Below are 452823 nucleotides of genomic sequence, written 5' to 3' on the forward strand. Positions count from 1 at the left end.
GCCGTTCCGCGGCAAGCGCAACGAGCCGGCTTACGTTGCCCATACGGCAGCCGTGCTTGCCGAGACGATCGGCGTGACCACTGAGGAGATTGCAAGGATCACCACGGAGAATGCCTTCCGCGTCTTCTCCAAGATGCCGAGGCTCTGACGTGGCGTTCCGGCGCACGTTCACCATTCTCGGCTGCGGCTCGTCACCAGGCGTGCCGCGCATTACCGGGGACTGGGGCGCCTGCAATCCTGACAATCCGAAAAACCGGCGCATGCGCGCGGCCTTGCTCGTCGAGCAAATCGCGCCCGACGGCGGCAAGACGACCGTCGTCATCGACACCGGGCCGGATTTTCGTGCGCAGATGGTCGCAACGAACGTGCGCCACATCGATGCGGTGATCTATACCCATTCCCATGCCGACCATCTGCACGGGATCGACGACTTGCGCGGTTACGTCATCGAAAACCGCAGGCGGGTACCGATCTGGGCCGATGCCTATACGATGGGCCGTATTCGCGAGGGGTTTGGCTATTGCCTGGAATCACCGCCAGGCAGCGGCTATCCACCGATCGTCGAGCCGCACATCATTGCCGATGATCTGTCGCCGGTGGTGATATCAGGCGCCGGCGGGCCGATCGCCTTCCGGCCGCTGATGCAGTTTCACGGCAATATTCATTCTCTGGGCTTCCGCATCGGCGACTTTGCCTATTGCAGCGATGTCAGCGATTTTCCGGCCGAGACCATTGCCAAGCTCGGCGACCTCGATCTGCTGGTGATCGATACGCTGCAGTACAAGTTCCACCCGAGCCATCTGTCGCTGGCGCAATCGCTCGGCTGGATCGAGCGCCTCAAGCCGAAGCGGGCGGTGCTGACACACATGCACGTGCCGCTGGATTACGACACGGTGCAAGGCGAGACGCCTGATCATATCGAACCGGCATACGACCTGATGCGGCTCGAATTCGATGTCGATGATCCTACGCTCAGCGCCTAAATCAGATTAGAATAAATCTCTAATATACTGATTTATTTCGAGAAATATGGCGTCAAGTTGGCGCGAATGCGATCCAGAATCGTCGCACCCGACAGATCCGGAACGAAGCGCTGGCCGGTGATCTTTTCGAAGGCTTCGATATAGACTGCCGAGGTCTGCTCGATGAGATCAAGTGGAATTTCCGGGATCGGATCCTTGTAGGGATCGCAGCGCGCAGTGACCCAGGCACGGACGAAATCCTTGTCGAAACTCCTGGGACGTTCGCCGCGCTCGAAGCTTTCCTGGTAGCTGTCGGCGATCCAGTAGCGGCTGCTGTCGGGTGTGTGGATCTCGTCGGCGAGAATGATCGTGCCGTTTTCGTCGGTTCCGAACTCGTATTTGGTGTCGACGAGGATCAGGCCGCGCTCGGCGGCGCGCTCTTGACCGCGGGCAAACAGCGCAAGCGCATATTGCCAGACGGTATCGAGCTGTTCCTTCGTCAGCAGTCCTTGCTCGAGGATCGCTTCGACCGAAAGCGGCTCGTCATGGCCGCCGTCGAAAGCCTTGCTGGTGGGCGTGATAATTGCCTGGGGAAGCTTCTCATTGTCGCGCATTCCGTCCGGCAGGGTGATGCCGTACATCTCGCGCTCGCCGTTGCGGTATTTCGTCAGGATCGAGGTGCTGGTCGTTCCGGCGAGATAACCGCGCACGACGACCTCGACCGGCAGGATGTCGAGCCGCTTGCCGATGACGACATTGGGGTCCGGATAGCTGACCACATGGTTCGGGCAGATGTCGGCGGTTTCCTCGAACCAGTAGCGCGCCGTCTGCGTCAGCACGTGACCCTTGTTCGGGATCGACGTCAGGATGACGTCGAAGGCGCTGAGGCGGTCCGTCGCGATGATGATGCGGTTGCCATCGGGCAGGTCGTAGTTTTCGCGAACTTTGCCTTTGTAGCGGTTTGGCAGTTCCGGAATGAAAGCATCTGAAAGAACGCGCAATTCGCTCATCACATCTGGCCTTGAAAATGAGGTGTTTGGTTCGGGAACGCTAAGCAGGCTGGAAAGGCCGGGTCAAGCTCGCCAAGGCAACGTTCAGCCGCAATCCATGCTTTCCGGCATATACATTAGTTCCATAATTCAGATTATGCGATCTGAACTTGTAGCCGCAAAGTTAAAGTGTCCTGATCCTGCAAAGTTGGAATGTCACTCTCCCCGGGTTTTGATGACCTGGGAGATTGCGGATGGGATTGATTGCGATGAGCGAGCGCGATCTGCAGCGGATTGAGGTTTTGTCGAAGGTGATCGCCGGACGCATGACGTTGGTGTCGGCGGCACATGTGCTTGAGCTGAGCACCCGCCAGGTTCGCCGGTTGCTGGAGCGGATCAGCACTGGCGGTGCGGCGTCGATCCGGCACCAGGCGATCGGCCGGCCATCGAACAACCGGATCTGCGACGGCGTACGCGATTACGCCATGACGATCGTGCACGAGCGTTATGCCGACTTTGGTCCGACGCTGGCGGCCGAGAAGCTTGCGGAGCGTGATGGTCTGACGGTGTCGCGCGAGACCTTGCGCCAATGGATGTCGGAGGCCGGCTTGTGGCTGTCGCGCAAGCAGCGACGGACGTTCCATCAGCCGCGGCTGCGGCGCGAGGCCTACGGCGAGTTGGTTCAGATCGACGGTTCCGAGCATCGCTGGTTCGAAGATCGCGGCGATTCATGTTCATTGCTGGTGTTCATCGATGATGCGACCGGCAAGCTGATGCAGTTGCGGTTTGTGCGCTCGGAAAGTGCGTTCAGCTATTTCGAGGCGCTGGAACTCTATCTGAAGGCGCATGGTGCTCCCGTCGCCTTCTATTCCGACAAGCATTCGGTGTTCCGGGTTGCGAAGAAGGATGCCAAGGGCGGCCAAGGCATGACCCAGTTCGGGCGTGCACTTTGCGAGTTAAACATCGAGATTCTTTGCGCAAACTCGAGTCAAGCCAAGGGCCGGGTCGAGCGGATGAACCGGACGCTACAGGACCGGTTGATTAAGGATCTGCGTCTGGAGGGCGTCTGCGGCATGGACGACGGCAACGCTTTCCTGCCTCGGTTCATGGAGCGCTATAACCGCCAGTTTGCCATTACCCCTGCCCGATCTGATGATCTGCATCGGCCGCTGAACCTTGCCCCGGATCGGCTGCGCGACGTGCTATGCAAACGTGAGCAGCGTTATGTCGGTGCCCAGTTGACGTTTTCGTACGAGCGCCAGCGGATCATGCTGGAAGAGACCGAGGTGACGCGCGGGCTGGTCGGTCGCTATGTCGAGACCTACGCGCTTGCCGACGGCAGGCTGGATGTGCGTTGGAAGGGGCATTCCCTACCCTACCGGGTGTTCGACAAGGACCAGCGGGTGACGCATGCGGCGATCACCGAGAACAAGCGGCTCGGTGAACTCCTGACCTACATCAAGGAACGTCAGGAGCAGCAGACGAAGCCCGCCGTGAAGACGAACAGCGAGAAGAACGGCTACGTTCGACGCGCGCGCGGCCCGGGACGTCGGAAGGATTTCATGAACGATCCTGCGGTCATTGCCCGGCGGCGACAGGCGCTCTCTGACCTCGATGCGGCGGAATGACCGGCTGCTTCAACTGTCCAAGCTAAAGCCGATGGGTGCGTCTCATCCGCCCCCTCCCTTCCCTTGCAACCCGGTCCAGCCGGTTCGGTCGGGGGCTTGCCTCAGCGCCAACGGAGATGTCGAGTGTCGCATGTCTAAATGGCTGACGATGCGCCGCCCAAAGTGACATTTCTACTTTGCGCCAAAGCGGACAGTTCAACTTGGCTGCCACAGAACTTGTAGTGGCTATTTAGTAATGCGACAGTTGGGCCAGTTAGAGATGCGACAGTCTCGCCTCTCGACGCACTGGTCAAAGCCAACGTTGGGAGCAAGGATGACGACCTTCAGCCTGGTCGAGACCATGAGCGGTCGGAGTCGTCATGTCCTGTTTGATCACCATGTCGCAGAAAGAGTTGCATCGCCTCGAAGTCATCCAGAAGATCCGTGACGAGCGCCTGAGCGTTGTCCAGGCTGCCGAACTGCTCAACCTCAGTCGAAGTCAGATCCACAGACTGCTGCAGGCTTATGATCAAGATGGTCCGGCCGGTCTTGTTTCGAAGAAGCGATCCCGGCCGAGAAATCGGCGCCACAGCGAGGATTTCCGCAATGCGGCGCTGGATCTGATCCGCGAACGCTATCTGGATTTCGGTCCGACGCTGGCGCGCGAGAAGCTCATCGAGCTGCACCGGATTTCTGTTGCCAAGGAAACGCTGCGGCAATGGATGACCGAGGCTGGCATCTGGATCTCGCGTCGGGAACGCAAGAAACGGGTTTTCCAGCCACGTGGCCGGCGCGACTGCTTTGGCGAACTGGTGCAGATCGATGGGTCGCATCACTGGTGGTTCGAGAACCGCGGCCCCAAATGCGCCCTGCTCGTCTATATTGATGACGCCACCGGCAAGCTTTTACATCTTCGCTTTGCTGGATCGGAGAATACATTCGATTATCTGCACGCGACGAAGGCCTATCTGCAGCAATGGGGCAAGCCGCTGGCCTTCTACAGCGACAAGCACGGCGTTTTCCGCTCGCTCCATGCGTCGAAGAAAGACCGGACAAGCGGCCTGACGCAGTTCGGACGGGCGCTCTATGAACTCAATATCGACATCATCTGTGCCAACACCCCGCAGGCCAAGGGTCGAGTGGAGCGTGCCAACCAGACATTGCAGGATCGGCTGGTCAAGGAGATGCGACTTCGCGGCATCGATACGATCGAAGCTGCCAATGTCTATGCGCCTGAGTTCATTGCAGATTTCAACACTCGTTTTGGCAAGCAACCACGCAATCCGAAGGACATGCACCGGTACCGCTGTCCGACCATGAGAACCTCGATGGTGCCATGTGCCGCAAGGAAGTGCGCACGCTGTCGCAATCCCTGACGCTGCGTTACGACAAGGTGCTGTTCATTCTCGATCCGACCGAGATTTCCAGGCCATTGGCGGGCCAGAAGGTGATTGTCTGCGATTATCCGGACGGTCGGCTTGAGATCATGCACGAGAGCTTTGCCCTGCCCTACAGGACCTTCGATACGTTGCGCTCGGTGCATCGTGCCGAGGTCGTCGACAACAAGCGGCTGGACGACATGCTGTCAATTGTCGCCGAGATGCAGGCCGGACGCCAACAGCAGCGCAGCAAGAGTGGTCCGAGCCGAACGGGCCAAACGGATCATATGTTCGGCATTCGAGACGGTAGCACAGCCAACGGCTACCAGAAGCGTGGTCCCAAGCCTGGCCGGCGGACGGATTTCATGAACGATCCGGCGGTGATTGCGCGACGAGAGAAAGCGTTGATGAGGCGGCCAGCGGCGGAATAAAGAGCGTCAATGCACGCCGATGTCGCTCTGCGCATCCGATTCCAACTGCAGGCAAGCTGGCCAAAGTGGCGTCTTGTGGAAGGCTCCATGCTGGAGGAGCGTAAGCCCCTCTCGTGCCTCATAGAGCACACCGAGCCAGCACAAGCGCCGAAAGACGCCATATTGGAGATCGGATTTCAACTTCCAGGCTTCTATGGTCATTTCGGTGTCCGACAGAGGCGCCAAGTCTGGATAGAGGATCTTCACAACGTCTATTGGCGTGCACCCTTCCCTGGCTTTGATATTGAGAAGATTGAGGAACATGCGCCACCAGCGTAACCGCGCTCGGACCTCCTCTTCCCGCTCGGTGGTATGGACATACGAATAGAGATAATCCGTGGCGATCAGATCGAAGAAGGCTTGCGGGTTCACCAGGAACTCCCGGCCGCGTCTGGTTGGCAGCAGCACATCTTTTTTCCGACGAAGAAGCTTCAGATGACGGGTCATGTCGCGCACCACCCAAAGCGGCGGCATGTCGCTTTCATTGAGCACCTTGTTCATGCTGTAGAGGTCTTCGGCTGTGAAGCCTGGCCAAAGGAAGTGCACAGCGGCCCAATGCACGAACTTGCGGTTCATGGCGCCGGTCGCCGTCAATCCTATGCCGCCCTCACCGTCAGCATAGGCAACCGAAAGAAGCATACCGCGAAGAAGTGGGGACAGTGCGGCGACATCGACGTCACCATGCAGCTTGATTTCCGGAAGCATCGTGCGGCTGTGATCCCTACCTCGCCCTATGCAGGTGCAAGCGAGTATCAACCGGCGACAAAACAATTGCTACTGAGAAAGCTAAAGCCGAAGGGGAGTGTCATCACCCGCCCCCGCTCCGCCCTTTCAACCCGGACCAGCCGGTCGGATCGGGGGCTGACTGGCAGAGCAAGCCGGCGGGCAGTGTCGCATTTCTAAATGGCTGGCGACGTCGCAGCCCTATTCAGCTTTGACATTGCATGTAGCCGGGTACATTCTAATTTGAAGTGCGACATGCCAATGATTTCAATGGTTTCCCCTTGGAGATTTTGGCATGTCCCGACGCTATTCGCAGCTGAATCTGGCCGATCGACGCCGCCTCTTCCACTTTGTCGAACGAAAACTGCCGATCAAAGAAATGGCACGCGAACTTGGTCGTCATCGATCGACGATTTATCGTGAGATCCGGCGCAACACCTTCCGCGATCGCGAGCTGCCCGACTATAGCGGTTACTTCCCGACCGTTGCTGACGATATCCGCAAAGAGCGGCGGCAGCGTTTGAGGAAGCTTGTGCGGCACCCACAATTGCGCGAACTGGTGATCGAGCAGCTGAAGGCGCTTTGGTCCCCGCAACAGATCGCCGGTCGTCTGCTCGCCGATGGCGTGAGCGCCGTGCGGGTCTGTACCGAGACGATCTATCGCTTCATCTACGGCAAGGACGATCAGGCGCTGGAGCTCTATCAGCATCTGTCGGAAGGCCGCCGCAAACGCCGCCCCCGCGGCTCGAGGAAGCCGCGCGACGGCACTTTTCCCGCTGACTGCAGGATATCGCAACGTCCTGATTTCATTGGTGATCGTTCGCAGTTTGGGCATTGGGAAGGCGACTTGTTGATCTTCCAACGTGATTTGGGCAACGCCAACGTAACCTCACTGATCGAGCGCAAGAGCCGCTACACCGTCATGATCAAGAACCAGAGCCGCCACTCGCGGCCGATCATGGACAACATCATCGAAACGTTCTCTCCCTTGCCGGCCTTTGCCCGGCAGAGTTTCACCTTTGATCGCGGCACGGAGTTTGCCGGCTTCAGGGCTTTGGAAGATGGCATCGGCGCGCGGAGCTGGTTTTGTGACCCCAGTGCACCGTGGCAGAAAGGTGCCGTGGAAAACATCAACAAGCGCATCCGTCGATACATGCCAGGCGATACCGACCTTGCAGGCGTGTCGCAACGCAAGCTCATCCAGCTTGCTCGCCATCTCAACGACCAGCCGAGAAAGTGCCTCGACTACAGAACACCCGCCGAAGTGTTCCGGGCACATTTGCAAGAGGGAGGCTGAACCCCTACCCTGAAAACCGGCGTGTTGCACTTCAGTTAGGATCTCCCCCGCAAAGTTAAAGTGTCCTGATCCTGCAAAGTTGGAATGTCACTCTCCCCGGGTTTTGATGACCTGGGAGGTTGCGGATGGGATTGATTGCGATGAGCGAGCGCGATCTGCAACGGATTGAGGTTTTGTCGAAAGTGATCGCCGGACGCATGACGTTGGCGTCGGCGGCGCGCGTGCTTGAACTGAGCACCCGTCAGGTCCGTCGTCTGCTGGAGCGGATCAACACTGGCGGCGCGGCTTCAATCCGGCATAAGGCGATCGGCCGACCCTCGAACAACCGGATCAGCGACGGTGTTCGGGATTATGCGGTGACGCTCGTTCGCGAACGCTATGCGGACTTCGGACCGACGTTGGCGGCGAGAAGCTAGCCGAACGCGATGGACTGACGGTATCGCGCGAGACGCTGCGCCAATGGATGTCGGACGACGGCCTCTGGCTGTCGCGCAAGCAGCGGCGGACGTTTCATCAGCCACGCTTGCGACGCGAGGCCTATGGCGAGCTGGTGCAGATCGACGGGTCGGAGCATCGCTGGTTTGAGGATCGTGGGCCGTCATGCTCGCTGCTGGTGTTCGTCGATGATGCGACGGGCAAGTTGATGCAGGTGCGGTTTGTGCGTTCGGAAAGCGCCTTCACCTACTTTGAAGCGCTGGCGCTGTATCTCAAGCATCACGGGGCACCGGTCGCCTTTTACTCCGACAAGCATTCGGTGTTCCGGGTGGCGAAGAAGGATGCCAAGGGTGGCCAGGGCATGACGCAGTTCGGGCGAGCGCTTTGCGAGTTAAACATCGAGATTCTTTGCGCAAACTCCAGTCAAGCCAAAGGTCGCGTCGAACGGATGAACCGGACGCTGCAAGATCGCTTGGTCAAGGAATTAAGGCTGGCGGGTATCGACGACATGGAGGCTGGCAATGCATTTTTGCCTGGCTTCATAGAGCACTACAACGCGCGGTTTGCCATTGTCCCTGCCCGACCCGATGACCTGCACCGGCCGATGAACCTTGCACCGGATCGGCTGGCCGAGATCCTGTGCAAACGCGAGCAGCGCTATGTCGGAGCGCAACTGACGTTTTCGTTTGAGCGCCGGCGGATCATGCTCGAGGAGACCGAGGTGACGCGCGGTTTGGCTGGTCGCTATGTCGAAACCTATGCCTATGCGGATGGTGGAGTTGCCCCCAAAAGACCGGACATGCTCAGGTTTGAGATTGCGAGCTGATGAACTCGCGCGGCGATTGATATCCTAAAGCACTGTGCGGGTGAAGATTGTTGTAGTGCTCGAACCAGAACGGCAGTTGCGCCATGACGGTTTCGGCGTCGGGGGTTGGATTCACCGAGACGTAATCGCGCTTGAAGGTTTTGACGAACGCCTCGGCCATGCCGTTCGACTGTGGGCTTCGCACCGGTGTCGTGCACGGTTCCATGCCGATCTCGCGCAGCAAGGATGCGGTGTCCCTGGCGATGAAGCAAGAGCCGTTGTCGGTGAGCCATTCGATGGGTTCGGACAGCATGTTGATGCGGCGAAGCGGTTCTCGACAGCGGTGATCACGAGGTCCTGCACGTCTTCGCTCTTGATACCTTCGGTGGTGGCGACATGGGCGATTGCTTCACGGTCGCAGCAGTCGAGGGCGAAGGCGACACGGACCTTCTCCTTGTTGTCGCAGCCGATCTCGAAGCCGTCGGAGCACCATCTGATGTTCGAACGCTCGACGGCGACCCAGCCGTCGTGAAGGCGATCATCGACCGCTCCGGTATGACGCACCAGCAGCAGATTGTGCAGCTTCATCACCCGGTAGACCCGCTTGGCATTGGGCCACGAACGCCCCAGTTTCCGGGCATTCCGACGCAGGATGGCATGGACACGCCGATAGCCGTAGGTGGGCGTATCGGCGATGACGGCCTTGATGTCCTCCACCAGCTCGCGATCAGGTAGAGGCGGGCGTCCTCTGGCTCTGGAAGGGGAACCTGCGGCACGCGCAGCGATATTCGAGCGGGCGACACCTAGAGTTTCGCAGACGGTCTTCATTCCAAAATCCCCCTCGGAAGAGAGAGCGAGCGCAACAGATGTTTTTTTGGGCCACCGGCGATTTCGAGGGCTTCCTTCAGGATTTCGCTCTCCATAGTCTTCTTGCCCAACAGGCGTTGCAACTCCTTCACCTGGGCCTGAAGCGCCCGGTATTCGGAAGCCGGAACGACCTCCTCTTCGGCGCTCGTCGCCGTCAGTGCCCCTTGGGACGCCAGCTTGCGCCAGGCGAACAACTGGTTCGGCTGGATGCCGTGCCGACGTGCGACGATGCTCACCGTCGCGTCCGCCTCATAGGTCTCATGGATGATCGCCAGCTTCTCTGCCGTGCTCCAGCGCCGCCGACGCTCCGGCCCGGAGAGAACTTCCATCTTAAAATTGCTGCTAGTCATATTACCAACATTACTCCTACCCACTTAGCTAAGTGGGGGAGCATGTCCGGGCCTTTCGGGGGCTAATTCAGATGGCCGATTGGATGTGCGGTGGAAAGGCCATTCCCTGTCCTACAGGGTGTTCGACAAGGACCAGCGGGTGACGCATGCGGCGATCACCGAGAACAAGCGGCTTTCCGATGTCCTGGCTTACATTAAGGAACGTCAGGACCAGCAGACGCAGCCGGCCGTGAAGACGAACAGCGACAAGAATGGCTACAAACCGCGTGGCCGCAAGCCGGGCAAGTGGACGGACTTCACGAACGATCCGGTGGTGATCGCGCGACGTGAGAAGGCCCTTTCCCGACTTGATGCTGCGGAATGATCCGTCATCGCAACATCTCAAAGCTAAAGCCGAAGAGGTGGCCACCACCCACCCCGATCTGATCTTGCAACCGGATCAGCCGGTCAGATCGGGGCTGGTCGTCGTGCCGTAGGGCAGCTCAAATTGACATTTTAACTTTGCGCCAAAGCGGACAGTTCAACTTGGCTGCCACATTGCATGTGGTCGGGCGGGTTCAAGGATGACATGCGACCCTCTCTCCAACGTTTGCGCAAAGCGCGCCCTCGTCACTTGCGGCACGCCCCTGGCGCTCAAGCCGTCCCAAACGCGGCACGCTCTTCCATGTAGGCCAATGGATCAGGTTTGTCTTTCATCATCGTCTTTCGCCAGGCTTCCTGCTCGGCGTTGATCAGCGCCAATTCCCAAACACAGGCAATGGCCGGTCTCCTTGCAGCATCCATCGGCTCTGAAGCCGTATAGAGCTTCCGATAGTTGCGCTGACACAGAACCGAACCTTGTATCCACCAGTGAGCCGAGATGGAGATGCCGAGGCTGCCGGGATGGACGATGACAAAGCCGAGGCCATTGCTATCGCCCCCAGCCGCCACGCACGGAATGACGTCCTGTCGGACGAATGACTGAGCCAGCGTAACCATCGCGTCATCGATGCGTCTGCCATCGGCGGCAAGGCCATAGGCTTTGAGCTTGAGACCGCCGATGTTCCAGTCGCCCAGGGTGGAAACATCACGTGGGCGGTAAATCTCGATCGTTCCGGCATTCATCGGCGCGCTTCCATCGATACATTGCCTCCCGCCACCTTGGGTGGTGACATTCGGAGAAAAACGACGAACTGCCAAGCGGTCGGCAAACCTTAGCGTCGCGTCGCGTGGAGAAGCTCAACCGGGAACCTAACCCGGCTCAGCGCCTTTCCGCATAGCTGGCTCCATTGGGCGAGCCTGAATGGTTGGAAGGCTCCGCATAGCTGAGGTCGTGCATGTCAGCGGGCACTCGGCATTCCCCTACCCGCATTAGGTGCAATCATCGCCTTGACAAAAAAATCTGTCAAGGCAATGATTGCACCATGCTCGATCTCGATGTCATAGACGCGCCGGCCGCCGCCGCACTTGCCCTGGAGCCGATCAAGGCCCGTTTGCTGGCGGAACTTGCCGCGCCCGCATCGGCTGCCGCGCTGGCTGTGCGGGTGGGGCTGACGCGCCAGAAGGTCAACTACCATCTGCGTGCGCTCGAAGAGCACAAACTGATAGAACCGGCAGAGCAACGCCGCTGGGGCGGGTTGACCGAGCGCCTGATGGTCGCAACCGCCACGTCCTATGTAGTTTCGCCGGCGGCGCTGGGGCCGATTGCTGCCGACCCCGGGCGGAGCAGCGATCGCCTGTCTGCGAGCTATCTGGTCGCACTGGCGGCCCGCATGGTCCGTGAGGTCGGCGGACTGCTGCGCAGCGCCCGCACGCAGGACAAGCGCCTGGCAACGCTGTCGATCGACACCGTGATCAACTTTCGTTCGCCTGCGGAGCGCGCCGCCTTTACCGCCGATCTCGCCCAGGCGGTGAGCGCGCTCGCTGCGCGCTACCACGATGAAGGCGCGCCGGACGCCCGGCCGCACCGGCTCATCATCGCCTCCTACCCTGGGCCGAGCGACGAGAGCGCAGCCAAGGGCGAACCCGACGACACCAACTCCTGAAAGGATAACCCATGCCGATCAAGAAGGATGGCAGCGGAAAGCGCTGGGTTGAAATGGAACTGATCGTGCCCGGCTCGCCCGAAGAGGTCTGGCAGGCGATCGCAACCGGCAGCGGCAACAATGCCTGGTTCACCAAGACAGAAATCGATGAGCGGGTCGGGGGCAAGATCGCCTTCGACTTCGGTCCGAACGGCAGCTCGACCGGCGAAGTGACGCATTGGGAGCCGCCTGCCCGCTTTGCCTATGTGGAACGCGAGTGGAGCGAGGGCGCGCCGCCGGTCGCAACCGAGATCACCGTCACGGCGCGTTCCGGCGATCGCTGCGTGCTGCGCATGGTGCATTCGCTGTTCACAGCGAATGACGACTGGGACGACCAGTTGGAAGGCTTCGAGGGCGGATGGCCGGCGTTCTTCGAGATCCTGAAGATCTATCTCGCACATTTCGCCGGCGAGAAGGCGGTCAGCAGCTTCGCCATGGTTTCAACCGGGGAACCGCAGGCAAGTGTCTGGGAACGCCTGACCGAAGCGCTGGGACTTGTCGGCGCCAATGTCGGCGAGGAGCGCAGCACGCCACCACGGCCCGAACGCCTTGCCGGCATCGTCGAACGGGTGCAGCAGGACACCAAGCAACGCTATCTGCTGCTGCGCCTGAAGGAACCCGGCGCCGGCATCGCGCTCATCGGAAGCTACTCGACCGGCGAAGGCACCAATGCCAGCATCGCGCTCTATCACTATGGAGACGGTGCCAAGTCGCGCGCGAAAGGCAGCGAGCCGAAATGGCAGGAATGGATGGCGACAACGTTCAGCTAGATCGCCCATTGGCAGGGGGCGCTTCGCCGCCGCCAGCCTGCGCACGCCATTACGCGGACATCACCAACTTATGATATCTGATATCTGACTTTCATATCACCAGACAACAAATTGAATTAACACGATTTACATAGGCAGATCTGAGCAACTATCTGAAGCTGCCACCAAAGCTCCTGTTTCCAAAAGCCGCGACTGTCCTATGGTCTTTCATTGCGGCTATGGAGATCGACGATGTTCAGGAGCTTTGCGATTGCCCTCGGTTTGGTGGCACAACTGGCAGCCGCGACTGCCGCTTGTGCGGAGGAACCCGTCGATACGGCGCGAACGATCATACGGGAACAGATCACTGCCTTTCTGCAGGATGATGCGGAGACCGCCTACTCCTTCGCTTCACCCGCAATCCGCAGCAAGTTTCCCGACAAGGCAAGCTTCTTCGAGATGGTGAAGCGCGGCTACCAGCCCGTCTACCGGCCTGGTAACTTTGCTTTTGGTCGATCGAAGGTGGTTGGCGACCAGGTGCTGCAGGAAGTTCTGATCTCGGCGCCAGACGGCAAGGACTGGACCGCAGTTTACGAACTCGTGAAACAGCCGGATGGCAGCTACAAGATCAACGGCGTGATGATTTTGCAGTCGGCGTCGGGACCGGCCATCTGAGACACCGGTCCGTTGGCGGCCATCAAACCGGGGGAAGGTCCCCTCGCCGCCAGGTTTCCTGCGTTTCGGCCATGAAGTCAGCGAAGCGACCTTCTTCGATCGCCAGGCGAATTCCGGCCATCAGTTCCTGATAGTAGGCCAGATTGTTCCAGCTGAGCAGCATTCCGCCGAGCGATTCGTTCGAGCGGATCAGATGGTGCAGATAGGCACGCGAATAGTCGCGCGTCGCAGGGCAAGAGGATTGCTCGTCGAGCGGGCGCATGTCTTCGGCGTGGCGGGCATTGCGCAGGTTGATGCGGCCGTGGCGCGTGAACGCGAGGCCGTGGCGTCCCGAGCGGGTCGGCATCACGCAGTCGAACATGTCGATGCCCTCGGCGACCGACCGCAGGATGTCGTCTGGCGTGCCGACGCCCATCAGGTAACGGGGCTTGTCCACCGGCATGATCGGGCAGGTAATGTCGAGCATGCGCAGCATCACCTCCTGCGGCTCGCCGACGGCGAGACCGCCCACCGCATAGCCCTTGAGATCGAGGCCCTTCAGCGCTTCAGCCGAGCGTTCGCGCAGCTTCGGGATATCGCCGCCCTGCACGATGCCGAACATCGCCTTGCCCGGCTGGTCGCCGAAGGCGACCTTGCAGCGCTCGGCCCAACGCAGCGACATTTCCATCGCGCGCTCGATTTCCTTTGGCTCGGCCGGCAGCGCCACGCATTCGTCGAGCTGCATCTGGATGTCGCTGTCGAGCAAGCCTTGAATCTCGATCGAGCGCTCCGGCGACATATGGAAGAGCGCGCCATCGACGTGGCTCTTGAAGGTGACGCCCTGCTCGTCGAGCTTGCGAAGGCCCGCCAGCGACATGACCTGGAAGCCACCCGAATCCGTCAGGATCGGGCCCTGCCAGCGGATCAGGCCATGCAGACCGCCGAGCCTCGCGACGCGTTCGGCGCCTGGGCGCAGCATCAGGTGGTAGGTATTGCCGAGAATGATGTCGGCGCCAAGATCCTTGACCTGGTCGAGATACATCGCCTTGACCGTGCCGACGGTACCGACGGGCATGAAGGCCGGTGTGCGGATCGTGCCGCGCGGCATAGACACTTCGCCGCGACGGGCCTTGCCGTCGGTCTTGTGTAGCTTGAACTGGAAGGTCTCGGTCATTTAGTCTTTCCGGAAAAGCAGGCTGGCGTCGCCATAGGAATAGAAGCGGTAGCCGGTTTCGATCGCGTGCGCGTAGGCCGCGCGCATCGTGTCCAGGCCGCTGAAGGCCGAAACCAGCATGAACAGCGTTGATTTCGGCAGATGGAAATTGGTCATCAGCATGTCCACCGCGCGGAAGCGGTAGCCGGGCGTGATGAAGATGCCCGTCGGACCGGACCAGGACTTGACCGTGCCGTCTTCCGAGGTGGCGCTTTCGATCAACCGCAGCGAGGTCGTGCCGACGCAGACGATGCGCCCGCCCCTCGCCTTGACGGCGTTCAGCCTCTCGGCGGTCCGGGCATCGACGTGGCCGATCTCCTGGTGCATCACGTGGTCGTCGGTATCATCAGCCTTGACCGGCAGGAACGTGCCCGCACCCACATGCAGCGTCACGAAGTGGCGCTCGATGCCGGCCTCGTCGAGCTTGGCGAAAAGACGGTCGGTGAAATGCAGACCGGCGGTCGGCGCCGCAACGGCGCCCTCCTCTCGGGCATACATGGTCTGGTAGTCGGCGCGGTCCTGCGCATCCTCGGCGCGCTTGGAGGCGATGTAAGGCGGCAAGGGAATGTGGCCGACCGCCATGATCGCCTCGTCAAGCGAGGGACCCGAGAGATCGAAGCGCAGCGTCACTTCGCCGGCATCGCCCTTTTCCTCGACGGTCGCGTCGAGCGTTCCGAGAAAGCAGCTTGAGCCACCGTGGCCGAAGGCAATGCGGTCGCCGACCTTGAGGCGTCGTGCCGGGCGGGCGAAAGCCTTCCAGCGGTCGGGTGCGACCCGCATATGCAGCGTCAGCGAAACTTGCGTCGCGATCTCCTCGCCGCGGCGGCGGATGCCTTCGAGCTGCGCCGGGATCACCTTGGTGTCGTTGAAGACAAGCGCGTCGCCTTCCCTCAGGAACGACGGCAGGTCGAGCACGCCCCTGTCCGCAAGAACGTCGGCGCCATCGGGGCGCACCACGAGCATACGGGCGCTGTCGCGCGGGCTTGCGGGCCGAAGCGCAATCGAAGTTTCCGGGAGGTCGAAGTCGAACAGGTCTACGCGCATTGTTATCTTCAGACAAAAGCAAACCCGCCCCGGCGCAGTTGGCGACCGGGGCGGGTTCGTGCATTAGCGCAAATCAGGCGTCTGCGGCAACCCGCATCGTGACGATCGTATCGGGATCGCGCACCGGCTCGCCGCGCTTGATCTTGTCGATGTTGTCCATGCCTTCGATGACCTGGCCCCAGACAGAGTACTGCTTGTTGAGCCACGGCGCGTCGGTGAAGCAGATGAAGAACTGCGAGTTGGCCGAGTTCGGCATCTGGCTACGGGCCATCGAGCACGTGCCGCGAACGTGGCTGACGTTCGAGAATTCGGCCTTCAGGTCCGGCTTTGAGGAGCCGCCCATGCCGGCGCGGGCCGGGTTGAAGTGCTCGCCGCCGGTCTTGCCGTACTGCACGTCGCCGGTCTGGGCCATGAAGTCCTCGATCACGCGGTGGAATACCACGCCGTCATAGGCGCCTTCGCGGGCCAGTTCCTTGATGCGGGCGACATGCCCCGGAGCGACGTCGGGCAGAAGCTCGATGACGACTTTGCCCTTGGTGGTCTCCAGGATGATCGTGTTTTCCGGATCCTTGATCTCGGCCATGGGTTTTCTCCTTCTGTTGATTTTACTTGCCGACCTTGACGCTGATCATGCGGTCGGGATCGGTGACGGAGCCGTTGTTGGCGTCGTCGCCGAGCTTGATCTTATCGACATTCTCCATGCCGGAGACGACCTTGCCGACGACCGTGTACTGGCCGTTGAGGAAGTCGCCCGGGGCGAACATGATGAAGAACTGCGAATTCGCGCTGTTCGGGTCCTGCGAGCGGGCCATGCCGACCGTGCCGCGTTCAAACGGGACTTCGGAGAACTCTGCCGGGACGTCCGGACGCGACGAACCGCCGGTGCCGGCAGCCTGCGGCTGGTAGCCGTTTTCCATGTCGCCATACTGCACGTCGCCGGTCTGGGCCATGAAGCCCTTGATCACGCGGTGGAAAGCGACGTTGTCGTATTCACCGGCCGCGGCCAGCGCCTTGATCTGCTCGACATGCTTCGGCGCGATGTCAGGCCTGAGTTCGACGACGACCGGACCATCCTTGAGCGTGATGGTGATGAAGTTGTCGGCCGCTTGCGCAAGCGCCGTGCCCGTGAAGGAGGCAAGCGCGATTGCGCCGGCAAATGCGAGGTGGAGGATTTTCATGGTTTCTCCCTGCGTGGTGAATTTGGGGCCGCCCGTCAGGTACGGCGTTTGGCCTGCAGTGCTTCGTAGACGGACTTGGGCACGAAGGCACTGACGTCGCCGCCCATGGCCGCGATCTGGCGGACCAATGTGGCCGTAATGGGCCGTGATGCCGTGCCCGCCGGCAAGAACAAGGTCTGGATATCCGGCGCCATCTGCCGGTTCATCCCGGCCATCTGCATCTCGTAGTCGAGGTCGGTGCCATCGCGAAGGCCGCGCACAAGCAGCTTTGCGCCGCGCTCCCGCGCCGCATCGACGACCAGATTGTCGAAGGAAACGACATCGATGTCGCCTGCCCTGTCCGGCAGAAATTCCTGGAGCGAGCGGCGGATGAGCTCGGCGCGTTCGTCGAAGGAGAAGAGTGGTGCTTTGCCGGGGTGGATGCCGATCGCGACGATGACTTTCGCCGCCACGTTCAGCGCCTGCACGAGCACATCGAGATGCCCGTTCGTCATCGGATCGAAGGAGCCGGGATAAAATGCCGTGGTCATCGCACCTGTTTCCGTTTGGTGAAGCCTTTTGTCACGGACGGCGACAGATCGCAAGAGTTGTACGGCGCTTGACCCTGTTCCCTGGGAAACAGCGGGACAGAAAGAATGAATGCTAGATGAATGCCATGTTCAACGGTGCTTCACAGCAAAGACGTTAAGTGTAGTGCCAGTAACAACGGAACTTTTTTGAACGTACTGCCGTTTAGGATGCGAAAGGATTACGGCTATGGGACTTGCTCTGTTTTCGATGGCGATGTTTTTCGCGATGATCTTTGCGACGATACATGGACTGCGCAACGAGTCCCGTGACCGGCGCGAGCGCTACGCGACCCAGAAAATCTTCCGTTGATGGAGGGCACTATGGCCACCCTATTCATGATCGCGGCAGCGGTCATCAGTCTCGTATTCTTGATCGACTTTGCCCGGACGATACGCGACCTCCAGCGCGATCGCCAGGGTTCGGAACGGCTCGACGGCTTTAACGTCTAGCAGTTCCAAAGCTTCGTAAAACGAAGCGTGGTAGTAAGCGGCCGTCGTTCCCTTCCCCTGAGGCGACCGCCATTGTAAGCCGGACGGCATCCCCTGCCCGTCCGGCTTTTTCTTTGCTCTTCTTCGCCCCAAGTCAGGCGCCCTTGGCGGCAGCCTTCGCCGTGATCTCGCCGAGCATCCGGAAGAAGCGCCAGTTCAACAGCACCGCGGCGGCTGCAAGCCCGAGGACGAAGCCGAACCACACGCCGATCCCGCCGAAATTGAAGGGAAAGGCAAAGAGCCAGGCGCAGACGAAGCCGATCGGCCAATAAGAAACCATCGCCAGCAGCATCGGCACCTTGGTGTCCTTCAGGCCGCGCAGCATGCCGGCGGCGATCGCCTGCATGCCATCGACGAGCTGAAACGCACCGGCAATCACAATGAGCGGAGCCGCGAAGGCAAGCACCGCCGCAGCGTCCGGACGGGCTGTGTCGAGATAAAGGGCAGCCAGTTGGCTGGGGAAGAATGCGAAGATGGCGCTGCCGACAATGGCAAAGCCGGCGCCGAGCACCAGCGAAGCGATCGCCGCGCGCCGAACGCCCAGGAGATCACCGCGGCCATAGGCAAGCCCGACCCGCACCGTGGCGGCCTGCGCAAGCCCGAGCGGGATCATGAAGGCCATCGAGGCGAATTGCAGCGCGATGCCGTGCGCCGCAAGCTCGACCGTGCCGATCGTGCCCATCAGCAGCGAGGCGACGGTGAACAGGCTGACCTCGGCAAGGATCGTCAGCGAAATCGGAATTCCGAGAAAAACGACTTCGCGGAAGGCGACCCAGTCGGGCCGCCAGAAGCGGACGAAGAGTTCGTACTGGTTGAGCTCCGGCTTGCTCTTGATATAGCCGATCGTCAACGCCGCGCCGAGTACGGCAACGCCAAGCGCTGCGACCGCCGCACCGAAGATGCCGAGTTTCGGGAAGCCGAAGTGGCCGAAGATCAGCACGTAGCAGAGCGCGGCATTGAGCACGAGCGTCGCCAGCGTGACATAGAGAATGATCCCTGCCCTCTCCAGGCCACTTAGGAAGGCCCTCAGCACCATGAAGATGAGACCGGGGAAGATCGCCCATTGCGCGATGCGGACATATTCTCCTGCAAGGGCTGCGACCTTGGGCTGCTGGCCGGCAAATAGCAGGATCGGCTCGGCCATCCAGAGGATCGGCGCGGTCAACAGGCCGTAGAGCATCACCACCCACATGCCCATGCGCACCGAGCGGCGCACCGAAACCTTGTCGCCACGGCCGACGGCCTGTGCTGCCATCGGCACCACCGCATTGGCAAATCCGTTGCCGAAAACATAGACGGTGAAATACATCTGGGTCGCGAGGATGATCGCCGCGAGCTCGGTGGCGCCGAGCTTACCGACCATCAGGACGTCCGTCGTGTTGATCGCGAGCTGCGCAAGCTGCGCACCGATGAACGGCACGCCCAGATAGAAGCTCGCGCGATAGTGCGTCCGCCAGGAATTGTCGGTCGTCAACGGTATCGGGCTCGCATTCGCGGTCAGCATGGCAGATTCCTGGCAGTCAATGCGGCTCCGGGCCGCAACCGAAGATCGGGGGGAGGAATCCGGAAATAGAATACCGTCGGGCAAAGAGCCAGCCGCAAGGGCGAGGTTGCTCAAAGTTTCATCGATAGATCACGAAAATTGATCAATTTCCGTGCAATCGTGGCCGCCCCATCGCCTCTGGCTCGTCCGGCGCTACGGCGTCGGCCGGCCCGACATTCTCCGCGCCTTCCGGTCCGACCGCCCTGCTTCTCGGTATCTTCAGGAAGAACACGATAAGCGCGCCGACGAGGAAGCAACTGGCGAGTGCATAGGGCGCGCCGGCAAAGGCGACGGGCGCGGCAGGGCTGGTGAAATAACCGAAGGCCTGGGTGAAGATCAACGGACCGATGATCGTGGTGATGCTGCCGATGCTGGTCAGCGCGCCCTGAAGCTCGCCTTGTGCCGACGACGGCACGTGGGCCGCGGCGATACTGCGCAGCGGCGGATCGGCGAGGCTTTCGAGCGCGGTCGCGATGATCACCGCATAGATCATCCACCCCTGCCAGGCGCCGGCATAGCCGATGGCTCCGAGCGTGGTGAAGGTCAGGCCGAGCACGGCCGTGCGCCACTCCCCAAGCCGCGGCACCACGCGCGGCAGGATGACGGCCATGACGAAGGCACCGCCGATACCGAAGATCCCGAGCGAAAGTCCGATCTGCCCCTCGCTCCAGCCGTAGCGGTAGCTGGAAACGAAGGACCAGACGGCCGGATAGACCGAATGGGCAAGCCAAAAGAGAAAGAACACCAGCCCCACCCAGCCGATGCCGGGGTAATTGCGCATCTGCTTGAGGGCGTCCAGCGGGTTGGCGCGTTTCCACTCGAACCGGCGGCGGTTGGCGCTGTCGAGCGTTTCGGGTAGCAGGAATACGCCAAGGATAAAGTTGACGAAGGACAGCGCTGCCGCGCCGTAGAACGGGACCCGCGGGCCGAGTTCGCCAAGCAGACCGCCAAGCACCGGCCCGAGCGCGAAGCCGGTACCAAAGGCAATGCCGATCAGCCCGAAATTCTTGGCTCGGTTCCCGTCATGACTGATGTCGGCGATGTAGGCCGATGCCGTGCCGAAGCTGGCGCCGCTGACGCCGGCGAGTACACGACCGATGAACAGCATCCAGTAGCTGGTGGCGAGCGCGCAGATCAGGTTGTCGAGCGCGAAGGTGAAGACGGATGCGAGCAGCACCGGGCGGCGGCCGAATCGATCGCTGAGATTGCCGATCAGCGGCGCAAAGAGAAACTGCATCGCGGCATATACGAGCAGCAGCCATCCACCGTCGATCGCCGCCTCGCTGACATTGGCGCCGGTCAATTCCTCGAGATAGGCCGGCAGCACCGGCACGATGATTGCGATGCCAATGATATCGAGAAACAGGATGAGGAAGACGAGGAACAGGCCGCGTCGCACAAATTTCTCGTCGCGCATGCGATCCCTCCCCGGCGGCCTGCCCCGGGAAAAGAGACAGAACGTGAACAACGCTACCAATTTAGGTGTAACGGATCATTTCGCACGAAACAATCCGTGAACGTCCCAAATTTTCTGATGGGACTATCGCAATGGTTGATAGGTCGGGCCGCTTACAGCCCATGCCTCAGCGGTGGTCCCGCCGCTGTTCGCGCTTCAGGAAGTCCACGAAGGCACGCAACGCCGCCGGCATATGCTTGCGGCTTGCATAATAGAGAAGCGGACCGGAGAAGCTCGTCGTCCACGCCTCAAGGATGAGCACCAGGCGCCCTGCGGCGACCGCGGGCGCGATGAATTCCTCGAAGGTCCGGATCACGCCAAGGCCGTCGATGGCCGCCCCGAGTTCGAGATCGATCGTGTTGGCGGTGACGACGGCTGGCGGCGCGATCGTCAGCGCCGCCTCGCCCTCGCCGAACTCCCAGGGAAGCGAGAAGCCGCTGGCGAAGCGGTGGCGAATGCAGGCGTGTTCAAGCAGGTCGCGCGGATGGCCGGGCACGCCGCGCCTTGCGAGATAATCCGGCGCCGCGGCGGTGACATAACGCTGGCGGCTCGGCCCGATCGGGATCGCGATCATGTCGCGCTCGACGCGTTCCTCGTAGCGGACGCCCGCATCGAAACCGGCAGCGAGGACATCGACGAAACCGTCCTCCGCCGTCACCTCCAGGGAAATTGCCGGGTGCTCGCGCAAGAACCGGCCGATGATCGGTGGTAGAATTTCGCGCGCGACGATGGTCGGAACGTTCAGTTTTAGCGTTCCCGCCGGACTGTCGCGCATCTCGTTGACCTGATCGAGCGCACCGGCGATCTCGCCGAGGGCCGGCGTCAGCCGATCGAGCAGCCGCGTGCCCGCCTCCGTCAGGGTGACGCTGCGGGTCGTGCGGTTGAGCAGGCGCACCTGCAGCTTCGCTTCAAGGCGGCGGAGCGCCTCGCTTAGCGCCGACGCGGAAACGCCGCGCTTCTTCGCAGCCGCGCGGAAGCTCCGCGCCGCGGCCACTGCGGTGAAGGCATCGAGATCGGCAAGCGGCAAGTCGTCCATTGTGCGGAATTTCGTACAAGTCGTTCGATTGAGATCGGATTATCGCACGGCATCGGACGAAGTAAACAGGAGACCGAGCAAACGGCCGGCTGGTTTTCGGCCTTGTCGAAGGAGAACGAAGATGGATTACGTTTCACTCGGAAAGTCCGGTCCCTCGGTTTCGGCGCTCGGCCTCGGTTGCATGGGCATGTCCGGCATGTACGGCCCTGCGGACCGGGCCGAAAGCATCGCCACGATCCATGCAGCGCTGGAAGCCGGCATCACGCTGCTCGACACCGGCGATTTCTACGGCATGGGTCACAACGAGATGCTGATCGGCGAAGCGTTGAAGGGCGGAAGGCGCGACAGGGCGCTGCTGAGCGTGAAGTTCGGCGCCCTGCGCGATGCCGCCGGCAACTGGTTGGGCTACGATTGCCGGCCCAAGGCCGTTCGCAATTTTCTCGCCTACACGCTGCAGAGGCTCGGCGTCGACCATATCGACATCTATCGTCCCGCCCGGCTCGACCCGGATGTGCCGATCGAGGACACCATTGGCGCAATCGCCGATCTGGTGAAGGCGGGTTACGTCAGGCATGTCGGCCTCTCGGAAGTCGGATCAGAAACCATCCGGCGTGCGGCGGCCGTGCATCCGATCGTCGACCTGCAGATCGAGTATTCGCTGATTTCGCGCGGCATCGAGGATGAAATCCTGCCGACCTGCCGCGAACTCGGTATCGGCATCACCGCCTACGGCGTCCTTTCACGCGGGCTGATAAGCGGCCATTGGCAGAAAGGCGCGGCCGGCAAGGGCGATTTCCGCGCCATGAGCCCGCGGTTTCAGGAAGGCAACATCGATCGAAACCTCGCCCTCGTCGAGGCTTTGAGACGAATCGCCGAAGGCAAGGGCGTGTCGGTGGCACAGATCGCGATCGCTTGGGTTGCGGCCAAGGGCAAGGACATCGTGCCGCTCGTCGGCGCGCGGCGGCGCGATCGACTGGCAGAGGCCCTGTCGTCGCGCGACGTCCATCTCAGCGCAGACGATCTGGCGGTGATCGAACAGTCAGTGCCGAAGAATGCGGCAGCCGGCGCGCGGTATCCAGAAGCCCAGCTCGCCCACATGGACAGCGAGCGCTAAGCCACAAACGAAAGGGCCGGCAGACAAGCCGGCCCTTTCGAATGATTCTGGTTCAAAGAAATCAGGCCGCGCCCGAGAAAGTATCACAGGCCGTCATCTTACCGCTGTCGAAGCCGCGCTTGAACCAGCGCATGCGCTGCTCGGAGGTCCCGTGATTGAAGCTCTCGGGAACGACATAGCCCTGCATGCGCTTCTGCAGCGTATCATCGCCGATCTGGGTGGCCGCGTTCAGCGCCTCTTCAAGGTCGCCCTGTTCGAGCAGGCCCTTCTGCTGGGTATACTTGCCCCAGACACCGGCGAAGCAATCGGCCTGCAGTTCGACGCGCACCGACATCTGGTTGGCTTCGGTCTCGCTCATCGATTGGCGCATCTGGTTGAACTTCGGCAGAACGCCGATCAGGTTCTGGACATGATGGCCGACCTCATGCGCGACGACATAGGCCTGGGCGAAATCGCCGGCCGCATCGAACTTCTGCGCGAGTTCGTCGAAGAAGCTCATGTCGAGATAGACCTTGCGGTCGCCCGGGCAATAGAACGGCCCGGAGGCAGCCGAAGCAAAGCCGCAGGCAGAACGCACCTGGCCACGGAAGAGCACCATCTTCGGCTCTTCATACTGCTGGCCGTTTGCCTGGAAGATGCCGTTCCAGGTGTCTTCAGTCTCGGCGAGCACCGTCGCCATGAACTGCTTCATTTCCTCTTCCTGAGCGGATCCGCGCGGTGCCGGCGAACCATCGCTCTGCTCGAAGCCCGGCATCTGCACCTGGCCGCCGCCGCCTTCCAGCACCTGCAGCATGTCGATGCCCATGGCCTTGAGGATGAAATAGAGCACGACGAGGAAGATAATCGTACCGAAGCTCATACCGCCTCCGGCGCGCCGCATGCCGCCGCCACCGCCTGGCATGCGGAAACCGCCCCCCCGCCCAAACGGGTTGCCGCCACCGGGGCTCGCGCCGCGCTGGTCTTCGATATTGTCGGATTGGCGGCGGCCCTTCCATTCCATGATCTGTCCTCCCCGGCCTCTGAAAGGCGTTGTCGGTCTGCTCTTTTATAAGACGGCCCTAACGTCGTTGTAAAACGCAATCGCGCCCCGTAAGTTCGCGATCTCACCAATCTTTTTGACAAGGCGGACACTTCGCCAAGGCGCTGCCGGCAGCCGGGCCGCCGGCCCGACCGGCCGCCCTCTCTTGAACAGCCGCGCTCGCCTTGACGCAAACCTGCTTTGCGGCTCCTATGCCCATGCGGACAGGACGAGGAGGCAGGGCGATGAAGGCATTGCGGCTCGAAGGTATCGGTCAGCTGCGGGTCGCAGAAGTGCCAAAGCCCCTACCCGGCCCGGACGATCTGCTGGTGCGGGTCGAAGCCTGCGGCATCTGCGGCACGGACCGGCATCTGCTGCACGGCGAATTCCCCTCCACCCCGCCGGTGACGCTCGGCCACGAATTCTGCGGCATCGTCGAGGCGGTGGGAAGCAGGGTCTCCGATATCGCAATCGGCGCGAGAATCACCGGCGACCCCAACGTCGCTTGCGGTACCTGTCCGCAATGTACCGCCGGGCGCATCAATCTCTGCCGCAATCTCCGGGCGATCGGCATCCATCGTGACGGTGGTTTTGCCGAGTACGTGGTTATGCCCCGCAAGCAGGCCCATGACATACCACTGAGCCTCGACCCCGTTCATGGCGCCTTCTGCGAGCCGCTCGCCTGCTGCCTGCATGGCGTGGATATGGCGGGCATTCGCGCCGGCTCCTCCGTCGTCGTCCTTGGCGGCGGTGTGATCGGCCTACTGGTCGTGCAGCTCGTCCGCCTCGCCGGCGCAACGACGGTCATTCTTTCCACACGACAGGCGGCAAAGCGCCGTCTTGCCGAAGAGGTCGGCGCAACGGCGACGATCGATCCTTCCTCTGCCGATATCATCGAACAGATCGCCGGTGACACCGGGCTCGTTCCCGGCGGGGTCGATGTCGTCATCGAATGCGCCGGCGTTGCCGAAACCGTCACGCAGTCGACTCGCCTTGCCAGGTCCGGTGGCACCGTCGTGATCCTCGGCGTCATGCCGAAGGGCGAGACCGTGGAAATCGAACCGTTCGACATTCTCTTTCGCGAACTGCGGGTGCTCGGATCCTTCATCAACCCCTTCGTCCACCGCCGTGCAGCAGACCTCGTCGCCTCGGGCGCCATCGAGATCGACAAGCTGATTTCGCGGCGGGTGACGCTCGGCGAAGCAGCCAACGTCATTGCGCATCCGCCGGCGGCCGGAGAGGTCAAGGTTCTCGTCATCCCCGGCCGCCCCTGACATTTCCGGCGCTGTTTCGCCGTGCGCGAAGCGCTCTGCATGGCCGGAGGTGCGCAAATATGGCTGGTTCCTGTCGATTCCGGAATTTTCGGGGTTTCGCTTGCAGAAACATTTGCCTATAAGCCGCTTCTAGCCTGAAAAGACCCATCAATGCGTGCCCGGCCGGTGACCTCCCACCTCGGCCGGTTTTTCGCGCAGCTAGAAACGGATGATCGACCATGCCGAAGCGCCAAGATATCAAGTCCATTCTTATCATCGGCGCGGGGCCGATCGTCATCGGTCAGGCTTGCGAATTCGACTATTCCGGCACCCAGGCCTGTAAGGCGCTGAAGGAGGAAGGCTACCGCGTCATCCTCGTCAACTCCAACCCGGCGACGATCATGACCGACCCGGGTCTGGCCGACGCAACCTATGTCGAGCCGATCACCCCTGAAGTCGTCGCCAAGATCATCGCCAAGGAGCGCCCGGACGCGCTGCTGCCGACCATGGGCGGCCAGACCGCGCTCAACACGGCGCTCTCGCTGCGCCGCATGGGCGTTCTCGACCGCTACAATGTCGAGATGATCGGCGCCAAGCCGGACGCCATCGACAAGGCCGAAGACCGCGCCCTCTTCCGCGAAGCCATGGCGAAGATCGGCCTCGAAACGCCGAAGTCGCGGCTGGCGAATGCCACCGACATCAAGGACCATGACCGCAAGACGCACGAGGCCGAGCGCGCCGAACTGAAGAGCCGGCTTTCCGGCGCCGAGCTCGACAAGGCGCTCGATGACCTCGAGAACCAGTGGAACCTTGGCGAAGGCGACCGCAAGCAGCGCTACATGAACCACGCGATGGCGATTGCCGCGCAGGCGCTTGACGATGTTGGCCTGCCCGCCATCATCCGTCCGTCCTTCACGCTCGGCGGTACCGGCGGCGGCATTGCTTATAACCGCACGGAATTCTTCGACATCGTCGGCAGCGGTCTCGATGCGTCGCCGACCACCGAAGTGCTGATCGAAGAATCGGTGCTCGGCTGGAAGGAGTACGAGATGGAAGTGGTCCGCGACACGGCGGACAACTGCATCATCATCTGCTCGATCGAAAACATCGACCCCATGGGCGTGCACACCGGTGATTCGATCACCGTTGCGCCGGCGCTGACGCTGACCGATAAAGAATATCAGATCATGCGCAACGCCTCGATCGCGGTTCTGCGCGAGATCGGCGTCGAGACCGGCGGCTCGAACGTGCAGTTCGCCGTCAATCCGAAGGACGGCCGTCTCGTCGTCATCGAAATGAACCCGCGCGTATCGCGCTCGTCGGCCCTCGCCTCCAAGGCGACCGGCTTCCCGATCGCCAAGATCGCGGCGAAGCTTGCGATCGGCTACACCCTCGACGAACTCGACAACGACATCACCGGCGGCGCGACCCCGGCCTCGTTCGAACCGTCGATCGACTACGTCGTCACCAAGATCCCGCGCTTCGCCTTTGAAAAGTTCCCGGGCGCCTCGCCGGTTCTGACCACCGCCATGAAGTCGGTCGGCGAAGTCATGGCGATCGGCCGTACCTTTGCCGAATCGCTGCAGAAGGCGCTGCGCGGCCTCGAGACCGGCCTTACCGGCCTCGACGAAATCGAAATCCCCGACATGGACGAGAACGGCGATGGCCGTAACGCCATTCGTGCGGCGATCGGCACGCCGACGCCGGACCGACTGCGCATGGTTGCGCAGGCGCTGCGCTTTGGCATGAGCGAAGCCGAGGTTCACGAGGCGAGCAAGATCGACCCGTGGTTCATCGCCCAGTTCAAGGCGATCGTCGACATGGAAGCGCGCATCCGCGAGCACGGCCTGCCTGCCGATGCCGAGAACCTGCGCATGCTGAAGGCGATGGGCTTCTCCGACGCCCGCCTCGCAACGCTCGGCGGCAAGCGCCCGAAGGAAGTGGCGGAACTGCGCAATGCGCTTAATGTCCGCCCGGTCTACAAGCGCATCGACACCTGCGCTGCCGAATTCGCCTCGCCGACCGCCTACATGTACTCGACCTACGAAACGCCTTTCGTCGGTGCCGCCCGCTCGGAAGCTGAAGTGTCTGACCGCAAGAAGGTCGTCATTCTCGGCGGCGGTCCGAACCGCATCGGTCAGGGCATCGAGTTCGACTATTGCTGCTGCCACGCCGCCTTCGCGCTGAAGGATGCCGGCTACGAAGCGATCATGATCAACTGCAACCCGGAAACGGTCTCGACCGACTACGACACCTCCGACCGCCTCTACTTCGAACCGCTGACGGCCGAGGACGTGATCGAGATCATGCGCGCCGAGCAGGAAAAGGGCGAACTCGTCGGCGTCATCGTCCAGTTCGGTGGCCAGACGCCGCTGAAGCTCGCCGAAGCGCTGGAAAAGAACGGCATCCCGATCCTCGGCACGGCACCCGACGCGATCGACCTTGCCGAAGACCGCGACCGCTTCCAGAAGCTTCTGATGAAGCTCGACCTCAACCAGCCTAACAATGGCATTGCCTACTCGGTCGAGCAGGCCCGCCTCGTCGCTGCCGAAATCGGCTTCCCGCTGGTCGTGCGCCCGTCCTACGTTCTCGGCGGCCGCGCCATGCAGATCATCCATTCGGAAAGCATGCTGCAGAGCTACCTGCTCGACACGGTTCCGGGCCTCGTTCCTGAGGACATCAAGCAGCGCTATCCGAACGACAAGACCGGCCAGATCAACACGCTGCTCGGCAAGAATCCGCTGCTGTTCGACAGCTACCTGACCAACGCGACGGAAGTCGACGTCGACTGCCTGTGCGACGGCAAGGATGTCTTCGTCTCGGGCATCATGGAGCACATCGAGGAAGCCGGCATCCACTCGGGCGACAGCGCCTGCTCGCTGCCGGTGCACACGCTCGACAAGGACATGGTCGACGAACTCGAACGCCAGACGGCAGCCCTTGCCAAGGCGCTCAATGTCGGCGGCCTGATGAACGTGCAGTTCGCGATCAAGGACGGCACGATCTACGTGCTCGAAGTCAACCCGCGCGCTTCGCGCACCGTACCCTTCGTCGCCAAGACGATCGGTGCGCCGATCGCGAAGATCGCGGCCCGCGTCATGACCGGCGAAGCGCTCGATGTCGCGATCGCCGCCTATGGCGAAAAGCCGGATCCGCGCAACCTCAAGCACATCGCGGTCAAGGAAGCAGTCTTCCCGTTCGCACGTTTCCCCGGCGTCGATACGCTGCTTGGCCCGGAAATGCGCTCGACCGGCGAAGTCATCGGTCTCGACACCGACTATGCACTGGCCTTTGCCAAGTCGCAGCTCGGCGCCGGCGTCGACCTGCCGCGCGATGGAACAGTGTTCGTTTCGGTGCGCGACGAGGACAAGACCCGGGTGTTGCCGGCAATCCGCATCCTCGTCGACATCGGCTTCAAGGTCATGGCGACCAGCGGCACGGCTCGATTCCTCGGTGAACACGGCATTGCCGCCACCAAGATCAACAAGGTTCAGGAAGGTCGTCCGCACGTCGAGGATGCGATCCGCAACCGTCACGTTCAGCTCGTCATCAACACGACGGACGGCAACAAGGCGATCTCGGACTCCAAGTCGCTGCGCCGCGCCACGCTGATGCAAAAGGTGCCCTACTACACCACCATGTCCGGTGCTGAAGCGGCTGCGCACGCAATCAAGGCTCTGAAGGCAGGCAGCCTCGAAGTGCGCCCGCTGCAGAGCTACTTCAAGGCCTAAGAAAGACCGCGGCGCGCGAAACCCTCGGGCGCCGCCGCCATCCCCGAGGGTGTGATGCGCTTCAACAGCCCGCCCCTCCGCTGAACGCCGCATGAACGACCGGTTCAGCCTGCATTCCCCCGGCACATGTTTCTATGACCCTGCGCACTGAGAGATCGGCGGCTTCGCCGGTGGGCGCGACATGGGGCAAGATCGTGCAACTCTATTTCTTTGATTTGCTGTGGGGCGACGAGCACTTCGTCGATGAAGACGGTATCAGCCATTTCGACGAGGGATCGGCCCTCTATTACGGCCAGCGGATCGCAGACAAGATCGGCCGCGATGCCGATTATGGTTCGCTGAAGGTCCAGGTCCGTTCCAGCAACCGCAGGCTGCTGGCAACAATCGTGCCCTCCATCGGCCGCGGCGCCGAACAGCGGGCTCTGCTTGCCCGCCGCCAGGTCGGCGCCTCTCTCTACGCTGCAGCCTGAAGCAGCGCCACGAGCAAAGCGCAGGAACATCCATCCTGCGCTTGATCACACTGTTAGTCTGCCGCCAGGGCCTCGGCAGCAGTTCTGCCCCGATCACGACGCGCGTGGCTCGCTGCGAGCCGCACGGTTCTGACGCCCAGATACAGAGAAGCCGTGGAGATCAGGAACGCGACGACGAAAACCGTGAACAAGGCGGCGTGCATCGTGGCAACGTTCGCCTTCTCGTCGAAACCGCGAAGATTGGCCGTCAGCCCGCAGATCGCCGCGCCGATCGCATAACCGGCCGACTGCAACGTCGGCAGAAACGCTGAGGTCTTGTCCCGCTCTCCTCGCAAGGAGACGTCCATCATCAGCTGGCTGAGCGTGCCCCACGACATGCCGAACCCGGCCCCGACCGCGATCTGGCTCGGGAAGACCAGCCGGTAATCGTCGATCGCGAAGGCGATCATCAGACCGGCAAGCCCGAGGCTGAGAAGCGCAGGTCCCGCAGGGATGAGCTTCACGCGCAGAGCGTGCGAGTGCAGGCTTGCGACGGCGATAGCGGTCACACTCCAGGAGATCGCCATCAATGCCGCCGAAAAACCGGCGGCCGTGGGGCTGAAATTCCAGACATGTTGCAGGCCATAAATGAGGTACACCGAGCCGGACGCTTGAGCGAGGGGCATCAGCAGCACGACCCAAAGTCCGGTGCCGAGCGGTTTTGTGAGCTGAAAGGCGCCCGCGGGCAGGATCGGATGCTCCGCCCGACGGTCGGTTGCGACGGCCGCCCAGAGGATGGTCAGCGCCGTCGCCAGCGCCGCCGCCATCAAGGGGACGCTGCTCGCCGTATTTGAGACCGATATCAGCAATATGCCGGAACCGACCACGGTCAGCCGCAGCAGCGGGATTGGACGAGGCGTGTCGGTCGATGGCACCTTGCGTGCCGGTACGATCAGCAGAACGAGCGCAACGAAGATGACGGTTGCGGGAACGTTGACGGCGAAAGCCACCCGCCATGACCAGTGTTCCGTCAGGAATCCGGACACGAGTGGCCCGCCAAAGGCCGCCGTTGCCCAGACGATGGCCTCGGCTCCGAATACCTTTGGGACCAGGCGCGGCGGGAAGAGTTCGGGAATCAGCGCGTAGCAGACCGCAGCAATGATCCCCTCGCCGAATCCCTGAAACACGCGACCGGCGAGGACCTGCGGCATGCTGCCGGCGGCGGTCGCGATGAGGGTGCCGACGACAAAGATGAGCGCGGCCGTAATCAGCGTCCCGCGTGCGCCGAACCTTGACTTGAGCGTGGCGGCAACAGCGCCGCCGAGAATGGCAAAGACGAGATAGAGCGTGACGGCCCAGGACAACAGCGTAGCGCCGCCGATCTCTTCGACGGCTGTGGGCAGCGCGGTCGCTACGAAAAACTCGTTGAATGCGAACAACGCGACCCCGAGGCAAAGGGCAGCCGTCGTCGCCAGATAGTCCGGCCGCAACAGTTCGCTCCAGCGGCCGTCCTCCTGAAGTGCGGTATTGCCCCCGCCTGCCTTGGTTTCGTCCCTCGCCAGAACCATGCCCAACGTTCCTCGCTGCTATCTCTTCGGAACACCTTTGTTACGACCTCAACCACGGTTGAGGTAAAGCGCTTTCTGCGTAGCTTGCCACCCCATCGCTTCCCCCACAAGTTGCAGTGGCCTTTCAGGGTTCGGTGGATGATGGCGAAATATCTGGCTTTCGCGCTTCCGTTTCTGCTATAACCAAGGTTCGAAGTTTCGGACGGTTCCGGCGTTTACGCGCCGGAGACCGTTTTCTTTTGCGTTGGCGCCGCCCTAAGGGCGGCGCCTCGTGCTTGATGAAGGACATTGAAATGGTCGAAAAAGTGCCGATGACACAGGGCGGATTCGTCAACCTGCAGGAGGAGCTGCGCTGGCGCCAGCAGGAAGAACGACCGCGAATCATCGAGGCGATTGCCGAAGCCCGTGCACATGGCGACCTGTCGGAAAATGCCGAGTACCACGCTGCCAAGGAAGCGCAGAGCCACAACGAGGGCCGGATCACCGAGCTCGAAGACTTGATCGCCCGCGCGGAAGTCATTGATCTCTCGAAGATGTCCGGCTCCAAGATCAAGTTCGGCGCCAAGGTCAAACTCGTCGACGAAGACACTGAAGAAGAAAAGACCTACCAGATCGTTGGCGACCAGGAAGCCGACGTGAAGGCTGGCCGCATTTCGATCTCGTCGCCGATCGCGCGCGCGCTCATCGGCAAGGAAGTCGGCGATTCCATCGAAGTGAACGCGCCTGGCGGTTCCAAGGCCTACGAAATTCTCGCCGTCAACTGGGGCTGATCAGCCCTAGCCAAGGGGCGAAGCCGGCCTTCGCCCCGTTTCTCCTTTTCAAAAGACGATCGTTGCTCGCGCAAGGAGTGCGCTTTCGTGGCCGATATCCGGAACGTCGAGGTCATCGCTCCCAATTTCAAGCGCCGCCTCTCGGGCGTGACGTCCACCATCATCCAGTTAATTCCGATCCAGCGCGCGCTCGGCGAAAAGATCGCCGTGCTTGGCCCGGGTTTGCCTGACACCCTGCCCTCGATCCGCTTCCGCGATCTATTGCGCCTGTGGAGCGCACCGGACGGACGGCCCTGCCGGGTCTGGCATGCGCGCCGCAATGTCGAAATGCTGCCGGCGATCGTGCTGCGCGACCTGCTCGGCATGAAGCTGAGGATCGTCTTCACCTCCGCATCGCAGCGCCGCCACACCGGCTGGAGCAAGTTTCTGATTTCGCGCATGGACGCGGTAATCGCGACCAGCGGCAAGACCGCCGCCTATCTGCAGGTGCCGAACACGGTGATCCTGCACGGCATAGATACCAAGCGCTTCCAGCCGCCGGCCGACACAGCGGCAGCCAAAGCTGCGCTCGGGCTCGACCCCAACCAAAAATATGTCGGCTGCTTCGGGCGGGTGCGTAAGCAGAAGGGCACGGATCTCTTCGTCGACAGCATGATTGCGCTTCTGCCGTGCCGGCCCGGCTGGAGTGCCATCGTCGCCGGTCGCGCCACCGGCCCGCACGTCGCCTTCGAGAACGAATTGAAAGAGCGGGTCGCAAAGGCCGGGCTCACCGACCGCATCCGTTTCGTTGGCGAACACACCAACATTCCGGACTGGTATCGTGGGCTCGATCTCTTCATCGCGCCGCAGCGCTGGGAAGGTTTCGGGCTGACGCCGCTCGAAGCGATGGCGACAGGCGTGCCCGTTATCGCAACCGACGTCGGCGCGTTTTCGGAACTGGTCGTCGTCGGAGAGCAGGAAACCGGCGCCGTGATCGCCGCCAACGATCTGCAGGCCATGGTCGAGGCAACGGCTGGCTTCATGGACGATGATCATCGCCGGACCTTGGCTGGCGCCAACGGTCTGGGGCTGACCCGCGCATCCTTTGCGATCGAGGGCGAGGCCCGCGCGATCAACGCGGTCTATGAACGCCTGATGCGCTCCTGACTGGCGTTGCCGCTTACGCGGCAGCCGCCACATTGAATACGTCTCACCGCTTGGAAGCGAAGAGCTTCAGATAGGCGTCGGTAATCGCCTGCTTCGAGAACTGGTTCATCAGGGTCTCGTGCCCACGTTCGGCAAGCCGTTCACCGAGCGACGTATCGCCCGCGATGCGGTCGATTGCCTGGGCAAAGCCGTCGGCGTCACCGATATCGACCATCAAGCCGTTTTCGCCGTCGCGCATGAACCATTGCGGCCCTTCCGAACGGCTGGAAACAACCGGTGTCCCTTGCGCCCAGGATTCGAGGATTACGTTGCCGAGCGGCTCGTGGCTCGACGCCATCACGAAGATGTCGGAAGCGGCAAGGAAAGGCCGTGTGTCCTTCTGCCAGCCGGCGAAACGCACGCGCTTTGCCACGCCGAGGTCGGCGGCCAGTTTCTCCAAATTTGCACGTTCTTCGCCATCGCCGACGAGCCACAGATAGGCGTCCGGCACCTTGGCGATCGCCTGGATCAGCGTGTGGAAGCCCTTGCGCGGAACGAAGCGCCCCATCGACATGACCACAGGCACGTTCTCAGGCGTGTCGAGCGTGGCGCGGCTGATGGGCGCGACCCGCTCGGTTCCGGTGAAGTTGGAGATGACTTCGACGTCGCGCTTCCAGCCGATCTTGCGCACATGCTCGGCAATGCCCGGCGTGTTGCAGACGAGGCAATCGGTGTTGCGGAAATAGTCGAGCCGCAGCGGATAGTCGCCGAGACGCGAGATCTTGATGCAGCCCTTGTAGTTGGGCATCAGGCGGCTGGCGCGCGGCATCCAGGCAAACAGCGCATCCGGCTTTTCGCGGCGTGCCATGCTGCTGACCTTCATCGGCAGGAGGATCCGGTCGAGCGACAGGTTGCGGAAGTTGCTTTCGATGATGCGCGTCGCACCCTCGATGTCCTTCTTCCAGATACGACCATGGCGGATGACCGAGGTCTGCTCGACGCCACGCTCGGCGAGCGCGTTGACCAGGTGGACGAAGAAACGCTCAGCGCCGCCATCCTTGCCGAAGTGAAAATGCATGACTTTCATGAAAACCTCACCGCTTGCTGGCGCGCCGATCCATGTCGTCATGGTTCGGGTGCCGCTTGAGCGCGTGCCTCTGATAGATCTTGGCGGCGGTCAGGAAAGCGTACACCGCTCCCGTCATCGCCTCAATGAAGCCTGGAAAACCGCAGCGCCACAGACCGTTGCGGAAATAGAGCCTAAGGAAATAGAGTGGCGGGCTGAACAGCATTTTGTAAGGGCGCGCCGACTTACCGGCGGCGAACTGCTGATCGGCCTTGAGCGTCGAATACTTGTTTTCCTTGAGGATCTGCTCGTCGATGATCAGCGGCCGATAGTGCAGCAGGCTGCCCTTGGCAGCGGCGCCGACCGCGCCATCCGGCACGATCCCCTCGTGGACTTTCTGATTGAGATCGTATCGTCCCCTGCCCTGGCGGATCAGCCGCAGGTTTCGCCGCTCGTGCGCCCGCTCCGGCGTGTAGCCGTAGCCGATGAGGTAGGGCCTGCGCGCGACGCGCCAGCCGACCGTCTCCGGCGGCGCATCGAGCAGCGAGGGCAGCAGTGCCTTCAGCGGTTCGTCCAGGCGTTCATCGGAATCGATGTTGAAGCACCAGGGCTGCGTGCATTGGTCGAGCGCGAACTGCTTCTGGCCGGCATAGCCCCGCCACGGCTCATGCAGGAAACGGATCGGCCAACCCTTGTCGATGTAGGACTGTACGAGTGCTGCCGTTCCGTCGGTCGAGCCGGAATCGACGATGACGATTTCTGAGCACTGCTCGAGGCTCTCGATGCAGTTGCCGAGATAGGCTTCTTCGTTCTGGCAGATGATGAAGGCGGACAGCGGAAGCTTGTTCATGGGCGGGCCTTAGATCTGGACGAGGCCGATATCCTTGACCTGGCGAATGGTCAGCATCGTGCGCACCGTGTCGACCCGTTCATTGGCCGTCAGCACTTCGATGACGAAATCCTGGAAAGTCGTGAGGTTTTCGGCGACACAATGCAGCAGGAAGTCGCTTTCGCCGGAAACCGTCCAGGCCTGCCGGACGATCTGCCATTCCGCGGTAGCGGCCGAGAACGCCTTGAGGTCGGCCTCCGACTGACGCTTCAGGCCGACCATGCAGAAAGCGACGAGATCGAAGCCGAGCGCCGGTGCGTTCAGCAGCGCGTGATAGCCCTTGATGACGCCGGTCTCTTCGAGCTTGCGCACGCGCCGGAGGCAGGGCGGCGCGGAGATGCCGACCCTTTGCGCAAGATCGACATTGGTCATCCGGCCATCACGCTGGAGCTCGCGAAGGATCTTGAGATCGATAGCGTCGAGCTCGACTTGTTTCGTCATGAACGTTCGTCCTTTTCGTGGTGACTTTGAGCGCGAGGCAAAGTCGAAAACTTGTGTCTGCCGATGGTGAGGTTGCCCCGATGGCGGGCGACGTCGACTGATGTCTGCCTATCCCGGCGCTGCCGCGATCATCTCGGTCGAGATTTTCAGCAAGGCGCGCTCGTCAAGGGCAAGGTCGTCTCGAGTCGGTGCGTGGCCGAGCGCAGCGCTTTCGCAGTGCAACCATGCACGGCCGGCATTCAACCCCATATGCTTCTCCAGCAAAGTGAATCCGCGTGAAATATCGTCAAACCCGCTGGACAACAAGCAGCCCGGCCGACTATTCGCGGGAAAATGGCGTTGGCGATGCCGGTAGGTGCGCAAATAGAGGTGGACATCTTCAGGAGCGACGCGAAGAGCGCTCCATTGTCGACGCGAGGCGCGGATCGATGCCGGGCCGACGCCTGTGCCCTAAGCGCGTCATCTGGTGGCAAAAGCGGGCTTGAGGCTCAAGCACTTGTGTGTATCAGGCTGCGCGCTCTTGAAAGTCATGGTGGGGAATACCTAAAGTATGGGACGATTTCCCATTGACGCAATGGAATCGGATGTGGAGGCAATCCTCTCCGATGAGCGAAGGACAAGATTATGACTGCCCGTCACGTGAAAGTGCTGATCATCGGCTCCGGCCCGGCTGGCTATACCGCCGCCATCTATACGGCGCGCGCCATGCTCGAGCCCGTACTGATCGCCGGTATGGAACAGGGCGGCCAATTGATGATCACGACTGACGTCGAAAACTACCCGGGCTATGCCGATCCGGTCCAAGGCCCGTGGATGATGGAACAGATGCTGAAGCAGGCGACCCATGTCGGCGCTGAGATCGTCAACGATCTCGTGACCGATGTCGACCTGTCGGTGCGCCCGTTCCGCATCAAGACCGACAGCGGTAACGACTGGACGGCGGACGCGCTGATCATCGCAACCGGCGCCAAGGCCAAGTGGCTCGGCATCGAGACCGAACCGACCTTCATGGGCTTCGGCGTCTCGGCCTGCGCCACCTGTGACGGCTTCTTCTATCGCAACAAAGACGTGATCGTCGTCGGCGGCGGCAACTCGGCCGTTGAGGAAGCGCTCTATCTCTCGAACCTCGCCAAGACGGTCACTGTCGTTCACCGCCGTGATAGCTTCCGCGCCGAGAAGATCCTGCAAGAGCGCCTGTTCGCCAAGCCGAACGTCAAGGTGATCTGGGATCACGAGGTCACGGAATACCTGGGTGCGCCGGCCAAGCCGCCGATGCCCGCTTCCGTCAACGGCGTGAAGCTGCGCAACACCAAGACCGGCGAAACCTCCGACATGGTCACCGACGGCGTGTTCGTCGCGATCGGCCACGCGCCGGCAGTCGAACTTTTCAAAGGCAAGCTTCGGCAGAAGTCCAACGGCTATCTTTGGACCGCGGCCGATTCGACGGCGACCGACGTGCCCGGCGTTTTTGCCGCAGGCGACGTGACGGACGACATTTACCGTCAAGCGGTTACGGCGGCCGGCATGGGCTGCATGGCAGCGCTTGAGGCCGAGAAATACCTGGCGGGTCATATGCCCGTCGCAATTGCAGCCGAATAGAAGCTGCGAATCGGGGTGGTGCCGCTGAGGCACCTCGCCCGTGTGGGAACAGATGCATCAGCCACGCCCGGAAGACAGGACCCCGTCTTCCGGAGTGGTTTCTTATGGGGGACTACATGTCGCTGGACTGGGACAAACTGCGCATTTTTCACGCGGCGGCCGAGGCTGGGTCGTTCACCCATGCGGCAGACAAGCTTCATCTTTCGCAGTCCGCGATCAGCCGGCAGGTGAGTTCGCTGGAGCAGGATGTCGGCATCAAGCTGTTCCACCGCCATGCGCGCGGCCTGATCCTCACCGAACAGGGCGAGATCCTCTATCGCACCGCGCATGAAGTGCTGATGAAGCTCGAGAGTGTCAAGGTCCAACTGAGCGAAACCACGGACAAGCCGAGCGGCAAGCTGCGCATCACCACAACGGTCGGACTCGGCCAGGGCTGGCTCACCGACAAGATCCAGGAGTTCATGTCGCTGCACCCGGACGTGCAGGTTCAGCTCATCCTCGACAATGAGGAGCTGGACGTGAACATGCGCCACGCGGATTGTGCCATCCGCCTGCGTCAGCCGCAGCAGTCGGACCTCATCCAGCGCAAGCTCTTCACCGTGCACATGCACGTCTATGCAGCTCCGTCCTACATCAACAAGTATGGCGAGCCGCAGTCAGTCGAGGATCTCGACAACCACCGCATCATCACCTTCGGCGAGCCGGCGCCGAACTATCTGCTCGACGTGAACTGGCTCGAGATCGCCGGCCGCGATTCCGACAATCCACGCGTGTCGCACCTGCAGATCAACAGCCAGACCTCGATCAAGCGCGCCTGCCTGCTCGGCATCGGCGTCGCCATGCTGCCCGACTATATCGTCGGCCGCGATCCTGGCCTCATCCAGCTGCCGATCAGTGCCGACATCCCGTCCTTCGATACCTATTTCTGCTATCCGGACGAGATGAAGAACGCCGCGAAGCTCAAGGTCTTCCGCGACTACATCGTCGCCAAGGCCCGCAACTGGAACTTTTAAGACGCTTCGACGAATGCTCATTCTCCGAGCATTTCCCCAAGGGGCCGCCAACCATCTGTTTTTACATCGATATTACGGATGCGCCGTCTCTATTGTGCGGCGCATTTTTATTGTTCGCCGCAGAAATAGGCAGGGATGCGCGCATGACATGGCTGTCATGCACAGAAAATGATTGTTGCGCGCCCAAAAAAGCAGCATACCAAACTCAGCTGATGCATCTTTGGTGGCTTCTCCTCCCAGTGCCACCGCAGCAGCTGTTCCCCTCTGGAGGTTTAATTACCTTCACAACTTATAAGGGCCCAAGTCATCTTGTGGCCCTCTTTTTTTGTCTACTGTTAGATACAGGCGAAACGTGACGAAAATCACAGCCGGCTATTGAAAGCCGATACTTCGCTTCCCATATTAAAATGCAGCTAATGCATTCTTGGTGGCTTCTCCTCCCCGCCACCGCATTAGCTGTTCCCCTCTGGAGGTTCTTATTACCTTCACAACTACAAGGGCCCAAGTTTTCTTGAGGCCCTCTTTTTTTGCCTGCAGCACCCTCACGGTCTTGTGATTTTAATATCGTGTTTTAGCGATACATTTATCGTTAAAACACGATATGGCGATATACCATGGACCGAGACGAAATCCTCAAGGCGCTTGCCCATCCCGTCCGGGTGAACATCCTCGCCTGGCTGAAGGAGCCGCAGCGCCATTTTCCGACCCAGGAGCATCCGCTCGATCTCGGCGTATGTGCCGGCCAGTTCGAACGCTGCGGCCTGTCGCAGTCGACCGTTTCCTCGCATCTCGCTGTGCTTCAGCGCGCCGGCCTCGTGACAACCCGCAAGGTTGGCCAATGGATCTTCTACCGCCGCGATGAAGAGACGATCGCCGCCTTCCTCGAGAGCATCGGCGATCTCTGAATCAACCACCTTCTCCCAAGCAGCCCCCCTGAAAGGACCTCCCATGGCCTCGCTTTTCGACCCCATCACCATTGGTGACATCGCGCTGAAAAACCGAATCGTGATGGCGCCGCTCACCCGCAACCGATCCCCGGGCGCCGTTCCGAACACCCTGAATGTGACCTACTACGAGCAGCGCGCGACGGCAGGCCTGCTGATCTCGGAGGGAACGGCGATCACCCAGCAGGGCCAGGGCTATGCCGACGTTCCGGGCCTCTATACGCCGGAAGCGCTTGAAGGCTGGCGCAAGGTGACGGACGCGGTGCACGCCAAGGGCGGCCGGATCGTCGTCCAGATGTGGCATGTCGGTCGCATTTCGCATGATTCTCTGCAGCCGGGTGGCGGCAAGCCTGTTGCGCCGTCGGCCGTTCGCGCCAAGTCGAAGACCTATCTGGTCAATTCGGACGGTACTGGCTCCTTTGCCGAAACCTCCGAGCCGCATGCACTGGAGACCACCGAGATCGAAGCGATCGTCGAGGACTATCGCAAGGCTGCGCGCGCCGCGATCGACGCCGGCTTCGATGGCATCGAGATCCATGCGGCCAACGGCTATCTCATTGACCAGTTCCTGCGTTCGGGTTCGAACCACCGCACGGATACCTACGGCGGTTCGATCGAAAACCGCGCCCGCTTTTTGTTCGAGGTCATGGATGTCGTGACGAATGAAATCGGCGCCGGCCGGGTCGGTATCCGCCTTTCGCCCGTCACTCCCGCCAACGATGCCTTTGATCCGCAACCGCAGGAGGTGTTCGGCCATGTGGTCAAGAACCTCGCTCGCTACCCCCTCGCCTATGTCCACATCATCGAAGGCGCGACCGGCGGCCCGCGCGACCACCAGCAGGGCGACCAGCCATTCGACTACGACGCCCTGCGTTCGACCTATGTCGCTGCCGGCGGCAAGGCTGCCTGGATGACCAATAATGGCTATGACAGGGCACTCGCGGTAAAGACGGTCAAGGACGGCGAAGCCGACCTTGTCGCTTTCGGCAAGCCGTTCATCGCCAACCCGGATCTCGTCGAACGGTTGAAGCGCGATGCGCCGCTCAACGCGCCGGATCAGGCAACCTTCTACGGCGGTGGCGCCAAGGGCTATACCGACTATCCAGCCCTTGAACAGGTCGCCTGACACTCCCACATGGCAATGCTCCGCCTCTTCGGCGGGGCATTTGTCTTTGGGAATGAAGAGCTTATGTTTTCGCTATATTCAGAAAAATGGTCATTGCATCCTGACGGCGACGTCATCGTAACCCCCTCCAGCCGTCTTTACCCCGTCCGCTATCGCGGCCAGCAGGCGATGCTCAAGGTCGCCGAGGACCCGGAAGAGAAGTATGGCCGCCTGCCCCTGCTCTACTGGAACGGGCATGGCGCTGCAAAGGTCTATGAAGCCGATGGCGACGCGGTGCTGATGGAGCGCACGGACAGCCAGCGCAACCTCTTCCACATGGCGATGACCGGAAGCGACGAGGAAGTGACGCGCATCATCTGCCGCACCGTCGCCGAGCTCCATGCGCCGCGCTCGACACAGGTTCCCGGCGATCTCGTGCCACTCGACAAATGGTTCGCTTCCCTGGAGACGGCTGCTCCCGCTCAAGGCGGTCTCTTTGCCCGCGCGCTCGAGGCGGCGAAAAGCCTGTTTGCAGATCCCGAACCGCCGGTCGTGCTGCATGCCGACGTCCACCACGCCAACATCCTCGATTTTGGCGACCGCGGCTGGCTGGCGATCGATCCGAAACGCGTCCTCGGCGATCGCGGCTACGACTACGCCAACCTGTTCTGCAATCCAGAACTGCCCCTGGTCACCGCTCCGGGCCGGTTGCAGCGGCATCTGCCGATCGTCGCGAAGGAGACCGGGCTTCACCCGCAGCGCATTCTCAACTGGGTGCTTGCCTATGCCGGGCTTTCCGCAGCCTGGTTCCTGGAAGACAATGACGATTTCGGCGTCGAGAATGACCTTACGATGGCGCGGATCGCAATCGCCGAGCTCGGCAGCTAGGCTCAACCCGTCCGCAACAGGACGACGGCGTAGATACAGGTCTCTCCGCCGACATTGCGGAAGACGCAATCCTGCGGCGGGCCGAGCTCCAGGCAATCCCCGATGCCGAGCGTATGGGTCTCCAACCCTTCCACGAAGGTCAGGCGCCCCGCAGTCACCCATATCCACCGGCGATGGAGCGCATAGGCGGATGCCGGGATCGGCACCTCGGCGCCGGCCGGAAGTTCAACCTCGACAAGCTCGAGCGGTAGGTCCGACATCGGCGAGACATGGCGCCGAAGATATCCGGTCTGCGGATCGCGCCACACCGCCTGATCCTGGCGCCGCGACAGCCTGCCCTGGCTCATCTCCGCACGCGCGATCAGAGTGGACATGGTGAGCCCGAACGCGCCGGCGAGCTTTGCCAGCAGCGTGGCCGTCGGGCTACTATCGCCCCGCTCTACCTTGTGGATCATCGCGCGCGAGACGCCCGATCGCTCCGAAAGCTCGCTCAGCGACCAGCCGCGCGCCTCTCTTTCCAGACGAATTCGTTCACTGAGCCGTTGATCCAGACTGTCTACTTTAGTATTCATATCGTAGTCATATAGTGAACGAATGCGAGGAGCAAGCATGCTGATCCGGGCGGCCATCCAAGACGATATGCCAGTCATCTGCGAGATCTACAACGACGCCGTGGCAAACACGACGGCGATCTGGAACGAGACCCTGGTCGATGTCGCCAATCGCGTGGCCTGGCTGAAGGCGCGCACGGACGTGGGTTATCCTGTGCTGGTGGCGGTCTGCGAGCAAGGCAATGTCATCGGCTATGCGTCCTTCGGCGATTGGCGCGCCTTCGATGGCTATCGCCATACGGTCGAGCACTCCGTCTATGTTCACAAGGATCGGCGCGGTGGCGGCATCGGCCGGAAACTCATGGTCGCGTTGATCGCCGAGGCCGAACGGCTTGGCAAACATGTGATGATCGCCGGCATCGAATCGGAGAACGCAGCCTCGATCCGCCTTCATGCCCAACTGGGTTTCGAGGATACCGGCCGGCTGCGTGAGGTCGGCACGAAGTTCGGCCGCTGGCTCGATCTCACATTTATGCAACTGGTGCTTCCGACGGGCTCGCCGCGCTAACCCGCGGCGGCGCCTCGACAATGGCCGTTTGTCGAGGCGGCGGGAGATGCTATGAACCTTCAAGGACTGTTTCTGGAAATGTTTTGACGTGGGTCTTCGGCGGAAGGTCAGATGGAGCGCCTGGGCACGTGTCGCGAGAGCGGCACTGGCGCTGGCTGTCAGCATTCCGGCGTTAAACGTGACCGAGGCAGAGGCTCGTATCGACGACCTCGCCGCACAGCCCAAATGCGTCTATTCCGGCCCGTCGGCCACCGACCCCGCCAAGTCGCTCTGCATCAGCAAGGAAAACTTCGCCCGCGATATCTGCGGCGTGATCGACCACTATGCGACGGTCAACGACCTGCCCGCGGCCTTCTTCGCCCGGCTCATCTGGCGCGAAAGCCTGTTCCGGCCCAATGCCGTCAGCCCCAAGGGTGCCGAAGGCATCGCGCAATTCATGCCGGGAACGGCGAAGATGCGAGGGCTCAACAATAGCTTCGATGTCGTCGAGGCGCTCGGCAAGTCGGCAGAGTATCTGAACGAACTGAAGTCGCGCTACGGCAATCTCGGCTATGCGGCTGCCGCCTATAATGCCGGCGAGAACGGGCTGGAGCGTTTTCTCGAGGTCGATTGGCTGCCGGCGGAAACGCGCAACTACGTGCTCGCGATCACCGCCTACAGCGTCGAGGACTGGCGCGACAATCCGCCGAAGATCCTCGACCTGACGCTCGACAAGAACAAGAGCTTCATCGACGGCTGCGTGGCGCTCGCCAGCACCCGCAACCTCCGCGACATCGAGGTGATCGACGAAGCCGAATGGGCGCCCTGGGGCGTACAGCTTGCCGCGCATTTCCAGAAATCAGTGGCGCAGCGACTGTTCGTCAGCGCCGTCAAGCGCCTGCCGGAGCCGATCCGCAGCGAGAAGGCGCTTCTCCTGCGCGAGCGCAATGCCAGCTTCGGCCTGCGAATCCGCTACGCTGCACGCATCGGCCGCGAGACCCAGGCGGACGCGAACAAGCTTTGCGCCACCATCCGCAAGAGCGGAGGCGCTTGCCTCGTCTTCCGGAACTGACAGCTATCGAGGCCTGTCCGAAAGCGATCCTGGACATGCGCGCGCGCTAGCCTGCGGCAATCCCTTGCGGAAGCGCCCGCGGGGCATTCAGGCAGCCAAGTCCGACGAGCGTCGTTGCAACCGCCTCGTCGATCGGCGTGTGCGGCTCTTCGCCGAGCACGGCAAGCAGCCGCTCGTTCGGCATTCTCAACGGTTCGCGCCAGAGATAGCGCATCTTGCGCAACTCCCTGAAGAGCGGAACAAAGGGCGAAGCCAAGTCGATCAGCCACCACGGGAAGGCCCGGACGGGAAGCGCCGGCTTGCCGACAACCCGGCGGATCGCCGCGATCATCTCGGTTCCATTGCGGTCGAGGAAGCCGCGCATGTGGTAAACGGCGAAAGGCGGCAGGTCCTCGGCGCGCTCGACGAGGCGGATCATGGTTTCGGCGACATCGGGCAGATAGGCCCATTGGTGGCCGATCCCCTCGCGGCCCGGGTAGGAAATCGCGCCCAACGCTCTGCCCGGCTTTACCAGCCCTTGCGAAAACCAGTTGTTGGCCGCACCGGGACCGAAGAAGTCGCCTGCCCTCACGATGATGACGCCGACACCTGCCTCCGAGGAGTCCTTCAGACGGCGCTCCATCTCCCTGCGGATCAGACCCTTGTCGGTATCCGGGTTCTGCGGCGCGTCCTCCGTCAGGACGGGAAAGGCGTCGCGACCGAAATTGTAGATCGTTCCCGGTAAGAGGATGCGTGCACCGGTGGCCTTGGCGGCGGCGATCGTATTGTCCAGCATCGGCAGCACCAAGGTGCCCCAATTGCGGTAACCCGGCGGATTGACCGCGTGCACGATCAGATCCACCCCTTCGGCAGCAGTGCGAACGTCGCCCGCGTTCATGGCATCGCCGTGCCGCCATTCGAACGCCGGCTCGGCCTGCGCCGCCGTCGCGGCGTTTCGGTTCAAGGCACACACCAGCCAGCCGCGTCTGCGGAGCCCACGGGCGACGGCGCTGCCGATACCGCCCGTCGCGCCGAGCACCAGCGCACGTCTTGTTCTCTGCTGCATCTCGGTCATGTCACACTCCATCCGTTTCGATGAAGGCAGGATCACGCATTCACGAGCTAAACGGAATTGCCGAAAAATCTTGCGCGGCTATACTGAAATCCATGAGCAAGATGGATTTGAGCTGGGATTTCTACCGAACGTTCCTCGCCGTGCTTAAGGAGGGATCGTTGTCAGCCGCCGCCCGCGAGCTTGGCCTGACGCAACCGACTGTTGGCCGGCACGTGGACGCCATGGAGGCGACACTCGGCTATCCGCTGTTCGTGCGCTCCCCGCACGGTCTGTTGCCGACCGACGCCGCGCTGGCACTCAAGCCCTATGCCGAGACGCTCGCCGCGACATCGGCTGCGCTCTTGCGCGCCGCGTCGGGCCAGCGCGATACGGTCAGCGGCACTGTGCGCATCAGCGCCAGCGAAGTCATCGGCATCGAGGTCCTGCCGCCGATCCTCTCAGAACTGCACGCTGCCAATCCTGCATTGACGATCGAGCTTTCCGCCTCGGACACGGTCGAGGACCTCTTGCGCCAGGAGGCCGATATCGCGGTGCGCATGGTGGCGCCCGCACAGGATGCGCTGATCGCCCGACATCTCGGCGCGGTTCCCTTAGGCTTTCACGCCCATCGCCGCTACATCGAGCGACGCGGCATGCCGCAGACACTGGCAGACCTTAGCAATCACAGCCTGATCGGTTACGACCGAGAGACTGCGGCGATCCGGGCGATCATCGCCCGCTCGCCCGAACTGCCGGCCACACGCTTTGCGCTGAGGGCCGACAGCAATCTTGCCCAATTGGCCGCAATCCGCGCCGGCTTCGGCATAGGCATCTGCCAGAGCGGACTTGCGGCACGCGATCCCGACCTCCTCCCAGTGCTGCCCGGCTTGTTCGAGATGAAGCTCGATACCTGGCTGGTGATGCATGAGAACCTGAAGACGGCTCCCCGCTGTCGCGTCACGTTCGACGCACTTGCCGCGGGACTGCGGGCCTATATTCGTGGCACTGCGCTTGCAGACGAGAATACCGAGATCTGACTTTCAGACACTTCCCGCTGCTGCTCAATACTAGTCCTACGCACGAAAAAGCCCGCCAAATGGCGGGCTTTCAGTTTCCTTGGCACTTCAAGTCGAGCGCTTAATCCTCGGATTCGGCTGGCGTTTCCGCTGCGCCGTTCTCGACGGCCGCCTCTTCGCCTTCCTCTTCGTCGCTTTCCGGTTCGCTGATGCGCTCGACCGAAACGACCTTCTCGTCCTTGGCGGTCGAGAAGATGGTAACGCCCTTGGTCGCGCGGCTCGCAAGCCGGACGCCATTGATCGGCACGCGGATCAATTGGCCGCCGTCGGATACAAGCATGATCTGGTCGTTGTCTTCGATCGGGAAGGCCGCGACGAGCACGCCAATTTCCGTCGTCTTCGAGGTGTCGGTGGCGCGGATGCCCTTGCCGCCACGGCCCGAAGTCCGGAAATCGTAGGACGACGAGCGCTTGCCGAAGCCCTTCTCCGAGACCGTCAGCACGAACTGTTCGCGTGCCTTCAGTTCCTCGAAGCGTTCGTTCGACAGTTCTCCGCCGTCAGCGACTTCCTCGCCGACCAGAGCGATTTCTTCCTCGTCGCCGTTCGTCGCCCGACGTTCCGCCGCAGCGCGCTTGAGATAGGCGGCACGCTCCCACGGTTCGGCCTCGACATGGCCAAGGATCGCCATCGAGATGATGCGGTCGCCGTCGCCGAGATTGATGCCACGAACGCCGATCGAATTGCGGCCGGCAAAGACGCGCACGTCGTCGACCGGGAAGCGGATGCACTGGCCGAGCGCTGTCGTCAGCATGACGTCGTCATGCTCAGTACAGGTGTCGACGGAGAGAATCTCGTCGCCCTCTTCCTCGAGCTTCATCGCGATCTTGCCGTTGCGGTTGACCTGGACGAAGTCCGACAGCTTGTTGCGGCGAACCGTGCCGCGGGTCGTCGAGAACATGACGTCGAGGTTTTCCCAGGTTGCCTCATCCTCGGGCAGCGGCATGATCGTGGTGATGCGTTCGCCGGGTTCCAGCGGCAGCATGTTGATCAGAGCCTTGCCGCGCGATTGCGGCGTGCCGATCGGCAGGCGCCAGACCTTCTCCTTGTAGACGATGCCACGCGAGGAGAAGAACAGAACCGGCGTATGGGTATTGGCAACGAATAGCCGGGTAACGAAATCCTCGTCCCGGGTCGCCATGCCCGAACGGCCCTTGCCGCCACGGCGCTGCGCGCGGTAGGTCGTCAGCGGCACGCGCTTGATGTAGCCGAGATGCGAGACGGTCACGACCATGTCTTCACGGGCGATGAGATCCTCATCGTCCATGTCGGGGCCGCCTTCCATGATCTCGGACCGGCGCGGGGTGCCGAACTCGTCGCGGATGGCGACGAGTTCGTCCTTGACGATGCTCATGATACGCAGGCGCGACGACAGGATGTCGAGGTAATCCTTGATTTCCTCGCCGATCTTGTTGAGTTCGTCGCCGATTTCGTCGCGGCCGAGCGCTGTCAGGCGCTGCAGGCGCAGGTCGAGGATGGCGCGGGCCTGCTCTTCCGAGAGGTTGTAGGTGCCGTCCTCGTTGATGCGGTGGCGCGGGTCGTCGATGAGGCGGATGAGGCTCTCGACGTCATGGGCCGGCCAGCGGCGCTCCATCAACTGCTCGCGCGCCGTCTGCGGGTCGGGCGCATGGCGGATGAGCTTGATGATTTCGTCGATGTTGGCAACCGCGATGGCAAGACCGACGAGCACATGGGCACGGTCGCGCGCCTTGCGCAGCAGGTACTTCGTACGCCGGCTAACAACCTCCTCGCGGAACGAGACAAAGGCGCGCAGCATGTCGAGCAGCGTCATGTGCTCGGGCTTGCCGCCGTTCAACGCCACCATGTTGCAGCCAAACGAGGTCTGCAGCGGCGTGTAGCGGTAAAGCTGGTTCAGGATGACATCGGCATTGGCATCGCGCTTCAGTTCGATGACGACGCGGTAGCCCTGGCGGTCCGATTCGTCACGCAGGTCCGAGATGCCTTCGATACGCTTCTCGCGTACCAGCTCGGCCATCTTCTCGATCATCGTCGCCTTGTTCACCTGGAACGGGATCTCGGTGATGATGATCTGCTCGCGGTCGCCGCGCATCGGCTCGATATGGGCGCGGCCGCGCATGATGACGGAGCCGCGGCCGGTCTCATAGGCCGAGCGGATGCCCGAGCGGCCAAGGATCAGCGCGCCAGTCGGGAAATCCGGGCCGGGGATGATTTCCATCAGTTCCGGCAGTTCGATCGCCGGATTGTCGATCAGCGCCATGCAGCCGTTGATGACTTCGACCAGGTTGTGCGGCGGAATGTTCGTCGCCATGCCGACGGCAATACCGCCGGCGCCGTTGACGAGCAGGTTCGGGAACTTCGCGGGAACGACCGCCGGCTCCTGCAGGGTGCCGTCATAGTTGTCGCGGAAGTCGACCGTTTCCTTGTCGAGATCGTCGAGCAGCGAATGCGCGGCCTTCTGCAGGCGGCATTCGGTGTAGCGCTCGGCCGCCGGCGGGTCGCCGTCAACCGAACCGAAGTTGCCCTGGCCGTCGATCAGCGGCAGGCGGAGCGACCAGTCCTGCGCCATGCGTGCCAGCGCGTCGTAGATCGCGGCGTTGCCGTGCGGGTGGTACTTACCCATCACGTCCCCGGTCACACGGGCGCATTTGACGTATTTCTTGTTCCAGTCGATGCCGAGCTCGCTCATCCCGTAGAGGATGCGGCGGTGCACGGGTTTCAGACCGTCACGCACGTCGGGAAGCGCGCGGCTGACGATAACGCTCATCGCGTAATCGAGATAGGACCGCTGCATTTCCTCGATGATGGAAATCGGCTCGATGCCTGGCGGAGTTTTTCCGCCGCCGGGGGTGCTTTGCTCAGTCAATGGTGATCACGATCTTTGTTCAGAATCAGTCGGATATTTATAGCGGATTGCCATCGGAAGCGCCAATTTGCGGCCTTTGGCGCCACTTGCCCCCCGGACTGTGAAGATGTCCTTGTAATGCCTTGATTCGCTGTACGATTCACCCAGTTATCCCGATCGGGATCGATGAGCCACACAGCAGTTGTGAACAGTCTTTTGCCGCCGGAGCAGGCTTTTCTAGGGCATCGCGCCGGAAATCGGAAGACCCTGTCCGTCAAAGCCCGCTGCGCCGCGGATTTCCAGCCTCTACGCTCGCAGCGATTGCTGATTAAGTCATTGCTGAGACTTTGTTTGTCTGCCCCTTCCCAATGCCCGGACCGCTTGCCTAACAATGTAGACATGCCACCGGGAAAACCCGGGGCAAAATCCGGAAGGGGAAACGGATGTTCAATGTCGACCTCCTGGTCAATGCGCTGACGACGCTTCTCGTCACGCTCGATCCGCCTGGCCTCGCGCCGATCTTCCTGAGCCTCACGGTCGGCCTCAGCCGGCAGGAGCGCTTTCAGGTGGCCACCCGTGGCTCGCTGATCGCCTTCTTCATCCTGGCGGCCTTTGCGCTCTTCGGAAACAGCATCCTCGGCCTGCTCGGCATCTCGATCGGCGCCTTCCGTATCGCCGGCGGCCTGCTGCTCTTCTGGATCGCCTTCGAGATGATTTTCGAGAAGCGCCAGGAGCGCAAGGAAAAGACCGGCGAGAATGCGACGGTCAAGGACCACATTCACAACATCGCGGTCTTCCCGCTGGCCCTGCCGCTCATTGCCGGGCCGGGCGCGATTTCGGCAACGATCCTGCTTGCCGGCTCGTTCCCGACCGCTGTCGAGCGCACTCAGCTCCTGATCGTCATCGCGCTGTCGATGCTCAGCCTGTTCCTGGCGCTGGTCATCGCTGAACGCGTCGATCGCTTTCTCGGCGTCACCGGCCGCGCCATCCTCACCCGACTGCTCGGCGTAATCCTGGCAGCACTCGCGGTGCAGTTCGTCGTCGACGGCGTCAAATCCGCGATGACGACCTGAGGTCGGATGGCTGGGCGCATCCTTCGCCCGATGCAGTCGAAGTAGACCGGAAACGAAAAACGCCACGTCCTCGGGACGTGGCGTTTTCTTCTGTAAATAGGATCCGCTAGCGATCAGAACGGGATATCGTCGTCCATGTCGCGCGAGAAGCCGCCGCCCTGGCCGCCTTGACCGCCCTGGCCACCGCCCGAGCGACCGCCGCCAGAGGACTGGCGCGGCTGGTCGTAATCGTCGTAACCGCCGCCCCCATAGTTGCCGCCGCCGCCGAAGTCACCCGCTCCACCGCCGCCGCGGCTGACACCGGAGCCGCCGCCTTCGCCGCGGCCGTCAAGCATGGTCAGCGTCGAGTTGAAGCCCTGCAGCACGACTTCGGTCGAGTAACGGTCGTTGCCGTTCTGGTCCTGCCACTTGCGGGTCTGCAGCGCGCCCTCGATGTAGAGCTTGGCGCCCTTCTTCACATATTGCTCGACAACCTTGCAGAGGCCTTCGTTGAAGACCACGACCGTGTGCCATTCGGTCTTTTCCTTGCGCTCACCGCTGTTGCGGTCGCGCCAGGTCTCCGACGTTGCAATGCGCAGGTTGGCGATCGGCCGGCCGTCCTGCGTGCGCCGGATTTCCGGGTCTGCCCCGACATTTCCGATCAAGATCACCTTGTTGACGCTTCCAGCCATGTTGCTTTCCCGTGGTTTCACCGGGCCATGGACCCGGCTTGGAATTTCAAGAGCGCGCATCTTAGCGGCCTGATGCCGCCGATACGCCCCGCCTCGCACATAATCCACAACAGTTTTGGTCGTTTTATGGGCGATTTGTTCTTTATTTGTTCTAGTATTTGGCTATGATCCTGTCAACCGACTCGAATTGGCCGCCTGTTTTGCCGATTGCGCCTCGACATGGGCGTTAGCGTCATTACATAGGGGGCTTTCAACCGACATGCAAAAGCTGGCTTCCGATGAGTGAACTCAAGACCATCTCCATTCGTGGTGCGCGCGAGCACAATCTGAAAGGCATCGACCTCGATCTGCCGCGCAACAAGCTGATCGTGATGACCGGCCTTTCCGGCTCGGGCAAGTCGTCGCTTGCTTTCGATACGATCTATGCCGAAGGCCAGCGTCGCTATGTCGAAAGCCTTTCGGCCTATGCGCGCCAGTTCCTCGAAATGATGCAGAAGCCGGACGTCGACCAGATCGACGGCCTGTCTCCGGCGATCTCGATCGAGCAGAAGACGACGTCGCGCAATCCGCGCTCGACGGTCGGTACCGTCACCGAAATCTACGACTATATGCGCCTGCTCTTTGCGCGCGTCGGCGTGCCCTATTCGCCGGCGACGGGTCTGCCGATCGAAAGCCAGACGGTGAGCCAGATGGTCGACCGGGTGCTCGAATTCGGCGAAGGCACGCGCCTCTATATTCTTGCGCCGCTCGTGCGCGGCCGCAAGGGCGAGTACAAGAAAGAACTCGCCGAGCTGATGAAGAAGGGCTTTCAGCGCGTCAAGGTCGACGGCACCTTCTACGAGATCGCCGAGGTGCCCGCACTCGACAAGAAGTACAAGCATGACATCGACGTCGTGGTCGACCGCGTGGTCGTGCGGCCCGACCTCGCCTCGCGCCTTGCCGACAGCCTTGAGACCTGCCTGACGCTCGCCGATGGCCTCGCAGTCGCCGAATTCGCCGACAAGCCGCTGCCACCCGAAGAGACCGCTGCCGGCGGCTCGGCCAACAAGTCGCTGAACGAAACCCACGAGCGCGTGCTGTTTTCGGAAAAGTTCGCCTGCCCGGTTTCCGGCTTCACCATTTCCGAGATCGAGCCGCGGCTGTTCTCGTTCAACAACCCCTTCGGCGCGTGCCCGACCTGCGACGGTCTCGGCAGCCAGCAGAAGATCGACACGGCGCTGATCGTGCCGGAAGAGCACCGGACGCTGCGCGACGGCGCAATTGCGCCCTGGGCGAAATCCTCCTCTCCATACTACAACCAGACGCTGGAAGCGCTCGGCAAGGTCTTTGGCTTCAAACTCGGCAGCCGCTGGAACGAGCTGTCGACTGCGGCACAGACCGCGATCCTGCACGGAACGGAAGAGAAGATCGTCTTCCATTACGAGGACGGTGCCCGCTCCTACAACACCACCAAGAACTTCGAGGGCATCGTGCCCAACCTCGAGCGCCGCTGGAAGGAAACCGACAGCGCCTGGGCGCGCGAGGAGATCGAGCGCTACATGTCGGCTGCGCCCTGCCCGGCTTGCGCCGGTTTCCGCCTGAAGCCGGAGGCGCTGGCGGTCAAGATCGACAAGCTGCATATCGGTCAGGTGACCGAAATGTCGATCCGCGTTGCACGCGACTGGTTCGAGGTCCTGCCGGAGCATCTGAATGCCAAGCAGAACGAAATCGCCGTCCGCATCCTGAAGGAGATCCGTGACCGACTGCGCTTCCTCAACGACGTCGGTCTCGAATATCTGAGCCTGTCGCGCAATTCCGGAACGCTCTCAGGCGGTGAAAGCCAGCGCATTCGGCTGGCCTCGCAGATCGGCTCCGGCCTCACCGGCGTTCTCTACGTGCTCGACGAGCCGTCGATCGGCTTGCACCAGCGCGACAACGCCCGCCTGCTGGACACGCTTCGGCATCTGCGCGACATCGGCAACACGGTGATCGTCGTCGAACATGACGAAGACGCGATCCTGACGTCCGACTATGTCGTCGATATCGGCCCGGCTGCCGGCATCCATGGCGGCGAAGTCATCGCGCAAGGGTCGCCGTCGGACATCATGGCCAATCCGAAATCGCTGACCGGAAAGTATCTGTCCGGCGAGCTTTCGGTTGCCGTTCCCTCCGAACGCCGCAAGCCGAAGAAGAAAAAGGAAATCACCGTCGTCGGCGCCCGCGCCAACAACCTGAAGAACGTCACCGCCTCGATCCCGCTCGGCGTCTTCACCGCCGTTACCGGTGTCTCCGGCGGCGGCAAGTCGACCTTCCTGATCGAGACGCTCTACAAGGCCGCCGCCCGCCGCATCATGGGCGCGCGCGAAAACCCGGCTGAGCACGACCGCATCGATGGCTTCGAGCATATCGACAAGGTGATCGACATCGACCAGTCGCCGATCGGTCGTACCCCGCGCTCGAACCCGGCAACCTATACCGGCGCCTTCACGCCGATCCGTGACTGGTTCGCCGGCCTGCCGGAAGCCAAGGCACGCGGATATCAGCCGGGCCGCTTCTCCTTCAATGTCAAGGGCGGCCGCTGCGAGGCCTGCCAAGGCGACGGCGTCATCAAGATCGAGATGCACTTCCTGCCGGATGTCTACGTCACCTGCGACGTCTGCCACGGCAAGCGCTACAACCGCGAAACGCTCGACGTGCATTTCAAGGGCAAGTCGATCGCCGACGTGCTCGACATGACCGTCGAGGAAGGCGTCGACTTTTTCGCCGCCGTTCCCTCGGTGCGCGACAAGCTCGTCACGCTCAACCAGGTCGGCCTCGGCTATATCAAGGTCGGCCAGCAGGCCAACACCCTCTCGGGCGGTGAGGCTCAGCGCGTCAAGCTCGCCAAGGAACTGTCGAAGCGCTCGACCGGTCGCACGCTCTACATTCTCGACGAGCCGACCACCGGCTTGCATTTCCACGATGTCGCCAAGCTTCTTGAAGTTCTGCATGAGCTCGTCAACCAGGGCAATTCGGTCGTCGTCATCGAGCACAATCTCGAAGTCATCAAGACGGCCGACTGGGTGATCGACTTCGGCCCTGAAGGCGGCGACGGCGGCGGCGAAGTCATCGCCAAGGGCACGCCGGAAGACGTGGTCAAGGAAAAGCGGTCCTATACCGGCCAGTTCCTGAAGGAGCTGCTGGAGCGCCGGCCGATGAAGAAGGTCGAAGCAGCAGAGTAACTCTGCCGATCTGGTCGGCGCGCTTTAGGAGTGATCACGGCATGATGCGGCCTGCTCGTCTGGAAGATCTGGCCGCCGTGCAAAGCGTGACGGAGGCGGCCTATGAGCCCTATCGGGCGCTCTTTGGTGGGCCGCCGCTCCCGGTCACCGAGGACTACGCGCCTCGCATCCTTCGCGACGAGGTCTGGCTTCGGGAGCGAAATGAGGTTGTCTCGGCGCTTGCCGTTTTCGAACGGCACGCCGATCACCTTATGATCTTCAGCCTTGCGGTTGCCCCGGCCTATCAGCGCCAGGGGTTCGGCATCGAATTGCTGCGCTTCGTGGATGCCAAAGCAGCCGAGTGGGGCTTGCCGGAGGTGCGGCTCTACACCAATTCACGCATGGAGCGAAACATCGCGCTCTATCGCGCCTATGGATTTCAAGAAACGGGTCGCCGACCCAATCCCTATCGTCCAGGGTGGACACTCGTGGACATGACGAAATCGATCAAAGACTGAAAAGCACGCGGTCAAGCGATGGCCGTTGTTGAGGAGGATGGCATGGCAAAATCCGGAAAGATCCGCGTTGGTATCGGCGGCTGGACCTTCGAGCCCTGGGAAGGCACCTTCTATCCCGACACGCTGGCAAAGAAGCGGCAGCTCGAATATGCCGGCAAGCAGTTGCGGGCAATCGAGGTGAACGGCACCTACTATTCGTCGCAGAAGCCGGAGACCTTCGCCAAGTGGGCGTCGGAAGTGCCCGATGATTTCATCTTTTCCCTGAAGGCGAGCCGCTTCGTCACCAACCGCAAGGTTCTCTCGGAAGCCGGTGAATCCATGGAGCGATTCCTGACGCAGGGACTGACCGAGCTTGGGCCCCATCTCGGCCCCATCCTCTGGCAGTTCGCGCCGACGAAGAAGTTCGAGCCCGACGATTTCGAGGGCTTTTTGAAGCTTCTGCCGGATAAGCAGGACGGCTTGCCGCTGCGCCATGTGGTCGAGGTCCGCAACCCGACCTTTCAGTCTCCGGATTTTGTCTCCCTGTTGGAGAAATACGGCGTCGCCGTGGTGCTCGCCGAGCATGCGGACTATCCGATGATCGCCGATGTCACTGCCGATTTTGTCTATCTGCGCCTGCAAAAGGGCAGCGACGACATCAAGACTTGCTATGCTGCCGACAAGCTCGACCTCTGGGCCGAGCGTGCCAAGGCGTTTGCGGCGGGCGACGAGCCGAGTGGGCTTGAAAAAAGTGCGCCTGATCGCACGGCCAAGAAGGAGCCGCGTGACGTGTTTGCCTACTTCATCACCGAGGGCAAGGTGAATGCGCCGAACGGCGCACGCGAGCTGCAAAAGCGCGTCGATTGAGATCAGCAGGGCCAGACCGCGCGCAGACGCGTCTGGCCCGCCTAGGGCGCATCCGCGCCCGAGAGCCCCACCACGCTTGGAGTTTCGGGCCTGTCGCAAGGCGTTGATGTTCAGGCGTGCTGAGGCCGCGCCGACGTCGGCTGCGAACCAAATGCCGGTGCTTACGGGCCCGCCAAAAAACGAATCACTGCCCCACCCCATATCGCTTTCACCGATGCAACCGAGCCTGCTGTAAGGGACACTTTTTATGCGGGTTTTTACCCGTCAAAATTTCGATTGCGTGCCGACCGTTGCGTCAGTCTCACAGGCAACCTCCGGAAGTGCCTGATTTTCATGGCGTTGACCGATGTCCCCGTTTTCCACAGCCGGTCCACACAACATCTAGGGCTCAAACTTCCGTCACAAACCACCCCTTGACGCCTCCGGACGATTCACGGTTAATGGATTTCACGTTGCAACGGCGGCGGACCGGATTGTTCAAGTCCCGGTTCCTCTCCCCAAATCGGCGGTTCTGAAAGGCGGCAGTCATGGATTTCACCATGGGGTCGCCCTGAGGATTTCTGTGCGATTTTTCGGGTCCACCGGGGCAATATTTGGCTGGCATCAAGAAGTTGTTGATACTATATTTAGTATTTGCAGACAGCCTATCTCACAAGATACAGGGTCACCCAATTATGGGTTTCTCTCCAAGGACGGAAGCTGAGACTGGCTGCGGGATGCCCTCGCGGCCGGGCGGGGACAATTGCGCCTGTGGCGGGCGCTAGGCAACACGAAGGACCAGGGACAATGAAGATCGAACGTCGTTTCACAAAAGCCGGGCAATCCGCCTATGCGGAGATCGAATTCCGCAAGGCTACGAGTGAAATCAAGAACCCCGATGGTTCGATCGTTTTCCGCCTTGCCGATATCGACGTGCCGGCTCAGTTCAGCCAGGTTGCCGCCGACATTCTCGCCCAGAAGTATTTCCGCAAGGCCGGCGTTCCCGCCAAGATGAAGCGCGTCGAGGAGAACGATGTCCCCTCCTTCCTCTGGCGCGCGGTTCCCGACACGGATGCGCTGAAGGCGCTGCCGAAGGATGAGCAGTACGGTTCCGAAACCGATGCCCGTCAGGTCTTCGATCGCCTGGCCGGCACCTGGGCCTATTGGGGCTGGAAGGGCGGCTACTTCGACACCGAGGAAGACGCTTCGGCCTTCCAGGACGAACTTGCCTACATGCTCGCCACCCAGCGCGTCGCGCCGAACTCGCCGCAATGGTTCAACACCGGCCTGCACTGGGCCTACGGCATCGACGGCCCCGGCCAAGGCCACTTCTATGTCGACCCGTTTACCGGCAAGCTGACCAAGTCCAAGTCGGCCTATGAGCATCCGCAGCCGCATGCCTGCTTCATCCAGTCGGTCGGTGACGATCTCGTCAACGAAGGCGGCATCATGGATCTGTGGGTGCGTGAAGCGCGCCTGTTCAAGTACGGTTCTGGTACCGGCTCCAACTTCTCTTATCTGCGCAGCGAAGGCGAAAAGCTCTCGGGCGGCGGCAAGTCCTCCGGCCTGATGTCGTTCCTGAAGATCGGCGACCGTGCTGCCGGTGCCATCAAGTCGGGCGGCACCACCCGCCGCGCCGCCAAGATGGTCGTTGTCGACATCGACCATCCGGATATCGAGGAATACATCAACTGGAAGGTCAAGGAGGAGCAGAAGGTTGCCGCCCTCGTCACCGGTTCCAAGGTCGTCGCCAAGCATCTGAAGGCGATCATGAAGGCCTGCGTCAACTGCGAAGGCACCGACGACGCCTGCTATGACCCGAAGCAGAACCCGGCGCTGAAGCGCGAGATCCGCGCGGCCAAGCAGGCGCTGGTTCCGGAAAACTACGTCCAGCGCGTTATCCAGTTCGCGAAGCAAGGCTACAAGGACCTTGAGTTCAAGACCTACGACACCGACTGGGATTCGGAAGCCTACCTCACGGTTTCGGGCCAGAACTCCAACAACTCGGTCTCGATCAAGGACGACTTCCTGCGCGCCGTCGAAACCGATGGCGACTGGCACCTGACCGCCCGCAAGGACGGCCGCGTCATGAAGACGCTGAAGGCACGCGACCTCTGGGAATCGATTTCCTACGCCGCCTGGGCGTCGGCCGATCCGGGCCTGCACTTCAACACGACGATGAACGACTGGCACACGAGCCCCGCTGCCGGCCCGATCCGCGCATCGAACCCGTGCTCGGAGTACATGTTCCTCGACGACACCGCCTGCAACCTCGCCTCCCTGAACCTGATGATGTTCAAGGATGCGGCGACCAAGCGCATCAACATCGCAGACTACGAGCACGCCGTCCGCCTGTGGACGATCGTTCTCGAAGTCTCGGTCATGATGGCGCAGTTCCCGTCCCGCGAGATTGCCGAGCTTTCCTATGAATACCGCACGCTCGGCCTTGGCTACGCCAACATCGGCGGCCTCTTGATGTCCTCGGGCATTCCCTATGACTCGACCGAAGGCCGCGCCATCGCCGGTGCGCTGACGGCGATCATGACCGGTGTCTCCTATGCCACCTCGGCCGAGATGGCCGAAAAGCTCGGTCCGTTCCCGGGCTTTGCGCCAAACCGCGACAACATGCTGCGCGTCATCCGCAACCATCGCCGCGCCGCCTATGGCGAGACGACCGGTTACGAAGCGCTTTCGGTCAACCCGGTCGCGCTCATCCATGCCGACAATCCGGACCAGGACCTCGTCATCCACGCCATGAGCGCCTGGGACAAGGCACTGGAACTCGGCGAAAAGCACGGCTATCGCAACGCCCAGGCAACGGTTATCGCACCGACCGGCACGATCGGCCTCGTCATGGACTGCGACACGACCGGCATCGAACCTGACTTCGCGCTGGTCAAGTTCAAGAAGCTCGCCGGCGGCGGCTACTTCAAGATCATCAACCGCGCCGTTCCGGAAGCGCTGCGCTCTCTCGGCTACAGCGAAAGCCAGATCGCCGAAATCGAAGCTTACGCAGTCGGTCACGGCAACCTGAACCAGGCTCCGGCGATCAACCCGTCGACACTGAAGGCCAAGGGCTTCACCGACGAGAAGGTGGAAGCCGTCAACGCCGCCTTGAAGTCCGCTTTCGACATCAAGTTCGTCTTCAACCAGTGGACGCTCGGCGCCGACTTCCTCAAGGGCACGCTGAAGGTCTCCGACGAACAGCTCGCCGCGATGGACTTCAACCTGCTCGACCACATGGGCTTCTCCAAGAAGGACATCGAAGCGGCGAACATTCACGTCTGCGGCGCGATGACACTCGAAGGTGCACCGTTCCTGAAGAACGAGCACCTGCCCGTCTTCGATTGCGCCAACCCCTGCGGCAAGATCGGCAAGCGTTATCTCTCGGTCGAAAGCCACATCCGCATGATGGCGGCCGCCCAGCCGTTCATCTCGGGCGCGATCTCCAAGACGATCAACATGCCGAACGAGGCGACCGTCGAGGACTGCAAGAACGCCTACATGCTTTCGTGGAAGCTGGCGCTGAAGGCAAACGCGCTCTACCGTGACGGCTCCAAGCTGTCGCAGCCGCTGAACGCCTCGCTGATCGAGGACGACAAGGACGAGGATGCGCTGGAGGATCTGATCCAGGCGCCCGCCGCCGCCCAGGCCGTCACCATCACCGAGAAGATCGTCGAGCGCGTCATCGAGAAGGTGATCCGCGCCCGCGAAAAGCTGCCGAACCGCCGCCAGGGCTACACCCAGAAGGCCGTCGTCGGTGGTCACAAGGTGTATCTGCGCACCGGCGAATTCGGTGACGGCCGCCTCGGCGAGATCTTCATCGACATGCACAAGGAAGGGGCCGCCTTCCGTGCGATGATGAACAACTTTGCCATCGCCATCTCGCTCGGCCTGCAGTACGGCGTGCCGCTCGAAGAATATGTGGAGGCCTTCACCTTCACCAAGTTCGAGCCGGCCGGCATGGTCCAGGGCAACGACGCGATCAAGAACGCGACGTCGATCCTCGACTACGTCTTCCGCGAACTGGCGGTTTCCTATCTCGGCCGTCACGACCTCGCCCATGTCGACACGTCAGACTTCGGCAATACCGCGCTCGGCAAGGGCATTCAGGAAGGCAAGACCAACCTGATCTCGACCGGCTGGACCCGCGGCTACAAGCCGACGATCGTCGGTGGCACCGGTGACCGGGCCTCCAGCGAGCCGAAGGGCTCGTCGACGGCAGCCCCTGCCCGCGCCTCCTCTGGCGCAACCGTGACGGCGATCGCCGGAAACACGGTGCGCAAGATCGAGACGACGACGGCGATCGCAACGTCCGAAATCGTCGCCTTCAAGCGCGACTATGAAGAGCGCGCTGCGGAACTGGCAGAAGAGATCGCCGACGAAGTCGAGCAGGAAGTAACCGCCCTCTTCTCCGACAAGGCGGCCGCCGAAGCGGCATCGGCCAAGTCGGACGCCAAGAAGGTGGAAGCTGAGCGCCGCGCCCGCTCGATCATGCAGGGCTACACCGGCAACATGTGCACCGAATGCCAGAACTTCACGATGGTGCGCAACGGTACCTGCGAGAAGTGCGACACCTGCGGCGCGACGAGCGGCTGCAGCTGAGGGTTCGTCCATGGTTGACCCCTATTCTGAGAAACCGAAGCCAGTATTGGCCAAAGCGGCTCCGTACTGGCTAACTCGGAAGCCAAAAATGGCCAACAGCTAGGTTGGCGCAACCAAAGACAAACTTTCAGGCGGTTTTGCCGCCTGAAAGTTTTTATAGGAACAAACCAAGAAACAATCGTCAGAGTTGGAATCAGTCCAGGTTCACCCATAGAAGCGAGGCCCGCAGTCATGAACATGCATGTCAATACGATTGAGGCGTTCCTGGAGGCTCTGATCGCGGAGCTGGAGATCCCGGACCATCGCTACGAGCAGGCGGAAAGGAGCTACAAGTCCTTCGGAGAATGGCTCCACCGTCCACAGAGCACGCTTCGTGACCTCGACCCTCAGGTTTACTGCCAAGGGTCTTTCAGGCTCGGGACAGCGATCCGGCCGCTTACTGATGAGGAAGAGTACGACGTCGACTCAGTCTGCGAGTTCCGGCTCCTGACCAAGCAGGACATGTCACCTTTTGAGCTCAAGCAGATGCTCGGCCACGAGGTCAATACCTATCACGACGCCCAGAATATGACGAAGCCGGTCCGCGAAGGGAACCGCTGCTGGGTTCTCGACTACGCGGACGGCGCACAGTTCCACATGGACATCGTTCCGGCCATTCCAAACGGTGCACAGCAGCGGCGTCTCCTCCAAGCGAAGTCGTACGACACGCGCTGGGCAGAAACGGCAATTTCGATCACCGATCGGCGTCTCCCCAACTACCGGCTGATCACGGACGCCTGGCCGCGTTCAAATCCGAAGGGGTTTTCGAACTGGTTCGCCTCCAGGCAGTCCGTGGTATTCGAACGGCGCAAGCGGGTCATGGTCGAGAAGCTGCAAAGGAAGGGCGTCTACGCGAGCGTCGAGGATATGCCCGACTTCAAGGTGAAGACGCCACTGCAGTCAGCGATCATGATCCTTAAGCGGCACCGGGACAACATGTTCGCCCGCAATCCGGATCTGGGACCGATTTCGATCATCATCACTACCTTGTCCGCTCATGCTTACGAGAACCAGGAAACAATTTCCGACGCGCTCTTCGCGATCCTCGATCGGATGGATCAGTTCATCGTGCACGACGGGCAGAGGTTCGTGATCGCCAATCCTACCGACCCCTTTGAGAATTTCGCGGACAAATGGGAGCGGGAGCCGGAAAAGGCTGAGGCATTCTACGCATGGCTCCGCCAAGCTCGGGCCGATTTCCGAGCTGCAGCACAAGGGATTTCGTTCCAGGAAATGGCCGACGCACTTACCCCGCGTATGGGCTATCGGCTATCGACCCGCGCTGCCGACCGCCTTACCGGAGGCAACCGGCTTCTCCGGGCGGCAACCGGGGCCTCCGCAGCCGGCACCGGCGCCGTCGGTGCTCCGAGTTTTGGGAACGCGGCACGGCAGCCGACGAAACCTCAGGGCTACGCATGATTTGGTGGTGGGCCGACCAGCAAAGGACGAGAACTGAGAAGGCCGCGTTTGGCGTCCTTCAGGAAGAGCACGATTGGCTGACGAGTGTGCGGTTCAAGCATCTCGACAACCTGCAACTCTGCGCGGATGTGGAGATCACGCACGGCGGAGAGAAGTTTCCGCTCGCCGTCATATACCCCACGACATTTCCCGACACGCCCCCCATCGTCGTACCTTATGGAGAGCGACGCCTTTCCGATCATCAGTATGGGCCCGGAGGCGAACTCTGCCTGCAGTGGCGTCCAGACAACTGGGATCCTGCGGTGACCGGCGCGATGATGATCGAGAGCGCGCAGGGGCTAATCGCGAGTGAGCGACCGGCTGACGGCAGCTCGGCGGTGGCGCTGTCAGCGCACCAGACCTCTCTCGCCGCAGAGCTGCGCTTCGAAAGCTGGCGCCTGATGGTGCCAGATGGTGCATGGGCGTCGCTGGATGGACCACTCTTGGAGCTAATGGTCGAAATCTCGCTTGTGCAGACTGCTCGCCAGCTTAACCGGGTGGCGTATCTCAGGGCGATCGGAACGGAGGGAAGCGAACTTTGGGTATCGCATGCGCCGGCCCCGACGAGCGCCGCCAAGCGGATTGGCTATCTTCTGCGCACCGAACAGGACATGAGCGTGCTCGCACTCCACGGCGGAGGAGCGTTCGATGATCTTGCAGATCGAGTGCCAGAGTTGGCTGCAATACTCGCAAAAGGGGAGCCGACTTTCCTCATCGTGGTGGAGGGAAGCGGGCGTCTTACGGCCTTCGATATCCTGCCCAAAAAGGACGGCAAACCGCTGCTGCTTCCGTATCGGGTGATAGAGGAAGGTGCACTCGCCCGTCGGTCGGCCTCCAACCGGGAGGCAATAGCGCTCAGTCGCGTCGCGATCGTCGGCTGCGGCTCCGTTGGCTCGAAGGTTGCGGCTTCTCTGGCTCGTGCGGGAGTCAGGAAGTTTCTGTTCGTAGACGAGGACATTTTCCTGACGGGAAATCTGGTGCGCAACGAACTCGACGCACGTGCGATTGGTTGGCACAAGGTCGATGCCTTGGCGGACAGGATCGCGCAGATCGTTCCGGACGCCGACATCGTTACGCGGAAGCTGGCTTTGGGAAGCCAGACATCTGGTACTGCGATGGAATCCGCTTTGGAGATGATCGGCGACTGCGACCTGATCGTAGAGGCTACTGGCGATGCAACCTCATTCAACCTGTGCGCGGGCGCCGCAAAGCGGAACCGGAAACCCATGGTCTGGGCAGAGGTCTTCGCAGGGGGCGTCGGCGGCATTGTCGCGAGGGCAAGGCCAGATCTGGATCCCCCACCATTGACGGCCAGGAATCAGATCACGACTTGGTGCGAGGACCGCAATACTCCGTGGGCGGCTGAAGCCAGGAATCCTTACGAAGCCGACCGGGGCGAAGGGCCACCGTTCATAGCAGACGATGCCGACGTCTCCGTTGTTGCGGCCCACGCGTCACGCTTCGCCATCGACATACTTCAGGGCGGAGACACGTCCTTCCCGCACTCTGCCTACGCAATAGGCCTGAAGAAGGCGTGGATTTTCGAGGCACCGTTCGACACGTGGCCGATCGAGCTTCGGGGTTCGGGTCGCTGGGAGCAAGCCGTCGGGGCCTCGCACGGTGAAGAGATCACAGCGTTTCTGTCCGAGATAATCGACGAGGAGCACTCGTGACGGTGCAGTTGATCCTTCCTCGCCCGATCAGAGAGAGGATGAAGGCTGGACTTGCCCGCGCTGGCAATCGAGAGATCGGTGGTGTTCTAATGGCTCGGCAGCTTGTGCCAGGAGCCTTCGAGATCGTTGAGTTTTCTGTCGACGAGCTGACCGGTGCTCGCGCGCACTTCGTCAGAGACCACGCCTACCACAACGAATTCCTCAACGCGTTCTTCGATAGAACCGGCCGCGACTACGCGAACTACAACTACCTCGGCGAATGGCATTCACATCCCCGCCTTCCGGTCCTACCGAGCGTCATCGACCTGTTGTCGATGGAGAACCTCGTAAACGGAGAGCGCGACATCCCCTTTGCCGCGCTTCTTGTAGTCAGGTCCGACGTACCTACCGAGTTCCTCGCGATGGCGACCTTCCACCAGCGCGGGATTACCCCACAACCCGTTCAAATCATAGCCGACAGATAGAGGCCGCGATGTATCGTGAAACCATCGACTGGGGCGTCCGAGAGTTCCTCAAGTACCTCTTCCGGCCAAAAGGATTCGAAGGTCGGGTCGCGGCTGCGTGCGTGCCGGTGCTTGTCGCCCTCCTCGGAGGGAATTGGCTGGTGAAGGCGACGGCCAAGGGCGAGTACACGTTCGAAATTGGCTCGACAAACGTCATTCCCGCATGGGCACAATGGCCCTTGGTCGTTCTGTTTACCGGCATCTTCGCGTTCTGTGTGTGGGTCGGCTGGAAGCGATTCAATCGTGAGAACGAGTTGCGAAACCGGAAAAAGGTTGTCGTGGTGGAGGGCCGTGGCCTGCGTGAGGACGACGGCTCTTCCCTCGCCGCCGCGGTGCCGGCCGAAATCGTTGGTCACCGCATTCCGGTCATCCTGGATCTTAGACAGCGTCGGGATGGGGTCATCGTTGATCCCGTTGCGCTCTTGCCCGAGGTGGACACCACGCGTCGCATTGTTCAGCAATGTTCGAAGCAGAACGATCGGCAGGATGTCACACTCGTGTATGGCGGCCTGACGTCGGTGCCGATGACATTTCTCACAGGCGTCGTCTTTGACGATGAGGGAAACATCGTTGTCATGGACTGGGACCGGACCCGCGAGGAATGGAGAACCCTGGACAGGGCCGACGACGGGCAGCGCTTCATCGTCGAAGGGCTTGAAGACGTAGGAACTTCCAAGGAAGTCATCCTTGCGGTCTCCGTATCGTATCTGGTGAGAACCGAGAACATTGCGACAACTTTTGATCATCCCGTCGTTCGCCTCACCCTGCCTGATGTCACGTCCTCACACTGGTCGGCATCGAAGCAAAGTGCGCTAGCTCAGCAATTTTACGACACTGCGAAGCTCTTAGACGGCAAGGGCGTGGCGACCATCCACGTCATTCTCGCTGCGCAGAATAGCGTCGCATTCAACCTGGGCCGTAGATATGACAAACGCAATCTCCCTAACGTGGTGGTTTATCAATTCGAGGCAGACATGCAGAAGAAATACCCGTGGGGCGTACGTATGCCCGTGAATGGAGAGTACCAGCCTACGATCATGCGAACCTAGCTGAATCGCAGTCCCGACGGTTCTTGGGACTGGATCAGAGAGAGGAAGCCGCACCCAATTGAGATTGCTATCTCGGCACAATCACAACTAAAAGCTAAGAAACGAGTCTTATTAAGGCGCTTTTCAATGAGACGCATCATCCGGCCCTCAAAGCTACCGTCGTTTTTTCACGCGTCGGAAGTCACGGACGAAAAAAGCCGCATCCTTCGCTATCTACGACAGTCTCCAGAGTATCGGCGTTCGAGACGTGACAATCTCAACGAGTCCCTCTTCTACGACTACACTCTGCTCGAGTCGCTGCGGGACGTCTTTGGTGGAAAGTGTGCCTTTTGTGAAAGTCGATCGCATGACGAAGGGTATAGCGACGGGTCGGGGTTTCAAGCACTCCACCTCCGGCCTCTCCGCTTTGTCGAGGAAACCTCATTCGTCAAACGAGATTACTACCTTTGGCTCGCCTTTGAGTGGCGGAACATTTATCTGGCGTGTAGCTATTGCGCCAAGGCCAAAGGAAATCGGTTTCCAGTCCAGGCGAATCGTGCGCCCTTATTGGCGAGCTACATTGATACGAAACGGAAGGAAAAGAGCCTCGTAGTCGATCCTTGCAACGATGATCCACGAAAACACCTGAAGTTCCGGCTGGACGGTCGCGTGGAAGGGATCACGAACGAGGGGCACGCCACGATTACCGTCTTCGATCTCAACAGGTCCGAGCTCCGTGAGTCCCGGCGACACGCCATTTCAGAAATGCTCCGCAGTCTCCAGCATGTAACCGCAGACGGGGCGTTACTGGACCAGGCATTGGCTCCCAACGCCCAGCATTCCGGTGCTACGGCGATGACACTGCGTCGCTTGTGCGACTTTTGGGGCATCGTTCCGCAGAGCGTGATGAAGGAGTCGCCGAAGTACTTCGGATATGCTTTTGCCCGGTTTCTGGCGGATGTTGCCCCCCAAGACCGAGCCCGACTGAACCACTTGATCAACGAGTTGGAAGAGCAGGATATTGTCGAGCCGCTCGAAGAAGCGCCGCTGCCCCGAAACCAATCATTTCCGCTATCTGAAGAACGGAACCTCGACGCTCTCTTTTTCGCGCGCGACACGGAGATAAAGTCGATCAACATCCACAATTATAAGGTGTTCGACGCCTTGCAGTTGAAGCTTCAATCAAGCCGCAAGGAGCGCTCCGGAGTTCCTTGCCTCATGATTCTTGGAGAAAACTCTACTGGGAAGTCGAGCATTCTCGCTGCGACGGCGCTTGCACTTGTCGGCGGCAGAGAAGCACGCAAACTTAGCAAGTACCTGCCTGCCCTTCCAAGAAGTGAAAACCGCACGCGTCTGGATCAGATGGACGAGCCGTTGGTCGAGGCGACTGTCAACTTCCATTTTTCCAAGGAGAATGCACACTTCCGATACGATCCGCTCACAGACACCGTAGATGGCGGAGACCCTGCGACGGTCGTACTCGGCTATGGACCTAGGCGGTTCTTCCATCCTCGGAAGCTCGAATATAAGGGCGGCGCGGCGGCCAGGATCAAGACGCTCTTCGACCCACTGGCGACGATACCCTATCCCGACGACTGGTTGTGGCGGCTGAACGATGAGCAGTTCGACAACATTGCCGCCGCGCTCCGGATAGTTCTCGCAATGGACGACGAGGACGAGTTGATTCGCAGCTCCGATGGCGGAATCCTCGTTCGAGCGAACGGTCGAAGCACTCCCATCGACGCCCTAAGCGAAGGTTATCGATCGACCTTTACAATGACTGTCGACATGCTCCGCGAGTTCTCGAGATATTGGCGGAATGTGGAACAAGCTCAAGGTGTTGTCCTGATCGACGAAATTGAAACGCATCTGCATCCGCGGTGGAAGATGCAGGTCATGTCCTCTTTGAGACGCGTCCTTCCTCGCGTCCAGTTTATTGTGACGACCCACGATCCCCTCTGCCTTCGCGGCATGGACGATGGCGAAGTCGTAGTCCTCCAGAGGGATGAGGATCATCGTGTCCGCGAACTCCAGAACCTGCCGAGCGTTCGTGGGATGACCGCCGAGCAGCTACTGACGTCGGATTACTTTGGGCTCGCGAGCACTGCGGATCCCGGCCTAGAGCTAGGACTTCTCAAGGCGGCGGGCGATTATGTGAGGCGCACCGAGGGAGGAGGCATAGCCGTGGATCTTTCCGAGGGAACAAAGAGGATGATTGATCGTATGTCCCTCGGCGACACGCCAACCGAGCAGATAATGCAGCAGGCACTAAAAGGATTCCTGGAAGCGAGGGAGGCTTCTGACGCAAGGCCGCGCAGTGCCCTTAGGGCAGAGGCAGTACAAGCGGTGATAGCCGCATTGAAGGAATCCCGGTAATTGAGATCCGTCGACAGAACATCTGAGCCAGCGCCAGCTTCATTGACGACGCCTTCCGCTTCCGTCCAGAGTGAAATTGATGCGGCTGTGGCTTACTATTCCGGAGCGCGGCCGGCCAAGGCCTTCACCTTTACCAAATACAAGCAGCACGACGTCACCTCGACCCTTCGCAAACTCTTTTGGAACAAATGCGCCTATTGCGAAAGCGATCTTGTGGATTCCCTAGACGTCGAGCACTTCCGACCAAAGGGGGAGGTCACCGACGACCCCGACCATCCAGGATACTGGTGGCTGGCGTTGAAATGGGAGAATCTTCTCCCGGCATGCGTGGGTTGCAATCAGCAGCGGCATCAGCACCTCGTCACTGAGGCGACCACCGAGGAAGAGTATGCGTCATTTCAGACAAAGTGCGCCACCGAACTGCACGGAAAAGGAAACCATTTCCCAATAGACGGCATTCGCGCCTACCAAGCGTCGGACATTCTATCCGACGAACAGCACCGGATTCTTGATCCGACTGTTGACGATCCAGAGCAGTTTCTCAAATGGTCCTCCGGGTCCGCCTACTCGCTCTTGTTTCCCGCGGGTTCGAACGGATCTGACTGCGACCGGGCGCTCTCTACGATCGCGGTATACGCGCTAAACCGATTCCGGCTAGTGCAATCCCGGACGGGTATTCTCGCCGAACTGAGAACGCATGCGGCACTCATAACGGAAGAGCTCGAAGAAGATTTCGCCCTCGCCGGTCAATCAAGCTTGCCCGTCAGGCGAGCGCTCCGGCGAGTCACTGCCCTTCGGATGTACTGCGCACCTGACCGGCCCTACTCTGCGATGGCGAAAGCCTTCATCGATGAGTTCGCCAAGCAGATCGCCGCGAGAGTCGCTGAAAATGAAGCCGCGGCTACTCAAGAACCTGCCGACGACCCAGTTGCATGAATCCGAGCTGCGAATTGTCACTTTCCGAACTCCTCGAAAGGGGCCGGGCCATAGCGAAGCTCGCTTAATGCAGGCTCCGCGGCGTCTACACCTCGTCCCCGAAAGGCAGTGCTGTCACTACGTGTCGGAGTAATACGAGTCTGAGAGCCCACACTCCATCTTGAGGAAGTGACGTGCGAGGCCATGGATGACCTCAGCAGCGGAATAGAGCCGACGAATCTCGAGAGACGCGTCTGCGTCGGACGGAAATTCTGCGGAAGCATGGGCCGTGGCTACACGGCAGTTCTCAAAGATGTACTTTTCAACGTCTTTTCCATTCCGTGCCACATCGAACCGTTGCAGCGCCTCGGCCGAGAGCGTCGAAGCTACCGCAGAAAAGACATCTCGGATCCAGATCTTTGTCGGGTTGGGCGTGCGCGGGTCTGATTTCTTCCGTTGCTCGAAAACCTTGAAGAAGCTGAGAACTTCAAATGATACTAGGCCGGCTTCGCGTGCGTTTAGGCCTTCGCGGTAGTAGGCCAGCCGCTGCAGGAGCTCCGGGTCGCCGGGGAGAGATCGGGAAAAGAACCACGGGCTAGCGATCGTACCACTCTTCTCACGACGGGGAATCGGCAATGGTACCGGATTGCCCGACCATCCGTCGCCTAGAACGGCGTGCTGATCTTGGCACCAGCCCACGATACTCAGAAATCGGTTCAACAATGTGCGGGCGTCGTCAGCAGAGAGGCGTTCGGCCGTTAGGTCGATGCTGATTGACTGTGTGTTGTCCGCTGTCCTGGGAAACAGCACTAGGTGGTGGCCCGCGAATTCGACGCGCGTCGGAAGGTTTGGCCACGCTGCGGCTGTATCGACCGACAAATGCAAGAAGTTTGAGTTCGCACGCGCCCCCAAGCTTTTGTGAAACGCTGCCTTTTCTTCCTCGTTTGCGTATTCGGTCCAGTCGGTCTTGAGCGGAAGATCCAGCTTACGGGAAAGCACTACCACCTTTCGGAGGCTAATAAAGAAATCGCGTCCTAACGTAAGCTGACGCGCGGAGGGAGCGCGGACCCGGTCGTGATCATACCGCTCGTCCGCGCCCTCTGTCAGTAGTGATGTCGCCAAGGTAGAAACATACGAGACGGCCTTCCTTTTCCCGTCTTCATCGAAGGTTGCTCGGGCGTAGTAATCATCGCCATTTTTCCCCCGCTCGATCGCACATGTGAGACCCACGACTGAATTGCAGGCATCATCGCTTGAAAGGACGGCGGCGATTGTGTCCAGCAGGGTCGCTGCTCCCTTGATGGAGGCATTCGCGCCACCCACGGCACACAGTCCACCGAGGCACAGAGATACATGTCCCGCCATCCCTGGAGATGTCGGGACGTACCCGAGCACCGCGCTCGCTATGTGCTTGTCATCCAAGCGCACTGCCGCGTTTTGACGACCGCGCGGTAGGCGGCCATAACCCCGTAGATGCTCGAACCGTTTGACTGTGCCTTCAAACGCATCCAATGGGGTGAGTGCTGCGTGGAGAATGTGTGAAAGATTCTTGGCGTACATGGCGACCTTGATATCGGTCGATACGCAATCATGCCAGTTTTGGTTTAGCCGGTCCGCGTCAATGCATCGCCGCCAAGGCTCCTAGTTACTTTTTGTCAGCCAGTTTCCGCCATGCTAGCCGCAGCAACGGAAACTGCATGATGAGTCCGGATTCGTGGGCGATTGCCAGCGCATGCCCAGGACACGAAGGGGCGCTATGGCTTTTCGGTTCTGCTCATCGCGTCTTGGTTCAGCGGCAGTTCATCGTCCGAGGTAGCCAGTTGATTGGCTGCAATGCCTGAAACGTCGATGACGCCGGCGTGGTCCGTCTACCGTCCCTGCGTCGCCGCTACGCCATGCTCTGGCGGCGCCAAGCCCTGACTGCGTTGGCCGTGTCGGACTTCGGCTCGGCCTCGCACCAGCGATCCCAAAACGCCACCGTATGGCTGTCGGGCTTCTTGGACGGTTCCGAGATGCGGATGCGGGTCGGCAACAGGCTGGCGTCGCCGACCACGAGTGCCTCGCCCACGTCGAGGACCGGCAACAGCTCCCCAAAGCTACCAAGGGAGTCGGGAAGCAATCGCTTAATCACGCTTTGATCGTCGCCGTTCGTGAGGCGCATGGCGATCACATTGTTGCATTGGCTGAGCACCGTCCGGTTGACCTCAGAGGGCCTCTGACTGATGACCATCAGCCCGATCCCGTACTTTCGGCCTTCCTTGGCGATACGTTCGAAGATTTCGACAGCCACCGCGTCTCCGCTGTCGGCCTGCGTCCGTTCGGGGATGTAGAGATGCGCCTCGTCGCACAGGATGGCGATCGGGTGACGCATCTTGGTTTCCGTCCACAAGCTCGTCGTGAAGATGATCTGCGCAAGCAGGCTGACCATCAGCGGCAGCACATCGGACGGTACTTCGGAGAAGTCGATGATCTTGACGCCGCCTTTGTCCTTCTGTGCGCCACGGCCGGCGACGAGACGGTGCACCATCTCCGTCAGCCAGCCCATCTGCATACACTCTGTCGGCGGCTGAAACAGGAACGCCAGCCGACGGTCGCCGCGCTTCGCCTCGAGGCGGGCGATGAGTCGGCTGAGCTTGCCGTGGAAGTCGCCCTGCTTCTCCCGGCCGGAGCTTCCGGTGACCATCTCGCCGTTGAGCTCCTCGAGCGTCTTGAGAACGGAGTCAAGGTTGAAGGGGACCGGACTGTCGATCGTGAAGTTTTCGAGAAGTTCCTTGTGCTCGGGCTTGTCGAGCGTCGCCTTCTTCGCCTCGGTGATCGTGCGTGTGATCACCATGGACTGGTTCGGCGCGTTCTGGTCGCTGCGATCGACGAACATCGAGACCAGCGCCTCGTATCCGAGGAGCCAGTAAGGGAGGTGCAGCACCCCGTCGTCGAGCGCCCGCCCCTTTTCGATATCGCCCGGCCCGGCGATCCGAAAGTGTTGGAAGGCATCGCCCTCGAGCGGCGCATATTCGCCATGGATATCGAACAACACCGCATTGGCCTGCGGCAGGGCAGCAATCTGATCCAGCAGCCGGGCCGTGGTCCAGGACTTGCCGGAGCCGGTGCTACCAACCACGACAGCATGCCTTTGGAACAGCTTGTTTCCGTTCAGGTACGCGACTGCCTCGTCGTCCAGCGTGAATGTCCCCAATGACAGCTTCGGTCCGTCCATTTCGACGTTCGACACGACCTGCATGAAACGGGTCAGCCGATCGCCCTCGAGTGAAAAGCAGTTGGCCTCGATCTCTGGAACGGTCTCCAGGGTGCGTCGAAAGACATTCGTCGCAAGGCCAACCTTGTCGATCAAAGTTCCGATAAGGGTGATGCGCACCAGGTTGTTTTCGGCCGGCTCGCCTTCCACGCTCGGATCGACTTCGGTGGTGACCAGTCGCTCGTCCGGCTTTCTGGTGATCTTGACCACGATACCGATGAGGTGCTGCCCCGCGCGGCTGCTCTGCAGCACGACGAGCCGGTTCACCTGCAGTCGCTTGAGGCGGTCGAGATCCTCGACACGGACGATGACGGCGGTCGTGTCGACCGAAACGACGGAGCCGAGCGCCTCGGCGTCATCGAACTTGAAGATGCCCAAAGTAGTCTCCCTAGAATATCAGCTTGTTGAACCCGCTCATCGACCAGAGACCAGGCGCTGCCACGTCCACTCCGTCCGAGAATTCCGCTGTGTAGATGCGACTGCCCTCGCCCGCCTGCTCGATGCCGAGGTAGTTGTTGCCGGCCTTCGACCGCAAGAAGCCTTTCGCCTCGTCGGTCAGCTCCTGGGCGAGAACCACGATCGGAACGTTCTTTTCCCGGCATCGCTCGATGATCTTCGGGTGGATGTGCTTGTCGCGGAACCCGAACCCGATGCAGAGAAACGCCGCCGCGCGCTTGAGGGCGGTGTCGGCGCCGTTGATCGTCGTCCGGAACGGGTCCTCGGACGTCTTCTCGTACTTGTTCAGTCCCGGCGTCACGATCAGAGGAGTGACGCCGCTCTCCGGAAGGGTGAATACGGGAAGTCCTACCACGCGCTCGTCGGCGGTGTGGAACCAGTCGAGCGAGCCGTGCACCTTCCAGATCTTCACGACACGGGCGTCCTTATGACCGCTTCGATAGGTGGTTTTGTCCCCGGCGTCCCACTTCTGAAGATAGCCGGGCGCGAATCCCGTCTGGAACAGCAGGCCTGCGGAGTTGCAGGCGTATTCGACCACTCTGTCGTAGTTCGTCGTAATGACGTCGACCGAGTTTGCGCTGCTGTTGAACAGAGCCTCCAGGAGTTCGCCCAGTGGGTATGCGAAAGGATCCGCGTAGAGTCTGCGATAGAGCGCTGAATCCTTGTCGTTTACGCAGTTCCAGGTCGAGGCCACGATCTTGTGAAGCAGGCTGGCCGGGAGGTTCAAACCTTCCAATGCCGCTTCCAGGTGCTCTCCTCGGTCAAGCGCCTGCGAGACCGCCGACCACTTCTCCGCCTCGTCCGAGCCTTCGGGATGCACCGACGCGTTCAGGTATTGGCTCAGGGCCCGCATGCCGGGCAGACCGTGCGGCATCGACGCACCGCTGCCCAGGACGACGGTCGGAATGCTGCCAAAACAGCGTTGAGCCGCCTTTGCGATTTTCTCTAGGTCCATGGTGTTCCGCGTGCGTGAGAGAGGCCGCACTGGTACGTTGTTTAACTAGAAGTTGTCTATCTGAATCTTCGATTTTCCCGCATCACAGGGCAAAAGAACCCCCCGGAGCCGATTTGCTCCGGGGCCTCTCGCCGCCTTCACGCGAACCTCAAATGCGCGCGCCTGCGAAGCGGCACCGGTCCAGCGCCATGGCGCTGATGATGACGAATCCATTGATGATGAACTGCCAGATGTCGCTGACGACCGTCAGGATGAGGCTGCTGGGATGATCATCGCGCCGGCGAGCGTGCCCCCTCCGACTAATCGATCGAAATCAGCGGGAGTACAAGCATCGAGCACCCCTCTTTTGAGGACATGAGGCGCTTCAGCTAGAGGTGATGTTGCAGCCGCGTGGTATCCTCAGAACTGACCCGAGAATTGGAACCTATTTCCGCCGGCGTTGGCGAATACCAGGTTTTCGCGACGCGTTCGTGGGTTGGCTCACAGGTCCAGTCTCGCCAGAAGCGGGCACCGATCTGAAATGGCCAAGACGCGACCTTGCCTACCTATCGGAGGAATTTCACCTAGACAGGTGACGCATTCTGAGTTGACCACCGCGAGAAGCACGATGTCACTCACGACCTATTTCATCGCCGAGCTCGTCCGGGCGGCCAATCAGGTTGGTAATCTGACGGCCGCCGAAAAGCGGAGACTGCTCGAGCGCGCCGTTATCACAATCCGCGAGATGCGCGATGAAGTCGGCATCTTACCAAGCCGGACGGCTGGGGACGCTGTGATCGACCTGCAAACCACCGCGGCGGCAATCGAAAGGCGCACCGACGACCACGTAAGAGCTGCACTGCTGGATGCCGCGGACATGATCAGGACCTTGCATATCATCCTGGATGGAAAGGAATGAGATGACTGTTTTGCCTGACATCCCGCCCCCGGCTCGCGCTGCCATTTATGAGGGGAGGATTGAAGACTGCCAGGCCGCCGTCCGGCAGGCTTTCCAAACACTGGTGCGCCACTGTAGGGAGGCTGGCTGGCAGGACGACGACGTAGCCATCGCACTGACGGAAGTGGCTGAGGATCACTTCCAATCGGTTGGATACACGCCTGCGCGATAGTACTGCACGCTGCTGCCTAGCCTGCCTGATCTACTGGAGGCCGGACGACGCTCGAGGCAATGCCACCAAGGTCCTCCTCCCGCGCGCGAACTGGATCCACACCACCGATCAAGGTCATCTCAAGGATTGATCCATCGGGAGACCATTAGTGCGCCTAGATGGCTATACTCGAAACATGCGCGACGGTTATCGGCGCGCCGCAGCTCGAACCAGTCCAGGGACTCGGCGCGGAAACTTACGACTCCGAAAAAGGCCCTCCCACCGGCCTCGTCCATCACCGGAACGGGTTCATTGTCACCGGGCTCATCTCCCGGTGGGCCGCCCGCGTAGGTGCTTCGCGTCCACACGGAAAGCCCACTCCATGCCTTTTCGGCGAGATCGCTGCCAGGGAAATGAAGCTGGACGCTCCCGGCGAGGCGGAGTTGAATTCGGGTCGATGCGCAGAAGCCGAGAATGGAGACGAAGGGATTGCGAGATAATTCGAGCCATTTGGGGCTACGTGCATCGGTATGAATTTCGAGAAGACGAGCCGCCGTATCCACCCGCCGGAGCACGACCATGCGCGCCTGCGGGCGGCCTGCCGCATCAACAGAACACAGGTTGACGAACCTGAACCCCGACCGCGGGTCGTTCGTTGCGGCTTCGAGACTCGACCACGCTGAAGCATCGACTTCTTCAAGACTCATCGCGCGTCCTTTCTCATATTTCCACCGTTCAACCATCCGGGACACCGCGCCAGAACCGCGAGGCCCAGCGAGGCGCGGTAGGCAGGGTCTCATAGCAGACCTCGGCTGCCCGCAAACACAAACTTGAGTAAGAAGGGGTGGCCTTTCCCAAAGTGACAATTCATGGGGAGCAAGGAGGCCAAGCCTCGCTGTGATCTTGACTTGCATAGGAACATGTTCCTATTTTGTTCTGATCGCAGAAGAGCAGAACAATGAGACTGAAGGCCCCCTTCCCGCCGTCCACATACATCGAGCATGACCCTGGGATGTACAACACGATCAAGGGCCTAAAGGAGTGGCAGGTGCTGGGCGCACGTTGCTCCGCGTGCGGTCGCATTGGTTGGATCAACAAGGACGCGGTGCTGCAGCGTTGGGGGGACCAATACCTGATGAACCTGCGCAGCCGATTCCGCTGCGATTGCGGCAACCGCACCGACAACGTTGTGCTGATAGGGCGATTGCCGCGCTAGTAAAAAAGTGCGGATAGGTAGCAAAATCTGGCAGTTGCTACCCTTACACTCGAAGTTTCCGGGCCTCCGTTGAGCGCATAGGACCAAGACCCACTCAACGTAAACCGCGCACACTTAGTGTAAGCGCGACACAACCAAGTTCGCTTCAACGAGGAGGAATTTTCAGGAAGGCGTTCGCCTAATTTCCTGCCTTCAAAGTGGGGCCACGGTTGGCACCCATATCGCTGACGTTTCGTCGCCATAGGCCATAGCTCGCTTGTCGAGAGCGCATGCCCCCACCCAAGCGCACACGACGGCGTCCAGCATGTCCTCGTATGCCTTCATTTCATGACCGACGGCACTAAACGAAGGCGCAGGAAGCAGTGCGGCCACGCCGTGAATCCGACCATCCAGCAGGGTGACGATTCCTTTCCAGACCTCGAGAAGGTTCTGTCGCCGCATGTCGGGTTTATCATCCGGCCAATATTTTCTGATCTTGGAAACCTTGTACGGAAGTCGCCGTTCGGCCATCGCCAGTTCGATCAATGCTGGATGCGGATACACCTCGATCAGGCTTCGGTTCCCAAGGGTCGTCGTTGCCAGTTGGAGCCCCACGCGTCCGAAGCCCTCCCTTAGCTCATCGCTGATCTTGCCGGGACGCGCGCTACTTGGTGTATGTGTGCTCGCGTGCCTCGCCCCGTATGCTGACGAGATCAGATTGTCCGACAGCCTGCGTCCCGCAATCGGAAAAGTTGCAAGCGGCATGTCGACGGCTACTAAATCAATGCTCGCGCCAGCCTTGGCGGCAGCCGCGGATATCAGGGCGCCCGCATCAGGCGTGGATCCTCGATGACGAAGGATACGGGATAGTTCAGCGCGATCGCGAAGGAATTCCGCATAGGACGCGGCGACTTCGAGCAATCTCCATCCAGAACCGTCATCGGCGATCAAGGCAACGCCGCTTGGCTCGCGCTCAGTCCAGGCCGTGTCGATTCCTAGTACTACCCTCACCCGCCATCCATCCTGTCGTTAGCTGTTGGTTTCCGCGCGGAACTGAGCCGGTTAGGCGCATAATTTCCATTGAGAATTGAGCCATGTGAACCTTCCCCTCAACGCGGTGAGCGACGGGGGCAACGGAGTGATCCACATGGGACTTTTAAACATCATCCGTCGGATGGCACTGCGCGAGAAGCTGTCGGTTCGCGAGATCAGCCGACGAACCGGATTGTCGCGCAACACGATCGCGAAGTACTTGAGCGCTGGCACGATCGAACCGAAGTTCGCGATACCAGAGCGACCAAGCAAGCTCGATCCTTTTGCCGATAAACTGGCCGGCTGGCTGAAGACCGAGGCCGGGAAGTCGCGCAAGCAGCGTCGAACGTTGAAGCAGGTTCACGCCGATCTGGTGGCTCTTGGCTTTGCCGGCTCTTATGGCCGGGTGGCCGCTTTCGCCCGTGATTGGCGGGCTGATCGGCAGCGTGAGCAGCAGACGACGGGCCGCGGCATATTCGTTCCGCTGTCTTTCCGCCCAGGTGAGGCATTCCAGTTCGATTGGAGCGAGGACTATGCCGTCATAGGCGGAGAGCGCGTGAAGCTTCAGGTCGCGCACATCAAGCTGTCGCACAGCCGTGCTTTTCTGCTCAGAGCCTACTTACTGCAGACGCATGAGATGCTGTTCGATGCCCACTGGCACGGCTTCCGGGTGTTCGGCGGCGTGCCTGGTCGCGGCATCTATGACAACATGAAGACGGCGGTCGATCGCGTGGGACGGGGCAAGGAGCGGCAGGTCAACATCCGCTTCCTGGCGATGACGAACCACTACGTCTTCGAACCCGAGTTCTGCAATCCGGCGGCAGGCTGGGAGAAGGGTCAGGTCGAGAAGAACGTCCAGGATGCCCGTCCACGGCTGTGGCAACAGATGCCGGACTTCCCAGATTTGGCGGCATTGAATGCCTGGCTGGAACAGCATTGCCAGAACCTGTGGCGGGAGACATCGCACGGCACCTTGCCTGGCACGATCGCCGACATTTGGGTCGCAGAGCAGGCCGCGTTGATGGCGTTGCCTAGCGCTTTTGACGGCTTCGTCGAGCAAAGCAAACGCGTCTCACCGACATGCCTCATTACCTTCGAACGGAACCGCTACAGTGTGCCTGCATCCTTTGCGAACCGGCCCGTCAGCCTGCGGATTTACCCTGAGCGGCTGGTCGTTGCGGCCGAGGGCAATATCCTATGCGAACATGCGCGGGTCATTGAGCGCAGCCACGACAAACCGCCGCGAACGATTTACGACTGGCGGCATTACCTTGCGGTCATCCAGCGCAAGCCCGGTGCCTTGCGCAATGGTGCGCCCTTCCTGGAATTGCCGTTGGCCTTTCGGCAATTCCAGGACCAGATGCTTCGCCGCCCTGGCGGTGACCGTGAGATGGTCGATATCCTCGCGCTTGTGCTTCATCACGACGAACAGGTCGTCGTCAGGGCTGTGGAACTGGCTCTGGATGCGGGCGTGGCGACCAAGACGCACGTGCTGAATCTTCTGCACCGGCTGATCGACGGCAAGACGACCGACGGCCCGGACATCGATACGCCACAGGCGCTGACCTTGCTGCGTGAACCCAAGGCCAATGTCGAACGCTACGACGGCTTGCGCGTCCGGATCGTAGGAGGTCGCCATGCGTCATGATCCTGCCAGCGCGTACCGTCGTCATCATGCTGCGCAGCCTGAAGATGTATGGCATGGCCCAGGCCGTCACGGACCTGATCGAGCAAGGGGCTCCGGCCTTCGACGCGGCCGTGCCGGTCCTGTCCCAGTTGCTGAAAGCCGAAATGGCCGAGCGCGAGGTTCGATCCATCGCCTATCACATGAAGGCTGCCCGCTTCCCGGCCTACAAGGACCTCTCCGGCTTCGACTTCGCCGCCAGCGAGATCAACGAAGCGACCGTGCGCCAGTTGCACCGATGCGAGTTCATGGACGGAGCGCAGAATATCGTGCTCGTCGGCGGGCCGGGCACAGGCAAAACACATGTCGCGACAGCACTCGGCATTCAGGCGATCGAGCATCATCGCCGAAAGGTCCGCTTCTTCTCGACCATCGAATTGGTCAACGCGCTCGAGCAGGAAAAGGCCAAGGGCAAGGCGGGCCAGATCGCAGAGACGTTGGTCAGGCTCGACGTGCTGATCCTGGACGAGTTGGGATACCTGCCGTTCAGCGCCTCCGGCGGCGCATTACTCTTCCACCTGCTGAGCAAGCTCTACGAGCGGACCAGCGTGGTGATCACCACCAACCTCAGCTTCAGCGAATGGGCCACGGTCTTCGGCGACGCCAAGATGACGACCGCTCTCCTCGATCGTCTGACCCATCGTTGTCACATCCTGGAAACCGGCAACGACAGCTTCCGCTTCAAAGCCAGCTCGGCCGCTGCGGCCCAGAAGAGAGGAGAAAAAGCCAATCCCTTGACCAAACCCTGATCAGAAAACCATACTCAGAGGTGGCTCACTTCTCGGTGGAAAAACCGGCTCAGTTCCGCGCGGAAACCAACACAGATCGGACATCGAGCGGATATAATCTTCTCCAGGTGAGATGTTCAACGAAGCCGGATTCTGCCCGGCTTTTTTGATGCCTTGTTCAGTTGGCCAGTTGTAGCTTCCGAATTGGCCAATTCCGGATCGGTTTTCGGGAAACGTCGTCTAAAACTCAATGACTTACGAGCGATTTGGCCAATATTTAGGTCGTTTTCGCATATTCTCACACGCTTTCTGCCTTTGGTGACTATGTCGCCGCGGACGCGCCCGCATGAACATGACCCGGCGGGAGTTGGCAAAGCAGATGAAAATCGCGGTCATGGACATCGAGAAAATAGAGCGGGGATTTATTTCCCCCTCTGAAACTTATGTCGCTAAAGTCACTGGCGTTCTTGGGCTCTCGATGACCGAAGTAAAAAACGCCCTCAAGGACCAAGCGGAACCGAGACAGTCTTCTGACAATGTAGTTTTGCTACGAGGTCGCTGATGGCTAAGGATCTCTATGCGTCAAAGGCCCTGTCTGGGGGGGTGCTGAATGGCTTGGCACGTGCGACCAGGTCACTCTGTGATATCAGCGATGATCACGAATTCGATATTATTCGATTTCTCGAAGTTGATCTCGTCAAAATAATTCCGGAATTTCATCTCTTCATCGAAGAAGATCGGAATATGGACGGAAGTCAGGCTTTCGTCACGAATGAATCTACTTGCATAGTGGTATCTGAAAGCGTTTACAATGACGCTTGTTCTGGGTATTTCTATGCAAGAAAGATACTTGCTCATGAATTTGGGCATATCCTGCTGCACCACAACATGAATAGGGAAACAAAACACTACTCAACTGGAGCTTACAAAAAAGAGATAAGCAAGGCAGAGACGTTTAACAGTGCCGAATGGCAGGCTGACACTTTCGCTGTTCTTTTGGTTGTCCCTCATAGTTATCTAAAAAGTGGTGTCACCGGGGATAAACTTCAGAGGCAATTTAAGATTTCTACTAGGCAGTCGGTATTCGTAGCCAAGAGAATCAATAGCCTTCGTCTCAGGCAGGACACGAATGATCGGGGTTGCGTCGAATTTGTCATTCGTAATTTTCTAGAACGGTTTCGCCAACGCACGGTCGCCCGAAGCGAAGGAGAGCGACAGCTTTCGTTCTTCGCCTAAGTGCTTGCGTGGAACCGCCATACTGCAACCCGAGTTCTCGTCATGTCCGCCCCGATCATCGACATCATTCTCGAAGACCCGAGCAAAGATGACCTGCGCGGCATCGTCGCGCCGCTGGATGCCTATAACGACGCCCACAGCGGCATGGCCGATCTGCCTGGATTTGCCATCGTGCTGCGCCACCCCGAGACGAGAAACGCAACAGGCGGCTTGTACGCGACGGACGGTTATGGCTGGGCCTTCATCCGCTATCTCGCCGTTCCCGAACAATATCGCGGCCAGGGTCTCGGCCGCCGCCTGATCGAGCAAGCGGAGACAATCGCCCGTCAGCGCGGCTATGTCGGCCTCTGGCTCGACACCTTCGAATTCCAGGCGCGGCCTTTCTACGAGAAACTCGGCTTCGAAGTCTTCGGTGAACTCGAAGGCGGTGATGGGGCGATTGCGCGCTATTTCCTGAAGAAGCGGTTCTGATCCCATCGTCGCACCGCCGCATATGACACGCCCTTAAGCGGCGATGATGTCGCTGAGGGCGCAACGCCGTTAGGAACCCTGCAATGCGCGATCACCCGAAGCGCCGGCTGCCGTTGACGTCCTTGCCGATGATCTCCCGGATAATGGTCAGGGTTTCCTTCGCCGCCTCCTTGGGTGCAAGTGCGGTATCGGCGACGTTGCTGACCAGCTTCGTCATGTCGTGATCGATGTCCTTCTCCGACCAGCGCTTTCCTTTGGCGACGGTGATGTAGACCGAGTAGGCGTGGTGCATGGTTCCGGGCCGCTCGCCGATGATGTGGAGAACTCCTCGAAACGTGTTGGGATCGGCGTCGGCAAACAACGTCTCGCCGATCCTGTAGCCAGCCCGCACCCTGCCGCTGGTGACCAGGATATTCTTGTCGCTCACCGAGACGCCGGCATCGCCGAGCAGCCTGCGCATTTCCTCCAGATAGGGCGAAAGATGGCCGTCATCCATGATGGCCTTGGCGTTCAGGCCATCTGAAATGACGATCTGGCCCTTGGGCATATCGCCTTTCCACGACGCCCTGATCGCTTCGATCGCCTTGATTGAGTCCGGGCTCAGCGTTTCACCGGTGGTCGGGTGCGCGATGTAGTCGTTCCGATCCTTGGACAGCGTGCGAACCGGGACGACGCTGGGCACGGCCGCAATGAAATCCGGCGTAAGTTCGGCCCAAAGCGAGAGTTTGGCGTCGTCGTAAAGACCCCTCACCTTCGTCGCGAGCGCCGGGTTGAGATCCCATATCTTCTCACCGTGGCCCGTGGCCAGGTCGACGCCTCTTGCCTCGACCTCCGTCATCATCCGCCTGCCCTCGGCGTAAACGGCGTCCTTGGAGCGCTTGTCCCCCTTGGCGAGGCGGTACTGATAATAGACCCAAAGAGGATCGCCGTATTTTGACGTGTAGCTGTTGTCTTTGCCGACAATTCCAAGGCGTTTGTAGAAATCCCACATCGCATCGTTGACCTTGAAGCCGAACTTATCCCTCACGCGTACGTGGTCCTGAAATGCGGTCGTGAGATAGCTCAACATCGGGTCGTTCTTGGTCGGCAGAGCAATCAGATAGGCCGGATTGGCCGGCATGATCTGGTCCTGGCACCAATCCAGATCGTCCAGGCTGACGGTCATGTGCAGGGTCGTGCATATATCGAGACCGATGGTCAGCCCATGGAGCTTGCCCATGACCATGTCCTCGAGGCAGCACCGCACGAGTTGTTCTCGGCTCTTGAAGACCTCCGGCCCAATGAAGCCGGCAACATCGTTGACATGCAGCCATGCGCCTTTCGGCTGCACTTTCGCAAGCTCCATGCCGACAGCCCGGCTGAACCCGTACTTCCGGGACTCAAGCACCATCATGTCGACGCCGTTTGCCGCGCCGTTGGTGAATTCCGAGCCCTGTCCGGTTTCGAAGTAAAGGCCGTACCGCTCCCCTGCCTTGGCGCGCGCGTACTTCAGGATCTTCTCATTGGTTATATCGAAGATCTTGTTGCAATCATCCGTACCGGCAAGGCTCTGGAACACGGTGGAAACTGTGCCGGGGAAGTCCTCGCTCACTTCGCCTTGGACGTCGATGTGAGCGAGCACGCACCACGGAATGACGTCGACCAGCTTGAACGTATCCACGATGTCCTTGAGCGCCCGCTCCACCGTGACGACGCTGTCGACGGTGCTGTCCACCGGGTTGGTGCCGATGACGATGTCGCCGGTCGCATAGGAAAACGCATCGAAGACCTGCCACATGATGTCGTCGGGGTGGTCGGTCGGCGAATTCGGCTGGATACGTGCGCCCATGTATCCCTTGGCGCCCAACTTGGTGCCGGGCATGACATTGAAAATCTTCTGGCTGACGGTGATCAACTCTTCATTGCTCATCAGCTTCGGCACGCAGCCGATGGTATCGCTGGTCAGGCCATACATGACGCCTTTGATCTCATCTTCCGATTTGGTCAGAAGAAACTCCTTCAGCTGGCCCATCGTCCAGTCTTTCAGCTTTTCTTGTTGAGCCCTGTCGGTGGTCTGCCAAATCAGTCGTTGCAGATCGTCCTCAAACAGCGGGTGCTGATCGAGGTCTGTGATTTTCGTTCTTGCCAGGAGGGCTCGGGCGTTCGTTCGGGACGTATCATTTTCCGCAGCCACGGCGATCGTCTGGTCTCCTTCCTTGAACGCATTCGCGCATCCCAGAACCTGCCGATAGGTCGTCTCGTCAAAGCCGCCCTTGATCCTGCTGATATAGGCAAAGACGTCCTCATCCCGCTTCACGTCGTTGATCACGAGGTTGCTTGGGCCTGGCGCGGCACGGGCAGCATGACTGTAGGCTGTTAGCGTGGCCGCCGCAGTTCCCGCCACCAGCAGGAGATCGCGCCTGGACAGTGCATGCTGGTCTGAGAACATGCCTTTGCTCATTGCCATTTCCTTTCTGCAAAAGGTCTATCGGCATCTCGCCGGAAGGCCCTCTGGTGACCGGCGATCTAAGGAAGGCGCATAAGAGTAAATGCTCGACACGTGTCGCTTGGGCATCGACACGGACCCGGCGAGCCTCGACCAGCCGGGCCTGTCAAAGTCGATTACTGCAGGCTCATCACGATGCGACCGTCGATCTTCCCGGCTTCCATGCGGCGGAAGATCTCGTTGATATTCTCGAGGCTATCCCACGAGAAATGCGGCGCGACTTTGCCTTCAGCGGCGAACTGGAGCGACTCTTCCAGGTCCTGGCGGGTGCCGACGATCGATCCACGCACGGTGATGCGCTTAAGAACAGTCTCAAAGACCGGTACCGAGATCATACCTGGGGGCAAGCCGACGAGCGCCATGGTGCCGCGCGAACGCAGGAAACCGAACGCCTGTTCCATCGCAGCGGGCGAGACTGCAGTCACAAGCGCTCCATGCACGCCGCCGGTGGCCTTGATTACCTGCTCGACCGCATCCTTGGCCTTGCCGTTGACTGTCAGGTCGGCGCCCAATTGCTTTGCAAGTGCCAGCTTGTCGTCGAAGATGTCCGCCGCGACGACATGCATGCCCATCGCCTTTGCGTACTGCACGGCCATGTGGCCAAGCCCCCCGATGCCGGAGATGGCAACCCATTCACCGGGACGGACTTCCGTTTCCTTCAACCCCTTGTAAACGGTGACCCCGGCACACAGAACCGGCGCGGCAGGACCGAACTCCAGCCCATTGGGCAGGCTGCCAACGAAATCAGGATCCGCCAGGCCATATTCGGCGAATGTCCCGTTGACCGAGTATCCCGTGTTCGACTGGGCCGCACACAGCGTCTCCCAACCGGTGCGGCAATGCGGACAGTAGCCGCAGGCGCTGTGAAGCCAGGGAACGCCGACCCTGTCGCCCTCTTTCACTCTTTTGACACCGGCGCCGACCGCCGAGACATAGCCGACACCCTCGTGCCCGGGAATGAATGGTGGGCTGGGCTTCACCGGCCAGTCGCCATTTGCAGCATGGAGATCGGTATGGCAAACGCCCGTTGCTTCGTATTTCACCAGGATCTGTCCCGGCTGCGGCGTGGGCACTGCCACTTCCTCGATCGTCAGGGGCGCGCCGAATTGCCGAACGACGGCTGCCTTCATCGCCTGAGCCATTTGCCAATCCTCCTCCAATCGCCGGGCCACGGAGAGGTTTCTTATGGGAACAGTGGGCCGGCAGGGGCCTATCTCACATACGAAAATCGTGTAATTGGCTCGAGCATCATGGCGCTCACCGCCAGTGCCCGGACGTCATTTCCTGCTTGGCGTATACCGCCAACATTTCAACGCAGTTCACGTAGCGCCATCGTCAGGTTGCAGCGTAAACCCGCCGGCAGAGTTCGACAATGGGTGGAGTGCAGAAGCGGTTCAGAGACCGACTGCCTTCGGCGCCCGGCCGGATCGAACAACGCAGATCGTGCAACGGCGTTCGAGCGGGCGCGCTGGCGCGCGTATTGACAGGATCGGCGCCGGTCGTGTTGACTGAATGCTACGGGGCCGTAGCTCAGTTGGGAGAGCGCCGCAATCGCACTGCGGAGGTCGAGGGTTCGACTCCCTTCGGCTCCACCAAAACGATCAGTAGGTGCCCGGTTGCCGAGGTATCGGAACAGCGGCTGATTTGTCATCAGCAGATCGCCAGTTCGAGTCTCTCTGGGGACACCACCATGCTAAGCCACCGTCCGGCCTTCGCGAAACGCTGCCCGATCCCGTGGCCACCTGTTTTCAGAGGCTGAACGGATCCCGCGCCGATCGCTTCTCGCTCGGTGCACTGAACGGGTCGGCTTTCTTCTCCTTGGACTTGCGGCCCTCGTCGGCGATGATCTCGTCGACCGCCCGCTGGCATTTCATCAGCTCGTCGGCCGCCGGGCCGGTGCCGCGCAGGCTGAGATTTGCGATGACGCGATCTTCAAACGCGATGGCCAAGGCCCGCTTGCGCACGAAGCCCGTCAGGAACTGGGCGTCGGTGACGTTCACGAACAGAAACTTTCCGCTCGCATCACCGGCAGCGGTCGCCGAAGCGCTCCAGGGATCGGTCTTGTCGAAGCGGAAGGTCAGGTCGTACTCTTTGCCGACCTCGAGCGACCTCCAGTCGTCGCTGGCGAAGCTCATATAGAGCGGCGACTCGGAGCCCTTGGGATAGAACCCAAGGCGCAAGGTGACCCCGCCGTCGAATACCGACGAGATGAAGCAGGAGCCCTCCATCGAGGTGTCGGATGCAACGGTCCAGCCGTCGACATCCTTCCACTTGATGATTTCGGACTCCTCAGCCGCGGCCGATCCCGCGGCGATCAGACAGCTTACCAATCCGACCAGCAATCTACGCATGCAAAACCCCCGTTTGCCCGCATTTTGATAGGTCCCCCCGTCACTGTCGAGGGTGCCTAGCCGATCCCAGGCAATATTTTAGGAATATTCACCTCTCTGCGGCAAGCGGACGCGCCCATCACATGGCGAAAGGATCTTTCGACGACTTGGTCTGGCCGCCGCCGGCAAAGGGATCGTTGTTCGGCGCATTGCCACCGGCGCCCGCAAAGGGATCGTTCGCCGCTCCCTGACCGCCATTCGGGATCAAGGCGCTCACCGCCTCCTGGCACTTGAACATCTCGCTTACCGCCTTCATCGAATCACGCAGGCTGAGGCTCGCGACGACGCGCCCCTCGAAGGCCAGCGCCAAGGTGTTTTTGCGAACGAATTCGGTAAAGAAGTCGGTGTTGGAAAAGTTGACGACAAGGGCCTTGGCTCCGGTCAGATCAACACCGAACGCAACGGCCGGCCACTGACGACCACGGTCGAGCTGCAAGGCCACATCGTATTCCCGCTGCGGCTCGATTGATTTCCATTCGGCATTGCCGATCGAAAGAAACGCCAGGTTCGTCGATCCCCGCGGATAAAAGCCGATACGAAGGATAGCGCCGGCGTCATAGCTCGTCGCCGCGTAACACGAGCCTCCCAGGGAAGGATCGGATCCCACCGTCCAGGCGTTGATCCGTTTCCAGATATTCGAACGCCCTTCTTCGGCAGACGCCGCTCCAGCCGTGAGCAACAGGCCGAGCACCACCAACGACAATCTATGCATGCAACCACCCCACTATCCACGCAAAGTTATCTTTTTTTAGAGGCCTGTCGAGACGGTGAAGGCCCTTCCCCGCAGGGATTTTTGCGCGCCCCAGGCCCGATGCGAAAGCTGGCAGCTCCGATGCATTCTCCGCGCCGGTCCATGAAGAACGGCCGAGACGAGCTTGAGATGGAGCGGCTGGCGCAAATCAGCCACAGCCTGCGGGCAAAGAGCTGTTGAACATGGCAGAGTGATCGCCATGCTTGCTGGACTTCGGAACGAAAGCGCGGTTCACATCGTTTACCAACCCGTAGTCCCACCCCTTCATCAAGTGGACGATCACCGTGCTTGCCGCCCTGCTTCTCGCTTCGATAGTCGCATCGCCCAATATGCCTGACGTCAAGCTCAGTGCCGCGACGGTGGATGAACTCCAGACCGATTTCGAACGGGCCGTGCCGTGCCATCAGATCGATGGACGCAATGTTTGGAAGGGCGCGCTCGCGTTCTACATCCAGTCCTTCGTTTATGACGGCGATACGCCCGTTGCGACCGATGCGGCCGACGCAGTGCTTCCGGAAGACAACAGCGCCGAAACGGTGAAGGAGTTCGAAGACGCCTGCTCGGCCTCGCAAGCGACTTAAGTCTCTCCGCGAAGAGAGCCGCGATTCTTTCGAATCACGCGCGCGATTGACCTGCCCGGCGCTGTTTTGGGACGCAACCGTCGCCGAAAACCGCCCCGCTCCCGCAAAAGTGACCAATCGCCCCCCACAGAAGCAGCCAATTGCCTGAATTCACGGAGTTTTAGGCACTTGCGGAACACATATGGAACAGATAGTGTCTGTTCTTGATTTGTTTCACGCCTCTGGAGCGACGTGCCATGCTGACCCGCAAGCAACAGGAATTGCTTCTGTTCATCCACGAACGCATGAAGGAGTCGGGCGTACCGCCGTCTTTCGATGAAATGAAGGATGCGCTCGACCTGGCGTCGAAGTCCGGCATTCACCGCTTGATCACGGCGCTCGAAGAACGCGGGTTCATTCGCCGGTTGCCGAACCGGGCACGCGCGCTCGAAGTCATCAAGCTTCCGGAAGCCTACGCCGCCGGCCAGCAACAGCCGCGCAGGGGCTTCTCGCCGAGCGTGATCGAGGGCAGCCTCGGAAAGCCGCCGGCCGCCGCTCCTGCCACGCCGAAGCCGGCGCCGGTCGCCGAAAGCACGTCTGTTTCCGTCCCGGTGATGGGGCGCATCGCTGCCGGCGTGCCGATCTCGGCGATCCAGAACAACACCCATGACATTACCGTTCCGCTCGACATGATCGGCAGCGGCGAGCATTACGCCCTCGAAGTAAAGGGCGATTCGATGATCGAGGCCGGCATCTTCGATGGCGACACGGTGATCATCCGCAACGGCAACTCGGCCAATCCCGGCGACATCATCGTGGCGCTCGTGGACGACGAGGAAGCGACGCTGAAGCGCTTCCGTCGCAAGGGCGCGTCGATTGCGCTCGAAGCGGCCAACCCCGCCTACGAGACGCGCATTTTCGGACCGGATCGCGTGAAGATCCAGGGCAAGCTCGTCGGGCTGATCCGCCGCTACCATTGAATTCCAGGCAGAACGCCGAATCAGAAGAGCCTCGCCACTGAAAGTGGCGAGGCTCTTTCCATTTAAGGCGACCTGAAATCCAGATCGCTTATTCGTGGATCGTGTATTCGCCGAGTTCGCAGAGATCCTGCGTGTCCTCGGTCGTATCGAGGGCCGAGCCTTCCTCGAATTCGAATCGCATGTCGTATTTGCAGACGTCCCGCCCGTCGGCAATGGTGATCTCCATGCTCTCGCCGGGGTTAAGGACCTGCCGACCGAAAACATCGTCTTCCCATTCATTGACGCCGACCGGCGACGTATAGAAATTCGTCAGTACCGCGCCGGTGTTGTTCTTCAGCTGGAAAACCAGGTCGTCCGCGCGCGCCTCAATAGCGGTCGCCGCAAAACACGCCAACGCCGTCAGGATCAGTCTCTTTTTCATTGATGCCATTGCCTCCGTTCTTAATGTTGACGGACGCTACCGATGCGGTTGATCTCAGCGGAGTCATCGTTCCCCCTCTACCGAATTCACCGAAGCGATAAGATCCGACGGAGGCATAGGAGACGTGGCTTGCGCGGACGTGTCGCGAATTTTACCGCGCTGCCCTAAGGCAGAACGCCAAACCAAATTTAACGAGGTGAGATTATTGGAGGCCTCGCCCGGAATTGAACCGGGGTACAAGGATTTGCAGTCCTCTGCGTCACCACTCCGCCACGAGGCCTCACAGCTCGGATAACCAAGCGTTGGCGCGGATTTAGAATGATTGCCGAAAAACCGCAAGAGGCATTTTCTGAAAAACGCGCCGTCGAATTGCAGGACGGATACTTTCCACAGAACGATCGACGATGACCGCCGATCGTCTCCCAGCTGATCTCAGCACCAGGGCGTCGGGCGCCCTTCCCACGGCCGCACGAGCCCCTCGGAAACGAGTACACGTCCAAGAGATTGGTCACCGCGTGTGACCAGGCGCAGTTTCTCGCCGGCCTTGGCATCTGATCGCCCTCCCGCCGAGATCAGCCTGAAGTCGCCTGCATTCAGCAATTCGCGCAGGCGCTGCTTGGCGTAGAAGCCGCGCGAACGCTCCTTGTCGCAGCTTGCCTGGCGGATTCGCGGTGCATCGACATCGGCGACGCGGATCGTCTCGCCATGGAAGACGAAGGTCGCGCCATCGATCACGCAGTTGTCGTTGCGAATGCCGCAAAAATAGAACTGATCGGTACGGATGGATGCCGTCTTCACCTCTTCATTCGGCCGCACGAGAGGGGTTGGCGGCGTGACGCCGACATTCACCGACGGCACCGGGGCGGCCAGGACAACCTTCGTCGCTGGGTTGGGCTTCGGATTTGGTTTGTGCCTATCCGCCAGCTGCGCAACGCGCTCCTGCGCTTCAGGAACCGCGCGCTGAGGCTTCGGCTTCGTTTCCGATCGCGATGCAAAGGCCATGACATCCGAAACCACCGGCCAGTGCCGCAACTCGGCGCGATGGTCGTAGGCCATGACGCCGCCAAGGGTGAGCGCTGCGGCCAGATACCACGGCGCCATGCCGCCCTGTTTGCTGGTGCTTCGGCCCGAACTGCGGCGTCGACGTTTCGTAGTGGCTTTGGCCATCGGTCCCCATCCTGATTCGAGACCGCATTATGCGTTTGATGGGTTGCCGAAAAGTTTTCGAAAGCACCCCAACAGAGGGGAAGACCGCGAGGAACCGGTCATTCGCCTGCGCGGCCACGGCCCTTGTTGAGAGATTCGGAATTGGTACGTGACGGCCGCGAGGAACCGAAAACTGCCGACCGCCCTGCCTCGACAACAAGATCGTTAAATCGGCGTCCGGCTCAGGAGCCGTTCGAGGAGTTGGCCTTCCCGCGCCAGCGCGCCCACCAGACGGCCAGACGACGACGGCGGCGGCGAACCGAGGGAATGTCGTGGGAAAGCACGATCAGGCCCAACGGTATCATCCAGAAGCCCAGCACGGGCAAGAAACCGAGAAAACCACAAAACACCAGCAGCGAACCCAGTAGGATCCGCAGCAGGGGCGAGTCGGGCAACGCGATACGCCATTTTCCCAGCACGATCTGTCGTGTTTGCGGATCAATGCCGAAATGCGTCTGCTTCCTGTTTTTATTCATCATTCCCTATCCGGCGTGTTTTCCCACAATTGGGGACTTCTCCACAGCCTCGCAACGGAACTTGTCATTTTTTTTGAAAAAGCGCTTGGCAAATCAGAAAAGCATGCGTATTAGCAGCCTCACTTCTGAAGCGCACAGCACAACAGCGGCGCGGATGATCCCTGGTAGCTCAGCGGTAGAGCATTCGACTGTTAATCGACAGGTCGCCGGTTCGAATCCGGCCCGGGGAGCCACTTTCTAAAAGAGCCATTTGCAGCGATGCGAATGGCTCTTTTTCATTTTGCACCTATGTTCTCCAAGTGATCAATCCCCAACCTCCCGATGGTTCTTCATGACAAAGGCCGCGGCGCCGCCCATCATCGTCTGGTTCCGCAAGGATCTCCGCCTGGCCGACAATCGCGCCCTCTCGGCTGCCGCCGGCGAGGCAGCCGTCATTCCCCTCTATATTCGCGAACCCGCCGACAGCGGCAACGGTCCGCTCGGGGCGGCGCAGGCGTGGTGGCTGCACCATTCGCTCGAGGCCTTGGGCGCAAGTCTCGCGCGGCACGCTTCTCGCCTCGTTCTACGATCAGGCGCGCCGCTTGACGTGATTGTCGAGATTGCGCGCGCAAGCGGTGCGGAGCGCATCTACTGGAACCGGCGCTACGACCCGAACGGCATCGCCACGGATACCGCGCTCAAGAAGGCGCTGGCCGAGCGGGGAATCATCGCGGAGAGCTTTGCAGGACAATTGCTGCATGAGCCCATGCGGCTGCTGACGACGACGGGCGGCCCCTACCGCGTGTTCACGCCGTTCTGGCGCGCGCTCGAACTGAAAAACGAGCCAGCACCGCCGATCGACCGGCCGCACCATATCGCAGCCCCGGGAGCATGGCCGCGATCGGAACGCCTTGACGACTGGTCGTTGCTGCCGACGAAACCGGACTGGGCGGCGACATTCAGCGAGGTCTGGACGCCGGGCGAAGACGGTGCGGCCACCCGTCTCGAAGAATTCGTCGATGAGAAGCTCGACGCCTACAAACGCTGCCGCGACATTCCCGACGCGGATGGCACATCCCTGCTCTCGCCTCATCTCGCCTTTGGCGAAATTTCGCCGGCGCAGGCCTGGCATGCGGCAGCTGGGCCCCAGGCCGATAGCGGCGAAGGGGCGGCCACCTTCCGCAAGGAACTCGCCTGGCGCGAATTCTCCTATCATCTGCTGTTTCATTATCCTGAGCTTGGCCGCCGCAACCTCGACCGTCGATTCGACCGCTTCCACTGGCTGAACGACGAGGACGATTTTACTCGATGGACCAGAGGGCTCACCGGATACCCGATCGTCGATGCCGGCATGCGCCAGCTATGGCGCCACGGCTACATGCACAATCGCGTTCGCATGATTGTCGCCTCCTTTCTCATCAAGGACCTGCTCGTCGACTGGCGCAAGGGAGAAGCCTGGTTCCGTGACACGCTGGTCGACGCGGATCCGGCCAACAATGCCGCAAGCTGGCAATGGGTCGCCGGATCGGGCGCGGACGCCGCACCGTTCTTCCGCATCTTCAACCCGCTCCTGCAAGGGGAGAAATTCGATCCCGACGGTCTCTATGTGAAGCGCTTCGTGCCAGAGCTGGAGCGCCTCCACCCGCGCTATGTCCATCGCCCCTTTGCAGCGCCCGCCACGACCCTTGCCGAAGCCGGCATCGAACTCGGCACGACCTACCCGAAACCGATCGTCGACCATGCCCTTGCCCGCGATCGGGCACTGGCAGCCTTCCGGCAGATCACAAGCGCACCGGGAGTTTCCGAGGAGACGTAGAGCCTCCGGTAGAATTCCTCAGTTGGCGTCTCGCCCGATTGCGGCTAGGCTCACGTTACGGATGCAACAGCTGAGGGGGTGGTGTATGCGTAACCTGGAAGCCGATTTTGCTGCATTTGCCGGTGCGGTGGAGCTATCTTCCGAAAATCTGGCGACGGCCGTGCGGGAATTTCCGCTCAAGGCGCGCATGGTGCTTGGCGCCCTGGTGCACCTTCAGGTGGGAACGTTGATGCTCGCCACGCCAGACGGCCGCAGGCTGGTGATCAAAGGCGCCAGGGCCGGCCCCAGCGCCATCCTCAACCTCAACAACTGGAACCTGCCGCAGCGTGCTATCTCGGGCGGCACCATCGGGGCTGCGGAAAGCTACATCGACGGCGACTGGGACAGTCCCGATGTCGGCGCCTTTCTCGAACTGTTCCTCGTCAACGCCGAAATCGGCAGGAATTTTCCGAACCGTGCACGCGGGCTCCTTCGCCTTTTCGACAAGTTCTTGCACTGGCGCAATGCCAACACCCACTCCGGCGCGCGCCGCAACATCTCGGCCCATTACGACCTCGGCAACGCCTTCTACAGCGAATGGCTGGATCCGAGCATGACCTATTCGTCTGCGCTTTATGCAACGGGTGCCAATGATCTTCGCTCAGCGCAGAAAGCCAAATACCGCGCGCTCGCGGAAGCGACGAACCTGCGCACCGGCGATCATGTGCTTGAGATCGGCTGCGGCTGGGGCGGCTTTGCCGAGTTCGCGGCAACGGAAATCGGCTGCAAGGTCACGGGGCTGACGATCAGCCGCGAGCAACTGGCCTTCGCACGCGAACGCATGCAGCGTGCGGGCCTTGCCGACCGGGTCGAATTGAAGTTCCAGGACTATCGTGAAGAAAAGGGTACCTATGACCGCATCGTCTCGATCGAGATGTTCGAGGCCGTCGGCGAAAAATTCTGGGCAACCTATTTCTCGCAGCTGAAGCGGTGCCTGAAACCCGGGGGCAAGGCCGGACTGCAGATCATCACGATCAAGCCAGAATCCTACGAGGAGTATCGTTCCAATCCGGATTTCATCCAGAAATACGTCTTCCCGGGCGGCATGCTGCCAACGCGCGAGCATCTGGTCGAGCTTGGCCGCAATGTCGGCCTGCGGATGATCAACGACTTCGGCTTTGGCGTCGACTATGCCCGCACACTCGGCGAATGGCGGGAGCGGTTCTGGGCGGTCTGGAACAGGATCGAGCCGCTCGGCTTCGACCTGCGCTTCAAGCGGCTGTGGGAGTTCTACTTCTACTACTGCGAGGCCGGGTTCCGTGCCCGCAACATCGACGTCCGGCAGATCGTCTTCGAGTGAAGCGCACGGCGCGTCTTTACCGCGTCACCCGTAGCGCTTAAGAGGCGGTCGATCCAAGTTTCTGTTCAAAGGTACAGCATGCGTCTTGCATGGTTTTTCCTCGCGCTCGCCATCGCGACCGAAGTGGTGGGCCTGACGGTGATGAAGGCCGCTTCCGAAAGCGGCTCCTATCTCGGCCACATCGTCATGTATGTCTCGATCGCACTCTCCTACGTCTTCCTGGCAAAGGCGGTGAAGACGATATCGGTCGGCGTCGCCTATGCGATCTGGGAAGGTTCGGGCGTCGCCATCATCACCCTGGTTTCGGTTTTCGTCTTCGGCCATGTGCTGACCGGACGCGAAATGCTCGGGCTTTCGATGGCGATCGTCGGCATCCTGCTCGTCAATGCCGGCGAGTATCATGATGAGGACGAGGCAGCGCGTGAAGGAGCCGCCGATGAGCGCGCCTAGCATCTACTTCGTTCTCGCGGTCGTGGCCGGCATCCTCGATATTGCGGCCAACCTCGCCTCGACGAAATCGGAAGGGTTCGCCCGCCGCGGCTGGGGCATCCTTTCGATTCTGCTAGTGCTCGCCGCCTTTGCCTTCCTGGCGGAAGCCATCAAGGGCATGGAGCTCGCCATCGCCTATGCCGTACTTGGCGCAACCGGGATCTTCGGGACGGCCATTTGCGGCCGCTTCCTGTTCGGTCAGAAGCTGAAGCCGATCGGCTGGGTCGGACTGGCGCTCATCTTCGGCGCGGTACTGGTGCTTCACACCGCCTGACGGGGACGGCCGCCGGGTCCGGCGCGCTTCTGTCCTTCCATGGCCTCCGCCTTGCCGCGGGTCAGCCAGTTCAGCAGGCGGAAATAGAGGCTGTAGGGCAGCAGGTCCATGAGCTTCACCGCGTAGGCAAACCGGCGTGGGAAGGCAATTTCGAACCTTCGCGACTTCAGGCCGGCAACGATGCGCCTTGCCGCCTCTTCACTGTTCACCGGCGCCGGTCGCAGAAAGCGAATGCGCGCGGTCCCGGGCGTATCGACGAAGCCGGGGCTGATGATCTGCAGCCGGACGCCGAGCCGGTCGAGATCGAACTTCAGGCTTTCCGCCATATTGATCAGCGCGGCCTTGGTGGCGCCATAGGCGGCACTGGTCGGCAGTCCGCCGTAGCCGGCCACCGACGAGACGATGGCGATGTGTCCGTACCCCTGCGTCTTCATGTGGTCCACCGCCGGCAAGAGACAGTTGACGACGCCATTGAGGTTGACGGCAAAACTCTTCTCGAAGGCCTCGCGGTGAAGCTCGTCTCCGCGCACCGGCAGCGCGACCCCGGCGTTCAGCACCACGAGCGAAAGGTGCCCGTGATCATATTCGATCGCCGCCATCACCCGCTCCATGTCGGCAGGGTCAGTGACATCGCCGTCGAGCACGGTGATCCGCCCTTCGCTTGCTGCTTCATGCTGCAGGTCCACGAGCCTGTCGTGGTTTCTCGCCGTCACGACGACGGAATAGCCTTCCCGCACCAGCGCGAGCGCCAGTGCCCGCCCGGTTCCCGAGCTTGCGCCCGTCACCCAAGCCAGTTTCTGTTCCGATTTCGTAGATTGAATACTCATCACTCACTCCTCGGCACGCGCCGGGAAACACGTACGCATCTCCTTCTGTGGGCGAAAAATGACTTGCCCGGCCCTTCTTCGCGGCAGCGCTCCTTGCCGCCGGCTCTCGCAGTCCCTGGAGACGATTTTTGTTCGGGACAGAGCGACGGCGAAACGCTATTTCTTGCCTGAAGTGCAGGCTGAGCCGAAAACACGCCAACATTTCGGCGGTCCCGGAACGTTGTCGATATTCGCTGGCCGCCGTTCGCTTTTACCTGGTACGTGCCGCCTTACCGCGGTGCCTGTCCTCAAACACGAGGTTCTGAAAATGGCCATTCTCCCGTCCGTGCTCGAAGCAATCGGAAACACGCCTCTGATCCGGCTGAAATCCGTATCCGACGCGACAGGCTGCACGATCCTCGGCAAGGCCGAGTTTCTGAACCCCGGACAATCGGTGAAGGACCGCGCGGCGCTCTGGATCATTCGCCATGCGGAGCGCACCGGCCAGTTGCGGCCGGGCGGTGTCATCGTCGAAGGTACGGCCGGCAATACCGGCATCGGCCTGGCGCTGGTCGGCCAGGCGCTCGGCTACCGCACCGTCATCGTCATTCCGGAAACCCAGAGCCAGGAAAAGAAGGACGCCCTGCGGCTGCTCGGCGCCGAGCTGGTCGAAGTGCCGGCCGTTCCCTACAAGAACCCCAACAACTACGTGAAGATCTCCGGCCGCCTCGCCGAGCAACTGGCCAAGACCGAGCCAAACGGGGCGATCTGGGCCAACCAGTTCGACAACGTCGCCAACCGTGACGCCCATGTGGAGTCCACGGCGCCCGAGATCTGGCGCGACACGGACGGCAAGGTCGACGGCTTCATCTGCGCCGTCGGCTCCGGCGGCACGCTGGCCGGCGTCGCCCAGGGCCTCAGAGCCAAAAACCCCGCGGTCAAGATCGGCCTGGCGGACCCGCAAGGGGCGGCCCTCTACAATTTCTACGCCAATGGCGAACTGAAATCCGAAGGAAGCTCGATCACCGAGGGCATCGGCCAGGGCCGAATCACCGCCAATCTGGAAGGCTTCACTCCCGACTTCTCGTACCAGATTCCCGATTCGGAAGCCGTGCCTTACGTCTTCGACCTGATCGAGCGGGAAGGCATTTGCGTGGGTGGCTCGACGGGCATCAACATCGCCGGGGCCGTGCGGCTCGCCAAGGACCTCGGGCCGGGACATACGATCGTGACGATCCTGTGCGACTATGGTAACCGCTATCAGTCGAAGCTCTTCAACCCGGACTTCCTCGCCTCCAAGGGGCTGCCGGTGCCGACGTGGTTGAAGACGGCTTCCAACATTGCAGTGCCATACGAATCAGTTGGATAGGAATGCGATGACCAGGACCGTGACTGCCCTCTTCCGTGACGACTTCTACCTCTCGACATGTGAGGCCAGCGTCACCGGAATCCTCGAAGATGGCGGGATCGAGCTTGATCAGACCTGCTTCTATGCCACCTCCGGCGGCCAGCCTGGCGACACGGGTTTTCTGGAGCGCACCGATGGCAGCCGCATCGACATCGCGGTCGCCCGCCATGGGGAGACCAAGGATATCATCATCCATGTGCCGGCCGAGGGCCAGCCGACGCCCGAGATCGGCGAGAAGCTGGTTCTGCACATCGACTGGCCGCGCCGCTACCGGCTGATGCGCATGCACACGGCCTGCCATCTGCTTTCGGTCGTCTGCCCCTTCCCGATCACCGGAGCGTCGGTCGGCGAGGACGAGAGCCGTGTCGATTTCGACATGAACGAGACGATCGACCGGGACGAGGTCACAACAGCGCTGATGAAGCTCGTCGACGAAAACCACCCCGTTTACGTTCAGTGGATTACCGACGACGAGTTGGCCGCCAACCCCGGCATCGTCAAGTCGAAGAATGTTCGCCCGCCGATCGGCCTGGGGCGCGTCAGCCTTGTCTGCATCGGCGAGAACTCGGCGGTCGACAGCCAGCCCTGCGGCGGTACGCATGTGTCGGAGACGCAGGAAGTCGGCGCCATCCACATCGCCAAGATCGAGAAGAAGGGTAAGGAGAACCGCCGGTTCCGTATCCGCTTCGGCACCGCCGAAGACCGCGCATCAGTTTGAGTAAGGAGTTGCGACCGTGACCAACAACAAGAGCGCCTTTGTCGTTTCCGCCGATTGGCTGCAGGAGCGCCTCGGCGATCCGTCGATCCGGATCCTCGACGCGTCGTGGTACCTGCCGGCACAGAAGCGCAACCCGAAGGCGGAATACGACGCCGGCCACATTCCCGGTGCTGTCTTCTTCGACCAGGACGCCATTGCCGACCATACGAGCGGCCTGCCGCATACGCTGCCTTCGCCGGAGGCCTTTGCTGAAGCCGTCGGCACGCTTGGCGTCAGCGAGACGGATACGATCGTCGTCTATGACGGCCCGGGCATCATGACGGCGCCGCGCGTCTGGTGGGAACTGCGCATCATGGGTGCCAAGAATGTCTATGTGCTCGATGGCGGCATGGACGGCTGGAACCGGGAAGGCCGACCCGTCAGCACGGATGTCCCCTCGCCCAAGCCGGCCACGTTCAAGCCGAGCTTTACGCCCAGCGCCGTTACCTCCTTGGCCGGAATGAAGCAGATCGTCGCCGACGGCGCGATCCAGATCGCCGATGCCCGTGGCGCCCCGCGTTTTTATGGCGAGGAAGCCGAGCCGCGTGCCGGCCTTCGTTCCGGTCACATGCCCGGCGCCCACAGCCTTCCTTCCGGCGTCTTTTCGGAAAACGGGAAGCTCAAGGATCTTGAGAGCCTCCGCCAGACCTTCGCAGCGGCCGGCGTCGATCTTTCGAAGCCCGTGGTCACGACCTGCGGATCGGGCGTAACTGCCGCCATCATCACCCTGGCGCTACAGTCGCTCGGCCACACCGACAACACGCTCTATGACGGATCCTGGTCGGAATGGGGTGGCCGCACCGACACCGCCGTCGTCACAGGTCGCGAGTGACGCCATGCGCCCTCCGAAGCTCGCCTCACTGACGGCGCACGTCACCGAACTCGAAATGACCGCTCCGCCGAAGCAGAGCCTGCCGATGCCGGTCAATATCCAGACGGCGATCCTGCGCGTCTCCGACATTCCGCTCGGCTACTATCGGTTTCTCTATCTGCGCGTCGGACGTCGCTGGCACTGGACCGAACGGCTGCGGATGAGCGACGAGGATCTGGCAGCACTGCTTGGCGACAAGCGGAGGAGCGTGACGGTTCTTTACGTCAACGGCGCGCCGGCCGGATTCTTCGAACTGCATCAGGGCGACGACGATGTGGTCGAGCTTGTACATTTCGGGCTGATGGAACACGCACTTGGCCTCGGCCTCGGCAAATGGTTCCTGCTGCAGACGCTGTTTGCCGCCTGGGCGCTGAATCCGAGCAAGCTGAAGGTGACCACCAACAATCTCGACCATCCCCGCGCGCTGCAGCTCTATCAGCAATTCGGCTTCTCGCCAGTCGCGACCCGCGAGGCCACGGTCGAGCCTTTGACCGATGCCGAGCTTCTGAGCCTGGTGAAAAACCTCTGACGAACACCATCCGGCAAGTTCCGGGTGTCCCGATGGCTGCGGCCGGTGCACTCTCCCGATCGAACAATACAAGCTGATCAAGGAGATACACCATGTCGCTGCGCTATATTCCGATGTCTGACGCGGAAGCCCGCCGGATGAGAGAGGGCGGGCTGGACGCCTATGGCAATGCGCCGGAGCGACAGATCTCCGATGGCGACGGCGTACCGTGCCGTCATTGCCTGGATTATGTCGAAGCCGGCGCGCCCTATTTGGTTTTCGCGCTTCGACCGTTTTCCTCATTGCAGCCTTATGCGGAAACCGGCCCGGTGTTCATGCACGCCGAGGCGTGCCCGGCGCATGATGGCGAAACCCTGCCGCCGATCCTGAGCTCGCGTGACAGCTATCTCCTGCGCGGCTACGGCCCCGACGAACGGATCGTCTATGGGACCGGTGATGTAATCGCCAGGGAACAGCTTGAAACTCGAGCGAATGAACTGCTGGCACGATCCGACATTTCAGCCGTCCATGTGCGCTCGACCAAGTACAACTGCTACCAGTGCCGGATCGTCACCGCCTGACGCCTTCGTGGCAATCGGCCCGGCAAGCGATGCCGGGCCGCTGGATCAATTCCGTCAGGCGACGTTCAGCACCGCTTCCGGCGCATAGGCATCATAGCCGAGTGCTTCAGCGACGGGTGCGTTTGTGACGCGACCGCGGTGCACGTTGAGGCCGGCGCGCAGATGCCGGTCTTCGGCGATCGCTTTCAGGCCCTTGTCGGCGAGCTGCAGACCATAATGCAGTGTCGCGTTGTTGAGCGCATGCGCCGAGGTCACCGGCACGGCACCCGGCATGTTCGCAACGCAGTAATGCACGATGCCGTCGACTTCATAGGTCGGATCGGAATGGGTCGTGGCATGCGAGGTTTCGAAGCAGCCGCCCTGGTCGATGGCGACATCGACGATGACGGCCCCCTTCTTCATGCCGGTCAGCATTTCGCGGGTCACAAGCTTTGGTGCTGCTGCCCCCGGGATGAGCACGGCGCCGATGACAAGATCGGCTGAAAACACTTCCTCTTCCAGCGCGTCGATGGTCGAATAGCGCGTGTGCACGCGGCCGGCAAAGAGATCGTCGAGCTGGCGCAGACGCGGGATCGAGCGATCGATGATGCTGACGTCAGCGCCAAGACCCGCCGCCATGCGGGCGGCATGCAGGCCGACGACACCGCCGCCGATGACGGTCACCTTGGCCGGCAGCACGCCCGGCACGCCACCGAGCAGGATACCGCGGCCACCATTGGCCTTTTGCAGCGAGGTAGCACCGGCCTGGATCGCCAAGCGCCCGGCAACTTCCGACATCGGCGCAAGCAGCGGAAGGCCGCCGCGATCGTCGGTGACGGTTTCATAAGCAATCGCCGTGACGCCGGAATTCAACAGGCCCTTGGTCTGTTCCGGATCGGGCGCAAGATGCAGATAGGTATAGAGAATTTGGCCTTCGCGCAGCTGCGCCCATTCGGAGGGCTGCGGCTCCTTGACCTTGACGATCATGTCCGACTTTTCGAACACGTCCTTCGCCGTCGCGACGATTTTCGCGCCAGCGGCACGGTACGCATCGTCGTCCGCGCCGATCCCTGCCCCGGCCTTGGTCTCCACGATTACCTCGTGGCCATGGGCAACATATTCACGCACCGAGCCGGGCGTCAGGCCGACACGATATTCATGGTTTTTGATTTCCTTCGGGCAACCGACACGCATCCTTGCGTTCCTCTCCTGTTGGGCTTTGCGCCGCTTTTGACGAGGCAATCAGCAAAACACGCCGACAATCGAATGTCCTTGCAAAGACGAAAGCCAGCGCGCATTGATTTCGAAGAATGTTGCGACAATGGGCGCAGGATTGAGGGAAATCACGAATGAGCGAACTTGATGCCATCGATCATGCGATTCTGCGCATTCTTCAGCAGAACGGCCGGATCTCGAATGCCGACCTCGCAGCGAAGGTCGGACTCTCTCCGTCCGCCTGTTCTCGGCGCGTCGACATCCTGGAAAAATCGGGAACGATCGCCGGATACCATGCGCGGATCGCCCACAAGGCGCTCGACTACCAGATCATGGTCATCGTGCATATTTCGCTCTCGGGGCAGTTCGCAAAGACGCTCGCCGAATTCGAGGCAGCGGTAAAGCTCTGTCCGAACGTGCTTGTCTGCTACCTGATGTCGGGAGAATATGACTACATCCTGCGGGTCGCGGCCAAGGATCTGCAAGACTACGAACGCATTCACCGTGACTGGCTTTCGGCCTTGCCCCATGTGGTGAAGATCAATTCCAGCTTCTCGCTGCGCGAAATCATCGATCGGCCGAATGTCGGCATCTGAAAGCGGCCGAAAACCTATCGGCCGACGACGCAATTGCGGCCGCGTCCCTTGGCGGCGTAGAGCCTCAGATCGGCCTGCGCCAGTAAATCCTCGACAGAGACCCCATCGGCAGGCGTCGAAGAAAGCCCGATACTCGCCGTAACCGAGCGACCGTCCGGCGTCGCAATCTGATCTGAGATCGCAATCCGGATCTCCTCGGCGCGGCGCAGCGCATCGGCATGCATCATTGCCGGACACAGGATCACGAATTCCTCGCCGCCATAGCGAAACAGCCGGTCGACCGGGCGCAATTTCGACTTCACCGTTTCCACCAGACGCTGCAACACACGGTCCCCTTCCAGGTGGCCAAATCGATCGTTCACACCCTTGAAGTGGTCGACGTCGATGATCATCAGCGTCACGGCTGCGTTTTCGGCGCTCGCGGCGCGCAGCATTGCCGGTGCCTCGGCCTCGAACCGGCTGCGGTCGAGCGAGCCCGTCAGCGTGTCCTGCCCGGAGCGCGACAAGAGGTCCTCGTAGCGCTCACGGAAGGTCAGCGTGTTGAAGATGTCGCCAAGCGGCCGGTCCGACATGGCAAGCGACGGGTGGCGCGAGAGGTTGAGATAAAGGCCGACGGCAATGGCATAGAAGGGTGCTGCCAGCATTTTCGCCATCCAGCCGCCCCAGAAGACCTCGGCCGGGGCGCCGTTCCACCAGCGCAGCGCCGCATAGAAGGCGGCCTGATCGAAGGTGAGCACCACGAAACCGCAGATGAGGAAACGGACGGTCACGAAGTGACGCAACCACCGCCCGAGGCGCTCGTAGAGCAGGATGATCATCAGCGCATCGAAGTAGAGGATCGTCGTTCCCCAGACCATGAGCCACCCCATCTCGTCGATGAAGGCGAGGTCGGCGGAGCGCTCCGCCACGATCGACACCGTATCGTGCTGCCGCAGCAGAAGGCTGAGCGCCACCGTCAGGAAATTACCGGCGAGCAGACCATAGATCGGCTGGCGCACCGTTGCTGCGTCCTCCTTCACATAGAGGAGGAGGATCATCATCAGCTTGCCGGAGAACAGCACGGCCGATCCGGGCGAAATCACGCCGAACGGCAGTTGCACATAAAAGACCGCGGCAAGATAGGTCTCGATGAAGTGCATGACGCCGAGGGCCGCGACAAAGACCCCGAGACCCAACCGGGCACGAAGGTGCAAAAGCCCGATCATCGCCGTGACGTAGACCAGTGCCTCGCCGACGAAGAGAATAAGGTTGGCGTTTGGCATGTGCTTGAGAAGATTCCGTTTCCTCAAGCACCGTTAACCAGGAAACTTGAAGAAAACTTTACCGGGTGTCCGCTGTTGCTCGACCTTTCAGTGCGAAAATCTGCCGCTTTCGGAAACGCCAGCTTTCCGGCATATTCAGCGCCAACCCACCGTCGTTCGCCCGCCAGCGAACAAAACCCCCAATTGTATTCCTTTTCCATGAAGACCCGCATTCTTGATCAATGGAGGACCGCATGACATCGATGACTTCCCCGCTTAACCTCACGCGCCGCTCGCTTCTTGCGGGGGCCGCAGCCTCCTCGGCACTCGTCATCTTGCATCCATTCTCGGTTCGCGCTGCCGCCAACCAGACCCATCTCAGGATCATGGAAACGACGGACCTGCACGTCCACGTCTTCCCCTACGACTATTACGGCGACAAGCCGAACGACACGGTCGGCCTTGCGCGCACCGCCTCCATCATCGACGCCATCCGCGCCGAAGCGACCAACTCCATCCTCGTGGACAACGGCGACTTCCTGCAGGGCAACCCGATGGGCGACTACATCGCCTATCAGCGTGGCATGAAGGACGGCGATCTCCACCCGATCGTCGCGGCCATGAACGTGCTCGGCTATGACTGTGGCACGCTCGGCAACCACGAATTCAACTATGGCCTGGACTTCATGTTCAAGGTGCTGAACGGGGCGAACTTCCCGCTCGTCTGCGCCAACCTGACGAAGGGAGCGCTTGCCGCCAGTGCGCGGGAGGATGAGCTGTTCCTGAAGCCCTATGTCATCCTCGACCGCAAGGTGAAGGACGGTTCCGGCCAGGAGCATCAGATCCGCATCGGTCTCATCGGCTTCGTACCGCCGCAGATCATGACCTGGGACGCCAAGCACCTGGAGGGCAAGGCCAATGCCCGCGACATCGTCAAGGCGGCGGAAGCCTGGGTGCCGCAGATGCGCGAGGAAGGCGCCGACATCGTCGTGGCGCTCTCCCACTCCGGCATTGGCCAGGAAGCCTATGCGGAGAACCTCGAGAACGCATCCGTTCCGCTCGCCGCGATCGAAGGCATCGATGCGATCGTCACCGGTCACAGCCATCTCGATTTTCCTGGGCCGAAGTTCGACGGCGTTGGCGGCGTCGACAACAAGAAGGGCCTGATCTCCGGCAAGCCCGGCGTCATGGGCGGCTTCTGGGGTTCGCATCTCGGCCTGATCGACCTCTTGATCGAGCGTGAGGGTGGCGCCTGGCGCGTCGTCAACTCGACAAGCGAAGCGCGGCCGATCTATCGGCGCGTTGAAAAGAAAGTCGTGGCTGAAGTCGCCGATCGAAAAGACGTTCTGGCCGCCGCACAAAAGGACCACGAGGCGACGCTTGCCTATGTGCGCACACCCGTCGGCAAGACCAGCGCGCCGCTCTATTCCTACTTCGCCCTGGTTGCCGACGACCCGTCGGTCCAGATCGTCAGCCAGGCGCAGACCTGGTACATCAAGGACATGCTGAAGGACACCGAGCACCGCGACCTGCCGGTGCTTTCGGCCGCGGCCCCCTTCAAGGCCGGCGGCCGCGGCGGCGCCGATTACTACACCGACGTTCCGGCCGGCGACATCGCGATCAAGAACGTCGCCGATCTCTACCTTTATCCGAACACGGTGCAGGCCGTGGTCATAACAGGCGAACAGGTGCGCAACTGGCTGGAAATGTCGGCCGGCATCTTCAACGAGGTCAAGCCGGGGGCTTCCGACACGCCGCTGATCAATGGTGGCTTCCCGTCCTACAATTTCGACGTCATCGATGGGGTCACCTATCAAATCGACCTTTCCGTACCGCCGAAGTTCGACAAGGACGGCAACACGATCAACGCCGCCTCGAACCGCATCAAGAACCTGCAGTTCAATGGACAAGCGATTGATCCGGCGCAGAAATTCGTCGTCGCCACCAACAACTACCGGGCCGGCGGCGGCGGCAACTTCCCCGACATCACCGCCGACAAGGTGGTGTTCGTGGCTCCCGACACCAACCGCGATGTGGTGGTGCGCTACATCATCGACCAGGGCACGATCAATCCGTCGGCCGACGCCAACTGGACCTTCGTTCCGCTCGCCGGGACGAGCGTGACATTCGACAGTGGACCGAAGGCACGGCAGTTCCTGGCACAGGTGAAGGGCGTGACGATCGAGGACGCTGGCGATGCCGCCGAGGGTTTTGCGCGCTTCCGCATCAAGCTCTGAGCCCCCAACCGATCAGTGTGGGCTGCCGCTTGCGGCCGCCCACACACTTGGCGCGCAGTCGATCAGCCGGCTGAACCGCCGACACAAGTCCACGGCATTCCTACCGCAAGACATGAGCTTCGACAGTCAAGCTTATGTTTACATTAGATTATCTTGAAGAGACAAGCCGGTTCAGACCTGGCGCGACGGGGCATCGTCGGAAAACAGCGACGGGCCGGTCTGGTCGATGATCTGGCGCCCCTTGCGCAGCGCCGCGTCGATCGCGTCCTGCTCGGACGTGAAGAGATCGGCACGGATGAAGCTGCGAACCTTGGCGCTGCCTTCGGCCGAGACCTTCTCGATATTACCCGCCAGACGGAACTGCGAGCCCTCGCGCATCGGCGTCGCACGGATGGTGCAATCCGCATAGGCCTCGGATTTCCCCGGTGCTGCCTGCGCCTGGTCTTCGGAGTTGCCGGATCGGCCGAACAATTTCGAGAAAAACGATGCCATGCCCAAGACTTAGACGCCGCAGCCGACACTGTCAAAGCCTAAGTACCGATAATTGACCGCGACGCCCACTCCCGTCAGATGATGAGGTTGGAAAGGATCTCGTTCTCGGTAATGTCCTGGTAGCGCAGCCCCGCGGCGTCGAAGCGAGCCTTCAGTACCGGGAAATTCTCGGCATGTTTTGTCTCGATGCCGATCAGGATGGAACCGAAGTTGCGCGCTGACTTCTTCAGATATTCGAAGCGCGAGATGTCGTCCTCGTCGCCGAGCAGGTTGAGGAAGTCGCGGAGCGCGCCCGGCCGCTGCGCCATGCGCAGGATGAAGTACTTCTTGAGGCCGGCGTGGCGCATCGCCCGCTCCTTGACGTCAGGCAGGCGCTCGAAATCAAAGTTGCCGCCGGAAACGACCGCGACCACCGTCTTGCCCGCAAGCGTCTCCGGTCCCAGCGCTTCCAGCGCCGAGATCGAAAGAGCGCCAGCCGGCTCAAGCACGACGCCTTCGACATTCAGCATGTCGATGATTGTCTGGCAAATCGCGTTCTCCGATAGCAACATGACCTGGTCAGGCGAGAAACGCCGAAGTGCCGCAAAATTGAGGTCGCCGATGCGCCCAACCGCGGCACCGTCGACGAAGTTGTCGACCTGATCGAGGGTCACGACGCTGCCGGTTTCCAGGCTTTCGCGCAGGCTCGGCGCACCCGACGGCTCGCAGAAGATGAAGTGATCGGCTGCAACCTTATCCTTGAGGTAGCCGGTGACGCCGGCGGCAAGACCGCCACCGCCAACCGGCAGCACGACGAGATCCGGAACCACCTCTTCCGGCAGTTGCCAGGCAATTTCCGCCGCGACGCTTGCCTGTCCCTCGATGATGTCGGCGTGGTCGAAAGGCGGCACCATGACACCGCCGATTGCGTCCACGTGATCGCGGGCCGCCTTGTAGCACTGGTCGAAGATATCGCCGACCAGCTTGATGGTGATGAACTCGCCACCGAACATCCTGGTCTTGTCGATCTTCTGCTGCGGCGTCGTCACCGGCATGAACACGACACCCGGCACGCCGAAATGGCGGCAGACGAAGGCGAAGCCCTGGGCATGGTTGCCGGCCGAGGCGCAGACGAAGGTCTTACCCGAGGCGCCGGCACCGATCGCCTTGCGGAAGAAGTTGAAGGCGCCCCTGATCTTATAGGAGCGAACCGGCGAAAGATCCTCGCGCTTCAAATAAATATTCGCACCGTAGCGTGCGCTCAAATGCTCGTTGAGCTGCAGCGGCGTCGGCGGGAAGATCTCCCGCAAGGCTTCGGTTGCGGTTTCGACATCCTGCTTCATCACGTGCGGTCTTCCGTTGAGTTGGTCGCTGGCCGTCGCTATTGCACATCGCAACGCCCGAAGCCATGGCTTTGACTCGAATCGGGCCGGCGTTGAAAATGACGCACTGACCGTTCCAACGGCACGGCCACACTGTTCTTCCGGGAAATAAACGCTTGAACGCAACCCTGATCCGGCATGCCGTGCACATTTCGGCGATCCTCGGCATATATCTTGCCTGCGCCATGTTGGTGCCGGCGATGGTCGATCTCTATTACGGCCATTCGGATTGGCAGATCTTTGCCGCTTCGGCGTTCATGGTCGGCGGCCTTTCGCTTGCGACCTTCATGGCGACGCGTATGGGCCCGCCGCCCTTCTCCAAGAAGTTCGGCTTTGTTCTCGTCAATATGCTGTGGGCCGTGTTCTCGGTTGTCGGCGCGATCCCGCTCTGGCTGTCATCGATGAAGCTCGATTTTGCCCAGGCACTGTTCGAATCCGTCTCGGCCATCACGACGACCGGTGCGACAGTGATCGTCGGTCTGGACGATGCGCCGCCCGGGCTCCTCCTCTGGCGGTCACTTTTGTGCTGGCTCGGCGGCATCGGCATCGTCGTGCTCGGCCTGTTCATCATCCCCTATCTCAGGGTCGGCGGCATGTCGTTCTTCAAGATGGAATCCTCCGACACCGGCGACAAACCATTTGCCCGGCTCGCGAGCTTCAGCCGCGCTTTCCTCGCGATCTATGTCGTCATCACGCTTCTCTGCACGATCGGCTATTTCCTGACGGGCATGAACCGCTTCGACGCGATCAACCACGCGATGTCGACGGTGGCGACGGGTGGCTTTTCCACCCATGACGCATCCTTCGCCTATTTCGGCAGCATTCCGCTGCTCTGGACCGCCACCTTCTTCATGGCGCTCTGCAGCCTGCCCTTCTCGATCCTGATCGTGCTGGTCGCCCGTGGCAGGCTGGATGCGCTGCGCGACCCGCAGATCATCGTGTTCCTCGGCTATCTCTCGGCCTTCTCAATTGCCGTTGCCGTCTATCATCGGCTCGCCAATGGCGTGGAATTCCATCTGGCGCTGGCACACTCCTTCTTCAACATCACCTCTATCCTCTCGACCAGCGGCTATGCCAGCCAGGACTACAGCCTCTGGGGGCCCTTCGTCGTCATCGCAGCCTTCATCGCCACCTTCATGGGCGGTTGCTCCGGCTCGACCGCCGGTGGCATCAAGGCCTATCGCTTCATCGTGCTCTTCAATGCGATCCGGTCGGGTTTGAACAAGATCGTCTACCCCAATGCGATCTATGCGGTGCGCTATGGCGGCAACACCGTCGACGCGGACACGCAACGCTCCATCTTCCTGTTCTTCATCACCTATATGCTGCTCTGGGTGCTCGGTAGTCTCGCCATGGGCGCGCTCGGCTACGATCTGGTCACCGCCACCTCGGCCGTCATTACCTGCCTTTCCAATGTCGGCCCGGGCCTTGGTCCGATCATCGGCCCGGCCGGCAACTTCTCGACGCTCCGCGATCCCGAACTCTATCTGCTGTCGCTGATGATGCTGCTCGGTCGTCTCGAAGTGCTGACCGTGCTGGTAATCCTGACGCCGGTCTTCTGGAAGCATTGACCATTCGCCTGGCGGCCCTATCGTCTTGACTCGGTGCAGCAGATGCCGAAAGTCGGTCGAAACCGGCGATGGGGGAACGTCATGGTGAAACATATACGTCGTCTGGCGATGCTGACCGCCGCCGTGACGCTTTCGGCTGGTCTCGCGGCCCATGCCGGCCCGCTTGCCGACGCGGCGGTGCAGGCCGAAAAGCTCGCGGCTTCCGGCGACGCGGCGAAAGCCCATGACCTGCTCCGCCAGGCGATGAGCGACTTTTCGCAAACGTTGCCGCTGGCGATCGGCAAGGCGGTTTTCGTGACCAAGGCGCCGACTGGCTACGCCATGTACGATCCGCGCGAGGGCGCAGTCTTCAAGGAGGGAGAGTCGCTGATCTCCTATATCGAGCCGATCGGCCTCACCTGGAAGGATTCGGCAACGAAAGGCCAACTCGAAAGCCACTTCACCGTGGATTTCGATATTCTCAATCCGAAGGGCGACGTGCTCGCCGGCCAGAAGGCGTTCGGCGATTTCACCTTCACAGGCCACCTCAGAAACCAGGAAATCTATTCGACGCTGACCATCGACGTTTCCGGCGCGCCCGCCGGCGACTATGTGCTGCGCTTCCACTTCAATGACGTCAACAGCGGCAAAAGCGCCAGCGTCGACCAACCCTTCAAGATTGCCGGACCGTAATATTATGCCCCATACTGTAACGACCGTCGGCTTCGATGCCGACGATACACTCTGGCAGAACGAGCAGTTCTTCCGGCTGACGGAAGCGCGCTTCGCCGAGCTTCTGAGGCCGCACACCGACACCGAACATCTCTCCGACCGGCTGCTTGCCGCAGAGAAGCGCAACCTTGGGCTCTATGGCTTCGGCATCAAGGGCTTCGTGCTCTCCATGGTCGAAACCGCCGTCGACGTCACCGATGGCAAGGTGCCCTCCTCCGTCATTGCCGAGATCCTCGCCGCTGGGCGCGACATGCTCGTGCACCCGGTCGAACCGCTGCCGCATGTCAAGGAAACCCTCGAGGCGCTTCACGGCCATTTTCGCCTTGTCATGATCACCAAGGGCGATCTCTTCGACCAGGAGCGCAAGCTCGCCGCCTCCGGCCTTGGCGACTACTTCAACGCCGTCGAGATCGTCAGCGACAAGACCGTCGCCACCTACGAGCGCATCTTCAAACGCCACGGCGACGGAGCGCTGAAAAGCATGATGGTCGGCAATTCGCTGAAGTCGGATATCGTGCCTGCACTCGGTGCCGGAAGCTGGGGTGTCTATGTCCCGCACGCGCTCACCTGGTCGTTCGAACACCACGATAAGCCGGAGGACCATCCGCGTTTTCGCGAGATTGCGGATCTCGGCGGGTTGGCCACGGTCCTTGAGCGCTTGACACTGAAGGCTTGACTGTCGTCCGCAAGCGCCAAGTCGATTGAAACTATAAGATGATTCGTATCGATGATACACGCATCAGCTTATCGTCCCCATGGTGGCTTAGATGAGGGGAACCAATGTTGGCGCTTGTTTTCGGCGGTTCTGTTGTTTCCCGCACCCGCCATCGACTCGTTCAATTCGGGCTGGCCGTTTGTCGACGCGTTTATCGTCTACGGCCTTGGGGCACTGATTGCCGCGGCCGTCTTCTACTTCATGAAGACGAGAGAACAGCGCGCCTAAGCGCGTTGTCCACCCCGAAACCCCCGATCACCCTTGACTGTTTGACCTGAGTGTTTGATCTAGGCTGTATGCGGGCGTGGCGAAACTGGTAGACGCAAGAGACTTAAAATCTCTCGGCCTTGGCTGTGCGGGTTCGATCCCCGCCGCCCGCACCAGGCAATCGGTTTTCAAGGATCAACAGATAGGCGCATCCAACGCTCTCAGGAGAGCGAGACGTTGCGCCGGCGAGACTGGCCGCTCAGTTGTTGTAGTAATAACAATCGCATTCCGCCTGGTAGGCGTCGTCGTGCCAGACGCGGACGGCGAGTTTCGTTGCGCATCCCTGGTTTTCCAGCCTGAGGCCGAGAAGCGAGACCGCTGCCGCCTTGGAATTGGGGGCGTCCACCTCGATTGCCGATCCGACCTGGTGGACACCCTGCCGCGGGGTCCAGGTGAAGATCTGAACGCTGTAGTGCATCGAATATCCTCCGTGGAGAGATGGTGTGCACGCAATACTAAACGCTATGTGTTCGCAAAGAGCCGGTCGCCTTGACCGTTTCAGCCGTCTTCGACGGTCGCTTCAGGCCGATCGCCGCCATCCGTGTGTTCGAAGTGCCAGTGGCCCTCTTCGTCCTGGAAGCTGATCTCCTCGTCGTCGCCGCCGACTTGCTGTTCGGCGGCGGCGGCCTTGGCGGCGGCAAGCGCCGTTTCGCGGTTGGGAAAGGGTTCCGAAAAGGCGTCGGCGGCCTTATAGGCCCATCCGCCGTCATGAGGAACGATGGTGTACGTAATTCGCGCCATACTTCCCTCCCGATAATCCGAAAGACGTTTCCGTCTTCGGCGGGCCGTTGCCGCACGGCCCTGCATTCCTCCTCGTCAAAGGCATACTCAATGCCGAACGCCGCGGATATTAGCACAAGTGTGGTAAGAATTGCCACATTCGCGAATCACCCGGAAAGGCTAGCCGCAAAACAAAAAGGCGGCCCCTTGCGGCGCCGCCTAAGCTCTTGAAACGATTGCGTCGAAATGATCAGGCCGAAAGCTTCGCAGCGATCTTGGCGACGTGTGCGCCCTGGAAGCGGGCCGCCTGGAGTTCGACCTCGGACGGCTGGCGTGAGCCGTCGGCATCGGTGATCGTCGAGGCGCCATAGGGCGAGCCGCCCTTGATTTCGTCGAGGCCCATCTGGCCCTGGAAGGCATAGGGAAGACCAGCGACGACCATGCCGTGATGCATCAGCGTCGGAATAAAGCCGAGGATCGTGGATTCCTGACCTCCATGCTGGGTGGCCGAGGACGTGAAGACCGAGCCGACCTTGCCGACCAGCTTGCCAGACGCCCACAGGCTGCCCGTCTGATCGATGAAGTTGCGCATCTGCGAAGCAACGGTGCCGAAGCGCGTGCCGGCGCCGAAGATGATCGCGTCGTATTGGGCAAGCTCCTCGACATGGGCGATCGGCGCGGCCTGGTCGAGCTTGAAATGAGAGGCCTTGGCGATCTCGTCCGGCACCAGTTCCGGAACGCGCTTGACGTCGACTTCGGCGCCGGCAGACTTGGCGCCTTCGGCCACGGCGTAAGCCATGGTTTCGACGTGTCCGTATGCCGAATAGTAGAGAACGAGAACCTTGGCCATAATTGCTCCTTTGGATACAAGCGATCCCACTTGATCACTGCTGCGCGGAAGATTTATCAAAATGCAGCCGCATGCCAGGAGCCGTCCGGGAAACAGACTGTTCTCGCAATGTGAACAATAATAATTCACTGTTAAATGACTGACTAAACAAACAGGATCACCCGATGAGCAGCATAAAAGTCGTCACTGCCGCCATGGTCGCCATCGGCGACGAACTTCTGTCGGGGCGAACCAAGGACAAGAACATCGGTCACCTCGCCGACATGATGACCATGGTCGGCATCGACCTGAAGGAAGTGCGCATCGTCGCCGACGACGAGGCGGCGATCGTCGAGGCGATCAATGCGGTGCGCAGCCGCTACGATTACGTCTTCACATCCGGCGGCATCGGTCCGACGCATGACGACATCACGGCCGACGCCGTGTCTCGCGCCTTCGGGGTCGAATGCATCTACGAGTCTGAGGCGATGGCGCTGCTCGGCGCCATGTACGAACGCCGCAACATGGAGTTTACCGACGCGCGCAAGCGCATGGCGCGCATGCCACTCGGTGCACGCCATATCCCGAACCCGGTATCGACAGCGCCGGGCTTCGCCATCGGCAACGTGCATGTCATGGCCGGCGTTCCGCAGGTCTTCCAGGCCATGCTCGACGCGCTGCTGCCCGGTCTGAATGTCGGCTCACCCCTCCTCTCCCGCACCGTACGCTCGCCCTTCGGCGAGGGCGATATCGGCAGCCCGCTGACCGAAGTGCAGAAGAATCATCCGGAGACGAGCATCGGCTCCTACCCGAAATTTGACGGCAAGACCTTCTCGACGGATATCGTCGTGCGGGCCCGCGATCCGGAAGCGCTTGCTGCAGCGGAGGCTGATGTCCAGGCGATGATCCAGGCAATCGCCGACGCGCGGGCAAAGGGATAGCGCGAAGCCCTTGCACTCAAGGCCTCAATGCCGTTATTGCATGTCGGCAAATCAGGATGACGCGTTCCCGCCTGCCCGATCTGCCGGACGCTTCGCCTTACCCTCGTTCAGACAAGCCGGAGCCCACCCATGTCGCTGCCCGATAAAGCCTTTCCCGTTTCCTGGGACCAGTTCCACCGCGATGCCCGGGCGCTTGCCTGGCGGCTGGCCGACAACGGCCAGGAATGGCGTGCAATGGTTTGCATCACCCGTGGCGGCCTGGTTCCGGCTGCGATCATTTCGCGCGAACTCAATATCCGGATGATCGAAACCGTCTGCGTCGCCTCCTACCATGACTACGACACGCAGGGGCAGATGAAAGTGCTGAAGGGCATCACGCCTGAAATCACCAAGGACGGCGGTGAAGGCGTGCTGATCGTCGACGACCTGACGGACACCGGCAAGACCGCGGCCGAAGTACGGGCAATGCTGCCGAAGGCGCATTTCGCTGCCGTCTACGCCAAGCCGAAGGGCCGACCGCTCGTCGATACCTTCGTGACCGAAGTCAGCCAGGACACCTGGATCTATTTCCCCTGGGACTTGGGCTTCACCTACCAGGAGCCGATCGCCAAGGGCACGCGCGGCTAACTGCCCATACGTTCCGGATGCGGCGTACGTCGCCTTTCCAAGCGGTGACTTGTCGGGCCGCGCGTTTTCGATCAGCTGATCGGCGGTATCGCGCCGATTAGCGTTTCAGCGGTCAAGCCTGGCCCTGCCTTGGCGCCCGCTGCGCCATGGCGCCAGACCGCGGCGGCCGCCGCTTCGAAGGCCGGCATTCCTTTCGCCAGATGTGCGCCGACGATACCGGCAAGAACGTCCCCCGATCCGGCGGTTGCCAGCCACGGCGGCGCATTGTTGTTGACGACGGCCCGCCCGTCCGGCGCGGCAACGACGGTGTCGGCGCCCTTGTAGACGATCACGGCATGGCTCGCCCGCGCCGCGGCCTGCGCCTTCTCGATCTTCGAAAGCCCATGGTCTCCGGCGATCTCCGGAAAGAGGCGAGCGAACTCGCCATCATGCGGCGTCATCACCATTTGCCCGCCGCCTTTCGCCAGCGCCGCGAACAGTTCGCCGGGGTTCGTCTGGAACGAGGTGATGCCATCGGCGTCGAGCACCAGAGAGCGATCGCAGAGCGCAAGCGCAAAGTCCCTCGCCTTCTTGCCGATGCCAAAACCCGGCCCAAGCACGAAGCTTCCCAGGCGCTGGTCCTGTAGCCATTTGGTAAGCTCCCGCCTTCCGTCTATCTCCTTCACCATCACCGCCGTCAGATGAGACGCATTGATGCCGAGCGCGGCCTTGCCGGTGGCGACGGTAACCAGGCCAGCGCCAGCCGCAAGGCCCGCTGCCGCCGAAAGTCGCGCCGCGCCCGTTGCCTGGCGGTCGCCTGAGAAAACGACCAGATGCCCGCGCTTGAACTTGTGCGTCGAGGCCGCCAGGCCACCTCCCCAGCCCGCCCAGAGGAACGGCGCGTTGAGGCGCAGCGAACCCGCACCGGCACGCACAATGCGCGCGGGAATGCCGATATCGAACACCTCGAGTGTGCCGCAGAGGGATCGCCCGGGCAGAAGCCAATGACCGGGCTTGGGCGCCATGAACGTGACGGTGTGGCGAGCGGCAAAGGCGGCGCCCCGGATCTCGCCCGTCCGGCCGTCGATGCCGCTCGGCAGATCGATGGCAAGGACCGGAACGCCGCTGGCATTGACCCGTTCTATAAGGTGAACGACGTCGTCCGGGAGGTCGCGTGACAAGCCCGCCCCAAAGAGCGCATCGATGACGACATCGCCAGCCTGTGGTTCGAATGCAGAGATTGGCGCAGCAGGACCACTCCAGTCGGACCAGGCCCGCGCTGCATCGCCTTGAAGCCTGGCGGGATCGCCGAGGACGAACACGGCGACATCCGCCCCGCTTTCGGCAAGGCCGCGGGCTGCGATGTACCCGTCGCCGCCATTGTTGCCTGGACCGCAGAGCACGACGAAGCGGCGGGCATCCGGAAAATGTCGCAGGGCGGCCGCCGTCACCGCCAGGCCGGCGTTGTGCATGAGCGTAAAGCTATCGATGCCGGATTGGGCCGCCGCCCGGTCGATTGCCGTCATTTCGGCGGGCGTGATCAACAGGTGCTGAAGGTCGGAGCGCATGCGCCAGACTTATCCATGCCCACGCGCGTGAAGCAAGGCCTCAGCTCCGCCACCACGACTGCCTTAAAATAAGGCATTTGCACATAATTGTTGCTCAAATAACAAGCTTTGCGTCTGTAATGACGTGGAGTCGCCGCAAAAAGCGGGCATCTTTCGATCGGAAATCATAAAAAATAGGCAGATCGCGCCCGCCGAAGGTATGGAAATCCCGCAATCGGCGCGCCGACAGCAGATTTTTTGTCGTTCTGACAGATTTTCGCAGAAAAACTGGCATGCAACGTGCATATTCAGGGCGAGCGGGCATGATCCTGCTTTCAAGGGAGAAGCGGAGAGACATTTTCTCATGAAAAAGATCGAAGCGATCATTAAGCCCTTCAAGCTCGACGAAGTGAAGGAAGCCCTTCAGGAAGTCGGTCTGCAGGGTATCACCGTCACGGAAGCCAAGGGCTTCGGGCGGCAGAAGGGTCACACGGAGCTGTATCGCGGCGCCGAATACGTGGTGGACTTCCTGCCGAAGGTAAAGGTCGAAGTCGTGCTGGCGGATGAAAACGCGGAGGCCGTCATCGAGGCGATCCGCAACGCCGCGCAAACCGGCCGCATTGGTGACGGAAAGATTTTCGTTTCCAATGTGGAAGAAGTCATCCGAATTCGCACGGGCGAAACCGGCCTCGACGCCATCTGACATCACGGGCCGTTCGGCCCGGTTCTTTTCAAATCCTCGTCATCTCACACAGGGAATAACGGCAAATGACGACTGCAAGCGATATTCTGAAGCAAATCAAGGACAACGACGTCAAGTTCGTCGACCTGCGCTTTACCGATCCCAAGGGCAAGCTGCAGCACGTAACGATGGATGTGGTCTGCGTCGACGAAGACATGTTCGCCGATGGCGTCATGTTCGACGGTTCCTCGATTGGCGGCTGGAAGGCCATCAACGAGTCCGACATGGTGCTGATGCCCGATCCGGAAACAGCGCATATGGACCCGTTCTTCGCGCAGTCGACGATGGTCATCATCTGCGACATTCTCGATCCGGTTTCGGGCGAATCCTACAACCGCGACCCGCGCGGCACGGCCAAGAAGGCTGAAGCCTACCTCAAGGCATCCGGCATCGGCGACACCGTCTTCGTTGGCCCGGAAGCAGAATTCTTCGTCTTCGACGACGTCAAGTACAAGGCCGACCCGTACAACACCGGCTTCAAGCTCGACTCCTCGGAACTGCCGTCGAACGACGACACCGATTATGAGACCGGCAACCTCGGCCACCGCCCGCGCGTCAAGGGCGGCTACTTCCCGGTTCCGCCGATCGACAGCTGCCAGGACATGCGCTCTGAAATGCTGACGGTTCTGTCCGAAATGGGCGTCACCGTCGAAAAGCATCACCACGAAGTGGCGGCCGCCCAGCACGAGCTCGGCGTCAAGTTCGACGCGCTGGTGCGCAACGCCGACAAGATGCAGATCTACAAGTACGTCGTGCACCAGGTCGCCAATGCCTATGGCAAGACGGCAACCTTCATGCCGAAGCCGATCTTCGGCGACAACGGCTCGGGCATGCACGTACACCTGTCGATCTGGAAGGACGGCAAGCCGACCTTCGCCGGCGATGAATATGCCGGCCTGTCGGAATCCTGCCTCTACTTCATCGGCGGCATCATCAAGCATGCCAAGTCGCTGAACGCCTTCACCAACCCGTCGACGAACTCCTACAAGCGTCTCGTCCCGGGCTATGAAGCACCGGTTCTGCTCGCCTATTCGGCACGCAACCGTTCGGCTTCGTGCCGCATTCCGTTCGGCACCAACCCGAAGGCCAAGCGCGTCGAAGTCCGCTTCCCGGACCCGACCGCCAACCCCTACCTCGCCTTCGCAGCCATGCTGATGGCCGGCCTCGACGGCATCAAGAACAAGCTGCACCCCGGCAAGGCCATGGACAAGGACCTTTATGACCTGCCGCCGAAGGAACTGAAGAAGATCCCGACCGTTTGCGGCTCGCTGCGCGAAGCGCTCGAAAGCCTCGACAAGGACCGCAAGTACCTGACGGCCGGCGGCGTCTTCGACGACGACCAGATCGATTCCTTCATCGAACTTAAGATGCAGGAAGTCATGCGCTTCGAAATGACCCCGCATCCGGTCGAGTACGACATGTACTACTCGGTCTAAAACCATTGGAACCGGCGGCATCGGCAACCGGTTCAAGCCGTGCTCAAGGGCCGGCGGCTCCTCAAACGGAGCCGCCGGCCTTTTCTTTGGCGCGCACGATTGCGAGCGCCCTGAACAAGGAGCGGCACGAAACCGTCGAATTGTGTGATATTATGTTGCCAACAACTTTTGCGCGTCCGCGGGACACGCGCGGCGAGATCGATCAATGGAGGGCGTAGGGAATTCCCTATTGATGTTTTGGGTTCGCCAACCCAGATAATCTCCTGAAAGGATGTGTTGCGTCATGAAACAGAGAAACGCCAAATTCGAGATCGGACAGGTGGTTCGCCATCGGGTTTTCCCGTTCCGCGGCGTCATTTTCGACGTCGACCCGGAATACGCCAACACCGAGGAGTGGTGGAACGCCATTCCGCAGGAGATCCGCCCGAGCAAGGATCAGCCCTTCTATCACCTGTTCGCCGAGAACGACGACAGCGAGTATGTCGCCTACGTCTCCGAGCAGAACCTGGAATTCGACGACAGCGACCGGCCGATGCGCCACGCGCAAGTCGATGCCCTGTTCGACAAGGATGGCGTCGGCCACTACAGGCCCAAGGCGACGTTCCGGCACTAAGGCACTGCGCTCTCGAACAAATGAAAACGCCCGGACCGCGAGGTCCGGGCGTTTCTTCATGAGTTTGCGGAGGACCGCTTAGTTCTGCTTGGCAGCCTTCTGGGCTTCTTCAAGCTTCTTGCGCGCGTCCTCGGCCTTCTTCTGCATTTCTTCCTGCAGCAGGCGCTGACGCTCTTCGAGCTGCGACTGCTCGATCGGCTCGCCGTCGAACACACCGGTGAAGCCCGTCAGGGCCATCTTGATCGGGTTCGGAGCGCGCTGGAAGTTGACCGAGGTGAAGACGACCTCATTGCCCTTCTTCAGGCTGGCGATCAGCTGGTCGGAAAGCGGCGCTTCTGCAACGCACTTGTCGGGCATGCAGATGGCGTAGTCGAGCTTGACCGGCTTGCCGCCGTCGATCTGCATCTGAACGCCGGTCGGAATGAGGCGCGCGGACGGTACGGAAACCTGCATGATCTTGCGGTTGACCTTGCCGGAGACGGTGATGAGGCCGACAGCGGTCACGAGCTGGCCGTTGTTGGCGGTCAGCAGGTTCTGAACGATGCAGACATCGTTGTCTTCCTGCTTGGTGCAAACCTTGAACCAGCCCTGCGGCGGCTTGCCGCCAGCCTGCTGTGCAGACGCAACGCTCGGAACGCCCGCAGCAGCTACAGTGAGCGCCAGCGCTGCCATGCCCGAACGTTTTGCAATATTCGACTTGAAGATCATTGTGATTCCGTCTCCTGAAATCCGGTAACGGAACAGTTGTTCCGCAGGTGAGTATCGTCAGCCGCCGTTGTCCTGTTGGCCAAATAAGGCAAATGCATGACCCCGTTTCCGGAAACACCTGTTACATTGGCTCGCTTCGATTATCCAGTGTTTCCTGTCATTTTTTGACTTCATACTAGGCGGAATTTGGACCGCGGATCGGTTGGATTCATCCGTCGGCATTGGTAACGTTCGGGGAATCGGCCTGTTGATACCCCTCACGGGAGGTGACCTTGCGTGCAATTCTTTCCGGTCTGGCGCTGATCCTGACCGCCACTTCATTCGGCACTGCTGCGGCAGCCGCTCCCGTGCATGCCATTGCCATGCACGGAGAGCCGGCGCTGCCTGCCGATTTCAAGAACTTTCCCTACGTCAATCCGGACGTAAAAAAGGGTGGAAAGATCTCCTATGGCGTCGTCGGCAGCTTCGACAGCCTCAATCCCTTCATCCTGAAGAGCATGCGCACCACCGCGCGCGGCATGTGGGATCCGGAATACGGCAACCTCGTCTACGAATCGCTGATGCAGCGTTCGCGCGACGAGGCCTTCACCATGTATGGCCTGCTCGCCGAAACAGTGGAGTGGGATGACGACCGGACCTTCATCCAGTTCAATCTCAACCCGAAGGCCCGCTGGGCCGACGGGCAACCTGTTACCGCCGAGGACGTGATCTTCAGCTTCGAGCTGCTGCGTGACAAGGGGCGTGTCCCCTTCAGCAACCGCATGGCCAAGGTGGCGAAGCTCGAAAAGGTCGGGGAGCGCAGCGTGCGCTTTACCTTCACCGAGGATGCCGACCGCGAGCTGCCGCTCCTGCTCGGCCTGTCGCCGGTGCTGCCGAAACATGCCATCGACCTTGCGACCTTCGACCAGACCACGCTGAAGCCGCCGCTCGGCTCCGGCCCCTACCGCGTCGCAGAGGTGAAACCGGGCGAGCGCATCGTCTACAAGCGAAACCCGGACTATTGGGCCAAGGACCTGCCCTCGAAGGTCGGCCAGGACAATTACGACGAGATCTCCGTGGAGTATTTCCTCCAGGAGAACTCGCTGTTCGAAGCCTTCAAGAAGGGCGAGATCGACATCTATCCGGAAGGCAGCGCCACCAAGTGGGCGCGCGGCTACGATTTCCCGGCGGTTCGTTCCGGCGAGGTCGTCAAGGAAACCTTCACGCCGAAGACGCCGTCCGGCATGCTCGGCATCGTCTTCAATACCCGCAGGCCAATGTTCGACAACTTGAAGCTCCGCCAGGGCCTGGCGCTGGTCTTCGACTTCGAGTGGGTCAACAAGAACCTCTTCGACAGCGCCTATACGCGCACGCAGAGCTACTGGCAGAACTCGGCGCTGAGCTTTCTCGGCGCACCGGCCGACGACCGCGAACTCGGCCTGATCGGCGACGCCCGCGATCGAATCAACCCGGCGATCCTCGACGGCACCTATCGCCTGCCGGTGACCGACGCGTCCGGGCGCGATCGCAACGTGCTGCGTGTTGCCGTCTCTCTGATGCGCGAGGCCGGCTATCAGATCAAGGACGGCAAGATGGTCGACCCGCAGGGCAAACCGCTCGCGTTCGAGATCATGAGCCAGAATGCCGGCCAGGAAAAAATCGCCCTCGCCTACCAGCGATTTCTCGCACCTCTCGGCATCCAGGCGTCCGTGCGCACTGTCGACGATTCGCAGTACCAGCAGCGCAGCCAGTCCTTCGACTACGACGTGATCATCAAATCCTTCCCCTCGACGCTGTCACCCGGCATCGAGCAGGCCGGGCGCTGGACCTCACAGGCGCGCGACCGGCAGGGCAGCGACAACTTCGCCGGCGTCGCCGACAAGGACGTCGACCGGATGGTCAATAACATCCTGCAGGCCCGCACGAGCGAAGACTTCACGGCGGCGGTGCGTGCGCATGACCGGTTGCTCGTCAACAATTCCTATCTGGTGCCGCTCTATCACCTCGACGCACAGTGGGTGGCGCGACGCAAGCATATCGGCCGGCCCGATACCATGCCGCTCTACGGCTACCAGCTTCCGACCTGGTGGGATCAAAACGCACAATAGAGGGTTGGTTCCCTTTTGGTAACGCATTGAAAGCCGGATGAAACCGGCTTATCTCGCCTTCAACCGAACAAGGAAAGGCGCCCACACCATGCAAACCGTCAGCATCGATATTGTCTCGGACGTTGTTTGTCCCTGGTGTTATCTCGGCAAGGCGCGGCTCGACCAGGCGATTGCCAATCTTCCGGACGTGCTGGTCACGGTCAACTGGCGCCCCTACCAGCTCAATCCCGACCTGCCGCCCGAAGGGATCGATCACAAGCGGCATCTTGCCGAGAAGCTCGGCGGCCAGGCGGCCGTCGATCGCGCCCACGACACGCTGCGCGAACTCGGCAATGCCGACGGCATCGCCTTCGACTTCGATGCGGTGAAGATCAGCCCGAACACGCTTGACGCTCATCGGCTTGTCCGCTGGGCCGCGACCAACGGCGAGCAGGCGCAGTCGGCCGTCGTCGGCTTGCTGTTCAAGGCCAATTTCGAAGAAGGCCGCAATGTCGGTGATCACGCGGTCCTGCTCGATATCGCCGAGCAAGCAGGGCTCGATCGCCCCGTCGTTGCGGCTCTGCTTGGCTCCGATGCCGACAAGGATGCGGTCAAGGAAGAGGTTGGCATGGCCCGCGAGATGGGCGTGACCGGCGTTCCCTGCTTCATCCTCGAAGGACAATATGCCGTGATGGGCGCGCAATCGGTCGATGTATTGACGAATGCGCTGCGCGAAATCGCCGAGATGAAGGCGAGCGGCAAGCCGAACTGATCTCGGCACGACCTGAAACAGACTTGCTCGACAGACCTTGACCGTACTGCCGCACCACGCGGCAGTACGGTTTTTTCTTATTTCGCCAGCCCGGCGAGCTGCGTCATCACCATTGCTGCACCGGACAGGCGCTTTTCCGGCGTCGCCAGTTCGCGCTGGAAGAAGATGCTCTGGTCGGGCCGGATCTTCGAAAGCGTGCCCTGCTTGGCGATGTAACCCACCAGTGCCGCAGGGTTCGGGAATTCCTTGTTGCGGAACTGCACGACGACGCCCTTCGGCCCGGCATCGAGCTTCTCGACATTCGCCGTGCGGCAGAGCGACTTGATGTAGACGATCTTCAAGAGATGCTGGACCTCGATCGGCAGCGGACCGAAGCGGTCGATCATCTCGGCGCCGAAGCCGTCGATCTCCTTCAAGTCCGTCAGTTCGCCGAGACGACGATAAAGGCCGAGCCTCAGATGCAGATCCGGAACGTAGTGTTCCGGGATCATGACGGGCGTTCCGACCGAAATCTGCGGCGACCAGCCGGTGTCGTGGATTTCTTCCTCACCCTTGAGTTCGGCGACCGCTTCCTCGAGCATCTGCTGGTAAAGCTCGAAGCCAACCTCCTTGATATGGCCCGACTGTTCCTCGCCGAGCAGGTTGCCAGCACCGCGGATATCGAGGTCGTGACTTGCGAGCTGGAAACCGGCACCAAGCGTGTCGAGCGACTGCAGCACCTTCAGCCGGCGTTCGGCCATGCCCGTCAGCGTCTTGTTGACCGGCAGCGTGAACAGTGCAAAGGCGCGCACCTTCGAGCGGCCGACGCGGCCGCGAAGCTGGTAGAGCTGGGCGAGACCGAACATGTCGGCGCGGTGCACGATCAGCGTGTTGGCCGTCGGTACGTCGAGACCGGATTCGACGATCGTCGTCGACAGCAGCACATCGTAACGGCCGTCATAGAAGGCGTTCATGATGTCTTCGAGCTCGGTTGCCGGCATCTGGCCGTGGGCGACGGCTACCTTCAGCTCCGGAGTGTCCGATTTCAGGAAATCATCGATCTCCGACAAGTCGCTCAGACGCGGGCAGACATAGAAGCTCTGGCCGCCGCGATAGTGCTCGCGCATCAGCGTTTCCCGGATCACCAGCGCATCGAAGGGCGAGATGAAGGTGCGCACCGCCATGCGGTCGACCGGCGGCGTCGTGATCAGCGACAGTTCACGCACCCCGGTCAGGGCAAGCTGCAGCGTGCGCGGGATCGGCGTCGCCGAAAGCGTCAACACGTGCACGTCGGTCTTCAGCTCCTTCAGCCGCTCCTTGTGCTTGACGCCGAAGTGCTGCTCTTCGTCGATGATCAAGAGGCCGAGATTGGCAAAGTTGACCGACGTGCCGAGCAGCGCATGCGTACCGACGACGACATCGGTCTTGCCATCGGCCACTTCCTTCTTCGTCAGCGCCAGTTCCTTGGAACCGACGAGGCGCGACGCCTGCTGGATGCGGATCGGCAGCCCACGGAACCGTTCGGAAAAGGTCTTGAAGTGCTGGCGGGCAAGCAGCGTCGTCGGCACGACGACCGCGACCTGTACGCCGTTCATGGCAGCGATGAAGGCGGCACGAAGCGCCACTTCCGTCTTGCCGAAGCCGACGTCGCCGCAGACGAGGCGGTCCATCGGACGGCCGCTGCCGAGATCTTCCCGCACCGCCTCGATCGAGTTCAGCTGGTCTTCGGTCTCGTCATAGGGGAAGCGAGCGGCAAACTCATCATAGACGCCGTCCTGTGCGGCGAGCACCGGCGCCCGGCGCGTATGGCGTTCGGCGGCGATGCGAATGAGGCCGCCCGCCATATCGAGCAGCCGCTTCTTGAGCTTGGCCTTGCGCGCCTGCCAGGCGACGCCGCCGAGCTTGTCGAGGATCGCATCGGTGCCTTCTGAACCGTAGCGCGACAGAAGCTCGATGTTTTCGACCGGCAGGAACAGCTTGGCATCGTCGGCATAGACGAGCTCGAGGCAATCATGCGGGGCGCCGACCGCCTCGATGGTGCGCAGGCCGACGAAACGGCCGATGCCGTGTTCGGCGTGCACGACATAGCTGCCCTCGTCGAGACCAGCCACCTCGGCGATGAAGTCGGCGCCGCGCTTGCGCCGCTTCGAGCGGCGGACCATGCGGTCGCCCAGAATATCCTGTTCGCCGATGATGACGAGATCGCCCGTCTCGAAACCGGCTTCGATGCTGAGCACGGCCGAGGCCGCCTCGCCCGGCTTCAGCGACTTGATCTCGGCGAGTGCCTTGATGGGCTTGACGTTGCCGAGACCGTGTTCGGCGAGAACCTGGAGCAGGCGATCGAGCGATCCTTCGCTCCAGCCTGAAATCACCACCTTGGCGCCCTTCGAGCGCCGCTCGGCGATGTACTTGACCGCCTGATCGAAGACGTTGACGCGTTCGTCTTCGGCTTCGCCCTCACCCGCCGACTTCGCCCAACGCATGCCCTGGCGCGCATCGACCGAGATGACTTGGCGGGCCTCGCCCTCGTGCTCGTTGAAGGGCGAAAGGCGAATGGCGTCGCGTGAGCTCAGGCCGGCGTTGAAGCCCTGCGAGCTCAGATAGAGCAGCTCCGGCGGAACCGGCTTGTAGGGCGTACCCTGGGTGGCCTGCGCCTTGCCCGGAGACGCCGAGGCCAAACGGGCGTCGTAATAGTCGAGAATGAGCTTCGAGCGCTCAGCCGCAGCTTCGCGCGCCAGATGATCGGTGACGATACGGAAGCCGTCGAGATAGTCGAAGACTGTCTCCAGCCCGTCATAGAACAGCGGCAGCCAATGCTCCATGCCGGCATAGCGCCGGCCTTCGGAGACAGCCTGGTAAAGCGCGTCGTCGCGGGTCGTCGCGCCGAACAGCGACAGGTAGTGCTTGCGGAAATGGCTGATCGTTTCGGGCGTCAGCGACACCTCGCTCATCGGATTGAGATCGAGGGAGCGGACCTGACCGGTCGTGCGCTGACTTGCAGGATCGAACGAGCGGATTGTTTCGAGCGTATCGCCGAAGAAATCAAGGCGCAGCGGCTCGCCGCTCCCCGGCACGAAGACATCGAGGATGCCGCCGCGCACTGCGTATTCGCCAACCTCACGCACGGTCGCGACACGCTCGAAGCCGTTGCGCTCCAGCCGCATCGCGATGTCGTCCATACGCACCTGATTGCCCGGACGGGCCGAAAACGCCAGGCTTTGGATCACGTCCTGCGGCGAGATCTTCTGGAGGGCGGCGTTGACCGTCACCAGCACGATCGCCGCATGCGGCTTCTTCTTGTGCGCAATCAAGGCGCTCAGCGCCGCCAGCCGCCGTGCCGACGTGTCGGCGCTCGGCGAGACGCGGTCATAGGGAAGGCAGTCCCAGCCGGGAAGCGTCAGCACCGGAATGTCGGGCGCGACGAATGAGAGGACCTGCTCAAGATCGGCGATCCGCTGGCCGTCCGATAGAATGTAGGCGACCGGCTGGCCGGCGCGGGCGAGCTCAGCAAGGATCAGCGCCTCGGCCCCGGAGGGCACCGGCCCGATCGTGATCTCTCGCTGTGCTTCGACAATCTTCTTCGGATCAAGGCCAGCCAGCATCATCGGTCTATTTCATCCCTTCGGGAAGCTTGTCGAAATCCGGACGATAGGCAGCGATGCGCTGAAACATCTGCGTCTGATAGCAAGCCGGCACCGGCTGTTCGCCGATGATCCACTTGACGAGATCGTTGTCTTCCTCGCCCATGATCGTCTCGAGTTCATCGAGTTGTGCTTCAGAAAGCGTCGAGAGCTCAGCCTCTGCAAATTGCCCGAGGATCAAATCCATCTCGCGAATGCCGCGATGCCAGGCGCGAAACAGGATCCGCCGTCGACGCGGATCGAGATCGGCGCTGGTGCGAGAGATGCCGGTCATGGGAAATTCCTTCCTGCCGCCCGCGATGACGCCTGCACGCTCGGACGAACGCGCGAGGCCTTTGGGGTACGGTTTGTCGTCAACGGCTCTATAAACTCTGAATAGCCGATTGTCAGCCTTGCCAAAGCCCGAATTATCATCGCAATTTCATCGCCATGCGCCCCGCCCTGCTAGATCCGCTCTTCTCCCCGCTCGACACGCTTCCAGGCATCGGCCCGAAGATCGGCGAACTCTATGCCCGTTTGCTCGGTCGCGAGACGATCGAAGACTGCCGCGTGGTCGATCTCGTTTTTCACGCGCCGCATTCGTTGATCGACCGGCGCCAACAGCCTGGCATCGCCCACGCGCCTCAAGGGGTTATCGTCACCATCACCGGTCGGGTCGATCGCCACCAGCCGCCCCCGCGCGGAAAGCCCAACCTGCCCTATCGCGTCTTCCTGCATGACGAGACCGGGGAGCTGGCGCTCACCTACTTCCGCGTCAAGGGCAACTGGCTGGAAAAATCGCTGCCGGTCGATGAGACTGTCATCGTCAGCGGCAAGGTCGACTGGTTCAACGGCCGCCCGTCCATGGTTCACCCTGACTATGCGGTTCGGGCAAGCGAGGCGGAAAACCTGCCGCTGGTCGAGCCGGTCTACGGGCTGACAGCAGGACTTTCACCCCGGATATTGCGGAAATCGATCGAGGCCGCCGTCGTCCGCGTTCCGGACATGCCCGAATGGATGGACGACGCGCTGCAGACGCGACAAGGTTTCAGCACCGCAGCCGAAAGCTTCCGCGCGCTGCATGATCCCCGCGACGCGACCGACCTTGATCCGCAGGCACCTGCCCGCCGCCGCCTCGCCTATGACGAGTTTCTCGCCGGGCAATTGTCCCTGGCTCTCGTTCGCCAGCGCCTGCGCAAGGTCGCGGGAGTACCGGTTCACGCGACCGGTGTGCTTTCCCGTCCGGTCATCGACGCCCTTCCCTTTTCCTTGACAGCCAGTCAGTCGACGGCGATCGCCGACATCCTGAAGGACATGGCCGGCACCGAGCGCATGCTCCGGCTGCTGCAAGGCGATGTCGGCTCCGGCAAGACGATGGTGGCACTGATGGCGATGCTCGCCGCCGTCGAATCCGGCGGTCAGGCGGTGCTGATGGCGCCGACCGAAATTCTCGCCCGCCAGCACCATGCGACGCTTGCAAGGATGGCCGCACCCGCAGGCATCGCCATCGACGTTTTGACCGGCCGCACCAAGGGCAAGGAGCGCGACGCCATTCTCGAGCGCATCGCGTCCGGAGAAACGCGCATGGTGATCGGCACGCATGCGCTTTTCCAGGACACGGTGAGCTACAAGGAGCTGACACTGGCGGTGGTGGACGAACAGCATCGCTTCGGCGTTCACCAGCGCCTGCGCCTGACCGCCAAGGGCATCTCGCCGCATATGCTGGTCATGACGGCAACGCCGATCCCGCGCACGCTGGTGCTTGCCGCCTTCGGCGACATGGACGTTTCGAAGCTCACGGAAAAGCCCGCCGGACGCAAGCCGATCCAGACGGTGACGATCCCGACGGAGCGCGTTGGCGACATCGTCGATCGGCTCGACGCCGCGCTTCGCGAAGGCAAGAAGGCCTACTGGATCTGCCCGCTCGTGGAAGAGTCCGAAGCCGTCGACGTCATGTCGGCCGAAGAACGATACGAAAGCCTCACCAAGCGCTTCGGCAACAATGTCGGCCTGGTACACGGCCGTATGAACGGGGCGGAGAAGGACGCCGTCATGCTCGCCTTCAAGAACGGCGAGATCCGCCTGCTGGTTGCGACAACAGTCGTGGAAGTCGGCGTCGACGTGCCCGACGCAACGATCATGGTGATCGAGCATGCGGAACGCTTCGGCCTTGCCCAGCTTCACCAGTTGCGCGGCCGCGTCGGCCGTGGCGACGAGGCATCGACGTGCATCCTGCTCTACAAGGGGCCGCTCGGCGAAACCGGCCGCGCGCGGCTCTCGATCCTGCGCGACAGCGAGGACGGCTTCCTGATCGCCGAGGAGGACCTGAAGCTGCGCGGCGAAGGCGAGTTGCTCGGCACGCGCCAGTCAGGCACGCCCGGTTTTCGCATCGCCAGCCTGGAGGCCCACGGCGATCTGCTCGAAATCGCGCGGAAGGACGCCGCCTACGTGATCGAGCGCGATCCGGACCTCACTTCGGAGCGCGGCGAAGCGCTCCGCACGCTGCTCTATCTCTACCGCCGCGATGAGGCGATCCGCTTCCTGCGCGCCGGCTGATCGACCACCCTGCCAAACCGACGATCACGGCGGCCCGGCATCAAGATACGGGAATCTCAGTCTTCTGCTGACCGATTTTCAAAGGTGCATTGGCGAGCGGCTTCTGGTCGGGCGTCACGAGGCCCCCCGAGATCAGGAGCTTCGCCGCGTCCTCCGCGCTCATGTCAAGCGGGATGATCTTGTCGCGCGGGATGAACAGCAGGAACCCCGCCGTCGGGATCGGGGTCGGCGGCAGGAAGACCGCGACCATGTCCATGCCGCGTTCCTTGAATTTCGAGGCGATCTCGCCTTTCACATCCGTTGCGATGAACACCAGCGACCAGATGCCCGGGCTCGGATACTCGATCAGCCCGGCCTTCTTGAAGGAGGAGGACTGTTCCTGCAGCACCGTCTGGAATATCTGCTTGGTGGACTTGTAGATCGTGCGGACGAGAGGCGTCCGATTGAGGAGCGACTCGGCGAAATTCACGATCGACCGACCGACGAGGTTTGCGGTCATGAAACCGACGAAGGTGATCACGAAAATAGCGACGAGCAGACCGAAGCCGGGAATGGCCACGGGCGAATAGGTGTCCGGATTATAGAAGTTCGGCAGGTAGGGCTTCACCCAACCGTCGGCCCAGTCGATGAAGGTGCGCACGAGCCAGACGGTGATCGCGACCGGTGCGCAGATGATCAAACCCGTCAGGAAGTAGTTGCGCAGCCGGGTGCCGATATAGCCGCGTTTCGAATGTTCCGTCATGCTTCTTCCGTCTCAACCTCACTCGACGCCGAAGGCCGGATGATAGGCGACCGTGCCGGCCGCCATCGCGCCGGAGAGAGCCAGCGCCATGAAATATTGCGGCGCACAACCGGGGAATACAAGAGCCGATTCGTTACGGAAACCGAACTTTTGATACAAGGCCGGATCGCCGACCACGACGCAGCCGGCGGCCCCTTCCGCCCGCAGCCATTCGAGCCCCTCGAGGATCAGCTGTCGGCCGATGCCCTGGGCCTGAACGTCCGGCTTGACCGAGACCGGCCCGAGCCCGAACCAGCCGGGCTCTTCCGGCGTCAGAGTGACGGGCGAAAAGGCGATGTGCCCGACGATTTCCTCGTTCATCTCGGCGACCAGCGACACACTCAGCGCACCGGACTCACGCAGTCGCTCGATGATGAAGGGTTCGCTCTGGTCGCTGTGCGGATGCCCTTCGAAGGCGGCCGCGGTCACGGCATGTATCGCCGCTTCGTCGCCGGGGCGCTCGTGCCGGACATAGATCATTCGACGGTCACCGATTTGGCGAGGTTGCGGGGCTGGTCGACGTCGGTGCCCATGAACACCGCCGTGTGATAGGCAAGGAGCTGGATCGGCAGCGAGAAGATCATCGGCGCGATGACCTCATCGACATCAGGCAGCACGATCGTCGCCATGGTCTCGAGCTTCGAGGCGGCGGCGCCCTTCTCGTCGGTGATGAGAATGATCCGGCCGCCGCGGGCCGCGACTTCCTGCATGTTGGAAACGGTCTTCTCGTAGAAGCGGTCGTGCGGCGCGATGACGATAACCGGCATGTTCTCGTCAATCAGCGCGATCGGTCCATGCTTCAGTTCGCCGGCGGCATAACCTTCCGCATGGATATAGGAGATCTCCTTGAGCTTGAGCGCCCCCTCCATCGCCAGCGGGAAGCTGGTGCCGCGGCCGAGGTAGAGAACGTCGCGGCACTTCGACAGCTCGCGCGAAAGAAGCTCGATCTTCGGCTGAACGGCGTTCAGCACCTGCCCCATGATACGCGGCATTTCCGAGAGATAGCGAACCAAGACCTGCTCTTCCTCAGCACTCACCGTGCCGCGGGCGCGACCGGCGCCGATCGCGAGCGACGCCAGCACTGCGAGCTGGCAGGTGAAGGCCTTGGTCGAGGCGACACCGATTTCCGGACCGGCAAGGATCGGGAAGACCGCGTCGGATTCACGCGCGATGGTCGATTCGCGCGTGTTGACGACGGCGCCGATCTTCAGGCCGAGATCCTTGCAGTAGCGCAGCGAGGCCAGCGTATCAGCGGTTTCGCCGGATTGAGAGATGAACAACGCGGCCGCCTGGGGAGGCAGCGGGATCTCGCGGTAGCGGAACTCGGACGCGACATCGATTTCCACCGGCAGGCGGGCGTAACGCTCAAACCAGTACTTGCCGACGAGGCCAGCGAGATAGGCGGTGCCGCAGGCGGAAATCGCAAGGCTCGGAACCTTGGCGAAATCGATCGTGCCTGAGAGCGCCTTGATGCGGTTGCCGGCAAAATCGATGTAGTGGCTGAGCGCGTGCGCGATCACCTCCGGCTGCTCATAGATCTCCTTCTCCATGAAGTGCCGGTGGTTGCCCTTGTCGATCATGTAGGCGGCAGCCGTCGAGAGCTGCTTCGGCCGGTCGACGACGTTACCGTCGAGATCGAAGATATGCACGCCGTTCGCCCCGATCACCGCCCAGTCGCCGTCGATCAGATAGGTGATCTCGTTGGTGAAGGGCGCAAGCGCGATCGCGTCGGAGCCGAGGAACATTTCGCCGCGGCCGTGACCGATCGCAAGCGGCGGGCCGTTACGCGCCGCCATGATCGTCGAAGGATCGTCCTGGAAGAGCACCGCCAGTGCATAGGCACCGGTGACGCGCTTCAGCATCGCGTGCATGGCTTCGCGCCGGCCGAGGCCCTCGCGGCGGAACTTGGAGAGCAGATGGGCCACGACCTCGGTGTCGGTGTCCGTCTCGAACTTTGCGCCACTGGCGATCAGTTCGTCCTTCAGCTCGGCGAAGTTCTCAATGATGCCGTTGTGGACGACGGCGACCCCGTCGGTGAAATGCGGGTGGGCGTTGCGTTCGGTCGGCGCGCCATGGGTTGCCCAGCGCGTGTGGGCAATGCCGATCGTGCCGGCGAGCGGCTCTTCGCGCAGCCTGATCTCCAGATTAACGAGCTTGCCCTCGGCGCGCCGGCGCTCCAGCTTGCCGCCAATGACGGTGGCGACACCGGCGGAATCATAACCGCGGTATTCCAAGCGCTTCAGCGCATCGACCAGTCGTTCCGATACCGGCTGGTTGCCAACGATGCCTACAATACCGCACATAGTCGTCTCCGAATTCGTCCCCGCGCCGCGATGGGCGCCCCTGTTCAACGAGGGCGGAAATGCCGCCCGGCGCGCTGTCTTGGTAAAGCATTTGCCGGTCGAGGCAATCCGCCCCGATTTCACTTTCGATTTCAATGTTTAACGCCGCCGCATGTTCCCGCGAATCCTAGCGGAATCAAGCGACATGCAGCAAATCCGAGGCTAACCCGCGGACACGCGGGCACCACGGGCCTAACCGGCAGCCTTCGCCGCCTTCTTGGCCGCCTTCACCGCCTCGTACCGCTCGCGCAGCAGCCGCGCCCGGCCGGGCTTGATCTCCTGGCGCGCGCGGCCAAAGGCGACGGCGTCGGCCGGCACATCCTCGGTGATGACGCTGCCGGAGGCGACCAGGGCGCCGTCACCGACGTTGACCGGCGCAACCAGAGACGAGTTCGAGCCGATAAAGGCATTTTCGCCGATCCGCGTTTCGTGCTTGTTCACACCATCGTAATTGCAGGTGATCGTGCCGGCGCCGATGTTGGTGCCTGCGCCGACGAAGGCATCGCCGATATAGGTCAGGTGATTGACCTTGGCGCCGGCGCCAATCTCAGCCTTCTTGACCTCGCAGAAATTGCCGACCTTGGAGTTTTCGCCGAGATCGGCACCCGGGCGCAGGCGTGCGTACGGACCGACCGTCGCGCCGGCGCGCACCGTCGCACCCTCGACATGCGAGAAGGCATGAATGATCGCGCCGCTTTCGACGCGCACGCCCGGGCCGAAGACGACATTCGGCTCGACCAGGACATCCTGCTCCAGCGCGGTATCCCAGGCGAGAAACACGGTTTCCGGCGCGATCATCGATACGCCCGACAGCATCAGCTCGTGGCGGCGGCGCTGCTGCCAAAGCCGCTCGATGAAGGCGAGCTCGGCGCGCGTGTTGCAGCCCGTCAGTTCTTCTTCGGGGGCCTCGACGGCAATCGCCTGCCCACCGATGTCGCGGACGATCTCCACGAGGTCGGTCAGGTAATACTCGCCCTTGACGTTGGCGTTACCGATGCGGCCGAGAAGATCGAGTGCCTTGCGACCGTCGATCGCCATCAGGCCGCCGTTGCAATAGGTGATGCGGCGCTCTTCTTCCGTTGCGTCCTTGTGCTCGCGAATGGCGAGCAGCGCGCCGTCCTTGACGATCAGGCGGCCGTAGCCCGACGGGTCTGCCGCCTCGAAGCCGATCACCACCACATCGTTGCCGGCCGCAAGTCCCTCGCGAGCGGCCCGAAGTGGTTCAGGCTGGATCAGCGGCGTATCGCCAAAAACGACGAGAATGTCGTCGAAACCCTTTGCGATGGCGTCGCGGGCAGCAAGCACCGCATGGCCGGTGCCGAGCCGTTCCTTCTGCAGATAGGACGAAACCGACACGCCGCCGATGTCGGCGGCAGCCGAGACCGCGTCGGCGTCGCGGCCGACGACGAGAGCGATATCCGAGATGGAAGCGTTTGAGAGCGCCTCGACGACGTGGGCGATCATCGGCCGGCCCGCCACCGGATGCAGCACCTTCGACATGGACGATTTCATCCGCGTGCTTTCACCCGCAGCCAAAACGATGGCCAGGCACGTCCGTTCCATATATCTCTCCTTGGTCTCTTCCAGGCTCACGCCCACTGCACAATTCCTTAGATCGGAATCGGCTCAAGTACAAAATCGCCTTTCGATTCGGCGCGGTGCTAGCAGCAACATATTGCGAGAAGCATAATTCTCACAATCACGTCGCATTAACCGGCTTAAAACCGGATGATGGCATAAGAAGGCGCGGAGCCTGTGTCAGCAAAGCCGTGCGGGTGCATCGCTCCTTCGGGGGATCAAGCCGCAATGCACAGCCGCACTGACATCGACACACCGGCAAAGTCTACCGGCGCGGTCATTCCTCTCGCTCGATCTCCGCTTCTGTTGCTTGCCCTTGTGCTCGGTGTGCTCGCGGTTCTGCTCAGCTTCACGATCCCGCAGCCGATCGGTCCGATGTTCTGGGACCACTATCTCTATCTCGATGCCGCCAATCGTATCCGCGACGGCCAGATCCCGTCGGTCGATTTCTTCACCCCCGTCGGCGCCCTCGGCTACTATCTCTTCGCCGCCCTGCAGGGCATCTTTCCGAACGGCCAGCCGCTGCTCCTGGCGAGCTGGTGCCTGCTTCTCGTCAGTGGGCCGCTGATCGCGCTGGTGGTCACCGATGTCCAGAAGCGTTCGACGGCAGTCGCCTATGCGATCCTGCTGCCGTTCCTGGTGTTTTCGGCGCTGCCGTTCAACACCGGCGACTTCTACCCCTACCCCGGCTCCGACGGTTTCGGCATCTACAACCGCCAGGTCTGCCAGCTTCTCTATGTACTCGCAGCCGCACTTGTCCACGTACGCGATCGTCGGCTGCTCGTCGCGACGGTCGCCGGCGCCATGGCGGCACTGTTCTTCGTCAAGATCACCGGCGCGGTTGCCGGCACGCTCATGTGCCTCATGGCCTTTGCTGCGGGGCGCCTGCCGTTCCGGTCGGCTATCGTGGCGGGGCTCGTTGTCATCGCCATCCTCGCGAGCGTCGAGCTCGCCCTGGGCGGCGTCTCTGCCTATCTTTTCGATATCCTGGCGCTGCTTTCCGTCAATGACGGCAGCTTACTGCCGCGGCTGCTGCAGGCCGCCTCCCTCAATGCCGGTCTGCTGATCCCGGCGGGGTTGCTGTGCCTGGTGCTCCTCGGCACGCAGGTTGCGCCCTTCGCCCAGTCGCTGCGTCAGCTTGGAAAAGGCCCGTCAATGGCGGCGCTCGGCAGAATGTTCGACCAGCCGTTTATCTGGCTGGCGGCCTTCGTTGTTGCTGGCATCCTCTTTGAAAGTCAGAATACCGGCAGCCAGGCGTTCATCTTCCTGCTGCCGCTGCTCCTCAAGCTCGCGATCGATGAGGTTGCAGCCGCCAAAACACGGCCTGTCGCAGTTGCAGTCGCTGTTCTCGCCCTCGCGGCAGCCCTGCCGCCGGCCACAGCCGTCGTGCAAAAAAGCGCCCGCGCATGGATCGGGGCTGTCAACAACGTGCCGTTGGAAAGCCGCAACCTCAAAACCATGGGCGCCGTCAATGTACGGCCCATCCTGGCACTGCGCGCCGAGCGTCTGCGCATCCTCTACGCGACCGAGCGTCCCGCATTCGACGCCTTCGCCAAAACTGGCGAGTTGCCGTCGTTCCTGCTCTACAGCGACTTCGATTTTCAGACGGGATGGCTGATGAATGTCGACGAAGCGGTCGACGCGTTGACGGCCTACGAGGCTTCGAACGGCGTACGCTTCCGGACGATCTTCAACGTCGACTTCACCAATCCCTTTCCGTGGCTGATGGACCGCAGTGCCCCGCTGCATGTCGCGATCGGCGCAGATCCCTTCCGCGCCATTCCGCCGCCGGATGAAAATGTTCGCGCCGCCCTCGAAGCGGTCGACGTCGCGCTGGTGCCGACCTGCCCGGTGACCAACGTCAACCAGACGCTGCTGTCGCTTTATCTGCCGAGCCTTGAAACGGCTCACAGCCGGATCACGCTGACAAGCTGCTACGACGCCTTTATCCGAAACAGCCTGAAGCCCGCTGCCAACACCGGCGGCTGATCGACGCGACGGCTAGGCGCCCGGCCGCAAGCGGCTCTCGCTCAACAGGCCATTTTCCTCAAGGATGGGATAGGCGACGGAAGCGATATGCGCGTTGACGCGCTTCAGATCCCGGAGCATGTCGAGATGCAGCGAGCTCGTCTGCAGGCTCTGGACCAGCCCGTCGCGCAACCGCTCGATATGGCGCTCCGCCGAGCGTTTCTCCATGTGACGGACGTTGACCTTCACCTCGATGAGCTGCTTGGCGAGATCGGCATTGCGGGTGACGAAGATGGTCTGGGCGACTCGCAGATTGTCAATCGTCAGGTTGAAGAGGCTCTTGAGCTCCTGATAGCCCTCCTCCGAGAACTTCAGGCCGTTGCTGACCTTCTTGGTGATCTGCTCGCACAGCCCCTTCTCGATGATGTCGCCCATATGCTCGAGATTGATGGCGTAGTCGATGATGACGATCGAGCGGCGGCCGTCTTCGGCGCTCAGGCCATCGCGGCCCAAGCGCGACAGGAAGATCTTGACCTCCTGCTGCAGCTGATCGACCTGTTTTTCGAACTTGCCAATATCGCGAATATCCGAGAGGTCGTTGTTGTTGAAGGCGTTCGCGGCACGCATCAGCATCGCCTCGACCAGATCGCCGACGCGCAAGACCTCGCGGGTGGCTCCCGAAAGCGCCATGACCGGCGTATTCAGCGTTGTCTCATCGAGATAACGCGGGCCAGTCTCCTCGGCCTCTCCATCCGGAATGAACCGGGCCATCAGCTGCGACAGCAAACCGGCAAAGGGCCAGGCAAGAATGGCGACCGCGAGGTTGAAGGCCAGATGAATGTCGACCGGCAGGTTCTGGCGCGGCAGCGGCAGGCTCTGCAGAAACTCCACGCTCATGCCTGTCAGCGGAAGCGCGATCAGGCAGCCAATGGCGCGAACGACAAGGTTGCCGATGGTGACGCGGCGCGCCGACGGAGCGGAACCGAGCGTTGCCATGACAGGCGGAACGGCGCCACCGAGATTGGCGCCAAGCACGAGTGCCACCGTCAACCCGACGCTGAGGATGCCCGTCGTCGAGAGTGACAGCACCAGCATCACCACAGCCAGACTGGACGACGACGCAAAGGCAAGTCCCGCGGCAATGAGAAGCGCTACGGGCCAGGCGCTGTCGAGCATCGAGAGGAAGGCCCCAAGGGCCGGACTGTCACGCATCGGCTCCGTCGCCGCGCCCAAAAGATGCAGCGACAGGAGCATGAGGCCGATGCCAACGAAGGCAGCACCCAGACCCTGGCGCGCGTTCGACCGGCTGGCGCGGTGCAAGACCACGCCGATGAGAATGACGAGCGGCGACAGCCATTCTATTCCGGTCGCCACGATCCAGGCCGTCATCGCCGTGCCGAGATTGGCGCCAAGCAGCACGATCTGCGCCATGCGCGAGCGGATGAGCCCCTTTTCCACGAAGGATGCGGTCATCAATGCGGTGGCCGTGGAACTTTGCAGCGCAAGCGTCGCGACAAGTCCGGTCACGAAGGAGCGGAGAGAGCCGTCGGTTCCCTGGGCAAGGCCGGCGCGCAGCCGAGCCCCGAAGGCACGGGTCACCCCGTCCTTGACGAGGGACAGGCCGAAGAGAAGCAGTGCCACTGCTCCAAACAGGTTTACCATCACGATTGTCGACTGCATGGAATCTTTCCCGCGGAAGCTCCAAAGAATCGCTCCGCCCCTACAACAGAACCACAGAACCGCGGCATGTTCGAGCCAATGTGACAGATAATTTTCGGTTGCCGGCTAACGAATCCGACATCGAGTTGATCACCCGCGCCGGTCCGATCGACGGACGCCGCCCGCCTCATCCAGGCAGCTCGCGCAGCTTTCGCGGCAGCCATTGAAAACCAGACGGTTGCTCCGGGCGGTCGATCCCGTTGCATGGGCGCAATTTGCGGCAAACAACCCTTCATTTCCTGTTTCGTTTGTTTTAAGGAACGATTTCGTTTGGCCGATGGCCACCGCATTGCAACGAGGTTTCTGCCCCCATGCTCGAATTTCTGAGAAGCGCCGCCCAGACCTGGGTCGTCAAAGGCCTGCTAATCGTTCTCGTTCTGTCGTTCATGGTGTGGGGCGGCTCATCGTTGACGATGACGAACCAGTCGGATGCGGTGGTGGTCGTCGGTGACGTCAAGGTCAAGCCACCGGAATTCCGGCTCGCCTACGAGACCATGCTGGCACAGGCTTCCCGCCAGCTCGGCACGCGGCTGACGCCGCAGCAGGCGCGCGCCTTTGGCATCGAGCAGCGGGTCTACTCGCAGATCGTCGCCGGCGCGGCTCTCGACCAGCTCGCCAACGACATGAATCTCGGCCTGTCGCAGGATCGGCTCGCAAAACTGATCGCCGACGATCCGGCATTCCACAGCGTCAACGGCCAGTTCGACCGACTGACGTTCTCGAGCGTGCTGCGCAATGCGGGCCTGCGCGAACAGGATTACATCAACAGCCAGAGCCAGACGGCGATCCGCTCGCAGATCGTCGACGCGCTGTCTGATGGCTATGTCGCTCCGAAGGTTCTCACCGACGCGATTGGCGCCTACCGGCACGAGAAGCGCACGATCGATTACCTGCTGCTCTCGAACGCCAATATCGATCCGGTCAAGGTGCCGGGCGACGACGTGCTTTCTCCCTGGTACGACAGCCGCAAGGCAAACTACCGTGCGCCGGAATATCGCAAAATCACCTATGTGAAGCTCGAGCCGACTGACGTTGCAGACCCGACCGTTGTCACCGACGACGAGATCCGCGCCGAATACGAACGCCGCAAGGAAAGCTTCCGCAGCGCTGCTGCGCGGACAATCGAACAGCTCTCCTTCACGTCGCGTGAAGCGGCTGACGCTGCGTCGGCAAAGCTTGCTGCCGGCACCAGCTTCGACGATCTCGTAAAGGCCGAAGGCAAGTCTTCTGCCGACGTACTTCTCGGCGAGTTCACGAGGGATCGCGTTCCCGACGCCAAGATCGGCGAAGCAGCATTCGCACTTCAGGCCGACGGCGTGACGCCGGTTGTCGACGGTGCCTTCGGGCCGGTCATCCTGCGCGTGACGAACATCCGCCCGGAAACCGTCCGCAGCCTCGACGAAGTGAAGGAAGAACTGCGCAAGGACATCGCCCTATCCACAGCGGGCGAAGAAGTCATGCGCCTGCACGACAAGATCGAAGACGAGCGCGCTTCCGGCGCGCCGATCAAGGAAGTCGCCGACCAGCTCAAGCTGAAGCTCGTAACCGTCGATGCGGTGGACGCGACCGGCAAGGACAAGAACGGCGATGACGTCGCCGGCCTGCCGGAACAGGCAGCCCTTCTCCAGGAAGTCTTCAAGGCCGACGTCGGTGCTGAAACCCTGCCGGTGAATGTCGGCCGCGAAGGCTATGTCTGGTTCGACCTCGATGAAGTCATCCCGGCGCGCGATCGCACGCTGGACGAAGCCCGCGACGAAATCGGCGCCGACTGGATGGCTGAGCAGCAGCGCGCAGCACTTGCCACGAAGGCCGGCGAACTGAAGCAGCGCGTCGAGCAGGGCGCAAAGCTTGCCGACGTCGCGACCGAACTCGGCCTCGTCGTCGAAACCAAGGCCGGCCTGACACGCGCGACCGCAGATGCCGCCCTTAGCCCGGCAGCCGTCGCTGCCGCCTTCTCCGGCGCGAACGGCCACGTCACCAACGCTCCCGGAATCGGCGGCGAAGGGCAGATCCTCCTGCAGGTCACCTCGGTTGACACCGCCGGCCCGGCAGACGTGCTGCAGGACGACAGCCGCCAGATCGAGGCCCTCGCCCGTGTCAGCGGCGAGGACATCCTGGACCAGATGGTCGCCACGCTGCAGGCCGCCTACGGCGTTTCGATCAACCAGACGCTCGCTGAAACCGCCATTGCGCAACGATAGGCCCAAGGAAACCATCGATGAGTGATCTGAAGCCATTCGTCGCCAAGGTCGCCGCCCGCGAGGCGCTGAACCGCGAAGACGCACGTGCCGCCTTCGAAATCATCATGTCGGGTGCCGCAACGCCGTCGCAGATCGGCGGCTTCCTGATGGCATTGCGGGTGCGCGGCGAAACCGTCGATGAAATCGTCGGCGCGGTGGGCGCGATGCGTGCCCGCATGCTGCCGGTCGATGCGCCAGCGGATGCGGTCGATATCGTTGGAACCGGTGGCGACGGCGCCGGCACCTACAACATCTCGACTCTTGCCTCGCTGATCGTCGCCGGCGCGGGCGTGCCTGTTGCCAAGCACGGCAACCGCGCGCTGAGCTCGAAGTCAGGCACGGCCGACGCGCTCTCCTGCCTCGGCGTCAAGCTCGAAATCGGTCCGGACGCCATATCGAAATGCATCCGCGAGGCCGGTGTCGGCTTCATGTTCGCCCAGCAGCACCATTCCGCCATGCGCCATGTCGGCCCGACGCGGGTGGAGCTCGGAACGCGCACGATCTTCAACCTGCTCGGCCCGCTTTCCAACCCCGCAGGCGTCAAGCGCCAGCTCGTCGGCGTCTACGCGCCGCAATGGGTGCAGCCGCTGGCCGAAGTGCTGCGTGATCTCGGCTCGGACAATGTCTGGGTCGTTCACGGCGATGGCCTCGACGAGATCACGACGACCGGCACGACCGAGGTCGCAGCACTCAAGGACGGCAAGATTTCCACCTTCACCCTGACGCCCGCCAATTTCGGCCTTCAGACGGTGACGATCGATGCGCTCAAGGGCGGCGACGGCGCGTACAATGCGGTCGCGCTCCAGGCAGTGCTCGATGGTGCCGAGAACCCCTACCGGGACATTTCCCTTGCCAATGCGGCCGCATCGCTGATGATAGCCGGACGGGCAAAGGACCTCACCGAAGGCATGGCGCTGGCGCGCCAGTCGCTTTCAAGCGGCAGCGCCAAGACCGCGCTGCAGCGCCTGATCAGCGTATCGAACGCGGCCTGAGGAAGGATCAGCACATGACGGATATCCTGCGCAAGATCGAAGCCTACAAGCGCGACGAGATCGCGGCTGCCAAGTCGAACGTTTCGCTCGACGAACTCAAGGCGCGTATCGCTGATCAGGCCGCCCCGCGCGGCTTTCATGCGGCGCTCGCCGCACGCAAGGCCGCCGGCACGTTCGGACTGATCGCCGAAATCAAGAAGGCAAGCCCGTCGAAGGGACTGATCCGCCCGGATTTCGATCCGCCGGCGCTCGCCAAGGCCTATGAAGCCGGTGGAGCGGCCTGTCTGTCGGTGCTGACGGACGCCCCGAGCTTTCAGGGTGCGCCTGCCTTTCTCGAAGCGGCGCGTGCGGCCTGCGCCCTGCCGGCGCTGCGCAAGGACTTCATGTTCGACACCTACCAGGTGTTCGAGGCGCGCGCCTGGGGCGCCGACTGCATCCTTCTCATCATGGCTTCGCTCAGCGACGACGACGCCCGCCGCCTCGAAGACGCATCCCTCGAGCTTGGCATGGACGTGCTGATCGAGGTGCACGACGCCGAAGAGATGGAACGGGCACTGAAGCTCGCCTCGCCGCTCGTCGGCATCAACAACCGCAACCTCAGGACCTTCGAGGTGGATCTCGCGGTTTCCGAGCAGCTTGCGGGCATGGTGCCTGCCGACCGTCTGCTCGTCGGCGAAAGCGGCATCTTCACCTATGCGGATTGCCAGCGGCTGGAAAAGAGCGGCATCACCACCTTCCTCGTCGGCGAGAGCCTGATGCGCAAGAGCGACGTCGAATCGGCAACGCGCACGCTCCTGACCGGCGCTACGACCACGCTGGCGGCCGAGTGATGAGCAAGCCGACGCTCACGCATATCGGTGGCAGCGGCGAAGCGAACATGGTGGATGTCGGCGACAAGGCCGAGACGATACGCATCGCCGTCGCCGAAGGCCATGTGCGCATGAAGGCCGAAACGCTGACACTCATTCTCGAAGGCGACGCCAAGAAGGGCGATGTCATCGGTACGGCGCGGCTTGCCGGCATCATGGCCGCCAAGCAGACGGCCAACCTCATTCCACTCTGCCACCCGTTGATGCTGACCAAGGTAACCGTCGATATCACGCCGGACCCGGCGCTTCCCGGCCTCCGGGTCGAGGCGCTTGCCAAGCTGACGGGACGCACCGGCGTCGAGATGGAGGCGCTGACGGCCGTGAGCGTCGCCTGCCTTACAATCTACGACATGGCGAAGGCGGCCGATCGCGAGATGGAAATCGGCGGCATCCAGCTGGTCAGCAAGTCCGGCGGGCGATCCGGCGACTATCGACGCGAAGGGAACTGAGGCCATGGCGTTGCTGTCCGTCGAAGACGCGCTCGAGCGGATCCTACACGGCGCCACGCCACCGCAATTGACTGAGCTCGTCGGTCTCCATGACGGGCTCGCCCGTGTGCTGTCTCAGGATATCCCGGCGCGCGTCACCCATCCGGCCTTCGACAATTCGGCGATGGATGGCTACGCCGTGCGCCACCGGGACATTGAGACCGTTGGCGCCGAGCTGACCGTGATCGGCCAATCGGCTGCGGGCCACGGCTTCAAGGGGGAGATGAAAGCGGGCGAAGCCGTGCGCATCTTCACCGGTGCGCCGGTGCCATTGGGCGCCGATACGGTGATCATCCAGGAGGATACCGAGCGGTTGCCGGGCAACCGGATCCGCACCAAATTCGTGCCCGGCAAGGGGCGGCATATTCGAATGGCCGGCCAGGATTTTATCGCCGGCGAAGCGGCACTTTCGGCGGGCGACGTGCTCGACGCCGGACGTTTGACGCTCGCTGCGGGGATGAACCATGCGAGCCTGCCGGTCTTCAAGCGTCCGCGGATCGCAATCCTCGCCACGGGCGACGAGCTGGTGGCTCCGGGCAACAAGCCGGGCGACGATCAGATCATCGCCTCGAACAGCTTCGGCGTCGCGGCGATCGCGCGCGACAACGGCGCCGAGGTCATCGATCTCGGCATCGTCTACGACGATCGGGACGCCATCAGTGCCGAGGTCAGGCGGGCGCAGGACGCCGATGTCGACGTGATCGTCACGCTCGGCGGCGCTTCGGTCGGTGACCATGACCTGGTGCAGTCGACGCTCATTGCCTGCGGCATGACGCTCGACTTCTGGCGCATCGCCATGCGGCCGGGAAAGCCGCTCATGGTGGGCCAGCTCGGAACGGCGACGGTGCTGGGCCTGCCGGGCAATCCGGTCTCCAGCCTCGTCTGCGCCCTGCTCTTCCTCGAGCCGCTGACCCGTAAGCTCGCCCGCTTGCCATTGCGCGACCGCATAACGACCGCGCGGCTTGCAAGCCCGCTTCCGGGCAACGACGTCAGGCAGGACTATGTGCGTGCGCGCCTTACGAGGGACAGCGACGGCACGTTGGTCGCCCATCCCTTCTCGCGGCAGGACTCGTCGATGATGAAGGTTTTCGCGCAATCGGATTGCCTGATCGTGCGCCCGCCGCACGCCTCCGAAGCGCCTGCGGGCACAACCTGCGACATTCTCAGGCTTCGCTGAGCAAACCAAGCGCGAGCCACCTCTGGGAGCGCAAAAACAAAAGACCGGGCAGAACCCGACCTTTTTCCCGTTCGTGGCGGGTCCTCTCGATCATCCGTAGTCGGGCGACCTCAGCGATGATCACGTGGCCTCGTCATAGAGTGCCACCAATTCGGCGCAGTGACACGGACCCTCACGTTTTGTGACGAAGCACTTTGTGACGATGTAAGCGGCCGCATGGGGCAGTCACCGCTCTTGCCGCATCAGGCCGGGGGTGCCCCCGGCCGCGCATGGATCAGTTGCCCGTCTCGTCGGAACGGCTGACCAGGATCTTGTCGATGCGGCGCGCATCCATGTCGACCACTTCGAAGCGGTAGCCATGGGCAATCGCGACATCGCCCTCCTCCGGCGTCTTGCGCAACTGCTGCACCAGGAAGCCGGCGATGGTCTCGAAGTTGCCGTCGGCGTCGATTCCCTCGATGCCGATCGTCAGGTGGATTTCGTCGATCGGCGTGCGGCCGTCGACAAGGTAGCTTCCGTCTTCGCGCTGGCGGATCAACGCATGCTCGATGTCGTCGTAGTTCGACGGCAGCACGCCGACGATCGCCTCGAGAATGTCGGCGATGGTGATAATGCCCTCAGTGCTTCCATATTCGTCGACGATCATCGCCATGTTGATGCTTGACGACTTGAAGGCTTCCAGTGCCTTTAGGCACGACGCCGTCTCCGGCAAGGTGTGGATTTCCTTGATGTATCTACGCACATCGAACGGACCTGAGGTCGGCGCGTTCAGGATTTCCTTGGCGAGAACCGCGCCGAGAACATCGCCGCTCGGGCCATCAACCACCGGATAACGGGAATGGCCGAACTGATCGATCTTACGACCGACCGTTTCCAGGCTGTCGTTGACGTCGATGAAGCTCACCTCGGTCCGGTGGGTCATGATCGACTTCACGTTGCGGTCGCCGAGGCGGATGATTCGCCTGAGCATCTCGTGCTCGGACTTTTCGATGGCGCCGCTTTCGACGCCTTCGGCCATGATCGCGTGGACTTCCTCTTCCGTCACATGATCAGGATCGTCAGGACGGATGCCGAGGAGACGCATGGCAAGCGACGCTGCGGTCTCGAAGAGATAGACGACCGGCGCGGTGATCCGCGACAAGAAGTGCATCGGGCGCGCGACGAACATGGCCAGCGCCTCGGAATTTTTCAGCGCCAGCTGCTTCGGAATGAGCTCGCCGATAACCACGGACAGGAAGGTGATGAGGGTAACGACGAGTACGAGGGCAACCGTGTTGCCGTAAGGATTGATCCAAGCGACCTCATCGAGCAGCGGCGCAAATTTCGCCGCGATTGTCGCGCCACCATACGCGCCGGCTAAGGTGCCGACGAGCGTGATGCCGACCTGTACGGTGGAAAGAAACTTGCCGGGATCTTCAGCGAGCCTCAGCGCCACTTCGGCGCGGGCATTTCCCTGTTTTGCCATCTGGCGAAGCATTGGCTTGCTTGCCGAGACGATTGCCATTTCCGAGAGAGCAAAAAATGCATTGATCAAAAGCAGGACGAAAATGACAAAAAACTCGGACATGGTCTCCAGATCACCGTTGACGAAAGCCGCTCCACAAGGAGCGAGCCCTCACCAAATAAGGCCAGCGCGCGATCCGAGCAAGCACAAGCAATGAAATCGCTGCAATCTTCTGAACATTGGAAGGGCCGAGCGCTGTTTTGTTGAACAATCTCGACCGGTGGCAGCCTCAACTGCGACTTTGCAGCGCGCTGCGAACGCGCTCGCGCCCGATCTTGATCACGTTTTCCATGGCAAGCCGTGCGCCGACCTCGTCACGCCTGCCGATCTCCTCAACGATACGGATGTGGTTGCGGGCAACCTCGTCTATGCCGCCCTTTTCGGCGACCGGAGAGCTCAGCTTGAAGACACCGACCAACGCCGCTTCGATCAGCCCACCGACCGTGCGCATGAATGGGTTGCCGGAGGCCTCGGCGACAGCCAGGTGAAACTTCAGGTCGGCGCTTGCGAGGCTCTCGGCGCTATGGCCCTCCTCGCCCATCGCAACCGCGAGCCGCATCATGCGGCTGATTTCGGCCTCCGACGCGTTTCGCGCCGCAAGTGCTGCCGCATGCGGCTCGAAGGCCAGGCGCACTTCGCTGAGGTGATAGAGGAAGTCCTCGTCGACACCGCATTCGAAGTGCCAGGTCAGGATGTCGTTGTCGAACAGGTTCCAGTCGTTGCGCGGCGTCACGCGGGTGCCGATGCGGGCACGCGGCACGACCAGCCCCTTGGCGGCCAGCGTCTTCATGGCTTCGCGCAGAACAGTTCGGGATACCTTGAAGCGTGCCGCAAGTTCCGGATCACCCGGAAGAATGGAGCCGACCGGAAATTCGCCGGATATGATTGCCTTGCCGAGTTGATCGACAACATGTGCGTGGCTCGTGCGCTTGCGCGAGCCGGACACGACGGTTTCCAGCAAACTCCTGTTCAATCCATCTCCTCCAGGCACTCCCCTGCCTGATTTCATACGGCGCGACGCGCCACAAGGCCTTCGTGCGGAGCACGGGCGGGGCCCCTAAACCTGCGCAAATGAATGTAGTTTGAACAGTCGATTCCGGAAAGCCCCAGGGTGGCCGCAAAACCGTAAACCGCGCACCGCCGAACGATGAAACAACCCTTACGCGTTTTCCAAACGACAAACCCCGCCGAAATGGCGGGGTTTGCATTCTGTTTCGTAGGCTCTTGCTTACTTCGGCAGCTGATCGTCGACGCCTTCGACGTAGAAGTTCATGCCAAGCAGCGTGCCGTCGTCAGACGTCGCCCCTGCAGCAAGCCACTCGCTGCCGTCCTGCTTCTTCAGCGGGCCGGTGAAGGGCTTCAGTTCGCCCGACTTGATCTTGGCTTCGGCGTCCTCAGCGAGCTTCTTCACGTCGTCAGGCATGTTGGTGTAGGGCGCCATCGTCAAGATGCCGTCCTTCAGGCCGTCCCAGCTCGACGTCGTTTCCCACTTGCCATCGAGGAAGGCCTGCGTGCGCTTGATGTAGTAGGCGCCCCAGGTATCGACGATCGCCGTCAGCTGCGTTTCCGGGCCGGCCTTGATCATGTCGGAGGCCTGGCCGAAGGCCTTGATGCCGCGTTCGGCGGCAACCTGCATCGGTGCCGTCGTGTCGGTGTGCTGCGTCAGGATATCGACGCCCTGGTCGACCAATGCCTTGGCAGCATCGGCTTCCTTGCCGGGGTCGAACCAGGTGTTTGCCCATACGACCTTGATCTTGAAGTCCGGGTTGACCGAGCGCGCGCCGATGATGAAGGAGTTGATGCCCATCACAACTTCCGGGATCGGGAAGGAGGCGATGTAGCCGGCGACGCCCTTTTGCGACATCTTGGCGGCGATCACGCCCTGGATGTAGCGGCCTTCATAGAAGCGGCTGTTGTAGGTCGCGACGTTCGGCGCGGTCTTGTAGCCGGTCGCATGCTCGAACTTCACGTCCGGGAACTTCTGCGCGATCTTGATCGTCGCGTCCATGAAGCCGAAGGACGTCGTGAAGATCAGGCCGCAGCCCGAGCGTGCGAGACGCTCGATCGCGCGCTCGGCATCCGGGCCTTCCGGCACGCTTTCGAGATACTGCGTCTCGATCTTGTCGCCGAGCGCCTTTTCCAGCTCCTGGCGGCCGATGTCGTGGGCCTGGGTCCAGCCGCCGTCGGTCTTGGCACCGACGTAGACGAAGCAGACCTTGGCCTTCTCCTGGGCGCTTGCGCCTGTGGCAAAGCCGATCGCTGCCGCGGAGCTTGCGAGAACGAGCAGTAGTTTTTTCATTTTCTTGACCTCTGTCGGTTTGAGAAACGTCAGTATGAAATGCTTGCAATCATCGGTCCGGCACAAACGGTTTGCCGAGCGATGCCGGCGTATTGATCAGGGTCATGCGCCGGTTATGCGAAATGAGAATGAGGACGACGATCGTCGCGACATAGGGGAGCGACGAAAGGAGCTGCGAGGGAATGCCGAGGCCGAAGGCCTGCGCATGCAACTGGCTGATCGACACGGCACCGAAGAGATAGCCACCGGCCACCAGCCGCCAGGGGCGCCAGGACGAAAAGACCACCAGCGCCAGTGCGATCCAGCCGCGACCGGCCGACATGTTCTCCACCCATTGCGGCGTGTAGACGAGCGACAGCTGCGCGCCGGCAAGCCCGGCACAGGCGCCGCCGAACATGACGGCCAGATAGCGGGTGCGAATGACGTTGACGCCAAGCGCGTGCGCGGAGGCGTGGCTATCGCCGACGGCGCGAAGCTTGAGGCCGGCACGGCTCTTGAACAGGAACCAATGCACGCCCGCGACGATCGCGATCGAAAGATAGAAAATGATATCCTGCCGAAAGAGCAGCGGCCCGACATAGGGGATATCCGCGAGAAGCGGTATCGCGATCGGCTGCAGCTTGACGCCCTGCATGCCGAGGAAACTCTCGCCCATCATGCCGGAGACGCCGATGCCGAGCAGAGTCAAAGCCAGGCCCGTCGCCACCTGGTTTGCCACCAGGCTCAGCGTGAGGAAGGCAAAGAGCTGCGAGAACAGTGCGCCGCAGGCGATGCCGGCAAGCATGCCCAGATAGGGCGAACCGGTAATCTGGGTAATCGCGAAGGCGGAGACCGCCCCCATGATCATCATGCCCTCGACGCCGAGGTTCAGCACGCCGGACCGTTCGGTCACCAGTTCGCCGATCGCGGCCAACACCAGGGGCGTTGCGGCAGTGATGACGCTCAGAAGAATCGCTTCGACGATACCCATCAGCGGCTCCCCTCGCTATTGGTCGCGGTCAACCGGTCGAAGACCAGCTTGATGCGATAGTGGATGAGCGTGTCACAGGAGAGCACGAAGAAGAGCAGGAGACCCTGGAAGACGCGCGTCACCTTCTCGGAAACACCGATCGACAGCTGCGCCGCCTCACCGCCGAGATAGGTGAGCGCCAGCACAAGGCCGGCGGCGACGATGCCAAGCGGATTGAGGCGGCCAAGGAACGCAACGATGATGGCGGTGAAGCCGTAGCCGGGCGAGATGACCGGGCGCAGCTGCTGGATCGCGCCACTGACTTCGGAGATGCCGGCCAGACCAGCAAAGGCGCCCGAAAGCAGCATTGAGAACCAGATCATCTTGCGCGAGGAGAAACCGGCAAAGCGCCCTGCCCGCTCCGATTGGCCAAGCACGGAAATCTCGAAGCCCTTCAGCGTGTAACGCATCATGAACCAGACGAGGATCGCCGCAATGATGGCGAAGGCGAAGCCCCAGTGAGTGCGCCCCGAGGCAAGCATTTCCGGCAGGATCGCATCAACGGCGAAGGTGCGCGTCTCCGGAAAGTTCATGCCGCCCGGATTGCGCCAGGGTCCACGCACCAGCCAATCGAGGAAGAGCTGGGCGACATAGACCAGCATCAGGCTCGTCAGGATCTCGTTGGTGTTCATATGCGCCTTGAGGAAGGCGGGGATGGCGGCAAACAGCGCACCACCGAGCATGCCCATCAGCATCATCAGCGGCAGCACCAGCGGCGACTGCCAGTCATAAAACACCACCGGCAGGATCGAGCCGGCAATCGCGCCCATGATGAACTGGCCCTCGGCGCCGATGTTCCAGTTGTTGGAGCGGAAGCAGACCGAAAGCCCGACGGCAATCAGGATCAGGGGCGCTGCCTTGATTGCCAGCTCGTGCAGCGACCAGACCTCGCTCAAGGGCTCGACGAAAAAGCTGTAGAGCGCCATGACCGGATTCTTGCCGAGAAGCGCAAACATGATGCCGCCGAAGACGATCGTCAGCAGGAAGGCGATGAACGGCGACAGGATCGAAAACAGCGTCGAGACCTTGGCGCGCTTTTCCAGTTCAATGCGCATGTGCGGCCTCCGTGCCTTCCGTCTTGCCGTACATGCCGCCCATCAGCAGGCCGATCTTTTCGCGCGAAAGCTCTTTTGCCGGATAGGGATCGGATAGCTTTCCGTCGCTGATGACGGCGATCTCCGTCGCCACTTCGAAGATTTCGTCGAGGTCCTGGCTGATGACGAGCACGGCAGAGCCGGCCTTGGCGAGGTCGACGAGCGCCTGGCGGATGCGGCTCGCAGCACCCGCATCGACGCCCCAGGTGGGCTGATTGACGACGAGCACGCTCGGCTGACGGTCGAGCTCACGCCCGACGATGAACTTCTGCAGGTTGCCGCCGGAAAGCGAGCCGGCCGGCGGATCCTCACCACTCTTGCGCACGTCCATCGCCTCGGAGATGCGCTTCGTGGCGCTCGTCACCGCATCGCGACGGATGATCTTGAGGAAGCCGCCGCCGAGAAACGCCTTGGCGTCCGAGCGGCTGCGGGCAAGCACGAGATTGTCCGAAAGCGGCAACGCCGATACCGCGGCATGGCCGTGGCGCTCCTCGGGAACGAAGCCCGCGCCCATCAGGCGGCGCGCATTGATGTTGCGGTTGCCGACCGGCTTCTGGCGGATCTGCACCGCATTATCGTCGGCAACCGGGTACTCGCCCGAGAGCGCATCGAACAGTTCGCCCTGGCCGTTGCCGGCAACACCGGCAATCGCCAGCACCTCGCCGGCATGCACCTTGAGACAGATGTTCTTCAGCGAAACGGCAAAGGGCGTGCGCGCCGGCACGGTCAAGTGCCGCGCTTCCAGATGCACCTGGCCCTTGGCGCTGGTGCCTTCGGCCGTCACCGCCGCGACGTCACCGCCAACCATCATGCGCGCCAGCGACGACGGGGTTTCCGCCTTCGGGTCGCAGGCGCCCGTTACCTTGCCGTGACGCAACACCGTGGCGCGGTCGCAGATGCGCTGCACCTCTTCCAGTCGGTGGCTGATATAGAGAACCGAGCGCCCCTCCGCCTTCAACTTGTAGAGCGTTTCGAACAGGCGGTCGGCTTCCTGCGGCGTCAACACCGAGGTCGGCTCGTCGAGGATGATGAGGCGCGGGTTCTGCAAGAGCGCGCGCACGATCTCGATGCGCTGGCGCTCGCCGACCGAGAGATCCGCCACATGCGCCTTGGGGTCGAGCGGAAGGCCGTACGCATGCGACAGGCGCGACGCCTCTTCCGCTACCCTCGCCAGCGAGATGTTCGCATCCATGGAAAGCGCGATGTTCTCGGCGACCGTCAGCGCCTCGAACAGCGAAAAATGCTGGAAAACCATGCCGATGCCGAGCCTGCGTGCAGCCGCGGGATTGGCGATGCGCACGCTCTGGCCCTGCCAGAGGATCTCGCCGGCCGTCGGCGCCAATACGCCGAACAGCATCTTCACCAAGGTCGATTTTCCGGCGCCGTTTTCGCCGAGAAGGGCGTGAATTTCGCCCGGTTCAATCTGCAGATTGATCCCATTGCAGGCCGCGAAGCTGCCAAACAATTTCGTCAGGTTGCTCACAGCCAATAGATGACCGTTCGCCGCTACTCCCTCAACAGGCACGCTGCCCTCTTTCCCCTCTGTTGATCCGCGTCCGCCTTAAGGCTTCGATCACGGAATCAGCAGTGTTGTTCCACTTGTTTTTCTTGTCTCGAGATCCGTATGCGCTCGCCCCGCATCGGCAAGCGGATAAGTCTGATTTATATTGATACGCACTTTGTTGCTTTGCACAATATCAAACAGGGAATTTGCACACGCTTCCAGCGCAGGCCGCGTGGCAACGTAACCAAAGAGTGTCGGACGCGTCGCAAAAAGCGACCCCTTCTGCGCCAGGATGCCGATGCTAAAAGCCTCCACCGGTCCGGACGAATTGCCGAAGCTGACCCAGAGGCCGCGCGGCTTGATGCAATCCAGCGACGCCGGATAGGTGTCGCGCCCGACGGAATCGTAGACGACATCAACGCCGCGGCCGTCGGTCAATTCCTTGACCCGCGCGACGAAATTGTCGGTGCGGTAGTTGATCACGTGGTCGTAGCCATGCGCCAGCGCCAGATCGATCTTGTCCTGCGAGCCCGCTGTGCCAATAACGGTCGCGCCAAGCGCCTTCGCCCATTGGCCGGCAATCAGCCCGACGCCGCCGGCTGCGGCATGGAAGAGAATCGTCGTGCCCGGACCGACCTGATAGGTCTGGTTGAGCAAGTATTGTGCCGTCATGCCTTTCAGCATCATCGCAGCCGCAGTCTCGAGGCTGATGCCGTCGGGCACCTTCACCAACTGCGCAGCATCGACGTTGCGCTCGCTCGCATAGGCACCATCGGCCGAGGCATAGGCGACGCGATCACCGACGGAAAACAGGCTGACTCCGTCGCCAACCGCAGTGACGATGCCGGCACCTTCCTTGCCCGGCACGAAGGGCAAAGCCGACTTGTAGAGGCCGGTGCGGAAGTAGACGTCGATGAAATTGAGGCCGACGGCCACCTGCCGGATCTGTACCTCACCCGGCCCCGGCGGCGAGAGTGTCACGCCTTCGAGCTTCAGGACCTCTGGTCCTCCGAGTTCGCGTACCACAATCGCCTGTGCCATTGCCTGCTCCTATTTCCGGCCGAGACTTGGGAAAATCTGCAGCACGAAGCCAATCACGTAGAGATAGATGCCTGTGACGACGAAGCCGGTCACGACCCATGCCGGCGTCGCAAAATGCAGGAGCAGCGCATAGATGCCGAGCGCTGACCACAAGAGGAAGATGCCGAGGTTCAGCGGTCGCAAGCGCTGGACGCGAACCGGATGAAGGAAGTTGATCGGCAGGAAGGTCAAGACCACCGACACGAAAACGACGATCGACGCGGTCAGCTCGCTCGCCTGAATGACGAACAATGTGAAGACGACCATGTTCCAGACGACGGGGAAACCGGAGAAAAAGTATTCGTCCGTCTTCATGCCCATATCGGCATAGTAGATCGCGCTCGAAACCACGATCGCGCCGGCCGCCACGAAGGACCAGGGCTCGCCGATCATGCCGCTCTGGTAGAGCGCAAAGGCAGGCAACAGCACATAGGTCACATAGTCGATGACGTTGTCGAGCGTATCGCCCGACCAGTTGGGCAGCACTTCCTTGACGCGCACCTTGCGGGCGATCGGCCCGTCGATGCCGTCGACGAGCAGCGCCAGCCCCAGCCACCAGAACATGTCGACGAAGCGATGCTCGGCCGCAGCCACGACACCCAGGAAGGCGAGAAACGACCCCGAGGCGGTCAAGATATGCACGGAAAAGGCGCGAATCTCGGCGTAGGGAACTCGTCTATAGTTAAAGAACTTCATCTGCGGATGCCGCCCACCCCTGCTGTTTTCCCCGTGCGGGCCTTGACCCGCCTCGACCGCTGTGCGGCGCGTTGCCCGTAATATGCACCCTTTGCAACGCATCGCCACTAAAATTCAAGTATTACAGCCTCCCCTCGCCCCATTGTCCTGTGGACACCTGCAAATTGCTTCTGCGCTGATTCTACCCATTTATTTCGCATGCGCCGGCGACTAGAGGTATGATCGAGGCTGGGCCAAGACGCCTCATAGCTTGCGCGAAAGGGCTTTTGCATCATGGACCACTTCGACATCGCCATTATCGGTGCGGGCCTTGCCGGATCGCTTGCGGCCATCGCGCTTGCCGATGCGGGCTACCGCGTGGCCTTGATCGGGCCGGAGCCGGCGGTTGCCGACGGACGCACCACCGCGCTGATGGACCAATCGATCGAGTATCTGAAGACGCTCAACCTTTGGGAAAAGGTCGAGCCGCTGACGGCTCCGCTTTCGACCATGCGTATCCTCGACGGCACCAACCGGTTGCTGCGGGCGCCACCGGTCAACTTCCGTGCCTCGGAAGTCGGGCTCGACGCCTTCGGCTACAATATCCCCAATGCGCCCTTCATCGATATTCTCTGCCACCGCGCCGAAGAGAGCCCGACGCTGACACGCATCACCACGTCGGCGATCGGCTTTGAACTTTCGGACGCTGTCGCAACGATCGAGCTTGCAAACGGCAGCCAATGCAGCGCCTATCTCATCGTCGGCGCCGATGGTCGTCGGTCGCCGGTGCGCGAAGCCGCGAAGATCTCCGTCAGCACCTGGTCCTATCCGCAGACGGCGGTCGTCTTGAACTTTGCGCACGAGCTGCCGCACCAGAACATCTCGACCGAATTCCACACCGAAAGCGGTCCCTTCACGCAAGTGCCCCTGCCGGGCAACCGCTCCAGCCTGGTCTGGGTCCGCAAACCCGAGGATGCCGCACAAACGCTGACGCTGGATCTCGCGGCACTCTCGCGCGCCGTCGAAGACCGGATGCAATCAATCCTCGGCAAGGTAACCGTCGAGGGCACGCCGCAATCCTTCCCGCTCTCGGGCATGACCGCCCAGCGCTTCGGCAAGGGCCGCGCCGTGCTTCTTGGCGAAGCAGCGCATGCCTTCCCGCCGATCGGCGCTCAGGGGCTCAACCTTAGCCTTCGCGATGTGATGACGCTCGTCGATATCATCGGTGTATCCAGCGGCGAGCCGCTTGCCGGCGATATCGGTGACCGCTTCGACAGCCGCCGCCGGCCGGACATCATCAGCCGCACCGCAAGTGTGGATCTGCTCAACCGCTCGCTGCTCTCTGGCTTCCTGCCGGTGCAGGCGCTGCGCGCGCTGGGGCTGCACGTGCTTTCCGCGGTTGGGCCGCTCCGCAGCCTGCTGATGCGCGAAGGCGTGCACCCCGGCAGCGCGCTCAACGCCTTCAAGGAAGGCTTAAGGGAAAAGATCGGGCGGAAGAGCGCCTGAACGGATCAGGTAAAGCAGGCCGGTCACCGTTGCGACCGACAGTGTCGTCGTGATGAGGATCGTCGCCGAGGCTCGCTCCTGCCACACACCATATTGATGGCCGATAACGAAGACGTTCGTCGCCGTCGGAAGGGCTGCGAGCAGTACCGCCGTCTGCACCCAGACCGGATCATAATTCCCCGTCAGGCTCATAGCCGTGAACATCACGAGCGGGTGCAACAGCAGCTTCGCCGGGACGATGTAGCCGATCTCGACGGGAATGCGCTTGATTGGGCGCAGCGCCAGCGTCACCCCCATGGCAAAGAGCGCGCAGGGCGCCGCACACTGGGCGAGATAATCGATCAGCCGCTGAACCGGAACTGGCGGCTGCACGGCGAAAAAGGCGGCGACCACACCGGCAAGTGTGGCCAGGATGAACGGGTGCAGAATGATCTTGCGCGCGACGCTGGCTGCAAGCGCCAGCGGCTTTTCCTGCCGGCCGCCTGATATCGCCATCATCGCCGGTGCGACCGCGAAATGCGCGGCGTTTTCGAAGCTGAAGATCAGCGCCACCGGTACGGCAGCGGCATCGCCCAACGCCAGGAGCGCAAGGCCAGGCCCCATGTAGCCGATATTGCCATAAGCAGCGCCAAAACCCTGGATCGTCGCCTCGGCAATGGAGTTTCGCCTGACATAAACCCCGATGAGGAAGATCAGCGAAAAGACGATGTAGGTCGCCCCGACGGTGGTTAGGATGAAGTCGGCACGCGCCAGCTGTTCAATCGGCGTGCGCGAGACGAGCTTGAAGAACAGCGCCGGCAGCGCGAGGTAGATGATGAAGGTGTTCAGCCACCCCATCGCCTCGCCCGGATGGTGGACGAAGCGCGCCGTCAGATAGCCGAGGAAGATCAGGCCGAAGAACGGCAGCACCAGGCCCGCGATTTCCGTCATCTTGTCCCTCGCATCCTTCACCTTCCCGCGCCGACGCCCGCACGCCTAGCGCACGAACCGGCCTGACGATTAGGCCGGTTAAGCCGAAAAGTGATTCTAAAATACGAGGGTATGCCCTAGCCGATTTTCATCAGGATCGGGAAGGTCGTCTGGAACCAGATGGCGACGGAACTGATGAAGCCGAAGAGAAAAGCCAGGCCCGCCAGCACCAGAAGGCCGCCCATCAGCTTTTCGATCAGACCGAGATGGCGACGGAAGCGGAGGAGGAAGCGCATGAAAGAGCCGGAAAACGCAGCCGCGATCCAGAACGGCACGGCAAGGCCCAGTGAATAGATCGCCAGCAGCATTGCGCCGTCGGACACGGTGTCACGTGCGGCAGCAACGCCGAGGATCGTGCCGAGTACCGGGCCGATGCAGGGCGTCCAGCCGAAGGCAAAGGCAAGACCCATAATGTAGGCGCCCGAGAGCGTCGCCGGCTTGCCGCCGCCCTGGAATCGCGCTTCCCGCGCGAGCAGCCCGATCTTGAACACGCCAAGGAAATGCAGGCCCATGATGATGATGATCACGCCGCCGACGCGCGACAGCAGGTCCATATGCTGCCGAAGCAGCATGCCGATCGACGAGGCCCCCGCCCCGAGCGCCACGAAGACGGTGGCAAAACCGAGCGTGAACAACAGGGCTGCCGGCAAGACAGCGCGTCTCGTGCTGCCGATGGTCGCCGCATCACCACTACGGAACTGATCGACCGAGACGCCCGCCATATAGCAGAGATAGGGCGGTACGAGCGGCAGAACGCAGGGAGAAAGGAACGAAAGGGCGCCGGCAAGGACGGCGGTCCAGATGGAAATATCGGCGATCGACAACGGCAAGAACTCCGGCACGCGGCATTTGGGCCATTCCTTAGCCGCAGGATCATGATGATACCAATCACCTTTTGGCGATCATTGCGCCATGCACCGTTTCTTCACAAAACCCGCAATTTTTCGGTTGACCGGGGGGAAACACGCGTGCATATGTCCGGCCACTTCCGCCGGGCTTCACCGCCGCGGCCAGGGAGCGCGTAGCTCAGCCGGTAGAGCAACTGACTTTTAATCAGTAGGTCCAGGGTTCGAATCCCTGCGCGCTCACCACGCAACCCCCATTGAAATCAATTGCTTGCTGGTGTCCTTGGACATCAAAATGCATCGCCATGCGAGCCCATTCTCTACACTTTTTGGAGCGAACCCCGCCGTATCTTCGCCTGTTGCATTCCGTGCTATCGACAATTCGACGCGTTGAGTAGATGCTGAGGCTCACGCTGAGGATGCAAGGCGGTGAACTGCCCAGTTTGGTATCGAGCAAAGGGGTGAAGGCATGAGAAAGCTTGTCATTGCGGTTTTGATGATTGGTACGCTTGCTTCCTGCACGCAGACCGAGAAAGGCACGGCGATCGGCGCCGGCACCGGTGCGATCATTGGTGGCGCGGTCAGCGACAGCTGGGGCGGCGCGGCAATCGGCGCGGTCGCCGGTGGCGTTATCGGCAACCTGATCGGACGCTCCCAGGAGCGCCAGGGCTATTGCATCTATCGCGACCGCTATGGCCGCCGCTACGAAGCCCGCTGCCGGTAACAGCAAGACCATTCGCCAAGGTGACAGGCGCATCCCCGGTCCAAACCTTCGTGGAGGCCGGCGAATGCGCCTGTGTGCCCGGCTGAAGCTGCGAGCAATATCGTCGAGGCCGAACATGGCAGGACGTCCTCAAGCAAGCGTGTTACACTTCAGACATGACTGACGAAGAACAGAACTACGAGTTTTCGGAATTTTCCGGCCAATTCAGTGACGATGGCGTCGTCGTGGAATTGCGGATCTACCGGGAGGCGGGCACGAATCGCGACTGGACCCTCGAGGTCATCGACGAGGAAGGCTTCTCTACGACATGGGAGGAGCCCTTCCCGACCGACAGGGAAGCTTTCGAGGAGTTTATCGCCACGGTCCAGCGCGACGGCATCCAAGCCTTTACCGACGAGCCGCCACAAACGGTTCATTAGGGCATAATGACCCCGCGACTGCGCCCGGCCGGATGCGGCCCGGCGACGCCGGGCGTGCGGAACGACGTCGCACTCCATGCATGATGGGGACGCATCAGCGGGTGCCGTCTGCGCGGTTGCCTCAAAACACGCGAACAATCCGGATCGGCTATGCCGTGAGCAATTCGCGGGCCCCTCACCCCGGCCTTCCCAATAGTCGCGTGCCTGACGGCGCTGCCTATGCTTCCGCTCCTCTGCGGGCCAGTCGCATCTTCAGCGGGCTCATTCCATACTCGCGGCTATAGGCGCGCGAAAATGCAGACAGGCTGTCGAAACCGCATCGAAGGGCAATCTCGCGGATCGGGCTAGCGGAGTCGCGCACCAGCCGATGGGCGAACTGAAGACGCAGGCGTAGGTAATAGGCGCCGGGACTCGTCGATAGTCCGCGCGCAAACAGCAACTCCAGCTTGCGCTGCGAGATCGAAAGCCGCTTCGTCAACGCGGCGATCGTCAAGGGACGCTCCAGCGTGCGTTCCATCAGGCGGATGGCCTCGGCGAGCTTCGGGTCGCGCGTCTCGATCCTCCCGAGCGAAACATAGGGCTGCACGTCGGCTGCACTATGCGTCTGGTCGTAGACGAAGATGCTGGCGACATCGAGCGCCAGTGCAGACCCTAGCCGCTGGGTGATCCAGTGCAGCATCATGTCGAAGGTCGGCGAAGCGCCGCCTGAGGTCCAGAACTTGCCGTCGATGACGAACCGGTCGCCAAGCACCGTCAACTCCGGAAAGGCCTGGCTGAAATCCTCAAGCTCCTCCCAATGCGCTGTCGCCTTGCGGCCATTGAGCAGACCGCTGCGGCCGAGCAGCCAGCAGCCCGATTCGATGCCGGCGACGATATCGAAATGGCGCGAGCACTCCTGCAATGCACCGATGAATTTCTTGCCGGCGTGACGATCAAGGTTGAAGCCGCCGATCACCAGCAGCGCGTCGCCGGCAAGCGGCGGGCGAAGTGTGCCCTCGACCGCAATCGGCACGCCGCAGGTCAGGACCACTGGCTTGCCATCGGCCGAGAGCAGCCGCCAGCGAAACACCTCGCGCCCCGAGATACGGTTTGCGGCGCGCATCGGGTCCAGCACTGAGGCAAGCGACATGATCGACGACTCCGGCAGGATAACGACGGAAACTTCGATCACAGATTGTAGACGTCCATCGGAAGGCATGCGGGAAATGTCAAATTTCAAGCGGGAAATGTCAATTCCAATGCTGCCTTTCGGGCATTATCAGACCGTATCGATCTCCCTACGCGCGGCGCTGCAGCCCCGCGCAGAGACGTTCCCCTTTCCGCCTTTTGCCGGAACGGGCCGGTCGGAAACCATCCGCCGGCCCGTTTTTTTATGTGATCTTGCGGAATCGTAGCGCCACTGCCCCGGCGTCTAGCGCCTCGGCAAGTCGACGAAGGCACGCGTTGCTCGGGAGGAAACGGCGTTACACCTGCAGTTCAGGCTGTGCGCCTGCCGGACTTCGACGCTCGCCGGATCCGCGTTTCAACCGCTTGCGCTAACAAAACATATAAGCCATTAAGCATGTCCGCAACTGAGGGAGACTATGATGCTGGGCGCGATGAAGAACTTCGTAAAAGCGACAAAGCTCATCGGCCGCATTCCAAAGATCGAGCAGAAACTCGACCTGCTTCTTTGGGAGACTCCGGATATCCCGCGCGACTTCTTCCCGAAGTTCGTCGAAAGCGCGAGGCAGATGGGCTGGTTGGAGAGTGCAAAACAGCACAAGCCGATGACCGCCGACGGAGAACCATGCCCCTGGTACACCTACCCGATGCTGCATTTTCTCGGCACCCGGCAACTGGCTGACTTACGCGTTTTCGAGTATGGCAGCGGCAACTCCACACTTTGGTGGAGCCGCAAGGCGAAGTCGGTGGTCAGCGTCGAACATGACCGCGACTGGTTCGAGCTGATCTCCAAGCAATCGCCGGCCAATGTAACTTACAACTATCGCGAATTGGTAGAGGGGGGCGACTACTCCACCGAGGTGACACGCCACCAGGACACCGCGTTCGACGTTGTTGTCATAGACGGCCGCGATCGCGTGAATTGTGCCAAGGCGACGATGAACCTGAAGCAGAGGCCGTCCGCAATCATCTGGGACAACAGCGAACGCGAGAGGTACCAGGAGGGATACGACCTGCTGATCAACAACGGCTATCGCCGCCTCGACTTCGACGGCTTCGGACCGGTGAACGGCCGGCCATGGCGGACGTCCGTGTTCTACATGCCGGACAACTGCCTCAAAATCTAAGCCAGTACGACATCAACTTGGCCAGGCGTTTCGTCTGGAGAAAATTGCAATTGCCGAGGGGACTATGACCAAGGGAAAGCTGTTCAATCGGGTGCTTCGCTCAGCCGCCTCGATGCTAACGCGACAAGGTTTCCATGTTTCCGAGGAGCGTTACTCTGCTGCGTACCTGAAGCGCTACGGGTTCGATATCAATACATTCATCGACGTCGGCGTTTATCAAGGCAGCCCGGTGTTCTACGAACTGTTCAAGGACAAAAAGTTCGTCCTGATCGATCCGCAGCCAGATACGATGGAGAAGGCCGCAGACAGCGTAAAGGGCCTGAATTTTGACTACATTCAATCGGGCGCAGGCTCTGCCAAGGGCGTAGCAACCCTTTCCCTGGAGGGCCCCTCCTCAAGCCTGATGAAACGCAGGGACTGGAAGCGGCAGCCGGAAAAGACGGTCGAGATACAGATTTCACCCCTCGACGAACTTCTGGAAAACAAGGGCTACAAAGGCCCATTCGGATTGAAGGTGGACACCGAAGGCTTTGACCTTGATGTTCTGAAGGGAGCCGAGAAAACGCTTCGGGAGACGCAGTTCGTCTTCACAGAGGCAAGCCTTCGTCGCCGGTTTGAAGGTAGCTATCGGTTTTCGGAACTTGTCGCATACATGGCAGAGCAAGGCTTCGAAGTCGCCGATGTCATCCCCCATCGATCGCACAATCGCCTTGTCGACGTGCTCTTCGTGCGCTCAGACAGTTCATATCTGGAACCGAATGCCGTTCCTGTCCGCATGGTCGGTTCGTCGGGCAAAACAAACAACCAGAGTTAGCCTTCATCCGGAAACATGCCGGCGATGACGGGACTGCCGCTGAACCAGCACAGATCGCAATAGGAACAGGCATCGATGCGCGTAACACTTGCGATATGTTGCTACAACGCCGAAGAGACGATCGACCGGACGCTCTTATCCGCCAGGCAACTGGACTGGGATGACCTGGAGATCCTGGTCTGTGACGACGTCTCCACCGATCGCTCCGCTGCCATCGTGCAGACCGTCAGCCAGCAGGATTCGCGGGTAAGGCTGGTTAGCCATAGTAACAACAAGGGCAACGCTGGCGCGCGCAATACACTCGCACGCGAAGCAACCGGCGAAATCCTGGCGTTCCTCGATTCGGACGACGAAAATGCACCAGAGCGTTTGAAGGTCCAGATCGCAAAGCTGCTTGCGGCGGAAGAACGGCATGCGGCTCCTATCTCGGTCTATTGCAGGAGGCGCGTGATCTCCGACGGCAAGACGAGGAGCCTCAGCGCCATGGGCACCGCGCAGCCAGTGGGTGGCGACGCGGTCGCGCTCCATCTCCTCTGCGACGATCCCCTCCCCGGCGACGGAAGGGTCGGTACCTGCACCATGCTCACCCGCGTGTCGACCTTGCGCAAGTTCGCCTTCGACGAGGATTTCCGCAGGGCCGTCGATCGCGAATGGGCTATTCGCTTTGCCTTGGAAGGCGGACTGATCGTTGGTTGCGAAGAAAGCCTGGTCACGCAACATCTCAGTCTCACGGACGCAAAGCGGGCTCGACAGAACGATGCACGACGTCAAGTGGTGCAGAAATTCCGGTCCTACCTGCAAGGAAAGCGCTCGTATCTCTACGCACTGACGATCCATCGTCCGGGCCGCATGTTCACCAAGGGCCACAGGCTCTTGTTCAAGCCTGTTACCGCGCTTCTTTCCTGCTTCCGGAAACGAGCGTAGCTTTCCTCGAGTGGTGCGGCGCGAATCGCCGGACTTATCCGCCGAGTGGTGGCGTACTAGAGATCTGCCGCTCATGGCGGACGAACAGATCTACCGGGAGACAATGGGCCAGCGACGGCGCCGTTTCGCGGATGGAGAGATCACCTGGCCGACGAATTCTGCTATCGGCAAAGGGAAGCTGTAATCGAGCTTCTTTCAAGCCCCCAAAACAGCTGCTAAGTTCTTGAAATTATTGGCGACCCCTGCAGGATTCGAACCTGCGACAACCTGCTTAGAAGGCAGGTGCTCTATCCAACTGAGCTAAGGGGCCGTCCCGGGCTGTGCCCGTCGAATGCGGCTGAAGGACCTTAGTGGGTCCAGGGCTGCATCCGGTTGAAACGGAAGTTGTCCGGATAGGACACGCTCTTGCGGGTCGCTTCCTTCGGCGCGATGACGCGGTATTCGATGCCGTTTCGCTCGGCGTATGCGATCGCCTGCTCGGCGTTTTCGAAGGTCAGCCGCAGCTGCTGCTTCATGTCGCCGGAGCTTGTGTAGCCCATGATCGGGTCGATGGTGCGCGGCTTTTCCTGATCGAACTCCAGCACCCACAGATTCGTCTTGGCCTTGCCAGACTGCATGGCGGTCTTTGCTGGACGATAGATCTTTGCGGACATGGTTTCGAACGGCTCCATACTTTCGCTGGCAACATTCACGGGCGCCAGCATTCCGTCTTCCCATAACGCAGAATGATTTAAAACGGAATGACTTTTGGCCGGATAAATTTGGCTTTCAGTCGGAGATGAGCGAACTTGTGGGTTTGTCCCAGTCTAAGATGAGGCATTGGGAAATTTTGCTGTTGCAGCCCTGCTGCGAAGCGTGTATCTCCGGCGCCGTTGGCACGGAGTGTAGCGCAGTCTGGTAGCGCATCTGGTTTGGGACCAGAGGGTCGGGAGTTCGAATCTCTCCACTCCGACCATTCATTGAGGCGGAAGCGCCATTCTCTTTTTTTTTCAATCTGTTCGTGATCGCAGATCTGCAGGCTAACATCGCCGTAGATCACCCGATTGCGTTGGCAAACGATCGAATCGTCCCGAGTTGGGACAAGAATGCCTATTTGTCATACGAATTTAGGAATCGCTAAATCCATTGTGGATAGAGCGAACCGGCGCGCTTTCGTGCCCTGCGCGCCCCCAAGCCCGCCCGAGCGATCCAATAACTGCCCAACTCGACCTTGCCACCGTTCTGTTGCTTCACAAGTCGTCTTTCCTGATCGGCGCCTTCTGCTTCCTCTATGCGCGCTGGCAATCGCCGCGGGACGAAGGGCTTGGTATCCTGGCGAGCGGCTTCCTCTTCCTGGCGCTCGCCTCGACGCTCGCGGGCTATGGCGAGCAAAAGCTGTTGCCGCCCACTCTGTGGAGGCTTTCCAGCTTCACGCTCGGGATCGGCGGATATGCCCTGTTCTGGATCGGCGTGCGCCGCCTCAGCGGCGGCCGGCGCCGTCTGGCGGACTGGCTGGCGCTACTTGTGCCGCTTGCCGGCGCGCTCGTCGGTCTCGCCACGGATTTCCATGTCGTCAACGTCGTCAGGGCCAGCGTCTTCAACGCCGCCGCCTTTCTTTTCCTCGCGGCTTCGGCTGTCGCCGTCATCGCCGATCGCTCGAAGGAGCCGCTGCCGGCGCGCGCCATGCTGGCGGCCGCCATGGCCGTCGGGGCCGGCCTTTGCCTCGCGGTGGTCATTGGCCTCCTCAAGCCCGGCCTCGTGCCGATCACCACGACCTACGCCTTCTTTCTCTCGATCATCTGCCACTTCGCCATCGCACTCTTCGCCCTCGTGCTCGTCAAGGAGCGGGCGGAAGCGGAGCTGCGCCGGTCTGCCGATACCGATGCGCTGACCGGCGTCGGCAACCGGCGCTGGTTTCTGGCGCAACTGCCTCAGGCGAGCTGGCAGGGCGATTGCCTCCTCGTCATGGACCTGGACCATTTCAAGCGTATCAACGACCGCTACGGTCATCATACGGGTGATCAGGTGCTCGTCGCCTTCGCCGATCTGGTCAGGAAGAACCTGCGCAGGGGCGACAGCTTCGCGCGTCTCGGAGGCGAGGGATTCGGGCTCTATCTCCCGCGGACAAGCGAGACACAGGCGTTTGCAATCGCCGAAAGGCTACGCCGCGCCGTGGAAGAACTGCGGGTCGTGAGCAACGGGCAAAGCGTAGCAGTCAGCATCAGCATCGGGGTTGCCACCGCCAGCGGCACGGAGCGTTCCTGGGAGGAATTGTTCAATAGGGCAGATGCGGCGCTCTACGCGGCCAAACGAGGCGGGCGTAACCGTGTCGCGTCCGATGCGGAGCTTGCCGATTCGAAGCCGCTTGCGGCGAGCCTTCACCGCGCCGGCTAATCAGGCGATGCTTCGCCGCAAACCACCTTCAAAAAAGAGAAGCGGATCCAAGCATTTCCGATCCGCTTCAGATTGGAGGTGTAAGGCGTATTTTACCGCAATGCGCCGAATTCGCTTGTGGCCAAATTTCGCCTAGCGCGCCATCGCACGCCACCTTGACGCGAGCCTGTGGCATCGTTGCACTTTTCGCCATCCGCGCAAGCGTGTAGGACGTTCAGGCAGCCACTATTGCGCTGGCTCTCCTGGAGTTTCGCTTTGCCTTTGTAAAATCCGGTCTCGCTAGTTTCACCCCGTACGCCCGATAGCACTCCAGCTGTCGGATAGAATTTTCATGCGTTCGTTGAGGTGGCGGTTCGAGACCGGAATGGCATTGCCGATCTCAAGCCCGACGTAACTTCGTCAGGCGGAACCATCACGTCCAACAACTGCCAGGCCGCGTCCCCGGAACGGGTACTCAAACCGTCGTCTCGATGGACTTCCAATTGGAAGAACCAGACGACATGTCTCATACATTGACGGTCCAGTGGACCATCGAACCCCAATCCGCCCCCCGCCCCTGGCTTGTCTGCAGCCGCTGCGGCGGCCACCGCCCCTTCGTATGCAGCGGCAAGACACGGTTGAACGCCAACGGGCGGCGGCTCGACGCCTGGCTGATCTATCGCTGCGCCGTCTGCGAAGACACCTGGAACCGCCCGATCTTCGAGCGGCGGAATGTCGCCAGCGTCGCCCCGGATGCGCTCGCAGCGCTTCAAAGCAACGATCCTGTCTGGGTCCGCCAGGCGGCGTTCGACATCGAAGGTCTTCGCCAATGCACGGACCGGATCGAGGATTTGGCCGATTCTAACGTGGAACGGCACGTATTGGGTGGGAGTGCGGGTTGCGCACGGCTTGAGATTGTCCTTGTCGTGCGCCAGGCAAGCAGCCTGCGCGTCGACCGCCTGCTATCGGCGGAACTCGCGCTTTCACGCGCCAGACTGAGCAAGCTCGAAACCAAAGGGCGACTCACGCTTCTGCCCGAGTCGCGGAAGGCCCTGCAACGCCCGATCAGAGACGGCAGCCGCATCGTCCTCGATCTTACGGCGGAAGATGACCGGGCCGAGATTGCCCGGCGTGCCCGCGGCGGCCCGTAGTTGAAAGGATACCGCGGAGCGTCCGGCAGCATGCCGGCGCGCTCCGCGATGCCAATGGTTGCTGGTCAGAACTTTACGCCGACACCAACGGTGAACTGGTGCTGGTCGAGATCGACATTGACGCCGCCGAAGTCCTTGTCGCCGTAGTCGTTGTAGCGGTACTCGGCGCGGCCGAAGACGCTGTCGGTGAACGAATAGTCGACACCGGCACCGATCGTCCAACCGTTGAAGGTTTCCTTTTCCTTCGATGCGCCGGGCACATCGACGAAGCCGCGGGTCACCGCCCAGCCGCCGGCGCCATAGAGCAGCGCCTTGTCATTCAACAGGTAGCCGACCCGGCCGCGTATTGCGCCGGAAACGTCGGTACCAACTTCGGTCGAGGTTCCGCCGACGTCGAACGTCTTGTCGTTCCAATTGTAGTTGACGTCACCCTCGATGCCGTAAACCCAGTCGCCCTGCTGAAAGTTGAAACCGGCAAAGGCGCCGAGCAATCCGCCATTGAAGTCTTCTGAAGCGCTGCTGCCGGGCGCACTGAAATCGCCATTGAGCCACCCGCCGCCGCCCTGGAGGCCGACATAGCCGCCGGTCCAGACGAATCCTGGAGATGGCTGCGCGACCGGTGCCGGCGGCTGGCTCAGATCGGCTGCCAAGTCCGCTGCCATCGCTGTTTGCGCAACGGCGCAGGCCGCTATGATTGCAACAAGCACACTCCGGATCATCACGGATGCCTCCTGTTGTCGCCAGAAGAATATTAGCAAGTCGTTAACGCGCAGTCTGCCCGAAAGGCTCCATGAGCTCAACCATGAAACCCGTGGGGTTCAGACACATAATTTAGGAAATGATCGGGCAAGGACAAGGCCGACCGCGAACTGGCCCCGACGTCTACGGCTTCGAAGACGGCATGCGGGCACCTTCCAGCCGGTCTCCGGGCCGGATATTCAGCCGCTTGACCGCGCCGGCATTGAGCTCAAGCACGAAAGCCACCGGTTCTCTCGAATCAATGATCGCTTCCGAAAAAGGCACGGCGTCTTCATGGATCGTGCGCACAACGCCCTTGTTGTCGATAAACAGCATATCGAGCGACAAATGGGTGTTCTTCATCCACATCATCACGCGGCGTGTCTCGCCAAAATCGAACAGCATGCCGTGATCCGGCGCCATGGAGGTACGAAACATCAGGCCCTGCTCACGCTGGGCCGGATCGAGGGCCAGTTCGACCGTCAGTTCGTGCACAGCCTTGTCCGCGGTGACCAGGCGCATCTTGTCCGTTGTGAACTGAACGTCGGCGAAAGACGATACCGTCAGGGCAAGCAACAAAAAAAGCGCCAGGAAGGCGCTTTTTCCGACAAGGTTTCGAGCCGCGACCATCAGTGCGCCCGGCTCGTCGGCGACGGTCCATCCGGATGTATCTCAGCGGCCATCAGGCCCTTTTCGCCATCGCCGAACCGGACGAGCACCACCTGGCCTGGCCGCAGTTCCGTCAGGCCGAAACGCCTGAGCGTTTCCATATGGACGAAGATATCTTCGGTTCCCTCGCCGCGGGTCAGGAAGCCGAAGCCCTTGGTGCGGTTAAACCACTTGACGAGAACGCGCTCAAGGCCGCTGGTCGGCGTTACCTGCACGTGGGTTCGGACCGGCGGCAGCTGCGACGGATGCACCGCCGTGGACTGGTCCATCGATAGGATACGGAACGCCTGGTAACCGCGGTCCCGCTTCTGGATGAGAGCAACGACCCGCGCACCCTCAAGAACCGTCTGGTAGCCGTCGCGGCGCAGGCAGGTCACGTGCACCAGCACATCCTGCATGCCGTTGTCGGGAACGATGAAGCCGAAGCCCTTGGCGACGTCGAACCACTTGATCACGCCGGTGATTTCGATGAGGTCGAGAGCGTCGCTGCCAAAGTCGTCACCATGCATGACGTCTTTTGAAGATGTCCTATCCGCCATTCTCTCCCAGCCCCTCGTTTACGCGCGACTACCGATACGGTTAACTGATTCTTATTGACCAGAATAACATCGTCCCGCCGCGGATACGCAAGACCCTCGGCATATTTTGGCCGAGAACTAATATGGGGACGCAGCCTTGCCTCTGGCTTGCTGACGGACCAGTATACGCCATCTTCTGCAAAACAGGGACATTGCAATGCGCTATCTGCACACGATGGTTCGCGTCAAGAATCTGGACGAGGCCTTGAACTTCTACGGCAAGATTTTCGGCCTGACGGAGATCCGCCGCTACGAAAATGAAAAGGGCCGGTTCACGCTGGTGTTTCTGGCCGCTCCCGGCGACATCGATCGCGCCCGCGGCGAACTCTCTCCCTGCCTCGAGCTCACCTACAACTGGGATACGGAAGATTATACGGGCGGGCGCAACTTCGGGCACCTCGCCTACGAAGTCGACGACATCTACGGTTTCTGCCAGCACCTGATGGAGAACGGCGTGACCATCAACCGGCCGCCGCGCGACGGCCACATGGCGTTCGTGCGCTCTCCCGACGGCATTTCGATCGAGATCCTACAGAAAGGCGAAAACCGGCCGCCGCAGGAACCTTGGGCGTCGATGGCCAATACGGGCGCCTGGTAAGCTCCGCACAATTCTCGCGAACGAAGATGGCCCCGTGCTGTCGGTGAAATCCGGCGGGCATGGCCGAGCCGTCGATCAGCAGCAGCTATGAATGATCCAGGGCCCGGTCTATCCGGGCCTTTGCATGTTGGAAACATGCGGGCTCAAGGTTAGCGCCGGTTTACAAATCGCGTATCGTTGAGTACTTTTTCGCGCGAAACGTTGATGCCGGGTCCTATCCGCGATATCTCGTGGCGGCGACCCCCTTTTGTACTTGGCCTGATCTTTTCCCGTGGCGCTCATTCCGATCGCCGCGAGAAGCATGAGTTTGTTTGTTCTGAGCGATGTTTCGGAACTGAGACTTAATGCATGACAAGGCGAGGCTTCGTCGGTCATGCACGGAGAGCGGGGATAGGACGTTGCAACATCCGGACACGAAGGGCGCGGTGCTCGTCACCATTGCGCGGGCGGCAGCCTTATCCGTATCGCTGCTGGCTTTGAGCGGCTGCATGTCGGCGGTCGGGGAAAACGATGCAGCGACCGCGCTGAAGGCCGAGGGGCAGGCAGCCCCTGTGCAAACCGCCGAATCGGAGGCCACAGTCCAGGATGGACAGGTGGTTGCGCTCGGCAGCAATCCGCAGGCGCAACAGGCAGCCGGCAATGCCACAGTTCCCAACGATGGCGGACAGCCGCAATCGCTGACGATGCAGGGCACCGGCCTGCGCGCCGCCTCCTCAAGCATCTATGGCCAGGCACCTGCCGCACAGGCAACGACGACCGTCCAGCCGCAGACGACGGGAACTGTTCCGCTACCCGCCGGCCAGCCCGGCATGAACGCAACCAACAACAGTCTTTTCAGCGGCACCCAGCGACAGCCGCTGCCGGTAATAGCGCCGCAACAGGGGGCCGCCAACACGGCCAACGACGTCGTGACGGACGCCGCTGTCGCCGCCTATGCTCCCTCTCCCGCGCAGGACGCCACCCTTCCTGTTGCCGTTCCGGTGCCGCTGAGCGCCGAGGCTGCCGCCAGCGGCCAGACCTCTTCGACGCCACAGGCGGTGGCCAATGCCGACGCCACACCAGCAGCGACCGAGGTCGCCGCCGCGCAGCAGGCAGCACCAGAAGCCACGCCAGCAGACGATAACAAGGACACGTCCAAAACCTGGACGCTCGCGGCCCTTTTTGCCGGCAAGCGCAAGGAGAAGCCGCAGCAGGCGGCACTTCGCTCGGCTCCGCCGGCGGAAAAGAAGACGATTACCACCAGCAATGCGAGCCAGCCGCAAACGGCCTCCCTCGCCTACACGCTTCCGGGCGTCAAACTGAACTCGCTCTACAACTACGAGCACGAAGAGCACCTCGGCGATGACGACGACGGCGCACCGGTTCAGGTCGCCTCGCTCTCGGGGCTCGCTCGACTGGCGCCGAGCGGGCTCATTCTGCAGACCGAGAAAGTCGATGCCGGCTGTTTCAAGCCCGAGCTCATGCAGATGCTGAAGAAGGTGGAAACGCATTACGGCAAGCAGGTCATGGTGACCTCGGGCCTCAGGCCGATCAAGGTCAACCGCGCCAAGCAATCGCTGCATACACGCTGCGAGGCGGCTGACATTCAGGTTCAGGGCGTCAGCAAGTGGGATCTCGCCGAATTCCTGCGTAGCGTCCCCGGCCGCGGCGGCGTCGGCACCTATTGCCACACGGAGTCGGTCCATATCGATATCGGCGCACAGCGGGACTGGAACTGGCGCTGCCGGCGCGCCAAGGGCTGAAGGCAAGCATTTGTTTCCATGGAGGATTCGACGAGAACCCTCCATTGCTTCCGGCCTGTGGAATTTTTACAGAAATATGAAAATTGCCGCTTGCGGTTCTGAAATCCTCTGGCTATAAGGCGCCCACACAGCGAGTGCGCCCTTCGTCTATCGGTTAGGACACCAGATTTTCATTCTGGGAAGAGGGGTTCGACTCCCCTAGGGCGTGCCACTGTGTTGATCTCCTTCTCCCGAAAAATCGACGTTTTCAGCATCTGAAGCAGCAACTCCGCTGCGTCGTACGCATCTCCGATTCCAGCTCTTTGACCGCCGAATTTTTCTCACCGATTTTAACAGGGAAAGCACAAAAAAACTGAGATTGGCGCTTGCGGTATCCAGAGTCGCTGGCTATAAGGCGCCCACACAGCGAGTGCGCCCTTCGTCTATCGGTTAGGACACCAGATTTTCATTCTGGGAAGAGGGGTTCGACTCCCCTAGGGCGTGCCACTGTGTTGATCTTCTCCCCAAATGAAAATCGATTTTCTGTTGTTGGAACAGCGATTTACCGCGCGTTTCGACACCTAAATTTCCGCCTCGTGCCGCCATGAATCTTTCCTGGTATTTTGAACAGGAAAATCACAACATTCCTGAGATTGGCGCTTGCTCTATTCAGAGTCGCTGGCTATAAGGCGCCCACACAGCGAGTGCGCCCTTCGTCTATCGGTTAGGACACCAGATTTTCATTCTGGGAAGAGGGGTTCGACTCCCCTAGGGCGTGCCACTGTGTTGATCTTCTCCCCGACATTACAAGCTTTATCAACACGGCCAGTTCAGGCACGTGACCGAACGGTCCGGTTTCAAACGCCCTGCCCGGCGTCAGAGAAAGCCTATCGTCGATTTCGCGGAAAAGGCTTAGTATGCGGCATGCGCCGCAATTGTCAGCGCGAAGCGAGCTTAAAGGCGCCCATCGTCTAGCGGTCAGGACGCCGCCCTCTCACGGCGGTAACACGGGTTCGAGTCCCGTTGGGCGTGCCAATGCCGGCTCGGAAAATTCTCCCGATGGCGGCAAACGCGTGGACAGCTACGCTTGCACCTAGTCCCGAGTGTCATTTGACCGGCAACCGCGGATTTGTAGGGTCCTGCAGCGCCCTAACCACCCCGAGTCGGTCACAATTCGGCGACGGCACCAACAATCTTTCGAAACAGGGGAATCTATTTTTGTTTCGCGTCATTGCTGCGGGGCTCGCCGCAATCACAATTTCGTCCTATCCCGGATCGCCTGCGGCCGCTCGTTCCAACGTGATTTCTGGCGAGCAGACGCTGACGCCTGCAGACTTGGTACCGAGTCCGGTGTTCAAGCTGGGGATGCCAATTGAAGAGTTAGAAACGTTGCTCGCGCGGGATTTCAAAGACTGGGAACGCTCCGAAACGACGCGAAGCCTGAACAATCGCAAAGACCCGAAGCTCCCAGCTTATGCCAAAGCACCCTATCTGCAGCGCATACACATTACCCGACTGGACCAGCAGCAGGGTTTCCGTCGTACCTACTCGCTCACACTGAATTCACCACTCAGCGGCAGTCGCCTCTACTCCGTGGTTTACAATGTTGAAGCCTTGCGACCGTTCAATGATCTCGGATCTTTGAGCGCTGTGGCTCAGTACCTAAGTGCCATGTGGGGCAGCGCCCATCGCGGCTCGCACAAGGGAGAGTTCGCACGCCTCAGCTATCTCTTCGATCGACAAGGAGAACTTGTCCGCGACGGCGGTGCAAGTTGCGCCCCCCTTTATCCTGCCCTTGTCAGGCTGGACGAAAAGACGCCCGACGAGGTCGAAAGAGTTATCGCGATGATCGACTCAACGAACTGTGGCGGCAACAAGAGCGTGCATTTTCGCCTGCAAGCCGATGGCGACACCATCGTCGAAACGACGTTCTTCAACACCATCCTCGCTGTGAATCCTCGAGATGTTTTGAAGCGTGTGCGGTACGGTCAGCCATAACACGGCCCAGCGAAATATCTGTCAGCACACTTCGCGACGGGTGCTACAGCGCCTTTGCCGCGTCCGTGACGCGCAGCTGTACCCGTCGCTGGCCCTGCCACAGATCGGCGGACACCGATCCCGCGACGTGGATGGATGTTCCGCGGCTCGACAGCAGGAAGTCGCCGAGCGGTGTCTCGGTCGCCCGGAAAGCAATACCGTCAAGGCGGCTGCCGTCCTGCCCCTCCAGCGTCACCTTGATGTGGTTGGCGCCGACCTGCCTGCTGTCGCGCAGGCGATGCTGCGGGAAGGCGAAGACCGGTTGCGGGTGGGCCGAGCCGTAGGGGCCGGCCTGCTCCAGGAGATCGATGAGTTCCAGGGTCGCGCCAGAGGCTGCAAGCGCGCCGTCGACCTTGAGCGTCTGAATGGCGACGAGTTCGCGCACCGCCGCTTCCGCGCGTCCCTCGAAAAACTGCCTGAGCTTGCCGAGTTTCGCGCGCTCGACGGTGAGACCGGCAGCCATGGCATGGCCACCGCCCTTTACCAGCAGGCCACCATCGACGGCGGCCCGAACCATCTTGCCCATGTCGAAGCCGTTGATCGAGCGGCCGGAGCCGGTGCCGCGGCCGTTCGGGTCGAAGGCGATGGCAAAAGTCGGTCGGCGGAATTTTTCCTTGATGCGGGCGGCGAGCAGTCCGACGATGCCCGGGTGCCAGTTTTCGCGCGCGGTAACGATCACCGAAGCGCCCTCGCCCGTGCCGTATTCGGCCAGAACCTCAGCCTCCGCCTCGGCCAGCATGATGGCTTCCATCGCCTGCCGCTCGCGATTGAGCTCATCGAGCTGCGCGGCGATCTTCTCCGCCTCGGCCGCATCCTCCATCGCCAGCAAGCGGCTGCCGAGCGCAGCATCGCCAATGCGTCCGCCGGCATTGATTCTCGGGCCGACGAGAAAGCCCAGGTGATAGGGCGTGACCGGGCCGCCGATCGCAGCTTTCCGCAGCAGTGCCGAAAGCCCGACATTGCCCATGTGACGCGCCGCGATCAGTCCCTTGACGACATAGGCGCGGTTGAGCCCTTTGAGCGGCACCACGTCACAGACCGTCGCCAGAGCCACCAGATCGAGCTGGGACAGCAGGTCGAACGAAGAAACGCGGCTGTCGCCGGCGTTGCGCAAAACGCGCAAGGTATTGACGAGAACCAGATAAACGACACCGGAAGCACAAAGATGCCCCTGCCCCGAAAGATCGTCCTCCCGATTGGGATTGACGAGCGCATGGCAGGGCGGCAGCGCCGAGCCGACCTGATGGTGGTCGATGACGACGACATCGACGCCGCGTTTATCGGCAACGGCGAGCGCCTCATGGCTGGTCGAGCCGCAGTCGACGGTGACGATGAGATCGGCGCCCTTGTCGATCAGCTGCTCGATTGCCGTCGGGTTCGGGCCATAGCCCTCGAAGATCCGATCGGGAATGTAGATTTCCGCGTCGACGCCGAAATGGCGCAGGAAACGCGCCATCAACGCCGAAGACGCGGCACCGTCGACGTCATAGTCACCGAAGATCACCGTCTTTTCACGGCGCTTGATGGCGGCCGCCAGACGCTCCGCAGCCTTGCGGCAATCGGTAAGCGTGTCCGGGTCCGGCATCAGCGAGCGAAGCGTCGGATCAAGAAAACTTGCGGCATCGTCGAGCACGACGCCTCGGCCGGCAAGGACGCGACCGAGGAGGTCGGAGTAGCCATGGACCTGACTGATGGCGAGCGCCCGGTTCTGGCCCGCCTGGTCGAGACGCGACACCCATCGCTGGCCGCTGACCGACCGCTCGACATTCAGAAAGGCCCGTTGTACCGGATCCACCAATTCTTCCATGCTTGTCCATCCGCTTGGCGCTTCGTTCCTCTTAGCGCATAACCCTGGAAATCGTGACCGTTTTTGGAACGGCATACACAGAGATCCACGTTTCGTAGGGGGTTGGGCCGCCGCAGGCGCCCAATTCCCAAAAAAGAAGCCTCGCCGGCTTGCTTGCGCGGCGAGGCTTCTAATTTGTTGGCCACAAACGGCACTGCGCACCGTCATGCCGAACGGCCCGAGGTCCTTCGCCGTCAGTTTGCCTTCGGGCGTTCGATGCGAATGACCTGCGGCTCGCCGACGAGGTAGCCCTCGCCCTTGATCGCCTTGATCGCATCGCGAACGGAGTGCTCCGATGTCGCGTGCGTGACCAAGATGATCGTCTGCGGCTCGCCCGTGTCCATCAGATGCTTGGAATGCTGCATGATCGATTCCAGCGAAATGCCGTTGTCGGCCATGCGGGTCGCGATGCTGGCGAAGACGCCGGTGCGGTCAACGACCTTCAGGCGGATGAAGTAGCCGCCCTCGTGGCTCTGGATCCGCGCGCGCTTATAGGGCAGCAGCGCATTGGTCGGACGGCCGAAGGCCGGAACGTGCTGGGCGCCCGGGCGGCTCTTGGCAATGTCGGCGATATCGCCGAGCACGGCCGACGCCGTCGCGTTGCCGCCGGCGCCCGGGCCGACCATCAGTAGCTCGCCGAGAATGTCGGATTCGATCGCAACGGCATTGGTCACGCCATCGACCTGGGCGATGACGGAATCGTAAGGCACCATCGTTGGGTGAACGCGCTGCTCGATGCCGCTTTCGGTGCGCTGGGCGACACCGAGGAGCTTGATGCGGTAACCGAGATCGGCGGCTGCATGAATGTCGTCGATCGAGATATTGGTGATGCCTTCGAGGTAGATGTCGTCGGCAGCGATCGCCGTACCGAATGCAAGGCTCGTCAGGATCGACAACTTGTGCGCCGTGTCGTTGCCCTCGATGTCGAAGGCCGGGTCGGCTTCGGCATAGCCGAGGCGCTGCGCCTCCTTGAGGCAGGCTTCGAAGGAAAGCTGTTCCTTCTCCATCTTCGTCAGGATGTAGTTGCAGGTGCCGTTCATGATCCCATAGACGCGCGAGATCGTATTGCCGGTCATGGATTCGCGCAGCGCCTTGATGACGGGGATACCGCCGGCAACAGCCGCTTCGTAGTTGAGCAGCGCGCCCTTCTCCTCGGCGATCTTGGCAAGTTCGATGCCATGGGCAGCCAGCAGCGCCTTGTTGGCGGTCACCACATGAATGCCGCGCTGCAGCGCCGCCTTGACGGCCGAATAGGCCGGATCGCCGGCACCGCCCATCAGTTCGACGAAAACGTCGATATCGGCGTCACGCGCAAGCGAAATGGCATCGTCGAACCAGGCGGTCTTCGAAAGATCGACGCCGCGGTCCCTGTTGCGGTCGCGCGCTGTTACGGCCGTGGTCTCGATTGCCCGTCCGCACGTTGTCGCAAGCATCTCGTGACGATCCTGGAGGATTCGCACGAGCGAGGCACCGACGGTACCCAAGCCCGCAATGCCGATTTTGAGGGCATCTGCCATAGCCATTTCCTAACATGTAGAGGGCGATCCGCGAGAACTGCGGTGCCGGTGTGGAAGGAGGCGCGCGTCAAGCCCGCCTCCCGACTTCTTACCTGTGAGCGTTGAGCGAGATGACGTTGTGCATCGTCTCGTCGGCGGTCGACAGGAATTTCTTGATGTTGCGCGCAGCCTGGCGGATGCGGTGCTCGTTCTCGACGAGAGCGAGGCGCACATAGTCGTCACCCTGCTCGCCGAAGCCGATGCCCGGAGCGACCGCGACATCCGCCTTCTCGACGAGGAGCTTCGAGAATTCGAGAGAGCCCAGATGACGGAACTTCTCCGGGATCTTTGCCCAGGCAAACATCGTCGCTGCCGGCGGCGGCACTTCGAAGCCGGCCTTGCCGAAGCTGTCGACCATGACGTCGCGGCGGCGCTTGTAGATGTTGCGCACTTCGGCGATGTCGCTGCCGTCACCGTTCAGCGCTTGGGTGGCGGCCACCTGGATCGGCGTGAAGGCACCGTAATCGAGGTAGGATTTCACGCGTGTCAGTGCTGCGATCAGCCGCTCGTTGCCGACGGCAAAGCCCATGCGCCAGCCCGGCATCGAGAAGGTCTTCGACATCGAGGTGAACTCGACCGTGCAGTCGATCGCGCCCGGAACTTCCAGCACCGACGGCGGCGGCGCATCGTTGAAGTAGATCTCCGAATAGGCAAGGTCCGAAAGCACGATGATGTCGTGCTTTTTCGCAAACGCGATCACGTCCTTATAGAAGTCGAGCGTCGCAACCTGCGCCGTCGGGTTCGACGGATAGTTGAGGATCAGCGCCAGTGGCTTGGGGATTGAATGGCGAACGGCGCGTTCCAGCGGCCCGAAGAAGGTTTCGTCCGGCTCGACCGAGATCGAGCGGATGACGCCGCCGGCCATCAGGAAGCCGAAGGCGTGGATCGGATAGGTGGGGTTCGGGCACAGAATGACGTCGCCAGGTGCGGTGATCGCCTGCGCCATGTTGGCGAAGCCTTCCTTGGAGCCAAGGGTAGCGACGACCTGGGTATCCGGGTTGAGCTTGACGCCGAAGCGGCGGGCGTAATAGGCGGCCTGGGCACGACGCAGCCCGGGAATGCCCTTCGACGACGAATAACGATGCGTGCGCGGGTCCTGAACGGCCTCGCAGAGCTTGTCGACAATCGACTGTGGTGTGGGTAGATCCGGATTGCCCATGCCGAGGTCGATGATGTCAGCACCGGCCGCTCGCGCGCTTGCTTTCAAACGGTTGACCTGTTCGAAAACATAGGGCGGCAAACGCCGGACTTTGTGAAACTCTTCCATCTCCAAACCTCGTTTGGCGCACGCTCCCGCCAGCGGCTCAAGCCTTTGCGAAACCGTGCGCTGTGGTGAACGGCCGTCCATGCGGCCATTGAACGCTTTGCGTCCAAATCACCGGAAAGGCAAGCGCTAATTCTGGATCTCTTTCAGCGTGTCGGCGCCGTGCTGTTCGGCCAGCGCGCGCATTTCTTTCAGGCGACGCTGATACTCGGCTTCGGAGATCGCGCCGGACTTGCGTGCAGCGCCGAGAGAGCTCAGGCGCGCCTGCATGCTTGCCGCTTCATCGTTGGTCATCTGCGTCGTTGCGGCCGGCTTCTGGCCGTAAACCGACGGATAGTTCTCGAAGTTGGTCCCCTGGCTGTTGCAGCCTGCAAGCGTGCCTAGCAGAACGATCCCGGCAACCCGGGTGATGGAACGCTGTTTTCCGACGGCAAGCATACTGGAGACGACCTCTATTTTGATGGCGCGACGATGCGCTAGCCCTTGTAATCATTTTCGGGCAGAATGTAAAAATACAAAACAAACAAGATGCTGTGGAGGACGCCGGGTGACAGCAGAGAGGAATGCGGAAGGCAAGGACGGCTACGCAGGCTTCGATCCCAAATCCGTCGAACCTTATATCGTCAAGGATCCGGAAAGCCTCGCAGTCAACCTCGCCCGCGCCATGGAACAGCTTGGCAAAGCGGCTTCCGCCTGGCTGGCGCCGCGGGAATCGGGCCAGAAGTCCGATACCTTCGCTGAACCCGTCACCGACATGGTCAAGACGCTGTCCAAGGTCTCGGAGTACTGGCTTTCCGATCCACGCCGCACGCTCGAAGCGCAGACTCACCTGATGGGCAGCTTCTTCGAGATCTGGTCGCGCACGCTGCACCGGATGTCCGGCGAAGAGACGGCGGAGCCGGCCGCCCTCCAGCGCAACGACAAGAGATTTACTGACGAGGACTGGGTAAAGAACCCGTTCTTCGACTTCATTCGCCAGGCCTATTTCGTAACGTCGGACTGGGCCGAGCGCATGGTCGAAGACGCCGAGGGGCTCGACGACCACACGAAACACAAGGCTGCTTTCTACGTTCGCCAGGTTTCGAGCGCGCTGTCTCCGACCAACTTCGTCACCACCAATCCGCAGCTCTACCGCGAGACGGTTGCCTCAAGCGGCGCCAATCTGGTCAAGGGCATGCAGATGTTTGCCGAGGACATCGCCGCCGGCCGCGGCGACCTCAAGCTCCGGCAGACGGACACCAGCAAGTTTGCAATCGGCGAGAATATTGCGATGACGCCGGGCAAGGTCATTGCCCAGAGCGACGTCTGCCAGGTGCTGCAATATGAGGCGACGACGGAAACCGTGCTGAAGCGGCCGTTGCTGATCTGCCCGCCCTGGATCAACAAATTCTACGTGCTCGATCTCAACCCGCAGAAATCCTTCATCAAATGGGCGGTCGATCAGGGACACACGGTCTTCGTCATCTCCTGGGTGAACCCGGACGAACGGCACGCGACCAAGGACTGGGAAGCCTATGCCCGCGAAGGCATCGGCTTTGCGCTCGATATCGTCGAGCAGGCCACCGGTGAGCGGGAAGTCAACGCCATCGGCTATTGCGTCGGCGGCACCCTGCTTGCCGCGACGCTCGCATTGCATGCGGCCGAGGGCGACGATCGCATCCGCTCGGCGACACTGTTCACGACGCAGGTCGATTTCACTCACGCTGGCGACCTCAAGGTCTTCGTCGACGAGGACCAGATAAGCCAGATCGAACAGAACATGAGCGTGACCGGCTATCTCGACGGCTCGAAGATGGCGACCGCCTTCAACATGCTGCGCGCCTCGGAGCTGATCTGGCCCTACTTCGTCAACAACTACCTCAAGGGCCAGGAACCCCTGCCCTTCGACCTGCTCTACTGGAACTCCGATTCGACGCGGATGCCGGCCGCCAACCATTCCTTCTATCTGCGCAACTGCTACCTCGATAACAAGCTTTCGAAGGGCGAGATGGTTCTTGCCGGCAAGCAGGTATCGCTCGGCGACGTGAAGATCCCGATCTACAATCTCGCGACCAAGGAAGACCACATCGCCCCGCCGCGCTCTGTATTTCTCGGCAGCGCTTCGTTCGGCGGCAAGGTCACCTATGTTCTCTCGGGTTCGGGCCACATTGCCGGCGTCGTCAATCCGCCGGACAAGGGCAAGTATCAGTTCTGGACCGGAGGCGCGCCCACGGGTGACTTCGACGATTGGTTCAAGGCCGCCAAGGAAACACCGGGATCCTGGTGGCCGCATTGGCACCAATGGATCGAGAAACTCGACAAGCGACGCGTTGCGCCCCGCAAGCCGGGCGGTCCGCTGAACTCGCTCGAGGAAGCGCCGGGCTCCTACGTACGCGCCCGCGCCTGAATCATTCGCAGGACCTGCCTTGATCTTCGATCCTCCGCTGACGACCGCGACCCTTGTGCAGCGCTACAAGCGCTTTCTCTTCGATGCCCTGTTACCTGATGGCACGGCCATGACCGGATCCTGCCCCAACACGGGATCGATGCGCGGGCTGACGACACCCGGTTCACGCATCTGGATGTCGGAACACGACAGCCCGACGCGGAAGTACCGCCAGATGCTGGAAATCGTTGAAGCCGACGGAACGATGGTCGGCATCAATACCGGCCTGCCCAACCGGCTTGCGGAAGAAGCCATCCGGCTGGGGCTCGTTTCCGACCTGCATACCTATGAGCATAGTGCACGCGAGCAGAAATACGGACGCAACTCGCGCATCGACATTCTCCTCAGCGATCCCGAGCGCGGCCGTGCCTATGTCGAGGTCAAGAACGTGCATTTCAGCCGCTCGCCTGGTCTTTCCGAATTTCCTGACAGTCCGACAACGCGGGGGGCGAAACATCTCGACGAACTCGGTGATATGGTGGAGGCCGGTCACCGCGCGGTGATGATGTATCTCGTGCAGCGCGACGATTGTGACCGGTTGAGGATCTGCCGCGAGTTCGATCCCGCCTACGCGCGCGCATTCGACCGCGCGATGTCACGTGGGGTTGAGGCCTATGCGGTCAAATGTCAGGTTTCGCCAACGCAAATCCGCCCGACCGGATTGATGACAGTGGACGAAGCGGCCCTCGCTGCTCTATGAAATCCGACTGGAACAACTGAAAGCTTTGGAATGGTGACTTACATCGAGGCAGGGTCTGCGCCCTACAAGAACACCGGCGTAATCCGGCTCTATGGACCGGAAGGTTTCGAGGGCATGCGAAAGGCCTGCCAGGTGACTGCGCGTTGTCTGGACGAGCTCGTCTCGCGGGTACAGCCGGGCGTCACCACCGACGAGATCGACCGGTTCGTCTTCGAGTTCGGCATGGACAATGGCGCGCTGCCGGCGACGCTCAACTATCGCGGCTACACGAAATCGTCCTGCACCTCGATCAACCACGTCGTCTGCCACGGCATCCCGAACGACAAGCCGCTGCGCGAGGGCGATATCGTCAACATCGACGTCACCTACGTCGTCGATGGCTGGCATGGCGACTCGAGCCGGATGTATCCGGTCGGCGAGATCAAGCGTGCGGCCGAGCGACTGCTCGACGTCACCCACGAGAGCCTGATGCGCGGCATTGCCGCCGTGCGCCCCGGCGCCCGCACCGGCGCCATCGGTGAAGCGATCCAGGTCTATGCCGAAGCGGAGCGCTGCTCCGTCGTGCGCGATTTCTGCGGCCACGGCGTCGGCAAGCTCTTCCACGACGCGCCGAACATCCTGCACTACGGCCGCGCCAATGAAGGCCCGGAACTGCGCGAGGGCATGATCTTCACCATCGAGCCGATGATCAATCTCGGCCGCCCGCATGTGAAGGTGCTCTCGGACGGCTGGACCGCCGTGACCCGCGACCGGTCGCTGTCGGCGCAATACGAGCACACGGTCGGCGTCACCGCCGATGGCTGCGAGATCTTCACGCTTTCGCCCGCCGGCCTGTTCAAGCCCGGCGTCAGCACGCTCGGCGCCGCATGACGAAACGCTCGATCTCCCCTGACGGCGATTTTGTGCCATCGGCGGACGAGAGGACGTTTTTTCCGCAATTGCAGTTAGATAACTCGCCGGCCGCCAAGAAGGCGCCGGCACCCGAGGCGCACTATCACGGTCATCGCGATCGCCTCAGGGCGCGCTACCGCGAAAGCGGCGATGCCGCACTCGCCGACTACGAAATCCTGGAAATGTTGCTGTTTCGGCTGATCCCACGCAAGGATACCAAGCCGATCGCCAAGGCCCTGCTCGCGCGCTTCGGCACGCTCGCCGGTGTCTTCGGCGCCCCGATCGCGCTGTTGCAGGAGGTGAGCGGTATCGGCGAGGCCGTCGCCCTCGACCTCAAGTTGATCTCCACAATTGGTCACCGCACGCTGAAGAGCGAACTTCGCCAGAAGCAGCTTCTCTCGTCCTGGAGCGCCGTCATCGACTATTGCCACGCGGCGATGGCCTACGAGACGAAGGAACAGTTCCGCATCCTGTTCCTCGACAAGCGCAACACGCTGATTGCCGACGAGGTGCAGCAGAAAGGTACGATCGACCACACGCCGGTCTACCCGCGTGAAGTGGTCAAGCGCGCGCTGGAACTCTCGGCCACCGCGATCATCCTGGTGCACAACCATCCATCCGGCGATCCGACCCCGTCGCGCGCCGATATCGACATGACGAAGCTGATCGTCGAGACGGCCAAGCCTCTCGGCATTGCCGTGCACGATCACATCATCATCGGCAAGGACGGCCACGTGAGCCTGAAAGGGCTGCAGCTGTTCTGAGCGCACTGGCACCCAGCCGTTTCGCGCGGCGGAGGTAGCAGCCCGGTGGTGACGCCGCCCGGCCGCAAACAGTGGCGAAGGCGTTTACCCCAAAAAGCCGGCTTCGACAGACTCCGTCCCCGCCGAGCGTGAAGCCTCGATGACCATATGCACGAACTGCAGTTTCGCCACTGACGGTTTCGACATTACGAAGGGGTAGAAGTCCGGCTGGCCCATGCTGCGCGCCAGTTCGTTAAGCACCATCGTCATTTCGATCCAGGAGTTCAACAGCGACAGAAACCCGTCGGCGCCGGTGTCGTCGGGCGCATACAAGGCGTCGCGCTCGAATGGCTCGACAATCGCTTCAAGATCCTCTGCATCGAGCCCAAAGCCGAGTGCCGTGCCCAGGCTATCGATCATATGCAGGTAATGCGCCCAAGTTTCGGCCCAGTCTTCCCAGGGATGTGTGGAAGCATAGGAACTGATGTACCGATCGGCCCAGTCTGGGGGTGCGCCATTCTCATAGTTCGCCTTCAATGCCGCCGCGTAATCGGCGCGCTCATCGCCGAACAGCGTGCGAAACGGCTCCAGCCAGGGTCCGTTGAAAACGAGCCGGTTCCAGTAGTAGTGACCGACCTCATGTCGAAGATGGCCCAGCAGCGTCCGATAGGGCTCGTAGAATTCGAGCCGCATCTTCTCGCGCTGGACCGAATCCGCCTCCTCGATGTTGACCGTAATCAAACCGTCGGCATGCCCGGTCAGCACGCGCGGCCCGTTCGGTGGCGAACGCAGGAAATCGAACATCAGACCGTGTTTCTCGTCCTCGTCGACCTTGGACTTCACGGGCAAGCCGAGTGCCAGCAACTGCGACACGAGCCGCCGCTTCGCCACCTCAAGCAGACCCCAGTAACGGGCATTGTCCTCGCGATCGAGATTCGGAATTGTGCGGTTCAGCCGGCAGGCGATGCAAAGTTCCCCCGGTTCGCTGGCCATCAGCATCCAGTTGCACTGCGCCGGCGTGTCACGGTTGCCGCAATACTTTAGCAACGGCCGTTCCCCGCCTGCGGCCCAGATACCTGGCTGTGGGCCGGGGTCGAGCGGCAGCAGCGCATCTTCACCTGGCAGATATCCGAGCGGCGCCTGGCAGCTGTTACAAAACATGTTGCCGAAAAACACGTGACTGCCACAGCGACACACAAAGGTGCGCGAGTACCGCTTGGGTACGTCGCGGTGTTTCCAGTTCGTACCGATCAGGTCGCCGAGCGTTTGCAGAAGGGTTGCCACCACATCCTCCGAGTTCGGGAATTGGTAAGGTCTGCCGGTCAGTGCTCCGGCCTAAAGCCATTTCGCGCGGCGGAAGAACCGGTAGAGCGTGCCGCAAAGACCGATGATCACTGCCAGGACGACGAAGTAGCCGTAGCGGAACTTCAGTTCCGGCATGTCGTCGAAGTTCATGCCGTAAATGCCGGCGATCGCCGTTGGCACCGCGAGGATCGCGGCCCAGGACGCGAGCTTGCGCGAGATTTCCGTCTGCTCGGATTGACCGACCATCAGGCTCGCCTCGAAGGTAAAGGCAAGAACCTCACGCAAAGCGTCGATATCCTCCTGAACGCGGCGCACGTGGTCCGTAACGTCGCGGAAGAGCGGCTGCAGTGCTGCATCCATGCCCGGTAGATCGATGTGCTCATGCCGTCGGCAGACGTCGACCAGCGGCACGACCGCGTTTCGCAGGCGCAAGAGATTGCGCCGCAGCAGATAGAGGCGTTCGATGTCGCCCTTGACCAGCCGCTCGCGCAGCAGCCGGTCTTCCAGTTCCTCGACCTCTTCGTGGATCGCCTCGATCACCGGCATGTAGTTGTCGACGATGAAATCGAGGATCGAATAGAGGATGTAGTTTTCGCCGTGGGCCAAGGCTGCAGGAGATGCTTCGCAGCGTTGGCGCACGGCCATGTAGGAGGTCGACGCGCCGTGCCGGACCGAGATGACGTAACCGCGCCCAACGAACAGATGCGTCTCGCCGAAGGCGATCTCGTCGCCAACCATATGCGCGGTGCGGGCGACGACGAAGATCGAGTCGCCATAGATCTCCAGTTTCGGCCGCTGGTGCGCCTTGCAGGCATCCTCGATCGCCAGGTCATGCAGATCGAATTCCTGCTGGATCTGCCGCAACAGTTCCGCATCGGGCTCATGCAGGCCGATCCAGATCACTGTGCCCGGGCGGTCGCGCCACTTGCCTGCGTCTTCGATGCGGATATCGCGGACGCGCACGCCGTTCTCGTAGACCGCGGCCGCTACGACGCCCGGCTGCGGCTGCGAATGCGGCATGACGCCCTCAGCGCCAGACTGTGGCAAAGCCCTGTTCGTCAGCTCCAATCCCATCGTCAGCCTCCCAGGCAAATACGACACCGACGGGCTCCGCATGTCGTAACGAAGCCAAGCATACGCGCACTCCCTTATATATTCTCATCCGACTGTTTCGGCTATGAAAACCACTTCATCAAACCGTGCCATTGACGGTATAGAGGCTTGCGAGCGAGAGTTTTCGCAACGCACAACGATTCCACCTTCTAACGGAAACGCCTATGAACCAGTTCGATCTCATCGTTGTCGGAAGCGGACCTGCCGGCCGCCGCGGCGCCATCCAGGCAGCCAAGCTCGGCAAGAAGGTCCTCGTCATCGAACAGGGAAAACGCGTTGGCGGCGTTTCGGTTCACACCGGTACGATTCCCTCCAAGACGCTGCGCGAAACGGCGCTCAATCTTTCGGGCTGGCGCGAGCGCGGCTTTTACGGGCGCTCCTATCGCGTCAAGCAGGAGATCAGCGCCGATGACCTCCGGCAGCGGCTGATCATCACCCTCAATCATGAAGTCGAGGTTCTCGAACATCAGTTCGCGCGCAACCGCGTGCAGCAGATGCGCGGGAAAGCCAGCTTCGTCAATCCGACCACGCTCGAAGTCGTCAAGGACGACGGCGAGACCATGCTCGTGTCCGGCACCAGCATCATGCTTGCCGTCGGTACCAAGCCCTTCCGCCCGGATTACATGCCGTTCGACGGCAAGACTGTGCTCGACAGCGATGAACTGCTCGATATCGAGACCCTGCCGCGCTCCATGGTGGTGATCGGCGCCGGCGTCGTCGGCATCGAATACGCGACGATCTTCAGCGCGCTCGACACCCAGGTGACGGTTATCGATCCGAAGACGACGATGCTCGATTTCATCGACAAGGAAATCGTCGAAGACTTCATCTACCAGTTGCGTGACCGCAACATGAAGCTGCACCTCGGGCAGAAGGCCGACACGGTGGAGCGGCTCGACGATGGTAAGGTGCTGCTGACGCTCGACAACGGCCGCAAAATCACAACCGACATGGTGCTCTTTGCCGCGGGCCGCATGGGCGCCACCGATACGCTGAACCTGCCCGCAGCCGGGCTCGAAGCCGACAACCGAGGGCGCCTCAAGGTCAATCCCGAGACGTTCCAGACCTCCGTCCCGAACATCTACGCCGCCGGCGACGTCGTCGGCTTCCCGAGCCTCGCCTCAACCTCGATGGAACAGGGGCGCATCGCCGCCCGGGTCGCCATCGGCGCGATCGCGATGGAGCCGCAGAAATACTTCCCCTACGGCATCTACGCCGTGCCTGAGATCTCCACCTGCGGTCTCTCGGAAGAAGAGGTCAAGGAACGCGGCATCCCCTACGAATGCGGCATCGCCCGCTTCCGCGAGACCTCGCGCGGCCACATCATGGGGCTCGATTCCGGCCTGTTGAAAATGATCTTCTCGCTGAAGACCCGCCGCCTGCTCGGCGTGCATATCATCGGCGAAGGCGCGACAGAGCTGGTGCATATCGGCCAGGCCGTGCTGAACCTCAAGGGCACGGTCGAGTACTTCGTCGAAAACACCTTCAACTACCCGACGCTGGCCGAGGCCTACAAGATCGCCGGCCTCGACGCCTGGAACCGTATGGGCGAGATCAAGCAGGAAGCGCCGAAAGCGTAAGCATCCAGCGACAGAGCTGACCGCCGTCAACGCTGACGGCGGCGGCCACGTGCCTAGAGGGCAACGATTTTGGTTCCGCGTTGCCGAACCGATCTCTCCGGGTTTGCCATCCCACAGACCGCATCTGAAGTGCGCAGGAGGCCGGCGAATCGGCTAGCTTCACCTCTCCCGATCAAGAGAGCCGAACACCATGCGCATCCTTTCGCTCAATGCCTGGGGCGGCAAGCTCCATTCGCCCTTGATGAAATATCTCGCCGATGTCGACGCCGATGTCCTGTGCCTGCAGGAGATCGCGCGATCACCGACGACCGAGGCCGAATGGCTGAGCTATCGCGATGCGGATGTGGAACTGCCGCAACGCGCCAACCTCTTCGACGAGATCGCCGCCGTACTACCGGGACATGATGGATTCTTCTGCCCGACCGCGCGAGGGACGCTCTTTGCAGGAGACACGCCCGTGGCATCGGAATTCGGTCTGGCAACATTCGTTCGGCGGGGCTATTCCGTCATCGGCCAGGCCCTCGGTTTTGTGCATGGCAGTTTTTCGCCCGACAGCTGGGGGCCGCATCCGCGTGCGCGCAACGCCCATTGCATTCGCCTGTTCGATCACGACGCCGGCACTCCCATCACCATCGCGCAGATGCACGGCCTGCGGGAGGTCGGTGGTAAGCACGACAGTCCGGCACGCCGCGCGCAGGCGGAGGCGCTGGTAGGTCTCGTCCACCAGGTCTGGCCCGGAGACGAGCGGCTTGTCGTGTGCGGTGATTTCAATGTGCTCCCCGACAGCCAAACGTTTCAGACGCTCGGCCAGTTGGGGCTCGTCGACCTCGTTGTCACCCGCGGCCACATGGACACGCGCACGTCGCACTATCTAAAGAGCGGCCGCTTTGCCGATTACATGCTGGCGAACGGTGCAGTCAGCGTCGCTCGCTTCGATGTCGTCGCAGAGCCCGAAGTCTCCGACCATCGCGCCCTCCTCCTCGACATCGCTTAGCGCGCCGCGGGTTTCACTGAGCCACGAAGTCGGCTCTGGCTGAATCAGCTGACACTTCCGTGTGTCGCTGAAAGCAGGATGCTCTCGGCCAGCGCTGGACGAAGAGCTCGCCTCCCACAACGAAAAAGGCCCTGCCGCAAGCGGCAAGGCCTTTCGATTCCTAAGGCTTCGATCCGATTACTCGGCGCTGTCGTCAGCGGCCTTCTTCTTGGCCGGAGCCTTCTTCTTCGGAGCAGCGGCTTCTTCGCCTTCCGTGGCTTCAGCCTTGGCGGCGGCCTTCTTCTTGGCCGGAGCCTTCTTGGCAGCCTTGCCTTCAGTCTCTTCGTCGTCAGCCGTCAGCTCTTCCTTGGAAACCGTCTTGTCGGTTACCGAGATTTCGCCGAGCAGGTGGTCGACGACCTTTTCTTCGAACAGCGGAGCGCGCAGCGAAGCAGCAGCGCCGGGGGTGTTCTTGAAGTAGTCGAGGATCTGCTTCTCCTGGCCCGGGAACTGGCGGAGCTGTTCGAACAGCGAACGCTGCAGTTCGTCGTCGCTGACCTGAACGCCGGCCTTTTCACCGATTTCCGAGAGAACGAGGCCGAGGCGAACGCGACGCTCAGCGAGCTTGCGGTATTCAGCGCGGGCTTCTTCTTCGGTGGTTTCTTCGTCAGCGAAGGTCTTGCCGGCCTGCTGCAGGTCGGTGTTGATCTGGCGCCAGATGTTTTCGAATTCGGCCTCGACGAGGCGCTCCGGCGTTTCGAACTGGTAGAGTTCGTCGAGCTGGTCGAGGATCTGACGCTTGACCTTCTGACGGGTCAGGTTGCCGTACTGGCTTTCGATCTGGCCGCGGACGATTTCCTTCAGATTGTCAGCCGATTCGAGGCCGAGCTTGGTGGCCAGTTCGTCGTTGATTTCGATGTCCTGGGCGCCAGCCACGTCCTTGACGGTGATGTCGAAGGTGGCTTCCTTGCCAGCAAGGTTTGCAGCCGGGTATTCAGCCGGGAAAGTCACGGTGATGACCTTCTCGTCGCCAGCCTTCAGGCCAACGAGCTGCTCTTCGAAGCCCGGGATGAAACGGTTGGAACCGAGAACCAGCTCAGCGTCTTCGTCCTTGCCGCCGTCGAAGGCGACGCCGTCGACCTTGCCGAGGTAATCGATGGTGACGCGGTCGCCGTTGGCGGCCTTGCCCTTCTTCGATTCGTAGCTGCGGGCGCTTTCGGCGATCTTCAGGATCTGCTCGTTGACTTCGTCTTCAGCGATCTCGACGACTTCGCGGGTCACCTTGATGCCGCTGACGTCCTTGAGTTCGATCGCCGGGATGATTTCGTAGGCAACGGTGAACTCGAGGTCGGCCTGAGCGTTGAGGATCTTGTCGGCTTCGGCCTCGTCCTCGGTCATCGCGATTTCCGGCTGGGTGGCCGACTTTTCGCCACGGCCCGACAGGATCTCGGTCGGCTTGTCGCGAACGATCTCGTTGACCAGGTCAGCCATGATCGACTTGCCGTAGACCTTCTTCAGATGCGCAACCGGCACCTTGCCGGGACGGAAGCCGTTGATCTTCACACGGTCCTTCACTTCGGCCAGACGCTCGTTCATCCGAGCTTCCATGTCCTTGGCCGGGATAACGACCTTGAGTTCGCGCTTCAGCCCTTGAGCGAGCGTTTCGATAACCTGCATGTTCAAACCTTCATTTCACGTTGACTGTGCTCTTCCCCTTCGAAAGGTCTGGCGAGCACGTGAGCCGATCCATTTGCCGGGAGTGGCTTTACGCAGTTCTGCAACCGTTTTGCAAGCAAAATGGCACTCCAGCCCCCCTCATCCTCGCAGAATCCGGACTTTGGGCGCGATCGCTGATCTGGTGCGGGTAGAGAGACTTGAACTCCCACGCCTTACGGCACCAGAACCTAAATCTGGCGTGTCTACCAATTTCACCATACCCGCGTTCAGACAATCGCACCGCCTGACCGTATTCCCGCAAGACCAACCAGCGGAATACCGCGGATAGAATGGGCATGCTGAAAGTTCAGGGCTTTCCCGAGCGCGGCGTCTCTATATCACTCGTTTTCGCGGGATCAAAGGGAAAATGCGGGAATTCCACGACCAAGCCGGTTGGCACGGCGTGCCTCAATAGAGAGGCTCCTCGTAGACCGGGCTGCCATTGACTGCGATCTCGCGGATCTGGGCCTTTCCCTTGGCGTCCACGCGGATATTGACGGAGAGCGCCTCGGCGTTGCGCGCCTCCTCCAGCGTCCGCCCCTCGCCTTCCGGCACATAGAAACGCTCGATCCCGTATTCTACATTGACGGACGAGAGCGCAGACGAGGGATAGTAGGTAAATGGCAGAGAGCGAAGGACGACGCTGTCGCCGGCAGGGCTAAGCGGCGCGAAGGACGCTTCGGTCGCCGCCCAAAAGCCGTCGAGCTGCCTTTCCAGCCGAACGTAGACCTTAGCCTCTTCCGACTGCTTCGGTGTATCGCCCTTGAACAATTCCGGCTGGAGCCTTGAAATGTCGTAGCTCAAGATCACGTAGTCGCCCCGAAGCAGATCGCGGGGATCGACAGGCACGGTCTTCAACAGCACGTCACGGCCGCTTCTGAGGATCGAGGCCCTGCTCTCGATCATATAGCCAAGTGCCGCCGTCTGTACGCCCGCAACCAGCAGGGCCGCTAGCAATGGGTTCAACCAACGGGTCTTTGCGGTGGTCATCGTGGCGCCTCCGTCCCGCGCGCATTTGCCAAGTGCCCCTCGATGCGGATGACGAGCCAGGCGATGCCGGCAACCACCAATCCGGAGATCAGGAAGAAACCGGAGGTGCCGAGCATGGAGCCGAGGGTTTCGAAGGCGAGATAGAGAAGCTCACCGGCAAAGGCGACGTAGCCGAGATAGCGCACGGCGCCGTTCTGCGCCCCGGCAAGCGCGATCCCAAGGAGGGCCACCAGCAGCGTGCCCGCCCCGGTCGCGACCTCCGTTGTCACTCCGACGGCTTCGAATTGAAGAGCGGTAAAACCGAGCAAGGCGAGCGCGAAGGAATAGAAAGCGGGTGCCGAACCGGCATCGACCGCCAGGGCGCGAAGCGGAGAGCCTGGCAGCGTCGCCGCCAGAAAGGCCACGAGGCCGAACGCCGCAAGGCCACCTGCAAAGGCAAGCGACGCGTTGTCGAGGTAAAGCCAGGCCAGCCACGACAGGACCAGCAGATAGGCGAGATGACGGGCCCGGTCGGCGGCCGTGAAGCGCACCAGCAGAACGACGATCACCGCGAGCGCCGGAACGGACCACACGCGCCAGTCCGGCGTGGCGCCGAACCCATTGTCCTGCAGCACCGTTCCGAAATAGAACCAGGCAAGCCCACCCGCAACTGCGGTCATTGCTGCTGAGCGAAATGCCAGGGCAGAGAGGACGGCGCCGGCAAACCACAGCAGCGCGGCATCGGCCGCGTCACCCGACAGGTGATACATCTGCCCGATCAGCGCGATGCCGCCCCCAAAGGCGGCCACCCCCAGAACGAGGGCCGCTGCGGCAAGCGTCGTGCGGCCGGTCTGGGTCAGCCAGGCAGCGGCGAAATGAAAGCCCCAGACCAGAGCGACGATGCCGGCCACCCGCGCAAGGCGTGGCAGCGCCTCCCAGTTGGCGGCGACAAGCAGCAGGATTGAGGCGGACAACAGGAATGCGGCGAGAATGAGCAGGACGCGCCCTGCCCGGAACGTGGACTCGCGACCGTCATATTCGGCCAGCATTGCGCGTGCTGCATTCTCCTGCAGCAGCCCCTTGTCCATCCAGTGCTTGAAGTCTCGTTCGAGACGCGCGCGGTACATCCTGCCCCCAGCCTAGAATCCGATGCTTGAAATGGTCCGGTTCAGCTCCCAACTAATCACGTATCGGCGCGGAAACACAATCGCTCACTCGCGACTGCGCACCAAACCGATGAGGACGAACGAACGGCTTGCGCAATGCGCATATCTTCCATGCAGATATTGCACTGCACAAATCGATTTAAAGGTCCTATATTCGAATCATCAAAGGCGAACGAAGGCATGAAGCCAGACGGTCGCCAGCGGAAATGGCCAGCCGCCTCAGTTTGCTGAGAAAGGCCCGGGTAAAACCGACGGAATTCGGACGAGCGCACTCCTCCTCCCAGCGCTCTTCCGATCAGATTGGCAACACTCCTCCTCCCAGTTGCCAATCACCCCTAATGACGCTCGCTGGACCTCCTCCCCCAGCGGGCGTTATTCTTTTCAGCCCTCCTCTCCACAAAGAAGCCTGCGTCTGCGCACCTGCACAATATTCGTGCATAATTTCGCTGCGCTCGCCCCACGCCATGCACTGGATGCATAGGTGCCATTCTGGAACAGCGCTACCCTTCCACCCGCCTGCGTACTATCTTCAACTTATCGATCGGGGCGGCGCACTCCTCCTCCCAGCGCCCCTCGATTTGGATCGGCGACACTCCTCCTCCCGGTTGCCGATCAGAACAAAGCGACGCTCGCTGGATCTCCTCCCCCAGCGGGCGTTGTTTGTTTTTGGCCCCTCACATTTCGGGCAGCTTTCCAGCCACGACAACTCGATTGCGCCGCGCGTGTTAGGCGCCAGCCGCGAACACGCCATCGCGTAGAGGCTTGCACCGCCTGCATGGGTGCGATGCAGCATTGTCTCTGTAACTTCTGCTCAAAAAGATTATATTTCAGAGCATCAGATGACGGCCAGCAAGAGAGATGAGCGCTGGCACACGACCCTAGAAAGGATAGGATCATGAACCTCGCACGTTCTTTCAACAATTGGCGCAAGTATCGTCAGACCTGCAACGAACTCGGCCGTATGACCGACCGCGAACTGTCTGACCTCGGCATCGGCCGTGGCGACATCCCGTACGTTGCTCGCCAGGCGATCAAGTAATTCAGGCTGCGCGTCAAGCGCAACCGACCTCCAAGTAAGACGCCCTCCGGTTCATTCCGGGGGGCGTTTTCTTTTGTCGCAGCGAGTACGATCCAGGTGACGCCTTCGCACTTGCGAGAGGCACCGGATGCTTCGCCATCTGCGACTGCCCATGCGGCCGAACCGCGTCCATCGACAGACGCTGCGTCCTTGCTCAGCATCGGCTCGTAAGTCCCTTTGAAAACAATCGCTTATCAACGGGCAATTAAGATTTTAATCAATCATTAATCGATGCCGCCTTTTGAAGCGGTGCCCATCTATGCGGCGATGCACTGCACAAATGCATAGCAGCTGCATTTTCTTTGCACTCCACCTTCTAATTAGACAAGCGTATAAGAACCTCAACGACGCAGACAGATGGCTGTCGCGACAACCTGATTTTGAGGAAATGACCATGAACCCGATTCGTATCGCAAAAAGCTGGATCAACTACCGCCGCACCGTCAGCGAGCTCGGCAACCTGTCGAACCACGCTCTCAATGACATTGGCATCACCCGTTACGACATCCGCAACATTGCGGCCCGTTCCTTCCGTTAATCGGAACGAACGACCAGGACTTCCAAGACGGCGCCTTCAGGGCGCCGTTTTCGTTTATAGGCGTTGGAACGAAAGGCCGAGCCGTGATAGGAAGCCGGCCATGAGCAAAGACACTTCTTCCCACTCCCCCATCCACGTCATCGGCGGCGGCCTTGCCGGATCGGAAGCCGCCTGGCAGATCGCCGAAGCCGGCGTACCGGTCATCCTGCATGAGATGCGCGGCGTGCGCGGCACTGACGCGCACAAGACCGACGGCCTTGCCGAACTCGTCTGTTCCAATTCCTTCCGCTCGGATGACGCGACCAGCAACGCGGTTGGCGTGCTGCATGCGGAAATGCGCCTTGCCGGCTCGCTGATCATGAAATCCGCCGACGCCAACCAGGTGCCTGCGGGCGGTGCGCTTGCGGTCGACCGTGACGGCTTCTCCGACGCGGTCAGCGCGGCGATCGCCGCTCATCCGCTGATCACAGTGGTGCGCGAAGAAGTCACCGGTCTGCCGCCGAAAGATTGGGATCTCGCCGTCATCGCGACCGGCCCGCTGACCGCACCCGGTCTTGCCGAAGCGATCCGCGCGGAAACGGGCGCCGATGCGCTCGCCTTCTTCGACGCCATCGCGCCGATCGTCTATACCGAGACGATCGACATGGACATCTGCTGGTTTCAGTCGCGCTACGACAAGGTCGGCCCCGGCGGAACCGGCAAGGACTATATCAACTGCCCGATGACCGAGGAGCAGTACAATGCCTTCGTCGATGCGTTGATCGCCGGCGACAAGACCGGCTTCAAGGAATGGGAAGGCACGCCCTATTTCGACGGCTGCCTGCCGATCGAGGTGATGGCGGAACGCGGCCGCGAGACGCTGCGCCACGGGCCTATGAAGCCGATGGGCCTCACCAATGCCCATAACCCCACCGTCAAGCCCTATGCCGTCGTACAGCTGCGCCAGGACAATGCGCTCGGCACGCTCTACAACATGGTCGGATTCCAGACGAAGCTGAAGTATGGCGCTCAGGCCGAAGTCTTCCGCATGATTCCCGGCCTCGAGAATGCCGAATTCGCCCGTCTCGGCGGCCTGCACCGCAACACCTACATCAACTCGCCGACACTGCTCGACGGAACGCTGACGCTGAAGTCGCGGCCGGGCCTGCGCTTTGCCGGACAGATCACCGGCTGCGAAGGCTATGTCGAAAGCGCCAGCATCGGCCTGCTCGCCGGCCGCTTCGCCGCCGCCGAACGCAAAGGCGAGACTTTGGCGACCCCGCCGGCGACCACCGCCTTTGGCGCATTGCTCAACCACATCACCGGCGGCCACATCGTTTCCGAAGATGAACCGGGCAAGCGCTCGTTCCAGCCGATGAACGTCAATTTCGGCCTGTTCCCGCCACTCGATCCGGGCGCGATCACCAAGCCGGAAGGCGTCAAGCGCTTCCGTGGCAAGGAAAAGGCAGTCGCCAAGAAGCAGGCGACGGCGTCGCGCGCGCTCGCCGATTGCGCCGCCTGGCTCGGCAAGTCCGCCTGACAGGCGGACACGCATTCGTTCCACGACAAAAGGCCCGCCTGCAGCGATGCGAGCGGGCCTTTTCTTATATGGAAGAACGCGGTGAGAGCTACTCGGTCGCCTGTGCCGTATGCGGCGACTCGGCGGCGGGCTGCTCGAACTCCGATTTCGGACTGAAGCTGCCGAGCAGCCAGAGCGAAACCTCGGCCGCCTCGCCGGCGCTCTGAAACTCGAAGTCGTTGTCGAGATAAGCAAAATCGGGGAAATGCACGATGAGGCCTCGGCCGGTCTCGGAGCTATTGACCCGAACCTTTCCGGGCTGGATCACGTGGCAGACATAGTGGGTGCCGTGCGACTGGATGAAGCCCGCCTTGCCGTCATGCAGCCGCAGGAAGATCGCCGTGCGGTCCGCCGTCGAGTGCAGCGCCCGGATCGCCTCGTCCGGAAAGGCACGGCCGAACTCCACCATCGCAGAGCCGGCATCGGGATTGTCCCAGTCCCGCTCGGCGCGGGCGTTCATCCACATGTAGAATGCGCCGACCAAGACGATGACGGCGATGAGCAATAACCAAAGCATCCGCGGGCGCTCCCCTTCGCTCGGCATGACGCCGATAAAGCGCTTCTATACGCTGCGAGGCTTGCGCCAATTTGTCGTCACGGCGTGTGCGTCTGCGCCAAAGCCCCGAGCAGACCGATCAGGCCGAACCCCTGACGTATCAGAAGCGGCGGCGCCGTGCAGCACGCCACATCCACCATTGCCGTTGCCATTGGGCCGGGCGGATGGGTTTCTGCAGAAGCCCGGCGCCCGCAGCCTCCGCGCGGTTAAGGATAGGCTCGACAAGCGCAAGCGGTATGAAGGCGGGGAAATTCGACGGCGCGATCGCCGCCAGCTGCGCACGCGCACTGGCGAGATGATCTCGCCCGAAGCCCGCGAAGGCCCGGATCGCCTGGCTGATCGCGGCGCTGTCTTCGCCGGCGATCAGCGTTTCGCGATCGAGACCGGTGGCGCGCAGCAATTCGGCCGGCAGGTAGACCTGGCCACGGCGCAAATGCAGCGGCAACAGCATGAGGAGGCCTGCGACCGTCTGCGCGACTCCGCCGTGACCGGCGACTTCGGCCGATTTCGCGGCATTCTCTGGATCAAGGACCAGGGATGAGAGCTGGATCAGCGCCGAGGCGGTCTCGCCGGCATAGCCCTCAAGCGCCGAACGGTCTTCCATCGGATCGTCGTAGAGATCGAAGATCCGGGCATCGATCATGTTCTCGAACACGGAGACCGGCAGCCGATGCGTGCGAATGCAGCCAAGGAGCGCTTCAGCAAGCGGATGCCCTTCTCCGGTCGATGCGTCGTTGCCGATGAGGTCCCGCCACCATTGCATGCGGATCTCACCGGGGATCGGCTCGTGCACGAGATCGCGGATGCGGGCGATCTCCGCACTGAAGGCATAGAGTGCGGCAAGCGCGGGCTGCTTGTCGGCAGGCGCAAGCAGGCAGGCGAGATAGCGGTCGCGGTCCGTGTCCCGCAGGTCAGCCAGAATCTGGGCAGAATTGTCGTGCACGTCGTCTTCCCCAGGCCCGATCAGACCGCGATCAGTGCGACGGCGACTGCGCGCGATTCGGCCAGCATCACATTGTAGGTGCGGACAGCGGCCCCGGTGCTCATGGGATCCGACGATATGTTGGCGGCGCGTAAAGCTGTCTTCACATCGGCCGGCAGCGGGCGAATGTCCTTGCCGGTGCCGACCAGCAGCACCTCAATGTCCTTCGCCTCATCAACGACCTTGTAGAACTTCTCGACCGTCAGCGCATCGCCCTCCGCGACGTCCCATGCATAGACGCCCGAGGGCAGCATCAGGATCGAGCCACGATGCGACATGTCTGCGAAGCGAAAGCCACCATTGCCGTAGGCATCGATGGGCGCCCGTCCCGGAAAATGGGCTTCGCGAATTTCAATTCCCTTAGGCATTTCAAACAGCACCCTTTGCCGCGCCCGCCGCACCCGTATCCGCGCCGGAGGCGTTCTCGTCCCCCGGAATGTGGTCGGTGCGCTTTCTGAAGAGGATGAGGATCGGCCCGGCGATGTAAATGGACGAGATCGTTCCGACGATAACGCCAAACAGCATTGTAACACTGAAGGCGCGGATAAGGCCGCCACCGAAGAGATAAAGCGCTGTCAGTGCCAGAACGGTCGTCAGCGCTGTCAGGATGGTGCGCGACAGCGTCTGGTTGATCGACGTATCGATCAGCACCGACAACGGCATGCGCTTGTAGCGAGCAAGGTTTTCGCGGATGCGATCGTAGATGACGACCGTGTCGTTCAGCGAGTAGCCGACGATCGTCAGAACCGCGGCAATGCTGCCGAGATTGAACTCGATGCCGGTCAGCACGAGGAAACCGATCGTCAGCAGGACGTCGTGCGTCGTGGCAATGATCGCGCCGACGGCGAAGCGCCACTCGAAGCGCAGCCACACATAGAGCAGGATAGCAAGGAACGAAACAGCAAGCCCGATAGTGCCGGCGCGTGTCAGTTCGCCGGATACGACGGGGCCGACCACCTCGACGCGGCGGAAATCATACTCGTCCGAAAGTTCCGACCGGATGACGCCGGCGGCCGTCTGTTCGGCGTTGTCTCCCGCCTCCTGCGACGGTACCCGCACCAGAACGTCCTCGCCCGAGCCGAGCTGCTGCACCTGGACCTCGCCGAAATTCAGCTCGTCGAGGCGCGCGCGAAGATCGGCGACATCGACCGGTCCGCCTTTGGAATGCAGCTCGATGATCGAGCCGCCCTTGAAGTCGACGCCGAGATTGAGCCCGATGCCGGCAAGCAGCAGGACGGAGGCGAGCGACAGCGCCGCCATCAGGATGAAGACCGGGTTGCGGATCCGCATGAAGCGGATATCCAGGTCGCTGGAGCGGCCGGTCCGAATACCCTTCGGCAAGCGTTCCGACTTCCATTGGCGCAGCCAGCGCTTCACGATCAGGCGGGTGACCGTGTAAGCGGTGAAGAGCGTCGTCACGCTACCGATCGCAAGTGTAACGGCAAAGCCGCGCACCGATCCGGAGCCAAGATAAAAGAGGATGGCGCTCGCAATCAGCATCGTCAGGTTGGCATCGAAGATGCTGCTGAAGACACGCGAAAAGGCGTTGTTGATGGTGCGCCGCAGGGGCTCGGCGCCGCGAACCTCTTCACGCAGGCGCTCGTAGATCAGCACGTTCGAATCGACGGCCACGCCGATCGTCAGAATGATGCCGGCAATGCCCGGAAGGGTCAGCGTCGCGCCCGAAAGGGAAAGCGCCGCGATAATCAGGACAATGTTCAGGGCGAGCGCTATGACCGCAAAGACGCCGAAGACGCCGTAGAAAAAGATCATCGATGCGGCGACTGCGACAGCCGCAACCAGACCCGCCTTCAGGCCGTCTGCGATCGCGTCGCCACCGACGCCGGGGCCGACCGTTCGCTCTTCGACGAAGGTCAGGGGCGTCGCGAGCGGCCCTGTGCGCACGAGAGCGGCAAGGTCGGTCGCACCTTCGGTCGGCAGGTCTGCGGAGATGCGCAAGGTGTCGCCGTTGACAGCCTCCGACAGCTTGAGCGTCGCGATGACCTGTCCATCGAGAACGATCGCTGCATCCTTTGGCGGCTGCTGCGCCGCAAGGGCGGCAACACGCTGCTGCGAAGCGGTATCGATCTTGATGGCGACCGACGCGCTTTCGCCGGAAGCATCAGGTTCCGGCTGGGCTGCAACAAAATTCGCCGCTGCAAGCAGCGGTGCCTTTTCGACGAGATAGGGCACTGGCGGGTCGTCGAAGGAATAGAGGACTTCCGTGCCGGACGGAGGCTGGCCCTCCACGGCGCGTTGCACGGGCACGGAGGTATCCAGCATCCGCAGGGCCAGGTTGGCCCTTTGGCTGAGCAGATCCTTCAACCGCTGCGGATCGCCGAGGCCAGGCACCTGCACGATCAGCCGGTCATCGCCACGGCGCTGGATCAGCGGCTCGATGGCGCCAACTTCGGCGACGCGGCGGCGCACGACGTCGATGGACTGCGCCACGGCCAGCGAGAGCCGGTAGTCGATGCCTTCGTCCGTGAGGCGCAGGCGAACCAGTTCATCCGGTTCTGCACTGTCGAACACGACCTCGGAAATCGGCTCGGAGCCGAACCCCCCGATATCGACGGGCGCCGTCAGCGGCCTCAGCCGCTCGCGAGCGGCCGAGAGTTGCGACCGGTCGCGAACGCGGAAGGCGATCGACTGGCCTTCGCCGGAAAGGCCGATATAGGCGATGTCGGCATCGCGCAGCGATTTGCCGACCTCGTTGGCGATCGTCTCGAGCCGTTCAGCGACGATGTCGCTGCGCGCCGCCCGCAGCATGAAATGGGAGCCACCCTGGAGATCGAGCCCAAGCGCCACCTGGCGATGGGGCAGCCAAGACGGAAGTTCGGCTGCCTCTTCCCGGCTTAGAACATTCGGCAGCGCAAAGGCGATGCCGGCAAGCGCCACCAACCAGACGAGGATACGTTTCAACGGCGGTAATCTGCGCATGCCTCAAACGCTCCAGTTGCTCGGCTGGTGGTGGCTGTTCCTGCCTTATTCCTTGACAGGCTCGCCCTTGACGCGAACTTCCGACACGCCGCTGCGGACGACGCGGATCTTCACGCCATCGGCGATTTCGACTTCGAGTTCGCTGTCGTCAACGACCTTGGTGACCTTGCCGACGATGCCGCCACCGGTCACGACCTGGTCACCGCGACGGATGTTCTTCAGGAGCTCCTCGCGGCGCTTCATCTGAGCGCGCTGCGGACGGATGATCAGGAAATACATAACGACGAAAATCAGCAGGAACGGCAGGATGGACATGAGAATGTCCGCGCCGCCGGCGGAAGGGGCGCCGGCAGTCTGCGCAAAAGCTTCGGTAATGAACATCGATCACTCCTTGAGTTCAAATATCGGCGGTTCCTCCGCGCCAAATCGGCCGGAATATAGGGACGCCCCGCCGCTCTGCAAAGCCGCGGGCACCCGTACCCGTTCCTGTGCCTCTGACACAATTTACACAAGAGGAGAACCCCTCGCGCGGGCCTCGGTGACCTTTTCCAGCGTAAACCTGCGTGCTACCGGGTTTCTGGTGGGACCTGGCCGCGACGCGGTTACGGTAAACACCAGGGCCACGCCGCCTCGAATCATGACGGCACGGCCAAACACCTGATTCAGCGAGTGGAGAGAGACATATGCCGGAAGCCAAGATCGACGTTCTCATCAGGGAAATGCAGAAGCTTTCCGCGGCGATCGAGCGCATGGCCGGACCCGCCGCTGCAGCCAACGACTGGACCGCTGCCGAGTGCTTCGTCTGGGCCCCGGCGACACACCATCTGCAGCCGGTCGCCAAGCCGAACCGCATCGAACTGTCCCTGATCACCGGGGTCGACCATGTCCGTGACATTCTGCTCGACAACACGCTGCGTTTTGCCGAGGGCTACACGGCCAATAACGTGCTTCTCTGGGGCGCACGCGGCATGGGCAAATCATCGCTGGTAAAATCGGTTCATGCGCAGGTTGCGCGCGACACCGGCGTTGCGGTCAAGCTGGTCGAGGTACATCGCGAAGATATTGCCACGCTTCCGGCGCTGATGGACATTCTGAAGTCGGCACCGGTCCCGGTTATCGTCTTCTGCGATGACCTGTCCTTCGATCACGACGATACGTCCTACAAGTCGCTGAAGGCCGTACTCGACGGCGGCGTCGAGGGACGTCCTTCCAACGTGCTCCTTTACGCCACCTCGAACCGGCGCCACCTGCTGCCGCGGCATATGATGGAGAACGAGCAGTCGACCGCGATCAACCCGTCGGAAGCGGTCGAGGAGAAGGTTTCGCTGTCCGACCGTTTCGGCCTGTGGCTCGGCTTCCACAAGTGCAGCCAGGACGACTATCTGGCGATGATCGACGGCTATGCCGCGCACTATGGCTTCAAGCTCGATCGCGACACCTTGCACGCCGAAGCGCTGGAATGGGCAACGACCCGTGGCGCAAGGTCCGGCCGCGTCGCCTGGCAGTTCATCCAGGATCTCGCCGGCCGCCTGCGCCACAGGCTCGACGGGTAACCGGGCGCGTCGCGAACCGCACGCCTTACCGACATCCTGAAATAGAAAGCACCGCCTGCCCGAGAGGGCAAGCGGTGCAAACATCGGATCCGGATCGGCTTTGCGACCGATCGAGACTATTCGAGGAAGGTCGCCGGGTTTACCGCGGTGGCATTCTTGCGCACCTCGAAGTGAACCTGCGGCTGGCTTGCCCGCCCGGTCATGCCCGAAGCAGCGAGCGTCTGGCCGCGCTGAACCTTCTGGCCGCGCTGAACCTTGAGTTCGGAAGCGTTACCATAAACCGTGACCGTGCCGTCGTCGTGGCGCACCAGGACTGCGTTGCCGAGTTCCTTCAGGCTGCTGCCCGAATAAATAACGACACCGTTTTCAGCCGCCTTGATCGGCGTGCCCTCGGGCACCGAGATGTTGATACCGTCGTTGCGGTTGCCGTCGACATTGGCGCCGTAGCCGGCGACGACTGCGCCGCGCACAGGCCAGCGGTACTTGCTGATGCCGGTCGACTTCGGAGAATCGTCGTCGATATCCGTCGTCTTGCTGGCGACTTCGCTGACGCTCTGCTTAGCTACCGGCGCCTGGTATTCAGCCGGCTTGTTCTTGTCGAGCGAGGCAACCTGCGGCTGCTCGGCCTTCTTGGGAACCGAGGCCGTCTTGAGCTGATCCGGAGCGGCACCATTTGCGCCCGGCAACTGCAGCGTCTGGCCGACGCGGATCGATTCGGCCGTCAGGCCGTTTGCCTGCTTGAGGGCGGCAACGGATACGCCCGTCGTCTTGGCGATACGGTTGAGCGAGTCGCCCGGCTTGACGATGTAGGATCCACCACCGGCGCCCTCGCCGTTCGTTGCCGGCTTGCCTGCAACGACGTCAGACTTGCCTTCACCCTTTTCGCGGGACTGGGCCGAACCCGGCAGGATCGCAACGTCGCGCTGGTTGACCGGCAGCGGCGACGGCTGGCGGCTGTTGCCATCGAGATCGGCGATCGAGTTCGTGGCTGCAGCCTTGGCAGCGCTGCCTGCGACGCCGAAGGTCGGGATGACGAGACGCTGACCGGTCTCGACCTGCGCTGCGGACTGCAGACCGTTGGCCTTCAGGATTTCCTTTTCCGGGACACCAAAACGCTTGGAGAGAACGGCGACATTGTCACCCGGTCGAACCATGATCGTCGGAGCGTTCTGCGTCGTCCAGCCGCTCTTGCTTGCGGTTTCCTTGACCGTTGCGGGAAGCGTCTGCTGCGTGGCGAGTGCGGCCTGCTGGCGTGCTGCCGGGAACGGCTGGGCTTCGGCGCGCTGGTTTCCAGTAGCGCTCGGGTCAGCCAGAGTGGTGCGCTGAACGGAGATCGGGGTCGAGGCGACGCGGGCGTTGGATACGGGCGTGGAGGCCGTGTTTACCGGATCGTAGGCACCCTGCCCGGCTGCCGCGGGATAGGGCTGACCGAGGGCTGAACCACGGTTATCAACCGGCGCTGCCGCCATCTGACCGACGGACACATCGCCGCGCGGGACCGGCGTTGCGTCTCGGGGGATGGAATTTGTGGTGATGTTGTCGGACCGGGAGAACAGGCCGTCAAACCGGCTTGCATCCGAACTGCAGCCTGTTGCGACGCCTGCCAGCAGGACCGCCACGCAAAGGCGGATCGTGGACTTTCCAACCCCGGGAGATACAAACTTACGCATGACGCTTACCCACTCCGAACGCAACTCGATGTGGATTGATTAAAGCGTATTAGAGTTACCGCGTGGTTAAGGCAGACCCCACCAAAGGACTAATTTGACCAAATGCTAACCATAGGTCGACCGTCGCCCGTCAAGGGCATGCTAGAGGCAGCGTCACAGCTGCCGCCCGGGCACGTGGAGCCTAGCGCTAGATCAGTTCGGAATAGAGGCGCTCGATCTCGGACACGGATCGCCGCTCCGTCTGGTCTTCTTCGTAGCTGATGCTCGTCAGGTCCCAGGCAAAAATCTGGCGACCGGCCGGCTGCGCCAGGGTTTCGGACTGCGCCGTCTTGTCTTCGTCGAGCAGGACGCTCACCAAAGTCTGGAACGCCGCGTCTCCGTCCGCACCACTTGCTTCTTCATATTCGAGCGACCGCAGACCGGCCACCGCCGCCTCGCGTGTCCCGAAATAGCGCAAACTGTTCTGGTCCTCCGGACGAAGGCCGTCGTAGTAGTCGATGAAGTTCTTGTAATAGGCCTGGTGATCGCCGGAATCGAGAAACTTGCCGAAGGCCTGGTATTCGCGCGAGGCCAGTTGCGGCGACAGGCGGTTGTTCCATTCCTCGCGGGTGAGTGCCGGCTGGCCGTCGGATCCCTTCTTCGTCTGGCCTAGATAAAGCAGAGCATCGGCCGAAAGCGAGATGCGTGGCGTCGGATCAAAGAAGGTCGCGGCAAGCGCCTGTGCCGCCTGCTCATCCTTGCCTGCGGAATTCGTCTGGCCGGCATTGCGCCCGGCAAGATTGTTCAGCCCGTCGCCGGATGCTGCCGCCGTCAACCTGTTCGCGATCTGCATGTGCCGTCTCCGTACCTCGCGACCGGTGTCCGCCGACGTCGCAAGGCAAGCGACGACTCGCAGGCGGAACCCTGTCCGTGCACGGCAGGCGTATGGCGCGAAGCTTGCGCGAAGCTGGAGGAAGTTAAGGGGTCGTTAATAATCAACGCCGGCGCGACCGGCGCTGCTCACCCGCACGGACGGGAATTCAATATTTAGAGAAACGACGCCAGCTGCTGCACGATCGGAAGGTAAGGCGCGTCGAACAGATCCTCGCGATCGAAGCGGCTGCCCGTGCGGCTGACGCGCACGACCCGGCAATGGGTCTCGCTCATCATGATCGGAACCAGCAGGGTGCCGCCCGAAACGAGGTGATCTGAAAACATGCGCGGCAGACTGTTGAAGGCGGCGGTGATCAGGATCCGGTCGAAGGTGCCCTCACCCGGCACGCCGGCACTGCCGTCGGCATGCCGGACGATGACATTGCGAACACCTGTTTTTTCGAGGTTCTTCTGGGCCATGCCGACGAGCGTCTGATAGCGGTCGATCGTCAGCACCCGCTCGGCAACGCGTCCCATGACCGCGGCGGTGAAGCCGCTGCCGGTGCCGACTTCGAGAACACGCTGGCCGGATTTCAGATTGAGACTGTGCAGCAGACGGACCGCAAAGTCGTATCCCTCCATGAACGAACCGCAATCGAGGGGGATTGTCCGCTGCGAATGGGCTTCGGCCTGGTACTGCGGCGGCGCGAAATGGCTTCGCGGCGTCTGCTCAACCGCCTTCAACAGATCATGGTTGGTGATGCCTTCGGCGCGCAGACGCAGCACCATCTTGGCAAAGCCTTCCTGTTCGGTCACCCGCGCACTCAAGCAACGGCTCCCTCGTTGAGCGCCCGCGCCAGGCGATCGTGGACACTGTAGTCGGTAAGGTCGAGTTTGAGCGGCGTGACCGAGATCATGTTTTCACGCAGGGCGTGAATGTCGGTTCCGGCGCGGAAATCGCCGAAGCGTTCGCCGAAACGCAGCCAGAAATAGGGAAAGCCGCGGCCATCGGTTCGCTCGTCGATCGACAGGCCGAAGTCGAGCTTGCCTTGCGACGTCACCTCCGTACCGGCAATAGCGTCCGCCGAGCAATTGGGGAAGTTGACGTTGAGCAGCGTGCCGTCAGGCAGATCCACCTTCATCAGCTTGCGGACCAAGGCCGGCGCGTGCGTTTCGACGACATCCCACGGAACGGTCTTTCTGACGGCGTGATTGTAGGCCTGGCTCAGCGCGATCGAGCGGATGCCCTGCAACGTTCCTTCGATGGCGCCGGCGACGGTACCGGAATAGGTCACGTCGTCGGCCATGTTGGCGCCGATGTTGACGCCGGACAGCACGAGATCGGGCTTGCGATCGAGCACCTTGCGGACGGCCATGATAACGCAATCGGTCGGCGTGCCGCGAAGTGCGAAGCGCTTTTCCGCGATCTGTCGCAGCCGCAATGGCTCCGACAGGGTCAGCGAATGGGCAAGGCCGCTCTGGTCCGCTTCGGGCGCGACGACCCAGACATCGTCCGAAATCGTCCGGGCGACGCGTTCAAGTACCGACAGGCCCTCGGCGTGAATGCCGTCATCGTTTGTCAGCAGGATCCGCATGATGCCGCACTCCCCTCGACGTTCGCTCAGACTACCTTTTCGACGCGCGTCTGGCCGCCCATGTAGGGGACCAGCACGTCCGGCACCGATATCGAACCATCGTCATTCAGATAGTTCTCGATGACGGCGATGAGCGCGCGGCCGACGGCAACGCCCGAACCGTTCAGCGTGTGAACGAAGCGGGTTCCCTTGTCTTCCTTGGTGCGGTAGCGGGCGTTCATGCGGCGCGCCTGGAAATCGCCGCAGACCGAGCAAGACGAAATCTCGCGGAACGTATCCTGTCCCGGCAGCCAGACCTCGAGGTCGTAGGTCTTGCGGGCGCCAAAGCCCATGTCGCCGGTGCAAAGGGTCATGACGCGGTAATGCAGGCCGAGGCGCTTCAGCACCTCCTCGGCGCAGGCGGTCATGCGCTCGTGTTCGGCAACGGACGTTTCGGCATCGGTGATCGAGACCAGTTCCACCTTGTTGAACTGATGCTGGCGCAGCATGCCGCGGGTATCGCGACCGGCAGAACCAGCTTCCGAGCGGAAGGACGGCGTGAGCGCGGTGAAACGCAGCGGCAGCTTTTCGCCTTCCAGGATCTGATCCCGGACGATGTTGGTGAGCGGCACTTCCGCCGTCGGGATCAGCCAACGGCCATCCGTGGTACGGAAGAGGTCTTCGGCGAACTTCGGCAACTGGCCCGTGCCATACATCGCATCGTCGCGCACCAGAAGCGGCGGTTGCACTTCGGTGTAGCCATGTTCCTGGGTGTGCAGGTCGAGCATGAACTGGCCGAGCGCGCGCTCGAGCCGCGCCAATTGGCCCTTCAGGATTGTGAAGCGCGAACCGGAAATGCGGGCCGCACCCTCGAAATCCATCAGCCCGAGCGCTTCGCCGATTTCGAAGTGCTCGCGCGGCTGGTGGTTCCAGGTGGGCTTCTTGCCAACCACGCTCTTGACGACGTTGCCGGTCTCGTCGACACCGACGGGTACATCGTCCAGCGGGATGTTCGGAATGCGCGACAGAGCGTCGTTGAGCTCGGCCTCGATTTTGCGGCTGTCCTCTTCGAGCGCCGGCATGGCGTTCTTCAGGTCGGCAACCTCGGCCTTCAGCTTATCGGCGAGCTCGGCATTCTTCTGCGCCATGGCCGCGCCGATATCCTTCGAGGCCGCATTGCGGCGCGACTGCATGTCCTGCAACGCCTGAAGGTTCGTACGGCGGCGTTCGTCGAGCGCGATCAGAGATGCCGACAAAGGCTCCGCGCCCCGCTTCGCCAGGGCGGCGTCCAGCATCTCGGCATTCTCACGGATCCATTTGATATCAAGCATTTTCGTTCCACGCGTTGGTCAGATCACGGCGCGAAATCTCGAATGCTCAGCCCTTGGCGGGGCCGACCTCTCCGGAAGATCCTTCCTGCGACTCGGCAGCCTCGCTCTTGAGCGCGTCCGCTGCCCGCTGCCTTTCGACGAGTCGCGCCGTATAGATCGAAATTTCGTAGAGAAGGATGGCTGGCAGCGCAAGGCCGATCTGGGAAATCGGGTCCGGCGGCGTGAGCACGGCCGCGACAACGAAGGCGATCACGATCGCGTATTTGCGCTTCTCGGCAAGACCCTGCGAGCTCACGAAGCCGACGCGGGCAAGAAGCGTGGTGATGACCGGGAGCTGGAAGACAAGGCCGAAGGCGAAGACCAGCGACATGATCAGGCTGAGATACTCCGAGACCTTCGGCAGGAGCTGAATGGCCACCTGCCCTTCGCCACCGCCCTGCTCCATGGCCAGGAAGAACCACATCACCATCGGGGTGAAGAAGAAATAGACAAGCGCGCCGCCAAGCAGAAACAGGAGCGGTGACGCGACCAGGAACGGCAGAAACGCCGCGCGCTCGTTCTTATAGAGCCCCGGTGCAACGAACTTGTAGATCTGTGCAGCGATTACAGGAAAGGCGATGACCAGCGCACCAAACATCGCCACCTTAATCTGGGTGAAGAAGAACTCCTGCGGCGCCGTATAGATGAGCTCGACATTGCGATGGTTGAGGCCCGCCCAGCTCACGGCCCATTTGAACGGCAGCACCAGAAGGTTGAACAGGCCCTTGGCGAAGTAGAAGCAGACGAGGAACGCAGCGAAGAACGCGCCGATGGCCCACATCAGGCGCTTGCGCAATTCGATCAGATGCTCGATCAGCGGCTGCGGCCGGTCCTCGATATCGCCGCTCATGCTTCACCTTTCTTGCGCGCGCTGGTGCGCGGCTTTGACGTCTTGGCAGCAGGCTCTGCCACTGTCGGCGTCACTTTTTTCTTTTCAGCGACCGGCTTCGCGGGCGCCTTGGCAGCAGACTTTGCCGTGGCCGACTTGGATGCAGCTGTTGCCGTCTTGGGCGCTGCCGTTGTCGACTTGGGCGCGGCCTTCTTTACAGCCGGCGTCGCATCGGCCTTCGTCCTGGTCGCACGCTTCGACTTTTCTGCCGGTACGGATGCGACCTCTGCGCGCTCGATCTGGCGATTGGCCGAACCGATTGCCGCAGCGGCAACCGCATCTGCGGGCTTGGCTTCGACCGCGGCCGGCGCAACGGCCGGTTCGACGGCAGAAACCGTATCGACGGTGTTCGGTGTCGCAGGCTGGTCGGGTGTCGCCGCCTTCTGCAGGTCCGCCTTGATATCGTTGCCCATCTGGCGCAGCGGATTGATTGCATCGCGCAACGCATTGGCCGGATTGAGACTTTGCGCGTCGCTGATGGTCTTTCGAACCTCGTCAAGGTCCGCTTCGCGCAGCGCTTCATCGAACTGCTGACGGAATTCCGATGCCATGCCGCGCATCTTCGAGGTCATGCGGCCGAAAGCCCGCAACATTGGCGGAAGGTCTTTCGGCCCGACAACCACGATCAGAACGATTGCGATGACGACGAGCTCGGTCCAGCCGATATCAAGCATGCGATATGTCCTGCAAACCCTTGATGCCGCCAGCCCGGTATGGACACCGGACAGGCTTCACCGACACCAGACTGTTAGCGAACTTCGTCAGACTTGTGGTCAACGGTCTTGCTGTCGAGCGTCTTGTCGGTAGCAGCCGCCTCATCGTCGGACATGCCCTTCTTGAAACTCTTGATGCCCTTAGCAACGTCACCCATCAGTTCGGGGATCTTACCGCGACCGAACAAGAGCAGCACCACGACCAGAACGATCAGCCAGTGCCAAATGCTTAACGAACCCATGCTCTTACTCCTCTGAGCCTTCCCCGATTTAGGCTCTATCACATGTCAATTTTCAGGCGTGCCTCAAGCACGCGTCTCGTTGTGACAGAACCTAAGATGCCGAACTGCTTTTTTCAAACAGTAATATATCCCGCTCGTTAACTGAAAGCATTACATCACGCAATCCATGCGGCAATCGGTCCGCCCTGATGCGCGCCCGAACCACCTCCTCACAACGCGGCACGGCGAGCTCCAGAAGCTCGACCACGCCGATGAAGCGACGGGAGAGAATGCGGGCGGGAATGTCGCCATCCTCTTCGCCGACGCGCACTCCAGACAACCTGACGGCCACCGAGAGGCGCTTGCCTTCCGGATGGGGGCCGGCTGCAACGCTTCCGACCGGCGTTTCGACGCGGCCGCCACGAACCTGCGCATCGAAGACGTTGATCTCCGAGAAGAAGCCGGCGGCAAAAAGGTCCCTCGGCTCGCGGTAGAGTTCGTCGGCCGTTCCGACCTGAACGAGGCGCCCGTCCTTCAGGAGCGCGATGCGATCCGCCATGCGCATCGCCTCTTCGGCGTCATGCGTGACGACGATAGCCGTTGCCCGCGTTTCCCTGAGGATCGCCAGCGTATCGGCACGGATCGAATCCTTCAGGCGCGAGTCGAGGCCGGAAAATGGTTCGTCCATGAGCAGCACCGCCGGGCGCGGCGCGAGCGCGCGGGCAAGCGCTACGCGCTGCTGCTCGCCGCCGGAAAGCACGTGCGGATACAGATCGGCATAGTGCGACAGGCCGACACGCTCGAGCGCCGCATCCGCCTGGATCAGACCTTCCTTCTTGGGGATCGCCGTCAGACCGAAACGGACGTTGTCGCGGATCGTCATGTGCGGGAAAAGCGCAAAGTCCTGAAACATCAGCCCGACGCCACGCTTTTCCGGCGGCAGGAAGACAGAGGGGCCGGAGATTTCCTGGCCATTGAGCATCAGACGCCCAGCGCTCTGCCTCTCGATACCCGCGGCGATACGCAGCAGGGTCGTCTTACCGGATCCCGAAGGCCCGAGCAGGCAAAGGACCTCGCCGGCCTTTGCCGCCAGGCTGACGCCCTTGATCGTTTCCTTGGCGTGATAGCTGTGGTGAATATCTTCGAAGGTCAGGCTCGCCGCGAAGGAGACGCCCGCTGTCCGTCGCGTGGTCATGACGGGAGCGTCCTGCGGATCTGAAACCATGCTCTTGCATTCCTTGACACCAATGGCGCAGGGTCAGCGGGCCCCGACGCCATGGAAAGCCGATATCTATAATCAGGTTTTTCTAATCGGCTTCTTCGCCCTTCGGTGTCAAGAGCCCCAGTTCCTCCAGGTCGAGCTGGGTGATCGGATCCTCGTTCTCGGCCAGTTCGTCGTCGCCGGTCGGAACGGGGATGTTGAGGTTCGAAGGCACGCGGCCGGAGAGCAGCCCGGCGCCCTTCAATTCCTCGATGCCCGGCAGGTCGCGCAGTTCCTCAAGCCCGAAGTGATCGAGGAAGTCGCGCGTCGTACCGAAGGTCACCGGACGCCCCGGTGTGCGCCGGCGCCCGCGGAACCGGACCCAGCCCGCCTCCATCAACACGTCGAGCGTACCCTTCGAGGTCTGCACGCCGCGGATATCCTCGATCTCGGCGCGCGTAACCGGCTGATGGTAGGCGATAATCGACAGAACCTCGAGGGCTGCCCTTGAAAGCTTGCGGACCTCCTGTTCGTCGGTCTGAACGACGAAAGAGAGATCGGCGGCCGTGCGGAAGGCCCAATGGTCGGCCACCTGAACGAGGTTGACGCCGCGCGTCGCGTAAACGGCTTTAAGCCGCAGCATGATCGTGCGGACATCGGCGCCACGCGGCAACCGGCTCTCGATATAGGCCTCGGACACCGGCTGCGCCGAAGCGAACACCAGGGCTTCGGCGATCCGCTCGGCTTCCTGCTCCAGCCGGGGGTCGAGGGATGCCGTTTCGATCTCGTCCTCCTCGTCGGGAACGCCAGGCAGGTACTTCTGGGCTTCAGCCACGGGCTGCCTCCATCTCGGCGAGAGTCTCCGCATCGATCGGATTTGGTCCGCGCCGGAGATAGATCGGCGCGAAGGCCTCCTCTTGGCGGATCTCCAGGCGGCCCTCACGAACCATTTCGAGCGACGCGGCAAAGGAGCTGGCGATTGCCGTCGCTCTCTCCTTCGGCGTCGTCATGTAGCGCACGAGAAAATGATCGAGCGCAGTCCAGTCGTCGAGACCACCGATCATGCGGGCCAGGATCAGCCGCGCATCGGACAGCGACCAGACGTGGCGCTTCTCGATTGTCACCTGGGTGATCGCCTGTCGTTGGCGCAGGCCCGCATAAGCGCTCAGCAGATCGTAGAGCGAAGCGTCGAAACCGGATTTCCTCTCGGTGACGATATGCTCCGGTGCGCCTCGGACGAAAACGTCCCGGCCGAGCCGGTTTCGGTTGATGAGCCGCGTCGCCGCCTCGCGCATCGCTTCCAGCCGCTTGAGCCGGAAGGCCAGCGCCGAGGCCATCTCCTCGCCGGTAGGACCGTCATCCTTCGCCTGCTGCGGGATCAGCAGCCGCGACTTCAGATAGGCGAGCCACGCCGCCATGACGAGGTAATCGGCCGCAAGCTCGATGCGGATGCTGCGCGCGCGTTCGATAAAGGCGATGTACTGTTCGGCGAGCGCCAGGACGGAAATGCGCGAAAGGTCGACGCGTTGGCTTCGGGCGAGATGCAGCAGCAGGTCGAGCGGACCTTCGAAGCCGGCGATGTCGACCACCAGCGCTTCCTCATGCAGTCCGCGCTCGGCAGTCTCGTCCTGCCACAAGGGCTCCATCGGCGCCTTCGACGCAGGCTTGCCTTGTCTTTCGCCCGCATTGCTCACTGGCAGCCCGATCCTTTCCTTCAGTCTCTGTTTGCCGTCAGCCTCAGTTTGCCTCAGACGGTTGCAAACAGGGCATTGAACTCCGCCCGCAGATCGACTTCGCTCGCATCGTCAGGCGCCCGGAACGCGGCTTCGGCGGCCCGCGCCCGGCGCAAGCTTTCGCCGGCCAGAACCGGGACGACATCCGCGACGGCCTTCATTTCCTCCATTATGCCATGACAATGCAAGACCAGATCAAGTCCCGCGGCAATGATGTTGCGCGCGCGGGTCGTCATGTCGCCGGCAAGCGCGTTCATCGACACGTCATCCGACATCAGCAGGCCGTCGAAACCGATATGGCCGCGAATGATCTCGCGCACGACCTTCGCAGAGGTGGTCGCCGGATTGTCCGGATCGATCGTGGTGAACACCATGTGCGCCGACATCGCCATCACCTCGTCCTTCATCGCAACGAAGGGCAGGAAGTCGCTCGCAGCAAGCTCGTCGAATGTGGCGCTGACGACAGGCAGGTTGTGGTGCGAGTCGACGAAGGTGCGTCCGTGGCCCGGCATATGCTTCATTACAGGCAGCATGCCGCCGGCCTTCAGTCCCTCGCCCATCGCACGGCCGATTGCCGTGACGGTCTCGGGATCGTGCCCATAGGCGCGATTGCCGATGACGTCGTGGCTGCCGGGCACGGGCACGTCGAGCACAGGCAGGCAATCGACGGTGATGCCGAAGCGCATCAGGTCAAAGGCATGCAGGCGTCCCATCAGCCAGGCGGCGCGCAGACCGAGCTTCGCGTCGCGGCGGTAGATTTCGCCGATCGCCGCGCCATTCGGATACTGCTGAACGAGCGGTGGGCGGATGCGCTGAACGCGTCCGCCTTCCTGGTCGATGAGCACGGGCGCATTGGGATTGCCGATGCTGTCGCGAAGGGCTGCCACCAGATCCGAGATCTGCTGCTCCTCGCCAATGTTGCGACCGAACAGAATGAAGCCCCAGGGGCGTTCTCCTGCAAAGAAATCGCGCTCGTCGCTCGTGAGGGAAAGGCCCTTGCAGCCGGAGATAAATGCTTTTGATTCGCTCATCCCAAAAGCATAGAGCGCGGGCTGCCCGGCGCGAAGCCACAAACACAGCGCACCCCCACTCATGCACAAGGTCATGGGCATCGGAAGCCCGAAAACGCGAAGGGCGCGGCCTCCTCGGCCGCGCCCTTCGTCAACTCGATCATTATGCCCGTTTACTTGGTAACCAGGCAGCTTCCGCCGGCGCCCTTGTACTTGGAGCAAAGGGCATTGGCCTCGTCCTTCGAACCGGCCGGGATGCGGACGCGGTAGTAGGTGCCCTTGCCGGCGATCTCCGCCTTGCGGATGTCGACGCCGCGGCCGCCGATGACGCTTCCGAACTTGCTCGAAAGGCTGTTGTAGGACTTCTGCGCCTCGGCTTCCGACGGCAGAGATGCGACCTGGATGAAGTAGCCACCGGCCGGAACCGATGCCGTGGCAACCTGCTGCGCGGGCTGGGTCTCAGCCGGGAGAGCGGCCTGCTCTTCCGCCGGACGGGCGATTTCGGCAGGCTGTGCGGCCGGACGGGTCTGCGGCGTCGGCGCCTTGTCGCCACCGGCAGAAGCCGTCGTCGTGACGCTGCGCACCGGAACCTGTTCGATGTTGGCGTTACCCGTTGCGGCAAGCGCAACCTGGTCGGTGTTGGCGCCAGCCTGGCCTGCAGCAGCGACTTCGTTCGAAGGCGTTGCGGGTAGCGGCTGGGTCGTGCCAGCGACATCGGTCGCCGGTGCCGCAACCGGCTCCTCACGAGCGACCAGCGTTCCATCCGGCTTGACGATCATCGTGCGCACCTTCCTCGGTGCGACGGCCGGCGTCTTGTCTTCTTCCTGGGCAGCGGTCTCGCCGTTGGCGCCATCCGGCAGCAGGCGATCGCCGTCCTCTTCGTTTGGCAATGCCGTCTGCAGGGTTTCGGCCTCGTTGCTGCCTTCGAGCGGCAGGGTCTCCGGCGTCAGCGTCCTCTGGACGACATCCATCGGCTCCTCGGTCGAAGAGACCAGGGCTTCCTGCTGCGGGGCACCAGCCTGAGCACCGGCAACGCGGTCATAGACCGCCTTATCCTGGTTCGGCACGGTCTTGCCGCCCTTTTCCTCGGGCACGACCTTGACCGGGGCCTTGTCGGCCAGAATGATCTTCGGACCTTCGGCCGAGCTGACCGCGCCGCTACCGCCCATCCAGGCGTAGACGGCAGCGCCACCAAGGATGATGACGCCGGCAACGCTTGCCGCGAGCAACATCGTGCGCTGCGAGCGACGGCCGGTGCCATATTCGCGGTATTCGCCGGCATCCTGCTGGGTCTGCGCCGCTGAAACCCGTTCGGCATCGCGCGCAACCGCCGGACGCTCGACGATCGAGCGGCGGAAGTCTTCTTCCATCGCCTTTTCAAACTCGTCGAAGTCGTCAAGCGAGCCCTGACCAAAGGCCGGAGCAGTGGCAGCGGCCGGTGCCGGACGGGCCGGCTCCATCTTTTCAACTGCAGCCGGACGGCTCTCCTTGACCGGAGCCGGCGCTCCGAAGAGCTGGGCCATTTCCGCGTCGATGTCGAGATCGTAGTCGGCCGGATAAGCGACCGGCTTCTCGGTCTCGATAACCGGCAGCTGCGGCACGTCCATATCCGCGATCGGGGCGACGCCGTTCTCGGCTTCGGCAATCATCGACGGATCGAAGGGCAGCGTGCTCTCGGGCTGTGCTTCCTGGCGCTCGACCGGCGCGGGAGCGACGTAAGGCTCGACGAACCGCTCCGGCTCGCGCTGCGGAACGGCCGCCTGCGCGACCGGCTGCACCGGTGCTTGCGGCACGCCGGCAGCAACGACCGGCTCATCTACGGTGACGTCTGCGAAGTCGAGCTTCAGCGCCTCGTCGGAGAGCTCAATTTCGAAGTTCTCGATGTCGAAGCTCGGCTCGTGCTCCGGCTGCGCAATTGGCTTGGCCACCTCGACCAAGGGTTCCGCGACCTGAACGGGAGCAGTAGCCACTGCCGCAACCGGCGCTGCAACAGCGGCCACCGGTGCTGCGACCGACGATACCAACGGGCCGGCAAAGGCACGCTGCTGGCTGGCGCCCGAGGCGGACGCAACCGGCGTCGCACGGCTGAAGGTGGGCGTAAAGGGATAAGGGCTCTTCTTTATCGGAGCGGCAGTGGCAACCGCTGGCGTGACCACCGGCGCAACGACGGGCTGTGTTTCCACATGGAGAGCCGGATGCGACTGGACCGCAGCGGCAACCATCGCTGAGACCGGCGGAACCGGGAACCGTTCTATGTCCGCCAGAAGATCGTCACGGCCAGCATCCTGCTCGACGACTGCCTGAGCTGCGACCACGTCTTCCTGATAGGAAGGCTCAATTTCACGCTCTTCGGCCGCGACATCGAAGCGCGGCTGTTCATAGGCCGAAAATGCATCCGCAACCGGAGCCGGCTCGGCCCAGACCGGAGCGGCTTCGACGGCCGGCGCCTGCCATGCATCGACGAACTGATCACGCGGATCGATATCCTGCGGCTCGACGTGCGCCGCAACCTCGGCAACGTCGTCCGACAACAGATCGGCTTCGCCAAGCGACAACTCGAGTTCGCGCTCAAGGTCAAACGCCGGCTCGTCGACGACGGCCTCGGCGTTGCCGTCTTCGGCAACCTGCGGCGCCACGGAGAAGGCGTGAACCTCGGCATAGTCCTCGTCAGCGACGGGGGCTGGCGCCGCTTCGACGCGTTCGGGCTGGACGAACACCGGCTCGTCAAGCTCGGCGACGGGCTCCGCCACCGGCTCTTCGTGAACGACGACGTGTTCAGCTACCGGCTCGAACCGGGGCTCTTCGATCGGAGCCGGCTGCGGTGCGGACCGCGGCGCGTCGTAGCTGTCGAACGCTCGAAGCAGCTCGTCTTCGAGATCGAAGGCGGGATCTTGACGCACCGCCTCCTGGTGTCGTTGCAGTTCCTGCAACTGTTGGACGGCCGGCCGGGCATCGTAACCGACGATCCGGGCGAGTTCGGCCAACGGATCATCGTCTGCCAATACATCGAATTCAGCCGGCCCGCTTCGTGCGAATTGTTTGTCTGCCATGCTCTCCACTCACAATTGCCTGTATCGCTGTGCCAGTGCATTGTGGGAAAATGGTGACAATACTTATCGCATTTCCTCCGGTGCGGAGGTGCCTGTAATAGACAGGCCGGATTTCAATACCGAAGCGACAGCATGCACCAGCCCGAGTCTGGCAGTACTTAATTCTCTATTTTTATCGTTAACAAAACGTAATTCCGGATTCTCTTTACCTTTGTTCCAATGTGCGTGGAAGGCGGCGGCAAGATCATACAGGTAAAACGCGATGCGATGCGGCTCCTGAGCCAGTGCCGCAGCCTCGATGACTCGCGGATATTCTGCGAGCTTGGCGACGAGCTGGAGCTCCGTCGGATCCGTGATCTGGCCCAGAACGGCACTGGCGAGATCGACCGATTCGAGGTTCAGATCCGGGAATGCGTCCGCGGCCTGGCGGAAGACCGAGCGGCAGCGCGCATGCGCATACTGCACATAGAAGACCGGGTTATCCTTCGACTGTTCTGTTACTTTAGCAAAGTCGAAGTCGAGCGGTTCCGAGTTCTTCCGGTAGATCATCATGAAGCGCACCGGATCGCGGCCGACTTCATCGACGACATCGCGCAGCGTGACGAAGTCGCCGGAGCGCTTCGACATCTTCACCGGCTCGCCGTCGCGGAAGAGCTTGACCAGCTGGCACAACAGAACCGTAAGCTTCGACGAACCGCCGGAGACGGCGCGCGCCAGCGCTTCCAGGCGCTTGACGTAGCCGCCATGGTCGGCACCGAGCACATAGATCATCTCGTCGAAGCCGCGGTCGAACTTGTCCTTGAAGTAGGCAACGTCGGCGGCGAAGTAGGTATAGCTGCCGTCCGACTTGATCAGCGGCCGGTCGATATCGTCGCCGACCTCGGTCGAACGGAACAGCGTCTGCTCGCGGTCTTCCCAATCTTCCGGCAGCTGGCCCTTCGGCGGCGGCAGGGTGCCCTTGTAGACGTGGCCCTTGAAGGTCAGGTCGTTGATCGCCGTGCGGATGGCGGCAGCACCGTTCGCGTGCAACGTGCGCTCGGAGAAGAAGACGTCGTGATTGACGTTCAGCGCCGCGAGATCCTCGCGGATCATCGCCATCATCGCGTCGATCGTCCGGTCCTTGACGAGCGGCATCCACTTGTCTTCAGGCATCAGCCTGAGGCTCGTGCCGAATTCGTCGGCGAGCGCCTCGCCGACCGGCACGAGATAGTCGCCCGGATAAAGGCCCGGCGGGATCTCGCCGATCTCTTCGCCCAGCGCCTGGCGATAACGCAGGAATGCGGACCGCGCGAGAACGTCGATCTGCGACCCCGCATCGTTGATGTAGTATTCCTTCGTGACCTCATAGCCGGAGAAGGCCAAAAGGTTGGCCAGCGCGTCGCCGACAACGGCTCCGCGGCAATGGCCGACATGCATCGGGCCGGTCGGGTTGGCCGATACGTATTCGACGTTGACCTTGCGGCCGCCACCGACAGCGCTACGGCCGTAGTCGACGCCCGCACGCGCCATGCCCGACAGCAGCTTCTGCCAGTAGGAAACAGAAAGGCGGACGTTGATGAAGCCCGGACCGGCGACGGAGACGTCGGTGACTTCCGGATCCTGCTTGAGCTTCTCGACGATGAGTTCGGCAAGCGCGCGAGGATTCATGCCGAGCGGCTTTGCCAGCACCATCGCAGCATTGGTCGCAACATCACCATGGCTGGGATCACGTGGCGGCTCGACATTGACACGGCCGAAGTCAAGCTCGGATCGCTTTTCTCGAACGCTTTCAAGCGTTTCGAGAATGTCCTTAATTCTTGATTCGAAGTCCGTGAAGAGATTCATCTGATCCGTCCGCTTTTCCCGACCACAAGTGACCGGCGCAAAACTCAAAAAGGAGGCTCGGTTCGGCCGAACCGCAAGCCTCCGGGCGGGGCGTCCCTAGCGCAAATCGGGCGTATGGTCAAACAAGCGCTTGTGCACGCAGATCGCAAAAGTGTCGGTCATGCCGGCGAGGTAGTCGCCGACGTGCCGCGCCCGCGCCGGCTCCGCCATGCCGGCAATCTGGTCGATCCAATAGTGCTCACGCATCAGCTGCGGGTCGTCCATGAAGGCATGATAGAGATCGCAGACGATCGAGGCTGCATTTTCGCGCACGCGCATGACTTCCGGGTGCCGGTAGATCCGGGTCATCAGCAAGCGCTTGATCTGCTTGTCCGTCTCGCCCATCTCCTCAGAGAAGGTCGCCATCACGGTGCCGGCTTGGCGCACATCGGCAGCACGTTGCGGCCTTATCTCGCCGATCCGTTGCTGCGCGACGCCGATGACGTCCTCGACCATCGCGGTAATCTGACGCCGCATGATCTCATGCGTGAAGCGGCTGCTTTCAAGACCGGGATAACGGTCATGGACCTCGCGCATCAGGCGCGCGAGAAACGGCACGTCTTCGAGCATTTCGAAGGTGAGATAGCCAGCCCGCAGACCGTCATCGATATCATGGGTGTTGTAGGCGATATCGTCAGCAATGGCCGCGACCTGCGCTTCGAGGCTCGCAAAACTCGCCAGTTCCAGATCATGCAGCGCGCAATAGTCGAGGATCGGCTGCGGCACAGGCCCTCGCGTGCCCTCACCGTCCGCGGTCAGCAACGGCCCGTTGTGCTTGACCAGGCCTTCCAGGCTCTCCCAGGTCAGGTTCAACCCGTCGAACTCGGCGTAGCGCCGCTCGAGCTTGGTGACGATGCGCAGCGACTGGGCATTGTGATCGAAGCCGCCATAGGGCTTCAGCATCTCGTGAAGGGCATCCTCGCCCGTATGGCCAAAGGGCGTGTGGCCGAAATCATGCACGAGAGCGACGCCTTCGGCCAGATCTTCGTCGAGCTTGAGCGCGCGCGCCAGAGCCCGGGCGATCTGCGCCACCTCGATCGTGTGCGTCAGGCGGGTGCGGTAGTGATCGCCGTCAGCGGCAATGAAGACCTGCGTCTTGTGCTTCAGGCGGCGAAACGCAGTGGTGTGCACGATGCGGTCGCGGTCGCGCTGAAAATCGGAGCGCGTCGCGCTCGTCGCTTCGGGAAAGAGCCTGCCGCGCGTCATCCAGGGATTCGACGCGAACGGCGCATGTTCACCATAACCGAAGCCGAGCGCATTTTTGTCGAATGTCATCTTCCACCTAATTCGTCGTCCCATTGACGGGACATTCAAGCCTTCATACCTATAGTGAAAGCTACGGAAACGCGTGATGCAAGATCGACCGATTCCGCAAGCGGAAGCAACGGCTTGGCCGCGGGTCTTGAAAGAGGCCCCGAAACCGACCAGATCGCATGCTTTAACACAGGGCAATTCTCTCCGGTTCTTGACCCCGGCAGGAGGCAGATATGACGCATGAAACCGTGACCCTCTCGGACGCTGCAGCGAAGCGGATCGCCACGATCCTGCGTTCAGACAGCCACAACAACGCCATGCGAGTGTCCGTCGAGGGCGGCGGCTGCTCGGGCTTTTCCTACAAGTTCGACCTGGTCGACAGCAGCAATGACGACGACCTGGTGCTGGAAAAGAACGAAGCCAAGGTCCTGATCGACAGCCTGTCGCTCGTCTATATGGGCGGCTCGGAAATCGACTTCGTCGACAACCTGCTCGGCCAGTCGTTTCAGATCAAGAATCCGAACGCGGTTGCAAGCTGCGGATGCGGAACGAGTTTTTCCATCTGACGCCAGCGCCCCACGTCTCTCTTAGCCGGCTCCGTTTCAACAACGAACGGAGCCGTTTGCGTCAGAGATAGGGCGATCCGAGCCAGAGAATGCGGTTCGCCAATCGATCCGCGAAAGACTTTTTGCGCAGCCTTTCGAGCGTAACGGGCTCGGCTGAGGCGAGAATGTCGGAGATCGTGCCATTGATCGCCTCGGCGAAACCACGGTCGAGAACCTCCAAGTCGAATTCGAAGTTGAGGCGCAGGGAGCGTGGGTCGAGATTGGTAGACCCGACATAGGCCCAACGCTCGTCCACGGTCAAAAGCTTGGAGTGGTTGAAGGCGCCCTTCGCCCGCCAGACACGACAATGGCCCTTCAGCACCTGATCGAACTGCGCAGTCATCGCCCTGTCGACCAGCAGCAGATTGTTGACTGCGGGAACGATGATATCCACCTCGACGCCGCGGCGCGCGGCGGTGACGAGCGCGCTGATCAGTTCGCGGTCCGGCAGGAAATAGGGTGACATCACGCGGATATTCTTCTGCGCGACCGAAAACGCCCCCATGAGCATCTTGTGATTGGTCTCATTGGTGGCGTCAGGTCCGGATGGCACGGCGCGCATCAGTACCGACGGCCCATCCGCCGGCAGCGGTGCCTCTTCGATCGCCCATGCGGGGCCCGCCAGAACCTCGCCACTTGAGAATTGCCAATCTTCGGACGAGACCTGGAAGATATCGGCGACCACCGGTCCGGCCATGCGGAAATGCGTATCCTGTGCCGGCGCCTGACCGGCGATCTCGCTGGTGAAGCCCACCCGGATGTTCATGCCGCCGGCAAAGGCAACCTGACCGTCGACCACGAGGATCTTGCGGTGCGTGCGCAGGTTGGCATAGGGCAGCCGTAGCCCCATGATGATGTTGCCGTTGAAAACCGCCGTCGGAACGCCCGCCGCCTCAAGATGACCGACAATGCTCGGCACCGAGTAGCGCGCGCCTACGGCGTCAATCAGCACCCGCACCTCGACACCCCGCGCCACCGCCGCGATCAGGGCGTCTGCAAAGCGCAGGCCGATGACGTCGCGATCGAAGATATAGCTTTCGAGCAGGATCGAGCGCCGGGCGCCGGCGATCGCTTCCAGCATCGCGGCATAGACGGCATCGCCGCCGGCGAGCACCGAAATACGGTTGCCCGTGCACATACGATGGCGTGAAACGCGGTCGCCGAGGATCTTCATCGCCGCAAATCGTTCTCCGAACTGCACCGATATGTCGGCATCCGAAACGTCGAAGCGGCCGAACTGATCCGGCCCCTGCCCGCGCAACAGAGCGCGTTGCGAGCCGATCGAGGAGCGCCGGATACGGTTGATTCCGGCAACGGCATAGATCAGCGCGCCGACGATCGGCGAAAGCAGGACGACACCGACCCAGCCCGCCGCGGCGCGCACGTCGTCCTTCGTCATCGCGGCATGAATGGCGGCAGGAATGCCCAGCGCGAAGGACAAAAGCGCCAGGATATGCGGCCAATAATTCTGCACGAGATCGATCATGGGCGGGACTATAGCCCGCCAACGGGCGGAATCAATTCGACGCCTGCAGCGTATACCGTATCGACCGCTGCCCCCTGATGGGAAGCGTCGGTGCTGCTCGGGCGCGCTGTTGAAAACCCGCAGGTAACGGATTTGTCAAAAGAATCCGGAGCGGCTAGAAATGACCCCGCCAAGGACTTAACCGACATGGAAGGGCGTTTCGAGCCATGAAGATTGCCACCTGGAACATCAATGGCGTCAAGGCGCGAATCGACAGCCTGCTGGCCTGGCTGAAGGAAAGCGGACCGGATATCGTCTGCCTGCAGGAGATCAAATCGGTCGACGACGGCTTTCCGCGCCTCGAGATCGAGGCGCTTGGCTATCATGTCGAAACACACGGCCAGAAGGGCTTCAATGGCGTCGCGCTGCTTTCCAAGCTGCGGCCGGACGAGGTCAATCGCGGCCTGCCTGGTGACGATACGGACGAACAGTCACGTTTCATCGAAGGTGTCTTCTCGGTCGAAGGCGGCGTGATCCGCGTCTGCTCGCTCTACCTTCCGAACGGAAATCCCGTCGACAGCGAGAAATATCCCTACAAACTCGCCTGGATGCGCCGGCTTGAGGCCTATGCGAAGCAGCGCCTGTTGCTCGAGGAACCCTTCATCCTTGCCGGCGACTACAACGTCATCCCCGAGGAACACGACTGCTGGGATATCAAGGTCTGGCAGAACGATGCCCTCTTCCTGCCGGAAACGCGCGCGGCATTTCGCCGGCTGCGCAACCTCGGTTTCACCGACGCTGTGCGCGCGACGTCGGACGCTGTGCCGCTCTATACGTTCTGGGATTATCAGGCCGGCTGCTGGCCGAAAAATTTCGGCATCCGCATCGATCATCTGATGCTGTCGCCGGAGGCGACCGATCGGCTGGTGTCGACATCCATCGACAAGCATGTCCGCGCCTGGGAGAAGCCTTCGGACCACGTGCCCGTCATCGGGACGTTTGCGTTCGCGCCCGCTTAAGGCGCGTTTTTCCAGATCTTAGCGTGTGGAGAATGGTCCCTGGGCCGGCGGCGGTTCGGGGAACGCTCGACGATGACAATCAGTCGTCGTCGCCCTGCATGTGCAGGTTCTGCGACAGTGCGATTGCCGTGCGTCGATCGTCCTCGCTGGCAAGCGAGAAGGCCTGCTCCTGCATCGACTGCATCCAGGGCCGATCCTTCGGCGAACACTGGTCGAGTGCCGCAGTCATGAACGCGAGACCACGAACGGTCTGGCCCTCCTGGAAAATCACATTGCCAAAGACGCCCATGGCGCCGGCGTGACCGCTCTTGCGCGCACGATTGAGCCATTTCTTGGCCTGCTGAACGTTCACGCTACCGCCCTCGCCCGACAAGAGCATGCGCGCGAGCTGGAACTGCGCCTCGGCGACGCCGAAGGTCGATGCCGCCTGGAAATAAAGCTGGCGCGCCTGGGACATGTCGGACTTGATCGGGCTGTCGGGAATGCCGCGGCGATAGTAGCCGGCAAGGGAGATCAACGCGTTGACGAAGTAACCGGTGTCTTCCGACCCCGGCTCCACGCCCTCCTGGGCGATTTCGCTATAGATCTTGAAGGCTTCGAGGTCGTTCTCGGCGACGCCGTCGCCATAGGCGTACATGTTGGCGAGGGCCCAGCGGGATCCGGTGTGGCCCTTCTCGGCCGCGTATTTGTAGGCTTCTACGGCCTCGTCCTTGCGGCCATTCTTGTAGGCGGAAAACCCGAACTTGAAGAGCGCGAACGGACCTGATTCCTTGGTGACGCCCGCACCGGGATCAAAAGCGTAGGCCGGCATGGCGAAGGTCCCACAGACCGCCAGCGACACGCCGAGTATCGCAACCTTTAGTGACTTTAGTTCACCCGCAAGCATCACAGTCTAATTCTTCCGTTCCAGCCGGCCACGCCGAACCCATCACCGCTGCAAACACACAAGCCCGGACGACCCGCCGCCGGGAACTGCACCAACTCCGCCGACAAAGTCGACGCAACCTTTCCACAATGAAACTTCGACATAGTCCCCGAAGCAGTCATTTTGATGGACCACTTGCACTGGCGTGCCGGAGGCCACATTTCTCATGACGGTCATCGATCCAAGTTTCATTTCACCCCAAACGCTGCAGGTATCGCACTCACATTGCAGGCTTGTCCCTATATCGCTGCTCCCTGTTTGTGGCGGGAAATGGACATAGCCGGAACGAGTCTGATCCTAGCAAACTCTAGCATTAAAAGTGTTGCTGAATCGTCACATTGCGGGACAGTGCGGACGCGTGGTTAAGAGGCTCCACACATAAGAAAGGCCCGGTAAAACCGGGCCTTGCAGGATCAGATGACGAAGGATCAGAACTTCACTTTGATCGATGTCGAAATGGCACCGACAAAGTCGTCGTCGAAATCGTAGGAAACGTCGTCACCAATGACGTCGTCCCCATACTTCACCGCACCGGAACTGCCGCCGGTCATGATGCCGACAGCACCAGCAAGACGGAACTCAAGGTTCTCGGTCGGCGTGTAGGAAACACCGGTTCCCAGCGTCCAGGTGTCGGTCTGCGTTCCATAACCGTGGCTGGTGCCGCGGTCCCAGGTCAGGCTGACGGCGCCGCTCCACTGATCATTGAACTTGTGGCCGACACCGCCGGTGATCGTCCAGCCGTCACGGTAGAGAAGATCAAGGCTCGTGCATGGCGTAGTACGGGAGACCGTGGCGGGGCAGAACTTCAGAACCTGAAGCTGGCTCCAGTCCGTCCACTTCACCGAGCCAAATGCCGCCCAACCGGGTGCAAAGCCGCTCTGCAGCTTGAGTTCCAGCGAGTCCGGCATCGAAGCCGCACCGTTTACGTCGTATTTCGTACCGGTCACAAGGCCCACACCCGGTACAACGAAGCCCAACTGGCGAAGGTCGATGAAGCCCGAGAGGTTATCCAGATCGACAGCACTGTTGTAGACGAGGCTCGCTCGCAAGGCATACTCGGGGATTTCGTAGGCAGCACCTGCGCGCCAGCCCCAGCCATGCCCTCCAAGCTCGAGCCTGCCAATGCCGGTAAAGGCACCAGCGAGCGGCGTGCCTGTATAATCCTGAACCAGCCGTTCCTTGAAGCCGTTGACTTCCTGATAGAAGACGCCGCCGATCACACGGAACTGGCCTGGCCCCATGTCCCATTTGTAGGAGCAGGTCGCGGCGTAGTTGTCGCTCTCTACCTTCGTTTCGATATTGCTGTTGGCACCGGCCCAGTTCTGCCCCGGATTGGTGTGGGCACCCCAGGGCTGGGAGTAGTCAGCCATACAGTCGACGCTGTCACCAAAGGCCGCCTTAACGCCGACGCGCGGAACCCAGTAGCTCTCGGTGTCGTCAGCAGTATTCGGTCTGTTGTTGAGATTGCCGCCACCAAAAGTCCCGGTAAGGATGTTGGTGTTCCCGGTATCGGTATCACGGACGTTCTTCAATTCGCGCTGCGGATTGACGTAGGTCGCCGACGCTTCCCCCGCATAATCCGACGGGTCGAACAGCAGATCGATGTTGTAACCGCCGCGCTCAAGACCGCCCGCGTGCGCGGCGGAGGCAAACAGCAAACCCGCTGCTACCGACAGAACACCCCGCCTTAAATTCATGTGAGCCATCCAGCTCCTCCCCCTGCACTGCAAAACTGCGACATTCCACCTCATGTCGTGTGGGCCGAAGTATTCTCACGATCCCGTGAAATCGCAAATGCGAGATCTAGCAGTTAGCAGGCTCGATCGGTCACAGAATTTACGTAAGATTCTCATGATTTAGCCACAATGGCGCCAGATCGGAACCATTTTTCCAAAATCATGGATAAAATCCACTGAATTAGAATGGGTTTCCAAACCATCGAAAACCTGTGTCGCCTGAACAACATTATCGCTTTTTGCGGTAGAACAGCGAAAAACTCCGTTGAAGTTCCGCTCAAACGCCACGCGCGCTTGATGACCCGCGCAGCAGATTCAACTGATCGAATCAATGCAAAATCTCGATAGGCTGAAGTCTATCTTGTATTTCTAAAATAAAAAATCCGCGGCATTTCTGCCGCGGATTTCGATTTCTGACGGTCAGGCATTCTCTTGAACGCCCTCTCGTTGAATCCGTCGATTAACGGCCTCAACCGGCCTCGGCGACGCGCGTCAGCGCAACGCTCAGCGATTCCTTCTGGAGATCGAGCTCTACGAGACGTTCACGTTCCGCTTCGACCAGTTCCGGCTTTGCATTGGCGACAAACTTCTCATTGGCCAACTTGCCGAGGATGCGCTCGCGCTCGGCCTCCACCTTGGCGATCGCCTTCTCAAGCCGGGCCTTCTCGGCGGAAAGGTCGATCAGGTTGCCGAGCGGCAGGCAGGCCGTTGCCTCGCCAACGACGATCTGGGCGCTGCCGCGCGGCGCAACAGTGGCGTGGTCGATATGCTCGACGCGCGCCAGACGACCGATGGCCTGGGCATGCTGCTGCAGGCGCTCGCGCGTCAGGTTGTTGGCACCGACAACGATCAGCGGCGCAGTTGCCGCCGGCGGGACGTTCATCTCCGAACGGACCGAACGAATGCCCGAAACCAGATCGATCAGCCAGTTGATCTCGTCGGCCGCCGTGTCGTCAGCATAGGACGGCGCCGGCCATTCGGCGTGGCACAGCAACGTCGAACGCTCCTGGCCCTCGCCTGCCGTCTGCGCCCAGAGCTCTTCCGTCATGAACGGCATGAACGGGTGCAGCAGCTTGTAGATCTCGTCGAGAACGTAGGCGACGCAGGCCTGCGACTCGCGTTTTGCCGCTTCGTCCTCGCCACTGAAGATCGGCTTCAGCAGTTCGAGGTACCAATCGCAGAACTGGTTCCAGACGAACCGGTAGAGGCTGCCGGCCGCGTCGTTGAAGCGATAGGCATCGAGCGCCTCGGTGACGTCGCGGATGGTCCGCGACAGCTCCGTCAGGATCCAGCGGTTGACGGTGAGCGATGAGGTTTCGGGAATGAAACCATCGCTGCTGGTAACGCCATTCATCTGGGCAAAACGCGTCGCGTTCCACAGCTTGGTGCCGAAGTTGCGGTAGCCGGCGATGCGGGCCGGGTCGAGTTTCACGTCACGCCCCTGGGCCGCCATGATCGCCAGCGTGAAGCGCAAGGCGTCAGCACCGTATTCGTCGATCAGTTCGAGTGGATCGATGACGTTGCCCTTCGACTTCGACATCTTCTGGCCGTTCTTGTCGCGAACGAGCGCATGGACATAGACGGTATGGAAAGGCTCGACCGGAGTGCCGTCGGCATCCTTCATGAAGTGCAGGCCCATCATCATCATCCGGGCGACCCAGAAGAAGATGATGTCGAAACCGGTGACCAGCACGTCGGTCTGGTAGTACTTCTCAAGTTCCGGAGTCTCGTTCGGCCAGCCGAGCGTGGAGAACGGCCAGAGCGCCGAGGAGAACCAGGTGTCGAGAACGTCTTCGTCACGCGTCAGGATTTCGCCCGGCTTGAAGTTCTCGAGCAGATCCTCGACATAGGCCTTCATCGGGCCTTCATGCGCCAGATAATGCTGGATCGCCGCGTGCAGCGCCTCTTCCTCGGTCTTTTCGACGAAGACCTGACCGTCCGGACCGTACCAGGCCGGGATCTGGTGCCCCCACCAGAGCTGGCGCGAAACGCACCAGGGCTGAATGTTTTCCATCCACTCGTAGTAGGTCTTCTCCCAGTTCTTTGGAACGAAGTTGGTCCGACCTTCCTTGACGGCGGCGATCGCGGGCTTGGCCAGCGTCTTCGCGTCAACATACCATTGCTCTGTCAGACGCGGTTCGATCGGCACGCCGCCACGGTCGCCATGGGGAACCATGTGCTTGTGCGGCTCGATCTTGTCGAGCAGGCCCGCCTCTTCGAAGATGCGAACGATGATCTTGCGCGCTTCGAATCGGTCCTTGCCTTCGAGTTCGTCCCAGGCACCGTGGAGGGCAGCCGGATCGCTGAGCCCTTCGAGGAAATCCTCGTTGTCCTTGATCGTGATGCGGCCTTCGATCGTCATGATGTTGATCGCGCGCAGACCGGCGCGCTTGCCGACGTCGAAGTCGTTGAAATCATGCGCAGGCGTGATCTTCACCGCACCGGTACCGGCGGTCGGATCCGCATAGTCGTCGGCAACGACAGGAATGCGGCGACTGACGATCGGCAGAATGATGTGCTTGCCGATCAAAGGCTTGTAGCGCTCATCCTCCGGATTGACCGCGATGCCGCTGTCTCCGAGCATGGTTTCAGGACGCGTCGTGGCGACGACGAGGTAATCGCGCTTTTCCCACTCGGTCGCCTTGCCCTCTTCATCGAAGGCGACCGGGTAATCGAAGGTTACGCCAGGCTCCAACGGATAGCGCAGGTGCCAGAGGTTGCCGTTGATCTCGTGCTGCTCGACCTCCAGATCCGAAATCGCGGTCAGAAGCTTCGGGTCCCAGTTGACCAGGCGCTTATCCTTGTAGATCAGGCCTTCCTTGTAGAGCGAAACGAAGACCTCGAGAACGGCTTCGGACAGCCCTTCGTCCATGGTGAAGCGTTCGCGCGACCAGTCGCAGGACGCGCCAAGACGCTTCAATTGGTTGAAGATTAGCCCGCCCGATTCGGCTTTCCATTCCCAGACCTTTTCGATGAAGGCTTCGCGGCCCATCTGCCGGCGGTGCTGCTGGCTCTCCATCAGCTTACGCTCGACGACCATCTGGGTGGCGATGCCTGCATGGTCCATGCCCGGCTGCCACAACACATCCTTGCCGCGCATGCGTTCGAAACGAACGAGCACGTCCTGAAGCGTGTTGTTGAGCGCGTGGCCCATGTGCAGCGAACCCGTCACGTTCGGCGGCGGGATCACGATGCAGAAACTGTCGGCGCCGGGCTTGGCACCCGCCCCTGCACGAAACGCGTTTTCTTCGTCCCACTTCTTGGCGATACGCGGGTCGACGGATGCGGAATCGTAGGTCTTATCAAGCATTTTGGAGCCAATTTACGAGATTGATGTCAGCGTCTTGTAAACCGGAACGGCCGGTGCAAGTCAACACGAACGCAAAAAGCCGCGACGATCGCGCGGCTTCTTTCGTGTTCGGATTCGGCTTTTAGCGGCGGGGGCCGCGCGCGACGCGTTCGATTTCCTCGCGGACGAGCCGCTCGACAAGCGTCGGCAGATTGTCATCGAGCCATTCCTGCAGCATCGGCCGTAGCATCGCTTCGGCAATTTCATCAAAGGAACGCCGCGATTCCTGACCCACTGCGTGGGCAAGATCGCCGAACGACTGAGCGACCTTGCGGCCGACCTCCGGCGAGACGATCGCCGCAAGCGCCGTCTCCGGCGCGGGCGCTTCCGGCGGAACGACGGCGGCCACCGGCGGAACCGCGCTTAGAACTTCCGGGAGTTCGACTGGCGGCGGCGCTACGACTTCCGGCTCTGCCGGCGCCTCAACTGCAGCAACGGGCTCGATCACCGGCGCTTTCGGCGCGGAAACTGCTGCCATGCGCGAGGTGACGACCGGACTGTCCTGAATAGCGACGACCTGCGGCGCAGGCGGCACCTCACGTCCGGCAAAGCTCGTCGTATGACGCTCGGACGCGGCGCGAACCCGTGCTGCGACATCGGCAAGTGAAAGCGGCGGCTGCGCTGCCGGCGACGGCTCCGACAGCCCGGCCTGGCTGTCCACGACCGGTTCGACAAACGCGGCCTTGGGCGCCTCATCGCGTCGGCCAAAGGCGATCGTCTCGATCTCGCTGTCGATAGTCAGCTCGATCTCGTCGTTGCCCTCGTCCTCGAACTGCTCCTGCGGCGCAAATCCGGCTTGCCCGGGTTCGTTGCTCTCAATGATCTTGCGAATGGATGCCAGGATTTCATCCATCGACGGTTCACGCGCGACATTGAGCTGTGCCATTTCCATCCTCGTTTGACGCGGCAGACATGTGTCCCAAAACTGGACATGCGCCGATTTCCGACAAACCTTAAGTGAGTTCGCGAACGAAACATACGCCACGAATCAACGCTAAGGATTCTTGCACAGATTTGTTTTCAGGGGAAAAAATAGAAACGCCCCGGGGAAGACCCGAGGCGTTGGCAGGTACTCAATGATGCGAACGGACGCCTTAGCGACCGTCAACGGTTCGCAGACCGAACCACTTGTCCTTGACCACTTCGTAGTGCTCTTCGGCACGGTATTCGGCAACCTGCAGGCCCTGATCCTTCACGGTCAGCCGCGCGGCGGCAGCAAGCAGCGAATAGCTCGCAACGACCGCGTCGCGCTGGGCAACGGCCAGAAGTTCCTGTGCCTGAAGCACGTCCTGCTGCGAATCAAGCACGTCGAGTGTCGTACGCTGGCCGACCTTGCGCTCTTCGATCACGCCATCGAGAGCCAGCTTGGCGGCGGAGATCTGCGCCTTGTTGGCGGAGATGCGCGCAATCGCGGCTTCCAGCTGAGCATAGGCGGAGACAATAGTCTGCTGGACCGCCGCACGCGCCGAATCGACGAGGATGCGCTGCTGGCCGAGACGTTCCTTGGCCTGGCGGATCTGGCCGTACTCGGCGCCACCCTGATAGATCGGAACTTCGAGGCGAGCCGTAATGCTCGATGCATTGCTATCGAACTGGCTGGCATTGCCGGTGGTGCGGCCAACCTGGCCCTGCAGCGTCACACCGGGGAGCATCGTGCCTTCCGCCGACTTGACCTGATAACCGGCCGAATCAACGGAGTACTGCGCCGACAGAATGATCGGGCTTTCGCGCAGACCGGTCGCGACGGCCTGATCGAGCGTGCGCGGCAGGGCCTTCGAAGCCGGCGAAGCCTGCTTGATGCCACGCGGCACATCGCCGACGATCTGTACATAGGTCGCTTCGCTCTGCTTCAACTGAGCGACGGCGACGATAAGCTGCGACTGGGCGTTGGCGAGCGAGGCTTCGGCGAGGCTCACGTCCGTTCGGGTGCCTTCGCCCACATCGAGACGGGCTTTCGCCGCGTTCACCTGCTCCTGAAGGAAGGCGATGTTCTGCTTGCGGATCGATACGAGCTGCTGGTCGCGCGCGATGTTGGAATAGATGGTCGCGGCCGAAAGGAGAATCGATATCTCGTTGGCGCGCAGCGATTCGCGGGTCGCAAAGACGTTCGATTCAGCGGCGCGCACATTGTTCAGCGTCTGAAAGCCGTCAAACACCATCTGGTTTACGGTGATGCCGACCTGTCCCTGGTGGAGGTCTTCGCTCAGGGTCTTTTCTCTGTCGATGGTCGAAAGCGTTCCGGACGCGAATGCCGCCACCTGGGGGCGAAAGCCGGACTTGGCAATCGGCACGCTCTCATCGGTCGCCCTGAGGCCGGCCCGCGCGGCGTTCAGGTCAGGGTTGTTTGCGTAGGCTTTGGCCATTGCGCCGAAGATCGTTTCGGCCAGTACTGCGTGCGGTGCAAGCAGCAAGCTTGTCGAAACGGCGGCCAGGAGGGCCGCTTTGCGGACAATCGACACCATTACTTCTCTCTCCGATCGGGGCGGCAGAGCCTGCCCTCTATTTCCGCGGCGCCGCTCTCTTTGCAAAAAGCGACCCCAACTAGACACGGCGATGAAGCGCTCACACCGCCCACTGGTGAGCAAATCACTACCACTGCACTCTTTGAAACCCGGAATCAGCATTCCGACAACTGCGCAGCCATACTCTGCGCAGCCATTTCAAAAAGAAACAAGTACCGCGTTGCGAATTGGCAACATTGTTATTTTAGCAACGCAATTAATTGTTGATATCCCTCAATAAGCGGGACCTCAAAAAACAAATTCCTGTGCACGACGGAAGCCGGGAAGCGGCTTGACCGCGGTGTTGAAATCGGGGCGCTCGGACGTCTTTCCGTGCTCGTGCACATAGAGTTTAGCGCGAGAAGCATTGCCAAATCCTTCAACGACGACCAGCCGCCCGCCATCGCGCAACTGCTCGAACAAAGCGGTCGGCAGGACTTCGACCGAGCCGTGAACGAAGATCACGTCATAGGGTGCCTCGGCGGCATATCCCTTCTCGAGTTCGCCGGTCACGACGGCGATGTTGTCGTAGCCGAGGCGAGACAGCGTTTCCGTCGCGGTGGCGGCGAGGCCTTCATCGCTTTCGAGCGCAACGACCGAACCTGCAACTTGTGACAGCAGTGCGGACGCGTAGCCGGTGCCGCAGCCGATCTCCAGGACGACATCGGACTTGGCGATTTCGGCCAGCTGGAGAAGCTTGGCGAGCGGCGACGGCTCCATCAGGAAACGCGGTGCGTTGCCATTGGTAACCTCAAGCGAGATATCCGTGTCGATGTAGGCAAGCTCTTTCATCTTGGCAGGCACGAACTCCTCGCGCGGCACGCTCAGGAACGCGGACAGGACCGAGTGGGACGTGACATCCGTCGTGCGGATCTGGTTGTCCACCATCTTGGTGCGCGCTGCTTCGAAATTCATGGTAGTGCCCTCGTGTCCGGATAGGCGCGGCGCCCGCTTTCGGGCAAGCGCGCACGATCGTCTTCTGGCTCCCGTCGGAAAGCCTTTGAGGTAAGCTCATAAATCGGCGCCCGGCCGGTTTCAAGCGATAGCGGCAATCTGCGCCGGAAAAACGGGAGGGAATTGCACTGCGAATGGCGGAGGCAACACGATTGCCGGCCGGGATCAGCGTCCCGGCGCGCCTTCCAGCCCAACGAGGGCAATCTTGGTGTAGCCGGCGTTCTGAATGAGGTTCATCACCGTCATCAGCTCACCGTAGTCGACGGCTTTGTCCGCGCGCAGCAGAACGCGCGTCTCTGTATTGCCTTCGGTCAGGCGCTTCAACTCGTCGGCAAAGCTCTCGCGCGCCGTCTCATCGTTGCCGATCGCCAGAGCCAGATCCGCCTTCAAAGTCACGAAGACCGGCTTGTCGTCCCGCGGAGCCGGCTTTGCGGCCGATTGCGGCAGGTCCACCTTCATGTCCACGGTGGCAAGCGGCGCCGCCACCATGAAAATGATCAACAGCACCAGCATGACGTCGATGAAGGGGGTGACGTTGATCTCGGCGTTTTCATCGAGATCGCCGCCACCGTCGCTGATTTTTCCGGCCATAGGTCACCCGATCCTTGCGATGGTCGTCTCGGTGTGACCGAAGTCCTGGCGGCGCGGCTGCGCCTTTCGGGCCAGGCGATGGTCGAGGTCGCGGCTGACGAGCCGTTCCACGGCCGCCGCGGCATCGGCGAGAATGACCTTGTAGCCACCGACCGAGCGGGCAAAATAGTTGTAGATGACGACGGCCGGGATCGCCGCCACCAGGCCGATAGCGGTCGCCAAAAGCGCCTCCGCGATGCCCGGCGCCACGATCGCCAGATTGGTCGTCTGTGCCTTGCTGATGCCGATGAAGGAATTCATGATCCCCCAGACCGTGCCGAAAAGGCCGACGAACGGGCCGACGGAGCCGATCGAGGCCAGGATGCCGGTGCCACTTGTCATGCGCTTACCGGCGCGAACCTCGATGCGGGTCAGAAGCGAGGAAACACGCTCCTTCAGGCCGCCTGTCGGCGCATGGTCGATCACCGCCTCCGAGCGGGCCATTTCGTCGATCGCCGCGGCGACCATTTCGGGCGCCGGTCCCGACTTGCCGTCAAAGGCTCCCTTGACGTCTGCCAGGCCGTTGGCAGCCGACAGCAGGCGAACTGCGCGCGTCAGGCGCGCCTTGGCGCCAAAGAGTTCCAGCAGCTTGACCACAAAGATCGCCCAGGTGGCGACGGACGCCAGCGCGAGGCCAATCATCACGCTCTTCACCACCACGTCGGCGGCCATGAACATGCCAATCGGCGAAAGATCATGCGGCAACACCGGGCTTGCTGCACCCTCGCCGGTTCCAGGCGTGCTTTCCGCCGTCACCGGGGCGCCTTCAACGGTTACCGGAGCCCCCTCGCCCGACGTAGCGGCAGGAGCTTGCAGTGTCGGCTGCGCCTGCGTCGCCGGTTCCGCTGGCGGAACGGTTACGGCCGTGCCCTGACTTTCTACCGTCGGCGCGGATGCGGACGGCGCCGTTGCTCCGCTTTGCGTACCATTAACCGCGGGTGCCTGCGTCGTCGCTTGGGCCAAGGCGGCCGTTGGCGAAACTGCGGAGGACAGGACCAGCAGCGCGGCTGCCAACAAATTGATCGTCGATCGGGCTCGTCTCGGCATCTCGTTCCTCACGTACTGGTCCATTTCGTCGTGTCAGGGCGAAGGGTTTTCCGTCATCCGCCGCTACCCTTGCGCGCTTCCGGGGCTCTTTAAGCAAAGGAAAACCGAATGACAAGGATTTGTGGAGTTTATCAATCAAGAATAATTTCGCAACCACCCATTGCCGGAGCTGGACAGGCGTTTTCAGGGCGTCGGCTGATCTTCGATGAAGGTGTCGCTGCGCCAATCATAGGTGCGATGGCGCTCCCATGGACGGGCAAGCGTCGTGAAAGCCGGCCGGATTTGCATGACGGGTGAGCCCTGCCCTTCCTGCTGCTCCGCCCGAATTTCGATTGCGCCCATGCGGCGCAGCGTCCGTGCGTCGACGATGCGGGCTCGGCGCGGCGCGCACGCTTCCACATCGACCCGCGCGGCGACCACGATCAGGTCTGCCTGATCGCACAGGGCGGGAAAGAGGCGCGGATTTTCGAGGGTGACGATCGTCCAGCCGATGGCGCTGCGCGCCGCACACCATTGCTTGTCGCGGCAGACAAATCGGCTTGGCCGGCTTGCCTCGATGGCCGATGAAAAATCCGCACGGATCGCCGTAGCCTTTTCTCCATCGATCGGCGGCTCTCGTCGGACCGCTTGTTCGATAGCCGGGTAAAGATCATCGGCTGCAGGCGGGAGCGCGATCGGTCGCTCGTGCTCCCCCACGGCGAGCGCCCGTTGCCATTGCGAAAATATGAAGTCCGGCGGGCGCGGCCGGTTCGTTGCGATGGCATCATCCGTGACCAGGCCGAGAAGGCGTCCGTCCTCGGCGATCACGATGTCGGGCCGGCTCCCATCTTCCAATGCCAGGCTGAAGAAGCCTGCACAGATCAGCACGATGCCAGAGATCGCCAGCCAACTGCGCAGCACGCAGAGAAAAACACCGCCGATCGCGATCAGCACGAAGCCGATGGGTCCGATGCGGCCGGTCACGACCTCGCCATCGAGCGACGTCACGAACCGGGCGACGTCGAGCATCCGATCGAGACCCCACGCCATCGCCATCAAAGGCAGATGCTCAAGCCCGAACGGCATCAGCAGCATGGCGAACAGACCGAAGGGCATGATCACGATGCTGATCAGCGGCATGGTGAGAATGTTTGCGAGCAGTCCATAGGCCGGCAGCCTGTGGAAGTAGGCGATCGAATAGACCGACGTTGCCAGGCCGCCGATGAGCGAGGTGATGAGGATGCCTGCGGCGACGCCGGTGATGAGGCGCCCCTTGCTGCGGCCGCCAGCCGCTTCGGCCTTGCCGGTGCGCCGTTCGCGCCAGCGCCCGTAGCCGGCAACCAGCGCCAGGGTGGCGGCGAAGGACATCTGGAAGCCTGGCCCGGCCACAGCCGAAGGCATGAGAACCACGATGACGATTGCGGCGAGCGCGACGTTGCGCAGGCTGATCGACATGCGGTCGAAAAACACCGCGACCAGCATGATCGAGATCATGATCCAGGCGCGAAGTGCCGATACGGCGCCGCCGGAAATGAGGATGTAGAGGCAGACCATCAGCAGCGCACCGGCAGCGGCAACCTTCTTGATCGGCACACGGTGCGCCAGCCCCGGAACCATGCTGAGAGCAGTGCGTGCGCCGATCAGAAACGTGCCGGCTGCCAGCGCCATGTTGAGGCCGGAGATCGCCAGCACATGCGCTAGCCCCGCCTGTCGCAGCACCTCGACCGTCTCCCGGCTGATGGCCCTTTCCTCTGCGGTCACCAGAGCCGCCGCAAGCGCGCCGGTATCGCCGCCGATCGAGGCGCGGATCCTCTCGCCAACCGTTTCCCGCATTGCGGCCATGGTTTTCGTCGCTGCCGAACGCAGCGAGAAAGCCGTCCCAGGCTCTTCGGTCGCCACCTTCTCGGATAGTTTGGGCGCGCCGTAGAAAAACCCGACGGCGCCGATTCCCTTGAAATAGCTGTCGAAGGCGAAATCGTTCAGGCCGGGCAGCGCCGGACCCGAGGGCGGAGACAGCCGCGCCCTGCCCTCGATCAGGGCGCCGAGCGGAAACGGCTCTCCGGAGCCCCGCGTCACCAGCGTCGCCTTCAGCGGCTGGCGGCGCAGCTTTGGCCGGCTCGTTTCCTCGATCTCCAGCCCGTAGCGCCACCGGCCGCGATCATCTTGCTCGCGCGAAAAGACCACGCCCCGTAGGTTCGTGGTCACCGGAGCGTCGAGAACAACCGTGTCGGTGCGCCACGTCTCAATCGCGACCAACAGCATGCCGGAGACGAACAGCGTTACTGCAATCAACGGAGCCCTCAAAGGCGCCAGCCGCCACCGACAGGCCACCGCTGCTATTCCGAAAATGCACAGCAGCACTGCAAGATTGGCAATCCGGATATCGAAGGGCAGCGCCAGCCAGGCGAGCACGCCGAAGATCAAGAACACCGGGATCAACACGAAACCGTGACCGAATGCCCGTTCCTCTTCGATCGCGGCGAGGAATGCCGGTTTAAGCGCGGCAGGCCGGAAACGAGCTGCGCGGCCCGCAATTGCTTGCCACGATGGCCAGAGAAACAGGGGGAACCGGCCTCTCGCAGGCAAGGTCGCGGCGACAACGGCGGCATCGGATCCGGGAAGCCTGAAGCTTCCGCTTTCGACGTCGAGCGACACTTGCCGCATTTCCGTTTCGCTCATTGCGCCCGCACTTTGGACCCTGACTTCGCGGTCGATCATGCAACCAACGCAGCGCAACTGCAACCGAGGCGCTATCTGCCGAAAAAAGCGGCAAACCTATATAGAATGGTACCGCACCATCATCGGACGAGCTTATTGATCTCTTTGGACTTATTGCCGTAACATGCCATTATTGCGTCGCCATATGCACATTTTCGCATCGCACAATTTGCCTTTCGTACAGCTTGGCAGTCGAAAATAAATCATATAGCAAATTCGCAACGTTCATTGTCGTGGCACGTCTGTGTGCCACGTTGCCATAAGACGGAGGGTCCGATGACTGATAAAACCGCGGTTGTAACACTCGATGGAAAGTCGGCGGATCTTCCGGTGCGATCTGGGTCCATCGGCCCTGACGTCGTGGACATCGGCTCGCTCTACAAGCAGACGAAGATGTTCACCTACGACCCGGGCTTCACGTCGACGGCGTCGTGCGAATCCAAGATCACCTATATCGACGGCGACGAAGGCGTGCTGCTCCACCGCGGCTATCCGATCGAACAGCTTGCCGAGCACGGCGACTTCCTGGAAGTCTGCTACCTGCTGCTCTACGGCGAACTGCCGACGAAGGCGCAGAAGGCTGACTTCGACTATCGCGTCACGCACCACACCATGGTGCATGAGCAGATGTCGCGCTTCTTCACCGGTTTCCGCCGCGACGCACACCCGATGGCCGTCATGTGCGGCTGCGTCGGCGCGCTTTCTGCCTTCTACCACGACTCGACCGACATCACCGACCCGCACCAGCGCATGGTTGCGTCGCTGCGCATGATCGCCAAGATGCCGACGATTGCGGCCATGGCCTACAAGTACCACATCGGCCAGCCCTTCGTTTACCCGAAGAACGACCTCGACTACGCCTCGAACTTCCTGCGCATGTGCTTCGCCGTTCCCTGCGAAGAATATGTCGTCAACCCGGTTCTGTCGCGCGCCATGGACCGTATCTTCATCCTGCACGCCGACCACGAACAGAACGCTTCGACCTCGACGGTTCGCCTCGCCGGCTCGTCGGGTGCCAACCCGTTCGCCTGCATCGCGGCCGGCATCGCCTGCCTTTGGGGCCCGGCGCACGGCGGCGCCAACGAAGCGGCACTCAACATGCTTGCCGAAATCGGCACGGCCGACCGTATTCCGGAATTCATCGCCCGCGCCAAGGATAAGAACGATCCGTTCCGCCTGATGGGCTTCGGTCACCGCGTCTACAAGAACTACGATCCGCGCGCCAAGATCATGCAGAAGACCACGCATGAAGTGCTCGCCGAACTCGGCCACAAGGACGATCCGCTCCTCGAAGTGGCGATGGAACTCGAACGCATCGCGCTCACCGACGAGTATTTCATCGAGAAGAAGCTCTACCCGAACATCGACTTCTACTCGGGCATCACGCTGAAGGCTCTCGGCTTCCCCACCACCATGTTCACCGTTCTCTTCGCGCTTGCCCGTACCGTCGGCTGGATCGCGCAGTGGAACGAGATGATCGAGGATCCGGAACAGCGCATCGGCCGTCCGCGCCAGCTCTATGTCGGCGCTCCGCAGCGCGACTACGTGCCGGTTTCCAAGCGCTAAGACTGACAATCAGCAGAGACAACAAAGCCCGGTCAGCGATGACCGGGCTTTTGTTTTTGCAGGCTAGGATCGACGTTTCGCACCGGTTGTGGCCATTTATGTAATAGCAGCAACACAACCACCCGAGCGCACGCTGTGCGCCAGGCTCGTCTTCAGTGAAGCGTTGAGGCAATCGCGCGCTCGAGCGTAAGTCTTACGGCTTGCTCTTATTGAGATAGCCAAGAACGATTTCGGCCGCCATCTCGCCCGGCGGATGATCGGTCGTCATGCGCTGCTGCACCAGCGCGTAACCGTCGAGCATCGAGGCCCGCTGCGCCGTTGCGCCCGAAAGCCGCTCCATCCAGCGCGTCAAGGCCCCGGGGCGGATCGATTCGCCGAAATATTCCGGGACGATCGGGAAATCCGCGATCAGGTTCGGCAGTGCGCCACTCCAGATGCGGATGCGCTTGTGCAGGAACTTCACCAGGAAATCCGGCGCATAGGTTGAAACCACGGGCACGCCAGCCAAAGCGAGTTCCAGAATGACCGTACCCGAAGCAGCAATCGCCGCGTTGGCTCGATCGAAGGCCGCCCATTTATCGGCCGCACCGACGGAAATTTCCGGTTGGATCGTCCAGGATGCGGTAATCTCCCGCACCAACTTCTCCTGGCGCGGGACGGTCGGGAGTAGGAAGCGAATTCCCGGATGGCGGGCCGCGAGTTCGTCGACCGTCGCGCGGAAGATCGGAAGCAGGCGACCGACCTCGCTGGAGCGCGAGCCCGGCAACAGAAGGCATGTCGAAACACGCCCGTCTTTGGCGCCTGCAAGGCGCGGCTGGCGGCTTGCGCGAACGGCGAGCACATTGGCGTCGCTTGCAAGGCGATGGCCGACATAGGTGGTCGGGGGGCCTTGCAGCCGCTCCATCGCTTCCGGCTCGAACGGCAAGACGGCGAGCACGTGATCGACGTAACCGCGCATGCGCGGTGCTCGCTCCGGCTTCCAGGCCCAGACGCTCGGGCAGACGTAGTTGATGACGGGCAGATCCGGCAATGCGGCGCGCACTTTTCGCGCCACGCGGTGGGTGAAATCCGGGCTATCAATGATCAGAAGCGCGTCGGGTCGGGCTGCGATGATCGCCTTTGCCGTTTGGCGAATACGCATGATCAGCTTCGGCAGACGGGCGAGCACCTGGGTGAAGCCCATGATCGAAAGTTCGGAATAGTCGAACAACGAGCGAAGGCCCTCGGCCTCAAGCGCCTCGCCGCCGACCCCGACGAGTTCGACGTCGGAATGGCTTTGCGCCCGAAGCGCGCGGACGAGATCGGCACCCAGAAGGTCGCCGGAAACTTCACCCGCGATCACTGCGAGCTTGTAACGTGGCGCGTTCATCGTCTGATACCTCCGGAAGTGCGCTCCACTCCGGCGACAAAAAGCCCCGCTTGATCGGCGACCGTCACCACTTCGCTACGTTCCAGCACCAGCGCCCGTCCGGCTTCGACGGCAACACCGGCAAGACCGGCCCGCTCGGCAAGCGCGATGGTGGACGGGCCGATCGACGGCAGATCCGCGCGCAGATCCTGTCCCGGCTTGCAAAGTTTGACGAGAACGCCGCGCCGGCGCGAAGAGACGCGCCCCTCCGCCTTCAAGACGGCGACACGCTCCAGCATGGCGTCCGTGCCCTCGGCGCCCTCGAGCGCTACGACACGCCCGCCGACCGCAACCGCCCCCTGCCCCACGTCGAGCGCGCCGAGCGCGTTGGCCGCAGCGATGCCCGCTTCTATGTCGCGTTGGTCGTCACCGTCAGGGTTCACAGCACCGATGGGGCCCGATTCGGCCAGGAGATTGGGTACCACCTCGTGCACGCCGATGACGTGCGCGCCGCTTGCCTCGATCAGCTGCATCGCCATGCGCAGAACCGCATCGTCCCCGCCCGAGACCAAGGTCTTCAGCACTGACGGTATCTTTGCGAGGGTCCGCAACGTCGGGCGGATATCGCGCCACTCCGGCCGACGCCGAACCCACCCGGACAAGACGACGCGGTCAATGCCCTCTTCTTTGAATGTGCGGCTGATATTGGCGAAATCGCCGATCGCCAGAACCGAATGGTCAAAATCGACCCAATCGGTTTCTTCCGCTTCACGCGTGAGCGCGATGATGTAGGGATCTTCGCCGCGTGCACGAACCGCTTCGGCAACGTGATGAGGCAGCGCGCCGCCACCAGCGATGATTGCGAGCCGGCCGCTGGTCGCCGCGCGGCTCGCAGCAGAAGACATCACGGTCAGGCCTTGCCGCGTTGCGGCGAAGATAGCGCGCGGTCGCTCTCGGCGCCGATGAAATCGAGGATTTCCATGACCGGCGCGCAATCCATATAGTCTTCGCGAATCGCTGCGGCATTGGCGCGGATCGATTCCGGCCCTTCGAAGATCTGCTTGTAGGCGCGGCGAACCACATGGATCGTTGCACGATCGATGCCAGCCCGGCTCATGCCGACGACATTCAGACCGCTCAGCAGACCGGGATTGCCGTTGAGCATGCCATAGGGAATGACGTCGTAGCTGACAGCCGACAGACCGCCGACAAAGGCCTGACGGCCGACGCGGGTGAACTGGTGGACCGCACAGCCGCCGCCGAGAATGACGCGATCTTCGACCGTGACGTGGCCCGCCAGCATCACATTGTTGGACAGGATGATGTTGCTGCCGAGGCGGCAATCATGCGCCACGTGCGAGTTGGCGAGAAAGAGATTGTTATCGCCGACGACCGTCTTACCGCCATGCTCGACGGTTCCGGTGTTCATCGTCACGCCTTCACGGATCGTGCAATTGGTGCCGATCAGAAGCTCGGTATCGACGGCGCTGTGGTGAACGCTCTGAGAATCACCGCCGACCACGGCGTTCGGGAAAATCTTCGTTCCCTTGCCGACGGACGTCCGGCCGATCACCACGACATGGCTGAGAAGCTCGATATCGTCGCCCAGAACGACTTTCGGCCCGATGTAGCAAAACGGGCCGATCTTGACGTTCTCGCCGATCACAGCACCGCTCTCGACGATCGAGGACGGGTGGATCTTCGCAGATGCTGCAATCATGTTCAGGCGTCTTCCTTGCTGACTATCATCGCGCCGATATCAGCTTCTGCGACAAGTTGCCCGTCAACTTTTGCGTCACAGTGAAATTTCCAGATATTGCCGCGCTGCTTCTGCTTCACGACATGGAATTCGACACGATCGCCGGGCACGACCGGCTTGCGGAAACGGGCATTGTCGATGGTCATGAAATAGACCAGGTTCGTACCGGTTCCCACCTTGCGGGCGCAGATCGCGCCGGCGGTCTGCGCCATGCCCTCGACCAGCAGGACGCCCGGCATGATCGGCTGCTCCGGGAAGTGGCCGGTGAAATGCGGCTCGTTCGCCGAAACGTTCTTGATGCCGATCGCCGAATTGTCGCCGTCGATCTCGATGATGCGATCGACGAGCAGAAATGGGTAGCGATGGGGAAGCAGTTTCAGGATTTCCTGAATATCCGCCGTGCCGAGAACCGTTGCTGCTTCACTCATTCGCGCCGCCCTTCTTCTTTTTCTGTCTTTCCTCTGCCCGCATGGCCATTTCCGCAACGTCGCGCAGGAAATCACGCATCGGGCGCGCTGGAATACCGCCGTACCGTTCGCCGGCGGGAACATCAGCCGCCACGCCGCTCATGGCGGCGATCTGGACGCCATCACCAACGGTGATATGGCCATTGACGCCGCTGCCGCCGCCGATCATGACACCGTCGCCGATCTTCGTGCTGCCGGCGATGCCGACCCCGCTGACGATGCCGCAATAGCGACCGATGCGCACGTTGTGACCGATCTGAACGAGATTGTCGATCTTCGTGCCCTCGCCGATCACCGTATCATCCATCGTGCCACGGTCGATCGTCGTATTCGCGCCGATCTCGACATGATCCTGAATGATCACCCGTCCGACCTGAACGATCTTGATCATCCCGCCTTTCGGACCCGGCGCATAGCCGAAGCCGTCCTGACCGATGCGAGCGCCGGGGTGAATGATCACGCTGTTGCCGACGAGAGCGCAAAGCACGCTTGCACCTGCGGCAATCGTGCAATCGCGGCCGATGCGCACGCCTGGGCCGATGACCGCGCCGGCCGCGATCCGCGTGCCGCGGCCGATCTCGGCGCCGGCACCAACCAAAGCCGTCGGTTCGACCTCGACATCGTCTTCAAGCCGCGCGGTCGGATCCACGAACGCGCCAGGCGCGATGCCGCGCAGGCTCGTATTGCGAGCCGGACGCATCGCAATCTCGTGCAACAACGTGCCAGCAAGCGCAAAGGCCGTGTGCGGCCGAGCTGTCAAAAGGACGGGAATATGTGCAGGGACGAGAGAGGAAATCGTCTTATCGCAAATGATCGCCGATGCCTCACACGTTTCGAGTTCGGCGCGGCTCTTGCGAGACAACATATAGCAGACGTCACCGGGCTTTGCCCGATAGACCGGCGCTACGGAGCGGACGGCGCGGTCAACGACCGCGACATCAACCAACTCCGCCCCAATTCGATCCGCCAGGTCGCCCAAGCGGATCCCATCGTGGGGCGGAAAAAACCAGTTCTGTTCCATGTACACTCCAGAACGATCTTTTCTGGCAGTTCTGGACTGCTTCTTATCAGAACGACGACGAAATACCGAACTTCAGGTTCTGAACCCGGTCGAAATCTTCCTTGGCAACAGGCCATGCGTAGTCGACTCGCAGCGGACCGAACGGCGAAGCCCAGATCAGACCAATACCGACCGAGGCGCGCAGCGAGGCGTCGTTGCCCTGGACCGATTCACCAGGACCGGTGAGCGCGACCTTGTTGCTGTAGAGCGTTCCTGCGTCAGCGAAGACCGCACCGCGGAAGCCGCTGTCACGCGGGATACCCGGAAGCGGGAACGTCGCCTCGGCCGAAGCCGTGAAATAGGTCGTACCACCGAGCGAGTCACCCGATTGCTTTTCGCGCGGGCCGATACCGTTCCGCTCGAAGCCGCGGATGTCGCTGGTGCCGAGCTGGAACTGGTCGAAGACCTGCAGATCGCTACCGGTCTCGAAGATATGGCCGGCGCTACCGCCGAGCGAAGCGATAATGTCGGCTTCGTCGTTGACCGTGTAGTACCACTTGGCCTTACCGGTCATCTTGTAGAAGTCGGAGTCACCGCCGAGGCCGGCGAATTCATGCGTGAAGGTCGCAAGAATGCCGTCATGCGGCAGCTGCGCATCGTCGAGCGTGTTGTAGGTGATCGACTGCGACACCGACGAACGGACCCAGTTGCCGCCGTCGATCGCACGAATGTAGGGCGACGAAAGCTTCGACCGGTCACCGCTATAATCGAACTGCGTGAAGTTGTAACGCAGCGTCGTCGACAGGTTCTCGGTGATCGGCGCGGTCACGCGCAGGCTGAAGCCCTGATCTTCGTAGCTGTAGTTGTCGTCATCGAAGTCGTTTTCGTTCTTGAAGACGTCGAAGCCTGCGGCCAGACGGTAGCCGAGGAAATACGGCTCCGTGAACGAAACGTTGTACGTGCGGCTCTCGTCACCACGACCAGCGGCAACGCGGATGTACTGACCACGGCCGAGGAAGTTCTTTTCTTCGATCGAAGCTTCGACGAGGAAGCCACCACCGCTACCGGCGGAGTAACCTGCACCGATACCGAACGAACCGGTCGACTGATCCTGTACGTCGACGATCACGACAACACGGTCAGCGGCGCTGCCCGGAGCGGTCGAAACGTTGACAGTCGAGAAGTAACCGAGAGCCTCGAGACGACGCTTGGCGCGCGCTACCATTTCCTGGTTGAAGGCGTCGCCTTCACCCATGTCGAACTCGCGACGGATAACGTAGTCGCGGGTACGGGTGTTGCCGCGGATTTCGATACGCTCGACGTAGGCGCGCTCGCCCTGGTCGACGAGGTAGTCGACGGCGATCGTGTGGTTGCCGAGATCGCGGTTGCCGCGAGGCGTGACGCGAGCGAACGGGTAGCCAGCCGAAGCGACGCGCTTCGAGATCTCGGTCATCGTCGCCTGAACGTCCTTGGCCTTGTAGACCGAACCCTGACGGCTGACGATGAGCCCCTTCAGTTCTTCGGCGTTGATGCCCTCAACGGTCGATTCGACATTGACGGAACCAAAGTCGTAGCGCGGACCTTCTTCGACGGTGATCGTCACCGTGTATTCGTTGGTCGCTTCATTCAGGGTCGCATCCGAAGTAACGACCTGGAAGTCGGCGTAGCCGCGGTTGTAGTAGAACTGACGCAACAGCTCTTCGTCCGCGCGCAGCTTGTCGGGATTGTAGACGTCCTTCCGCGTAATGAAGGAGAAAATGCCCGATTCCTTCGTCGCGATGACCGACTGCAGACGACCGTCGCTGTAGGCTTCATTGCCGACGAAGTTGATCTGAGAAATCTTGGTGCGCTCGCCTTCGTTGATAACGAATGCGAGGTTGACGCGACCTTCGGCGACAGGAACGACCTGCGTCGTCACCGTGACATCGCCACGACCGATCGCCGCATAGGCGTCCTTGATCGACTGGATGTCCGTCTCGACCGTCGCCTCGCTGTAAGGACCGAGCGGCTGCGTGCGCACGACGCCCTGCAGCTTGTCGTCCTTGATCTTGCGGTTGCCGTTGAAGACGACCTGGTTGACGAGCTGATTCTCGCTGACGCTGACGACCAGCGTGCCGCCGGAAACGTTGATGCTGACGTCGGAGAAGTAGCCGGTCGCATACAGACGCTTCACGGAAGCGTCGATGTCGGTGTTGTTGAAGCTCTTGCCCGGAACGATCGTGATGTTGGCGCGAACCGTTTCAGCGCTGACGCGCGTGGCGCCGCGCACTTCGACACGATTGATGACCGCAGCTTCTGCAACGGACGTGCCTGCGAGCAACCCAACACCAGCGCCGGAAACAACAATGCTTGTTGACAGCGCAGCCGCCGACACCGCGTTCAAAAACCTTGAACCAGCTTTCATGTTCAAATCTTACCTTTTCCAAACGTCGCGCGGCAGTTTCGTGCCGACTCCGGTCACGGTTGCCGTTTTAACCGCTTTTCCCATACAAGCAAGCCAGCTCGTTAATTTCTGTTTACTTCAATTCGAACCGTGGCTTAACGGCCACTACAGCTTCGATTTATCGTAAACAAAACCTTTCGTCGCAAGCCGTTGAAAACCAATCGTTCACAGTATCCGTCGAAATCCCCCTCGCCGTTTCCCCGGCCGAACGCTAGCCGAAGAACATCGATATGTCGTTCCAGGTGGCAAAGACCATGAGCATCAGCACCATGGCAAAACCGATCCGGTAGGCGACATCTTGCGCGGCCGGGCCCACCGGCCTTCCGCGCAAGGCCTCAACCGCATAGAACATCAAGTGGCCGCCATCAAGCACCGGAACGGGCATGAGGTTAAGCAATCCTATGGAAACAGACAGGATCGCGGCAATATTCAGCAAAAACGGAATTCCAAGCGTCGCCATCTGCCCCGAGACCTTGGCGACGCGGATCGGTCCACCGATCTGATCCGCCTTCATCCGACCGGTCACGACATTGGAGAGATAGTCGAAAGTACCGGTGACAACGTGCCAGCTTTGCAGGACGCCCTGCCCGACGGCCTCGATCGGACCATAGTTGACCGTGCGGAAATTGCCGGCTTCCTGGTCGGTCAGGATACCGATGACGCCGATTTCCATCTTGTTGCCAAACTGATCCGTGAGCTCGGTACGCTGCGGCACCATGGACAGATCGAGCATCGCGCCATTGCGTTCGATTCGGATCGAAATCGGCATTTCCGGGCGAACACTGACGTAGCGGCGAACGTCGTCGAAGGTGACGACCGGCGTGCCGTCGATCGAAATCAGACGGTCTCCCGGCACGACACCGGCTTGCGCAGCGGCACTGTTCTCATTCACCCGCGCAACCACCGGATCGGCGACCTGACGCCCGTAGACGGAAAACAGCACGGCAAAGATGGCGATGGCGAGAATGAAGTTTGCGATCGGTCCGGCGGCGACGGTTGCCGCACGCTTCCACAATTTGGCGCCGAGGAAGGTCTGGCTGCGCTCTTCCGGCGCCAGCGCCTCCAGGCGCTTGTAGTCCGGCACGCTCGCCGCATCCTCGTCGCCGTAGAACTTGACGTAACCGCCAAGGGGAATCGCCGCCAGTTTCCACCGCGTTCCGTGCCGGTCGGTCCAGCCGACGAGCTCGGGGCCAAAGCCGATCGAAAAAGCCAGAATGCGGATGCCCGACCAGCGGCCGACGAGGTAGTGGCCCATCTCGTGCACAAAGACCAGCAGCGTCAGCACCAGAAGAAATGGGACGACGTAGCCGGTCAGAATCTGAAGGGCATCAAGCAGATATGTCATGAACGTTCCTCAAGCACCCGCGGGCCTAAGCTCAAAGGCTATACAGGACGGATCCGAAAGCGATCTGGCGCCCATCGCTGACGAAATACTGAATCATGACCAGAATCAACGCCGCGACACACGCGAAAATCAACCCGTCGACCCGATCCATAACGCCGCCATGCCCCGGAATGAGACGGCTGGAATCCTTCACCCCAAAACGGCGCTTGATGAAGGATTCGAACAAGTCTCCCACTTGGCTGGCGACGGAAAGCACCAGCGCAATGATCGGAATGCGGAGATCTTGCAGTGAAAAATAAGCCATAAAGACGGCAACACCGGCAACGATGCCGCAAATTGTGCCACCGATGGCACCCGACCATGTCTTGCCGGGCGATATGCGTGGCGCGAGCTTCGGTCCACCGATCGCGCGGCCGGTAAAATAGGCGAAGATGTCGGTCGCCCAGACGACGGCAAAGACGAACAGCGTCGCCATCAAGCCAAGATCGTCGGCGCCGCGAAGGGCCGCAAGCGAAATGCCGGTCAGCCCGGCATAGGCGATGCCACCCGGCAGCCACCAACTGGTCTTCTGCAGAAATACCCAAAGGACAGTGAGAACTACAAAAGCGGCTAGGACCGGAAGGCTGTAGCCGATATAGCCGGTCACGATCAGGCCGGCGATGATCACGACGCCCAGCCAACCAACGGCATTGCCTTGGAAATCCCGCTCCTGGAGGTCCGTGATCGTCGACCACTCATAATAGACGAGCAGCGCAATCAGCGCCGACAGCAACTGAAACGCCAAACCGCCGAACCAGGTCGCCGCTAGTGTCACCGCTGCGAGGACCACGCCCGAAGCGATACGAAGCTTAAGTTCAGTCTGCATCAGGAACCGACCGCCAACGTGGGCTCGGCGACGCCGCCGAAGCGGCGCTCGCGGCAGGCGTATTTTTCAAGCGCCGCCTGGAACGTTTCGCGCGTAAAGTCCGGCCACAACTCCGGAACGAAGATCAGTTCCGAATAGGCGCCCTGCCAAAGAAGGAAATTCGAGAGACGCTCTTCGCCGCTGGTGCGGATGATCAGGTCCGGATCGGGAATGTCCGACGTGTCCAGCATCGCCGCGATACGCTCGGGGTTGATGTCTTCCGGCCGCAAGCGTCCTTCGGCGACTTCCGTCGCCAGCCGCCGCATGGCTCGTGTCATTTCGTCCCGGGCGCCGTAATTGAAGGCAATGACGAGCGTAATCCCGGTATTTGCCCGCGTCGTTTCCTCCGCCTCCACCAGCAACGGTAGAATGTCGCCTCTGAGGTTGGAGCGGTCACCGATGACTCGGATGCGGACATTCTCGCGGTGCAGATCGGCAAGATCCCGGCGGATGAAGGTCTTGAGCAGCCCCATCAGATCGCTGACTTCCGCCGCCGGCCTGCTCCAGTTTTCCGAGGAAAAGGCAAAAAGCGTGAGGTAGCGAATCCCCAAGTCGCCCGCCGTCTTGACGGCGGCGCGAACGGTCTCGACACCCTTGCGGTGCCCCATCGTGCGCGGCAGCCCACGCGCGTTCGCCCAACGCCCGTTGCCATCCATGATGATGGCAACATGTTCCGGAACGGTCGTGGAATTGAGGTTTTGCATAAGGCGTCCGCGAAAGGAGACTCAGATCACGAGCAGAGCAGATCAGACCTGCATGATTTCCTTTTCCTTCTCGACGAGCAAGCGGTCGATATCGGAAATCGTTTCGTCGGTCATCTTTTGCACGCGCTCGGACTGAGAACGGCTGATATCCTGACCGATGTCGCCATCCTTTTCGGCTTTTTTCAGGTCGTCCATGCCGTCACGGCGCACGTGGCGCACGGCGACCTTCGCCTTTTCGGCGTAGTCATGTGCCACTTTGACGAGCGACTTGCGGCGCTCTTCGTTGAGTTCCGGCAGCGGAATGCGCAGGTTCTGGCCGTCGATGATCGGATTGAGGCCGAGGTTCGATTCGCGAATGCCGCGATCCACAGCGCCGACCATCTGCTTGTCCCAGACCGAGACGGACAGCATGCGCGGCTCGGGAACCGTGATGTTCGCCACCTGGTTGAGCGGCACGCGTGAGCCATAGGCTTCGACGGTCACCGGATCGAGAACGTTCGCCGACGCGCGGCCGGTACGGAGCGACGCGATATCGCTCTTGAATGCGGAAATGGCGCCATCCATGCGACGCTTCAGTTCCTTCAGGTCAACACCTTCACTCATGGTCGAAACTCCCGTTCTATCATTCGCCGGCCCGAGGGCCGTTCTGCAGCTTCTTAATTGTCTGTGACGATGGTCGCGCGACCGCCGCCGGTCAATATTTCCGCAAAGCCACCCTTCTCATGAATGGAGAAGACAACGATCGGAATGGCATTTTCGCGTGCAAGCGCGACGGCGGCAACATCCATGACGGCAAGCCCCTTCTCGAGGACTTCGCTGTGCGTCAGGCGGTCGAAGCGGGTCGCGTCCGGATCCTTCTTCGGGTCGGCGGAATAGATGCCATCGACCTGGGTGCCCTTGAAGATCGCCTGCGCGCCCATTTCGGCGGCGCGAAGGGCGGCGGCAGAGTCGGTCGTGAAGAAGGGATTGCCCGTGCCGCCGGCGAAGATCACGACGCGGCCGAGGGAAAGATGGTAGAGCGTTGCGCGCTGCGAGAAGCTCTCGCAGATTTCCGGCATCGCGATTGCCGAAAGCACGACCGTATCGATGTCGAGCTTGCGCAGCGACGTTGCGAGCGCCAGCGCGTTGATGACGGTTGCCAGCATGCCCATGTGGTCGCCGGTTACCCGGTCGCCGCCCTTGGAAGCGACGGCCACGCCGCGGAAGATGTTGCCGCCGCCGACAACCACGCCCACTTCGACGCCCATGGCGCGCGCTTCGGCGATATCTGCGGCGATCCGGTCAGCGACCGCCACATCGATGCCGAAGCCCTGGCTGCCCATGAGAGCTTCACCGGAGGCTTTGAGTAGAACGCGTTTGTAGAGTGGCTCGGCCGGCATCATCGCTCCTGAACAGATCGGCGCGCGTGCGCACGATGGCGGCGCACAGCGCATAAGGACACATTGCGCACCATGGTTTCAACCGCAACGGCGTATTTTCCGGCGGGTCCAGCGCATTGACGAAGCCGGATACACGAAGGGCACCGCGTTGTCACGCGATGCCCCAAGGTTTTCCCAATATGGGTGAAGAAATCAGCCCTTGGCGACGGCTGCAACTTCTGCAGCGAAGTCGGACTCTTCCTTCTCGACACCTTCGCCGAGCAGCAGGCGAGCCATGCCGGTGACTTCGATCGGTGCGCCAGCGAGCTTTTCAGCGTCCTTGACGGCCTGACCGACGGTGATTTCCGGGTTCATGACGAAGGCCTGCGACAGCAGAGCGACTTCTTCGAAGAACTTGCGCATGCGGCCTTCGACCATCTTTTCGATGATGTTGTCCGGCTTGCCCGAAGCGCGCGACTGTTCGATGAAGACGTTGCGTTCGCGCTCGGCAACAGCGGCGTCGACTTCGTCCGCACGGATCGCGAGCGGGTTGGTCGCAGCGATGTGCATGGCGATCTGACGGCCAACCGAGAAGAGAACTTCCTTGTCGCCGATCGACTTCAGGGCGACGAGAACACCGAGCTTGCCGATGCCGTCGCCGGCAGCGTTGTGGATGTAGGTGGCAACAACACCGTCTTCGACCTTGAGTAGGGCTGCGCGGCGAAGCGTCATGTTCTCGCCGATGGTGGCGATCGCGTCCTTGATGGTCTCGTCGACCGACTTGCCGGTTGCCGGGTAGTTTGCAGCCGCGATGGCTTCAACCGAGCCGTCGGTGGTCAGCGCTACATTGGCAACGCCGCGGACGAGTTCCTGGAAGGCTTCGTTGCGGGCAACGAAATCGGTCTCGGAGTTGATTTCGACGACGACAGCCTTGACGCCACCGCTGACAATACCGATGAGGCCTTCAGCAGCCGTGCGGCCCGACTTCTTGTCGGCCTTGGCGATGCCCTTGGCGCGCAGCCAGTCGATCGCAGCTTCCATGTCGCCGTTGGTTTCGGCGAGCGCCTTCTTGCAGTCCATCATGCCTGCGCCGGTCTTTTCGCGCAGTTCCTTCACCATTGCTGCAGTTACACTCATCTTATTGCCTCTTTGTCTGTTTGGTTGGCGCGCTGCCCTTGAGGGCGCGGTACCAGGAGGTGTGGCAGGGAATGGCTTTTCAATGTGACACCGTGATGACTGAACCATCACGGGGTTGCTCGGCTCCAAAGATCCGAACGGATCAGCGCCATCCCCGGCTGAAAAGAACAAGGCCGTTCAGATTTTCATCACAAACGGCCTTGTCCCGACATTTCATTGGGGGCGGCAGGCTTACCTGCCGCCAAGGCCCGATCAGGCGTCGGAGGCCTCGTCGAGCGCCGGCTCGACCGGAGCTTCGGCAGATGCGCCGAGGTCACGGCCCGATGCGCCCTGCTGACGTGCGATGCCGTCGATGGCAGCGCGTGCAATGAGGTCGCAGTAGAGAGCGATGGCGCGCGAAGCGTCGTCGTTGCCCGGGATCGGATAGTCGATCTGGTCCGGATCGCAGTTCGAGTCGATGACTGCGACAACCGGGATGCCGAGGCGCTTGGCTTCGTCGATCGCGATCGATTCCTTGTTGGTGTCGATGATGAACATCAGGTCCGGCGTGCCGCCCATGTCGCGGATACCGCCGAGAGCGCGGTTCAGCTTTTCGCGTTCGCGCTCGAGGTTCAGGCGTTCCTTCTTGGTGAAGCCCGAAGCTTCCGAAGAGAGGATTTCGTCGAGCTTGCGCAGGCGCTGGATCGAGTTCGAAATCGTCTTCCAGTTGGTCATCATGCCGCCGAGCCAGCGAGCGTTGACGTAGTACTGGGCCGAACGCTTGGCAGCGTCAGCGATGATTTCGGACGCCTGGCGCTTGGTGCCGACGAACAGAACGCGGCCGCCGTTGGCAACGGTGTCGCTGACGATCTGCAGGGCGCGCGACAGCATCGGCACGGTCTGTGCGAGGTCGATGATGTGAACGTTGTTGCGATCGCCGAAAATGTACGGCTTCATCTTCGGGTTCCAGCGGTGCGTCTGGTGGCCGAAGTGAACGCCAGCTTCCAGAAGCTGACGCATGCTAAAATCAGGCAATGCCATGCCTTTTCTCCTTTTCCGGTTGAACCTCCGCGAAGCGTCGAGCATGTCTTTCGACCGGCCCACCGGCGGAACGATCCGGATTTCTCCCGGAACATCCCAAGCTTCACGTGTGGAATGGGCAGCCCCTTAACGGCAACCGCCCGAGAAATCAAGCCGCAAACGCCGCTTTTTACCGCAATCGGCTATTTGCAGTCCTCGGATTTGAACACTTCGAGGTCCGCAAGCTTGCCGCTCAGAACGAAATCGCCGTAGTCCATCGTCAGGTCGCGGGTAATCCCGTTCTCGTAAAGCTTGAACGACATACGGTAGATCGGCAGCGCGTCGCCGCTCTTGTCATCGTTGAAATAGGAGATCGTCACCGGCCAGTAATTGTCGCCGCTGAGCTTGCCCGCCTTGCCTGCATCCGGCTCGTCCGCCGTGGGTTTGCGCGATTTGCCGACGAAGGTCGAGGTGATCAAGGTCTTGTCACCCGAATCGGAGCCGTCGAAGATGCGCGCCTCAAAGAGGCTCTCGCCTTTCTTCGCTCGCGAGATCACCTCCATCATGTGCGCCGTCGGAAACCGGCTCGCCGCAAGCTCGATTTCGCGCTTGTCCGGCGCGGTCAGCTCGACCTTAACGCCCGCTTTTTCCTCATGCGCCGTACCGCGTACTTCCTTGTCCAGCTTCTCATCGGTGAAGGAGCGGGTCAGGAAGCGGAAATTGCCATTCTTTAGATCTTCGTAGGTGGTCGTCTGCTGATCGGTCAGGCGCACTTCCTCGCCGGTATCGACCTGGGTGACGAAACGGAAGCTGACGGTATAGCCCGCACAGGCCGAGCCATTGAACTCGTAGACCATGCGACCATACATTCCGGCAATGCCCGAACGATCCGATGCATCCTTGAGTTCGAGATCATAGACGGCGCGGTGCGGCACAAGGGCGTTTGCGTGTGCCGCCGTGGCGCCTGATACTGTCATGACGGCGAAACAGGCGCTGCCCAAAGTGACGAGACCGAAGCCTTTATGAAACATCCGTTTCCTCCTGTTGGACTCGCCGGCAATGCTATAAACAAGCGTTCGGCAGAAGCGAGGCGGCGTTCGCAGGAAAAAGCCGGTGCCCGCCGCGATCCGGCCTGAATGCAGGATTTTAACACAAAAGACAACAATGGAGCTTTCCATGTCGGCAGAGATCGAAGCGCGCCTCAAGGACCTCGGCGTCACACTTCCCCAGGCTGCGACCCCGGTTGCAAACTACGTGCCCTACGTCATCAGCGGCTCGATGCTCTACATCTCCGGACAGCTTCCGATGGAAGACGGCAAGGTCGCTGTGACCGGCATCGTCGGCAAGGATGTGGACGTGGCCCGCGCACAGCGCGCCGCCGAACTCTGCTCAATCAACATCCTCGCCCAGGCCAAGGCAGCACTCGGCGGCGATCTCGGTCGCATCCGACGCCTGGTGAAGATCAACGGCTTCGTCGCCTCGACACCGGAATTCGTCGAGCAGCATCTGGTCATCAACGGCGCATCCAATCTGCTTGCGACCGTGCTCGGTGAAGCCGGCAAGCATGCGCGTGCCGCCGTCGGCATGGCTTCCCTTCCCTTCAATGCCGCCGTCGAGATCGACGCCGTCATCGAAATCGCCTGACAGAGTGCCCGGCATGGCTGATATTTCCTGGCTGAAGGCCCAACCGATTGCCCATCGTGGCTATCACGACATGAACAAGCAGGTGTGGGAGAATACGCTTTCGGCCTTCTCCCGCGCCGTCGACGCCGGTTTCGCGATCGAATGCGATCTGCAGTATACCGCCGACAGCATTCCGGTCGTCTTCCACGATGACGACACCGAGCGCCTGTGCGGGATCAAGGGCGACGTTCGCGCGCGCACCGCCGGCGAACTCGGCCTGATGGCGATCGGCGGCACGAAGGACAAGGTGCCGACGTTGACGCAGATGCTGCGCCTGGTTGCCGGCAAGGTGCCGCTCGTCATCGAGCTCAAGGGCCGCAAGGGCGACGACGAGGGCTTTGCCGCCGCCGTGCTCGAAACGCTCGAAGGCTACAAGGGCCACGTTGCGCTGATGAGCTTCGATCACTGGCTGCTCAAGGACCTGAAGGCGCTCGACGCGCCCTACCCGCTGGGCCTCACCGCGGAAGGTGCCAATCCGGAGACCTTCTTCGTGCATGAGGAAGCGATGCAGCTCGGGCTCGATTTCATCTCCTACCACTACGGCCACCTGCCGAACTCGTTCATCACCAAGGAACGGACGCTCGGCAAGACGATCATCACCTGGACCGTGCGCGACCGGCAGGCCGAAGCCTACACGTTTGCCCATGCGGATCAGATGACCTTCGAGGGTTTCGACCCGCGGGAGGCCCTGGTTTCCTAAAGTAATGTCAGACGCCGTCACCCTCCGCATCGCGCAATCCTTCACCGATATACCGGCGGCACGCTGGAATGTGCTGTCCGGTGCATCGAAGGCGTTTCCTGGCGGTGTCTACAATCCCTTCCTCTCGCATGCCTATCTCTCGGCGCTCGAGGAGTCCGGGTCGGCGACGGCCAAGACCGGCTGGCTCGGCCAGCATCTGTTGCTTGAAGGCGGCGACGGGCAATTGCGCGGCGGCCTCGTCTGCTACCTGAAGAGCCACAGCCAGGGCGAATACGTTTTCGACCACGGCTGGGCAGACGCCTTCGAGCGCGCCGGCGGTCGCTACTATCCGAAACTGCAAAGTTCCATCCCCTTCACGCCTGCGACCGGACCACGGCTGCTTTCGGCACCGGACGAAAATACGAACGCCGTTCAGGATGCGCTTGCCGCGGGCCTGAAAGAGCTTGCCCGCAGACACGATGTCTCTTCGGCACATGTGACTTTCGCGCCCGAAGCCGAGATCCCTGCGCTTGAGCGCGCCGGGTTCCTGCACCGCACAGACCAGCAGTTCCACTTCACCAATGAAGGCTATGGCTCCCACGCCGATTTTCTGGAGACCCTTGCCTCACGCAAACGCAAGGCGCTGAAGAAGGAGCGCAGGGCTGCGCTCGAATACGGCATTTCGATCGACTGGCTGACCGGCAGCGACCTGACGGAATCGATCTGGGACGAGTTCTTCGCCTTCTACATGGACACCGGCGGACGCAAATGGGGCCGCCCCTATCTGACGCGCGCGTTCTATTCGCTCATTGGCGAGCGCATGGCCGACGATATCCTGCTGGTGATGGCACGCCGCAACGGCCGCTACATCGCCGGCGCGATCAACTTCATCGGCGGCGATGCGCTCTACGGTCGCCACTGGGGCTGCATCGAGGATCACCCGTTCCTGCATTTCGAAGTCTGCTATCACCAGGCGATCGATTTCGCGATCGCCAAGGGGCTGAAACGGGTCGAGGCTGGCGCCCAGGGCGAACACAAGCTTGCGCGCGGCTACATGCCCGTCACCACCCATTCCGCCCATTTCATCACACATCCGGGACTTGCCCGCGCCGTCGGCGACTATCTTCAGCGCGAGCGCAGGGATGTGGAGGAAACGGGCGAGTTTCTTGCCGAGCACGGACCTTTCCGCAAAGGTGAACGGCAGGACCACTGACCGCCTTTTCGTGAAGGCCGGCTTCATTACACGAGGAAGAACAATGAGCTACGACGACAACAACATTTTCGCCAAGATCCTGCGCGGCGAAATTCCCTCGCACCGCGTCTACGAGGACGACGCGACGATCGCCTTCATGGATGTCATGCCGCAGGCCGAAGGCCATCTGCTCGTGGTGCCGAAATCCCCTTCGCGCAACCTGCTCGACGCCGATGCAGCAACGCTGCCGGCGCTGATTGCCACCGTACAGAAGCTGGCCGTTGCCGCCAAGGAAGCTTTCGACGCCGATGGTGTGACGATCATGCAGTTCAACGAAGCACCGGCCGGACAATCGGTGTTCCACCTGCACTTCCACGTCATTCCGCGGCAAGCAGGCGTGCCGCTGAAGCCGCATTCCGGCACGATGGAAGACGGCGCCGTTCTGGCTGCCAATGCCGAAAAGGTTCGGCAGGCGCTCTGATCGCGCTCATACTATCCGCAGGAGCCAGGGAGCCGGCGACGCGCCGGCTCTTTAACCGACGGTCAGGTGAAAGCATTCACCCGGCCTAAAAACCCATCCACCACAGGCCCAGCGCCAACGCGGCAATCGCTGACGCGATCCCGATCGCCGGCTTTCTTCCGAACAGGAAGAAGGCGGCCGCCCCGAGCGCGACGGCACCTGCGCGCAGCCAGAGCGGAGATTGTTCGAGTACGCCGGTCGGATAGAGGATAAGCTTTGCGATGACCGCTGCGACCAGCGCGGTGGCAACCGCCCTCACCCAGTTCAGCGCCTCGGAATCATCGCGCAGCCTGTTGCCTGTGATAACGCCCAACCAGCGCCAGATGTCGGTCGCCAGCCAGCCGGCAATCGCGATGAAGACATAGGCCCACCAACCATCCTGCCAGGTCATGCTCCCACCTCCTTGCGGCGGCGCCAGAGGCGCTCGATGAGCCAAGCAAGCGTGCCGCCGACGAGGCCGGCGAGCAGGATGTCGAATTCCGGAAACAGCCAGTAGAACAGCGGCCCGCCTGCAAGACCGAAGAGCAACGCCACATAGACGACGGGATGGCGCGCCGAATGCCAGATCGAGGCGAGAAAGTAGACCGGCGTCAGGAAGAAAAGGCAGCCGGCAACGATCGGCGGGAAATCGGCGACGAAGTGGTAGACGACAGCGACGAGCAGCATGTTTGCCGCCACCAGCGTGATGCCGAAGCCCGCGAAAAAGGCGACGCGCCGCTCGCGCGGCACGTGCGGCACCTTCTCCATCGCGAACACCCAGGCGGTGATCGCGACGAAATGCGACAGGAAGAGCAGAAGCCAAGTCGGCGTGCGCGACCCGCGCAGCTCCGGTATCAGCGCGGCGACCATCGGCATCAGCCGGACGGACGACAGCGAGACCGCGAGGAACGCGGTCGCGAGCCCGGCTCCGCTCATCATCGAACTGACGAGAATGACCTTGGCCGGAAGCGCCCAGACCATGCCGACCATGAAGACCACCTGCTCGACCGGGATGCCGGCCTGAGCCGTCAGCGAACAGAAGCCGACAAAGGACAACATCAGAATGAAGGCCGGCAGACTGAAAATGCCGCGCATGCCTTTCCCGAACCAGGCGAGCGAAGATTGCTCGTCTTCTTCTCTCTTCATCGGCGATTCCGGATTGTTTTCAACTCGAATACGACCACCCCGGATCGAATCGTCCGGGATCAGCATGACCGAATATAGGCTATCAGACCGGCACGCGGACGAAAAACCACGCAGGCTCTTCTCATTTCGTTTTTAAAGAAAAACGGTGCCGGATGGTTTGCATCCGGCACCGTCGAACGTGTCTTGCGGGGGCTACTTCTTGCGCGGCACCTTCGGCACCGTGCGGCCCTTTCTGGGAGCCGCGTCGCCCGCCCCGGCCTCGTCATCCGTTGACGCCTTGGCGGCGGCCTTCTTCGGCTTGGACTTCGGCGCAGGCTCGGCGCCCACCTCTTCCTTGTCCTCGGTCTTTTTCGGCTTGGCGGCCTTCATCGCCGGGCGGGATACTTCCGCCTTCGGCTTGATTGGCGTCGTCTCAGGAACGGCATCGAGCAGCAGGCCCTTGGTGCCATCGGCCTTCGTGCCGATCGTCACCTTGACGACGCCGCCCTTCTTCAGCTTGCCGAAGAGGATTTCATCGGCGAGCGGCTTCTTGATGTTTTCCTGGATGACACGCGACAGCGGTCGCGCGCCCATCTTCTCGTCGTAGCCCTTTTCGGCAAGCCAGGCGATCGCCTCCGGCGCGAGGTCGAAGGTGACGTTGCGCTCGGCAAGCTGGGTTTCAAGCTGCATGACGAACTTCTGAACCACCTGGTGGATAACCGGTGTCGGCAGCGAAGCAAACGGAATGACCGCATCCAGACGGTTGCGGAATTCCGGCGTGAACAGGCGGTTCAGCGCCTCTTCGTCTTCGCCCGTACGCTTGGAAGAACCGAAGCCGATGGCGGCCCGGGCCATTTCCGATGCGCCGGCATTGGTCGTCATGATCAGGATGACGTTGCGGAAGTCGATCTTCTTGCCGTTGTGATCCGTCAGCGAGCCATGGTCCATGACCTGCAACAGGATGTTGAACAGGTCCGGATGCGCCTTCTCGATTTCGTCGAGCAGCAGCACGCAATGCGGATGCTGGTCGACGCCATCGGTCAAAAGGCCGCCCTGGTCGAAGCCGACATAGCCGGGAGGTGCACCGAGCAGGCGGGAAACCGTATGCCGCTCCATGTATTCCGACATATCGAAGCGCAGGAGCTCGACGCCGAGCGAGGTCGCAAGCTGCTTGGCGACTTCCGTCTTGCCGACGCCGGTCGGGCCGGAGAAGACGTAGCAGCCGATCGGCTTGTTCGGTTCGCGCAGGCCGGCACGCGCCAGCTTGATCGACGAAGCAAGCGCCTCGATCGCCAGGTCCTGGCCGTAGACGACCGAGCGCAGCTCTCTCTCGAGATTGGCAAGCACGGCCTCGTCGTCCTTGGAGACGGTCTTCGGCGGGATGCGCGCCATCGTCGCGATCGTCGCCTCGATCTCCTTCTCGGTGATCAGCTTGCGGCGCTTGCTGGCTGGCAGCAGCATCTGTGCGGCACCGGATTCATCGATCACGTCGATCGCCTTGTCCGGCAGCTTGCGGTCGTTGATGTAGCGGGCCGAAAGCTCGACCGCGGCCTTGATCGCCTCGTTCGAGTATTTCAGGTGATGATATTCCTCGTAATAAGGCTTCAGCCCCTTCATGATCTCGATCGCGTCGGCAATCGTCGGCTCGTTCACGTCGATCTTCTGGAAACGGCGGACCAGCGCCCGATCCTTCTCGAAGAACTGGCGGTATTCCTTGTAGGTGGTCGAACCGATGCAGCGGATCGCGCCGGAGGAAAGCGCCGGCTTCAGAAGGTTGGATGCATCCATCGCGCCGCCGGACGTAGCTCCAGCGCCGATGACCGTATGGATCTCGTCGATGAAGAGCACGGCGCCCGGATAGTCCTCGAGCTCCTTGACGACCTGCTTCAGCCGTTCTTCGAAATCGCCACGGTAGCGCGTGCCGGCAAGAAGCGTGCCCATGTCGAGCGAGAAGATCGTCGCATCCTGCAACGCTTCCGGCACCTTCTTTTCGATGATGCGCTTGGCAAGGCCTTCGGCGATCGCCGTCTTGCCGACGCCGGGGTCCCCGACATAGAGCGGATTGTTCTTCGAGCGGCGGCACAGCACCTGGATGGTGCGGTTCACCTCGGCGTGACGGCCGATCAGTGGGTCGATCTTGCCGGATTTCGCCTTCTCATTGAGGTTGACGCAATAGGCGGTCAGCGCGTCCTGCTGCTTCTTGGCGCTGGCCTCTTCGTTGTCGCGCGCGGGCTTCTGCTCGCTCTCATGATCGTCAGAGCCACGCACAGGACGGGACTCGGAGCTGCCGGGCCGCTTGCCGATGCCGTGCGAAATGAAGTTGACCGCGTCGTAGCGGGTCATCTCCTGCTCCTGCAGGAAATAGGCTGCGTGACTTTCGCGCTCGGCGAAGATCGCGACCAGCACGTTAGCGCCGGTCACTTCCTCGCGGCCGGACGATTGCACGTGGATCACCGCCCGCTGGATCACGCGCTGGAACCCGGCCGTCGGCTTGGAATCTTCGTCGTAGCCGGTCACGAGGTTCGACAGTTCGTTGTCGACGTAATCGGTTACGGTCTTGCGCAGCGTCTCAAGATTGACGTTGCAGGCGCCCATCACGGCCGCCGCGTCGGCATCGTCGATCAATGCCAGAAGCAGATGCTCGAGCGTAGCGTATTCGTGGTGGCGCTCGTTGGCAAAAGTCAGTGCCTGGTGCAGCGCCTTTTCGAGGCTGGGCGAAAATGTTGGCACGTTAGTTCCTCATTTCTTTTCCATGACGCATTGCAACGGATGCTGATGCTGCCGGGCGAAGTCCATCACCTGCGTCACCTTGGTTTCGGCGACCTCATAGGTGAAGACGCCGCACTCTCCCACACCGTGATTGTGGACGTGGAGCATGATGCGGGTCGCCTCTTCCGGGTTCTTTTGAAAGAAGCGCTCCAGAATATGGATGACAAATTCCATCGGCGTGTAATCGTCATTCAAAAGCAGAACACGATACAAACTCGGCTTCTTGGTCTTCGGCTTGGTACGCGTGATGACGGACGTGCTGCGGTTGTTGCCGTTCCCCTCATCATCGCTACCTTGCTGCATCCGGACCGGCATGGCGATCATTCTTGTCAGTTCCTTGTACAGTAGCGACCCATCGAACTCGGCCGCAGCCTGCTTGCCCTTTATCTAATGGTTCGTTTTCAGATTTTAAGACCGAACCAACACACTGCAATCATAATCGCACGTTGACCGGCAAGATTGATCAACTTTCTTTGGGCTGCGCACAGCTTATGCGAAAAACAAAAAGGCCGGTCGCAAGCGCTGCGACCGGCCTTTTTATTGAGAAATTGTTTTAGCCGGTGATCAGGCTGCTGCAGCGGCGGCCTTGACTGCTGCCGTTGCCTTGGCAACTGGCGCTTCGTAGGGCTTGTAGGCGTCCTTGGCGAGGTCGGCATACATTTCGCCGATCTTCGTTGCTTCGGCGACAAAGCCTTCGTAGCTCGACTTCACGAAGTTGGTCTGCAGTTCGAAAGCAGCCTCGACGCTCTTGACGCTCGTCAGCTTTTCGACATGCGCGACGCTGTCCTCGAAGGACTTCTTCGAAAAGTCGGCAGCTTCGGTCGCGATAGCCTGGAGACCCTTGGTCCAAGCGGAATAGCTCTTCACAGCCACATCAATGGCTTCCTTGCTCTTCTTGTTTGCATCGTCGAAGTTGAACATCCGGTGTCTCCTTGGTGACGGCCTGATCTGGAGGCTTCAGTTTATGTGCACTGCACAAAAAGTCAAGACGAGTGTGCGATGCAATAAAATACAACAGATGCAACAACTTGATGAAATATCGCGGTCCGGCATGAAATTTCTTGCCGCGCTCGCTACAGCCGCAAGATAAGCACTAGCGAGCAATTGCCCAGCAAGACATCAACATCCCGCACAAAACAATAAACCCCGAAAATCCCATGGATTTTCGGGGTTTATACTGAAAGCGTCCGGCGTCGCGACTTAGAGGTCGATGTCGAGGATCGCCATGGAGAAGTTGTAGGAAAGCTCGCCGTCTTCCTCATCGCGGAAGACCACACCGAGGAACTCGTCACCGAGATAGACTTCAGCGGACTCGTCCTTCTTCGGGCGAGCCTTGACGACCATCTGCTGATTGAAGGTGCGCTTGAAGTAGGCTTCAAGCTTGCGGATTTCTTCGGGCTTCAAAACACGTCTCCGTAGCCGTTTAAACTGTGCGGCGCTTCTCGCACGCTGCATCGGCGGGTGTAAACCCCTCGAAAGAGGCTACACACCGGTTCCCGCATGTCAGATATCGAAGCTGGCAAGGATCTGGTCCATCTGGCGCGACGGCTCGGAACAGCCGGCCTCGCCCACGACCTTTGCCGGTACGCCGGCGACCGTCGACTTCGGCGGCACCGGTTTCAGTACGACCGAACCCGCAGCGACGCGCGAGCAGTGCCCGATATGGATATTGCCGAGGATCTTGGCGCCGGCACCGATTAGCACGCCATCGGCGATCTTCGGGTGGCGATCGCTGCCTTCCTTGCCCGTGCCGCCGAGCGTCACGCCGTGCAGGATCGAGACGTTGTCACCAATGACCGCGGTCTCGCCGACGACAAGGCCGGTGGCATGATCAAGGAAGATGCCGCGGCCGATGCGGGCGGCGGGGTTGATGTCCGTCTGGAAGACGCTCGACGCCCGGCTCTGCAGGTAGAAGGCGAAATCCTTGCGGCCGCGCTTCAATAGCCAATGCGCCAGGCGATGCGTCTGGATCGCATGGAAGCCCTTGAAATAGAGCACCGGCTCGATGAAGCGGGTGCAGGCGGGGTCACGGTCGTAGACGGCCTGGATGTCGACACGCAGAATGGTGCCCCATTCCGGCCAGTCCTCCAGCATCTCCGAGAAGGTCTGGCGCAAAAGGTTTGCCTGCAGATCCGGGTGATCCAGCCTTTCGCAGATGCGGTAGATCACGCTTTCTTCGAGAGAGTGCTGATTGACCACGGTGGAATAGAGGAAGGCCGCGAGCATTGGGTCTTGCTCGGCGGCAATCCGGGCTTCTTCGCGCAGGCTATTCCAGATCGGGTCCATCACTTGCAGCGCTTCTGCCTGGCGAAGTTCGGTCTTGGCGACCATCGTCGCTCTCCTTCCTTGTCCGTGCCTGCCATCACTATAGGGGAAATCAGGCGTGACTTAAATGGCGTCTGGCGGCAATGACGATACGCTAGATGCGATCGATCTCTGCCAAAAATTCGAGCACCGCTTTCTTGAAAACCCGGTCGCCGACGGCGAGCATATGGTCGCGACCCGGAATGTCGAGCGCACGCGCACGCGGCATCAGCGCTGCCAGTTCCTGCGCCGATCCGGCGATGTCATCGGTCGTCCCGACGCCAATCAGCGTCGGCTGCTCGATGCGCGCCATATCCTTTGCCGTCAGCAGATCCCGCGAGGTCGAGATACAGGCGGCAAGCGCCTGCCGGTCGCTCTTGGTCTGGTCGGCAAAGGCGCGGAACATGCGCCCGCGCGCATGGGTCACGTCGTCAAGCGACGGCGCCACCAGAGCGTCGGCAATCGGATCCCAATCCCCGACCCCCGACACCATGCCGATGCCGAGGCCGCCGAAGACCAGCGAGCGCACGCGGTCGGGATGCGCGAGCGCCAGGAAGGCCGAGATGCGAGCGCCCATCGAATAGCCCATGACATGGGCCTCGGCGATCCCGAGATGCCCAAGCAATGCGGCGGCGTCACCCGCCATCTGCTGCGGGTGATAGAGTTCCGGGTCGTAGGGCTTGCTGCTCTTGCCATGGCCGCGATTGTCGAGCGCGATGACGCGGTAGCCGGCGTCACCCAGCGTCTTCAGCCAGCCCGGGAAAACCCAGTTGACGTTGGCGCTGGAGGCAAAGCCGTGAATGAGCAGAACGGGCGCGCCGGACGGGTCGCCCTCGTCGAAGAAGGCGATCTCCAGACCGTCATGATTGAAACGGGAAAACGGCGGCGGGGTGAGATCCATCTATTCATCCTTGGGCATATCGATCCCGCGCAACCTAGTTCGTCGCCTTGGCGGGCGAAACCCCGCACCGGCAAAAACCACAACTGCGGCAGCTTTGCCGCTACACATTTCCGGCAAAGCTGACTATGGTGCCGCCAAATTTGACCTTCAGACTTGCATTCATCGGAGCATGACATGGCCGGCCACAGCATCCCGCATTTCCAGAACGACGGCGGACATCAGGCAATCGAAATCGGCGTCAAGGAATTCATGTGCACCGGCGCATCCATTCCCTACGATCACCCGCACATCTTCATCGACATGGGTGACGACAACGAGAAGGTCTGCTCCTACTGCTCTACGCTCTATCGCTACAATCCGAAGCTGAAGGCGACCGAAACCAATCCCCCCGGCTGCCTCTTCGCCCATAAAGCCGCCTGATAAGCGCCGATGTCGCGCCCCGTCGCGATCATCGGCGCCGGCATCGGCGGCCTCACGGCTGCCCTATGCCTTGCCCGGCGCGGCTTCGACGTCGATATCATCGAGCGGGCGACGGCACTGACCGAGGTCGGAGCCGGCCTGCAGCTCTCACCGAACGCCTCCCGTATCCTCATCGAGCTCGGCCTGCTGGCGCAGCTTGAGAGTGTATGGACGGAGCCCGAGCGCATCGGGCTCGTTGACGGCCGCTCTCTGCGCGCGCTTGCCAGCGTACCGGCCGGGACCTTCGCGCGCCGCCGCTGGCATGCGCCCTATGCCGTTCTCCACCGCGCCAGCCTTCAGAAAATGCTGTTTCAGGCTGTTCAATCCGAACCGCGCTGCCGTCTCCACCTCGGATGCCAGATCGACAAGCCCGGGGACCAGGCGATCGCGGCAGTGACGGGGTGCATGCCGGAGGTCGTCATCGGCGCCGACGGCATCTGGTCGCGGCTGCGCGAGACCGTGCCCGCCGCCGGCCGTGTCCGGTTCTCGGGCAATATCGCCTGGCGCATGACGCTTGCAGGCGACGTTGCCGCGGGCGTGCTCAACCGCGGTGAGGTCACCGCCTTCCTCGGCCCGCGCGCCCACCTCGTTGCCTATCCTCTGCGGGAAGTCGGCGGTTTCAATCTCGTCGCCATCATCGAGGGCAAGGAGACCGACGCGATCTGGGTCGGCAAGGATTCGGACGCGCGGCGCCAGGATTGCCTCAGCGCCTTTTCCGATTGGAGCCCAGGCATCCGCTCGCTTCTCGATAAGGCCGTGGCGCCCACCTACTGGCCGCTCTGCACCGTCGACGACGGCGCCTGGCAGGATGGTCAAAAAACAGTGCTGATCGGCGACGCGGCCCATGCGATGACACCCTTTGCGGCGCAAGGTGCGGCCATGGCCATCGAGGACGCATCCGCGCTTGCGGCTTGCCTGTCTGAAAACCTCAACGTCGCGGATTCCTTGCGGAAATTCGAGGCGCTTCGCAGGCCACGCATCGCGCGCGTCCGCCGCCGTGCGGCCTTCAACCATTTCGCCTATCACGCCCGCGGGCCGGTGCGTATCGGCCGCGACATGGTGTTGAGTCTCAAGGGGCCCGACGCGCTTGCGGCCGACCTCGACTGGCTCTACGGCTACGGGGTGCCAGAGCACTGAGAAGCGACGGCCATTCACCGCGATCCGTTCGATAAACTGCCGGCGCGCGCAAGATCTAGTCCAGAAAAGCAGAACGCCGCGGATGACCGCGGCGTCCGTCATTGCCTTCGTCAAACGGCGTTTGCCGCAGCCAGGCCCGCTTCGATGTCGCGCCGGATATCCGGCACGTCCTCAAGGCCGATCTGCAGGCGCAGAACCGGACCTTCGGTCGGCGCCAGCGCCACCTTGCGATCTCCGAGACCGACATGGAGCGCGAGGCTTTCGAAACCGCCCCAGGAATAGCCGAGCCCGAACAATCTCAGCGCATCGAGGAAGGCGTGCGCCTTGGCCTTGAAGCGGTCAGGGCTCTCCGCCTTCAGCACGAAGGAGAAGATGCCGCTCGCGCCGGTGAAATCGCGCTTCCAGAGCTCGTGGCCGGGGAAGCTCGGCAGCGCCGGATGCAGCACGCGGGCCACTTCCTCGCGTGTTTCCAGCCATTTCGCTAGTGTCAGTGCGCTTTCCTGGTGCCGCTCGAGACGGATGCCCATGGTGCGAAGGCCACGCAGGATCTGGTAGCTGTCATCGGGCGAGACGCAGACGCCGAGCGTCACCATCGCCTCTGTCAGGGCCGGCCAGTGCTCGGCATTGGCCGAGACGGTGCCGAAGAGCACGTCCGAATGGCCGGACGGATACTTGGTCGCCGCATGGATCGACACATCGACGCCATGGTCGAGCGGCTTGAAGTAGACGGGCGTCGCCCAGGTATTGTCCATGGTGACGATGCAGCCATGGCGATGGGCGGCATCGGCAATCGCGCGGATGTCCTGCATTTCGAAGGTGTTCGATCCCGGTGCTTCGGTGTGTACCAGGCGCGTGTTCGGGCGGATCAGGCTCTCGATCGCAGCGCCGATCATCGGATCGTAGTATTCGACCGTGACGCCAAGTCGCTTCAGCATCGTGTCGCAGAAATGGCGCGTCGGAAAGTAGACCGAATCGACGATCAAGGCGTGGTCGCCGGCCGAGAGATAGGCGAGGAACGGCACCGTGACCGCCGCCAGCCCCGACGGCACGAGGATCGTTCCGGCGGCCCCTTCGAGTTCGTTGATCGCGTCGCAGAGCGCGTCCGTGGTCGGCGTTCCGCGCGTGCCGTAGGTGTACTTCTGCGCCCGCGTCTCCATGGTCTTGGCGTTCGGGAACAGCACCGTGGAGGCGTGCACGACCGGCGGATTGACGAAGCCGAAGTAATCGGAGGGGTTGTTGCCGCTATGGGCGAGACGCGTGTTGATGCCTGCCTTGCCGTTCACATTGCCACTGTCTGCCATTGCTCATTCCGCTTCTAGATTTCGAATGCAAAACTCTTCGAACGAGCCACAATCGCGGTCAAGTGGCAAAAATCATGAAGCGTCGTTTTGACCGTCGCGAGGCCACTTCTGGCGAATTTTCCGCCAGAGCGTGCTTCACACCCCCAAGATCTGCCTAACTTTCTGGCTTGTTTCGAGTTTTTCACATGCAAAACCAGAAAATCGGCGGCCTCTCTTGACCCTCATGGAAATTGAGCATGAGATAGCCGACACTCGCGCCAGGAGGGTGGCGGAGGCTCACCGCGCTAGGAGACGCGACGGTGCAGACTGGAACTAACGACAACAGAAAAAGGTTCTAAAAATGGCAAAAAGAATTCTGACAGCTCTCGTTGGCGCTGCTGTCATGGGGATTGGCACACAGGCGGCTTCGGGCGCTACTCTTGATGACGTCAAAGCCAAGGGCTTTGTCCAGTGCGGCGTGAACACCGGTCTCGCCGGCTTCGCAGCGCCGGATGCTTCGGGCAACTGGAGCGGTTTCGACGTAGACTACTGCAAGGCAATCGCCGCCGCGATCTTCGCGGATGGCAGCAAGGTGAAGTACACCCCGACCTCCGCCAAGGAACGCTTCCCGGCGCTGCAGTCGGGCGAAGTCGACGTGCTTGCCCGTAACACCACCTGGACGATCAACCGCGACACCGCGCTCGGCTTCAACTTCCGCCCGGTCAACTACTATGACGGCCAAGGCTTCATGGTTCGCAAGGGCCTGAACGTCAAATCCGCGCTGGAGCTTTCGGGCGCCGCTGTCTGCGTGCAGACGGGCACCACCACCGAGCTCAACCTCGCCGACTACTTCAAGTCGAACAACCTGCAGTACAATCCGGTCGTTTTCGAAAAGCTTGAAGAAGTCAACGCCGCCTATGACGCCGGCCGTTGCGACGTCTACACGACCGACCAGTCCGGCCTTTATTCGCTGCGTCTGACGCTGTCGAAGCCGGACGATCACATGATCCTGCCGGAAATCATCTCGAAGGAGCCGCTCGGCCCGGCCGTGCGCCAGGGTGACGACCAGTGGTTCGATATCGTCAGCTGGGTTCACTACGCGCTGATCCAGGCTGAAGAGTTCGGCGTCACCCAGGCCAACGTCGAAGAAATGAAGAAGTCCACCAACCCGGACGTTCAGCGCTTCCTCGGCGTCGAAGCTGACTCGAAGATCGGCACCGACCTCGGCCTCACCAACGAATGGGCCGTGAACGTGATCAAGGCCGTCGGAAACTACGGCGAAGTCTTCGACCGCAACATCGGCGCCGGCAGCCCGCTCAAGATCGAGCGCGGCCTCAACGCGCTGTGGAACAAGGGCGGCATCCAGTACGCTCCGCCGGTCCGCTAAAGCGAACCGAAAATACCGGGGAAGCGGACAACCGCTTCCCCATCCCAACGATAAAAACACCCAAAAGGGTGAAAAGGGGAAAGAGGCATTGCATGGCGATTGGCGTCACAACTACGCCTGAAAAATCGAAACCGTCGGGGTCGATCATCAACGACCCGCAGGTCCGCGGCATCTTTTATCAGGTTATTACCGTCGTCCTACTCGGGGCCTTCGTCTATTGGGTGGCCGACAACACGATCGAGAATCTCAAACGGGCGAACATCGCTTCCGGTTACGACTTCCTCAATGGACGCGCCGGTTTTGACGTCGGGCAGTCGCTGATCGCCTATACCAGCGATTCCACCTATCAGCGCGCACTTGTCGTCGGCCTGCTCAACACATTGCTGGTCGCCGTCTGCGGTATTTTCACCGCCACCATCATCGGCTTTGCAGTCGGGATCGGCCGCCTGTCGCACAACTGGCTGATCGCCAAGCTGTCGCTCGCCTATGTCGAGATCTTCCGCAACATCCCGCCGCTGCTGGTCATCTTCTTCTGGTACAGCGGCGTCCTGGCGATCCTGCCGCAGCCGCGTGAATCGGCAGCACTGCCGCTCAACATGTTCCTCAACAACCGCGGCCTTGCCTTTCCCAAGCCGATCTTTGGTGACGGTTCGCTGTACACGGTACTAGCCTTTGTCCTCGCGATCGTCGCCAGCTTCCTCCTGGCACGCTATGCGCGCAAGAAGCAGGAGGCCACCGGACAGCGTTTCCCGGTTCTCTGGGCGTCGCTCGGCCTGATCATCGGTCTGCCGTTGTTGGTCTTCCTTGCCACGGGATCGCCTATCACCTTCGACGTCCCCGTCGCCGGCAAATTTAACCTCACCGGCGGCTCGGTCATCGGACCGGAATTCCTGTCGCTGTTCCTGGCGCTCTCGTTCTACACGGCCGCCTTCATAGCCGAGATCGTGCGTGCCGGCATCCGCGGCGTATCCAAGGGGCAGACGGAAGCCGCGCACGCGCTCGGTGTACGCCCCGGCCTGACGACACGACTGGTGGTGGTTCCGCAAGCGCTCCGGATCATCATTCCGCCGCTCACCAGCCAGTATTTGAACCTTACCAAGAACTCGTCGCTCGCCGTTGCGATCGGTTACGCGGATCTTGTCGCAGTCGGTGGCACCATCCTCAACCAGACAGGACAATCGATCGAGATCGTCACGATCTGGATCGTCGTCTACCTGTCGCTGAGCCTTGCGACGTCGCTGTTCATGAACTGGTTCAATGCCCGCATGGCCCTGGTGGAGAGATAAGATCATGAACACACACCAGGCAACTTTTGTCCGTACCTCAATGATCGAAGGGTCCGCCCCGCCGGTCGCCGAAGGTGGCATCGTCCATTGGCTGCGCGAAAACCTATTCGCGACGCCAAAGGATGCGGTGCTCACCATCGTCAGCCTGCTTGCGCTTGCGTGGCTCGTGCCTCCGGCCATCCAGTGGCTCTTCATCGACGCCGCCTGGACCGGCGGCGGCCGTGGCGTTTGCGCCACGGTTGCTCAAGGAGGCTCGCAGCCGGATGGCTGGAGCGGTGCGTGCTGGGCCTTCGTCAACGCAAAACTCGACCAATTCGCCTACGGCCGCTACCCGCTCGATGAGCGTTGGAGACCGACGCTGGTCGGCATCCTCTTCGTGCTTTTCCTCATTCCGATGTTGATCCCGAAGGCTCCCTTCAAGGGCATCAACGCCATCCTGCTCTTCGCCGTGCTGCCGATCATTTCCTTGATCCTGCTTCCCGGCGGCTGGTTCGGACTGACCTACGTCGAGACGCCGCTCTGGGGCGGTCTGATGGTGACGCTCATCCTTTCGTTCGTCGGCATTGCCGTGTCGTTGCCACTCGGCATTCTTCTGGCACTGGGGCGGCGATCGCATATGCCTGTGATCAAGATGCTCTGCACCGCCTTCATCGAACTGGTGCGCGGCATCCCTCTGATTACCGTGCTCTTCATGGCGAGCGTCATGCTGCCACTGTTCCTGCCGCAGGGCGTTACCTTCGACAAGTTCCTGCGTGCACTGATCGGCGTGTCGTTCTTTGCCTCGGCCTACATGGCCGAAGTGGTGCGCGGCGGCCTCCAGGCTATCCCGAAGGGGCAGTATGAGGGCGCGGATTCCCTCGGCCTCAGCTTCTGGCAGAAGATGAACCTCATCGTGCTGCCACAGGCGCTCAAGCTCGTGATTCCGGGCATCGTCAACACCTTCATCGGCCTCTTCAAGGACACGTCACTGGTGTCGATCATCGGCATGTTCGACCTGCTCGGCATCGTCCGCTTCAACTTTACCGACGCCAACTGGGCCTCTTCGGTAACGCCGATCTCAGGGCTAATTTTCGCTGGCTTCATATTCTGGCTTTTCTGCTTTGGTATGTCGCGCTATTCAGGTTTCATGGAACGCGTGCTCGACACGGCCCATAAACGATAAAATGAGGGGAGGATCGCATGGCAAACGCAGCCACTGCTTCCAAAATGACTGTTTCCGCAACGGATGTCGCAGTCGAAATCACTGGAATGAACAAGTGGTACGGGGACTTCCACGTCCTTCGTGACATCAACCTGAAGGTTATGAAGGGCGAGCGCATCGTCATTGCCGGCCCCTCGGGCTCCGGCAAGTCGACGATGATCCGCTGCATCAATCGCCTCGAAGAGCACCAGAAGGGCAAGATCGTCGTCGACGGCATCGAGCTCACCAACGATCTGAAGAAGATCGACGAAGTGCGCCGCGAAGTCGGCATGGTGTTTCAGCACTTCAACCTCTTCCCGCACCTGACGATCCTCGAAAACTGCACGCTTGCGCCGATCTGGGTGCGCAAGATGCCGAAGAAGCAGGCCGAAGAAATCGCGATGCACTTCCTGAAGCGCGTCAAGATCCCCGAGCAGGCCAACAAGTATCCGGGCCAGCTCTCGGGCGGCCAGCAGCAGCGCGTGGCGATCGCCCGCTCGCTGTGCATGAAGCCGAAGATTCTGCTGTTCGATGAGCCGACCTCGGCGCTCGACCCGGAAATGGTCAAGGAAGTGCTCGACACCATGGTGTCGCTCGCCGAAGAAGGCATGACCATGCTGTGCGTAACCCACGAAATGGGCTTCGCCCGCCAGGTTGCCAACCGCGTGATCTTCATGGACCAGGGCCAGATCGTCGAGCAGAACTCGCCGGCTGAGTTCTTCGACAATCCGCAGCACGAACGCACCAAGCTCTTCCTCAGCCAGATCCTGCACTAGGACCGGACGAGACGACGCAAAAAGAAGCCCGCCTCATCGAGGCGGGTTTTTTCGTTCTGTCCGTTATCGATCCTACTCGACGCGATAGCGCAGGGTGCCGACTGACCAATGGATTCCGCGCGTGTCGAGATCTTCGGTCCAGTTCTTCTGCAGCCGCGCGACGATCTCGCTCAAGGTCTCGCGCGCATCGACCTCCACCTTGAGGCCCCGCGATATCGGCGCAAGATCGCTCAAGTCGACAGCATCGCTGACGACAAGCGCCACGAAAATGCCGTCCCCCTCGCCCGAGGCCTCGAAATCGAAGCCGTAATATTCATCCGGCAAGGTCAGCGGCACGTCCGGCGCCAACGTCGTGATCTTTTGCGCGAACTCGTTCGGGAAAATCTGTGTTGCCTTGCCCTGGCTGTTGACGTCGAAAAGCAAGAGATTGCCGGCCGTGTGGCTGTTGACCGTCAGTTTGAAGACTTCGCCGGCCTTCATGGTGGTCGGCTTGTCGATAGAGAGCATGACATCGCCGGCTTCGCTCTTGCCGATGATATCACCGACGGCATCGATGGGGTTGACCGCCTGATAGCTCGGCACCGCTATTTTCGGAGTAATGGTATACGCACCCTGCCCGCTGCCATCCGCATCGCGCTTTTCCGGCACCATCGCGCTGTCGCCGAGCGCCTCGGGTTTGCCTTCCAATTGCGGGTCGAGATTGCCGCATTGCTCCTGCAAGGCGCAGTAGGAGGCAGATTGCGCCTTTACATATCCAAGAAGCTCGGCGTTGCTCGTCAATCCGTTGCCATTGCCATCGGCAGCGTCGCCGGTCTGGCCGGCGACGAAGGCTGCGGTGAAAACTCCGTGCCGATCCGCTGTCGGTAGCCGGACATCGTCCCAGGCGACCTGATAGGGCGCCGCCGCACTCCAGGCGGTCACCCCGGCATCGACGAGCTTCGGCTTGTCGACGAGGGCAAGATCGATCCTAAGGCCGCGGGTCAGCGCTTGCTCGACCGGCTTGGCATCGGGACGCGGGAGAAAGCGGGCGCCGTCGATAGGCTTTGTGATGTCCTCGGACAGCGACCGGGAGATCGTGCCGGAGTGACAGGCGTCGATCACGACCGTCACAGCGCGCCCCTTCAGGCGCTCCAGCACCGCATCGATCTCGTCGTCGAGGACAGCGCCTTGCCAGTCCGTTTCACCGGCGGCAATGTCGGCAGGCGCAATCGCTTCATCCAGCCCATCCGCTTCGTCGCCATCCGCATCCTTCACCTGCAGGCCGTGGCCTGAAAAATAGAGATAGACGCGATCGCCGGGCTTCGTCGCATCGACAAGCCAGCCGTTCATGGATGACAGGATTTCAGCTCTGGTCGCCTGCCCGTCCTTCAGCACGCGGATCGAGGCACTGTCGAAGCCGAGCCGTTCCGTGAGGAGCCTTTGCATCGCCACCAGATCGTTCGCCGGTCCGAGCAGGGAAAACTCCGTCGGCAGGTTCTGATAGTTGCCGACCCCGATCAGCAAAGCCCGATCTCCGGCGACCGCAGGCGCAGCCAGCAGCATGAAACACGCAAGGGCGTGAAGGAACGACAGCCCCGATCTGGCGCCCATGCTCATTGGCCCTGGCCTCTCGTGTAAAGCGGTTGAACTGCGATCGTACTCTCACTCCCCTCCAGGCGCGTTTCGAGCAAGCGTAGCAGGGCCGCCGCGTCGAGGTTCGAATTGGCAAAGGCGGCCGCGATCGCGTCGACAGGCGCATTGGTCGCGATGACGACCAGATGGTCCGCACCGAAGGGCTTGACCACCTCCAGGTCACGCAGCTTGAAGGCATGGCTTTCGCTGCCGGCAATCTGCACGTCGAGCAGTTGCGCTTCGCCGGTATTGGCGAGGTTAAAGACCAGCATGTTGGCATAGCCGCCCTGCGGCGCCTCGACGTTCAGGCGGTCGCCGGCAAAATAAATGTCCTTGACGGGCTTCAGCGAAACGGCTCCCGGGCTCTGCGCCGCAAGCGCTTTCAGAAAATCCACCAGGATGAATTTGTCGACCGCGCCCTGGAGCCTTTCGGGCGCGACATGTTCCGCGGCGACGTCCCCGTTCGGCGTATAGAAGACACCGGATGCCGCCTCCCACCGGTAGGGCACGCCATCGCCACCGATATTGGCAAGATCAGGCATGTCACCGACGACGCTCAATGGCAACTTGCCCGTCCATCCGGTTTCGCGCGGCGACTTCAGTGCATGCTTCGTGCCGCTCACTGTTGGCGCCACGCCGACCTTGGCGCTGCGCGGCAGGGACAGCACGATCTCCTTGTCGGAGCGCGCCAGTTGTGGCGTGAAGTTCGGCACCTGCAGGGCTTCCGACTGCAGCTTGACGTTGGAAAACACGTAGTCTTCGAGTTCGACCCGCGAAATCCGCCCGTCGCCATCGCGATCGGCGGCACCTTCCAATGCACGGGCAAAACTCCAGCTCAGGGCGCCGCGGGGCTCGCCGCCGATAACCACTTCCGGGGTCGGCTGGCTTTCGAGCGATGCGGCGAGGATCGTCACCTGCGACAGCTCCACGTCCCTCACCTTGGCGCCGGACAGCGCCTCCTTGGATGGCGGCGGCAGCTTGGCGCGCACCATCGGCGCCAGCCGCGTCTTGCCGGAGATCGAGCGGTTCATGCCGCCTGAATAACAGCTGTCCGAGACGAACAGGACATGAATGCCCTTGGCTTCCGCCTCCGCGAACCAGGCACTGAGCTCGTTGTCGACGATGATTTCGCTCGCCGTCTCCTCAGCACGCGCCCGGTCGAAGCCCGGCAACTCCAGGAATTCGTCGAGCCCGTCCTCCTCACTGCCGGCGACGAGCTCCGGCATCTGCGCGCCGTGCCCGGCATAGGTGAAGACGATCGTATCACCATGCTCAGCGGTCGTCACAAGCTCGCCCCAGGCCGCACGGATTGCATCCTTGGTCGCCTGTTCGTTGATGAATTGGCGGATCGGGGCGACATCCGCCGCCTTCAGCGCCTGCGTGACGTCTTGCGCATCGCGGACGGCACCATCGAGGCTTACTTCGTGCGGATACTTGTCCACCCCGACGACCAGCGCCGAGGTCGAGGCCATCGCCGGGGCCGCCGGCAATGCGAGCAAGCTCATCGCAAGCAGGGTTCTGCACGGCACTGTCATTTCCCCACATCCACATCCACGCGCCGGTCGAGCTGGTGCAACATCTCCTCGCTATAGGCGGTCGGATCATCCGGCTTGAACGGCTCCTCCTCGCCCTTGCCGATCACGGTCCACATGCCGGGATAGCCGGCATCGACGAGGTAATGCGCCAGTGCCTCGGCGCGGGCGATCGACAATGCCTTGTTCGCCTCGGGCGTACCGACCGGATCGGTGTGACCGATCAGCGTAATCGCGGCCGGCTTTGCGGACTTCAGGCACTCGAACAGATCCCTGGCCGACTCGAGACCTTCGGGCGTAAACTCGGCCGTTCCGAAGACGTAGCGCACCGGCGTCGCCTTCTTCCGGATCGAGACACCACGATAGGAGAACTTGCAGGCGCCGCGCGCAGCGAGCTTGACCGGCTTGGTTGCAGCGAGCCGCATTTCCGAAGCCAGGCGGTCCAGCCGTTCGATATAGGCCTTGTCCGGCGCCATCCAATCGGGCGTCAGTTCCTCGTTTGCCGCATCTTCCAGCGCCCGCTGATAGGAGGTCGCCGCGGCGTCGTAATCCTTGCGCTCGCGCTTGATGTCGCCGAGCGCATCGAGGATCTGCCAGGGGCCGCCGGCGTCGCGGCTTGCGGCCGTCAGTTCCGCTTCGAAGGTTTCAAGCTTCGCGCCTTGCCCCACTGCCGCTGCAACCCGGTTGAAGGTTGCGAGCGCCGCGATCCGCCGGGTGAGCGCGATCTCGGTCGCCGAGCAATCCTTCATGTTTACAGGGTCGGCCGCCACCTTAGTGCCGGCCTCGTCGGCGCGGTTCAGCGCCTCGGAGGCCAGGCGAAGACCGTCGCAGGCCATGACCGGCGCGGTGAAGACCGCCAGAACCGCCGAAGCGAGGAGAAATGCTCGTAGCTGAACCATGACTCGACCATCAATCCTTGATCTCGAACGTCACCATCTGAACACTGCTGGCACCGGCGTCACCCTGCGCTCGCTTGGCCAGGTTGATCGCCAGTCCCCGTGTCGGCGGCAACCGCGACGTCGCGACATATTGGCGTGCCTTCTCCACCGTCAGCTTCTGGTCACCGAGCCCGCCGGCACGGCAGAACGCCAGCATCGTTTCGGCGGGCGCAGGTGTGTCGAAGGTGAGCGTGCCCGTGCCCGGCTGCGGGATCAGGCGCCGCTCGCCCGGCTTAAGCGTGGTGTTGCCGATCATCACGTCCGGGATGACCTCGACGTTGCCGTTCTCCTCGACATAGAGGATTTGCAGCTCGCAGGCCTGGTTGGCGCTGAGTTCGAAGGAAAGCTCGTCGCCAACCTTCGCCGTCGTCGACTTCACGTTCAGGGCCAGCTCGAGCTTGTGGCCAGTCCCCGCATCCTCCTTGCGATAGTCCGGCACGGCGGCTGCGATCGACTGCGGCCTGTCGTCCACCATCGGCTCGGAACCGGCAATGACGATCGCCGTCGTGTCGAGCGGACGGCGCTGGGTGAGCGGCGCCATCAGCAATGCATATTGCTGCTCGACCTCGTTGCGCGGAATGGTTCCGCCCGCTTCCAGCGTCGTCACCCAGTCGAGCCCGAGGCGCAGGACATCGGTGTTCGTCACCCGCTTGATCGCTTCTGAGAATTGCTTGGGCGTCATGTCAAACTCGGCCGCCAGGGCATCGAAGTCGAGCTCGTCTTCGTACTTGTCGGCAAAGTAGGTGATGAGCTCCGCCTCGCCCGGCGCATGCTTGCTCTGGAGGCCCCCATCGGGCGTCGGCTCGGTGACGCCGAGCATCTTCAACGCGTTGACGAAGCGCTCGCGGTCCTTGCGATAGGTTTCGTCCAGTTCCTCCTGCTTCACATACATGGCAAGCAGCACGTCCTGTTGATCCTTGCTGAACAGCGTCGACGTCTCGATTTGCTCGCGCAGCTGATCGCGTTTCGAGAGGATGCCATCGGCGTGGCAATCGACACAGGACCGCGCGTTGATGATCTCGACGCCCTTGCCGATCGGGCGCTTGCGGAAGGACACGATGGTGGTCGGCCCGACATCAAGCTGCTTTCCTGCTGACGTCGAGAGGTAGTAGCCCTGCAGGCCGTTCGGCAACGAGAAGATCATTTCGCCGCCGTCGTGCTCGAAGGGCACGAGGCCCGCGTCGAGCGGTGCCAATTCCCGAGGCCCGTGCGGGAAGCGCTTCAGCACCTGCTTGCCGATGTCGCCGCCGAAATCATAGGACTTCCAGTAGTAGCCGCCGAACGGCATGTCGTGCCGTTCGAGCATGCGGTTGTGGTCGGAAACCCCGGACGAGCCGTCGGCGAATCCGGCCCGCAACACATCGCGCCTGCGAATGTTGCCGGCCACGTCGATCTTGAAGCGCTTTTCGAGTTCGGCGATCTCGGTCGGCAACTTCATCAGCCGGTTGTAGATCTCCGGGCGCGCGCCGTTGCTCATGAACCAGTCGACCCGCATGATCGGCAGTTGCGTCGCCGTTTCCTTCGAAAGGGCCGAAAGCGACGCGTCGCTCTCGGGATCAATCCCATAGAAATAGCGCTTGATCAGGAAGTCATAGTCCACCGCGTCCCATTGCAGTTCGCGCAGATCGACGCGCACCAGCAAGCCATTGGTGCCGTCGACCTCCGTCGGAAGCACCAGCTTTGGCCCGTAGGACAGCGAATTCAGCAGCTTCTTGAAGCCGCCGGCAAGCACGTCCATGCGCTTCATGAAGGTCTGGTCGTCCTCGCAGCCCATCATGCCGTTGTACTGGTCGCGATAGGAAAAGTAGCGCATGTAGGGGCGGTCGAGGGCACTGACCGTCTCGATGTCCTTCAGCGCCGCATCGACGAACTGGCCATAACCCAACATCGGGCGGGCGCGCGCCGGTTTTGCGGCCACCGTCTGCGGCAGGCTCTTTTCGTTCAGTGCGTTGATCCAGTCCTCCAGCACCTTGATCTCTTCGGCAGAGGGGCGCTTGCCAAGCGGCATGCGGCCGCTGACGACAGTCGCGTAGAGCCGTGACTTCGAGGCATCTCCGGGGGTCACGAAGTTTGCGTCGGCGGCAATCGAGGCGAGTTCGCCCGCCGGGTAGCTCCCCTGCGAACTTTCGCCCGGCCCGTGACAGTTGCGGCAGTATCTGCCGATGAAGGCATCTGCCTGCTGCGCCAGCGCCGCATTGCCGCCGCCCAGCGCTTCAGTCGCCGTATTCTCCTTGCAAACGGCCGTGACAGACTGCGCCACCGGCGCGGGGGCCTTCACTTCACGATCGGCAAGGAAGGCATAGATCGCGCGGCGATCGTCGTCAGAAAGAACGCTCAGTCCCTTGGCTATACGCCGCATCACCGGATCGCTGATCGGCGCGCCCGAGAGCTTCTTGCCTTCCTCGATCAGGCCCCTGGTGAAAACGTCGGGCGAGGCAAGACCGGCCATCTTCGTCTTGCTGATGTCGGGCGCGACCGCGCCGCTCAAATCCTTTTCGCCCTCATAGGCGCGCTCCAGGTCGAGCCCATAGGTCGTGGTGCGCGGTGTGTGGCAATCGCCGCAGCCGCCGACATTCTCGACCAGATAGCGGCCGCGCTCGGCTTGCGTCTCCTCGCGCGGCTGATAGGCCGGCACCGTGAAGTGGCTGCGCTTCCAGAGCGTGATCGTCGTCTGGCGACTGAACGGAAAAGCAATCTCATCCTCTTTCGACACCGCATCCGCCTGGGGTAACGTCTCGATATAGGCTTTGATGTCGAGCGCATCCTCCGGCTTCATGCCGCCATAGGAGGTGTAGGGCATAACCGGATAGAGGTTGTTGCCCTCGCGATCGAGACCGACCAGAACCGCATTCAGAAACTGCGCATTGGTCCAGCCGCCGATGCCATTGGCGTGCGGCGAAATGTTCGGCGCATAGAAGGTGCCGATCGCCGTCTTCATCTCCATGCCGCCGGAGAGCAGTTCGGTGTTGTCGCCGGAGCCGTGGCAGGCGCCGCAGCCTGCGGCGTTGAACATGTATTTGCCGTTGTCGACGTTGGCCTTGTAGGTGGAGAAGGCATCCTCAGCGAAGGCATCGCGCGCCGAGGCACCAGCGGGACAGAGCGAGACTGCGACCAGCGCCGCAAATGAAACGGCCCAATATCCGCGGCCAAGACCGGACAATGACGAGGCGCCTTCTCGCTTTCTCTGCAGACCGCGCATGAAACCCACTCCCTAAAACAATAGAATCGCTACTGAAATCCGCTGCACTATCGAAACTGAAATCGCTCGAATTCAACCCGCTTCGGCCGCTTGCCGAGATCTTTCAGGCCTTTGACGATCGCCTCCCTGAGAGGTGGCGGGCCGCAAAACCACAGATCGGCTTCCGCCGGATCGATCGCGCTACCGTTCGCAAGCTTGGCCGCATCCAGGCGCCCGTCCACGGAGGAATCGTGCAGGACAAAAGTGAAGTTGCCGAGCTTTCCGGCCTGCCCCTCGAAGGTCTCCAGGCCGATCGCCTCGCGCCGGTCGCGCACGCAATAGACCATGTGGATGTCCTGCCCCTCGTCGCCATTGAGATGTCGCGCCATCGCCAGGAACGGTGTGACGCCGATGCCGCCGGCGAGCCAGATCTGCTTCTTGCCGCCACGGCGGTGGTTGAAGCGGCCATAGCCACCCTCGAGCTTCAACCGGTCGCCGACAGCGAGTCCGTCCCGCAGGGCCTGGGTGTAGTCGCCAAGCGGCTTGATCGCGAAGCGCACGACCCCGTCAGGCTCGATACCAGCGATCGTAAACGGATGCGGCTCGCGCAGCCCAGGCTTCAGCACCCGCAGAAAACCGAATTGCCCGGGCTTGGCGCGCAAGGCACGCCGCAGCGGCCGCGCCGCAATCACCGTCGCCCCGTCCTCCCGGGCGACATCGAAGACTTCGTAGCCGCGGGTTCTGAGCCAGGGCAGCAGCTGGGTATAGGTGTAGCTCAGGATGCCAAGTGCTGCGAAGGCGTTGAGGTAGACCGCCAGAAGCGCGGTACCGTCATAGGGGCGCTTGATGAACATCTGGTGGAAGGCGACCATCACGAAGAGCAGGCCGATGAAGCGGTGCGTGTAGCGCCACAGATGGTAGGGGATCTCGATCTTCGTCCGCGGTATGATCTTGACGATACTGAGAACGAGCAGCACGACGAAACCGTAGAAGGCATATTTGCCGGCGGATGCAGCAAGCTGGTTCAGACCGCTCGTCAGCGCCAGGCCCTTGAAGTCTGGTTTCAGGAAATAGTGCACGAGGATGAGGCACAGCACCGAGATGCCTATCCTGCGATGAAAATGATAGACACGGTCGAGCCCCCCGAAGAGAGCCTCGACGAACGGCGGGCGCGCGGCCATGAACTGCGCGACGGCCATGCCGACAAAGGCCGCCGACGACGCCATCAGCGAAAATGTCGTCAATGCATTGGTGTGACTGACTGCGGGTACGGCCAGCAGCGCCGCAAATGCCATCAAGGACCAGACCAGAAACGCGCCCACTTGCATCTTGCGCCCCTCAACGCCGATGGCTGACGGTTGTTGCCTTGCCTTGTGCCTGTTGCCTTCGATCCCTAGCGACCAAGGAAACATGCAACCAGCTTCTTGCCGCAACGACCCACGCGCCTCTTTCACGCGGGGCCTTTGTTGGGAGAGTGGCAAGCACCTCTCGGTTCGTCAACACGATTCCTATTGGAAACGTCCTATGAGGTTGGTTTATTCATGCCTTTGAAATTCGTATTTTTTAAGCATTCGCTTATTTTATTGATCACATAGGCAAACCACCCCCTTTGACCTGCACAAAGCCAGGCAACCGGCGCGCTTGCCTGGTTGTATGAAATCGTGCAAGCTACTGATATATCAGAACCAAAGGAACGGCATGTCACCGCAATCTCAGGCTCACCTCGCCTATCTCGCGCTCGAACGCCTGATCGTCACTCTGAAGCTCGAGCCCGGCGCCCTGGTCACCGAGAGGCAGTTGATCGAACTTGCCGGGCTTGGGCGAACACCGGTTCGCGAGGCGATCCAGAAGCTGGCCTGGCAGGGTCTCATGGATATCCGTCCCCGTGTCGGCTTGCAAATCACCACGATCCGGCCGGACGACCAGGTGCATGTCATGCAGACGCGCCAGAAACTGGAGCCGCTTGCCGCCGCCCTCGTCGCAACGCACGCAAGCGCCGAGGAGCGAAGCGCGATGAAAGCTTGCGGTGCGGAGATGGCCACCTGTCTTGATGCGGGCGACATGGAGGGTTTTCTCGTCGCCGACAAGGTGTTCGACGAACTGATGGAAGAAGCCTGCCCCAACCGGTTCCTGACCGCAGCACTTGCCCCGCTGCAGACACATGCGCGCCGCATCTGGTTTGCTTCGTCCTCGCCTGAAAAGATGGCCGGATCGGTCCGCCGCCATGTCACGGTGATCGATGCGATCGAGCGGGCCGACGCTGAAGGCGCGTCGGCCGCGATGGCGGACCTGATGAGCTATCTATCAGACGCCTGAAGAAACCTTGCCTGCACGAGAAGAAACAACGGCAAGCGATTGCTTTCACGGTTGTTTCTTCAACACACTTCAGGCCGTCGGCATCATGCTGCCGGTCTTCAGCCGGCGCACATGCCAGTCGAAAGCCTCTTCCAGAATATGCGGGGTCTGTCCGCCACGGGTGGCGACCGCACGATTGAAGTAATCCGACAAAAGCTCCCGATAGGCCGGGTGGCAGCAGTTTTCGATGATGACGGGTGCGCGCTCCCGCGGCGCCAGGCCGCGCAGATCTGCAAGACCATGCTCGGTCACCAGAATATCGACGTCGTGCTCCGTGTGGTCGACATGGGACACCATCGGCACGACAGACGATATCGCCCCGCCCTTGGCAACCGACTTGGCGACGAAGATCGACAGGAAGGCGTTGCGGGCGAAATCGCCGGAGCCGCCGATACCGTTCATCATGTCGGTACCGCCGACATGGGTCGAGTTGACGTTGCCGTAGATATCGAATTCGAGCGCCGTGTTGATGCCGATGACACCGAGGCGCCGAATGATCTCCGGATGATTGCTCACCTCCTGCGGCCGCAGCACCAGCTTGTCCTTGTAGGCGCGGATGTTGCGGAACACGCGATCAGCCCAGGCGCTGGAAAGCGTCATCGACGAGGCCGAGGCGAAGCTCAGCTTGCCGGCCTCGAAAAGCTCGAACGTGCTGTCTTGCAGCACCTCGCTATACATACGCAGATCATGGAACGGACTGTCGACCAGGCCGCTCAGCACCGAATTGGCGATGACGCCGATGCCCGCCTGCAGCGGGTTGAGCGTCATGTCGAGGCGGCCCTTGCGCACCTCCTCCTGCAAGAAGGCGATCAGATGGCCGGCGATCGCCGTCGTCTCCGCATCCGGCGGAGAGATCCGTGCGGCGCTGTCCTCTTTCTCGGTGACGACGATTGCGACGATCTTTTCCGGATCGACAGGAATGTAGGGCGAGCCCGCACGGCTATCGCAGGCAACGACCGGGATCGGCGTGCGGCTCGGTCGCTTCGCCGGAATGAAGATATCGTGCAGGCCTTCGAGTTCGGGACTGTGGCTGAGATTGAGCTCGACGATCACCTTCTTCGCCAGGATCGCGAAGCTTGCCGAATTGCCGACCGATGTCGACGGAACGATGCCGCCGTCTTCGGTGATCGCCACCGCCTCGACCACTGCATAGTCGATCGGGCTGATCTGGCCGGACCGCAACTGCTCGACGGTTTCCGAGAGATGCTGATCGATGAACATCACCTCGCCGCGGTTGATCGCCGCTCGCAGAACCGGGTCCGACTGGAACGGCAGGCGCCGGGCAAGAACACCCGCCTCTGTCAGCGTCTTGTCGATGTCATGACCGAGCGAGGCGCCCGTCATCAGCGTGATGCGAAACTTCTCCCGTGCGGCCCGTTCGGCCATGGCAAGCGGCACGGCCTTCGCGTCACCGGCCTTGGTGAAGCCGCTCATGCCAATGGTCATGCCGTCCTTGATCAGCGCGGCCGCCTCTTCCGGCGTAGCGATGCGATCACGCAGCGATTTGCAGCGGATCCTGGCTTCCAGGTCGGTTGGCGGAACATGACTCATCGGGCACTCCCAGAAATGGCCCACGAGGCTCATATCAGGACGGCGCGGGCTTGGTTCGTCGTGCGCTTATTTTCGCATGTCTGCGTGCGCACGCTATGAAGATTTGCAGGAGCACGATAGCCGCTCGGACCGCAGGGGGGTACGCAGAATGGGCAAGGCGGAACTACCGCCGACGCATAGCTCGATGGCATTTCGCCTTAAACGACGCGGGGCGCACCCTTGGCGCGCCCCTCTAACGATAAACTGCACAAAAAAGGGTCAGCCGACGAAGGCGCGTTCGATCACGAATTCGGCCGGCTTGTTGTTGGCACCTTCGGTGAGACCAGCGGCCTCGAGGATTTCCTTGGTGTCCTTCAGCATCGCCGTCGAACCGCAGATCATGCCGCGATCGACAGCCGGATCGAGCGGCGGCAGACCGAGATCGGAGAAGAACTTGCCGTTTACCATCAGGTCGGTAATGCGGCCCTTGAACGGGAAGTCTTCGCGGGTCACCGTCGCGTAGTGGCGCAGCTTGTCGCCGACAATCTCGTTCAGGAACTCGTGGTTCCGGATCTCCTCGACCAGATCGAAGCCGTATTTCAGTTCGGCAACATCGCGGCAGGTATGGGTGAGGATCACTTCCTCGAACTTTTCATAGGTCTCGGGATCGCGGATCAGGCTTGCGAAGGGCGCAATGCCGGTGCCGGTCGAGAACATGTAGAGACGGCGCCCGGGAACGAGCGCGTCGAGCACCAGCGTACCGGTCGGCTTCTTGCGCATCAGCACCTTGTCGCCCGGCTTGATCCCCTGCAGGTGCGAGGTCAGCGGGCCATCCGGCACCTTGATCGAGAAGAACTCGAGTTCTTCGTCCCAGGCGGGGCTAGCGATCGAATAGGCGCGATAGACCGGCTTGTCGCCGACCATCAGGCCGATCATCGCGAATTCGCCCGAGCGGAAGCGGAATTCGGCAGGGCGGGTCATGCGGAAGCGGAAGAGCCGATCCGTATAGTGTTCAACGCTGGTCACCGTCTCGACGTAGACGCCTGCCGGTGCCTGGATCGCGAAATCTTCCGTTTTTGCCGGAGCATTCATCTTAGCTACAAGTCCTGTAAATGATGACCCTGTCTATCAACAATAAGCCGATATTCCAAGCTGCGCCTTGTTGAAAGGAAATCTCTTCCAAATATAGTCGCTTTTGGGGATTTCGGCGTGCTTCACACTGTCGCGGCCAACCCTACCCTATGACACCCGGCGCCAGCTATAGGATTTAGCATCGGTCGAGGGCTTGGCGGTCGGCTGGTAGTGCACAGCAATGCCCGGCAGGCGTCCTTCGGACAAACGCTTCAGCGCTGTCGCATTGCTGACAGCGAAGCTTTCGACGCCACAGCGCAGCATCAGCGGGATCTGGTCAATCAGCACGTCGCCGACCGCCCTCACCTCGCCGGTAAAGCCAAGGCGCGCGCGCAGCAGCGACGCATGGCTGAAGGCGCGGCCGTCATTGAACGCCGGGAACGCGACGGCGACCAGCGCAAGGCGATCAAGGTGTGGTGCGAGCTTCGTCACGTCGTCTGCCGGCGCGATGACCACGCCAAGACCGGTTTCGTCGCTGTCTGCAACCTTGCCCAGGAATGCGTCGAGACCGACGATCGCCTTCTCGTTCGAGCCTGCCTTGGTTTCCTCCGTCTCGATGACCCAGGGATCATCGCCCACGAAACCGGTTTCCTTCCAGATTTTCGTCATTTCCGTTCCTCAGCGCCTCAGGCAGCTTCCTGCGCGCTGCCGTAGAGCGCATCCTTGAAGGGTTGTGGGCCGACGCGGCGATAGGCCTCGAGGAAGGTCTCTTGACCGTCGCGGCGCAGTCCCAAGTAGGTGTCGACGATGGTCTCGACGGCGTCGGTCACCTTCTCCGGTTCGAAGCCGCGGCCGATGATCTCGCCGATCGAGGTGTTTTCGTCGCCGGAGCCACCAAGCGTAATCTGATAGAGTTCCGCACCCTTCTTTTCAACGCCAAGCAGCCCGATATGGCCGACATGGTGATGACCGCAGGCATTGATGCAGCCGGAGATCTTGATCTTCAACTCACCGATCTCGGCCTGACGCTCGGGCGAACCGAAGCGGGTCGAAATTTCCTGCGCCACGGGGATGGAGCGCGCATTGGCAAGCGCGCAGTAGTCCAGCCCAGGACAGGCGATGATATCCGTGATCAGGCCGGCATTGGCAGTGGCAAGACCTGAGGCGACCAGCGCGCGGTAGACCGGCTCGAGATCGGCCAGCGCCACATGCGGCAGGATCAGGTTCTGTTCGTGGCTGACTCGGATTTCGTCGAAGGCGTATTCCTCGGCAATATCGGCAACGGCATCCATCTGCGCGTCGCTGGCGTCGCCCGGAATGCCGCCGATCGGCTTCAGCGAGATCGTCACCATGCCGTAGTCCGGGTGCTTGTGCGGCTGCACATTCTGCTGCACCCAACGGGCAAACTCGGGATCGGTCTTCTTCCAGCGCGCGAGGCTCTCCCAGCCTTCAGCACGGTTTTCGAGGGCCGGTGGTGCGAAATAGGTGGAGATCGCCTGGATGTCGGTCTCCGGCAGCTTCAGCTCGGTGTCCTTGAGGGCCGCGAACTCGACTTCGACCTGACGCGACAATTCTTCGGCGCCGGTCTCGTGTACGAGGATCTTGATGCGGGCCTTGTACTTGTTGTCGCGGCGGCCGTGCAGGTTGTACACACGCATGATCGCCGTGGTGTAGGACAACAGGTCCTCCTCCGGCAGGAAGTCGCGGATTTTCTTGGCGATCATCGGCGTGCGGCCCTGACCACCGCCGACATAGACTGCAAAGCCGATGCGGCCGTTTTCGTCCTTCTTCAGGTGCAGACCGATATCATGGACCTGGATTGCGGCGCGGTCGCGCTCAGCGCCAGTGACGGCGATCTTGAACTTGCGCGGCAGGAACGAGAATTCCGGATGTACGCTCGACCACTGTCTCAAGATCTCGGCGTAAGGCCTTGGGTCTGCGACCTCATCGGCGGCCGCGCCGGCAAAGTGATCGGCGGTCACATTGCGAATGCAGTTGCCCGAGGTCTGGAGCGCATGCATCTCGACGCTTGCGAGCTCTTGCAAGATATCCGGCGTGTCGGACAGACGCGGCCAGTTGTACTGGATGTTCTGGCGCGTGGTGAAGTGGCCGTAGCCGCGGTCATATTTGCGCGCGATATGGGCGAGCATGCGCATCTGGCGGCTCGACAGCGTGCCATAGGGAATGGCGACGCGCAGCATATAGGCGTGAAGCTGCAGGTAGACGCCGTTCATCAGGCGCAGCGGCTTGAAGGCGTCTTCGGCAAGCTCGCCACTCAGTCGCCGCTCGACCTGATCGCGGAACTGTTCGACGCGGGAGGAAACGAAGGCGTGGTCGAATTCATCGTAACGGTACATCGGGTATCGGTTCCTCAGGCAGCGTGTTTCGGGCCGGAAAGGCCATTGTAGCCGGCAGCGTAGGGGATCGAGGGGCCTTCAGCGCGGATGCGCTCGCGCATGCGCAGCGGGCGAAGTGTGCCGTTGATCTCTTCGACGTCGACGACGTTGGCATCGACGACCTTGTTGTCATCGAACGCCTGCTTACCGGTGGCTTCGAGCGCCGTCACGGCCTCGGCATGGCGAGCGATGAAGGCATCCTGAAGCTGCTCGACCCAGTTGCCCGCGGCATCCAGCCAGACGGAAATGCCGTCCGAAAGTCGATTTGCCGTCAAAACCTTACTCACCATGACCTCTTCCTCAGTTCAAAATCTGTTCGTCGCGCCCGAAAGCGGCTTCAATGTTTTTCTTCTCGCCACGTGCCTTGCCTGCGACAAGCGGTTCGGACCGCTCGAAATTGGCGCCGGCGACGGCATCGCCGATGATGACCATGACCGGACCTGCAAGCTCGCTGCGGTTTTCGAGATCCGGAAGGTCCTTCAGCGTGCCGTGCAGCAGGCGGCGATCGGCGCGGCTGGCATTCTCGATGACGGCAACCGTCGTTTCCGGCGGAAGACCTGCCTGCATCAGACGACCGGCGACCGACGCCGCAACAGTGCGCCCCATGTAGACGGCGATCGTTGCGCCCGAGACGGCAAGCCGCGCCCAATCGGGCAGGACTTCGCCGGTCAGATCGTGGCCGGTCGTGAAGACCAGCGAGGAGGCAACACCGCGAAGCGTCAGCGGCAGTTCAAAATCGGCCGCCGCGGCGAAGGCCGAAGTGATACCCGGGACGATCTCATAGCTGATACCGGCTTCGCGCATCGCCGCCATCTCTTCGCCGGCGCGGCCATAAACCAAAGGATCTCCGGACTTCAGACGGACGACGCGCTTGCCTTCGGCAGCCAGCGTCACCAGCAGCTGGTTGATCTCGTCTTGGGACTTGGTGTGGCAGCCCTTGCGCTTGCCGACCGACAGGCGCTCGGCGTCACGACGACCCATATCAACGATCGTCTGCGGCACCAGCGCATCATAAACGATCGCATCGGCTTCCATCATCACGCGCTGGGCGCGGAGCGTCAGCAGGTCTTCAGCGCCTGGACCGGCACCGACGAGCCAGACATGGCCCCTCGCCTTCTCGGGCGCATCGAGCAGACGCGAAGCCTCACGGCGGGCAGCAGCCAGATCGCCGCCGGCGACCTTGTCTGCCACCGGCCCCTGGAAAAACCGGCGCCAGAACATGCGGCGGGCAACGCCGCGCGGCACCAGGCGATCGACGGCCTCGCGATAGCTCGCGGCAAGCGAAGCAACGACGCCGAGCGAGGGGGACAGCAGCTGATCTATCTGCGCACGGATCATCTGCGCCAGAACGGGTCCTGCCCCTTCGGTCCCGATGGCGACTGCAACGGGGGCACGGTTCACGAGCGCCGGCGTGAAGAAGTCGCAGAAGTCGGGCTGGTCGACGGCATTTGCCGGGATCTTGCGTTCACGCGCTGCAAGGACGATGCGCTGATCCTCGACGGCATTGCCGGTGGCGGCAAAAACGAGAATAGCGCCGTCGAGCTGCTCGGGTGCGAAGGCGGCCGCGACATGTTCGATCCCACGGTCACGAAGGTATTGTGCGAACTCCGCTTCCGGCGCGTCGGCGAAGACGACGATCGACGCTTCGGTGTTCAGCAGCAGCCGCACCTTGGCAAAGGCTTCGTCGCCATTGCCGAAAACCGCCACGCGCTTTTGCGCGACGCGAAAGAATGCGGGGAAAACGGCGAGCTGCTGCGACATGGTCTGGCGGTCGTTCCTTCTACAGGCTGCGGCGAATATCCCTTATGGCGCACGACAATTGAAGGAACAGAAATTTCAATGCCTTTCCAGGCACGTATTGTTTTGCTCGGCGGTGCACCATTTTGAGCAAATATCTCCGAGCCTGTTCAATCGCCGACCTTGGCGCGGCCATTGCGCCGCATGGGTAACCTCCGTTAAATGCCGTCAACGACCTGCCGGAGGCCCAAAGACATGACAAAACCCGAACTCGCCGAACGGCTTTTGACCGTCATCGAGCAGGATATCCTGCCGCTTACCGAAAAGGGTGTTGCCGCCGGCAACAAGGTCTTCGGCGCAGCGATCCTGCGCAAGTCCGATCTGTCGCTGGTGCTTGCCGAAACCAACAACGAGACGGAAAATCCGCTCTGGCACGGCGAAGTGCACACGCTGAAGCGTTTCTACGAGATGGCGGAGAAACCGGACACGCGCGACCTCATCTTCCTCTCGACGCACGAGCCCTGCTCCATGTGCCTTTCTGCCATCACCTGGGCCGGCTTCGACAATTTCTACTATTTCTTCAGCCACGAGGATTCGCGCGACGCGTTCGCGATCCCGCACGACCTCAAAATTCTGAAGGAGGTCTTCCGGCTGGAACCGGGTGGCTACGCGCAAGACAACGCCTTCTGGCACTCGGCCTCGATTGCTGCACTCTCGAAAGACGCCGATGCCGAAACCCGCGATCGGCTTTCCGCCCAGGATGCCCGCATCCGCGCCCGCTACCAGAGCCTTTCCGACAGCTACCAGTCGGGTAAGGACGACAACGCCATTCCGCTGAACTGAGATCCATGGAACCTTCACGCGACATAACGCGCCTGCTCGACATCATGGCGGCGCTCCGCCAGCCCGAGACCGGCTGCCCCTGGGACATCGTCCAGACCTTCGAGACCATCAAGCCCTATACGATCGAAGAGGCCTATGAGGTTGCCGACGCCATTGAGCGCGGTGACATGCACGACCTCTGCGACGAGCTCGGCGACCTGCTGCTGCAGGTGGTCTTCCACGCCCGTATGGCCGAAGAGGCCGGCGACTTCGCTTTCGGCGACGTCGTTGAGGCGGTGACCCGCAAGATGATCCGCCGGCACCCGCATGTCTTTGCCCGCTCCGACGCCGATACGCCCGAGGCGGTGAAGCTGCAATGGGATGAGATCAAGCAGGCCGAAAAGGCCGAGCGGCAAGAAAAGCGCGCCAAGCGCGGCCTCGCGCCTGATGCAGCCGCAAACCATTTGGGCTCGGTGCAGCGCTCATTTCCGGCGCTCGTAGAAGCCCTGAAGCTGCAGGAGCGCGCCGCAAAAGTCGGCTTCGACTGGTCGGAGCCGGAACCGATCCTCGACAAGATCGAGGAGGAAATCGGCGAGTTGCGCCAGGCTCTGCGAGAAAAGGACCGCGCCAAAGTCAGCGACGAACTGGGCGACCTGATCTTTGCCGTGGTGAACATCGGGCGCCATGTCGGCACCGATCCGGAGATGGCGCTTCGCGGCACCAACACCAAATTCCGCCGCCGCTTCGCCCATATCGAGCGGGAACTCGGCGCGGCCGGCGAGACGCTGGATGAGGCAACGCTGGAGCGGATGGAAGAGCTCTGGCAGGCAGCCAAGGCGATCGAGCGACAGCTGGGCTAGAACGAGCGGGACGCGTGCCCGCCATACGTCCCCTTTCCCAAAGCTGAGGCCGACAGCCCGCTAGCCGCCGACCCCTGGAAAGCTACGGCTTACCAGTCTTCCTCGACGGGCTTCGGCCCGTTTCCAAGGCGACGCTCCAGCTCGGAGGCCTCGTTCTCGGTCAACCTGAGATCAAGGCTCACACGCCCGTCTTCCAGGTCTTCGCGACCGTCGACGATCGCGTGCTGGTAGACCCAGGGCAGAAGCTGCAGCTGATCGATGCCGAGAACGACAGTGCATTCCGTCAGGACGCCGGAAAGACGACGGCCGATTTCGCCGAGCAGTTCGTCGACGCCGTCACCGGTGATCGCGGAAACGGCAACCGTGTTGTTGGACGTCGCCGCTTTGCCGCGCAATGCCTCGCGTGATTCGTCATCCAACCGGTCGATCTTGTTCCAGACCTCGATCAGGCGCTCGGAGGCTTCCTTCTCGTCGATGCCGAGATCGGACAGGATTCTGAGAACGTCGCTTGCTTGTGCCTGGTTGTCCGGGTCCGAGAGGTCGCGGACATGCAGGATCAGATCCGCCTCCAGCACCTCTTCCAGCGTCGCGCGAAACGCGGCTACGAGATGGGTCGGCAGGTCGGAAATGAAGCCGACAGTGTCGGAGAGGATGACCATCCGGCCATGCGGCAGCTTCAGCCGCCGAAGCGTCGGGTCGAGCGTCGCAAACAGCATATCCTCGGCCAGAACGCCTGCCCCGGTCATGCGGTTGAACAGCGTCGACTTGCCGGCATTGGTGTAGCCGACGAGGGCGACGATCGGGTGCGGTACCTTCTTGCGCTTAGAGCGATGCAACTGCCGTGTGCGGCGCACCTGCTCCAACTCGCGCTCGAGCTTGACGATGCGATCCTGCAGCAAGCGCCGGTCCGCTTCGATCTGGGTTTCACCCGGACCGCCCATGAAGCCGCCACCGCCGCGCTGGCGCTCAAGGTGGGTCCAGCTTCGGACCAGGCGGCCCTTCTGATAGTTGAGATGCGCGAGATCGACCTGCAGCGTGCCTTCCTTGGTGGAGGCGCGGCGGCCGAAGATTTCGAGAATGAGGCCCGTACGGTCAATGACCTTGGCGTTCCATTCCTTCTCGAGATTGCGCTGTTGCACCGGCGTCAGCGGATGGTCGACGATGACAAGACCGGCATCGAGCTCGACGAGGATGTGGCCAATCTCTTCGATCTTGCCGGTACCAAGCAAGGTGCCCGGCTTCGGCTGCGCCACCGGAACGATGGCGCCATGCACGACCTCAAGATCGATCGCCATGGCGAGACCGGTCGCCTCTTCGAGGCGACTTTCGTCCGAGCGCGTCGTGGTGGTCGAGAGCATATCTGCGGACTGCCGTCCGGTCTTTTTCAAGACTGGAACGATGACGACCGCGCGCATGTCGTCGCGGAGCTTCTCGAGCTCCGGAATGATCGACGACAATTTTGAATCACGTTTGGTAATGTGCCTAACGTCCCGTCAGGATGCGGCTTCTTCGTTCTCGAACATCTGCAGCGGCTGGCCGGGCATGATGGTCGAGATCGCGTGCTTGTAGACCAGTTGCGAGTGGCCGTCGCGACGCAGCAGGACGCAGAAGTTGTCGAACGAGGTCACAACGCCGGTAAGCTTGACGCCGTTGATGAGAAAAATTGTCAAGGAAATCTTTTGCTTGCGGACCGTATTGAGAAAGAGATCCTGCAAGTTTTGAGAACGTTCCGCCATCGCGCCGCTTCTTTCTTATTTGCCGGCGTTTTGCGCCGGTGCATTTTTGTCAAATTCAGCAATCAGAGGCGCCACAAGTACCTTCCCCGACACCTCTTCAGAGTTGGTATCAAATCAATGTCTTTTCCGCAACGCCGAAAAAGGCTTCGCGAATATTCTGTGCTATGCTTCCTGGATGGCCGTTGCCGATCGGCTTGCCGTCGATCGAAACGACCGGAAAACAGATGCTGGTGGCGGCCGTAATAAAGACTTCGCGCGCCGCGAGCATCTCATCGACCGAGAACGCCCTCTCCTCGATTTTAAGCCCAAGCGGCACCGCCACATCCATCAAGGTGGTGCGGGTGATTCCCTTGAGGATGCCGTGTTCTGCCGGTCGTGTGCGCAGGTTTCCGTCGCGGTCGACAATCCAGACATTGGTCGCTGCGCCTTCCTTCACCGTGCCGTCAGCATCGACGAAGATCGCCTCCTGTGCGCCTTCCTCCTTGGCTTTCTGGCGCGCCAGCACGTTGGGCAGAAGCCCGACCGACTTGATATCGACACGATCCCAACGGTTTTCCGGCACCGTGATCGCCGCAATGCCATGGGTCGCCTTCCTGGCAATGGCTGCAGCGTCGGTGCGCTTCGCCGTCACCACGATCGACGGGCGTGTTTCCGCTACGGGAAAGACGTGATCGCGGCGCGCCACGCCGCGCGTGACCTGCATGTAGAACAGGCCGTTTCTCACCCGGTTGCGCCGGATGACTTCGCGGATCACGTGGACGAGCGCGGCCCTTGTCATCGGCCAGTCGATGCGCAGTCCGCTGAGCGAGCGGCCGAGGCGATCGAGATGACGGGTGAGATCGACGATATAGCCGTGACGGACCTCGCAGACCTCGTAGACCCCGTCGGCGAACTGATAACCGCGGTCCTCGATATGGACGCCGGCGTCCGCGTGCGGCACGTAGGCGCCGTTGACATAGGCAATTCGGGACATCGTCTCGACCTTAGAAATACTGAATGCTGACGCGGAACAATTGCTCGACATGGCGCACCGCATCGGCGGTGGCAAAGAGCACGACGCGGTCCTTCGCCTTGATCCGGGTGGCGCCATCGGGGCGGATGAACGTCTTGTCGCGATAGAGCGCGCCGATGCGGATTCCGTCGGGAAGTTCGAGGTCGCGCAGGGCCTTGCCGACGAGCGGGGACGTTTCCAGAGCCTCGGCCTCGATCACCTCGGCCATGCCCTTTTGCACCGCATAGACCGAGCGGATGCGGCCCTTGCGGACGTGCTGCAGCACGCGCGAAATGGTTACCGCGCGCGGGTTCACATAGGCGTCGACGCCGGCAGTCGCGGCAAACTCCTGGTAGGACGGTTCGTTGATGAGGACGAGTGTGGACTTTGCACCCAAGTGTTTCGCCATCATGCTGCCGAGGATGTTGATCTGGTCATTGTTGGTGAGCGCCACGACGAGATCGGCGTCCTGGACATCAGCCTGGGCGAGGATCCGCTGGTCCATGGCCGACCCGTTGAGGACGACCGTGCTGCTCAACTTGTCGGCCATCATCACCGCGCGGTCGCGATCGCTCTCGATCAGCTTCACCCGCGTGCGCGGTTGGTGTTCCTCGATCGTCTTGGCAACGAAATAGCCGACATTGCCGCCGCCGAAAATGATGATGCGCCGCGCCTCCTGCTCTTCGTGGCCGAAGAGCGTCAGCGTGCGCCGCGCATGATCCCGATCACAAACGACATAGGCGATATCGCCCGCCTGCAACTGGTCGTCGGAATGGGGCACGATCACCTTGCCGTTGCGGAAAATGCCGGTGACGGTCGCAAGCAGGTCAGGAAACAGTTCGCTCAACTGTTGCAGCGGCGTGCCGACGACGGGACAGTCTTCCAGGCACTCGAAGGCGACCATGGCGATGCGGTCATCGGCGAAACGCACGACGTCGATCGCGCCGGGAAAGGAAATGCGCCGCAGCACGAGCCGCCCGACTTCAACTTCGGGCGAGATGGTGACGTCGATCGGCACGTTCTCGCGCGAAAACAGGTTCGCATACTCAGGCGCGAGATAGCTCTGCGCCCGAATGCGCGCAACCTTCGTCGGCACGTTGAAGATCGCGTGCGCCACTTCACAGGCGACGATGTTGACTTCGTCGGACAGCGTGACCGCAATCAGCATGTCGGCCTGGTCAGTACCCGCCTTGGCGAGCACATCCGGATGCGCGCCATGGCCGACGTAACCGCGCACGTCGAGGCTCTCGGTGATGTTGGCGATCAGCGCCGCCGACGTATCGATCACCGAAACGTCGTTGTCTTCCTGCGCCAGTCGCTCGGCAATGCCGTAACCGACCTGCCCCGCGCCACAAATGACTACCTTCATGTCGTTCTTTCACATGCGAGCGCGGGCGGGTTGGCCGGAAATTCCGGTTCAGACGCCCAGCGACTTCAGCTTCCGATGCAGCGCCGACCGCTCCATACCGACAAACTCCGCCGTGCGCGAAATATTGCCGCCGAATCGGTTGATCTGCGCGATCAGATAATCACGTTCGAACATTTCGCGAGCCTCGCGCAACGGCAAGGTCATGATGTGCTGGTCGCCCTGGGCCGAAATCTTCGGCAGGGTGTCACCCACTTCGGTCGGCAGCATGTCGGCCGAGATCGGCGTATCCGGACCGTCGCTGCGGGCAAGGATCATCAGCCGCTCGATGTTGTTGCGAAGCTGGCGGATGTTGCCCGGCCAGTCATGCGCCTGCAGCACCGCCAGCGCGTCGTCGCCAATCTTGCGCGGACGGATGCCCGCCTGCTCGCTGACCTGGCGCATGAACATGTCGACGAGGAACGGAATGTCTTCACGCCGCTCGGCCAGTGCCGGAACACGAACCGGAATGACTGCCAGCCGGTGGAACAGGTCTTCGCGGAAGAGCCCCTCGGAGATCATGTTTTCGAGATTGTAGGCCGTCGACGAGATGATCCGGACGTCGACCTTCACGCGTTTGGTGCCGCCGACACGCTCGAACTGCTGGTCGACGAGCACGCGCAGGATCTTGTTCTGCGTCTCGCGCGGCATTTCGCCGATCTCGTCGAGATAAAGGATGCCGCCATGGGCTTCCTCGAGCGCGCCCGTGCGGCGCGGCTGGCCCGGCGTGCCCTCGGTCCCGAAGAGCGCGATTTCCATTCGGTCCGGCGTGATCGCCGCTGCGTTCAGCGCCACGAAGGGGCCCGTCGATCGCGTCGACTTGCGGTGGATCATACGCGCGACCAATTCCTTACCGGAACCCGAGGGCCCCTGGATCATGATGCGGCTGTTGGTCGGCGCGACCTTTTCGACCGTCTGGCGAAGCTGCGAGACGGCAACGGACGTGCCGATCAGCTCGACCGGATCGCCGGACTTCTTCTTCAGCTCCGAGACTTCGCGCTTGAGCTTGGAATTTTCCAGCGCCCGTTCGGCGATCAGGATCAGACGGTCGGCCTTGAAGGGCTTCTCGATGAAATCATAGGCGCCGCGCTTGATGGCGTTGACCGCGGTCTCGATGTTGCCGTGACCGGAAATCATGACAACCGGAAGATCCGGGTGCCGCCCCTTGATCTCGTCGAGCAGCGCCAGGCCGTCGAGGCGGCTTCCCTGCATCCAGATGTCGAGGAAGACCAGCCGCGGCACGCGATCGCTGATCGCCGCCAGCGCGCTGTCGCTGTCGAAGGCGGTGCGCGTTTCGTGCCCCTCGTCGGACAGGATACCCGACACGATCTCGCGGATATCTTCCTCATCGTCCACAACCAGAATATCAGCGGCCATCGCTCGCACCCTTATCCTTCAAACTCTCTTCGCCCCCGGTTTCTCCGGCAGGCGGCAGGATCACGCGGATCATCGCCCCGACACCGCCGTCGTATTCGGCAGGCGCGTCGTGCAATTCCAATTGTCCGCCATGGTCCTCGATGATCTTCTTGACGATGGCGAGACCCAGGCCCGTGCCCTTCTCGCGCATCGTCATGTATGGCTCCAGAATACGGTGCCGGTTTTCCGTGGGCAGACCCTTGCCGTTGTCGATGATGTCGACCACGAACTGGCCGGTCGCCGCATCGGTTCGCGCACGCGCCACGACGACAGGCTGGCCGCGGACCGCATCTGCCGGCACCGCCTCGATCGATTCCACGGCATTCTTGACGATGTTGCCGAAGGCCTGACCGAGCATGCGCCCGTCGAACGAGCCCTCAAGCGGCTCCTCGCCAAGATCGCGCACGAAGTTGATGTGGTTGTTGCCCATTTCGCGCAGGAACACTGCATCCTTCAGGATCGCGCGAAGATCCGCCCGTTCCTTTGTCGGCTTCGGCATGCGCGCGAAGGCCGAGAACTCGTCCACCATGCGTCCGATGTCCTCCACCTGGCGCACGATGGTGTCCGTGCACTGGTCGAAAACGGCCTTGTCGTCCTGATTGATCTGTTTGCCGTAGCGCCGCTTCAGGCGCTCGGCGGAAAGCTGGATCGGCGTCAGCGGGTTCTTGATCTCGTGCGCGATGCGGCGCGCCACGTCCGCCCAGGCGGTCGAGCGCTGGGCGATGACGAGATCGGTGATGTCGTCGATGGTGATGACGTAGGATTCGTTCGCCTCGCCGCCCTCTTCGCGCGTCACCTGAACATTCAGCGTGCGCTCAGTTCCGCCGCGCATGACGTTGATCTGCTTGCGGTAATCATTGCGATGGCGCCCTTCGGCCTCGACCAGGACCTCCTCGATCTCGGGCGCGACCTGCCTGAGATCGGCACCGAGAAGATCCGGCGCGGCCTTCTTCAGGAAATCTTCGGACGACGGATTGGCAATGGTGATCTGGCGGTCACGACCGACGCCGATGACAGCCGCGGTCACGCCCGACAGAACCGCCTCGATGAAGCGGCGGCGGTGGTCGACTTCGTCCTTGGCCTCCAGGATCTGCTCCTGCTGGCTGCGGATCTCAGAAACCATCTTGTTGAAGGTTCGTGACAGATTACCGACGTCGCCATCGACGGCGCGCACCGGCACGACGACATCGAGATTACCGGAAGCGACGCTGTCGGCGGCACCGATCAGCTGGCGGATGGGCCGGACAATCCGGTCAGCGACTGCGATCGCGGTCCAGATCGCGGCAAGCAGTACGATGAGGGCAAAACCGAGATAGAGGACACCGAAGGCAATCTGGGTGAACGTTCGCCCGGCCTCGAGCATCTTGTACTCGGCGGTGTTCTCCTCCATCAGCCGGAGCGAGCGCATCACCTCCGGATCGACGTTGCGAACCGTGTAGAGGAAGGTGCCCGGGATGTCGTCGAGCGGGATCACCGCGCCGACAAGGTTGGTGATCCCCGGCGGGATCAGGGTCGGCTGGCCAGAGACGGAACTCTTCAACGCATCCGGCGGGATCGCCGGCAGCGGCCGATCGGTCGAGATGTTGGCCTGCACGATGGGGCTGCCGTCGGCACGCACAAGAAAGGCGCCCAGCATACCGCGTCCGCGAGCCTGGCGGGTCATCAGCTCGGCAAAGCCCGTGCGGTCGAGGCTGTAGAGCTGACGGTTGCGCTCGAGGTCGTTCGCCATCGACACGGTCTGGCCCTGGAGATAGCTGGCATTCTCGAGCACATAGGCCTGCGCCACGTTGATCGAGGAGCGGACGATCGCCTGGGTTCGGAGCGAAAACCAGCGGTCAAGGCCGACATCGAGCGTGATGCTGGCAAAGATCGCGACGAGAACCGCTGGCGTGATCGCCACGATTGAAAACAGCGCGACGATGCGCACGTGCAGTCGCGCTGCGGCACGGCCTTTATGGCGGGCGCGCAGGAGACGCAGGATTTCACGGGCGATCAGATAGATGAGGCCGACGACGAAGAGGCTGTTGATCGCCGCACAGGCGATGACGATATTTCGTTCGAGCTTGATTGGCGTCAGGCCGAGAAGCACGAGCAGGGAGACGGTCGCACAGATCAGCGCGCCGGTTGCCAACATCAGGCCCGGCAGGGCAAAGGAGCCACGGCGATCCTGCGCCGCCAGTCCCTCATCTGTGCCCAGCGGCAAGGCCATTGCGTCCACCATGAAAAGCGTTCCCCCAACCGTCGCCGGCCGGCGACGGCATCTCTTGCTTGCATTCTCGGGTCAAAGGTTGACCTCACCACCCAGATGGGCTGCCGCGCTGCACCCCCGTCAATCGATTGGGTCAAATCGATTGAACAGGACGGCAACGACGCGCGATTCGGCGGCCGTTATCCGTTCAAGCAACGCATTGTGGCGAAAATGCAACGGTGGGTGCGACCAAGTCAAGCGCTGCGTGAGCTGCGATAGACCGAAACACCGAGCTCGCGGATCTTCTTGCGCAGCGTGTTGCGGTTGAGGCCGAGCAGATCGGCCGCCTTGATCTGGTTGCCGCGGGTGGCGGTGAGCGCTGCGAGGATCAGCGGATACTCCATTTCCGCAAGTACCCGGTCGTAAAGGCCGGCCGGAGGCAAGGCCTCGCCAAAGCTTGCGAAATACTGGCGCATATTTTCTTCGACCGCCTGCGAAATCGTCAGCGAGCCCGGACGCGCCGCCGCCTTCTCGATCGGGCTATCCGGGATCTCGGAGCGAAGCTCGTTTTCGATGATCTCGCGGCTGATGACATCCTGTGGATAAAGTGCCGTCAGGCGCCGCACCAGGTTCTCCAGCTCGCGAACGTTGCCCGGCCAGGGGTGCGCCTTCATCAGCTCCAGCGCCTCATGGTCGAAGCGCTTGACGTCCAAGCCTTCCTTTTCCGCTTGCTGGACGAAGTGGCGCACGAGGTCCGGAATGTCCTCGGCACGGTCGCGCAGCGGCGGCAACCGCAGCGGCACGACGTTCAGACGATAGTAGAGGTCTTCGCGGAACAGGCCCTGATTGATCGACTGCTTCAGGTCCTTGTTGGTTGCCGCGACAATACGCACGTCGGAGCGGATCGGCGTGCGGCCGCCGACGGTCGTATATTCCCCCTGCTGCAAGACCCGTAGAAGACGCGTCTGCGCGTCCATCGGCATGTCGCCGATTTCGTCGAGGAAGAGCGTTCCGCCTTCGGCCTGCTCGAAACGCCCGGTCGAGCGCATCTGCGCACCGGTAAAGGCGCCCTTCTCGTGGCCGAACAGTTCCGATTCGATCAGGTCGCGCGGGATCGCCGCCATGTTGATCGCCACGAAAGGGCCGTTGCGGCGCTTGCCATAGTCGTGCAGCGCGCGTGCAACAAGCTCCTTGCCGGTGCCGGACTCTCCGGTAATCATCAGGGTCAGGTCGGTCTGCATCAGGCGCGCCAGCACCCGGTAGATTTCCTGCATCGCAGCCGAGCGGCCGACCAGCGGCATGCCGTCCTGGGTGTCGTCGTCGAGCTTTGCCGGCCGGCGCTTCGGCTCCGACAGCGCCCGGCCGATGATGCCGATCAACTCGGTCAGGTCGAAAGGCTTCGGCAGATAGTCGTAGGCGCCCTTCTCCGAGGCCTTGATCGCCGTCATGAATGTGTTCTGGGCGCTCATGACCAGCACCGGCAGGTCGGGGCGCGCCTTCTTGATGCGCGGGAGAAGATCGAAGGCGTTTTCGTCCGGCATCACCACGTCGGTCACGACCAGATCGCCATCGCCCGCCGCAATCCAGCGCCACAGCGTCGCCGCGTTGGAGGTGATGCGGACATCGTAGCCGGCGCGGCTGAGCGCCTGGTTCAGCACGGTGCGAATGGCGGCATCGTCATCCGCGACGAGGATCGTGGCACCGGTCATGCAAGGTTTCCTTTTGTCATCGGCATGTCGTCGTCATCCGCGGCCTGGCCCTTGGAGGCAGGCATCAGCACGCGGAAGGTGGTGCGGTTCTGCTGGCTGTCGCATTCGACGATCCCGCCATGGCCGCCGATGATCTTGGCAACCAGAGCGAGACCCAGGCCTGAACCATTGGTCTTGGTGGTGATGAAGGGGTCAAACAAGAGCGGCAGCAGGTCCTGAGGGACGCCTGGGCCATTGTCGTGCACGCAGAATTCCAGCGGCAGCGAGATCTTCTCGCGCGTCCCGGCAACCGACAGGCGAATGCCCGGCCGGTAGGCGGTCGTCAGCAGGATTTCGCCGTCGTGGCGTTCGCCGATCGCTTCGGCCGCATTCTTGATCAGGTTCAGGAACACCTGAACCAGCTGATCGCGGTTGGCATAGACGGGCGGCAGCGACGGATCGTAGTGCTCCGCGAACTTGATGTGGCGGGCGAAGCCGGCCTTGGCGATCGCCTTCACGTGGTCGAGCACCGAATGGATGTTCAGCGGCACGCGATCGACGGGGCGCTCGTCGGAAAACACCTCCATGCGATCGACCAGCGAAACGATGCGGTCGGTCTCGTCGCAGATCAGCCGCGTCAGCGCGCGGTCCTCGTCGTTGGCGGAGGTCTCCAGCAGTTGCGCAGCACCGCGGATGCCTGAGAGTGGGTTCTTGATTTCATGCGCCAGCATCGAGGCGAGACCGGTCACCGAACGGGCAGCGCCGCGATGCGTCAGCTGCCGGTCGATCTTGTCGGCCATCGAACGCTCCTGGAAGACCACGACGACCGCACCCGGCTCGGACAGTACAGGGGCGACATAGAGATCGACGAGCTTGTCGGCCCCAAGGCGCGGCGAACTCAGGTCGACGCGATACTCGTTGACCGGCGCCTTGCGCTCGCGCACCTGCTCGATCAGCGTCAGCAGCGGACTACCAAAGGGAATGAAGGCGCTGATGTCATGGCGCGCCAGGTGGTTGGCGCTGGCGCCGAAAAACGATTCGGCCTCCCAGTTGGCAAAGGCGACGAGACCCTTGGCGTCCACCATGATCACCGGGTTCTGGATGGCGTTCAGAACCGCCATCGACAGACCGTTGGCGACGGCATCCGGCATGCTCGGTTTCTCGGTCATGCGGCAATTCCTTCTGCGACCGCCTCGCCTTCCGGCTTACTCGAGGCGGCGTCGAGCATCGCCGCACGGGCTCTGTCGCGGACGAAACGGGCATCGGTCGATGTCAGGATTGCTGCCTTTTCCGGACCCGCAAGGTCAGGGGCGGCGCGATCGAGATACCAGGCGACATGCTTGCGGGCATGCCGGAGGCCGACCTCAACGCCATAGAATTCGAGCATCATCTCGTAGTGCTCCGCAAAGATATCGGCGACCTCCGCCGCTGACGGATGCGTGACCGCCCCGGCGAGAAGCCCGACGTGCCACGGGCGCCCCTGCGAGGACCGGCCGGCCATGACGGCGTCCGCGCCCGATCGGCGGAGAATCTTTTCCGCATCGGCGACCGTCTCCACGTCACCATTGGCGACCAGCGGCACGGTAACGACGTCGCGGACCAATCGGATCGCATCCCAATCCGCCTTGCCGTTGTAGAACTGCATGCGCGTGCGGCCGTGCACGGTAATTGCCTTCACGCCCGCCTCTTCGGCGCGCTTGGCAATCAGCGGCGCATTGATCGAGTTTTCATCCCAGCCGAGCCGCATCTTCAGCGTCACGGGCACATCGACGGCGTTGACGGTCGCCTCAACCAGCGACAAAGCGTGATCGGGGTCGCGCATCAGGGCCGAACCGGAGTAACCGCCCGTCACCTTCTTTGCCGGGCAGCCCATATTGATGTCGATGATGTCGGCGCCATTGTCGGCAGCGATCTTCGCGGCCTCCGCCATCCAATGGGCCTCACGGCCCGCAAGCTGGACGATGTGCGGCTCGATCCCGGAGTTCTTCAGCCGCGCCCAGGATTCCTGGGCATTGCCGACCAGTTCACGGCTCGCCACCATTTCAGTCACGACGAAACCCGCACCGAAGCGCCAGGTAAGCCGCCGGAATGGGAGATCGGTGACGCCGGACATCGGCGCGAGCGCAACTCTGTTGCGGATTTCGATGGATCCGATGCGAAGCGGAGACGAAAGAGCCGGAATTGGCAAATGCATATCTTTCAGGCACATGTTGTTCCTGCACTATTTTTAGACATTGTTCTCGGACTTGCCAAGCGATTTCGGCGCGGCGCGCAAAATTCTAAGCTCAGCTGGCAAAGCACGACCCTTCGCGGTACATCACGGCGAAGATCGGCGAATGCGGGACCTCATACAGAAAATGCAGCCTCAAGAACAGTTCAAGTGCGGCGTGGTTATCGTTGCGGCAGGACGCGGCGAACGCGCCGGGCAATCCGCCGAGGGCCCGAAGCAGTACCGAACCATCGGCGACCGCCCCGTTATCGCCCATACGCTTGACACTTTCGCGACATGGCCGGGCGCCGGTCCGATCGTCGTCGTCATCCATCCGGACGACGAGGCGCTGTTTAACGCCGCACGCAAACGCTCGGTGGCCGAGGATGTGATCATCGTCCACGGCGGCGCGACCCGGCAAATATCGGTGCTCGCCGGCCTCGAAGCCCTGGCCGACATCGGCGCGCGCCGCGTGATGATCCACGATGCGGTGCGCCCCTTTGCCGATCACGCGCTGCTGTCGCGGTGCGTTGCGGCATTGAGTGAGGACGTCAGGGCCGTACTGCCGGCGGTCGCCGTCGCAGACACGCTGAAGCGTGCCGGCAAAGATGGCACGGTCACGGAAACCGTGCCGCGCGACGGCCTCTACGGCGCGCAGACGCCTCAGACATTCGATCTCCAGGCCATTCTTGCCGCTCACCGGGAGGCGGCGAGAAGCGGCCGCACGGATTTTACCGACGACGCGTCGATCGCCGAATGGGCCGGCCTCAAGGTCGTGCTCGTCGAAGGCGCCGTCGACAACGTCAAGCTTACGCTGAAAAGGGATATCGCCATGGCCGACGAAAAACTCAAGCGCACCCCCCTGCCCGATGTGCGCACTGGCAACGGCTACGACGTGCACCAGCTCGTCGAGGGCGACGGCGTCACGCTCTGTGGCGTCTTCATTGCGCACACCAAGAAACTTTCCGGCCATTCCGATGCCGACGTAGCGCTGCATGCGCTGACCGACGCATTGCTTGCCACCTGCGGCGCCGGTGACATCGGCGACCATTTCCCGCCGTCCGACCCGCAATGGAAGGGCGCGCCGTCGCGCATCTTCCTGGAGCACGCGGCCAAAATCGTGCGCGAGCGCGGCGGCATCATCACCAATGCAGACGTTTCGCTGATCGCCGAAGCGCCGAAGGTCGGGCCGCACCGCCTGACGATGCGCGAAAATCTCTCGGACATGCTGGGGATTTCACTCGACCGGTGCTCGGTCAAGGCAACGACCAACGAACGCCTTGGTTTCGTCGGCCGCGACGAAGGCATCGCCGCGATCGCCACGGCGACGGTCGTCTATGGGAACCTTTCGTGATGTGGTCCGCCGACATCGAAGTCAAAGCCAGTGAGATCATCGCGCAGTTCACGGCACATGGCCTCAAGGTGGCAACGGCCGAATCCTGCACTGGTGGCCTGATCGCCGGGGCGCTGACCGAGATCTCCGGCTCGTCCGCAGTCCTCGACCGCGGCTTCGTCACCTATTCCAATGAGGCAAAGGTCGCAATGCTCGGCGTCGAGACGGCGACGCTCGTCGCCCATGGTGCCGTCTCGCGGCAGACGGCGATCGAGATGGCACAGGGCGCAATCGCGCATTCGGCGGCTGACTTCGCCGTTGCCGTCACCGGCATTGCTGGGCCGAGCGGTGGTTCGGCTGAAAAGCCTGTCGGCCTTGTGCATCTCGCTGCGGCAGGGCGAAACGGCGCGCTGCTGCATCGCGAGATGCGCTACGGCGATATCGGCCGCAGCAACATAAGGCTTGCGACCATCCGCACCGCACTCGATCTGCTCACGCAGATCGCTCAGGCCGAATAGATGCTGTCGGCGCGCTTTTCGAAGGCGTCGGAGAACATGCGGAAGGCACGGTCGAACATCGAGCCCATCAAGGCCCCGAGGATGCGGCTCTTGAACTCGTAGTCGATGTCGAAGTGCACGATCGACTGCCCCTCGCCCGAAGGCTCGAAGCGCCAGCGGTTGTCGAGATATTTGAACGGCCCGTCGATGTATTTGACGTCGATCGTCCGCTCTGCCTTGTTCAGCAGCACCTGCGTCGTGAAGGTCTCGCGGATCGCCTTGTAACCGACGGTCATATCGGCAAGCAGAAGCACTTTTCCATCGCGCTCCTTGCGCGAGCGTACCGTCAGTGCCTCACAGAGCGGCAGGAACTGCGGATACTGTTCGACGTCGGCAACGAGGTCGAACATCTGGTCTGCGGTGTGCTTGACGACGTGGTTGGTTTCGAAATGCGGCATAAAGGGGAGTTAAGCGGGAGAACCGAGAAGATCAAGGAGCCTGCGCATCTGGCGCCGCGATTTCAACTGCAGAACTGGCACGTCAGGGCCGTGCTTCGCCAGACCTGCGACGATGTGCGGCGTAAACTTCTGCTCAAACGTCCAGATGAACTGAAGGAAATCCCAATCGACCTTTTCGATGCAGCCCGGCGCCATCTCCGGGCGGGTGCGGCCGAAATGTTTCAGCCAGCGGGTGACGACGCCCCATATGCAGACAAGCCGCGGCATGCGCACCCAGATCACGATGTCGCTTCTCGGCACCCGGATATCGAATGTGGACGGACCGGTGCCATCCATGACCCAGCGATCGGCGGCGATCCTCTCGACAATGCGCTGGCGCTGCTCCGCCCGGTCACGCTCTGCCCAACCCGGCAACCACCGGATATCGCGATCGATCGAGATGTAGGTCAACTGGAACTGACGGGCGAGCTTCTGCGAAAGCGTCGACTTGCCGCCGCCGGAGCACCCGACAACGAGGATACGCCTGGCACTGCGAATATGGTCGGCGGCAACGGCATCGTCGACATAGCTGACGATTGCCGGTTTTGACGGCAGGTCCATGGAAACTCCCGCGGAACTCGGGAACAAGGAAACCCAATGCGAAACTCCGGCGCGGGGCCGGAGTTTCGGTATTTTTTGAGCGGCCGAGCCGTCAGCCTGCCACGGCCGCCAGCTTCTTTTCGCGGGCTGCACGCAGCCGCGCAAAGTCGTCGCCGGCGTGGTGCGACGAGCGCGTCAGCGGGCTCGACGACACCATCAGGAAGCCCTTGGTGTAGGCGACAGTCTCGTAGGACTTGAACTCCTCGGGCGTGACGAACGCTTCGACCTTGTGGTGCTTGCGCGTCGGCTGCAGGTATTGGCCGATCGTCAGGAAGTCGACATCGGCGGTCCTCAGGTCGTCCATCAACTGCAGCACTTCGTTGCGCTCTTCGCCGAGGCCGACCATGATGCCGGACTTGGTGAACATGGTCGGGTCCAGTTCCTTCACGCGCTGCAACAGGCGGACCGAGTGGAAGTAGCGCGCACCCGGGCGGACCGTCAGATAGTTGCCGGGAACCGTTTCCATGTTGTGGTTGAAGACGTCAGGCTTGGCGGCAACGACGCGTTCCAGCGCACCCGGCTTCTTCAGGAAGTCCGGCGTCAGGATTTCGATCGTGGTCGTCGGCGAGGCCTCGCGGATCGCCCAGATGACCTTCTCGAAGTGTTCGGCGCCGCCATCTTCCAGATCGTCACGGTCGACCGAAGTGATGACGACGTGGCTGAGGCCCATCTGCTTGACGGCCTTGGCGATGTTGGCCGGCTCTTCCATGTCGAGCGCATTCGGCTTCCCGGTCGCGACATTGCAGAAGGCGCAGGCGCGGGTACAGATCTCGCCCATGATCATGAAGGTGGCGTGCTTCTTGTCCCAGCATTCGCCGATGTTCGGGCAACCGGCTTCCTCGCACACGGTCACGAGCTTGTGCGAACGCACCAACTCGCGCGTCTCCTGGTAGCCCTTGGACATCGGCGCCTTGACGCGGATCCACTCCGGCTTGCGCATCACTTCCGTGTCGGGCTTGTGGGCCTTTTCCGGGTGGCGGACGCGTTGCGCCCGGTCAGAGACGGCATCGAACACCGTTACCATACTGTCTTCCTCGTCGCGGCGGGTCCGGCATCAGGCCGGACGACCCATTTTCGCTCTATATAGACGGCCCGACCAGAAATGTCAGGCCGTCTATTTTCGAAGCCCGACGGAAGCACAGAAGGCCCGGCAGACTATCGTTTTACGACCCGACCAGCGGCGATCAACAGGCATGCGCCGATGAAGCCGATGATCAGGTAGGCGACCCAGCCGGCATATGCCATGCCGAAGGCCGCCAGGACGAAATTCAGCACCACTGCACCGATGATGCCGAGCACTATGTTCATGATCAGCCCCATGCTGCTGCCCATGAACTTCTCCGCGAGCCACCCAGCCAAACCGCCGACGATGATCGCAGCCAAAATACCGACGCCGTTCACGCTCATTTTGGTCTCCGTGCATTGAAAATGCGCCCATTATCAATGCCAAAGCTACACCAAAAACGCCGGCGCCGAAACCATCAGGCGTTGAGCGCGCGGCCGTAGGCGTCGAGCACGCTTTCCTTCATCGTCTCGGAGATCGTCGGATGCGGGAAGATCGTGTGCATCAGATCTTCTTCGGTCGTCTCGAGGTTCATCGCGACGACGAAGCCCTGGATCAGTTCGGTGACTTCCGCACCGACCATGTGGGCGCCCAAGAGTTCGCCGGTCTTCTTGTCGAAGATCGTCTTGACCATGCCCTGGTCCTCGCCGAGCGCGATCGCCTTGCCGTTGGCAACGAAGGGGAAACGGCCGACGCGGATGTCGCGTCCGAGTTCCTTGGCCTTGGCTTCCGTAAGGCCGACGGAGGCGACCTGCGGGTGGCAATAGGTGCAGCCCGGGATCTTCAGCTTGTCCATCGGGTGGACGTTCGGCAGGCCAGCGATCTTTTCGACGCAGATGACGGCCTCATGCTCGGCCTTGTGTGCGAGCATCGGCGGTCCGGCGACGTCGCCGATCGCGTAGACGCCGGGAACGTTGGTCTTGCCGTAGCCGTCGATGACGATGCAGCCGCGGTCGGTTTTGACCCCGAGCGTTTCGAGGCCGAGGTTCTCGATGTTGCCCTGAACGCCGACGGCCGAGATCATGCGGTCAGCGGTGATCTTCTCGACCTTGCCGTCCTTCATCTCGACATGGGCGGTGATCGAGTTGGCAGCCTTCTCGACCTTCGTCACCTTGGCCTGGAGATGGATCTTCATGCCTTGCTTTTCGAACTGCTTCTTGGCGATGTTCGAAATCTCGGCATCTTCAACCGGCATCACGTTCGGCATCACTTCGACGACCGTCACGTCCACACCCATGGTGCGGTAGAAGGAGGCGAATTCGATGCCGATCGCGCCCGAGCCCATGACCAGCAGCGACTTCGGCATTTCCTCAGGCTTCATCGCCTCGAAGTAGGTCCAGATCAGCTTGCCATCGGGCTCGATGCCCGGCAGCGCGCGTGGGCGGGCGCCGGTCGCGATGATGATGTGCTTGGCGGTGTAGGTGCCCTCGCTCTTCGTGTTCTTCGGCAGCGGCGCCTGCGGCTGCACGACCGGCTTCGTCGACTTGCCGACGACGATTTCGCCGGGCTTCGTGAGCTTGGCTTCACCCCAGATCACATCGACCTTGTTCTTCTTCATCAGGAAGCCGACGCCGCCGTTCATGCGCTCGGCAATGCCGCGCGAGCGTGCAACGATCGCCTTCAGGTCCGGCGTCACGGTGCCTTCGATCTTGATGCCATAGCTGCCCGGGTGCTGGGCGTAGTGCAGAACTTCGGCGGAGCGCAGCAGCGCCTTGGTCGGGATGCAGCCCCAGTTGGAGCAGATGCCGGCCAGATGCTCGCGCTCGACGACCGCGGTCTTGAGACCCAACTGTGCCGCACGAATGGCGGCGATATAGCCCCCCGGACCCGAACCGATGACGATGACGTCGTAATTCTCAGCCATGTGTTTCCTGCCTTTGTCTCAAGCGACCTTGCGGGTGAAGAGCACCCAGTCGTGTTTCTTGCTTTCCTCAAAGAGCGGAACCGCCTCGGCGCGCGCTGCCTCGCCGAAACCGTTTGCCCTGTATAGTGCCTGAGCCCTGCCGTTGTGGCTCTCGGTGATCAGGCTCACCGGCGCCGATCCGGCGCGTTCGAATTCCTTTGCCAGAAGCGCCTTGCCGATCCCCCGGCCGCGCTGATGGCGATAGACGCCCAGGCTCTCTATGAACCAGTGGCCGACGATCTGCCGCTGCAGCGCCAGCAGGGGCTCGAGAACCGGGTGCCCGGCAACAATCTCAGCCGCTTCCGGCCCGACCCCATAGCCGAGCGACAGTCCGGCAACCTCGTCATCGACCTCGGCAACCAGCGCATCACGCCAGTTCCCCGGACCCGGCTCTTCGCGCAGCTTGTTGCGCCCGCGCTCAAAAGCCGTATCCGTCACCCCATGCTGGACGGCGCCGTACCAGAGCCAGGAGGCAAAGCCATGCGCGGCGATATCGACGAGGATGGCGAGTTCCGCCGCCTCACGTCTTTCGGCCGGACGTATGGTGACGCCCCCGACCATTCTCAGACCCCGAGCATCATCCGCACGACCGGTTCCAGACCCCGGCCAATCGCACGCGTGTTTTCCGCATCGAGATGCACGCCATCGAGCGGCGTCGTCACCGCCACTGATCCGGCATCGAAGAAGCCGCAATCGAGTTCGTCGGCGAGATCGCGGTAAAGGGGCGCCAGCATCGAAGACTGCTCGATGCCGCCTGCGAACATTGCGGCAAAGCCGGCGTCAGCCGTTTCGCAAAGCACCGGCGGCGACACGATCAGGATCTCCGGGCCGTCCTCACTCTCAACCGGCCAATCGTGACGGCGCACCAGATTGACCAACCGCTCGACGCCCTTGACGGCGCCGAAGGCGGTTCCGTGGATCACCGGCTTCATGTCATTTGCGCCGAGAAGAAGAATGATGAGATCGAGCGGCGCGTGGCTGTGCAGCAGCGTCGGCAGCACCTTCGCACCGTTACGGTCGCAATCGGCGAGGTGATCGTCGTAGGCGGTCGTGCGGCCGTTCAGCCCCTCGGCGATGACCTGGACGTCCGGCCCCAGCGCCTTCTGCAAGACACTCGGCCAGCGATCGGCAAGCGCATGTCGACCGCCATCGGTGGCATCGTAGCCCCAGGTCAGACTGTCGCCATAGCAGAGAACTGTTTTCATCGTCCGGGCCCGCCTTCGACTGCGCGAAAAGGAACGGACCGGCCCGAAGGCCGGTCCTCATCCAACTCAGACCAGCATGCCCATCGGGTTTTCGATGTAGCGCTTGAAGGCACCGAGCAGTTCGGCACCGAGCGCGCCATCGACGCAGCGATGGTCGGTCGAAAGCGTGACGGTCATGACGTTGGCGATGACCATCTGCTTGTTCTTGACGACGACGCGCTCCCCGCCGGCACCGACCGCGAGGATCGTGGCATGCGGCGGGTTGACGACGGCGGCGAAGTTCTTGACGCCCATCATGCCCATGTTGGAGACGGCAGTCGTGCCGCCCTGGTATTCTTCGGGCTTCAGCTTGCGGTCCTTGGCACGCTGGCCGAGGTCCTTCATCTCGTTGGAGATGGCCGACAGGCTCTTCAGTTCCGCCTGGCGGATGATCGGGGTGATCAGGCCGCCCGGGATCGACACGGCAACGCCGACGTCGGCGTGCTTGTGCTTGACCATGTTGCTCTCGGTCCACGAGACGTTCGCGTTCGGAACGTCGCGCAGTGCCAGCGCCAGGGCCTTGATGACCATGTCGTTGACGGAGAGCTTGTAGACCGGCTTGCCACCCTGCTCGGGAGCCGCTGCGTTGAGCTGCGCACGCAGTGCCAGCAGCGCGTCGAGTTCGCAGTCCACCGACACGTAGAAGTGCGGGATCGTCTGCTTGGATTCGACGAGACGCTTGGCGATCGTCTTGCGCATGCCGTCATGCGGCACGAGTTCGTAGGAACCTGGCTCGAACAGCTTGAGAACGGCGTCTTCCGACATGCCCTTGGCAAGCGGTGCGGCTGCAGGAGCAGCAGCGCCAGCAGCCGGCGCGGCGGCGGGCTTGGCAGCGCCACCGGAGACGGCGGCTTCGACGTCCTTCTTGACGACGCGGCCATGAGGACCGGTGCCGGCAATTGCCGAAAGGTCAATGCCCGCGTCCTTTGCCAGACGGCGTGCGAGCGGCGAGGAGAAGACGCGGGCGCCGCCCTCGGCCTTGGCCGGCTGGGCTGCAGCCGGTGCAGCGGCAGGAGCCGCAGCCGGAGCGCTCGGCGCTGCCGGTGCAGGCGCTTCGGCCTTGGCGGCGGGTGCCGGTGCTGCCGCGCCGTTGCCGCCCTTGGCGGCGGCGGCGACATCCTCGCCATCGGCGGCGAGAACGGCGATCAGCGCATTGACCTTGACGCCATCGGTGCCGGCGGGAACGACGATCTTGGCAACGGTACCTTCGTCGACGGCTTCGACTTCCATCGTCGCCTTGTCGGTCTCGATCTCGGCAATCACGTCACCGGACTTGACCTTGTCGCCTTCCTTGACGAGCCACTTGGCCAGATTGCCTTCTTCCATCGTCGGGGAGAGGGCAGGCATTGTGATGTTGATAGGCATCGAAGGGCCCTCCCCTTATTTGTAGCAAACGGCTTTCACCGCATCGACAACCTCTGCGACGTTCGGAAGCGCGAGCTTCTCGAGGTTCGCGGCGTAAGGCATCGGCACATCCTTGCCGGCGATCGTCAGGATCGGGGCGTCAAGGTAGTCGAAGGCCTGCTGCATGACGCGGGTTGCGATCTCGGTGCCGACGGAAGACTGCGGGTAGCCTTCTTCGACGGTGACGAGGCGGCCGGTCTTCTTGACGGATTCGATGACCGTCGGCAGATCCATCGGACGGATGGTGCGCAGGTCGATCAGTTCGACATCGATGCCCTGGGCTTCGAGTTCGGCAACCGCCTTGACGGCGTAGGTCATGCCGATACCGAAGGAAACGATCGTTGCGTCCTTGCCGACCTTGTGGATACGGGCCTTGCCGATCGGCAGCACGAAATCGTCAAGCTTCGGCACTTCGAAGGAGTGACCGTAAAGGATTTCGTTTTCGAGGAAGATGACCGGGTTCGGGTCGCGGATCGCAGCCTTGAGCAGGCCCTTGGCGTCGGCAGCCGTGTAGGGCATGACGACCTTGAGGCCCGGGATATGGCTGTACCAGGCTGCGTAGCACTGCGAGTGCTGGGCGGCCACGCGGGCAGCGGCACCGCTCGGGCCACGGAAGACGATCGGCGCGCCCATCTGGCCGCCGGACATATAGAGTGTCTTGGCAGCGGAGTTGATGATCTGGTCGATCGCCTGCATGGCGAAGTTGAAGGTCATGAACTCGACGATCGGACGAAGGCCGGTCATGGCAGCGCCGACGCCGACGCCGGCAAAGCCGTGCTCAGTGATCGGGGTATCGATGACACGGCGGGCGCCGAATTCCTGCAGCAGGCCCTGAGTAATCTTGTAGGCGCCCTGATATTCGGCGACCTCTTCACCCATGACGAAGACGTCATCGCTTGCGCGCATTTCTTCGGCCATGGCGTCGCGAAGTGCTTCGCGAACGGTCATCGTCACCATTTCGGTGCCGGCAGGGATCGCCGGATCAGCAGCGACTTCGACCTTCGGCTGGGCTGCAACCGGAGCCGGCGCGGAAGCGGCCGGCGCTTCGGCAGCGGCTGCCTTCGGCGCTTCGGCCTTCGGAGCGGCGATGTCGCCAGCGCCTTCACCGTCCTGCAAGAGCACGGCGATCGGGGTGTTGACCTTGACGCCTTCGGTGCCGGCGGCAATCAAGAGCTTGCCGATCGTGCCTTCATCGACGGCTTCGACTTCCATCGTTGCCTTATCGGTCTCGATTTCGGCAATGACGTCGCCGGAGGACACCTTGTCCCCCTCGTTCTTCAGCCATTTCGAGAGCGTGCCTTCCTCCATTGTCGGGGAAAGGGCGGGCATAAGAATTTCTACTGGCATGTTTGTCCCTCCCCGGATCAAAGCAGGATGTCGGTGTAGAGCTCGGATGCATCCGGCTCCGGATCGGCCTGGGCAAAATCGGCGCTGTCGGCAACGATGTCGCGGACTTCCTTGTCGATCTGCTTCAGCTCATCCTCGTTCGCCCAACCCTTTTCGGTCAGACGCGCCTTCACCTGCTCGATCGGGTCGTGTTCCGAGCGCATCTTCTGCACTTCGTCCTTCGAGCGGTACTTCGCCGGGTCGGACATCGAGTGACCGCGGTAGCGATAGGTCTGCATCTCAAGGATGATCGGACCCTTGCCCGAGCGGCAATGCTCAACAGCCTCGTCGCCGGCGGCCTTGACCGCGCGCACGTCCATGCCGTCGACCTGGAAGCCCGGAATGTTGAAGGAGACGCCGCGCTGCGAGAAGTCGGTCTGTGCCGAAGCCCGCGAAACCGAAGTACCCATGGCGTAGCGGTTGTTCTCGATCACGTAGATCACCGGCAGCTTCCAGAGCTGCGCCATGTTGAAGCTTTCGTAGACCTGGCCCTGGTTGGCAGCGCCGTCACCGAAATAGGCAACGGACACATTGTCGTTTCCGCGATAGCGGTTGGCGAAAGCAAGACCGGTGCCGAGCGACACCTGGGCGCCGACGATGCCGTGGCCGCCATAGAAGTGCTTTTCCTTGGAGAACATGTGCATCGAGCCGCCCTTCCCCTTGGAAAGACCGCTGCGACGACCGGTGAGTTCGGCCATGACGCCGCGGGCGCTCATGCCGCAAGCCAGCATGTGTCCATGGTCACGATAGGCGGTGATGACCTGATCGCCTTCCTTCAGCGCCATCTGCATGCCGACGACAACGGCTTCCTGGCCGATGTAGAGGTGACAGAAGCCGCCGATGAAGCCCATGCCATAGAGCTGGCCGGCCTTTTCCTCGAAACGCCGGATCAGCAGCATCTCGCGGTAGGCACTCAGATCTTCCTGTTTGGAGAAGTCGGCGAACGTGCCGCCGTTGAAGTCTTTCTTCGCCGGCTTTGCGGCACTCTTGCGGCTGGAAACGGACGCGGATTTTCGCGGAGCCATTCGTTCCTCCCAATGGTTAGCCTTTTGCGGTTACCATAGGGAAAGAAAGCAGACACAGCAATGCCATATTTGCATGGCTCACATTCCACGCAAATAATTGATTTTGCTTTACAAATTTCAATTAACTGAATTCAGGTTAATTTGCGGCACGGTGGAAAATAACGATCTCGTCACTTCGCGACATGTTCAGCGCGAGGCGAGCCTTTTCATCCAGCATGTCCCGTTCCAGCGACCCATCACTCATCAGCTGAACCTCCTTTTCGAGGATCATTCGCTGCTTCGTGAGCTTATCCAGCCGCGCCTGCCGCTCGACGATCTGACGATCGAATTGCTCGGTCGCCTTCAGGCCATAGCCGCCGTGAATGGAATGATAGCCGAAGTAGGAGAGAAAGGCGACCGCGATCAGCGGCATCACCAGCCGACCCAGTTTCCGTTTCTTATGATGCCGTGTCCACATGCATTCCCGCCCTGATACGCAGTACGGCAATCAGATTAGCGTCGATTGATTAACCGACCGTTGACCATGAACGGCAGGAAAATAGAAACCCGCCCACACGGGGCTGTGTGGGCGGGCTCAGTTTTCAGACAAAAATCAGGCGGCGATCAACCGCGCAGGATCGAACGGCCGGCGTACTTGGCCTGCAGGCCAAGCTGCTCTTCGATGCGGATCAGCTGGTTGTACTTTGCGAGCCGGTCCGAACGGGCAAGCGAGCCGGTCTTGATCTGGCCGCAGTTGGTGGCAACCGCGAGATCGGCGATCGTCGCATCTTCGGTTTCGCCCGAACGGTGCGACATGACGGCGGTGTAGCGCGCCTTGTGTGCGGTCTCGACGGCGTCGAGCGTTTCCGACAGCGAGCCGATCTGGTTGACCTTGACGAGGATCGAGTTGGCGACACCCATCTTTATGCCGTCGCGCAGGCGGGCCGAGTTGGTGACGAACAGGTCGTCCCCGACGAGCTGGCACTTGTTGCCGATGAGATCGGTCACAGCCTTCCAGCCGTCCCAGTCGTCTTCGGCCATGCCGTCTTCGATCGAGAAGATCGGGTACTTGGCGGCGAGTTCGGCAAGATATTCAGCCATTGCGCCCGGCTCCAGCGTGCGGCCTTCGCCTTCGAGTACGTACTTGCCGTCCTTGAAGAATTCGGTCGCTGCGCAATCGAGCGCGATGAACATGTCTTCGCCCGGCTTGTAGCCAGCCTTCTCGATCGACTTCATGATGAAGTCGAGCGCTGCCGGAGCAGAGGCGAGACCCGGCGCGAAGCCGCCTTCGTCGCCGACATTGGTGTTGTGGCCGTCGGCTGCAAGCTGCTTCTTCAGCGTGTGGAACACTTCCGAGCCCATGCGAACCGCATCACGCATCGTGTCGGCGCCAACCGGAACGATCATGAACTCCTGGAAGTCGATCGGGTTGTCGGCGTGCGCGCCACCGTTGATGATGTTCATCATCGGAACCGGGAGCACGTGGGCGTTCGGACCACCGACGTAACGGTAGAGCGGCAGGCCGGCAGCTTCGGCGGCAGCCTTGGAAACGGCAAGCGAAACGCCGAGAATGGCGTTGGCGCCGAGGCGCGACTTGTTCGCCGTGCCGTCGAGCTCGATCATGGTCTTGTCGATCTGGATCTGGTTCTCGGCATCGAGACCGCCGATCGCTTCGAAGATCTCGCCGTTGACGGCTTCGACGGCACGTTCGACGCCCTTGCCGAGGTAACGCGTACCACCATCGCGCAGCTCAACAGCCTCATGGGCACCGGTCGAGGCGCCCGACGGGACTGCCGCGCGGCCGAAGCTTCCGTCTTCCAGGTACACGTCGACCTCGACGGTCGGGTTGCCGCGGCTGTCCAGAATTTCTCGGCCGATGATGTCGATGATTGCAGTCATGATCTCTTCCCTGTTGAGGACGGTGGGTGGTCGGGGCCTGTCATACGCCAAGGCCTCGAAATTACAATGGCGCGCAATATGCAAAAACAACCGCGCCATTGCGGTTCATGAAAATTTCACGAAGCGTCGCGCGGGTCTCAGCCCTTGGCGATCGCGTCGAAAGCCAGCAGCTTTTCGAGCAGCCTCGGCATGTCCTTCAGATGCACCATGTTCGGGCCATCGGAGGGCGCATTGTCCGGGTCTTCATGGGTTTCAACAAAGACACCGGCAACACCGACGGCAACGGCAGCGCGCGCCAGGGTCTCGACGAATTCTCGTTGACCGCCCGAAGAGCCGCCCTGCCCGCCCGGCTGCTGAACCGAATGGGTCGCATCAAAGACGACCGGCGCGCCGAGCGAAGCCATGATCGGCAGCGAGCGCATGTCGGAGACCAGCGTGTTGTAGCCGAAGGAAGCGCCACGCTCGCAGAGCATGACATTGGGGTTGCCGCTTTCGGTGAACTTCGCCAACACGTTCTTCATGTCCCAGGGCGCCAGGAACTGGCCCTTCTTGACGTTGATCGCCCGCCCGGTCTTGGCGGCGGCGACCAGAAGATCGGTCTGGCGCGACAGGAAGGCCGGGATCTGCAGGATATCGACCGTCGGGGCGACAAGCGCGCACTGCTCTTCGGTGTGCACGTCGGTCAGAACCGGAAAGCCGAATTCCTTTTTCAGGTCGGCGAAGATTTCCATCGCCTTGTCGAGACCGATGCCACGCTTGCCCGAAAGCGAGGTGCGGTTGGCCTTGTCGAAGGAGGACTTGTAGACGAGGCCGAGGCCGAGCTTGTTGCAGAGTTCGGAGAGCGCACCCGCCATCATGAAGGCGTGTTCACGGCTCTCCATCTGGCAGGGGCCTGCGATCAGCGACAACTTCTCGGTCTGTGCGAAGGCGACCTGACGGGCGCCCTCACCGACAACGACTCTGGCATTGGTTTTCATCATCAAGCTCCAAACGCGAAGATCACCCCTTGCCCCGGCATTTCGGGGACAATGAGGCGCCCGCCCATTTCTGCAAATTCGATATCGTTCTCGGCAAAGAGCGCCCGCGTTGCCTCGAGATCGGCAACACGGAAGACGACCGCCCGTCCGCGAAGGCCCCGTTCGGCACCGCGCACCGAGCGACCGAAGAAGGCTTCCATGCCGGCGGCGTTCAGCACCGAGATCTTGGCGTTGGTGGTCGCGACATCCATGCCGAAGGAATGCGCCGAAACCTCGCGCTCATCGACCGCTTCCTGCAGCAGATACTGGAAATCAGTCGGATTGGCTTCCGACAGCACCACTTCGCTTATGCCGATCACGCCGTTGTCGTGTCGCTCCAGCGCCGCCCGATCGGTGGGGAGTGCGCGAACGCGCTGACAGCTGAAAAGAAAGAGATCCGGCGCGCGCAGGTCGGCCGCAAAGGCAAGACGGAACGAGCCCAGTCCTTCGCGGCCATCGGGCAGCTTCATCGGCCGGGAAAACTCCAGCATGTCACCGCCGGAGATGCCCCGCGCCCGAAAGCGGATATGGTCGCTCGCCGCATCCTCGGTGCCGAAGACCAGCGCCGAGAGGCCTTCCGGTCCCTGGCGGAAACGAAACGCCTGATCACGCGCCACAAAGGCGTTGCCGTCGAGTGCCGCCGCTTCGCACTCCTCGCGGGACGCTATGGCTAGCGGTTCGAGATAGGTGCCGTCGGCAAAGAAGACGCAGGCATTTTCGGTGCCGAAGGGATGGCGGGCATCGTCGGCGACGGTGAAGCCGAGATTGGAAAGCCGACGCCGCGCCTGGGTAAGCGTATCCACCGGCAGCACGAGGTGATCGAGCGGGCGGGTGGTGCGCTTGGAGAGGCTCATGGCGTGTTCCCTGATGGTTCGCCGCTGTTTGCAACTTTTGGCCGGCGAATGCAAGCCGGGTCACCGCCAGGGGCCGGATCGGCCATCCGGGTTCGGGCCGTTGCCGCAAAGTGAGCCGTCCGCGGCCGGCTGCGCCCGCCGCGGATTATGCCTGTCAGCGGGAGACGAACCGCCGGAAGGTCAGTAGTAGCCCGGCGCCGTCGTGGCGTTCGCCGTGTTCCCCGCACCGAGACCGGGGGCGAACGTCTGGGGCTGCGTGTAGGATGTATTGGTCGAGGACGTCGAGGCACAACCCGAAAGCCCCAGCACGGCAACCGCCAAAGGCACGAACAACAAAGCGATGAAGCGCATATGGATTGACCCCTTTCCAGTTTCGCTGACGACAGGAAAGTACGAAACCGATGCGTTGGCGAGTACGTAACAGTAACGCGAGGTAAAAAGGCGGTGCGGAAGCCGGGATCGGCAACCGCAGCGCCTTCCGGCCGCTGCGACTGCCCTCGTTGCGTGCGAGCTTGCGGGCCCGAACAGAGCGCCGGGCCTGCCGCATCAGGGATGAAGATCGCTCTTGATGGCAAAGGTGGCGATGAAGGTCGGCACGAACCTGTCGATCAGGAAACGAGCCGACGGCTGCCAATCCTCGTGAAAGCCGGCCAACAGGAAACCGACCTTCAGCTGCCCCTCGATCTGCGCAGAAAGGCTGTGTCCGAAGACCAGGGCCTCGCCCCGATCGACCTTGGCCTGCACGACATCGGGCGCGAGATGCTCCACCTCGGCAAAGGGGAGCCGGTAAGCCGGGCGGATAAGGCCCTTTTCCGCATGGGCCGGATCGCGGTCGCCGACGAAAACGATCGGATTGTAGAAGCTCGAAAGCAGCCGACCGCCGGTCTTCAGCACCCGGTGGCACTCCCGCCAGACCGGCTGGAGGTCGGGAACATAGAGGTTCGAGATCGGATGAAAGACGATGTCGAAGGTTTCGTCCGCAAAGGTCGCGAGGTCCCGCATGTCGCCCTGCACGGTCAAAAGCGACAGCCCTTCGCGTTCGGCGACGCGCCGATCCTGTTCGAGCTGTCCCTCGGAGAGGTCGAAGACCGTAACGTCCGCACCGGCGGCGGCCAGGATCGGCGCCTGCTGCCCGCCGGCGGACGCCAGGCAGAGGATCTTCTTGCCCTTGACGTCGGGCAACCAGCCCTCAGGCAGATCGCCGGGCGTCAGCCGCGCCTGCCACTGCCCTTTGCGGGCGTCGGCGATCATCTCGCGTGTGACCGGGCGGGACCACTCGCAGTCCTGGCTTGCCTGCCTGTCCCACGCCTGGCGATTGTGATCGATGATATCGAGATTGGAGGAGGAAATGTCTTGCATGTTCGGTCCCTGGAACTTGTCCTGATGTGACCGCTCACGAAGGCGAATGGAGATCGCAGGCAGAAATGCCCTAGCGTTCGTCCGTCGATGCGGATCGCAGCAATGCCATCGTCCATCTTCTTCGCAAGCGAAGTTGAGGCGATTCGGTTTTCACCGGGCATTACTGGCGCATTGGACGACGCTCCCCTTACTGGAAGCCGCAAGCTAGCGGCTAAGTTGCGGATGGTCAACGCGAACGGAGGCCAACGGCTGCGACGTGCCGCCGCAATGGTTTCTCCGTCATGGTGTCGGCGAACGAATATCCGGCATGGTCTGCGCGTTATCATGTTGCGCATGATTTCAACCGCTTGAGAAGCCGTCACAATTGCGTAAAATTCGTCATTGCAGCCTGGAGTTATGCCGGGCAGCAGGCTGAGGGGCAGCATTTGATTATTGAGTCGCAAGACAAGAAACGCATCCGGGCACGGCCGAGTCACGCCAAGGGGCGCTTCGGCACACTGGCTCGGCTCCCAACCGGGCACAAAACCACATGATGCGCGAGATGATGGCCAAGCTGGCTTCCATCGCCATCATGATGTTTGCGCGGGCGCTGACGGCGGCGCGCGCCATCTGGCATGAGACCGGCCTGCCGCCGAAGCAGAGCATCTATTTCGCCAACCACTCCAGCCACGGCGATTTCGTGCTGATCTGGGCGGTCTTGCCGCCCTGGCTCAGGGAACGCGCGCGGCCGGTCGCAGGTGCCGAATACTGGCTGAAATCGAAGCTTTCGACCTTCATCGGCCGCGACGTCTTCGACGCGGTGCTGATCGAGCGCGACCCGGATGCGCGCACGCAGGACCCGGTCGAGCAGATGACGGCCGTGCTCAACGACGGATCGTCGCTCATTCTCTTTCCCGAGGGAACGCGCAACCAGACCGAAGCGCGACTGCTGCCGTTCAAGAGCGGGCTCTATCACCTCGCCTGCAAGCGCCCGGACGTGGCGCTGGTTCCCGTCTGGATCAACAATCTCAACCGCGTCATGCCCAAGGGGGAGTTCGTGCCGATCCCGCTCATCTGCACCGTCAATTTCGGCGAACCGATGCGCCTCAAGGCGCAGGAGACGAAGGAAGAGTTCATCGCTCGCGCCGAGACTGCCCTGCTTTCGCTCGCGCCTTCATCGACGGATGACGGCGCATGAGCGCGGCCAGCCTGGACATGCTCAAGCTGCTCTTCGGCGTCGGCGGCGTTCTCGTGCTGGCGTCAAGCGTCGGCTACATGCTCAAGCAGAAGCTGTCGCCTGACGGGTCGAACGGCTCGATCGAGAACCTCAACGCCCGCATCAAGGCGTGGTGGGCAATGGTAGTGCTGATCGCCATCGCCTTCGTTGCCGGACGGGTCGGCGTGCTCCTGCTCTTTGCCTTCTGCTCGTTTGCGGCGCTGCGCGAGTTCATCACGCTCATCAACACGCGGCGCGGCGACCACTGGGCGATCGCGGGCGCCTTCTTCGTCGTCCTGCCGATCAACTACTTCCTGCTGTGGGCCGAGCAATACGGCATCTATTCGATCTTCGTGCCGGTCTACGCCTTCTTGCTGATGCCGATCGTCGCGGTTCTTCGCGGCGACACGCGCGACTTCCTGGTCCGGATCTCCGAGGTGCAATGGGCGCTGATGATCTGCGTCTTCTGCGCCTCGCATGTGCCGGCGCTGCTAACGCTGCAGATCCCGGGCTATGAGGGACGCAACGTGCTTCTCATCGCCTTCCTCGTCATCGTCGTTCAGTCGAGCGACGTGCTGCAATATGTCTGGGGCAAGCTCTTCGGCAAAACCAAGATCGCGCCAACCCTTTCGCCGTCGAAAACGGTCGAGGGTTTCGTCGGCGGCGTTGCGAGCGCAACGCTGATCGGCGCCTCGCTCTGGTGGATTACCCCGTTCACCCCGGCACAAGCCGCGTTGATGTCGCTCATCATAACCCTGATGGGATTCTTCGGCGGGCTCGTCATGTCGGCGATCAAGCGGGACCGCAGCGTCAAGGACTGGGGCCATCTGATCGAAGGCCATGGCGGGCTGATCGACCGGCTCGATTCCGTCGTCTTCTCCGCGCCGATCTTCTTCCACCTGACGCGCTACTGGTGGTCGCTGACATGAGCGCGAAACTGAAGGGGCTGGCATCAAGCGGCTTCGTACATGTGGCCTTCGCCTTTTTCGCCATGGGCGGCTGGGCGCTTTTCGCCAACGGCCATCACCCCATGCCCAAGCCGCTTGTTGCCGGCCTCGTGCAGGGAACGCTTTCGGCGCTGCTTACCCTCTACCTCAAAACGGCGATCGATGCGCTTTCCAGGCGGTTCCGCGGCGCAAGGCGCCTGGTTCTGCCACCGCTCTTCGCGTGCCTTGGCTCATCTGCAATTCTGGTCGCGATCCATGCCGCCAGCGGCACGCCCGAGATCCTGAAAACGATTGCGCTGCCGCTCACGGTTTCGACCACCTACGCCGCCATCTACAACTATTCCATCAGCCGAGGCGAACATGACCGAGACCGGTGACCGCAGGCCGCTCGCAAGCCGCAACACCCGCTGGGCGCAGGCCACCGCGCGCCGCCTGGCATCGATGAACCTCACGCCAAACCGGATCTCGCAGGCAAGCATGCTGGCGGCTGCCCTTGCCGGCCTTTCCTTCTGGCTCACGGGCGAAAGCGAGGACGGCGTAAGGGCGAGCCTGTTCATCGCCGCGGCGCTCTTCTGCCAGTTGCGCCTGCTCTGCAACCTTTTCGATGGCATGGTCGCCGTCGAGGGTGGCAAGGGCGAGGCCGATGGTCCCTTCTGGAACGAGTTTCCCGATCGCATCGCCGACATCTTCATCTTCGTCGGCGCCGGATTTGCCATCGGCGTGCCGGCTCTCGGTTTTGCCGCGGCCACCTTCGGCGTGCTGACCGCCTACGTGCGCGAGCTCGGCCGTGCCAATGGCGCGCCGGGCGACTTCTCCGGCCCGATGGCCAAACAACACCGCATGGCGACGATGACGCTGGCCGCCGTGGTGTCCGCCTTCGAAGGCCTCTGGCTCGGCGATGGCGAACTGCTGTGGATCGCGCTCCTTGCGATCTCGACTGGGGCTGTGCTTACGGCCCTTCTGCGCGCCCGTCGCCAGATTGCCTGGCTTCGGCAAAACGCTCCCCACAAAGGCTAAACACCCGCTTCACGCACCATGAACGAGGCCGCCGCAACATCGCGCGGCCCTCTTGACGTATGTCCATGCCAATTATTAGATTGATTAGTCTATTTATTAAATGCCACGCGTGTCGACGATGAACGAATGCTCGCGCGCACCAGGATCGGCGGCGATCAGGTCATGGTCGCTGCCTCATGAAAGCAAACTTTTTCAATCGGTTACGGCGCAAATTTATAGCGCCTCCCGTAACGGAGAACACGAATGAGTACCCCAGACCGCATCGACGACGTCGATGCATTGCGTGGCTTTGCGTTGCTCGGCATCCTCCTTGTCAACATCATGGCCTTCGCCTCCGCCTTCTACGGGCTGGAAATTTCCGACCCCGCCTTCGGCGGCATCCTCGATCGCAGCGTGCATTTCGTGATCGCCCTGTTCTTCGAAATGAAATTCTACCTGCTCTTCTCGTTCCTGTTCGGCTACAGCTTCACCCTGCAGATGCGTTCGGCGGAAAAATCCGGCGAGGCCTTCGTTCCCAGGCTCCTGCGCCGACAGATGGGCCTCTGGCTGATCGGGCTTGCCCATGCGGTCCTGCTTTTCCATGGCGATATTCTCACCACCTACGCGGTGCTTGGCATCGTCCTCCTGATGCTCAGAAACCGCAGCGATGGGGCCCTCTTCCGCCTGGCGAAATGGCTGGTCCTTATCCTTGCAGTGGTCTGGGGCACACTCGGCATCCTCATCACGCTGGATCCGGTACCGCTCGATCGGTCTGCCATTCTTTCCGCCGCGGAGGCGGCCGAGCTTGCCTTCCAAGGCGACTGGCAAGCCGTCATCGGTCAGCACCGTACGGAGCTCAACTCGGTCTGGATCATCCTCGTCCTGCTGCAAGCGCCGTGCGCGCTGGCGATGTTCCTGCTCGGCCTGATCGCCGGGCGTCGCAAGACCTTGGCGCGGCCGGAGGAGAACACGGCGTTGTTCCAGCGCCTCGTTCGTACCGGTCTCTGGATCGGCCTGCCTGGCGCCGTCATCTATGCCTATGTCAGCGTCGAGATGCCCGAATCGCCAATCGCGGTCATCGCGCTTTCGATCGGGCTCGCCACCGGCCCGCTTCTCACCGGCGCCTATGTCGGCGCCATGATGCTGCTCTTCGGATCCGAAACCGGCCACAGCCTGCGCAACCTGCTGGCGCCTGCCGGCCGCATGGCGTTGTCCAACTATCTGCTGCAGTCGCTGATCGCGGCCCTGATCTTCCATGGTTACGGCCTTGGTCTCATCGGCCAGGTCGCGCCTTTGGCAAGCGTGCTGATCGCGCTTGCGATCTTTGCCGCCCAGCTCTTCGTCAGCCACTGGTGGATGGCCCGTTTCGCCTATGGCCCGCTCGAATGGATCCTGCGCTTCATCACCATCGGCCGCGTGCCGCAGTGGCGCCGCCCGGCGGAGGCGCGCTGACGGACACCAGCCAATTCCCGCAACCAATGCTGCCCGGCGCCTTCGGCGCTGGGCATTTTCGCTTCCTGGCTTGAGACGCAGTTCGGCACTATTTCGCTTTGAGTCTAATTAGATGTTTGTCTAAATATCGAGACAACAAGCGAGCGGAGACGATGCGGATCAACAGGGTTTTCGAAGCGCTTTCTCATCCCGTGCGGCGGCAGATCCTGGCACTGTTGAAGGCCGGGCCGATGAGCGCCGGCGAACTCGCCGAGCATTTCGACCTGACCAAGCCGACGCTTTCCGTGCATTTCAACAAGCTGCGCGAGGCAGAACTCGTCGCGGTCGAGCGGCGCGGCACGAGCCTCATCTACCACCTCAACATGTCCATTCTCGAAGAGGCGCTCGGCGGCCTCCTCAGCACAAGGGATCAAGCACCATGACCTTGCTTTTGCGTTCCCCGATCGCGCTGGTCGCTGGCGGCATACTTTTTTCCGCGACGCTCGTCGGCTATCTCGCAATCCCCGCCGAGGCGCTGCTTCCGATCCATTGGGGTGTTGACGGCACGGCCGATGCCTTCTGGCCGCGCGACCGGGCGCTGGCGCTGGCGCCTGTGGCGGTCGCCGTGCTTGCCGCATTCTCGTTCGCCGTCGGTCGGTTCGCACCACAGGCCGAGCTTCAGGCGGGCCGGCATATCGTCGAAGTCACCCTCCCCGCGATCCTCGCGCTCTTTGCCGCCATTCAAACTGTGATCGTGCTGATCGGGCTTGGCGTCGACCTCTCGATGACGCGCGTGATCGCCTTCGGCCTCGGACTTCTGTCGATCGTCGTCGGCAACGTCCTGCCGAAATCGCAGCCGAACGGCCTTGCCGGCATTCGGCTGCCGTGGACGCTCGCCGATAACGCCAACTGGCGGGCAACGCACCGGCTTGCGGGCCTGCTGATGGTCTGCGCCGGTATCACCCTGGCGCTGCTGGCCTTCGTCATGAGCACCGGTCCAGCGCTTGCCGCAGCGACGATCGCCGCGCTGCTGCTGCCGGCCGCAATTGCAACGCTCTATAGCTACCACATCGCCCGTCGCAGTTAGAGGCTCCGGGCGTCGCAGCTCGGCCGCAGCGCAACGGCAGAAATGAAAAAGGCCGGTCTTGCGACCGGCCTTTTGCTTGTCTTTCCTGTGCGCCTCAAACGAGACGCGACTGTTCCAGTGCAGCTTCGATGAAGCTTGCAAACAACGGATGCGGATCGAGCGGACGCGACTTCAGTTCCGGGTGGTACTGAACGCCGATGAACCACGGATGATCCGGATACTCGACCGTCTCCGGCAGGATGCCGTCCGGCGACATGCCCGAAAACACCAGACCGCAGGACTCAAGCCGATCCTTGTAGTCAACGTTGACTTCGTAGCGGTGGCGGTGACGCTCAAAGATCTCGGTCGAACCGTAGATCTCGGCAATCTTGGTGTCGGCCTTCAACGATGCGCGATAGGCGCCAAGCCGCATCGTGCCACCGAGATCACCCGATGCGGAACGCTTCTCGAGTTCGTTGCCCTTCACCCACTCGGTCATCAGACCAACGACCGGTTCCTTGGTCGGACCGAACTCGGTGGAGGACGCCTTCTCGATGCCGGCGAGGTTGCGGGCAGCTTCAACGACAGCCATCTGCATGCCGAAGCAGATGCCAAAATACGGCACCTTGCGCTCGCGGGCAAAGCGCGCCGCGTTGATCTTGCCCTCCGAACCGCGTTCGCCGAAACCGCCGGGAACGAGGATGCCGTGTACCTTTTCAAGGTAGGGCGCTGCGTCTTCCTTCTCGAAGACTTCCGATTCGATCCACTCGAGCTTGACCTTCACCCGGTTGGCGATGCCACCATGGTAAAGCGCTTCGATCAGCGACTTGTAGGCATCCTTGAGGCCGGTGTACTTGCCGACGATCGCGATCGTGACTTCGCCTTCCGGCGTGCGGATGCGATCGGCAACCCGTTCCCAGGCGTCCATGCGCGGCTTCGGCGCCGGCTCGATGCCGAAGGCTGCCAGCACTTCGTTGTCGAGGCCTTCCTTGTGGTAGGCGATCGGAACGTCGTAGATCGAGGCAACGTCCAGCGCCTGGATGACTGCCGACTGGCGGACGTTACAGAAGAGCGAGAGCTTGCGACGCTCGGCCTCCGGAATTTCGCGGTCCGCACGAACGAGGAGGATATCAGGGTGGATGCCGAGGGCCTGCAGTTCCTTGACGGAATGCTGCGTCGGCTTGGTCTTCAGTTCGCCGGCCGCCGGGATATAGGGCATCAGAGTGAGATGGACGTAGACGGCGGTGCCACGCGGCAGGTCGTTGCCGAGCTGGCGGATCGCCTCCATGAACGGCATCGCTTCGATGTCGCCGACGGTGCCGCCGATTTCGCACAGCACGAAGTCGTAGTCGTCGTTGCCTTCGGTGACGAAGTTCTTGATTTCGTTGGTAACGTGCGGGATCACCTGAACGGTTGCGCCGAGATAGTCGCCGCGACGTTCCTTGTCGATGATGTTCTTATAGATCCGGCCCGTGGTGATGTTGTCGGTCTTCGTCGCCGAACGCCCTGTGAAGCGTTCATAGTGGCCGAGATCGAGATCGGTCTCCGCGCCATCGTCGGTTACGAAAACCTCACCGTGCTGGGTCGGGCTCATGGTGCCCGGGTCAACGTTGAGATAGGGGTCGAGCTTGCGCAGTCTCACCCGGTAGCCACGCGCCTGCAGCAGTGCTCCGAGAGCCGCTGCAGCGATGCCTTTTCCGAGGGAGGAAACCACGCCGCCTGTGATGAATACATATCGCGCCATGGGAGTCACCGGATACCTTTTAACAAATGATTCCGCCACCGAAAAATTCATGTTCCAGAACTTTTCGTCTTGGGATGGAGGCAGATTTCACACAAAACAAAACCGGCGGATGAAACATCCGCCGGCGGGTTCTTCAGAATTGCGACCTTATTGGCCGCTGGGAACTTGCGATCCCGTATTGCTGTTGGCGCCAGCGGCGGGCGCCGGGGTCGTTGCGCCGCCGGCCGGGGCTTCGCCCGTCGTTGCCGGTGCGGTCGTCGAGGGAACGCCATTGTCGGCCGGAGCGGCGTTGCCGGTTGCCGGCTGCTGTCCAGTCGCACCGCCAGCCGGAGCCGGAGCGCCGCCACCGAGCGAATTGAGAACGCCACCGCCGTTCGAGCTGGTGCCCGGGATACGGTCGAGGATGTCGGTCGCCTGCGGCTGGTAACGCGCGAGAATGCCCATGCCGAGCGCCAGGACGAAGAAGAGCGCGGCAAGGATCGCCGTCGTGCGGGTCAGCGCATTGGCCGTGCCGCGCGCGGACATGAAGCCCGAGCCGCCGCCGATGCCCAGGCCACCGCCTTCGGAACGCTGAATGAGTACGACGCCGATCAGGGCGACGACGACCATGAGATAGATGACGAGTAGTACGGTCTGCATCAGCTTCCAGTCCTGCCCTTGGGGCACACGAATCAAACCCTGCGCAAACTCGGCATGGCCGGGCGCAATTTTCGCGCCTCTTTATACCATGCCGTGCGCCATTAAAAGCCCCTGCCCGGTAACCCGGGCGATCAGGCCGTCAATTCTTCATAAGCCCGGTAGATGGCGAGGAAGTCTTCGGCTTTCAAGCTTGCGCCACCGATCAGTGCGCCGTCGACATTGGCAACGCCCATCAATTCCTTCGCATTGGACGGCTTGACCGAGCCGCCATAGAGGATGCGCATCTTGGCGCCGCCGTCGGCAAAGCGTGCGATCAGCTCCTTGCGCATGAAGGCGTGGGCTTCCTCGACATCCGTGGCCGTCGGCGTCAGGCCGGTGCCAATCGCCCAGACGGGCTCATAGGCAATCACGGTGTTTTCCGCGGTTGCTGCATCCGGCAGGCTTTCGGCGAGCTGGCGCTTCAAAACATCGAGCGTCTTTCCGGCCTTGCGCTCATCACCGGTCTCGCCGATGCACACGATCGCGACGAGTTCGGCCGAATGGGCCGCTTCCGTCTTTGCGCGTACCAGCGCATCGCTTTCGGCATGATCGGTGCGGCGCTCGGAATGGCCGACAATGACGTGGGTGCCGAAGCAATCGGCGATCATTTCGGCGGAAAGGTCGCCGGTGTGGGCGCCCGACTGCTTCTGGTGGCAGTCCTGCGCGCCGATCAGCAGCGGGCTGTCGTCGCAAAGCGCCGTCGCCACGTAGAGCAACGTTGCCGGCGGGCAGATCAACGTTTCGACCTTGGCGGAGAGTTCGCCCTTGACCCCTTCGGCCATCGCCTTGATCTGATCGAGCGAAGCGCGGGTTCCGTTCATCTTCCAGTTGCCGGCGACGAGCGGGCGGATATCGGGCGTCATGCTATTTCCTCCGGGTACTTTTCTCCGGAAGCGGCCTAGCAAATGCAGCCGGCAAATAAAAGCACTGCCGGCGATTATTCATGGGCCGCGGGGCCGGTTGCCCTGCCCCGCCCCCGGCGCATCACGCTCAAGGACGCCCTGCCTTCTCGCGATATTCCGCCGTCGATCCGACCTTTGCGGCCACAATCGCATACATCAGCGGCAGGCTCGGCATGGCCGCCGGCGGCGCCATGCGCCCGCCGCCAAGGTCGCGCATGCCTTCAAACGCCACCCAGCCGTTGGCATAGGGGTATTCCTTCAGGACTTCCATCCGGAGCCCGGCGTCGATCAGCGCCTGCACAACATCGGCGATACCCCAGTTGAACTCGAAGGACGGGTGCGGATTGGTGAATCCCACCACGCCCTCCTGATAGCCGCCATGGGCAAGGCCTGCGCCCGAGTCGGCGACATAGTCACCGATGCCCGCTTCCGCGACCGGGTCTTTGGGCGCGTAGTCGTAGTGTGGCTTCCAGCCCTGATCGAAAACCATCGCAAAGGGATGGAATTCAACGAAGGCGAAACGCCCGCCGGGCTTCAGCACGTCGGCAATGCCACGCGCCCAGACACCGAGGTCCGATAGCCAGCAAATGGTACCATAGGAAGCAAAGACGCGATCGAACCGGCGGCCGGCCTTGCGGGCGTCGTCGAACCAGCCGAACAGGTCGGACCGCTCGAAGGCGGCTGCGATGCCGCTTTCCGCCGAAAGCCGTGTGGCAAAGGCGATCGCCTCATCCGAGATATCGACGCCGGTCACGTTCGCGCCGCGCCGCGCCAGGCTCAGGCTATCCTGGCCGGAATTGCATTGCAGGTGGAGGACGTCGAGCCCAGCGATATCGCCGAGCAACTCGATCTCTTCCGGGTAGAGCGTGGAGCCGCCGGCGCGGAAGAAAGCGGCCTGGTCGCCCTTGTGACTGTTGTGCGCGAGGGTCGCGGCATTCCACGAGAGGCGATTGGCCTCGTGAAGATCAATACTCATGTTCCAACTCTTGAACATCTGGGAGAGACACGGGAGGTTTTTTCCCCGTATCCCGGCGCCCTTAGAATTTCAGCACAGCCTCAAGCTCGTCATCATAGTACTCGCCCGTCGGCTTGAAGCCGAGGCCTTGGTAAAAGCCCTCAGGGCTGCCAGGGCCCTGCCCGTAACTCGTGTAGAGCTCATGCAGGCCCCGCGCCTTCAGATCGCGCACGACAAGGGCAATCGCCTGCTTGCCATACCCTTTGCCCTGGAAAGGCCGGGCGATCATGAAGCGCCAGAGATAGACACCCGGGCAATCGATGCCGTCATCCCAGTCGGATCCTTCGTGTAGCATGATGAAGCCAATGAGCGTCTCATCGGCGTAGACTGCACGGAACCAGGCATTCTCGGAAAAATGCGCCTCGGCGATCGAGGTGCCGTTGTCCGCCACCATGTTGCGTTGTTCGTCGCTCAGCGTCTCGCTGAGTTCGCAGACGTCGCAGACGGTCAAGGCTGATATGCGCCGAAGGGTGATTTCGGCATCGGACGGCAATACGGTTTCACTCATGGGAAACTCCTTAGAAAAATCAAAATGTTAAAAAAGGGCCCGAACCAGAACGGCGGGCCTCGAATCACCCGTTAAAGGGGCAATCGGCGGATAAAATGAAATCATGGCGAGAAAACGCCAAAGTCAGAACTGCCGGTATCTCGCCAGATTCCGGCACCGCTGTTACTAGGCTATACGCCTGCCTTCACTTCGGGCGGCCGGCCGTCGGTTGATTGCCGCCGTTCTCCAAGCCGGCGATCGCCGCGTGAACGTCGGCTTCAGCATCCTCGTCGAACTGCTCGAAGATCGCGTCGCCGATCAGGGCGTGAACCTCGCGGAGATAGGGTGCTGCCGCCTCGCCTTCGCCGAGCGCCAGATAAGCGCGCGCGATCGAAAGCGACGAGAGCGGCTGGCGCCGCGCGAGCGTCCACTCACGGGCAAGCAGGGAGACTGCAATGCTCTCCCGATGGTGCCCGGCATCGCAAAGGGCGGCGCCGTAGCCGCTCTTGACCCAATAATACATGTCCGTGAAAGCGAGGTGGACATCGGCTACGTTGGATGCCAGACGCCAGGCGTCGACCGCTTCGCCATAGTTGCCTTCGGTTCCAAGCCGGATGCCCGCGCGGCCGTGTTCGTAGGCTTCCCGCTCGTGCGGGTTCATTGGTGTCGTTTTCTTCTTTGTCATGTACGCCAGTCCACATGCTCCCAGGAACAACCCCTCCGTGTCCCCTCCACCAGCAAATGGACCATAGCTTGCCGAGATCAACAAGATCTCAGTGCAATTTTATGGTATTCTAGGCGAATAAAAGCACGAACTCATGAGTCTTACCGCAGTCGCCGAGCCAATAGCGGCCGGGCGAGCGACCATGGGGTCGAACATGCTGCGCAACGACAAAGCCGGATTTGGGTGGATCACCATCGTCCTTCACTGGGCGATTGCGGCATTGATCCTCACCCTACTCGCCCTCGGCTTCATCATGCGGCGAACGCCCGTCGATCCGGCGCTGCAGTTTTCGCTTTACCAATGGCACAAGTCGCTCGGTTTCACCGCACTCGGTCTGGCGACAATCCGCGCGCTCTGGCACCTGGTCGAGGTTCGTCCGCGTCCGCCCGCCGGCCTCAACGCGCTCGAGCGCCGTGCAGCCAGCGCCACCCATGTGGTGCTCATCCTCCTCGCGCTCGCCGTTCCGCTTGCCGGCTGGGCGGTGGCCTCGACATCGACGCTGAACATACCGAGCTTCTATTTCAACTGGATCGTCATCCCCCACCTGCCGATGGCGAAATCGGAAGCGGCCGAAGACCTCTGGACGCTCGTCCATATGACGCTCGCCTACCTCCTGCTCTGCTTCGTCGCGCTTCACGTCCTGGCCGCCCTCTACCATCACTTCGCACGCCGCGACGACGTCCTCGTCCGCATGCTTCAGACCGGATCACGCCAACGCGCTTCCTCCCAAGCGGCTGGTTCGGATCCGGTTATCGCCGGAAGGAAGAAACCATGACACTGCACTCGCAATCGCCAACAAAGGCCATTGCCTTCACGCTGCTGCTGGCGCTCGGGAGCATCCCGTCGCCCGCCACGGCAGCCGCGCCGGACCTTGCCGATGCTGCCGGCAACTACGGGATCACGCCGGCTTCACGTATCCATTTCACCGTTGCGCAAGCGGGCGGCGGCGGAATTGTCGGCGATTTCGCCAAGTTTTCCGGCAACTTCCGCATCGACCGAAATGATGTCGGCCATTCGACGGTCGAATTCACGCTTTACCCGGAGAGCGTGAAAACCGGCGAAAAGCGGATCGAGGACTTCCTGAAGTCGAGCGCCGTCTTCGATACCGCAAACTTCAGCACCGTCACATTCCATTCGACGACCGTGAAACAGACCGGACCGGACACGGCCGCGGTCGAGGGAACGCTGACGGCGCGCGGCACGTCGCGAAAGGAGCGCTTCTCGGTAACGCTGCTTGACTGGAACCGCGGCTCGATCGCCTTCAACATCCGCGGCAATATCCACCGATCACCCTACGGCATGGATGTCGGCACGCCGATCTATTCCAACGTCGTCGAGTTCGACATGAACATCAAAGGGCAGAGGCGCTGAACGCCCCTGCCCTTTGCAAGTCGATAGGCTTCTCGATCAACCGATCTGGCTGCCGACGAAATCCTTGACGATCCGCACGATGCCGCGGCCGAGCAGGTCGTCGAGGGCGGCGATGAACTGGTCGACATGGGCGCGCTCGCAGATCAGCGGCGGTTCGAGCCGGATGACGTTGCGATTGTATTCGGTGAAGGCCACCAGCACGTCGTAGTCACGCAGGAGCAGCGCGCCGATGAAGCCGGAGAGCGAGCCTTTGAGCTTGTCGTCGAGCATCGAGACAACAGGACGCAGCACCATCGGCAGCGTCTGGCTGAAGTCCTGGAATTCCAGGCCGACCATCAAGCCCTTGCCGCGGACGTCCTTGATGATCTTCGGATACTTCTCTTTCAGCGCCTGCAGACGCTCGAGCAGATAGTCGCCGCTGTCGGCGGCGCGGTCGATCAGGTGCTCGTCGTAAAGCACATTGATGCCTTCAATCGCCGTGACGCAGGCCTCGCCCATGCCGCCGAACGTGGCCATCGCATGGATCATGGCGGTCTTCGGCGTGCCGTAAGCCTTCATGTAGACCTCACGGCGGGCAATCATCGCGCCGACGGCGGCCTTGCCGGCGCCCAGCGACTTGGCGAGCGCCGTCACGTCAGGCACGACGCCGTAATGCTCGAAGGCATAGAAGCGGCCGGAGCGGCCATAGCCGCACTGCACTTCGTCGGCGACCCAGAGCACGCCGTATTTGTCGCAGAGCGCACGCAGCTTCTGCCAGTACTCCGCCGGTGCCTGGATGATGCCGCCGCCGCCCTGGATGGTTTCGAGCACGATGACGCCGATTTCCGGGTCGGACTTGAAGGCATTCTCCACCGCGTCGATATCGGCAAAGGGCACGCGCACTGTGTTGTCCGTGATCTTGAAGTCGGCGCGGTAAAGCTGGCCATCGGTGATGGCGAGCACGCCCTTGGTCTTGCCGTGGAAGGAATTCTCCGCATAGACGACCTTCGGCCGCTTCGGGCCGGCGGCACGTTCGGCAAGCTTGACGGCAGCCTCCATGGCCTCCGAACCGGAAGAGCCGAGGAACACCATGTCGAGATCACCCGGCGAGCAGGCCGCGATGTTCTTCGCCAGCGCCGCTGCATATTGCGACATGAAGGCAATCGCGATCTCGTGGCGCTTTTCGTCCTGGAATTTCTGTCGGGCTTCCAGAATGCGCGGATGGTTGTGGCCGAAGGCGAGCGAGCCGAATCCGCCGAAGAAATCGAGGATCTGGCGGCCGTTCTGGTCGGTGTAGAACATGCCCTCGGCGCTCTCGATCTTCACCTTGTGGAAGCCGAGCAGCTTCATGAAGTGGAGCTGGCCCGGGTTCAGGTGTTCCTTGAACGCGGAGGTGATGTCGCCGATCGACATGGCCTTGGCCTGTTCGACGGTGATGAGATCGGGCCTGGCAACGCCGCCGTCGAGCGACGGCGCGGCAACGGCGATACGGTTCGGTCTGTCCAGCATGATCTTTCCCCTCATTCGGCCGGCACGGCGACAGCTGCAGGAACTGCGGCGCCCATCTTCTTGGCCCGATATTCGTCATAGGCGGCGATCAACATGTCGCTATCGTTGAACTCCGCGCGCCAGCCGAGCTCGCGCTTCAGCTTGCCGGTTTCGCGCACGCACATTTCGTCGGCGATCAGGTACTGTTCCGGGTCCATGATCGGCTTGTTGATCAGGTCGAAGAAAGCCAGCGTCTGCTTGACCGCAAAGGCCGGCGTCGGCAGCAGGAACGACTTCGAGCCGGCATGCTTGATCAGGTTGCCGAGCAGGTCGCGCACGGACGGCGGATTGTCGGAGCCGAGGTTGTAGGCTTCGTTCGGCACGCCGCCCTTCCAGGCAAGGCGCGCAGCTTCGGCGCAATCGAAGACCGAGATGAACTGGTAGGGCACCTTGCCCGAGCCGATCATCGGCACCGGCAGGTTCAGGTCGATCAGCTTGAACAATTTCTCGAGGATGCCGAGACGGCCGGGACCGATGATCAGGCGCGGGCGGAAGATCGAAATGTTCATGCCCTGCTTGCGCCACTGCATGGCCAGCTGCTCGGTTGCCCATTTCGACTTGCCATATTCGCCGAGCGGCTTTGCCGGATGGGTCTCGGTTTGCGGCGACTGGACGGTGTGGCCATAGATCATGTCGGTGGTGAACTGCACCAGGCGTGATGCGCCGGCGGCATCCATCGCCTTCATGATGTTTTCGGCACCGTAATAATTGACGGGCCAGAAGAACTCCCAGCGCTTGGCCCGGACCTGCAACGGTGACAGCATCTTCGCCGCCATGTTGTAGATCATGTCGTCGGCGCCGATGCCGACCTTTTGGACGGCTTCCAGATCGGTGACGTCGCAATGGACGAAACGGACGCGGCCGTAGTGCGGCAGGTCGGACTTGACGATATCGGCGACAACGACGTCCTCGCCTTCCTTGACGAGGCGTTCCGCCAAATGACGGCCAACGAAGCCGTCGCCACCAAAGATGATGTGTTTCATGACTTGCTCCCGAATTCTGCGGTGCTCACCCCGGCGGCATCAGCCGATTTCTCGTCGGCGCTGGATGAGATGCCCGACTGGGCGATAAGAACGGTTCCGACGCAGATCAGCGCGATGCCGGCGATACGCCAGGCATTGAGGTCTTCGCGAAAGACGAAATAGGCGAAGACAGCAACGAGAACGTAAGCGAGGCTCAGGAACGGATAGGCAAAGGAAAGCTCGACCTTCGACAGCACATAAAGATGCGACGCCATCGAGATGACGAAGGTCGCAAGACCGGCAAAGACCCATGGGTTGAAGACGATCTGAAACAGCCGGACGATCGCGGTTTCGGCAGTCATCGAAATCGGTCCGAGCGTCATCATGCCCTGCTTCAGCATCAGCTGAGCGGCGGCGTTGGTGAGCACGGTAAAGAGAATGAATGGAATATATTTCATAGTTTTACTCCCAGTCCCGAAAATCTACTTACGGGCAAGAGACGGATATTCCGTGAAGTTTGCGCATTTAATTGAATAAAATTGTCTGCATTCTCATTCTGGCAAAGCCAGAGCCGTGCGTTTCCAGAAGTTCGAAACCAGCGCAGGGTCGCGCAACGTTTCGATCTTTCTCCAGAAAGGAAAAGATTTTTCAAAGACTTGTGGGCTCATGCGGGCATCCTTGTACGGATTGATCGCACCGCCGGCCTCGATTACGATGCGATCGAGATCATCGAGCAGCTTTACTGTCCGTTCACCTTGATTGGCGAAGTCCAGCGTCAAAGTAAAACCGGGACGCGGGAAGGACAGGATGCCCCGGGAGCCGATGTCGCCGAAACGCTTCAGGATCGTCAGAAACGACGCATGGCCGGCCTGGCGGGCGGTTTCCATGAGCTTGGCCGTGATCTCCGGTGCGTTTTCAGCGGGATAGACGCTCTGATGCTGGTAGAGCCCGCGCGGGCCATAGAGCCGGTTCCAGGCGCCGATCGCATCCAGCGGATAGAAATAGGACGTCCAGGGAACGGTCGTCACCGTCTCGCCCGGCTTCACCTTGCGGAAGTAATACTCGTTGAAGCCTTTGAGCGTTGCCCGGTTGAGCAGGTTGACCGGCGGCGAAAACGGCACGGACAGCTTCAATCCCTTGGGGATGTCGGGCAGTTCGCAGGAACCATCGGCATGATCACCGGCGAGCAGCACCCCCCTGCCCATTCGAGATCCCTTTGCGAGCTGGTCGATCCAGGCGACGGAGTATTCATGCTCGGCATCGACGCCGTCGACGAGGGCAAAATATTGGTCCAGGTTTTCGAAACGGATCGCGTGCTGCTGCACATGCGGCGACGGCACCTTCATCAACCGGATATCCACGGTGAGAATCAGCCCGGTCAGACCCATGCCGCCGATGGTCGCGGCGTAGAGTTCCGGGTTTTCGACCGGCGAGCAGGCCAGCCGTTCACCGGTCGAGCGCAGCAGCGTGAAACGCGTCACGTGATTGCCGAAGGTGCCGCGCGCGTGATGGTTCTTGCCGTGCACGTCGTTGGCGACCGCGCCGCCGACGGTGACAAACGCCGTGCCAGGCGTCACCGGCAGGAAGAAGCGATACTCGATCGCCCGTTCCAGCACCTGGCGCAGCGTCACCCCCGCCTCGCAGGTCATCATGCCGGTGCCGGGATCGAAGGCAAGTATTCGGCCGTGAAGGTTGCTTTCGATCAGCGTACCGCGATCGTTGTGGCAGCTGTCGCCGTAGCTGCGTCCGTTGCCGAAAGGCAGATAGCCTTCGGACTCAAGACTGCCGAGCCGGTCTTCATAGTCGTCAGGCGAAATTCCAGGCCGCACGCGATTGTCGATGCGGCCCCAGCTTTCATGGTCTTGCAGGGTCATTGCGGCCCGATGGCTCCAAATAGGATCAGCAGCGCGCCGATCAGCATGGTCAGTTGGCTGCGCCAGTCGCGCATGATGAAGACGACCGGATCCTCATGCAGCATGCCGCGGCGTGCAAGCATCCAGATGCGCAGCAACATATAGAGCACCAGCGGGCAGAGCGGCCACAACGCCCAGGGCGTGGTGTACATCTCCTGCAGTTCCTTGCTGTGCACGTAGAGCGCCAGAACCAGGGCCGAGGTGAAGGCGGAGGCAACGCCGGCCTGGCCGACCATCTCGAAGTCGACAGCGAGATAGCCACGCCCCGGCACGTTGCCGCCGTCCTTGTCCTCGAATTCGTGCAGCTCGACGTAACGCTTCACCAGCGCGAGGCTCAGGAAGAAGAAGATCGCAAAGGACACCAGCCAGAAGGACAGTTCCGTGCCGGTCGCGGCCGCACCAGCGACGATGCGTGTGGTGTAGAGGCCGGCGAGCGTGAACACGTCGACGAGCAGCTTGCGCTTCAGCACGAAGGTATAGGCCGTCGTCGCGCAGGCGTAGAAGGCGAGCACCCCGGCAAACTTCCAGGGCAACAGAAGGGTCAGCGCCACGGACGCGATGATGAGGCAGCCTGCAAGCACCAGCGCTGTCGGCACGGACATCTGGCCGCTCGCGAGCGGCCGGTAACGTTTCTTCGCATGGCGGCGGTCGTTGGCAAGGTCCGAAAGATCGTTGATGACGTAGACGGCGGATGCGAGGAAGCTGAAGGCAAAGAAGGCGATGATGACGCTGACGATCGCATCGAAATGCAGCACCTCGTGGTTGAGGATCATCGGCACGCCAATGAGCACGTTCTTCGCCCATTGATGCACGCGGATCGACTTCAGCGGCGCAAGCGCGCTGACCTTGCCGGTATCGAGCCGTTCGGCATCATGGTTGCGACGCCATTTTTCCGCGGCCGCATCGGGCGAGACCACGATCGCGCGGCGTGCCACCTCAAAGACGGCGATATCGTCACGGCTGTTGCCCATGTAGTCGAAGGCGCCGTCGCCGTACCGCTCGACCAGCGCCCGCCGCTTGTTGCTGCTCGTCAGGTTGAGCGCGTCGGTCGAATGCATGACCGAGGAGAACATGCCGACATGGGCGGCAATGTCTCTTGCAACGGACGGTGCTGCGCCGGTGACGAGCACGAGTTCTCGCCCGCTCTTCTTTTCCTCCATGAGCCGGTCGATGACGGCCTGCCGATAAGGCCAGTCTTCCGCACGGCGGCCGGATCTAAGGGCCACTTCGTGCTTCAGCCGTGCCTTACCTTTTGCCAGCCAGACCAGCATCGGAAACAGCATCAGCGGATTGCGCAGCAGGATGATCGCCGCCCCTTCCCACAGGGTGTCGGCGGCCAGCAAAGTGCCGTCAAGATCCACACACAGCGGAATGTGCCGTGTCTCGGTGCGCGCGTCCATGAAGTCCATCCCAGCCATAGTTGCCGGTATCATCACGACTTCAACTTTCCAGAGTGGAAACGCAGGCCTTTGTTTCGCTCGCAAATTGGCGGGCTGGTTAACAAATCCGCAGCAGCAGGGCGACGCCTATCGCCTGTCGCGTGAACGAAGATTCACGCACCAGGCCTTAGGCTCTTGTTTTGATGCATGTCGCTGCCGCAAAACCGCTGCACACTTTTGCGCGACATGCATTAGCGGCTGCCGATCCAGTTCAGCGCATCGCGCCAGTCGGTCATGCGCACCGGCGTTCCGTGCGAGCCGGTTTCGAAAAGCACGAAGCGCGTCGGATAGCCCTTGGCCTTGAGAGAGCGATAGAGCGCCTTCTGGCCTTCGGCGGGATAGACGCTGTCACGGCTTCCATGGCTGAAGAACATCGGCAGCTTCGCCTTGTAGGCGGCACTTTTCGTGAAGTCCGGATCACTGACGCCGCCCATGACCATCATGCCTGAGAGTGCTGCGACGGCGGAGGCGTCGCGCGAGACACCCCAGCAGATGAAGCTTCCCATCGAGGCGCAGGCGAGCACGACCGGACGGCCTCCGGAACGTTCGGACGCGTATCGAACCAGGCCGGCGATATCGGCGGCACCTGCCGTATCGAAGGAGTGGACGCTCGGGGCGTAATAGACGCCGCCATTGGCGACGGCGAGATTCTTCAGCCGGTTGAAGTTTCCACCGAAGGAAAAGTCGTTGGCACCGAGCCGACGGTCGCCGCCGCGGCCATGGATGAAGATGACCGAGAAGCTGGCGCCGCGATCGGGGCCGACACGGGTCACGTCGAGCGCGCGGCCACCAATATCGAGCGCTTCATTGACCTGCTCGTTCTTCACGCCAAGCGAGACGTAGGCGCGCTTCACCCGGCGTTCGGGGATTTCGTCGCGTTCGTTGATATCCCGCAGTTCCTGGTAGTCGACCGTCAGGTCGTCACCGCCATCCTTCTGGTCGAGCACCTTGGCATAGGAGAACAGATCGTCCTTGTAGGGCTTGAGCGTCTGCGCCTCTGCCGGCGAGGCGGCAATTGCCAAGGCCAGGGCGAACAGGCAGGCACGAAACGGAAAAACAACTGTGGACACGGCCAAATGACGGGCTCCCTCTTTCGCCGCAAGCCTTGCCATTGGCCGCACCGCAAAGCAACACTTGGCCCGAAACACGGCCGTTCGTGCGAAAAATCATCGGCGGCCGGCGCCAGAAATTCTCCTTTTGTTCGCGTATCCTGTGAGAGTCTGGCAGAATTCAGGTGATTCGACCGCCGGGGGATGGCGGCAGAGCCTGGGGCTTGCTATGGCCTCTGGCATTCCCGAACGACAGGAACGATCCGAACGGCCCCATGGACGACAACAACAGCGACCTCTTCTCAATGCCCGAGCAACCGAAGGCCGTCCAGCCGAGCGCCAAGCCGGCCGTGGCTGCAGCCCCCAGCGCGCGCGAAGAGCCGCGCCCTGCCCCGAAAGGCAGCGATGGCAGCGATTACGATGCGTCGGCGATCGAGGTGCTCGAGGGCCTTGAGCCGGTCCGTCGTCGTCCGGGCATGTATATCGGCGGCACCGACGAAAAGGCGCTGCACCATCTCTTTGCCGAAGTCATCGACAACTCGATGGACGAAGCGGTCGCTGGCCATGCGAACTTCATCGAGGTCCATCTCGATGCGGACGGCTTCCTGACAGTCACCGACAACGGCCGCGGCATCCCGGTCGAAAACCATCCGAAATTCCCCGGCAAGTCGACGCTCGAAGTCGTCATGACGGTGCTCCATGCCGGCGGCAAGTTCGATGGCAAGGCCTACGAGACCTCGGGCGGTCTGCACGGCGTCGGCGTTTCCGTCGTCAACGCGCTCTCCGACGCGCTCGAAGTCGAGGTTGCCCGCAATCGCAAGCTCTATCGCCAGCGCTTCTCCCGCGGCATTCCGCAGGGCGGGCTCGAGGAACTCGGCGACGTGCACAATCGCCGCGGCACGCGCGTCCGCTTCCATCCGGACCCGGATATTTTCGGACCGCACGCGCATTTCGAGCCCGGCCGGCTTTTCCGCATGGCGCGCTCGAAAGCCTATCTCTTCGGTGGCGTCGAGATCCGCTGGTCCTGCGATCCGTCATTGCTGCAGGAAGGTTCGGAGATCCCGGACAAGGCCGTCTTTCACTTCCCTGGCGGCCTGAAGGACTATCTGGCGGCGACGCTCGGCAAGGAATTCACCGTTACCCGCGAGATCTTTGCCGGCAAATCGGAGAAGGCCAACGGTCACGGTTCGCTCGAATGGGCGGTCACCTGGTATGGCGGCGACCAGCAGGTTCATTCCTACTGCAACACCATTCCGACGCCTGAGGGCGGTACGCACGAGGCGGGCTTCCGCATCGCGCTGACCAAGGGACTGAAGAACTATGCCGAGCTGAAGCAGAACAAGCGTGCAGCGCTCATCACCACCGATGACGTGATGATTTCAGCCGCCGGAATGCTGTCCGTGTTCATCCGCGAACCGGAATTCGTCGGCCAGACCAAGGACAAGCTAGCGACAGTCGAAGCACAACGCATCGTCGAAAATGCGCTGCGTGACCCCTTCGACCACTACCTTACCGACAATCCGGCCGAGGCCGACAAGCTGCTCGACTGGGTGGTCGAGCGCGCCGAGGAGCGCGTGCGCCGGCGCAAGGAAAAGGAAGTCAACCGCAAGACGGCCGTGCGCAAGCTGCGCCTGCCAGGCAAGCTTGCCGACTGCTCGCAGAACACCGCTGAAGGCGCCGAACTCTTCATCGTCGAAGGGGACTCAGCAGGCGGCTCGGCGAAGCAGGCGCGCAACCGCGCCAACCAGGCGATCCTGCCCTTGCGCGGCAAGATCCTCAACGTGGCGAGCGCCGGTCGCGAAAAGCTCGGCGCCAACCAGCAGATTGCCGACCTCATCCAGGCGCTTGGCTGCGGCACCCGCAGCAAGTACCGGGAAGAGGATCTGCGCTACGAGCGCATCGTCGTCATGACCGACGCCGACGTCGACGGCGCACATATCGCCTCGCTGCTGATCACCTTCTTCTACCAGGAGATGCCCGAACTGATCCGCGGCGGTCACCTCTATCTCGCCGTGCCGCCGCTCTATCGCATCAGCCAGGGCGCAAGGACGCTCTATGCACGGGATGACGCGCACCGCGAGGAGCTGATGCGCACCGAGTTTGCCGGTCGCGGCAAGGTCGAGATCGGCCGCTTCAAAGGTCTCGGCGAGATGCTGCCGGCGCAGCTCAAGGAAACGACGATGGATCCGAAGTTCCGCACGCTGCTCAAGGTCGAGATCGACGATGTCGATTTCGAGGGCACGCGCGAAGCGGTCGACAACCTGATGGGCACGAAGGCGGATGCCCGCTTCCGCTTCATCCAGGAGCGCGCTGTCTTTGCGGACAACCTGGACATCTGAGCCGGCTTTCTGCCGGCAAGCAGGATCACAATAATCCATACAGAAACGGCGGCTCACAGGCCGCCGTTTCTGTATTCAGGGTTTGAAGGCTGCTCGAGCTTACGCAACGTGAACGGGCTTCTCCATGAAGAGGCTCAGCGGATCCGGCTGATACTCCCCGAACGGCGGGCGCTCGACGTAGCCGGCCGCCTTGTAAAGGCCGATCGCTTCGGGCTGATAGATGCCTGTTTCGAGGCGGATTGCCACCAGTCCGAGTTGCGCCGCGCGCGACTCCAGCGCCTGCAGCAACAACTTGCCGACCCTCAGCCCCCTCGCCCCGGGATCGACGAACATGCGCTTGATTTCCGCCGTCCCGTCACCGGCATCAACCAGGGCGCAGCAGCCGACGGTATCGCCGTCACGCCGTGCGACGAAGAACGATACCTCCGGCTTTTCCAGGTTCGACAGATCGACCATGTGATTGCTCTCGGCGGGGTAGAGCGAGGCGGCGTAGGCGTCGGAGAGTTCCAGGAGACTCAGAACTTCAGCTTGGCGCGGCGTCTCCTGGGCTATGATTACGGCAGGCAATCGGGTCGTCCTTTTCATTCAGGCGTGGTTTTGCGCCAAACTACCGCCGGCCTACGCCCGGACCAATACGTCAAATGGCGCAGGCTCGCATGCCTCACCATCAATCCGCCTAACAGGCTGAAACAATTTGTTCCGCGCTGCCGGCAACATCGCCCTATTTCGAGGAGAATCATGCAGGCATAGGTTGATCCACCACAACCTGCAAAGACGATGGGAATGCGATGCAAGCGGCGCTGATAGTCATGACCATTCTCGGCTGCGACCACGACGTCAGCCAATGCCAGTACATCTCGACGGTCAACGGCAGCTGGCCATCGATCGCGCAGTGCGACACGGCTTCGAACGCGCAACTGCCGAGGTTTTCCAATGCGAACTATCCGGTCGTCGTTGCGGTATGCGAGAGCTCGGCGCCAAGCGTCGCCGAAATCCCCGCGCCGCCACCCGGCGCCCAGCAGAACCAGGCGCTGCCCGTTCCGGCAGCGGAGCCGGAACCCGAGCAAGGATTGCCGAAACGCACGCTGGCTTTCCTGTCGGGCGCCATCCCCGATCGGGAGAAGCTGAAGACCATCGTCACGAAGCCGGTGCGCTATGTCGAAGATGGCTATTCCTGGGTCGCGCGCCGCTTTACCGACTGACGCGCCAAGCACGCCTCAGACGAGGCCGGCCGAAATCAGGCTGTTCGCCGAGGCCACGACTGCCTCTTCGGCAGAGCGCGGCTGCCACCCGAGAACACGGCGCGCCTTTTCGTTGGAAATGCGGGGGTCATGCCCGAGTTCGCGCACGATGAGGCGCAGGCCCGCATCGAAGGGGGCGGCAAGCCCTGCCAGCCAATTGGGCAGCACGAACCTCGGAAGTCTGCCCGCATGTTCAGGGAACCTGCGCCGGAGGATGGCCGTGATATCCGCAAGGGAAAGCGCCTCTCCCGCAATCAGGAAACGCTCGCCTGCCGCTGCGGCGACGCTTAAGGCCTGCACATGCGCATCCGCCACGTCGCGGACGTCGACAACCGGCACGGCGAACTTCGGCAAGGCGGGATAGTTCCCCTTGAGCAGGTTTCGCACCACGGCGACGGATGTGCCGATCTCATGGCCAAGAACCGGCCCGAGGACCATTCCGGGATTGATGACCACAAGCTCCAGGCCGCTGTCAGCCGCATAGTCCCAGGCCGCGCGTTCGGCGAAGGTCTTGGAGCGGTAGTAGGGTGTCGCAAGCGATGACTGCGGATCGGTCCAATCGTCCTCCGTAAACGGCGCGCGCCCTGCCCCGTAGATGACCGCGGCGACCGACGACGTGAGCACGACGCGTTTGGCACCGGCCGCATGGGCTGCCCTGAGCACACGCAGCGTGCCGTCACGGGCCGGCCCGATCAGGTCATCTTCATTGGCAGGCAAGCGAGCCGGAAATGGCGAGGCGGTGTGGACGACGTAGGAAACCTCGGCAAAGGCCTCAGCCCAGCCCCGCTCCTCCAGGAGATCCGCCTCTCCAAACGTCAGGCGCGCGGCATCCGTACCACCGGCCGCGCGAATGGATCGCTCGATCTCCTCGGCGCGCCCGAGCGCGCGAACCGTGCCGTGCACAGGATAACCTTCGCGCAGCAAGGCGAGCGCGACGTGCCGTCCGACAAAACCGCCGATTCCGGTCACGGCAACGGTCGCGGTCCTCGCGTTCATGGGTCCATTCCTCGCTAGAACGGGTCGCGATCAGGCGGCCTGGCGTGCGGCAAGTTCCGCGTAGTCACGGGCCGACTGGCGCTCCTCGGCGAATGCCAGGCGCTCGAGCAGATCGATCATCGCTGCGTCGGTCGGCGATGTTGCCCGTCCACGTCGCAGGCGCACGAGCAGTTCTGCCGAGACCGTCGCGTGGCCGCCGATTGAACCCGGCCCGTCCTGACGCCACAGGAGGACCGCTGTCGCAAACGTCTCGCTGACGTCGCGGCCGAGCCCGGCGCTTTCGAACAGGGCACGGATCGAGTGGACGCGCCCACCGGACAGGATGGAACGCACGCGTTTTTCGCTGACGCCGGAGAGGTCGACGATTGCGGCCGAGAAAAACTCTGCACGGCCGGTCACGAGCGCATGCAGCAGGAAGGCGGGCGTCAGGCGGCCGGTCTCGCGCAGATGCGTGACGAGGTCCGGCAGCTCCTCGACGGCTGTCGTTCCAACCATGCCGACGGCAGCGATATCGCAGGCTTCACGGGTGACCCGCTGCACGCGACCTTCTCCAATCGTCACCTGTACGAGGCCGAAGGCGGCAAGTGCTGCACCGACTTCTTCGACAAGCGCGTGGCGGGCGGCACTCGGCAGGTCGTCGCGCGCAAGAAGCAGGTCACGAACCGAAGCCGAATGGCCAAGACGCTCGGCAATGCGCTTCAGCGAACGGCGCGACAGAAGAGCGCCGGGGTTTTCGAGCAGGATCAGCATTTCGTCTTCGTCGCCGATTTCGGCGATCGCAGCGGCGACCCCGCGCGAAACGAAACTGCGCGCCGCGATCAGCGCGCGGGTCTCCAGCGTTCCCCGAGCCGCGAGGTCGACCAGGTCGTCGTCGGTCAGGACGGGAGAATGCGAAACGACGAGATAGGCAATTTCAGGCTGGTCCCCTGCAAGACCAAGAATGATGGCGCGCGGCACGGAAGAGCAACCGCAAAGGACTTCGGCCAAGGCAAGGCGAACTTTGGGCGACGGATCGTCCAGCAGAAAGGTCATCGCCATCTCGGCGGCGCGACGATCGAGACCATTCAGTTGCGCATCGACATAGGCGCGGCCGAGCGCGCTGGCGGCGCGAATGCGTTCGCCTGTTCTCGCCGTTTCCACCCAGCGAAGAAATGCTTGTATGATCACCTACGCCCCACTAGACCACGCCAATGCCACCGATGTTCTGAGCCTAGCGAGCAAAGGTTTAAGATTGGTTCACCATGTCTGTTAACCGCCTCCAAACCATAAGGCCGCTGCTGTTTGCGGACGACGACGCGCTTAGCCTGGACGTGAGCGTTCTCAACACATTGGCTGGGCTGATCCTGACTGCCGGCCTCGGCCACGAAACGCGTCTTGGCCTCGCCCGGATGGAAGGACGCGATCTCGCGCTGCTCGCCTGTGTGGAACCGGTCGGGCTGCTCCATGAAGACGACGTACACCGGCTGCTTGATAGCGGCATCGATGGCGTCGTGCTTACCGGATGCCGCGGCCGCGCGGACATACAGAAGCTCGACGTGATGCTGCGGGTTGCCGAAGCAAGGATTGGCCTTCCAGCCAATCGCACCCGGATTTACGCCGAATACGGCGCAGCACCCGAAGGCCTGCTGTCGCCGCACACACTGGCGGGGTGCTCGCAGCGACTGGAAGGATTGATCTTCAACGGCTCGGCGCTGGCAAAGGCAGTCGGCTGCAAGGAGCCGGCGAGTGCCGCGCATCAGGGCGTGGCCGCGCCCGTGCTCGCGGGTCGCGCCAATGTGGTGCTAAGGGCCCATGAGGCCGGCATCCGCGCCTATGAGGTGCTGCCGCCCACCGCCGATGCGGCAGCCACACGCTGGGCGCTTTCACAAAGCAGGAACGACGGATTCGCTTCGGTCGTCTGCCGCTCGCCCGAGCAAGCAGTCATCGCCGGCAGCGTATGACGCCCAGCCGGCGCGGTAACCGTCAGCGCGTCGGGCGGGTCATCTGGAAGACGTCGCCGCCGTCGCAATAGTCCATGTAGCCGAGGCGGGCGAGCGGCTTGACCGTCGCCATGTCGAAACGGCCATCGCGGATCGCGTCTTCGCGAATGTGGATGCCGACGACCTGGCCGATGACGACGTAGTTGTCGGACAATGCACCATCCAGATCCTTGGGCTGGAACATCTCGGTCATCCGGCATTCGAGCGCGGCATAGGCTTCACCGACGAACGGCGCCCCAACCAGCGCGCCGTCGACCGGCGTCAATCCGGCGATATCGAATTCGCTCTCGCCATGCGGCGCCGGGATCGACGTCTTGTTGATGGCGGCCGCCAGGTCACGGCTGGCGAAGCTCGCCGTGAACTCGCCGGTTGCCTCGATGTTGCGAACCGAATCCTTATAGCCGCTCGATGAAAACATCACGAGCTTCGGCCGGTCGCTGATGGCATTGAAGAAGGAATAGGGCGCGAGGTTCAGCGCGCCCTCGGCCGACCGCGTGCCAATCCAACCGATCGGCCGCGGCGAAACAATCGCCTTGAAAGGATCATGCGGCAGACCGTGACTGTTCGAGGTCGTATCGTAAAACATCAGGCTTCCTCGCCAACCCAGGTGACGATCTCGGCCAGCTCCGGCCGCGGCCGCTCCGTCGGTGGCACCATGGCGGTACCGATATGGATGAAGCCGGCAATTTTCTCGCCCGGCTTCACGCCCAGCAGCGGATAGGCGCGCTCGTCGAAAGCATACCACTCGGTCAGCCAGTTGGATGCGTAACCGAGGGCGTTGGCGGCCATCAGCAGGTTGAGGCAGACGGCACCAGCGGACATGACCTGTTCCCATTCCGGGATCTTGAAATGCGGCGCGGCGGTGCTGACGACGGCAACGACCACAGGCGCGCGCGACAGGCGGGTTTCCTCCACCTTGATCATCTCTTCCGACAGATCCGGCTTCAGCTCAAGCGCCATTGCCTTCAGCTTGGCGCTGATGCGTACCCTCTCCTCGCCGCGATAGACGATGAAGCGCCAGGGCGCGAGTTTGCCGTGGTCCGGCACGCGCGAAGCAAGCTTCAGCATTTCCTCAACCTCGGCCTTGCCGGGACCGGGACCTCCCATCTGGAAAGCGGGGATGGAGCGACGGGACGTCAGGTAGTCGACGAGCTTAATTTCGGTTTTCATGTCAGATGAATTCCACTAATTTGCCGCCCCACAGGCAGCCACGAAAATGCCATACCGGCGTCCCAAGTGGAGTCACTCAGTCAGGAAGTCAACTGTTCTCATGCGTGCACTCTCTCGTATTTTCCTTCAGACCGGTCTTGCGATCCTTGTCGCCGGCACCGCTACGGGAAATGTGTTCGCAGAGGATGCGACCCAGGCGTTTGAAAGTTTCCCCTCGATCGCCGGCCCGCGCAAGATGCCGAAGCTGACGGGCTTCAGCCCGATGACATCGGATCCGCTGGCGGACGGCACGCTGAAGGATATCAAGCTCGAGGCGCTGCTGACCGAAAAAGGCGGACCGGTCGAAGCTGGGCTCACCTGGCGTGTGTTCAGCCCGATCCCCGGAAGCGACGGCAAGCTGCCGCTTCTCGCAACGTCGGAAGGCGGCTCGACAGCGTTCAATCTGGTACCGGGCGAATATTTCGTCAATGTCTCCTTTGGACGCGCCTCGGCCACGCGCAAGGTCCGCGTGCCGGAGCAAGGCGCGCTCGACAAGCAGGTGCTGGTGCTCGATGCCGGCGGCATGAAGCTCAATGCGGTCTCCGGCAGCGACGTGCGCATCCCACCGGCCGAACTCAGCTTCGACGTCTATTCCGCCGACACCAAGAGCGACGGCGAACGGGCGCTCATTGTCGAGGACGTCAAGCCGAACACGGTGGTCCGGCTGGGTGCCGGAACCTATCACGTGACCTCCAGCTATGGCGGCACGACCAACGCCTCGACCGCGGCTGACATCCAGGTCGAAGCGGGCAAGCTGACCGAAGCAACCATGCAGCACCGCGCCGCCAAGCTCACGCTCAAGCTGGTTTCGGAACCGGGCGGCGAAGCCATCGCCAACACCGCCTGGACGATCCTCACCTCCGCCGGCGATACGGTGAGCGAAGCCAACGGCGCCTTCCCGACGCAGGTCCTGCTCGAAGGCAGCTATTCCGCTGTGGCGCGCTACAAGGACAAGATCTACGAGCGCGACTTCACCGTGAAGGCCGGCGTCAACATGGACGTGGAAGTACTGCTCAGCAGCGGCGGCAACAATGCGAACACCAATGCGAGCGTTGTGTCGGAAGCACAGGACTGAGCTTCGACGTAACGGAACGCAGTTGACCTTACGTCAGCCTGCCCGTCGCATGAACCGCCGACGCGGCGGCGCCATGGAAAAGACCGCTTCATAGATGCGCGCCAAAAGGTCCTTGCGATCGCCACAGGCACAGAGATCCTCGGGCGTGAGCACGCCGCCGATGCGCGCCGCGATCGTCGTTCCGGACAGACGCCGGAATTCGCGGATCAAGAGCGACAGTCTCAGCGTCAGTGAAATCTTGCTCGCCAGATGGAAGAACGGCCCGTTCTGTCCTTCGAAGTAGATCGGGATCACGCTCGCCCGCGCCGCCTGAATGAGCTTTGCCGGAAAGATCTTCCACGGCAGGTCCTCGGCCCGGCCGAAACCCTTCGGCGCGGTCGCCACGCCGCCGGCCGGGAAGATGACGATGGTCACGCCTTCCTTGAGCAGTCGCAGCGCCTCATGGCGCGTCGCCATGTTGACGGCCAGCGCCTCCTTCGTCTCTTCGAACGATACCGGCAGCGAGTAAGGCGCCATTTCCGGCACCTTCAGCAGTTCGTTGTTGATGAGCACGCGGAAGGGACGGCCGAGCTGTTCGGCAAGCGCGAGCACTGCGATGCCGTCGCCGATGCCGAAAGGATGATTGGCGATGATGACGATCGGCGTATCGGGGAGGTTCCGCGGCGGCCACTCGCCTTTTGTCTGCAGCGTCACATCGATGAGCTGCAACATCTCCCCGAAGACGCGCTCGCTCTTGCCGACGATGTCGGACCGCCAGCGCGTATAAAGCTTGGCATAGCGGTTGCGGCCCGACAGGCCTTCCATGGAGCGAATGAACCAGCGCTTCAGGCGCCGGTCGTTCTCATTGGCGTAGGACAGCTCTTTGAACTGCACGGAAATCTCCGATGGATACGATCTTATCCGGATATTCCGCTAATATGACAGTTTGCTGACAAAGCAAGTGCTCGGGGTCTCAACCCCGAGCTTTCTTTTCTGCCTTGCGCTTGAGATCCGGCGCCATGGCTTCGAGCGCAAGCGATGCAATCGCCTCGTCGAGCGACATGGCGGTCTGGGCCTGCGAGCCCAGACGGCGGATGTTGACCGAGCGCTCTTCGGCTTCGCGCTTGCCGCAGACCACGATGACCGGAACCTTCGTGACCGAATGTTCGCGGACCTTGTAGTTGATCTTCTCGTTGCGGAAGTCGGTCTCTACAGTCAGCCCTGCGTCACGCAGGAGTTCGGCAACCTCGCGACCGTAGTCGTCGGCTTCCGAAGTGATCGTCGCGACGACGACCTGCAGCGGCGAAACCCAGAGCGGCATGTGGCCGGCGAAGTTCTCGATCAGGATGCCGAGGAAGCGTTCCATCGAGCCGCAGATCGCGCGGTGGATCATCACCGGCTGACGCTTTTCGGATTCCTTGTCGATGTAGAAGGCACCGAAACGCTCCGGCAGGTTGAAGTCGACCTGGGTCGTGCCGCACTGCCATTCGCGACCGATCGCGTCCTTCAGCGTGTACTCGAACTTCGGACCGTAGAAGGCGCCCTCGCCCGGCAGAATGCCGGTCTTGATTCGGCCTTCCGACTGCGCCTCGATCGTCTTCAAGACGTCCGTCATCACGCTTTCGGCGCGATCCCAGAGCTCGTCGGAACCGACGCGCTTGTCCGGACGGGTGGAGAGCTTGACCACGACTTCCTTGAAGCCGAAGTCCTCGTAGACCGAGAGGATGAGGTCGTTGATGCGCAGGCATTCTTCCGCCATCTGCTCGTCAGTGCAGAAGACATGCGCGTCGTCCTGGGTGAAGCCGCGCACGCGCATCAGCCCGTGCAGGGCGCCCGACGGCTCGTAGCGATGAACGTTGCCGAACTCGGCGAGGCGCACCGGCAGTTCGCGATAGGACTTCAGGCCATGCTTGAAGATCTGGATATGGCCCGGGCAGTTCATCGGCTTCAGCGCAAAGATGCGCTCGTCGTCGGTCTCGTCACCGGCAACGGTCACCTTGAACATGTTGTCCCGGTACCAGCCCCAGTGACCCGAGGTTTCCCAGAGCGACTTGTCGAGCACCTGCGGCGCGTTGACTTCCTGATAGGTGTTGGCGAGCCGGCGACGCATATAGGCAACCAGCGTCTGGAACATGCGCCAGCCCTTGCCATGCCAGAAGACGACGCCCGGGCCTTCTTCCTGGAAATGGAACAGGTCCATTTCGCGGCCAAGGCGACGGTGGTCGCGCTTTTCGGCTTCAGCGAGCACGTGCAGGTACTGGTCGAGCTCTTCCTGGGTGTGCCAGGCGGTGCCGTAAATGCGGGTCAGCATCGCGTTGTTGCTGTCGCCGCGCCAATAGGCGCCGGCCACCTTCATCAGCTTGAAGGCGGTGCCGATCTGGCCGGTCGAGGCCATGTGCGGGCCGCGGCAAAGATCGAACCAGTCGCCCTGATAGTAGATCTTGAGATCCTGCCCTTCGGGGATCGCGTCGACGAGTTCGACCTTGTAGGCCTCGCCCTTGTCGGCAAACACCTGGCGGGCCTTATCGCGCGACCAGACTTCCTTGGTGAAAGGCTTGTTGCGGGCGATGATCTCCTTCATCCGCTTTTCAATGAGCGGCAGGTCGTCGGGCGTGAAGGGCTCGTTGCGGGCAAAGTCGTAATAGAAGCCGTTGTCGATGACCGGGCCGATGGTCACCTGCGTTCCCGGCCACAGTTCCTGAACGGCCTCCGCCATCACGTGCGCGGCATCGTGGCGGATCAGTTCGAGCGAGCGCTTGTCGTCACGAACGACGATTTCGAGGCGACCATTGGTCACCGGATCGGACAGATCGCGCAGCTCGTCGTCGAGCGCGATCGCAACCGCCTTCTTGGCGAGCGACTTCGAAATCGATTCTGCCACGTCGCGGCCGGTCGTGCCGAAGGGATATTCGCGCACCGAGCCATCAGGAAATGTAAGGGAAACAGGATTCGACATATTGATCTCCTATCCAGTCCCGCCAACGAATGCGGGTGGTATGGTTGACCGGCAGGGCCGGTGAATTGACAATACAGCGTCGCATCCGTCAGACGCGCAGAGATCGCTGTAGTGCTTTGGATTGCTGCGTGTTTTTCCCCGAGCCGGAGGACGACCCGCGGAAACACGCCGTAGCCTGATAAAGGGTTTTCGAAAGTGAGTAAAGGCAAAGGCTGCGGCGGAGGCTAGCTGCGCAGCATCTCGCAAAGCCCCTTCACGGTGTTCCAGTTGCGGAACGTCCCGATGCCCAGCCGCTTGGTGGTCATGGCGCCGAGCAGCTTCGATTCGCTCGCCTTGCCCGGGAAATGCACCCAGAGATCGCCATCGACGATCGCCAGTCGCTCGCCGGCGGTGCAGTAGCGCCGAAGCCCTTCGAGCGCCGCTTCCGTCAAAGGTTCGCGCATCACCCGGACATGAACCTGCGTCGCGTCCGCCTCGCCCTCCTCATGGAAGGGATTGGCTGCGGCAAGCGTCTGCCAATCGGCGCCCGACCGGACAAGAATGTCGACGTGCCGACCAAACGTCTCGGCAAAGGCCTTCTCAAGCGGCATTTCGAGGTCCCGAGTGGACGTTTGTCCGGTCTGAAACACCAGATTGCCCGTTGCGACCAACGTCCGCGGCGCTTGATAGCCGAGCCCTTCGGCCATCTTCTTGAGGTCAGCCATGACGACCCGGCGGCCGGGCCCGAGAACGATGCTGTAAAGCAAGGCGACGTAGCTGTTCATCATTCCCCTTGTCAGGCGCGCCAGAAATCCGCAGCGCCCGCCGGCAGCCGGGCGAGCACCCGGTCGAGTTTCGCCTCGTCGATGTTGCGACGCAAGGCGCCAGCGACGTCTGCAATGGCGCTGTCCGGGGAAATATTGTGATCCGGGCGCAGCGCCTGTACCTCGCGGGTCATGGCGATGCGACCCGAAAACGGGAGCCGCGGCTCTTCAAGGTCCCACTCGGCAACGAAGATCGCCCGGATGACAGGCGGCAGGATGTCGGCAAACAGAATGGCATCCTCGATATCGAGCCGGCGCCGAAACGTCTGCAGTACCGCCTGGACCATCGTATAGGCCTGGTTCGTCGTCTGCAGCCCGGCCAAGTCGCGGGCATCGAGAAGGAAGCGCTCGAAGTCTAAGGAAGCCTGACGATACTCCATCGGCATGGGCATGGCGGTCATCCAATCTTCGGCCGCGGCCGCCAAAAGCGCCACGGCGCGTACCATACGAGGCGCGGTTCAAGCCGCTCCGGCACAGGATCGAAACCATGCGTTCCGCCCGGCCCGCAGCGCGCCACGCGAAACAGCGTCATCCAGCCTCCGGCCCAGAAGCCATGGCGGGCAATCGCCTCGTAGCCATATTCCGAACAGGTCGGCAGGTGTCGGCACGAATTGCCGATAAAGCTCGAAAGCGTGAGCTGATAGGCGCGGATCAGCGCCATGCCTAAGAGCCGCCCGGGGGTCTTGCGAAAGGGGCCCGACCAGTTTCGGCCACGGACCGCTGGCGCTGCCTTTTCATGTGCAGCGTGCCGGCAATTCGGTTCGCCGCACATCTCAGACGGCCGCGAGCAGTCGCCTGGCCTCGATCTGCTCGATGGCATCGACGACCGCATCGAAGGTTAGCATGGTCGATGCGTGGCGCGCCTTGTATTCCTTCACCGGACGCAGGAAGCGCATGTCCTCGAAACGGCCCGAAGGCCCCTCACCGTCCGCCTTCAACATAGCCAGCATGTCTTCGCGCGCCTGGCGGATCTCCTCAGCCCCGGCGCCGACGACATGGCGCGCCATGATCGAGGACGACGCCTGGCCGAGCGCGCAGGCTTTGACGTCATGGGCAAAATCGGTGACGACGTCGCCATCCATCTTCAACCAGATATGCACCCTGGAGCCGCACAGCTTGGAATGCGCCGTCGCGTCCGCATCGGCATCGCCGAGCGTCCCGATACGGGGAATGTTGCCGGCGAATTCGAGAATTCGGCTGTTGTAGATGTCATCCATCATTTGACGCGATCCGACTGATTTTTCGCGGTTTTGAGTGATCGACGCATGATTTTCTCCGGTAGACGGGAAAAAAGCACGACGCGACACGCTCCGCCTCTTTCATCTCTGTGGCACCATACTATATGCTATGTCGTGTTGGGGCGACAGTTCCGCAAGAGGAACAATGTCGCCTGTTGTTTGGGAAACCGTGCCGGAAGGTCCAGTGCACTGCTAAGCCAGGACCGGAAAGCCCCGGAGCCCGCCAACGGAACCCAAGCCTGCAGGGTTAGGCGAATGGCCAGTGGCGAGTTGTCCGAAAGATAAAACGTCAAGCAATCCCGTATTGCTAAAAGAGGCCATTATGGATGCCATAGTGAAGAATTTTCCTGTGCTCGACGATGCGAGCGGCCGCCCCACCCAGAAGGAGGCCGAGGAAGCGGTGCGCGTTCTTTTGCGCTGGGCTGGCGAAGACCCGCAGCGCGAGGGACTTTTGGATACGCCCGCGCGCGTGGCCAAGTCCTACCGCGAGCTTTTCAGCGGTTATGATCTGGCTGCCGAAGACGTGCTTGGCCGCACCTTCGAGGAGGTTGCCGGCTACGACGATATGGTGCTCGTCAAGGACATCCCGTTCTATTCGCATTGCGAGCACCACATGGTGCCTATCATCGGCAAGGCGCATGTCGCCTACCTGCCGAACGGGCGCGTGCTCGGCCTGTCGAAGATCGCCCGCGTGGTCGATATCTACGGCCGCCGACTGCAGACGCAGGAATCGATGACGGCGCAGATCGCCAGGGCGATCGACGAATCGCTCGCCCCGCGCGGCGTTGCCGTGATGATCGAAGCCGAGCATATGTGCATGGCGATGCGCGGCGTGCAGAAGCAAGGCTCGACAACGCTGACAACCACATTTACGGGTACCTTCCAGACGGAGCCGGCCGAACAGGCGCGGTTCATGACGATGATCAGGGGCTTCAAGTAAGGCTCCGACAGACGGAGCCTTTCCATGACGCTCACCTTCGACGCTCCCTCCTTAGACAAGGCCGAACTGGAAACCGGTCCGGCCTTCACTCCCCGTTTCGATGAAAAGGGGCTGATCACCGCCGTCGTCACCGACGTCAGGGACGGCGAGTTGCTGATGGTCGCCCACATGAACGCGGAGGCCCTGGCCCTGACGATCGAGACCGGCGTGGCCCACTACTACAGCCGCTCGCGCAAGAGCCTCTGGAAGAAGGGCGAAAGCTCCGGAAACCTGCAGGCGGTCAAGGAAATCCGCACCGATTGCGACCAGGATGCGATCTGGCTGAAGGTTTCCGTCGCCGGCCACGACGCGACCTGCCATACCGGCCGCCGCTCCTGTTTCTACCGCACCGTGGGCACCGAAGACGGCAAGGCCTCGGTCAAAATCACCGACGACCACAGGCATTTCGACCCCGCCGAGATCTATGATAAAAATTAAGCATCGCGCATCTTTTTGGCGCGGGTGCATGCTATATTTATATTTTGGAAACCAACCGGGCGCCTAATCCTTAAGCAGGGATGCGGCGCAATCGGAACGATCTCGTTCCAAACTGTATTGCAAACTGTATCCAATGTTTATCGGTCGTGCCGCAATCGTCGGTGGGATCGGTGATATACCTTAGACAAAGGTGCCAGTCTTTCAGCAATGAAGCGGACAAGGCCAGCACCGGCGCCGGCTTGGCGGAGCCTCCCCAGGACGCGCGCATGAAATTGCCTCTCTCCAGGATCAATCCCGACCCCTGGAAGTTTAGTCAGCGATGAATTGCCACAGCGACCTTCGCGCATTCTCATCGACGTGTCGCGCTGCGGAGTATTCGGCGGTGTTGGAGGTGCCGGATGTTGAATTGGACGTTTACGCGTAACAATCAGATTACGGATCTGTCCGGACCGGACGGAACATCGATTTCGACAACGCCACCTGAACCGGCGCCACCTCCGCAAAAACCGAAGATCGCAATCGCGCTTGGCGGCGGTGCCGCGCGCGGCTGGGCCCATATCGGCGTGCTGCGCGCGCTCGACGAAGAAGGCATCGAAGTCGGCATGATCGCCGGCACCTCGATCGGCGCGCTCGTCGGTGGCTGCTATCTTGCCGGCAAGCTCGACGAACTCGAAGCCTTCGCCCGCTCCCTCACCGTACGCCGGATCGCCGGCCTGCTCGATTTCGCCATCGGCGGCGGCGGCCTTTTCGGCGGCCTGCGGCTCACCAAGCGCATGCAGGAGCATCTGGAAGGCCTCAGCATCGAAGGCCTCGACAGGCCGTTCATTGCTGTTGCAACGGAAGTTCACAGCGGCCACGAGGTGTGGCTTGAAAAGGGATCGCTGATCACCGCGATCCGGGCCTCCTACGCCCTGCCCGGCATCTTCGAGCCGATCAAGGCGAATGGACGCTTGCTGATCGATGGCGCGCTCGTCAATCCGGTTCCGGTTTCGGTGTGTCGCGCCCATGAGCAGCAACTCGTCGTCGCGGTGAACCTCAACTACGATCTCTATGGCCGCTCGGCCGTCGTCAAACACAGCGCCGGCGCTGAATCCCTGGATGCGCCCGCCAAGGAAGCGCCGCACCAGTCGCGCCTCGGCATGACCAGCGTCATGGTCCAGGCCTTCAACATCATCCAGGACCGGATTTCCCGCGCCCGGCTTGCCGGCGACCCGCCGGACCTGGCGCTGCACCCGAAACTCAACGACATCGGTCTTTCGGAATTCCATCGCGCGGGCGAAGCAATCGATCGCGGCTACCACGAGGCAAAAGCGAGGCTGGTTGAAATTCGCCGCATGCAGGAAGTGCTCGTTCGCTGACGGAGCGTGCGCGGCATGAAAGCCGCGATACGCGGCGGCGCACTTACCGGTCGCCCAGGGTGCATCCTGAACACACGGGTGCTTCGCGGCTCCCAGGGGGATTAAGAGGGCGGCGCAATGCCGCCCTTTCCTGTCAGCCGGCGATATAGGCCTTGATCTGTTCGGTCTCGTGCTCGATGGCGCGGATGTGATGCTTGATCACGTCACCGATCGAGACGATGCCGGCAAGCTGGCCGTTCCTTTCGACCGGCAGGTGACGGGCCCTGAGCTTGCTCATCATTTCCATCAGGGTCTGAACCGACATGTCCTCGGTGCAGCAATAGACATTCTGCCACATGACCGCTGCCACCGGCCTTTCGAGACAGGTCGAACCCTGCTTGGCAATCGCTGCGACGATGTCGCGCTCGGTGAGGATGCCTGCGATCTGATCGTCCGCGTCGAGGATGACGACCGCACCGATATGATTGTCACGCAAGAGGATGGCAGCCTGTTGGACTGTCATCTGAGGGCCGACCGTTACGACATTCCGGCCCTTTTCATCGAGTATGGCTTTTACTGACATGCGCACATCTCCCGTTGCGACAACACCGGGTCGGCAGGGATAGGTCCAGCCATCTCACGTGCGGTACGGTCGGGCGATGGAACCTGTACCCTGGCCGCTTGCGAAAGCCGTCTCGCGTGCTCCTCAGACGCGGATGGCATTCGATTCCCGGCCTACACGGGTCGCCCAGTCTTTCGATCACGGGCGACCGTAACAAATGGTGCGCCAGCGCCCTGGGGAAATCAAGCGCTCACAAGCGCCGTCCGCCGATCTTTCGCTCCGTCAGTCACGCGGATCGAAAAGGCTGAAGAGCAGAAAGCCGAAGAGGAAGCCGCCGATATGCGCTTCCCAGGCCACGCTGCCCGCTCCGCCGGGGGTAAACATGCCAAGGCCGATCAGGAAATTGGTCAGGAACCAGATACCGGAAAAGACCACGACCGAGCGGTTGGCCAGAGCCTCACCGACGTCGAGCCGGCGATTGAGATGGGCAAACTGCCGGCTGATGCGTCCGCTCGGCGAGAAGACAAAGCGTGCGGCAGCCCCCATGAATCCGGACACCACGCCGGAAGCGCCCACGACGACGATCATTTCCCCCCAGTGAAACGCCGTATGCAGCGCGACTGCGGCCGCCGCCGACAGGCACCAGAACACGGCGAGACGCCCCATGCCGATCCGCCGCACGACCGGCGCACCGAAGGCCACCATCCAGAAGATGTTGAAGATCAGATGCTCCCAGCTTCCATGCAGGAAGGAATAGGTGACGGGGCTCCACAGCCAGGCAAGCCCCTGCTCGGCCAATGGGTGATCGTAGCGGGCCGGGAGAAAGGCGAAGTTGAAGATGATCTCCTGATCGATCGCCGGCGGCAGCACGTAGGTTCGCAGAACATGGATTGCGATCAGAAACAGCAGGATGAAGGTCAGCCCCGCCGGCAGATTGAAGGCCGGCTCGCGCGCCGGGTTCGCGGCGCTGTCGCGCTCTGCTTCCGGTGGCGTCGCCGTCTGATCTCGTTCCATGGTTGCTGTGTTCTCCTCTCAATGCGGCCCACACATTCCTGTGCGATCGCGGCAATGGCATGGCATCACCGGAATTAGGACTGGAGTTGGGGCGACCAGCCATAAGCAAACAAAAAAAGACCGTCCAGCAAAAACTGAACGGTCGCCAAGCTCAGATCCGAGCTCCAGTTCAAGTGCCGAAGACAACGCTTCGTAAAGTGATGTCCTCCCCTGCCAGTTGCGGCGGCGCACTGCAACGGAAACCGTTTGTTAACCTTAATTTCCGGCTGGCACGGTTTTCGCTCCTTAATCCTCAGAACCGAAATGCATGGCCGAAGATGTCTCGAACCGGGACACAACGGGCCGCAGGAATGGAATGAAAGAAGCGATGCGCAGCAATACGACGACGGAGCTTTTCCGATACTGGAACACCATTCGCGGGAAGCGCGAGCTTCCGCGCCGCGACGAGCTTGAACCTTCCGACATCAGAACGCTGCTGCCGAACCTGTTCATTCTCGAGCGCGACCGCAATGCCGGCATCTCGTTTCGCCTGGCGGGAACCCAGGTGTGCGCACTCTTCGGGCAGGAGCTACGCGGGCGGCAATTCGGCATGCTCTGGCTCGGCAGCCAGGCGGCGAAAACGCAGCGCATCACCGGCCAGGTCATGACACACCGTGTGCCGCTCGTGCTTTCGGCCAAGGGCCGCACCGCCGACGCGCGGGAAGTCGATATCGAAACCCTGCTTTTGCCGCTTGCCTCCAGCGAAGGAGAAAGTGACCGGGTCCTTGGCGCCCTCTCACCTCTTTCCCGCCCGTATTGGTTGCATGCAACCTCAATCGAATGTCTCGATGCGACGGGCATGAAGGTTCTCGACCCTGATCGGACTGCTGTGTTTCGCGACGAGGAAACCGAGCGACAGAGCGATGCCTTTGCGAAATCGCCTGCTGCCGGCGCATTTTCGCGCGAATTCCGCCAGTTCGGGCATCTCCGCATCCTCGAGGGCGGGCGCCGCGATTGATCGCGCCGACTGTCCCGAGATGATGTCAGGGACCAACCGGAGGACGAACCTTCTATTAACTTGAAAAGGCTAAGCTCCGCCAGCCAAGCTATGTCGCCACAGAGTCATCATGTTCTCGTTTCAGCACGCACAGAATACCGCTCCGAAACCGCACCACGAAGGTGCGTTCCAGCGCGTTTCCGTGAATCTGGCGGGGCGGCTGATGCTTGCCAATCGTGACGAGTTCGAGTGCACCGCCATCGACATGTCGCCCGGCGACGTCCTGCTTTCCTCGCCGGCCCAGCCGCGCGCGGGCGAACGCATCATCGCCTATGTCGATCACGTCGGTCGCCTCGAAGGCACGGTGTCTCGCATCGCCGATGGCGCTTTCGTCATCCAGCTCAACGCGACCGAGCGCAAGCGCGAAAAGCTCGCGGCCCAGCTCACCTGGATCGCCAATAAGCATGAGCTCGGCCTGCCCGAAGACCGCCGCCACGATCGCCTTGCGCCGCGCAAAACGGTAACCGAATTGACGCTCGACACGGGCGAGAAGTTCCCGTGCCGCATCATCGACCTTTCGCTGTCCGGTGCTGCCGTCGACATCGAGAACCGCCCACCGATCGGAACTGCCATCCTCCTGGGAAATATGAAGGGCCGGATCGTCCGTCACTTCCAGGAAGGCTGCGCCATCGAGTTCTTGGGCATCCAGTCCCGTGAGGCACTGACCGAATTCCTCTAACGGCGCGCCTGCGCCGTCCTTCGGCTACCCGCCTTGCATTGAGCAACGCTCCTGGCCCGACCATCTCCCGAACTGTCCTTCAAACACAAAACCGTCTTCGTGCTTCTTTTGTGCGGCAACGAACCCCCATTCCCACATCGCTCCGCTCGGCGACGCCCGAGAGAACGCGCTAAAGGCGTGCTCGCTTAGGCCCTACGTCCCTTACCCCGAAGACACACGATGATCGGTGGCAACTGGAGCGGTTTTCGCGAGCAGAAGCGCGCCGCATCCGCGCCTGGATCATTTCGAGACAAGTCCGGCGCCGCGATCAAAATGCTCTCGTCGTCCGCAAATATTTTTCCGGTGAAATTCAAGCGAAAACGCATATTTCAAGTCAAAACTCTCCTGAAGTGGCAAGTACAGACGCTGCAAAGATGCATCTCCTGCCGTGGCCGCGCCGCAGTTTTTGCACCGCCCAGTCGCTCGTTTCCCGCATACCCAAACAAATACAGCGGGTTAAATGCTTAACAAATTACACCTCCACGAGCGGGCGGAGCTAAAATCGATAAAATTTGATTCAAATTCGATTCAAATACAAATAAAATTCTATTCTTGTTTTATTCTTATACGACTTTCATTTGTACTTGTTTTTAGCTCGCAAGTTCGCGAGCGATAAAAACGTCTGTGCCATTGTCGAACCATAACGGGGAGACAATCATGCTCAAGACAATCACTAAGATGATCGCGGTTGCGGTCCTTTTCACCGGCGGCCTTTTCGGCACGGCTCAGGCGCTTCCAGCCAACATGGTCGTGACCGGCTCCACCAACCCGCCGATCGGCCACTACGAGTTCTGCAAGATCTATGCGTCGGAGTGCACCTCCAACGGCAAGGACGGCGGCCCGATGGTGCTGACCCGCGAAGGCTGGCAGAAAATTCTCGAGATCAACTACGACGTCAACCAGGCGATCACTCCGATGACCGACATGGAAATCCATGGCGTCGAAGAGAAGTGGTCCTATCCGGAAACCGTCGGCGATTGTGAAGACTACGTCCTCCTGAAGCGCCGCAAGCTGATCGAAAACGGCTTCTCCGCATCCGACCTGCTGATCACCGTCGTGCTGCAGCCGAATGGCGACGGCCATGCCGTCCTCACCGTTCGCACCGACCGCGGCGACTTCATCCTCGACAACATGCGCAACAAGGTGCTGCTGTGGTCGGATACCGAATACACCTACCTCAAGCGCCAATCGACCGCGCATTCCGGCCGCTGGGTCAAGCTTCAGGACGGCCGCACCGTTGCCGTCGGTAGCGTTCGCACGCAGTAAGATCTGAAACACAGGTGGGCCGCCACCCGGCGGACGTCTCCCAACGGGCCTCGGTCATTCCATTTTCCCCGTCCAGACCGAGCCTCGGCCGGTTCCGTGTCCCTCGGAACCGGCCGTTTTTTTTATGCGGCCTTGTCTCCCCGGACGCACGCAGGCATAGGGCATTCATCGAAAGTTAACCGTCTTCGACCAGCGTCGGGCAAGCGGCGTCTGCCACACTTCGGTCCGCCGCCAACCAGGGGCTCGACACTCGACTTGGGCGCGGCCAACGCGACGGGACGGCCACCATGAGCAACGCTCCAAACGGGATAGACGAACCGGAACTCCGGCCGCTGCTGTCGGCCCGCTTCATCTACCGGGTGACGGCGGTCGTTGTTGTGCTCGCAGCCCTGACGGCGGCAATCGCGTTCGCGGGAAGATGGTTCGGCGAAAACCTGGCGCTGGCCGGTCACACCGCCAGCAGAGAACCCTACGATATCTTCATCGGACAGGATCATCTGCGGCTGCCGGCGAACATGATCCGCTTCGAGGCCCAACGTGCCACCTCGATCGTCGGGCGTGTCGATGTCTACCTGACATGGCCCAGCCTTGAAGGTTATAGCGACGAAAATCGCAACCTCTTTAACGACGTCGACGCGCCTGAAAATCTGATCTTCCTGCAGATTTCGCAAAGCACGATGTCCCGCGACATGTCGGGTCGGGTGGAGCCGATCTACAAGCAGGTCTTCGATGGCACTCCATCCCCCGGGCCGAACGGACTGCTTTTACATGCGACCAAAGCTGCCTCCAGCTACGCAGGCGAAGTCTTTTATACTGCGGAGCGGACAGGCCAGGCGCCCTACGTGGTGCGCTGCCTGAAATCCGACGCGCAAACCATATCGACCAGCGCCGACTGCCAGCGCGACATTCATGCCGGCAAGGACCTCGTCGTGCTCTACCGCTTCGCCAACAAACTGTTGCCGCAATGGAAGGAAATCGACCACGCGATTACAGCTTTCATCAAAAGCCGAATCGTGCCCTGATTTCGTCCAACTGATGTGGTGCAGGCAGGCACCGCATCATTGCGCTACACCGGAATTGTCTTTGTACGAATGCGTCCGATTCCGGAAACCAATCATTCATCATAAACCGATTGGTAACGCTATGCCGATACTGTCTCGAGAACGGTCGTTCCCGGAGGCGGCGTCCGGACAACCCCATGACATGAGAATAAAGAGCAGCGTAGTGTCCCAAACCGGTTTTTTTGATCTCGCGAAGCGCCCGTTCGGCGCTCTTTCAAAGATGGTAAAGCGGGTCGTCCTGGCAGGCACCATTGCCTCGGTCGCCTTTGTGTTGCCCGGCTTTGCGGCGTCGACCTACGCCAATCCCAAATATTCGGGCATCGTCGTCGATGCCAAGACCGGCAAGATCCTCTATGGCGAGGATGCCGACGAACTGCGCTATCCGGCGTCTCTCACCAAGATGATGACGCTCTACCTCACCTTCGAGGCGCTCGAAGCCGGTCGGATCAGCAAGTCCACGCAGATTCCCTTCTCGAAAAATGCGTCCGCGGAACCTCCGTCGAAGCTCGGCGTGCGCGCCGGCCAGTCGATCACCGTCGAACAGGCGATCCTTTCGCTCGTTACACGGTCGGCCAACGATGCCTCCACGGCACTTGGCGAGTATCTCGGCGGCTCCGAGCAACGCTTCGCCCGCATGATGACGAACAAGGCGCGCGCGCTCGGCATGACGCGCACGACGTACCGCAACGCCAACGGCCTGCCAAATCCGGAACAGCGCACGACCGCACGCGACCAGGCCCGCCTCGGGCTCGCGCTTCGCCAGCATTTCCCGCAGTATTACGACTACTTCTCCACGCGCAGCTTCCGCTTCGGCAAGCAGACCATCGGCAACCACAACCGCCTGCTCGGCAATGTGCGCGGCGTCGACGGCATCAAGACCGGCTACACGCGCGCTTCCGGCTTCAACCTCGTGACCTCGGCCCAGCTCGACGGCCGTAGCATCGTCGCCGTCGTCATGGGCGGCACCTCGGGCGCCAGCCGCGATGCACAGATGCGCCGCCTGGTCGCGAAGTACATGCCGGACGCATCGCGTCGCGGCAACGGCAACCTGATTGCCGAGACGAAGCCGACCCCCGTTCCGGCCGAAGAGACCCAGGTTGCAGCCGCAGCGCCCGTTGCCGAGACGCCGGTCGTCGCAGCCGTCGCCACTGGCCATGACTTGCCCAACACCGGTCCCGTTCCGGATTTCCGCTACAACGGCGAAAGCGCCAGCAGCGTGCAGATGGCCTATGCCGGCAACAAGCGTGCATCGGACAACCCTGTCCTTTCTCCGAAAATCGTTCCCAACACGCTCGACGCGCAGAGCCTGAAGCTTCGCCAGCCTGCGACCGCAGCGATGGTCGACACCCAGATCACCAATTCCGTGCCGAAGAAGGCAGAGGCTGTTGCCAAGGCAGAGCCTGCTGAAGTCGCAAAGGCCGAGCCGATGCCGGCGCAGCCGCAGGGCTGGGTGATCCAGATCGGTGCCACTCCGGACAAGGATCAGGCCATGACGCTGCTCGGCAACGCCAAGGACAAGGGTGGCAAGGCACTGCGCAACGCGCAGCCGTTCACCGTCGCCTTCGGCCAGGTATACCGCGCCCGCTTCGGCGGCTTCGATGACCAGAATTCGGCAGTCAACGCCTGCAAGGCCTTGAAGAAGAAAGGCATCTCCTGCTGGGCCAGCCAGCAGTAACGACGAAATTTGGCGGCCGGATGTGTTTGTTTTCCGGCCGCCTTCCTCGGATTTGTACAGCGTAACGAGGTTAAACATGGCAATGAACGAGAACGTTCCGGGTGTCACCCCGCTGCCGGGGCGACGGGCTAAACCGTCGCGCATCAATCTGCACCCCCTGCACGAGGCGGCCATGCGCATCGCCGATCTCGGCCTCAATCGATCAAAGGCCAAGACACGCGATCTCGTCGGCATGCTTTTGACGCACGGAGCTCGAGCCTGGCGCTCGACCCAGCCGCGCGCGGGCATCCACCTTCACGTGACGGCGCCAAACCGGCGCCATCCGCTGAAGATGCGGATCACCTGAACATTCACAGTCCGAAAGGCGGCCACGGCCGCCTTTTTGCTTTCTGGCTGGATGATGGTGCGGCCTCGGTAGGGCCGTTTCGCGCGCGCAGAAGAGTGCGAAAGCAGGCGACACCTTCAAGGACGCGTTGGTTGCCGCTCGATTGCCAAGAGCTCAGCAAAATGCCCGCGGCATAGGACTTCTAGAGAAGCCCGAGTTCGGCCAGTTCGCGCCGCAGTTCGAGCGGCATCTCGGAGCCGCCGCCCGATAGCGACGCCAGGTCGCGCGGGGCGTCCTTGTCGGTCAGGTAACGCCATCCCTGAAACGCGCGACGCGGCTGCAGTTCGGTTTCGATCACTTCCGGACCCAGCAGCAGATTACAACGGCCGATACCTTCGCCGTCGGTAAAGGTCTCGATGCCGATGAGCGGCTGGCGTGCCTGCACGCTGCCCTTGATCACCCAGTAGAGCGAGCCGCCTTCCAGCAACTCCTCCACGCGTTTGGGCACCATGCGCGTCGTGTGAAACGAGTGCGGCTCAAGGCCGGCGGCCATGGCCGCCATCGCCTTGCGCGAAACCCATTCGCGCAGGTCCTCGATCGATTCCGCTCCGACGCAAAGCTTTATGAGATGTAGAGACATGGCTTTTTTGAACACCCGTCCGGCCGTTGCGGTCAAGCGGCCAGACGTCGTTCATCCACAATCACCGCAATACGTCCGGTCGATACACCGGCGTCTGGGCTTCGAGAGGCTTGCAAGCCTCAACATTCGACAACGTTGACCGCAAGACCGCCAGTCGATGTTTCCTTGTACTTCTCGTTCATGTCGACGCCCGTCTGCCGCATCGTCTCGATGCAGGCGTCGAGCGGCACGAAATGCTTGCCGTCACCTTTGAGCGCCAGAGAAGCGGCCGTCACCGCCTTGACCGCGCCAAGCGCATTGCGCTCGATGCAGGGCACCTGCACGAGGCCGGCCACAGGATCGCAGGTCATGCCGAGGTGATGTTCGAGTGCAATCTCGGCGGCATTTTCGATCTGCTCGGGGGTACCGCCCATAACGGCAGCAAGGCCCGCCGCCGCCATCGCGGACGCCGAGCCGACCTCGCCCTGACAGCCGACCTCAGCGCCGGAAATCGAGGCGTTGTGCTTGATGATGCCGCCGATCGCGGCAGCCGTCAGCAGATAGTCGCGAATGCCTTCCTGGTCGGCGTCGTCATGGAAATGCATGTAATAGCGGATCGTCGCCGGCACCACGCCTGCGGCACCGTTGGTGGGCGAAGTGACGACGCGGCCGCCGGCGGCATTTTCCTCGTTGACCGCCATTGCGTAGACGCTCAGCCAATCGTTGGCAAGCAGCGGATTGGCCTTGTTGGAACGCCACTCTTCCTGCAGCTTGTCGTGGATCGAGCGGGCGCGGCGGCGAACCTTCAAGCCGCCGGGCATGATGCCGTCCTGGCTCAAGCCCCGGTCGATGCAATTGCTCATGGCGCCCCAGATTCGGTCGAGCCCGGCGTTCAGTTCGTCCGGCGACATCGTCGCCTCTTCGTTCGCCCGCTTCATCTGCGCAATCGTCAAGCCGGAGCGCGCCGACATGTCCAGCATTTCCTGGGCCGAGGAGAACGGGAACGGCACCTTGACGCCCGTCGCCTTGTTCTTCGAGGCGCGCATGGCCTCAAGTTCCGTGTCGGTCACGACGAAGCCGCCGCCGATCGAATAGTAGATCCGCTTCAACAGCAGCCGGCCGTCGCGGTCGAAGGCAGAAAACGACATGCCGTTGGCATGGCCGGGCAACGGCACCTTCTTGTCGAAGACCAGATCGGTCTTCGGCTGGAATTCGTAGGACGGATGGCCCGGCGGTGTAATGCGGCCCGTGCGTTCGACCTCATCGATGAGAGCATCCATGCGATCCGGATCGACGAGATCCGGGCGTTCGCCAACGAGTCCGAGGATCACCGCCCTGCCCGTTCCGTGGCCGATGCCGGTGTGGGCGAGCGAACCGTGCAGGCTCACCTTGATTGCCGCAACGGAGGCATGGGACGGACGTGGCCAGTCGTCGGAAAGGATGAGATCGAGAAAGCGATTGGCGGCCGACATCGGCCCCATCGTATGCGAGCTCGAAGGCCCGATACCAATCTTGAACACGTCGAAGACGGAAAGAAACATAAGCTGCCTGCCCCGGAGACTGACCCGCGACGCACGGGCATGATCGCCCGGCACCGCATTAACGATTGCCTCGATACCACGCTTCGAAGTGTATGCGAACCGGCGTGATACCGTCTTATTTGCTGGTGGATTTTACGCCTTGATCGGTGCCGATTTAAGGAGATCCGCAAGCAGATATAGGAACGAAGCCTAAGCGATCCCATAGCAGGCCGTCAGGCGGTCAACCGACATTCGATCCCGTCCGTGCGACATTGACCTCCCGCAAGGGCTCCGGGTAGCGCCACTGGTTGCCTGGAATCAAAAACGGCGCGGCTTTTGGGAAGCCGCGCCGTCAATCAGTGGACTTTTCTAGATACTAGATATCAAAGGCCGCCGAAAAGATAAGCAAGAACAAGAACGCCAGCGAAACCAGCCACGGCGCGTGCAGTTACGCCCCAGCAAGACTTCTGAATTGTATTGTCCATGATGTCTCCGAAAACACTCTCAACGGCCGCGGGCAGCACAGTGGGCGCCCGCGTCTGGGGCCATGCATATTGAAGAAAGCGTAAATGCGCAATGGGGGAATGTGGCGGAAAGGTGTCAAGCCCGTGCGACCGAACACAGGATCCTGGTGAAAACCGCACAAATGGTCGGTACGGCCGGGAAGAAATTCCGCCGCAATTTCATCACAGTAGTTGACGCGTCGCGGATTCCGACGCCGCCCCGGCCACCTTGCAATTTCCAAAAGCCATGCCAAAAACACGTGTATGACCTTCGAAGATTACATAGCGCTTGTCGTGTTTATCCTGCTTTGGGCGGGTTTCAGCTGGGCGACCGATGGCACGCGCGGCTTCAAACGCGTGAGTCTTACGCGCCTCATGAACGAGCATCGCGGCCGCTGGATCCGCAATTCGCTCAACCGCGACCTGAAGATGATCGATACGCAGATCATCGCGGGGCTCCAGGCCGGCACCGCTTTCTTCGCTTCAACGACCATCTTCGCGCTCGGCGGCTGCTTCGCACTGCTCGGCGCTACCGAACAGGCGCAGATGATCTTTGCCGACATGCCCTATGTCTTCCATGGCGGGCGCACGGCGTTCGAACTGAAGGTCGGCGGCCTCACCTGCCTCTTCGGCTACTCCTTCTTCAAGTTCGGCTGGTCCTACCGGCTTTTCAACTATTGCTCGATCCTGATGGGTGGCATCCCGATGACCGCCGACATGCAGCGGGATCGACATGCGGCGGAAAAGGCGGCCGAACGGGCGATCCGCATGAACGTGCTTGCCGCCAAGCACTTCAACGCCGGTCTCCGGGCGATCTTTCTTTCGATCGGCTATCTCGGCTGGTTCATCAGCCCCTATGTGTTCGTGGCGCTCACCGTCTTCGTCATCTTCGTCTTGACCCGCAGACAGTTCTTCTCGGAAGCGCGTTCCGCGCTCCTCAAGGACGCAGCACCCTGACAATCCGCGCAACCGGCGCGCCGGACGGCTGCGGATCGCGGCCGCGGCGTTCCATCAGCAATCAAGGACGCGTGCCTGGCGCAAGCCAGGCCTGCCACTCTTCTTCACGCCAACAGGATGGCGAATGCCCATGTCCGATATCCATGTGACCGCACCGGCAGCAGAGACCCCAGCGAAACCGACAGGCAGGCGGCTCGCCTTCATCGATGTCGCGCGCGGCGTGGCGCTGCTTGCCATGGCGACCTATCACTTCGTCTGGGACCTCGAGTTCTTCGGCTATGTCGCAGCAGGCACGGCCGGCACCGGCGGCTGGAAGATTTTTGCGCGGCTGATTGCCAGCAGCTTCCTGTTTCTTGCCGGCTACAGCCTCGTGCTCGGACAATGGCCGACGATCCGCATCAACGCGTTCCTGCGCCGTTTCGCCAAGATCGCCGGCGCAGCAGCGCTGATCACGATTGCCACCTATTTTGCCTTCCCGGACACCTTCATCTTCTTCGGCATCCTGCACGCGATCGCCGCGGCAAGCCTGATCGGCCTGATATTCCTCAGGCTTCCTGCCGTCGTTTCCTTCGCCGCAGCCGCCGCGGCCATCGCGGCACCCTTCTATCTGCGCTCGCCGATCTTCGATGCGCCCTGGCTTTGGTGGGTCGGTCTGTCCGAGACGCTGCCACGGTCCAACGACTACGTGCCGCTGTTGCCGTGGCTCGGGCCGTTTCTGCTCGGCCTTGGCGCCGCCAAGCTCTTCCACGCGCGGCTGGTATCCGCGCTTGCAAGCCGGCCCTCCACAGATGGCAAGGGGCGGCTGTGGATGACGCCCCTCGTCTTCGGCAGCCGTCACAGTCTGGCCATATACCTCATTCACCAGCCCGTGCTCATCGGACTGGTCTATCTCTTCTCGCTGATCTCTCCGCCGACACTGCCGGATCCCAAGGAAGCCTACCGCAGCAATTGCGTTGCGGCCTGCAACCAGGGAAATCCTGCCGTGCCGTGCGACAGCTTCTGCGGCTGTACCCTCGACCGTCTGGTGGAACAGAACCTGTTCGACAGCCTGAACAGGGGAGAGATCAACGTCAGCAGCGATGAACGCATTGCGCGAATCGCGCAGCAATGCACAATGAACGTGCAATCAGGGGACTAGGACATGAATGCCTATCGTGCCAAGCCGCTGAACTTCCCATGGCCGGCCCTTCTCTACGGGGTCGCCACTCTTGCGGCGCTTCTACTGGCGCGACATTTTCCCATTCCGGTGGCACATGGACACGGCTGGTTTCCTTGGATCAGCGGCGGCGCCCTGATTATCGTCGCGATCTGGCTGGCCCTCTGGGCCGTCAAAACGCTGCTCGATCGGCATACGGCGGTCATGCCCTACCGATCGGCCACATGCCTGGTCACCTACGGTCCGTTTCGCTTCACGCGCAATCCGATCTATCTCGGTTACACCTTGATGATGATCGGCTTTGGGCTGGCGACGCTCAATCCGTGGTTCTTCATCATGGCGATCGCAGCCGTGATGCTGACCACACTCTTTGCCATCCGCAGTGAAGAGCGGCACCTGCTGTCGCGCTTCGGTTTCGAATTCGAGCGCTACTGCCGGCATACCAGCCGTTGGATCTGAGCGCCGGCAGGGATACACGCAGCAAAAAGGGCATCGCAAACGCTACCCTTCGGAATTTCCAGACATAAACCAGCAACCCTTCAGGTGCCGACGCCGATTTCGGCCAAACGCGTCAGGCACGCTTCCTCGACATTGTCGAGTTCCGTCAGCGTATCGTCGATGTCCTTGCGCTTCTGGCGCAGCTCTTCGCGCTTTTCCTCGACGCGCGACATCAGCAGCTGAAGCTGGCCGAGCTCGCCGGGAGGGTCCTTGTAGACCTGAATGATTTCACGGATCTCGGCGATGGTGAAGCCGATGCGGCGCCCTCGCAGAATCTCCTGAATGAGCCGCCGGTCGGCCGGCCGGAACAGGCGCGTGCGACCACGGCGCTCCGGATGGATGAGGCCCTCGTCCTCATAGAAACGCAGCGTTCGCGTGGAAATGCCGAATTCCCGCGTCAATTCGGTGATGCTATAGTATTTATCCACGCTGCCATTCCATGTGTTCCTGGGCATGCACTATCGTTGACCTTGACGTAAAAGTCAAACAACCCGCCACGTTACGTGACGTGGAACCACCAGGTGGCGATGCCGAGAAAGCTGAAGAAGCCGGTGATATCGGTAATGGCCGTCACGAAGACGGCGGAAGAGACCGCCGGGTCGGCGCCGAAGCGATCGAGGCAGAGCGGCACGAGGATGCCGCCAAGGGCCGCAGCCATCATGTTGATCAGCATCGCAGTTGCGATGATGCCGCCGATGTTCGGGTCCTGAAACCAGAGACCGGCAAGAAGCCCGATCAGCGTGCCGAAGATCATGCCGTTGAGCAGCCCAACGCCGGCTTCACGCCGGATGATGCGCGGCGCGTTGTGAATGTCGAGACCCCGTGTTGCGAGCGCGCGCACGGTAACGGTCATCGTCTGCGAACCGGCATTGCCGCCCATGCCCGCAACGATCGGCATCAGGATGGCGAGAGCCACGATCTGCTGGATCGTCGCGTCGAAGAGGCCGATGACCGAAGCGGAGATGCAGGCGGTCATCGAATTGATGAACAGCCAGGGCACGCGCGAGCGCGATGCCTCCCCGACGGAGTCCGAAAGCTCTTCGTCGCCGACGCCGCTCAGGCGCAGCAAGTCTTCCTCGGCCTCTTCCTGAATGACGTCGACGACGTCATCGATGGTGAGCACGCCAACAAGCCTGCCATTGTCATCGACGACGGCCGCAGAAAGAAGGTCGTATTGCTCGAATAGCTGGGCCGCCTCTTCCTGGTCCATCTCGGCCGGAATGGCATGGCTGGTGTCGTGCATGATCGCATCGACCTTGACCGAACGCTTGGTTCGGAGGATGCGGTCGAGGTCAATGGCGCCGAGCAGCTTGAAGGTCGGGTCGATCACGAAGATCTGCGTGAAACTCTCCGGCAGGTCCTCGTCTTCGCGCATGTAGTCGATCGTCTGGCCGACAGTCCAGAATGGCGGCACCGCCACGAACTCGGTCTGCATGCGCCGGCCGGCCGTGCTTTCGGGGTAATCCAGCGAGCGTCGCAGGCGAACCCGTTCGGTAAACGGCAGCTTCGCCAGGATCTCGTCCTGGTCTTCCTGGTCCAGGTCTTCCAGAATGTAGACCGCATCGTCCGAATCCATCTCGCCGATGGCCTCGGCGATCTGTTCGTTCGGCATGTGCTCGACGATATCGAGACGGATCGCTTCGTCGACCTCCGTCAGTGCCGAAAGGTCGAATTCCTTGCCGAGCAGCGAAACCAGCGCCAGGCGCTGATCGGGCTGGATCGCCTCGAGCAGGTCACCCATTTCCGACGAGTGCAGGCCGGCAACGTGCTGGCGCAGATAGATGGTATCGCGGTCGGCGATTGCCGCGCCGACATGCATGAGAATATCAGAGCGGATAGAACCGTCGTCGGCATAAATGTCCGAGCCGTCAAAGGCCTTGACGTCTTCTGAGCCGCGGTCTTCGTCGCCAGTATTGCTCATGCGCGCCCTCGAAACGATTTGCTGCTTCCCGGCCGTCCGCCTCGCGAGCCGGAAAGAATGCGTCCACTGACGTTTGCCTCACCCTCATCCGCCGCCATGGGCGGGAATTCTGGCCTTACAGCCTGCTAGCGCAAAGCCCTGCCGAGGTCCACAGCACAGATACCACCGGGCGCGCCGCAACAACAGATTTATTCAAGCTGTTGCAAATACATGAAAAACCGGCTGCTTCTCGACACAGTCGACATCGACCGCGCGATCGGCTAGCACTTCAGTCGAGATATCGGAGGCGCAACACCCATTTGGCGCCGCCAAGGAAGATCTGATGGCCATTCGCCCCATTGTCCGCTTTCCCAACCCGCTGCTGACGCGGAAGGCGGAGACGATCACCCTCTTCGACGCGGCATTAGAGGCGCTGGCCGCGGACCTTGTCGACACGATGCGGGGCGCCCCCGGCGTCGGTATTACCGCGCCGCATATCGGCATCCTGGAGCGCGTGACGGTGATCGAGCTCGACCGCGAAAGCGGCGCCAGGACCTTCGTCAATCCGGAGGTCATCTGGTATAGCGACGAGAAGGCGACCCATACGGAAGGCAGCGTCTCGATGCCGGGCATCCTGGAAGAGGTCGAGCGCCCCCGCGCCGTTCGCGTCCGCTACCAGACACTTGGCGGCGAGACGATCGACGAGGAAGCCGATGGCTTCATGGCCACCTGCCTGCAGCACGAAATCGACCAGCTCGACGGCATCTTCTGGACACAACGGCTCTCGCGACTGAAGCGCGACCGCGCCATCAAGAAGTTCGAAAAGCTGACCAGGGAGCAGGCGCGCGGCTAGCGCACCGATTCCCTGCTCGCAACATCACGTCATAGTCACCAAGGACCGAACCATGAAACCGACCTATCTCGCCCTCATCGGCCTCCTCGCGCTCGCCGGCTGCAACAGCGCCCAGCAAGATCTCGAGCCCCTGCCCCAGAGCCTGACCTATGGCGAGAACGCGGCCAACAGGAAGACACAGGCCGCACCGGGCGCCATGATCCAGAACCGCTTCATGTATGAAGGCCAGATGGTCTACGAGACCTACGAGGTTCAGCCCGACCGCACCTACAAGCTCGTCCGCCGCCGCATGGACCAGAGCGGACCTGCCGGCAACAACTGACACGGATCAGGGCGTACGGGCGCAGCGACCTCTGTCGCCCGTCGCCGCTATGTATTTCGAGCCGCGTACACCGCCGTTTCGAAATCGAGATAGCTCCCGAACGAAGCGGGATCGGCAAAGGGCAGTATTTGTGTCGCCCACAGGCCACCGAGACCGTTTTGGCGGTCTATCCAGTAGTAGAGGTTCGCAAGCCCCGCCCAGGCTAACGCACCGGCTGGCCGCCCCGTCGGTGCTGCTTCATCGTTGATCATGAAGCTTATCCCCCAGGACTTCGGCATGCCGGGGAAAAATTCGGCGTCGTGCGACAGGCTTCTTATTACCCCCGGGAGCTTCTTGATCTTCCTTTCTCCGAGGCCGTTCCTTGCCGCCATTTCGACGGTTTCGGCCTTCAGCACCCGACCGCCGGGTGACATCCCGTCGTTGAGCCACATGCGGATAAATTTGGCGTAGTCGACGGCCGTCGAATAGAGACCGTGCCCGCCCATCTGGACCTCCGGGGCCTGCGGGAGCCTGAAATCAGGCAACGGCGACAAACGTCCGGCATCGTCCCTTTGGTGCAAGGTAACCACGCGGGATGTCATGGATGCGGTCATTGCAAAGCCGGTGTCCTCCATACCAAGCGGCTGGAGGATGCGTTCCGCCATCACAGCGCCAAGCCGCTTGCCGGTGATGCCCTCCACGACCTGCCCGGCCCAGTCCAGGCTGCTCCCATATTCCCAGTCGTCGCCGGGATCGAAGAGCAAAGGCGTCCGGATGGATGCATGGGAGGCGGTGATCACGCTCGGCTGTCCATGTTGCCGCGCCAACCGGGCATAGGTCTCGTTGAAAAAATCGTAGCCAAAACCGGCCGTGTGCAGGAGCAGCATGCGCGTGGTGATGTCCCGTTTGGGCGGGCGGAGTTTCGGATTCCCGGCGAGGTCAAAACCTTCGATCACCTGCAGCGTGCCGATTTCGGGCGCGTACTGCCTGGCGGGAGCGTCGAGATCGAGCTTGCCCTCCTCGACCAATTGCAGGCAGGCCGTCGCCGTGATCGCCTTCGTCATCGAGAAGATCGCAAAGACGCTGTCGATGGTCATATCCGTCGCGTCAGCCAAAGAGCGCTTTCCGGTGGCGCCCGCGTAAAAATTGCCGTGGCGATCCGAGGCGATCGCGACAACGCCTGGCACGCCATCGGCGGAAGCGACCGCGGCGTTTAGGATTGCGTCGGCAGCAGTCTTGAGATCGCCGGACAAAGGAACCTCCCGCACAGCCAAGGCTTCGACACGCGTGGCGGTCGTGCCACCCTTCACGTTGAACCGCCGCACAAATCTTAACATCAAAGGGCGACCCAAGCCATTTTCTACCGGCCAACTCAGCGCGAAACGAGCGAGACTCAGATTGCCAGAAGGCATCACGATGCCGCCGATCAGGGCGCGCCAGAACGGGGAAGCTAAACATGGATTTGAAACAAAAAACCCGGCCGAAGCCGGGTATTTGGTGCGGTCGAGAAGACTCGAACTTCCACGGGTTGCCCCACAGCGACCTCAACGCTGCGCGTCTACCAATTCCGCCACGACCGCATCGTGGTAGGGCCGACTTGCGTCGGCGCGGCTGCATGTAGCAAAAGCCCCTTGAGTGCACAAGGGATGGCTGTGGACAAATTAAACGATGGCGACGGACGGGAGGGCATTCACAGTGCGGCGCGAAAAGACGGCGTTCAGCGCGCGCATTTCAGACCAGCGAACGAACCTTCCCGACGCCTTTCGAGGCTCGCTCTCGCCACGACGGGATCGTCGGCAATTCGTTCGGCATTCGCGCGCAAGATCAGCGACGGCCGCCACCCCTATTCGAACGCATGATATGGACTGGAAGACAAAGGGATGCGCCGGTTGCGCCCGGGCAGAAGGCCTAATTGGATAACACCAGGATTAAAAACAAAAAACCCGGCCGAAGCCGGGTTTTTTTGGTGCGGTCGAGAAGACTCGAACTTCCACGGGTTGCCCCACAGCGACCTCAACGCTGCGCGTCTACCAATTCCGCCACGACCGCATCGTGGTAGGGCCGACTTGCGTCGACGGGGCTGCATGTAGCAAAAGCCCCTTGGGGGCACAAGGGGATCACGACAGAATTTTGACGGGAAATGAAACTATTTCAACAGCCCGCCCAAGGAGCCCCGGAAACGCTGGACTCTTGCCTCGCGCCATCCCATGTACAGGCTCTAAAAAACAGGAATGCCGAGCGAATGCAGCGTGAAAATCTGAGCCAGGACATGTTTTCCCCTCCGGAATCACCCCCGGTTCGCTGGCGGATTGCCTCCGAACTGGTCGATTATCCGCAGGCCGTCGAGCTGATGGAGCAGGAAGCCGCGGCGATTGCCGCCGGCACCGCAGATGAACTGGTCTGGCTCGTCGAGCATCCGCCGCTCTATACGGCCGGCACCAGTGCCGACGCCGCCGATCTCGTCATGCCCGACCGTTTTCCGGTCTTTGCCACCGGCCGCGGCGGCGAATACACCTATCACGGCCCGGGCCAGCGCGTCGTTTACGTCATGCTCGACCTCAAGCGCAGGAAGCAGGACGTACGCGCTTTCGTCGCGGCACTCGAAAGCGTCGTCATCTCCACGCTCGATTCGATGAACGTTCGGGGCGAGCGGCGTGAAGACCGGGTCGGTGTCTGGGTGCGGCGCCCGGAAAAGCCTGCCCTGCCCGACGGCTCCATGTCGGAAGACAAGGTCGCCGCGATCGGCATCCGCCTGCGCAAATGGGTGAGTTTCCATGGCTTTGCGCTCAACGTCGACCCGGATCTCGACCATTTCGGCGGCATCGTGCCCTGCGGCATTCGCGGTTATGGCGTCACCAGCCTCGTCGATCTCGGCCTGCCCGTAATGATGCCGGACGTGGACATCCGCTTGCGCGAGGCCTTCGAGACCGTGTTCGGTCCGACGCGGAACGACGCGCCGTAAGCCCGTTCAACTTGCCGTTCGACGTCCAGCCTGCCGCTCACGCCAGATGATGAAGAGGCCCGAGCCAACGATGATGGCGATACCAAGCCATTTGGAGAGCGACGGAAAGTCTCCGAAGATGAGATAACCGAGCGCCGTCGCCGTGACGATCTCGAAATAATGAAACGGCGCGAGCAGCGAGACGGGTGCCGCCCGGAACGCCTTGACCACCAGCAGATGGCCGTAGCCGGACAGCGCGCCAAGCACGATCACGAGCATCCAGCCAAGCGGCGACTTCGGCAGCGACGGCACGAAATCGGCGCTGCCCATGCCGTTGCCGATCAGGATCACCAGCGCCATCGTCAATGTGCCGCCGATGCCGGCTATTGTCTGCATCGTCAGCGGCGAGTCGCCGGTACCGACAGCACGGTTGAGGAGCAGGTAGCAGGCAAAGACGAAGGCGCAGGCAACCGGCAACAGCGCGGTCAGGCCGAAAGCGGCAAAGCTCGGCTGGATGACGATCATCGCTCCACCGAAACCGACGACAATGGCGAGCCAGCGCCGCCAGCCCACTCTTTCCTTGAGGAACACCGCCGAAAGACAGGTCAGGATGAAGGGCTCGACGAAATAGATGGCGAAGGTGTCGGCAAGCGGCATGTACTTCACCGATATGAAGAAGAACAAGGCCGCGGTCGCCAGCAGTACACCGCGCAGCAGATTGGCCCAGGGCCGCTTTGGCCTCAGCGCCCGCAGGCCACCGGCGCCAAGCAGCATCGGTAGCGTCGCTACCAGTTGGAAGAAGAAGCGGTAAAAGGTCACCTGCCCCGGCGACATGCCCTCATAGACGGCCATGTATTTCGCAATCACGTCCATACCCGGCAGGATGACCATGGCAAAGAGCATGATGGCGACGCCCTGCATCACCGTGTCGGCGGGTTCGGTGGTCGCAGTTCGGGCGTCTGTCATGGGGCAAGCTCCTGTGGCCGCCGCACATTAGAGCCTACGCGTTGGTTTTCAACGGCCGAGGATGCGACGGAGAAAGAACTATCCGCGCCCTAGCCGCAATTGACGGTGTTTTTGGCGCTTCGGGGTGGTCCCTCGCCGCCCAAATGCCTATAAGCTCAGGACAATCTTCCGCCCCGGATCCAAAGGTCGGCCGTCGGCCCCCATGGTTCGGGACCTTTGAACGTGACCGTGGCAAAGGAGATGTCCATGCGCTTGTCCACCGAAACGATGATTGCCCGCCTGCGCGACACCAGCGACGGTGATACGCTGGGAGGACGCATCTGGAGGGCGCGCGACGCCGCAAATCTCAGCGCCAAGGAACTGGCCGATCAACTCGGCGTGCGCACGGAGACGATCGCGGCCTGGGAACGGGATCGGGCCGAACCCCGCACAAACCGGCTGTTCATGCTTGCAGGCGTACTCGGCGTCACCCCGGCCTGGCTGATCGCCGGGCTCGGCCGCGCGCCGGATGCCGACGCAATCGACGAGAAGGACGGCCTGCGCGAGCAGCTCGCCCTCGTCAAGAAGCTGCACGAACAGACCGGCAAGGCGATTGCCGCTCTTGAGATGGAACTCAATCGCGTTCAACAGAACATTCGATAACCTATTGCGATTCCACTTAGGGCCGCCGTTCTGGCGGCCCGACGTCATTTCAGTCCAAGGAGAAAATAGATGGATGTACGCGCCGCCGTTGCCGTTCAGGCAGGCAAGCCGCTCGAGGTCATGACGGTTCAGCTCGAAGGCCCGCGGGCCGGCGAAGTGCTGATCGAGGTCAAGGCCACAGGCATCTGCCACACCGACGATTTCACCCTGTCCGGCGCCGATCCGGAAGGCCTGTTCCCTGCGATCCTCGGCCATGAAGGCGCCGGCATCGTCGTCGACGTCGGCCCGGGTGTGACCTCGGTGAAGAAGGGCGATCATGTCATTCCGCTCTACACGCCCGAGTGCCGCTCCTGCCCGTCGTGTCTGTCGCGCAAGACCAATCTGTGCACCGCGATCCGCTCGACGCAAGGCCAAGGCCTGATGCCCGACGGCACCTCGCGCTTCTCGATCGGCAAGGACAAGATCCACCACTACATGGGCTGCTCGACCTTCGCCAACTACACGGTGCTGCCGGAGATCGCGGTTGCCAAGGTCAACCCGGACGCGCCGTTCGACAAGATCTGCTACATCGGCTGCGGCGTGACGACCGGCATCGGCGCCGTCATCAACACGGCACAGGTGGAAATGGGTGCGACTGCGATCGTCTTCGGTCTCGGCGGCATCGGCCTCAACGTCATTCAGGGCCTGCGCCTTGCCGGTGCCGACATGATCATCGGTGTCGACCTCAACAACGACAAGAAGGCCTGGGGCGAGCGCTTCGGCATGACCCACTTCGTCAACCCGAAGGAGGTCGGCGACGACATCGTGCCTTACCTCGTCAACATGACCAAGCGCGGAGCCGACCAGATCGGCGGCGCCGACTACACCTTCGACTGCACCGGCAACACCAAGGTGATGCGCCAGGCGCTCGAGGCCTCGCATCGCGGCTGGGGCAAGTCGGTGGTCATCGGCGTTGCCGGCGCCGGCCAGGAGATTTCCACCCGGCCGTTCCAGCTCGTCACCGGCCGCAGCTGGATGGGCACCGCCTTTGGCGGTGCGCGCGGCCGCACCGACGTGCCGAAGATCGTCGACTGGTACATGGAAGGCAAGATCGAGATCGACCCGATGATCACCCACACGATGCCGCTCGAAGACATCAACAAGGGCTTCGAACTGATGCATTCGGGCGAGAGCATCCGCTCGGTCGTTCTCTACTAAGCTGCTATTTTGATTCAAGGAGGCGCCGGAGACGATTGATTTCCGGCGCCTTTTTCAGTCCCGTTGAGAAGTTGATTCAAGATGATCTATGTCGACGCAGACGCCTGCCCGGTGAAAGCCGAAATCCTGAAAGTGGCCGAGCGCCACGGGATCGAGGTGACCTTGGTCGCCAATTCGGGCCTGCGCCCTTCGCGCGACCCGATGGTGCACAATGTCATCGTCTCGGCAGGCTTCGACGCGGCCGACAACTGGATCGCCGAACGGGCGCACGAGGGCGATATCGTCGTTACCGCCGACGTGCCGCTTGCCGTTCGCTGCGTTGCCGCCGGCGCACTTGTCACCGGCCCCTCCGGCCGGGTCTTCGACAAGGGCAATATCGGCATGGCGTCTGCGATGCGCGATCTCGGACAGCACCTGCGCGAGACCGGCGAGAGCAAGGGCTACAACGCCGCCTTCACACCGCGCGATCGATCCGCCTTCCTCGAAACCCTTGACCGACTCGCGCGTCAGTCGAAAAAATGATCGCGCAACGGGCGGGACCATGGGGCCCGCAATCGCAGGGGCACTAGCATGGCAGCGACGACTAAGCTCAGGCACTGGCCGTTTTACACTGCCATTCTGTGCGCGCTCGCAAGCGTGCCTGTCCTCTGGTTCGTGGCGCAGCGTTTCGCCCTTGAAGGGGCAGCGATCACCTTCTTCTGCGTCTATCTCGTCCTATGCTGGCGGCGCTTGCGGATGATGACCGGTCGGCATCTGAAGACCCATGCCAGGAACACCGACGAGCCCGAGGTCGTGATCCTGCTCGTGACGTTCGGGGCAGCCGCGAGTTCGCTCGTATCCCTGTTTTTCGCGCTCAACGGCGAGAAGTCCGGCTCGGCGCTGGCGCTCGGCCTCGCCTTTGCCTCCGTTGTGCTCGGCTGGGCAACGATCCACATGATGGCGGCCATGCACTACGCCCATGTCTATTGGGTCCCAGCACCCGATGGTCCGACCACCGAACCGGCACGCGGACTCGATTTTCCCGAAACGCCCGAGCCTGGCGGCTTTGACTTCCTCTATTTTTCCTTCGTCATCGGCATGACGGCGCAAACCTCCGATGTCGCCATCACCAAGACGGCCATGCGGCGCATCAACCTGATACACGCCATCGTATCGTTTTTCTTCAACACCGTGCTCGTCGCCGCCGCCGTCAATGCGGCCGTGCAGCTTGCCGGCTGAGCATCTTTATCCAAGGAGCATCCCATGAAAGTCCTTTCGCAAAATACCGCCTTGGGCGGCATGCAGGGCGTCTTTTCGCACGATTCCAGGGCCTGCAAGGGCGAGATGACCTTCGCCGTCTTCGTACCGCCACAGGCAATCAACGAGCCGCGGCCGGTGCTCTGGTATCTCTCCGGCCTCACCTGCACACATGCGAACGTCATGGAGAAAGGTGAGTACCGGCGCATGGCCGCCGAGCTCGGGCTGATCGTCGTCTGCCCGGATACGAGCCCGCGCGGCACTGATGTTCCCGACGAACTGACGAACTGGCAGATGGGCAAGGGCGCAGGCTTCTATCTCGATGCCACCGAAACGCCCTGGGCCGAGCACTACCAGATGTATAGCTACATCACCGAGGAGCTGCCCGCCTTCGTCAGCCAGCACTTCCGCATGGACATGAGCCGCCAGGGCATCTTCGGCCATTCGATGGGCGGTCACGGCGCCATGACCATCGCGCTCAAGAACCCGGGCCGCTTCAAGAGCTGCTCGGCCTTTGCCCCGATCGTCGAGCCTTCGACCGCCGACTGGTCGATCGGCGCCTTCGAGAAATATCTGGGCGCGGACCGCGCCGCCTGGCGCCAATATGATGCCTGCGCGCTCGTCAAGGATGGTGCGCGCTTCCCCGAGTTCTTGATCGATCAGGGCAAGGCGGACAGCTTCCTTGAAAACGGCCTGCGTCCCTGGCTGTTCGAGGAAGCGGTCAAGGGCACCGGCATCGATTTGACGCTGCGCATGCATGAACGCTACGACCATTCCTACTACTTCATCTCGACTTTCATGGACGATCATCTGCGCTGGCATGCCGAGCGGCTGATCTAGCCACCGAATGGCGCAATTCCGTATGAAAGCCGCTTTCGCGGAATTGCGCCGTCAATCTACCCGGAGCGACTGATGACCCACCTTCTCCTTGTTGGCGCCGGCGGCGCGATCGGCTCGATGCTGCGTTATCTCGTCGGTCTCTGGGCCGTTCACCGCTTCGGGTCCGGCTTTCCCTGGGGCACGTTTGGCGTCAACATAACGGGGTCGTTCCTGATCGGCGTGCTCGCCGAAGTGATCATGCGCAAGTTCGGCGCCTCGCCGGACATGCGTGTCTTCCTCATCACCGGCATTCTCGGCGGTTACACCACCTTTTCCGCCTTCTCGCTGGACGCAATCACGCTCTTCGAGCGCGGCGATGTCATGCTGTCGGCCGTCTATGTCATCGCCAGTGTCGCGCTTTCGATCCTCGCGGTCTTCAGCGGGCTGGCTCTGATGCGCGCAATAGTCTAAAGGCTCGTCTTACAGGCGCTGCGTATCCAGGGGACACGCGGCGCATTGCTGCATTGTCCTTCAACCGTTGTCGCTTCGAGGGCATTGTCATGCAGCAACGAAAATATTGCGGCAGCCTTTGCGCGCCTGAAGCTTCCTCTTTGCGTCATCCCAACGCAGGGGCTTCGGACCGACGCGCGACGCTGCGACCAAACAGAAGGCAGGTTCGCTCAAATGGCAGGCATAGAACACAGGCAGGTGGACGGTGACGAGGCGGGCATGCGCCTGGATCGCTGGTTCAAGGTGCATTTTCCGGGACTGGGCTTCGGCCCGCTGCAGAAGCTTTTGCGCTCCGGCCAGATCCGCGTCGACGGTGCCCGCGCCAAATCCGACACGCGGATCCAGCCCGGCCAGACGATCCGCATTCCGCCGCTCGGAGTCGATCCCAAGGAAACCAAGACCGGGCCGATCGCCGGACGCGACCTCAGGAACTCACCCGACGGCGAACTGCTGTCGCGCATGGTGCTGCACGAGGACGCCAAGGTTATCGTGCTCAACAAGCCTGCCGGCCTTGCCGTTCAGGGCGGCTCGGGCGTCAACCGACATATCGACAAGATGCTTGAAGCCTGGACCAACCAGAAGGGCGAAAAGCCGCGTCTCGTCCACCGGCTCGACCGCGACACGTCAGGCGTCCTGGTGATTGCCCGCACCCGGGGTGCAGCGCAGAAGCTGACCGCCGCCTTCCGCGAGCGCGACACCAAAAAGACCTACTGGGCGCTGGTCAAGGGCGTGCCGCGCAAGCGCGAAGACCGCATCTCCACCTGGCTCGTCAAGGAGCAGACGCCGGATGGCGACCGTATGCGCATCGCCAAACACGGCGAAGACGGTGCCGACCACGCCATCTCCTACTACCGTATTCGCGAACAGGCCGCACAGAACCTCGCCTGGCTGGAGATGGAGCCCTATACCGGCCGCACCCATCAGCTTCGCGTCCATGCACTGCACATTGGACACCCGATCCTCGGCGACCCCAAATATTTCGACGCCGACATCAACTGGAGCCTGCCCGGCGGCATGCAGAACCGTCTGCATCTGCACGCGCGCCATATCGATATTCCTCACCCGGACGGTGGCCGCCTCCGCGTGACCGCACCGCTGCCACCGCACATGGTCCAGAGCTGGAACCTGCTGGGCTTCGAAGAGAACGAGCCTGGCGAGGACGACTGATGAAACTGGCGCTTTTTGATTGTGACGGTACGCTGGTCGATAGCGGAGGCCTGATCCATGAAGTGATGGCGCGCACCTTCGAGGCCTTCGATCTCGAGCGCCCGCCCCTCTCGGCAACCAAGAGCATTATCGGCTTGACCCTCGACATTGCCATCGCGCGCCTGCTCGGCCGCGAACATGTCGACGATCAGGCGCTGGCTATGACGGCACACTACAAGTCGATCTTCGCCGGCGTTCGCGCAGAGACAGGCTTCCAGGAGCTTCTGTTTCCGGGTATCGCCGACATGATGCAGACGCTGTCGTCACGCGACGCACTGTTGATCGGCGCCGTAACCGGCAAGTCGCGCCGCGGCCTGACGCATATTTCCGAGACTCACGGCTTCGACCGGATCTTCTTCGTGTCCCGCACCGCCGACGACTGCCCCTCCAAGCCGCATCCGGCCATGGTGACGGAATGCTGCTTTGAAGCCGGCATCGATGCGAAGGATACGGTCGTGATCGGCGACGCGATCTACGACATGCAGATGGCCAAGGCCGCTGGAGCATCCGCCATCGGCGTTGCCTGGGGCTACGCGTCGGTGCCTGATCTCATCGAGGCGGGCGCAGATTTCGTTGCCCGGACGCCGGCCGACATCATTGAATGGATGGAACACAATCATGCCTGATATTCGCGACGAACTCAGCGGTGCGATGAGCCACGAGGATCCGGTCCGCCGCGCGCAAATCCAGATGCTGAAGCCGCTGCCGAAGCGCTTCTACAAGGACGTCAGCGTGGCCGCGGCCGATGGCGATACGCACGCGGTGCTGCTCGACGGCCGCACCGTGCGCACGCCGGCCAAGCAGCCGCTTGCCGTGCCGACGCGCAAGCTCGCCGACATGCTCGCCGCCGAATGGGATGCGCAGGCAGAGGTCATCGATCCCGGCAAGATGCCGATCACGCGTATCGTCAACACCGCACTTGACGGCGTCGCCAAGGACCAGCGCTCGGTCTTCGACGATATCCTGCGTTTCGCCGGAACGGACATGCTCTGCTATCGCGCCGATAGCCCGGAGGGCCTCGTCGCCCGCCAGAACGAAATCTGGAACCCGGTGATCGAGTGGGCCCAGCAGGCACTCGGCGCCCGTTTCATCCTCGCCGAAGGCGTGATCCACCAGGAGCAGCCGGAGGAAGCGCTTTCCGCCTATGCCGAAGGCCTGCGCGCCTTCGCAACCCCGCTCGGCCTCACCTGCGTCCACACGGTGACGAGCCTGACCGGCTCTGCGTTGCTGGCGCTCGCCTTCGCTTCCGGCCGGATATCCGCCGAAGAAGCCTGGACGGCCGCCCATGTCGACGAGGACTGGCAGATCGAACATTGGGGAACCGACGAGGAGGCCTTCCGCCGCCGCGAGAACCGCTGGCAGGAAATGCAGGCAGTCGCCACGGTTCTTGACGCCCTGCGCTGACGACACCGGATACCACGGAATGCGAAGCGGGCTGCGTGTCTTCCGACGCGCAGCCCGCTTTCTTTTTTGTTCAATATGTCGGCGTCAGAGCGGTTCTGTTCGCGCTAACGTAACGAAAGCCAATAGCCGCAGCGTTAAGCGGCCAGCTTCAGGCCGGCGATACCGCTGACGATGAGCGCGATGCAGCCAAGGCGAACGAAGGTTGCCGGTTCGGCAAACAGGAAAATGCCGAGGATCACGGTGCCGACGGTGCCGATGCCGGTCCAGACAGCGTAAGCCGTACCGAGCGGCAGGGTCCGCACGGCGAGACCGAGCAACGCGATGCTGAGGATCATCGAACCGACGGTCAGGATCGTCGGTGTCACCCGCGTAAAACCATCCGTGTATTTGAGACCAATTGCCCAGCCGATTTCAAGAATACCGGCAAGCAGAAGAAGGAACCAGGCCATGTCAAACTCCCAAAGTTTGGAGCGAGGCCGTCCCCGCGGATGTTCGGTATCGCCTTTGCGAACCGTGCAGCCGTCTGCAACGCGGGTTCTATCTCACACTCCAGTTTCGCCGGCAAGGCGGTCAAGGGCAAATCAGCCCTGCGTCCGCGGCAAAGCTAAACCATTTCACGCTGTCGTTGAAACCATGGAAACGTGCGAGGCGCTGAGGGTCTGCAAGTCTGCCCCCTACGGTGCGTTGCGCTCCCGACGGAGTTTCGCCCACCATTCCAGCCGCTTGCGGATCTCGCGCTCGAAACCGCGCTCCGGCGGATCATAGAAGGTTCTGCGCCCCATCTTCTCGGGGAAATAGTCCTGGCCGGAAAAAGCATCCGGCTCGTCATGGTCGTAGCGGTAGCCGTCGCCGTAGCCCTCACCCTTCATCAGTTTCGTCGGGGCGTTGAGGATATGTTTCGGCGGCAGCAGCGAGCCGTTTTCCTTCGCCGCCCGCATCGCTGCCTTGTAGGCGGTATAGACGCCGTTCGATTTCGGCGCGGTCGCGAGATAGACGCAGGCTTCGGCAAGCGCCAGTTCGCCCTCGGGCGAGCCGAGATAGTCATAGGCGTCCTTGGCGGCGTTGCAGATCACCAGGGCCTGCGGGTCGGCAAGGCCGATGTCCTCGACCGCCATGCGCACCAGGCGCCGCCCGAGATAAAGCGGATCCTCGCCGGCATCGAACATGCGGCAGAGATAGTAGAGTGCGGCATCCGGATCAGAGCCACGCACCGCCTTGTGCAGGGCCGAGATCAGATTGTAGTGGCCGTCCTGGCCCTTGTCATAGACCGGCGCCCGGCGCTGGACGATGTTCTGGAGTGCTGCCGCATCGAAGATCTCGTCGCGCCGCGCCGCGCGCCAGACTTCTTCCGCCAGCGTCAGCGCAGCGCGACCGTCGCCGTCGGCCATGCGGATAAGGCTGGCGCGCGCATCCGCATCGAGCGGCAGTTTCTTGCCCTCAGTCTCTTCGGCGCGCGACAGCAGTTCCTCGATGCTGTCTTCGCCATGCGGCTTGAAGGTCAGCACCCGGGCTCGGGACAGGAGAGCGGCATTGAGTTCGAAGGATGGGTTTTCCGTCGTCGCGCCGACAAGGATCACGGTGCCGTCTTCCATCACCGGCAGGAAGCTGTCCTGCTGTGCCCGGTTGAAGCGATGAATTTCGTCGACGAAGAGTAGCGTCTGACGGCCGGACATGCGCCTTGCTCGCGCCGCCTCGAACACCTTCTTGAGATCGGCGACACCGGAGAAGATCGCGGAGATCTGCTCGAAGGCGAGACCCGCCTCCCCCGAAAGCAGCCGCGCCACGGTCGTCTTGCCGGTTCCGGGCGGCCCCCAGAAGATCATCGACCCGAGCGAACCCGAAGCAATCATGCGCGACAGCACGCCATCCTCACCGGTCAGGTGATCCTGACCAGTGACTTCGGCAAGCGTTCGCGGGCGAAGCCGGTCGGCAAGCGGTCTTGCCGACGCCATTTCCGGTGGCTCGTGGGCGGTGAACAGGTCGCTCATCGGAAGAACTGACGGATGAGCTGGCCGTCGCGCTCGATCTCGACACGCCAGAAGGAGGCATCGTCGGCCATTACCTGTTCCAGCGTCTTCGACGTGTCGATCGCCGTGCCGTTGACCGACCGCACGATGTCCTTCGGCTCGAGGCCGATGCGGGCGGCGGGCGAACCGCGGTTGACCTGCATGACGACGACGCCCTGCAGCGAGGTCGACATGCGCAGCTCGTCGGCAAGGCGCGGCGACAGGTTGGCAACGACTGCACCGGCGAAGGGGTTACGACCTTCGATCAGCCGTTCATCCCGTGGCGACGTTTCTGGAGCCCGGTCGAGCTTGATCGTCACTTCCCGCGGCTTGCCGTTTTCCGATACGGTGACGCGCGCCTCATGACCGATGCCGACCGTCGTCAGGCGATAACCGAGTGCGTCGGGATGTTCGACCTCGATGCCGTTGACGGCGGTGATCACCTGGCCGGGCTTGATACCGGCCTGTTCGGCCGGGCCACCGGCCACGACGGCGGTCACCAGCGCACCACGGGCGCGGCTGAGGCCAAGGGCTTCGGCCACTTCCGAAGTGACCGGCTCGAAGCTGGCGCCGATGAAGGGACGCACGAAGGCGCCGTTGCCACCTTCGGCCGACGCAACGAAGACCTTCACCAGATTGGCCGGGATGGCAAAGCCAACGCCGTTAGAACCGCCGCCCTTGGAGAAGATGGCCGTGTTGATGCCAATGAGCTGGCCGTTCATGTCGATAAGGCCACCGCCGGAATTGCCCGGGTTGATCGCCGCATCCGTCTGGATGAAGAAGCCGAAATCACCCGAGGAGACCTGATTGCGCGCGAGCGCCGAGACGATGCCGCTCGTCACCGTCTGGCCGACGCCGAAGGGGTTGCCGATCGCAAGCACGAGGTCGCCGACCTCGACTGCATCGGAATCACCAAGCGGCACGATGTCGAAGGGACCGTCCGACTGGATCTTCAAAACAGCGAGGTCGAGCCGGTCGTCCTTGAGCACGATCTTGCAGGGAAACTCGCGGCCATCGGCCAACGCCACCTTGATATCGTCGGCGCCCTCGATGACGTGATTATTGGTCACGACGATGCCGTTCTTGCCGACGATCACCCCGGAACCGAGCGAAGACTGCTTCTCCGAGCGGTTCGGCATGCGCTGGCCGAAGAACTCCTCGAAGAAGGGGTCACCGGAGAAAATCGAACGGCGCTCGACCACCCGCTCGGCATAGACGTTGACGACGGCATTTGCCGTCTGCTTGACGAGAGGCGCAAAGGAAAGCTGCATCTCGGTCCGCGATTGCGGAACGCTCTCGGCCTCCTGGGCCAATGCCGGACAGGCGAGAGAAACAGCGATGACGAGCGAAACAAGCGCTCTTCGACCTACGATCATGTAAAGCATTCTCCTATTCGTCGCGGCTACGTTCAGATAGGATTTCGCGGGAAAAAAGGCAAATGTTGGCGCAGGATACGCAAAGTTGCCAGCTTCACGCGCTACGCACGAAAACGTGGTTCGCAACCCCTTTCACGGTGATCGAAAGTCTGGTGAGTTCATAGAAGACAAGGCTCATAAATCACTTCGGAAAAGACCATGCCATCTTACCGCCCGCCGCGAATCGTTTCCTCCGAGATCACCCCGGAGGCCCTCTTTTTCAACCGCCGCACCTTCCTAGGGGCTGCTGCCGGCGGCGGCATGCTGCTTGCGGGCAGCGGCACGGGGCTGGCGGCCGCACTCGGCGCGCCCAAGAGCAAATACACTGTCGACGAAGACCTGACGCCGGAGGCCGACGTCACCAGCTACAACAATTTCTATGAGTTCGGGACCGGCAAGGGCGACCCTGCTGCCAATTCGAACAGCTTCAAGCCAACGCCCTGGACGGTGAAAGTCGATGGCCTCATCGGCAAGCCGAAGGAATTCGGGCTCGAGGAACTGCTAGCGCTCCCGATCGAGGAACGCGTCTACCGCATGCGCTGTGTCGAGGCCTGGTCGATGGTGATCCCCTGGACCGGGTTTCAGCTCTCGGCCCTGCTCGACAAGGTAGAGCCGCTTGGCAGCGCGAAATATGTCTCGTTCGAAACCGTGGTGCGCCCGTCGGAAATGCCGGGACAATCCGGTTTCTTCCAGCCGCTTGCCTGGCCCTATCGCGAAGGGCTGAGACTCGACGAGGCCCGTCACCCGCTGACGCTGCTGTCCGTCGGCGTCTACGGCAAGACGCTTCCCAACCAGAACGGCGCGCCGATCCGGCTGGTTACCCCTTGGAAATACGGATTCAAGGGGATCAAGTCGATCGTGCGTATTTCGCTCACGGAAACCCAGCCACCGTCCACCTGGAACCTCTCGGCGCCGAACGAGTACGGCTTCTTTGCCAACGTCAATCCGGCGGTCGATCATCCACGCTGGAGCCAGGCAACGGAAAACCGCATCGGCGGTGGCGGCTTCTTCGGCTCCAACCGGCGCGATACCCTGCCCTTCAATGGCTATGCCGACGAGGTGGCCGGACTTTATGCCGGCATGGATCTCAGAGCGAACTATTGATCATGGCCCGCCTGCCCTCGCTCCCAAATCGCTACCATTCGGCCTCGGTCTGGGGGCTCTACGGCTTTGGTCTGCTGCCCGCCGCCTATGCATTCTATCTCGGCGCTACGGGCCAACTGCCCGGAAACCCGGTCAAGGAATTCGAACACCTGCTCGGCCTGTGGGCGCTGCGTTTCCTCGTCGCGACATTGGCGATCTCGCCGATTCGCGACCTATTCGGCATCAACTGGCTGCGCTATCGGCGGGCCCTGGGTTTGCTGGCGTTCTACTATGTGCTGATGCACTTCCTCGCCTACATGCTGCTCGATCAGCGGCTAAACTTTCCGAGCATACTGGCCGACATCGCCCGCCGCCCCTTCATCACCATCGGCATGGCCGCACTCGTCATGCTGATCCCGCTGGCGCTCACCTCCAACAACTGGTCGATCCGCAGGCTTGGTACGCGGTGGAACACGCTTCACCGCCTGGCCTATGTGATCGCCGCCGCCGGCGCCGTGCATTTTTCGATGTCGGTGAAGGTCATCGGCGCCGAACAGCTGCTTTATCTCGGGCTCGTCGCCGTACTGCTTGTCTGGCGGCTGGTGCGCAAGCCGTATCTGCGGCGCAAGCGACAGGCGGCCAATGCGCCGGTCAGAACCGCCGCCGGAAGCGCCTGAGGCCATCTTCGCCTCGCCAGGACATCGACCCTCGATCGCATTTCGACGAAACGGTGACAGAACGAGCACACCGTCAAACGCACGCTAAGCAACAGCCCCAAAAGAAAAAGCGGCCGGGTGACGAACACCCGGCCGCTTCAATTTTCTGCCTTCGATCGGCTTAGGCTGCTTCAGCAGCTTCGGCTTCTGCAGCAACGCGGGCGAGATCCTTCGCGCCCTTTGCCGAGACGTCGCGGTCAACGAATTCGATGACGGCGAGCGCCGCGTTGTCGCCGTGACGGAAGCCAGCCTTCATGATGCGCAGGTAGCCGCCGTTGCGGGTGGCGTAGCGCGATGCGATCGTGTCGAACAGCTTGGCAACGACAGCGGCGTCGCGGATCTGCGAGATCGCCTGGCGGCGAGCGTGCAGGTCACCGCGCTTGCCGAGCGTGACGAGCTTCTCGACGATCGGGCGGATTTCCTTGGCCTTCGGCAGGGTCGTAACGATCTGCTCGTGTTCGATCAGCGAAGCTGCCATGTTGGCAAACATCGCCTTGCGGTGGCTGGCGGTTCTATTCAGCTTGCGGCCGGCTTTACCGTGGCGCATGGCTATTCTCCTTCACTTGCAGGCACTCGCCCGCAGTCTAATGGTTAGTATTGGTCTTCGTAACGCTTGGCGAGATCTTCGATGTTCTCGGGCGGCCAGGACGGCACTTCCATGCCGAGGTGCAGGCCCATGGAAGCGAGAACTTCCTTGATTTCGTTCAGCGACTTGCGACCAAAATTCGGCGTGCGGAGCATTTCTGCTTCGGTCTTCTGAATGAGGTCGCCGATGTAGACGATGTTGTCGTTCTTCAGGCAGTTGGCCGAACGGACCGAAAGTTCCAGTTCGTCGACCTTCTTGAGAAGCGCCGGGTTGAAGGCGAGTTCGGTAACTGCCTCTTCCTCTGCTTCCTTCTGCGGCTCGTCGAAGTTGACGAACACCGACAGCTGGTCCTGAAGGATGCGGGCCGCAAATGCGATCGCATCTTCACCGGTGACGGAACCGTCCGTCTCGATCGACATCGTCAGCTTGTCATAGTCAAGAACCTGGCCTTCGCGGGTGTTTTCCACCTTGTAGGACACTTTCTTGACCGGCGAGTACAGGCTGTCGACCGGGATCAGGCCGATCGGAGCATCTTCCGAACGGTTGCGATCAGCCGGCACGTAACCCTTGCCGTTGTTGACGGTGAACTCCATGCGGATCTCAGCGCCCTCGTCGAGGGTGCAGATCACATGGTTCGGGTTGAGGATTTCGATATCGCCAACCGTCTGGATGTCACCGGCGGTTACAACGCCCGGACCCTGCTTGCGCACGACCATGCGCTTCGCGTCGTCGCCATCCATCTTGATGGCGATTTCCTTGATGTTGAGCACGATGTCCGTCACATCTTCCCGGACGCCCGGGATAGAGGAGAACTCGTGCAGGACGCCGTCGATCTGCACTGCGGTGACAGCAGCACCGCGCAGCGACGACAGCAGCACGCGGCGAAGCGCGTTGCCGAGCGTCAGACCGAAGCCGCGTTCAAGCGGTTCCGCAACCAACGTTGCCTTGGTGCGGCCGGAGGAGACGAACTCCACCTTGTTCGGCTTGATCAGTTCCTGCCAATTCTTCTGGATCATGTTTTCTGCCTTCCGTTCGTTGCCACCATCCAATCGTGGCAACCGAGCCCCGAAGACCGGGAGCGCGCGTCTGCGCCCTCACCGGCATGTTGAATGCATATGATCAGACGCGGCGCTTCTTGCGCGGGCGGCAGCCGTTGTGCGGGATCGGGGTCACATCGCGGATCGAGGTGATCATGAAGCCCGCAGCCTGCAGCGCGCGAAGTGCGGATTCACGGCCGGAACCCGGACCGCAAACTTCGACTTCCAGCGACTTCATGCCGTGTTCCTGAGCCTTCTTGGCGCAGTCTTCAGCGGCGATCTGTGCGGCAAACGGGGTCGACTTACGCGAACCCTTGAAACCCTTGGCACCGGCAGACGACCAGGCAATCGCGTTGCCCTGTGCGTCGGTGATGGTGATCATGGTGTTGTTGAACGACGAATTGACGTGCGCGACGCCAGACGTGATGTTCTTGCGTTCGCGACGGCGAACGCGGGTGGCTTCCTTGGCCATAGGATCCCTTTCTTAGATCTCTGCACCGCCGTAATTCCAGCGGCTCCACCGGGAAAAGGATTTGACGTCCCCTGCCCTGCATCTTCATTTCCCGCAGGACGAGATATCGTCCGGCGAACATATCGCCCGGCCGGATCGGCCGAACAAAGGTCAGGCAAACGCCCTTCCAAACTGCAAAAGGAGGCCGGCGTTTGACACCAGCCTCCCAATCTCCCTTTTCGGGAAATTACTTCTTCTTACCGGCAATCGCCTTCGCCGGACCCTTGCGGGTGCGAGCGTTGGTGTGGGTGCGCTGACCGCGAACCGGCAGGCCACGACGGTGACGCAGGCCGCGGTAGCAGCCGAGGTCCATCAGGCGCTTGATGTTCATCGAGGTCTCGCGACGCAGGTCACCTTCGACCTGGTAGTCGCGGTCGATCGTTTCGCGGATCTGCAGGACTTCAGCGTCCGTCAGCTGATGCACGCGACGATCAGCCGGAATACCGACCTTCTCGATGATTTCCTGTGCGAATTTCGGGCCGATCCCGTGAATGTAGGTCAGCGCAATAACTACGCGCTTTGCCGTCGGGATGTTGACGCCAGCGATACGTGCCACGTCTATTCTCCTTGCGTTCCAGTTGCCATCCGGCAATAGGTGCTTCGTTACGCGACCTCGAAGAGCCGCACGTTGATTGAGGTTCGAGACACGTCAAAAACGACCGCACCCGGACTTCATTTTCTTTGAAGACCGCGCCGACCGCTCTCATGTCGCGAGTTGGCGCTGTCTTTGGCGGAATCGGCCGGAAAAGTCAACTCCCCGGCAGTTCCTTTTCGGCAAAGACCAGTGTCTAAGCCAGAATCTTCTCGATCTCGGCGGTGACGGTGTTCACTTCCGCCATGCCATCAACCGTTCTGAGCTGCCCCGTTCCGGCGTAGTGCTCGGAGAGCGGCGCCGTCTTTTCACGGTACTCGGTCAGCCGGCGCTTGAAGGCTTCCGGATTGTCGTCCGAACGGACGGTTCCGCCGGCTGCGATGGTTTCCGCTACGCGATTCTCCATCCGCTTTACAAGGGCTGCCTCGTCGACCTTGAGCTCGATTACGGCATCGAGCTTCAGACCCTTGCCCTCGAGCATCTTGCCGAGCGCAATCGCCTGCGGAACCGTGCGCGGGTAACCGTCAAGGATGAACCCCTTCGCGCAGTCCGGCTGGTCGATGCGATCCGACACGATTTCGTTGACGATCTCATCGGATACCAGCTGACCGGCATCCATGACCGCCTTCGCACGCTTGCCGACCTCGGTCGCCTGGGCGACGGCCGCCCGCAGCATATCTCCTGTGGAAAGCTGCGGAATGCCGTATCGCTCCGTCAGAAGCTTGGCCTGTGTCCCCTTGCCAGCGCCCGGCGGTCCCAAAAAAATCAGTCTCATCGTCCCCTCTTTCCTCCGCGCAGCTTCGACTTCTTGATCAGCCCCTCATATTGCTGTGCGATGAGGTGGCCCTGGATCTGTGCTACCGTATCAAGGGTGACGCTGACAACAATCAAAAGCGACGTACCACCAAGGTAGAACGGCACGCCGGTCTGAGCGATCAGAACTTCCGGCAGAATGCAGACGAAGATCAGATAGGCCGCACCGATCACGGTGATGCGCGTCAGGACATAATCGATATATTCCGCGGTACGCTCGCCCGGACGAATGCCCGGAATGAAGCCGCCGTGCTTCTTCAGATTGTCGGCCGTGTCCTTCGGATTGAACACGATCGCGGTGTAGAAGAAGGCGAAGAACGCGATCATCGCACCGTAGAGCACCATGTAGAGCGGCTTGCCGTGCGCAAGTGCGCCAACCACGGTGGTCGCCCACCCCGGCAGCGTCGCCGTGTTGGCAAAGCCTGCAAGCGTTGCCGGCAGAAGCAGCAGCGACGAGGCGAAGATCGCCGGGATGACGCCCGCGGTGTTGAGCTTCAGCGGCAGGTGCGAGGTGTCGCCCTGGAACATGCGGTTGCCGACCTGGCGCTTCGGATACTGGATCAGAAGCCGCCGCTGCGCACGTTCGACGAACACGATGAGCGCGATGACGCCGACGACCATGACGATGATCGCGAGGATCAGCGGGGTGGACAGAGCGCCGGTGCGGCCGAGTTCGAGCGTGCCCGCGAGAGCCGTCGGCAGATGTGCGACGATACCGGCGAAAATGATCAGCGAGATGCCGTTGCCGATGCCGCGCGAGGTGATCTGTTCACCGAGCCACATCAGGAACATGGTGCCGCCAAGCAGAGAAATGACGGTCGAAACACGGAAGAACCAACCCGGATCGTTGACGAGGCCGTTGCCGCTCTCGAGACCGACGGCGATGGCGTAAGCCTGCGCCGTGCCGAGAAGCACCGTGCCGTAACGGGTGTACTGGTTGATGATCTTGCGGCCCTGCTCGCCTTCCTTTTTCAGCTGTTCCAGTGCCGGAACGACAGAGGTCATCAGCTGAACGATAATCGAAGCAGAGATATAGGGCATGATGCCAAGCGCGAAGATCGCCATGCGCTCAACTGCACCGCCCGAAAACATGTTGAAGAGGCCGAGGATACCGCCGCTCTGGCCGCGGAATGCCTGGGCAAACGCTTCCGGGTTAAGACCGGGCAGCGGGATATAGGTGCCAAGACGGTAAACCAGAAGCGCACCAAGCGTGAACCAGAGCCGTTTCTTCAGATCTTCCGCCTTGGCGAAAGTCGAGAAATTCAGGTTCGAGGCGAGCTGTTCCGCTGCAGAAGCCATGCAATTCTCCGCGTACCAAATCTCGGAATCAGCGGGAACACCCGGTCCGTTCCGGAAGGACTAACTTTTCGTCTTGAAAACCGGACGCGAGGCGATTGTGTCTGCAATCGGATGCCTCACCGTGGTTTCCGCTATGTCCGCCGCGGCGAGCGATTCGCGCTTGCGGACGTGAGGCTCACATATGGGAGCAAAACCGCCCGGAGTGAAGCACCCCGGGCGGTTCATCAATAATATTATTCAGCAGCCGCAGCGAGCAGCTTGATCGAGCCGCCAGCCTTTTCGATCTTCTCGATCGCCGACTTGGACGCACCGGCAACTTCGAGCGAAACCTTCGCCTTCAGTTCGCCGTCGGCCAGAACGCGGACGCCGTCCTTTTCGCGACGGATGACGCCGGCAGCCTTGAGGGCAGCTGCGTCAACGGTCTTGGAAGCATCGAGCTTCTTGGCGTCGATTGCCGTCTGGATACGGCCGAGCGACACGACAACAAACTCCGAAGCGAAGATGTTGTTGAAGCCGCGCTTCGGCAGACGACGGTAGATCGGCATCTGGCCGCCTTCGAAGCCGTTGATGGCGACGCCCGAACGAGCCTTCTGACCCTTCACACCGCGACCGGCGGTCTTGCCGGAGCCCGAGCCGATACCACGGCCAAGACGCTTACGGCTGTGGGTCGAGCCTTCGTTGTCCTTGATTTCATTCAGTTTCATGAGCTTATCCCCCTCACTTCTCGTCGACGACGCGAACGAGGTGCTGGACAGTCCGGATCATGCCGCGGACAGACGGAGTGTCTTCCAGCGTGCGAACCCGGTGCATCTTGTTGAGGCCCAGACCGATCAGCGTCTGACGCTGTACGGCCGGACGGCGAATGGGGCTACCGATCTGCTCGACGGTAACGGTCTTCGCTGCGACTTCTTTCTTAGCCATCTGTCAGCTCCCTTATTCTTCGGAAGCAGCGCCGGAGGAAACACGACGAGCCTGGAGCGTGGCGTACTTCATGCCGCGCTGAGCTGCGATGTCCTTCGGGTGCATCTGGTTCTTGAGGGCGTCGAACGTTGCGCGAACCATGTTGTAGGGGTTCGACGAACCGGTCGACTTGGCAACGACGTCATGAACGCCGAGCGTTTCGAAGACGGCGCGCATCGGGCCACCAGCGATGATACCGGTACCGGCCTTGGCCGAACGCAGCAGCACCTTGCCGGCGCCATGACGGCCGTGAACGTCGTGATGCAGGGTACGACCACCACGCAGCGGGACGAAAATCAGGTCGCGCTTTGCGGCTTCGGTTGCCTTGCGGATGGCTTCCGGCACTTCGCGTGCCTTGCCATGACCGAAGCCAACGCGGCCCTTCTGGTCGCCAACGACGACGAGAGCGGCGAAACCGAAACGACGACCGCCCTTCACCACCTTGGCGACGCGGTTAATTGCTACGAGCTTATCGACAAATTCGCTGTCGCGCTCTTCGCGGTTCTGGCGATCTTCGCGAGAACCCTTTCTTTCCTGTGCCATTGTCCTTTTCCTTTTTCTTTTCCGGGTGCAATCGGCAGATTGACAAAAGTCGCCCCCGTCCGATGGATCGGATGCGACCGGAAACCTATGAGAGTGCCAGGCAGGCGCAACGCCCGCCTGGCGACCGATCAGAAGTTCAGACCACCTTCACGGGCAGCATCGGCCAAAGCCTTGATGCGGCCGTGATAGATGAAGGCGCCACGATCAAAGACAACGTCCTTGACGCCAGCCTTAGCGGCACGCTCAGCGATGAGCTTGCCGACGGCAGCAGCAGCTGCCGTGTCAGCGCCCGTCTTCAACGACGAACGCAGATCGGTATCGAGCGTGGAGGCAGACGCAAGCGTCTTGCCGGCCACGTCGTCGATAACCTGTACGTAGATGTTCTTCGACGAGCGATGAACCGACAGGCGCGGACGGCCATTGGCGACCGCCTTGATTTGACGGCGCACGCGGTTGGCGCGACGCACAAGAGTATCTTTCCTGCTAGCCATTTCGCGTGATCCTTACTTCTTCTTGCCTTCTTTGCGGACAATCCGCTCTTCGGCATACTTGACGCCCTTGCCCTTGTAGGGCTCGGGGCCGCGGTATTCGCGGATTTCCGCGGCAACCTGGCCGACCTGCTGCTTGTTGATGCCGGACACGATGATTTCGGTCGGCTTCGGAACAGCAATCGTGATGCCTTCCGGGGTCTGGTAGACGACGTCGTGGCTGAAGCCGAGCGCCAGCTGCAGGTTCTTGCCCTGCAGCGACGCACGATAACCAACGCCGTTGATTTCGAGCTTGCGCTCGTAACCGTCCTTGACGCCCTTGAAGATGTTCTCGATCATCGTGCGGGACATGCCCCACTTCGAACGAGCATCCTTGCTCTGGCTGAGCGGCTGTACAACAACCGCATTTTCTTCGAGCTTTACCGATACTTCGTCGTTTGCAACAAAGAACAGTTCGCCCTTCGGGCCCTTCGCCGTTACCTTCTGGCCATCAACGCTTGCCGTGACGCCTGCCGGAACCTGAACGGGCTTCTTACCGATACGAGACATTTTTATACCTGTCTGTTCGCTATGGAGAACTTGCTACCGTCTTCGATTAGAAGACGGAGCAAAGGATCTCGCCACCAACATTCTGTTCGCGTGCCTGATGATCGGCCATCACGCCCTTCGGGGTCGAAAGGATGGTGATGCCGAGGCCGTTCGCGACCTGCGGAATGGACTTAACCGAGACATAAACTCGGCGGCCCGGCTTGGAGACGCGTCCGATCTCACGGATCACGGAAGCGCCTTCGTAGTACTTCAGTTCGATGTTCAGCTCGGCCTTGCCGTTGCCGAATACGACTTCGGAGTAACCACGGATGTAGCCTTCAGCCTGAAGAACATCCAGAACACGTGCACGGAGCTTCGAAGCCGGCGTGGAAACGCTCGACTTGCGGCGAGCCGCGCCGTTACGGATACGGGTGAGCATATCGCCCAGCGGATCAGTCATTGCCATGTGCCCGTCTCCTTACCAGCTCGACTTGACAATACCCGGCACCTTGCCGAGGTTGCCCAGTTCGCGAAGCGCAATACGCGACATACGAAGTTTACGATAGAAGGCGCGCGGACGGCCGGTAACTTCGCAACGGTTGCGGATGCGGGTCTTGGATCCATCGCGCGGCAGGCCTGCCAGCTTGATGGTTGCCTTGAACCGCTCTTCAATCGGCAGAGACTGGTTCATGATGGTCGCCTTCAGAGCGGCACGCTTTGCAGCCTGCGAGGCAACCAGTTTGCGGCGGCGCTTGTTCTTTTCAACTGCGCTCGTTTTCGCCATTACAGTTATCCTTCTTTACGCTTGTCGTTACGGATTACTGACGGAACGGGAAGTTGAACTCTGTGAGCAGAGCGCGAGCTTCGTCGTCGTTAGTAGCCGTCGTGCAAACGATGATGTCCATGCCCCACATCTGATCAACCTTGTCGTAGTTGATCTCAGGGAACACAATGTGTTCCTTGACGCCCATGGCGAAGTTGCCACGTCCGTCAAAGGACTTCGGATTGAGGCCACGGAAGTCGCGAACGCGCGGAAGCGCGATGTTCACGAGGCGATCCAGGAACTCAAACATCCGAACGCCGCGCAGGGTAACCTTGGCACCGATCGGCATACCTTCGCGAAGCTTGAAGCCTGCGATGGAGTTGCGAGCGCGGGTGATTACCGGCTTCTGACCAGCAATCGCTGCGAGGTCGGCTGCAGCAACGGTCGGCTTCTTGGAGTCGCCCGTCGATTCGCCAACGCCCATGTTGATGACGATCTTGTCGAGGCGCGGGATCTGCATTTCGTTGGCGTAGGAGAACTTCTCCTGCATAGCCGCACGAATACGCTCGACATATTCCTTCTTGAGCCGCGGCTCGTAAGCGGACTTAGCCATCGATCACTACTCCCGAACGCTTGGCCACGCGGACCTTCTTGTCGCCATCGATCTTGAAACCGACGCGGGTCGGCTTGCCGTCCTTCGGATCGGCAATCGCGATGTTCGAAAGATGGATCGAGGCTTCCTTGTTGATGATGCCGGCTTCCTGGCTCTGGGTCTGGCGCTGGTGACGCTTCACCATGTTTACGCCACGCACGACAGCCCGGTCTTCCTTCGGCATTACCTGTACGACTTCGCCGGTACGACCCTTGTCCTTACCGGTGAGAACGACGACTTTGTCGCCTTTGCGAATCTTTTGCATCTCTCAACGCTCCCTTAGAGTACTTCTGGAGCCAGCGAGATGATCTTCATGTGGTTCTTGGCGCGAAGTTCGCGCGGAACCGGTCCGAAGATACGGGTGCCGATCGGCTCTTTCTTGTTATCGATAAGAACGGCTGCGTTGGTGTCAAAGCGGATGACAGAGCCATCCGGACGGCGGATGTCCTTCGCAGTGCGAACGACAACAGCCTTCATGACATCACCCTTCTTTACGCGGCCGCGCGGAATGGCTTCCTTGATCGAAACGACAATGATGTCGCCGACCGACGCATACTTGCGCTTGGAGCCGCCCAGCACCTTGATGCACATGACACGACGTGCGCCGGAATTATCCGCCACGTCGAGGTTTGTTTGCATCTGAATCATGTCAGGTCGCCTTCTTGTTGTTACCAGGCCGGTTGGGTCGAACCCCCCTCGCCCGGCTTATAGTGCTCATCTCAAAGCAAAAGAACGCCCGGAATCGAGCGTTCCCCTGCTTCAATTGCGTGCTTCATACAGGTATTTTCCCAAGACGCAAGGGTCTTGGCGTCAAAACCTGCTGAAATCAAGCGTGGGCGGCGACTACCGTCCAGCGCTTATCCTTCGAGATCGGCGCACATTCCTCGATGGAAACGACGTCACCAACCTTGTACTGGTTGTTTTCGTCATGCGCCTTGTACTTCTTGGAGCGACGGACGGTCTTCTGGAGGATCGGATGCGCAAAGCGGCGCTCGACCCGTACGACGACGGTCTTGTCGTTCTTGTCGCTGACAACAGTGCCCTGCAGAATGCGTTTCGGCATATTTTCTGGTCCTTAGGCCTTGGCTTCTGCCGCCTTCTGGCGGGCAATGGTTTTGACGCGTGCGATGTCCTTGCGGACTTCGTTGATACGCGAAGACTTCTCGAGCTGGCCGGTTGCCTTCTGGAAGCGCAGGTTGAACTGCTCCTTCTTCAGCTTGGCGAGCTCTTCGTTGAGTTGATCGGCGCTGAGAGCGCGAACATCTACGGCTTTCATGAGTTCACTCCTTACTCTGCGATACGCTGCACGAAGCGCGTCTTGACAGAGAGCTTGGCAGCGCCAAGACGAAGTGCCTCACGGGCAAGTTCTTCGCTGACACCATCGATCTCAAACATCATTCGGCCGGGCTTGACCTTGCATGCCCAGTATTCGACCGAACCCTTACCCTTACCCATGCGGACTTCCGTCGGCTTGGCGGTGACCGGAACGTCAGGGAACACACGGATCCAGACGCGGCCGGCGCGCTTCATGTGACGCGTGATCGCGCGGCGGGCCGCTTCGATCTCGCGCGCATTCACGCGGTTGGGTTCCTGAGCCTTAAGGCCGAATTCGCCGAAAGCGAGATCAGATCCGCCCTTGGCTACGCCCTTGATGCGGCCCTTGAACTGCTTGCGATACTTCGTACGCTTTGGCTGCAACATTTTTTTACTTCTCCGATATTGGCTGCCAAACGCGAATGTTACGCGTTTTCACGACGGCGGTCACGATCGCCACGGTCGCGATCACGGCCTGCCGGGCCCTGGTTGTCACTTTCGATCGCGCGACGCTCCGAAGCCATCGGATCGTGCTCAAGGATTTCGCCCTTGAAGATCCAGACCTTGATGCCGCAGATACCGAAAGCGGTTTCCGCTTCAGCCGTGCCGTAGTCGATGTCCGCACGCAGCGTGTGCAGCGGAACGCGACCTTCGCGGTACCATTCGGTACGAGCGATTTCGGCGCCACCGAGGCGGCCGGCGCAGGTGATCTTGATGCCTTCGGCGCCAAGACGCATGGCCGACTGAACAGCGCGCTTCATCGCACGGCGGAAAGCCACGCGGCGCTCGAGCTGCTGGGCAATCGACTGAGCGACGAGGGTCGCGTCGACCTCCGGCTTGCGCACTTCAACGATGTTGAGGTGCGTTTCGGAGCTGGTCATCTCGGAAAGCTTCTTGCGGAGCTTCTCGATGTCAGCGCCCTTCTTGCCGATGATCAGGCCCGGACGAGCGGAGTGGATCGTGACGCGGCACTTCTTGTGCGGACGCTCGATTACCACCTTGGCGATGCCGGCAGCCTTCAGTTCTTCCATCAGGTAAGCGCGGATCTTCAGGTCTTCGTGAAGAAGCTGGCCGTATTCGGCGTTGTCCGCGAACCAGCGGCTGTCCCAGGTCCGGTTGATACCGAGACGGAAGCCGATCGGATTAATCTTCTGACCCATTATGCGGCCTCCCCTTTGGCTTCCACTTCACGGACGACGATCGTCAAGTGCGAGAACGGCTTTTCGACACGCGATGCACGGCCGCGACCACGAGCGTGGAAGCGCTTCATGACAATCGACTTGCCAACGTAAGCTTCTGCAACGACGAGCGAATCGACGTCGAGATCGTGGTTGTTCTCCGCGTTTGCGATGGCAGATTCAAGGGTCTTCTTGACCGTCTCTGCAATGCGCTTGCGGGAGAATTCCAGTTCGGCCAGAGCGCGATCGACCTTCTTGCCGCGGATCATCGCGGCAACCAGGTTGAGCTTCTGGGGGCTGACGCGGATCGTGCGCGCAACTGCCTGCGCCTCATTATCCTTCAGCCGGCGTTCGGCTTTTGCCTTGCCCATTGTTACTTCCTCTTTGCCTTCTTGTCCGCACCGTGACCGTAGTAGGTCCGGGTCGGAGAGAATTCACCAAACTTGTGGCCGACCATGTCTTCGTTGACGCTGACCGGAACGTGCTTGCTGCCGTTGTAGACGCCGAAGGTGAGACCGACAAACTGCGGAAGGATCGTGGAGCGGCGGCTCCAGATCTTGATCACTTCGTTGCGACCGCCTTCGCGGACCTTCTCAGCCTTCTTGAGAAGATAACCGTCAACGAACGGACCTTTCCATACTGAACGAGTCATTCGAGACTTCCTCTCTTACTTCTTCTTCTGGTGGCGCGAGCGCATGATGAACTTGTCGGTCGACTTGTTCGAGCGCGTACGCTTACCCTTCGTGGGCTTGCCCCACGGGGTAACCGGGTGACGACCACCCGAGGTACGGCCTTCACCACCGCCGTGCGGGTGGTCAACCGGGTTCATGACGACACCGCGAACGTGCGGCTTCTTGCCACGCCAACGCGAACGACCAGCCTTACCGTCATTGATGTTGCCGTGGTCGGGGTTCGACACGGCGCCGATCGAGGCGAGGCAGGAACCATGCACCAGGCGCTGTTCACCAGAGTTCAGGCGAAGGATCGCCATGCCCTGGTCGCGGCCAACGAGCTGTGCGTAGGTACCGGCGGAGCGGGCCATCTGGCCGCCCTTGCCCGGCTTCATTTCCACGTTGTGGATGATGGAGCCGACCGGGATGTACTGCAGCGGCATCGTGTTGCCGGGCTTCACGTCAACGGCCTTTTCCGAAGCGATGACCTTGTCGCCAGCAGCAAGGCGCTGCGGAGCGAGGATGTAGGCCTTTTCGCCGTCGGCGTAGTTGACGAGCGCGATGAACGCGGTGCGGTTCGGGTCGTATTCCAGACGCTCGACCGTGCCTTCAACGTCGAATTTGCGACGCTTGAAGTCCACCAGACGATAGGTGCGCTTGTGACCGCCGCCCTGGAAGCGAACGGTGATGCGACCGAGGTTGTTGCGACCGCCCTTGGAGGACAGGCCCTCGGTCAGCGCCTTTACCGGCTTGCCCTTGTAGAGGCCGGACCGGTCAACGATGACCAGCTGGCGCTGGCTCGGGGTCGTCGGATTGAAACTTTTCAATGCCATTTTCTTGTTCCCTTTTGGGTTTTTACCCTAATGGGCCTATCCGTTAGAGACCGGTGGAGACGTCGATGGACTGACCGTCGGCGAGCGTAATGACCGCCTTCTTCACGTCCTTCTGCTTTCCGGCAAAGCCGCGGAAACGCTTCGTCTTGCCCTTGCGGACCAGCGTGTTCACGGCCGTAACCTTGACGCCGAACAGAGCTTCGACTGCAGCCTTGATTTCAGGCTTCGAAGCGTCCTTGGCGACGTTGAAGACGACCTGGTTCTGTTCGGAAACCAGCGTCGACTTTTCAGTGATCGAGGGGGACACGATCACGTCGTAGTGGCGAAGATCCGTCATTTGAACCGCTCCTCCAGAGCTTCCACGGCAGCCTTGGAAAGCACGAGCTTGCCACGGCGCAGAATGTCGTAAACGTTGATGCCCTGAACCGGCAGAACGTCCACGTTCGGGATGTTCTGGGCTGCGAGCTTGAAGTTGTTCTCGATCTCGGCGCCGCCGATGATGAGAGCGTTGGTGAGGCCGAGCGACGCGAATACGCCGGCGAGAGCCTTCGTCTTGGCTTCCTTGGCAACGAGATCGTCGATGACGATGATCTCTTCAGCCTTCAGCTTGGCCGAGAGTGCATGGCGCAGGCCGAGGGCGCGAACCTTCTTCGGCAGGTCATGGGCGTGGCTGCGAACAACCGGGCCATGAGCCTTGCCACCGCCGCGGAACTGCGGAGCACGAGCGGAGTGGTGGCGGGCGCGGCCCGTACCCTTCTGCTTGTACATCTTGGCGCCGGTGCGGGACACTTCAGCGCGGCCCTTGGCCTTGTGCGTGCCCTGCTGCTTCTTGGCGAGCTGCCAGCGAACGACGCGGGCAATGATGTCTTCACGGGGTTCGAGGCCGAAAATGGCGTCAGAAAGAGAAACCTTTCCTGCGTCCTTGCCCTCGAGGGTTTTGACGTTGAGATCCATTATTCGGCTCCCTTACTTCGATGCTTCGGCGCGCACAGCGGCCGGACGCGGAGCGCCTTCCGGGGTGCCCGACTTGATGGCGTCACGAACGACGATCCAGGCACCCTTGGAGCCGGGGACAGCGCCCTTGACCAGGATCAGACCGCGGTCTTCATCGGTCGATACGACTTCGAGGTTCTGAGTGGTGACGCGCGTCTGGCCCATGTGACCAGCCATGCGCTTGCCCTTCCAAACGCGGCCCGGGTCCTGGTTGGAACCGGTAGAACCATGCGAACGGTGCGATACGGAAACGCCGTGCGTTGCACGCAGACCGCCGAAGTTGTGGCGCTTGATGGCGCCGGCAAAGCCCTTACCGATCGTGGTACCGGTGACGTCGACGAGCTGACCGGCGACGAAATGGTTCGCCGTCAGTTCTGCACCGATGTCGATCAGGTTGTCCGCGGAAACGCGGAACTCGACGAGCTTCGCCTTCGGCTCGACGTTGGCAGCAGCAAAGTGGCCGCGCATCGCCTTCGGCGTGTTCTTGACCTTGGAGCGACCAGCACCGAGCTGGACAGCAACGTAGCCGTTCTTTTCTTCCGTACGCTGGGCTACCACCTGGCAGCTTTCCAGCTTCAAAACTGTAACCGGGATATGCTCACCGGCGTCGTTATAGACGCGGGTCATTCCCACTTTCTGTGCAATCACACCTGAACGCATTGGTTCATTCCTCTTGAGAGTTAGTGACGGAGCGAGCCCCTTCACATCTCTGGTTTAAGGTTTCCTTGAGATCATCCGATCTTGAGGTCGCCCGTTTTTGGAAGCCGTTGGACCGAGGTCCACGTACCTTCCTTGTTTATTAAAGCTTGATTTCCACGTCGACGCCGGCAGCCAGGTCGAGCTTCATCAGCGCGTCAACGGTCTGCGGGGTCGGGTCTACGATATCGAGAAGGCGCTTGTGGGTGCGCATTTCGAACTGTTCACGGCTCTTCTTGTCGACGTGCGGCGAGCGGTTGACCGTAAACTTTTCAATGCGCGTCGGCAGCGGTACGGGACCGCGCACGCTTGCACCGGTACGCTTTGCAGTCGACACGATTTCGCGCGTCGAGGCGTCGAGGATCCGGTGATCAAACGCCTTGAGGCGGATGCGGATGTTCTGGCCGTTCATACGACTTATCCTTGTTCAGGTTACTTGCGGTTTCCGTGGAAAAACGCGCAGTGAACTTCGTTTAATTTCGGCCAGTCCGCTAACTTTTCAAAGATCGGAGGGACAGGGTTTCCCCTGCCCCTTCCTATTTGAGCGGCCGTGGCCGGCCTGTCTTTCTGTGAGCGCACAACGTCGAAGCACCGTGCAAATCACGCGTGGGCGCCATTTGCACTATTTCGTCGTCTTCGGCAAGCCGTGCGACCAACTAAATCTTTCGGGGCGGGTATGTCCAAGGCGCATAGCACATGCGCCTTGTGTCTTCCCGCCCTCAGTCTCGTCGATTACTCGACGATCGAGGCAACGATGCCTGCGCCGACGGTACGGCCGCCTTCGCGGATTGCGAAGCGCAGCTTTTCTTCCATCGCGATCGGAACGATCAGCTCAACGGCAACGGTGACGTTGTCGCCCGGCATAACCATTTCCGTGCCTTCCGGCAGCGTCACGATGCCCGTCACGTCCGTCGTGCGGAAGTAGAACTGCGGACGGTAGTTGGTGAAGAACGGCGTATGACGGCCGCCTTCTTCCTTCGTCAGGATGTAGGCTTCAGCCATGAACTTCTTGTGCGGCTTGACCGAACCCGGCTTGCACAGGATCTGGCCACGCTCAACGCCGTCACGGTTAACACCACGGATCAGCGCGCCGATGTTGTCGCCGGCCTGGCCCTGGTCGAGCAGCTTGCGGAACATTTCAACGCCCGTAACCGTCGTCTTCGACGTGTCGCGGATGCCGACGATTTCGACTTCTTCGCCGACCTTGACGATGCCGCGCTCAACGCGACCGGTCACAACCGTACCACGGCCCGAGATCGAGAACACGTCTTCGATCGGCATCAGGAACGGCTGGTCGATCGGACGCTCAGGCGTCGGGATGTAAGCGTCAACAGCTGCCATCAGCTCGCGGATCGCGTCTTCGCCGATCTTCTTGTCCGAATCTTCCAGAGCAGCAAGAGCCGAGCCCTTGATGATCGGAATGTCGTCGCCCGGGAATTCGTAGGACGACAGAAGTTCGCGAACTTCCAGCTCGACGAGCTCGAGAAGCTCGGCGTCGTCAACCTGGTCGACCTTGTTGAGGAACACGACGATTGCCGGAACGCCAACCTGACGAGCGAGCAGGATGTGCTCGCGGGTCTGCGGCATCGGGCCGTCAGCAGCCGAGCAAACCAGGATCGCGCCGTCCATCTGCGCTGCACCGGTGATCATGTTCTTGACGTAGTCGGCGTGGCCGGGGCAGTCAACGTGAGCGTAGTGACGGTTCGGCGTCTCATACTCAACGTGCGCCGTCGAAATCGTGATACCACGGGCCTTTTCTTCCGGAGCAGCGTCGATCTGGTCGTACGCCTTGAACTCGCCGAAGTACTTCGTGATCGCTGCGGTCAGCGACGTCTTGCCATGGTCAACGTGGCCAATCGTGCCAATGTTAACGTGCGGCTTGTTGCGCTCAAATTTGCTCTTTGCCATTTCCGGCTCTCCGTTTTCTATCCCCTACCGGGGAAAACTTTTAACTTCTGTCAGCGTCTTGGTATTCCGGTCACTTCTGACCGGAATACTTCGCCTGGATTTCCTGCGCGACGTTCGACGGAACCGGCGCGTAGTGATCGAAGGTCATCGTGTACTGCGCACGGCCCTGAGACATGGAGCGCAGGTTGTCGACGTACTTGAACATGTTCGCCAGCGGAACGTTTGCGTTGATCACAACGGCAACGCCACGCGATTCCTGGCCCTGGATCTGGCCACGGCGGGAGTTCAGGTCGCCGATAACGTCGCCGACGTAGTCTTCCGGCGTTACGACTTCGACCTTCATCATCGGCTCGAGAAGCTGTGCACCAGCCTTCTTGGCCGCTTCACGGAAGCAAGCACGCGATGCGATTTCGAAGGCGAGAACCGACGAGTCGACGTCGTGGAATGCACCGTCGATGAGCGTCGCCTTGACGCCGAGCATCGGGAAGCCAGCGAGCGGACCCGAAGACAGAACGCTTTCGATACCCTTCTGAACGCCCGGGATGTATTCCTTCGGAACAGCACCACCGACGATCTTGGATTCGAAGACGAAATCTTCGCCATCCGGGTTCGGTTCGAACACGATCTTGACGCGCGCGAACTGACCGGTACCACCGGACTGCTTCTTGTGCGTGTAGTCTTCTTCGTGCTGACGCGTGATGGTTTCGCGGTAGGCAACCTGCGGAGCACCGACGTTGGCTTCAACCTTGAACTCGCGACGCATACGGTCGACGATGATGTCGAGGTGAAGTTCGCCCATGCCAGCGATGATCGTCTGGCCGGATTCCTGGTCGGTCTTGACGCGGAACGACGGGTCTTCAGCTGCCAGGCGGTTGAGCGCGAGGCCCATCTTTTCCTGGTCGCCCTTGGACTTCGGCTCGATCGCGATCTGGATGACCGGCTCCGGGAATTCCATGCGCTCGAGGATAACCGGCTTCAGCGGATCGCAAAGCGTGTCACCCGTGGTGGTTTCCTTGAGACCGGCAAGAGCAACGATGTCGCCTGCGAAGGCTTCTTCGATGTCTTCACGCGAGTTCGAGTGCATCTGCAGCATACGGCCGACGCGCTCGCGCTTGTCCTTGACCGTGTTCATGACAGACGAGCCCTTTTCGAGCTTGCCCGAATAGATGCGTGCGAAGGTCAGCGAACCGACGAAGGGGTCGTTCATGATCTTGAACGCGAGCATCGAAAGCGGCTCGGCGTCGTCAGCGTGACGCTCGATCTCGGCTTCGGTCTTGGCGTCGATGCCCTTGATCGCCGGAATGTCGAGCGGCGACGGCAGGTAGTCGACAACCGCGTCGAGAAGCGGCTGAACGCCCTTGTTCTTGAACGCGGTACCGCAGAACATCGGGTGGAACTTCACGTCGATGGTGCCGCGGCGAACGAGTTCGCGGATCTTGTCGTTCGAGGGCATGTTGCCTTCGAGGTAGGCTTCCATCGCGGCTTCGTCGATCTCGACAACGGTCTCGATCAGCTTCTCGCGATATTCTTCGGCCTTGTCCTTCATGTCGTCCGGAATCTCGACGACGTCCCACTGGGCGCCGAGCGATTCGTCGCGCCAGACGAGAGCGTTCATCTCGACCAGGTCGATAACACCATTGAACTCGGTTTCAGCGCCGATCGGCAGCTGCATGACGACGGCGATCGCGCCCAGACGGGTCTTGATCATCTCGACCGAGCGGTAGAAGTCCGCGCCGGTCTTGTCCATCTTGTTGCAGAAGATCATGCGCGGAACGTTGTACTTTTCCGCCTGACGCCAGACGGTTTCCGTCTGCGGCTCAACACCGGCGTTGGCGTCGAGCAGCGCGATGGCGCCGTCGAGAACGCGCAGCGAACGCTCGACTTCGATGGTGAAGTCAACGTGGCCGGGGGTGTCGATGATGTTGAAGCGGCGAGCCTTGCCGTCACGACCCTTCCAGAAGGTGGTCGTCGCAGCAGACGTGATCGTGATGCCGCGTTCCTGTTCCTGCTCCATCCAGTCCATGGTAGCGGCGCCGTCGTGGACTTCGCCGATCTTGTGGGACTTGCCGGTGTAGTAGAGAATGCGCTCGGTCGTCGTGGTCTTGCCGGCGTCGATGTGCGCCATGATACCGAAGTTACGGTAATCTTCGATTTTGTATTCGCGTGCCATAGTGGACTGCCTCTTGAGACGTTCGCGCCAGAATTACCAGCGATAGTGCGAGAACGCACGGTTGGCATCAGCCATCTTGTGCGTGTCTTCGCGCTTCTTCACGGCGCTACCACGGTTGTTCGCTGCGTCCATGAGTTCGCCGCAGAGGCGATCAACCATGGTCGTTTCGTTGCGCTTGCGTGCAGCCGTGATCAGCCAACGGATGGCGAGAGCCTGGCGACGCTCCGGACGAACGTCGACCGGAACCTGGTAGGTTGCACCACCAACGCGACGCGAACGCACTTCAACGTGCGGCGCGATGTTGTCGAGCGCGGAATGGAATACAGCGATCGGCTCCTGCTTCAGCTTGGCCTGAACCGCATCGAACGCACCGTAAACGATGGTTTCAGCGACCGACTTCTTGCCGTGCAGCATGATCGCATTCATGAACTTCGTGACAACCAGATCACCGAACTTCGGATCCGGGTTGATCTCACGCTTTTCTGCTCTATGACGTCTGGACATACTTCTCGTCTCTTCAAACTATTTAGCGCTCTACCACGCGGAGGACCTCGCGCAGCGCCGGGATTTTCAAAACCGAATTACTTCGGACGCTTCGCACCGTACTTCGAACGGCGCTGCTTGCGGTTCTTGACGCCCTGAGTATCGAGAACACCGCGGATGATGTGATAACGAACACCCGGAAGGTCCTTAACGCGGCCGCCACGGATCATCACGACCGAGTGTTCCTGAAGGTTGTGGCCTTCACCCGGAATGTAGCCGATGACTTCGAAGCCGTTCGTCAGGCGAATCTTGGCAACCTTACGCAGAGCCGAGTTCGGCTTCTTCGGGGTCGTCGTGTAAACGCGGGTGCAAACGCCACGCTTCTGCGGGTTTTCCTGCAGAGCAGGAACCTTGTTGCGCTTTACCTGTGCCTGACGAGGCTTACGGATCAGCTGGTTTACGGTAGGCATATACCCATCCCTTGCAAAATCTTGTCACATTACCCTTGCGGGCGGATCGTTGCCGTCGCCGGCAGTTTCGAACGCCTCATGAAATGCGCAAAACAAGGGCCGATCCGCCTTTTCCGCAGATGGCCCCAAATAAAGCAGAGGACGCACTATTTCGTGCGTCGTGCGTGCAGCATTGTAGTCGTCAGCGTGCGTTTCGAACCCTGTTTGAGGCGAACTTCAGAACGCGACGTTCCGAACCAGCCAGCCTCACATGGGCTCCGATGCGGCGGGGTGTACTGATTTCAAGGCGAACAGTCAAGGGCAATTAAGAAATATTCCCGGACGCGTTCGCCCGGCATGCCTGAAAAACAAGGCTTTTGCACATGGTTTGGCGCCTGGCGCCCGCCTCATCTGCCCTTCTGTGCCCGGAGTGTCTGACGGGATTAAGGAATCGGCAACCACTTTGTGGGGGTTTTCCACGGTGATCGACTCGCTCTCAACGGAAGCGTCCGCGCGGCATTGCATTTCCATCGCGCTGATTCAAAAAGGAAGCTAAGGTCGCACCAAACCCATTCGAAAGGAAACAAAATGGCCGTCACCCCAGACAACGACAATGCCCCGGACGAGCCGATGGTGTTCATCATCATCGGCAAGGCCTACGAGACCGACGGCGACGAGGACGGCGTGGACATTCACGTAATGCTGAAGGCGCCCGACGACGATACCGCGGTACGCGAAGCGCTCAACGCGCTTGCAGAAGAAGGTTTTCTCGAGGCCGACCTGGACCAGATCGGCACATTGACCGACGTTCCGAGCGAAGAGCCGCACGCGTCCGCCTATCAGGGTGCGCTCGAAGGCGAAGTCGCGATCATCCGCTTCAGCTGAGACGCTGCAAGACAGCCCATCGCACCAGCTCCCAAGGCCGTATTTGCAAAAGAAGAAGCCGCCGAGATCGCTCTCGGCGGCTTCTTCTTCTGTGAGGTTGGAGGGCGAACACGCCCTCCCCCATTATTCGGCTGCCGCGTTCTCGCTTGCGAGATCGGCGAGCATCGGCGTTGCCACGTCTGCACCGGTGCCGCGACGACGCTCTTCCAGGATCATTTCGTCGCGCGCGGTTGCGATGCTACGGATCTGGGTCATCGTGCCGCCGGTACCGGCCGGGATCAGACGGCCGACGATGACATTTTCCTTCAGACCCTGCAGGCCGTCGGTCTTGCCGGCGATTGCGGCTTCCGTCAGGACCTTCGTGGTCTCCTGGAACGACGCTGCCGAGATGAACGACGGCGTCTGCAGCGAGGCCTTGGTGATGCCGAGCAGGACCGGATCGCCGTAAGCCGGCTTCTTGCCCTGTTCGATCAGGCCGTCGTTGACGTCTTCGAGCTCGATGCGGTCGACGTTGTCGCCGACGATGTAGGTCGAGTCACCGGCGTCGGTGATTTCAACCTTCTGCAGCATCTGACGGACGATCACCTCGATGTGCTTGTCGTTGATGACAACGCCCTGCAGTCGGTAGACTTCCTGGATTTCGTTGACCAGGTAGGAAGCAAGTGCTTCCACGCCCTTGATCGCCAGGATGTCGTGCGGCGCCGGGTTGCCGTCGAGGATGTAGTCGCCCTTTTCGATGTAGTCGCCATCCTGAAGATGGAAGGGCTTGCCCTTCGGGATCAGGTATTCGACCGGCTCGACACCGTCTTCCGCCGGCTCGATCAGAACGCGACGCTTGTTCTTGTAGTCGCGGCCGAATCGGATCGTACCATCGATCTCAGCGATGATGGCGTGATCCTTCGGACGACGTGCTTCGAACAGTTCGGCAACGCGCGGCAGACCACCGGTGATGTCCTTGGTCTTGGCGCTTTCGAGCGGCGAACGTGCAAGCACGTCACCCTGCGAAACCTTCGTGCCCGGTTCTACCGACAGAATGGCGTCAACCGAAAGCATGAAGCGGGCGTCGCCACCACGCGACAGCTTCATGACTGCGCCGTTCTTGTCCTTGATGACGATCGCCGGCTTCAGGTCCGTACCGCGCGGCGTCGAACGCCAATCGATAACCTGACGCTTGGTGATGCCGGTGGACTCGTCGGTCGCTTCCAGAACCGAGATGCCGTCGACGACGTCTTCGAAGTGAACGGTACCTTCCACTTCCGTCATCATCGGACGGGTGTAGGGGTCCCATTCGGCGAGACGCTGACCGCGCTTCACCTTGTCGCCGTCGTCGACGAGGATCTTCGAACCGTAGGCAACGCGCTGCGAGGACCGCTCGACGCCACGTTCATCCAGGATCTGGACGGCCATGTTACGACCCATGGCGACGAGAACGCCGTCAGAGTTGCGCAGCATGTTGCGGTTCTTAATCTGAACCGTACCTTCGTAGGACGCTTCGAGGAACGACTGGTCAACCACGGTCGCCGTACCGCCCAAGTGGAAGGTACGCATGGTGAGCTGGGTGCCCGGTTCACCGATCGACTGTGCGGCGATAACGCCAACCGCTTCGCCCATGTTGACCGGCGTACCACGAGCCAGGTCGCGGCCGTAGCAGACGCCGCAAACGCCCGTCTGGATTTCGCAGGTCAGCGCCGAGCGAATGCGGATCGACTGAATACCAGCCTTCTCGATCTCGATGACATCCGGTTCAAGGATCATCCGGCCGGCGTCGACGATGCGAGCGCCCGTGACCGGGTGATCGATGTCGTCCAGAGCCGTACGGCCGAGAATACGAGCGCCAAGCGAAGCCACGACCTGACCGGCATCGACGATCGCCGTCATGGTGAGGCCCTTGTCGGTGCCACAATCGACGGAGTTGACGATGCAATCCTGCGCGACGTCGACGAGACGGCGGGTCAGGTAACCGGAGTTCGCGGTCTTCAAGGCGGTGTCTGCCAGACCCTTACGGGCACCGTGGGTCGAGTTGAAGTACTCGTTAACGGTCAGGCCTTCCTTGAAGTTCGAGATGATCGGCGTCTCGATGATTTCGCCCGACGGCTTGGCCATGAGGCCACGCATGCCGCCCAGCTGGCGCATCTGGTTCGGAGAACCACGAGCACCCGAGTGCGACATCATGTAGATCGAGTTCATCGGCTTCTGGCGACCATTGTCGTCGAACTCGACCGCCTTGATGCGGGCCATCATTTCTTCGGCGACCTTTTCGGTCGCCTTGCCCCAGGCGTCGACAACCTTGTTGTACTTTTCGCCCTGGGTGATGAGGCCGTCATTGTACTGCTGCTCGTATTCCTTCACGAGCGCTTCAGTGTCGCCGACGATCTTCACCTTGGTGTCCGGAATGACCATGTCGTCCTTGCCGAACGAAATGCCGGCGCGGCAGGCATGGGCGAAGCCGAGCTGCATGATGCGGTCGCAGAAGATGACCGTGTCCTTCTGGCCGCAATGACGGTAGACCGTGTCGATCATCTTGGAGATGTTCTTCTTGGTCATTTCCTGGTTGCAGGTATCGAACGGCACGTTGACGTTGCGCGGCAGCAGCTCGCCGATGATCATGCGGCCAGGCGTGGTTTCATAGATCTTCGAAACCGGGTTGCCCTCGGCGTCGACGGTCTTGAAGCGGCCACGGATCTTGGCGTGCAGCGTCACGGCCTTGGTTTCGAGCGCGTGGTGCAACTCGCCCATGTCCGAGAACGCCATGCCTTCGCCCGGCTCGTTCTGGTTCAGGATCGACAAGTAGTAGAGACCGAGAACCATGTCCTGCGACGGAACGATGATCGGCGCGCCGTTTGCCGGGTGCAGAATGTTGTTTGTCGACATCATCAGCACGCGGGCTTCGAGCTGAGCTTCGAGCGACAGCGGCACGTGAACGGCCATCTGGTCACCGTCGAAGTCGGCGTTGAAGGCCGTGCAGACGAGCGGGTGCAGCTGGATCGCCTTGCCTTCGACCAGGGTCGGTTCGAAGGCCTGGATGCCCAGGCGGTGCAACGTCGGCGCACGGTTGAGGAGAACCGGGTGCTCGCGGATGACCTCGTCGAGGATATCCCAGACTTCCGGCTTTTCCTTTTCGACGAGCTTCTTTGCCTGCTTGACGGTGGACGAGAAGCCCTTGGCGTCAAGACGCGCGTAGATGAACGGCTTGAACAGCTCGAGCGCCATCTTCTTCGGCAGGCCGCACTGGTGCAGCTTCAGTTCCGGACCGGTCACGATGACCGAACGGCCGGAATAGTCGACGCGCTTGCCAAGCAGGTTCTGACGGAAGCGGCCCTGCTTGCCCTTGAGCATGTCGGACAGCGACTTCAGCGGACGCTTGTTGGCGCCGGTGATGACGCGGCCACGACGGCCGTTGTCGAACAGCGCATCGACAGATTCCTGCAGCATGCGCTTTTCGTTGCGGATGATGATGCCCGGAGCGCGCAGTTCGATCAGGCGCTTCAGACGGTTGTTACGGTTGATGACGCGGCGATAGAGATCGTTCAGATCCGACGTCGCGAAGCGGCCACCGTCGAGCGGCACGAGCGGACGCAGATCCGGGGGGATCACCGGAACGACCTTCATGATCATCCATTCCGGGCGGTTGCCGGAATCCATGAAGTTCTCGACGATCTTCAGCCGCTTCATCAGCTTCTTCTGCTTCAGATCCGAGGTCGTCTCAGCGAGCTCGGCGCGCAGGTCGCCGGCGATCTTTTCCAGGTTCATCGAAGCGAGCATCTCGTAGATCGCTTCGGCGCCGATCATGGCGGTGAACTGGTCTTCGCCGAACTCGTCGACGGCGAGCATGTAGTCTTCTTCGCTGAGAAGCTGGTTTTCCTTCAGCGACGTCAGACCCGGCTCGGTGACGATGTAGTTTTCGAAGTACAGAACGCGCTCGACATCCTTCAGCGTCATGTCGAGCAGCGTCGAAATGCGGCTCGGCAGCGACTTCAGGAACCAGATGTGGGCAACGGGAGCGGCGAGCTCGATGTGGCCCATGCGCTCACGGCGAACGCGCGACAACGTCACTTCGACGCCGCACTTTTCGCAGATGATGCCCTTGTACTTCATGCGCTTGTACTTGCCGCACAGGCACTCGTAGTCCTTGATCGGTCCAAAGATGCGCGCGCAGAACAGACCGTCGCGTTCCGGCTTGAACGTGCGGTAGTTGATCGTCTCCGGCTTCTTGATCTCACCGTAAGACCAGGAAAGAATCTTCTCCGGCGAGGCGATCGAAATCCGAATGGAATCGAAGGTCTGTGCAGGCACCTGCGGATTGAAAAGATTCATGACCTCTTGGTTCATGCCTGTCTCCTTTACGGGCTTTACGCCCTGAGCTTGGCGAGGGTGCCGACAAATCCCGGGCGCCGGCCCCTGCCCCATAAACAGCTAAAACCGCATTGGCTGCGGCTTCGTTCCTGCCGGAGACGTCAGCGTCTCCCGGCGGAAACGGTGCGCGCCGCATGAGCGGCACGCACCTTGGGTCTCTTTACTCGGCTGCGTCGGGCAACTGCGCCGCGCCAGCCTCGTCGACCTTCGAGTTTTCGAGCTCGACCGAAAGGCCCAGCGAGCGCATTTCCTTGACGAGAACGTTGAAGCTCTCCGGAATGCCCGCTTCGAAGGTATCGTCGCCACGGACGATCGCTTCGTAGACCTTGGTACGACCGGCAACGTCGTCCGACTTGACCGTCAGCATTTCCTGCAGGGTGTAGGCGGCGCCGTACGCTTCGAGCGCCCAGACCTCCATTTCCCCGAAGCGCTGACCGCCGAACTGCGCCTTACCACCGAGCGGCTGCTGGGTGACGAGCGAGTACGGACCGATCGAACGGGCGTGGATCTTGTCGTCGACCAGGTGGTTGAGCTTCAACATGTAGATGTAGCCCACGGTCACCTGGCGGTCGAACTGATCGCCGGTACGGCCGTCATAGAGCGTCGACTGACCGGTCACCTTCAGACCTGCCTGCTCCAGCATCTCGTTGACGTCGGCTTCGACAGCACCGTCGAAGACCGGCGTTGCGATCGAAACGCCGCGACGGGTCTGCTCGGCCAGGCGCACGATCGACTCGTCGTCGTACTGCTTGATCGGCTCACCCTTCGGGCCCGACCCGATGACGCTGTCGATGGTGTCGCGCAGCGGCTGGATATCGGCACCTGCCTTGTAGGCGTCGAGCATCGCGCCGATCTTCTGACCCATGCCGGCGCAAGCCCAGCCAAGGTGGGTTTCGAGGATCTGGCCGACGTTCATGCGCGAAGGCACGCCGAGCGGGTTCAGAACGACGTCGACATGCGTGCCGTCTTCCAGGAACGGCATGTCTTCGATCGGTACGATACGCGACACAACGCCCTTGTTGCCGTGACGGCCGGCCATCTTGTCACCCGGCTGGATCTTGCGCTTCACAGCGACGAAGACCTTGACCATCTTCATGACGCCCGGAGGCATTTCGTCGCCGCGCTGGACCTTCTCGACCTTGTCCATGAAGCGCTGTTCGAGGCGCGACTTGGATTCGTCGTACTGGGCGCGCAGAGCTTCGATCTCGCCCTGAGCCTTTTCGTCTTCGACGGCGAACATCCACCACTGCGAGCGGGGGTATTCGCTGACGACGAGGTTCGAAAGCTCGGTGCCCTTCTTGAAGCCCTTCGGGCCGGCAACGGCCGTGTGGCCACGCAGCATGTCGACGAGACGGGCGTAGACGTTGCGGTCCAGGATCGCCTGTTCGTCGTCGCGGTCCTTGGCGAGGCGTTCGATTTCCTCGCGCTCGATCGCCATCGCGCGCTCGTCCTTCTCAACGCCGTGGCGGTTGAAGACGCGAACTTCGACGACGGTACCGAAGGTGCCCGGGGGCATGCGCATCGAGGTGTCGCGAACGTCGGAGGCCTTTTCACCGAAGATGGCACGCAGAAGTTTTTCTTCCGGCGTCATCGGGCTTTCGCCCTTCGGCGTGATCTTGCCGACGAGGATGTCACCCGGCTGAACCTCTGCACCGATATAAACGATACCGGCTTCGTCGAGGTTGCGCAGCGCTTCTTCCGAAACGTTCGGAATGTCGCGAGTGATTTCTTCCGGACCCAGCTTGGTGTCACGCGCCATCACTTCGAATTCTTCGATGTGGATGGAGGTGAACACGTCGTCGCGCACGATCCGCTCGGAGAGCAGGATCGAGTCTTCGTAGTTGTAGCCGTTCCACGGCATGAACGCGACGAGCGCGTTGCGGCCGAGAGCCAGGTCACCGAGGTCGGTCGACGGACCGTCAGCGATGATGTCGCCCTTGTTCAGGATGTCACCGACGGTGACCAGCGGGCGCTGGTTGACGCAGGTGTTCTGGTTCGAGCGCTGGAACTTCTGCAGACGGTAGATATCGACGCCCGACTTCGACGGATCGAGGTCTTCGGTGGCGCGGATAACGATACGGGTCGCGTCAACCTGGTCGACGACACCGCCACGACGGGCTGCAATAGCAGCGCCGGAGTCACGGGCAACGACCGGCTCCATGCCGGTACCGACGAACGGTGCTTCGGCGCGCAGCAGCGGCACGGCCTGACGCTGCATGTTCGAGCCCATCAGTGCGCGGTTGGCGTCGTCGTTCTCGAGGAACGGGATGAGCGCCGCTGCGACCGAAACGAGCTGCTTCGGCGAAACGTCCATCAGGTTGATGTTGTCGCGCGGCGCCAGCATAACTTCGCCGGCGTGACGGCAAACAACGAACTCTTCAGCGAACGAGCCATCGTTCTCGAGAACCGAGTTTGCCTGGGCAACGTGGTACTTCGCCTCTTCCATTGCGGAGAGATAGACGACGTCGTTCGTCACCTTGCCGTCAACGATCTTGCGGTACGGGCTTTCGATGAAGCCGTACTTGTTGACGCGGGCAAAGGTTGCAAGCGAGTTGATCAGACCGATGTTCGGGCCTTCCGGCGTTTCAATCGGGCAAATACGGCCGTAGTGGGTCGGGTGAACGTCGCGGACTTCGAAGCCGGCGCGCTCGCGGGTCAGACCACCCGGGCCAAGAGCCGAAAGACGGCGCTTGTGGGTGATTTCCGAAAGCGGGTTCACCTGGTCCATGAACTGCGACAGCTGCGAGGAGCCGAAGAACTCGCGAACGGCGGCCGCAGCCGGCTTCGCGTTGATCAGGTCCTGCGGCATGACCGTGTCGATTTCGATCGAGGACATGCGTTCCTTGATCGCGCGCTCCATGCGGAGCAGGCCGAGGCGGTACTGGTTCTCCATGAGCTCGCCGACCGAACGAACACGGCGGTTGCCGAGGTTGTCGATGTCGTCGATCTCGCCCTTGCCGTCACGCAGCTCGACGAGCATCTTGACGACAGCCAGGATGTCTTCCTTGCGCAGGATGCGCACGGTGTCGGCAACTTCGAGGTCGAGACGCATGTTCATCTTGACGCGACCGACGGCCGAGAGGTCGTAGCGCTCGGCATCGAAGAACAGCGTGTTGAACATGGCTTCCGCGGAATCCATGGTCGGCGGTTCACCCGGACGCATGACGCGGTAGATGTCGAACAGGGCGTCCTGACGGTTCTCGTTCTTGTCTACGGTCAGCGTGTTGCGGATGTAGGCGCCGACATTGATGTGGTCGATATCGAGAACCGGGATCTCGTCGAAACCAGCCGAGAGGATGACCGGAAGGGTCTTCTCGTCGATTTCGTCGCCGGCTTCGAGATAGATCTCGCCGGTGCTGTAGTTGACGACGTCTTCGGCAAGGTAGTTGCCGTAGAGGTCATCATTGGTCGCCTTGAGCGCCTTCAGGCCCTTTTCCTGCAGTTGGCGCAGCAGACGCGGGGTCAGCTTCTTGCCAGCTTCAACAACGACTTCGCCAGTGTCGGCGTCGACCATCTCGGTGATGGCCTTCTGGCCCTTAAGGGCGTCCGGCTGGAACGGCACGCGCCAGCCTTCGCCGTCGCGCTGGTAGAGCGACTTCGTGTAGAAGGTGTCGAGGATTTCCTCGCCGTCCATTCCGAGCGCCATCAGCAGCGACGTCACCGGAATCTTGCGGCGACGGTCGATACGGGCATGAACGATATCCTTGGCGTCGAACTCGATGTCGAGCCAGGAACCGCGGTAAGGAATGACACGGGCCGCAAACAGCAGCTTGCCCGACGAGTGGCTCTTGCCCTTGTCGTGGTCGAAGAACACGCCCGGCGAACGGTGCATCTGCGAAACGATGACGCGCTCGGTGCCGTTGACGATGAAGGTACCGTTGTCGGTCATGAGCGGCATGTCGCCCATGTAGACGTTCTGTTCCTTGATGTCCTTGATCGACTTCGCGCCGGTATCCTCGTCGATATCGAACACGATGAGGCGCAGCGTCACCTTGAGCGGCGCTGCGTAGGTCAGATCGCGCTGACGGCATTCTTCGACGTCGAACTTCGGCGGCTCGAATTCGTACGAAACGAATTCAAGCATCGATGCGCCCGAGAAGTCCTTGATCGGGAAAACGGACTTGAAAACAGCTTGGAGCCCTTCATCAGGGCGACCGCCCTTGGGCTCTTCAACCATCAGAAACTGGTCGTAGGATGCCTTCTGAACCTCGATGAGGTTCGGCATTTCTGCGACTTCTGGAATTTTACCAAAAAACTTGCGTACGCGCCTGCGACCGTTAAACGAAAGGGTCTGAGCCATCGTCGCTCCTTGTCAATCTTGCATCCGGGCCTGCAACGGACGGGAACCGATGGCCAGTCGACCCCGTCAATCATGAGTAGTTCAATCTCGTCCAACCAACGAAAAACGCTCAGCGCGGATTGCTGTGCTGCCTTCCGTTCGAGACCATCCTCTTGAAGAACCCATTACCCAAAAGCCGTTTTTCGACAGGCTTTTGGGTAATATGTTCTAAAAACGGTCAAAGAGAGGCGGCCTGAAAAGGCCACCTCCCCTTGCATGTAGCCGAATTACTTGACGTCAACCTTGGCGCCAGCGTCTTCGAGCTTCTTCTTGAGGTCAGCAGCTTCAGCCTTGGAAACTGCTTCCTTAACCGGCTTCGGAGCGCCTTCGACCAGGTCCTTGGCTTCCTTGAGGCCGAGGCCGGTGATGCCGCGAACTTCCTTGATGACGTTGATCTTGTTGGCGCCAGCGTCAACGAGGATAACGTCAAACTCGGTCTTTTCTTCTTCAGCAGCAGCCGGAGCAGCAGCGCCGCCAGCAGCAGCGACAGCTACCGGAGCAGCAGCCGAAACGCCCCACTTCTCTTCGAGCAGCTTGGAAAGCTCAGCAGCTTCCAGAACGGTCAGCGAGGAGAGGTCTTCAACGATCTTTGCGAGATCAGCCATTTTACTTTTCCTTTTGTTCGGTTCGAACTGGTTTTAAATACAACAGCGAAAATCCGCCTTAGGCGGCTTCGTCCTTCTTGGCATAGGCCGAGAACACGCGAGCAAGCTGGCTTGCCGGTGCCTGAACAACCGTTGCGACGCGGGTTGCCGGGGCATTGAGAAGGCCCAGCAGCTTTGCGCGCAGCTCGTCGAGCGAAGGCAGGGTCGCAAGCGACTTGACTGCTTCGGCGTTGAGCGTGGTCGTGCCCATGGCGCCACCGAGAACAACGAGCTTGTCGTTGGTCTTGGCGAAATCCATGACAACCTTAGGAGCCGTGATCGGGTCTTCGCTGTATGCGATCAGCGTCTGACCCTTGAAGAGATTGGTCATCCCTTCCGACTCGGTGCCCTGAAGAGCGATCTTGGCCAGGCGGTTTTTCGCGACTTTGACGGTGCCGCCAGCAGCGCGCATCTTCGAACGGAAGTCGTTCATCTGCGCAACTGTGACACCAGCATAGTGGGCCACGACAACCGAACCGGAAGCCTTGAAGACTTCGTTCAGCTCCGTGACGAATTCGCGTTTTTCCGCTCTTTCCACTGTCTGTCTCCAGTAGACAGGGTTGCAATAATGCAGCCCCATCGGGTTTGCCTTTGTCACCCGAGATCGAGCTCGATCCCTGATAACGCTTAAGGATCCTGTCCCTTGGCGTTCCCGGAAGAGCCGGGTCTGACACAAGGCAAGCGAGGTTCGAACCGAATTTCGACGCCTCCGGCGTCATGGCGAAATTCAGATCTTACCCGTCTCATGCAGGCCGAAGTGATTAAGGTATAACCACCCGCAATCTCGGACAGGAGTTCCGGATCGAAATCCGGATTTCCGGCCCCGAAGGGCCGGAAACTCTTTCTCGGGCCGAAGCCCGAAAATTCTTTAGGCGACGCTGAGCGTGGCCGGGTCGATCTTGAGACCCGGGCCCATGGTCGACGAAATCGCGACGCGCTTGACGTAGTTGCCCTTGGCGCCGGTCGGCTTTGCCTTGATCACGGCGTCAGCGAAAGCACGGATGTTTTCTTCCAGTGCCTTGGCGTCGAAGGACGCCTTGCCGATGCCAGCGTGAACGATACCGGCCTTCTCGACGCGGAACTCAACGGCGCCGCCCTTGGAAGCCTTGACGGCACCAGCGACATCCATCGTAACCGTGCCAACCTTCGGGTTCGGCATCATGCCACGCGGGCCGAGAACCTTACCGAGGCGACCGACGAGCGGCATCATGTCCGGGGTGGCGATGCAGCGATCGAAATCGATCTTGCCGCCCTGGACGATTTCGACAAGCTCTTCTGCGCCAACGACGTCAGCACCAGCAGCCTTGGCTTCGTCAGCCTTGGCGCCACGTGCGAAAACGGCGACGCGAACCGAGCGGCCGGTGCCGTTCGGCAGGTTGACAACGCCGCGGACCATCTGGTCAGCGTGGCGCGGGTCAACGCCGAGGTTCATCGCAACTTCGACGGTTTCGTCGAACTTGGCAGTTGCGCGTTCCTTGACCATCGAGACGGCTTCGGTAAGACCGTAGATCTTCGTCGGGTCAACGCCCTCGCGGGACTTCTGTACTCGCTTTGCAATCTTCGCCATGGTCTTAGCCTACCACTTCCAGGCCCATAGCGCGGGCAGAGCCCTCGATCATGGCCATTGCGCCTTCGATATCGGCAGCATTGAGATCCTTCATCTTGGCTTCGGCGATCGACTTGATCTGAGCCTTGGTGAGCTTGCCAGCCGAACCGCCCTTGCCGGGGGTCTTCGAGCCGGACTGGATCTTTGCTTCCTTCTTCAGGAAGTAGCTGACCGGCGGCTGCTTCATGACGAAGGTGAAGGACTTGTCCTGGTAATAGGTGATGACGACCGGGATCGGCATACCCTTTTCCATTTCCTGCGTGGCGGCATTGAACGCCTTGCAGAATTCCATGATGTTAATGCCACGCTGACCGAGCGCAGGACCGATCGGCGGAGACGGATTGGCCGCCCCAGCCTTCACCTGCAGCTTGAGCTGGCCTGCAACTTTCTTAGCCATTTCTCTCTGCCTTTCTGAAATCCCCTCGCGACGGATCGCTCCAGGGACCTGTTATGCCAGTTACCCGGCTCTTGCCGACCTCAATGGCCGGCGGCTGCGGTTGCGTGGTACGGAACATCCGACCCGGCTAAGGCCGGCATCCTTCCACGCGCATGCGGATTTCTCCGCCAGAATGGGCCTAAACCCACCCTATCCTTTTAAGGCCTTATCAGACCTTCTCGACCTGACCGTATTCCAGCTCGACCGGGGTCGCGCGGCCGAAGATCGAAACTTCGACCTTGAGGCGCGAACGCTCTTCGTCGACATCCTGAACGACGCCGTTGAACGAGGCGAACGGACCGTCGGAGACGCGAACCTGCTCGCCGATCTCGAACGAGACCGAAGGCTTCGGACGCTCGACGCCATCCTGGACCTGACCGAGGATGCGCTCGGCTTCATGGTCCGGAATCGGAACCGGCTTGCTGTCGGTACCGAGGAAACCGGTTACCTTCGGCGTGTTCTTGATGAGATGGAAAGCCTCATCCGTCAGGTTGGCGCGAACCAGAACGTAGCCCGGGAAGAACTTGCGCTCGGCGTCGACCTTGCGGCCGCGACGCACTTCGACAACCTTCTCGGTCGGCACGAGAATCTTCTCGAACAGATGCTCGAGACCCTTCTGCTTGGCCTTTTCCTCGATCGATTCAGCGACCTTCTTTTCGAAGTTCGAATAGGCGTGAACAATGTACCAGCGCGCAGCCATACTAGCCTCCACCCAATCAAGCGCCAACGTTGAGGATGAGGCCGATCGCCCAACCCATCAACTGGTCCGCAGCAAAGAAGAAGGCAGCGGCAAAAAAGACCATGACAAAGACCATCAACGTCGAGATCATCGTCTCGCGCCGAGAGGGCCAAGTCACTTTCGACGTTTCAGAGCGAACCTGCTGCAGAAACGTTACCGGATTCGTTTTGGATGCCATGTAATGCTCACGCCATTACGGCGCGTAAAGCCGATGATTCAGCCCCACGCACCGCGTGTCTGTTTGGACCTTACATAAAGACCGATTCTAAAAACCACAAGAGCCAATCAGTCTTTTCTGTGAATTTCGTCGACCGGCTAACCGATCCTTAAACTTACTCTGCCGAACCCTCAGCTCTTATGCAAGCCTGGAGAGAATGGCAGGGGCAGAGGGGCTCGAACCCCCGACCTGCGGTTTTGGAGACCGCCGCTCTACCAACTGAGCTATACCCCTATTCGGCTGCGTGCCCGTTCAACAACGTCTCGCCGCCTCAAGTCAGCGGCTTCATATTCAGTTTGCCGGAGGATGACAAGCACCTTTCAACGCCGATCCGAAAAAATCCGCATTCAATCGCATCTATCCCCTGCCCTGCCGGCCGCAGTGCCCCACAAAGAAAGGCAAGTCATTGCCTCGCCACTCAGAAATGGTCGCGGCGCTGCGGGCATTCGCTATCCTGCCAGAAGCTCCTCACCGGAATCGATTCGCATGTCGCGCATCACGCTGGTCGAATATGATCCTCTCTGGCCGTCGCTCTTTGAGGCGCGGGCGCTTTCCATCACCGCCCTGCTCTCGCCTTTCGTCCGCGAGATCCACCACATCGGAAGCACGGCGATACCCGGACTGGCCGCGAAGCCGAAGATCGATATCGATGCGGTGGTAGAGGACGTAGCGGAGCTGCCGGAGCTCAGCGATCGCCTCTGCAACGCTGGCTACACCTTTCACGGCGACCCGCACGCAAGCGGCCTGTGGACGTTTACTATGGCGACGCTTGCCTATGGCACGCGGCTCTATCTCTGTGGAGACGACAACGCCGCCCATGCGGCACGTCTAGTGCTCAGGGACCGGCTGCGTGACGCTCCCGAACTCGCCAGCCGCTACGAAGCCCTGAAGCGGCAACTCGCAGAGCAGGCCAATGGCGATTGGGATATCTACACCCACGGCAAGCGCGCCTTCATCGACGAAGTCCTGGCGACAACCGAAATGAAAAAGGCCCCGCCGTTGCCGGCGGGGCCTCTCTACTGATCTGAAATCAGTCGATTACTCGACGATCGAGGCAACGATGCCTGCGCCGACGGTACGGCCGCCTTCGCGGATTGCGAAGCGCAGCTTTTCTTCCATCGCGATCGGAACGATCAGCTCAACGGCAACGGTGACGTTGTCGCCCGGCATAACCATTTCCGTGCCTTCCGGCAGCGTCACGATGCCCGTCACGTCCGTCGTGCGGAAGTAGAACTGCGGACGGTAGTTGGTGAAGAACGGCGTATGACGGCCGCCTTCTTCCTTCGTCAGGATGTAGGCTTCAGCCATGAACTTCTTGTGCGGCTTGACCGAACCCGGCTTGCACAGGATCTGGCCACGCTCGACGCCGTCACGGTTAACACCACGGATCAGCGCGCCGATGTTGTCGCCGGCCTGGCCCTGGTCGAGCAGCTTGCGGAACATTTCAACGCCCGTAACCGTCGTCTTCGACGTGTCGCGGATGCCGACGATTTCGACTTCTTCGCCGACCTTGACGATGCCGCGCTCAACGCGACCGGTCACAACCGTACCACGGCCCGAGATCGAGAACACGTCTTCGATCGGCATCAGGAACGGCTGGTCGATCGGACGCTCAGGCGTCGGGATGTAGGCGTCAACAGCTGCCATCAGCTCGCGGATCGCGTCTTCGCCGATCTTCTTGTCCGAATCTTCCAGAGCAGCAAGAGCCGAGCCCTTGATGATCGGAATGTCATCGCCCGGGAATTCGTAGGACGACAGAAGTTCGCGAACTTCCAGTTCGACGAGCTCGAGAAGCTCGGCGTCGTCAACCTGGTCGACCTTGTTGAGGAACACGACGATTGCCGGAACGCCAACCTGACGAGCGAGCAGGATGTGCTCGCGGGTCTGCGGCATCGGGCCGTCAGCAGCCGAGCAAACCAGGATCGCGCCGTCCATCTGCGCTGCACCGGTGATCATGTTCTTGACGTAGTCGGCGTGGCCGGGGCAGTCAACGTGAGCGTAGTGACGGTTCGGCGTCTCATACTCAACGTGCGCCGTCGAAATCGTGATACCACGGGCCTTTTCTTCCGGAGCAGCGTCGATCTGGTCGTACGCCTTGAACTCGCCGAAGTACTTCGTGATCGCTGCGGTCAGCGACGTCTTGCCATGGTCAACGTGGCCAATCGTGCCAATGTTAACGTGCGGCTTGTTGCGCTCAAATTTGCTCTTTGCCATGGGTACGTTTCCTGTGGTCAAGTATGAATAATGATCAGCCGGCAGGGCCGGTTTGTGGAGCCGTTTAAGGGTTTCAGGGGATTTGCGCAAGACTTAATTGCGCGCGCCCGGACCGGCCGCCGCTGGCCTTTTCCTGCCGATATATAAGAAGCGCGCGACGCCGCTACAAGATTCGATGCTATCGAGCTACGAATCGCAGCCGCAGCAAAACATTCAAACGCTTAGCGATGAACGTTAACTTTCTACATTAATTCGAAAAGAAGGAGCAAGCCGCTATTGGAGCGGGTAGCGGGAATCGAACCCGCGTATTCAGCTTGGAAGGCTGCTGCTCTACCATTGAGCTATACCCGCGGGCCTTCGATCCAGAAGCAGAATGGTGGAGGGAGTTGGATTTGAACCAACGTAGGCTGAGCCAACGGATTTACAGTCCGTCCCCTTTAACCACTCGGGCATCCCTCCATTATTCTGTCGGGATCTTTCGACCAAGCATTTGAGATCGTGAGACAACCAGCGACTTGGCCGTGCCGCTCTCGATCTGTGGCCGGGTATATGACTGCCCCGTTTCGTCCTGTCAACACGGGTCAGCGGAAAATTTCCGATTTTCTCCACAGCCGTAAAAAAGGGACCCGACGCTGAAAACCGTTTCGCCCCGCGTGCAACCTCTCTATAAGACGCCAATGAGCAAAGATCGCACCGGCGACAAGAGCGCCAAGGACACCCATTACGCCAACCTTCGGCGCGCGCATCGCGACGCCAAGCGGGAACGTGGCGAAATCCCCACGCCAAGAGAGGACAAGCGCCGAAAGGCGCCGGCCGACTGGAAGCCGCAGCCGCTCTCGCCCGAGCAAGTTCTACTCTATGGCCTGCACACGGTTCGCGCGGCGCTGGACAATCCGGCGCGCGAGGTCATCCGTCTCAGCGTTACGCCGAACGCGGCCGCCCGTCTGGAACTCGGCGAGCTTTCGGCCCTGCCCTTCCCGGTCGAAACGGTGACGCCGCAGGATCTCGACAAGATTCTCGGTCCCGACGCGATCCACCAGGGCGTGATGCTCGAGACCCGCCCGCTGCCGCATCGCCGGCTCGAGGCTCTGCGCGACTGCCCGCTGATTCTCGTGCTCGACCAGGTGACCGATCCGCACAATGTCGGCGCCATCATGCGCTCGGCTGTCGCCTTCGATGCCGGCGCGCTGATCACCACCATGCGCCACAGCCCGACCGAATCGGGCGTGCTCGCCAAGTCGGCCTCCGGCGCGCTTGAGATGATCCCCTATATCCAGATCACCAACCTTGGCGATGCCATCGAGGAACTGCATCGGCTGGGCTTCCAGACGATCGGCCTTGATTCGGAAGGGCCGCAGCCGCTGGAAGGGACATTCAGCGGCGAAAAGATCGCCCTCGTTCTCGGCTCCGAGGGCAAGGGGCTTAGGCAGAAGACCCGCTCGATCGTCAACGATCTTGCCCGGCTCGACATGCCCGGCGCGATAAAGTCGCTGAACGTATCGAACGCAGCGGCGATCGCGATGTATGCGGCGCGCCAGCATCTGAAGCGCTGACATCACCAGGCGTTCCGGGCCGCCTCACCGCAAAGCGCGGCGGCCCTCCGCAGCTCACAGACAACGGCGCCAAAGCCGAGGCGGTAACGCGAAATAGCGCCTGTGGAAATTTCCGCACCGGTGGGATCGCGGAGCGCTGCGCCGTGCAGTTTCGAAAAAGATCGGAATGAGGACGGCAAGCCGCTCTTCTGCGTCAGAAACGGATCGATTGCTCCGCAAGGCTACCCGGTGTGCTCATGCCAGCCGTAGGGCAGCCTTCACGCAGTTTCTTCCAGGTCGTGACGTTGAGGTTCATCTCGCAGCGCGCGAGATAGGCGTTGCCGTCGACACGCAGGCAAGCGACCTGCCCAAGTTCGTATTTGGAACCGTCTCGATTGCGGCAGGTGCAGCCATGATCCGGCGGCGCAGCAAAGGTCACTTCGGCGGCGAGCAAAAAGGCCACCGCAGCGGTCATGCCCCAAAGGATCGCCCGCCCGTCCATCATGAGGGCATTATAAAGCAGATATCGATGTTCGAAAACGGACAATGCCGGCTGCTTGCGCAACCGGCACCGTCCGCACGTGGGGCATACGCCCCTCCCACCGGATCACCTCGGTGATCCGCTGAATTTGGTCTTAGCTCGCCAGGCGAAGCACGCTGCCTTCCGAGATGGTCTTTTCGGCCTCGGCGATCGCAAACTGCTTGCTGTCGGCGCTGAGGTTCAGGCCTTCGGCGCGCACGAATTCGACATCGGTGATGCCAAGGAAGCCGAAGACCGTCTTCAGGTAAGATTCCTGGTGATCCATGACGGCTGCCGGGCCGGCGGAGTAGTGGCCGCCGCGGGTCGAGGCGACGATAATCTTCTTGCCCTTGGCGAGGCCTTCCGGACCATTCTCGGTGTAACGGAAAGTCTTGCCGGAGACGGCGATGCGATCGATCCAGGCCTTCAGCTGGCTCGGAATGCCGAAGTTGTACATCGGAGCGCCGATGATGACGGTGTCGGCGGCGAGGAATTCTTCCAGCATGTCGCGGCCAAGCTTGACGTCGGCAGCGAGACCCGCGTCGACGCCTTCGAGGTCGGCCGGGGCCATGATCTGGGCGCCGGTCAGATGGGGCAGCGAGCTGGCAGCGAGGTCGCGATAGGTCACCTGCGCATCCGGGCGGTCAGCCTTGACCTGCGCGGCAAGGGCGGCCGTCAGACGGCGGGAAACCGAGTGGTCGCCAAGGATACCGGAGTCGATATGAAGAACGTTCATGGGAACACCTTTGTGTTTACGTTGCGGTGATCCACATATGAGGGGAAAACAATGGCCCGATAAGCCAGCGGATATTTGACATACTGTTTCCAGACGGAAACAATCATACCCATCATCCGCACCTCGGAGACAGGACAATGCAGGATCTGAACGACCTCGGGCTTTTTGCCGCCGTCGTGCGAAACAACGGCTTCAGTGCTGCGGCACGGGACCTCAATATACCCAAATCCAAGCTCAGCAAACATGTGGCCCGCCTCGAGGAGCAGCTCGGTGTGCGGTTGCTGGAGCGCTCGACCCGCAAGCTGCGTGTCACCGATATCGGCCGGGTCTTCTATGAGCATTGCCAGAGCCTTCTCGACGGGGTGGCTGCCGCCGAAGCCGAGATCGCCGCCGTGCGCGCGGAGCCCTCGGGCACGGTGCGGCTCGCCTGCCCGCTCGGTTTCACCCCTATGCTTGCCGACATCCTGCCGGCGTTTCACCGCCGCTACCCCGGCGTCCGGCTGCTGATCACCGCCACCAACCGTCGCATCGATCTGATAGAAGAGCGGGTCGACGTGGCGCTGCGCGCCCGCGGGCAGCTCGATACGGACAACCAACTCATCATCCGCAAGTTCGGCGAGGTTCGCGAGCGGCTTGCAGCCAGCCCCACCTTCCTCGCCCGCGCCGGCGAGATCACGATCGAGAACCTCAGCCAGCAGGCGACGCTGTCGATGAACGAACAGCACCCGACCGATGTCTGGCGGCTGGTTTCGATCGATGGCAACACGACGGAAATCACCCATCGTCCGATCGTCGGCTGCAGCGATTTCCTGATTCTCGAACGCGCCGCGATCGAAGGGATGGGGGTCGCCCTCTTGCCTGACCATATCTGCGAGCGCGCTTTCCGCGCCGGCGTCCTTGCACCGGTGCTGCCGGAATGGACGTCGAACGACGTCGTCGTGCACCTCGTCTTCCCGTCCCGCCAGGGCATGTTGCCGGCGACCCGGGCGCTGATCGACTATCTCGCCGAAAACCTGCTCAACGCCCTGCAGAAATGCCGCGAGGTTCCGGTGCGCATGGGACCGTCCTTCGACATCTGATGCCGCCGCGCTGCGGCTTTTCCGATCAGCAGCGGCAGATCATCAGCACGTCGCCGTCGGGATCGCGAATCGTGAACCATTGCCCGGACTGCACCGGCGTCACGATCTCGAGACGCACGGAGAGCGCCGGACCAAGCGATGCGGGAGCCGGTGATCGATCGAGCGTTGACCGCTTACTCCGACCAAGGCTCCGCATCTCATCGGCGGCAAAACTCGCCGCCGTCAGCAAGCTCGGCAAAAGACTTGGCGCCGACGTCATATCGATAGGCAATCACCTCCACTGTGCAGGCGTCCGTCGATCGCGCGCAAGCCTCCATCGAAACGCAGAGATGGTCGTTAGCACCCCAGACCTTCGCAGGGGGATTGTCATAGATGCCTTCGTAGATCGTCTGCGTCCGCTTGCCGCCGTCACGCCACTCAACCACGATCTCCGAACGAAAGTGGTCATAACCGATGTTGCTGTATCCCACGGAATAGCGGACCGCCCCCAAACCGGAAACTTGGGTCGCGCCCGAACTCATCTCCGCCCAATCGGATCCCTCCTGCGCGTTGGCAGGGCTCCAGACGACAAACCCACAAAGCAGAACGACCGCCCATCTGACCGGCGCCAGTGCCGCGGGGTTGGTAAGGCTGCTTTTGGCGGCAGCCGAAAGAACGTGTTCGATGACCAAGACCTTTCCAAGAGAGCCAGCTGACGAATGCTCGTCCTCCGTTCATCGGCGCTGGAGAAACAATCGGCGGTGGCCGAAACCACTGATTCCCTATATTTCAGGAGGATGAGAACTCTTGGAAGACTGATCATCTCCGCCGTCCTGGCGTTCCTTGTAAGCCTTATCGTCGCGGGGCTGTTCCTACCCGTCTACGGCATATTCGAGGGCGGGCCGTACAACTGCCTGAAGGATGGCATTGCGGTATGCATCGCCGGCATACCGCTGAGCGCGCTGATCTATGGGCCGCTATTTTCGATTGCCGGCGTTCTGATCGGCACACCAGTGTTCATGGCCATCTTTGCGATGCGTGACTAACTGCTCGCTTTGCGCCGACGGTATACCCGCGGCAACACGCCGAACCTGAAATTCCGGCTCGAATAGCCGCCAAAAATTCGGAAAAAACAATGGGGAAGAAATGAAGTGGTGCCCCCAGAGAGACTCGAACTCCCGACCTACTGATTACAAATCAGCCGCTCTACCAACTGAGCTATAAGGGCACTTGCTTTGGTGGGAGTTACCATAATCTCATGTGGTGTAAAGCAAAATTGCGAATTCTCCCAATTTTTCAGATGCGTTCGGTTCCGGGCCATGCCAGAAACGATAGAGAGAGATTGCCGCTGGCGGCGCATAACATATCGAGCGGACTAGAGTTTCATGGCCCGAACGTTCACTTCCCTAGCCTTTCTCGCCTCGTCCGCGGAAGAGGCACAAAAGGCTGCGGCTGATCTCAAGGCGATCTATGGCGACCATGATCCGTCGAAGGCCGACGTGATCGTCGCGCTTGGCGGCGACGGCTTCATGCTGCAGACGCTGCATCAGACCATGAACAGCGGCAAGCTGGTCTACGGCATGAACCGTGGCTCGGTCGGGTTCCTGATGAACCGCTACAGCACCGAGAACCTGACTGACCGCATCTGCCAGGCAGTCGAGAACGCGTTTCATCCGCTGGAGATGCAGACGACCGACGTCTATGGCGAGAGCTTCACGGCACTTGCGATCAACGAGGTCTACCTTTTCCGCCAGTCCTACCAGGCGGCGAAGCTCCGCGTCCTGATCGATGGCAAGACAAGGCTGGAGGAGTTGACCTGCGACGGCCTGCTGGTCGCCACCCCTGCCGGCTCCACCGCCTACAATCTCTCCGCCCACGGGCCGATCCTGCCGCTCGAGGCCCCGCTTCTGGCGATGACCCCGGTCAGTGCCTTTCGCCCGCGCCGCTGGCGTGGCGCGCTTCTGCCGAACCATGTCACAGTCGAGATCGAAATCCTTGAGGCCGACAAGCGGCCGGTAAACGCGGTGGCCGACCATCAGGAAGTGAAGTCCGTGGTCAAGGTGAAGATCGCCGAATCGGAAAACATGACGGCGCGCATCCTCTCGGATCCCGATCATTCCTGGTCGGATCGCATCCTCGCCGAGCAGTTTTCGAACTGAGCGCACGTTCTCCGCGCGACCTATGGTATCATCATGCCGGCCAGGCTTCCGCCGGCCCGCAGCAAACGGCAACCGAGCCGCCGCCTTAAGGACGACGACCCAATGCACAGATCCGCCCTCCTCGCGCTGTTCCTGTTTCTCAGCAGTGCCGGCGCCAAGGCTCAGGATGCCAACATCGTTCCGCCTGAGGCGACCTTCGTGACCAGCACCGGCTACTGGGAGGAAAGCGGAGAGCCGCTTTCATCCCTCGATCCGAACGCGGCCGCCGAGAAGCCGGGCGACGCCCGGCGCGGTTACTACAAGCTGATCGCGCTTCGCCAGGCGGATGGAACCGCCCAGATCCATCTGCAGCAGGTGGCAGCGACCTCGGCCGGCCCTGTGGTGATTTCGTCGGCGGAACTCGAAGAATTCTCCGCGCTCAAGGCCTACGTCACCGACATCCGCCCGGAGACCTCGACCGGCGTCACCGCGCAGCCCGGCATGTTTGCGACCGTCTATCTGAAGACGGACCCGTCGGTGAGAGAGCCTGAGAGCTGGACCGTGCTCATCGACGATCTCGGCGACATCAAGATCGAGCGTGCCTCCAACTGAGCAAAAGCAAGGGCCGGATGCGAACACCCGGCCCTCTTCAATTGCACTGGTGCAGACCGCTGTCTGCCTTAGTTCAGATCATCCACGACGGCATCCGCGCCGCCGCTGACGCGGTGCGCAAGGGCGGCCTCCATGAACTCGTTGAGTTCGCCGTCGAGAACGTCGCCCGGTGCCGTGCTTTCAACGCCGGTGCGCATGTCCTTGACCAGCTGATAGGGCTGCAGAACGTAGGAGCGGATCTGGTGGCCCCAGCCGATGTCGGTCTTCGACGCGGCTTCGGCGTTGGCGGCCTCTTCCCGCTTCTTCAGTTCGGCCTCGTAGAGGCGCGCACGCAACATGTCCCAGGCCTTCGCCCGGTTCTTGTGCTGCGAACGTTCCTGCTGGCACTGCACGACGATGCCCGACGGGATGTGCGTGATGCGCACGGCCGAGTCGGTCGTGTTGACGTGCTGACCGCCGGCGCCCGACGAGCGGTAGGTGTCGATACGGCAATCGCTCTCGTTGATGTCGATCTGGATCGAATCATCGACGACCGGGTAGACCCAGATCGAGGAGAACGAGGTGTGGCGGCGCGCGTTGCTGTCGTAGGGCGAGATGCGAACCAGGCGGTGCACGCCAGATTCGGTCTTCAGCCAGCCATAGGCATTGTGGCCCTTGACGAGCAGCGTCGCAGACTTGATGCCGGCCTCTTCGCCGTCCTGGATTTCCATAAGCTCGACCTTGTACCCCTGGCGCTCGGACCAGCGGGTGTACATGCGCAAAAGCATGTTGGCCCAGTCCTGGCTTTCGGTACCGCCGGCACCCGAATGCACTTCGAGATAGGTATCGTTCTGATCCGCCTCGCCCGAGAGCATGGCTTCGACCTGCTTCTTCGCCGCTTCGTTTCTGAGATCCCGCAACGCCTGTTCGGCGTCAGCGATGATGGCGGCGTCGCCCTCTTCCTCGCCGAGTTCGATGAGTTCGATGTTGTCATTGAGTTGCTGCTCGAAACGGCGCAGGCCATTGATGCCGTCATCGAGTTGCTGGCGCTCGCGCATCAGCTTCTGCGCTTCCGAAGCGTCGTTCCAAAGCGCCGGATCTTCCGCTTTGTTGTTCAACCAGTCCAGTCGTCTTACCGCCTGATCCCAGTCAAAGATGCCTCCTCAGCAGGCTTATGGCCTGCTTGATTTCGTCGACAATGTTCTCGATTTCGCTGCGCATGATCCTGCTTCTTGTGAACCGATAGGAAAGTGAGCGTCAAATAGCGATGCCCACCGCTGATGTAAAGGCGGCGGGCATCGCGTGAAGGGGATAAGGATTAGAACAGGCCGTTGGAACCGGAGGTCACTGCCTGGTTCGCCTGCGGCGAGTTCTTGAGGATCTCTTCTGGCGGCACGTACTGGTCAAGACCGCCGATGACCGAGAAGGTGTCGGCCGGGCCGGTGCCGGGCTTGAAGGCCTCGATGATCGTGTCCGGCTCGCCCTCTTGGGCGGCCATGCCGGTCTTGCGGTTGACGGCGACCATGCTCATGCCCTCGGGCACGACGAACTTGCTCGGGCGCGTGCCCTTCACCGCTTCTGTCATGAAGTCGTTGAAGATCGGCACGGCGAGGCTGCCGCCGGTCGCGCCGCGGCCAAGCGGGGCCGGGTTGTCGAAGCCGAGATAGAGGCCTGCAACCATGTCCGGCGTGTAGCCGACGAACCAGGCGTCCTTTTCGTCATTGGTGGTACCGGTCTTGCCGGCAACCGGACGATCGAGCTTGATCTTGCCGGCAGCCGTGCCGCGCAGCACCACGCCCTCCATCATCGATGTGATCTGGTAGGAGGTCATCGGATCGAGAACCTGCTCGCGGTTGTCGGTGAGAACCGGTTCTTCCTGGCTCTGCCAATCGCCGGCGTTGCAGTTGTCGCAGGTGCGGTCCTCGTGACGGAAGATCGTCTTGCCGTAGCGGTCCTGAATACGGTCGATCAGCGACGGCTTGATCTGCTTGCCGCCGTTGGCGAGCACGGAATAGGCCGAGACCATGCGCAGAACAGTCGTTTCGCCCGAGCCCAGCGACATCGCAAGCAGCGGCGGCATCTTGTCGTAGATGCCGAAGCGCTCGGCATATTCGGCGACAAGGTTCATGCCCATGTCGTTGGCAAGGCGAACCGTCATCAGGTTACGCGACTTCTCGATGCCGAGACGCAGCGTCGACGGACCGGCCGAGCCGCCGCCGTAGTTTTCCGGGCGCCAGACCTGGCCACCAGCGACGATCTCGATCGGCGCGTCGAGAATGACCGATGCAGGCGTATAACCGTTGTCGAGGGCGGCCGCGTAGACGAAGGGCTTGAACGACGAACCCGGCTGGCGCATCGCCTGCGTCGCGCGGTTGAATTCCGACTGGCCATAGGAGAAGCCGCCGACCATCGCCAGAACGCGGCCGGTCTGCGGGTCCATGGCGACGAGGCCACCCTGCACCTTCGGCGGCTGGCGCAGGCGGTATTCGCCCTTCTCCGGCAGTGGCTCGACATAGATGACGTCGCCGGCGCCGAAGACGCCTTCAGGCGATTTCGCCGACTTGCGGTCGCCGCTGGCGGAACGGTAGGCCCACTGCATGTTCTTGGCGGAGATATGCCCGGTGACACGCTCGGCGACAATCTTGCCCGAGGCTTCCTTCTCCGGCTGAATGCCGATCTCGGCGCCCTGTCCATCGACGGAGAGAACAACGGCAAGCTTCCACTCCGGCACGTCGTTGAAGGCAACGACAGCGCCCAGCGGCTCGCCCCAATCGCCACCGATTTCGATCGACTTGACCGGGCCGTGGAAGCCGCGACGCTCGTCGTAGCTGAGCAGACCCGCCTGCAGCGCCTTGCGCGCGGCGATCTGCAGCCGCGGATCGAGCGAGGTGCGAACCGACAGGCCGCCTTCATAGAGGGCGTTGTCGCCGTATTTCTGGATGATCTGCCGGCGGACTTCCTCGGCGAAGAAGTCGGAGGCGAAGAGATGCGCCCCGCCGCGACGCGGGTTGACACCGAGCGGCTGCTTCTTGGCTTCTTCGCCATCGGCCTTGGTGACGTAGCCGTTCTCGACCATGCGGTCGATTACCCAGTTGCGGCGCTCAAGCGCCGCTTCGGTCTTGCGGAACGGATGATAGTTGGCCGGGCCCTTCGGAAGGGCTGCGAGATAGGCGGTCTCGGCAATGGTAAGCTCAGTCACAGACTTATCGAAATAGGTCAGCGCCGCACCGGCTATGCCGTAGGAATTCAGGCCGAAGAAGATTTCGTTGAGATAGAGTTCGAGAATGCGGTCCTTGGTGTAGGCCTGCTCGATGCGGAAGGAGAGAATTGCTTCCTTGACCTTGCGGTCGATCGTCTGGTCTGACGAGAGCAGGAAGTTCTTGGCCACCTGCTGCGTGATCGTCGAGGCGCCGACCGGGCGACGGCCGGAGCCGAAGTTCTGCAGGTTCACTGCGATGGCGCGCGCAAGACCGGTGATGTCAACGCCCGGGTGCTGATAGAAGTTCTTGTCTTCAGCCGAGATGAAGGCCGCCTTGACGCGATCCGGGATGGCCTGGATCGGCAGATAGAGACGCCGCTCGCGGGCATATTCCGCCATCAGCGCGCCGTTGCCGGCGTGGAAGCGCGTGGTCACCGGCGGCGAATACTTCGCCAGAACCTCGTAATCCGGCAGGTCCTTGGTGACGACACCAAGATAGAGCGCCACGGCCCCGGCCACACCCAGCAGCAGAAACGCGCCAATCCCGAAGAAATATCCAATCAGCCTGATCATCAGTCAGATACCGGTACCTTAATTATCGTCCAATTGCCGAACCGCCCGACTGACAGTCCATGCTCTGTCCTGCCGGCTTCTATACAGCGGGCCGACCAAACTCTCTCACGAGAAATCGTCTGGCGTCGCAACGCCCCACCTAGCCCGGCTCCTCATATGGCGGGGAACTCCGGGCTTCAACTCGTTTCTCAACAAATCCGGGCGCAATTCCGGTTAGGTCCCGGATTGTGCGTAAAATAGGGCTGTTATGCGATAATCCCGTGCGCATCCCGTTGAAAAGCATAGCGCTGTTACCGGGGCGACACAAATCACTTCGTTCCCGGGCCTGCCTTCAAGCGTCAGCCGCCGCTGGCGATGGCCTGCTCGCGGTATCGCTGAACAGCGACCGCAAGACGCTCTGAAACCTTCTTGCGCCACTCCGGATCCAGCAGCAGTTTTTCGTCCTCTTTGTTCGACAGGAAGCCCAGTTCAAGCAGGATCGAGGGCACGTCCGGCGCCTGCAGCACGCGGAAGCCGGCAAAACGGTGCGGATTGTTGATGAGATTGATCTGGCCCTCGAAGGACGTAACGACGGCGCGCGCCATGTTGACCGAGAAGGCCTGCGTCTCGCGACGCGTCAGATCGATCAGGATGTCGGCCACTTCCGCCGGCTCGCTCTGAAGCGGCACGCCGGCAATTTCGTCGGACAAATTCTCGCGGGCTGCAAGGCTTGCAGCCAGATGGTCGGAGGCCTTGTCGGAGATGGTATAGACCGTCGCGCCGCGGATGTCCTTCTGGCGCAGCGCGTCCGCATGAAGCGAAATGAAGAGATGGGCGCCCTTGTTGCGGGCGATCTGTACGCGCTGGGGAAGCGAGAGGAAGACGTCCTTGTCGCGGGTGAGGAAAGCCTCGATCCCGGCGCCCTTGTTCAGGGCCTCGACGAGATCTTTCGCGAAGGCGAGCGTTACATGCTTCTCCTCCGTCTTCGTTTCGCCGGCGAGCGCACCGGTATCGATGCCTCCATGGCCCGCATCGATCGCGATGATGAATGGCCCGCCTTCCCTCGTGGGAGCGACGGCAACCGGCCTGTCGGTCTTGGCGGCGGCGACCGATCCGGTCCACTGCTGTTCACCGAGAAGCGCATCGAAGCGCGCCTGGTCGACGCGCTCGGCATCGAGCACGAGCCGGTAGCCCTTGCCCCCCTCTTCCGCGACGACTTCCGCATGGGTTACCGCCACGGGGCCTTTCGCCGAAAGAACGATGCGGGAGTTGCCCGCCCCCATGCCGCCGTAGCGGATCGCATCGAAGAGGCCGCGCGGTTCAAGGCTGTCCGCCTTGAGGCCGAAGGCCGTTTCCGGCAGGTCGACCACGACGCGAACGGGATCGGCTACGTAGTGCAGGGAGAATTCCGGTTTGCGATCGAACTCGACGACGACGCGCGTGCGTGCATCGTCACCGGCGATCCGCGCAGCAAAGGCGAGCAAAGGCCCCGGCTCGGCGGCAACAGCCGCCGGCACGTTCAAAAGAAGACCGCCGGCAAGCAGCGATGCTCCGAGCAGAAGCCTGCCCGTGCGCGACATCAACGACAACAGCGAACCACGCATACAAACCGCCAAAGGCCTCACCTCGGGCTCTCCACCACTTTCTCAGAAAACCAAACAGCAGCCGACGCACGGCTGCTGGACGCACAGGTCGATCAATGAACCCTTATGGTTAACCAATGCTTGACAATGATCATCTTCCCCGCCCCGCCGGGACAATCGATTTACCGTTTATCGAGCTACTCCACGTGGACAAGCGAATCGATCATTATTGTGGCGGCACGGGCTTTTCCCTTGCCAATGTGACATAGAAAACATAAAAGCGTCACAAGGAGAAAGTGTTGACGGGATAGAACAGTCGACCGGGCAGCCGGAGCTTCTCCAAAGCTTGGCGCCAGGGTGCGGTCGAACCGGATTGACCGGTTAACTTATCGCAATTCCGCGGTCGCAAGTGTTCATCCGCCGTCGCTGCATTTCCTCCCCGTACACTGGATCGCAAATTTCCGGCGGTGGCCGGAGTTCTTGATGGTGATTTTTCACCGACGCCCGCAAGCGGGCGCATTCATCGGGTCTTCATGAGACCTTGGACATTGGCATTCTTGTTTGGTCATTGATGTTGACTCAGCAGTATCGGTCAGAAGTAGCGCGGCCCCGGGACACACATGTTCCGGCTGTCGTCTGGCTGCTGCACCATCGCCTGCGCCAAACAGGAACTTTCATATCCGGCGCACCTTCCGACGTGTTTGGCAGTCTTCCTAAGGAAGCAGGTCTGTCTCCCGTTCCGCTGGCGCGCCGAGGAGCACAGCTTAGATGGCAGAGAAAATGCTTATCGATGCGTCTCATTCAGAAGAGACGCGCGTCGTTGTCGTTCGCGGGAACCGCATAGAAGAGTTCGACTTCGAGTCGGAACATAAGAAGCAGATCCGCGGCAATATCTATCTGGCGAAGGTCACCCGGGTGGAGCCCTCGCTCCAGGCCGCCTTCGTCGACTACGGCGGCAACCGCCACGGATTCCTGGCTTTCGCCGAAATCCATCCCGACTACTACCAGATCCCGCTCGCCGATCGTCAGGCGCTCTTGAAGGCCGAAGCCGAAGAAGCGCGGCGTGACGACGACATCGAGCATGTCGAGACCGCCCCTGCCCCGGCAAGCGAACTTTCCGTTCCCGTAGACCTCGAAGTCGTCGCGGAAACTGAAGCCGAGCCGGTCGCAGCCGTCGCTGACGCCGCACCGGTCGTCGAAGAGGAAGCGCCGGCCGAAAAGCCGAAGGCGAAGCCGAAGCGCACCCGCAAGACCAAGGCCAAGGCCGCTGAAGAAGCCGCTGCTGCATCGACCGATGGCGACGAGAGCAATGGCGGCGAAATGGCTGCCATGGTCGATACCGACGCCATTTCCGAGGATGTCGACAGCCGCCGTCGCCATGACGACGACGATGATGACGACGACAGTCACGACGGCGAAAAGGAAATCATCGAATCCGTCGGCGCCGAAGACGCCATGGAAGAAGTTCCGGATCGCCAGGTTCGCAAGCCGCGCAAGCAGTACCGCATCCAGGAAGTCATCAAGCGCCGCCAGATCCTGCTGGTTCAGGTCGCCAAGGAAGAGCGCGGCAACAAGGGCGCAGCGCTGACGACCTACCTGTCGCTCGCCGGTCGCTACTCGGTGCTGATGCCGAACACCGCACGTGGCGGCGGCATCTCCCGCAAGATCACCAATCTGCAGGACCGCAAGCGCCTGAAGGAAATCGCCCGCGGCCTCGAAGTGCCGCAGGGCATGGGCGTGATCCTGCGCACCGCCGGTGCCAACCGCACCAAGGTCGAGATCAAGCGCGACTTCGAGTATCTGATGCGCCTGTGGGAAAACGTCCGCACGCTGACGCTGAATTCCACGGCCCCCTGCCTCGTCTATGAAGAAGGCAGCCTGATCAAGCGCTCGATCCGCGACCTCTACAACAAGGACATCAGCGAGATCATCGTTTCCGGTGAGGAAGGCTACAAGGAAGCCAAGGGCTTCATGAAGATGCTGATGCCCAGCCACGCCAAGGTGGTTCAGCCTTACCGTGACGTGCATCCGATCTTCTCGCGCTCCGGCATCGAAGCGCAGCTCGACCGCATGCTGCAGCCGCAGGTAACGCTGAAGTCCGGTGGCTACATCATCATCAACCAGACCGAAGCCCTGGTTTCGATCGACGTCAACTCCGGCCGTTCGACGCGCGAGCACTCGATCGAAGACACCGCTCTCCAGACGAACCTGGAAGCGGCGGAAGAAGTGGCACGCCAGCTCCGCCTGCGCGACCTTGCCGGCCTCGTCGTCATCGACTTCATCGACATGGAAGAAAAGCGGAACAACCGCTCGGTCGAGAAGCGTCTGAAGGATTGCCTGAAGAACGATCGCGCCCGGATCCAGGTCGGCCGTATCTCGCATTTCGGCCTGCTCGAAATGTCGCGCCAGCGCATTCGCGCCTCGGTGCTCGAATCGACGATGCAGACCTGCCCGCACTGCAACGGCACGGGTCACGTCCGCTCGCAGTCTTCGGTTGCACTGCACGTCTTGCGCGGCATCGAGGAACACCTGCTGAAGAACACGACGCACGACATCACCGTGCGCACCATCCCGGATATCGCGCTCTACCTGCTCAATCAGAAGCGCGGCACGATCATGGACTACGAAGCCCGCTTCGGCGTTTCGATCATCATCGAGGCTGATGCCCATGTCGGCGCACAGCACTTCGCGATCGATCGTGGCGAGCCGGTCGAAAATCCGGTCAAGATCGAACAGCTGCTGCACTTCGAGCCGGAAGAGGAAGAAGACGACGTCGTGATCGAAGAGGATCTCGACGAGGAAGAAGCAGAAGAAATTGCCGGCGAACAGCGGCAGGAACAGCCGAAGGCTGCTGCCCAGTCCGACGATCAGAACGGACGCAAGCGCAAGCGCCGTCGCCGCCGGCGCGGCAAGGGCGGCCAGCAGGCCGAAGGCAGCGCTCTCCAGGTCTCCGAATCGGCAGGCGATGCCGACGACGGTTCCGATGAGGACGAAGGCGATGACGAGGGCGTCGATGCAGACGCCACGACCGCCGATGGCGATCAGAAGCGCAAGCGCCGCCGCCGCGGCAAGCGTGGCGGCCGCCGCAACCGTCCGGAAGGCGAAGGTGAAGGCGAGGGCCAGCTTGAAGCCGGTGCCGATGCGGAAGCCGGCGACGATGGCGCAGAAGAAGCCGAAACCGTAGAGGCACCGGCCGCTGCGGCCGAGGTCGAAGTGGCTGTCGCGGTTGAGGAAACGGCTGTGGTTGCCGAAGAAGCCGAGGTGGCGGACGTAAAGCCTGCCAAGCCGAAGCGCACCCGCAAGAAGGCCGTCAAGGCTGAAGAACCGACAGTAAGCGTCGACGAAGTTGCTCAGGCAGTGATCGAAGACCAGCCTGCGGTTGCCGACCCGGCCGTCGAAGCGGTGGAAGAGGCTGCGGCCGACCTTGCCGAAACCAAGCCTGTGCGTGCGAACCGCGACCTCTCGAAAATCGCTTCCGAACCGGTGGTGACGTCGAGCGCGACGAAGCCCGAAGAGGAAGAGCCGGGCAAGCCCAAAAAGGGCGGCTGGTGGCAGCGCCGCGGCTTCTTCTAAGAAGCCGCGCGGCCAGCGCCAAACTCTGAAAACACGAAAGGCCCGGAGCGATCCGGGCCTTTTCCTTTGGGCGGATGGCAGAAGGGACTTGCCCCTGCCTGCCTGTTCAGAGCGTCACGCCAGCCAACGCGCGATCCTGTCCATGGCCTCGACCATGTCGGCCTCGGCGCCGGCATAGGAGAAGCGCATCGTGCGGTGCCCTTCCAGCGGATCGAAGTCGAATCCCGGGGTTGCCGCGACGTTGATCTCGGCGAGCATCCGCTTGGCAAAGGCCATGCTGTCATTGGTAAAGCGGGTGACATCCGCATAGGCGTAGAAGGCACCGTCCATCGGCGAGGCGATCGAGAAGCCGATCTCCGGCAACCGCTTCATGAGCATGTCCCGGTTGGCGGCATAGGCGGCCTTGTAACGGTCGAGCTCCTCATGCGCGTTGAGTGCTGCTTCTGCCGCGATCTGCGAGAGCTCGGGCGGCGAGATGTAGAGGCTCTGGGCGATGCGCTCGAAGCCGCGCACCTTGTCAGCCGGCAGCACCATCCAGCCGATCCGCCAGCCGGTCATGCAATAGTATTTCGAGAAGGAGTTGATGACGATTACCTCGTCGGTCACCTCCAGCGCGCTTGCCTCTTCGCCGGCAAAGGTCAGTCCGTGATAGATCTCGTCGGAAATGAAGGCGATCGATTCGGCCCGGCAATAGTCAGCCAGCGCCTTGAGGCCCGCCCTGCCCGTCACCGTTCCGGTCGGGTTGGCTGGGCTCGCCAAAAGCACGCCCTTCAATGGACGGCCTATTTTCGCAGCGGCACGCGAAAGACTTTCAGGCGTCAGAGTGAAGCCGGTCTCGGCATTGGCCTCGACCTCGACGACCGTCAGGCCAAGCGCTGCGAGGATGTTGCGATAGGCCGGATAGCCGGGCCTCGCGATCGCGACGCAATCGCCAGGATCGAAGAGGGCCAGGAAAGCGAGATTGAAGCCTGCGGATGAGCCGGTGGTGACCGCGACCCGCTGCGGATCGAGCGCGATGCCGTGGCGCTTTTCATAGTGCCGGGCGATTGCTGTGCGCAGCGACAAGGTGCCGAGCGCGTCGGTATAGCCGAGCCGGCCATGTTCAAGCGCTTTGCGCGCCGCTTCAAGAGCTGCCTTCGGCGCCGGGTGGGCGGGCTGCCCGACGGCCATCGAGATCACCGGGTGGCCGGCATCCCGGCGACGGGTCGCCTCCGCCAGTACGTCCATCGCATGGAAAGGTTCGACGGCACTGCGTTTTGACAAATCTACCAACGGAAAATCCTCGATATGCGGCTGTTCTCCAGCCCTTTGCCCGATGAAAATGACCTTCACAAGTCCGCGAGTGCCGTATTTCCGCCGATTTTGCCGTTTCGTTTCCGCGGCACCCACCCTATGCTGCCGGCATATTGCGGATACGAGGAATCCTGTTGTCATTCAGAACAGCCGGTTGACCCGGCGACACGCGATGGACGACACACGGGATACGCAAGGACAACGAGGTAGAAATGAACTTCAGCACCAAGATGATTGCCGCCGGGACGCTCGCAGCGCTCGTGGCCGGGGTCAGCCTGCCCCAGAACGCATTCGCGCTCGACGCGAAGCAGAAGGAAGAGATCGGCGCCTTCATCAAGGAATACCTGATCGCCAATCCGGAGATCATGCTCGAGGTCCAGGAGGCGCTGACGACGGAACAGCGCGCCAAGCAGCAGGAAGCGGCGGAAAGCGCGATCACCGAGAACAACAAGGCGATCTTCAATTCCGACTACGACATGGTGCTCGGCAATCCCAAGGGCGACGTCACCGTTGTCGAGTTCTACGACTACAACTGCGGCTACTGCAAACGCGCGCTTTCCGACATGGACGACATCCTCGCCAAGGACAAGAACGTGCGCTTCGTGCTGAAGGAACTGCCGATCCTCGGACCGGATTCGCTGGCCGCCCACAAGGTGAGCGCCGCCTTCCGCCTGGTCGCTCCGGAGAAATACGGCGACTTCCACCGGGCGCTGCTCGGCGGGGAAGACCGCGCCACGGAGGAGACAGCGCTTGCGGTTGCCGCCAAGCTCGGCGTCTCCGAAAAGGACCTGCGCGCGAAAATGGAAAAGGAGCCGCATGATGCGGCCGTGCGCGAGGCCTACAGCCTTGCCAACGACCTCGGCATCACCGGAACGCCCTCCTACGTCATCGGCAACGAAGCGGTCTTCGGGGCAGTCGGCGCCGAGGAGATCGAGGGCAAGGTCGCCAATATGCGCGAATGCGGCAAGACCGCCTGCTGACAAACCTTCCCATGACTGTGGACAAATCCCGCGGGGGCCCAAAGGGCTTTTCCTCGCGGGACCATCAGTCTATAGGTAACCCTCCATGACCGGACCGGAATCCCTTATGCCATCGACCATTTTCGTGCTGAACGGCCCCAACCTGAATGCGCTGGGCAAGCGCGAGCCGGGTATTTATGGCGGCCAGACCCTGGCCGACATCGAGGCCATGTGCAAGGCAGAAGGCAAGGCGCTCGGATTCGACGTCGATTTCCGCCAGTCGAACCATGAGGGAATGCTGGTCGATTGGCTGCACGAGGCCGGCAACGTCGCCGCGGGCGTGGCAATCAACCCGGCCGCCTATGGCCACACGTCGATCGCGCTTCACGATGCCATCCGCGCCATCGGCATTCCGGTCGTCGAACTGCACCTCTCGAACATCCATGCGCGTGAGGAGTTCCGCCACAAGTCGATGATCGCACCCGCCGTCAAGGGCGTCATCTGCGGCTTCGGCGCCCAGAGTTACATTCTTGCGCTGCATGCGCTAAAGAACCTGACAAATCCGTCGAAATAAAAAGAACACAAGAGGCTCATATTCCATGGCTGACAAGAAACCAGGTATCGACCAGGCGCTGATCCGCGATCTCGCCAACATTCTCAAGGACACCGATCTGACCGAGATCGAAGTCGAGCAGGACGACCTGCGCATTCGCGTTTCGCGCAACGGCACGCCGGTTGCCATGCCGATGGCCATGCCGCAGATGCCGGCTTACCAGATGCCCGCCGCAGCGGCCGCTCCTGCAAACGCCGTTGCCGCTCCTGCCGCCGAGAGCGCCCGTGCATCGAAGAATGCCGTGACCGCACCGATGGTCGGCACTGCCTATCTGTCTCCCGCACCGGGAGCCCGCCCCTTCGTTGAAGTCGGCGCCACGGTCAAGGAAGGCCAGACGATCCTCATCATCGAAGCGATGAAGACAATGAACCAGATCCCGGCTCCGCGCTCGGGCAAGGTCACCGAAATCTTCGTCCAGGACGCAGCCCCCGTCGAATATGGCGAACCGCTGATCGTAATCGAATAAGGCGGCGCGGCGATGATCTCGAAAATTCTCATTGCCAATCGCGGCGAAATCGCCCTTCGCGTGCTTCGTGCCTGCAAGGAACTCGGCATCGCCACGGTCGCCGTTCATTCCACGGCCGACGCCGACGCCATGCATGTGCGCCTCGCCGACGAGAGCGTTTGCATCGGCCCGCCGCCCTCGCGCGATAGCTATCTGAACATTCACCAGATCGTCGCCGCCTGCGAAATCACCGGTGCCGACGCTGTGCATCCAGGCTACGGCTTCCTGTCGGAAAACGCCAAGTTCGCCGAAATCCTTGAAGCGCACGACATCACCTTCATCGGCCCGACGGCGGAACACATCCGCATCATGGGTGACAAGATCACCGCCAAGCAAACGGCGCAGGAACTTGGCATCCCGGTCGTTCCGGGTTCCGACGGCGAAGTAAAGCCGGAAAACGCCCTCGAAGTCGCCCGCAAGATCGGTTTCCCGGTCCTGATCAAGGCGACCGCCGGCGGCGGCGGCCGCGGCATGAAGGTCGCCCGCAGCGAGGCTGACCTCGAGGAAGCCGTTGCGACGGCCCGCACCGAAGCGCTTGCCGCTTTCGGCAACGACGCCGTCTACATGGAGAAGTACCTCTCCAAGCCGCGCCACATCGAAATCCAGATCGTCGGCGACGGCGCCGGCAATGCGGTGCATCTCGGTGAACGCGATTGCTCGCTGCAGCGTCGTCACCAGAAGGTCTGGGAAGAGGCAAACTCCCCGGCGCTCAACGTCGACCAGCGCATGAAGATCGGTCAGGTCTGCGCCGACGCCATGAAGAAGCTGAAGTATCGCGGCGCCGGCACGATCGAATTCCTCTACGAAAACGGCGAGTTCTATTTCATCGAAATGAACACCCGTCTTCAGGTCGAGCATCCGATTACCGAGGCGATCACCGGCATCGACCTGGTGCACGAGCAGATCCGCGTCGCCTCCGGCGGTGGCCTCTCGGTCCGGCAGGAAGACATCGTGTTCTCCGGCCACGCGATCGAGTGCCGCATCAATGCCGAAGACCCGCGCACCTTCGTCCCATCCCCGGGCACGATCACGCATTTCCATGCGCCGGGCGGTCTTGGCGTGCGCGTCGACTCGGGTGCCTATCAGGGCTACCGGATCCCGCCTTACTACGACAGCCTGATCGGCAAGCTGATCGTGCACGGCCGTACCCGCGTCGAATGCATGATGCGTCTGCGCCGCGTGCTTGACGAATTTGTCATCGACGGCATCAAGACGACGCTTCCGCTGTTCCAGGACCTGATCAATAATCAGGACATTGCCAACGGCGACTACGATATCCACTGGCTGGAGAAGCATCTGGCCGCCACGTCCGAGTAAGGACCAGACATTGAAGGGGACGCGCAGCAAGCAGCCCGATATTACGCCGGACATGCTGCTGCGCGCCTATTCGATCGGCCTCTTCCCGATGGCCGATTCGGCTGACGACCCGGAAATCTTCTGGGTCGAGCCGGAAATTCGCGGGGTGATCCCGCTCGCAGGCTTCCACACCTCTCGCAGCCTCGCCAAAACCATCCGCCGAAAGCCCTTCGACATCCGCTTCAACACTGCGTTCGAAGCGGTCATGGACGGCTGCGCTGCCCCTGCTCCCGACCGGCCAACCACCTGGATCAACAACAAGATCCGCACGCTCTACGCGACGCTGCATACGATGGGCTATGCCCACAGCGTCGAGGCGTGGGAAGGCGACCAACTGGTTGGCGGACTTTACGGCGTTTCGCTCGGCTCGGCCTTCTTCGGCGAAAGCATGTTTTCCAGACGCACCGACGCCTCGAAGATCTGCCTCGTCCATCTGGTCGAGCGACTGAAGGCGCGTGGCTTCGAACTGCTCGATACACAGTTCACCACCGAGCACCTGAAGTCGTTTGGTGCCATCGACGTGCCAAAGGCGGAATACGAAGTGCTTCTGGCGAACGCGATGTCGTCGCCCGACCTCGCCTTCTAACCAAGCCAAATCTCAAAGAATGGGAATACGCCGCCGCTCAGCGCTTCTGCGCGGTGTCCGGCGGCGGCAGGTCCGAGGTCGCCTTGCAGGACTGCAGCCAGACGTCATAGACCGGATGCTCGACGGCGTTCAGACCGGGGCTATCGGCAAACATCCAGCCGGTGAAGATGCGGCGGATCTTGCGGTCGAGTGTGATTTCCTCGACCTCGACGAAGGTCGTGATCTTCTGCGCTTCCGTGTCGTCACGGCTGTAGCAGACGCGCGGCGTGACCTGAAGGGCGCCGAACTGCACGGTCTCGCCGATGTAGACGTCGAAAGTGGTTATTCGGCCGGTGATCTTGTCGATACCGGAGAACACGGCGACGGCGTTGGAAAGGCGGGCTGCGTCAACCGCTTCCGCAGATGCCACCAGCGGCAAGGCGGCAAGCAGGGACAAGCCCAAACGCCGTGTTCCTTGGCCGATTGCCTTGCGCAGATCAGAACCTGCCATAGTCGCCTGTCTCCCGCGTATCCTGTTCGTCATCGATGGATTTCAGGCGCTAACCATCAATTGTGGCCGCGCCATGATCGAGGAACCCATTCCGCGGTCCGTCGTCGTCACTGAGAACAGATTGTTCAGGAGCCGGGCGTCCAGGCGTCGTAGTCGCCGGTCACGCGGGGACGCTTGCCGGTGGCGGCAATCGAGCCCTGCGGGCGGTAGGCGTTGGCCGTTCCGGTCGGATTGACGCGGTGCGCCTTCTGCCACTCGCGCGGCGTGTACTTTTCATCAGCCGGAGAAACGTCGGTCCGGTGATGCATCCAGCCGTGCCAGCCGGCCGGAATGGCGGAGGCTTCGGCGTAGCCGTTGTAGATCACCCAGCGGCGGGTGCGGCCTTCAGAATCCTTGCCGCCCTGGTAGTAGACATTACCGAGTTCGTCTTGACCGACCCGTTCACCGTGGCGCCAGGTGTGAAAGCGCGTTCCGATCGTCTGTTCGTTCCACCAGGTGAAAATCTGCAGCAGGAGCTTCATGGATGCCGTCCTTGACCGGCCGTTGGGAAGGCGGCCAGATACCAAAACAATGTTCCCGCTTATGCCCCGCCGCTCAGGGCTTGTCCAGTGATTCCGAGGCGGAGGCGGTCATTTCAACGGCAGGTGAAAGCCGAAGTGGCTGCGCACAAAGCCTAGACGCTCGTAGAAGCGATGCGCATCGGTGCGCACGGCGTTGGACGTGAGCCTTACCTTCTTTGCGCGCTTCTCCCGCGCCTCGCCAATGGCATGGCGCATCATGCGCTCGCCGATCCCACGGCCGCGCATGTCCGCACGCGTCTGGACCGCTTCGACGATCAGGCTGGAGCTTCCACGCCCAGACAGAGACGTGTGCAGCGCGGTTTGAAAAGTGCCGACGACCTGCCCTTCAAGAACCGCGACAAAGAGCGTCTGCAGCGTCGAGGCTTCAATCCGGTCGTAGGCAGCGGCGTAGTCCGCGAAGGCCTCGGGGTCGGTCGTGTCGCCGTGGCCGCCGAGCGGATCATTGGCGAAGAGCGCGACGATCGCTTCGAGGTCCTTACGCTCGGCCTTGCGGATCAAGAGTTCGGTCGCGTCCATGGTTTCCCCGCTCACATCGTTCATCGCCCGCGGATCAAACACCCGGAGGTAACGGCGCGATGACAGAGCCGTGCCTCTCAAGCTTATCCACAGGCATGCGAAACTTCAGGCAATCGGACGGATCGCCTAGCCGAGAAGCGGCTTTTCCAGAGCGATGGCCGGCAGACCGGACGGGTCGTCAACCGGGGTCTCGCCCACTTCGGCAAAGCCGTGCGCGCGATAGAAGGTGAGCGCGTGCAGGTTCTGCGGCTCGACCTCGACGCGCATGCGCTCGGCGTCCGGGAAGCAGGTTTCGAGTTCGGCGAAGATATCGCGGCCGACGCCCTGGCGCTGGAACTTCGGAAGGACATAGAGCTGGTGCAGCACCACCGTCTTGGCTTGCGTGTCGGACATCGCCGCATAGCCCATGCCGCCCAGCTGCCTTCCATCGTCGGCAACAAGAAACTCGGCGTTCTTGCGCGCGAGTCGGGCTTTGAGCGCCGGCAGCGAATGCCAGCGCTCCGTGAGTTCGTTGACCTTCTCGACACCGTAGAAAGTGTCATAGGTCGCGTGCCACGTTTCGATCAGCAGAGCGTGAACCTTCTCCAGGTCGCGCTCGCTTGCCGTGCGCACGAAGAACATCGTTATTCCTCGATGCCGAGCTTGGCCTTGACGAGCGCCTGTACGGCCTGCGGGTTGGCCTTGCCGCCGGTCGCCTTCATCACTTGGCCGACGAACCAGCCAGCGAGCGAAGGCTTGGCCTGCACCTTGGCGACCTGATCCGGGTTGGCGGCGATGATCTCGTCGACGGCCTTCTCGATGGCGCCGGTGTCGGTCACCTGCTTCATGCCGCGCGCTTCAACGATCTCGGCCGGGTCGCCGCCCTCGTTCCAGACGATCTCGAAGAGGTCCTTGGCGATCTTGCCGGAGATGGTCTCGGCCCTGATGAGATCGATGATGCCGCCGAGCTGTGCCGGGGAAACCGGAGTCTCTTCAATGGCTTTGCCGGCTTTGTTCAAGGCACCGAGCAGGTCGTTGATGACCCAATTGGCGGCAATCTTGCCGTCGCGCCCTTCGGCAACCGCCTCGAAATAATCGGCGATCGACTTTTCGGAGACGAGCACCGAGGCGTCATAGACCGAGAGGCCGAGGTCGCGCACGAAGCGCTCCTTCTTGTCGTCGGGCAGTTCCGGCAGGTCGGCCTTCAGCGCCTCGACGAAGGCGTCGTCGAACTCCAGTGGCAGCAGGTCCGGATCCGGGAAGTAGCGGTAGTCGTGCGCGTCTTCCTTGGAGCGCATCGAGCGGGTCTCGCCCTTGTTCGGGTCGAACAGGCGGGTCTCCTGGTCGATGCTGCCACCGTCCTCAAGAATGCCGATCTGGCGGCGTGCCTCGTATTCGATCGCCTGGCCGATGAAGCGGATCGAGTTGACGTTCTTGATTTCGCAGCGCGTGCCGAAGCCCTCGCCCGGACGACGCACGGAAACGTTGACGTCGGCGCGCATCGAGCCTTCGTCCATGTTGCCGTCGCACGTGCCGAGATAGCGCACGATCGAGCGCAGCTTCGTCATGTAGGCCTTGGCCTCATCCGACGAGCGCATGTCCGGCTTGGAGACGATCTCCATCAGCGCCACGCCCGAGCGGTTGAGGTCGACATAGGACATCGACGGATGCTGGTCGTGCATCGACTTGCCGGCATCCTGCTCCAGATGCAGGCGCTCGATGCCGATCTCGACATCCTCGAACTGGCCCTGACGATCCGGGCCGACCGAAATGATGATCTTGCCCTCGCCGACGATCGGATCCTTGAACTGCGAGATCTGATAGCCCTGCGGCAGGTCCGGATAGAAATAGTTCTTGCGGTCGAAGATCGAGCGATTGTTGATCGCGGCCTTGAGGCCGAGACCGGTGCGCACCGCCTGCTTCACGCATTCCTCGTTGATCACGGGCAGCATGCCGGGCATAGCGGCATCGACCAGCGAGACGTTCGCATTCGGCGCATTGCCGAACTCCGTCGATGCGCCCGAGAACAGCTTCGAATTGGAAAGCACCTGGGCATGGACTTCCATGCCGATGATGACTTCCCAGTCGCCAGTGGCGCCGGGGATGAAGCGTTTCGGATCGGGGGTGCGGACGTCGACAATGCTCATATCATGCTCTTCTTTGAAGCCTGAATTCTTGGTTTCTCGGTAGAACAATTGGTCCGCCGGTGCAAGTTGTTCGGCTGGATCAGAAGCGCCATATGCAATCTCATGCGGACGGCGAGCCTCTCTTAACCACCGTTTAGCGCCTATCGGCAAGACTTCGCTCATGTCCATCGGCCCTGCCCTGCTCTCGTTCGCAATTCTCGTCAACTTGGCGGCCTTCGGGCTGTTCTGGTACGACAAGCGAGCGGCGCGCTCCGGCCGACGGCGGATCAGCGAGCGGACCCTGCTCACTCTCGCCTTTTTCGGCGGCAGCCCGGGAGCGATGACGGCGCGCCATATCTTCCGACACAAGACGCGTAAGGAACCCTTTCGCACGCGCCTCGCGTTGATCATCGTCTTGCAAGTGGCGCTGGCGGCCATTGGCACCCTGGCGTTGCAATGACACCTTGACGCGCGAACGACGGCCTTTTAGGAAGGCACCGTTCTATTGGAGTTTTTATGTTCCGTTCTTCGCCTGAGTCCCGGTAAAGCCCGTCCGCGTAATCCGCTTTGATTGCGCGCACGGGCCGGAAACGTCACCCCGCATCTTCAGTAATTTGCGGAACGTTTTCCTGCGTTCATACGAACGCGATTCCGGAACATTCAGACAATGGACATCTCGCGCGCAGAACAGCGCATTCTTCATCATTTGGCCCAGGGCGGCCGCATCGAAATCACCCGCGACGACAAGGCGATCACCGAAATCCGGTGCTTCACCCGTGACGGCTGGGTCTATCCCGGCTTCGACCTCGAACTTTTCCGCAGATTGAAGCGGAAGAAGGCGATTTCATCGTCCGGCGGAAAACCCTACCGCATCACGGAACGCGGGCTGCAGCTCGTGCGCTCCGAACTTAACAACCGCTAGCGGCGAATACGAGCGATACCGGGCATGCCAGCATGCCCGGTATCGTCAGACGCGCACTTTACTTTACGGAAAGTGACTTACGTTGCGTGAGCGCTCGACGGGGCAGCGCATTGCACGCGGTCGCGGCCCGCAGCCTTCGCCTGGTAGAGCGCGCGGTCGGCCGCAAGCAGCAAGCCGTCGAGACCGGTGTCGCGGGTCATGACTTCGGCAGCGCCGATGCTGATGGTGACGTCGATCCTTCCGCCCTGCTCCAGGTCGATATGGAGCGCGCGCACGGCCTCGAGCAGTCGCTCGGCGACCTTGAGCGCATCAGTCGGGGATTGCCGAACCAGCACAACGGCAAACTCTTCTCCGCCAAGCCGACCGACGAGATCCTCAAAACGCAGCGTCCCGCGAACGGCGCCTGCGACCGAGACCAGCACCTGATCGCCGACGGCGTGACCATAGGTGTCATTGATCGCCTTGAAGCGGTCGATGTCGAGCATCATTACCACCGTCCCGCCTTTTCGGGCGACCGGCGCTGCGATCAGCGCGGCCGCGCGCGCCATGAAGGTCGCGCGCGCCAGGCACTGGGTCAGAAAATCATAATCGACCGCATGGGACAGGCGCCCAATCAGCGCCCGTCGTGCGGCATCGACGCTGGCGACCGCCAGCGGGCAGAGCGCAAGAAGGGTCGTCCCCAGCCGGGTGGAGGTGAGCGTCTCCTCGGCAACGCCGCTGACGCCGAGATGCAGGGCGCCGGAGGCAACGGCAATCTGCGTCAACACACAGACGATCGCCGTCAGGATCGTCACCGGGAACAAGCCATAGCTGAGCGCGCACCACAAGAGTGCCGGCACCGGGAAAGCGAAAGCGCCTGGGCCGCCGATGACGAGTGCCGCAGCGCAGGACAAGACCAGGGAGACGAACGGCCAGACGGTTGCAGAAGCAGAGGCCGTTGACACCGTCGTTCTCGTGGCACGGGATCGCAAACCGTCTTCAGGAAGCGGCGCTGCCAGGAAAACCGGGAGCAGAACCACATAATTGACCAGCTCGGTGGTGAGCCAGGCGACGAATGCGTCCGCGACGGGTTTGCCGAAGGACAAGTGAACCGCGACCGCTCCGACGAGCGAGGCGCCCATCGCCGCCAGAGAGGAGGCAGCGAACATGTAAAGGACCGAGCGCGCCCGGCGCAGGTGCCGATGCTCCGGCGAAAAGCGGCGATAGAGCAGGAAGCCGATGACGACGCCGACCATGTTGGCCGCATTCAGCGCCGCAGCTTCATAGAGATCCGCGCCGGTCACCAGGTCCGCAAGAACGTAGGCCAATGCCGCCGTCAGCCATCCAGCCGGGCTGGCGATCGACGGTTTTCTGATCAGCAGACCGAGCAGGATCGCATTTGCCGGCCAGATCGAAGCCAGCATGCCGACCGGGCGACTCAAGATGCCGAGCACGCAGGCGGTGAAGACGATCACGCCCAGGCCGGCAAGCCAAAACGAATGGTGGAAAGGTCTCAGAACCAACGGTCGCGGAACCGTTTTATCCAGCATCTGCAACAAGCGCCCCCCTTGCGGTGCCCCACCACCACGTCATACCCCATAATATTTCATGGACCTAATGAATGCGGTGTGAATAGGCCAGCCGGCTTTGCGCGTGGCTGCCATGCATGAGGTGGCGGGGTGTCAATGATCCGGGCTTTGCTCCAGAGATTTGCTCAGACCGATGAAGGCAACGTCGCTGTCGAGTTGCGGCGCATAGGCGGTCGACAGCCAACTCACGCCATAGCTGTGATTGCGGAAGAAGCGCACGGCGCGGTCGTTGCGCGCGTGCGTCTTGGTGGTGGCCGCGTCGAATCCGTCCGCAGCAATACGACGCTCGATCTCAGCAAGCAGCAGCCCGCCGAAGCCCCTGCCCTGGAGCTGCGGCTCGATCCACAGATCGGAGATCGCATTGTCGAAGTTCTCGCACGCCACCCAACCGCAGATGGCGCCCTCGCCTTCGACGAGCAAAACGGAAAGCCAGTGATCGAACAGAAAACGGAGAAATGCGGCCTCGGCCACGCGCCGCATCTTTTCGCCATCGGCGAGGCCCGCAATTGCCGACTGCCAGGATCTAAGGCCGATTTCGGCCAGCCGGTCGACGTCGCCGGCGCGGGCATGGCGGATGACGGGCATGACGCGGTCTCCTTCCGCGACAAGAGTGGCTTTCAATGCAACCGAAGAAGAAAGGGCGGTACCTCGTCGGTACCGCCCCTCAAGAGATTACCACCACTTGGTGGGTGTGAAGCGGCCGGCCGCCTGTTCGATCACATGCGCCGTCTTGAACAGCGTCTCTTCCTCGAACGGCTTGCCGATCAGCTGCAGGCCAAGCGGCAGGCCCTTGTGGTCGAGACCGCCGGGAACGGCGATACCGGGAAGGCCGGCCATGTTCACCGTTACCGTGAAGATGTCGTTGAGGTACATCTTGACCGGATCGGATGCCAGATCCTCGTCGGCGATGCCGAAGGCAGACGACGGCGTCGCCGGCGTCAGGATGGCGTCAACGCCGGCGTGGAACGCCAGTTCGAAGTCGCGCTTGATCAGCGTGCGCACCTTCTGTGCTTGCAGATAGTAGGCATCGTAGTAGCCGGCCGAAAGCACGTAGGTGCCGATCATGATGCGGCGCTTGACTTCGTGACCGAAGCCGGCTGCGCGCGTCTTTTCGTACATGTCGACGATGTCCTTGCCGTCGACGCGCAGGCCGTAGCGAACGCCGTCATAGCGGGCAAGGTTCGAGGAGGCCTCGGCCGGAGCGACGATGTAGTAGGCCGGCAGCGCGTATTTCGTGTGCGGCAGGGTGATGTCGACGATCTCGGCACCGGCTTCCTTCAGCCAGGCAATGCCCTGCTGCCAGAGCGCTTCGATCTCTTCCGGCATGCCATCGACGCGGTACTCGCGCGGAATGCCGATCTTCATGCCCTTGATCGACTTGCCGATCGCGGCTTCGTAATCCGGCACCGGCAGATCGACCGAGGTCGTGTCCTTGGCGTCGACGCTTGCCATCGACTTCAGGAGAATCGCGGCATCGCGCACGTCACGGGCGATCGGGCCTGCCTGGTCGAGCGACGAGGCGAAAGCGACGGTGCCCCAGCGCGAGCAGCGACCATAGGTCGGCTTGATGCCGACGGTGCCGGTAAAGGCTGCCGGCTGGCGGATGGAGCCGCCGGTATCGGTGGCGGTCGCGCCGGCGCAGAGATGCGCGGCAACGGCTGCGGCGGAACCACCGGAGGAGCCACCCGGCACGAGATCCAGATTGGAGCCCTTGGCGCGCCACGGGTTCTTGACCGCGCCGTAGTAGGAGGTCTCGTTCGACGAGCCCATGGCGAACTCGTCCATGTTCAGCTTGCCGAGCATGACGGCGCCGTCGCTCCAGAGGTTCTGGGTCACGGTCGATTCGTAGCGCGGCGCGAAACCGTCGAGGATGTGGCTGCAGGCCTGGGTGTGCACGCCTTCGGTGGCGAAGAGGTCCTTGATGCCGAGCGGGATGCCTTCGAGCGCACCGGCCTTGCCGGCGGCGATACGCGCATCCGAGGCCTTGGCCATCTCTCGTGCCTTTTCGGGCGTGACGGCGATGTAGGCGTTGATCGCCTCATTGGCGGCATCGATCGCGCCGAGATAGGCATCGGTCAGTTCGACGGCGGTGATGTCCTTCGCGGCGAGCTTGGTGCGGGCTTCGGCAATCGTCAGGCTGGTAAGGTCGGTCATGGTAAAATCTGGCTTTCGCAATCAGAAACGTCGGGGCGGCTGGCGGGAGATTACTCGACCACCTTCGGAACGAGGAAGAAATTGCGATCGGAATTCGGCGCATTGGCAACGATGTCGTCGGCCTTGTTGCCGTCCGATACGGTGTCCGTCCGCTTCTTCATATCCATCGGCGTGACCGAGGTCATCGGCTCGACGCCATCGACATTCACTTCGGAGAGCTGCTCGACGAAACCGAGGATGCCATTGAGCTCACCCATCATCCGTTCGGCTTCTTCTTCGCTGACGGCGATACGGGCAAGGCGCGCGACGCGCTTCACGGTGGCAAGGTCTACGGACATGATCGTCTCCGGTAACTGGAACTTCCCCCGCTATAATGGCGCAGGGCGAGCCACGCAACGGGGGAATTGCCGGAGGACCGGGCCTCTCGTCAAAAGGCCCGGCGCAACATCAAATCTCGACGACGCCGCCGACGTGCGGCGTCGCCACCTTGGTCGACGCGCTTTCCATGCCGGCAACGAAGGTTTCCGGGGTCTGGTCGATGATCGGGAACGAGCCGTAATGGCAGGGGATGGCTGTCGAGAACTTGAAGAAGCGCTGGCAGGCAAGGGCCGCAACCGCCCCGCCCATGGTGAAACGATCGCCGATCGGCACGATGCCGATCTCCGGCTGATGCAACTCGTTGATCAGCGCCATGTCGGAGAAGATGTCGGTATCACCCATGTGATAGAGCGTCGGCTCGTCCTCGAAATGCAGCACCAGGCCGTTGGCATTGCCGAGCGAGTGCGAGACGCCGTCCTCGGTCAGCTGCGCCGACGAATGCAGCGCGTTGACGAAGGTCGTCGAGAAACTACCGAGATTGATCGTGCCGCCGGTGTTCCCCATTTCCAGCGCCTTGACGCCATGCCGGCCGAGCCAGGCGGCAAGGTCGGCATTGGCAACGACCGTCGCGCCCGTCTCCTTGGCGATCGCAATGGTATCGCCGACATGGTCGCCGTGACCATGGGTCAGGAGAATGTGGGTGAGCCCGGCGGTCGCGTCCCGGCGCTCCTCGTCGCGGAACGCCGGATTGCCGGTAAAGAAGGGGTCGATCAGGATTTTGGACTTTGCCGTTTCGATGTGAAAGGCGGCATGGCCGAGCCATTTGATCTTCATGACGATCTCCCTGATGATTTGTCTGTCGCAACAGCATATGGATCAGACAACTCTCCGCGCAAAGATCGAATCGACAATCCCATGGCAATTCTCACCATCGAAGAACTCGCAGCCCAGCTACAGCCGAACCAGGCGATTGCAGGCCTCGACCTCGGCACGAAAACGATCGGCCTCTCGGTCTCCGATCTCGGTCGCCGCTTTGCGACCCCGCGCGAGGTGATCCGTCGGGTCAAGTTCGGCGTGGACGCGGAGGCGCTGCTGTCGGCAGCGACGAAAGAAAAGATCGCGGCCTTCGTCATCGGCCTGCCCGTCAATATGGACGGCAGCGAGGGGCCGCGCTGTCAGGCGACCCGCGCCTTCGTGCGCAACATGGAACAGAAAACGCCCCTGCCCTTCGTCTTCTGGGATGAACGGCTTTCGACCGTCGCGGCCGAGCGGGTGCTGATCGAGATGGACGTGTCACGACGCAAGCGGGCCGAACGCATCGATTCGGCCGCGGCCTCGTTCATTCTTCAGGGCGCGCTCGACAGGCTGGCGTCGCTGGCAAGAGACGGCCTCTCGGACTGAGGGGCCGCGGCACCGAAGCGGCGACGATACCAGGCGGCGATCTGGCGGCGCTTGCGAAAGCCGATGATGGCGAAAACGATCAGGCTGTCGACGACGATCGCGCGGGCTACGAGCGGCGGAATGGTTTCCGGCGGGATGCCGAGGACGTTTCCGTAGATCTGGAACACCAGATCATGGGTTTGGCGCGTCAGCATAAAGAAGCCGAAGCTCATGTCGTAGTACGACAGGCCGTACCAGGAGCCCAGCAGCAGGATCGGCCCGCCCCAAAGGATCAGAAACCACTTCATGCGGCTCCCCTTTCCGAGATCTGCCGAAAGACAACTGGGTAAATCGCGCGGTCAGCCAGCACGACGGCCACAAGAACCATAGCCGGAACTGCGATATCTAGCGCCAGTCCGGCAAAAAACATCATCATGATGATCATAAGACCAGTTCTCACCGAACCGCTCCATTCCGGAATCCATTAAAATGCCGGATCAATCTCCGCCCTTGCGGCGACCCGCGCAACGTAAACCATTTGTTAAGGTTAATTTTCACAGGGCAGTCCGGTCGCGGATCCTTGAAGGCGGGACACTCCCGTTTGATCGCCGCCTCGTGCCACCAGCGCATTCCGGTCGGCGATGATTTGAGGTAGCGATAGACGTCCCGCACGCAGGCCCTCCCCCATGACCGTCGTCTTTGAAAGCATTCTTCCCGTCTTCCTCCTGGTTCTGCTTGGCTCCTGGCTCAAGCGTTCGACCTTGATCGATCAGGGTCTTTGGCTCGGGCTCGAGCAATTCGGCTACTTCATCCTTTTCCCGTCGCTGTTGTTTTCGACGCTCGCCCAGGCCGATTTTGCCGGATTGAAGGCCGATGCGACGGCGATCGCAACGATCGGAAGCGTCAGTTTGATGTCGGTCTTCGTGCTGCTGTTGTGGCCGATGCTGCGGAACCGCCAGGTATCAGGTGCGTCCTTCACCTCGGTCTTCCAGACGGCGACACGCTGGAATGGGTTCATGGCGCTGGCGATCGCGCAGAAACTCTATGGCCCGATCGGCCTGACACTGACCGCCCTGGTGATGACGCTCGTGATCGTCCCGATCAATCTCTACAATATCGGTGTTCTCGTCTGGTTCGGCGGTGGCAATCGCGACTTCCGCCGCTTCTTCGCCAAGATCGTCACCAATCCGCTGATCGTCGCCTCGGTGCTCGGTATTCTCGTCAACATGATCGGATTGAAGATCTACGGCCCAGTGATGGCCACGATCGATATGCTGGCAAGCGCCTCGCTCAGCCTCGGCCTGGTGATGGTCGGTGCGGGCCTGCGGGCATCCGATGCGCTCAAGCCCAGCAGGACGGCGTTGCTCGCGGTCTTCCTCAAGCTGATCGTGATGCCGGTCTTCATGGTGAGCGCGAGCTACTTGCTCGGCATTCGCGGCGATGCTCTCTTGGTCATCGCGCTCGGCGCGGCCGTGCCGACCGCGATGAACGGCTATCTACTGGCCAAGCAGATGGATGGCGACGCCGAACTCTATGCGGCGGTCGCGACCGTCCAGACGGTCGTTTCGTTCTTCACGATACCGCTGGTCCTCTACCTGACGGCTTACGCCGCAGGGGGCTGACGGCCTATCCCGCAGCGGCCTGACGGCTTACGCCGGACGTCCTGCGGCTCAGGCCGCAGGGGGATAGAGAAGGTCGAGGATGTAGGCGGAATCGAAGCGCGAATCGAGCATGCCGTAGGTCGAGCGCCACCCGGCAGCCAAGCGCGATTCGAGGAAGGCATCGGCAATGCGACCGGCACCGAGACGGTAGAGCTCGGCGGCAGCGGCGGCGAGCGCCAGTTGCTCGACCAGCATGCGGGCCGCACCCTCATCACGCTCGCACAGCGACATGGCCGCGCGCAGCACGTCGATCGTCTTGCGACCGGACGGGCCGAGATCGCGGGCCAGCACGACGAAGAGCTGCTCGAACAGATCCTTGCCCTTGGCGAGAACCCGCAGCACATCCAGCGCCATGACGTTACCGGAGCCTTCCCAGATGGCATTCACAGGCGCTTCGCGGTAGTGGCGCGCCAGTGCCCGCTCTTCCACATAGCCGTTGCCGCCGAGGCACTCCATCGCCTCATAGATCAGAGCCGGCGCGATCTTGCAGGCCCAGTATTTCGCAACCGGCGTCATGATCCGCGCGTAAGCCGCGTCTTCCACGCTGCTGCGCGCCTTGTCGAAGGCTTCGGCCAGGCGGAACGAAAGTGCGCTTGCCGCGGCAACGTCGAGCGCCATGTCGGCGAGCACCCGCGTCATCATCGGCTGGCTGACGAGCGGCTTGCCGAAAACCTTGCGGCCGCGCGTATGATGTACGGCTTCGGCAAGCGAGGCGCGCATCATGCCGGCGGAAGCGAGCGCGCAGTCGAGCCGCGTCAGCGTCACCATGTCGAGGATCGTGCGGAGGCCGGCATCCGGCGCGCCGAGAATGAAACCGAACGTGTCTGAGAACTCGACCTCGGAAGACGCATTGGAGCGGTTGCCGAGCTTGTCCTTCAGCCGCTGGAACCGCAGGCCGTTGGCGCTGCCGTCTTCCAGGAGCCTCGGCACCAGGAAGCAGGCAAGCCCTTCGCGGGTCTGCGCCAGCATGACGAAAGCGTCGCTCATCGGCGCCGACATGAACCACTTGTGGCCATTCAGCCGATAGATGCCCTCGCCCACCCGTTCGGCCGTCGAAGTGTTGGCGCGCACGTCGGTGCCGCCCTGCTTCTCGGTCATGCCCATGCCGACGGTGACGGCCGACTTCTGCATCCACGGACGGTTGGTGGAATCGTACTTTCGCGACAGGATCTTCGGCGCCCACTCCTTCTGCACCGCCGGCGACGCAGTGATCGCTGCCAGCGATGCACTGGTCATCGTCAGCGGGCAGAGATGACCGCATTCGAGCTGCGCCGTCAGATAGAAGCGGATCGCCCGCGTCTTGTGCGACTGGCTGCGCTCGTCCGGCAGATTTTCCCAGGCGGACGCGTGCAGGCCCGAGGACATCGAGCGGCGCATCAGCGCATGCCAGGCCGGGTGGAACTCGACGACATCGAGACGCTCGCCGCGCGGCCCGTGGGTCTTCAGCTTCGGCGGACCTTCGTTCGCCATGCGCGCCAGTTCCTGGGCCTCCGGCGAGGTGACGTAGCGGCCGAGCACGTCGAACTCATCGCGCAGCGTCTTGCTCATGCCCGATGTGATGTCGACCACCAGCGGATCGGAGCGATAGGCGTTGACACCGGACCAGGGCTTGGGCTGGTTGAGCTCGGCGAGTTTCTGTTCAGTCCGGTTCATCTGATTCATGGGCCGGTTCTAGCGCAAGTTTCTCGACCACGGAACGGGGCGAAGAAAAGATAGGATCGCCGTTGCAAGTTTTCTGCGGACTGAACCGCGCAAGCCTTGCCGTGCCGGGGACCAGGTCTTATAGAGCGACCACATTTCCAGAGCGCAAGGGCGGCCCATGATCACTTTCCCGCATCGCCACCTGCTCGGCATCAAGGGGCTCACGGAGCAGGATATCACCTATCTGCTCGATCGCGCCGATGAAGCCGTCCAAATCTCCCGTCAAAGAGAAAAGAAGACGTCCACGCTTCGGGGTCTGACGCAGATCAACCTCTTCTTCGAGGCCTCGACCCGCACGCAATCTTCCTTCGAGCTTGCCGGCAAACGCCTTGGCGCCGACGTGATGAACATGTCGGTCGGCAATTCCTCGGTGAAGAAGGGCGAGACGCTGATCGACACGGCGATGACGCTGAACGCCATGCACCCGGACGTGCTGGTTGTGCGTCACTCCTCGGCCGGTGCCGCAGCCCTTCTCGCACAAAAGGTCTCCTGCTCCGTCGTCAATGCGGGCGACGGCCAGCACGAGCACCCGACACAGGCGCTGCTCGACGCGCTGACGATCCGCCGCGCCAAGGGCAAGCTCTCGCGCATCATCGTGGCGATCTGCGGCGACGTGCTTCACTCGCGCGTTGCGCGCTCCAACATCCTGCTCCTGAACCAGATGGGCGCACGGGTTCGGGTCGTCGCACCGGCGACGCTGCTTCCCTCCGGGATCGCCGACATGGGCGTCGAAGTCTACCACTCGATGGCCGAGGGCCTGAAGGATGCCGATGTCGTCATGATGCTGCGCCTGCAGCGCGAGCGCATGGCCGGGTCCTTCGTGCCGTCTGTACGCGAATACTTCCACTACTACGGGCTCGATGCGGAAAAGCTGAAGGCAGCCAAGGCGGATGCGCTTGTCATGCATCCCGGGCCGATGAACCGCGGCGTCGAGATCGCCTCGGAAATCGCCGACGGGCCGCAGAGCGTGATCGAACAGCAGGTCGAGATGGGCGTTGCCGTGCGCATGGCGGTTATGGAAACGCTGCTTCTCTCGCAGAACCAGGGGCCGCGCACATGACCAGACCACTCGTTCTGAAGAACCTTCGCATCGTCGATCCCTCGCGCAATCTCGATGAAGTCGGCACTGTTATCGTCGGCGACGACGGCCTTATCCTTGCTGCCGGTGCCGATGCCCAGAACCAGGGCGCGCCGGATGGCGCCTTCGTCAAGGACTGCGCCGGCCTCACCGCCGTTCCGGGCCTCGTCGATGCCCGCGTCTTCGTCGGCGAACCGGGAAGCGAACACCGCGAGACCTTCGAGTCCGCATCGCGGGCCGCCGCTGCCGGCGGCGTCACCACCTTCATCGCCATGCCGGAGACCGACCCTGTCATCGACGACATCGCGCTCGTCGAATATGTGAAGAAGACGGCGCGCGACAAGGCGCTCGTCAACGTGCATCCGGCCGCAGCGCTGACCAAGGGTCTTGCCGGCGAAGAGATGACCGAGTTCGGTCTGCTTCGCGAAGCGGGTGCTGTCTGCTTCACCAATGGTCGTCGCTCGATTCACGACACGCTGGTCCTGCGCCGCGCCATGACCTATGCGCGCGAATTCGGCGCCGTCATCTCCCTTGAGACGCGCGACAAGTATCTCGGTGCCAACGGCGTCATGCACGAGGGCCTGCTTGCAAGCTGGCTCGGCCTTTCCGGGATCCCGCGCGAAGCGGAGATCATTCCGCTCGAGCGAGACCTGCGCATCGCCGGACTGACGCGTGCCGCCTATCACGCCGCCCAGATCTCGGTTCCCGAATCGGCCGCCGCGATCCGTACCGCACGCGAGCGTGGCGCCAACGTCACCTGCGGCGTGTCGATCAACAATCTCGCGCTCAATGAGAACGACATCGGCGAATACCGGACATTCTTCAAGCTTTCGCCGCCGCTGCGCAGCGAGGACGACCGCGTCGGCATGGCCGAGGCACTGGCCGACGGCACAATCGATATCATCGTCTCCTCGCACGACCCGCAGGACGTCGACACCAAGCGGCTGCCCTTTGCCGATGCTGCCGATGGGGCGATCGGCCTGGAAACGCTGGCCGCGGCCGCGCTTCGCCTGCATCACAGCGGCCAGGTTCCGCTGATGCGCCTGATCGATGCGATGTCGACGCGGCCGGCGGCGATCTTCGGTCTCGACGCCGGTACGCTGAAACCCGGCGCCAAGGCCGATATCACCGTCCTCGATCTCGACGAGCCCTGGGTGCTTTACGAAGAGGCGATCGTTTCTCGCTCCAAGAATACGCCGTTTGAAAATGCGCGCTTTACCGGGCGGGTCGTGCAAACCTATGTTGCCGGCAAGCTGGTGCATTCGGCCTAAGCCGAAAGCGGTCGCGCGGGAGGGGAACCGGTGGATCTATTGTCCTGGCAGCTTGGGCTGCCCTTTACGCTCTTAAGCCTTGCCTTCGGCTATCTCCTTGGCTCGATCCCGTTCGGACTGATCCTGACGCGCATGGCCGGGCTCGGCGACGTGCGCAAGATCGGCTCCGGCAATATCGGCGCGACCAATGTGCTGCGAACCGGCAACAAGAAGCTTGCTGCCGCAACGCTGTTGCTCGATGCCCTGAAAGGCTCCGCCGCAGCGTTCATCGCATCCTACTGGGGCGTCGAGGCGGGAATCGCCGCGGGCTTTGCCGCCTTCATTGGCCATCTCTACCCGGTCTGGCTTGGCTTCAAGGGCGGCAAGGGTGTCGCCACCTATATCGGCGTCCTGCTCGGCCTTGCTCCCCTCATGGTGCTTGCCTTCGCGGTCATCTGGCTCGGCATGGCGAAAATCAGCCGCTACTCCTCATTGTCCGCCCTGGTTGCAACGGCTATCATTCCGGTTCTACTTTACGCGGCAGGCAACGAGAAGGTCGCCCTCCTCTTTACCGCCATGACGGTCATCACTTGGGTGAAGCACCGCGCCAACATTCGGCGGCTGCTCGCCGGCACGGAAAGCAAGATCGGAGACAAGGGATAATGTCTGACGCCAGCGCAGGACGAAACGGAGTGGCGCTGACCGAACGACAGAAGATATCCTGGCTCCGGCTCATTCGCAGCGACAATGTCGGCCCCATCGCCTTCCGCGACCTGATCAACCATTTCGGCACCGCGGAAAATGCGCTCGACGCCTTGCCTGAACTGTCGCGGCGCGGTGGAACCAGGCAGACCTATCGTGTGGCTTCCGTAAGCGAGGTCGAACGGGAACTCGAAGCTGCCCGACGCCATGGCGCTGTCTTCATCGGCATCGGCGAAGCAGCCTACCCCTCGGCACTCAGGCAGATCGACGGTGCTCCCCCTCTGCTCGCGATGAAAGGCGATCTCAGCGCGGCTGGCCGCCCGTCGCTCGGCATTGTCGGCTCGCGCAACGCGTCGGTCAGCGGCGCAAAGTTTGCGGCGATGATTGCGCTCGACGCCGGCCGCGCCGGTTATGTCGTGACCTCTGGCCTCGCGCGCGGCATCGATACGGCCGCCCACCGCGCCAGCCTTGATACCGGCACGATCGCTGCCCTTGCCGGCGGTCTCGACCGTCCCTATCCGCCCGAGAACGTCGGCCTGCTCGAAGAAATCACGGCCGGTCGGGGCCTCGCGATCAGCGAAATGCCTTTCGGCTGGGAGCCACGGGCGCGCGACTTTCCGCGCCGCAACCGCCTGATCGCCGGCATCAGCCTCGGCGTTGCGATCGTCGAGGCCGCGCACCGCTCCGGCTCGCTCATCACCGCGCGCTACGCCGCCGATTTCGGCCGGCTCGTTTTTGCGGTTCCCGGCTCGCCGCTCGATCCGCGCTGCCATGGCACCAACGATCTCCTGAAACAGGGCGCGATCGTCACGACCGGCCCGGATGACGTGATCGAGGCGCTGGCGCCACTCAGCCGGCTGGAGCTGCCGCTGCCGGGCGTGCGGGAACCGGATGGTCAGGCGCGGGCTGGTGTTCCGGTGAGCGCGAGCGACAGAGACCGCGCCGCGGTCAGCACCGCGCTCGGCCCAACGCCGGTCGAGATCGACGATATCGTCCGCCACACCGGGCTTTCGCCGGCTCAGGTCTATCTGCTTCTGCTGGAACTTGATCTGGCCGGTCGGCTTGATCGCCATGCTGGCGGCCTCGTGTCGCTCGCGACGCCCGAATGATGACAAGCCACAGCCACAGGCGGGCACGCCAGCGGGACCAATCACACGTTTCAGATCGCAGATTCAGCGTGTTTCCGCATGGTTCGCCCACTGGCCTCTCTTCGTTATTTTGGGCGAACCCCCTTGACCCCGTTCGAATCCCTGTCCATTTCGGGGCGTCGATATCAGGCGAAGTACGGCGCAAACGGCGCTGACGCCGAACCAGGACCGGTTGTCTCAGAAAATGACGATGAATGTTGTAGTGGTGGAATCGCCTTCCAAGGCAAAGACGATCAACAAGTACCTGGGCCCCGGCTACAAGGTACTGGCTTCGTTTGGTCACGTGCGCGACCTGCCGGCGAAGGACGGTTCGGTCCGTCCGGACGAAGACTTCGAGATGTCCTGGGAAGTCGACAGTGCCTCGGCGAAACGCATGAAGGACATCGCCGACGCGGTCAAATCCGCTGACGGCCTCATTCTCGCAACCGACCCGGATCGCGAAGGTGAAGCGATTTCCTGGCACGTACTTGACCTTCTGAAGAAGAAGAAGGTGCTCGGCGACAAGCCGGTCAAGCGCGTGGCCTTCAACGCCATCACCAAAAAGGCCGTTCTCGAAGCGATCGCTCATCCGCGCGACATCGACACCTCGCTGGTCGACGCTTACCTGGCGCGCCGCGCACTCGACTATCTCGTCGGTTTCAACCTCTCGCCGGTGCTCTGGCGCAAGCTGCCGGGCGCCCGCTCGGCTGGCCGCGTGCAGTCGGTGACGCTGCGCCTCGTCTGCGATCGTGAAAACGAGATCGAGCGCTTCATCTCCGAGGAGTACTGGAATATCTCGGCGCTCTTGAAGACGCCGCGCGGCGACGAGTTCGAGGCGCGTCTCGTTTCGGCCGATGGCAAGCGTCTTGCGCCGAAGGCTGTCGGCAACGGCGAAGAAGCAAATCGTCTCAAGACCCTGCTCGATGGCGCCGCCTATGTGGTCGATAGCATCGAAGCAAAGCCGGTCAAGCGCAACCCGTCGCCGCCTTTCACCACCTCGACACTGCAGCAGGCCGCCTCCTCCAAGCTCGGCTTCTCCGCTTCGCGCACCATGCAGGTCGCGCAGAAGCTCTATGAAGGCGTCGACATCGGCGGCGAGACGGTCGGTTTGATCACCTATATGCGTACCGACGGCGTGCAGATGGCGCCGGAAGCGATCGAAGCCTCGCGCCTTGCGATCGCCAGCCAGTTCGGCGACCGCTATCTACCGGAAAAGCCGCGCTTCTATTCGACCAAGGCGAAGAATGCCCAGGAAGCGCACGAGGCCATCCGCCCGACCGATTTCAACCGGACGCCGGACCAGGTTCGCCGTTTCCTCGATGGCGACATGCTCAGGCTCTACGACCTCGTCTGGAAGCGCGGCATCGCCAGCCAGATGGCATCGGCCGAGATCGAGCGTACGACCGCGGAAATCACTGCGGACAATGGCGGCCAGAAGGCCGGTCTGCGCGCCACCGGCTCGGTCATCCGCTTCGACGGCTTCATCGCTGCCTATACGGATGCCAAGGAAGACGGCGAACAGACTGATGACGGCGACGAGGATGGCCGCCTGCCGGAGATCAATGCGCGCGAAAACCTCGCCAAGCAGAAGATCAATGCCTCGCAGCATTTCACTGAGCCGCCGCCGCGCTATTCCGAAGCAAGCCTGATCAAGAAGATGGAAGAGCTCGGCATCGGCCGTCCCTCCACCTATGCCGCCACCGTCACGACCCTGCTCGATCGCGACTACATCACCAACGACAAGCGCAAGCTCATCCCCCAGGCCAAGGGACGGCTGGTGACGGCGTTCCTGGAAAGCTTCTTCACACGCTATGTCGGCTACGACTTCACCGCGTCGCTCGAAGAAAAACTCGATCAGGTCTCCGCCGGCGAGGTCAACTGGAAAGACGTGCTTCGCGACTTCTGGAAGGATTTCTTCGCCCAGATCGAGGAAACCAAGGAACTGCGCGTCACGAACGTGCTCGACGCGCTGAACGAGGAACTGGCGCCGCTGGTCTTCCCCAAGCGCGAGGACGGCGGCGATCCGCGCATCTGCCAGGTCTGCGGCACCGGCAAACTGTCGCTGAAGCTCGGCAAGTACGGCGCCTTCGTCGGTTGCTCGAACTATCCGGAGTGCAACTTCACCCGCCAGCTTTCCTCCGACAGCAACGGCGAGGAGGCGGCGGTCTCGAACGAACCGCAGGCGCTCGGCAAGGATCCGCATACCGGCGAGGAAATCACGCTCAGGAGCGGCCGCTTCGGCCCCTATGTTCAGCGTGGCGACGGCAAGGAAGCCAAGCGCTCGAGCCTGCCGAAGGGCTGGACGCCGTCGACGATCGACCACGAGAAGGCGGTCGCGCTGCTGTCACTGCCGCGCGATATCGGTGCCCATCCGGAATCCGGCAAGATGATCTCAACCGGGCTTGGCCGCTACGGACCGTTCGTGCTGCACGACGGCACTTATGCCAATCTCGAATCGATCGAGGACGTCTTCTCGATCGGCCTCAATCGCGCCGTCTCGGTTCTCGCCGACAAGCAGTCGAAGGCCGGTGCCGGACGGGGCCGCACCGCTGCCGCGTCGCTCAAGGAACTCGGTGACCATCCCGACGGTGGCCCGATCACCGTTCGTGACGGTCGCTACGGCCCCTACGTCAACTGGGGCAAGGTCAACGCCACCCTGCCGAAGGGCAAGGATCCGCAGTCGGTGACGGTCGAGGAGGCACTTGTGCTGATCTCGGAGCGTGCTGCCAAGGGCGGAACGGCCAAGGGGAAGGCAACCAAGGCCAAGACGACCAAGGCAGCGGCGAAGTCCGAGGACGGCGCCAAGGCGACCAAGGCTAAGGCCAAGGCGCCCGCCAAGAGCAAAACAAAGACGGCCGCCAAGGCCAAGAAGGACTGATCTTGACCAGAATACCGCGCGACCCGACCGAACAGTCCGGCAAGAGAAGCCAGGGCAAGAAGCCTGCTCGCGCGGCAAAGGCGGGATCGGCCCAGCCAAGCGAGCCGATCATCCACGGCGCGGTCCCGCCGCGTGACGTGCTGATGCGCTTCATCGCTGAAAACCCGGACCGCGCCTCCAAGCGCGAAATCGCCAAGGCTTTCGGCCTGAAGGGCGAGACCCGTGTCGAACTCAAGGCCCTGCTGAAGTCGCTGGAAGTCGACGGCCTGGTCGAAAAGAAGCGCAAGTCGCTGGTGCGTCCGGGCGCCCTGCCCCCGGTGACCGTGCTCGACATCACCATCCGTGATGTCGATGGCGAGCTGATCGGCCGCCCGGCCGAATGGCTCGACGACGATGGCGTCGCACCGGCGGTGCTAATCAAGCAATCCGCCGTCGCCAAGGGTAAGGGCAAGGCTCCGGTGGGCGGTCTCGGCGACCGCGTTCTCGCCAAGATCTTCCCGGCCAAGGAACGGGGCGGCCCGGCCTATACGGCGCGCATCATCAAGGTGCTGGACAAGCGCAAGGATGCCGTGCTCGGCGTCTTCCGCTCGACGCCCGGCGGCGGTGGCCGCCTGATGCCGATCGAAAAGCGCGGCGAGGAAATACTTGTTGATCCGGAGTTCACGGGCAACGCTGAGGACGGCGATCTGGTCGAGGTGCAGCTGTCGCGTCTCGGCCGTTACGGTCTGCCGCGCGCGCAGGTGCAGACCGTCATCGGTTCGGTCGCCTCGGAGAAGGCGATCTCGATGATCGCCATCCATGCCCACGGCATTCCCCACGTTTTCCCGGAACGGGTGATCGAGGAGGCGAACGCCGCAGGCCCCGCCACCATGGCGCACCGCGAGGACTGGCGCACGCTGCCGCTGATCACCATCGATCCGACCGACGCCAAGGACCATGACGACGCCGTTTATGCGGAGCCGGATCCGTCCGAGGACAATCCCGGCGGCGTCATCGTCACGGTGGCGATTGCCGACGTCTCCTACTACGTGCGTCCGAAGTCCGCTTTGGACCTTGAAGCGCTGAAGCGGGGCAACTCGGTCTACTTTCCCGATCGGGTCGTGCCGATGCTGCCCGAGCGCATCTCCAACGACCTCTGCTCGCTCAAGGAAGGCGTCGATCGCCCGGCGCTTGCCGTGCGCATGCGCTTCTCCAAGGAAGGCCGG

431 protein-coding genes, 18 tRNA genes and 4 pseudogenes (2 of these 453 running past the window's edge) are annotated in these 452823 nt (G+C 61.6%); 187 read left to right on the forward strand and 266 right to left on the reverse strand.

What is annotated here, in order from left to right; all coding sequences use genetic code 11:
• Together OVA00_RS29540 and OVA00_RS29545 are read left to right on the forward strand one after the other, a co-directional pair.
• Positions 1 to 148, forward strand: partial view of a TatD family hydrolase gene (locus tag OVA00_RS29540; protein ID WP_268090156.1) — the 3' end only. Its footprint begins 632 nt before the window's first position; only the last 148 of its 780 coding nucleotides appear in the window; the start codon falls outside the window, past its left edge; it ends in the stop codon at positions 146 to 148.
• Position 149: 1 nt separating this feature from the next.
• A complete protein-coding gene (locus OVA00_RS29545) occupies positions 150 to 983 on the forward strand; it encodes an MBL fold metallo-hydrolase (protein ID WP_268090158.1) in 834 nt (277 codons plus the stop codon).
• A gap of 32 nt (positions 984 to 1015) precedes the next feature.
• On the opposite strand, the gene OVA00_RS29550 is transcribed toward OVA00_RS29545, so the two are convergent.
• Positions 1016 to 1972, reverse strand: a complete 957-nt coding sequence (locus OVA00_RS29550; protein WP_250808264.1) for a phosphoribosylaminoimidazolesuccinocarboxamide synthase — start codon at positions 1970 to 1972, stop codon at positions 1016 to 1018.
• Between the two features lie 233 nt (positions 1973 to 2205).
• Here OVA00_RS29550 and OVA00_RS29555 point away from each other — a divergent pair, with 233 nt between their 5' ends.
• Entirely contained in the window at positions 2206 to 3579 is a 1374-nt protein-coding gene (locus OVA00_RS29555; RefSeq protein WP_252160882.1) for an ISNCY family transposase, read from the forward strand.
• A gap of 359 nt (positions 3580 to 3938) precedes the next feature.
• A pseudogene (locus OVA00_RS29560) lies at positions 3939 to 5368 on the forward strand (ISNCY family transposase).
• A 6-nt stretch (positions 5369 to 5374) separates the two neighbouring features.
• On the opposite strand, the gene OVA00_RS29565 reads toward OVA00_RS29560, so the two are convergent.
• Positions 5375 to 6112 carry a hypothetical protein gene (locus tag OVA00_RS29565; protein ID WP_060521184.1) on the reverse strand — a complete coding sequence of 246 codons (738 nt, stop codon included), beginning with the start codon at positions 6110 to 6112 and terminating at the stop codon, positions 5375 to 5377.
• 313 nt (positions 6113 to 6425) lie between these two features.
• On the opposite strand from OVA00_RS29565, the gene OVA00_RS29570 reads away from it, so the two are divergent.
• Complete coding sequence (locus tag OVA00_RS29570; protein WP_058328810.1) at positions 6426 to 7427, forward strand: IS30 family transposase; 1002 nt, start codon at positions 6426 to 6428, stop codon at positions 7425 to 7427.
• 125 nt (positions 7428 to 7552) lie between these two features.
• Positions 7553 to 8637: pseudogene (locus OVA00_RS29575) on the forward strand (ISNCY family transposase); the annotation flags it as partial.
• A gap of 28 nt (positions 8638 to 8665) precedes the next feature.
• On the opposite strand, the pseudogene OVA00_RS29580 reads toward OVA00_RS29575, so the two are convergent.
• A pseudogene (locus OVA00_RS29580) lies at positions 8666 to 9884 on the reverse strand (IS3 family transposase).
• Positions 9885 to 9945: 61 nt separating this feature from the next.
• Here OVA00_RS29580 and OVA00_RS29585 point away from each other — a divergent pair.
• Positions 9946 to 10248: pseudogene (locus tag OVA00_RS29585) on the forward strand (ISNCY family transposase); the annotation flags it as partial.
• Between the two features lie 269 nt (positions 10249 to 10517).
• On the opposite strand, the gene OVA00_RS29590 reads toward OVA00_RS29585, so the two are convergent.
• Entirely contained in the window at positions 10518 to 10988 is a 471-nt protein-coding gene (locus OVA00_RS29590; RefSeq protein ID WP_268090160.1) for a hypothetical protein, read from the reverse strand.
• A 299-nt stretch (positions 10989 to 11287) separates the two neighbouring features.
• On the opposite strand from OVA00_RS29590, the gene OVA00_RS29595 reads away from it, so the two are divergent.
• From OVA00_RS29595 to OVA00_RS29605, 3 genes are all read left to right on the forward strand, one after another.
• Positions 11288 to 11908 (forward strand): helix-turn-helix domain-containing protein, encoded by a 621-nt coding sequence (locus OVA00_RS29595; protein WP_060517151.1) that lies wholly within the window; start codon positions 11288 to 11290, stop codon positions 11906 to 11908.
• 11 nt (positions 11909 to 11919) lie between these two features.
• Positions 11920 to 12717, forward strand: a complete 798-nt coding sequence (locus OVA00_RS29600; RefSeq protein WP_268090161.1) for an SRPBCC family protein — start codon at positions 11920 to 11922, stop codon at positions 12715 to 12717.
• A gap of 231 nt (positions 12718 to 12948) precedes the next feature.
• On the forward strand, positions 12949 to 13371 hold the full coding sequence (locus tag OVA00_RS29605) for a DUF4864 domain-containing protein (RefSeq protein ID WP_268090163.1): 423 nt from the start codon (positions 12949 to 12951) through the stop codon (positions 13369 to 13371).
• A 22-nt stretch (positions 13372 to 13393) separates the two neighbouring features.
• Here the strand turns inward: OVA00_RS29605 and tgt are convergent, their stop codons facing one another.
• The 5 genes from tgt to coaD form a co-directional block, all read right to left on the reverse strand.
• Positions 13394 to 14524 (reverse strand): tRNA guanosine(34) transglycosylase Tgt, encoded by a 1131-nt coding sequence (gene tgt, locus OVA00_RS29610; protein WP_034791366.1) that lies wholly within the window; start codon positions 14522 to 14524, stop codon positions 13394 to 13396.
• Complete coding sequence (queA, locus tag OVA00_RS29615; RefSeq protein WP_060582135.1) at positions 14525 to 15607, reverse strand: tRNA preQ1(34) S-adenosylmethionine ribosyltransferase-isomerase QueA; 1083 nt, start codon at positions 15605 to 15607, stop codon at positions 14525 to 14527.
• 73 nt (positions 15608 to 15680) lie between these two features.
• A complete protein-coding gene (locus OVA00_RS29620) occupies positions 15681 to 16190 on the reverse strand; it encodes a peptidylprolyl isomerase (protein ID WP_034791362.1) in 510 nt (169 codons plus the stop codon).
• Between the two features lie 22 nt (positions 16191 to 16212).
• A complete protein-coding gene (locus OVA00_RS29625) occupies positions 16213 to 16785 on the reverse strand; it encodes a peptidylprolyl isomerase (RefSeq protein WP_112975380.1) in 573 nt (190 codons plus the stop codon).
• A gap of 35 nt (positions 16786 to 16820) precedes the next feature.
• Positions 16821 to 17315, reverse strand: coding sequence for a pantetheine-phosphate adenylyltransferase (gene coaD / locus OVA00_RS29630; RefSeq protein WP_060517145.1), 495 nt, complete (start codon positions 17313 to 17315; stop codon positions 16821 to 16823).
• A 226-nt stretch (positions 17316 to 17541) separates the two neighbouring features.
• Here coaD and OVA00_RS29635 point away from each other — a divergent pair, with 226 nt between their 5' ends.
• Together OVA00_RS29635 and OVA00_RS29640 are read left to right on the forward strand one after the other, a co-directional pair.
• On the forward strand, positions 17542 to 17664 hold the full coding sequence (locus tag OVA00_RS29635; RefSeq protein ID WP_255380879.1) for a hypothetical protein: 123 nt from the start codon (positions 17542 to 17544) through the stop codon (positions 17662 to 17664).
• Between the two features lie 11 nt (positions 17665 to 17675).
• Positions 17676 to 17804, forward strand: a complete 129-nt coding sequence (locus tag OVA00_RS29640; protein WP_255380878.1) for a hypothetical protein — start codon at positions 17676 to 17678, stop codon at positions 17802 to 17804.
• Positions 17805 to 17937: 133 nt separating this feature from the next.
• Here the strand turns inward: OVA00_RS29640 and OVA00_RS29645 are convergent, their stop codons facing one another.
• The 3 genes from OVA00_RS29645 to OVA00_RS29655 form a co-directional block, all read right to left on the reverse strand.
• On the reverse strand, positions 17938 to 19347 hold the full coding sequence (locus tag OVA00_RS29645; protein WP_034791355.1) for an MATE family efflux transporter: 1410 nt from the start codon (positions 19345 to 19347) through the stop codon (positions 17938 to 17940).
• A 142-nt stretch (positions 19348 to 19489) separates the two neighbouring features.
• The gene (locus OVA00_RS29650) at positions 19490 to 20803 is read right to left on the reverse strand and encodes a TCR/Tet family MFS transporter (protein WP_268090166.1); all 1314 of its coding nucleotides are present in this window, start codon (positions 20801 to 20803) and stop codon (positions 19490 to 19492) included.
• Positions 20804 to 20969: 166 nt separating this feature from the next.
• Positions 20970 to 21878, reverse strand: coding sequence for a LysR family transcriptional regulator (locus OVA00_RS29655; RefSeq protein WP_112975384.1), 909 nt, complete (start codon positions 21876 to 21878; stop codon positions 20970 to 20972).
• Positions 21879 to 21999: 121 nt separating this feature from the next.
• On the opposite strand from OVA00_RS29655, the gene OVA00_RS29660 reads away from it, so the two are divergent.
• Complete coding sequence (locus tag OVA00_RS29660) at positions 22000 to 22992, forward strand: aldo/keto reductase (protein ID WP_034791351.1); 993 nt, start codon at positions 22000 to 22002, stop codon at positions 22990 to 22992.
• Positions 22993 to 23053: 61 nt separating this feature from the next.
• On the opposite strand, the gene ypfJ is transcribed toward OVA00_RS29660, so the two are convergent.
• Entirely contained in the window at positions 23054 to 23992 is a 939-nt protein-coding gene (gene ypfJ, locus OVA00_RS29665) for a KPN_02809 family neutral zinc metallopeptidase (protein ID WP_034791344.1), read from the reverse strand.
• Between the two features lie 263 nt (positions 23993 to 24255).
• On the opposite strand from ypfJ, the gene OVA00_RS29670 reads away from it, so the two are divergent.
• From OVA00_RS29670 to OVA00_RS29680, 3 genes are all read left to right on the forward strand, one after another.
• Positions 24256 to 25284, forward strand: a complete 1029-nt coding sequence (locus OVA00_RS29670; protein ID WP_268090167.1) for a zinc-dependent alcohol dehydrogenase family protein — start codon at positions 24256 to 24258, stop codon at positions 25282 to 25284.
• A 218-nt stretch (positions 25285 to 25502) separates the two neighbouring features.
• Complete coding sequence (gene carB / locus OVA00_RS29675) at positions 25503 to 28994, forward strand: carbamoyl-phosphate synthase large subunit (RefSeq protein WP_034791307.1); 3492 nt, start codon at positions 25503 to 25505, stop codon at positions 28992 to 28994.
• A gap of 134 nt (positions 28995 to 29128) precedes the next feature.
• Positions 29129 to 29464, forward strand: coding sequence for a hypothetical protein (locus tag OVA00_RS29680; protein ID WP_051659217.1), 336 nt, complete (start codon positions 29129 to 29131; stop codon positions 29462 to 29464).
• A 53-nt stretch (positions 29465 to 29517) separates the two neighbouring features.
• On the opposite strand, the gene OVA00_RS29685 is transcribed toward OVA00_RS29680, so the two are convergent.
• Positions 29518 to 31011: an MFS transporter gene (locus OVA00_RS29685; RefSeq protein ID WP_192439022.1), complete on the reverse strand. Its 1494-nt coding sequence runs from the start codon at positions 31009 to 31011 to the stop codon at positions 29518 to 29520.
• 293 nt (positions 31012 to 31304) lie between these two features.
• Between OVA00_RS29685 and greA the strand changes: the two genes are divergently transcribed.
• Positions 31305 to 31781: a transcription elongation factor GreA gene (greA, locus tag OVA00_RS29690; protein ID WP_034791305.1), complete on the forward strand. Its 477-nt coding sequence runs from the start codon at positions 31305 to 31307 to the stop codon at positions 31779 to 31781.
• 87 nt (positions 31782 to 31868) lie between these two features.
• Positions 31869 to 32927: a glycosyltransferase family 4 protein gene (locus tag OVA00_RS29695; protein WP_268090169.1), complete on the forward strand. Its 1059-nt coding sequence runs from the start codon at positions 31869 to 31871 to the stop codon at positions 32925 to 32927.
• 43 nt (positions 32928 to 32970) lie between these two features.
• Here OVA00_RS29695 and OVA00_RS29700 read toward each other — a convergent pair whose 3' ends face one another.
• Genes OVA00_RS29700 through OVA00_RS29710 form a run of 3 tightly spaced genes read right to left on the reverse strand, consistent with a single transcriptional unit; the run spans position 32971 to position 35302 of the window.
• Positions 32971 to 33993: a glycosyltransferase gene (locus OVA00_RS29700; protein ID WP_060517419.1), complete on the reverse strand. Its 1023-nt coding sequence runs from the start codon at positions 33991 to 33993 to the stop codon at positions 32971 to 32973.
• Between the two features lie 7 nt (positions 33994 to 34000).
• Complete coding sequence (locus OVA00_RS29705; RefSeq protein ID WP_034791294.1) at positions 34001 to 34822, reverse strand: glycosyltransferase family 2 protein; 822 nt, start codon at positions 34820 to 34822, stop codon at positions 34001 to 34003.
• Between the two features lie 9 nt (positions 34823 to 34831).
• Entirely contained in the window at positions 34832 to 35302 is a 471-nt protein-coding gene (locus tag OVA00_RS29710) for an Lrp/AsnC family transcriptional regulator (protein ID WP_034791292.1), read from the reverse strand.
• 624 nt (positions 35303 to 35926) lie between these two features.
• Between OVA00_RS29710 and trxB the strand changes: the two genes are divergently transcribed.
• From trxB to OVA00_RS29735, 5 genes are all read left to right on the forward strand, one after another.
• Complete coding sequence (gene trxB, locus OVA00_RS29715; RefSeq protein WP_034791290.1) at positions 35927 to 36901, forward strand: thioredoxin-disulfide reductase; 975 nt, start codon at positions 35927 to 35929, stop codon at positions 36899 to 36901.
• A 116-nt stretch (positions 36902 to 37017) separates the two neighbouring features.
• Complete coding sequence (locus tag OVA00_RS29720) at positions 37018 to 37914, forward strand: LysR family transcriptional regulator VtlR (RefSeq protein ID WP_034791460.1); 897 nt, start codon at positions 37018 to 37020, stop codon at positions 37912 to 37914.
• 614 nt (positions 37915 to 38528) lie between these two features.
• The gene (locus OVA00_RS29725; protein WP_034791288.1) at positions 38529 to 38819 is read left to right on the forward strand and encodes an ArsR/SmtB family transcription factor; all 291 of its coding nucleotides are present in this window, start codon (positions 38529 to 38531) and stop codon (positions 38817 to 38819) included.
• 43 nt (positions 38820 to 38862) lie between these two features.
• Positions 38863 to 39984 carry an alkene reductase gene (locus tag OVA00_RS29730; protein WP_090295514.1) on the forward strand — a complete coding sequence of 374 codons (1122 nt, stop codon included), beginning with the start codon at positions 38863 to 38865 and terminating at the stop codon, positions 39982 to 39984.
• Positions 39985 to 40047: 63 nt separating this feature from the next.
• Entirely contained in the window at positions 40048 to 40851 is an 804-nt protein-coding gene (locus OVA00_RS29735) for an aminoglycoside phosphotransferase family protein (RefSeq protein ID WP_268090172.1), read from the forward strand.
• Between the two features lie 2 nt (positions 40852 to 40853).
• Here the strand turns inward: OVA00_RS29735 and OVA00_RS29740 are convergent, their stop codons facing one another.
• Positions 40854 to 41423 (reverse strand): helix-turn-helix domain-containing protein, encoded by a 570-nt coding sequence (locus OVA00_RS29740; RefSeq protein WP_112771675.1) that lies wholly within the window; start codon positions 41421 to 41423, stop codon positions 40854 to 40856.
• Between the two features lie 37 nt (positions 41424 to 41460).
• Here OVA00_RS29740 and OVA00_RS29745 point away from each other — a divergent pair, with 37 nt between their 5' ends.
• Positions 41461 to 41970, forward strand: a complete 510-nt coding sequence (locus OVA00_RS29745) for a GNAT family N-acetyltransferase (protein ID WP_113188681.1) — start codon at positions 41461 to 41463, stop codon at positions 41968 to 41970.
• Positions 41971 to 42058: 88 nt separating this feature from the next.
• Positions 42059 to 43021, forward strand: coding sequence for a lytic transglycosylase domain-containing protein (locus OVA00_RS29750; protein WP_162741265.1), 963 nt, complete (start codon positions 42059 to 42061; stop codon positions 43019 to 43021).
• Positions 43022 to 43067: 46 nt separating this feature from the next.
• On the opposite strand, the gene OVA00_RS29755 is transcribed toward OVA00_RS29750, so the two are convergent.
• Positions 43068 to 44075 (reverse strand): NAD-dependent epimerase/dehydratase family protein, encoded by a 1008-nt coding sequence (locus tag OVA00_RS29755; protein WP_113188680.1) that lies wholly within the window; start codon positions 44073 to 44075, stop codon positions 43068 to 43070.
• A 101-nt stretch (positions 44076 to 44176) separates the two neighbouring features.
• On the opposite strand from OVA00_RS29755, the gene OVA00_RS29760 reads away from it, so the two are divergent.
• Positions 44177 to 45091: a LysR family transcriptional regulator gene (locus OVA00_RS29760; protein ID WP_375292942.1), complete on the forward strand. Its 915-nt coding sequence runs from the start codon at positions 44177 to 44179 to the stop codon at positions 45089 to 45091.
• A gap of 100 nt (positions 45092 to 45191) precedes the next feature.
• Here the strand turns inward: OVA00_RS29760 and gyrA are convergent, their stop codons facing one another.
• The gene (gene gyrA / locus OVA00_RS29765) at positions 45192 to 47972 is read right to left on the reverse strand and encodes a DNA gyrase subunit A (RefSeq protein WP_034791267.1); all 2781 of its coding nucleotides are present in this window, start codon (positions 47970 to 47972) and stop codon (positions 45192 to 45194) included.
• 422 nt (positions 47973 to 48394) lie between these two features.
• Here gyrA and OVA00_RS29770 point away from each other — a divergent pair, with 422 nt between their 5' ends.
• The gene (locus OVA00_RS29770) at positions 48395 to 49024 is read left to right on the forward strand and encodes a MarC family protein (protein ID WP_034791266.1); all 630 of its coding nucleotides are present in this window, start codon (positions 48395 to 48397) and stop codon (positions 49022 to 49024) included.
• 113 nt (positions 49025 to 49137) lie between these two features.
• On the opposite strand, the gene OVA00_RS29775 is transcribed toward OVA00_RS29770, so the two are convergent.
• Entirely contained in the window at positions 49138 to 49695 is a 558-nt protein-coding gene (locus OVA00_RS29775; protein WP_089045910.1) for a single-stranded DNA-binding protein, read from the reverse strand.
• Between the two features lie 278 nt (positions 49696 to 49973).
• Here OVA00_RS29775 and uvrA point away from each other — a divergent pair, with 278 nt between their 5' ends.
• The 10 genes from uvrA to OVA00_RS29825 all read left to right on the forward strand — a co-directional run bounded on the left by uvrA (position 49974) and on the right by OVA00_RS29825 (position 66835).
• Positions 49974 to 52895, forward strand: coding sequence for an excinuclease ABC subunit UvrA (uvrA, locus tag OVA00_RS29780; protein WP_089045909.1), 2922 nt, complete (start codon positions 49974 to 49976; stop codon positions 52893 to 52895).
• 44 nt (positions 52896 to 52939) lie between these two features.
• Complete coding sequence (locus OVA00_RS29785; RefSeq protein ID WP_112975428.1) at positions 52940 to 53392, forward strand: GNAT family N-acetyltransferase; 453 nt, start codon at positions 52940 to 52942, stop codon at positions 53390 to 53392.
• Between the two features lie 42 nt (positions 53393 to 53434).
• Positions 53435 to 54238: a DUF72 domain-containing protein gene (locus OVA00_RS29790; protein ID WP_034791394.1), complete on the forward strand. Its 804-nt coding sequence runs from the start codon at positions 53435 to 53437 to the stop codon at positions 54236 to 54238.
• A gap of 786 nt (positions 54239 to 55024) precedes the next feature.
• Positions 55025 to 58822, forward strand: coding sequence for a vitamin B12-dependent ribonucleotide reductase (locus OVA00_RS29795; RefSeq protein ID WP_112975397.1), 3798 nt, complete (start codon positions 55025 to 55027; stop codon positions 58820 to 58822).
• A 231-nt stretch (positions 58823 to 59053) separates the two neighbouring features.
• Positions 59054 to 60280, forward strand: coding sequence for a nucleotidyltransferase domain-containing protein (locus OVA00_RS29800; protein WP_268090174.1), 1227 nt, complete (start codon positions 59054 to 59056; stop codon positions 60278 to 60280).
• Entirely contained in the window at positions 60277 to 61992 is a 1716-nt protein-coding gene (locus OVA00_RS29805) for a ThiF family adenylyltransferase (RefSeq protein WP_268090175.1), read from the forward strand. Before OVA00_RS29800 ends, OVA00_RS29805 begins: the two co-directional genes overlap by 4 nt.
• Complete coding sequence (locus OVA00_RS29810; RefSeq protein ID WP_268090176.1) at positions 61989 to 62456, forward strand: Mov34/MPN/PAD-1 family protein; 468 nt, start codon at positions 61989 to 61991, stop codon at positions 62454 to 62456. The genes OVA00_RS29805 and OVA00_RS29810 overlap by 4 nt, the downstream gene beginning before the upstream one ends.
• A gap of 8 nt (positions 62457 to 62464) precedes the next feature.
• A complete protein-coding gene (locus OVA00_RS29815; RefSeq protein ID WP_268090177.1) occupies positions 62465 to 63544 on the forward strand; it encodes an SAVED domain-containing protein in 1080 nt (359 codons plus the stop codon).
• 126 nt (positions 63545 to 63670) lie between these two features.
• Complete coding sequence (locus tag OVA00_RS29820; RefSeq protein WP_268090178.1) at positions 63671 to 65899, forward strand: AAA family ATPase; 2229 nt, start codon at positions 63671 to 63673, stop codon at positions 65897 to 65899.
• A gap of 87 nt (positions 65900 to 65986) precedes the next feature.
• Positions 65987 to 66835, forward strand: a complete 849-nt coding sequence (locus OVA00_RS29825; protein ID WP_268090179.1) for a hypothetical protein — start codon at positions 65987 to 65989, stop codon at positions 66833 to 66835.
• Positions 66836 to 66952: 117 nt separating this feature from the next.
• Here the strand turns inward: OVA00_RS29825 and mauJ are convergent, their stop codons facing one another.
• The 3 genes from mauJ to OVA00_RS29840 form a co-directional block, all read right to left on the reverse strand.
• Complete coding sequence (gene mauJ, locus OVA00_RS29830; protein WP_268090180.1) at positions 66953 to 68374, reverse strand: methylamine utilization protein MauJ; 1422 nt, start codon at positions 68372 to 68374, stop codon at positions 66953 to 66955.
• Positions 68375 to 68702: 328 nt separating this feature from the next.
• Complete coding sequence (locus OVA00_RS29835; protein ID WP_268090181.1) at positions 68703 to 70445, reverse strand: ATP-binding protein; 1743 nt, start codon at positions 70443 to 70445, stop codon at positions 68703 to 68705.
• Positions 70446 to 70455: 10 nt separating this feature from the next.
• Positions 70456 to 71478 (reverse strand): SIR2 family protein, encoded by a 1023-nt coding sequence (locus OVA00_RS29840; protein ID WP_268090182.1) that lies wholly within the window; start codon positions 71476 to 71478, stop codon positions 70456 to 70458.
• Between the two features lie 607 nt (positions 71479 to 72085).
• Between OVA00_RS29840 and OVA00_RS29850 the strand changes: the two genes are divergently transcribed.
• Positions 72086 to 72376, forward strand: a complete 291-nt coding sequence (locus tag OVA00_RS29850) for a hypothetical protein (RefSeq protein WP_268090183.1) — start codon at positions 72086 to 72088, stop codon at positions 72374 to 72376.
• A 330-nt stretch (positions 72377 to 72706) separates the two neighbouring features.
• Here the strand turns inward: OVA00_RS29850 and OVA00_RS29855 are convergent, their stop codons facing one another.
• The gene (locus tag OVA00_RS29855) at positions 72707 to 73273 is read right to left on the reverse strand and encodes a pyridoxamine 5'-phosphate oxidase family protein (protein ID WP_268090184.1); all 567 of its coding nucleotides are present in this window, start codon (positions 73271 to 73273) and stop codon (positions 72707 to 72709) included.
• Between the two features lie 251 nt (positions 73274 to 73524).
• Here OVA00_RS29855 and OVA00_RS29860 point away from each other — a divergent pair, with 251 nt between their 5' ends.
• Positions 73525 to 73782 carry a hypothetical protein gene (locus OVA00_RS29860; protein ID WP_268090185.1) on the forward strand — a complete coding sequence of 86 codons (258 nt, stop codon included), beginning with the start codon at positions 73525 to 73527 and terminating at the stop codon, positions 73780 to 73782.
• A gap of 192 nt (positions 73783 to 73974) precedes the next feature.
• On the opposite strand, the gene OVA00_RS29865 is transcribed toward OVA00_RS29860, so the two are convergent.
• Positions 73975 to 74772, reverse strand: a complete 798-nt coding sequence (locus OVA00_RS29865; RefSeq protein ID WP_268090186.1) for a DUF429 domain-containing protein — start codon at positions 74770 to 74772, stop codon at positions 73975 to 73977.
• A 136-nt stretch (positions 74773 to 74908) separates the two neighbouring features.
• On the opposite strand from OVA00_RS29865, the gene istA reads away from it, so the two are divergent.
• The 5 genes from istA to OVA00_RS29890 all read left to right on the forward strand — a co-directional run bounded on the left by istA (position 74909) and on the right by OVA00_RS29890 (position 78912).
• Complete coding sequence (gene istA, locus OVA00_RS29870; RefSeq protein WP_112977380.1) at positions 74909 to 76441, forward strand: IS21 family transposase; 1533 nt, start codon at positions 74909 to 74911, stop codon at positions 76439 to 76441.
• A complete protein-coding gene (gene istB, locus OVA00_RS29875; protein WP_326494147.1) occupies positions 76438 to 77226 on the forward strand; it encodes an IS21-like element helper ATPase IstB in 789 nt (262 codons plus the stop codon). The genes istA and istB overlap by 4 nt, the downstream gene beginning before the upstream one ends.
• A gap of 325 nt (positions 77227 to 77551) precedes the next feature.
• Positions 77552 to 77767: a helix-turn-helix domain-containing protein gene (locus OVA00_RS29880; protein WP_268090187.1), complete on the forward strand. Its 216-nt coding sequence runs from the start codon at positions 77552 to 77554 to the stop codon at positions 77765 to 77767.
• Positions 77767 to 78441, forward strand: a complete 675-nt coding sequence (locus OVA00_RS29885) for an ImmA/IrrE family metallo-endopeptidase (RefSeq protein WP_268090188.1) — start codon at positions 77767 to 77769, stop codon at positions 78439 to 78441. Before OVA00_RS29880 ends, OVA00_RS29885 begins: the two co-directional genes overlap by 1 nt.
• A 42-nt stretch (positions 78442 to 78483) precedes the next feature.
• Positions 78484 to 78912 (forward strand): GNAT family N-acetyltransferase, encoded by a 429-nt coding sequence (locus tag OVA00_RS29890; protein ID WP_268090189.1) that lies wholly within the window; start codon positions 78484 to 78486, stop codon positions 78910 to 78912.
• Positions 78913 to 79003: 91 nt separating this feature from the next.
• Here the strand turns inward: OVA00_RS29890 and OVA00_RS29895 are convergent, their stop codons facing one another.
• Positions 79004 to 81352 carry an ethanolamine ammonia-lyase gene (locus tag OVA00_RS29895; protein WP_268090190.1) on the reverse strand — a complete coding sequence of 783 codons (2349 nt, stop codon included), beginning with the start codon at positions 81350 to 81352 and terminating at the stop codon, positions 79004 to 79006.
• A 161-nt stretch (positions 81353 to 81513) separates the two neighbouring features.
• Positions 81514 to 82539: an alcohol dehydrogenase AdhP gene (gene adhP / locus OVA00_RS29900; protein ID WP_034791206.1), complete on the reverse strand. Its 1026-nt coding sequence runs from the start codon at positions 82537 to 82539 to the stop codon at positions 81514 to 81516.
• A 377-nt stretch (positions 82540 to 82916) separates the two neighbouring features.
• Here adhP and OVA00_RS29905 point away from each other — a divergent pair.
• Positions 82917 to 82992: transfer RNA gene (locus OVA00_RS29905), tRNA-Ala, on the forward strand.
• Between the two features lie 153 nt (positions 82993 to 83145).
• On the opposite strand, the gene OVA00_RS29910 is transcribed toward OVA00_RS29905, so the two are convergent.
• Together OVA00_RS29910 and OVA00_RS29915 are read right to left on the reverse strand one after the other, a co-directional pair.
• A complete protein-coding gene (locus OVA00_RS29910) occupies positions 83146 to 83739 on the reverse strand; it encodes a hypothetical protein (protein WP_268090191.1) in 594 nt (197 codons plus the stop codon).
• A gap of 127 nt (positions 83740 to 83866) precedes the next feature.
• A complete protein-coding gene (locus tag OVA00_RS29915; protein WP_192443325.1) occupies positions 83867 to 84481 on the reverse strand; it encodes a hypothetical protein in 615 nt (204 codons plus the stop codon).
• A 386-nt stretch (positions 84482 to 84867) separates the two neighbouring features.
• On the opposite strand from OVA00_RS29915, the gene OVA00_RS29920 reads away from it, so the two are divergent.
• Both OVA00_RS29920 and lexA read left to right on the forward strand, forming a co-directional pair.
• Entirely contained in the window at positions 84868 to 85119 is a 252-nt protein-coding gene (locus OVA00_RS29920) for a hypothetical protein (RefSeq protein ID WP_051659219.1), read from the forward strand.
• Between the two features lie 236 nt (positions 85120 to 85355).
• Complete coding sequence (gene lexA, locus OVA00_RS29925) at positions 85356 to 86078, forward strand: transcriptional repressor LexA (protein WP_034791199.1); 723 nt, start codon at positions 85356 to 85358, stop codon at positions 86076 to 86078.
• 88 nt (positions 86079 to 86166) lie between these two features.
• Here lexA and OVA00_RS29930 read toward each other — a convergent pair whose 3' ends face one another.
• The 4 genes from OVA00_RS29930 to OVA00_RS29945 all read right to left on the reverse strand — a co-directional run bounded on the left by OVA00_RS29930 (position 86167) and on the right by OVA00_RS29945 (position 88181).
• Positions 86167 to 86508, reverse strand: a complete 342-nt coding sequence (locus OVA00_RS29930) for a hypothetical protein (RefSeq protein ID WP_060606451.1) — start codon at positions 86506 to 86508, stop codon at positions 86167 to 86169.
• 197 nt (positions 86509 to 86705) lie between these two features.
• A tRNA-Cys gene (locus OVA00_RS29935) sits at positions 86706 to 86779 on the reverse strand.
• A gap of 152 nt (positions 86780 to 86931) precedes the next feature.
• The gene (locus OVA00_RS29940) at positions 86932 to 87666 is read right to left on the reverse strand and encodes a thermonuclease family protein (protein ID WP_268090192.1); all 735 of its coding nucleotides are present in this window, start codon (positions 87664 to 87666) and stop codon (positions 86932 to 86934) included.
• A 221-nt stretch (positions 87667 to 87887) separates the two neighbouring features.
• Positions 87888 to 88181 (reverse strand): hypothetical protein, encoded by a 294-nt coding sequence (locus OVA00_RS29945; protein WP_034791391.1) that lies wholly within the window; start codon positions 88179 to 88181, stop codon positions 87888 to 87890.
• Positions 88182 to 88339: 158 nt separating this feature from the next.
• Between OVA00_RS29945 and OVA00_RS29950 the strand changes: the two genes are divergently transcribed.
• The 5 genes from OVA00_RS29950 to OVA00_RS29970 all read left to right on the forward strand — a co-directional run bounded on the left by OVA00_RS29950 (position 88340) and on the right by OVA00_RS29970 (position 92078).
• Positions 88340 to 88414, forward strand: a tRNA-Asn gene (locus OVA00_RS29950).
• A gap of 98 nt (positions 88415 to 88512) precedes the next feature.
• The gene (locus OVA00_RS29955; RefSeq protein ID WP_090295538.1) at positions 88513 to 89976 is read left to right on the forward strand and encodes a cryptochrome/photolyase family protein; all 1464 of its coding nucleotides are present in this window, start codon (positions 88513 to 88515) and stop codon (positions 89974 to 89976) included.
• Positions 89977 to 90061: 85 nt separating this feature from the next.
• A complete protein-coding gene (locus OVA00_RS29960) occupies positions 90062 to 91315 on the forward strand; it encodes an SAM-dependent methyltransferase (protein ID WP_089045901.1) in 1254 nt (417 codons plus the stop codon).
• 78 nt (positions 91316 to 91393) lie between these two features.
• Positions 91394 to 91765, forward strand: coding sequence for an SMR family transporter (locus tag OVA00_RS29965; RefSeq protein ID WP_060517105.1), 372 nt, complete (start codon positions 91394 to 91396; stop codon positions 91763 to 91765).
• Entirely contained in the window at positions 91752 to 92078 is a 327-nt protein-coding gene (locus OVA00_RS29970; protein WP_034791131.1) for an SMR family transporter, read from the forward strand. Before OVA00_RS29965 ends, OVA00_RS29970 begins: the two co-directional genes overlap by 14 nt.
• On the opposite strand, the gene OVA00_RS29975 is transcribed toward OVA00_RS29970, so the two are convergent.
• The gene (locus OVA00_RS29975) at positions 92066 to 92908 is read right to left on the reverse strand and encodes an SDR family NAD(P)-dependent oxidoreductase (protein ID WP_051659213.1); all 843 of its coding nucleotides are present in this window, start codon (positions 92906 to 92908) and stop codon (positions 92066 to 92068) included. The two genes, OVA00_RS29970 and OVA00_RS29975, sit on opposite strands and share 13 nt — an antisense overlap.
• A 304-nt stretch (positions 92909 to 93212) precedes the next feature.
• Between OVA00_RS29975 and OVA00_RS29980 the strand changes: the two genes are divergently transcribed.
• The 5 genes from OVA00_RS29980 (at position 93213) to OVA00_RS30000 (ending at position 97009) form a co-directional block, all read left to right on the forward strand.
• A complete protein-coding gene (locus OVA00_RS29980; protein ID WP_060517101.1) occupies positions 93213 to 94253 on the forward strand; it encodes a cysteine synthase A in 1041 nt (346 codons plus the stop codon).
• 7 nt (positions 94254 to 94260) lie between these two features.
• Complete coding sequence (locus OVA00_RS29985) at positions 94261 to 95010, forward strand: alanyl-tRNA editing protein (RefSeq protein ID WP_268090193.1); 750 nt, start codon at positions 94261 to 94263, stop codon at positions 95008 to 95010.
• A 16-nt stretch (positions 95011 to 95026) separates the two neighbouring features.
• Positions 95027 to 95881: a 3-mercaptopyruvate sulfurtransferase gene (gene sseA, locus OVA00_RS29990; protein WP_226020680.1), complete on the forward strand. Its 855-nt coding sequence runs from the start codon at positions 95027 to 95029 to the stop codon at positions 95879 to 95881.
• A 4-nt stretch (positions 95882 to 95885) separates the two neighbouring features.
• The gene (locus OVA00_RS29995) at positions 95886 to 96449 is read left to right on the forward strand and encodes a GNAT family N-acetyltransferase (RefSeq protein WP_034791121.1); all 564 of its coding nucleotides are present in this window, start codon (positions 95886 to 95888) and stop codon (positions 96447 to 96449) included.
• A 92-nt stretch (positions 96450 to 96541) separates the two neighbouring features.
• Positions 96542 to 97009 (forward strand): DUF1203 domain-containing protein, encoded by a 468-nt coding sequence (locus OVA00_RS30000; RefSeq protein WP_060582157.1) that lies wholly within the window; start codon positions 96542 to 96544, stop codon positions 97007 to 97009.
• Between the two features lie 54 nt (positions 97010 to 97063).
• Here the strand turns inward: OVA00_RS30000 and ald are convergent, their stop codons facing one another.
• Positions 97064 to 98182, reverse strand: coding sequence for an alanine dehydrogenase (gene ald, locus OVA00_RS30005; protein ID WP_034791117.1), 1119 nt, complete (start codon positions 98180 to 98182; stop codon positions 97064 to 97066).
• A 155-nt stretch (positions 98183 to 98337) separates the two neighbouring features.
• Between ald and OVA00_RS30010 the strand changes: the two genes are divergently transcribed.
• Positions 98338 to 98799 (forward strand): Lrp/AsnC family transcriptional regulator, encoded by a 462-nt coding sequence (locus OVA00_RS30010; protein ID WP_034791115.1) that lies wholly within the window; start codon positions 98338 to 98340, stop codon positions 98797 to 98799.
• Positions 98800 to 98813: 14 nt separating this feature from the next.
• Here OVA00_RS30010 and OVA00_RS30015 read toward each other — a convergent pair whose 3' ends face one another.
• Positions 98814 to 100061, reverse strand: a complete 1248-nt coding sequence (locus tag OVA00_RS30015; protein WP_034791114.1) for a GGDEF domain-containing protein — start codon at positions 100059 to 100061, stop codon at positions 98814 to 98816.
• A gap of 23 nt (positions 100062 to 100084) precedes the next feature.
• Positions 100085 to 100261, reverse strand: coding sequence for a hypothetical protein (locus OVA00_RS30020; protein ID WP_156552957.1), 177 nt, complete (start codon positions 100259 to 100261; stop codon positions 100085 to 100087).
• Between the two features lie 42 nt (positions 100262 to 100303).
• Between OVA00_RS30020 and OVA00_RS30025 the strand changes: the two genes are divergently transcribed.
• Positions 100304 to 102277 (forward strand): bifunctional 2',3'-cyclic-nucleotide 2'-phosphodiesterase/3'-nucleotidase, encoded by a 1974-nt coding sequence (locus OVA00_RS30025; protein WP_268090386.1) that lies wholly within the window; start codon positions 100304 to 100306, stop codon positions 102275 to 102277.
• 171 nt (positions 102278 to 102448) lie between these two features.
• Here the strand turns inward: OVA00_RS30025 and OVA00_RS30030 are convergent, their stop codons facing one another.
• A complete protein-coding gene (locus tag OVA00_RS30030; RefSeq protein ID WP_060606431.1) occupies positions 102449 to 102769 on the reverse strand; it encodes an HlyU family transcriptional regulator in 321 nt (106 codons plus the stop codon).
• 74 nt (positions 102770 to 102843) lie between these two features.
• Positions 102844 to 104091: a threonine ammonia-lyase gene (gene ilvA / locus OVA00_RS30035; RefSeq protein WP_090295555.1), complete on the reverse strand. Its 1248-nt coding sequence runs from the start codon at positions 104089 to 104091 to the stop codon at positions 102844 to 102846.
• 155 nt (positions 104092 to 104246) lie between these two features.
• On the opposite strand from ilvA, the gene OVA00_RS30040 reads away from it, so the two are divergent.
• The 5 genes from OVA00_RS30040 to OVA00_RS30060 all read left to right on the forward strand — a co-directional run bounded on the left by OVA00_RS30040 (position 104247) and on the right by OVA00_RS30060 (position 107510).
• Positions 104247 to 105701 carry a TrkH family potassium uptake protein gene (locus OVA00_RS30040; protein WP_113554152.1) on the forward strand — a complete coding sequence of 485 codons (1455 nt, stop codon included), beginning with the start codon at positions 104247 to 104249 and terminating at the stop codon, positions 105699 to 105701.
• 81 nt (positions 105702 to 105782) lie between these two features.
• The gene (locus OVA00_RS30045) at positions 105783 to 106373 is read left to right on the forward strand and encodes a hypothetical protein (RefSeq protein ID WP_034791097.1); all 591 of its coding nucleotides are present in this window, start codon (positions 105783 to 105785) and stop codon (positions 106371 to 106373) included.
• A gap of 4 nt (positions 106374 to 106377) precedes the next feature.
• A complete protein-coding gene (locus OVA00_RS30050) occupies positions 106378 to 107088 on the forward strand; it encodes an HAD family hydrolase (RefSeq protein WP_060517082.1) in 711 nt (236 codons plus the stop codon).
• Between the two features lie 132 nt (positions 107089 to 107220).
• Entirely contained in the window at positions 107221 to 107355 is a 135-nt protein-coding gene (locus OVA00_RS30055; RefSeq protein ID WP_268090195.1) for a hypothetical protein, read from the forward strand.
• A 70-nt stretch (positions 107356 to 107425) separates the two neighbouring features.
• Positions 107426 to 107510, forward strand: a tRNA-Leu gene (locus OVA00_RS30060).
• 83 nt (positions 107511 to 107593) lie between these two features.
• Here OVA00_RS30060 and OVA00_RS30065 read toward each other — a convergent pair.
• The 3 genes from OVA00_RS30065 to wrbA all read right to left on the reverse strand — a co-directional run bounded on the left by OVA00_RS30065 (position 107594) and on the right by wrbA (position 108964).
• Entirely contained in the window at positions 107594 to 107812 is a 219-nt protein-coding gene (locus OVA00_RS30065) for a hypothetical protein (RefSeq protein ID WP_034791089.1), read from the reverse strand.
• A gap of 80 nt (positions 107813 to 107892) precedes the next feature.
• Complete coding sequence (locus tag OVA00_RS30070) at positions 107893 to 108135, reverse strand: DUF2188 domain-containing protein (protein ID WP_034791085.1); 243 nt, start codon at positions 108133 to 108135, stop codon at positions 107893 to 107895.
• Between the two features lie 229 nt (positions 108136 to 108364).
• Positions 108365 to 108964, reverse strand: coding sequence for an NAD(P)H:quinone oxidoreductase (gene wrbA, locus OVA00_RS30075; protein WP_034791083.1), 600 nt, complete (start codon positions 108962 to 108964; stop codon positions 108365 to 108367).
• A 164-nt stretch (positions 108965 to 109128) separates the two neighbouring features.
• On the opposite strand from wrbA, the gene OVA00_RS30080 reads away from it, so the two are divergent.
• A complete protein-coding gene (locus OVA00_RS30080; protein WP_034791070.1) occupies positions 109129 to 109884 on the forward strand; it encodes a competence/damage-inducible protein A in 756 nt (251 codons plus the stop codon).
• A gap of 129 nt (positions 109885 to 110013) precedes the next feature.
• On the forward strand, positions 110014 to 110511 hold the full coding sequence (gene gpt, locus OVA00_RS30085) for a xanthine phosphoribosyltransferase (RefSeq protein WP_034791068.1): 498 nt from the start codon (positions 110014 to 110016) through the stop codon (positions 110509 to 110511).
• A gap of 71 nt (positions 110512 to 110582) precedes the next feature.
• On the opposite strand, the gene OVA00_RS30090 is transcribed toward gpt, so the two are convergent.
• Entirely contained in the window at positions 110583 to 112058 is a 1476-nt protein-coding gene (locus tag OVA00_RS30090) for an NAD(P)H-hydrate epimerase (RefSeq protein ID WP_268090196.1), read from the reverse strand.
• Positions 112059 to 112401: 343 nt separating this feature from the next.
• Between OVA00_RS30090 and OVA00_RS30095 the strand changes: the two genes are divergently transcribed.
• The 3 genes from OVA00_RS30095 (at position 112402) to hspQ (ending at position 114828) form a co-directional block, all read left to right on the forward strand.
• The gene (locus tag OVA00_RS30095) at positions 112402 to 112740 is read left to right on the forward strand and encodes a P-II family nitrogen regulator (RefSeq protein WP_003528058.1); all 339 of its coding nucleotides are present in this window, start codon (positions 112402 to 112404) and stop codon (positions 112738 to 112740) included.
• Between the two features lie 65 nt (positions 112741 to 112805).
• Positions 112806 to 114215 carry a type I glutamate--ammonia ligase gene (glnA, locus tag OVA00_RS30100; RefSeq protein ID WP_034791062.1) on the forward strand — a complete coding sequence of 470 codons (1410 nt, stop codon included), beginning with the start codon at positions 112806 to 112808 and terminating at the stop codon, positions 114213 to 114215.
• A 283-nt stretch (positions 114216 to 114498) separates the two neighbouring features.
• A complete protein-coding gene (hspQ, locus tag OVA00_RS30105) occupies positions 114499 to 114828 on the forward strand; it encodes a heat shock protein HspQ (RefSeq protein ID WP_034791060.1) in 330 nt (109 codons plus the stop codon).
• A 78-nt stretch (positions 114829 to 114906) separates the two neighbouring features.
• On the opposite strand, the gene OVA00_RS30110 is transcribed toward hspQ, so the two are convergent.
• Entirely contained in the window at positions 114907 to 115536 is a 630-nt protein-coding gene (locus tag OVA00_RS30110; RefSeq protein ID WP_034791027.1) for an invasion associated locus B family protein, read from the reverse strand.
• 272 nt (positions 115537 to 115808) lie between these two features.
• On the opposite strand from OVA00_RS30110, the gene OVA00_RS30115 reads away from it, so the two are divergent.
• Together OVA00_RS30115 and OVA00_RS30120 are read left to right on the forward strand one after the other, a co-directional pair.
• Complete coding sequence (locus tag OVA00_RS30115) at positions 115809 to 117623, forward strand: extracellular solute-binding protein (protein ID WP_082572999.1); 1815 nt, start codon at positions 115809 to 115811, stop codon at positions 117621 to 117623.
• 88 nt (positions 117624 to 117711) lie between these two features.
• Positions 117712 to 118374, forward strand: coding sequence for a DsbA family oxidoreductase (locus OVA00_RS30120; protein ID WP_060517076.1), 663 nt, complete (start codon positions 117712 to 117714; stop codon positions 118372 to 118374).
• Between the two features lie 77 nt (positions 118375 to 118451).
• Here OVA00_RS30120 and mfd read toward each other — a convergent pair whose 3' ends face one another.
• Positions 118452 to 121955: a transcription-repair coupling factor gene (mfd, locus tag OVA00_RS30125; RefSeq protein WP_268090199.1), complete on the reverse strand. Its 3504-nt coding sequence runs from the start codon at positions 121953 to 121955 to the stop codon at positions 118452 to 118454.
• Between the two features lie 7 nt (positions 121956 to 121962).
• Entirely contained in the window at positions 121963 to 122268 is a 306-nt protein-coding gene (locus OVA00_RS30130; RefSeq protein WP_034791024.1) for an FAD assembly factor SdhE, read from the reverse strand.
• Positions 122269 to 122423: 155 nt separating this feature from the next.
• On the opposite strand from OVA00_RS30130, the gene recG reads away from it, so the two are divergent.
• The gene (gene recG / locus OVA00_RS30135; RefSeq protein WP_268090201.1) at positions 122424 to 124529 is read left to right on the forward strand and encodes an ATP-dependent DNA helicase RecG; all 2106 of its coding nucleotides are present in this window, start codon (positions 122424 to 122426) and stop codon (positions 124527 to 124529) included.
• Between the two features lie 40 nt (positions 124530 to 124569).
• Here recG and OVA00_RS30140 read toward each other — a convergent pair whose 3' ends face one another.
• The 4 genes from OVA00_RS30140 to glmU all read right to left on the reverse strand — a co-directional run bounded on the left by OVA00_RS30140 (position 124570) and on the right by glmU (position 129215).
• Positions 124570 to 125271, reverse strand: coding sequence for a DUF502 domain-containing protein (locus tag OVA00_RS30140; RefSeq protein ID WP_034791018.1), 702 nt, complete (start codon positions 125269 to 125271; stop codon positions 124570 to 124572).
• Between the two features lie 18 nt (positions 125272 to 125289).
• Positions 125290 to 125787, reverse strand: coding sequence for a GNAT family N-acetyltransferase (locus tag OVA00_RS30145; protein ID WP_060582204.1), 498 nt, complete (start codon positions 125785 to 125787; stop codon positions 125290 to 125292).
• On the reverse strand, positions 125787 to 127613 hold the full coding sequence (gene glmS, locus OVA00_RS30150; protein WP_268090203.1) for a glutamine--fructose-6-phosphate transaminase (isomerizing): 1827 nt from the start codon (positions 127611 to 127613) through the stop codon (positions 125787 to 125789). Before glmS ends, OVA00_RS30145 begins: the two co-directional genes overlap by 1 nt.
• A 231-nt stretch (positions 127614 to 127844) precedes the next feature.
• Positions 127845 to 129215 (reverse strand): bifunctional UDP-N-acetylglucosamine diphosphorylase/glucosamine-1-phosphate N-acetyltransferase GlmU, encoded by a 1371-nt coding sequence (gene glmU / locus OVA00_RS30155; RefSeq protein ID WP_268090205.1) that lies wholly within the window; start codon positions 129213 to 129215, stop codon positions 127845 to 127847.
• 243 nt (positions 129216 to 129458) lie between these two features.
• Here glmU and OVA00_RS30160 point away from each other — a divergent pair, with 243 nt between their 5' ends.
• Entirely contained in the window at positions 129459 to 131219 is a 1761-nt protein-coding gene (locus OVA00_RS30160) for a hypothetical protein (RefSeq protein ID WP_268090206.1), read from the forward strand.
• Positions 131220 to 131231: 12 nt separating this feature from the next.
• Here OVA00_RS30160 and OVA00_RS30165 read toward each other — a convergent pair whose 3' ends face one another.
• Positions 131232 to 132878, reverse strand: coding sequence for a Na/Pi cotransporter family protein (locus OVA00_RS30165; RefSeq protein ID WP_034791009.1), 1647 nt, complete (start codon positions 132876 to 132878; stop codon positions 131232 to 131234).
• A gap of 350 nt (positions 132879 to 133228) precedes the next feature.
• Here OVA00_RS30165 and OVA00_RS30170 point away from each other — a divergent pair, with 350 nt between their 5' ends.
• Genes OVA00_RS30170 through OVA00_RS30190 form a run of 5 tightly spaced genes read left to right on the forward strand, consistent with a single transcriptional unit; the run spans position 133229 to position 138683 of the window.
• Positions 133229 to 135118, forward strand: a complete 1890-nt coding sequence (locus OVA00_RS30170) for a peptidylprolyl isomerase (protein ID WP_060606409.1) — start codon at positions 133229 to 133231, stop codon at positions 135116 to 135118.
• A 17-nt stretch (positions 135119 to 135135) separates the two neighbouring features.
• A complete protein-coding gene (gene trpD / locus OVA00_RS30175) occupies positions 135136 to 136149 on the forward strand; it encodes an anthranilate phosphoribosyltransferase (protein WP_268090207.1) in 1014 nt (337 codons plus the stop codon).
• A 14-nt stretch (positions 136150 to 136163) separates the two neighbouring features.
• The gene (gene trpC, locus OVA00_RS30180; RefSeq protein WP_268090208.1) at positions 136164 to 136979 is read left to right on the forward strand and encodes an indole-3-glycerol phosphate synthase TrpC; all 816 of its coding nucleotides are present in this window, start codon (positions 136164 to 136166) and stop codon (positions 136977 to 136979) included.
• A complete protein-coding gene (gene moaC, locus OVA00_RS30185) occupies positions 136979 to 137467 on the forward strand; it encodes a cyclic pyranopterin monophosphate synthase MoaC (RefSeq protein WP_034791001.1) in 489 nt (162 codons plus the stop codon). The genes trpC and moaC overlap by 1 nt, the downstream gene beginning before the upstream one ends.
• A gap of 4 nt (positions 137468 to 137471) precedes the next feature.
• The gene (locus OVA00_RS30190; protein WP_268090209.1) at positions 137472 to 138683 is read left to right on the forward strand and encodes a molybdopterin molybdotransferase MoeA; all 1212 of its coding nucleotides are present in this window, start codon (positions 137472 to 137474) and stop codon (positions 138681 to 138683) included.
• A gap of 274 nt (positions 138684 to 138957) precedes the next feature.
• Here the strand turns inward: OVA00_RS30190 and OVA00_RS30195 are convergent, their stop codons facing one another.
• From OVA00_RS30195 to pcsA, 8 genes are all read right to left on the reverse strand, one after another.
• On the reverse strand, positions 138958 to 140250 hold the full coding sequence (locus OVA00_RS30195) for a hemolysin family protein (protein ID WP_034790998.1): 1293 nt from the start codon (positions 140248 to 140250) through the stop codon (positions 138958 to 138960).
• 166 nt (positions 140251 to 140416) lie between these two features.
• Positions 140417 to 141196, reverse strand: coding sequence for a FadR/GntR family transcriptional regulator (locus OVA00_RS30200; RefSeq protein WP_051659212.1), 780 nt, complete (start codon positions 141194 to 141196; stop codon positions 140417 to 140419).
• A 219-nt stretch (positions 141197 to 141415) separates the two neighbouring features.
• Complete coding sequence (locus OVA00_RS30205) at positions 141416 to 142486, reverse strand: BMP family ABC transporter substrate-binding protein (protein ID WP_034791380.1); 1071 nt, start codon at positions 142484 to 142486, stop codon at positions 141416 to 141418.
• 49 nt (positions 142487 to 142535) lie between these two features.
• Entirely contained in the window at positions 142536 to 143456 is a 921-nt protein-coding gene (locus OVA00_RS30210; protein ID WP_060606392.1) for an ABC transporter permease, read from the reverse strand.
• Positions 143456 to 144550 carry an ABC transporter permease gene (locus OVA00_RS30215; RefSeq protein WP_060517054.1) on the reverse strand — a complete coding sequence of 365 codons (1095 nt, stop codon included), beginning with the start codon at positions 144548 to 144550 and terminating at the stop codon, positions 143456 to 143458. Before OVA00_RS30215 ends, OVA00_RS30210 begins: the two co-directional genes overlap by 1 nt.
• The gene (locus tag OVA00_RS30220; protein WP_060582171.1) at positions 144540 to 146114 is read right to left on the reverse strand and encodes an ABC transporter ATP-binding protein; all 1575 of its coding nucleotides are present in this window, start codon (positions 146112 to 146114) and stop codon (positions 144540 to 144542) included. Before OVA00_RS30220 ends, OVA00_RS30215 begins: the two co-directional genes overlap by 11 nt.
• Before the next feature lie 48 nt (positions 146115 to 146162).
• Positions 146163 to 147134, reverse strand: coding sequence for a quinone oxidoreductase family protein (locus OVA00_RS30225; RefSeq protein WP_060517050.1), 972 nt, complete (start codon positions 147132 to 147134; stop codon positions 146163 to 146165).
• A 9-nt stretch (positions 147135 to 147143) separates the two neighbouring features.
• Positions 147144 to 147869: a phosphatidylcholine synthase gene (gene pcsA, locus OVA00_RS30230; RefSeq protein WP_034790952.1), complete on the reverse strand. Its 726-nt coding sequence runs from the start codon at positions 147867 to 147869 to the stop codon at positions 147144 to 147146.
• A 273-nt stretch (positions 147870 to 148142) separates the two neighbouring features.
• Here pcsA and OVA00_RS30235 point away from each other — a divergent pair, with 273 nt between their 5' ends.
• The gene (locus tag OVA00_RS30235; protein ID WP_060606386.1) at positions 148143 to 149354 is read left to right on the forward strand and encodes a UbiH/UbiF family hydroxylase; all 1212 of its coding nucleotides are present in this window, start codon (positions 148143 to 148145) and stop codon (positions 149352 to 149354) included.
• Here the strand turns inward: OVA00_RS30235 and OVA00_RS30240 are convergent.
• Entirely contained in the window at positions 149322 to 150284 is a 963-nt protein-coding gene (locus OVA00_RS30240) for an AEC family transporter (protein ID WP_060517046.1), read from the reverse strand. The genes OVA00_RS30235 and OVA00_RS30240 overlap by 33 nt on opposite strands.
• A 116-nt stretch (positions 150285 to 150400) precedes the next feature.
• On the reverse strand, positions 150401 to 151147 hold the full coding sequence (locus OVA00_RS30245; protein ID WP_060517043.1) for a cytochrome c biogenesis CcdA family protein: 747 nt from the start codon (positions 151145 to 151147) through the stop codon (positions 150401 to 150403).
• Between the two features lie 191 nt (positions 151148 to 151338).
• Between OVA00_RS30245 and OVA00_RS30250 the strand changes: the two genes are divergently transcribed.
• The 3 genes from OVA00_RS30250 to OVA00_RS30260 all read left to right on the forward strand — a co-directional run bounded on the left by OVA00_RS30250 (position 151339) and on the right by OVA00_RS30260 (position 152311).
• Positions 151339 to 151414, forward strand: a tRNA-Lys gene (locus OVA00_RS30250).
• 223 nt (positions 151415 to 151637) lie between these two features.
• Entirely contained in the window at positions 151638 to 151892 is a 255-nt protein-coding gene (locus OVA00_RS30255) for a YMGG-like glycine zipper-containing protein (protein WP_034790944.1), read from the forward strand.
• A 155-nt stretch (positions 151893 to 152047) separates the two neighbouring features.
• Positions 152048 to 152311 (forward strand): hypothetical protein, encoded by a 264-nt coding sequence (locus tag OVA00_RS30260; RefSeq protein ID WP_043623603.1) that lies wholly within the window; start codon positions 152048 to 152050, stop codon positions 152309 to 152311.
• Positions 152312 to 152528: 217 nt separating this feature from the next.
• Here OVA00_RS30260 and OVA00_RS30265 read toward each other — a convergent pair whose 3' ends face one another.
• Positions 152529 to 153509 carry a GlxA family transcriptional regulator gene (locus OVA00_RS30265; protein WP_089044651.1) on the reverse strand — a complete coding sequence of 327 codons (981 nt, stop codon included), beginning with the start codon at positions 153507 to 153509 and terminating at the stop codon, positions 152529 to 152531.
• Between the two features lie 388 nt (positions 153510 to 153897).
• Here OVA00_RS30265 and OVA00_RS30270 point away from each other — a divergent pair, with 388 nt between their 5' ends.
• From OVA00_RS30270 to OVA00_RS30280, 3 genes are all read left to right on the forward strand, one after another.
• Positions 153898 to 154602, forward strand: a complete 705-nt coding sequence (locus OVA00_RS30270; RefSeq protein WP_162727243.1) for a class I SAM-dependent methyltransferase — start codon at positions 153898 to 153900, stop codon at positions 154600 to 154602.
• Positions 154603 to 154666: 64 nt separating this feature from the next.
• Positions 154667 to 155416, forward strand: a complete 750-nt coding sequence (locus tag OVA00_RS30275; protein ID WP_112984196.1) for an FkbM family methyltransferase — start codon at positions 154667 to 154669, stop codon at positions 155414 to 155416.
• A 75-nt stretch (positions 155417 to 155491) separates the two neighbouring features.
• Positions 155492 to 156340: a glycosyltransferase family 2 protein gene (locus OVA00_RS30280; RefSeq protein WP_268090212.1), complete on the forward strand. Its 849-nt coding sequence runs from the start codon at positions 155492 to 155494 to the stop codon at positions 156338 to 156340.
• Positions 156341 to 156573: 233 nt separating this feature from the next.
• Here the strand turns inward: OVA00_RS30280 and OVA00_RS30285 are convergent.
• A tRNA-Arg gene (locus OVA00_RS30285) sits at positions 156574 to 156650 on the reverse strand.
• 37 nt (positions 156651 to 156687) lie between these two features.
• Positions 156688 to 156993 carry an ETC complex I subunit gene (locus OVA00_RS30290; RefSeq protein WP_034791376.1) on the reverse strand — a complete coding sequence of 102 codons (306 nt, stop codon included), beginning with the start codon at positions 156991 to 156993 and terminating at the stop codon, positions 156688 to 156690.
• Between the two features lie 225 nt (positions 156994 to 157218).
• Between OVA00_RS30290 and OVA00_RS30295 the strand changes: the two genes are divergently transcribed.
• The 3 genes from OVA00_RS30295 to OVA00_RS30305 all read left to right on the forward strand — a co-directional run bounded on the left by OVA00_RS30295 (position 157219) and on the right by OVA00_RS30305 (position 159843).
• Positions 157219 to 157295, forward strand: a tRNA-Pro gene (locus tag OVA00_RS30295).
• A gap of 269 nt (positions 157296 to 157564) precedes the next feature.
• Positions 157565 to 158713, forward strand: coding sequence for a GGDEF domain-containing protein (locus tag OVA00_RS30300; RefSeq protein WP_268090213.1), 1149 nt, complete (start codon positions 157565 to 157567; stop codon positions 158711 to 158713).
• Between the two features lie 500 nt (positions 158714 to 159213).
• Positions 159214 to 159843 carry a DUF1062 domain-containing protein gene (locus OVA00_RS30305; protein WP_268090214.1) on the forward strand — a complete coding sequence of 210 codons (630 nt, stop codon included), beginning with the start codon at positions 159214 to 159216 and terminating at the stop codon, positions 159841 to 159843.
• Between the two features lie 65 nt (positions 159844 to 159908).
• On the opposite strand, the gene OVA00_RS30310 is transcribed toward OVA00_RS30305, so the two are convergent.
• From OVA00_RS30310 to OVA00_RS30320, 3 genes are all read right to left on the reverse strand, one after another.
• Complete coding sequence (locus OVA00_RS30310; protein WP_112976455.1) at positions 159909 to 160562, reverse strand: outer membrane protein; 654 nt, start codon at positions 160560 to 160562, stop codon at positions 159909 to 159911.
• Between the two features lie 163 nt (positions 160563 to 160725).
• Positions 160726 to 161211, reverse strand: a complete 486-nt coding sequence (locus OVA00_RS30315; protein WP_268090216.1) for a DUF192 domain-containing protein — start codon at positions 161209 to 161211, stop codon at positions 160726 to 160728.
• Positions 161211 to 161789: a cold-shock protein gene (locus tag OVA00_RS30320; protein WP_034790903.1), complete on the reverse strand. Its 579-nt coding sequence runs from the start codon at positions 161787 to 161789 to the stop codon at positions 161211 to 161213. The genes OVA00_RS30315 and OVA00_RS30320 overlap by 1 nt, the downstream gene beginning before the upstream one ends.
• Before the next feature lie 196 nt (positions 161790 to 161985).
• On the opposite strand from OVA00_RS30320, the gene OVA00_RS30325 reads away from it, so the two are divergent.
• From OVA00_RS30325 to OVA00_RS30355, 7 genes are all read left to right on the forward strand, one after another.
• Positions 161986 to 162426: a VOC family protein gene (locus OVA00_RS30325; RefSeq protein ID WP_060517024.1), complete on the forward strand. Its 441-nt coding sequence runs from the start codon at positions 161986 to 161988 to the stop codon at positions 162424 to 162426.
• A gap of 398 nt (positions 162427 to 162824) precedes the next feature.
• Positions 162825 to 164168 carry a D-Ala-D-Ala carboxypeptidase family metallohydrolase gene (locus OVA00_RS30330; protein ID WP_268090218.1) on the forward strand — a complete coding sequence of 448 codons (1344 nt, stop codon included), beginning with the start codon at positions 162825 to 162827 and terminating at the stop codon, positions 164166 to 164168.
• Positions 164169 to 164304: 136 nt separating this feature from the next.
• Positions 164305 to 164379 (forward strand) — tRNA-Glu (locus OVA00_RS30335).
• Between the two features lie 200 nt (positions 164380 to 164579).
• Positions 164580 to 164654, forward strand: a tRNA-Glu gene (locus OVA00_RS30340).
• Positions 164655 to 164853: 199 nt separating this feature from the next.
• Positions 164854 to 164928 (forward strand) — tRNA-Glu (locus OVA00_RS30345).
• Positions 164929 to 165107: 179 nt separating this feature from the next.
• Positions 165108 to 165182 (forward strand) — tRNA-Glu (locus OVA00_RS30350).
• Between the two features lie 75 nt (positions 165183 to 165257).
• Complete coding sequence (locus OVA00_RS30355) at positions 165258 to 166145, forward strand: hypothetical protein (RefSeq protein WP_268090219.1); 888 nt, start codon at positions 165258 to 165260, stop codon at positions 166143 to 166145.
• 43 nt (positions 166146 to 166188) lie between these two features.
• On the opposite strand, the gene recJ is transcribed toward OVA00_RS30355, so the two are convergent.
• From recJ to OVA00_RS30375, 4 genes are all read right to left on the reverse strand, one after another.
• Positions 166189 to 167991: a single-stranded-DNA-specific exonuclease RecJ gene (recJ, locus tag OVA00_RS30360; RefSeq protein WP_268090220.1), complete on the reverse strand. Its 1803-nt coding sequence runs from the start codon at positions 167989 to 167991 to the stop codon at positions 166189 to 166191.
• Between the two features lie 233 nt (positions 167992 to 168224).
• Positions 168225 to 169547: a homoserine dehydrogenase gene (locus tag OVA00_RS30365; RefSeq protein WP_268090221.1), complete on the reverse strand. Its 1323-nt coding sequence runs from the start codon at positions 169545 to 169547 to the stop codon at positions 168225 to 168227.
• An 88-nt stretch (positions 169548 to 169635) separates the two neighbouring features.
• Entirely contained in the window at positions 169636 to 170853 is a 1218-nt protein-coding gene (locus OVA00_RS30370) for an LL-diaminopimelate aminotransferase (protein ID WP_034796568.1), read from the reverse strand.
• Positions 170854 to 170979: 126 nt separating this feature from the next.
• Positions 170980 to 171288, reverse strand: coding sequence for an SHOCT domain-containing protein (locus OVA00_RS30375; protein ID WP_268090222.1), 309 nt, complete (start codon positions 171286 to 171288; stop codon positions 170980 to 170982).
• 109 nt (positions 171289 to 171397) lie between these two features.
• Between OVA00_RS30375 and phaC the strand changes: the two genes are divergently transcribed.
• Genes phaC through radC form a run of 4 tightly spaced genes read left to right on the forward strand, consistent with a single transcriptional unit; the run spans position 171398 to position 175630 of the window.
• Positions 171398 to 173236 carry a poly(3-hydroxyalkanoate) polymerase subunit PhaC gene (gene phaC / locus OVA00_RS30380; protein WP_034796579.1) on the forward strand — a complete coding sequence of 613 codons (1839 nt, stop codon included), beginning with the start codon at positions 171398 to 171400 and terminating at the stop codon, positions 173234 to 173236.
• Between the two features lie 19 nt (positions 173237 to 173255).
• The gene (gene sfsA / locus OVA00_RS30385) at positions 173256 to 173975 is read left to right on the forward strand and encodes a DNA/RNA nuclease SfsA (protein ID WP_268090223.1); all 720 of its coding nucleotides are present in this window, start codon (positions 173256 to 173258) and stop codon (positions 173973 to 173975) included.
• Between the two features lie 30 nt (positions 173976 to 174005).
• The gene (gene map / locus OVA00_RS30390; RefSeq protein ID WP_034796583.1) at positions 174006 to 174845 is read left to right on the forward strand and encodes a type I methionyl aminopeptidase; all 840 of its coding nucleotides are present in this window, start codon (positions 174006 to 174008) and stop codon (positions 174843 to 174845) included.
• Positions 174842 to 175630 (forward strand): RadC family protein, encoded by a 789-nt coding sequence (gene radC, locus OVA00_RS30395; protein WP_268090224.1) that lies wholly within the window; start codon positions 174842 to 174844, stop codon positions 175628 to 175630. The genes map and radC overlap by 4 nt, the downstream gene beginning before the upstream one ends.
• 84 nt (positions 175631 to 175714) lie before the next feature.
• Here the strand turns inward: radC and OVA00_RS30400 are convergent, their stop codons facing one another.
• Positions 175715 to 176893 (reverse strand): zinc-binding metallopeptidase family protein, encoded by a 1179-nt coding sequence (locus OVA00_RS30400; RefSeq protein ID WP_268090225.1) that lies wholly within the window; start codon positions 176891 to 176893, stop codon positions 175715 to 175717.
• A 51-nt stretch (positions 176894 to 176944) separates the two neighbouring features.
• Positions 176945 to 177934: a magnesium and cobalt transport protein CorA gene (locus OVA00_RS30405; protein ID WP_226020709.1), complete on the reverse strand. Its 990-nt coding sequence runs from the start codon at positions 177932 to 177934 to the stop codon at positions 176945 to 176947.
• Positions 177935 to 178191: 257 nt separating this feature from the next.
• Between OVA00_RS30405 and sthA the strand changes: the two genes are divergently transcribed.
• Together sthA and OVA00_RS30415 are read left to right on the forward strand one after the other, a co-directional pair.
• Positions 178192 to 179607 (forward strand): Si-specific NAD(P)(+) transhydrogenase, encoded by a 1416-nt coding sequence (gene sthA / locus OVA00_RS30410; RefSeq protein WP_034796590.1) that lies wholly within the window; start codon positions 178192 to 178194, stop codon positions 179605 to 179607.
• Positions 179608 to 179797: 190 nt separating this feature from the next.
• Positions 179798 to 180601, forward strand: coding sequence for an endonuclease/exonuclease/phosphatase family protein (locus tag OVA00_RS30415; protein WP_268090226.1), 804 nt, complete (start codon positions 179798 to 179800; stop codon positions 180599 to 180601).
• A gap of 177 nt (positions 180602 to 180778) precedes the next feature.
• Here OVA00_RS30415 and tig read toward each other — a convergent pair whose 3' ends face one another.
• From tig to OVA00_RS30435, 4 genes are all read right to left on the reverse strand, one after another.
• Positions 180779 to 182257 (reverse strand): trigger factor, encoded by a 1479-nt coding sequence (tig, locus tag OVA00_RS30420; RefSeq protein WP_268090227.1) that lies wholly within the window; start codon positions 182255 to 182257, stop codon positions 180779 to 180781.
• Between the two features lie 179 nt (positions 182258 to 182436).
• Positions 182437 to 182521: transfer RNA gene (locus tag OVA00_RS30425), tRNA-Leu, on the reverse strand.
• 183 nt (positions 182522 to 182704) lie between these two features.
• Positions 182705 to 183286, reverse strand: coding sequence for a GDYXXLXY domain-containing protein (locus tag OVA00_RS30430; RefSeq protein WP_034796596.1), 582 nt, complete (start codon positions 183284 to 183286; stop codon positions 182705 to 182707).
• The gene (locus tag OVA00_RS30435; RefSeq protein ID WP_113553797.1) at positions 183283 to 184392 is read right to left on the reverse strand and encodes a DUF2157 domain-containing protein; all 1110 of its coding nucleotides are present in this window, start codon (positions 184390 to 184392) and stop codon (positions 183283 to 183285) included. Before OVA00_RS30435 ends, OVA00_RS30430 begins: the two co-directional genes overlap by 4 nt.
• Positions 184393 to 185326: 934 nt before the next feature.
• On the opposite strand from OVA00_RS30435, the gene OVA00_RS30440 reads away from it, so the two are divergent.
• The 3 genes from OVA00_RS30440 (at position 185327) to trmFO (ending at position 187566) form a co-directional block, all read left to right on the forward strand.
• Positions 185327 to 185470 (forward strand): DUF1127 domain-containing protein, encoded by a 144-nt coding sequence (locus OVA00_RS30440; protein WP_064816990.1) that lies wholly within the window; start codon positions 185327 to 185329, stop codon positions 185468 to 185470.
• 433 nt (positions 185471 to 185903) lie between these two features.
• Complete coding sequence (locus OVA00_RS30445) at positions 185904 to 186047, forward strand: DUF1127 domain-containing protein (RefSeq protein WP_064816989.1); 144 nt, start codon at positions 185904 to 185906, stop codon at positions 186045 to 186047.
• 100 nt (positions 186048 to 186147) lie between these two features.
• Positions 186148 to 187566, forward strand: a complete 1419-nt coding sequence (gene trmFO, locus OVA00_RS30450) for a methylenetetrahydrofolate--tRNA-(uracil(54)-C(5))-methyltransferase (FADH(2)-oxidizing) TrmFO (RefSeq protein ID WP_112976447.1) — start codon at positions 186148 to 186150, stop codon at positions 187564 to 187566.
• A gap of 88 nt (positions 187567 to 187654) precedes the next feature.
• Here trmFO and OVA00_RS30455 read toward each other — a convergent pair whose 3' ends face one another.
• The 5 genes from OVA00_RS30455 to yajC all read right to left on the reverse strand — a co-directional run bounded on the left by OVA00_RS30455 (position 187655) and on the right by yajC (position 192464).
• On the reverse strand, positions 187655 to 188122 hold the full coding sequence (locus OVA00_RS30455; protein ID WP_268090228.1) for a hypothetical protein: 468 nt from the start codon (positions 188120 to 188122) through the stop codon (positions 187655 to 187657).
• Positions 188123 to 188261: 139 nt separating this feature from the next.
• The gene (locus tag OVA00_RS30460) at positions 188262 to 189104 is read right to left on the reverse strand and encodes a phytoene/squalene synthase family protein (RefSeq protein WP_268090229.1); all 843 of its coding nucleotides are present in this window, start codon (positions 189102 to 189104) and stop codon (positions 188262 to 188264) included.
• 20 nt (positions 189105 to 189124) lie between these two features.
• The gene (locus tag OVA00_RS30465; protein WP_034796607.1) at positions 189125 to 189511 is read right to left on the reverse strand and encodes an Mth938-like domain-containing protein; all 387 of its coding nucleotides are present in this window, start codon (positions 189509 to 189511) and stop codon (positions 189125 to 189127) included.
• Position 189512: 1 nt separating this feature from the next.
• Complete coding sequence (gene secDF, locus OVA00_RS30470; RefSeq protein ID WP_268090230.1) at positions 189513 to 192083, reverse strand: protein translocase subunit SecDF; 2571 nt, start codon at positions 192081 to 192083, stop codon at positions 189513 to 189515.
• Positions 192084 to 192128: 45 nt separating this feature from the next.
• Entirely contained in the window at positions 192129 to 192464 is a 336-nt protein-coding gene (gene yajC / locus OVA00_RS30475) for a preprotein translocase subunit YajC (RefSeq protein WP_034796611.1), read from the reverse strand.
• Between the two features lie 302 nt (positions 192465 to 192766).
• On the opposite strand from yajC, the gene OVA00_RS30480 reads away from it, so the two are divergent.
• Positions 192767 to 193636 carry an ATP-binding protein gene (locus OVA00_RS30480; RefSeq protein WP_034796613.1) on the forward strand — a complete coding sequence of 290 codons (870 nt, stop codon included), beginning with the start codon at positions 192767 to 192769 and terminating at the stop codon, positions 193634 to 193636.
• Between the two features lie 116 nt (positions 193637 to 193752).
• Here OVA00_RS30480 and OVA00_RS30485 read toward each other — a convergent pair whose 3' ends face one another.
• From OVA00_RS30485 to OVA00_RS30555, 15 genes are all read right to left on the reverse strand, one after another.
• Positions 193753 to 195306: a peptidoglycan DD-metalloendopeptidase family protein gene (locus OVA00_RS30485; RefSeq protein ID WP_268090232.1), complete on the reverse strand. Its 1554-nt coding sequence runs from the start codon at positions 195304 to 195306 to the stop codon at positions 193753 to 193755.
• A gap of 187 nt (positions 195307 to 195493) precedes the next feature.
• Positions 195494 to 196138: a hypothetical protein gene (locus OVA00_RS30490; protein ID WP_034796617.1), complete on the reverse strand. Its 645-nt coding sequence runs from the start codon at positions 196136 to 196138 to the stop codon at positions 195494 to 195496.
• A gap of 194 nt (positions 196139 to 196332) precedes the next feature.
• Entirely contained in the window at positions 196333 to 196986 is a 654-nt protein-coding gene (locus OVA00_RS30495; RefSeq protein WP_034796623.1) for a protein-L-isoaspartate(D-aspartate) O-methyltransferase, read from the reverse strand.
• The gene (surE, locus tag OVA00_RS30500; RefSeq protein WP_268090233.1) at positions 196983 to 197753 is read right to left on the reverse strand and encodes a 5'/3'-nucleotidase SurE; all 771 of its coding nucleotides are present in this window, start codon (positions 197751 to 197753) and stop codon (positions 196983 to 196985) included. The genes OVA00_RS30495 and surE overlap by 4 nt, the downstream gene beginning before the upstream one ends.
• Before the next feature lie 26 nt (positions 197754 to 197779).
• Positions 197780 to 199063, reverse strand: coding sequence for a serine--tRNA ligase (gene serS, locus OVA00_RS30505; RefSeq protein WP_268090234.1), 1284 nt, complete (start codon positions 199061 to 199063; stop codon positions 197780 to 197782).
• A 46-nt stretch (positions 199064 to 199109) separates the two neighbouring features.
• Positions 199110 to 199952 (reverse strand): twin-arginine translocase subunit TatC, encoded by an 843-nt coding sequence (gene tatC, locus OVA00_RS30510; protein WP_060516991.1) that lies wholly within the window; start codon positions 199950 to 199952, stop codon positions 199110 to 199112.
• Positions 199949 to 200665 carry a Sec-independent protein translocase protein TatB gene (tatB, locus tag OVA00_RS30515; RefSeq protein ID WP_268090235.1) on the reverse strand — a complete coding sequence of 239 codons (717 nt, stop codon included), beginning with the start codon at positions 200663 to 200665 and terminating at the stop codon, positions 199949 to 199951. The genes tatC and tatB overlap by 4 nt, the downstream gene beginning before the upstream one ends.
• Positions 200666 to 200739: 74 nt before the next feature.
• Complete coding sequence (locus tag OVA00_RS30520; protein WP_034796642.1) at positions 200740 to 200946, reverse strand: twin-arginine translocase TatA/TatE family subunit; 207 nt, start codon at positions 200944 to 200946, stop codon at positions 200740 to 200742.
• A 91-nt stretch (positions 200947 to 201037) separates the two neighbouring features.
• Positions 201038 to 202150, reverse strand: coding sequence for an ABC transporter ATP-binding protein (locus OVA00_RS30525; RefSeq protein WP_034796644.1), 1113 nt, complete (start codon positions 202148 to 202150; stop codon positions 201038 to 201040).
• Positions 202151 to 202232: 82 nt separating this feature from the next.
• The gene (scpB, locus tag OVA00_RS30530) at positions 202233 to 202961 is read right to left on the reverse strand and encodes an SMC-Scp complex subunit ScpB (RefSeq protein WP_060516985.1); all 729 of its coding nucleotides are present in this window, start codon (positions 202959 to 202961) and stop codon (positions 202233 to 202235) included.
• Positions 202954 to 203820: a segregation and condensation protein A gene (locus tag OVA00_RS30535; protein WP_371813562.1), complete on the reverse strand. Its 867-nt coding sequence runs from the start codon at positions 203818 to 203820 to the stop codon at positions 202954 to 202956. The genes scpB and OVA00_RS30535 overlap by 8 nt, the downstream gene beginning before the upstream one ends.
• Positions 203821 to 203873: 53 nt before the next feature.
• The gene (nagZ, locus tag OVA00_RS30540; RefSeq protein ID WP_192439063.1) at positions 203874 to 204890 is read right to left on the reverse strand and encodes a beta-N-acetylhexosaminidase; all 1017 of its coding nucleotides are present in this window, start codon (positions 204888 to 204890) and stop codon (positions 203874 to 203876) included.
• 152 nt (positions 204891 to 205042) lie between these two features.
• Positions 205043 to 207919, reverse strand: a complete 2877-nt coding sequence (locus OVA00_RS30545) for an SPOR domain-containing protein (RefSeq protein WP_268090236.1) — start codon at positions 207917 to 207919, stop codon at positions 205043 to 205045.
• Positions 207920 to 207982: 63 nt separating this feature from the next.
• On the reverse strand, positions 207983 to 209743 hold the full coding sequence (gene argS / locus OVA00_RS30550) for an arginine--tRNA ligase (RefSeq protein ID WP_034796661.1): 1761 nt from the start codon (positions 209741 to 209743) through the stop codon (positions 207983 to 207985).
• A gap of 96 nt (positions 209744 to 209839) precedes the next feature.
• Positions 209840 to 211057, reverse strand: a complete 1218-nt coding sequence (locus OVA00_RS30555; RefSeq protein WP_268090237.1) for a deoxyguanosinetriphosphate triphosphohydrolase — start codon at positions 211055 to 211057, stop codon at positions 209840 to 209842.
• A gap of 212 nt (positions 211058 to 211269) precedes the next feature.
• On the opposite strand from OVA00_RS30555, the gene erpA reads away from it, so the two are divergent.
• Positions 211270 to 211602 carry an iron-sulfur cluster insertion protein ErpA gene (gene erpA, locus OVA00_RS30560; protein ID WP_034796669.1) on the forward strand — a complete coding sequence of 111 codons (333 nt, stop codon included), beginning with the start codon at positions 211270 to 211272 and terminating at the stop codon, positions 211600 to 211602.
• A gap of 61 nt (positions 211603 to 211663) precedes the next feature.
• On the opposite strand, the gene OVA00_RS30565 is transcribed toward erpA, so the two are convergent.
• Positions 211664 to 213127, reverse strand: a complete 1464-nt coding sequence (locus tag OVA00_RS30565) for a phospholipase D-like domain-containing protein (protein WP_034796670.1) — start codon at positions 213125 to 213127, stop codon at positions 211664 to 211666.
• 206 nt (positions 213128 to 213333) lie between these two features.
• Between OVA00_RS30565 and xth the strand changes: the two genes are divergently transcribed.
• Entirely contained in the window at positions 213334 to 214125 is a 792-nt protein-coding gene (gene xth / locus OVA00_RS30570; RefSeq protein WP_060516974.1) for an exodeoxyribonuclease III, read from the forward strand.
• 79 nt (positions 214126 to 214204) lie between these two features.
• On the opposite strand, the gene exoR is transcribed toward xth, so the two are convergent.
• The 9 genes from exoR to OVA00_RS30615 all read right to left on the reverse strand — a co-directional run bounded on the left by exoR (position 214205) and on the right by OVA00_RS30615 (position 227925).
• Positions 214205 to 215011 (reverse strand): exopolysaccharide production regulator ExoR, encoded by an 807-nt coding sequence (gene exoR, locus OVA00_RS30575; RefSeq protein ID WP_034796672.1) that lies wholly within the window; start codon positions 215009 to 215011, stop codon positions 214205 to 214207.
• Positions 215012 to 215478: 467 nt separating this feature from the next.
• The gene (locus tag OVA00_RS30580) at positions 215479 to 216756 is read right to left on the reverse strand and encodes an OmpP1/FadL family transporter (protein WP_268090238.1); all 1278 of its coding nucleotides are present in this window, start codon (positions 216754 to 216756) and stop codon (positions 215479 to 215481) included.
• A 499-nt stretch (positions 216757 to 217255) separates the two neighbouring features.
• Complete coding sequence (locus OVA00_RS30585; protein WP_268090239.1) at positions 217256 to 220096, reverse strand: valine--tRNA ligase; 2841 nt, start codon at positions 220094 to 220096, stop codon at positions 217256 to 217258.
• A gap of 121 nt (positions 220097 to 220217) precedes the next feature.
• Complete coding sequence (locus tag OVA00_RS30590; protein WP_268090240.1) at positions 220218 to 221021, reverse strand: PopZ family protein; 804 nt, start codon at positions 221019 to 221021, stop codon at positions 220218 to 220220.
• Between the two features lie 208 nt (positions 221022 to 221229).
• Positions 221230 to 222597: a TolC family outer membrane protein gene (locus OVA00_RS30595; protein ID WP_034796676.1), complete on the reverse strand. Its 1368-nt coding sequence runs from the start codon at positions 222595 to 222597 to the stop codon at positions 221230 to 221232.
• Positions 222598 to 222885: 288 nt separating this feature from the next.
• Entirely contained in the window at positions 222886 to 223551 is a 666-nt protein-coding gene (locus OVA00_RS30600) for a protein-L-isoaspartate O-methyltransferase family protein (RefSeq protein WP_034796677.1), read from the reverse strand.
• Between the two features lie 204 nt (positions 223552 to 223755).
• Positions 223756 to 224181, reverse strand: a complete 426-nt coding sequence (gene exbD, locus OVA00_RS30605; RefSeq protein WP_034796684.1) for a TonB system transport protein ExbD — start codon at positions 224179 to 224181, stop codon at positions 223756 to 223758.
• A 3-nt stretch (positions 224182 to 224184) separates the two neighbouring features.
• Positions 224185 to 225267, reverse strand: coding sequence for a tonB-system energizer ExbB (gene exbB / locus OVA00_RS30610; protein WP_268090241.1), 1083 nt, complete (start codon positions 225265 to 225267; stop codon positions 224185 to 224187).
• A 183-nt stretch (positions 225268 to 225450) separates the two neighbouring features.
• The gene (locus OVA00_RS30615) at positions 225451 to 227925 is read right to left on the reverse strand and encodes a ComEC/Rec2 family competence protein (RefSeq protein WP_268090242.1); all 2475 of its coding nucleotides are present in this window, start codon (positions 227923 to 227925) and stop codon (positions 225451 to 225453) included.
• A 315-nt stretch (positions 227926 to 228240) separates the two neighbouring features.
• Here OVA00_RS30615 and gltA point away from each other — a divergent pair, with 315 nt between their 5' ends.
• On the forward strand, positions 228241 to 229530 hold the full coding sequence (gene gltA, locus OVA00_RS30620) for a citrate synthase (protein ID WP_034796688.1): 1290 nt from the start codon (positions 228241 to 228243) through the stop codon (positions 229528 to 229530).
• Positions 229531 to 229723: 193 nt separating this feature from the next.
• Here gltA and lpxB read toward each other — a convergent pair whose 3' ends face one another.
• The 14 genes from lpxB to OVA00_RS30690 form a co-directional block, all read right to left on the reverse strand.
• Positions 229724 to 230899, reverse strand: coding sequence for a lipid-A-disaccharide synthase (lpxB, locus tag OVA00_RS30625; protein ID WP_268090243.1), 1176 nt, complete (start codon positions 230897 to 230899; stop codon positions 229724 to 229726).
• Positions 230896 to 231783, reverse strand: coding sequence for an LpxI family protein (locus OVA00_RS30630; RefSeq protein WP_089044623.1), 888 nt, complete (start codon positions 231781 to 231783; stop codon positions 230896 to 230898). The genes lpxB and OVA00_RS30630 overlap by 4 nt, the downstream gene beginning before the upstream one ends.
• A 5-nt stretch (positions 231784 to 231788) precedes the next feature.
• Positions 231789 to 232604, reverse strand: a complete 816-nt coding sequence (gene lpxA, locus OVA00_RS30635) for an acyl-ACP--UDP-N-acetylglucosamine O-acyltransferase (protein ID WP_060607473.1) — start codon at positions 232602 to 232604, stop codon at positions 231789 to 231791.
• Complete coding sequence (gene fabZ, locus OVA00_RS30640) at positions 232601 to 233065, reverse strand: 3-hydroxyacyl-ACP dehydratase FabZ (protein WP_034796695.1); 465 nt, start codon at positions 233063 to 233065, stop codon at positions 232601 to 232603. The genes lpxA and fabZ overlap by 4 nt, the downstream gene beginning before the upstream one ends.
• The gene (lpxD, locus tag OVA00_RS30645) at positions 233058 to 234125 is read right to left on the reverse strand and encodes a UDP-3-O-(3-hydroxymyristoyl)glucosamine N-acyltransferase (protein WP_268090245.1); all 1068 of its coding nucleotides are present in this window, start codon (positions 234123 to 234125) and stop codon (positions 233058 to 233060) included. The genes fabZ and lpxD overlap by 8 nt, the downstream gene beginning before the upstream one ends.
• Before the next feature lie 46 nt (positions 234126 to 234171).
• Positions 234172 to 236508: an outer membrane protein assembly factor BamA gene (gene bamA, locus OVA00_RS30650; RefSeq protein WP_060607504.1), complete on the reverse strand. Its 2337-nt coding sequence runs from the start codon at positions 236506 to 236508 to the stop codon at positions 234172 to 234174.
• Positions 236509 to 236758: 250 nt separating this feature from the next.
• A complete protein-coding gene (gene rseP / locus OVA00_RS30655) occupies positions 236759 to 237892 on the reverse strand; it encodes an RIP metalloprotease RseP (protein ID WP_034796698.1) in 1134 nt (377 codons plus the stop codon).
• Between the two features lie 31 nt (positions 237893 to 237923).
• Positions 237924 to 238757 carry a phosphatidate cytidylyltransferase gene (locus tag OVA00_RS30660; protein ID WP_034796700.1) on the reverse strand — a complete coding sequence of 278 codons (834 nt, stop codon included), beginning with the start codon at positions 238755 to 238757 and terminating at the stop codon, positions 237924 to 237926.
• Positions 238757 to 239500, reverse strand: a complete 744-nt coding sequence (locus OVA00_RS30665) for an isoprenyl transferase (RefSeq protein ID WP_060516958.1) — start codon at positions 239498 to 239500, stop codon at positions 238757 to 238759. Before OVA00_RS30665 ends, OVA00_RS30660 begins: the two co-directional genes overlap by 1 nt.
• Positions 239501 to 239542: 42 nt before the next feature.
• Positions 239543 to 240103, reverse strand: a complete 561-nt coding sequence (gene frr, locus OVA00_RS30670) for a ribosome recycling factor (protein ID WP_034796704.1) — start codon at positions 240101 to 240103, stop codon at positions 239543 to 239545.
• 53 nt (positions 240104 to 240156) lie between these two features.
• Entirely contained in the window at positions 240157 to 240879 is a 723-nt protein-coding gene (gene pyrH, locus OVA00_RS30675; protein WP_034796706.1) for a UMP kinase, read from the reverse strand.
• Between the two features lie 192 nt (positions 240880 to 241071).
• Positions 241072 to 241995, reverse strand: a complete 924-nt coding sequence (gene tsf / locus OVA00_RS30680) for a translation elongation factor Ts (protein WP_034796708.1) — start codon at positions 241993 to 241995, stop codon at positions 241072 to 241074.
• Positions 241996 to 242247: 252 nt separating this feature from the next.
• Complete coding sequence (gene rpsB, locus OVA00_RS30685; protein ID WP_034796710.1) at positions 242248 to 243015, reverse strand: 30S ribosomal protein S2; 768 nt, start codon at positions 243013 to 243015, stop codon at positions 242248 to 242250.
• Between the two features lie 182 nt (positions 243016 to 243197).
• Complete coding sequence (locus OVA00_RS30690; protein WP_034796712.1) at positions 243198 to 244025, reverse strand: cell envelope integrity EipB family protein; 828 nt, start codon at positions 244023 to 244025, stop codon at positions 243198 to 243200.
• A 145-nt stretch (positions 244026 to 244170) separates the two neighbouring features.
• On the opposite strand from OVA00_RS30690, the gene OVA00_RS30695 reads away from it, so the two are divergent.
• The 4 genes from OVA00_RS30695 to OVA00_RS30710 are packed head-to-tail and all read left to right on the forward strand — an operon-like array spanning position 244171 to position 247029.
• Complete coding sequence (locus OVA00_RS30695) at positions 244171 to 244638, forward strand: RidA family protein (RefSeq protein WP_043622203.1); 468 nt, start codon at positions 244171 to 244173, stop codon at positions 244636 to 244638.
• A gap of 13 nt (positions 244639 to 244651) precedes the next feature.
• Positions 244652 to 245377: a glycerophosphodiester phosphodiesterase gene (locus tag OVA00_RS30700; protein ID WP_060585298.1), complete on the forward strand. Its 726-nt coding sequence runs from the start codon at positions 244652 to 244654 to the stop codon at positions 245375 to 245377.
• Between the two features lie 4 nt (positions 245378 to 245381).
• On the forward strand, positions 245382 to 246569 hold the full coding sequence (locus tag OVA00_RS30705) for a GNAT family N-acetyltransferase (RefSeq protein ID WP_268090248.1): 1188 nt from the start codon (positions 245382 to 245384) through the stop codon (positions 246567 to 246569).
• Positions 246570 to 246612: 43 nt separating this feature from the next.
• Positions 246613 to 247029, forward strand: coding sequence for an HIT family protein (locus OVA00_RS30710; protein ID WP_034796718.1), 417 nt, complete (start codon positions 246613 to 246615; stop codon positions 247027 to 247029).
• Positions 247030 to 247114: 85 nt separating this feature from the next.
• Here OVA00_RS30710 and OVA00_RS30715 read toward each other — a convergent pair whose 3' ends face one another.
• The 8 genes from OVA00_RS30715 to OVA00_RS30750 all read right to left on the reverse strand — a co-directional run bounded on the left by OVA00_RS30715 (position 247115) and on the right by OVA00_RS30750 (position 254146).
• On the reverse strand, positions 247115 to 247459 hold the full coding sequence (locus tag OVA00_RS30715) for an AzlD domain-containing protein (protein ID WP_268090249.1): 345 nt from the start codon (positions 247457 to 247459) through the stop codon (positions 247115 to 247117).
• Positions 247456 to 248193 (reverse strand): AzlC family ABC transporter permease, encoded by a 738-nt coding sequence (locus OVA00_RS30720; protein WP_060607501.1) that lies wholly within the window; start codon positions 248191 to 248193, stop codon positions 247456 to 247458. Before OVA00_RS30720 ends, OVA00_RS30715 begins: the two co-directional genes overlap by 4 nt.
• 192 nt (positions 248194 to 248385) lie before the next feature.
• Positions 248386 to 250902, reverse strand: a complete 2517-nt coding sequence (clpA, locus tag OVA00_RS30725; RefSeq protein ID WP_268090250.1) for an ATP-dependent Clp protease ATP-binding subunit ClpA — start codon at positions 250900 to 250902, stop codon at positions 248386 to 248388.
• A 9-nt stretch (positions 250903 to 250911) separates the two neighbouring features.
• The gene (gene clpS / locus OVA00_RS30730) at positions 250912 to 251265 is read right to left on the reverse strand and encodes an ATP-dependent Clp protease adapter ClpS (protein ID WP_043622145.1); all 354 of its coding nucleotides are present in this window, start codon (positions 251263 to 251265) and stop codon (positions 250912 to 250914) included.
• Positions 251266 to 251505: 240 nt separating this feature from the next.
• Positions 251506 to 251862 (reverse strand): phasin family protein, encoded by a 357-nt coding sequence (locus OVA00_RS30735; protein WP_034796735.1) that lies wholly within the window; start codon positions 251860 to 251862, stop codon positions 251506 to 251508.
• Between the two features lie 279 nt (positions 251863 to 252141).
• Positions 252142 to 252345: a DUF3126 family protein gene (locus OVA00_RS30740; protein ID WP_034796738.1), complete on the reverse strand. Its 204-nt coding sequence runs from the start codon at positions 252343 to 252345 to the stop codon at positions 252142 to 252144.
• 99 nt (positions 252346 to 252444) lie between these two features.
• Positions 252445 to 253272 carry a serine O-acetyltransferase gene (cysE, locus tag OVA00_RS30745; RefSeq protein WP_034796741.1) on the reverse strand — a complete coding sequence of 276 codons (828 nt, stop codon included), beginning with the start codon at positions 253270 to 253272 and terminating at the stop codon, positions 252445 to 252447.
• A gap of 88 nt (positions 253273 to 253360) precedes the next feature.
• Complete coding sequence (locus OVA00_RS30750; RefSeq protein ID WP_268090251.1) at positions 253361 to 254146, reverse strand: alpha/beta fold hydrolase; 786 nt, start codon at positions 254144 to 254146, stop codon at positions 253361 to 253363.
• A 174-nt stretch (positions 254147 to 254320) separates the two neighbouring features.
• Here OVA00_RS30750 and OVA00_RS30755 point away from each other — a divergent pair, with 174 nt between their 5' ends.
• Together OVA00_RS30755 and OVA00_RS30760 are read left to right on the forward strand one after the other, a co-directional pair.
• A complete protein-coding gene (locus tag OVA00_RS30755) occupies positions 254321 to 254566 on the forward strand; it encodes a zinc-finger domain-containing protein (protein WP_057255736.1) in 246 nt (81 codons plus the stop codon).
• Positions 254567 to 254575: 9 nt separating this feature from the next.
• Positions 254576 to 255742 (forward strand): FAD-dependent monooxygenase, encoded by a 1167-nt coding sequence (locus OVA00_RS30760; protein WP_268090252.1) that lies wholly within the window; start codon positions 254576 to 254578, stop codon positions 255740 to 255742.
• A gap of 110 nt (positions 255743 to 255852) precedes the next feature.
• Here the strand turns inward: OVA00_RS30760 and OVA00_RS30765 are convergent, their stop codons facing one another.
• Positions 255853 to 257043 carry a cystathionine beta-lyase gene (locus OVA00_RS30765; protein ID WP_060516950.1) on the reverse strand — a complete coding sequence of 397 codons (1191 nt, stop codon included), beginning with the start codon at positions 257041 to 257043 and terminating at the stop codon, positions 255853 to 255855.
• A gap of 340 nt (positions 257044 to 257383) precedes the next feature.
• Here OVA00_RS30765 and OVA00_RS30770 point away from each other — a divergent pair, with 340 nt between their 5' ends.
• From OVA00_RS30770 to OVA00_RS30785, 4 genes are all read left to right on the forward strand, one after another.
• On the forward strand, positions 257384 to 258409 hold the full coding sequence (locus tag OVA00_RS30770; protein WP_034796750.1) for an amino acid ABC transporter substrate-binding protein: 1026 nt from the start codon (positions 257384 to 257386) through the stop codon (positions 258407 to 258409).
• Positions 258410 to 258501: 92 nt separating this feature from the next.
• Positions 258502 to 259695 carry an amino acid ABC transporter permease gene (locus OVA00_RS30775; RefSeq protein WP_089044614.1) on the forward strand — a complete coding sequence of 398 codons (1194 nt, stop codon included), beginning with the start codon at positions 258502 to 258504 and terminating at the stop codon, positions 259693 to 259695.
• 4 nt (positions 259696 to 259699) lie between these two features.
• A complete protein-coding gene (locus tag OVA00_RS30780; RefSeq protein ID WP_034796753.1) occupies positions 259700 to 260857 on the forward strand; it encodes an amino acid ABC transporter permease in 1158 nt (385 codons plus the stop codon).
• Positions 260858 to 260874: 17 nt separating this feature from the next.
• The gene (locus tag OVA00_RS30785) at positions 260875 to 261651 is read left to right on the forward strand and encodes an amino acid ABC transporter ATP-binding protein (protein WP_064816988.1); all 777 of its coding nucleotides are present in this window, start codon (positions 260875 to 260877) and stop codon (positions 261649 to 261651) included.
• A gap of 72 nt (positions 261652 to 261723) precedes the next feature.
• Here OVA00_RS30785 and OVA00_RS30790 read toward each other — a convergent pair whose 3' ends face one another.
• Genes OVA00_RS30790 through OVA00_RS30810 form a run of 5 tightly spaced genes read right to left on the reverse strand, consistent with a single transcriptional unit; the run spans position 261724 to position 270238 of the window.
• Positions 261724 to 263241 (reverse strand): caspase family protein, encoded by a 1518-nt coding sequence (locus OVA00_RS30790; protein WP_268090253.1) that lies wholly within the window; start codon positions 263239 to 263241, stop codon positions 261724 to 261726.
• Between the two features lie 2 nt (positions 263242 to 263243).
• Complete coding sequence (locus tag OVA00_RS30795; RefSeq protein ID WP_181529601.1) at positions 263244 to 264791, reverse strand: caspase family protein; 1548 nt, start codon at positions 264789 to 264791, stop codon at positions 263244 to 263246.
• A 2-nt stretch (positions 264792 to 264793) separates the two neighbouring features.
• A complete protein-coding gene (locus OVA00_RS30800) occupies positions 264794 to 265693 on the reverse strand; it encodes an OmpA family protein (protein WP_268090254.1) in 900 nt (299 codons plus the stop codon).
• A gap of 10 nt (positions 265694 to 265703) precedes the next feature.
• Positions 265704 to 268931: a c-type cytochrome gene (locus OVA00_RS30805; protein ID WP_268090255.1), complete on the reverse strand. Its 3228-nt coding sequence runs from the start codon at positions 268929 to 268931 to the stop codon at positions 265704 to 265706.
• 47 nt (positions 268932 to 268978) lie between these two features.
• Positions 268979 to 270238, reverse strand: coding sequence for a ferredoxin reductase family protein (locus OVA00_RS30810; protein ID WP_112976463.1), 1260 nt, complete (start codon positions 270236 to 270238; stop codon positions 268979 to 268981).
• A gap of 370 nt (positions 270239 to 270608) precedes the next feature.
• On the opposite strand from OVA00_RS30810, the gene OVA00_RS30815 reads away from it, so the two are divergent.
• On the forward strand, positions 270609 to 271226 hold the full coding sequence (locus OVA00_RS30815; protein ID WP_112976462.1) for a GntR family transcriptional regulator: 618 nt from the start codon (positions 270609 to 270611) through the stop codon (positions 271224 to 271226).
• Between the two features lie 69 nt (positions 271227 to 271295).
• Here OVA00_RS30815 and OVA00_RS30820 read toward each other — a convergent pair whose 3' ends face one another.
• From OVA00_RS30820 to cysG, 6 genes are all read right to left on the reverse strand, one after another.
• Entirely contained in the window at positions 271296 to 272816 is a 1521-nt protein-coding gene (locus OVA00_RS30820; RefSeq protein WP_034795713.1) for an acetyl-CoA hydrolase/transferase family protein, read from the reverse strand.
• 258 nt (positions 272817 to 273074) lie between these two features.
• Entirely contained in the window at positions 273075 to 273887 is an 813-nt protein-coding gene (locus OVA00_RS30825) for a ferredoxin--NADP reductase (protein WP_034795721.1), read from the reverse strand.
• Between the two features lie 147 nt (positions 273888 to 274034).
• On the reverse strand, positions 274035 to 274535 hold the full coding sequence (locus OVA00_RS30830) for a DUF934 domain-containing protein (protein ID WP_060582465.1): 501 nt from the start codon (positions 274533 to 274535) through the stop codon (positions 274035 to 274037).
• Between the two features lie 17 nt (positions 274536 to 274552).
• Entirely contained in the window at positions 274553 to 276223 is a 1671-nt protein-coding gene (locus tag OVA00_RS30835; RefSeq protein ID WP_034795728.1) for a nitrite/sulfite reductase, read from the reverse strand.
• A 14-nt stretch (positions 276224 to 276237) separates the two neighbouring features.
• On the reverse strand, positions 276238 to 276552 hold the full coding sequence (locus OVA00_RS30840) for a DUF2849 domain-containing protein (RefSeq protein WP_034795732.1): 315 nt from the start codon (positions 276550 to 276552) through the stop codon (positions 276238 to 276240).
• A 10-nt stretch (positions 276553 to 276562) separates the two neighbouring features.
• Positions 276563 to 278023: a siroheme synthase CysG gene (gene cysG / locus OVA00_RS30845; protein WP_034795735.1), complete on the reverse strand. Its 1461-nt coding sequence runs from the start codon at positions 278021 to 278023 to the stop codon at positions 276563 to 276565.
• Between the two features lie 231 nt (positions 278024 to 278254).
• On the opposite strand from cysG, the gene OVA00_RS30850 reads away from it, so the two are divergent.
• Positions 278255 to 278842 carry a deaminase gene (locus tag OVA00_RS30850; protein WP_034795738.1) on the forward strand — a complete coding sequence of 196 codons (588 nt, stop codon included), beginning with the start codon at positions 278255 to 278257 and terminating at the stop codon, positions 278840 to 278842.
• Between the two features lie 5 nt (positions 278843 to 278847).
• The gene (mazG, locus tag OVA00_RS30855; protein WP_034795753.1) at positions 278848 to 279681 is read left to right on the forward strand and encodes a nucleoside triphosphate pyrophosphohydrolase; all 834 of its coding nucleotides are present in this window, start codon (positions 278848 to 278850) and stop codon (positions 279679 to 279681) included.
• An 89-nt stretch (positions 279682 to 279770) separates the two neighbouring features.
• Here the strand turns inward: mazG and hflX are convergent, their stop codons facing one another.
• The 9 genes from hflX to dusB all read right to left on the reverse strand — a co-directional run bounded on the left by hflX (position 279771) and on the right by dusB (position 291314).
• Complete coding sequence (gene hflX, locus OVA00_RS30860; protein ID WP_034796024.1) at positions 279771 to 281096, reverse strand: GTPase HflX; 1326 nt, start codon at positions 281094 to 281096, stop codon at positions 279771 to 279773.
• A gap of 78 nt (positions 281097 to 281174) precedes the next feature.
• Positions 281175 to 281417 (reverse strand): RNA chaperone Hfq, encoded by a 243-nt coding sequence (hfq, locus tag OVA00_RS30865; RefSeq protein ID WP_003535434.1) that lies wholly within the window; start codon positions 281415 to 281417, stop codon positions 281175 to 281177.
• A 109-nt stretch (positions 281418 to 281526) separates the two neighbouring features.
• Positions 281527 to 282390, reverse strand: a complete 864-nt coding sequence (locus OVA00_RS30870) for a D-amino-acid transaminase (RefSeq protein ID WP_034795762.1) — start codon at positions 282388 to 282390, stop codon at positions 281527 to 281529.
• Positions 282391 to 282400: 10 nt separating this feature from the next.
• Positions 282401 to 283777, reverse strand: a complete 1377-nt coding sequence (trkA, locus tag OVA00_RS30875; RefSeq protein WP_268090257.1) for a Trk system potassium transporter TrkA — start codon at positions 283775 to 283777, stop codon at positions 282401 to 282403.
• 48 nt (positions 283778 to 283825) lie between these two features.
• On the reverse strand, positions 283826 to 285190 hold the full coding sequence (ntrX, locus tag OVA00_RS30880) for a two-component system response regulator NtrX (protein ID WP_060582471.1): 1365 nt from the start codon (positions 285188 to 285190) through the stop codon (positions 283826 to 283828).
• The gene (locus OVA00_RS30885) at positions 285180 to 287450 is read right to left on the reverse strand and encodes a sensor histidine kinase NtrY-like (protein ID WP_060607418.1); all 2271 of its coding nucleotides are present in this window, start codon (positions 287448 to 287450) and stop codon (positions 285180 to 285182) included. Before OVA00_RS30885 ends, ntrX begins: the two co-directional genes overlap by 11 nt.
• Before the next feature lie 221 nt (positions 287451 to 287671).
• Entirely contained in the window at positions 287672 to 289126 is a 1455-nt protein-coding gene (gene ntrC, locus OVA00_RS30890) for a nitrogen regulation protein NR(I) (RefSeq protein WP_034795776.1), read from the reverse strand.
• The gene (locus tag OVA00_RS30895) at positions 289123 to 290274 is read right to left on the reverse strand and encodes a two-component system sensor histidine kinase NtrB (RefSeq protein WP_034795779.1); all 1152 of its coding nucleotides are present in this window, start codon (positions 290272 to 290274) and stop codon (positions 289123 to 289125) included. The genes ntrC and OVA00_RS30895 overlap by 4 nt, the downstream gene beginning before the upstream one ends.
• Complete coding sequence (gene dusB / locus OVA00_RS30900) at positions 290271 to 291314, reverse strand: tRNA dihydrouridine synthase DusB (protein WP_268090258.1); 1044 nt, start codon at positions 291312 to 291314, stop codon at positions 290271 to 290273. The genes OVA00_RS30895 and dusB overlap by 4 nt, the downstream gene beginning before the upstream one ends.
• A 148-nt stretch (positions 291315 to 291462) precedes the next feature.
• Here dusB and OVA00_RS30905 point away from each other — a divergent pair, with 148 nt between their 5' ends.
• Together OVA00_RS30905 and OVA00_RS30910 are read left to right on the forward strand one after the other, a co-directional pair.
• Entirely contained in the window at positions 291463 to 292668 is a 1206-nt protein-coding gene (locus OVA00_RS30905) for a bifunctional 2-C-methyl-D-erythritol 4-phosphate cytidylyltransferase/2-C-methyl-D-erythritol 2,4-cyclodiphosphate synthase (protein ID WP_176960287.1), read from the forward strand.
• Positions 292668 to 293165: a CinA family protein gene (locus OVA00_RS30910; protein ID WP_268090387.1), complete on the forward strand. Its 498-nt coding sequence runs from the start codon at positions 292668 to 292670 to the stop codon at positions 293163 to 293165. The genes OVA00_RS30905 and OVA00_RS30910 overlap by 1 nt, the downstream gene beginning before the upstream one ends.
• On the opposite strand, the gene OVA00_RS30915 is transcribed toward OVA00_RS30910, so the two are convergent.
• The 15 genes from OVA00_RS30915 to OVA00_RS30985 form a co-directional block, all read right to left on the reverse strand.
• Positions 293153 to 293602: a type II toxin-antitoxin system RatA family toxin gene (locus tag OVA00_RS30915; protein ID WP_060516918.1), complete on the reverse strand. Its 450-nt coding sequence runs from the start codon at positions 293600 to 293602 to the stop codon at positions 293153 to 293155. The two genes, OVA00_RS30910 and OVA00_RS30915, sit on opposite strands and share 13 nt — an antisense overlap.
• A 9-nt stretch (positions 293603 to 293611) precedes the next feature.
• Positions 293612 to 294202 carry an AAA family ATPase gene (locus OVA00_RS30920; RefSeq protein WP_089044599.1) on the reverse strand — a complete coding sequence of 197 codons (591 nt, stop codon included), beginning with the start codon at positions 294200 to 294202 and terminating at the stop codon, positions 293612 to 293614.
• Positions 294203 to 294293: 91 nt separating this feature from the next.
• A complete protein-coding gene (gene lipA, locus OVA00_RS30925; RefSeq protein WP_034795803.1) occupies positions 294294 to 295265 on the reverse strand; it encodes a lipoyl synthase in 972 nt (323 codons plus the stop codon).
• A gap of 131 nt (positions 295266 to 295396) precedes the next feature.
• Positions 295397 to 295648, reverse strand: coding sequence for a GlsB/YeaQ/YmgE family stress response membrane protein (locus tag OVA00_RS30930; RefSeq protein ID WP_034795805.1), 252 nt, complete (start codon positions 295646 to 295648; stop codon positions 295397 to 295399).
• A 74-nt stretch (positions 295649 to 295722) separates the two neighbouring features.
• Complete coding sequence (gene lpdA, locus OVA00_RS30935) at positions 295723 to 297168, reverse strand: dihydrolipoyl dehydrogenase (RefSeq protein WP_268090259.1); 1446 nt, start codon at positions 297166 to 297168, stop codon at positions 295723 to 295725.
• 18 nt (positions 297169 to 297186) lie between these two features.
• Positions 297187 to 297768, reverse strand: a complete 582-nt coding sequence (locus OVA00_RS30940; protein WP_060582476.1) for a GNAT family N-acetyltransferase — start codon at positions 297766 to 297768, stop codon at positions 297187 to 297189.
• A gap of 2 nt (positions 297769 to 297770) precedes the next feature.
• Positions 297771 to 298412: an SGNH/GDSL hydrolase family protein gene (locus tag OVA00_RS30945; RefSeq protein WP_034795815.1), complete on the reverse strand. Its 642-nt coding sequence runs from the start codon at positions 298410 to 298412 to the stop codon at positions 297771 to 297773.
• 66 nt (positions 298413 to 298478) lie between these two features.
• Positions 298479 to 299816: a pyruvate dehydrogenase complex dihydrolipoamide acetyltransferase gene (locus OVA00_RS30950; protein ID WP_268090260.1), complete on the reverse strand. Its 1338-nt coding sequence runs from the start codon at positions 299814 to 299816 to the stop codon at positions 298479 to 298481.
• Between the two features lie 15 nt (positions 299817 to 299831).
• A complete protein-coding gene (locus OVA00_RS30955; protein ID WP_060516909.1) occupies positions 299832 to 301202 on the reverse strand; it encodes a pyruvate dehydrogenase complex E1 component subunit beta in 1371 nt (456 codons plus the stop codon).
• 17 nt (positions 301203 to 301219) lie between these two features.
• Positions 301220 to 302266, reverse strand: a complete 1047-nt coding sequence (pdhA, locus tag OVA00_RS30960) for a pyruvate dehydrogenase (acetyl-transferring) E1 component subunit alpha (RefSeq protein ID WP_034795824.1) — start codon at positions 302264 to 302266, stop codon at positions 301220 to 301222.
• Positions 302267 to 302402: 136 nt separating this feature from the next.
• Positions 302403 to 302723, reverse strand: coding sequence for an FtsB family cell division protein (locus OVA00_RS30965; protein WP_034795840.1), 321 nt, complete (start codon positions 302721 to 302723; stop codon positions 302403 to 302405).
• 146 nt (positions 302724 to 302869) lie between these two features.
• Entirely contained in the window at positions 302870 to 304144 is a 1275-nt protein-coding gene (eno, locus tag OVA00_RS30970; RefSeq protein ID WP_034795843.1) for a phosphopyruvate hydratase, read from the reverse strand.
• A gap of 137 nt (positions 304145 to 304281) precedes the next feature.
• Entirely contained in the window at positions 304282 to 305124 is an 843-nt protein-coding gene (gene kdsA / locus OVA00_RS30975) for a 3-deoxy-8-phosphooctulonate synthase (protein ID WP_162731872.1), read from the reverse strand.
• Positions 305124 to 306014, reverse strand: a complete 891-nt coding sequence (locus OVA00_RS30980; RefSeq protein ID WP_034795850.1) for a VOC family protein — start codon at positions 306012 to 306014, stop codon at positions 305124 to 305126. Before OVA00_RS30980 ends, kdsA begins: the two co-directional genes overlap by 1 nt.
• A 546-nt stretch (positions 306015 to 306560) precedes the next feature.
• Positions 306561 to 307373, reverse strand: coding sequence for a class I SAM-dependent methyltransferase (locus OVA00_RS30985; protein ID WP_268090263.1), 813 nt, complete (start codon positions 307371 to 307373; stop codon positions 306561 to 306563).
• A gap of 532 nt (positions 307374 to 307905) precedes the next feature.
• Here OVA00_RS30985 and OVA00_RS30990 point away from each other — a divergent pair.
• The 7 genes from OVA00_RS30990 (at position 307906) to OVA00_RS31020 (ending at position 313029) form a co-directional block, all read left to right on the forward strand.
• Complete coding sequence (locus OVA00_RS30990) at positions 307906 to 308550, forward strand: lysophospholipid acyltransferase family protein (RefSeq protein WP_060582507.1); 645 nt, start codon at positions 307906 to 307908, stop codon at positions 308548 to 308550.
• Positions 308547 to 309497 carry a phosphatidate cytidylyltransferase gene (locus OVA00_RS30995; RefSeq protein ID WP_268090265.1) on the forward strand — a complete coding sequence of 317 codons (951 nt, stop codon included), beginning with the start codon at positions 308547 to 308549 and terminating at the stop codon, positions 309495 to 309497. Before OVA00_RS30990 ends, OVA00_RS30995 begins: the two co-directional genes overlap by 4 nt.
• On the forward strand, positions 309494 to 309892 hold the full coding sequence (locus OVA00_RS31000) for a hypothetical protein (RefSeq protein WP_090295726.1): 399 nt from the start codon (positions 309494 to 309496) through the stop codon (positions 309890 to 309892). Before OVA00_RS30995 ends, OVA00_RS31000 begins: the two co-directional genes overlap by 4 nt.
• Complete coding sequence (locus OVA00_RS31005; RefSeq protein WP_268090267.1) at positions 309876 to 310532, forward strand: CDP-alcohol phosphatidyltransferase family protein; 657 nt, start codon at positions 309876 to 309878, stop codon at positions 310530 to 310532. Before OVA00_RS31000 ends, OVA00_RS31005 begins: the two co-directional genes overlap by 17 nt.
• 243 nt (positions 310533 to 310775) lie before the next feature.
• The gene (locus OVA00_RS31010) at positions 310776 to 311963 is read left to right on the forward strand and encodes a DUF418 domain-containing protein (protein ID WP_268090268.1); all 1188 of its coding nucleotides are present in this window, start codon (positions 310776 to 310778) and stop codon (positions 311961 to 311963) included.
• Positions 311964 to 312115: 152 nt separating this feature from the next.
• Positions 312116 to 312385, forward strand: a complete 270-nt coding sequence (locus OVA00_RS31015; RefSeq protein WP_197067148.1) for an autorepressor SdpR family transcription factor — start codon at positions 312116 to 312118, stop codon at positions 312383 to 312385.
• Positions 312382 to 313029, forward strand: coding sequence for an SdpI family protein (locus OVA00_RS31020; protein WP_268090269.1), 648 nt, complete (start codon positions 312382 to 312384; stop codon positions 313027 to 313029). The genes OVA00_RS31015 and OVA00_RS31020 overlap by 4 nt, the downstream gene beginning before the upstream one ends.
• Before the next feature lie 94 nt (positions 313030 to 313123).
• Here OVA00_RS31020 and OVA00_RS31025 read toward each other — a convergent pair whose 3' ends face one another.
• The 6 genes from OVA00_RS31025 to OVA00_RS31050 all read right to left on the reverse strand — a co-directional run bounded on the left by OVA00_RS31025 (position 313124) and on the right by OVA00_RS31050 (position 318519).
• Entirely contained in the window at positions 313124 to 314761 is a 1638-nt protein-coding gene (locus tag OVA00_RS31025) for a CTP synthase (RefSeq protein ID WP_082566349.1), read from the reverse strand.
• A gap of 138 nt (positions 314762 to 314899) precedes the next feature.
• Positions 314900 to 315391: a preprotein translocase subunit SecG gene (gene secG, locus OVA00_RS31030; protein WP_034795875.1), complete on the reverse strand. Its 492-nt coding sequence runs from the start codon at positions 315389 to 315391 to the stop codon at positions 314900 to 314902.
• A 131-nt stretch (positions 315392 to 315522) separates the two neighbouring features.
• A complete protein-coding gene (tpiA, locus tag OVA00_RS31035) occupies positions 315523 to 316293 on the reverse strand; it encodes a triose-phosphate isomerase (protein WP_060582484.1) in 771 nt (256 codons plus the stop codon).
• A gap of 127 nt (positions 316294 to 316420) precedes the next feature.
• A complete protein-coding gene (locus OVA00_RS31040; RefSeq protein WP_268090270.1) occupies positions 316421 to 317308 on the reverse strand; it encodes a class I SAM-dependent methyltransferase in 888 nt (295 codons plus the stop codon).
• A 61-nt stretch (positions 317309 to 317369) separates the two neighbouring features.
• Complete coding sequence (locus OVA00_RS31045) at positions 317370 to 317855, reverse strand: GNAT family N-acetyltransferase (protein ID WP_060582485.1); 486 nt, start codon at positions 317853 to 317855, stop codon at positions 317370 to 317372.
• A gap of 184 nt (positions 317856 to 318039) precedes the next feature.
• Complete coding sequence (locus OVA00_RS31050; protein WP_113187839.1) at positions 318040 to 318519, reverse strand: hypothetical protein; 480 nt, start codon at positions 318517 to 318519, stop codon at positions 318040 to 318042.
• A 193-nt stretch (positions 318520 to 318712) separates the two neighbouring features.
• Here OVA00_RS31050 and OVA00_RS31055 point away from each other — a divergent pair, with 193 nt between their 5' ends.
• Together OVA00_RS31055 and OVA00_RS31060 are read left to right on the forward strand one after the other, a co-directional pair.
• A complete protein-coding gene (locus tag OVA00_RS31055) occupies positions 318713 to 319333 on the forward strand; it encodes a cytochrome b (RefSeq protein ID WP_268090388.1) in 621 nt (206 codons plus the stop codon).
• Positions 319330 to 319929 carry a YceI family protein gene (locus OVA00_RS31060; RefSeq protein ID WP_060516885.1) on the forward strand — a complete coding sequence of 200 codons (600 nt, stop codon included), beginning with the start codon at positions 319330 to 319332 and terminating at the stop codon, positions 319927 to 319929. Before OVA00_RS31055 ends, OVA00_RS31060 begins: the two co-directional genes overlap by 4 nt.
• 36 nt (positions 319930 to 319965) lie before the next feature.
• Here OVA00_RS31060 and OVA00_RS31065 read toward each other — a convergent pair whose 3' ends face one another.
• The 6 genes from OVA00_RS31065 to OVA00_RS31090 all read right to left on the reverse strand — a co-directional run bounded on the left by OVA00_RS31065 (position 319966) and on the right by OVA00_RS31090 (position 326882).
• Entirely contained in the window at positions 319966 to 321417 is a 1452-nt protein-coding gene (locus tag OVA00_RS31065; RefSeq protein WP_060582487.1) for an aspartate aminotransferase family protein, read from the reverse strand.
• A gap of 11 nt (positions 321418 to 321428) precedes the next feature.
• Positions 321429 to 322439, reverse strand: a complete 1011-nt coding sequence (locus OVA00_RS31070) for an NAD-dependent epimerase/dehydratase family protein (protein WP_268090271.1) — start codon at positions 322437 to 322439, stop codon at positions 321429 to 321431.
• A complete protein-coding gene (locus OVA00_RS31075; RefSeq protein WP_113553829.1) occupies positions 322436 to 322876 on the reverse strand; it encodes an EamA family transporter in 441 nt (146 codons plus the stop codon). Before OVA00_RS31075 ends, OVA00_RS31070 begins: the two co-directional genes overlap by 4 nt.
• Before the next feature lie 93 nt (positions 322877 to 322969).
• The gene (locus tag OVA00_RS31080; protein WP_268090272.1) at positions 322970 to 324292 is read right to left on the reverse strand and encodes an FAD-binding oxidoreductase; all 1323 of its coding nucleotides are present in this window, start codon (positions 324290 to 324292) and stop codon (positions 322970 to 322972) included.
• Positions 324289 to 325731 (reverse strand): UbiA family prenyltransferase, encoded by a 1443-nt coding sequence (locus tag OVA00_RS31085; RefSeq protein ID WP_113553843.1) that lies wholly within the window; start codon positions 325729 to 325731, stop codon positions 324289 to 324291. Before OVA00_RS31085 ends, OVA00_RS31080 begins: the two co-directional genes overlap by 4 nt.
• A 230-nt stretch (positions 325732 to 325961) precedes the next feature.
• The gene (locus OVA00_RS31090) at positions 325962 to 326882 is read right to left on the reverse strand and encodes an alpha/beta hydrolase (RefSeq protein WP_268090273.1); all 921 of its coding nucleotides are present in this window, start codon (positions 326880 to 326882) and stop codon (positions 325962 to 325964) included.
• Positions 326883 to 327094: 212 nt separating this feature from the next.
• Here OVA00_RS31090 and parE point away from each other — a divergent pair, with 212 nt between their 5' ends.
• Positions 327095 to 329158, forward strand: coding sequence for a DNA topoisomerase IV subunit B (parE, locus tag OVA00_RS31095; RefSeq protein WP_192439099.1), 2064 nt, complete (start codon positions 327095 to 327097; stop codon positions 329156 to 329158).
• Positions 329159 to 329257: 99 nt separating this feature from the next.
• On the opposite strand, the gene OVA00_RS31100 is transcribed toward parE, so the two are convergent.
• Positions 329258 to 329725, reverse strand: a complete 468-nt coding sequence (locus tag OVA00_RS31100; RefSeq protein WP_268090274.1) for a GNAT family N-acetyltransferase — start codon at positions 329723 to 329725, stop codon at positions 329258 to 329260.
• A 221-nt stretch (positions 329726 to 329946) separates the two neighbouring features.
• Here OVA00_RS31100 and OVA00_RS31105 point away from each other — a divergent pair, with 221 nt between their 5' ends.
• Positions 329947 to 330360: a hypothetical protein gene (locus OVA00_RS31105; RefSeq protein ID WP_134887156.1), complete on the forward strand. Its 414-nt coding sequence runs from the start codon at positions 329947 to 329949 to the stop codon at positions 330358 to 330360.
• A 15-nt stretch (positions 330361 to 330375) separates the two neighbouring features.
• Here the strand turns inward: OVA00_RS31105 and OVA00_RS31110 are convergent, their stop codons facing one another.
• The gene (locus OVA00_RS31110) at positions 330376 to 331395 is read right to left on the reverse strand and encodes an SDR family oxidoreductase (protein ID WP_268090275.1); all 1020 of its coding nucleotides are present in this window, start codon (positions 331393 to 331395) and stop codon (positions 330376 to 330378) included.
• A 30-nt stretch (positions 331396 to 331425) separates the two neighbouring features.
• Entirely contained in the window at positions 331426 to 332562 is a 1137-nt protein-coding gene (locus OVA00_RS31115; RefSeq protein WP_060516859.1) for a DUF2336 domain-containing protein, read from the reverse strand.
• A gap of 74 nt (positions 332563 to 332636) precedes the next feature.
• On the opposite strand from OVA00_RS31115, the gene OVA00_RS31120 reads away from it, so the two are divergent.
• Positions 332637 to 333335, forward strand: a complete 699-nt coding sequence (locus OVA00_RS31120) for an aldolase (protein WP_268090276.1) — start codon at positions 332637 to 332639, stop codon at positions 333333 to 333335.
• A gap of 22 nt (positions 333336 to 333357) precedes the next feature.
• Here OVA00_RS31120 and OVA00_RS31125 read toward each other — a convergent pair whose 3' ends face one another.
• The gene (locus tag OVA00_RS31125; RefSeq protein ID WP_060607369.1) at positions 333358 to 333960 is read right to left on the reverse strand and encodes a flavin reductase family protein; all 603 of its coding nucleotides are present in this window, start codon (positions 333958 to 333960) and stop codon (positions 333358 to 333360) included.
• Positions 333960 to 334544, reverse strand: coding sequence for a nitroreductase family protein (locus OVA00_RS31130; RefSeq protein ID WP_034795936.1), 585 nt, complete (start codon positions 334542 to 334544; stop codon positions 333960 to 333962). The genes OVA00_RS31125 and OVA00_RS31130 overlap by 1 nt, the downstream gene beginning before the upstream one ends.
• 100 nt (positions 334545 to 334644) lie before the next feature.
• On the opposite strand from OVA00_RS31130, the gene OVA00_RS31135 reads away from it, so the two are divergent.
• On the forward strand, positions 334645 to 335658 hold the full coding sequence (locus OVA00_RS31135) for a hypothetical protein (protein WP_060516851.1): 1014 nt from the start codon (positions 334645 to 334647) through the stop codon (positions 335656 to 335658).
• Positions 335659 to 335691: 33 nt separating this feature from the next.
• On the opposite strand, the gene OVA00_RS31140 is transcribed toward OVA00_RS31135, so the two are convergent.
• From OVA00_RS31140 to OVA00_RS31165, 6 genes are all read right to left on the reverse strand, one after another.
• Positions 335692 to 336531, reverse strand: coding sequence for a lysophospholipid acyltransferase family protein (locus OVA00_RS31140; protein ID WP_034795943.1), 840 nt, complete (start codon positions 336529 to 336531; stop codon positions 335692 to 335694).
• A 79-nt stretch (positions 336532 to 336610) separates the two neighbouring features.
• Positions 336611 to 338593, reverse strand: a complete 1983-nt coding sequence (gene thrS, locus OVA00_RS31145) for a threonine--tRNA ligase (RefSeq protein ID WP_060582497.1) — start codon at positions 338591 to 338593, stop codon at positions 336611 to 336613.
• 224 nt (positions 338594 to 338817) lie between these two features.
• Entirely contained in the window at positions 338818 to 339357 is a 540-nt protein-coding gene (locus OVA00_RS31150) for a DUF1697 domain-containing protein (RefSeq protein WP_112976220.1), read from the reverse strand.
• 11 nt (positions 339358 to 339368) lie between these two features.
• Positions 339369 to 339797, reverse strand: coding sequence for a DUF2267 domain-containing protein (locus OVA00_RS31155; protein WP_060516848.1), 429 nt, complete (start codon positions 339795 to 339797; stop codon positions 339369 to 339371).
• On the reverse strand, positions 339794 to 340168 hold the full coding sequence (yidD, locus tag OVA00_RS31160; RefSeq protein WP_089044573.1) for a membrane protein insertion efficiency factor YidD: 375 nt from the start codon (positions 340166 to 340168) through the stop codon (positions 339794 to 339796). The genes OVA00_RS31155 and yidD overlap by 4 nt, the downstream gene beginning before the upstream one ends.
• Position 340169: 1 nt before the next feature.
• Positions 340170 to 340616, reverse strand: coding sequence for an iron-sulfur cluster assembly scaffold protein (locus tag OVA00_RS31165; RefSeq protein WP_268090279.1), 447 nt, complete (start codon positions 340614 to 340616; stop codon positions 340170 to 340172).
• 340 nt (positions 340617 to 340956) lie between these two features.
• Here OVA00_RS31165 and folE point away from each other — a divergent pair, with 340 nt between their 5' ends.
• The 3 genes from folE (at position 340957) to OVA00_RS31180 (ending at position 343409) form a co-directional block, all read left to right on the forward strand.
• Positions 340957 to 341574 (forward strand): GTP cyclohydrolase I FolE, encoded by a 618-nt coding sequence (gene folE / locus OVA00_RS31170; protein WP_034795957.1) that lies wholly within the window; start codon positions 340957 to 340959, stop codon positions 341572 to 341574.
• A 24-nt stretch (positions 341575 to 341598) separates the two neighbouring features.
• A complete protein-coding gene (gene hisI / locus OVA00_RS31175; protein ID WP_268090280.1) occupies positions 341599 to 342051 on the forward strand; it encodes a phosphoribosyl-AMP cyclohydrolase in 453 nt (150 codons plus the stop codon).
• Positions 342052 to 342449: 398 nt separating this feature from the next.
• Positions 342450 to 343409 carry a patatin-like phospholipase family protein gene (locus tag OVA00_RS31180; RefSeq protein ID WP_034795962.1) on the forward strand — a complete coding sequence of 320 codons (960 nt, stop codon included), beginning with the start codon at positions 342450 to 342452 and terminating at the stop codon, positions 343407 to 343409.
• 133 nt (positions 343410 to 343542) lie between these two features.
• Here OVA00_RS31180 and OVA00_RS31185 read toward each other — a convergent pair whose 3' ends face one another.
• On the reverse strand, positions 343543 to 343971 hold the full coding sequence (locus OVA00_RS31185) for a CBS domain-containing protein (RefSeq protein ID WP_034795965.1): 429 nt from the start codon (positions 343969 to 343971) through the stop codon (positions 343543 to 343545).
• Positions 343972 to 344232: 261 nt separating this feature from the next.
• Positions 344233 to 344964 carry a rhomboid family intramembrane serine protease gene (locus OVA00_RS31190; protein WP_268090281.1) on the reverse strand — a complete coding sequence of 244 codons (732 nt, stop codon included), beginning with the start codon at positions 344962 to 344964 and terminating at the stop codon, positions 344233 to 344235.
• Positions 344965 to 345331: 367 nt separating this feature from the next.
• Here OVA00_RS31190 and OVA00_RS31195 point away from each other — a divergent pair, with 367 nt between their 5' ends.
• From OVA00_RS31195 to OVA00_RS31225, 7 genes are all read left to right on the forward strand, one after another.
• Complete coding sequence (locus OVA00_RS31195; protein ID WP_034796042.1) at positions 345332 to 345961, forward strand: PAS domain-containing protein; 630 nt, start codon at positions 345332 to 345334, stop codon at positions 345959 to 345961.
• A 109-nt stretch (positions 345962 to 346070) separates the two neighbouring features.
• On the forward strand, positions 346071 to 346679 hold the full coding sequence (locus OVA00_RS31200) for a PilZ domain-containing protein (RefSeq protein WP_034795971.1): 609 nt from the start codon (positions 346071 to 346073) through the stop codon (positions 346677 to 346679).
• 219 nt (positions 346680 to 346898) lie between these two features.
• On the forward strand, positions 346899 to 347186 hold the full coding sequence (locus OVA00_RS31205) for a hypothetical protein (protein ID WP_268090282.1): 288 nt from the start codon (positions 346899 to 346901) through the stop codon (positions 347184 to 347186).
• Positions 347187 to 347375: 189 nt separating this feature from the next.
• Positions 347376 to 347984 (forward strand): transglutaminase-like cysteine peptidase, encoded by a 609-nt coding sequence (locus OVA00_RS31210; protein WP_268090283.1) that lies wholly within the window; start codon positions 347376 to 347378, stop codon positions 347982 to 347984.
• Positions 347985 to 348271: 287 nt separating this feature from the next.
• Positions 348272 to 349006, forward strand: a complete 735-nt coding sequence (locus OVA00_RS31215; RefSeq protein ID WP_268090284.1) for a hypothetical protein — start codon at positions 348272 to 348274, stop codon at positions 349004 to 349006.
• A gap of 181 nt (positions 349007 to 349187) precedes the next feature.
• Complete coding sequence (locus tag OVA00_RS31220) at positions 349188 to 350720, forward strand: SPOR domain-containing protein (protein WP_112976200.1); 1533 nt, start codon at positions 349188 to 349190, stop codon at positions 350718 to 350720.
• Between the two features lie 76 nt (positions 350721 to 350796).
• Entirely contained in the window at positions 350797 to 351066 is a 270-nt protein-coding gene (locus OVA00_RS31225) for a hypothetical protein (protein ID WP_034795983.1), read from the forward strand.
• Positions 351067 to 351247: 181 nt separating this feature from the next.
• Here the strand turns inward: OVA00_RS31225 and OVA00_RS31230 are convergent, their stop codons facing one another.
• On the reverse strand, positions 351248 to 351685 hold the full coding sequence (locus OVA00_RS31230; protein ID WP_034795986.1) for a DUF1489 family protein: 438 nt from the start codon (positions 351683 to 351685) through the stop codon (positions 351248 to 351250).
• Positions 351686 to 351804: 119 nt separating this feature from the next.
• The gene (locus OVA00_RS31235) at positions 351805 to 353205 is read right to left on the reverse strand and encodes an L-serine ammonia-lyase (RefSeq protein ID WP_034795990.1); all 1401 of its coding nucleotides are present in this window, start codon (positions 353203 to 353205) and stop codon (positions 351805 to 351807) included.
• Positions 353206 to 353951: 746 nt separating this feature from the next.
• On the opposite strand from OVA00_RS31235, the gene OVA00_RS31240 reads away from it, so the two are divergent.
• From OVA00_RS31240 to OVA00_RS31250, 3 genes are all read left to right on the forward strand, one after another.
• Entirely contained in the window at positions 353952 to 354644 is a 693-nt protein-coding gene (locus tag OVA00_RS31240) for a DUF599 domain-containing protein (protein ID WP_218686450.1), read from the forward strand.
• A gap of 130 nt (positions 354645 to 354774) precedes the next feature.
• Positions 354775 to 355782 (forward strand): heparan-alpha-glucosaminide N-acetyltransferase, encoded by a 1008-nt coding sequence (locus OVA00_RS31245; protein WP_060517381.1) that lies wholly within the window; start codon positions 354775 to 354777, stop codon positions 355780 to 355782.
• A gap of 3 nt (positions 355783 to 355785) precedes the next feature.
• Positions 355786 to 356259 (forward strand): methyltransferase family protein, encoded by a 474-nt coding sequence (locus OVA00_RS31250; RefSeq protein ID WP_060607347.1) that lies wholly within the window; start codon positions 355786 to 355788, stop codon positions 356257 to 356259.
• A gap of 80 nt (positions 356260 to 356339) precedes the next feature.
• On the opposite strand, the gene OVA00_RS31255 is transcribed toward OVA00_RS31250, so the two are convergent.
• Both OVA00_RS31255 and mgtE read right to left on the reverse strand, forming a co-directional pair.
• A complete protein-coding gene (locus OVA00_RS31255) occupies positions 356340 to 356726 on the reverse strand; it encodes a MerR family transcriptional regulator (protein WP_089044566.1) in 387 nt (128 codons plus the stop codon).
• 71 nt (positions 356727 to 356797) lie between these two features.
• Positions 356798 to 358219, reverse strand: a complete 1422-nt coding sequence (gene mgtE / locus OVA00_RS31260) for a magnesium transporter (protein WP_268090285.1) — start codon at positions 358217 to 358219, stop codon at positions 356798 to 356800.
• A 322-nt stretch (positions 358220 to 358541) separates the two neighbouring features.
• Here mgtE and OVA00_RS31265 point away from each other — a divergent pair, with 322 nt between their 5' ends.
• Together OVA00_RS31265 and OVA00_RS31270 are read left to right on the forward strand one after the other, a co-directional pair.
• Positions 358542 to 359051 (forward strand): peptide deformylase, encoded by a 510-nt coding sequence (locus tag OVA00_RS31265; protein ID WP_112976197.1) that lies wholly within the window; start codon positions 358542 to 358544, stop codon positions 359049 to 359051.
• A 52-nt stretch (positions 359052 to 359103) separates the two neighbouring features.
• Positions 359104 to 359373 carry a hypothetical protein gene (locus OVA00_RS31270; RefSeq protein ID WP_060607338.1) on the forward strand — a complete coding sequence of 90 codons (270 nt, stop codon included), beginning with the start codon at positions 359104 to 359106 and terminating at the stop codon, positions 359371 to 359373.
• Positions 359374 to 359420: 47 nt separating this feature from the next.
• On the opposite strand, the gene OVA00_RS31275 is transcribed toward OVA00_RS31270, so the two are convergent.
• The 3 genes from OVA00_RS31275 to OVA00_RS31285 all read right to left on the reverse strand — a co-directional run bounded on the left by OVA00_RS31275 (position 359421) and on the right by OVA00_RS31285 (position 361401).
• Positions 359421 to 360605 (reverse strand): serine hydrolase domain-containing protein, encoded by a 1185-nt coding sequence (locus OVA00_RS31275; RefSeq protein ID WP_268090389.1) that lies wholly within the window; start codon positions 360603 to 360605, stop codon positions 359421 to 359423.
• Between the two features lie 242 nt (positions 360606 to 360847).
• Positions 360848 to 360932: transfer RNA gene (locus tag OVA00_RS31280), tRNA-Leu, on the reverse strand.
• Between the two features lie 384 nt (positions 360933 to 361316).
• Positions 361317 to 361401, reverse strand: a tRNA-Leu gene (locus OVA00_RS31285).
• Between the two features lie 193 nt (positions 361402 to 361594).
• Here OVA00_RS31285 and lipB point away from each other — a divergent pair.
• Positions 361595 to 362314 carry a lipoyl(octanoyl) transferase LipB gene (gene lipB / locus OVA00_RS31290; RefSeq protein WP_268090286.1) on the forward strand — a complete coding sequence of 240 codons (720 nt, stop codon included), beginning with the start codon at positions 361595 to 361597 and terminating at the stop codon, positions 362312 to 362314.
• Between the two features lie 6 nt (positions 362315 to 362320).
• Here lipB and OVA00_RS31295 read toward each other — a convergent pair whose 3' ends face one another.
• Entirely contained in the window at positions 362321 to 363259 is a 939-nt protein-coding gene (locus OVA00_RS31295) for a DMT family transporter (RefSeq protein ID WP_234798737.1), read from the reverse strand.
• Between the two features lie 246 nt (positions 363260 to 363505).
• Between OVA00_RS31295 and OVA00_RS31300 the strand changes: the two genes are divergently transcribed.
• The 9 genes from OVA00_RS31300 (at position 363506) to OVA00_RS31340 (ending at position 370273) form a co-directional block, all read left to right on the forward strand.
• Positions 363506 to 363901 (forward strand): helix-turn-helix domain-containing protein, encoded by a 396-nt coding sequence (locus tag OVA00_RS31300; protein WP_034804375.1) that lies wholly within the window; start codon positions 363506 to 363508, stop codon positions 363899 to 363901.
• Positions 363902 to 363970: 69 nt separating this feature from the next.
• Positions 363971 to 365098: an S-(hydroxymethyl)glutathione dehydrogenase/class III alcohol dehydrogenase gene (locus OVA00_RS31305; RefSeq protein WP_077961485.1), complete on the forward strand. Its 1128-nt coding sequence runs from the start codon at positions 363971 to 363973 to the stop codon at positions 365096 to 365098.
• A gap of 81 nt (positions 365099 to 365179) precedes the next feature.
• Positions 365180 to 365620 (forward strand): YaiI/YqxD family protein, encoded by a 441-nt coding sequence (locus tag OVA00_RS31310; RefSeq protein WP_113187868.1) that lies wholly within the window; start codon positions 365180 to 365182, stop codon positions 365618 to 365620.
• A gap of 48 nt (positions 365621 to 365668) precedes the next feature.
• Positions 365669 to 366316 carry a DUF1345 domain-containing protein gene (locus OVA00_RS31315; RefSeq protein ID WP_034795640.1) on the forward strand — a complete coding sequence of 216 codons (648 nt, stop codon included), beginning with the start codon at positions 365669 to 365671 and terminating at the stop codon, positions 366314 to 366316.
• Positions 366317 to 366340: 24 nt separating this feature from the next.
• Complete coding sequence (gene fghA, locus OVA00_RS31320; RefSeq protein WP_060610172.1) at positions 366341 to 367174, forward strand: S-formylglutathione hydrolase; 834 nt, start codon at positions 366341 to 366343, stop codon at positions 367172 to 367174.
• A gap of 72 nt (positions 367175 to 367246) precedes the next feature.
• Positions 367247 to 367624, forward strand: a complete 378-nt coding sequence (crcB, locus tag OVA00_RS31325) for a fluoride efflux transporter CrcB (RefSeq protein WP_060520939.1) — start codon at positions 367247 to 367249, stop codon at positions 367622 to 367624.
• A gap of 213 nt (positions 367625 to 367837) precedes the next feature.
• The gene (locus OVA00_RS31330; RefSeq protein ID WP_034795631.1) at positions 367838 to 368830 is read left to right on the forward strand and encodes an RluA family pseudouridine synthase; all 993 of its coding nucleotides are present in this window, start codon (positions 367838 to 367840) and stop codon (positions 368828 to 368830) included.
• The gene (locus OVA00_RS31335) at positions 368830 to 369495 is read left to right on the forward strand and encodes an HAD-IA family hydrolase (RefSeq protein WP_113294909.1); all 666 of its coding nucleotides are present in this window, start codon (positions 368830 to 368832) and stop codon (positions 369493 to 369495) included. The genes OVA00_RS31330 and OVA00_RS31335 overlap by 1 nt, the downstream gene beginning before the upstream one ends.
• Entirely contained in the window at positions 369488 to 370273 is a 786-nt protein-coding gene (locus tag OVA00_RS31340) for an ATP12 family chaperone protein (protein ID WP_113294910.1), read from the forward strand. The genes OVA00_RS31335 and OVA00_RS31340 overlap by 8 nt, the downstream gene beginning before the upstream one ends.
• Positions 370274 to 370407: 134 nt before the next feature.
• On the opposite strand, the gene sugE is transcribed toward OVA00_RS31340, so the two are convergent.
• The 3 genes from sugE to OVA00_RS31355 form a co-directional block, all read right to left on the reverse strand.
• Positions 370408 to 370722, reverse strand: coding sequence for a quaternary ammonium compound efflux SMR transporter SugE (gene sugE, locus OVA00_RS31345; protein ID WP_034795623.1), 315 nt, complete (start codon positions 370720 to 370722; stop codon positions 370408 to 370410).
• A gap of 225 nt (positions 370723 to 370947) precedes the next feature.
• A complete protein-coding gene (locus OVA00_RS31350; RefSeq protein WP_060585474.1) occupies positions 370948 to 372261 on the reverse strand; it encodes a replication-associated recombination protein A in 1314 nt (437 codons plus the stop codon).
• On the reverse strand, positions 372258 to 373655 hold the full coding sequence (locus OVA00_RS31355; RefSeq protein ID WP_268090289.1) for a DegQ family serine endoprotease: 1398 nt from the start codon (positions 373653 to 373655) through the stop codon (positions 372258 to 372260). The genes OVA00_RS31350 and OVA00_RS31355 overlap by 4 nt, the downstream gene beginning before the upstream one ends.
• A 198-nt stretch (positions 373656 to 373853) precedes the next feature.
• On the opposite strand from OVA00_RS31355, the gene msrP reads away from it, so the two are divergent.
• On the forward strand, positions 373854 to 374798 hold the full coding sequence (msrP, locus tag OVA00_RS31360; RefSeq protein ID WP_268090290.1) for a protein-methionine-sulfoxide reductase catalytic subunit MsrP: 945 nt from the start codon (positions 373854 to 373856) through the stop codon (positions 374796 to 374798).
• Between the two features lie 2 nt (positions 374799 to 374800).
• Positions 374801 to 375454 carry a protein-methionine-sulfoxide reductase heme-binding subunit MsrQ gene (gene msrQ / locus OVA00_RS31365; RefSeq protein ID WP_268090292.1) on the forward strand — a complete coding sequence of 218 codons (654 nt, stop codon included), beginning with the start codon at positions 374801 to 374803 and terminating at the stop codon, positions 375452 to 375454.
• Positions 375455 to 375614: 160 nt separating this feature from the next.
• Here the strand turns inward: msrQ and rplQ are convergent, their stop codons facing one another.
• From rplQ to rpsL, 31 genes are all read right to left on the reverse strand, one after another.
• A complete protein-coding gene (rplQ, locus tag OVA00_RS31370) occupies positions 375615 to 376040 on the reverse strand; it encodes a 50S ribosomal protein L17 (protein WP_034795595.1) in 426 nt (141 codons plus the stop codon).
• 44 nt (positions 376041 to 376084) lie between these two features.
• A complete protein-coding gene (locus tag OVA00_RS31375) occupies positions 376085 to 377095 on the reverse strand; it encodes a DNA-directed RNA polymerase subunit alpha (protein WP_034795592.1) in 1011 nt (336 codons plus the stop codon).
• 103 nt (positions 377096 to 377198) lie between these two features.
• Entirely contained in the window at positions 377199 to 377588 is a 390-nt protein-coding gene (rpsK, locus tag OVA00_RS31380) for a 30S ribosomal protein S11 (protein WP_003536496.1), read from the reverse strand.
• 226 nt (positions 377589 to 377814) lie between these two features.
• Positions 377815 to 378183, reverse strand: a complete 369-nt coding sequence (gene rpsM, locus OVA00_RS31385; protein WP_034795586.1) for a 30S ribosomal protein S13 — start codon at positions 378181 to 378183, stop codon at positions 377815 to 377817.
• A 232-nt stretch (positions 378184 to 378415) separates the two neighbouring features.
• Positions 378416 to 378994, reverse strand: a complete 579-nt coding sequence (locus OVA00_RS31390) for an adenylate kinase (protein WP_034795582.1) — start codon at positions 378992 to 378994, stop codon at positions 378416 to 378418.
• On the reverse strand, positions 378991 to 380331 hold the full coding sequence (gene secY, locus OVA00_RS31395) for a preprotein translocase subunit SecY (RefSeq protein WP_034795578.1): 1341 nt from the start codon (positions 380329 to 380331) through the stop codon (positions 378991 to 378993). The genes OVA00_RS31390 and secY overlap by 4 nt, the downstream gene beginning before the upstream one ends.
• Before the next feature lie 233 nt (positions 380332 to 380564).
• Positions 380565 to 381035 (reverse strand): 50S ribosomal protein L15, encoded by a 471-nt coding sequence (gene rplO, locus OVA00_RS31400; protein WP_034795576.1) that lies wholly within the window; start codon positions 381033 to 381035, stop codon positions 380565 to 380567.
• 13 nt (positions 381036 to 381048) lie between these two features.
• Positions 381049 to 381252 carry a 50S ribosomal protein L30 gene (gene rpmD, locus OVA00_RS31405; protein WP_043623384.1) on the reverse strand — a complete coding sequence of 68 codons (204 nt, stop codon included), beginning with the start codon at positions 381250 to 381252 and terminating at the stop codon, positions 381049 to 381051.
• A 12-nt stretch (positions 381253 to 381264) separates the two neighbouring features.
• The gene (rpsE, locus tag OVA00_RS31410; RefSeq protein WP_034795569.1) at positions 381265 to 381834 is read right to left on the reverse strand and encodes a 30S ribosomal protein S5; all 570 of its coding nucleotides are present in this window, start codon (positions 381832 to 381834) and stop codon (positions 381265 to 381267) included.
• A gap of 128 nt (positions 381835 to 381962) precedes the next feature.
• Positions 381963 to 382325: a 50S ribosomal protein L18 gene (gene rplR, locus OVA00_RS31415; protein WP_034795567.1), complete on the reverse strand. Its 363-nt coding sequence runs from the start codon at positions 382323 to 382325 to the stop codon at positions 381963 to 381965.
• Positions 382326 to 382337: 12 nt separating this feature from the next.
• A complete protein-coding gene (gene rplF, locus OVA00_RS31420) occupies positions 382338 to 382871 on the reverse strand; it encodes a 50S ribosomal protein L6 (protein ID WP_034795564.1) in 534 nt (177 codons plus the stop codon).
• A gap of 46 nt (positions 382872 to 382917) precedes the next feature.
• Positions 382918 to 383316, reverse strand: a complete 399-nt coding sequence (rpsH, locus tag OVA00_RS31425; protein ID WP_025426677.1) for a 30S ribosomal protein S8 — start codon at positions 383314 to 383316, stop codon at positions 382918 to 382920.
• Between the two features lie 12 nt (positions 383317 to 383328).
• Positions 383329 to 383634, reverse strand: coding sequence for a 30S ribosomal protein S14 (gene rpsN / locus OVA00_RS31430; protein WP_034795562.1), 306 nt, complete (start codon positions 383632 to 383634; stop codon positions 383329 to 383331).
• A 34-nt stretch (positions 383635 to 383668) separates the two neighbouring features.
• Positions 383669 to 384226 carry a 50S ribosomal protein L5 gene (gene rplE, locus OVA00_RS31435; RefSeq protein WP_034795552.1) on the reverse strand — a complete coding sequence of 186 codons (558 nt, stop codon included), beginning with the start codon at positions 384224 to 384226 and terminating at the stop codon, positions 383669 to 383671.
• Positions 384219 to 384530 carry a 50S ribosomal protein L24 gene (gene rplX / locus OVA00_RS31440; protein ID WP_025426674.1) on the reverse strand — a complete coding sequence of 104 codons (312 nt, stop codon included), beginning with the start codon at positions 384528 to 384530 and terminating at the stop codon, positions 384219 to 384221. The genes rplE and rplX overlap by 8 nt, the downstream gene beginning before the upstream one ends.
• A gap of 14 nt (positions 384531 to 384544) precedes the next feature.
• Positions 384545 to 384913 (reverse strand): 50S ribosomal protein L14, encoded by a 369-nt coding sequence (gene rplN / locus OVA00_RS31445; protein ID WP_034795548.1) that lies wholly within the window; start codon positions 384911 to 384913, stop codon positions 384545 to 384547.
• A 178-nt stretch (positions 384914 to 385091) separates the two neighbouring features.
• On the reverse strand, positions 385092 to 385328 hold the full coding sequence (gene rpsQ, locus OVA00_RS31450) for a 30S ribosomal protein S17 (protein WP_034795546.1): 237 nt from the start codon (positions 385326 to 385328) through the stop codon (positions 385092 to 385094).
• Positions 385329 to 385340: 12 nt separating this feature from the next.
• Entirely contained in the window at positions 385341 to 385541 is a 201-nt protein-coding gene (gene rpmC / locus OVA00_RS31455; protein WP_034795543.1) for a 50S ribosomal protein L29, read from the reverse strand.
• An 11-nt stretch (positions 385542 to 385552) separates the two neighbouring features.
• Complete coding sequence (rplP, locus tag OVA00_RS31460; protein ID WP_011975175.1) at positions 385553 to 385966, reverse strand: 50S ribosomal protein L16; 414 nt, start codon at positions 385964 to 385966, stop codon at positions 385553 to 385555.
• 38 nt (positions 385967 to 386004) lie between these two features.
• A complete protein-coding gene (gene rpsC, locus OVA00_RS31465; protein WP_034795537.1) occupies positions 386005 to 386739 on the reverse strand; it encodes a 30S ribosomal protein S3 in 735 nt (244 codons plus the stop codon).
• Complete coding sequence (rplV, locus tag OVA00_RS31470; RefSeq protein WP_034795534.1) at positions 386739 to 387128, reverse strand: 50S ribosomal protein L22; 390 nt, start codon at positions 387126 to 387128, stop codon at positions 386739 to 386741. Before rplV ends, rpsC begins: the two co-directional genes overlap by 1 nt.
• 2 nt (positions 387129 to 387130) lie before the next feature.
• Entirely contained in the window at positions 387131 to 387409 is a 279-nt protein-coding gene (gene rpsS, locus OVA00_RS31475) for a 30S ribosomal protein S19 (RefSeq protein WP_018239488.1), read from the reverse strand.
• Between the two features lie 15 nt (positions 387410 to 387424).
• The gene (rplB, locus tag OVA00_RS31480) at positions 387425 to 388261 is read right to left on the reverse strand and encodes a 50S ribosomal protein L2 (RefSeq protein ID WP_034795526.1); all 837 of its coding nucleotides are present in this window, start codon (positions 388259 to 388261) and stop codon (positions 387425 to 387427) included.
• A gap of 43 nt (positions 388262 to 388304) precedes the next feature.
• Entirely contained in the window at positions 388305 to 388598 is a 294-nt protein-coding gene (locus OVA00_RS31485) for a 50S ribosomal protein L23 (protein ID WP_034795524.1), read from the reverse strand.
• The gene (gene rplD / locus OVA00_RS31490; protein ID WP_034795521.1) at positions 388595 to 389215 is read right to left on the reverse strand and encodes a 50S ribosomal protein L4; all 621 of its coding nucleotides are present in this window, start codon (positions 389213 to 389215) and stop codon (positions 388595 to 388597) included. Before rplD ends, OVA00_RS31485 begins: the two co-directional genes overlap by 4 nt.
• Positions 389216 to 389227: 12 nt before the next feature.
• On the reverse strand, positions 389228 to 389914 hold the full coding sequence (rplC, locus tag OVA00_RS31495; RefSeq protein WP_034795518.1) for a 50S ribosomal protein L3: 687 nt from the start codon (positions 389912 to 389914) through the stop codon (positions 389228 to 389230).
• A gap of 139 nt (positions 389915 to 390053) precedes the next feature.
• Positions 390054 to 390362, reverse strand: coding sequence for a 30S ribosomal protein S10 (gene rpsJ, locus OVA00_RS31500; protein ID WP_003507767.1), 309 nt, complete (start codon positions 390360 to 390362; stop codon positions 390054 to 390056).
• Between the two features lie 320 nt (positions 390363 to 390682).
• Positions 390683 to 391858, reverse strand: a complete 1176-nt coding sequence (gene tuf, locus OVA00_RS31505) for an elongation factor Tu (RefSeq protein WP_034795467.1) — start codon at positions 391856 to 391858, stop codon at positions 390683 to 390685.
• A gap of 70 nt (positions 391859 to 391928) precedes the next feature.
• Positions 391929 to 394028: an elongation factor G gene (gene fusA, locus OVA00_RS31510; protein ID WP_268090302.1), complete on the reverse strand. Its 2100-nt coding sequence runs from the start codon at positions 394026 to 394028 to the stop codon at positions 391929 to 391931.
• A gap of 33 nt (positions 394029 to 394061) precedes the next feature.
• Positions 394062 to 394532, reverse strand: a complete 471-nt coding sequence (gene rpsG / locus OVA00_RS31515; RefSeq protein WP_034795512.1) for a 30S ribosomal protein S7 — start codon at positions 394530 to 394532, stop codon at positions 394062 to 394064.
• 77 nt (positions 394533 to 394609) lie between these two features.
• The gene (gene rpsL, locus OVA00_RS31520; RefSeq protein ID WP_003507760.1) at positions 394610 to 394981 is read right to left on the reverse strand and encodes a 30S ribosomal protein S12; all 372 of its coding nucleotides are present in this window, start codon (positions 394979 to 394981) and stop codon (positions 394610 to 394612) included.
• Between the two features lie 250 nt (positions 394982 to 395231).
• Here rpsL and OVA00_RS31525 point away from each other — a divergent pair, with 250 nt between their 5' ends.
• Both OVA00_RS31525 and OVA00_RS31530 read left to right on the forward strand, forming a co-directional pair.
• Positions 395232 to 395516 (forward strand): hypothetical protein, encoded by a 285-nt coding sequence (locus OVA00_RS31525; RefSeq protein ID WP_268090303.1) that lies wholly within the window; start codon positions 395232 to 395234, stop codon positions 395514 to 395516.
• Positions 395517 to 395548: 32 nt separating this feature from the next.
• Positions 395549 to 395845: a hypothetical protein gene (locus tag OVA00_RS31530; protein WP_034795498.1), complete on the forward strand. Its 297-nt coding sequence runs from the start codon at positions 395549 to 395551 to the stop codon at positions 395843 to 395845.
• 123 nt (positions 395846 to 395968) lie between these two features.
• On the opposite strand, the gene rpoC is transcribed toward OVA00_RS31530, so the two are convergent.
• The 9 genes from rpoC to OVA00_RS31575 form a co-directional block, all read right to left on the reverse strand.
• A complete protein-coding gene (gene rpoC, locus OVA00_RS31535) occupies positions 395969 to 400174 on the reverse strand; it encodes a DNA-directed RNA polymerase subunit beta' (protein WP_268090304.1) in 4206 nt (1401 codons plus the stop codon).
• Positions 400175 to 400358: 184 nt separating this feature from the next.
• Entirely contained in the window at positions 400359 to 404498 is a 4140-nt protein-coding gene (gene rpoB, locus OVA00_RS31540; protein WP_034795492.1) for a DNA-directed RNA polymerase subunit beta, read from the reverse strand.
• Positions 404499 to 404764: 266 nt separating this feature from the next.
• Positions 404765 to 405142 (reverse strand): 50S ribosomal protein L7/L12, encoded by a 378-nt coding sequence (gene rplL / locus OVA00_RS31545; RefSeq protein ID WP_034795489.1) that lies wholly within the window; start codon positions 405140 to 405142, stop codon positions 404765 to 404767.
• 58 nt (positions 405143 to 405200) lie between these two features.
• Positions 405201 to 405719, reverse strand: coding sequence for a 50S ribosomal protein L10 (rplJ, locus tag OVA00_RS31550; RefSeq protein WP_034795485.1), 519 nt, complete (start codon positions 405717 to 405719; stop codon positions 405201 to 405203).
• Positions 405720 to 406049: 330 nt separating this feature from the next.
• Complete coding sequence (gene rplA, locus OVA00_RS31555; RefSeq protein ID WP_034795482.1) at positions 406050 to 406748, reverse strand: 50S ribosomal protein L1; 699 nt, start codon at positions 406746 to 406748, stop codon at positions 406050 to 406052.
• 4 nt (positions 406749 to 406752) lie between these two features.
• On the reverse strand, positions 406753 to 407184 hold the full coding sequence (rplK, locus tag OVA00_RS31560; RefSeq protein ID WP_034795479.1) for a 50S ribosomal protein L11: 432 nt from the start codon (positions 407182 to 407184) through the stop codon (positions 406753 to 406755).
• Positions 407185 to 407392: 208 nt separating this feature from the next.
• On the reverse strand, positions 407393 to 407923 hold the full coding sequence (gene nusG / locus OVA00_RS31565) for a transcription termination/antitermination protein NusG (protein WP_034795476.1): 531 nt from the start codon (positions 407921 to 407923) through the stop codon (positions 407393 to 407395).
• A gap of 16 nt (positions 407924 to 407939) precedes the next feature.
• Positions 407940 to 408140, reverse strand: coding sequence for a preprotein translocase subunit SecE (gene secE, locus OVA00_RS31570; protein ID WP_034795473.1), 201 nt, complete (start codon positions 408138 to 408140; stop codon positions 407940 to 407942).
• A 197-nt stretch (positions 408141 to 408337) separates the two neighbouring features.
• Positions 408338 to 408413, reverse strand: a tRNA-Trp gene (locus OVA00_RS31575).
• 252 nt (positions 408414 to 408665) lie between these two features.
• Between OVA00_RS31575 and OVA00_RS31580 the strand changes: the two genes are divergently transcribed.
• The gene (locus OVA00_RS31580; RefSeq protein WP_162770745.1) at positions 408666 to 409202 is read left to right on the forward strand and encodes a GrpB family protein; all 537 of its coding nucleotides are present in this window, start codon (positions 408666 to 408668) and stop codon (positions 409200 to 409202) included.
• Positions 409203 to 409217: 15 nt separating this feature from the next.
• Here the strand turns inward: OVA00_RS31580 and tuf (OVA00_RS31585) are convergent, their stop codons facing one another.
• From tuf (OVA00_RS31585) to OVA00_RS31595, 3 genes are all read right to left on the reverse strand, one after another.
• On the reverse strand, positions 409218 to 410393 hold the full coding sequence (gene tuf / locus OVA00_RS31585; RefSeq protein WP_034795467.1) for an elongation factor Tu: 1176 nt from the start codon (positions 410391 to 410393) through the stop codon (positions 409218 to 409220).
• Positions 410394 to 410670: 277 nt separating this feature from the next.
• Positions 410671 to 410744 (reverse strand) — tRNA-Gly (locus OVA00_RS31590).
• Between the two features lie 23 nt (positions 410745 to 410767).
• Positions 410768 to 410852: transfer RNA gene (locus OVA00_RS31595), tRNA-Tyr, on the reverse strand.
• Between the two features lie 218 nt (positions 410853 to 411070).
• Here OVA00_RS31595 and OVA00_RS31600 point away from each other — a divergent pair.
• Positions 411071 to 411946, forward strand: coding sequence for a TrmH family RNA methyltransferase (locus OVA00_RS31600; RefSeq protein WP_060583574.1), 876 nt, complete (start codon positions 411071 to 411073; stop codon positions 411944 to 411946).
• 193 nt (positions 411947 to 412139) lie between these two features.
• Here the strand turns inward: OVA00_RS31600 and OVA00_RS31605 are convergent, their stop codons facing one another.
• Both OVA00_RS31605 and OVA00_RS31610 read right to left on the reverse strand, forming a co-directional pair.
• A complete protein-coding gene (locus OVA00_RS31605; protein WP_113554562.1) occupies positions 412140 to 412430 on the reverse strand; it encodes a hypothetical protein in 291 nt (96 codons plus the stop codon).
• A 130-nt stretch (positions 412431 to 412560) separates the two neighbouring features.
• Positions 412561 to 413181: an FMN-dependent NADH-azoreductase gene (locus OVA00_RS31610; protein ID WP_034795463.1), complete on the reverse strand. Its 621-nt coding sequence runs from the start codon at positions 413179 to 413181 to the stop codon at positions 412561 to 412563.
• A gap of 137 nt (positions 413182 to 413318) precedes the next feature.
• Here OVA00_RS31610 and OVA00_RS31615 point away from each other — a divergent pair, with 137 nt between their 5' ends.
• Positions 413319 to 414260 carry a LysR family transcriptional regulator gene (locus tag OVA00_RS31615; RefSeq protein WP_034795460.1) on the forward strand — a complete coding sequence of 314 codons (942 nt, stop codon included), beginning with the start codon at positions 413319 to 413321 and terminating at the stop codon, positions 414258 to 414260.
• Between the two features lie 197 nt (positions 414261 to 414457).
• On the opposite strand, the gene OVA00_RS31620 is transcribed toward OVA00_RS31615, so the two are convergent.
• Entirely contained in the window at positions 414458 to 414931 is a 474-nt protein-coding gene (locus OVA00_RS31620) for a hypothetical protein (protein WP_210187431.1), read from the reverse strand.
• Positions 414932 to 414958: 27 nt separating this feature from the next.
• Between OVA00_RS31620 and OVA00_RS31625 the strand changes: the two genes are divergently transcribed.
• The gene (locus OVA00_RS31625; protein ID WP_200949988.1) at positions 414959 to 415285 is read left to right on the forward strand and encodes a hypothetical protein; all 327 of its coding nucleotides are present in this window, start codon (positions 414959 to 414961) and stop codon (positions 415283 to 415285) included.
• A 106-nt stretch (positions 415286 to 415391) separates the two neighbouring features.
• Here the strand turns inward: OVA00_RS31625 and OVA00_RS31630 are convergent.
• Positions 415392 to 415467: transfer RNA gene (locus OVA00_RS31630), tRNA-Thr, on the reverse strand.
• Between the two features lie 157 nt (positions 415468 to 415624).
• On the opposite strand from OVA00_RS31630, the gene OVA00_RS31635 reads away from it, so the two are divergent.
• Both OVA00_RS31635 and OVA00_RS31640 read left to right on the forward strand, forming a co-directional pair.
• A complete protein-coding gene (locus OVA00_RS31635) occupies positions 415625 to 416398 on the forward strand; it encodes an NAD kinase (RefSeq protein ID WP_034795458.1) in 774 nt (257 codons plus the stop codon).
• 102 nt (positions 416399 to 416500) lie between these two features.
• A complete protein-coding gene (locus tag OVA00_RS31640) occupies positions 416501 to 416989 on the forward strand; it encodes a hypothetical protein (protein WP_060606539.1) in 489 nt (162 codons plus the stop codon).
• A gap of 68 nt (positions 416990 to 417057) precedes the next feature.
• Here the strand turns inward: OVA00_RS31640 and prfB are convergent.
• From prfB to OVA00_RS31655, 3 genes are all read right to left on the reverse strand, one after another.
• A protein-coding gene (gene prfB / locus OVA00_RS31645; protein ID WP_112771310.1) for a peptide chain release factor 2 occupies positions 417058 to 418189 on the reverse strand; the annotation gives its coding sequence in 2 pieces (ribosomal slippage) (positions 417058 to 418119 and positions 418121 to 418189; 1131 coding nt in all).
• A gap of 97 nt (positions 418190 to 418286) precedes the next feature.
• A complete protein-coding gene (locus OVA00_RS31650) occupies positions 418287 to 420740 on the reverse strand; it encodes a penicillin-binding protein 1A (protein WP_034795452.1) in 2454 nt (817 codons plus the stop codon).
• Positions 420741 to 421078: 338 nt separating this feature from the next.
• Positions 421079 to 422299 carry an N-acetylmuramoyl-L-alanine amidase gene (locus OVA00_RS31655; RefSeq protein WP_051659335.1) on the reverse strand — a complete coding sequence of 407 codons (1221 nt, stop codon included), beginning with the start codon at positions 422297 to 422299 and terminating at the stop codon, positions 421079 to 421081.
• Between the two features lie 771 nt (positions 422300 to 423070).
• Here OVA00_RS31655 and OVA00_RS31660 point away from each other — a divergent pair.
• Positions 423071 to 425875, forward strand: coding sequence for an Rne/Rng family ribonuclease (locus tag OVA00_RS31660; protein WP_268090305.1), 2805 nt, complete (start codon positions 423071 to 423073; stop codon positions 425873 to 425875).
• A 114-nt stretch (positions 425876 to 425989) separates the two neighbouring features.
• Here the strand turns inward: OVA00_RS31660 and OVA00_RS31665 are convergent, their stop codons facing one another.
• The gene (locus OVA00_RS31665) at positions 425990 to 427147 is read right to left on the reverse strand and encodes a pyridoxal phosphate-dependent aminotransferase (RefSeq protein ID WP_089045752.1); all 1158 of its coding nucleotides are present in this window, start codon (positions 427145 to 427147) and stop codon (positions 425990 to 425992) included.
• Between the two features lie 233 nt (positions 427148 to 427380).
• On the opposite strand from OVA00_RS31665, the gene OVA00_RS31670 reads away from it, so the two are divergent.
• From OVA00_RS31670 to aat, 5 genes are all read left to right on the forward strand, one after another.
• A complete protein-coding gene (locus OVA00_RS31670; protein ID WP_268090306.1) occupies positions 427381 to 428148 on the forward strand; it encodes a DsbA family protein in 768 nt (255 codons plus the stop codon).
• Between the two features lie 106 nt (positions 428149 to 428254).
• Positions 428255 to 428701 carry a type II 3-dehydroquinate dehydratase gene (aroQ, locus tag OVA00_RS31675; protein ID WP_034795448.1) on the forward strand — a complete coding sequence of 149 codons (447 nt, stop codon included), beginning with the start codon at positions 428255 to 428257 and terminating at the stop codon, positions 428699 to 428701.
• A 25-nt stretch (positions 428702 to 428726) separates the two neighbouring features.
• Complete coding sequence (accB, locus tag OVA00_RS31680; RefSeq protein ID WP_043614150.1) at positions 428727 to 429206, forward strand: acetyl-CoA carboxylase biotin carboxyl carrier protein; 480 nt, start codon at positions 428727 to 428729, stop codon at positions 429204 to 429206.
• A gap of 12 nt (positions 429207 to 429218) precedes the next feature.
• Complete coding sequence (gene accC / locus OVA00_RS31685) at positions 429219 to 430562, forward strand: acetyl-CoA carboxylase biotin carboxylase subunit (protein ID WP_034795446.1); 1344 nt, start codon at positions 429219 to 429221, stop codon at positions 430560 to 430562.
• 10 nt (positions 430563 to 430572) lie between these two features.
• Positions 430573 to 431187 (forward strand): leucyl/phenylalanyl-tRNA--protein transferase, encoded by a 615-nt coding sequence (gene aat, locus OVA00_RS31690; RefSeq protein WP_034795444.1) that lies wholly within the window; start codon positions 430573 to 430575, stop codon positions 431185 to 431187.
• A gap of 37 nt (positions 431188 to 431224) precedes the next feature.
• Here the strand turns inward: aat and OVA00_RS31695 are convergent, their stop codons facing one another.
• From OVA00_RS31695 to gatB, 5 genes are all read right to left on the reverse strand, one after another.
• On the reverse strand, positions 431225 to 431677 hold the full coding sequence (locus OVA00_RS31695) for a DUF2155 domain-containing protein (protein ID WP_034795441.1): 453 nt from the start codon (positions 431675 to 431677) through the stop codon (positions 431225 to 431227).
• 125 nt (positions 431678 to 431802) lie between these two features.
• Positions 431803 to 432198, reverse strand: a complete 396-nt coding sequence (locus OVA00_RS31700; RefSeq protein WP_060522222.1) for an NADH:ubiquinone oxidoreductase subunit NDUFA12 — start codon at positions 432196 to 432198, stop codon at positions 431803 to 431805.
• 108 nt (positions 432199 to 432306) lie between these two features.
• Complete coding sequence (locus tag OVA00_RS31705) at positions 432307 to 432798, reverse strand: GNAT family N-acetyltransferase (RefSeq protein WP_268090307.1); 492 nt, start codon at positions 432796 to 432798, stop codon at positions 432307 to 432309.
• Positions 432799 to 432900: 102 nt separating this feature from the next.
• Complete coding sequence (locus OVA00_RS31710) at positions 432901 to 433395, reverse strand: GNAT family N-acetyltransferase (RefSeq protein ID WP_268090308.1); 495 nt, start codon at positions 433393 to 433395, stop codon at positions 432901 to 432903.
• Positions 433396 to 433397: 2 nt separating this feature from the next.
• Positions 433398 to 434900, reverse strand: a complete 1503-nt coding sequence (gene gatB / locus OVA00_RS31715; protein ID WP_268090309.1) for an Asp-tRNA(Asn)/Glu-tRNA(Gln) amidotransferase subunit GatB — start codon at positions 434898 to 434900, stop codon at positions 433398 to 433400.
• A gap of 160 nt (positions 434901 to 435060) precedes the next feature.
• Here gatB and OVA00_RS31720 point away from each other — a divergent pair, with 160 nt between their 5' ends.
• On the forward strand, positions 435061 to 435339 hold the full coding sequence (locus tag OVA00_RS31720; RefSeq protein WP_090294497.1) for a DUF1294 domain-containing protein: 279 nt from the start codon (positions 435061 to 435063) through the stop codon (positions 435337 to 435339).
• Positions 435340 to 435546: 207 nt separating this feature from the next.
• Positions 435547 to 435801, forward strand: a complete 255-nt coding sequence (locus OVA00_RS31725) for a YjhX family toxin (protein WP_268090310.1) — start codon at positions 435547 to 435549, stop codon at positions 435799 to 435801.
• Between the two features lie 77 nt (positions 435802 to 435878).
• Here OVA00_RS31725 and OVA00_RS31730 read toward each other — a convergent pair whose 3' ends face one another.
• From OVA00_RS31730 to OVA00_RS31750, 5 genes are all read right to left on the reverse strand, one after another.
• Complete coding sequence (locus OVA00_RS31730; RefSeq protein ID WP_268090311.1) at positions 435879 to 437303, reverse strand: GGDEF domain-containing protein; 1425 nt, start codon at positions 437301 to 437303, stop codon at positions 435879 to 435881.
• A 159-nt stretch (positions 437304 to 437462) separates the two neighbouring features.
• Positions 437463 to 437954: a GNAT family N-acetyltransferase gene (locus tag OVA00_RS31735; protein WP_268090312.1), complete on the reverse strand. Its 492-nt coding sequence runs from the start codon at positions 437952 to 437954 to the stop codon at positions 437463 to 437465.
• Positions 437955 to 438041: 87 nt separating this feature from the next.
• Positions 438042 to 439523: an Asp-tRNA(Asn)/Glu-tRNA(Gln) amidotransferase subunit GatA gene (gene gatA, locus OVA00_RS31740; RefSeq protein WP_060583558.1), complete on the reverse strand. Its 1482-nt coding sequence runs from the start codon at positions 439521 to 439523 to the stop codon at positions 438042 to 438044.
• 50 nt (positions 439524 to 439573) lie between these two features.
• Positions 439574 to 439861, reverse strand: a complete 288-nt coding sequence (gene gatC / locus OVA00_RS31745; protein WP_034795408.1) for an Asp-tRNA(Asn)/Glu-tRNA(Gln) amidotransferase subunit GatC — start codon at positions 439859 to 439861, stop codon at positions 439574 to 439576.
• Positions 439862 to 439970: 109 nt separating this feature from the next.
• Complete coding sequence (locus tag OVA00_RS31750) at positions 439971 to 440675, reverse strand: metal-dependent hydrolase (protein WP_034795392.1); 705 nt, start codon at positions 440673 to 440675, stop codon at positions 439971 to 439973.
• An 81-nt stretch (positions 440676 to 440756) separates the two neighbouring features.
• Between OVA00_RS31750 and ruvX the strand changes: the two genes are divergently transcribed.
• The gene (gene ruvX / locus OVA00_RS31755; protein WP_090294502.1) at positions 440757 to 441242 is read left to right on the forward strand and encodes a Holliday junction resolvase RuvX; all 486 of its coding nucleotides are present in this window, start codon (positions 440757 to 440759) and stop codon (positions 441240 to 441242) included.
• On the opposite strand, the gene OVA00_RS31760 is transcribed toward ruvX, so the two are convergent.
• Both OVA00_RS31760 and OVA00_RS31765 read right to left on the reverse strand, forming a co-directional pair.
• The gene (locus OVA00_RS31760) at positions 441188 to 441529 is read right to left on the reverse strand and encodes a DUF6105 family protein (protein ID WP_060522216.1); all 342 of its coding nucleotides are present in this window, start codon (positions 441527 to 441529) and stop codon (positions 441188 to 441190) included. The two genes, ruvX and OVA00_RS31760, sit on opposite strands and share 55 nt — an antisense overlap.
• Positions 441526 to 441666: a hypothetical protein gene (locus OVA00_RS31765; protein ID WP_089045732.1), complete on the reverse strand. Its 141-nt coding sequence runs from the start codon at positions 441664 to 441666 to the stop codon at positions 441526 to 441528. Before OVA00_RS31765 ends, OVA00_RS31760 begins: the two co-directional genes overlap by 4 nt.
• Positions 441667 to 441907: 241 nt before the next feature.
• Between OVA00_RS31765 and OVA00_RS31770 the strand changes: the two genes are divergently transcribed.
• Positions 441908 to 442843 (forward strand): AEC family transporter, encoded by a 936-nt coding sequence (locus OVA00_RS31770; protein WP_268090313.1) that lies wholly within the window; start codon positions 441908 to 441910, stop codon positions 442841 to 442843.
• A gap of 48 nt (positions 442844 to 442891) precedes the next feature.
• On the opposite strand, the gene OVA00_RS31775 is transcribed toward OVA00_RS31770, so the two are convergent.
• On the reverse strand, positions 442892 to 444544 hold the full coding sequence (locus tag OVA00_RS31775; protein ID WP_034795383.1) for an acyl-CoA dehydrogenase family protein: 1653 nt from the start codon (positions 444542 to 444544) through the stop codon (positions 442892 to 442894).
• Between the two features lie 157 nt (positions 444545 to 444701).
• Here OVA00_RS31775 and OVA00_RS31780 point away from each other — a divergent pair, with 157 nt between their 5' ends.
• The 6 genes from OVA00_RS31780 to rnr all read left to right on the forward strand — a co-directional run.
• A complete protein-coding gene (locus OVA00_RS31780; protein ID WP_034795379.1) occupies positions 444702 to 445643 on the forward strand; it encodes an aspartate carbamoyltransferase catalytic subunit in 942 nt (313 codons plus the stop codon).
• A complete protein-coding gene (locus OVA00_RS31785) occupies positions 445640 to 446932 on the forward strand; it encodes a dihydroorotase (protein WP_090294505.1) in 1293 nt (430 codons plus the stop codon). The genes OVA00_RS31780 and OVA00_RS31785 overlap by 4 nt, the downstream gene beginning before the upstream one ends.
• A gap of 30 nt (positions 446933 to 446962) precedes the next feature.
• On the forward strand, positions 446963 to 447574 hold the full coding sequence (gene plsY / locus OVA00_RS31790; protein ID WP_034795374.1) for a glycerol-3-phosphate 1-O-acyltransferase PlsY: 612 nt from the start codon (positions 446963 to 446965) through the stop codon (positions 447572 to 447574).
• Positions 447574 to 448722, forward strand: coding sequence for a DNA-processing protein DprA (gene dprA, locus OVA00_RS31795; protein WP_268090314.1), 1149 nt, complete (start codon positions 447574 to 447576; stop codon positions 448720 to 448722). The genes plsY and dprA overlap by 1 nt, the downstream gene beginning before the upstream one ends.
• A 229-nt stretch (positions 448723 to 448951) precedes the next feature.
• Positions 448952 to 451618 carry a type I DNA topoisomerase gene (gene topA, locus OVA00_RS31800; RefSeq protein ID WP_060522211.1) on the forward strand — a complete coding sequence of 889 codons (2667 nt, stop codon included), beginning with the start codon at positions 448952 to 448954 and terminating at the stop codon, positions 451616 to 451618.
• A gap of 2 nt (positions 451619 to 451620) precedes the next feature.
• Positions 451621 to 452823, forward strand: partial view of a ribonuclease R gene (rnr, locus tag OVA00_RS31805; RefSeq protein ID WP_268090315.1) — the 5' portion only. 1170 nt of this gene lie beyond the right edge of the window; only the first 1203 of its 2373 coding nucleotides appear in the window; it begins with the start codon at positions 451621 to 451623; the stop codon falls past the right edge of the window.

This window comes from Ensifer sp. SL37 (assembly GCF_026672675.1).
GTDB classification, from domain to species: Bacteria; Pseudomonadota; Alphaproteobacteria; order Rhizobiales; family Rhizobiaceae; genus Ensifer; species Ensifer adhaerens.

Excerpts from the sequence above, each read along its gene's own strand:
- OVA00_RS29550 (WP_250808264.1), bottom strand. The coding sequence starts at position 1,972 with ATGAGCGAATTGCGCGTTCTTTCAGATGCTTTCATTCCGGAACTGCCA.
- OVA00_RS29555 (WP_252160882.1), top strand. The coding sequence starts at position 2,206 with ATGGGATTGATTGCGATGAGCGAGCGCGATCTGCAGCGGATTGAGGTT.
- OVA00_RS29565 (WP_060521184.1), bottom strand. The coding sequence starts at position 6,112 with ATGCTTCCGGAAATCAAGCTGCATGGTGACGTCGATGTCGCCGCACTG.
- OVA00_RS29570 (WP_058328810.1), top strand. The coding sequence starts at position 6,426 with ATGTCCCGACGCTATTCGCAGCTGAATCTGGCCGATCGACGCCGCCTC.
- OVA00_RS29590 (WP_268090160.1), bottom strand. The coding sequence starts at position 10,988 with ATGAATGCCGGAACGATCGAGATTTACCGCCCACGTGATGTTTCCACC.
- OVA00_RS29595 (WP_060517151.1), top strand. The coding sequence starts at position 11,288 with ATGCTCGATCTCGATGTCATAGACGCGCCGGCCGCCGCCGCACTTGCC.
- OVA00_RS29600 (WP_268090161.1), top strand. The coding sequence starts at position 11,920 with ATGCCGATCAAGAAGGATGGCAGCGGAAAGCGCTGGGTTGAAATGGAA.
- OVA00_RS29605 (WP_268090163.1), top strand. The coding sequence starts at position 12,949 with ATGTTCAGGAGCTTTGCGATTGCCCTCGGTTTGGTGGCACAACTGGCA.
- tgt (WP_034791366.1), bottom strand. The coding sequence starts at position 14,524 with ATGACCGAGACCTTCCAGTTCAAGCTACACAAGACCGACGGCAAGGCC.
- queA (WP_060582135.1), bottom strand. The coding sequence starts at position 15,607 with ATGCGCGTAGACCTGTTCGACTTCGACCTCCCGGAAACTTCGATTGCG.
- OVA00_RS29620 (WP_034791362.1), bottom strand. The coding sequence starts at position 16,190 with ATGGCCGAGATCAAGGATCCGGAAAACACGATCATCCTGGAGACCACC.
- OVA00_RS29625 (WP_112975380.1), bottom strand. The coding sequence starts at position 16,785 with ATGAAAATCCTCCACCTCGCATTTGCCGGCGCAATCGCGCTTGCCTCC.
- coaD (WP_060517145.1), bottom strand. The coding sequence starts at position 17,315 with ATGACCACGGCATTTTATCCCGGCTCCTTCGATCCGATGACGAACGGG.
- OVA00_RS29635 (WP_255380879.1), top strand. The coding sequence starts at position 17,542 with ATGGGACTTGCTCTGTTTTCGATGGCGATGTTTTTCGCGATGATCTTT.
- OVA00_RS29640 (WP_255380878.1), top strand. The coding sequence starts at position 17,676 with ATGGCCACCCTATTCATGATCGCGGCAGCGGTCATCAGTCTCGTATTC.
- OVA00_RS29645 (WP_034791355.1), bottom strand. The coding sequence starts at position 19,347 with ATGCTGACCGCGAATGCGAGCCCGATACCGTTGACGACCGACAATTCC.
- OVA00_RS29650 (WP_268090166.1), bottom strand. The coding sequence starts at position 20,803 with ATGCGCGACGAGAAATTTGTGCGACGCGGCCTGTTCCTCGTCTTCCTC.
- OVA00_RS29655 (WP_112975384.1), bottom strand. The coding sequence starts at position 21,878 with ATGGACGACTTGCCGCTTGCCGATCTCGATGCCTTCACCGCAGTGGCC.
- OVA00_RS29660 (WP_034791351.1), top strand. The coding sequence starts at position 22,000 with ATGGATTACGTTTCACTCGGAAAGTCCGGTCCCTCGGTTTCGGCGCTC.
- ypfJ (WP_034791344.1), bottom strand. The coding sequence starts at position 23,992 with ATGGAATGGAAGGGCCGCCGCCAATCCGACAATATCGAAGACCAGCGC.
- OVA00_RS29670 (WP_268090167.1), top strand. The coding sequence starts at position 24,256 with ATGAAGGCATTGCGGCTCGAAGGTATCGGTCAGCTGCGGGTCGCAGAA.
- carB (WP_034791307.1), top strand. The coding sequence starts at position 25,503 with ATGCCGAAGCGCCAAGATATCAAGTCCATTCTTATCATCGGCGCGGGG.
- OVA00_RS29680 (WP_051659217.1), top strand. The coding sequence starts at position 29,129 with ATGACCCTGCGCACTGAGAGATCGGCGGCTTCGCCGGTGGGCGCGACA.
- OVA00_RS29685 (WP_192439022.1), bottom strand. The coding sequence starts at position 31,011 with ATGGTTCTGGCGAGGGACGAAACCAAGGCAGGCGGGGGCAATACCGCA.
- greA (WP_034791305.1), top strand. The coding sequence starts at position 31,305 with ATGGTCGAAAAAGTGCCGATGACACAGGGCGGATTCGTCAACCTGCAG.
- OVA00_RS29700 (WP_060517419.1), bottom strand. The coding sequence starts at position 33,993 with ATGAAAGTCATGCATTTTCACTTCGGCAAGGATGGCGGCGCTGAGCGT.
- OVA00_RS29705 (WP_034791294.1), bottom strand. The coding sequence starts at position 34,822 with ATGAACAAGCTTCCGCTGTCCGCCTTCATCATCTGCCAGAACGAAGAA.
- OVA00_RS29710 (WP_034791292.1), bottom strand. The coding sequence starts at position 35,302 with ATGACGAAACAAGTCGAGCTCGACGCTATCGATCTCAAGATCCTTCGC.
- trxB (WP_034791290.1), top strand. The coding sequence starts at position 35,927 with ATGACTGCCCGTCACGTGAAAGTGCTGATCATCGGCTCCGGCCCGGCT.
- OVA00_RS29720 (WP_034791460.1), top strand. The coding sequence starts at position 37,018 with ATGTCGCTGGACTGGGACAAACTGCGCATTTTTCACGCGGCGGCCGAG.
- OVA00_RS29725 (WP_034791288.1), top strand. The coding sequence starts at position 38,529 with ATGGACCGAGACGAAATCCTCAAGGCGCTTGCCCATCCCGTCCGGGTG.
- OVA00_RS29730 (WP_090295514.1), top strand. The coding sequence starts at position 38,863 with ATGGCCTCGCTTTTCGACCCCATCACCATTGGTGACATCGCGCTGAAA.
- OVA00_RS29735 (WP_268090172.1), top strand. The coding sequence starts at position 40,048 with ATGTTTTCGCTATATTCAGAAAAATGGTCATTGCATCCTGACGGCGAC.
- OVA00_RS29740 (WP_112771675.1), bottom strand. The coding sequence starts at position 41,423 with ATGAATACTAAAGTAGACAGTCTGGATCAACGGCTCAGTGAACGAATT.
- OVA00_RS29745 (WP_113188681.1), top strand. The coding sequence starts at position 41,461 with ATGCTGATCCGGGCGGCCATCCAAGACGATATGCCAGTCATCTGCGAG.
- OVA00_RS29755 (WP_113188680.1), bottom strand. The coding sequence starts at position 44,075 with ATGACCGAGATGCAGCAGAGAACAAGACGTGCGCTGGTGCTCGGCGCG.
- OVA00_RS29760 (WP_375292942.1), top strand. The coding sequence starts at position 44,177 with ATGGATTTGAGCTGGGATTTCTACCGAACGTTCCTCGCCGTGCTTAAG.
- OVA00_RS29770 (WP_034791266.1), top strand. The coding sequence starts at position 48,395 with ATGTTCAATGTCGACCTCCTGGTCAATGCGCTGACGACGCTTCTCGTC.
- OVA00_RS29775 (WP_089045910.1), bottom strand. The coding sequence starts at position 49,695 with ATGGCTGGAAGCGTCAACAAGGTGATCTTGATCGGAAATGTCGGGGCA.
- uvrA (WP_089045909.1), top strand. The coding sequence starts at position 49,974 with ATGAGTGAACTCAAGACCATCTCCATTCGTGGTGCGCGCGAGCACAAT.
- OVA00_RS29785 (WP_112975428.1), top strand. The coding sequence starts at position 52,940 with ATGCGGCCTGCTCGTCTGGAAGATCTGGCCGCCGTGCAAAGCGTGACG.
- OVA00_RS29790 (WP_034791394.1), top strand. The coding sequence starts at position 53,435 with ATGGCAAAATCCGGAAAGATCCGCGTTGGTATCGGCGGCTGGACCTTC.
- OVA00_RS29795 (WP_112975397.1), top strand. The coding sequence starts at position 55,025 with ATGAAGATCGAACGTCGTTTCACAAAAGCCGGGCAATCCGCCTATGCG.
- OVA00_RS29800 (WP_268090174.1), top strand. The coding sequence starts at position 59,054 with ATGAACATGCATGTCAATACGATTGAGGCGTTCCTGGAGGCTCTGATC.
- OVA00_RS29805 (WP_268090175.1), top strand. The coding sequence starts at position 60,277 with ATGATTTGGTGGTGGGCCGACCAGCAAAGGACGAGAACTGAGAAGGCC.
- OVA00_RS29815 (WP_268090177.1), top strand. The coding sequence starts at position 62,465 with ATGTATCGTGAAACCATCGACTGGGGCGTCCGAGAGTTCCTCAAGTAC.
- OVA00_RS29820 (WP_268090178.1), top strand. The coding sequence starts at position 63,671 with ATGAGACGCATCATCCGGCCCTCAAAGCTACCGTCGTTTTTTCACGCG.
- mauJ (WP_268090180.1), bottom strand. The coding sequence starts at position 68,374 with ATGTACGCCAAGAATCTTTCACACATTCTCCACGCAGCACTCACCCCA.
- OVA00_RS29840 (WP_268090182.1), bottom strand. The coding sequence starts at position 71,478 with ATGGACCTAGAGAAAATCGCAAAGGCGGCTCAACGCTGTTTTGGCAGC.
- OVA00_RS29850 (WP_268090183.1), top strand. The coding sequence starts at position 72,086 with ATGTCACTCACGACCTATTTCATCGCCGAGCTCGTCCGGGCGGCCAAT.
- OVA00_RS29855 (WP_268090184.1), bottom strand. The coding sequence starts at position 73,273 with ATGAGTCTTGAAGAAGTCGATGCTTCAGCGTGGTCGAGTCTCGAAGCC.
- OVA00_RS29860 (WP_268090185.1), top strand. The coding sequence starts at position 73,525 with ATGAGACTGAAGGCCCCCTTCCCGCCGTCCACATACATCGAGCATGAC.
- istA (WP_112977380.1), top strand. The coding sequence starts at position 74,909 with ATGGGACTTTTAAACATCATCCGTCGGATGGCACTGCGCGAGAAGCTG.
- istB (WP_326494147.1), top strand. The coding sequence starts at position 76,438 with ATGATCCTGCCAGCGCGTACCGTCGTCATCATGCTGCGCAGCCTGAAG.
- OVA00_RS29880 (WP_268090187.1), top strand. The coding sequence starts at position 77,552 with ATGAACATGACCCGGCGGGAGTTGGCAAAGCAGATGAAAATCGCGGTC.
- OVA00_RS29885 (WP_268090188.1), top strand. The coding sequence starts at position 77,767 with ATGGCTAAGGATCTCTATGCGTCAAAGGCCCTGTCTGGGGGGGTGCTG.
- OVA00_RS29890 (WP_268090189.1), top strand. The coding sequence starts at position 78,484 with ATGTCCGCCCCGATCATCGACATCATTCTCGAAGACCCGAGCAAAGAT.
- OVA00_RS29895 (WP_268090190.1), bottom strand. The coding sequence starts at position 81,352 with ATGAGCAAAGGCATGTTCTCAGACCAGCATGCACTGTCCAGGCGCGAT.
- adhP (WP_034791206.1), bottom strand. The coding sequence starts at position 82,539 with ATGGCTCAGGCGATGAAGGCAGCCGTCGTTCGGCAATTCGGCGCGCCC.
- OVA00_RS29920 (WP_051659219.1), top strand. The coding sequence starts at position 84,868 with ATGCCTGACGTCAAGCTCAGTGCCGCGACGGTGGATGAACTCCAGACC.
- lexA (WP_034791199.1), top strand. The coding sequence starts at position 85,356 with ATGCTGACCCGCAAGCAACAGGAATTGCTTCTGTTCATCCACGAACGC.
- OVA00_RS29930 (WP_060606451.1), bottom strand. The coding sequence starts at position 86,508 with ATGGCATCAATGAAAAAGAGACTGATCCTGACGGCGTTGGCGTGTTTT.
- OVA00_RS29940 (WP_268090192.1), bottom strand. The coding sequence starts at position 87,666 with ATGGCCAAAGCCACTACGAAACGTCGACGCCGCAGTTCGGGCCGAAGC.
- OVA00_RS29945 (WP_034791391.1), bottom strand. The coding sequence starts at position 88,181 with ATGAATAAAAACAGGAAGCAGACGCATTTCGGCATTGATCCGCAAACA.
- OVA00_RS29955 (WP_090295538.1), top strand. The coding sequence starts at position 88,513 with ATGACAAAGGCCGCGGCGCCGCCCATCATCGTCTGGTTCCGCAAGGAT.
- OVA00_RS29960 (WP_089045901.1), top strand. The coding sequence starts at position 90,062 with ATGCGTAACCTGGAAGCCGATTTTGCTGCATTTGCCGGTGCGGTGGAG.
- OVA00_RS29965 (WP_060517105.1), top strand. The coding sequence starts at position 91,394 with ATGCGTCTTGCATGGTTTTTCCTCGCGCTCGCCATCGCGACCGAAGTG.
- OVA00_RS29970 (WP_034791131.1), top strand. The coding sequence starts at position 91,752 with ATGAGCGCGCCTAGCATCTACTTCGTTCTCGCGGTCGTGGCCGGCATC.
- OVA00_RS29980 (WP_060517101.1), top strand. The coding sequence starts at position 93,213 with ATGGCCATTCTCCCGTCCGTGCTCGAAGCAATCGGAAACACGCCTCTG.
- OVA00_RS29985 (WP_268090193.1), top strand. The coding sequence starts at position 94,261 with ATGACCAGGACCGTGACTGCCCTCTTCCGTGACGACTTCTACCTCTCG.
- OVA00_RS29995 (WP_034791121.1), top strand. The coding sequence starts at position 95,886 with ATGCGCCCTCCGAAGCTCGCCTCACTGACGGCGCACGTCACCGAACTC.
- OVA00_RS30000 (WP_060582157.1), top strand. The coding sequence starts at position 96,542 with ATGTCGCTGCGCTATATTCCGATGTCTGACGCGGAAGCCCGCCGGATG.
- ald (WP_034791117.1), bottom strand. The coding sequence starts at position 98,182 with ATGCGTGTCGGTTGCCCGAAGGAAATCAAAAACCATGAATATCGTGTC.
- OVA00_RS30010 (WP_034791115.1), top strand. The coding sequence starts at position 98,338 with ATGAGCGAACTTGATGCCATCGATCATGCGATTCTGCGCATTCTTCAG.
- OVA00_RS30015 (WP_034791114.1), bottom strand. The coding sequence starts at position 100,061 with ATGCCAAACGCCAACCTTATTCTCTTCGTCGGCGAGGCACTGGTCTAC.
- OVA00_RS30020 (WP_156552957.1), bottom strand. The coding sequence starts at position 100,261 with ATGGAAAAGGAATACAATTGGGGGTTTTGTTCGCTGGCGGGCGAACGA.
- OVA00_RS30025 (WP_268090386.1), top strand. The coding sequence starts at position 100,304 with ATGACTTCCCCGCTTAACCTCACGCGCCGCTCGCTTCTTGCGGGGGCC.
- OVA00_RS30030 (WP_060606431.1), bottom strand. The coding sequence starts at position 102,769 with ATGGCATCGTTTTTCTCGAAATTGTTCGGCCGATCCGGCAACTCCGAA.
- ilvA (WP_090295555.1), bottom strand. The coding sequence starts at position 104,091 with ATGAAGCAGGATGTCGAAACCGCAACCGAAGCCTTGCGGGAGATCTTC.
- OVA00_RS30045 (WP_034791097.1), top strand. The coding sequence starts at position 105,783 with ATGGTGAAACATATACGTCGTCTGGCGATGCTGACCGCCGCCGTGACG.
- OVA00_RS30050 (WP_060517082.1), top strand. The coding sequence starts at position 106,378 with ATGCCCCATACTGTAACGACCGTCGGCTTCGATGCCGACGATACACTC.
- OVA00_RS30065 (WP_034791089.1), bottom strand. The coding sequence starts at position 107,812 with ATGCACTACAGCGTTCAGATCTTCACCTGGACCCCGCGGCAGGGTGTC.
- OVA00_RS30070 (WP_034791085.1), bottom strand. The coding sequence starts at position 108,135 with ATGGCGCGAATTACGTACACCATCGTTCCTCATGACGGCGGATGGGCC.
- wrbA (WP_034791083.1), bottom strand. The coding sequence starts at position 108,964 with ATGGCCAAGGTTCTCGTTCTCTACTATTCGGCATACGGACACGTCGAA.
- OVA00_RS30080 (WP_034791070.1), top strand. The coding sequence starts at position 109,129 with ATGAGCAGCATAAAAGTCGTCACTGCCGCCATGGTCGCCATCGGCGAC.
- gpt (WP_034791068.1), top strand. The coding sequence starts at position 110,014 with ATGTCGCTGCCCGATAAAGCCTTTCCCGTTTCCTGGGACCAGTTCCAC.
- OVA00_RS30090 (WP_268090196.1), bottom strand. The coding sequence starts at position 112,058 with ATGCGCTCCGACCTTCAGCACCTGTTGATCACGCCCGCCGAAATGACG.
- OVA00_RS30095 (WP_003528058.1), top strand. The coding sequence starts at position 112,402 with ATGAAAAAGATCGAAGCGATCATTAAGCCCTTCAAGCTCGACGAAGTG.
- glnA (WP_034791062.1), top strand. The coding sequence starts at position 112,806 with ATGACGACTGCAAGCGATATTCTGAAGCAAATCAAGGACAACGACGTC.
- hspQ (WP_034791060.1), top strand. The coding sequence starts at position 114,499 with ATGAAACAGAGAAACGCCAAATTCGAGATCGGACAGGTGGTTCGCCAT.
- OVA00_RS30110 (WP_034791027.1), bottom strand. The coding sequence starts at position 115,536 with ATGATCTTCAAGTCGAATATTGCAAAACGTTCGGGCATGGCAGCGCTG.
- OVA00_RS30120 (WP_060517076.1), top strand. The coding sequence starts at position 117,712 with ATGCAAACCGTCAGCATCGATATTGTCTCGGACGTTGTTTGTCCCTGG.
- mfd (WP_268090199.1), bottom strand. The coding sequence starts at position 121,955 with ATGCTGGCTGGCCTTGATCCGAAGAAGATTGTCGAAGCACAGCGAGAG.
- OVA00_RS30130 (WP_034791024.1), bottom strand. The coding sequence starts at position 122,268 with ATGACCGGCATCTCTCGCACCAGCGCCGATCTCGATCCGCGTCGACGG.
- recG (WP_268090201.1), top strand. The coding sequence starts at position 122,424 with ATGCGCCCCGCCCTGCTAGATCCGCTCTTCTCCCCGCTCGACACGCTT.
- OVA00_RS30140 (WP_034791018.1), bottom strand. The coding sequence starts at position 125,271 with ATGACGGAACATTCGAAACGCGGCTATATCGGCACCCGGCTGCGCAAC.
- glmS (WP_268090203.1), bottom strand. The coding sequence starts at position 127,613 with ATGTGCGGTATTGTAGGCATCGTTGGCAACCAGCCGGTATCGGAACGA.
- glmU (WP_268090205.1), bottom strand. The coding sequence starts at position 129,215 with ATGGAACGGACGTGCCTGGCCATCGTTTTGGCTGCGGGTGAAAGCACG.
- OVA00_RS30160 (WP_268090206.1), top strand. The coding sequence starts at position 129,459 with ATGCACAGCCGCACTGACATCGACACACCGGCAAAGTCTACCGGCGCG.
- OVA00_RS30165 (WP_034791009.1), bottom strand. The coding sequence starts at position 132,878 with ATGCAGTCGACAATCGTGATGGTAAACCTGTTTGGAGCAGTGGCACTG.
- OVA00_RS30170 (WP_060606409.1), top strand. The coding sequence starts at position 133,229 with ATGCTCGAATTTCTGAGAAGCGCCGCCCAGACCTGGGTCGTCAAAGGC.
- trpD (WP_268090207.1), top strand. The coding sequence starts at position 135,136 with ATGAGTGATCTGAAGCCATTCGTCGCCAAGGTCGCCGCCCGCGAGGCG.
- trpC (WP_268090208.1), top strand. The coding sequence starts at position 136,164 with ATGACGGATATCCTGCGCAAGATCGAAGCCTACAAGCGCGACGAGATC.
- moaC (WP_034791001.1), top strand. The coding sequence starts at position 136,979 with ATGAGCAAGCCGACGCTCACGCATATCGGTGGCAGCGGCGAAGCGAAC.
- OVA00_RS30190 (WP_268090209.1), top strand. The coding sequence starts at position 137,472 with ATGGCGTTGCTGTCCGTCGAAGACGCGCTCGAGCGGATCCTACACGGC.
- OVA00_RS30195 (WP_034790998.1), bottom strand. The coding sequence starts at position 140,250 with ATGTCCGAGTTTTTTGTCATTTTCGTCCTGCTTTTGATCAATGCATTT.
- OVA00_RS30200 (WP_051659212.1), bottom strand. The coding sequence starts at position 141,196 with ATGAAATCAGGCAGGGGAGTGCCTGGAGGAGATGGATTGAACAGGAGT.
- OVA00_RS30205 (WP_034791380.1), bottom strand. The coding sequence starts at position 142,486 with ATGAAAAAACTACTGCTCGTTCTCGCAAGCTCCGCGGCAGCGATCGGC.
- OVA00_RS30210 (WP_060606392.1), bottom strand. The coding sequence starts at position 143,456 with ATGGGTATCGTCGAAGCGATTCTTCTGAGCGTCATCACTGCCGCAACG.
- OVA00_RS30215 (WP_060517054.1), bottom strand. The coding sequence starts at position 144,550 with ATGCGCATTGAACTGGAAAAGCGCGCCAAGGTCTCGACGCTGTTTTCG.
- OVA00_RS30225 (WP_060517050.1), bottom strand. The coding sequence starts at position 147,134 with ATGGCACAGGCGATTGTGGTACGCGAACTCGGAGGACCAGAGGTCCTG.
- pcsA (WP_034790952.1), bottom strand. The coding sequence starts at position 147,869 with ATGAAGTTCTTTAACTATAGACGAGTTCCCTACGCCGAGATTCGCGCC.
- OVA00_RS30235 (WP_060606386.1), top strand. The coding sequence starts at position 148,143 with ATGGACCACTTCGACATCGCCATTATCGGTGCGGGCCTTGCCGGATCG.
- OVA00_RS30240 (WP_060517046.1), bottom strand. The coding sequence starts at position 150,284 with ATGACGGAAATCGCGGGCCTGGTGCTGCCGTTCTTCGGCCTGATCTTC.
- OVA00_RS30255 (WP_034790944.1), top strand. The coding sequence starts at position 151,638 with ATGAGAAAGCTTGTCATTGCGGTTTTGATGATTGGTACGCTTGCTTCC.
- OVA00_RS30260 (WP_043623603.1), top strand. The coding sequence starts at position 152,048 with ATGACTGACGAAGAACAGAACTACGAGTTTTCGGAATTTTCCGGCCAA.
- OVA00_RS30265 (WP_089044651.1), bottom strand. The coding sequence starts at position 153,509 with ATGCCTTCCGATGGACGTCTACAATCTGTGATCGAAGTTTCCGTCGTT.
- OVA00_RS30270 (WP_162727243.1), top strand. The coding sequence starts at position 153,898 with ATGCTGGGCGCGATGAAGAACTTCGTAAAAGCGACAAAGCTCATCGGC.
- OVA00_RS30275 (WP_112984196.1), top strand. The coding sequence starts at position 154,667 with ATGACCAAGGGAAAGCTGTTCAATCGGGTGCTTCGCTCAGCCGCCTCG.
- OVA00_RS30280 (WP_268090212.1), top strand. The coding sequence starts at position 155,492 with ATGCGCGTAACACTTGCGATATGTTGCTACAACGCCGAAGAGACGATC.
- OVA00_RS30290 (WP_034791376.1), bottom strand. The coding sequence starts at position 156,993 with ATGTCCGCAAAGATCTATCGTCCAGCAAAGACCGCCATGCAGTCTGGC.
- OVA00_RS30305 (WP_268090214.1), top strand. The coding sequence starts at position 159,214 with ATGTCTCATACATTGACGGTCCAGTGGACCATCGAACCCCAATCCGCC.
- OVA00_RS30310 (WP_112976455.1), bottom strand. The coding sequence starts at position 160,562 with ATGATCCGGAGTGTGCTTGTTGCAATCATAGCGGCCTGCGCCGTTGCG.
- OVA00_RS30315 (WP_268090216.1), bottom strand. The coding sequence starts at position 161,211 with ATGGTCGCGGCTCGAAACCTTGTCGGAAAAAGCGCCTTCCTGGCGCTT.
- OVA00_RS30320 (WP_034790903.1), bottom strand. The coding sequence starts at position 161,789 with ATGGCGGATAGGACATCTTCAAAAGACGTCATGCATGGTGACGACTTT.
- OVA00_RS30325 (WP_060517024.1), top strand. The coding sequence starts at position 161,986 with ATGCGCTATCTGCACACGATGGTTCGCGTCAAGAATCTGGACGAGGCC.
- recJ (WP_268090220.1), bottom strand. The coding sequence starts at position 167,991 with ATGGAAGAATTGGTGGATCCGGTACAACGGGCCTTTCTGAATGTCGAG.
- OVA00_RS30365 (WP_268090221.1), bottom strand. The coding sequence starts at position 169,547 with ATGGCAGATGCCCTCAAAATCGGCATTGCGGGCTTGGGTACCGTCGGT.
- OVA00_RS30370 (WP_034796568.1), bottom strand. The coding sequence starts at position 170,853 with ATGGAAGAGTTTCACAAAGTCCGGCGTTTGCCGCCCTATGTTTTCGAA.
- OVA00_RS30375 (WP_268090222.1), bottom strand. The coding sequence starts at position 171,288 with ATGCTTGCCGTCGGAAAACAGCGTTCCATCACCCGGGTTGCCGGGATC.
- map (WP_034796583.1), top strand. The coding sequence starts at position 174,006 with ATGGTGACTTACATCGAGGCAGGGTCTGCGCCCTACAAGAACACCGGC.
- radC (WP_268090224.1), top strand. The coding sequence starts at position 174,842 with ATGACGAAACGCTCGATCTCCCCTGACGGCGATTTTGTGCCATCGGCG.
- OVA00_RS30405 (WP_226020709.1), bottom strand. The coding sequence starts at position 177,934 with ATGCCGCATTCGCAGCCGCAGCCGGGCGTCGTAGCGGCCGCGGTCTAC.
- sthA (WP_034796590.1), top strand. The coding sequence starts at position 178,192 with ATGAACCAGTTCGATCTCATCGTTGTCGGAAGCGGACCTGCCGGCCGC.
- OVA00_RS30415 (WP_268090226.1), top strand. The coding sequence starts at position 179,798 with ATGCGCATCCTTTCGCTCAATGCCTGGGGCGGCAAGCTCCATTCGCCC.
- tig (WP_268090227.1), bottom strand. The coding sequence starts at position 182,257 with ATGCAGGTTATCGAAACGCTCGCTCAAGGGCTGAAGCGCGAACTCAAG.
- OVA00_RS30430 (WP_034796596.1), bottom strand. The coding sequence starts at position 183,286 with ATGACCACCGCAAAGACCCGTTGGTTGAACCCATTGCTAGCGGCCCTG.
- OVA00_RS30435 (WP_113553797.1), bottom strand. The coding sequence starts at position 184,392 with ATGTACCGCGCGCGTCTCGAACGAGACTTCAAGCACTGGATGGACAAG.
- OVA00_RS30440 (WP_064816990.1), top strand. The coding sequence starts at position 185,327 with ATGAACCTCGCACGTTCTTTCAACAATTGGCGCAAGTATCGTCAGACC.
- OVA00_RS30445 (WP_064816989.1), top strand. The coding sequence starts at position 185,904 with ATGAACCCGATTCGTATCGCAAAAAGCTGGATCAACTACCGCCGCACC.
- trmFO (WP_112976447.1), top strand. The coding sequence starts at position 186,148 with ATGAGCAAAGACACTTCTTCCCACTCCCCCATCCACGTCATCGGCGGC.
- OVA00_RS30455 (WP_268090228.1), bottom strand. The coding sequence starts at position 188,122 with ATGCTTTGGTTATTGCTCATCGCCGTCATCGTCTTGGTCGGCGCATTC.
- OVA00_RS30465 (WP_034796607.1), bottom strand. The coding sequence starts at position 189,511 with ATGCCTAAGGGAATTGAAATTCGCGAAGCCCATTTTCCGGGACGGGCG.
- secDF (WP_268090230.1), bottom strand. The coding sequence starts at position 192,083 with ATGCGCAGATTACCGCCGTTGAAACGTATCCTCGTCTGGTTGGTGGCG.
- yajC (WP_034796611.1), bottom strand. The coding sequence starts at position 192,464 with ATGTTCATTACCGAAGCTTTTGCGCAGACTGCCGGCGCCCCTTCCGCC.
- OVA00_RS30480 (WP_034796613.1), top strand. The coding sequence starts at position 192,767 with ATGCCGGAAGCCAAGATCGACGTTCTCATCAGGGAAATGCAGAAGCTT.
- OVA00_RS30485 (WP_268090232.1), bottom strand. The coding sequence starts at position 195,306 with ATGCGTAAGTTTGTATCTCCCGGGGTTGGAAAGTCCACGATCCGCCTT.
- OVA00_RS30490 (WP_034796617.1), bottom strand. The coding sequence starts at position 196,138 with ATGCAGATCGCGAACAGGTTGACGGCGGCAGCATCCGGCGACGGGCTG.
- surE (WP_268090233.1), bottom strand. The coding sequence starts at position 197,753 with ATGCGGATCCTGCTGACAAACGATGACGGCATTCACGCCGAGGGCCTG.
- serS (WP_268090234.1), bottom strand. The coding sequence starts at position 199,063 with ATGCTTGATATCAAATGGATCCGTGAGAATGCCGAGATGCTGGACGCC.
- tatC (WP_060516991.1), bottom strand. The coding sequence starts at position 199,952 with ATGAGCGGCGATATCGAGGACCGGCCGCAGCCGCTGATCGAGCATCTG.
- tatB (WP_268090235.1), bottom strand. The coding sequence starts at position 200,665 with ATGCTTGATATCGGCTGGACCGAGCTCGTCGTCATCGCAATCGTTCTG.
- OVA00_RS30520 (WP_034796642.1), bottom strand. The coding sequence starts at position 200,946 with ATGGGTTCGTTAAGCATTTGGCACTGGCTGATCGTTCTGGTCGTGGTG.
- OVA00_RS30525 (WP_034796644.1), bottom strand. The coding sequence starts at position 202,150 with ATGGTTTCAGATCCGCAGGACGCTCCCGTCATGACCACGCGACGGACA.
- nagZ (WP_192439063.1), bottom strand. The coding sequence starts at position 204,890 with ATGAGCGAATCAAAAGCATTTATCTCCGGCTGCAAGGGCCTTTCCCTC.
- OVA00_RS30545 (WP_268090236.1), bottom strand. The coding sequence starts at position 207,919 with ATGGCAGACAAACAATTCGCACGAAGCGGGCCGGCTGAATTCGATGTA.
- argS (WP_034796661.1), bottom strand. The coding sequence starts at position 209,743 with ATGAATCTCTTCACGGACTTCGAATCAAGAATTAAGGACATTCTCGAA.
- OVA00_RS30555 (WP_268090237.1), bottom strand. The coding sequence starts at position 211,057 with ATGACATTCGACAAAAATGCGCTCGGCTTCGGTTATGGTGAACATGCG.
- erpA (WP_034796669.1), top strand. The coding sequence starts at position 211,270 with ATGACGCATGAAACCGTGACCCTCTCGGACGCTGCAGCGAAGCGGATC.
- OVA00_RS30565 (WP_034796670.1), bottom strand. The coding sequence starts at position 213,127 with ATGATCGATCTCGTGCAGAATTATTGGCCGCATATCCTGGCGCTTTTG.
- xth (WP_060516974.1), top strand. The coding sequence starts at position 213,334 with ATGAAGATTGCCACCTGGAACATCAATGGCGTCAAGGCGCGAATCGAC.
- exoR (WP_034796672.1), bottom strand. The coding sequence starts at position 215,011 with ATGCTTGCGGGTGAACTAAAGTCACTAAAGGTTGCGATACTCGGCGTG.
- OVA00_RS30580 (WP_268090238.1), bottom strand. The coding sequence starts at position 216,756 with ATGGCTCACATGAATTTAAGGCGGGGTGTTCTGTCGGTAGCAGCGGGT.
- OVA00_RS30585 (WP_268090239.1), bottom strand. The coding sequence starts at position 220,096 with ATGCTTGATAAGACCTACGATTCCGCATCCGTCGACCCGCGTATCGCC.
- OVA00_RS30590 (WP_268090240.1), bottom strand. The coding sequence starts at position 221,021 with ATGGCACAGCTCAATGTCGCGCGTGAACCGTCGATGGATGAAATCCTG.
- OVA00_RS30595 (WP_034796676.1), bottom strand. The coding sequence starts at position 222,597 with ATGGTGTCGATTGTCCGCAAAGCGGCCCTCCTGGCCGCCGTTTCGACA.
- OVA00_RS30600 (WP_034796677.1), bottom strand. The coding sequence starts at position 223,551 with ATGAATTTCGAAGCAGCGCGCACCAAGATGGTGGACAACCAGATCCGC.
- exbD (WP_034796684.1), bottom strand. The coding sequence starts at position 224,181 with ATGGCCGGAAAAATCAGCGACGGTGGCGGCGATCTCGATGAAAACGCC.
- exbB (WP_268090241.1), bottom strand. The coding sequence starts at position 225,267 with ATGCCGAGACGAGCCCGATCGACGATCAATTTGTTGGCAGCCGCGCTG.
- OVA00_RS30615 (WP_268090242.1), bottom strand. The coding sequence starts at position 227,925 with ATGAGCGAAACGGAAATGCGGCAAGTGTCGCTCGACGTCGAAAGCGGA.
- gltA (WP_034796688.1), top strand. The coding sequence starts at position 228,241 with ATGACTGATAAAACCGCGGTTGTAACACTCGATGGAAAGTCGGCGGAT.
- lpxB (WP_268090243.1), bottom strand. The coding sequence starts at position 230,899 with ATGAACGCGCCACGTTACAAGCTCGCAGTGATCGCGGGTGAAGTTTCC.
- OVA00_RS30630 (WP_089044623.1), bottom strand. The coding sequence starts at position 231,783 with ATGTCTTCTGCTGCGAGCCGCGCGGCGACCAGCGGCCGGCTCGCAATC.
- fabZ (WP_034796695.1), bottom strand. The coding sequence starts at position 233,065 with ATGAGTGAAGCAGCAACGGTTCTCGGCACGGCGGATATTCAGGAAATC.
- lpxD (WP_268090245.1), bottom strand. The coding sequence starts at position 234,125 with ATGGAACAGAACTGGTTTTTTCCGCCCCACGATGGGATCCGCTTGGGC.
- bamA (WP_060607504.1), bottom strand. The coding sequence starts at position 236,508 with ATGAAAGCTGGTTCAAGGTTTTTGAACGCGGTGTCGGCGGCTGCGCTG.
- rseP (WP_034796698.1), bottom strand. The coding sequence starts at position 237,892 with ATGACATATCTGCTTGATGCCCTTCAGATTCTGACCGGCTACGTCGTC.
- OVA00_RS30660 (WP_034796700.1), bottom strand. The coding sequence starts at position 238,757 with ATGCAGACTGAACTTAAGCTTCGTATCGCTTCGGGCGTGGTCCTCGCA.
- OVA00_RS30665 (WP_060516958.1), bottom strand. The coding sequence starts at position 239,500 with ATGCAAAACCTCAATTCCACGACCGTTCCGGAACATGTTGCCATCATC.
- frr (WP_034796704.1), bottom strand. The coding sequence starts at position 240,103 with ATGAGTGAAGGTGTTGACCTGAAGGAACTGAAGCGTCGCATGGATGGC.
- pyrH (WP_034796706.1), bottom strand. The coding sequence starts at position 240,879 with ATGCCGGCCGAGCCACTCTACAAACGCGTTCTACTCAAAGCCTCCGGT.
- tsf (WP_034796708.1), bottom strand. The coding sequence starts at position 241,995 with ATGAGTGTAACTGCAGCAATGGTGAAGGAACTGCGCGAAAAGACCGGC.
- rpsB (WP_034796710.1), bottom strand. The coding sequence starts at position 243,015 with ATGGCATTGCCTGATTTTAGCATGCGTCAGCTTCTGGAAGCTGGCGTT.
- OVA00_RS30690 (WP_034796712.1), bottom strand. The coding sequence starts at position 244,025 with ATGTTTCATAAAGGCTTCGGTCTCGTCACTTTGGGCAGCGCCTGTTTC.
- OVA00_RS30695 (WP_043622203.1), top strand. The coding sequence starts at position 244,171 with ATGTCGGCAGAGATCGAAGCGCGCCTCAAGGACCTCGGCGTCACACTT.
- OVA00_RS30700 (WP_060585298.1), top strand. The coding sequence starts at position 244,652 with ATGGCTGATATTTCCTGGCTGAAGGCCCAACCGATTGCCCATCGTGGC.
- OVA00_RS30705 (WP_268090248.1), top strand. The coding sequence starts at position 245,382 with ATGTCAGACGCCGTCACCCTCCGCATCGCGCAATCCTTCACCGATATA.
- OVA00_RS30710 (WP_034796718.1), top strand. The coding sequence starts at position 246,613 with ATGAGCTACGACGACAACAACATTTTCGCCAAGATCCTGCGCGGCGAA.
- OVA00_RS30715 (WP_268090249.1), bottom strand. The coding sequence starts at position 247,459 with ATGACCTGGCAGGATGGTTGGTGGGCCTATGTCTTCATCGCGATTGCC.
- OVA00_RS30720 (WP_060607501.1), bottom strand. The coding sequence starts at position 248,193 with ATGAAGAGAGAAGAAGACGAGCAATCTTCGCTCGCCTGGTTCGGGAAA.
- clpS (WP_043622145.1), bottom strand. The coding sequence starts at position 251,265 with ATGATCGCCATGCCGGTCCGGATGCAGCAAGGTAGCGATGATGAGGGG.
- OVA00_RS30735 (WP_034796735.1), bottom strand. The coding sequence starts at position 251,862 with ATGTTCAACTTCGACGATGCAAACAAGAAGAGCAAGGAAGCCATTGAT.
- cysE (WP_034796741.1), bottom strand. The coding sequence starts at position 253,272 with ATGGTCGCCAAGACCGAACTTCGCCAGGCAGAAGCGCTGCAAGTGATG.
- OVA00_RS30750 (WP_268090251.1), bottom strand. The coding sequence starts at position 254,146 with ATGGATCTCACCCCGCCGCCGTTTTCCCGTTTCAATCATGACGGTCTG.
- OVA00_RS30755 (WP_057255736.1), top strand. The coding sequence starts at position 254,321 with ATGGCCGGCCACAGCATCCCGCATTTCCAGAACGACGGCGGACATCAG.
- OVA00_RS30760 (WP_268090252.1), top strand. The coding sequence starts at position 254,576 with ATGTCGCGCCCCGTCGCGATCATCGGCGCCGGCATCGGCGGCCTCACG.
- OVA00_RS30765 (WP_060516950.1), bottom strand. The coding sequence starts at position 257,043 with ATGGCAGACAGTGGCAATGTGAACGGCAAGGCAGGCATCAACACGCGT.
- OVA00_RS30770 (WP_034796750.1), top strand. The coding sequence starts at position 257,384 with ATGGCAAAAAGAATTCTGACAGCTCTCGTTGGCGCTGCTGTCATGGGG.
- OVA00_RS30775 (WP_089044614.1), top strand. The coding sequence starts at position 258,502 with ATGGCGATTGGCGTCACAACTACGCCTGAAAAATCGAAACCGTCGGGG.
- OVA00_RS30780 (WP_034796753.1), top strand. The coding sequence starts at position 259,700 with ATGAACACACACCAGGCAACTTTTGTCCGTACCTCAATGATCGAAGGG.
- OVA00_RS30785 (WP_064816988.1), top strand. The coding sequence starts at position 260,875 with ATGGCAAACGCAGCCACTGCTTCCAAAATGACTGTTTCCGCAACGGAT.
- OVA00_RS30790 (WP_268090253.1), bottom strand. The coding sequence starts at position 263,241 with ATGGGCGCCAGATCGGGGCTGTCGTTCCTTCACGCCCTTGCGTGTTTC.
- OVA00_RS30800 (WP_268090254.1), bottom strand. The coding sequence starts at position 265,693 with ATGGTTCAGCTACGAGCATTTCTCCTCGCTTCGGCGGTTCTGGCGGTC.
- OVA00_RS30805 (WP_268090255.1), bottom strand. The coding sequence starts at position 268,931 with ATGCGCGGTCTGCAGAGAAAGCGAGAAGGCGCCTCGTCATTGTCCGGT.
- OVA00_RS30810 (WP_112976463.1), bottom strand. The coding sequence starts at position 270,238 with ATGCAAGTGGGCGCGTTTCTGGTCTGGTCCTTGATGGCATTTGCGGCG.
- OVA00_RS30815 (WP_112976462.1), top strand. The coding sequence starts at position 270,609 with ATGTCACCGCAATCTCAGGCTCACCTCGCCTATCTCGCGCTCGAACGC.
- OVA00_RS30820 (WP_034795713.1), bottom strand. The coding sequence starts at position 272,816 with ATGAGTCATGTTCCGCCAACCGACCTGGAAGCCAGGATCCGCTGCAAA.
- OVA00_RS30825 (WP_034795721.1), bottom strand. The coding sequence starts at position 273,887 with ATGAATGCTCCGGCAAAAACGGAAGATTTCGCGATCCAGGCACCGGCA.
- OVA00_RS30830 (WP_060582465.1), bottom strand. The coding sequence starts at position 274,535 with ATGACGAAAATCTGGAAGGAAACCGGTTTCGTGGGCGATGATCCCTGG.
- OVA00_RS30835 (WP_034795728.1), bottom strand. The coding sequence starts at position 276,223 with ATGTACCGTTACGATGAATTCGACCACGCCTTCGTTTCCTCCCGCGTC.
- OVA00_RS30840 (WP_034795732.1), bottom strand. The coding sequence starts at position 276,552 with ATGGTGAGTAAGGTTTTGACGGCAAATCGACTTTCGGACGGCATTTCC.
- cysG (WP_034795735.1), bottom strand. The coding sequence starts at position 278,023 with ATGTCGCAGCAGCTCGCCGTTTTCCCCGCATTCTTTCGCGTCGCGCAA.
- OVA00_RS30850 (WP_034795738.1), top strand. The coding sequence starts at position 278,255 with ATGACAAAACCCGAACTCGCCGAACGGCTTTTGACCGTCATCGAGCAG.
- mazG (WP_034795753.1), top strand. The coding sequence starts at position 278,848 with ATGGAACCTTCACGCGACATAACGCGCCTGCTCGACATCATGGCGGCG.
- hflX (WP_034796024.1), bottom strand. The coding sequence starts at position 281,096 with ATGCGCGCGGTCGTCATCGTTCCAGTCTTGAAAAAGACCGGACGGCAG.
- hfq (WP_003535434.1), bottom strand. The coding sequence starts at position 281,417 with ATGGCGGAACGTTCTCAAAACTTGCAGGATCTCTTTCTCAATACGGTC.
- OVA00_RS30870 (WP_034795762.1), bottom strand. The coding sequence starts at position 282,390 with ATGTCCCGAATTGCCTATGTCAACGGCGCCTACGTGCCGCACGCGGAC.
- trkA (WP_268090257.1), bottom strand. The coding sequence starts at position 283,777 with ATGAAGGTAGTCATTTGTGGCGCGGGGCAGGTCGGTTACGGCATTGCC.
- ntrX (WP_060582471.1), bottom strand. The coding sequence starts at position 285,190 with ATGGCCGCTGATATTCTGGTTGTGGACGATGAGGAAGATATCCGCGAG.
- OVA00_RS30885 (WP_060607418.1), bottom strand. The coding sequence starts at position 287,450 with ATGGTGGACGCAATGGCCTTGCCGCTGGGCACAGATGAGGGACTGGCG.
- ntrC (WP_034795776.1), bottom strand. The coding sequence starts at position 289,126 with ATGACCGGTGCCACGATCCTCGTCGCGGATGACGATGCCGCCATTCGC.
- OVA00_RS30895 (WP_034795779.1), bottom strand. The coding sequence starts at position 290,274 with ATGACCGAGAAACCGAGCATGCCGGATGCCGTCGCCAACGGTCTGTCG.
- dusB (WP_268090258.1), bottom strand. The coding sequence starts at position 291,314 with ATGTGCCTGAAAGATATGCATTTGCCAATTCCGGCTCTTTCGTCTCCG.
- OVA00_RS30905 (WP_176960287.1), top strand. The coding sequence starts at position 291,463 with ATGCAGCCTCAAGAACAGTTCAAGTGCGGCGTGGTTATCGTTGCGGCA.
- OVA00_RS30910 (WP_268090387.1), top strand. The coding sequence starts at position 292,668 with ATGTGGTCCGCCGACATCGAAGTCAAAGCCAGTGAGATCATCGCGCAG.
- OVA00_RS30915 (WP_060516918.1), bottom strand. The coding sequence starts at position 293,602 with ATGCCGCATTTCGAAACCAACCACGTCGTCAAGCACACCGCAGACCAG.
- OVA00_RS30920 (WP_089044599.1), bottom strand. The coding sequence starts at position 294,202 with ATGGACCTGCCGTCAAAACCGGCAATCGTCAGCTATGTCGACGATGCC.
- lipA (WP_034795803.1), bottom strand. The coding sequence starts at position 295,265 with ATGGTAACGGTGTTCGATGCCGTCTCTGACCGGGCGCAACGCGTCCGC.
- OVA00_RS30930 (WP_034795805.1), bottom strand. The coding sequence starts at position 295,648 with ATGAGCGTGAACGGCGTCGGTATTTTGGCTGCGATCATCGTCGGCGGT.
- lpdA (WP_268090259.1), bottom strand. The coding sequence starts at position 297,168 with ATGGCTGAGAATTACGACGTCATCGTCATCGGTTCGGGTCCGGGGGGC.
- OVA00_RS30940 (WP_060582476.1), bottom strand. The coding sequence starts at position 297,768 with ATGGTCGGGGGCGTCACCATACGTCCGGCCGAAAGACGTGAGGCGGCG.
- OVA00_RS30945 (WP_034795815.1), bottom strand. The coding sequence starts at position 298,412 with ATGAAAACAGTTCTCTGCTATGGCGACAGTCTGACCTGGGGCTACGAT.
- OVA00_RS30950 (WP_268090260.1), bottom strand. The coding sequence starts at position 299,816 with ATGCCTATCAACATCACAATGCCTGCCCTCTCCCCGACGATGGAAGAA.
- OVA00_RS30955 (WP_060516909.1), bottom strand. The coding sequence starts at position 301,202 with ATGCCAGTAGAAATTCTTATGCCCGCCCTTTCCCCGACAATGGAGGAA.
- pdhA (WP_034795824.1), bottom strand. The coding sequence starts at position 302,266 with ATGGCTCCGCGAAAATCCGCGTCCGTTTCCAGCCGCAAGAGTGCCGCA.
- OVA00_RS30965 (WP_034795840.1), bottom strand. The coding sequence starts at position 302,723 with ATGTGGACACGGCATCATAAGAAACGGAAACTGGGTCGGCTGGTGATG.
- eno (WP_034795843.1), bottom strand. The coding sequence starts at position 304,144 with ATGACTGCAATCATCGACATCATCGGCCGAGAAATTCTGGACAGCCGC.
- kdsA (WP_162731872.1), bottom strand. The coding sequence starts at position 305,124 with ATGATGAAAACCAATGCCAGAGTCGTTGTCGGTGAGGGCGCCCGTCAG.
- OVA00_RS30980 (WP_034795850.1), bottom strand. The coding sequence starts at position 306,014 with ATGAGCCTCTCCAAGCGCACCACCCGCCCGCTCGATCACCTCGTGCTG.
- OVA00_RS30985 (WP_268090263.1), bottom strand. The coding sequence starts at position 307,373 with ATGCAAGACATTTCCTCCTCCAATCTCGATATCATCGATCACAATCGC.
- OVA00_RS30990 (WP_060582507.1), top strand. The coding sequence starts at position 307,906 with ATGCGCGAGATGATGGCCAAGCTGGCTTCCATCGCCATCATGATGTTT.
- OVA00_RS30995 (WP_268090265.1), top strand. The coding sequence starts at position 308,547 with ATGAGCGCGGCCAGCCTGGACATGCTCAAGCTGCTCTTCGGCGTCGGC.
- OVA00_RS31000 (WP_090295726.1), top strand. The coding sequence starts at position 309,494 with ATGAGCGCGAAACTGAAGGGGCTGGCATCAAGCGGCTTCGTACATGTG.
- OVA00_RS31005 (WP_268090267.1), top strand. The coding sequence starts at position 309,876 with ATGACCGAGACCGGTGACCGCAGGCCGCTCGCAAGCCGCAACACCCGC.
- OVA00_RS31010 (WP_268090268.1), top strand. The coding sequence starts at position 310,776 with ATGAGTACCCCAGACCGCATCGACGACGTCGATGCATTGCGTGGCTTT.
- OVA00_RS31015 (WP_197067148.1), top strand. The coding sequence starts at position 312,116 with ATGCGGATCAACAGGGTTTTCGAAGCGCTTTCTCATCCCGTGCGGCGG.
- OVA00_RS31020 (WP_268090269.1), top strand. The coding sequence starts at position 312,382 with ATGACCTTGCTTTTGCGTTCCCCGATCGCGCTGGTCGCTGGCGGCATA.
- secG (WP_034795875.1), bottom strand. The coding sequence starts at position 315,391 with ATGCAGACCGTACTACTCGTCATCTATCTCATGGTCGTCGTCGCCCTG.
- tpiA (WP_060582484.1), bottom strand. The coding sequence starts at position 316,293 with ATGACGCCCGATATCCGCCCGCTCGTCGCCGGCAACTGGAAGATGAAC.
- OVA00_RS31040 (WP_268090270.1), bottom strand. The coding sequence starts at position 317,308 with ATGAGTATTGATCTTCACGAGGCCAATCGCCTCTCGTGGAATGCCGCG.
- OVA00_RS31045 (WP_060582485.1), bottom strand. The coding sequence starts at position 317,855 with ATGAGTGAAACCGTATTGCCGTCCGATGCCGAAATCACCCTTCGGCGC.
- OVA00_RS31050 (WP_113187839.1), bottom strand. The coding sequence starts at position 318,519 with ATGACAAAGAAGAAAACGACACCAATGAACCCGCACGAGCGGGAAGCC.
- OVA00_RS31055 (WP_268090388.1), top strand. The coding sequence starts at position 318,713 with ATGCTGCGCAACGACAAAGCCGGATTTGGGTGGATCACCATCGTCCTT.
- OVA00_RS31060 (WP_060516885.1), top strand. The coding sequence starts at position 319,330 with ATGACACTGCACTCGCAATCGCCAACAAAGGCCATTGCCTTCACGCTG.
- OVA00_RS31065 (WP_060582487.1), bottom strand. The coding sequence starts at position 321,417 with ATGCTGGACAGACCGAACCGTATCGCCGTTGCCGCGCCGTCGCTCGAC.
- OVA00_RS31070 (WP_268090271.1), bottom strand. The coding sequence starts at position 322,439 with ATGAAACACATCATCTTTGGTGGCGACGGCTTCGTTGGCCGTCATTTG.
- OVA00_RS31075 (WP_113553829.1), bottom strand. The coding sequence starts at position 322,876 with ATGAAATATATTCCATTCATTCTCTTTACCGTGCTCACCAACGCCGCC.
- OVA00_RS31080 (WP_268090272.1), bottom strand. The coding sequence starts at position 324,292 with ATGACCCTGCAAGACCATGAAAGCTGGGGCCGCATCGACAATCGCGTG.
- OVA00_RS31085 (WP_113553843.1), bottom strand. The coding sequence starts at position 325,731 with ATGGACGCGCGCACCGAGACACGGCACATTCCGCTGTGTGTGGATCTT.
- OVA00_RS31090 (WP_268090273.1), bottom strand. The coding sequence starts at position 326,882 with ATGGCAAGGCTTGCGGCGAAAGAGGGAGCCCGTCATTTGGCCGTGTCC.
- parE (WP_192439099.1), top strand. The coding sequence starts at position 327,095 with ATGGACGACAACAACAGCGACCTCTTCTCAATGCCCGAGCAACCGAAG.
- OVA00_RS31105 (WP_134887156.1), top strand. The coding sequence starts at position 329,947 with ATGCAAGCGGCGCTGATAGTCATGACCATTCTCGGCTGCGACCACGAC.
- OVA00_RS31110 (WP_268090275.1), bottom strand. The coding sequence starts at position 331,395 with ATGAACGCGAGGACCGCGACCGTTGCCGTGACCGGAATCGGCGGTTTT.
- OVA00_RS31120 (WP_268090276.1), top strand. The coding sequence starts at position 332,637 with ATGTCTGTTAACCGCCTCCAAACCATAAGGCCGCTGCTGTTTGCGGAC.
- OVA00_RS31125 (WP_060607369.1), bottom strand. The coding sequence starts at position 333,960 with ATGTTTTACGATACGACCTCGAACAGTCACGGTCTGCCGCATGATCCT.
- OVA00_RS31130 (WP_034795936.1), bottom strand. The coding sequence starts at position 334,544 with ATGAAAACCGAAATTAAGCTCGTCGACTACCTGACGTCCCGTCGCTCC.
- OVA00_RS31135 (WP_060516851.1), top strand. The coding sequence starts at position 334,645 with ATGCGTGCACTCTCTCGTATTTTCCTTCAGACCGGTCTTGCGATCCTT.
- thrS (WP_060582497.1), bottom strand. The coding sequence starts at position 338,593 with ATGTCGAATCCTGTTTCCCTTACATTTCCTGATGGCTCGGTGCGCGAA.
- OVA00_RS31150 (WP_112976220.1), bottom strand. The coding sequence starts at position 339,357 with ATGAACAGCTACGTCGCCTTGCTTTACAGCATCGTTCTCGGGCCCGGC.
- OVA00_RS31155 (WP_060516848.1), bottom strand. The coding sequence starts at position 339,797 with ATGACCGCCATGCCCATGCCGATGGAGTATCGTCAGGCTTCCTTAGAC.
- yidD (WP_089044573.1), bottom strand. The coding sequence starts at position 340,168 with ATGTGCGGCGAACCGAATTGCCGGCACGCTGCACATGAAAAGGCAGCG.
- OVA00_RS31165 (WP_268090279.1), bottom strand. The coding sequence starts at position 340,616 with ATGATGGATGACATCTACAACAGCCGAATTCTCGAATTCGCCGGCAAC.
- folE (WP_034795957.1), top strand. The coding sequence starts at position 340,957 with ATGGATGCCATAGTGAAGAATTTTCCTGTGCTCGACGATGCGAGCGGC.
- hisI (WP_268090280.1), top strand. The coding sequence starts at position 341,599 with ATGACGCTCACCTTCGACGCTCCCTCCTTAGACAAGGCCGAACTGGAA.
- OVA00_RS31180 (WP_034795962.1), top strand. The coding sequence starts at position 342,450 with ATGTTGAATTGGACGTTTACGCGTAACAATCAGATTACGGATCTGTCC.
- OVA00_RS31185 (WP_034795965.1), bottom strand. The coding sequence starts at position 343,971 with ATGTCAGTAAAAGCCATACTCGATGAAAAGGGCCGGAATGTCGTAACG.
- OVA00_RS31190 (WP_268090281.1), bottom strand. The coding sequence starts at position 344,964 with ATGGAACGAGATCAGACGGCGACGCCACCGGAAGCAGAGCGCGACAGC.
- OVA00_RS31195 (WP_034796042.1), top strand. The coding sequence starts at position 345,332 with ATGCGCAGCAATACGACGACGGAGCTTTTCCGATACTGGAACACCATT.
- OVA00_RS31200 (WP_034795971.1), top strand. The coding sequence starts at position 346,071 with ATGTTCTCGTTTCAGCACGCACAGAATACCGCTCCGAAACCGCACCAC.
- OVA00_RS31205 (WP_268090282.1), top strand. The coding sequence starts at position 346,899 with ATGATCGGTGGCAACTGGAGCGGTTTTCGCGAGCAGAAGCGCGCCGCA.
- OVA00_RS31210 (WP_268090283.1), top strand. The coding sequence starts at position 347,376 with ATGCTCAAGACAATCACTAAGATGATCGCGGTTGCGGTCCTTTTCACC.
- OVA00_RS31215 (WP_268090284.1), top strand. The coding sequence starts at position 348,272 with ATGAGCAACGCTCCAAACGGGATAGACGAACCGGAACTCCGGCCGCTG.
- OVA00_RS31220 (WP_112976200.1), top strand. The coding sequence starts at position 349,188 with ATGAGAATAAAGAGCAGCGTAGTGTCCCAAACCGGTTTTTTTGATCTC.
- OVA00_RS31225 (WP_034795983.1), top strand. The coding sequence starts at position 350,797 with ATGGCAATGAACGAGAACGTTCCGGGTGTCACCCCGCTGCCGGGGCGA.
- OVA00_RS31230 (WP_034795986.1), bottom strand. The coding sequence starts at position 351,685 with ATGTCTCTACATCTCATAAAGCTTTGCGTCGGAGCGGAATCGATCGAG.
- OVA00_RS31235 (WP_034795990.1), bottom strand. The coding sequence starts at position 353,205 with ATGTTTCTTTCCGTCTTCGACGTGTTCAAGATTGGTATCGGGCCTTCG.
- OVA00_RS31240 (WP_218686450.1), top strand. The coding sequence starts at position 353,952 with ATGACCTTCGAAGATTACATAGCGCTTGTCGTGTTTATCCTGCTTTGG.
- OVA00_RS31245 (WP_060517381.1), top strand. The coding sequence starts at position 354,775 with ATGTCCGATATCCATGTGACCGCACCGGCAGCAGAGACCCCAGCGAAA.
- OVA00_RS31250 (WP_060607347.1), top strand. The coding sequence starts at position 355,786 with ATGAATGCCTATCGTGCCAAGCCGCTGAACTTCCCATGGCCGGCCCTT.
- mgtE (WP_268090285.1), bottom strand. The coding sequence starts at position 358,219 with ATGAGCAATACTGGCGACGAAGACCGCGGCTCAGAAGACGTCAAGGCC.
- OVA00_RS31265 (WP_112976197.1), top strand. The coding sequence starts at position 358,542 with ATGGCCATTCGCCCCATTGTCCGCTTTCCCAACCCGCTGCTGACGCGG.
- OVA00_RS31270 (WP_060607338.1), top strand. The coding sequence starts at position 359,104 with ATGAAACCGACCTATCTCGCCCTCATCGGCCTCCTCGCGCTCGCCGGC.
- lipB (WP_268090286.1), top strand. The coding sequence starts at position 361,595 with ATGCAGCGTGAAAATCTGAGCCAGGACATGTTTTCCCCTCCGGAATCA.
- OVA00_RS31295 (WP_234798737.1), bottom strand. The coding sequence starts at position 363,259 with ATGACAGACGCCCGAACTGCGACCACCGAACCCGCCGACACGGTGATG.
- OVA00_RS31300 (WP_034804375.1), top strand. The coding sequence starts at position 363,506 with ATGCGCTTGTCCACCGAAACGATGATTGCCCGCCTGCGCGACACCAGC.
- OVA00_RS31305 (WP_077961485.1), top strand. The coding sequence starts at position 363,971 with ATGGATGTACGCGCCGCCGTTGCCGTTCAGGCAGGCAAGCCGCTCGAG.
- OVA00_RS31310 (WP_113187868.1), top strand. The coding sequence starts at position 365,180 with ATGATCTATGTCGACGCAGACGCCTGCCCGGTGAAAGCCGAAATCCTG.
- OVA00_RS31315 (WP_034795640.1), top strand. The coding sequence starts at position 365,669 with ATGGCAGCGACGACTAAGCTCAGGCACTGGCCGTTTTACACTGCCATT.
- fghA (WP_060610172.1), top strand. The coding sequence starts at position 366,341 with ATGAAAGTCCTTTCGCAAAATACCGCCTTGGGCGGCATGCAGGGCGTC.
- crcB (WP_060520939.1), top strand. The coding sequence starts at position 367,247 with ATGACCCACCTTCTCCTTGTTGGCGCCGGCGGCGCGATCGGCTCGATG.
- OVA00_RS31330 (WP_034795631.1), top strand. The coding sequence starts at position 367,838 with ATGGCAGGCATAGAACACAGGCAGGTGGACGGTGACGAGGCGGGCATG.
- OVA00_RS31335 (WP_113294909.1), top strand. The coding sequence starts at position 368,830 with ATGAAACTGGCGCTTTTTGATTGTGACGGTACGCTGGTCGATAGCGGA.
- OVA00_RS31340 (WP_113294910.1), top strand. The coding sequence starts at position 369,488 with ATGCCTGATATTCGCGACGAACTCAGCGGTGCGATGAGCCACGAGGAT.
- sugE (WP_034795623.1), bottom strand. The coding sequence starts at position 370,722 with ATGGCCTGGTTCCTTCTTCTGCTTGCCGGTATTCTTGAAATCGGCTGG.
- OVA00_RS31350 (WP_060585474.1), bottom strand. The coding sequence starts at position 372,261 with ATGAGCGACCTGTTCACCGCCCACGAGCCACCGGAAATGGCGTCGGCA.
- OVA00_RS31355 (WP_268090289.1), bottom strand. The coding sequence starts at position 373,655 with ATGATCGTAGGTCGAAGAGCGCTTGTTTCGCTCGTCATCGCTGTTTCT.
- msrP (WP_268090290.1), top strand. The coding sequence starts at position 373,854 with ATGCCATCTTACCGCCCGCCGCGAATCGTTTCCTCCGAGATCACCCCG.
- msrQ (WP_268090292.1), top strand. The coding sequence starts at position 374,801 with ATGGCCCGCCTGCCCTCGCTCCCAAATCGCTACCATTCGGCCTCGGTC.
- rplQ (WP_034795595.1), bottom strand. The coding sequence starts at position 376,040 with ATGCGCCACGGTAAAGCCGGCCGCAAGCTGAATAGAACCGCCAGCCAC.
- OVA00_RS31375 (WP_034795592.1), bottom strand. The coding sequence starts at position 377,095 with ATGATCCAGAAGAATTGGCAGGAACTGATCAAGCCGAACAAGGTGGAG.
- rpsK (WP_003536496.1), bottom strand. The coding sequence starts at position 377,588 with ATGGCCAAGGAAGCCACCCGCGTTCGCCGTCGCGAACGCAAGAACATC.
- OVA00_RS31390 (WP_034795582.1), bottom strand. The coding sequence starts at position 378,994 with ATGAGACTGATTTTTTTGGGACCGCCGGGCGCTGGCAAGGGGACACAG.
- secY (WP_034795578.1), bottom strand. The coding sequence starts at position 380,331 with ATGGCTTCTGCAGCGGAACAGCTCGCCTCGAACCTGAATTTCTCGACT.
- rplO (WP_034795576.1), bottom strand. The coding sequence starts at position 381,035 with ATGAAACTGAATGAAATCAAGGACAACGAAGGCTCGACCCACAGCCGT.
- rpmD (WP_043623384.1), bottom strand. The coding sequence starts at position 381,252 with ATGGCTAAGAAAGAAGTCGCAGCGAAGACCGTTACCGTCGAGCAGATC.
- rpsE (WP_034795569.1), bottom strand. The coding sequence starts at position 381,834 with ATGGCACAGGAAAGAAAGGGTTCTCGCGAAGATCGCCAGAACCGCGAA.
- rplR (WP_034795567.1), bottom strand. The coding sequence starts at position 382,325 with ATGGCTAGCAGGAAAGATACTCTTGTGCGTCGCGCCAACCGCGTGCGC.
- rplF (WP_034795564.1), bottom strand. The coding sequence starts at position 382,871 with ATGTCTCGTATCGGTAAGAAGCCCGTTCAGGTTCCGGCAGGCGTCACG.
- rpsH (WP_025426677.1), bottom strand. The coding sequence starts at position 383,316 with ATGGCAATGACTGATCCGCTGGGCGATATGCTCACCCGTATCCGTAAC.
- rpsN (WP_034795562.1), bottom strand. The coding sequence starts at position 383,634 with ATGGCGAAAACGAGCGCAGTTGAAAAGAACAAGCGCCGCCGCAAACTG.
- rplE (WP_034795552.1), bottom strand. The coding sequence starts at position 384,226 with ATGGCTAAGTCCGCTTACGAGCCGCGGCTCAAGAAGGAATATGTCGAG.
- rplX (WP_025426674.1), bottom strand. The coding sequence starts at position 384,530 with ATGCAAAAGATTCGCAAAGGCGACAAAGTCGTCGTTCTCACCGGTAAG.
- rplN (WP_034795548.1), bottom strand. The coding sequence starts at position 384,913 with ATGATTCAGATGCAAACAAACCTCGACGTGGCGGATAATTCCGGCGCA.
- rpsQ (WP_034795546.1), bottom strand. The coding sequence starts at position 385,328 with ATGCCGAAACGCATTCTGCAGGGCACTGTTGTCAGCGACAAGAACGAC.
- rpmC (WP_034795543.1), bottom strand. The coding sequence starts at position 385,541 with ATGAAAGCCGTAGATGTTCGCGCTCTCAGCGCCGATCAACTCAACGAA.
- rplP (WP_011975175.1), bottom strand. The coding sequence starts at position 385,966 with ATGTTGCAGCCAAAGCGTACGAAGTATCGCAAGCAGTTCAAGGGCCGC.
- rpsC (WP_034795537.1), bottom strand. The coding sequence starts at position 386,739 with ATGGGTCAGAAGATTAATCCGATCGGCTTCCGTCTCGGTATCAACCGG.
- rplV (WP_034795534.1), bottom strand. The coding sequence starts at position 387,128 with ATGGGCAAGGCAAAAGCCGAACGCCGGCTGAAGGATAATGAGGCGCAG.
- rpsS (WP_018239488.1), bottom strand. The coding sequence starts at position 387,409 with ATGACTCGTTCAGTATGGAAAGGTCCGTTCGTTGACGGTTATCTTCTC.
- rplB (WP_034795526.1), bottom strand. The coding sequence starts at position 388,261 with ATGGCATTGAAAAGTTTCAATCCGACGACCCCGAGCCAGCGCCAGCTG.
- OVA00_RS31485 (WP_034795524.1), bottom strand. The coding sequence starts at position 388,598 with ATGACGGATCTTCGCCACTACGACGTGATCGTGTCCCCCTCGATCACT.
- rplD (WP_034795521.1), bottom strand. The coding sequence starts at position 389,215 with ATGGATCTCAACGTCAAAACCCTCGAGGGCAAGGACGCAGGAAAGGTT.
- rplC (WP_034795518.1), bottom strand. The coding sequence starts at position 389,914 with ATGCGTTCAGGTGTGATTGCACAGAAAGTGGGAATGACCCGCGTCTAT.
- rpsJ (WP_003507767.1), bottom strand. The coding sequence starts at position 390,362 with ATGAACGGCCAGAACATCCGCATCCGCCTCAAGGCGTTTGATCACCGG.
- tuf (WP_034795467.1), bottom strand. The coding sequence starts at position 391,858 with ATGGCAAAGAGCAAATTTGAGCGCAACAAGCCGCACGTTAACATTGGC.
- fusA (WP_268090302.1), bottom strand. The coding sequence starts at position 394,028 with ATGGCACGCGAATACAAAATCGAAGATTACCGTAACTTCGGTATCATG.
- rpsG (WP_034795512.1), bottom strand. The coding sequence starts at position 394,532 with ATGTCCAGACGTCATAGAGCAGAAAAGCGTGAGATCAACCCGGATCCG.
- rpsL (WP_003507760.1), bottom strand. The coding sequence starts at position 394,981 with ATGCCTACCGTAAACCAGCTGATCCGTAAGCCTCGTCAGGCACAGGTA.
- OVA00_RS31525 (WP_268090303.1), top strand. The coding sequence starts at position 395,232 with ATGGGCTCCGATGCGGCGGGGTGTACTGATTTCAAGGCGAACAGTCAA.
- OVA00_RS31530 (WP_034795498.1), top strand. The coding sequence starts at position 395,549 with ATGGCCGTCACCCCAGACAACGACAATGCCCCGGACGAGCCGATGGTG.
- rpoC (WP_268090304.1), bottom strand. The coding sequence starts at position 400,174 with ATGAACCAAGAGGTCATGAATCTTTTCAATCCGCAGGTGCCTGCACAG.
- rpoB (WP_034795492.1), bottom strand. The coding sequence starts at position 404,498 with ATGGCTCAGACCCTTTCGTTTAACGGTCGCAGGCGCGTACGCAAGTTT.
- rplL (WP_034795489.1), bottom strand. The coding sequence starts at position 405,142 with ATGGCTGATCTCGCAAAGATCGTTGAAGACCTCTCCTCGCTGACCGTT.
- rplA (WP_034795482.1), bottom strand. The coding sequence starts at position 406,748 with ATGGCGAAGATTGCAAAGCGAGTACAGAAGTCCCGCGAGGGCGTTGAC.
- rplK (WP_034795479.1), bottom strand. The coding sequence starts at position 407,184 with ATGGCTAAGAAAGTTGCAGGCCAGCTCAAGCTGCAGGTGAAGGCTGGG.
- nusG (WP_034795476.1), bottom strand. The coding sequence starts at position 407,923 with ATGGCTGCGCGCTGGTACATTGTTCACGCCTATTCGAACTTCGAAAAG.
- secE (WP_034795473.1), bottom strand. The coding sequence starts at position 408,140 with ATGGCATCCAAAACGAATCCGGTAACGTTTCTGCAGCAGGTTCGCTCT.
- OVA00_RS31580 (WP_162770745.1), top strand. The coding sequence starts at position 408,666 with ATGTCGCGCATCACGCTGGTCGAATATGATCCTCTCTGGCCGTCGCTC.
- tuf (WP_034795467.1), bottom strand. The coding sequence starts at position 410,393 with ATGGCAAAGAGCAAATTTGAGCGCAACAAGCCGCACGTTAACATTGGC.
- OVA00_RS31600 (WP_060583574.1), top strand. The coding sequence starts at position 411,071 with ATGAGCAAAGATCGCACCGGCGACAAGAGCGCCAAGGACACCCATTAC.
- OVA00_RS31605 (WP_113554562.1), bottom strand. The coding sequence starts at position 412,430 with ATGATGGACGGGCGGGCGATCCTTTGGGGCATGACCGCTGCGGTGGCC.
- OVA00_RS31610 (WP_034795463.1), bottom strand. The coding sequence starts at position 413,181 with ATGAACGTTCTTCATATCGACTCCGGTATCCTTGGCGACCACTCGGTT.
- OVA00_RS31615 (WP_034795460.1), top strand. The coding sequence starts at position 413,319 with ATGCAGGATCTGAACGACCTCGGGCTTTTTGCCGCCGTCGTGCGAAAC.
- OVA00_RS31625 (WP_200949988.1), top strand. The coding sequence starts at position 414,959 with ATGCTCGTCCTCCGTTCATCGGCGCTGGAGAAACAATCGGCGGTGGCC.
- OVA00_RS31635 (WP_034795458.1), top strand. The coding sequence starts at position 415,625 with ATGGCCCGAACGTTCACTTCCCTAGCCTTTCTCGCCTCGTCCGCGGAA.
- OVA00_RS31640 (WP_060606539.1), top strand. The coding sequence starts at position 416,501 with ATGCACAGATCCGCCCTCCTCGCGCTGTTCCTGTTTCTCAGCAGTGCC.
- OVA00_RS31650 (WP_034795452.1), bottom strand. The coding sequence starts at position 420,740 with ATGATCAGGCTGATTGGATATTTCTTCGGGATTGGCGCGTTTCTGCTG.
- OVA00_RS31655 (WP_051659335.1), bottom strand. The coding sequence starts at position 422,299 with ATGTCGCGCACGGGCAGGCTTCTGCTCGGAGCATCGCTGCTTGCCGGC.
- OVA00_RS31660 (WP_268090305.1), top strand. The coding sequence starts at position 423,071 with ATGGCAGAGAAAATGCTTATCGATGCGTCTCATTCAGAAGAGACGCGC.
- OVA00_RS31670 (WP_268090306.1), top strand. The coding sequence starts at position 427,381 with ATGAACTTCAGCACCAAGATGATTGCCGCCGGGACGCTCGCAGCGCTC.
- aroQ (WP_034795448.1), top strand. The coding sequence starts at position 428,255 with ATGCCATCGACCATTTTCGTGCTGAACGGCCCCAACCTGAATGCGCTG.
- accB (WP_043614150.1), top strand. The coding sequence starts at position 428,727 with ATGGCTGACAAGAAACCAGGTATCGACCAGGCGCTGATCCGCGATCTC.
- accC (WP_034795446.1), top strand. The coding sequence starts at position 429,219 with ATGATCTCGAAAATTCTCATTGCCAATCGCGGCGAAATCGCCCTTCGC.
- OVA00_RS31695 (WP_034795441.1), bottom strand. The coding sequence starts at position 431,677 with ATGGCAGGTTCTGATCTGCGCAAGGCAATCGGCCAAGGAACACGGCGT.
- OVA00_RS31700 (WP_060522222.1), bottom strand. The coding sequence starts at position 432,198 with ATGAAGCTCCTGCTGCAGATTTTCACCTGGTGGAACGAACAGACGATC.
- OVA00_RS31705 (WP_268090307.1), bottom strand. The coding sequence starts at position 432,798 with ATGAACGATGTGAGCGGGGAAACCATGGACGCGACCGAACTCTTGATC.
- OVA00_RS31710 (WP_268090308.1), bottom strand. The coding sequence starts at position 433,395 with ATGTTCTTCGTGCGCACGGCAAGCGAGCGCGACCTGGAGAAGGTTCAC.
- gatB (WP_268090309.1), bottom strand. The coding sequence starts at position 434,900 with ATGAGCATTGTCGACGTCCGCACCCCCGATCCGAAACGCTTCATCCCC.
- OVA00_RS31720 (WP_090294497.1), top strand. The coding sequence starts at position 435,061 with ATGTCCATCGGCCCTGCCCTGCTCTCGTTCGCAATTCTCGTCAACTTG.
- OVA00_RS31725 (WP_268090310.1), top strand. The coding sequence starts at position 435,547 with ATGGACATCTCGCGCGCAGAACAGCGCATTCTTCATCATTTGGCCCAG.
- OVA00_RS31735 (WP_268090312.1), bottom strand. The coding sequence starts at position 437,954 with ATGCCCGTCATCCGCCATGCCCGCGCCGGCGACGTCGACCGGCTGGCC.
- gatA (WP_060583558.1), bottom strand. The coding sequence starts at position 439,523 with ATGACCGACCTTACCAGCCTGACGATTGCCGAAGCCCGCACCAAGCTC.
- gatC (WP_034795408.1), bottom strand. The coding sequence starts at position 439,861 with ATGTCCGTAGACCTTGCCACCGTGAAGCGCGTCGCGCGCCTTGCCCGT.
- OVA00_RS31750 (WP_034795392.1), bottom strand. The coding sequence starts at position 440,675 with ATGAAGATCAAATGGCTCGGCCATGCCGCCTTTCACATCGAAACGGCA.
- ruvX (WP_090294502.1), top strand. The coding sequence starts at position 440,757 with ATGGCAATTCTCACCATCGAAGAACTCGCAGCCCAGCTACAGCCGAAC.
- OVA00_RS31760 (WP_060522216.1), bottom strand. The coding sequence starts at position 441,529 with ATGAAGTGGTTTCTGATCCTTTGGGGCGGGCCGATCCTGCTGCTGGGC.
- OVA00_RS31765 (WP_089045732.1), bottom strand. The coding sequence starts at position 441,666 with ATGATCATCATGATGATGTTTTTTGCCGGACTGGCGCTAGATATCGCA.
- OVA00_RS31770 (WP_268090313.1), top strand. The coding sequence starts at position 441,908 with ATGACCGTCGTCTTTGAAAGCATTCTTCCCGTCTTCCTCCTGGTTCTG.
- OVA00_RS31775 (WP_034795383.1), bottom strand. The coding sequence starts at position 444,544 with ATGAATCAGATGAACCGGACTGAACAGAAACTCGCCGAGCTCAACCAG.
- OVA00_RS31780 (WP_034795379.1), top strand. The coding sequence starts at position 444,702 with ATGATCACTTTCCCGCATCGCCACCTGCTCGGCATCAAGGGGCTCACG.
- OVA00_RS31785 (WP_090294505.1), top strand. The coding sequence starts at position 445,640 with ATGACCAGACCACTCGTTCTGAAGAACCTTCGCATCGTCGATCCCTCG.
- dprA (WP_268090314.1), top strand. The coding sequence starts at position 447,574 with ATGTCTGACGCCAGCGCAGGACGAAACGGAGTGGCGCTGACCGAACGA.
- topA (WP_060522211.1), top strand. The coding sequence starts at position 448,952 with ATGAATGTTGTAGTGGTGGAATCGCCTTCCAAGGCAAAGACGATCAAC.